The 446763-nt window shown below is 64.7% G+C and carries 452 protein-coding genes, 5 tRNA genes and 1 pseudogene (1 of these 458 only partly in view); 227 read left to right on the top strand and 231 right to left on the bottom strand.

Translation table 11 applies throughout. The features are described 5' to 3' along the window. The 4 genes and pseudogenes from NSO95_RS00005 to NSO95_RS00020 all read left to right on the top strand — a co-directional run. Positions 1–92 (top strand): annotated as a pseudogene (locus NSO95_RS00005) (IS5/IS1182 family transposase); the annotation flags it as partial. 233 nt (positions 93–325) lie between these two features. Next, positions 326–496 carry a CsbD family protein gene (locus tag NSO95_RS00010; RefSeq protein WP_257594079.1) on the top strand — a complete coding sequence of 57 codons (171 nt, stop codon included), beginning with the start codon at positions 326–328 and terminating at the stop codon, positions 494–496. Positions 497–626: 130 nt separating this feature from the next. Continuing rightward, on the top strand, positions 627–1151 hold the full coding sequence (locus tag NSO95_RS00015; protein ID WP_257594080.1) for a hypothetical protein: 525 nt from the start codon (positions 627–629) through the stop codon (positions 1149–1151). Positions 1152–1154: 3 nt separating this feature from the next. Beyond that, complete coding sequence (locus NSO95_RS00020; protein ID WP_257594081.1) at positions 1155–1655, top strand: hypothetical protein; 501 nt, start codon at positions 1155–1157, stop codon at positions 1653–1655. A 43-nt stretch (positions 1656–1698) separates the two neighbouring features. On the opposite strand, the gene NSO95_RS00025 is transcribed toward NSO95_RS00020, so the two are convergent. The 4 genes from NSO95_RS00025 to NSO95_RS00040 all read right to left on the bottom strand — a co-directional run bounded on the left by NSO95_RS00025 (position 1699) and on the right by NSO95_RS00040 (position 7023). Next, positions 1699–2109, bottom strand: coding sequence for a hypothetical protein (locus NSO95_RS00025; RefSeq protein WP_257594082.1), 411 nt, complete (start codon positions 2107–2109; stop codon positions 1699–1701). A 3-nt stretch (positions 2110–2112) separates the two neighbouring features. Continuing rightward, positions 2113–3918 (bottom strand): AMP-dependent synthetase/ligase, encoded by a 1806-nt coding sequence (locus NSO95_RS00030; protein ID WP_257594083.1) that lies wholly within the window; start codon positions 3916–3918, stop codon positions 2113–2115. A 100-nt stretch (positions 3919–4018) separates the two neighbouring features. Next, complete coding sequence (gene ggt, locus NSO95_RS00035; protein WP_257594084.1) at positions 4019–5740, bottom strand: gamma-glutamyltransferase; 1722 nt, start codon at positions 5738–5740, stop codon at positions 4019–4021. 155 nt (positions 5741–5895) lie between these two features. Beyond that, positions 5896–7023 (bottom strand): quinone-dependent dihydroorotate dehydrogenase, encoded by a 1128-nt coding sequence (locus NSO95_RS00040; RefSeq protein ID WP_257594085.1) that lies wholly within the window; start codon positions 7021–7023, stop codon positions 5896–5898. A 516-nt stretch (positions 7024–7539) separates the two neighbouring features. Here NSO95_RS00040 and NSO95_RS00045 point away from each other — a divergent pair. The 13 genes from NSO95_RS00045 to NSO95_RS00105 all read left to right on the top strand — a co-directional run bounded on the left by NSO95_RS00045 (position 7540) and on the right by NSO95_RS00105 (position 17220). Then, positions 7540–9393: a DUF885 domain-containing protein gene (locus NSO95_RS00045; protein WP_257594086.1), complete on the top strand. Its 1854-nt coding sequence runs from the start codon at positions 7540–7542 to the stop codon at positions 9391–9393. A 98-nt stretch (positions 9394–9491) separates the two neighbouring features. After that, positions 9492–9896, top strand: coding sequence for an SUF system Fe-S cluster assembly regulator (locus tag NSO95_RS00050; protein WP_257594087.1), 405 nt, complete (start codon positions 9492–9494; stop codon positions 9894–9896). A 229-nt stretch (positions 9897–10125) separates the two neighbouring features. Beyond that, positions 10126–11622, top strand: a complete 1497-nt coding sequence (gene sufB, locus NSO95_RS00055) for a Fe-S cluster assembly protein SufB (RefSeq protein ID WP_257594088.1) — start codon at positions 10126–10128, stop codon at positions 11620–11622. 175 nt (positions 11623–11797) lie between these two features. Continuing rightward, complete coding sequence (locus NSO95_RS00060) at positions 11798–12172, top strand: hypothetical protein (protein WP_257594089.1); 375 nt, start codon at positions 11798–11800, stop codon at positions 12170–12172. Beyond that, positions 12169–12708, top strand: coding sequence for an endonuclease domain-containing protein (locus tag NSO95_RS00065; protein WP_257594090.1), 540 nt, complete (start codon positions 12169–12171; stop codon positions 12706–12708). The genes NSO95_RS00060 and NSO95_RS00065 overlap by 4 nt, the downstream gene beginning before the upstream one ends. After that, positions 12708–13064, top strand: a complete 357-nt coding sequence (locus NSO95_RS00070; protein ID WP_257594091.1) for a hypothetical protein — start codon at positions 12708–12710, stop codon at positions 13062–13064. The genes NSO95_RS00065 and NSO95_RS00070 overlap by 1 nt, the downstream gene beginning before the upstream one ends. Next, complete coding sequence (locus NSO95_RS00075; protein ID WP_257594092.1) at positions 13061–13399, top strand: hypothetical protein; 339 nt, start codon at positions 13061–13063, stop codon at positions 13397–13399. Before NSO95_RS00070 ends, NSO95_RS00075 begins: the two co-directional genes overlap by 4 nt. Positions 13400–13402: 3 nt before the next feature. Beyond that, complete coding sequence (gene sufC / locus NSO95_RS00080) at positions 13403–14152, top strand: Fe-S cluster assembly ATPase SufC (protein WP_257594093.1); 750 nt, start codon at positions 13403–13405, stop codon at positions 14150–14152. Further along, positions 14145–14924 (top strand): SufD family Fe-S cluster assembly protein, encoded by a 780-nt coding sequence (locus NSO95_RS00085; RefSeq protein WP_257594094.1) that lies wholly within the window; start codon positions 14145–14147, stop codon positions 14922–14924. Before sufC ends, NSO95_RS00085 begins: the two co-directional genes overlap by 8 nt. Further along, complete coding sequence (locus NSO95_RS00090; protein ID WP_257594095.1) at positions 14921–16138, top strand: cysteine desulfurase; 1218 nt, start codon at positions 14921–14923, stop codon at positions 16136–16138. The genes NSO95_RS00085 and NSO95_RS00090 overlap by 4 nt, the downstream gene beginning before the upstream one ends. Further along, entirely contained in the window at positions 16135–16635 is a 501-nt protein-coding gene (locus NSO95_RS00095) for an SUF system Fe-S cluster assembly protein (protein WP_257594096.1), read from the top strand. Before NSO95_RS00090 ends, NSO95_RS00095 begins: the two co-directional genes overlap by 4 nt. Then, positions 16632–16982 (top strand): HesB/IscA family protein, encoded by a 351-nt coding sequence (locus tag NSO95_RS00100; RefSeq protein WP_257594097.1) that lies wholly within the window; start codon positions 16632–16634, stop codon positions 16980–16982. The genes NSO95_RS00095 and NSO95_RS00100 overlap by 4 nt, the downstream gene beginning before the upstream one ends. 7 nt (positions 16983–16989) lie before the next feature. Then, positions 16990–17220, top strand: a complete 231-nt coding sequence (locus NSO95_RS00105; protein ID WP_257594098.1) for a hypothetical protein — start codon at positions 16990–16992, stop codon at positions 17218–17220. A 2-nt stretch (positions 17221–17222) separates the two neighbouring features. Here NSO95_RS00105 and NSO95_RS00110 read toward each other — a convergent pair whose 3' ends face one another. The 3 genes from NSO95_RS00110 to NSO95_RS00120 form a co-directional block, all read right to left on the bottom strand. After that, complete coding sequence (locus tag NSO95_RS00110; RefSeq protein ID WP_257594099.1) at positions 17223–18164, bottom strand: hypothetical protein; 942 nt, start codon at positions 18162–18164, stop codon at positions 17223–17225. A 111-nt stretch (positions 18165–18275) separates the two neighbouring features. Next, positions 18276–18743: a hypothetical protein gene (locus tag NSO95_RS00115; protein ID WP_257594100.1), complete on the bottom strand. Its 468-nt coding sequence runs from the start codon at positions 18741–18743 to the stop codon at positions 18276–18278. After that, complete coding sequence (locus tag NSO95_RS00120) at positions 18727–19434, bottom strand: EI24 domain-containing protein (protein ID WP_257594101.1); 708 nt, start codon at positions 19432–19434, stop codon at positions 18727–18729. The genes NSO95_RS00115 and NSO95_RS00120 overlap by 17 nt, the downstream gene beginning before the upstream one ends. Positions 19435–19545: 111 nt before the next feature. Between NSO95_RS00120 and NSO95_RS00125 the strand changes: the two genes are divergently transcribed. Beyond that, a complete protein-coding gene (locus tag NSO95_RS00125; protein ID WP_257594102.1) occupies positions 19546–20541 on the top strand; it encodes an adenosine kinase in 996 nt (331 codons plus the stop codon). Between the two features lie 5 nt (positions 20542–20546). Here NSO95_RS00125 and NSO95_RS00130 read toward each other — a convergent pair whose 3' ends face one another. From NSO95_RS00130 to purD, 3 genes are all read right to left on the bottom strand, one after another. Beyond that, positions 20547–20861 (bottom strand): PilZ domain-containing protein, encoded by a 315-nt coding sequence (locus tag NSO95_RS00130; RefSeq protein WP_257594103.1) that lies wholly within the window; start codon positions 20859–20861, stop codon positions 20547–20549. A gap of 89 nt (positions 20862–20950) precedes the next feature. Continuing rightward, the gene (locus NSO95_RS00135) at positions 20951–21301 is read right to left on the bottom strand and encodes a cytochrome c (protein WP_257594104.1); all 351 of its coding nucleotides are present in this window, start codon (positions 21299–21301) and stop codon (positions 20951–20953) included. Between the two features lie 2 nt (positions 21302–21303). Then, entirely contained in the window at positions 21304–22599 is a 1296-nt protein-coding gene (gene purD, locus NSO95_RS00140) for a phosphoribosylamine--glycine ligase (protein WP_257594105.1), read from the bottom strand. On the opposite strand from purD, the gene xseA reads away from it, so the two are divergent. From xseA to NSO95_RS00160, 4 genes are read left to right on the top strand one after another with little or no spacing between them, the layout of a single operon-like run. Continuing rightward, positions 22598–24064 carry an exodeoxyribonuclease VII large subunit gene (xseA, locus tag NSO95_RS00145; RefSeq protein WP_257594106.1) on the top strand — a complete coding sequence of 489 codons (1467 nt, stop codon included), beginning with the start codon at positions 22598–22600 and terminating at the stop codon, positions 24062–24064. The two genes, purD and xseA, sit on opposite strands and share 2 nt — an antisense overlap. A 36-nt stretch (positions 24065–24100) precedes the next feature. After that, a complete protein-coding gene (locus NSO95_RS00150) occupies positions 24101–24304 on the top strand; it encodes a DUF2093 domain-containing protein (RefSeq protein WP_257594107.1) in 204 nt (67 codons plus the stop codon). Further along, positions 24301–25254, top strand: a complete 954-nt coding sequence (locus NSO95_RS00155; protein WP_436278011.1) for a M23 family metallopeptidase — start codon at positions 24301–24303, stop codon at positions 25252–25254. Before NSO95_RS00150 ends, NSO95_RS00155 begins: the two co-directional genes overlap by 4 nt. A gap of 10 nt (positions 25255–25264) precedes the next feature. Then, entirely contained in the window at positions 25265–26227 is a 963-nt protein-coding gene (locus tag NSO95_RS00160; protein WP_257594108.1) for an esterase-like activity of phytase family protein, read from the top strand. A gap of 300 nt (positions 26228–26527) precedes the next feature. Here NSO95_RS00160 and rpmB read toward each other — a convergent pair whose 3' ends face one another. Continuing rightward, positions 26528–26824, bottom strand: a complete 297-nt coding sequence (gene rpmB, locus NSO95_RS00165; protein WP_257594109.1) for a 50S ribosomal protein L28 — start codon at positions 26822–26824, stop codon at positions 26528–26530. 149 nt (positions 26825–26973) lie between these two features. Here rpmB and NSO95_RS00170 point away from each other — a divergent pair, with 149 nt between their 5' ends. Next, entirely contained in the window at positions 26974–27429 is a 456-nt protein-coding gene (locus NSO95_RS00170) for a nucleoside deaminase (protein ID WP_257594110.1), read from the top strand. On the opposite strand, the gene NSO95_RS00175 is transcribed toward NSO95_RS00170, so the two are convergent. From NSO95_RS00175 to NSO95_RS00190, 4 genes are all read right to left on the bottom strand, one after another. Beyond that, a complete protein-coding gene (locus NSO95_RS00175; protein WP_257594111.1) occupies positions 27426–28121 on the bottom strand; it encodes a ribonuclease T2 family protein in 696 nt (231 codons plus the stop codon). The genes NSO95_RS00170 and NSO95_RS00175 overlap by 4 nt on opposite strands. Continuing rightward, on the bottom strand, positions 28118–28978 hold the full coding sequence (nadC, locus tag NSO95_RS00180) for a carboxylating nicotinate-nucleotide diphosphorylase (protein ID WP_257594112.1): 861 nt from the start codon (positions 28976–28978) through the stop codon (positions 28118–28120). The genes NSO95_RS00175 and nadC overlap by 4 nt, the downstream gene beginning before the upstream one ends. A gap of 261 nt (positions 28979–29239) precedes the next feature. After that, positions 29240–30037: a LytR/AlgR family response regulator transcription factor gene (locus NSO95_RS00185; RefSeq protein WP_257594113.1), complete on the bottom strand. Its 798-nt coding sequence runs from the start codon at positions 30035–30037 to the stop codon at positions 29240–29242. A gap of 3 nt (positions 30038–30040) precedes the next feature. Continuing rightward, positions 30041–31249, bottom strand: coding sequence for a sensor histidine kinase (locus NSO95_RS00190; RefSeq protein WP_257594114.1), 1209 nt, complete (start codon positions 31247–31249; stop codon positions 30041–30043). 106 nt (positions 31250–31355) lie between these two features. On the opposite strand from NSO95_RS00190, the gene NSO95_RS00195 reads away from it, so the two are divergent. After that, complete coding sequence (locus NSO95_RS00195; protein ID WP_257594115.1) at positions 31356–31970, top strand: HD domain-containing protein; 615 nt, start codon at positions 31356–31358, stop codon at positions 31968–31970. 3 nt (positions 31971–31973) lie between these two features. Here NSO95_RS00195 and NSO95_RS00200 read toward each other — a convergent pair whose 3' ends face one another. The 9 genes from NSO95_RS00200 to NSO95_RS00240 all read right to left on the bottom strand — a co-directional run bounded on the left by NSO95_RS00200 (position 31974) and on the right by NSO95_RS00240 (position 40278). Continuing rightward, entirely contained in the window at positions 31974–32966 is a 993-nt protein-coding gene (locus NSO95_RS00200; RefSeq protein ID WP_257594116.1) for a M48 family metalloprotease, read from the bottom strand. Then, positions 32963–33661: a DsbA family protein gene (locus tag NSO95_RS00205; protein WP_257594117.1), complete on the bottom strand. Its 699-nt coding sequence runs from the start codon at positions 33659–33661 to the stop codon at positions 32963–32965. The genes NSO95_RS00200 and NSO95_RS00205 overlap by 4 nt, the downstream gene beginning before the upstream one ends. 10 nt (positions 33662–33671) lie before the next feature. Then, entirely contained in the window at positions 33672–35027 is a 1356-nt protein-coding gene (locus tag NSO95_RS00210) for a M48 family metalloprotease (protein WP_257594118.1), read from the bottom strand. Positions 35028–35037: 10 nt separating this feature from the next. Beyond that, positions 35038–35973, bottom strand: coding sequence for an alpha/beta hydrolase (locus NSO95_RS00215; protein ID WP_257594119.1), 936 nt, complete (start codon positions 35971–35973; stop codon positions 35038–35040). Positions 35974–36047: 74 nt separating this feature from the next. After that, complete coding sequence (locus NSO95_RS15385; protein ID WP_436278012.1) at positions 36048–37961, bottom strand: PAS domain-containing protein; 1914 nt, start codon at positions 37959–37961, stop codon at positions 36048–36050. 140 nt (positions 37962–38101) lie between these two features. Further along, complete coding sequence (locus NSO95_RS00225) at positions 38102–38500, bottom strand: DUF2141 domain-containing protein (protein ID WP_257594120.1); 399 nt, start codon at positions 38498–38500, stop codon at positions 38102–38104. A gap of 23 nt (positions 38501–38523) precedes the next feature. Next, positions 38524–39246, bottom strand: coding sequence for a sterol desaturase family protein (locus tag NSO95_RS00230; RefSeq protein ID WP_257594121.1), 723 nt, complete (start codon positions 39244–39246; stop codon positions 38524–38526). 34 nt (positions 39247–39280) lie between these two features. After that, on the bottom strand, positions 39281–39790 hold the full coding sequence (locus tag NSO95_RS00235; protein ID WP_257594122.1) for an MmcB family DNA repair protein: 510 nt from the start codon (positions 39788–39790) through the stop codon (positions 39281–39283). Positions 39791–39876: 86 nt separating this feature from the next. Then, the gene (locus NSO95_RS00240) at positions 39877–40278 is read right to left on the bottom strand and encodes a hypothetical protein (RefSeq protein ID WP_257594123.1); all 402 of its coding nucleotides are present in this window, start codon (positions 40276–40278) and stop codon (positions 39877–39879) included. Between the two features lie 128 nt (positions 40279–40406). Between NSO95_RS00240 and NSO95_RS00245 the strand changes: the two genes are divergently transcribed. The 4 genes from NSO95_RS00245 (at position 40407) to NSO95_RS00260 (ending at position 45117) form a co-directional block, all read left to right on the top strand. After that, positions 40407–40483, top strand: a tRNA-Arg gene (locus NSO95_RS00245). A gap of 169 nt (positions 40484–40652) precedes the next feature. Beyond that, positions 40653–42152 carry an NAD(P)/FAD-dependent oxidoreductase gene (locus tag NSO95_RS00250; RefSeq protein ID WP_257594124.1) on the top strand — a complete coding sequence of 500 codons (1500 nt, stop codon included), beginning with the start codon at positions 40653–40655 and terminating at the stop codon, positions 42150–42152. Then, positions 42149–44173 carry an FAD-dependent oxidoreductase gene (locus NSO95_RS00255; RefSeq protein WP_257594125.1) on the top strand — a complete coding sequence of 675 codons (2025 nt, stop codon included), beginning with the start codon at positions 42149–42151 and terminating at the stop codon, positions 44171–44173. Before NSO95_RS00250 ends, NSO95_RS00255 begins: the two co-directional genes overlap by 4 nt. A gap of 14 nt (positions 44174–44187) precedes the next feature. Beyond that, positions 44188–45117 (top strand): polyprenyl synthetase family protein, encoded by a 930-nt coding sequence (locus NSO95_RS00260; RefSeq protein ID WP_257594126.1) that lies wholly within the window; start codon positions 44188–44190, stop codon positions 45115–45117. Positions 45118–45123: 6 nt separating this feature from the next. On the opposite strand, the gene NSO95_RS00265 is transcribed toward NSO95_RS00260, so the two are convergent. Beyond that, positions 45124–46689 carry a long-chain-fatty-acid--CoA ligase gene (locus NSO95_RS00265; RefSeq protein ID WP_257594127.1) on the bottom strand — a complete coding sequence of 522 codons (1566 nt, stop codon included), beginning with the start codon at positions 46687–46689 and terminating at the stop codon, positions 45124–45126. Positions 46690–46791: 102 nt separating this feature from the next. Beyond that, positions 46792–47988 (bottom strand): M20 metallopeptidase family protein, encoded by a 1197-nt coding sequence (locus tag NSO95_RS00270; protein ID WP_257594658.1) that lies wholly within the window; start codon positions 47986–47988, stop codon positions 46792–46794. Positions 47989–48073: 85 nt separating this feature from the next. On the opposite strand from NSO95_RS00270, the gene NSO95_RS00275 reads away from it, so the two are divergent. Both NSO95_RS00275 and NSO95_RS00280 read left to right on the top strand, forming a co-directional pair. Next, a complete protein-coding gene (locus NSO95_RS00275; protein ID WP_257594128.1) occupies positions 48074–49057 on the top strand; it encodes a diacylglycerol/lipid kinase family protein in 984 nt (327 codons plus the stop codon). Next, the gene (locus tag NSO95_RS00280; RefSeq protein ID WP_257594129.1) at positions 49054–49947 is read left to right on the top strand and encodes a hypothetical protein; all 894 of its coding nucleotides are present in this window, start codon (positions 49054–49056) and stop codon (positions 49945–49947) included. The genes NSO95_RS00275 and NSO95_RS00280 overlap by 4 nt, the downstream gene beginning before the upstream one ends. A 6-nt stretch (positions 49948–49953) precedes the next feature. Here the strand turns inward: NSO95_RS00280 and NSO95_RS00285 are convergent, their stop codons facing one another. Continuing rightward, complete coding sequence (locus tag NSO95_RS00285) at positions 49954–50445, bottom strand: DUF2141 domain-containing protein (RefSeq protein WP_257594130.1); 492 nt, start codon at positions 50443–50445, stop codon at positions 49954–49956. Positions 50446–50571: 126 nt separating this feature from the next. Further along, positions 50572–52257 (bottom strand): ABC transporter ATP-binding protein, encoded by a 1686-nt coding sequence (locus tag NSO95_RS00290; RefSeq protein WP_257594131.1) that lies wholly within the window; start codon positions 52255–52257, stop codon positions 50572–50574. 189 nt (positions 52258–52446) lie between these two features. Between NSO95_RS00290 and rpe the strand changes: the two genes are divergently transcribed. The 14 genes from rpe (at position 52447) to NSO95_RS00360 (ending at position 65784) form a co-directional block, all read left to right on the top strand. Further along, entirely contained in the window at positions 52447–53109 is a 663-nt protein-coding gene (gene rpe / locus NSO95_RS00295) for a ribulose-phosphate 3-epimerase (protein WP_257594132.1), read from the top strand. Then, on the top strand, positions 53109–55001 hold the full coding sequence (locus NSO95_RS00300) for a heparinase II/III family protein (protein ID WP_257594133.1): 1893 nt from the start codon (positions 53109–53111) through the stop codon (positions 54999–55001). Before rpe ends, NSO95_RS00300 begins: the two co-directional genes overlap by 1 nt. A 7-nt stretch (positions 55002–55008) precedes the next feature. After that, positions 55009–56595: a bifunctional phosphoribosylaminoimidazolecarboxamide formyltransferase/IMP cyclohydrolase gene (gene purH / locus NSO95_RS00305; protein WP_257594135.1), complete on the top strand. Its 1587-nt coding sequence runs from the start codon at positions 55009–55011 to the stop codon at positions 56593–56595. Between the two features lie 131 nt (positions 56596–56726). Next, a complete protein-coding gene (locus NSO95_RS00310; RefSeq protein WP_257594137.1) occupies positions 56727–56864 on the top strand; it encodes a hypothetical protein in 138 nt (45 codons plus the stop codon). Then, positions 56861–57538: a peptide-methionine (S)-S-oxide reductase MsrA gene (gene msrA / locus NSO95_RS00315; protein ID WP_257594138.1), complete on the top strand. Its 678-nt coding sequence runs from the start codon at positions 56861–56863 to the stop codon at positions 57536–57538. The genes NSO95_RS00310 and msrA overlap by 4 nt, the downstream gene beginning before the upstream one ends. A 40-nt stretch (positions 57539–57578) precedes the next feature. Then, on the top strand, positions 57579–58043 hold the full coding sequence (locus NSO95_RS00320) for a Fur family transcriptional regulator (protein WP_257594139.1): 465 nt from the start codon (positions 57579–57581) through the stop codon (positions 58041–58043). Between the two features lie 11 nt (positions 58044–58054). Then, positions 58055–60091: a CHASE2 domain-containing protein gene (locus NSO95_RS00325; protein ID WP_257594140.1), complete on the top strand. Its 2037-nt coding sequence runs from the start codon at positions 58055–58057 to the stop codon at positions 60089–60091. Between the two features lie 70 nt (positions 60092–60161). Beyond that, positions 60162–60404, top strand: a complete 243-nt coding sequence (locus NSO95_RS00330; protein WP_257594141.1) for a hypothetical protein — start codon at positions 60162–60164, stop codon at positions 60402–60404. Between the two features lie 80 nt (positions 60405–60484). Beyond that, entirely contained in the window at positions 60485–60814 is a 330-nt protein-coding gene (locus NSO95_RS00335) for a hypothetical protein (protein ID WP_257594142.1), read from the top strand. After that, complete coding sequence (locus NSO95_RS00340) at positions 60811–61239, top strand: hypothetical protein (protein WP_257594143.1); 429 nt, start codon at positions 60811–60813, stop codon at positions 61237–61239. The genes NSO95_RS00335 and NSO95_RS00340 overlap by 4 nt, the downstream gene beginning before the upstream one ends. After that, positions 61236–62081 carry a hypothetical protein gene (locus NSO95_RS00345; protein WP_257594144.1) on the top strand — a complete coding sequence of 282 codons (846 nt, stop codon included), beginning with the start codon at positions 61236–61238 and terminating at the stop codon, positions 62079–62081. The genes NSO95_RS00340 and NSO95_RS00345 overlap by 4 nt, the downstream gene beginning before the upstream one ends. Before the next feature lie 97 nt (positions 62082–62178). Beyond that, positions 62179–64113 carry a 1-deoxy-D-xylulose-5-phosphate synthase gene (gene dxs, locus NSO95_RS00350; RefSeq protein ID WP_257594145.1) on the top strand — a complete coding sequence of 645 codons (1935 nt, stop codon included), beginning with the start codon at positions 62179–62181 and terminating at the stop codon, positions 64111–64113. Further along, complete coding sequence (locus NSO95_RS00355; protein ID WP_257594146.1) at positions 64113–64976, top strand: restriction endonuclease; 864 nt, start codon at positions 64113–64115, stop codon at positions 64974–64976. The genes dxs and NSO95_RS00355 overlap by 1 nt, the downstream gene beginning before the upstream one ends. A 10-nt stretch (positions 64977–64986) precedes the next feature. Continuing rightward, the gene (locus NSO95_RS00360) at positions 64987–65784 is read left to right on the top strand and encodes a crotonase/enoyl-CoA hydratase family protein (RefSeq protein ID WP_257594147.1); all 798 of its coding nucleotides are present in this window, start codon (positions 64987–64989) and stop codon (positions 65782–65784) included. A gap of 70 nt (positions 65785–65854) precedes the next feature. Here the strand turns inward: NSO95_RS00360 and NSO95_RS00365 are convergent, their stop codons facing one another. The 6 genes from NSO95_RS00365 to NSO95_RS00390 form a co-directional block, all read right to left on the bottom strand. Then, positions 65855–66139 (bottom strand): hypothetical protein, encoded by a 285-nt coding sequence (locus tag NSO95_RS00365; RefSeq protein ID WP_257594148.1) that lies wholly within the window; start codon positions 66137–66139, stop codon positions 65855–65857. Positions 66140–66371: 232 nt separating this feature from the next. Further along, on the bottom strand, positions 66372–67052 hold the full coding sequence (locus NSO95_RS00370; protein WP_257594149.1) for an NnrU family protein: 681 nt from the start codon (positions 67050–67052) through the stop codon (positions 66372–66374). 235 nt (positions 67053–67287) lie between these two features. After that, positions 67288–67773: an FKBP-type peptidyl-prolyl cis-trans isomerase gene (locus NSO95_RS00375; protein ID WP_257594150.1), complete on the bottom strand. Its 486-nt coding sequence runs from the start codon at positions 67771–67773 to the stop codon at positions 67288–67290. Between the two features lie 5 nt (positions 67774–67778). After that, positions 67779–69074, bottom strand: coding sequence for an amidohydrolase family protein (locus NSO95_RS00380; RefSeq protein ID WP_257594151.1), 1296 nt, complete (start codon positions 69072–69074; stop codon positions 67779–67781). Beyond that, positions 69071–70447 carry an amidohydrolase gene (locus tag NSO95_RS00385; protein WP_257594152.1) on the bottom strand — a complete coding sequence of 459 codons (1377 nt, stop codon included), beginning with the start codon at positions 70445–70447 and terminating at the stop codon, positions 69071–69073. Before NSO95_RS00385 ends, NSO95_RS00380 begins: the two co-directional genes overlap by 4 nt. Before the next feature lie 15 nt (positions 70448–70462). Next, positions 70463–72145 carry a peptide MFS transporter gene (locus NSO95_RS00390; protein WP_257594153.1) on the bottom strand — a complete coding sequence of 561 codons (1683 nt, stop codon included), beginning with the start codon at positions 72143–72145 and terminating at the stop codon, positions 70463–70465. Between the two features lie 203 nt (positions 72146–72348). Here NSO95_RS00390 and NSO95_RS00395 point away from each other — a divergent pair, with 203 nt between their 5' ends. The 4 genes from NSO95_RS00395 to NSO95_RS00410 all read left to right on the top strand — a co-directional run bounded on the left by NSO95_RS00395 (position 72349) and on the right by NSO95_RS00410 (position 75624). Further along, a complete protein-coding gene (locus NSO95_RS00395; protein ID WP_257594154.1) occupies positions 72349–72690 on the top strand; it encodes a GntR family transcriptional regulator in 342 nt (113 codons plus the stop codon). Between the two features lie 184 nt (positions 72691–72874). Continuing rightward, positions 72875–73156, top strand: coding sequence for an integration host factor subunit beta (locus NSO95_RS00400; protein WP_257594155.1), 282 nt, complete (start codon positions 72875–72877; stop codon positions 73154–73156). A 234-nt stretch (positions 73157–73390) separates the two neighbouring features. Further along, positions 73391–74563 (top strand): tyrosine-type recombinase/integrase, encoded by a 1173-nt coding sequence (locus tag NSO95_RS00405; protein WP_257594156.1) that lies wholly within the window; start codon positions 73391–73393, stop codon positions 74561–74563. Between the two features lie 743 nt (positions 74564–75306). Then, a complete protein-coding gene (locus NSO95_RS00410) occupies positions 75307–75624 on the top strand; it encodes a hypothetical protein (protein ID WP_257594157.1) in 318 nt (105 codons plus the stop codon). A gap of 99 nt (positions 75625–75723) precedes the next feature. Here the strand turns inward: NSO95_RS00410 and NSO95_RS00415 are convergent, their stop codons facing one another. Then, entirely contained in the window at positions 75724–76095 is a 372-nt protein-coding gene (locus NSO95_RS00415) for a hypothetical protein (protein WP_257594158.1), read from the bottom strand. 419 nt (positions 76096–76514) lie between these two features. On the opposite strand from NSO95_RS00415, the gene NSO95_RS00420 reads away from it, so the two are divergent. Continuing rightward, the gene (locus NSO95_RS00420) at positions 76515–78002 is read left to right on the top strand and encodes a Fic family protein (protein ID WP_257594159.1); all 1488 of its coding nucleotides are present in this window, start codon (positions 76515–76517) and stop codon (positions 78000–78002) included. A gap of 1 nt (position 78003) precedes the next feature. On the opposite strand, the gene NSO95_RS00425 is transcribed toward NSO95_RS00420, so the two are convergent. After that, positions 78004–78216, bottom strand: a complete 213-nt coding sequence (locus NSO95_RS00425; RefSeq protein ID WP_257594160.1) for a hypothetical protein — start codon at positions 78214–78216, stop codon at positions 78004–78006. Positions 78217–78405: 189 nt separating this feature from the next. Then, positions 78406–79152: a hypothetical protein gene (locus NSO95_RS00430; RefSeq protein ID WP_257594161.1), complete on the bottom strand. Its 747-nt coding sequence runs from the start codon at positions 79150–79152 to the stop codon at positions 78406–78408. Positions 79153–79251: 99 nt separating this feature from the next. Between NSO95_RS00430 and NSO95_RS00435 the strand changes: the two genes are divergently transcribed. From NSO95_RS00435 to NSO95_RS00505, 15 genes are all read left to right on the top strand, one after another. Further along, positions 79252–79935 (top strand): hypothetical protein, encoded by a 684-nt coding sequence (locus tag NSO95_RS00435; protein ID WP_257594162.1) that lies wholly within the window; start codon positions 79252–79254, stop codon positions 79933–79935. Then, positions 79932–82547 carry a type IV secretory system conjugative DNA transfer family protein gene (locus tag NSO95_RS00440; protein ID WP_257594163.1) on the top strand — a complete coding sequence of 872 codons (2616 nt, stop codon included), beginning with the start codon at positions 79932–79934 and terminating at the stop codon, positions 82545–82547. Before NSO95_RS00435 ends, NSO95_RS00440 begins: the two co-directional genes overlap by 4 nt. Next, positions 82522–83109: a hypothetical protein gene (locus NSO95_RS00445; protein WP_257594164.1), complete on the top strand. Its 588-nt coding sequence runs from the start codon at positions 82522–82524 to the stop codon at positions 83107–83109. Before NSO95_RS00440 ends, NSO95_RS00445 begins: the two co-directional genes overlap by 26 nt. A 6-nt stretch (positions 83110–83115) precedes the next feature. After that, positions 83116–83772: an OmpA family protein gene (locus tag NSO95_RS00450; protein ID WP_257594165.1), complete on the top strand. Its 657-nt coding sequence runs from the start codon at positions 83116–83118 to the stop codon at positions 83770–83772. 517 nt (positions 83773–84289) lie between these two features. After that, complete coding sequence (locus NSO95_RS00455; RefSeq protein WP_257594166.1) at positions 84290–84682, top strand: MobC family plasmid mobilization relaxosome protein; 393 nt, start codon at positions 84290–84292, stop codon at positions 84680–84682. Further along, positions 84648–86075 (top strand): relaxase/mobilization nuclease domain-containing protein, encoded by a 1428-nt coding sequence (locus tag NSO95_RS00460; protein WP_257594167.1) that lies wholly within the window; start codon positions 84648–84650, stop codon positions 86073–86075. Before NSO95_RS00455 ends, NSO95_RS00460 begins: the two co-directional genes overlap by 35 nt. Before the next feature lie 597 nt (positions 86076–86672). Continuing rightward, positions 86673–87077, top strand: coding sequence for a DUF2958 domain-containing protein (locus NSO95_RS00465; protein WP_257594168.1), 405 nt, complete (start codon positions 86673–86675; stop codon positions 87075–87077). After that, entirely contained in the window at positions 87074–87601 is a 528-nt protein-coding gene (locus NSO95_RS00470) for a hypothetical protein (protein WP_257594169.1), read from the top strand. Before NSO95_RS00465 ends, NSO95_RS00470 begins: the two co-directional genes overlap by 4 nt. Positions 87602–87721: 120 nt before the next feature. Beyond that, positions 87722–88063, top strand: coding sequence for a HigA family addiction module antitoxin (locus NSO95_RS00475; RefSeq protein WP_257594170.1), 342 nt, complete (start codon positions 87722–87724; stop codon positions 88061–88063). A gap of 70 nt (positions 88064–88133) precedes the next feature. Continuing rightward, positions 88134–89009 (top strand): DNA-methyltransferase, encoded by an 876-nt coding sequence (locus tag NSO95_RS00480; RefSeq protein WP_257594171.1) that lies wholly within the window; start codon positions 88134–88136, stop codon positions 89007–89009. Beyond that, positions 89009–89470 (top strand): BglII/BstYI family type II restriction endonuclease, encoded by a 462-nt coding sequence (locus NSO95_RS00485; protein WP_257594172.1) that lies wholly within the window; start codon positions 89009–89011, stop codon positions 89468–89470. Before NSO95_RS00480 ends, NSO95_RS00485 begins: the two co-directional genes overlap by 1 nt. A gap of 14 nt (positions 89471–89484) precedes the next feature. Further along, positions 89485–90807 carry a hypothetical protein gene (locus NSO95_RS00490; RefSeq protein ID WP_257594173.1) on the top strand — a complete coding sequence of 441 codons (1323 nt, stop codon included), beginning with the start codon at positions 89485–89487 and terminating at the stop codon, positions 90805–90807. 3 nt (positions 90808–90810) lie between these two features. Then, entirely contained in the window at positions 90811–92715 is a 1905-nt protein-coding gene (locus tag NSO95_RS00495; protein WP_257594174.1) for an SNF2-related protein, read from the top strand. After that, positions 92715–93518 (top strand): protein NO VEIN domain-containing protein, encoded by an 804-nt coding sequence (locus NSO95_RS00500; RefSeq protein WP_257594175.1) that lies wholly within the window; start codon positions 92715–92717, stop codon positions 93516–93518. Before NSO95_RS00495 ends, NSO95_RS00500 begins: the two co-directional genes overlap by 1 nt. Before the next feature lie 355 nt (positions 93519–93873). After that, a complete protein-coding gene (locus tag NSO95_RS00505; RefSeq protein WP_257594176.1) occupies positions 93874–94092 on the top strand; it encodes a hypothetical protein in 219 nt (72 codons plus the stop codon). Between the two features lie 51 nt (positions 94093–94143). On the opposite strand, the gene NSO95_RS00510 is transcribed toward NSO95_RS00505, so the two are convergent. Both NSO95_RS00510 and NSO95_RS00515 read right to left on the bottom strand, forming a co-directional pair. Continuing rightward, entirely contained in the window at positions 94144–96051 is a 1908-nt protein-coding gene (locus NSO95_RS00510) for a GmrSD restriction endonuclease domain-containing protein (protein WP_257594177.1), read from the bottom strand. A gap of 282 nt (positions 96052–96333) precedes the next feature. Then, the gene (locus NSO95_RS00515; protein ID WP_257594178.1) at positions 96334–98526 is read right to left on the bottom strand and encodes a helix-turn-helix domain-containing protein; all 2193 of its coding nucleotides are present in this window, start codon (positions 98524–98526) and stop codon (positions 96334–96336) included. Between the two features lie 431 nt (positions 98527–98957). Here NSO95_RS00515 and NSO95_RS00520 point away from each other — a divergent pair, with 431 nt between their 5' ends. From NSO95_RS00520 to NSO95_RS00540, 5 genes are all read left to right on the top strand, one after another. After that, a complete protein-coding gene (locus NSO95_RS00520; protein ID WP_257594179.1) occupies positions 98958–99860 on the top strand; it encodes an ArdC family protein in 903 nt (300 codons plus the stop codon). Positions 99861–100288: 428 nt separating this feature from the next. Continuing rightward, a complete protein-coding gene (locus NSO95_RS00525) occupies positions 100289–100957 on the top strand; it encodes a PilZ domain-containing protein (RefSeq protein WP_257594180.1) in 669 nt (222 codons plus the stop codon). Between the two features lie 59 nt (positions 100958–101016). Next, positions 101017–102594, top strand: coding sequence for an NAD(P)/FAD-dependent oxidoreductase (locus NSO95_RS00530; protein ID WP_257594181.1), 1578 nt, complete (start codon positions 101017–101019; stop codon positions 102592–102594). Between the two features lie 24 nt (positions 102595–102618). Further along, on the top strand, positions 102619–103029 hold the full coding sequence (locus NSO95_RS00535) for a GtrA family protein (protein WP_257594182.1): 411 nt from the start codon (positions 102619–102621) through the stop codon (positions 103027–103029). Between the two features lies 1 nt (position 103030). Then, positions 103031–104818 (top strand): ArnT family glycosyltransferase, encoded by a 1788-nt coding sequence (locus NSO95_RS00540; protein WP_257594183.1) that lies wholly within the window; start codon positions 103031–103033, stop codon positions 104816–104818. On the opposite strand, the gene msrB is transcribed toward NSO95_RS00540, so the two are convergent. The 4 genes from msrB to NSO95_RS00560 form a co-directional block, all read right to left on the bottom strand. Next, positions 104805–105302 carry a peptide-methionine (R)-S-oxide reductase MsrB gene (gene msrB, locus NSO95_RS00545; RefSeq protein WP_257594184.1) on the bottom strand — a complete coding sequence of 166 codons (498 nt, stop codon included), beginning with the start codon at positions 105300–105302 and terminating at the stop codon, positions 104805–104807. The genes NSO95_RS00540 and msrB overlap by 14 nt on opposite strands. 77 nt (positions 105303–105379) lie before the next feature. After that, entirely contained in the window at positions 105380–106717 is a 1338-nt protein-coding gene (locus NSO95_RS00550) for a cytochrome P450 (RefSeq protein ID WP_257594185.1), read from the bottom strand. Positions 106718–106822: 105 nt separating this feature from the next. After that, positions 106823–108067 (bottom strand): ABC transporter permease, encoded by a 1245-nt coding sequence (locus tag NSO95_RS00555; RefSeq protein WP_257594186.1) that lies wholly within the window; start codon positions 108065–108067, stop codon positions 106823–106825. Continuing rightward, the gene (locus tag NSO95_RS00560; RefSeq protein ID WP_436278013.1) at positions 108064–109074 is read right to left on the bottom strand and encodes an ABC transporter ATP-binding protein; all 1011 of its coding nucleotides are present in this window, start codon (positions 109072–109074) and stop codon (positions 108064–108066) included. Before NSO95_RS00560 ends, NSO95_RS00555 begins: the two co-directional genes overlap by 4 nt. 44 nt (positions 109075–109118) lie before the next feature. On the opposite strand from NSO95_RS00560, the gene queG reads away from it, so the two are divergent. Then, a complete protein-coding gene (gene queG, locus NSO95_RS00565; protein ID WP_257594188.1) occupies positions 109119–110195 on the top strand; it encodes a tRNA epoxyqueuosine(34) reductase QueG in 1077 nt (358 codons plus the stop codon). On the opposite strand, the gene NSO95_RS00570 is transcribed toward queG, so the two are convergent. From NSO95_RS00570 to NSO95_RS00605, 8 genes are all read right to left on the bottom strand, one after another. Continuing rightward, a complete protein-coding gene (locus NSO95_RS00570; RefSeq protein WP_257594189.1) occupies positions 110179–111405 on the bottom strand; it encodes an NAD(P)/FAD-dependent oxidoreductase in 1227 nt (408 codons plus the stop codon). The genes queG and NSO95_RS00570 overlap by 17 nt on opposite strands. A 60-nt stretch (positions 111406–111465) precedes the next feature. Next, the gene (locus NSO95_RS00575) at positions 111466–116196 is read right to left on the bottom strand and encodes an NAD-glutamate dehydrogenase (protein WP_257594190.1); all 4731 of its coding nucleotides are present in this window, start codon (positions 116194–116196) and stop codon (positions 111466–111468) included. 138 nt (positions 116197–116334) lie between these two features. Next, positions 116335–117318: an LLM class flavin-dependent oxidoreductase gene (locus tag NSO95_RS00580; protein WP_257594191.1), complete on the bottom strand. Its 984-nt coding sequence runs from the start codon at positions 117316–117318 to the stop codon at positions 116335–116337. Further along, a complete protein-coding gene (locus NSO95_RS00585) occupies positions 117315–118151 on the bottom strand; it encodes a tetratricopeptide repeat protein (protein WP_257594192.1) in 837 nt (278 codons plus the stop codon). Before NSO95_RS00585 ends, NSO95_RS00580 begins: the two co-directional genes overlap by 4 nt. 16 nt (positions 118152–118167) lie before the next feature. Further along, positions 118168–118911, bottom strand: a complete 744-nt coding sequence (locus NSO95_RS00590; protein ID WP_257594193.1) for an alpha/beta hydrolase — start codon at positions 118909–118911, stop codon at positions 118168–118170. A gap of 178 nt (positions 118912–119089) precedes the next feature. Continuing rightward, positions 119090–119281, bottom strand: coding sequence for a helix-turn-helix transcriptional regulator (locus NSO95_RS00595; protein WP_257594194.1), 192 nt, complete (start codon positions 119279–119281; stop codon positions 119090–119092). After that, complete coding sequence (locus NSO95_RS00600) at positions 119278–119856, bottom strand: hypothetical protein (RefSeq protein ID WP_257594195.1); 579 nt, start codon at positions 119854–119856, stop codon at positions 119278–119280. The genes NSO95_RS00595 and NSO95_RS00600 overlap by 4 nt, the downstream gene beginning before the upstream one ends. Continuing rightward, positions 119853–120026 (bottom strand): hypothetical protein, encoded by a 174-nt coding sequence (locus tag NSO95_RS00605; protein WP_257594197.1) that lies wholly within the window; start codon positions 120024–120026, stop codon positions 119853–119855. Before NSO95_RS00605 ends, NSO95_RS00600 begins: the two co-directional genes overlap by 4 nt. Before the next feature lie 161 nt (positions 120027–120187). On the opposite strand from NSO95_RS00605, the gene NSO95_RS00610 reads away from it, so the two are divergent. The 3 genes from NSO95_RS00610 (at position 120188) to NSO95_RS00620 (ending at position 124842) form a co-directional block, all read left to right on the top strand. Beyond that, on the top strand, positions 120188–121840 hold the full coding sequence (locus NSO95_RS00610; protein ID WP_257594198.1) for an alkaline phosphatase D family protein: 1653 nt from the start codon (positions 120188–120190) through the stop codon (positions 121838–121840). 230 nt (positions 121841–122070) lie between these two features. Continuing rightward, positions 122071–124089: a threonine--tRNA ligase gene (gene thrS, locus NSO95_RS00615; RefSeq protein ID WP_257594199.1), complete on the top strand. Its 2019-nt coding sequence runs from the start codon at positions 122071–122073 to the stop codon at positions 124087–124089. Between the two features lie 3 nt (positions 124090–124092). Continuing rightward, a complete protein-coding gene (locus tag NSO95_RS00620; RefSeq protein WP_257594200.1) occupies positions 124093–124842 on the top strand; it encodes a sulfite exporter TauE/SafE family protein in 750 nt (249 codons plus the stop codon). Positions 124843–124845: 3 nt separating this feature from the next. On the opposite strand, the gene NSO95_RS00625 is transcribed toward NSO95_RS00620, so the two are convergent. The 4 genes from NSO95_RS00625 to NSO95_RS00640 form a co-directional block, all read right to left on the bottom strand. Beyond that, the gene (locus NSO95_RS00625; RefSeq protein WP_257594201.1) at positions 124846–125595 is read right to left on the bottom strand and encodes a DUF1223 domain-containing protein; all 750 of its coding nucleotides are present in this window, start codon (positions 125593–125595) and stop codon (positions 124846–124848) included. 73 nt (positions 125596–125668) lie between these two features. Continuing rightward, entirely contained in the window at positions 125669–125791 is a 123-nt protein-coding gene (locus NSO95_RS00630; RefSeq protein WP_257594202.1) for a hypothetical protein, read from the bottom strand. Positions 125792–125825: 34 nt separating this feature from the next. Continuing rightward, positions 125826–126794 (bottom strand): agmatine deiminase family protein, encoded by a 969-nt coding sequence (locus NSO95_RS00635; protein WP_257594659.1) that lies wholly within the window; start codon positions 126792–126794, stop codon positions 125826–125828. Between the two features lie 38 nt (positions 126795–126832). Then, positions 126833–128503: a M28 family metallopeptidase gene (locus tag NSO95_RS00640; RefSeq protein ID WP_257594203.1), complete on the bottom strand. Its 1671-nt coding sequence runs from the start codon at positions 128501–128503 to the stop codon at positions 126833–126835. A gap of 94 nt (positions 128504–128597) precedes the next feature. Here NSO95_RS00640 and NSO95_RS00645 point away from each other — a divergent pair, with 94 nt between their 5' ends. The 9 genes from NSO95_RS00645 to NSO95_RS00685 all read left to right on the top strand — a co-directional run bounded on the left by NSO95_RS00645 (position 128598) and on the right by NSO95_RS00685 (position 139982). Further along, complete coding sequence (locus NSO95_RS00645) at positions 128598–131312, top strand: bifunctional [glutamine synthetase] adenylyltransferase/[glutamine synthetase]-adenylyl-L-tyrosine phosphorylase (protein WP_257594204.1); 2715 nt, start codon at positions 128598–128600, stop codon at positions 131310–131312. Further along, positions 131309–131782: a peroxiredoxin gene (locus NSO95_RS00650; RefSeq protein ID WP_257594205.1), complete on the top strand. Its 474-nt coding sequence runs from the start codon at positions 131309–131311 to the stop codon at positions 131780–131782. Before NSO95_RS00645 ends, NSO95_RS00650 begins: the two co-directional genes overlap by 4 nt. Further along, positions 131779–132582, top strand: a complete 804-nt coding sequence (locus NSO95_RS00655; protein ID WP_257594206.1) for a ferritin-like domain-containing protein — start codon at positions 131779–131781, stop codon at positions 132580–132582. The genes NSO95_RS00650 and NSO95_RS00655 overlap by 4 nt, the downstream gene beginning before the upstream one ends. A gap of 45 nt (positions 132583–132627) precedes the next feature. Beyond that, on the top strand, positions 132628–133383 hold the full coding sequence (locus tag NSO95_RS00660; RefSeq protein WP_257594207.1) for a M23 family metallopeptidase: 756 nt from the start codon (positions 132628–132630) through the stop codon (positions 133381–133383). Between the two features lie 149 nt (positions 133384–133532). Next, complete coding sequence (locus tag NSO95_RS00665; RefSeq protein ID WP_257594208.1) at positions 133533–135071, top strand: acyl-CoA synthetase; 1539 nt, start codon at positions 133533–133535, stop codon at positions 135069–135071. Further along, complete coding sequence (locus NSO95_RS00670) at positions 135071–136372, top strand: cytochrome P450 (protein ID WP_257594209.1); 1302 nt, start codon at positions 135071–135073, stop codon at positions 136370–136372. Before NSO95_RS00665 ends, NSO95_RS00670 begins: the two co-directional genes overlap by 1 nt. Beyond that, positions 136369–137106, top strand: a complete 738-nt coding sequence (locus NSO95_RS00675) for an SDR family NAD(P)-dependent oxidoreductase (protein ID WP_257594210.1) — start codon at positions 136369–136371, stop codon at positions 137104–137106. The genes NSO95_RS00670 and NSO95_RS00675 overlap by 4 nt, the downstream gene beginning before the upstream one ends. A gap of 434 nt (positions 137107–137540) precedes the next feature. Then, positions 137541–138185, top strand: a complete 645-nt coding sequence (locus NSO95_RS00680) for a YqiJ family protein (RefSeq protein ID WP_257594211.1) — start codon at positions 137541–137543, stop codon at positions 138183–138185. Positions 138186–138221: 36 nt separating this feature from the next. Then, a complete protein-coding gene (locus NSO95_RS00685) occupies positions 138222–139982 on the top strand; it encodes a flotillin family protein (protein ID WP_257594212.1) in 1761 nt (586 codons plus the stop codon). Between the two features lie 48 nt (positions 139983–140030). Here NSO95_RS00685 and NSO95_RS00690 read toward each other — a convergent pair whose 3' ends face one another. Further along, the gene (locus NSO95_RS00690) at positions 140031–140948 is read right to left on the bottom strand and encodes a beta-1,6-N-acetylglucosaminyltransferase (protein WP_257594213.1); all 918 of its coding nucleotides are present in this window, start codon (positions 140946–140948) and stop codon (positions 140031–140033) included. 233 nt (positions 140949–141181) lie between these two features. Further along, positions 141182–142081 (bottom strand): UTP--glucose-1-phosphate uridylyltransferase, encoded by a 900-nt coding sequence (locus NSO95_RS00695; protein WP_257594214.1) that lies wholly within the window; start codon positions 142079–142081, stop codon positions 141182–141184. Between the two features lie 285 nt (positions 142082–142366). Between NSO95_RS00695 and murA the strand changes: the two genes are divergently transcribed. The 3 genes from murA to NSO95_RS00710 are packed head-to-tail and all read left to right on the top strand — an operon-like array spanning position 142367 to position 144499. Further along, positions 142367–143650: a UDP-N-acetylglucosamine 1-carboxyvinyltransferase gene (murA, locus tag NSO95_RS00700; RefSeq protein WP_257594215.1), complete on the top strand. Its 1284-nt coding sequence runs from the start codon at positions 142367–142369 to the stop codon at positions 143648–143650. A gap of 58 nt (positions 143651–143708) precedes the next feature. Continuing rightward, positions 143709–143936, top strand: coding sequence for a hypothetical protein (locus NSO95_RS00705; RefSeq protein ID WP_257594216.1), 228 nt, complete (start codon positions 143709–143711; stop codon positions 143934–143936). A 56-nt stretch (positions 143937–143992) separates the two neighbouring features. Beyond that, on the top strand, positions 143993–144499 hold the full coding sequence (locus tag NSO95_RS00710; RefSeq protein WP_257594217.1) for a DUF305 domain-containing protein: 507 nt from the start codon (positions 143993–143995) through the stop codon (positions 144497–144499). Here NSO95_RS00710 and NSO95_RS00715 read toward each other — a convergent pair. Continuing rightward, a complete protein-coding gene (locus NSO95_RS00715; RefSeq protein WP_257594218.1) occupies positions 144496–144729 on the bottom strand; it encodes a ribbon-helix-helix domain-containing protein in 234 nt (77 codons plus the stop codon). The genes NSO95_RS00710 and NSO95_RS00715 overlap by 4 nt on opposite strands. Positions 144730–144812: 83 nt before the next feature. Here NSO95_RS00715 and NSO95_RS00720 point away from each other — a divergent pair, with 83 nt between their 5' ends. Continuing rightward, the gene (locus NSO95_RS00720; RefSeq protein WP_257594219.1) at positions 144813–145577 is read left to right on the top strand and encodes a helix-turn-helix domain-containing protein; all 765 of its coding nucleotides are present in this window, start codon (positions 144813–144815) and stop codon (positions 145575–145577) included. Between the two features lie 28 nt (positions 145578–145605). On the opposite strand, the gene NSO95_RS00725 is transcribed toward NSO95_RS00720, so the two are convergent. The 5 genes from NSO95_RS00725 to NSO95_RS00745 all read right to left on the bottom strand — a co-directional run bounded on the left by NSO95_RS00725 (position 145606) and on the right by NSO95_RS00745 (position 149170). Then, positions 145606–145980, bottom strand: coding sequence for a hypothetical protein (locus NSO95_RS00725; protein WP_257594220.1), 375 nt, complete (start codon positions 145978–145980; stop codon positions 145606–145608). Then, positions 145977–146429: a DUF4199 domain-containing protein gene (locus NSO95_RS00730; RefSeq protein WP_257594221.1), complete on the bottom strand. Its 453-nt coding sequence runs from the start codon at positions 146427–146429 to the stop codon at positions 145977–145979. Before NSO95_RS00730 ends, NSO95_RS00725 begins: the two co-directional genes overlap by 4 nt. A 3-nt stretch (positions 146430–146432) precedes the next feature. Then, the gene (locus NSO95_RS00735; protein WP_257594222.1) at positions 146433–147365 is read right to left on the bottom strand and encodes an AraC family transcriptional regulator; all 933 of its coding nucleotides are present in this window, start codon (positions 147363–147365) and stop codon (positions 146433–146435) included. A gap of 90 nt (positions 147366–147455) precedes the next feature. Next, positions 147456–148178: an acetoacetyl-CoA reductase gene (gene phbB, locus NSO95_RS00740; protein WP_257594223.1), complete on the bottom strand. Its 723-nt coding sequence runs from the start codon at positions 148176–148178 to the stop codon at positions 147456–147458. A 248-nt stretch (positions 148179–148426) separates the two neighbouring features. After that, entirely contained in the window at positions 148427–149170 is a 744-nt protein-coding gene (locus NSO95_RS00745; RefSeq protein ID WP_257594224.1) for a hypothetical protein, read from the bottom strand. Between the two features lie 350 nt (positions 149171–149520). Here NSO95_RS00745 and NSO95_RS00750 point away from each other — a divergent pair, with 350 nt between their 5' ends. The 4 genes from NSO95_RS00750 to holA are packed head-to-tail and all read left to right on the top strand — an operon-like array spanning position 149521 to position 154058. Further along, positions 149521–149976, top strand: coding sequence for a DUF3576 domain-containing protein (locus NSO95_RS00750; protein WP_257594225.1), 456 nt, complete (start codon positions 149521–149523; stop codon positions 149974–149976). A 25-nt stretch (positions 149977–150001) separates the two neighbouring features. Further along, complete coding sequence (gene leuS, locus NSO95_RS00755) at positions 150002–152542, top strand: leucine--tRNA ligase (RefSeq protein WP_257594226.1); 2541 nt, start codon at positions 150002–150004, stop codon at positions 152540–152542. After that, positions 152539–153030: an LPS assembly lipoprotein LptE gene (lptE, locus tag NSO95_RS00760; RefSeq protein ID WP_257594227.1), complete on the top strand. Its 492-nt coding sequence runs from the start codon at positions 152539–152541 to the stop codon at positions 153028–153030. The genes leuS and lptE overlap by 4 nt, the downstream gene beginning before the upstream one ends. Continuing rightward, positions 153027–154058, top strand: a complete 1032-nt coding sequence (gene holA / locus NSO95_RS00765; RefSeq protein ID WP_257594228.1) for a DNA polymerase III subunit delta — start codon at positions 153027–153029, stop codon at positions 154056–154058. The genes lptE and holA overlap by 4 nt, the downstream gene beginning before the upstream one ends. A 27-nt stretch (positions 154059–154085) precedes the next feature. Here the strand turns inward: holA and NSO95_RS00770 are convergent, their stop codons facing one another. Further along, the gene (locus NSO95_RS00770; protein ID WP_257594229.1) at positions 154086–154292 is read right to left on the bottom strand and encodes a hypothetical protein; all 207 of its coding nucleotides are present in this window, start codon (positions 154290–154292) and stop codon (positions 154086–154088) included. Between the two features lie 73 nt (positions 154293–154365). Then, positions 154366–154830, bottom strand: a complete 465-nt coding sequence (locus NSO95_RS00775) for a hypothetical protein (RefSeq protein ID WP_257594230.1) — start codon at positions 154828–154830, stop codon at positions 154366–154368. Positions 154831–155167: 337 nt separating this feature from the next. On the opposite strand from NSO95_RS00775, the gene NSO95_RS00780 reads away from it, so the two are divergent. After that, a complete protein-coding gene (locus NSO95_RS00780) occupies positions 155168–156874 on the top strand; it encodes a hypothetical protein (RefSeq protein ID WP_257594231.1) in 1707 nt (568 codons plus the stop codon). A gap of 3 nt (positions 156875–156877) precedes the next feature. Here the strand turns inward: NSO95_RS00780 and NSO95_RS00785 are convergent, their stop codons facing one another. The 3 genes from NSO95_RS00785 to NSO95_RS00795 are packed head-to-tail and all read right to left on the bottom strand — an operon-like array spanning position 156878 to position 158739. After that, the gene (locus tag NSO95_RS00785) at positions 156878–157432 is read right to left on the bottom strand and encodes an LptA/OstA family protein (protein WP_257594232.1); all 555 of its coding nucleotides are present in this window, start codon (positions 157430–157432) and stop codon (positions 156878–156880) included. Continuing rightward, positions 157432–158097, bottom strand: coding sequence for an LPS export ABC transporter periplasmic protein LptC (lptC, locus tag NSO95_RS00790; protein WP_257594233.1), 666 nt, complete (start codon positions 158095–158097; stop codon positions 157432–157434). Before lptC ends, NSO95_RS00785 begins: the two co-directional genes overlap by 1 nt. Positions 158098–158121: 24 nt before the next feature. Beyond that, a complete protein-coding gene (locus NSO95_RS00795) occupies positions 158122–158739 on the bottom strand; it encodes a ribonuclease D (protein ID WP_257594234.1) in 618 nt (205 codons plus the stop codon). Positions 158740–158820: 81 nt separating this feature from the next. Here NSO95_RS00795 and ung point away from each other — a divergent pair, with 81 nt between their 5' ends. From ung to NSO95_RS00810, 3 genes are read left to right on the top strand one after another with little or no spacing between them, the layout of a single operon-like run. Next, entirely contained in the window at positions 158821–159498 is a 678-nt protein-coding gene (gene ung / locus NSO95_RS00800; RefSeq protein WP_257594235.1) for a uracil-DNA glycosylase, read from the top strand. A 30-nt stretch (positions 159499–159528) separates the two neighbouring features. Next, on the top strand, positions 159529–160308 hold the full coding sequence (locus tag NSO95_RS00805; RefSeq protein ID WP_257594236.1) for an enoyl-CoA hydratase: 780 nt from the start codon (positions 159529–159531) through the stop codon (positions 160306–160308). A 10-nt stretch (positions 160309–160318) separates the two neighbouring features. Further along, on the top strand, positions 160319–161122 hold the full coding sequence (locus NSO95_RS00810; RefSeq protein WP_257594237.1) for an acid phosphatase: 804 nt from the start codon (positions 160319–160321) through the stop codon (positions 161120–161122). On the opposite strand, the gene NSO95_RS00815 is transcribed toward NSO95_RS00810, so the two are convergent. The 5 genes from NSO95_RS00815 to NSO95_RS00835 all read right to left on the bottom strand — a co-directional run bounded on the left by NSO95_RS00815 (position 161119) and on the right by NSO95_RS00835 (position 172184). Next, positions 161119–162423 (bottom strand): carbohydrate porin, encoded by a 1305-nt coding sequence (locus NSO95_RS00815; RefSeq protein ID WP_257594238.1) that lies wholly within the window; start codon positions 162421–162423, stop codon positions 161119–161121. The genes NSO95_RS00810 and NSO95_RS00815 overlap by 4 nt on opposite strands. Before the next feature lie 110 nt (positions 162424–162533). Further along, a complete protein-coding gene (locus NSO95_RS00820) occupies positions 162534–163970 on the bottom strand; it encodes a glutamate synthase subunit beta (protein ID WP_257594239.1) in 1437 nt (478 codons plus the stop codon). A gap of 125 nt (positions 163971–164095) precedes the next feature. Further along, complete coding sequence (gene gltB / locus NSO95_RS00825) at positions 164096–168751, bottom strand: glutamate synthase large subunit (RefSeq protein WP_257594240.1); 4656 nt, start codon at positions 168749–168751, stop codon at positions 164096–164098. Positions 168752–168966: 215 nt separating this feature from the next. Beyond that, the gene (locus tag NSO95_RS00830; RefSeq protein WP_257594241.1) at positions 168967–170913 is read right to left on the bottom strand and encodes a hypothetical protein; all 1947 of its coding nucleotides are present in this window, start codon (positions 170911–170913) and stop codon (positions 168967–168969) included. 38 nt (positions 170914–170951) lie between these two features. Then, on the bottom strand, positions 170952–172184 hold the full coding sequence (locus NSO95_RS00835; RefSeq protein ID WP_257594242.1) for a TIGR04063 family PEP-CTERM/XrtA system glycosyltransferase: 1233 nt from the start codon (positions 172182–172184) through the stop codon (positions 170952–170954). A gap of 96 nt (positions 172185–172280) precedes the next feature. Between NSO95_RS00835 and NSO95_RS00840 the strand changes: the two genes are divergently transcribed. The 6 genes from NSO95_RS00840 to NSO95_RS00865 all read left to right on the top strand — a co-directional run bounded on the left by NSO95_RS00840 (position 172281) and on the right by NSO95_RS00865 (position 176986). Continuing rightward, positions 172281–172445: a hypothetical protein gene (locus NSO95_RS00840; RefSeq protein WP_257594243.1), complete on the top strand. Its 165-nt coding sequence runs from the start codon at positions 172281–172283 to the stop codon at positions 172443–172445. Further along, a complete protein-coding gene (locus NSO95_RS00845; protein ID WP_257594244.1) occupies positions 172438–173832 on the top strand; it encodes a DUF5935 domain-containing protein in 1395 nt (464 codons plus the stop codon). The genes NSO95_RS00840 and NSO95_RS00845 overlap by 8 nt, the downstream gene beginning before the upstream one ends. An 84-nt stretch (positions 173833–173916) precedes the next feature. Beyond that, positions 173917–174366, top strand: a complete 450-nt coding sequence (locus tag NSO95_RS00850) for a MaoC family dehydratase (RefSeq protein ID WP_257594245.1) — start codon at positions 173917–173919, stop codon at positions 174364–174366. A gap of 114 nt (positions 174367–174480) precedes the next feature. Then, positions 174481–175665: an acetyl-CoA C-acyltransferase gene (locus tag NSO95_RS00855; protein WP_257594246.1), complete on the top strand. Its 1185-nt coding sequence runs from the start codon at positions 174481–174483 to the stop codon at positions 175663–175665. A gap of 87 nt (positions 175666–175752) precedes the next feature. After that, positions 175753–176355 (top strand): hypothetical protein, encoded by a 603-nt coding sequence (locus NSO95_RS00860; RefSeq protein WP_257594247.1) that lies wholly within the window; start codon positions 175753–175755, stop codon positions 176353–176355. A 28-nt stretch (positions 176356–176383) separates the two neighbouring features. Further along, on the top strand, positions 176384–176986 hold the full coding sequence (locus NSO95_RS00865) for a DUF4126 domain-containing protein (RefSeq protein WP_257594248.1): 603 nt from the start codon (positions 176384–176386) through the stop codon (positions 176984–176986). Here NSO95_RS00865 and NSO95_RS00870 read toward each other — a convergent pair. Next, positions 176983–178242 (bottom strand): polyhydroxyalkanoate depolymerase, encoded by a 1260-nt coding sequence (locus NSO95_RS00870; RefSeq protein WP_257594249.1) that lies wholly within the window; start codon positions 178240–178242, stop codon positions 176983–176985. The genes NSO95_RS00865 and NSO95_RS00870 overlap by 4 nt on opposite strands. Positions 178243–178405: 163 nt before the next feature. Here NSO95_RS00870 and NSO95_RS00875 point away from each other — a divergent pair, with 163 nt between their 5' ends. The 4 genes from NSO95_RS00875 (at position 178406) to NSO95_RS00890 (ending at position 183803) form a co-directional block, all read left to right on the top strand. Then, a complete protein-coding gene (locus tag NSO95_RS00875) occupies positions 178406–180277 on the top strand; it encodes an ABC transporter transmembrane domain-containing protein (RefSeq protein ID WP_257594250.1) in 1872 nt (623 codons plus the stop codon). 118 nt (positions 180278–180395) lie between these two features. Continuing rightward, positions 180396–182534: a M13 family metallopeptidase gene (locus tag NSO95_RS00880; RefSeq protein WP_257594251.1), complete on the top strand. Its 2139-nt coding sequence runs from the start codon at positions 180396–180398 to the stop codon at positions 182532–182534. Between the two features lie 112 nt (positions 182535–182646). After that, entirely contained in the window at positions 182647–183450 is an 804-nt protein-coding gene (locus tag NSO95_RS00885; protein ID WP_257594252.1) for an undecaprenyl-diphosphate phosphatase, read from the top strand. Positions 183451–183521: 71 nt separating this feature from the next. Beyond that, positions 183522–183803, top strand: a complete 282-nt coding sequence (locus NSO95_RS00890) for a hypothetical protein (RefSeq protein ID WP_257594253.1) — start codon at positions 183522–183524, stop codon at positions 183801–183803. Between the two features lie 3 nt (positions 183804–183806). Here the strand turns inward: NSO95_RS00890 and phhA are convergent, their stop codons facing one another. Beyond that, entirely contained in the window at positions 183807–184748 is a 942-nt protein-coding gene (phhA, locus tag NSO95_RS00895) for a phenylalanine 4-monooxygenase (protein WP_257594254.1), read from the bottom strand. 43 nt (positions 184749–184791) lie between these two features. Between phhA and ppk2 the strand changes: the two genes are divergently transcribed. Further along, positions 184792–185586: a polyphosphate kinase 2 gene (gene ppk2, locus NSO95_RS00900; RefSeq protein WP_257594255.1), complete on the top strand. Its 795-nt coding sequence runs from the start codon at positions 184792–184794 to the stop codon at positions 185584–185586. 3 nt (positions 185587–185589) lie between these two features. Here the strand turns inward: ppk2 and NSO95_RS00905 are convergent, their stop codons facing one another. From NSO95_RS00905 to NSO95_RS00930, 6 genes are all read right to left on the bottom strand, one after another. Further along, on the bottom strand, positions 185590–186444 hold the full coding sequence (locus tag NSO95_RS00905; protein WP_257594256.1) for an HTD2 family dehydratase: 855 nt from the start codon (positions 186442–186444) through the stop codon (positions 185590–185592). Beyond that, positions 186444–187685 (bottom strand): acetyl-CoA C-acetyltransferase, encoded by a 1242-nt coding sequence (locus tag NSO95_RS00910; RefSeq protein WP_257594257.1) that lies wholly within the window; start codon positions 187683–187685, stop codon positions 186444–186446. The genes NSO95_RS00905 and NSO95_RS00910 overlap by 1 nt, the downstream gene beginning before the upstream one ends. A gap of 112 nt (positions 187686–187797) precedes the next feature. Continuing rightward, a complete protein-coding gene (locus NSO95_RS00915; protein ID WP_257594258.1) occupies positions 187798–189021 on the bottom strand; it encodes a CoA transferase in 1224 nt (407 codons plus the stop codon). A 103-nt stretch (positions 189022–189124) separates the two neighbouring features. Then, positions 189125–190303 carry an acyl-CoA dehydrogenase family protein gene (locus tag NSO95_RS00920; RefSeq protein ID WP_257594259.1) on the bottom strand — a complete coding sequence of 393 codons (1179 nt, stop codon included), beginning with the start codon at positions 190301–190303 and terminating at the stop codon, positions 189125–189127. A 30-nt stretch (positions 190304–190333) separates the two neighbouring features. Beyond that, a complete protein-coding gene (locus NSO95_RS00925; protein WP_257594260.1) occupies positions 190334–190561 on the bottom strand; it encodes a hypothetical protein in 228 nt (75 codons plus the stop codon). A gap of 111 nt (positions 190562–190672) precedes the next feature. Further along, positions 190673–190975, bottom strand: coding sequence for a hypothetical protein (locus NSO95_RS00930; RefSeq protein WP_257594261.1), 303 nt, complete (start codon positions 190973–190975; stop codon positions 190673–190675). 152 nt (positions 190976–191127) lie between these two features. On the opposite strand from NSO95_RS00930, the gene recQ reads away from it, so the two are divergent. The 5 genes from recQ to NSO95_RS00955 all read left to right on the top strand — a co-directional run bounded on the left by recQ (position 191128) and on the right by NSO95_RS00955 (position 195438). Continuing rightward, a complete protein-coding gene (recQ, locus tag NSO95_RS00935; protein WP_257594262.1) occupies positions 191128–192921 on the top strand; it encodes a DNA helicase RecQ in 1794 nt (597 codons plus the stop codon). 70 nt (positions 192922–192991) lie between these two features. After that, positions 192992–193906, top strand: a complete 915-nt coding sequence (locus tag NSO95_RS00940; protein WP_257594263.1) for an SPFH domain-containing protein — start codon at positions 192992–192994, stop codon at positions 193904–193906. A gap of 24 nt (positions 193907–193930) precedes the next feature. Continuing rightward, complete coding sequence (locus NSO95_RS00945; protein ID WP_257594264.1) at positions 193931–194131, top strand: type II toxin-antitoxin system antitoxin; 201 nt, start codon at positions 193931–193933, stop codon at positions 194129–194131. 3 nt (positions 194132–194134) lie between these two features. Further along, the gene (locus NSO95_RS00950) at positions 194135–194404 is read left to right on the top strand and encodes a hypothetical protein (RefSeq protein WP_257594265.1); all 270 of its coding nucleotides are present in this window, start codon (positions 194135–194137) and stop codon (positions 194402–194404) included. Between the two features lie 53 nt (positions 194405–194457). Beyond that, the gene (locus NSO95_RS00955; RefSeq protein WP_257594266.1) at positions 194458–195438 is read left to right on the top strand and encodes a right-handed parallel beta-helix repeat-containing protein; all 981 of its coding nucleotides are present in this window, start codon (positions 194458–194460) and stop codon (positions 195436–195438) included. Here NSO95_RS00955 and NSO95_RS00960 read toward each other — a convergent pair. The 3 genes from NSO95_RS00960 to NSO95_RS00970 form a co-directional block, all read right to left on the bottom strand. Further along, on the bottom strand, positions 195435–196154 hold the full coding sequence (locus NSO95_RS00960) for a tetratricopeptide repeat protein (protein WP_257594267.1): 720 nt from the start codon (positions 196152–196154) through the stop codon (positions 195435–195437). The genes NSO95_RS00955 and NSO95_RS00960 overlap by 4 nt on opposite strands. A gap of 85 nt (positions 196155–196239) precedes the next feature. Further along, the gene (gene ribA / locus NSO95_RS00965; RefSeq protein ID WP_257594268.1) at positions 196240–197274 is read right to left on the bottom strand and encodes a GTP cyclohydrolase II; all 1035 of its coding nucleotides are present in this window, start codon (positions 197272–197274) and stop codon (positions 196240–196242) included. 41 nt (positions 197275–197315) lie between these two features. Beyond that, positions 197316–198110: an exodeoxyribonuclease III gene (locus tag NSO95_RS00970; RefSeq protein ID WP_257594269.1), complete on the bottom strand. Its 795-nt coding sequence runs from the start codon at positions 198108–198110 to the stop codon at positions 197316–197318. Between the two features lie 104 nt (positions 198111–198214). On the opposite strand from NSO95_RS00970, the gene NSO95_RS00975 reads away from it, so the two are divergent. Beyond that, positions 198215–199666, top strand: a complete 1452-nt coding sequence (locus NSO95_RS00975) for an alkaline phosphatase (protein WP_257594270.1) — start codon at positions 198215–198217, stop codon at positions 199664–199666. 236 nt (positions 199667–199902) lie between these two features. On the opposite strand, the gene NSO95_RS00980 is transcribed toward NSO95_RS00975, so the two are convergent. The 5 genes from NSO95_RS00980 to pabB form a co-directional block, all read right to left on the bottom strand. After that, positions 199903–200565, bottom strand: a complete 663-nt coding sequence (locus NSO95_RS00980) for a LolA family protein (RefSeq protein ID WP_257594271.1) — start codon at positions 200563–200565, stop codon at positions 199903–199905. Between the two features lie 64 nt (positions 200566–200629). Further along, positions 200630–200797: a 50S ribosomal protein L33 gene (gene rpmG, locus NSO95_RS00985; protein WP_010233410.1), complete on the bottom strand. Its 168-nt coding sequence runs from the start codon at positions 200795–200797 to the stop codon at positions 200630–200632. 133 nt (positions 200798–200930) lie between these two features. Further along, complete coding sequence (arfB, locus tag NSO95_RS00990; protein ID WP_257594272.1) at positions 200931–201344, bottom strand: alternative ribosome rescue aminoacyl-tRNA hydrolase ArfB; 414 nt, start codon at positions 201342–201344, stop codon at positions 200931–200933. Between the two features lie 6 nt (positions 201345–201350). Beyond that, positions 201351–202007, bottom strand: coding sequence for an RluA family pseudouridine synthase (locus tag NSO95_RS00995; RefSeq protein WP_257594273.1), 657 nt, complete (start codon positions 202005–202007; stop codon positions 201351–201353). Further along, a complete protein-coding gene (gene pabB, locus NSO95_RS01000; RefSeq protein WP_257594274.1) occupies positions 202004–203827 on the bottom strand; it encodes an aminodeoxychorismate synthase component I in 1824 nt (607 codons plus the stop codon). The genes NSO95_RS00995 and pabB overlap by 4 nt, the downstream gene beginning before the upstream one ends. Positions 203828–203928: 101 nt before the next feature. On the opposite strand from pabB, the gene NSO95_RS01005 reads away from it, so the two are divergent. Then, positions 203929–205503, top strand: coding sequence for a DUF853 domain-containing protein (locus NSO95_RS01005; RefSeq protein WP_257594275.1), 1575 nt, complete (start codon positions 203929–203931; stop codon positions 205501–205503). A 132-nt stretch (positions 205504–205635) separates the two neighbouring features. Here the strand turns inward: NSO95_RS01005 and NSO95_RS01010 are convergent, their stop codons facing one another. The 6 genes from NSO95_RS01010 to NSO95_RS01035 form a co-directional block, all read right to left on the bottom strand. After that, positions 205636–207045: a sensor histidine kinase gene (locus NSO95_RS01010; RefSeq protein ID WP_257594276.1), complete on the bottom strand. Its 1410-nt coding sequence runs from the start codon at positions 207043–207045 to the stop codon at positions 205636–205638. Position 207046: 1 nt separating this feature from the next. Next, the gene (locus NSO95_RS01015) at positions 207047–207781 is read right to left on the bottom strand and encodes a response regulator (RefSeq protein WP_257594277.1); all 735 of its coding nucleotides are present in this window, start codon (positions 207779–207781) and stop codon (positions 207047–207049) included. 51 nt (positions 207782–207832) lie between these two features. Continuing rightward, positions 207833–208537 (bottom strand): penta-EF hand family protein, encoded by a 705-nt coding sequence (locus tag NSO95_RS01020; protein WP_257594278.1) that lies wholly within the window; start codon positions 208535–208537, stop codon positions 207833–207835. A gap of 204 nt (positions 208538–208741) precedes the next feature. Continuing rightward, the gene (locus tag NSO95_RS01025) at positions 208742–209140 is read right to left on the bottom strand and encodes a cupin (protein ID WP_257594279.1); all 399 of its coding nucleotides are present in this window, start codon (positions 209138–209140) and stop codon (positions 208742–208744) included. Continuing rightward, a complete protein-coding gene (locus NSO95_RS01030) occupies positions 209133–209528 on the bottom strand; it encodes a VOC family protein (protein WP_257594280.1) in 396 nt (131 codons plus the stop codon). Before NSO95_RS01030 ends, NSO95_RS01025 begins: the two co-directional genes overlap by 8 nt. A gap of 71 nt (positions 209529–209599) precedes the next feature. Further along, positions 209600–211417, bottom strand: a complete 1818-nt coding sequence (locus NSO95_RS01035) for an aminopeptidase P family protein (RefSeq protein ID WP_257594281.1) — start codon at positions 211415–211417, stop codon at positions 209600–209602. 131 nt (positions 211418–211548) lie between these two features. On the opposite strand from NSO95_RS01035, the gene NSO95_RS01040 reads away from it, so the two are divergent. After that, positions 211549–213612, top strand: coding sequence for a S9 family peptidase (locus NSO95_RS01040; protein ID WP_366518986.1), 2064 nt, complete (start codon positions 211549–211551; stop codon positions 213610–213612). Continuing rightward, complete coding sequence (locus NSO95_RS01045) at positions 213609–214043, top strand: acyl-CoA thioesterase (protein WP_257594283.1); 435 nt, start codon at positions 213609–213611, stop codon at positions 214041–214043. Before NSO95_RS01040 ends, NSO95_RS01045 begins: the two co-directional genes overlap by 4 nt. Here the strand turns inward: NSO95_RS01045 and ald are convergent. Further along, the gene (gene ald / locus NSO95_RS01050; protein WP_257594284.1) at positions 214013–215128 is read right to left on the bottom strand and encodes an alanine dehydrogenase; all 1116 of its coding nucleotides are present in this window, start codon (positions 215126–215128) and stop codon (positions 214013–214015) included. The genes NSO95_RS01045 and ald overlap by 31 nt on opposite strands. Positions 215129–215286: 158 nt before the next feature. Here ald and NSO95_RS01055 point away from each other — a divergent pair, with 158 nt between their 5' ends. Together NSO95_RS01055 and NSO95_RS01060 are read left to right on the top strand one after the other, a co-directional pair. Then, positions 215287–216675 carry a porin gene (locus tag NSO95_RS01055; RefSeq protein ID WP_257594285.1) on the top strand — a complete coding sequence of 463 codons (1389 nt, stop codon included), beginning with the start codon at positions 215287–215289 and terminating at the stop codon, positions 216673–216675. A 70-nt stretch (positions 216676–216745) separates the two neighbouring features. Then, on the top strand, positions 216746–217792 hold the full coding sequence (locus tag NSO95_RS01060; RefSeq protein WP_257594286.1) for a substrate-binding domain-containing protein: 1047 nt from the start codon (positions 216746–216748) through the stop codon (positions 217790–217792). 93 nt (positions 217793–217885) lie between these two features. On the opposite strand, the gene NSO95_RS01065 is transcribed toward NSO95_RS01060, so the two are convergent. After that, positions 217886–220507: a TonB-dependent receptor plug domain-containing protein gene (locus NSO95_RS01065; protein WP_257594287.1), complete on the bottom strand. Its 2622-nt coding sequence runs from the start codon at positions 220505–220507 to the stop codon at positions 217886–217888. 230 nt (positions 220508–220737) lie between these two features. Between NSO95_RS01065 and NSO95_RS01070 the strand changes: the two genes are divergently transcribed. Then, on the top strand, positions 220738–221652 hold the full coding sequence (locus NSO95_RS01070; RefSeq protein WP_257594288.1) for an alpha/beta hydrolase family protein: 915 nt from the start codon (positions 220738–220740) through the stop codon (positions 221650–221652). Here NSO95_RS01070 and NSO95_RS01075 read toward each other — a convergent pair. Both NSO95_RS01075 and NSO95_RS01080 read right to left on the bottom strand, forming a co-directional pair. Beyond that, the gene (locus NSO95_RS01075) at positions 221649–223988 is read right to left on the bottom strand and encodes an FtsK/SpoIIIE family DNA translocase (RefSeq protein WP_257594289.1); all 2340 of its coding nucleotides are present in this window, start codon (positions 223986–223988) and stop codon (positions 221649–221651) included. The two genes, NSO95_RS01070 and NSO95_RS01075, sit on opposite strands and share 4 nt — an antisense overlap. A gap of 239 nt (positions 223989–224227) precedes the next feature. Further along, a complete protein-coding gene (locus NSO95_RS01080; RefSeq protein ID WP_366518987.1) occupies positions 224228–224824 on the bottom strand; it encodes a thiamine phosphate synthase in 597 nt (198 codons plus the stop codon). Between NSO95_RS01080 and NSO95_RS01085 the strand changes: the two genes are divergently transcribed. Next, complete coding sequence (locus NSO95_RS01085; protein ID WP_257594290.1) at positions 224808–225470, top strand: YggS family pyridoxal phosphate-dependent enzyme; 663 nt, start codon at positions 224808–224810, stop codon at positions 225468–225470. The two genes, NSO95_RS01080 and NSO95_RS01085, sit on opposite strands and share 17 nt — an antisense overlap. Before the next feature lie 216 nt (positions 225471–225686). Here the strand turns inward: NSO95_RS01085 and NSO95_RS01090 are convergent, their stop codons facing one another. From NSO95_RS01090 to NSO95_RS01100, 3 genes are all read right to left on the bottom strand, one after another. Next, positions 225687–228410, bottom strand: a complete 2724-nt coding sequence (locus tag NSO95_RS01090; protein ID WP_257594291.1) for a TonB-dependent receptor — start codon at positions 228408–228410, stop codon at positions 225687–225689. 116 nt (positions 228411–228526) lie between these two features. Then, positions 228527–231286: a [protein-PII] uridylyltransferase gene (locus NSO95_RS01095; protein ID WP_257594292.1), complete on the bottom strand. Its 2760-nt coding sequence runs from the start codon at positions 231284–231286 to the stop codon at positions 228527–228529. Beyond that, a complete protein-coding gene (locus NSO95_RS01100) occupies positions 231283–232986 on the bottom strand; it encodes a class I adenylate-forming enzyme family protein (protein WP_257594293.1) in 1704 nt (567 codons plus the stop codon). Before NSO95_RS01100 ends, NSO95_RS01095 begins: the two co-directional genes overlap by 4 nt. Before the next feature lie 183 nt (positions 232987–233169). Between NSO95_RS01100 and lgt the strand changes: the two genes are divergently transcribed. Together lgt and NSO95_RS01110 are read left to right on the top strand one after the other, a co-directional pair. Next, positions 233170–234093, top strand: coding sequence for a prolipoprotein diacylglyceryl transferase (gene lgt / locus NSO95_RS01105; RefSeq protein WP_257594294.1), 924 nt, complete (start codon positions 233170–233172; stop codon positions 234091–234093). After that, complete coding sequence (locus tag NSO95_RS01110) at positions 234090–235148, top strand: class I SAM-dependent methyltransferase (RefSeq protein WP_257594295.1); 1059 nt, start codon at positions 234090–234092, stop codon at positions 235146–235148. The genes lgt and NSO95_RS01110 overlap by 4 nt, the downstream gene beginning before the upstream one ends. Here the strand turns inward: NSO95_RS01110 and NSO95_RS01115 are convergent. The 3 genes from NSO95_RS01115 to NSO95_RS01125 are packed head-to-tail and all read right to left on the bottom strand — an operon-like array spanning position 235145 to position 238933. Next, a complete protein-coding gene (locus NSO95_RS01115) occupies positions 235145–236686 on the bottom strand; it encodes an ABC transporter permease/substrate-binding protein (RefSeq protein ID WP_257594297.1) in 1542 nt (513 codons plus the stop codon). The two genes, NSO95_RS01110 and NSO95_RS01115, sit on opposite strands and share 4 nt — an antisense overlap. After that, positions 236683–237447, bottom strand: a complete 765-nt coding sequence (locus NSO95_RS01120; RefSeq protein WP_257594298.1) for an ATP-binding cassette domain-containing protein — start codon at positions 237445–237447, stop codon at positions 236683–236685. Before NSO95_RS01120 ends, NSO95_RS01115 begins: the two co-directional genes overlap by 4 nt. 31 nt (positions 237448–237478) lie before the next feature. Then, positions 237479–238933 carry a PAS domain-containing protein gene (locus NSO95_RS01125; protein WP_257594299.1) on the bottom strand — a complete coding sequence of 485 codons (1455 nt, stop codon included), beginning with the start codon at positions 238931–238933 and terminating at the stop codon, positions 237479–237481. A gap of 207 nt (positions 238934–239140) precedes the next feature. Between NSO95_RS01125 and NSO95_RS01130 the strand changes: the two genes are divergently transcribed. From NSO95_RS01130 to NSO95_RS01140, 3 genes are read left to right on the top strand one after another with little or no spacing between them, the layout of a single operon-like run. After that, positions 239141–240307, top strand: coding sequence for an isovaleryl-CoA dehydrogenase (locus NSO95_RS01130; RefSeq protein WP_257594300.1), 1167 nt, complete (start codon positions 239141–239143; stop codon positions 240305–240307). Further along, entirely contained in the window at positions 240304–240708 is a 405-nt protein-coding gene (locus NSO95_RS01135; protein ID WP_257594301.1) for a GFA family protein, read from the top strand. Before NSO95_RS01130 ends, NSO95_RS01135 begins: the two co-directional genes overlap by 4 nt. A gap of 52 nt (positions 240709–240760) precedes the next feature. Continuing rightward, complete coding sequence (locus NSO95_RS01140) at positions 240761–241066, top strand: alkylphosphonate utilization protein (protein ID WP_257594302.1); 306 nt, start codon at positions 240761–240763, stop codon at positions 241064–241066. Between the two features lie 21 nt (positions 241067–241087). Here the strand turns inward: NSO95_RS01140 and NSO95_RS01145 are convergent, their stop codons facing one another. Next, a complete protein-coding gene (locus NSO95_RS01145; RefSeq protein WP_257594303.1) occupies positions 241088–241717 on the bottom strand; it encodes a hypothetical protein in 630 nt (209 codons plus the stop codon). A gap of 196 nt (positions 241718–241913) precedes the next feature. Between NSO95_RS01145 and NSO95_RS01150 the strand changes: the two genes are divergently transcribed. The 5 genes from NSO95_RS01150 (at position 241914) to NSO95_RS01170 (ending at position 246195) form a co-directional block, all read left to right on the top strand. Next, positions 241914–243521 carry a carboxyl transferase domain-containing protein gene (locus NSO95_RS01150; RefSeq protein WP_257594304.1) on the top strand — a complete coding sequence of 536 codons (1608 nt, stop codon included), beginning with the start codon at positions 241914–241916 and terminating at the stop codon, positions 243519–243521. A 101-nt stretch (positions 243522–243622) separates the two neighbouring features. Next, on the top strand, positions 243623–244009 hold the full coding sequence (locus NSO95_RS01155; protein WP_257594305.1) for a DUF559 domain-containing protein: 387 nt from the start codon (positions 243623–243625) through the stop codon (positions 244007–244009). Between the two features lie 67 nt (positions 244010–244076). Beyond that, complete coding sequence (locus tag NSO95_RS01160; protein ID WP_257594306.1) at positions 244077–244703, top strand: 1-acyl-sn-glycerol-3-phosphate acyltransferase; 627 nt, start codon at positions 244077–244079, stop codon at positions 244701–244703. Continuing rightward, positions 244696–245490: a DUF1295 domain-containing protein gene (locus NSO95_RS01165; RefSeq protein WP_257594307.1), complete on the top strand. Its 795-nt coding sequence runs from the start codon at positions 244696–244698 to the stop codon at positions 245488–245490. The genes NSO95_RS01160 and NSO95_RS01165 overlap by 8 nt, the downstream gene beginning before the upstream one ends. A 75-nt stretch (positions 245491–245565) precedes the next feature. Next, positions 245566–246195, top strand: coding sequence for a hypothetical protein (locus NSO95_RS01170; protein ID WP_257594309.1), 630 nt, complete (start codon positions 245566–245568; stop codon positions 246193–246195). On the opposite strand, the gene NSO95_RS01175 is transcribed toward NSO95_RS01170, so the two are convergent. The 4 genes from NSO95_RS01175 to gyrB are packed head-to-tail and all read right to left on the bottom strand — an operon-like array spanning position 246196 to position 252798. Next, entirely contained in the window at positions 246196–247935 is a 1740-nt protein-coding gene (locus NSO95_RS01175) for a bifunctional metallophosphatase/5'-nucleotidase (protein WP_257594310.1), read from the bottom strand. It abuts the gene before it with no gap. A 43-nt stretch (positions 247936–247978) separates the two neighbouring features. Beyond that, entirely contained in the window at positions 247979–249163 is a 1185-nt protein-coding gene (locus NSO95_RS01180) for a BaiN/RdsA family NAD(P)/FAD-dependent oxidoreductase (RefSeq protein ID WP_436278017.1), read from the bottom strand. Positions 249164–249170: 7 nt separating this feature from the next. Then, on the bottom strand, positions 249171–250250 hold the full coding sequence (locus NSO95_RS01185) for an AI-2E family transporter (protein ID WP_257594312.1): 1080 nt from the start codon (positions 250248–250250) through the stop codon (positions 249171–249173). Between the two features lie 22 nt (positions 250251–250272). After that, complete coding sequence (gene gyrB, locus NSO95_RS01190) at positions 250273–252798, bottom strand: DNA topoisomerase (ATP-hydrolyzing) subunit B (protein WP_257594313.1); 2526 nt, start codon at positions 252796–252798, stop codon at positions 250273–250275. Between the two features lie 127 nt (positions 252799–252925). Between gyrB and NSO95_RS01195 the strand changes: the two genes are divergently transcribed. Then, entirely contained in the window at positions 252926–254311 is a 1386-nt protein-coding gene (locus NSO95_RS01195; protein WP_257594661.1) for an L-serine ammonia-lyase, read from the top strand. 75 nt (positions 254312–254386) lie between these two features. On the opposite strand, the gene NSO95_RS01200 is transcribed toward NSO95_RS01195, so the two are convergent. Next, positions 254387–255208: a PIG-L deacetylase family protein gene (locus NSO95_RS01200; protein WP_257594314.1), complete on the bottom strand. Its 822-nt coding sequence runs from the start codon at positions 255206–255208 to the stop codon at positions 254387–254389. Positions 255209–255287: 79 nt separating this feature from the next. On the opposite strand from NSO95_RS01200, the gene NSO95_RS01205 reads away from it, so the two are divergent. From NSO95_RS01205 to NSO95_RS01240, 8 genes are all read left to right on the top strand, one after another. Then, complete coding sequence (locus NSO95_RS01205; RefSeq protein ID WP_257594662.1) at positions 255288–256823, top strand: class I adenylate-forming enzyme family protein; 1536 nt, start codon at positions 255288–255290, stop codon at positions 256821–256823. 370 nt (positions 256824–257193) lie between these two features. After that, complete coding sequence (gene guaA, locus NSO95_RS01210) at positions 257194–258783, top strand: glutamine-hydrolyzing GMP synthase (RefSeq protein ID WP_257594315.1); 1590 nt, start codon at positions 257194–257196, stop codon at positions 258781–258783. Between the two features lie 202 nt (positions 258784–258985). Beyond that, positions 258986–259390: a hypothetical protein gene (locus tag NSO95_RS01215; RefSeq protein WP_257594316.1), complete on the top strand. Its 405-nt coding sequence runs from the start codon at positions 258986–258988 to the stop codon at positions 259388–259390. 95 nt (positions 259391–259485) lie between these two features. Beyond that, positions 259486–259779, top strand: a complete 294-nt coding sequence (locus NSO95_RS01220) for a type II toxin-antitoxin system Phd/YefM family antitoxin (RefSeq protein ID WP_257594317.1) — start codon at positions 259486–259488, stop codon at positions 259777–259779. Beyond that, positions 259763–260137, top strand: a complete 375-nt coding sequence (locus tag NSO95_RS01225; RefSeq protein WP_257594319.1) for a type II toxin-antitoxin system VapC family toxin — start codon at positions 259763–259765, stop codon at positions 260135–260137. The genes NSO95_RS01220 and NSO95_RS01225 overlap by 17 nt, the downstream gene beginning before the upstream one ends. A gap of 1 nt (position 260138) precedes the next feature. Next, on the top strand, positions 260139–260876 hold the full coding sequence (locus NSO95_RS01230; RefSeq protein WP_257594320.1) for a hypothetical protein: 738 nt from the start codon (positions 260139–260141) through the stop codon (positions 260874–260876). Continuing rightward, on the top strand, positions 260873–261757 hold the full coding sequence (locus tag NSO95_RS01235; protein ID WP_257594321.1) for an FkbM family methyltransferase: 885 nt from the start codon (positions 260873–260875) through the stop codon (positions 261755–261757). The genes NSO95_RS01230 and NSO95_RS01235 overlap by 4 nt, the downstream gene beginning before the upstream one ends. 19 nt (positions 261758–261776) lie before the next feature. Then, positions 261777–262565 (top strand): hypothetical protein, encoded by a 789-nt coding sequence (locus NSO95_RS01240; RefSeq protein ID WP_257594322.1) that lies wholly within the window; start codon positions 261777–261779, stop codon positions 262563–262565. 6 nt (positions 262566–262571) lie between these two features. On the opposite strand, the gene NSO95_RS01245 is transcribed toward NSO95_RS01240, so the two are convergent. The 3 genes from NSO95_RS01245 to NSO95_RS01255 all read right to left on the bottom strand — a co-directional run bounded on the left by NSO95_RS01245 (position 262572) and on the right by NSO95_RS01255 (position 265097). Continuing rightward, a complete protein-coding gene (locus NSO95_RS01245; RefSeq protein WP_257594323.1) occupies positions 262572–263558 on the bottom strand; it encodes an acyl-CoA desaturase in 987 nt (328 codons plus the stop codon). Beyond that, positions 263555–263872: an ArsR/SmtB family transcription factor gene (locus tag NSO95_RS01250; protein WP_257594324.1), complete on the bottom strand. Its 318-nt coding sequence runs from the start codon at positions 263870–263872 to the stop codon at positions 263555–263557. Before NSO95_RS01250 ends, NSO95_RS01245 begins: the two co-directional genes overlap by 4 nt. Before the next feature lie 259 nt (positions 263873–264131). Then, positions 264132–265097: an oxidoreductase gene (locus NSO95_RS01255; RefSeq protein ID WP_257594325.1), complete on the bottom strand. Its 966-nt coding sequence runs from the start codon at positions 265095–265097 to the stop codon at positions 264132–264134. Between the two features lie 105 nt (positions 265098–265202). Between NSO95_RS01255 and NSO95_RS01260 the strand changes: the two genes are divergently transcribed. Then, on the top strand, positions 265203–266177 hold the full coding sequence (locus tag NSO95_RS01260; protein ID WP_257594326.1) for an NAD(P)H-dependent flavin oxidoreductase: 975 nt from the start codon (positions 265203–265205) through the stop codon (positions 266175–266177). A gap of 85 nt (positions 266178–266262) precedes the next feature. After that, positions 266263–268029, top strand: coding sequence for a ComEC/Rec2 family competence protein (locus NSO95_RS01265; protein WP_257594327.1), 1767 nt, complete (start codon positions 266263–266265; stop codon positions 268027–268029). Here NSO95_RS01265 and NSO95_RS01270 read toward each other — a convergent pair. The 4 genes from NSO95_RS01270 to NSO95_RS01285 all read right to left on the bottom strand — a co-directional run bounded on the left by NSO95_RS01270 (position 268026) and on the right by NSO95_RS01285 (position 270636). After that, positions 268026–268439 (bottom strand): hypothetical protein, encoded by a 414-nt coding sequence (locus tag NSO95_RS01270; RefSeq protein ID WP_257594328.1) that lies wholly within the window; start codon positions 268437–268439, stop codon positions 268026–268028. The two genes, NSO95_RS01265 and NSO95_RS01270, sit on opposite strands and share 4 nt — an antisense overlap. Positions 268440–268442: 3 nt before the next feature. Beyond that, the gene (locus NSO95_RS01275; protein ID WP_257594329.1) at positions 268443–268853 is read right to left on the bottom strand and encodes a hypothetical protein; all 411 of its coding nucleotides are present in this window, start codon (positions 268851–268853) and stop codon (positions 268443–268445) included. A 67-nt stretch (positions 268854–268920) separates the two neighbouring features. After that, on the bottom strand, positions 268921–270342 hold the full coding sequence (gene tldD, locus NSO95_RS01280; protein ID WP_257594330.1) for a metalloprotease TldD: 1422 nt from the start codon (positions 270340–270342) through the stop codon (positions 268921–268923). A 33-nt stretch (positions 270343–270375) separates the two neighbouring features. Then, positions 270376–270636, bottom strand: a complete 261-nt coding sequence (locus NSO95_RS01285; protein WP_257594331.1) for a zinc-finger domain-containing protein — start codon at positions 270634–270636, stop codon at positions 270376–270378. 112 nt (positions 270637–270748) lie between these two features. On the opposite strand from NSO95_RS01285, the gene NSO95_RS01290 reads away from it, so the two are divergent. The 6 genes from NSO95_RS01290 to NSO95_RS01315 all read left to right on the top strand — a co-directional run bounded on the left by NSO95_RS01290 (position 270749) and on the right by NSO95_RS01315 (position 276117). Beyond that, positions 270749–271684, top strand: coding sequence for an ABC transporter ATP-binding protein (locus NSO95_RS01290; RefSeq protein ID WP_257594332.1), 936 nt, complete (start codon positions 270749–270751; stop codon positions 271682–271684). A gap of 128 nt (positions 271685–271812) precedes the next feature. Beyond that, positions 271813–272010 (top strand): AbrB/MazE/SpoVT family DNA-binding domain-containing protein, encoded by a 198-nt coding sequence (locus NSO95_RS01295; protein ID WP_257594333.1) that lies wholly within the window; start codon positions 271813–271815, stop codon positions 272008–272010. Then, positions 272007–272399 carry a type II toxin-antitoxin system VapC family toxin gene (locus NSO95_RS01300; RefSeq protein WP_257594334.1) on the top strand — a complete coding sequence of 131 codons (393 nt, stop codon included), beginning with the start codon at positions 272007–272009 and terminating at the stop codon, positions 272397–272399. Before NSO95_RS01295 ends, NSO95_RS01300 begins: the two co-directional genes overlap by 4 nt. Position 272400: 1 nt before the next feature. Continuing rightward, positions 272401–273978 (top strand): L-aspartate oxidase, encoded by a 1578-nt coding sequence (gene nadB / locus NSO95_RS01305; RefSeq protein ID WP_257594335.1) that lies wholly within the window; start codon positions 272401–272403, stop codon positions 273976–273978. After that, positions 273975–274958 carry a TraB/GumN family protein gene (locus NSO95_RS01310; RefSeq protein ID WP_257594336.1) on the top strand — a complete coding sequence of 328 codons (984 nt, stop codon included), beginning with the start codon at positions 273975–273977 and terminating at the stop codon, positions 274956–274958. Before nadB ends, NSO95_RS01310 begins: the two co-directional genes overlap by 4 nt. A 262-nt stretch (positions 274959–275220) precedes the next feature. Beyond that, a complete protein-coding gene (locus NSO95_RS01315) occupies positions 275221–276117 on the top strand; it encodes an alpha/beta fold hydrolase (RefSeq protein WP_257594337.1) in 897 nt (298 codons plus the stop codon). 386 nt (positions 276118–276503) lie between these two features. Here the strand turns inward: NSO95_RS01315 and NSO95_RS01320 are convergent, their stop codons facing one another. The 3 genes from NSO95_RS01320 to NSO95_RS01330 form a co-directional block, all read right to left on the bottom strand. Continuing rightward, positions 276504–277067: a hypothetical protein gene (locus tag NSO95_RS01320; protein WP_257594338.1), complete on the bottom strand. Its 564-nt coding sequence runs from the start codon at positions 277065–277067 to the stop codon at positions 276504–276506. A 541-nt stretch (positions 277068–277608) separates the two neighbouring features. Then, positions 277609–277857, bottom strand: a complete 249-nt coding sequence (locus tag NSO95_RS01325; RefSeq protein WP_257594339.1) for a GlsB/YeaQ/YmgE family stress response membrane protein — start codon at positions 277855–277857, stop codon at positions 277609–277611. A gap of 22 nt (positions 277858–277879) precedes the next feature. Further along, positions 277880–278200, bottom strand: a complete 321-nt coding sequence (locus tag NSO95_RS01330) for a hypothetical protein (RefSeq protein ID WP_257594340.1) — start codon at positions 278198–278200, stop codon at positions 277880–277882. A gap of 438 nt (positions 278201–278638) precedes the next feature. Here NSO95_RS01330 and NSO95_RS01335 point away from each other — a divergent pair, with 438 nt between their 5' ends. The 4 genes from NSO95_RS01335 (at position 278639) to socB (ending at position 283043) form a co-directional block, all read left to right on the top strand. Beyond that, complete coding sequence (locus tag NSO95_RS01335; protein WP_257594341.1) at positions 278639–280663, top strand: ribonucleoside-diphosphate reductase subunit alpha; 2025 nt, start codon at positions 278639–278641, stop codon at positions 280661–280663. A gap of 62 nt (positions 280664–280725) precedes the next feature. Further along, positions 280726–281793, top strand: a complete 1068-nt coding sequence (locus NSO95_RS01340) for a ribonucleotide-diphosphate reductase subunit beta (protein WP_257594342.1) — start codon at positions 280726–280728, stop codon at positions 281791–281793. A gap of 1 nt (position 281794) precedes the next feature. Continuing rightward, the gene (gene socA, locus NSO95_RS01345) at positions 281795–282352 is read left to right on the top strand and encodes a type VI toxin-antitoxin system SocA family antitoxin (RefSeq protein ID WP_257594343.1); all 558 of its coding nucleotides are present in this window, start codon (positions 281795–281797) and stop codon (positions 282350–282352) included. After that, entirely contained in the window at positions 282333–283043 is a 711-nt protein-coding gene (socB, locus tag NSO95_RS01350) for a type VI toxin-antitoxin system SocB family DNA replication inhibitor toxin (protein ID WP_257594344.1), read from the top strand. Before socA ends, socB begins: the two co-directional genes overlap by 20 nt. Here socB and NSO95_RS01355 read toward each other — a convergent pair. Further along, positions 283040–283606, bottom strand: coding sequence for a hypothetical protein (locus NSO95_RS01355; RefSeq protein ID WP_257594345.1), 567 nt, complete (start codon positions 283604–283606; stop codon positions 283040–283042). The genes socB and NSO95_RS01355 overlap by 4 nt on opposite strands. 26 nt (positions 283607–283632) lie before the next feature. On the opposite strand from NSO95_RS01355, the gene NSO95_RS01360 reads away from it, so the two are divergent. Beyond that, positions 283633–283920: a DUF1294 domain-containing protein gene (locus NSO95_RS01360; RefSeq protein WP_257594346.1), complete on the top strand. Its 288-nt coding sequence runs from the start codon at positions 283633–283635 to the stop codon at positions 283918–283920. A 22-nt stretch (positions 283921–283942) separates the two neighbouring features. Here NSO95_RS01360 and NSO95_RS01365 read toward each other — a convergent pair whose 3' ends face one another. Both NSO95_RS01365 and NSO95_RS01370 read right to left on the bottom strand, forming a co-directional pair. Beyond that, complete coding sequence (locus NSO95_RS01365) at positions 283943–284527, bottom strand: thermonuclease family protein (RefSeq protein ID WP_257594347.1); 585 nt, start codon at positions 284525–284527, stop codon at positions 283943–283945. Positions 284528–284609: 82 nt separating this feature from the next. After that, positions 284610–285110, bottom strand: coding sequence for a hypothetical protein (locus tag NSO95_RS01370; RefSeq protein WP_257594348.1), 501 nt, complete (start codon positions 285108–285110; stop codon positions 284610–284612). A gap of 245 nt (positions 285111–285355) precedes the next feature. On the opposite strand from NSO95_RS01370, the gene NSO95_RS01375 reads away from it, so the two are divergent. Together NSO95_RS01375 and NSO95_RS01380 are read left to right on the top strand one after the other, a co-directional pair. Next, positions 285356–285868 carry a DUF2314 domain-containing protein gene (locus NSO95_RS01375; protein ID WP_257594349.1) on the top strand — a complete coding sequence of 171 codons (513 nt, stop codon included), beginning with the start codon at positions 285356–285358 and terminating at the stop codon, positions 285866–285868. A 79-nt stretch (positions 285869–285947) separates the two neighbouring features. Further along, entirely contained in the window at positions 285948–286253 is a 306-nt protein-coding gene (locus NSO95_RS01380; RefSeq protein WP_257594350.1) for a TFIIB-type zinc ribbon-containing protein, read from the top strand. Positions 286254–286260: 7 nt separating this feature from the next. Here the strand turns inward: NSO95_RS01380 and NSO95_RS01385 are convergent, their stop codons facing one another. Together NSO95_RS01385 and NSO95_RS01390 are read right to left on the bottom strand one after the other, a co-directional pair. Next, positions 286261–286908 carry a hypothetical protein gene (locus tag NSO95_RS01385; protein ID WP_257594351.1) on the bottom strand — a complete coding sequence of 216 codons (648 nt, stop codon included), beginning with the start codon at positions 286906–286908 and terminating at the stop codon, positions 286261–286263. Next, positions 286905–287411 carry a hypothetical protein gene (locus NSO95_RS01390; protein ID WP_257594352.1) on the bottom strand — a complete coding sequence of 169 codons (507 nt, stop codon included), beginning with the start codon at positions 287409–287411 and terminating at the stop codon, positions 286905–286907. Before NSO95_RS01390 ends, NSO95_RS01385 begins: the two co-directional genes overlap by 4 nt. 122 nt (positions 287412–287533) lie before the next feature. On the opposite strand from NSO95_RS01390, the gene NSO95_RS01395 reads away from it, so the two are divergent. Continuing rightward, positions 287534–288454: a sulfotransferase domain-containing protein gene (locus NSO95_RS01395; RefSeq protein WP_257594353.1), complete on the top strand. Its 921-nt coding sequence runs from the start codon at positions 287534–287536 to the stop codon at positions 288452–288454. A 9-nt stretch (positions 288455–288463) separates the two neighbouring features. Here the strand turns inward: NSO95_RS01395 and NSO95_RS01400 are convergent, their stop codons facing one another. From NSO95_RS01400 to NSO95_RS01410, 3 genes are read right to left on the bottom strand one after another with little or no spacing between them, the layout of a single operon-like run. After that, a complete protein-coding gene (locus NSO95_RS01400) occupies positions 288464–288775 on the bottom strand; it encodes a RedY/HapK family protein (RefSeq protein WP_257594354.1) in 312 nt (103 codons plus the stop codon). 20 nt (positions 288776–288795) lie between these two features. After that, positions 288796–289173 (bottom strand): DUF4870 family protein, encoded by a 378-nt coding sequence (locus NSO95_RS01405; RefSeq protein WP_257594355.1) that lies wholly within the window; start codon positions 289171–289173, stop codon positions 288796–288798. Positions 289174–289232: 59 nt separating this feature from the next. Beyond that, positions 289233–289769, bottom strand: coding sequence for a thermonuclease family protein (locus NSO95_RS01410; RefSeq protein WP_257594356.1), 537 nt, complete (start codon positions 289767–289769; stop codon positions 289233–289235). 91 nt (positions 289770–289860) lie between these two features. Between NSO95_RS01410 and argB the strand changes: the two genes are divergently transcribed. The 5 genes from argB (at position 289861) to NSO95_RS01435 (ending at position 293454) form a co-directional block, all read left to right on the top strand. Beyond that, complete coding sequence (argB, locus tag NSO95_RS01415) at positions 289861–290772, top strand: acetylglutamate kinase (protein ID WP_257594357.1); 912 nt, start codon at positions 289861–289863, stop codon at positions 290770–290772. An 84-nt stretch (positions 290773–290856) separates the two neighbouring features. Next, a complete protein-coding gene (locus tag NSO95_RS01420) occupies positions 290857–291129 on the top strand; it encodes a YggT family protein (protein WP_301332465.1) in 273 nt (90 codons plus the stop codon). A 4-nt stretch (positions 291130–291133) separates the two neighbouring features. After that, positions 291134–292027: a bifunctional methylenetetrahydrofolate dehydrogenase/methenyltetrahydrofolate cyclohydrolase FolD gene (gene folD / locus NSO95_RS01425; RefSeq protein ID WP_257594358.1), complete on the top strand. Its 894-nt coding sequence runs from the start codon at positions 291134–291136 to the stop codon at positions 292025–292027. Between the two features lie 32 nt (positions 292028–292059). Further along, a complete protein-coding gene (locus NSO95_RS01430) occupies positions 292060–292815 on the top strand; it encodes a Cif family virulence factor (RefSeq protein WP_257594359.1) in 756 nt (251 codons plus the stop codon). A gap of 15 nt (positions 292816–292830) precedes the next feature. Then, complete coding sequence (locus tag NSO95_RS01435) at positions 292831–293454, top strand: MarC family protein (protein ID WP_257594360.1); 624 nt, start codon at positions 292831–292833, stop codon at positions 293452–293454. A gap of 9 nt (positions 293455–293463) precedes the next feature. Here NSO95_RS01435 and NSO95_RS01440 read toward each other — a convergent pair whose 3' ends face one another. Next, complete coding sequence (locus NSO95_RS01440; RefSeq protein WP_257594361.1) at positions 293464–294075, bottom strand: LON peptidase substrate-binding domain-containing protein; 612 nt, start codon at positions 294073–294075, stop codon at positions 293464–293466. Positions 294076–294077: 2 nt separating this feature from the next. Continuing rightward, on the bottom strand, positions 294078–294992 hold the full coding sequence (locus NSO95_RS01445; protein ID WP_257594664.1) for a tetratricopeptide repeat protein: 915 nt from the start codon (positions 294990–294992) through the stop codon (positions 294078–294080). Positions 294993–295187: 195 nt separating this feature from the next. Between NSO95_RS01445 and NSO95_RS01450 the strand changes: the two genes are divergently transcribed. Both NSO95_RS01450 and NSO95_RS01455 read left to right on the top strand, forming a co-directional pair. Then, positions 295188–295262 (top strand) — tRNA-Gly (locus tag NSO95_RS01450). A gap of 180 nt (positions 295263–295442) precedes the next feature. Further along, positions 295443–297620, top strand: coding sequence for a TonB-dependent receptor (locus NSO95_RS01455; protein WP_257594362.1), 2178 nt, complete (start codon positions 295443–295445; stop codon positions 297618–297620). Between the two features lie 9 nt (positions 297621–297629). Here NSO95_RS01455 and NSO95_RS01460 read toward each other — a convergent pair whose 3' ends face one another. The 6 genes from NSO95_RS01460 to putA all read right to left on the bottom strand — a co-directional run bounded on the left by NSO95_RS01460 (position 297630) and on the right by putA (position 305195). Continuing rightward, positions 297630–298805 (bottom strand): saccharopine dehydrogenase family protein, encoded by a 1176-nt coding sequence (locus NSO95_RS01460; RefSeq protein ID WP_257594363.1) that lies wholly within the window; start codon positions 298803–298805, stop codon positions 297630–297632. A 104-nt stretch (positions 298806–298909) separates the two neighbouring features. Next, a complete protein-coding gene (locus NSO95_RS01465) occupies positions 298910–300097 on the bottom strand; it encodes an acyl-CoA dehydrogenase family protein (RefSeq protein ID WP_257594364.1) in 1188 nt (395 codons plus the stop codon). Next, a complete protein-coding gene (locus tag NSO95_RS01470) occupies positions 300094–300885 on the bottom strand; it encodes a thioesterase family protein (RefSeq protein ID WP_257594365.1) in 792 nt (263 codons plus the stop codon). Before NSO95_RS01470 ends, NSO95_RS01465 begins: the two co-directional genes overlap by 4 nt. Positions 300886–300895: 10 nt before the next feature. Continuing rightward, the gene (dcd, locus tag NSO95_RS01475; protein ID WP_257594366.1) at positions 300896–301450 is read right to left on the bottom strand and encodes a dCTP deaminase; all 555 of its coding nucleotides are present in this window, start codon (positions 301448–301450) and stop codon (positions 300896–300898) included. Between the two features lie 69 nt (positions 301451–301519). Continuing rightward, positions 301520–302035 (bottom strand): hypothetical protein, encoded by a 516-nt coding sequence (locus NSO95_RS01480; RefSeq protein ID WP_257594367.1) that lies wholly within the window; start codon positions 302033–302035, stop codon positions 301520–301522. A 25-nt stretch (positions 302036–302060) separates the two neighbouring features. Continuing rightward, entirely contained in the window at positions 302061–305195 is a 3135-nt protein-coding gene (gene putA / locus NSO95_RS01485; RefSeq protein WP_257594368.1) for a bifunctional proline dehydrogenase/L-glutamate gamma-semialdehyde dehydrogenase PutA, read from the bottom strand. A 103-nt stretch (positions 305196–305298) separates the two neighbouring features. Between putA and NSO95_RS01490 the strand changes: the two genes are divergently transcribed. From NSO95_RS01490 to NSO95_RS01505, 4 genes are all read left to right on the top strand, one after another. Continuing rightward, a complete protein-coding gene (locus NSO95_RS01490; RefSeq protein WP_257594665.1) occupies positions 305299–305751 on the top strand; it encodes a MaoC family dehydratase in 453 nt (150 codons plus the stop codon). 66 nt (positions 305752–305817) lie between these two features. Beyond that, complete coding sequence (locus NSO95_RS01495; protein WP_257594369.1) at positions 305818–307752, top strand: DUF3604 domain-containing protein; 1935 nt, start codon at positions 305818–305820, stop codon at positions 307750–307752. Then, the gene (locus tag NSO95_RS01500) at positions 307749–308543 is read left to right on the top strand and encodes a peptidylprolyl isomerase (RefSeq protein WP_257594370.1); all 795 of its coding nucleotides are present in this window, start codon (positions 307749–307751) and stop codon (positions 308541–308543) included. Before NSO95_RS01495 ends, NSO95_RS01500 begins: the two co-directional genes overlap by 4 nt. Then, positions 308540–309517, top strand: coding sequence for a HupE/UreJ family protein (locus tag NSO95_RS01505; RefSeq protein WP_257594371.1), 978 nt, complete (start codon positions 308540–308542; stop codon positions 309515–309517). The genes NSO95_RS01500 and NSO95_RS01505 overlap by 4 nt, the downstream gene beginning before the upstream one ends. Here NSO95_RS01505 and NSO95_RS01510 read toward each other — a convergent pair. Genes NSO95_RS01510 through NSO95_RS01525 form a run of 4 tightly spaced genes read right to left on the bottom strand, consistent with a single transcriptional unit; the run spans position 309514 to position 313817 of the window. Then, positions 309514–310926 carry an efflux transporter outer membrane subunit gene (locus NSO95_RS01510; protein WP_257594372.1) on the bottom strand — a complete coding sequence of 471 codons (1413 nt, stop codon included), beginning with the start codon at positions 310924–310926 and terminating at the stop codon, positions 309514–309516. The genes NSO95_RS01505 and NSO95_RS01510 overlap by 4 nt on opposite strands. Further along, positions 310923–311924: an efflux RND transporter periplasmic adaptor subunit gene (locus tag NSO95_RS01515; protein WP_257594373.1), complete on the bottom strand. Its 1002-nt coding sequence runs from the start codon at positions 311922–311924 to the stop codon at positions 310923–310925. Before NSO95_RS01515 ends, NSO95_RS01510 begins: the two co-directional genes overlap by 4 nt. 13 nt (positions 311925–311937) lie before the next feature. Then, the gene (locus tag NSO95_RS01520; RefSeq protein WP_257594374.1) at positions 311938–312669 is read right to left on the bottom strand and encodes an ABC transporter ATP-binding protein; all 732 of its coding nucleotides are present in this window, start codon (positions 312667–312669) and stop codon (positions 311938–311940) included. 11 nt (positions 312670–312680) lie between these two features. Continuing rightward, positions 312681–313817 (bottom strand): ABC transporter permease, encoded by a 1137-nt coding sequence (locus NSO95_RS01525; RefSeq protein WP_257594375.1) that lies wholly within the window; start codon positions 313815–313817, stop codon positions 312681–312683. Between the two features lie 89 nt (positions 313818–313906). Between NSO95_RS01525 and NSO95_RS01530 the strand changes: the two genes are divergently transcribed. Both NSO95_RS01530 and ftsH read left to right on the top strand, forming a co-directional pair. Further along, positions 313907–314533, top strand: a complete 627-nt coding sequence (locus NSO95_RS01530) for a TetR/AcrR family transcriptional regulator (protein ID WP_257594376.1) — start codon at positions 313907–313909, stop codon at positions 314531–314533. A gap of 96 nt (positions 314534–314629) precedes the next feature. Continuing rightward, positions 314630–316579 carry an ATP-dependent zinc metalloprotease FtsH gene (gene ftsH / locus NSO95_RS01535; protein WP_257594377.1) on the top strand — a complete coding sequence of 650 codons (1950 nt, stop codon included), beginning with the start codon at positions 314630–314632 and terminating at the stop codon, positions 316577–316579. Between the two features lie 49 nt (positions 316580–316628). On the opposite strand, the gene NSO95_RS01540 is transcribed toward ftsH, so the two are convergent. Then, positions 316629–317360, bottom strand: coding sequence for a ParA family protein (locus tag NSO95_RS01540; RefSeq protein ID WP_257594378.1), 732 nt, complete (start codon positions 317358–317360; stop codon positions 316629–316631). Between the two features lie 4 nt (positions 317361–317364). Further along, complete coding sequence (locus NSO95_RS01545; RefSeq protein WP_257594379.1) at positions 317365–318429, bottom strand: DUF3667 domain-containing protein; 1065 nt, start codon at positions 318427–318429, stop codon at positions 317365–317367. 98 nt (positions 318430–318527) lie between these two features. Between NSO95_RS01545 and NSO95_RS01550 the strand changes: the two genes are divergently transcribed. Next, entirely contained in the window at positions 318528–319349 is an 822-nt protein-coding gene (locus NSO95_RS01550) for a sterol desaturase family protein (protein WP_257594380.1), read from the top strand. Positions 319350–319415: 66 nt separating this feature from the next. Here the strand turns inward: NSO95_RS01550 and rpoZ are convergent, their stop codons facing one another. After that, on the bottom strand, positions 319416–319760 hold the full coding sequence (rpoZ, locus tag NSO95_RS01555) for a DNA-directed RNA polymerase subunit omega (protein WP_257594381.1): 345 nt from the start codon (positions 319758–319760) through the stop codon (positions 319416–319418). A 130-nt stretch (positions 319761–319890) separates the two neighbouring features. On the opposite strand from rpoZ, the gene NSO95_RS01560 reads away from it, so the two are divergent. Continuing rightward, on the top strand, positions 319891–321063 hold the full coding sequence (locus NSO95_RS01560; RefSeq protein WP_257594382.1) for a phospholipase D-like domain-containing protein: 1173 nt from the start codon (positions 319891–319893) through the stop codon (positions 321061–321063). 3 nt (positions 321064–321066) lie between these two features. Here NSO95_RS01560 and NSO95_RS01565 read toward each other — a convergent pair whose 3' ends face one another. Then, complete coding sequence (locus NSO95_RS01565; RefSeq protein ID WP_257594383.1) at positions 321067–322590, bottom strand: replicative DNA helicase; 1524 nt, start codon at positions 322588–322590, stop codon at positions 321067–321069. A 129-nt stretch (positions 322591–322719) separates the two neighbouring features. Here NSO95_RS01565 and NSO95_RS01570 point away from each other — a divergent pair, with 129 nt between their 5' ends. Together NSO95_RS01570 and NSO95_RS01575 are read left to right on the top strand one after the other, a co-directional pair. Beyond that, complete coding sequence (locus NSO95_RS01570; protein ID WP_257594384.1) at positions 322720–323220, top strand: UPF0262 family protein; 501 nt, start codon at positions 322720–322722, stop codon at positions 323218–323220. A 7-nt stretch (positions 323221–323227) separates the two neighbouring features. Then, a complete protein-coding gene (locus NSO95_RS01575; RefSeq protein ID WP_257594385.1) occupies positions 323228–323932 on the top strand; it encodes a glycoside hydrolase family 25 protein in 705 nt (234 codons plus the stop codon). A 7-nt stretch (positions 323933–323939) separates the two neighbouring features. Here NSO95_RS01575 and NSO95_RS01580 read toward each other — a convergent pair whose 3' ends face one another. Then, positions 323940–324269: a hypothetical protein gene (locus NSO95_RS01580; RefSeq protein WP_257594386.1), complete on the bottom strand. Its 330-nt coding sequence runs from the start codon at positions 324267–324269 to the stop codon at positions 323940–323942. A 125-nt stretch (positions 324270–324394) separates the two neighbouring features. Here NSO95_RS01580 and cdd point away from each other — a divergent pair, with 125 nt between their 5' ends. Then, a complete protein-coding gene (cdd, locus tag NSO95_RS01585; protein ID WP_257594387.1) occupies positions 324395–324811 on the top strand; it encodes a cytidine deaminase in 417 nt (138 codons plus the stop codon). Beyond that, positions 324808–325608, top strand: coding sequence for a hypothetical protein (locus tag NSO95_RS01590; protein WP_257594388.1), 801 nt, complete (start codon positions 324808–324810; stop codon positions 325606–325608). Before cdd ends, NSO95_RS01590 begins: the two co-directional genes overlap by 4 nt. A 12-nt stretch (positions 325609–325620) precedes the next feature. Here the strand turns inward: NSO95_RS01590 and NSO95_RS01595 are convergent, their stop codons facing one another. Together NSO95_RS01595 and NSO95_RS01600 are read right to left on the bottom strand one after the other, a co-directional pair. Next, a complete protein-coding gene (locus tag NSO95_RS01595; protein WP_257594389.1) occupies positions 325621–326751 on the bottom strand; it encodes a M14 family metallopeptidase in 1131 nt (376 codons plus the stop codon). Then, positions 326748–327368 (bottom strand): DUF4136 domain-containing protein, encoded by a 621-nt coding sequence (locus NSO95_RS01600; protein WP_257594390.1) that lies wholly within the window; start codon positions 327366–327368, stop codon positions 326748–326750. The genes NSO95_RS01595 and NSO95_RS01600 overlap by 4 nt, the downstream gene beginning before the upstream one ends. 125 nt (positions 327369–327493) lie before the next feature. On the opposite strand from NSO95_RS01600, the gene galE reads away from it, so the two are divergent. From galE to NSO95_RS01615, 3 genes are all read left to right on the top strand, one after another. After that, entirely contained in the window at positions 327494–328507 is a 1014-nt protein-coding gene (gene galE, locus NSO95_RS01605; RefSeq protein ID WP_257594391.1) for a UDP-glucose 4-epimerase GalE, read from the top strand. A gap of 102 nt (positions 328508–328609) precedes the next feature. Next, a complete protein-coding gene (gene ykgO / locus NSO95_RS01610; protein WP_029941846.1) occupies positions 328610–328735 on the top strand; it encodes a type B 50S ribosomal protein L36 in 126 nt (41 codons plus the stop codon). Between the two features lie 159 nt (positions 328736–328894). Beyond that, complete coding sequence (locus tag NSO95_RS01615; protein ID WP_257594392.1) at positions 328895–329512, top strand: HAD family hydrolase; 618 nt, start codon at positions 328895–328897, stop codon at positions 329510–329512. Positions 329513–329588: 76 nt separating this feature from the next. On the opposite strand, the gene NSO95_RS01620 is transcribed toward NSO95_RS01615, so the two are convergent. Further along, complete coding sequence (locus NSO95_RS01620) at positions 329589–329930, bottom strand: CC_3452 family protein (protein WP_257594393.1); 342 nt, start codon at positions 329928–329930, stop codon at positions 329589–329591. 215 nt (positions 329931–330145) lie between these two features. Here NSO95_RS01620 and NSO95_RS01625 point away from each other — a divergent pair, with 215 nt between their 5' ends. Then, positions 330146–330691 carry a winged helix-turn-helix transcriptional regulator gene (locus NSO95_RS01625; RefSeq protein WP_257594394.1) on the top strand — a complete coding sequence of 182 codons (546 nt, stop codon included), beginning with the start codon at positions 330146–330148 and terminating at the stop codon, positions 330689–330691. 6 nt (positions 330692–330697) lie between these two features. On the opposite strand, the gene NSO95_RS01630 is transcribed toward NSO95_RS01625, so the two are convergent. The 3 genes from NSO95_RS01630 to NSO95_RS01640 are packed head-to-tail and all read right to left on the bottom strand — an operon-like array spanning position 330698 to position 333396. Beyond that, on the bottom strand, positions 330698–331123 hold the full coding sequence (locus NSO95_RS01630; protein WP_257594395.1) for a GtrA family protein: 426 nt from the start codon (positions 331121–331123) through the stop codon (positions 330698–330700). A gap of 19 nt (positions 331124–331142) precedes the next feature. Further along, the gene (locus tag NSO95_RS01635) at positions 331143–331832 is read right to left on the bottom strand and encodes a ferritin-like domain-containing protein (RefSeq protein WP_257594396.1); all 690 of its coding nucleotides are present in this window, start codon (positions 331830–331832) and stop codon (positions 331143–331145) included. 55 nt (positions 331833–331887) lie between these two features. Further along, on the bottom strand, positions 331888–333396 hold the full coding sequence (locus tag NSO95_RS01640) for a YifB family Mg chelatase-like AAA ATPase (RefSeq protein ID WP_257594666.1): 1509 nt from the start codon (positions 333394–333396) through the stop codon (positions 331888–331890). A 96-nt stretch (positions 333397–333492) separates the two neighbouring features. Here NSO95_RS01640 and NSO95_RS01645 point away from each other — a divergent pair, with 96 nt between their 5' ends. From NSO95_RS01645 to yihA, 7 genes are all read left to right on the top strand, one after another. Next, on the top strand, positions 333493–335838 hold the full coding sequence (locus tag NSO95_RS01645) for a CRTAC1 family protein (protein WP_257594397.1): 2346 nt from the start codon (positions 333493–333495) through the stop codon (positions 335836–335838). A gap of 86 nt (positions 335839–335924) precedes the next feature. Then, positions 335925–336725, top strand: a complete 801-nt coding sequence (locus NSO95_RS01650; protein WP_257594398.1) for an alpha/beta hydrolase — start codon at positions 335925–335927, stop codon at positions 336723–336725. 64 nt (positions 336726–336789) lie between these two features. Then, positions 336790–336924 (top strand): 50S ribosomal protein L34, encoded by a 135-nt coding sequence (gene rpmH / locus NSO95_RS01655; protein WP_257594399.1) that lies wholly within the window; start codon positions 336790–336792, stop codon positions 336922–336924. A gap of 154 nt (positions 336925–337078) precedes the next feature. Beyond that, positions 337079–337471 carry a ribonuclease P protein component gene (gene rnpA / locus NSO95_RS01660; RefSeq protein WP_257594400.1) on the top strand — a complete coding sequence of 131 codons (393 nt, stop codon included), beginning with the start codon at positions 337079–337081 and terminating at the stop codon, positions 337469–337471. After that, positions 337468–337677, top strand: a complete 210-nt coding sequence (yidD, locus tag NSO95_RS01665; protein WP_257594401.1) for a membrane protein insertion efficiency factor YidD — start codon at positions 337468–337470, stop codon at positions 337675–337677. The genes rnpA and yidD overlap by 4 nt, the downstream gene beginning before the upstream one ends. 43 nt (positions 337678–337720) lie before the next feature. Further along, entirely contained in the window at positions 337721–339517 is a 1797-nt protein-coding gene (gene yidC / locus NSO95_RS01670) for a membrane protein insertase YidC (RefSeq protein ID WP_257594402.1), read from the top strand. Between the two features lie 91 nt (positions 339518–339608). Beyond that, positions 339609–340271, top strand: a complete 663-nt coding sequence (gene yihA, locus NSO95_RS01675) for a ribosome biogenesis GTP-binding protein YihA/YsxC (RefSeq protein WP_257594403.1) — start codon at positions 339609–339611, stop codon at positions 340269–340271. Here the strand turns inward: yihA and sthA are convergent. Beyond that, positions 340268–341710, bottom strand: a complete 1443-nt coding sequence (gene sthA, locus NSO95_RS01680) for a Si-specific NAD(P)(+) transhydrogenase (protein ID WP_257594404.1) — start codon at positions 341708–341710, stop codon at positions 340268–340270. The genes yihA and sthA overlap by 4 nt on opposite strands. A 181-nt stretch (positions 341711–341891) precedes the next feature. On the opposite strand from sthA, the gene NSO95_RS01685 reads away from it, so the two are divergent. Together NSO95_RS01685 and NSO95_RS01690 are read left to right on the top strand one after the other, a co-directional pair. After that, positions 341892–342560: a glutathione S-transferase family protein gene (locus tag NSO95_RS01685; RefSeq protein WP_257594405.1), complete on the top strand. Its 669-nt coding sequence runs from the start codon at positions 341892–341894 to the stop codon at positions 342558–342560. Then, positions 342521–343426, top strand: coding sequence for a S1/P1 nuclease (locus NSO95_RS01690; RefSeq protein ID WP_257594406.1), 906 nt, complete (start codon positions 342521–342523; stop codon positions 343424–343426). The genes NSO95_RS01685 and NSO95_RS01690 overlap by 40 nt, the downstream gene beginning before the upstream one ends. Here NSO95_RS01690 and NSO95_RS01695 read toward each other — a convergent pair. Then, on the bottom strand, positions 343423–344031 hold the full coding sequence (locus NSO95_RS01695) for a LysE family translocator (RefSeq protein ID WP_257594407.1): 609 nt from the start codon (positions 344029–344031) through the stop codon (positions 343423–343425). The genes NSO95_RS01690 and NSO95_RS01695 overlap by 4 nt on opposite strands. Before the next feature lie 16 nt (positions 344032–344047). Further along, positions 344048–344515, bottom strand: coding sequence for a cupin domain-containing protein (locus tag NSO95_RS01700; RefSeq protein WP_257594408.1), 468 nt, complete (start codon positions 344513–344515; stop codon positions 344048–344050). 53 nt (positions 344516–344568) lie between these two features. Here NSO95_RS01700 and dapE point away from each other — a divergent pair, with 53 nt between their 5' ends. Both dapE and NSO95_RS01710 read left to right on the top strand, forming a co-directional pair. Continuing rightward, the gene (gene dapE, locus NSO95_RS01705) at positions 344569–345705 is read left to right on the top strand and encodes a succinyl-diaminopimelate desuccinylase (protein ID WP_257594409.1); all 1137 of its coding nucleotides are present in this window, start codon (positions 344569–344571) and stop codon (positions 345703–345705) included. 131 nt (positions 345706–345836) lie between these two features. Next, a complete protein-coding gene (locus NSO95_RS01710; RefSeq protein ID WP_257594410.1) occupies positions 345837–347084 on the top strand; it encodes a dicarboxylate/amino acid:cation symporter in 1248 nt (415 codons plus the stop codon). Positions 347085–347382: 298 nt separating this feature from the next. Here the strand turns inward: NSO95_RS01710 and NSO95_RS01715 are convergent, their stop codons facing one another. The 5 genes from NSO95_RS01715 to dapB all read right to left on the bottom strand — a co-directional run bounded on the left by NSO95_RS01715 (position 347383) and on the right by dapB (position 350558). Continuing rightward, on the bottom strand, positions 347383–347721 hold the full coding sequence (locus tag NSO95_RS01715) for a GIY-YIG nuclease family protein (RefSeq protein ID WP_257594411.1): 339 nt from the start codon (positions 347719–347721) through the stop codon (positions 347383–347385). A gap of 66 nt (positions 347722–347787) precedes the next feature. Beyond that, on the bottom strand, positions 347788–348438 hold the full coding sequence (gene nth / locus NSO95_RS01720; protein WP_257594412.1) for an endonuclease III: 651 nt from the start codon (positions 348436–348438) through the stop codon (positions 347788–347790). Continuing rightward, complete coding sequence (locus NSO95_RS01725; protein WP_257594413.1) at positions 348435–349286, bottom strand: ion transporter; 852 nt, start codon at positions 349284–349286, stop codon at positions 348435–348437. The genes nth and NSO95_RS01725 overlap by 4 nt, the downstream gene beginning before the upstream one ends. A gap of 16 nt (positions 349287–349302) precedes the next feature. Next, entirely contained in the window at positions 349303–349833 is a 531-nt protein-coding gene (locus NSO95_RS01730; RefSeq protein WP_257594414.1) for a hypothetical protein, read from the bottom strand. After that, positions 349830–350558, bottom strand: a complete 729-nt coding sequence (dapB, locus tag NSO95_RS01735; protein ID WP_257594415.1) for a 4-hydroxy-tetrahydrodipicolinate reductase — start codon at positions 350556–350558, stop codon at positions 349830–349832. The genes NSO95_RS01730 and dapB overlap by 4 nt, the downstream gene beginning before the upstream one ends. Before the next feature lie 118 nt (positions 350559–350676). On the opposite strand from dapB, the gene NSO95_RS01740 reads away from it, so the two are divergent. Beyond that, positions 350677–351387 (top strand): NAD-dependent deacylase, encoded by a 711-nt coding sequence (locus tag NSO95_RS01740; protein WP_257594416.1) that lies wholly within the window; start codon positions 350677–350679, stop codon positions 351385–351387. Here the strand turns inward: NSO95_RS01740 and NSO95_RS01745 are convergent. From NSO95_RS01745 to mutM, 6 genes are all read right to left on the bottom strand, one after another. Continuing rightward, positions 351384–351767 (bottom strand): hypothetical protein, encoded by a 384-nt coding sequence (locus NSO95_RS01745; RefSeq protein ID WP_257594417.1) that lies wholly within the window; start codon positions 351765–351767, stop codon positions 351384–351386. The two genes, NSO95_RS01740 and NSO95_RS01745, sit on opposite strands and share 4 nt — an antisense overlap. Continuing rightward, complete coding sequence (locus NSO95_RS01750) at positions 351764–352540, bottom strand: HesA/MoeB/ThiF family protein (RefSeq protein WP_257594418.1); 777 nt, start codon at positions 352538–352540, stop codon at positions 351764–351766. The genes NSO95_RS01745 and NSO95_RS01750 overlap by 4 nt, the downstream gene beginning before the upstream one ends. Further along, positions 352537–352935, bottom strand: coding sequence for a DUF983 domain-containing protein (locus NSO95_RS01755; protein ID WP_257594419.1), 399 nt, complete (start codon positions 352933–352935; stop codon positions 352537–352539). Before NSO95_RS01755 ends, NSO95_RS01750 begins: the two co-directional genes overlap by 4 nt. Before the next feature lie 97 nt (positions 352936–353032). After that, the gene (gene dnaA / locus NSO95_RS01760; protein ID WP_257594420.1) at positions 353033–354499 is read right to left on the bottom strand and encodes a chromosomal replication initiator protein DnaA; all 1467 of its coding nucleotides are present in this window, start codon (positions 354497–354499) and stop codon (positions 353033–353035) included. A 419-nt stretch (positions 354500–354918) separates the two neighbouring features. After that, positions 354919–355179 carry a 30S ribosomal protein S20 gene (rpsT, locus tag NSO95_RS01765; RefSeq protein WP_257594421.1) on the bottom strand — a complete coding sequence of 87 codons (261 nt, stop codon included), beginning with the start codon at positions 355177–355179 and terminating at the stop codon, positions 354919–354921. A 142-nt stretch (positions 355180–355321) separates the two neighbouring features. Beyond that, entirely contained in the window at positions 355322–356137 is an 816-nt protein-coding gene (mutM, locus tag NSO95_RS01770) for a bifunctional DNA-formamidopyrimidine glycosylase/DNA-(apurinic or apyrimidinic site) lyase (protein ID WP_257594422.1), read from the bottom strand. A gap of 226 nt (positions 356138–356363) precedes the next feature. On the opposite strand from mutM, the gene NSO95_RS01775 reads away from it, so the two are divergent. Continuing rightward, complete coding sequence (locus NSO95_RS01775; RefSeq protein WP_257594423.1) at positions 356364–357095, top strand: class I SAM-dependent methyltransferase; 732 nt, start codon at positions 356364–356366, stop codon at positions 357093–357095. A 4-nt stretch (positions 357096–357099) separates the two neighbouring features. After that, a complete protein-coding gene (gene ubiB / locus NSO95_RS01780) occupies positions 357100–358656 on the top strand; it encodes a 2-polyprenylphenol 6-hydroxylase (RefSeq protein ID WP_257594424.1) in 1557 nt (518 codons plus the stop codon). A 3-nt stretch (positions 358657–358659) separates the two neighbouring features. On the opposite strand, the gene NSO95_RS01785 is transcribed toward ubiB, so the two are convergent. Further along, positions 358660–359043, bottom strand: a complete 384-nt coding sequence (locus NSO95_RS01785; RefSeq protein ID WP_257594425.1) for a DUF4345 family protein — start codon at positions 359041–359043, stop codon at positions 358660–358662. Between the two features lie 194 nt (positions 359044–359237). Between NSO95_RS01785 and NSO95_RS01790 the strand changes: the two genes are divergently transcribed. Genes NSO95_RS01790 through NSO95_RS01800 form a run of 3 tightly spaced genes read left to right on the top strand, consistent with a single transcriptional unit; the run spans position 359238 to position 361635 of the window. Next, positions 359238–360869, top strand: coding sequence for a bifunctional phosphopantothenoylcysteine decarboxylase/phosphopantothenate synthase (locus NSO95_RS01790; RefSeq protein WP_257594426.1), 1632 nt, complete (start codon positions 359238–359240; stop codon positions 360867–360869). Further along, positions 360862–361308 carry a dUTP diphosphatase gene (gene dut / locus NSO95_RS01795; RefSeq protein WP_257594427.1) on the top strand — a complete coding sequence of 149 codons (447 nt, stop codon included), beginning with the start codon at positions 360862–360864 and terminating at the stop codon, positions 361306–361308. Before NSO95_RS01790 ends, dut begins: the two co-directional genes overlap by 8 nt. A 3-nt stretch (positions 361309–361311) precedes the next feature. Next, complete coding sequence (locus NSO95_RS01800; protein ID WP_257594428.1) at positions 361312–361635, top strand: hypothetical protein; 324 nt, start codon at positions 361312–361314, stop codon at positions 361633–361635. Between the two features lie 16 nt (positions 361636–361651). Here NSO95_RS01800 and NSO95_RS01805 read toward each other — a convergent pair whose 3' ends face one another. The 5 genes from NSO95_RS01805 to secB all read right to left on the bottom strand — a co-directional run bounded on the left by NSO95_RS01805 (position 361652) and on the right by secB (position 366662). Next, positions 361652–362518 (bottom strand): TonB family protein, encoded by an 867-nt coding sequence (locus NSO95_RS01805; RefSeq protein WP_257594429.1) that lies wholly within the window; start codon positions 362516–362518, stop codon positions 361652–361654. A gap of 99 nt (positions 362519–362617) precedes the next feature. Further along, positions 362618–363322 (bottom strand): DUF4136 domain-containing protein, encoded by a 705-nt coding sequence (locus tag NSO95_RS01810; RefSeq protein WP_257594430.1) that lies wholly within the window; start codon positions 363320–363322, stop codon positions 362618–362620. Between the two features lie 160 nt (positions 363323–363482). Continuing rightward, on the bottom strand, positions 363483–364499 hold the full coding sequence (gene trpS / locus NSO95_RS01815; protein ID WP_257594431.1) for a tryptophan--tRNA ligase: 1017 nt from the start codon (positions 364497–364499) through the stop codon (positions 363483–363485). Positions 364500–364504: 5 nt separating this feature from the next. Further along, entirely contained in the window at positions 364505–366112 is a 1608-nt protein-coding gene (gene murJ / locus NSO95_RS01820; protein ID WP_257594432.1) for a murein biosynthesis integral membrane protein MurJ, read from the bottom strand. A 28-nt stretch (positions 366113–366140) separates the two neighbouring features. Beyond that, entirely contained in the window at positions 366141–366662 is a 522-nt protein-coding gene (gene secB, locus NSO95_RS01825; RefSeq protein ID WP_257594433.1) for a protein-export chaperone SecB, read from the bottom strand. A 264-nt stretch (positions 366663–366926) separates the two neighbouring features. Here secB and NSO95_RS01830 point away from each other — a divergent pair, with 264 nt between their 5' ends. Genes NSO95_RS01830 through NSO95_RS01840 form a run of 3 tightly spaced genes read left to right on the top strand, consistent with a single transcriptional unit; the run spans position 366927 to position 369381 of the window. Continuing rightward, positions 366927–367577 carry a Tim44/TimA family putative adaptor protein gene (locus NSO95_RS01830; protein ID WP_436278018.1) on the top strand — a complete coding sequence of 217 codons (651 nt, stop codon included), beginning with the start codon at positions 366927–366929 and terminating at the stop codon, positions 367575–367577. Positions 367578–367585: 8 nt separating this feature from the next. Next, positions 367586–368767 (top strand): murein transglycosylase A, encoded by a 1182-nt coding sequence (mltA, locus tag NSO95_RS01835; RefSeq protein WP_436278014.1) that lies wholly within the window; start codon positions 367586–367588, stop codon positions 368765–368767. After that, on the top strand, positions 368764–369381 hold the full coding sequence (locus NSO95_RS01840) for a Smr/MutS family protein (RefSeq protein ID WP_257594435.1): 618 nt from the start codon (positions 368764–368766) through the stop codon (positions 369379–369381). Before mltA ends, NSO95_RS01840 begins: the two co-directional genes overlap by 4 nt. Here NSO95_RS01840 and NSO95_RS01845 read toward each other — a convergent pair. The 3 genes from NSO95_RS01845 to aroC form a co-directional block, all read right to left on the bottom strand. Further along, complete coding sequence (locus tag NSO95_RS01845; RefSeq protein WP_257594436.1) at positions 369378–369905, bottom strand: DUF421 domain-containing protein; 528 nt, start codon at positions 369903–369905, stop codon at positions 369378–369380. The two genes, NSO95_RS01840 and NSO95_RS01845, sit on opposite strands and share 4 nt — an antisense overlap. Positions 369906–370019: 114 nt before the next feature. Further along, on the bottom strand, positions 370020–371627 hold the full coding sequence (locus tag NSO95_RS01850; protein ID WP_257594437.1) for a catalase: 1608 nt from the start codon (positions 371625–371627) through the stop codon (positions 370020–370022). Positions 371628–371808: 181 nt separating this feature from the next. Continuing rightward, positions 371809–372885 (bottom strand): chorismate synthase, encoded by a 1077-nt coding sequence (aroC, locus tag NSO95_RS01855; protein ID WP_257594438.1) that lies wholly within the window; start codon positions 372883–372885, stop codon positions 371809–371811. Between the two features lie 447 nt (positions 372886–373332). On the opposite strand from aroC, the gene ruvA reads away from it, so the two are divergent. The 4 genes from ruvA to NSO95_RS01875 are packed head-to-tail and all read left to right on the top strand — an operon-like array spanning position 373333 to position 375377. Beyond that, on the top strand, positions 373333–373944 hold the full coding sequence (gene ruvA, locus NSO95_RS01860) for a Holliday junction branch migration protein RuvA (protein ID WP_257594439.1): 612 nt from the start codon (positions 373333–373335) through the stop codon (positions 373942–373944). Further along, positions 373941–374339, top strand: a complete 399-nt coding sequence (locus NSO95_RS01865; protein ID WP_257594440.1) for a GFA family protein — start codon at positions 373941–373943, stop codon at positions 374337–374339. Before ruvA ends, NSO95_RS01865 begins: the two co-directional genes overlap by 4 nt. Then, on the top strand, positions 374332–374922 hold the full coding sequence (locus NSO95_RS01870) for a DsrE family protein (RefSeq protein ID WP_257594441.1): 591 nt from the start codon (positions 374332–374334) through the stop codon (positions 374920–374922). Before NSO95_RS01865 ends, NSO95_RS01870 begins: the two co-directional genes overlap by 8 nt. Continuing rightward, positions 374922–375377 carry a hypothetical protein gene (locus NSO95_RS01875; protein ID WP_257594442.1) on the top strand — a complete coding sequence of 152 codons (456 nt, stop codon included), beginning with the start codon at positions 374922–374924 and terminating at the stop codon, positions 375375–375377. The genes NSO95_RS01870 and NSO95_RS01875 overlap by 1 nt, the downstream gene beginning before the upstream one ends. Before the next feature lie 242 nt (positions 375378–375619). On the opposite strand, the gene NSO95_RS01880 is transcribed toward NSO95_RS01875, so the two are convergent. Beyond that, positions 375620–375931 carry a GIY-YIG nuclease family protein gene (locus tag NSO95_RS01880; protein ID WP_257594443.1) on the bottom strand — a complete coding sequence of 104 codons (312 nt, stop codon included), beginning with the start codon at positions 375929–375931 and terminating at the stop codon, positions 375620–375622. A gap of 62 nt (positions 375932–375993) precedes the next feature. Here NSO95_RS01880 and NSO95_RS01885 point away from each other — a divergent pair, with 62 nt between their 5' ends. Further along, positions 375994–376431: a hypothetical protein gene (locus tag NSO95_RS01885; RefSeq protein ID WP_257594444.1), complete on the top strand. Its 438-nt coding sequence runs from the start codon at positions 375994–375996 to the stop codon at positions 376429–376431. Further along, positions 376424–377467, top strand: coding sequence for a Holliday junction branch migration DNA helicase RuvB (gene ruvB / locus NSO95_RS01890; RefSeq protein ID WP_257594445.1), 1044 nt, complete (start codon positions 376424–376426; stop codon positions 377465–377467). Before NSO95_RS01885 ends, ruvB begins: the two co-directional genes overlap by 8 nt. A gap of 121 nt (positions 377468–377588) precedes the next feature. On the opposite strand, the gene NSO95_RS01895 is transcribed toward ruvB, so the two are convergent. The 5 genes from NSO95_RS01895 to NSO95_RS01915 all read right to left on the bottom strand — a co-directional run bounded on the left by NSO95_RS01895 (position 377589) and on the right by NSO95_RS01915 (position 383490). Continuing rightward, entirely contained in the window at positions 377589–377969 is a 381-nt protein-coding gene (locus NSO95_RS01895) for a hypothetical protein (protein ID WP_257594446.1), read from the bottom strand. A 101-nt stretch (positions 377970–378070) separates the two neighbouring features. Next, complete coding sequence (locus tag NSO95_RS01900; RefSeq protein ID WP_257594447.1) at positions 378071–379030, bottom strand: hypothetical protein; 960 nt, start codon at positions 379028–379030, stop codon at positions 378071–378073. An 86-nt stretch (positions 379031–379116) separates the two neighbouring features. Further along, positions 379117–379632, bottom strand: a complete 516-nt coding sequence (locus tag NSO95_RS01905) for a rhodanese-like domain-containing protein (protein WP_257594448.1) — start codon at positions 379630–379632, stop codon at positions 379117–379119. Between the two features lie 106 nt (positions 379633–379738). Then, positions 379739–382411: an aconitate hydratase AcnA gene (gene acnA / locus NSO95_RS01910; protein ID WP_257594449.1), complete on the bottom strand. Its 2673-nt coding sequence runs from the start codon at positions 382409–382411 to the stop codon at positions 379739–379741. Between the two features lie 176 nt (positions 382412–382587). Further along, on the bottom strand, positions 382588–383490 hold the full coding sequence (locus tag NSO95_RS01915) for a DMT family transporter (protein WP_257594450.1): 903 nt from the start codon (positions 383488–383490) through the stop codon (positions 382588–382590). Between the two features lie 178 nt (positions 383491–383668). Between NSO95_RS01915 and NSO95_RS01920 the strand changes: the two genes are divergently transcribed. Further along, the gene (locus NSO95_RS01920) at positions 383669–385024 is read left to right on the top strand and encodes a L,D-transpeptidase family protein (RefSeq protein ID WP_257594451.1); all 1356 of its coding nucleotides are present in this window, start codon (positions 383669–383671) and stop codon (positions 385022–385024) included. A 17-nt stretch (positions 385025–385041) separates the two neighbouring features. Here NSO95_RS01920 and NSO95_RS01925 read toward each other — a convergent pair whose 3' ends face one another. Beyond that, positions 385042–385761 (bottom strand): murein L,D-transpeptidase catalytic domain family protein, encoded by a 720-nt coding sequence (locus NSO95_RS01925; RefSeq protein WP_257594452.1) that lies wholly within the window; start codon positions 385759–385761, stop codon positions 385042–385044. Positions 385762–385818: 57 nt separating this feature from the next. Between NSO95_RS01925 and NSO95_RS01930 the strand changes: the two genes are divergently transcribed. Beyond that, positions 385819–386283 (top strand): hypothetical protein, encoded by a 465-nt coding sequence (locus NSO95_RS01930; RefSeq protein ID WP_257594453.1) that lies wholly within the window; start codon positions 385819–385821, stop codon positions 386281–386283. Here NSO95_RS01930 and NSO95_RS01935 read toward each other — a convergent pair. The 5 genes from NSO95_RS01935 to ispG all read right to left on the bottom strand — a co-directional run bounded on the left by NSO95_RS01935 (position 386280) and on the right by ispG (position 390221). Further along, positions 386280–386822, bottom strand: coding sequence for a retropepsin-like aspartic protease family protein (locus NSO95_RS01935; RefSeq protein ID WP_257594454.1), 543 nt, complete (start codon positions 386820–386822; stop codon positions 386280–386282). The genes NSO95_RS01930 and NSO95_RS01935 overlap by 4 nt on opposite strands. A gap of 23 nt (positions 386823–386845) precedes the next feature. Next, positions 386846–387745 (bottom strand): histone deacetylase family protein, encoded by a 900-nt coding sequence (locus tag NSO95_RS01940; protein ID WP_257594455.1) that lies wholly within the window; start codon positions 387743–387745, stop codon positions 386846–386848. Positions 387746–387779: 34 nt separating this feature from the next. Beyond that, positions 387780–388247: a thioredoxin family protein gene (locus NSO95_RS01945; protein WP_257594456.1), complete on the bottom strand. Its 468-nt coding sequence runs from the start codon at positions 388245–388247 to the stop codon at positions 387780–387782. Between the two features lie 61 nt (positions 388248–388308). Continuing rightward, positions 388309–389058: a hypothetical protein gene (locus tag NSO95_RS01950; RefSeq protein WP_257594457.1), complete on the bottom strand. Its 750-nt coding sequence runs from the start codon at positions 389056–389058 to the stop codon at positions 388309–388311. Between the two features lie 23 nt (positions 389059–389081). Next, entirely contained in the window at positions 389082–390221 is a 1140-nt protein-coding gene (gene ispG, locus NSO95_RS01955) for a flavodoxin-dependent (E)-4-hydroxy-3-methylbut-2-enyl-diphosphate synthase (protein ID WP_257594458.1), read from the bottom strand. Between the two features lie 197 nt (positions 390222–390418). Between ispG and NSO95_RS01960 the strand changes: the two genes are divergently transcribed. Next, positions 390419–391429, top strand: coding sequence for a zinc transporter ZntB (locus NSO95_RS01960; protein ID WP_257594459.1), 1011 nt, complete (start codon positions 390419–390421; stop codon positions 391427–391429). A gap of 15 nt (positions 391430–391444) precedes the next feature. Here the strand turns inward: NSO95_RS01960 and NSO95_RS01965 are convergent, their stop codons facing one another. The 5 genes from NSO95_RS01965 to NSO95_RS01985 form a co-directional block, all read right to left on the bottom strand. After that, the gene (locus NSO95_RS01965; RefSeq protein ID WP_257594460.1) at positions 391445–392764 is read right to left on the bottom strand and encodes a sensor domain-containing phosphodiesterase; all 1320 of its coding nucleotides are present in this window, start codon (positions 392762–392764) and stop codon (positions 391445–391447) included. A 64-nt stretch (positions 392765–392828) separates the two neighbouring features. Beyond that, the gene (locus tag NSO95_RS01970; RefSeq protein ID WP_257594461.1) at positions 392829–393470 is read right to left on the bottom strand and encodes a DUF1109 domain-containing protein; all 642 of its coding nucleotides are present in this window, start codon (positions 393468–393470) and stop codon (positions 392829–392831) included. A 2-nt stretch (positions 393471–393472) separates the two neighbouring features. Continuing rightward, entirely contained in the window at positions 393473–394003 is a 531-nt protein-coding gene (locus tag NSO95_RS01975) for a sigma-70 family RNA polymerase sigma factor (protein ID WP_257594463.1), read from the bottom strand. 24 nt (positions 394004–394027) lie between these two features. After that, a complete protein-coding gene (locus NSO95_RS01980) occupies positions 394028–394477 on the bottom strand; it encodes a DoxX family protein (RefSeq protein ID WP_257594464.1) in 450 nt (149 codons plus the stop codon). Between the two features lie 26 nt (positions 394478–394503). Continuing rightward, positions 394504–394788 carry a BufA1 family periplasmic bufferin-type metallophore gene (locus NSO95_RS01985; protein WP_257594465.1) on the bottom strand — a complete coding sequence of 95 codons (285 nt, stop codon included), beginning with the start codon at positions 394786–394788 and terminating at the stop codon, positions 394504–394506. A 199-nt stretch (positions 394789–394987) separates the two neighbouring features. On the opposite strand from NSO95_RS01985, the gene bufA2 reads away from it, so the two are divergent. From bufA2 to NSO95_RS02000, 3 genes are all read left to right on the top strand, one after another. Next, positions 394988–395266, top strand: coding sequence for a BufA2 family periplasmic bufferin-type metallophore (bufA2, locus tag NSO95_RS01990; protein WP_257594466.1), 279 nt, complete (start codon positions 394988–394990; stop codon positions 395264–395266). A gap of 83 nt (positions 395267–395349) precedes the next feature. Then, complete coding sequence (gene bufB / locus NSO95_RS01995) at positions 395350–396186, top strand: MNIO family bufferin maturase (RefSeq protein ID WP_257594467.1); 837 nt, start codon at positions 395350–395352, stop codon at positions 396184–396186. Then, positions 396183–396971 (top strand): HvfC/BufC N-terminal domain-containing protein, encoded by a 789-nt coding sequence (locus NSO95_RS02000; RefSeq protein ID WP_257594468.1) that lies wholly within the window; start codon positions 396183–396185, stop codon positions 396969–396971. The genes bufB and NSO95_RS02000 overlap by 4 nt, the downstream gene beginning before the upstream one ends. Here NSO95_RS02000 and NSO95_RS02005 read toward each other — a convergent pair. The 3 genes from NSO95_RS02005 to NSO95_RS02015 all read right to left on the bottom strand — a co-directional run bounded on the left by NSO95_RS02005 (position 396946) and on the right by NSO95_RS02015 (position 400324). After that, complete coding sequence (locus NSO95_RS02005; protein ID WP_257594469.1) at positions 396946–398718, bottom strand: DUF885 domain-containing protein; 1773 nt, start codon at positions 398716–398718, stop codon at positions 396946–396948. The two genes, NSO95_RS02000 and NSO95_RS02005, sit on opposite strands and share 26 nt — an antisense overlap. Before the next feature lie 102 nt (positions 398719–398820). Continuing rightward, complete coding sequence (locus NSO95_RS02010; RefSeq protein ID WP_257594470.1) at positions 398821–399783, bottom strand: SDR family NAD(P)-dependent oxidoreductase; 963 nt, start codon at positions 399781–399783, stop codon at positions 398821–398823. 13 nt (positions 399784–399796) lie between these two features. After that, complete coding sequence (locus NSO95_RS02015; RefSeq protein ID WP_366518988.1) at positions 399797–400324, bottom strand: GNAT family N-acetyltransferase; 528 nt, start codon at positions 400322–400324, stop codon at positions 399797–399799. Between the two features lie 68 nt (positions 400325–400392). Here NSO95_RS02015 and NSO95_RS02020 point away from each other — a divergent pair, with 68 nt between their 5' ends. Continuing rightward, on the top strand, positions 400393–401502 hold the full coding sequence (locus tag NSO95_RS02020; protein ID WP_257594471.1) for an isoaspartyl peptidase/L-asparaginase family protein: 1110 nt from the start codon (positions 400393–400395) through the stop codon (positions 401500–401502). Positions 401503–401505: 3 nt separating this feature from the next. On the opposite strand, the gene bla is transcribed toward NSO95_RS02020, so the two are convergent. The 9 genes from bla to NSO95_RS02065 are packed head-to-tail and all read right to left on the bottom strand — an operon-like array spanning position 401506 to position 410121. After that, positions 401506–402411, bottom strand: coding sequence for a class A beta-lactamase (bla, locus tag NSO95_RS02025; RefSeq protein ID WP_257594472.1), 906 nt, complete (start codon positions 402409–402411; stop codon positions 401506–401508). Further along, positions 402408–402869: a GNAT family N-acetyltransferase gene (locus NSO95_RS02030; protein ID WP_257594473.1), complete on the bottom strand. Its 462-nt coding sequence runs from the start codon at positions 402867–402869 to the stop codon at positions 402408–402410. Before NSO95_RS02030 ends, bla begins: the two co-directional genes overlap by 4 nt. Next, positions 402866–403780 (bottom strand): RDD family protein, encoded by a 915-nt coding sequence (locus NSO95_RS02035; protein WP_257594474.1) that lies wholly within the window; start codon positions 403778–403780, stop codon positions 402866–402868. The genes NSO95_RS02030 and NSO95_RS02035 overlap by 4 nt, the downstream gene beginning before the upstream one ends. Next, positions 403777–404853 (bottom strand): stage II sporulation protein M, encoded by a 1077-nt coding sequence (locus NSO95_RS02040; RefSeq protein WP_257594475.1) that lies wholly within the window; start codon positions 404851–404853, stop codon positions 403777–403779. The genes NSO95_RS02035 and NSO95_RS02040 overlap by 4 nt, the downstream gene beginning before the upstream one ends. Beyond that, positions 404850–406184, bottom strand: a complete 1335-nt coding sequence (locus NSO95_RS02045; protein WP_257594476.1) for a DUF58 domain-containing protein — start codon at positions 406182–406184, stop codon at positions 404850–404852. Before NSO95_RS02045 ends, NSO95_RS02040 begins: the two co-directional genes overlap by 4 nt. Positions 406185–406188: 4 nt before the next feature. Next, on the bottom strand, positions 406189–407151 hold the full coding sequence (locus NSO95_RS02050; RefSeq protein ID WP_436278015.1) for an AAA family ATPase: 963 nt from the start codon (positions 407149–407151) through the stop codon (positions 406189–406191). Continuing rightward, positions 407148–408470: a DUF4350 domain-containing protein gene (locus NSO95_RS02055; RefSeq protein WP_257594477.1), complete on the bottom strand. Its 1323-nt coding sequence runs from the start codon at positions 408468–408470 to the stop codon at positions 407148–407150. The genes NSO95_RS02050 and NSO95_RS02055 overlap by 4 nt, the downstream gene beginning before the upstream one ends. Beyond that, positions 408467–409162 carry a hypothetical protein gene (locus NSO95_RS02060; RefSeq protein ID WP_257594478.1) on the bottom strand — a complete coding sequence of 232 codons (696 nt, stop codon included), beginning with the start codon at positions 409160–409162 and terminating at the stop codon, positions 408467–408469. The genes NSO95_RS02055 and NSO95_RS02060 overlap by 4 nt, the downstream gene beginning before the upstream one ends. Before the next feature lie 50 nt (positions 409163–409212). Next, positions 409213–410121, bottom strand: coding sequence for a prephenate dehydratase (locus NSO95_RS02065; protein WP_257594479.1), 909 nt, complete (start codon positions 410119–410121; stop codon positions 409213–409215). A 151-nt stretch (positions 410122–410272) separates the two neighbouring features. Here NSO95_RS02065 and NSO95_RS02070 point away from each other — a divergent pair, with 151 nt between their 5' ends. Beyond that, positions 410273–410938, top strand: a complete 666-nt coding sequence (locus NSO95_RS02070) for a c-type cytochrome (protein ID WP_257594480.1) — start codon at positions 410273–410275, stop codon at positions 410936–410938. Between the two features lie 63 nt (positions 410939–411001). Here NSO95_RS02070 and NSO95_RS02075 read toward each other — a convergent pair whose 3' ends face one another. Both NSO95_RS02075 and NSO95_RS02080 read right to left on the bottom strand, forming a co-directional pair. After that, a complete protein-coding gene (locus NSO95_RS02075; protein WP_257594481.1) occupies positions 411002–411667 on the bottom strand; it encodes an RlmE family RNA methyltransferase in 666 nt (221 codons plus the stop codon). Continuing rightward, positions 411664–412872, bottom strand: a complete 1209-nt coding sequence (locus tag NSO95_RS02080) for a Ppx/GppA phosphatase family protein (protein ID WP_257594482.1) — start codon at positions 412870–412872, stop codon at positions 411664–411666. The genes NSO95_RS02075 and NSO95_RS02080 overlap by 4 nt, the downstream gene beginning before the upstream one ends. Before the next feature lie 170 nt (positions 412873–413042). On the opposite strand from NSO95_RS02080, the gene NSO95_RS02085 reads away from it, so the two are divergent. Next, positions 413043–413116, top strand: a tRNA-Gln gene (locus NSO95_RS02085). A gap of 53 nt (positions 413117–413169) precedes the next feature. Further along, positions 413170–414048 carry an LOG family protein gene (locus NSO95_RS02090; RefSeq protein ID WP_257594483.1) on the top strand — a complete coding sequence of 293 codons (879 nt, stop codon included), beginning with the start codon at positions 413170–413172 and terminating at the stop codon, positions 414046–414048. 16 nt (positions 414049–414064) lie between these two features. On the opposite strand, the gene thiD is transcribed toward NSO95_RS02090, so the two are convergent. The 3 genes from thiD to glmM are packed head-to-tail and all read right to left on the bottom strand — an operon-like array spanning position 414065 to position 416381. Beyond that, positions 414065–414823 carry a bifunctional hydroxymethylpyrimidine kinase/phosphomethylpyrimidine kinase gene (thiD, locus tag NSO95_RS02095; RefSeq protein WP_257594484.1) on the bottom strand — a complete coding sequence of 253 codons (759 nt, stop codon included), beginning with the start codon at positions 414821–414823 and terminating at the stop codon, positions 414065–414067. Further along, positions 414820–415044, bottom strand: a complete 225-nt coding sequence (locus NSO95_RS02100; RefSeq protein WP_257594485.1) for a DUF1272 domain-containing protein — start codon at positions 415042–415044, stop codon at positions 414820–414822. Before NSO95_RS02100 ends, thiD begins: the two co-directional genes overlap by 4 nt. Further along, a complete protein-coding gene (glmM, locus tag NSO95_RS02105; RefSeq protein WP_257594486.1) occupies positions 415044–416381 on the bottom strand; it encodes a phosphoglucosamine mutase in 1338 nt (445 codons plus the stop codon). Before glmM ends, NSO95_RS02100 begins: the two co-directional genes overlap by 1 nt. A 97-nt stretch (positions 416382–416478) precedes the next feature. Between glmM and NSO95_RS02110 the strand changes: the two genes are divergently transcribed. Both NSO95_RS02110 and NSO95_RS02115 read left to right on the top strand, forming a co-directional pair. Beyond that, the gene (locus NSO95_RS02110) at positions 416479–417732 is read left to right on the top strand and encodes a dicarboxylate/amino acid:cation symporter (RefSeq protein WP_257594487.1); all 1254 of its coding nucleotides are present in this window, start codon (positions 416479–416481) and stop codon (positions 417730–417732) included. Between the two features lie 98 nt (positions 417733–417830). After that, positions 417831–418442, top strand: a complete 612-nt coding sequence (locus NSO95_RS02115) for a superoxide dismutase (protein WP_257594488.1) — start codon at positions 417831–417833, stop codon at positions 418440–418442. Positions 418443–418501: 59 nt separating this feature from the next. Here NSO95_RS02115 and NSO95_RS02120 read toward each other — a convergent pair whose 3' ends face one another. The 3 genes from NSO95_RS02120 to NSO95_RS02130 form a co-directional block, all read right to left on the bottom strand. Continuing rightward, on the bottom strand, positions 418502–419683 hold the full coding sequence (locus NSO95_RS02120) for an AI-2E family transporter (RefSeq protein WP_257594489.1): 1182 nt from the start codon (positions 419681–419683) through the stop codon (positions 418502–418504). Positions 419684–419748: 65 nt separating this feature from the next. Then, positions 419749–420357, bottom strand: a complete 609-nt coding sequence (locus tag NSO95_RS02125; RefSeq protein ID WP_257594490.1) for a sigma-70 family RNA polymerase sigma factor — start codon at positions 420355–420357, stop codon at positions 419749–419751. Then, the gene (locus NSO95_RS02130) at positions 420357–420575 is read right to left on the bottom strand and encodes a NepR family anti-sigma factor (protein WP_257594491.1); all 219 of its coding nucleotides are present in this window, start codon (positions 420573–420575) and stop codon (positions 420357–420359) included. The genes NSO95_RS02125 and NSO95_RS02130 overlap by 1 nt, the downstream gene beginning before the upstream one ends. A gap of 124 nt (positions 420576–420699) precedes the next feature. Between NSO95_RS02130 and NSO95_RS02135 the strand changes: the two genes are divergently transcribed. Next, positions 420700–422364, top strand: a complete 1665-nt coding sequence (locus NSO95_RS02135) for a CHASE domain-containing protein (protein ID WP_257594492.1) — start codon at positions 420700–420702, stop codon at positions 422362–422364. A 19-nt stretch (positions 422365–422383) separates the two neighbouring features. On the opposite strand, the gene NSO95_RS02140 is transcribed toward NSO95_RS02135, so the two are convergent. The 3 genes from NSO95_RS02140 to NSO95_RS02150 form a co-directional block, all read right to left on the bottom strand. Next, the gene (locus NSO95_RS02140; protein WP_257594493.1) at positions 422384–423175 is read right to left on the bottom strand and encodes a response regulator; all 792 of its coding nucleotides are present in this window, start codon (positions 423173–423175) and stop codon (positions 422384–422386) included. A 319-nt stretch (positions 423176–423494) separates the two neighbouring features. Beyond that, positions 423495–423884 carry a response regulator gene (locus NSO95_RS02145; RefSeq protein WP_257594494.1) on the bottom strand — a complete coding sequence of 130 codons (390 nt, stop codon included), beginning with the start codon at positions 423882–423884 and terminating at the stop codon, positions 423495–423497. A 90-nt stretch (positions 423885–423974) separates the two neighbouring features. Beyond that, positions 423975–425132, bottom strand: coding sequence for a GNAT family N-acetyltransferase (locus NSO95_RS02150; protein ID WP_257594495.1), 1158 nt, complete (start codon positions 425130–425132; stop codon positions 423975–423977). A 177-nt stretch (positions 425133–425309) separates the two neighbouring features. On the opposite strand from NSO95_RS02150, the gene NSO95_RS02155 reads away from it, so the two are divergent. After that, on the top strand, positions 425310–426398 hold the full coding sequence (locus NSO95_RS02155; protein ID WP_257594496.1) for a fatty acid desaturase family protein: 1089 nt from the start codon (positions 425310–425312) through the stop codon (positions 426396–426398). A gap of 4 nt (positions 426399–426402) precedes the next feature. Here NSO95_RS02155 and NSO95_RS02160 read toward each other — a convergent pair whose 3' ends face one another. From NSO95_RS02160 to NSO95_RS02185, 6 genes are all read right to left on the bottom strand, one after another. Continuing rightward, the gene (locus tag NSO95_RS02160; RefSeq protein WP_257594497.1) at positions 426403–426921 is read right to left on the bottom strand and encodes a GNAT family N-acetyltransferase; all 519 of its coding nucleotides are present in this window, start codon (positions 426919–426921) and stop codon (positions 426403–426405) included. Beyond that, positions 426918–428015 carry an LPS export ABC transporter permease LptG gene (gene lptG / locus NSO95_RS02165; protein WP_257594498.1) on the bottom strand — a complete coding sequence of 366 codons (1098 nt, stop codon included), beginning with the start codon at positions 428013–428015 and terminating at the stop codon, positions 426918–426920. The genes NSO95_RS02160 and lptG overlap by 4 nt, the downstream gene beginning before the upstream one ends. Before the next feature lie 6 nt (positions 428016–428021). Further along, a complete protein-coding gene (gene lptF, locus NSO95_RS02170) occupies positions 428022–429266 on the bottom strand; it encodes an LPS export ABC transporter permease LptF (protein WP_257594499.1) in 1245 nt (414 codons plus the stop codon). Positions 429267–429340: 74 nt separating this feature from the next. Continuing rightward, entirely contained in the window at positions 429341–429718 is a 378-nt protein-coding gene (clpS, locus tag NSO95_RS02175) for an ATP-dependent Clp protease adapter ClpS (protein WP_257594670.1), read from the bottom strand. A gap of 222 nt (positions 429719–429940) precedes the next feature. Further along, positions 429941–430738, bottom strand: coding sequence for a phasin family protein (locus NSO95_RS02180; protein ID WP_257594500.1), 798 nt, complete (start codon positions 430736–430738; stop codon positions 429941–429943). A 123-nt stretch (positions 430739–430861) separates the two neighbouring features. Next, positions 430862–432706, bottom strand: coding sequence for a PHA/PHB synthase family protein (locus tag NSO95_RS02185; RefSeq protein WP_257594501.1), 1845 nt, complete (start codon positions 432704–432706; stop codon positions 430862–430864). Between the two features lie 126 nt (positions 432707–432832). Between NSO95_RS02185 and NSO95_RS02190 the strand changes: the two genes are divergently transcribed. The 7 genes from NSO95_RS02190 to NSO95_RS02220 all read left to right on the top strand — a co-directional run bounded on the left by NSO95_RS02190 (position 432833) and on the right by NSO95_RS02220 (position 437412). Continuing rightward, positions 432833–434032 carry an LL-diaminopimelate aminotransferase gene (locus NSO95_RS02190; protein ID WP_257594502.1) on the top strand — a complete coding sequence of 400 codons (1200 nt, stop codon included), beginning with the start codon at positions 432833–432835 and terminating at the stop codon, positions 434030–434032. A gap of 89 nt (positions 434033–434121) precedes the next feature. Then, positions 434122–434712: a helix-turn-helix transcriptional regulator gene (locus tag NSO95_RS02195; RefSeq protein ID WP_257594503.1), complete on the top strand. Its 591-nt coding sequence runs from the start codon at positions 434122–434124 to the stop codon at positions 434710–434712. A gap of 6 nt (positions 434713–434718) precedes the next feature. After that, positions 434719–435099: a hypothetical protein gene (locus NSO95_RS02200; protein WP_257594504.1), complete on the top strand. Its 381-nt coding sequence runs from the start codon at positions 434719–434721 to the stop codon at positions 435097–435099. A 173-nt stretch (positions 435100–435272) separates the two neighbouring features. Beyond that, positions 435273–435617, top strand: coding sequence for a hypothetical protein (locus tag NSO95_RS02205; RefSeq protein ID WP_257594505.1), 345 nt, complete (start codon positions 435273–435275; stop codon positions 435615–435617). Further along, on the top strand, positions 435569–436156 hold the full coding sequence (locus tag NSO95_RS02210; protein WP_257594506.1) for a JAB domain-containing protein: 588 nt from the start codon (positions 435569–435571) through the stop codon (positions 436154–436156). The genes NSO95_RS02205 and NSO95_RS02210 overlap by 49 nt, the downstream gene beginning before the upstream one ends. A gap of 51 nt (positions 436157–436207) precedes the next feature. Next, entirely contained in the window at positions 436208–436537 is a 330-nt protein-coding gene (locus NSO95_RS02215; protein ID WP_257594507.1) for a winged helix-turn-helix domain-containing protein, read from the top strand. A 68-nt stretch (positions 436538–436605) separates the two neighbouring features. Then, entirely contained in the window at positions 436606–437412 is an 807-nt protein-coding gene (locus tag NSO95_RS02220) for a crotonase/enoyl-CoA hydratase family protein (protein ID WP_257594508.1), read from the top strand. 55 nt (positions 437413–437467) lie between these two features. Here the strand turns inward: NSO95_RS02220 and NSO95_RS02225 are convergent, their stop codons facing one another. Continuing rightward, entirely contained in the window at positions 437468–438247 is a 780-nt protein-coding gene (locus NSO95_RS02225) for an acyl-CoA thioesterase (RefSeq protein WP_257594509.1), read from the bottom strand. 124 nt (positions 438248–438371) lie between these two features. On the opposite strand from NSO95_RS02225, the gene NSO95_RS02230 reads away from it, so the two are divergent. Continuing rightward, positions 438372–438445 (top strand) — tRNA-Cys (locus tag NSO95_RS02230). Between the two features lie 21 nt (positions 438446–438466). Further along, positions 438467–438542: transfer RNA gene (locus NSO95_RS02235), tRNA-Thr, on the top strand. A gap of 134 nt (positions 438543–438676) precedes the next feature. Here NSO95_RS02235 and NSO95_RS02240 read toward each other — a convergent pair. The 9 genes from NSO95_RS02240 to NSO95_RS02280 form a co-directional block, all read right to left on the bottom strand. Continuing rightward, positions 438677–439786: a GGDEF domain-containing protein gene (locus NSO95_RS02240; protein WP_257594510.1), complete on the bottom strand. Its 1110-nt coding sequence runs from the start codon at positions 439784–439786 to the stop codon at positions 438677–438679. Between the two features lie 82 nt (positions 439787–439868). Beyond that, a complete protein-coding gene (locus tag NSO95_RS02245) occupies positions 439869–440594 on the bottom strand; it encodes a sigma-70 family RNA polymerase sigma factor (protein WP_257594511.1) in 726 nt (241 codons plus the stop codon). Continuing rightward, on the bottom strand, positions 440591–442681 hold the full coding sequence (locus NSO95_RS02250; RefSeq protein ID WP_257594512.1) for a flagellar biosynthesis protein FlhA: 2091 nt from the start codon (positions 442679–442681) through the stop codon (positions 440591–440593). The genes NSO95_RS02245 and NSO95_RS02250 overlap by 4 nt, the downstream gene beginning before the upstream one ends. After that, entirely contained in the window at positions 442681–443571 is an 891-nt protein-coding gene (locus tag NSO95_RS02255) for a transglycosylase SLT domain-containing protein (protein WP_257594513.1), read from the bottom strand. Before NSO95_RS02255 ends, NSO95_RS02250 begins: the two co-directional genes overlap by 1 nt. A 101-nt stretch (positions 443572–443672) precedes the next feature. Continuing rightward, on the bottom strand, positions 443673–443978 hold the full coding sequence (locus NSO95_RS02260; protein WP_257594514.1) for a flagellar protein FlgN: 306 nt from the start codon (positions 443976–443978) through the stop codon (positions 443673–443675). Beyond that, complete coding sequence (locus tag NSO95_RS02265) at positions 443975–444265, bottom strand: flagellar biosynthesis anti-sigma factor FlgM (protein ID WP_257594515.1); 291 nt, start codon at positions 444263–444265, stop codon at positions 443975–443977. The genes NSO95_RS02260 and NSO95_RS02265 overlap by 4 nt, the downstream gene beginning before the upstream one ends. 79 nt (positions 444266–444344) lie before the next feature. Further along, positions 444345–444869 carry a flagella basal body P-ring formation protein FlgA gene (locus tag NSO95_RS02270; RefSeq protein WP_257594516.1) on the bottom strand — a complete coding sequence of 175 codons (525 nt, stop codon included), beginning with the start codon at positions 444867–444869 and terminating at the stop codon, positions 444345–444347. A 21-nt stretch (positions 444870–444890) separates the two neighbouring features. Continuing rightward, the gene (locus NSO95_RS02275; RefSeq protein ID WP_257594517.1) at positions 444891–445331 is read right to left on the bottom strand and encodes a hypothetical protein; all 441 of its coding nucleotides are present in this window, start codon (positions 445329–445331) and stop codon (positions 444891–444893) included. Next, complete coding sequence (locus NSO95_RS02280) at positions 445331–445990, bottom strand: MotA/TolQ/ExbB proton channel family protein (RefSeq protein WP_257594518.1); 660 nt, start codon at positions 445988–445990, stop codon at positions 445331–445333. The genes NSO95_RS02275 and NSO95_RS02280 overlap by 1 nt, the downstream gene beginning before the upstream one ends. 216 nt (positions 445991–446206) lie before the next feature. On the opposite strand from NSO95_RS02280, the gene flgB reads away from it, so the two are divergent. Both flgB and flgC read left to right on the top strand, forming a co-directional pair. After that, complete coding sequence (flgB, locus tag NSO95_RS02285) at positions 446207–446554, top strand: flagellar basal body rod protein FlgB (RefSeq protein ID WP_257594519.1); 348 nt, start codon at positions 446207–446209, stop codon at positions 446552–446554. Positions 446555–446556: 2 nt separating this feature from the next. Next, a protein-coding gene (flgC, locus tag NSO95_RS02290; RefSeq protein ID WP_257594520.1) for a flagellar basal body rod protein FlgC crosses the window boundary here: on the top strand, positions 446557–446763 show its 5' portion. It continues 198 nt past the right edge of the window; only the first 207 of its 405 coding nucleotides appear in the window; the start codon lies at positions 446557–446559; the stop codon falls past the right edge of the window.

The raw sequence follows: 446763 nt of genomic DNA on the forward strand, positions 1-446763 counted from the left end.
GGCGCATCCACACACGCTATGATCGCTGCGCGCATGCCTTCATGTCAGCAATATGCATCGCCGCAACCGTCATCTTCTGGCTCAATCAATGAGTCCTGACCCTAGCCTTGCGGCAAAGGTTCCCCATGTTCGACTGGTCGGGGTCTCACGATGCAAAGCTTCGCCATACCGCTTCATACTTATGAGAATTCCGCGAATCATTGCAGAAAAAGCGGGAACGAACAGGGGTCTAACTCATTCATTTTACAAGCCGCCCAATGCGCGGCCTGCCTGTCTCCGGACCCCCTTCCGGACGCAAAGGCGGACACAATCAAGGAGATAAATCATGGGCGAACTCACGGACAAAGCCAAAGGCCTCACCAACGAAGCAATCGGCAAGGTGAAGCAGCAGTCGAGCAACCCGGAAACTCAGGCGGAAGGCCATGCGCAGGAGCGCAAGGGTGAAGCCCAGCAGGTCAAGGGCAAGGTCAAGGGCGCCCTCGGCGACAAGATCTGAGTGACTTGACCGTCCAATGAATTGGGGGCTGCGGGAAACTGCGGCCCCTTTTTCTTGCTCATTAAACCCCGCTTACCCGGTGTTAACCATATTCGGCGACAACGCCCCTGCAACAGGGGGCAAGAACGCCATGTCGACCACCACCGCTTCGCTGACCATCGCCGAGATGCGCGAATTCGCCAGCTTTACCGCCGCCGAGCAGCGCTACATCAGGCGCGGCCTCGATATCGGGCTCGGCCGGCAGGATGCGTTCAAGCTGTGGGCGCGCGATGCGAGCGAGAACGCCGCAATCCGCAGCCAGTATGTCGCCTATCAGGAATTGAAGGTGCTGCGCGACAGCGTGCCGGCCGAAAGCGGCTTCGACGCGATCGAAAGCTTCATCGGCAAGCTGACCCGCGTGGCCGCCTTCGACCTCGCACAAGAACGGCTCGACGGCTTCTCCGCCTTCCGCTTCCTCTACGAGCGCCTGCTCGGCCCCGACGTACGCCCGTGGCTCCCCAGCGCATTCTGCGCCGCCGCCGCGCTGCCGCAAATCCGCCCGACCCGCCGCAAGCTGCTGCTCCAGTCGCTGAGCGAAGCCGCCGCCACCGCGCCCGGCTGGAGCGATGCAAGGCCGAGCTTCTTCCCGGAATTTATCGAGAAAGAGGCGGCATAGTCCGTGCAAATCGAGATCGGGTTGGCCGACAAGCGGTTGCAGGCTCGCGATCCGTTTGAATGGGCTGGCCGAGTACTCAGCCACTTCGCTTGCGCCGAGCAAGCAATCGGGCGGTTGAGCTTGGCGCTTGACCTCCCGATCGAGAAAGGCGCGTTGTCCAACCTTGCCGACCTACGCAACCGACTAGTGGCTGCGGAGGATCGCCATTGCTCGGCATTGAATAATCGAATTGCACGATGGATGTCCCACCGACCAGTTCGGCACCTCTTGGCCCATGCGACGATCCACCAACTTACCGATCTGGCCGGACGGGATGTTGTCATTACACGGCATCTTCCAAGAGATCGTGATGACGTGACTCCAGACCGCATGTGGACGAGCGAGGAGCGAGAGGAGCTTTTGCGGCAGGCTACCAGCGACAGTCGATCCATCTCCGACCAAGTTTCCAACCTGCTTTCGGACAAGGCCCTGGTCGCCAAACTTAAGCGACACCAACCCCGATAAGGACCAGCGAAAATTATCCGGCGCTTGATTGGCAACCGATACTTTAGGTCTCGAGGGTCCAGTCGTCGGCGAAGCATTCGAACGTCGAATCTCGCAGATAGAAGAGGAAATGTCGTTGTTCGGGCCTTCCCGGTAGGATGACATTCCATTCGAACGCACCAAGTGCATCCTTGTCCTCGCCGACAATTTCGTAGAACAAGCCCCAGTCGGGCGCGGTGCGACCGTACCTGCACTGGTCGCGATACCAGCCTTCATCGTTCAAATCGTGAATCAGCCAACGGCTGACATTCTCGAACAACAGCGAGTGTCGAGATCTGTTCAGGCGCTGGAATCGAAAGGTGTCTGCAGCAAATGTCAGCCTGACAGATGCCCCATCAATTTCGACCCGCTCATGGGGAACATTCGGGTCTGCGTTCCAGCCATCGTTGAGAATTACGAAGTCCGGGACACCCATCAATCAACCCCGATACAGCCCATCAAGCCGCTCCTGGTATCGTTCGCGGATCTTGTGGCGGCGGATTTTCAGGCTCGGGGTCATTTCCTCGTTCTCGATCGCGAAGGGTTCGTCGGCGAAGGCGAACTGGCGGACTTTTTCGATCACGCTGAGGTCCTGGTTCACCCGCGCCACCGCGTCGCCTACGGCCTTCTTGAACGCGGGCAGCTCTTGCAGCGCCTTCAGGTCGAATTTCTCGCCGTTGGCGCGCGCCCATTCGACCGCCCATTCGGCATCGGGAACGATCAGCCCGACGACATAGGGCCGCCTGTCGCCGCTCACCATTGCCTGCGCGATCTCCGGCTGGAGCGTCAGCATACCCTCGATCTTCTGCGGCGCGACATTGTCGCCCTTGTCGTTGACGATCATGTCCTTCTTGCGGTCGGTGATCTTGATCCGGCCGCGCTCGTCGAGATGGCCGATATCGCCGGTGTGGAGCCAGCCGTCTTGGAGCGTGCGCGCGGTTTCGGCGTCGTTGCGCCAGTAGCCGTGCATCACCAGCTCGCCCCGCACGAGGATCTCGCCGTCCTTGGCGATTTTGACTTCGACCCCTTCCATCGGCGGGCCGACGGTGTCCATCTTGAGGCCGACTTTGGGCCGGTTGCAGCTGATTACCGGCCCCGCCTCGGTCTGTCCGTATCCTTGCAGCATGGTCAGCCCCATCGCCTCGAAGAAACTGCCGACCTCAGGGTTGAGCGGCGCGCCGCCGCTGACCATCGCCTTGATGCGGCCGCCGAAGCGCTGGCGGATCTTCGGCCGCAATGCGCGTTCGAGGAGAAAGTCCATCGGCCGGTCGCGCAGCCGCTTGCGGCCTTCCTGCTGTTTTTCGGAAATCGCGATCGCGCGGTCCATCATGTAGTTGGCAACGCGGCCCTGCTTCTCGATCTGTTTCATGATCCGGCTGCGCAGCACCTCGAACAGCCGCGGGACGACGACCATGATCGTCGGGCGGGTTTCCTCGATATTGCTGGCGAGCTTCTCAAGCCCTTCCGAATAGAAAATCTCCGCGCCCGCGCCGATCGGCAGATACTGGCCGCCGGTGTGCTCGTAGGCGTGGCTCAGCGGCAGGAAGCTGAGGAAGCGTTCGTGATCGTCGATCCCGAAATCGTTGAGCAGGATCTCCGCCGCGCCCTTGACGTTGCACAGGATCATCCCGTGATGCTGCAGCACCCCGCGCGGCGCGCCGCCGGTGCCGCTGGTGTAGATGATGCAGGCGGTGCGATCGCGCTGGATATCGGCGATCCGCGCCTCGACCGCCTTGCGCGCGGCGGCCGCATCCCCCGTCAGCATGCTGTCCCATCGGTGGTAGTCGAAGCTGCCCGATTGCTGGCGGTGGAGGTCTTCGATCCCGATGACGTGCTCGGTAACTCCGGTCGACAGCAGCGCGCCATGCAGCGGCTTGAGCAGTTTCTCGGTCGAGACGATCACCGCCTTCGCCCCCGAATTGTCGAGGATATGCGCGTGGTCGCGTTCGGTGTTGGTGATATAGGCGGGGACGGTGATCGCGCCCGCAGCCATCACCGCGAGGTCCGAAATGCACCATTCGGGCCGGTTTTCGGACACCAGCACCACCCGGTCGCCATCCTTGATTCCGATCCGGCGCAGGTTCTCGGCTAGCAGGCAAACCTGGTCCGCCACTTCGCGCCAGCTCTGGGTCTGCCACGCGCCGTCGATCTTCGCGCCAAGGAAGGGCTTGTCGCCCTTCTCGTCGGCCCGGCGGAGGAACAGTTCGACGAGATTTCGCGTCGTGTCGAGTTCGGATAGATTCAAGGCAGCCGCTCCCACTGCTGTGTGCCGGGTTGTGATATTTCGTTCGTCGGCCCGATTTAGGCTTGCCGTTCCGTAGCGGCAAGCTTCGAGCGGTGGTCCCTCACGGCATTTCGAGCTGCGCCTCGAGCCGCGGATCGCGCGCGCTGGTCCAAACGTTGCCATGCCGCAGCACCGCGTTCGCCTTGACCGGGGCTGCGCGGATCATCGTCTTCGCGTGGCCGAGCGCAGCGAAGGCATCGGCGGAGGCGGCGAGCCAGGTGCCTTCCTCGAGCATCACCTGATCGCCGAATGCCATGATGAATGGCAGGCCCAGCGCGTCCTCGGCCGACAGCCCGAAATCGATCACGCCGATGATGCTGCGCGCGGTCTGCACCGGGATCGTCTGCCCGCCCGCCGCGCCGACCGCGAGCATCGGCCTGCCCGCCGGGTCCCACACCACGAAGGGCGACATCGAACTGCGCGGCCGCTTGCCGCCTTCCACCCTATTGGCGACCATCCGCCCGTCGACCTCGGGAGCGCGACTGAAATCGGTCAGCTCGTTATTGAGATAGAACCCCCCATGCATCAGGCCCGAGCCGAACGCGCCCTCGATGGTCGAGGTGTAGCTGACCATTACATTGTCGCGATCGACCGCGGCGAAATGCGAGGTGCCGTTCTCTTCCGGCTCGTCGCCGTCGGCGAGCGCCAGAGCAGCCCCTGCCGGTTTGCCTGGCTCGACCTTCGCCAGCGTCGATGTCGGATCGATCAGCGCGCTGCGCGCCGCGAGATAGTCGCGGTCGAGCAGGCCTTCGACCGGCACGGGCACGAAATCGCTGTCGCCGAGATAGAGTTCGCGGTCGGCATAGGCGAGGCGCTGTGATTCGACGAACAGGTGCCAGGTCACCGGGCTTTCCCTCCCCAGCGCGGCGAGGTCGAACCTTTCGAGCTGGGTCAGGATCTGGATCACGGCGATCCCGCCGGAGGTCGGCGGGCCCATGCCGCAGATGCGATAGCCGCGATAGCTGCCGCATACCGGGGCGCGGAGCGTCGCTTCGTAGGCGTTGACATCTGCCTCGGTCATCGCCCCTTCGCGCGGTGTGGCAGCAGCCACCGTGGCGGCAAGCAGCGCGGCGTCCGCGCCTTCGTAGAATGCTTCCGGCCCGCGCGCGGCGATCCGCTCGAAAGTCTGCGCCAGCGCTTCATTGGTCACCCGCGTACCGACCGGCACGGGCTCGCCGGCAGCATCGAAGAACAACGTCTGTCCCTGGGTAGTCGCCGCGGCGCGATCCTTCGCACTGTCGAGCGAGCTGTTGAGCCGCGGATTGACGAGGAATCCCTCGCGCGCGAGCCGGATCGCCGGGTCGAACAGCCGCGCCCATGGCAGTGTGCCGTGCTTGTCATGCGCCATAGCGGCGAGCGCGATATTGCCCGGCACACCGACGCTCAGCCCGCTGCGCACCGATTCGCCGAACGGCGGCAGGGTGCCGTCCTCCTTCAGGAACCAGCGCGGGTCTGCGCCCGCCGGGGCTTTCTCGCGCCCGTCGAAGCTTTCGACCACACCGCCGGGTGTCCCGCGCACCATGAAGCCGCCGCCGCCGATGCCCGAGCTTTGCGGTTCGACAACTGTCAGGGCCAGCATGGTGGCAATCGCGGCATCGACCGCGCTGCCGCCCTGCGCGAGCATTTCCATCCCTGCTTCCTCGGCGCGCGGGTCGGCTGCGCTAACCGTGCCAACAAATTCGGACGAAGGAGGTGTCGAGGCGACGGTCGCCGTGGATTGCGTGGGGGTACAGGCCGGCAGCACGGCTGCGGCAGCAAGCGGGAACAGGAAGCGCTTCAACATGGCGGAAAGTGCTATTCGCTCCCGACCGCCTCGGCAATCGAATTGAAGCCGACTTGCTTCATCCGGTGGCCAAGGTCATCGCGATGGCGGGATGACGTCCCTCATCATCGGGCTCCTGCGCTGGGAGAAACGCCGAAACGCAACAAGCGCCAATGCTATGCGTAAGCCCTGAGTGATGCTGGTTGGGCCGAATCAATATTGATTGAGCTTTCGGCCAACGGGCTCACATTTTCTGTGTCGCCGGCATCCACACCGACTGCATCCGCGACAGATGAGAACCCATCGCGCTTCAATAATTTAGCAAGCCCCATGTTTATTTTTGGCACCAAGCTCGGGCCTTCATAAATAAATGCGGTATAAATTTGAAGCAAACTCGCGCCCTGTCGAATTCTCAAATACGCATCCTCGGATGTGGAAATACCACCGACACTAATGATTGGCAGGTGTGCGCCGACTCTCTGATAAAAAGCTTTCAGAGAACGAATACTGAGTTCCCTTAGGGGTGCTCCAGAGAGTCCGCCCGCTAGATCCTTCGCGTTATGAGACTTGAGAAAGTCAGGTCGAGATGTTGTAGTATTACCGACAATGATCCCCGCAACTGAAGATTCCATCACGGCACGGCAGGTTTCATCTATCGATACGCCGTCGAGGTCTGGCGACACTTTTAAGAAAACGGGGACATCTTCAGAGCGAATTGATTGATCTAACCGACCGAGCAGGTCTTTAAGTTCGCCACCGGATTCAAGACTTCGGAGCCCTGGAGTATTAGGCGAGGACACGTTTATAGTCACATAGCTGGCAAACTTTGCGACCCCTTGCAAACAAGTGATGTAGTCTTGGATCCTATCGACCGATTCCTTGTTTGCGCCGATATTGACCCCCAAAGGACCAAGCATGCCATTGTAGCGTGACAGCCTTTTAAGCGCAGGCGCCAACCCGGAGTTCGGAAACCCCATGCGGTTAATTATAGCACTGTCCGAAACAAGCCGATCAATTCGCGGTTTCGAATTACCCTCCTGAGGTTCTGGGGTAATTGTGCCGACTTCGACGAACCCAAACCCAAAGCGATATATCTGCTGAAAGACGCTACAATCTTTATCGAATCCTGCCGCCATTCCTACTGGATTCTCGAAGTCAATCCCAGCGACCGTGGATCTGAGGACTGAATCCGAAATCTGAGATTTTGCGGGATATGCCCAAATCAGTTTTGCGACCGCGTCATGCACGACTTCGGGGTCGAGCGTGAAAAGCAATGGGCGAAATATCGTCTTATAGGCCAGCATTGGGCGCCTCGAATCCAGCTAAGGCCTCGAATCAAAACCGCCCGGGTGTCGGGCGGAAATGGAGACCTTGTTGGAATCTTCCTATGAATCATTCTCGCCAATGACGCAAGGGCTGGCACATTTGCACGGATCGACTGGGTGGTTGGATCTTCGAACAGGGCGGGGCGCAGCAGCGGGAAAATCATGCGCGCGAGCCTATACAGGCGGTTCGCTGGCTGTCGATTGCGACATTTCGCGTCATGCAAGGATCGATAGTGACAATTTCATTTCAAAAAACAGCGCGAAACCGCGTTTGGGTTGTCGTATCCATACAATCACCGCGCGCCCACTCGGCATATACGAATCATGCGACCCGAAGGGCTCGAAGCAGCAATGCTAGAGTTCCTTGACTTCAGGGGCGGTCCTCTCCGGAGGGCCGCCCTTTTTTTGTCTGCGCGACAAATCGGGTCCCGGCTCTGGCCAAATCCGCCTCGGGCCAGCTAGGACTGCAGGACGTTGTAAATCCGGAGATCGTCCATGCGCCTGCGCCCCCAAGCCCTTCTCTGCCTGACTCTGCCCGCCTTCGCGCTGGCCGGCTGCGCTGGCACCTATGCCGAACCGCAAACAGCGGCGGCGATCGAGACCACCGCCGAACCGACGGATGAACCGACGGAACCATCGGATATCGGCACGCTGTTCGACGAATACGATGCCGCGCAGCTTGCTTCCTCGCCGCAGGGCAAGGCCTATCGCGGCATCCGCGATAAGGATTACGGCAAGTGGAACGACAATTCCGCCGAAGCCGAGCAGCTTGATTACGACCGATTGCAATCCACCGCGCTATCGATGCGCACCAGGTACGGTGCGGCTGAATTGAATGCCGAAGATCGGTTGTCCTACCGCCTGTTCGATGCGCTGGCCAAGCGCAGCGAGGCGAGCTGGCCGTACCGCGACTACGGCTATCTGTTCGACCAGATGAATGGCGCGCAGAGCGAGTTTCCCGCCTTCCTGATCAATATCCACCGGGTCTCGAATGCCGACGAAGCGCAGGCCTATATCGAACGCATCCGCGGGATCGGCCCGGCGCTCGACCAGCTGACCGCGCAATCGGGAGAACGCGCTGCGCGCGGGATCATGCCGCCCGACTGGGTCTATCCCTATGTGATCTCGGATATCGAGAATCTGCTCTCGGCCGATGCGCCGAACCCGATCCTCGCCGATCTGAGCGGCAAGATCGACAAGCTCGGCCTGTCGGACGACGAAGGCGGCGCGCTGCGCGGCGAGGGACAGCTCGCCTGGGTCGACTCCGCTCGCCCCGCCTACGAGCGGCTGCTTGCCGAGATGAAGCGCCAGCAAGGCCTTGCGCCGAAAGAAGATGGCATCTGGCGGTTCGCGGACGGGGCCGGTTACTACAAGGCGCTGCTGGCGAACTACACCACGACCGATCTCACCGCCGACCAGATCCACGACATCGGCCTGAGGGAGGTTGCGCGGATTCACGGCGAGATGCGCGCGATCATGGCGCAGGTCGGGTTCGAGGGCACCTTGCAGGACTTCTTCGAATACACCCGCACCGACGCCCGGTTTTACTATGATACCCGCGAGGCCTATCTCGCCGATGCGCAGGCCAAGCTTGACGCGATGGAAGCGAAGCTGCCCGAATTCTTCGCCACGCTGCCCAAGGCGCCGATGGTGATCAAGCCAGTCGAGGCGTTCCGCGAACAGAGCGCGGGCAAGGCGTTCTACCAGAGCCCCGCGCCCGACGGCTCGCGCCCCGGCACTTATTACGTCAACCTCTACAATCTGCGCGATATGTCGAAGAACGAGCTCGAGGCGCTCGCCTATCACGAGGGGCTGCCGGGGCACCATTTGCAGCGCACGATCCAGACCGAGCTGGGCGATGTGCCCCCGTTCCGGCGGTTCGGCGGGGTGACCGCCTATACCGAGGGCTGGGGCCTCTATACCGAGGAGCTGGGCAAGGATATGGGCTTCTACACCGATCCCTATTCTGACTTTGGCCGGCTTGGGATGGAATTGTGGAGAGCCTGTCGACTTGTTGTCGATACCGGCATCCACCACAAGCGCTGGAGCCGTGAGCAGGCGATCCAGTATCTCGCCGAGAACACACCCAATCCCGAAGGCGACATTCGCAAGGCAATCGAGCGTTACGTGGTCTATCCGGGTCAGGCGACTGCCTACATGATCGGCAAGCTCAAGATCATGGAATTGCGCGGCAAGGCGCAAAGCGAACTGGGCAGCCGGTTCGATGTCAAGGGCTTCCATGACGCGGTGCTGCTCAGCGGCCCCGTCCCGCTCGATATTCTCGAGGAAAATGTCGAAGCGTGGATCGCAGCGGAGAAAGCGAAGCCCGAACCCGTCATGGGCGAATAGCCTCTTCCTGCTAACGACTCGCAACAAAGGCTTTTCGGTTGAAAGGGCGGCGCGGCATCCATAGGTGAAATCGGAACGATTTGGTCTGATTTGAGAATATGCGCCTGTCCAACCTCGCCGACTATGCTGTCGTCACCATGAGCGCCGCCGCACGTCACTGCGGCGGCGCGCGCACCAGCGCGGGGGAGCTGGCGGCGGAAACCGGTCTCCCCGCACCCACCGTGCAGAAGGTGGTCAGCAAACTGACCGCAGCAGGACTGTTGCGTTCCACACGCGGGGCGGGCGGCGGCCTGCAACTGGCGCGCCCGGCGGCGGCAATCACCCTCGCCGATATCGTCGAAGCGGTCGAAGGGCCCATCACGCTTACTGCCTGCATCGACGGGCATGACTGCGCGGTCGATCACAGCTGCACCGTCAAGCGGCACTGGCCGATGGTCAACGCCGCACTGCGCGGGGCTTTGGCGGGCATACCGCTGACGCGGCTTTCGGTGGAGGCGGTGTGATGGTGGTTTTCACGCGGAGACGCGGAGACGCGGAGGATGCTGCGACGCGGCGTAGCCGCTTTATGATTTTGCGCTCACAGAGGCACGGAGGCGCTGAGGGTTTTTGTGCATCTCCCTCTCTGTGCCCCTGTGCCTCTGTGAGCGCCTTCTCTATTGCGCCTTCGGCGCGAAGAATGGCCCTCCGCGTCTCCGCGCCTCCGCGTGAATCAAAATACTCCAAGGCAGCAGCATGAGCGAAGTGATCGACATCCAGGCCAAGCCCGAAACCGACGCCGACGCGCGCGAGGCGGCAGCCAAAGCTGCGGACTACGAACACGGCTGGTCCGCCGATATCGAGACCGAATTCGCCGAGAAAGGCCTCTCCGAAGACACCGTCCGCTTCATCAGCGCCAAGAAGGGCGAGCCTGAGTGGATGCTCGAATGGCGCTTGAAGGCCTTCCGCCTGTGGCAGACGATGGAAGAGCCGGACTGGGCCAAGGTCGGCTATCCCAAGATCGATTACCAGGACGCGTTCTACTACGCCGCGCCCAAGCCCAAGCCCAAGCTCGGCAGCCTCGATGAAGTCGATCCCGAAATTCTCGAGGTGTACAAGAAGCTCGGCATCCCGATCGAGGAGCAGAAAGTGCTCGCCGGGGTCGAAGGTGCGCGCAAGGTCGCGGTCGATGCGGTGTTCGATTCGGTCAGCGTCGCCACCACCTTCCGCGAGGAACTGAAGAAGGCGGGGGTGATCTTCCTGTCGATCAGCGAGGCGATCAAGGAATACCCCGAGCTGGTGAAGAAGTGGCTCGGCAAGGTGGTGCCGATGCACGACAATTTCTTCGCCACACTGAACTGCGCGGTCTTTTCCGACGGCACCTTCGTCTACATCCCCGAGGGCGTGCGCTGCCCGATGGAGCTCTCCACCTATTTCCGCATCAATGCGGAGAACACCGGCCAGTTCGAACGCACGCTGATCGTGGCCGAGAAGGGCAGCTACGTCAGCTACCTCGAAGGCTGCACCGCGCCGATGCGCGACGAGAACCAGCTCCACGCCGCGGTGGTCGAGCTGGTCGCGCTCGAGGATGCGGAGATCAAATACTCGACCGTGCAGAACTGGTACCCTGGCGATGCCGAGGGCAAGGGCGGGATCTACAATTTCGTCACCAAGCGCGGGCTGTGCCAGGGCGCGCGCTCGAAGATCAGCTGGACCCAGGTCGAGACCGGCAGCGCGGTGACATGGAAATATCCCAGCTGCGTGCTCAACGGCGAAGACAGCGTGGGCGAGTTCTACTCGGTCGCGGTGACCAACAATTACCAGCAGGCCGATACCGGAACCAAGATGATCCACAACGGCAGGAACAGCCGCTCGACGATCATCTCCAAGGGCATCAGCGCGGGCAAATCGAACAACACCTATCGCGGCCTCGTCCGCGTCGGCCCCAATGCCGACAATGTCCGCAATTTCACCCAGTGCGACAGTCTGCTGCTGGGCAGCGAGAGCGGTGCCCACACCGTGCCTTATATCGAGGTGAAGAACCCCACCGCGCAGATCGAGCACGAGGCGACCACCAGCAAGATCAGCGACGACCAGCTGTTTTACGCCATGCAGCGCGGCCTGCCGCAGGAAGAGGCGGTGGCGCTGATCGTCAACGGCTTCGCGAAAGACGTGCTGAAGGAACTGCCGATGGAGTTTGCGGTCGAGGCGCAAAAGCTGCTGGCGATCTCGCTCGAAGGCTCAGTCGGATGAACTACCTAACCACCCCCCTCCACCGTCATGCTGAACTCGTTTCAGCATCCATCCTGCCCCCAGCGAGGACAGCGCGTGCGGAGAAATGGATCCTGAAACAAGTTCAGGGTGACGAGCTTCTGTTTGTAGATGAAGCGCAGAAGCTGCCGGCGATTTCGCTTGAGGGGAGTGTGGGATGATTTTTTTGGCATTAGCAACTTTTTTTGGCACTCAAGCAACAGGTTATGAAGTTGACCCACTGGTGGGGGCCTCATGGCGAGACTACTCTATATGTGTCGAAACCAGGATGGCTGAACTAGGTCCTTCAGGAGCTGGTATCGACGACATCTTTGAGGCTGCCAAAACCCAGTGTGTCGCAAGCCGCCTCGACGCGTATTTTCTTACGGAACCACATCTAGAGAAATTAGGACCATCACCCTCCGGAAAATCGGCACAACAGATAGCGATCGAGATTCTGGACGATTATGCCTTGGCGGCAAAAGATCGAGCACGCGTAACGATTTTGCGTGAGCGGGCAGATTTGGCGCCAATCGATGTAAGTCGTCTATGACCACCCGCAAAACCCTCCAACTCCCCGACCCCTCGGAAGCCACCGAATCCCCCACGATCAAGAAGAAGGGTCGCGGGTGGGAAATCTCGGAAAAGCGCCTCGATGCGCTGCATAAGCAGGCGCGCGAATTGCGGCGGCATTCGACGCCGGCGCACAAGGCGCTCGCCAAGCGGTTCTCCGAGGCCGACATGGGGCCTTACAGCTTCACCCGCCACACCGTGGTCGGCAGCGCGATCGTCGATTTCAACTGCCACCGGCTCGGCATGGCGATCGATATCGACGAGGAGGGCGAGAACGAGGCGCTGGCCAAGCGCCGCGACAAGAGCCTCGAGGCGGTCGGGATCCGGGTGATGCGGATCAAAGCCTCGGACATCCTCGAGAACATGGACGCCGTCCTCGCGCGCATCACCGCCGGGATGCGCATGCGCATCGGCGACAAGCAGGAAGCCCGCCGCCGGCACAATGCCGCAAATCCGCGCCAGAGCAAGCCGCGCTACGACCGCGAGGGCAACGGCCCGCCGCGAGGGCGCAGCTAATGCGCGCGCTGCTCGCCTTGCCGCTGCTCGCGCTTTCCGCCTGTGCTGCACAGGCGGAGGACGTCTGCGTCGGCGAGATCGAGCTGCTGCAGCAGCAGCGCGACGCTTTCGTCGCGACGCAGATGGAAGCGCTGAAGGTGCTGCACGAACATTCCTCGCCGCCCGGGGGCACGCCGCCATCGGCGGAGGAATTGCGGGTGTATTCCGATCTCATGGCCCGGCTCGAAGCGACCAACAACCGCATCGCGGTGCGCATTCGCGATTGTCCGGCCTTCGTGCGCAAGGCTGGCGAACAGGACAAGGCCGCACCAGTGGCCGCCATGCCCGAAATCATGCCGAAAGAGAGCCAGCAATGAGGCCGAACCCGATCTTCTCGCTGGCTCTGTGCGCCGCCATGCTCGCGCCGATCCCGGCCCATGCTTCACCCGAGGCCGAACTCGCCGAGCAACGCCTGCGCGGGTGCCTGCTCGCCGGGGCGAGCGCGGCGCCCCGTACGGGCCTCGAGGCGGCGGTCATCGCGGTCCGCTCCTTCTGCGGGACGCAGATCAAGCGGGTGCGCGAAGATCGCGTTCGCGCCGCGACCGATGGGCTGAAGGGCGATGCCGCCAAGGCCGCCGAAGATCGCGCGATCCGTGTTCTCAACGACGAGATCGCGCTCTCCATTGCCAATTTTACCGGACTGACACTGTAGACCATGCTCAAGATTGAAAACCTCCACGCCGAGATCGACGGCAAGAAAATCCTCAACGGCCTCACGCTCGAAGTTGCGGCGGGCGAGATCCATGCCATCATGGGCCCCAACGGCGCGGGCAAATCGACGTTGTCCTATGTGCTCGGCGGCCGCCCGGGCTATGAAGTGACCGCAGGTTCGGTCGAGTTCATGGGGCAGAACCTGCTCGAACTCGAACCGCACGAGCGGGCTGCGGCGGGCCTGTTCCTTGGCTTCCAGTACCCGGTCGAAATCCCCGGCGTATCGAACGTCCAGTTCCTGCGCGAGGCGCTCAACGCCCAGCGCAAGGCGCGCGGCGAGGAACCGCTGTCGGGCGGCGAGTTCCTCAAGCTCGCAAAGGCAAAGGCCGGACTGCTCAAGCTCGACATGGACATGCTCAAGCGCCATGTGAACGTCGGCTTCTCGGGCGGCGAGAAGAAGCGCGCCGAGATGGTGCAGATGGGCATTCTCGATCCCGCCTTCGCTGTGCTCGACGAGACCGACAGCGGGCTCGATATCGACGCGCTGCGGATCGTCGGCGAGGGCATCAACACCATCATGCGTGATCCGGCCAAGGGCGTGCTGCTGATTACCCACTACCAGCGCCTGCTCGACGTGGTGCGGCCGGACAAGGTTTCGATCCTCTCGCAAGGCCGCATCGTCCAGACCGGCGGTCCCGATCTCGCATTGCGGCTCGAGGAAGAGGGTTACGACGCGGTGATGGCAGATGCCTGAGACTGACGCTCTCGAACGGCCCACAACGCGCGACGAGGCCTGGCGCTATGCCGATAGCGCGTGGCTGGCGCAGGCGCCGGTTGACTGGCTCAACCACTGGGGCACGGTTGATGTGCCGCCGGGGGAAACGAAGCACTTCAACGCATTCCATAGCGCTGGCCCCCAGGCATCGGGCGGATCGGTCCACCGCACACGTGTCCATGTCGGCGCGGGCGGGCGCTACGAGCACTTCGAGATCAACGCCAGCCACATCGAATACTCGCGGATCGAACTGGAAGTGACGCTGGAAGAAGGCGCGCATTTCGAATTCGGCGCAGTGACCATCGGGCGCGCCAACGCGCGGCAGGAATTCGTCACCCGCGTGATCCACCAGGCACCGGGTGCGACCTCCAACCAGGTGGTGCGCGCGGTGCAGGGTGGCCAATCGACCGGCAATTATCTCGGCCGGATCGAGGTGGCGCGCGATGCGCAGAAGACCGATGCGGCGCAGAATTTCCGCGCCATACTGCTGGACCGGGGGGCGAGCGCCAATGCCAAGCCCGAACTCGAAATCTTCGCCGACGATGTGAAATGCGCGCATGGAGCGGCGATCGGCCAGCTCGACCAGGCGGCCGCCTATTACATGGCCGCGCGCGGCATCCCGCCGGAAGCGGCGCGCAAGCTGCTGGTGCAGGCCTTCATCGCCGATGCGCTGGCCGCGATCGACGACCGGCGGATTGCCGACCGGATGCTCGAGCGCGCGCTGGAGCAACTGGACGCGCTGACGCTGTGAACGATACGGTGATCCTCGACCGCAAGGCGGACTTTCCCGGCCTGCTCACGCCGCAGGGCGCGGCGTGGCATTATCTCGACACCGCCGCGACCGCGCAGAAGCCGCAAGCGGTGATCGACGCGATGAGCCGCGCGCTGGGGCGCGACTATGCGACGGTCCATCGCGGGGTCTATGCCCGCTCTGCCGAGATGACGCTGGCCTATGAGGCGGCGCGGCGGCGCACGGCGCAATTCATCGGCGCGGCGAGCGAGAACGAGATCGTCTTCGTGCGCGGCGCGACCGAGGGGATCAACCTCGTCGCCTCGAGCTGGGGCGGAGCAAGCCTCAAGCCCGGCGACCGGATCATGCTGTCGGTGCTCGAACATCATTCGAACATCGTCCCGTGGCAGATGGTCGCCGAACGGACCGGGGCCGCTATCGACGTCTGCCCGCTGACCGAAGACGGGCGGATCGATCTCGACTGGCTCGAAGCCAACCTCACCCCGCAGCACAAGCTGGTTGCGCTGGCGCATGTCTCGAACGTGCTCGGCTCGATCCTCGGCGCGAAGCGCGCGGCGAAGGCGGCGCATGGCGTGGGTGCCAAGCTGCTGCTCGACGGGTGCCAGGCCGCGCCGCGCATGCGGCTGGCGATGGCCGAGCTGGACTGCGATTTCTACGTCTTCAGCGCGCACAAGCTTTACGGTCCGACCGGGATCGGCGTGCTGTGGGCGCGCGAGGAACTGCTCGACGCAATGCCGCCTTATCAGGGCGGGGGAGCGATGATCGACCGGGTGACCTTCGAGAAAACGACCTACGCCCCGCCGCCGCAGCGGTTCGAAGCGGGCACGCCGATGATCGCCGAGGCGATCGCGCTGCATGCGGCGATCGACTATGTCGATGCGCTGGACCCGGAACGCCTGTTCGAGCACGAAAGCGGCCTCGCCGCGCAGCTGCGCGAGGAACTGCGCCAGCTCAATTCGATCCGCCTGTTCGGTCCGGAGAAGAGCGCGGGCATCGTCAGTTTCGCGATGGAGGGGGTTCACCCGCACGATCTCGGCACCATATTGGACGAAGAGAATGTCGCGATCCGTGCCGGGCACCATTGTGCGCAACCGCTGATGGACCATCTCGGCGTCCCTGCCACTGCGCGGGCGAGCTTCGGATTGTACAGCGACGAAAGCGATATCGCCGCGCTGCTGCGCGGGATCGAGCGAACCAAGAGGATTTTCGGATGAACAAGGCGAGTGACGAGAAGGATTTCATCGCCGCACATGCAGCGAGCGAGGACGTGGCGACCAAGCCGCCCCGCGCGCGCGTAACCGACGCGGTTGATGAGGAATCCCCCGCCGAGAAGCTGGAGCGGAAACGCGACTACCTCGAGGGCTTCTTGCAGCAAAAGCCCGAAGCCGTCGGCGCGACCGGCCCCGGCGGAGCCTTGCAGCAGGCGGTGATCGATGCGCTGCGCGAGATCTACGACCCCGAAATCCCGGTCAATATCTACGATCTCGGGCTGATCTACGGGGTCGAGGTCGACGACGAGAGCGACGTCACCGTCACCATGACACTGACCACCCCGCATTGTCCGGTAGCCGAAACCATGCCGGGCGAGGTCGAGCTTCGCGCGGCGAGCGTGCCGGGCATCCGTGATGCCGAGGTCAACCTGGTGTTCGACCCGGCGTGGGACCCGTCGAAGATGAGCGACGAAGCCCGCCTGGAGCTTGGAATGCTATGACCCAGACCCGCACCCTGCCCGCCGCCGTCACGCTGACGCCTGCCGCCGAAGCCCGCATTGCCGAGCTGATGTCCAAGGCCCCCGCAGATGCGATCGGGGTCAAGCTCTCGACCCCGCGCCGCGGTTGCTCGGGCCTCGCCTATTCGGTCGACTATGTCAGCGAGGAAGTGAAGTTCGACGAGAAGATCATGACCCCGGGCGGCGTGCTCTACATCGACGGGGCGAGCGTGCTCTATCTCGTCGGCAGCGTGATGGACTGGGTGGAGGACGATTTCACCGCCGGCTTCACCTTCGCCAACCCCAATGCCAAGGGCGCCTGTGGCTGCGGCGAAAGCTTTATGGTATGATGCAAGCATGGATCGCACGCAACGCCTGATGGAAACGGTCAACGCGCTCATCGCGCGCGGCCCGTCGGCGCGCGGTCGGCGGGCGGTGGCCGAAGCCATTGCCGCAGCGGCACGTGCCAATCAGGGCAACGGCAAGCGCCGTAAGCCACCCGAGGCGGGGATCGCGGTTCCCGCTATACCGCCGAACGGACCGCTGCCCAAAACGGGCGGTGGTGAAGCGCAGCTGGAATTCGATTAAACTCAGCCCTCGGCCCTGATCCGTTCGATCAGCGCGCGCTCCAGCACATCGGTTTCGCCATCTGCATGGATCATCCGGTCGAGCCAGGCCGCTTCGTTCCCGGTCACGAGGTTGCCCTCGGCCTCGCGCTCGGTCACGCCCCAGTCGGCGTCGCGCTGGCCAAAGACCTTGCCGAAATGGTTGCGCACGTCGGGTGCCTCGGCAAACATCCGGCCCATGAAACGACCGACACCGTGGTTGTCGTCGGCGATGAAGGCTTCGAGTTCCTTCATCCGCTTATGGCTCAGCTGAGCGTTTTCGAGGGTGAACCCCTTGAGGTAATTCGCGACCCCGTCGACGAACAGCTGCTGCCATTCGGGTGAATTGTCCGCGCCCAGCGTTACGTCCTTGATCCGGAACAGCATTTCGGCATCGAACCGGCTGACCGCAGCCGGGCCATGTCCGCCGCTGGCGAACACCACGCGGCGGATGATGCGGCATTCGGCACCGGTGATGTGGGTGTCCGACAGCTCGCCGCCGCAGCGGGTGGGCCCGGCTCCGGTCAGCACCGCCGCTTCGATCTGCTTCAGCGCATAGTGCTTGAGGCTGTCGGGCACATTCCGCGCCTTCTCGATCACGCGGACCAGCAGTTCGAGCTCGGCCATGGTTTCCAGCCGCCCGTCGGCATCGAGCGCGCCGATCAGCCACTGCGCTTCGGCCTCGTCGCACATGCCGCGCGGTTCGGTGCCGTTGAGCACGAACTCGCCCAGTGCTTCGACGAAGAAATCGACCCATTCGCCGCTGGTTTCGCTCAGCGCGCGATTGATCGCGAAGATCGCTTCGGCTTCCTCGCGGTGGATTCTCCCGTCGCCCCAGCCCAGACGGCGCAACGCAAGCAGTTCCTCGGGCGCGATCGACCCGTCGGCGGCAACGGAGCGCGATAGATCGGCGAAATGGATGCTCATGCGGTGCTGTCCCCTGAATCAGGCGGGAACTATGGCGCAAGAGCCTTAAATCGGAGTTACTATTCCGGTGGGGCGGTACCGTTCGATGAAACGAAGCCTAGGGTCCTGACCCTAGCCCCCGAGCAGCGCCTTGATACAGGCGGCACGATCGACATCGAGCCCGTCCGACGCGCGCCGCGCGTCGACATAGGTTGCGGTCGGCTCGGCTCCCGGGCTGGTCGGATAGAGATAGACATCGAGTACACAGGCCTCGCCGCTGAATTGCAGTTTGCGCGCGTCGCCTTCGTAGACATCGAGCCGAGGCTGGCCGAATTGCTGGACCAAGCGCGGTGCGGTCGCGCCGATCAGCCCTTCGACCCCGCGCAGGTTCATGATCTGCGGCGCGCGGAAGCCGGGCGTGCTGCTCGGCTGGACCTGCGGACGGGTGGGCGGCGGGGCCTCGCGCTGGACCGGCACGGTGGCGCTGCTGACGGTCGGGCGCGGAGCCGATGTCGGGCGTTGCGGCGCGCTTTCTGCGACGCAGGCGGCAAGCAACGGAACGAGCGCGAGCGAGAGGGCGAGGCTACGCGGCATGGGCATCGGCGGTCATACCCGCTCCCTTCTTGCGGTGGACGAGATGGCATGCCGCCGCCGCGCCGAGCACGGGGGCGAGCAGGTTGACGATAGGCACCACCAGCAAACCGGCAATCGTCGCGCCCAGCAGCATGCGCTCAACTGTTCCGATAGGCGGCTTCGAGCCGGGCGTAGTCTGGTGGCGCACCCAGGCAAGCTCCTGCAACTCGCGTCCGAGCAGCCAGGCGTTGACGACGAAGAACAGCACCGCCGGGCCGATAGCCGTCAGCAGCAAGGGTATCGCCACCACCAGCGCGGCGCCATTGAACAGCACCGCGCGTGCAGTCGATCTGACGCTGTTGGCCAGTTCCTCACGCCAACCGAGCTTGCGCGCGCTGGCGAGGGCCTGCGGGTAGTGCTTGCGCTCGACCGCCTCGACGATCTCGTCCGCAAAGAACTGGATCACCGCCAATGCGATGAAGCGGAACAGCAGCCATCCGCCGACGATGATGAAAAGCGCAGAGACAGCCGCCGCCAGCTCGCCCCCTGCCGCCAGCTCATAGTGTGCGAGCAGCGCGTTGACCCCCGCACCGGCACCAAGCCCGAGCGCGACCAGCAAACCCAGCGTCACCGCGATGCTCTTGGCCAGCACCTTGAGGATCGCAGGATCGTTGAGCTGGCCGGCGGCGCGGCCCAGGGCGGCGGGGAGCGAAAGCATTGTCCAGCCCCATGAATCCCCGATAGCGGAACTGTCAATCGCAAAGCCTTGGCCTGAGCCGGTGAAGCGGCTAGGCGCGCGGCACGTTTCTCAAGAACCCAAGGACAGAATGTGACCCAACCCCGTTACGACGTGATCGCCATCGGCAACGCCATCGTCGATGTCATGGCTCCGTGCGACGAAGAGCTGATCGACGAGCTCGGCCTCGCCAAGGGCGGGATGACCCTGGTCGACGAGGACGGGGCTAAGCGGCTCTACGATGCGATGGGTCCGGCGCGCGAGATTTCGGGCGGTTCGGCAGCCAACACGCTGGCGGGGCTTTCCGCCATGGGCGCGCAATGCGCCTTCATCGGGCAGGTCGCGCAGGACCAGCTGGGCGAGGTCTTCGCGCACGATATCCGCGCCGGCGGGATCGATTTCGACACCCCGCCGCGGGCCGGCGAGCCGTCGACTGCGCGGTGTCTGATCTTCGTTACCCCCGATGCGCAGCGGACGATGAACACCTTCCTCGGCGCGAGCCAGTTCCTCCCGCCCGCAGCGCTCGATGCCGAAGCGGTCGCGGCGGCCAAGGTGCTCTATCTCGAAGGCTATCTGTGGGACCCGGAAGAGCCGCGCGCCGCGATGCGCCGGGCGATCGAGGCCGCGCGTGCGGCGGGCCGCAAGGTCGCCTTCACCCTCTCCGAAGTGTTCGTGATCGACCGCCACGGCGACGATTTCCGCGCGCTGATCGAGGACGGGCTGATCGATATCCTGTTCGCCAACCACACCGAACTCGAAGCGCTGACGGGTACGGATGACTTCGAAGCCGGGATCGCCGCGCTCGACGGCAAGGTGCCGACGCTGGTGGTGACCCGCAGCTCGGAAGGCGCAGTGGCCGTATCGAACGGCGAGCGCGCCGAGGTTCCTGCCGAACCGATCGACAAGGTGGTCGATACCACCGGCGCGGGCGACCTGTTCGCAGCGGGTTTCCTCTATGGCTATGTAAACGACGAGCCACTCGAAACCTGCCTGCGTCGTGGTGCGATCGCTGCGTGCGAGATCATCAGCCATTTCGGCGCACGACCCGAGGCGGATCTCGGGAAGCTGATGGCCGAAAAGCTGGCCTGAACGCCCTATTGGGGCGGCGGCTTCCAGTTCTGGTTGTCGAGCGAATCCCTGATGTGCTCGAACACCGGCCCGTAGATCGGATTGGCGAATTCTGCCCCGACGATGCCCTGGTCGACCCAGCGCACGTGGGCATCGAAGGGGCCTAGCGTTTCGATCCGGATCGTGATCGGGGTGTCGCGCCGCAGCGCGGAGTACTTTTCATAGAAGCGGCAGCCTGTCTCCGACAGATCGAGCATGGTCACATCGCGCTTGATCCCGGCCCCGGTCCGGTACTGGCCGAGGATGCGTATCTCGTGTCGTGGTTTCGAACGCTCCTTCATCGCTTGATCCTAGACGGCTGACATCGCCCAATTACTCCTCATCATGCTTAATATCTTAACTTTTGGTGCTCCGGTATCGTTCCCTATTGTCACGGTCGCTGACTCGCCCCGCCCAGGGTCATCATGTAGCTCGCGAGCGCATCCGCCTGTTGCGGTGTGAGGTCGAAATCCATCGCTTCGGGGTAATTGTGCGCATCGCGCAGGAAGGCGGCAAGGGTCCGCTGCGTCGTCCCATGGCGATGCGCGATCTCGGCGAAGGTCGGCGAAGCGGGGTTGGGCGAGATGCCGGGAGTCTCGACCGCATGGCAACCGCCGCATGATGCCTGGGCAAAGGCGATATCCTCAATCGTGCGACTGTGGGTTGCATTGCCCGTTGCGGCATGCTGGCAGGCGGCAAGCAGCAAGGCTCCGATCGTGACGAAGCTGACTCGCGAGCCCATGATTACGCCCTTCGCCCAGTTTCGCGCCCCACCTCCCTATAACCGATATCACGGCGACAGAACAGGCCGAAGGCATCGATTGCGTCGACCGCTGCATAGGCCCTGGCTTGTGCTTCAGTAACGCTGTCTCCAAGCGCCGTCACGCCGAGCACCCGCCCGCCGCTGGCGACCAGTGCCTCGCCCTCGCGCTTCGTGCCGGCGTGGAACACCTTCGCCCCGCCGGCCTCGGCATCGCCAAGCCGGATTTCTCCGCCCGCATCGGGCGTTCCGGGATAGCCGTTGGCCGCCATCACCACGGTCAGCGCGGCCTGCTTGCCGAGCCGCACCGGCGGGAGCGAGGCCAGTTTGCTGTCGGCGCAGGCGAGCATCAATTCGCCGAGGTCGTCCTCCAAACGCATCATCAGAACCTGGCATTCCGGATCGCCGAACCGGCAGTTGTATTCGATCAGCTTCGGCCCCTCGTCGGTCAGCATCAGCCCGGCGAACAGCACGCCGGAATAAGGCATGCCTTCGTCGGCCAGCGTCTTGACCGTCGGCACTATGATCTTCTCCAGCACTTCGCCGCGCAGCATCGGGGTCAGCACGGTGGCGGGGCTGTAAGCGCCCATCCCGCCGGTGTTGGGGCCCGTATCGCCATCGCCCACGCGCTTGTGGTCCTGCGCGCTGCCGAACGGCATGATCGTCGCGCCGTCGGTGAGGGCGAAGAAGCTCGCTTCCTCGCCTTCCATGAATTCCTCGATCACCACTTCGGCACCTGCAGTGCCGAATTTGCCGTCGAACATGTCGGCCAGGGCCTCGACCGCCTCCTCGCGGCTTTGCGCGATCACCACCCCCTTGCCCGCCGCCAGCCCGTCCGCCTTGAGTACATAGGGCGGGTTGAACCGGTCCAACGCAGCCATCGCTTCGGCGAGCGAGCGGGTGCGGACATAGCCAGCGGTCGGGATTCCGGCGCGCTCGCACAGGTCCTTGGTAAAACCCTTGCTCCCTTCGAGCCGGGCAGCGGCCTTTGACGGGCCGAACACCGAAATGCCTTCGCCGCGCAGCGTATCGGCCAGCCCGTCGACCAGCGGGGCCTCGGGGCCGATGACCACGAGGCCGATCCGGCGTTCGTCGCAGAACGCGACCACCGCAGCGTGATCGCGCGCATCGAGCGCGACGCATTCGGCATGCCCGGCGATTCCCGGGTTGCCCGGCGCAGCGTAGAACCTATCCTCCGGTCCCGACAGCAGACGGGATTGCGCGAGCTTCCATGCCAGCGCATGTTCGCGCCCGCCCGAGCCCAGCAAAAGGATGTTCATGGCTTACCCCGATCCCGATGATGCGATTGATGGCGGGCTGGTAGCGCGCGAGACCGAAGGGGACAACGCCGCGCCGCTTTCGATCACCGAGATTTCCAACCGGCTCAAGCGCACGGTCGAGGACCGCTTCGGCTTCGTGCGGCTGCGCGGCGAACTGTCAGGGGTCAAGCGCGCGGCATCGGGGCATGTCTATTGCGCGCTGAAGGATGAAGGCGCGGTGATCGACGGGGTGATGTGGCGCGGCAATGCCCAGCGCCTGCCGTTCAACCTCGAAGACGGGCTCGAGGTGGTCGCGAGCGGCAAGCTGACGACCTATCCCGGCCGGTCCAAGTACCAGATCGTGATCGAGCGGATGGAGGTCGCGGGCGAGGGCGCGCTGCTTGCCCTGCTCGAAAAGACCCGAGCCCGGCTGGCGGCGGAAGGGCTGTTCGACGAGCGCCGCAAGCGCGCATTGCCGTTCCTCCCGCGCACCATCGGCGTGGTGACTTCGCCCACCGGCGCGGTGATCCGCGACATTCTCCACCGGCTGGCGGACCGCTTCCCCAGCCACGTGCTGGTGTGGCCGGTGCTGGTGCAGGGGCAGGGCTCGGCCGAGCAGGTCGCCGCCGCGGTGCGCGGCTTTGGTGCGCTGGCGGAGGGCGGGCCAGTTCCCCGCCCGGACCTGCTGATCGTCGCGCGCGGCGGCGGTTCGATCGAGGATCTGTGGGGCTTCAACGAGGAGGCCGTGGTCCGCGCGATTGCCGAAAGCCCGATCCCGGTGATCAGCGCGGTCGGGCACGAGACCGATACCACGTTGGCCGACTTTGCCGCCGACCGCCGCGCGCCGACGCCGACCGCCGCCGCCGAAATGGCGGTGCCGGTGCGCGCGGAGCTCGCCGCGACACTGGCCGATTTCTCAGCCCGTAAGAAGCGCGCGATCCTGCGCCCGGTGACGCTGGGGCGCGAACGGCTCGAGGCGCGCGCACAGCGGTTGCCAAGCGCCGAAGCGCTGCTCCAGCCGCAGGCGCAGAGGCTCGACGAGCTGTCCGAACGGCTGCGCCGCGGCCTGCGCGAGCGCGCGGCGCACGGGCGTGAACGGCTGGCCCAGTTGCGTCTGTCTCCCGCGATGCTCGAGCGGGGTCTGCGCGATGCTCGGCGGCGGTTCGGAGAGATGCGGCTGACACCTGGTCTGGTCCGGCAGCGTGCACAGCGCGACGCGGAACGCTTTGCTGCGTTCGAACGGCTGTTCCTGTCACTCGATCCCAAGGTTCCTCTCAAGCGCGGCTTCGTGCTGGTGACCGGCGAGGACGGGACGCTACTCCGCAGCCGCGGAGACGCAGCGAAACAGGCGCGGCTGGAGATCGAGTTTTTCGACGGCGTGCTTGCTGCCGCTCCGCTTGACCGTTCAGCCCCGGCTCAAACGGCGGCGCGCAAGCCGAAGCCATCCACACCCGCCAAACCGCAGCAGGATGACCTGTTCGGCTGATTGTCCGGCGGGGCAAGCAATGCTAGGGCCGCAGCCATGTTGATGTCATCGGGAAACAGCGAAGCAAAACTCTCCTACGGGCCCAACGGATTCCGCGTGTTGCGCCCGGGCCAGCACGTGTTCTGCGCGGTCACCGGCGATGCTGTCCCGCTCGAGGATCTGCGCTACTGGAGCGTCGAGTACCAGGAACCCTATGCCAGCGCAGAGGCGGCCACCAAGCGGCTTGCGGGCGGGCAGTGAGCCGCCTGCCTACGCTCCGGTCCGGACTCGGACTCGGACTCTGCTCGCTCGGCTTGGCGCTGGTCGCCTGCACCGCCGCCGCCGGAGGCGAGGCGGGTAGCAGCACAGCGGCTGCGGTCGAAACGGCGTCGGATGCCGCCATCACCGCTGCAACATACGACGATGATCGCACAGTGCCGCCGCAGCCCGCGCCGGGACTTACGCTCGCCGGGGAATTGACCCAGGGCGGCTACCTGCGCGGTACTGCACCGGCGGGCACACTGTCGCTTGCCCTGGACGGCCAGCCGCTTGCGCTCGATCCGCAGCGCCGTTTCTTCGCCGCCTTCGATCGCGATTCGGGCACCAGCCAGACGCTGGTCGCGACCCTCGCCAACGGCCAGCAGGTGACCCGCGAAGTCCCGGTCAGCCCGCGCGCGTGGAACATCGAGCATATCAACGCCGCGCGCAGCGGCGGCGGGCCGAGCGAGAGCTTCATGGAGCGCCGCCGCCCCGAACTGGCCCGGATCAACGCCGCGCGCAGCATCAACGCGCAGAGCGAGGGCTGGACGCAGCAATTCATCTGGCCGGTCAAGGGGCGCATCTCGGGCCGCTTCGGCTCGCAGCGGATCTATCGCGGCGAACCGGGCAGCTATCACACCGGGCTCGACATCGCGACGGGCGCAAGCGGCACGCCGTTCGTCGCCCCGGCCGACGGGGTGGTGGTGCTCGCCGCCGCAACCCCGTTCAGCCTCGAAGGCTATCTGCTGATGATCGACCATGGAAACGGGCTCAACAGCGCGTTCCTCCACTGCTCGAAGATCGCGGTGAAGGAAGGCGATGTAGTGCGGCAAGGGCAGTATATCGGCAATATCGGCGCGACCGGCCGCGCCACCGGGCCGCATCTGCACTGGAGCATGAAGTGGCGCGATGCCCGGCTCGATCCGCTTCTGTTCACCGGCCCGATGAACTGATCGCCTTGCGGTGCGGCGGCTGATTGCGATCCTGCTGCTCGCGGCGCTGGCGGCACCTGGCACCTGGCTGCGGACCGCGCCTGCGCCCGCCGATTTCAGGCCCCTGCTCGAAATCAAACCCTTGCCGGTCGTGCAGCGGGCAATCGGCGGCTTCGCCGTGCTCGGCGCGTGGGAACTCGCCAGCGCCAACACCCATTTCGGGAGCTATTCCGCGCTGCTCGCCATGCCGGACGGGACATTGTTCGCGGCGAGCGATCGCGGGCGCTTCCTGCGCTTCACGCCGCCAGGCGAGCGCGGCGCGCCGCGCTTCGGCTGGCTTGCGGGGGACGCCGATACACTCAAGGAACAGATCGATATCGAGGCGATGACGCGCGATCCGGCAAGCGGGAGGGTGTGGTTTGCCTATGAGGGCACCAATGCCATCGAGCGGCGCGATTCGAAGCTCCGGTCGGAGGAAACGGCTCGGCCGCAAAGCATGGCGGGCTTCGGCGCGAATTCGGGACCGGAGGCTTTCGCGCGGCTGGCCGACGGGCGCTTCGTCGTGCTGTCCGAAGGGCCGCGCAAATGGCTCGGCTCGCACCATCCGGGGGTGCTGTTCTCCGGCGATCCGGTTGCCGGGGGCAAGGCGACTACTTTCACCTTCGTCTCCGACGGTGGCTACAAGCCGGTCGACATGGTGCAGATCCCCGACGGTCGCATCCTGATCCTGCTGCGGCGGCTCGAGCTCGGCATCCCGCCGGGGTTTTCGGGCAAGGTGCTCATCGCCGATCCCGCCGACATCGCAAACGGCGGCGAGTGGCGCGGTGAGCAAATTCTCGCGCTCGACGAGCGTCTGCCGAGCGACAATTACGAAGGTCTGGCGGTCGATCCGCAGCCCGATGGATCGCTGGTCCTGTGGCTTATCGCAGACGACAACAACGCCGTTCTGCAGCGCACGCTGCTGCTCAAGCTGCGCTGGGTTCCGGGGCAATAGCCAGGATAAAGGCGATTGTGCACCATGCAATCGCGCTGCTTATCTGTCCTGTGACGTCCCCCAGTGTTTGTCATCCCCGCGAAGGCGGGGATCCAGGGCGGGCCCGGTTCCGTGGATTCCCGCCTTCGCGGGAATGACAAGGTTAGGGAGTAGAGGGGGGATTGTGCTGTCTGATTGCAATCGACGCAATCCGGAAAAGAATAAGGCGCGTGGTCAGTCCACGCGCCCGATTCTATTACGGGGGCCGACTCCGGCCTCTCCCACATCGAGTCGGCACAAACACGCCGACAGCATCGAAATTTACGCGGCTTCGGCCGCCTTGGTCGCCTTCTTGATCTCGCGCTTCACCTTGAGCGCGCCTGCCGAAAGCTTCTCGTCCTTGGTCTTGAGCAGCCAGTTGTCGAGCCCGCCATTGTGTTCGACCGAACGCAGGCCGTGGGTCGACACGCGGAACTTGAACCCGCGGCCCAGCTTTTCGCTTAGCAGGGTGACGTTCTGCAGGTTGGGCAGGAAGACGCGCTTGGTCTTGTTGTTGGCGTGGCTGACGTTGTTGCCCGTCAGGCGGCCCTTGCCGGTCAGTTCGCAAATGCGCGACATGCTATCTCTCGTTCGCTCAAGGTTGGGGGCCACCGATTCGATGGCCGCTGATGGTCGGGTTTTGCCCGGAAAGGCGCGCGCATAGCGGTGAGGGTCCGAATCGTCAAGCGGATTGCGGGTTGGCGGCCGGGTCGCTAGCGCCGTATTCAATGTCACGCTGGCCGATCCCCGAACCGATGCAGCAGGCGCTGGCGCTCGCCCGCGAGGCGGCAGCCGCTGGCGAAGTGCCGGTAGGTGCCGTGGTGGTCAAGGATGGCGCGGTGATCGGCAGCGGCGGCAACCGCCCGCGCGCCGATCACGACCCGACCGCCCACGCCGAAATCGCCGCGATCCGCATGGCGGCCAAGGCGCTCGGCAACGAACGACTGGAGGGCTGCGAGCTGTGGGTCACGCTCGAACCCTGCGCGATGTGCGCGGGCGCGATCAGCCACGCGCGTATCGGAAAGCTTTACTACGCCGCGAGCGATCCCAAGGGCGGCGCTGTCGAACACGGCGCGCTTGTGTACGAGCAAGTGCAATGTCTCCACCGGCCGGAGGTCTATTCGGGCATTGGCGAGGCAGAAGCGGTGGAGCTCCTGCGATCGTTTTTCCGGGATCGGCGCTAAAGCCCCCGCCACACCTTCATCGCCGCGCTGTCCTTCGCTCCGAACCGGCGGGCATCGCATTTGGTCGGCATGAAGCGCTTGTCGTAGCACAGGCGCATTTCTTCCAGCCAGCCGCGCGAGTTGAGTTTCACGCCCACCGCAGCTGCCGGCCAGCCGGGATTGAGGCGGGCAAACTCTTCGCGCAGGCGGCCGGCGGTGACCTTCTTCTCGCGCGAGAGGACATCGGCATCGGGCATGCGCACGCCGTTCCAAAGGATGCGGGTGACCTTGAAGTAGGTCTCGGGCCGCCGTGTCATGCAGCTGCCGTGCTTGGCCCACTGGCGTGCGAGCAGAGCGGCGGAGGGGCTCATGCACAGGTTCTGTCGTGCTTCGGCGGGCGAGAGACTGCGCGCAGTGCGGCACCATTGCGGCCAGCTGCTGCGCCCTTCGGGCCAGAGGCCGTGGACGACGAAACCGAAGCGCCCGTTGCGACCCGAACATTGCGTGCCATGCCGCGCCTCGCTCTCGCGCCCTTTGCAGAACTCGGGGCTCCAGCTGAGGCTGAGGGTATAGCCGGTAACGGGCAAGCGCCGCTCGCGGGCTTCGGGGGTGATCTTCGGCAGCGAAATCCGTTCGGGCATGCGGCATTGGTAGGCTTGCGCATGGGCGGCAGCCGGAAGCGCCAGCGCGACGAATGCCGCCAGCCATTTCACAGCGGGGTGAAGTCCAGCCCGATATCTGCCGCGGGCGCGCTTTGGGTCAGGCGGCCGACCGACACGTAATCGACCCCGGTCGCGGCCTTGGCCCGGATCGTCTGCAGGTTGATCCCGCCGCTGGCTTCGGTCGGGACCCTGCCCGCGACCAGCGTCACGGCTTCGCGCAGCGTGTCAGGCTCCATATTGTCGAGCAGCAGCCGCGTCGCCCCGGCTGCCAGCGCAGGCTCGATCTGGTCGATCCGGTCGACCTCGCAGATGATTTCAGTCACTCCGGCAGCGACCGCGCGGCGCACGGCTTCGCCGACCGAGCCGGCGACCAGCACGTGGTTGTCCTTGATCATCGCCGCATCCCACAGGCCCATCCGGTGGTTGCTGCCCCCGCCCATGCGGACGGCGTATTTTTCGAGATGGCGCAGGCCGGGAATGGTCTTGCGGGTGTCGAGCAGGGTGCAGGCGGGGTTGTCCATCGCCCGGACATAGTCGCGCACCAGGGTGGCGATGCCAGACAGGTGCTGCACCGTGTTGAGCGCGCTGCGTTCGGCGGTCAGCATCGCGCGGGCATTGCCTTCGAGCCGCATCAGGTCGGTGCCGGGGCCGACTTGCGCGCCTTCCTCGACCAGGATTTGGATCGTCATCGCGGGGTCGAGCGCGCGAAAGAAGGCCTCGGCCACCGGCAGGCCTGCGACCACGATCGGATCGCGGCTGTCCATTACCCCGGCAAACCGCGCTTCGGCGGGGATCACGCTTTCCGAGGTGACGTCACTCCCGCCGCCAGACAGGCCCTCGCCGAGGTCCTCCGCCAGCGTGTCGCGGATGAAACGGTCGAGGTCGAAGCCGGGAAGGGTGAAGCTCATGGCTCGGCTTTGGCCGTTTTTTTGCTTTGCCTCAAGCGCCGGCGGGGCCATCCGGCCGCCTTAGGCTTCCGCCCTACCGGGCGTCGCGCAGTCGCGCTCTGGCTGCCGCGACCCGGAACCGGGTGAAGCCAGTATGGCTTGGAATGGTCGGGTCCGCGACCAGCGGTCCGCAAGGCCGACTGGCCGCCCGCAGGTGCCCCGTAGCGAAGCGAAGGGAATAGCGCCGAGGACGCTCGCGCGGCGGCGAGAGCACGAACCGAATCAATGCACGAAGCGCGCAACTACATCGCGGTACGAGCGCGAGACCTTCACTTCCGCTCCGCTCGACAGCACCAGAAAACATTCGCCATTGGTGTGCGGGCGGACCTGGCGGACCTGGTCGAGATTGACGATGGTCGAACGGTGGACGCGCTGGAAAGTCTTGGGGTCGAGCCGCCGTTCGAGATCCTTCATCGTCTCGCGCAGGATCAGCGAATTGTCGCCGGTGTAGATGCACATGTAGTCGCCCGCCGCCTCGATATGCTCGATCGATTCGACCTCGACCCGGAAAATCTGGCCGCGATCCTTGATGTTGATCAGCTTTTCGAACCGTTCGGTGCTCTCGTTCTCGCTGTCGACGAACTCCTCCGCCGCCTCGGGCGCGACCTCGCTCAGCACATTCATCAGCTTCTCGGCTTCTTCCGAGCTCTTCTTCTCGGCCAGCCGCTGGCGGACGCGTTCGATCGTGTCGGCCAGCTTGTCCTCGTCGACCGGTTTCATCAGGTAATTGACCGCATTGGCCTCGAACGCGCGGATCGCGTGCTCCTGATAGGCGGTGACGAAGACGATCAAGGGCGGGTCGATCTCCATGATTCCCTTGACCACACTGAATCCGTCGAAACCGGGCATCTGGATGTCGAGGAAGACCAGGTCGGGCTTTTCGGTCTTGATCTTGCGGATCGCCTCGCGCCCGTTGGCGCAGGTGTCGATGATCTCGACATCGTCATAGGGCTCGAGCCGCAATTGCAGGCCCTGAATGGCGAGTTTCTCGTCGTCGACGAGGATCGTGCGGATAGTCATTACTCAGGTTCCCATCGGATGTCGGTTGGCCGCGGCTGGTAGCAGTGGCGGATTGTCTTCTGTCTGAACGGAGGCGCCGAGGGGAGGAGCGTCGGCTTCTTCGTCAGCAGTTTCGAACGGAATTTCGATCGTCACCGCGAACCCGCCCGCTGCCGGGGCGCGAATTTCGAACAGGTGGTCGTCGCCATAGGCCTGCGCCAGCCGGTCCCGGATATTGGCCAGCCCGACCCCGGTCGAAACCGCATGTCCGTTTCCTGTCAGCACGTCGGGAAAGCTGGGACGCTTGCCGTCGGTCGGCAAGCCCGGGCCGGTGTCGGATACGGTGACCCGCAGCCTTTGACCGACGAGACGCGCGGCAAGGCTGATCCGCGCACCCTCTTCCTGCGGCGAAACCGCATATTTGATCGCGTTCTCGACCAGCGGCTGGAGCAGCATCGCCGGAAGCTGCGCCTTGGCGGCTTCCGGGTCGACGGTGAACTCGGTCCGCAGTCGCTCCTCGAATCGCATCTTCTCGATTCCGAGATAGAGTTTGAGCGTCTCGACTTCCTCGCTCAGCGTCACCTTGCCGCCCGGCTCGGTCACCAGCGTCTGGCGCAGGAAGCTCGATAGTCGGGTGAGCATCGCATTGGCGGGCTCGGTCTGCTTGAGCAGCACCAGCGTGCTGATCGAATTGAGCGTGTTGAACAGGAAATGCGGATTGAGCTGGTAGCGCAGCATCGCCAGCTGCGCGCTGGTCGCCTGCGCCTCGAGCCGTTCGAGCCGGTCGGCCTGTTCCTCCACCTGAAGAAAGAAGTTGATCGCGTAATACAGCGCCGACCATGCGCCGAGCAGCACAAGATCATAGGAAAACAGGCCGAGAAAGCGTTGGGCGAAGCCCGCGTCGCTGTCGGGCCGGTAGAGATCGAGCACCCAGCTGTCGATGAAGGTATAAAGGCTCACCGCGAGCAGAAGGATCACCGCGGTCGCACCCCACGTCACCAGCGGCTTGCGGTTGATCAGCTGGCGGTAGATCACCGAAAGCACCAGGCTGATCGACAAACCGGTGATGGTCGCGATCAGGATCACCAGCAGGAAATCGAGATCCTGCCCGTTGGCGAAGGCAGAGATCGAGCGCAGCAGCAACACCCCGCCCCACCCCGCGAATTGCAGGTTCCAGAATGCACGGTTCTTCTGCGCGAAGAACGGCGTCGGTTGGAAAGGCAGCACGGCCATCATTGCTCTTTAACGCAAAACCCGGTCAAAGGTCATTGGCCAAATGCCGCTAAATGTTTTACTGCGGCGGCGGCATGCGATATCCTGCGGTCCTGAGGAGAGAGCCATGAACGACATGACCGCCGATGTGATGCACGCCAAGGGCGAACACGCGAAGTTCCGGGAGATGAAGGAAGGCACGCAGGAAGACTGGGCGATCATTTCGAAGCAATATTTCGAATTCGCCGGCGGCCTCGCCGATCGGGTGCTCGACCATCTCAAGCTGCTCGAAGGCGATTTCGGCGGCTTCCCCGTGTGCCGGCTCGAACATTCGCGCCAGACCGCCACCCGCGCGCATCGCGACGGGCGCGGCGAGCGCTATGTGGTGATGGCGCTGCTGCACGATATCGGCGACACGCTGGGGACCTTCAACCATCCCGACGTCGCAGCCGCGATCATCAAACCCTTCGTGACCGAGGAAGAGCACTGGATCTGCCAGAACCATGGCGCGTTCCAGGGGTATTACTATTTCCACCATCTCGGCATGGATCGCAATCTGCGCGATCGATATGCGGACAATCCCTATTACGACGCCTGCGCCGAATTCTGCGAGAAATATGACCAGGCCGCGTTCGATCCGGATTACGACAGTGAGCCGCTCGAATTCTTCGAACCGATGGTGCGCCGCGTGCTCGCGCGTCCGCTCGCCTCGATGTATGTCAAGGACGACGAAGCCGCCTGAGCATTAGAACGGCAGGTAGCCCACTTCGCGCGGGTTGAACCGCATGGTCCAGTCGGCCGTCCCGGTCGCGGCTTGCGCATCTGTGACCAGCGGCAGTTCGGCTTCGATCAGCTCGACCCGCTCGTCCCACCCGTCATGGGTGCGCTTGCGCAGCAGCCCGCCATTATGCTTCGGCCCCCAGCGGCGCATGAAGCGCACTGCCGTCGCCGGATCGTAACCCGCATTGGCAAGCAGCCACGGCATCATCCGGTCCGCCTCGCGTTCGGTTTCGCGCACGTCGCGGCGCTTACGTCCGTTGGCAGCCAGCCATTGTGGGTGGCGCAGGATATTGTGCGCCAGCTCGTGCGCCAGTGCGGCGGCGAATTCCTCTTCCGGATAGCCGAACCCGGGGAAATCGCGCCCGACCCGCACCACCGCGCCGTCTGCCCCGGCATCGTCGCGGCCAGAGACGACCTCGAACCGGCCGTAGCAGACGATGTCCGGTCGCAGGCTGACGGTCCGTCCGTCGGCCAGCGTCAACTCGGCTGTGCCATCGGTATAGGATTGGGCCAGCGCGCGTTCGATCCGGTCGAGCCGTTCCCAGCCCTCGTCGCCCGGAGAGAGGAACCCGGCTTCGTCCACTCCGTCGATCGCTGCGATGCCGGCATGACGAGGCAAGGCCAGCGCCGAAGCTGGCGATTGTGGAACAACCAGCTGTACGAAAATGTCACTGCGCAGGCCGAGCATCCGGCGCACCAGCTCCGGCGAGCCGTAGGCGCGGGCATCCTGCAGCAACAGACCGCTCGCCGCCGCCTTGTCCGGGCAGAGCTGCGCATTGCCCGACAACAGCTGCCAGCCCACCGACTGCGTGCGCAGGTCCTGCTCGGCGAGGAGCGCGAAATCCGCACGGAAAGCGTCATAGCGCGCTTGCGCTTCGTCGGGCTTGCCGGTGGCGGAAGACGGAGAGGCGAGCAGCAGCGCGGCGAGGGCCGCCGGGGCCGCTCGCCAGCGGCTCACGAACCGCGCGCCTCGGCGATCGCCTCGGCCAGTTTCTCTTCGCCCACCGCGCCTTGCAGCACCTGGTCGCCGACAACCCAGCTCGGGGTTCCGGTGAAGGCGAGCTGGCGCGCCAGCCCCATGTTCTTCGCCAGTTCGAAGTCGGCTTCCTTCGACGCCATGAAGGCATTTGCCTGCGCCATGTCGATCCCGGCTGCCGCCGCGGCCTTGAGCACGCTTTGCTCGCTCGGCGGGCCGAGCTCGAACATCGCGTCATGGAAGGCGGTGAACTTGCCCTGTCTTGCGGCGGCGAGCGCCATCCGCGCCGCCTGCTCGCTGCCGTCGAAGATCGGCCATTCACGGATCACCACCTTGAGGTCGGGGTTGGCCTTGACCAGCGCCGCCACATGATCGCGGCTCTGGCGGCAATAGGTGCAGCCGTAGTCGGTGAACTCGACCAGCGTGACCTTGCCCTGCGGGTTGCCCAGCACTGCGCCGGGGAAGGGCACGAAAACATCCTGTTCGACATCCGCCAGCCGCTCGCGCGCCTGCTTGCGGTCGTAACTGTCGGCCAGGTCGCGCAGGATTTCGGGATTCTCCAGCAAGTATTCGCGCGTTTGCTGATGGCCGAACACCGCCTGCCATGCACCGGCGCCAATGAAACCGAACACCAGCGCCAGGAGCGCGACGAAAGCCGAAGTGCGGAAATTGCCCATAGCCAGCGCGCTAGCGACGGTCGCGCGCCTCTTCAAGCGCGGCGCGCGCCTGCAAGCCGATATCCTGCGCGCGGATCCAATCAGGCGAGCCGACCGGGAGCCCCGCCTCGGCCACCTGAGCGCTGGCGAGCGCTGCGGGGAACTGGCCGGTCATCACCTGCTGCTCCGCACTGGCGAGCCGCGCGCGCGGCATGTCGCCCTTGGCGTCATACACCACTCCGAGCTGGTACCAGGCGAAGGGATTGAGCCGGTCGCGAGCGACTGCGGCGCGCAGGACGCGCTCGGCTTCCTCGTAATTCGCCTTGTCCTCGGTCGCGATCAGCGCATGGCCGAACAGGGTCGCGATGAGCGGCTGGTTGCCGGTCAGCGCGCTCGCTTTGCGCAGCGGTTCGAGCGCATCGACCGCGCGCCCCGACTCGAGCAGCACCTGCCCCTTCACCTCGAGAAAATAGGGGTCGTCGGGCGCCATAGCGAGCAGGGCTTCGGTCTCCGCCAGCGATTGGTCTATCAGCGCGACCTTGTGATAGGCGTAGGCGCGGGCATAGCGCGCCGGCACGTCGGTGCGGCTTTCGGGATATTTCTGCAAGGTGCGGCTGGTGTCGTTGACATAGCCGAACAGCTTCGCCTTCACCCGCTCGAAGCGGATCTGCAGGGTGGGATCGGGAGCCGCATCCCACGCCGGGTCGGCGATGTAGCTCTCGCGCAAGGTCGAAATCCGGTCGCCCGACAGTGGGTGGGTGCGCACGAAGGCCTGGTCGTCGTCCTGGCTGATGCCGTAACGGAATTCCTGGTTTTGCAGCTTCTTGAAAAAGTCGAGCGAACCCTTGCCGGTGATACCGGCCTTGGAGAGGTACTCTGCCCCTGCCGCATCGGCCGAACTTTCCTGCACCCGGCTGAAGGCGAGATATTTGCCGATGGCGGCACGCTGGCCGGCCATCAGGATACCCATCGCAGCATCGCCCGCCCCCGCGAGGGCCGCGCCGACGCCCAGCAGCATCGACAGGATCGAGATATTGTTCGCCGCGTTCGCCCCGTCGGAGTGGCGGATGATGTGGCCACCGGTGATGTGACCGAGCTCGTGCGCGATCACGCCCTGTACTTCGTTGGCGGTGTCTGCGGCTTCGATCAATCCCGCATGGATATAGACCACCTGCCCCCCGGCGACGAAGGCGTTGATCGACGGATCGTTGACCAGCACAATGTCGACATTGCCCGGTTCCAGCCCCGCCGCTTCGACCAGCGGTGCGGCCATTTCCTGCAGCAGCGCCTCGGTCTCGGCATCGCGCAGGATCGACTGGGCGGCAGCGGGCTGGGCGCATAGCGTCGCGGCGGCGAGCAGGGCCAGCAGGTGAGCGAGATAGCGCATGGCCGGTGTGCTAGCGCAATTCCCGCTGAACCGGAACTGAAGGCATTGCCTCCGCCCGGCGAGTGGCGGCGATCGGCAAGGCGAATTCGCGGACCGCGTCGACCACCCGCCGGTCGTTCCACGGGCTCGCGGTCTTCACCAGTATGTCGTAATGATCCATTTCCGGGTACAGCCTCAGATCGACCGGGACTCCGGCGGCTTCGAGCTTCGCAGCCAGCGCGCGGCTGTTGCGCGGCTTCACGGTGGTATCGCGCTCGCCGCTCAGCAGCAGCATCGGCGGGGCCTCGGCACTGACGAAGGCGACCGGCTGGGTGGTCCGCGCAGGATCGGGTGCGTTGCCGAAACTGGTGCGGGTCGAATCGCTGTCGAAGGGGTAGAAATCATATGGCCCGGCCAGCCCGATCGCCCCGGCGACCGTGCCAGGTTCCAGCCCCTCGCGTGCGAGCCACTGCGGGTCGAGCGCGGTCATCACCGCGTTGTAGGCACCGGCAGAATGGCCCGCGACGAAGATCGCGTCGGGGTCGCCGCCATATTGCGCGATGTTCGCGCGCGTCCAGGCGATCACGCTCGCGGTATCCTCGAGCATGCCGGGAAAGTCGCCTTCGGGATGCAGGCGGTATCCGGCCAGAACCACGACGAAGCCCTCGGGCACGAAGGCGCGCGCGAAGAAACCGTAGTCGTCGGGATCGCCGCTGCGCCAGCTTCCGCCATGGCTGAACACCAGCACGGGTCGTGCCGCGGTCTTGGCCGCAGGCCCATAGACCGCAAGCTTCTGCGCCGGGGAGTCACCGAAAACATGGCGGACAAGCAGTTTGGTTTCCCTCGCTCCGCCGCTCGCGCGGTCGACCAGGTCGAGCACCGCCGGGCCGTTGCGGGCGATGGCGTACTGCAGCCCGAAAAAGCCGCCGATCCCAAGGGCTGCGATAATGGCGAGCGTCCAGCCCATGCGTTTGCGCCCCCTGCGTATCATGCAGGCTGGGCTAACCCGTTGCCGTGCGCGAATAAAGCACTATCGCGGTGTCAGACGAGTTTGCGCGCGACCTTTTCGACCAGTGCGATATCGTCGGAGATCTCGCCCAAGACGGCGATGGACCCGTCTTCCAGGCGGCGGATCATCACCACACCGAATTCGGCACCTTCAGATGAAAGGTCGGCCAGTTCGCGCGTTTCGAGCTTGCGCAGCTTCTTAGCGAGCGAGGGGCGAACAGCGTCGGCGGGAGCAACCGCTTTGCCCGCCTCTTCCTTGCGCAATCGGCGCTCGGTCTGGACGACTCCCTTGAGGCCGCCCTCGGCCTGGGTGAGAAACCCTGCGAGTTCGCCGCGTCCCACCGACAAGCGGCGGGCATGGGCCAGCACGCTGGCGTATTCGGCGAGCCGCGTCTTGTCGTAGTCGACGCCGAACACCAGCTTGACCACCGGGGTCATTGGCGCGCGATCCTGCGTCGTCAGCCCGCTTTCGGCGACCAGTTCGCTGAATTCTTCGGGATCGTCCTCGGCGGCAAGGCAGACGTCATAGGCCCGGCTGACAGCCGCATAGAGCGCGCTGCGCGAACGGTCCTCCGACGAATGTGCCGCAAGCGCCAGCTCGCGCGCTTCTGCCAGACAGTCATACAGGCCGGCTTGCGGATCGGGCACGATCGCCATGGCTTCGGATACGTCATCGAGCTGGCTGCCGGCTTCGACGAAACCGGGGTTTGCGCCGGTTTCCAGTGCGTCCCCGTGCGCGACCGGCGGCTCGAACGTCTCGTCCAAGTCGAATGGCTCGGCTGCGGTGCCGGGTTCGTCTTCGAACGAAGGCCTGCCGAAGGAGACCTGCGCCCGAACGACCGAATCTTCGACCGGCGGCAAGGCCTGCTTCTTGGTCAGCAAGGGAGAGCGCGGGGCGAACATCGGCTGGTCGCCGAAGTCGTCCTCGTCCTCATCCTCTTCGAAGGCATCTCGTGTCACGGTACGCGGGGCAATCAGTGAAGAGAGGCGCGAGACGACCGCATCGTCTTCCTCGCATTCCTCGTCCTCGTCGGGGCTGTTGCCGTAGTCGACTGCGTATTTTCCGGCGTCTTCCCCTACAATCGCCGCAGGGTCATGCCCGGCGTCGGACCAATCGTCGTCATCGAGCCACGCGCCAGCGCTGTCCTCACTGTCCAAACCGAATTGCGGCACCGGCCATTCGCTTTCGTCGAGTTCGGCCTCGCCAGTTGCTACGGGCGCGAGGTCGGCGATCCCGCCACCCGGACCATCGGCCCAGTCGGTCGCGTCGGCCAGATCGACAGGCGGCGGCGCGATGTCGTCGAGCGACGCCTCAAGCACAGATGCATCTTCGCCATCGGCGATGACGTCATGGTCGAGTGCCTGATCGATCTCGAGCAGCAATTCATCGGAGGTGATCTGGTCGGCCATCTCCTTCCAGTTTATCACGCCATAGATGAAATCGATGGTTTCGCCGTCGCTCGAATAGGGCAGCAGGATGCCGCGATAGAGGATCGTCGCGTCGCGTTGGTTGACGAACTCGGCCTCGAATCCGATCGGCGCCTGGTTCGCAAGGATCTGCATATAGTGGTCGGTGATGCGGCTGAGCAGCGAACGGCTGGGCACGTCCGACAGGCGTTCGATCGCGATATCCGCCCCGCACTCCTCGCCAAGCTCGCGGCCGATGTACTGGATCGCGGGGTCTTCGATTCCCGCCGTAAAGTCGAGCAATACGCTGAACGGCCCGAAATCCGGCAGGTTTTCCGGTTCGAGATCTTCGATCGAGGGAAAGGCGCGGTCGGCCAGCAAGCTCGCCCAGTGGTTGTAGGCGCGCACCTGCATCCGGCGCTCGTCGGTGCCGATTGCCGCCGGGGGCAGCTCACGACCGATTTCGTCTTCGCCGCTGTCCCAGTTGCGCTCGTCGTCGCTTTCACCGGTCAGCCCGAAGTTTCCGCGCAACGTGTCCATGAGCTTGGCAAGCCCCCTTCGTATTCATCCGAAGGTGCCTTGTCGCTGACCATAGTAAACATTGCGTTAAGTGCTTTGCGATCCGGAACCGATCGCAGATTCGCGCTGCAGCGCCGGATGGTCCTGAATCCGGTGAACCGTCAAAGCATGTAGCGCATCCGGATCGACTGGCTCGAAGTGCCGCTCTCGACCGTGAAAGCTGCGGATCCGAAGCTCGGCGGGCCCATCCGCACCTTGGCGTCGCGTGAAAAGCCGAAGCCTTCCTTGGGCATCATCATCAATGCGCGGTCGGCCTTGTTGTTGTTGTTCTCGTCATGCAGCAGCGCGATTGCATAGCGGCCCGGCTTGACGCCGGCGAAGCTCAGGCTGACGGATTTCCCGGCTGGGACGACAACGCTGTTGGCGCTGCTCTTCTTGCATTTGGGGAAATCGTCCTCGTCGGGCGTCAGGCAGGCGCGCACCACGCCCTTGGTATTGCGCAGGTCGGTGACGGTGACCTTGATCGTCGCGGTCTGAGCTGTGGTCCATGCCTGCAGCATCAATCCGCAAACAACGATGCCGCTCAGCGCAAATAGGCGTCCGACAGTCCCTTGTCGGTCCCGCACAGGCGATCCCAGAAACGAAAATAGAGGCCGTAGTTGCATTGATAACTCTCGTGATGACGCTGATGGTGGCTAGCGGTTATGAGCCAGTTACCCAACCTCGAATGAACAAGCGCACGGGGAAAAGCCTCCCACCCCATGTGATTGGTAACCCCCATCACGGTCATAATGGCGAGCACGAGGCCGAGCATGGCGACATGGATCGGGATCAGGAACACCAGCGCGGGAATCACCACTGCGCCGGTAAGCGCTTCGAGCGGGTGAAAACTCATCGCCGCCCAGGCGGTGGGCGGCCGGCTCGCGTGGTGCACCGCATGCGCGATCCGGAAGGGCGCGGGGCGGTGCATGTAGCGATGGGTCCAGTAGAACCACGTGTCGTGCGCAAAGAGGTATGCGAAGACGGAAATCGGGGCATACCACAGCGGAAGGTCCGTCCAGCCGCTGTAGATCCGGGTCCAGCCAAGGTTTTGCCAGCCCCAGGCGACGACGCCCGCCGGCACGCCGTAGATCGCGGCCGAAGCGAGCGACCAGCCGATTTCCCTGCGAATCTGCGGGCCAAGTTTGGCATAGAATCCCGGTTTCACCCGCTCGGTCGCCCAGGCGAACAGGCCGCTCGTCGCGAGATAGCGCAGCGCGACGATCAGCGTCATCGCCAATGCGGAAAGAAGGATCGCAGCGGTCATCGCCTGCCGCTATGCACGATAGCGCAACGCATTGTCAGCCCGCTTGTTGCCCCCATGCGCTGCAAGCCGGATCGGCCGCCACCACCGCCCGGCGCAGCGCGGCACGTGCCAGCCGTTCGACCTCGACCTTGCGGCGCGCTGCGGCGAGCGGACGGCTGGGAGCGGGGCGCAGGATTTCGGCATCGTATCCATCGGCCGCGATCACCCCGCAGCATTCGGGCAGGAAACCGGCGCTGTCCAATGGCGCGCGATCGAGATCGCTTGGGACGCCCCAATAGAAGCGGTCGCAAAACTCGAGATAGTCCGGCCACTTGCCGTCCCCCAGCAGGTCTGCACGGCTCACCTTGATCTCGACGATCACCACATGGCCCTTGGCATCGATCCCCATCAGATCCGCGCGCCGCCCGTTGCGGAGCGGCATTTCCGGCAGGACCCAGATATCGTTGCGCGCGAACAGGCGCATGATCCCGCGCGCCACAGACGATGCATCGAGGGCGCTCGGGGTAAGAGCAGTCAGGGAATCGGAAGGGACGATCGAAGCCATGCCCCCGTCTGGAACATAGCGGGAACATGGTCAAGGTCCGGGAGCGGGCGGACAGGCCTCGCGAGCCATCGAAAGCCAGCGGCGGCCTATGCGCTGCGCGGCGGACCCATTGCACCCGGATCGGGTGCCAGCGCCAGAAGCGCCTCGCGGGCGCACCAGAACTCTCGCCATAGAGCTAGCGCAGGTGCGGTTGCGTCCTGCCCGCGCGCATTGACCGCAAGCAGTGCGGCAAGTCCCGGCTGCATGAAGGCGGACATATCGGCCACGTGGTTTTCCGCCAGTTTCAGCCGCGCACCGCCCAGCGCCTGCACCTGCGCGATGAAGTTGCGCTCGCGCGGGCCCGGTTTCTCCGGCGCAAGTCCGGCGAGCATCGCGACCGCGCCCGCAGCCTCCTGCACCGCAGCCCATTGACGTGCCATCAGGCTCGACGCTCCACGCGCGGCGGCCGAATCGGCCGGTCTTGCGAATTTGGTGCCTTCGGTGGACATGCTGGAGGCATAGCCCGCAGCGGCTTGCCAAATCGCTAATGGTAAGGCGCGCGTGCCTGGCGAGAGTTTGCGCTGGAAAGCCGCTGCCCCCTTTGCTAAGCGCCCGCTCGTTCGGCCCCATGGGTCTGGCACCCGTAGCTCAGCTGGATAGAGCGCTGCCCTCCGAAGGCAGAGGTCACAGGTTCGAATCCTGTCGGGTGCGCCATGATTTTCTACGGCCGGAATGCTTGATGCCGTGACGGCATCGTTGGTTCCCTCGTCCCGAAAGCCGATTGCGAGAATTCCACGCACTTCTCTTGTCTACGCTTTGCATAATCCGCCCGACTGTTAAGTATCTTTACAGAATCGGGTTCGATGGGGGCAAACCGGGGCAGATGGCGCGCACGCAGCGTTTCGACGCAATCGTTGTGGGAGGCGGACCGGCAGGCTCGGCGATGGGCTGGGCGCTCGCGACGCGCGGGATCAAGGTCGCGGTGGTCGAGAAGGCGGTATTCCCGCGCGAAAAGGTGTGCGGCGATTTCGTTGAACCGGCCGGGCTGCGGATCCTCGAGCATAGAGGCTGCATTCCGCAGCTCGATCTCGGCAAGCGGCTGCCGATCACCCGCAACCGGGTCTATTACGAAGCGCGGCTGCCCTATCACGGCGAAATCCCCTATTACGACGGCGCGCATGGCATGCCTCCGCACGGCTACATCATCCCGCGCGACCAGCTCGACACGGTGCTGCTGCAGAACGCAGAGGATGCAGGTGCGACGGTGTTTCGCGGTGCCGCGGCGAAGGTGCTCGAGCGCGAGGGCGACAGCAACATCCTGTTCGCGCGGCAGGGCAAGGAAGAGCTGCGCCTCGAAGCGCCGGTAATCGTCGGCGCGGACGGGGTGCAGTCGATGGTCGCCAAGACCAAGGATCTGCGCCGCACCGACCGGCGGCATATCGGCGCCTCGCAGCGGGTCTATCTCGACAATCTCGAAATTGAGGAAGGCGAGGCTACCATCTGGTTCGACGAGGACCAGATCCCGGGTTACGGCTGGATGTTCCCGATGACCGGCGGGCGCGCCAACATGGGGATCGGCCTGCTGACCGAGACCTGCGACCGCTTCGGCATGTCGGTCCAGCATTGCTTTCGCGATGCGGTCGAGCGGCTGCGCTTCCGCCACCCCGGCTGCCGCAATGCGCGCGTCGCGTCGAAGCCGCTGGGCGGCGCGGTGCATATGTATGGCGGGATCACGCGCAACCATTTCGACGGCGGAATCCTGATCGGCGATGCGGGCAGCTTCGTCGATCCGATGACCGGCGAGGGGATCACGCAGGGGATGGAAAGCGCGATTCTGGGCGCGCACAGCGTGGCGCTCGCGCTCGAGGCGGGGCGGTTCGACGAAGCACAATTTGCCAGCTTCGAGCGCGACTTCCGCGCCTATTTCGACCCGGCGATGCGCTATCTCGTGCTGCTCGCGCAATTGCTGCGCAACCGCCATTTCCACGAGAGCATGTTCATCGGCACCCGCAAGGGCTTCGAGCGGGCGCAGGTCCAACGCAGCTTCGGCGAGATTTCGGGTACCAGCTTCGGCGGGCTCAACGTCCAGCCGCTGGCGATGACCGGGCAATTGCTGTGGAGCCTCGCTGAGCATTTCCTGCGCGGCGGCGCGGCGGCCTTCGTCGACGCGATAAGCGGGCGCGGCTTTACTGGCAACGGCGCGGTGGAGGACCTGCTCGCCTGGCAACGTGGCTGGCGCGCCTCGACCGCGCACGACCTCGGCTGGCACCTGTCGTGGCTGGGCGATATCGTGCGCGCGATGGGCACGCTTGGCCCTTCCTTCCTGATGGACGAGAACCCCCGCCTGCGCGGCCCCATCGCTTTCCTCGAGGCGCAATCATGACCACCAGAACCAAGCCCAAAGCCGCCGCGAAGAAACCGGCCCCGAAAGCTGCCGCGCCCGAAGTTGCCATAATCGGCGGCGGCCTCGGCGGGATGACGGCGGCGCTCAAGCTGCTGCAGGCGGGGTTCAAGGTCACGCTGTTCGAGCGGTACGATCGGCTTGGCGGGAACACCGCGTCCGAGCGGGTGAACGGGGTCGAGCACGATGTTTACCCGCATATGTTCTGCGACTGGTACGCCAATTTCTGGCAGTTGTTCGAACACGACCTCGGGCTCAGCCGAGAGGATCATTTCGTCGCCCATCCGGGCAGCCTGCTGCGCGAACCCGGCTCGGGCGACTATGTCACCATGCTCAACCCGACCTCGATCGAGGCGCTACTTGCAAACCTCAAATCGGGCGCGATGTCGCCGGCCGAGCTGCTGCTGCTCGGCTATTCGGGGGTCGATCTCGCCTCGCAGCAGTTCGACCGCGACGGGCTCAACCAGCTCGGCAAGCTCGACGTCAACGGGTTCCTCTATTCGCGCGGCTATGCCACCGAAGCGGTGGCGGCGATGCAGAATTACCTGCTCACGCTGGTCTGGTCGATCGACAGCGACGTTACCTCCGCGCCCACCTACGGCAATTTCCTCCAGCACAGCCTGCGTTTCCCCGATCATTCGCCCTTCGACTGGCTGCTGAGGAACAGCCTCAACGACGGGCTGATCGCACCCTTCCGCGCCAAGCTGGAGGCGCTCGGCTGCACCATTCGCACCGGCTGCGCGGTGCAATCGGTGCGGCTCGACAGCGATCATCGCCCGATCCTGCGGTGGCAGACGAAGGGTGCGAAGCGGACGCAAACCAAGGCTTTCGACTATGGGGTGCTGGCGGTGCCGCATGAGGCGATGGCGGACCTCGTCATGTGCCGCACATCCGGCATTGCGGGCAGCCGGATCGTCGATGCCGAGCCGGAGCTCGCCAATCTGCGCCGCCTGACGAGTTCGGCGATCCCGGTGCTCGATCTCTATCTCAGGGTGAAGCTCGACGGTTTCCCGGCCGACAATATCGGGCTCGCGGGGTCGAACTACGGCCTCACCGCACTCGACATATCGCAATTGTGGCCCGCCGAACTGTTCGGCGGCAAGACCGCGTTGGTCGTCGCCGCGTCGGATGGTGATGCGATCCCGTCGGAAGACCCCGAGCAGGCGGCGATGCTGATGCTGGCCGAATTCGCCCGATACTATCCGCAGTTCGCAGGGATTGCGCGCTGGGGCGACCCCGACTGCATCGTCGACTGGGCCAAGACCCACATCCGGCTCAATGCCCACCACAAGCTGTTCCTCGACGATACCGGAAGCTGGGCCTTCCGGCCCGCAGCGGCCTATCCCGAGACCTTGCCGCGCCTCGCCTTCGGCGGGGACCTGTGCCGCACCGATGTCGAGATGGCGACGATGGAAGGGGCGGTGCAGAGCGGCACGCTGGCGGCGGCGGCGGTGCAGGCGCAGGACGCGCGGATCACTGGCCTGCAGCGCGGCAAGGAGATCGCGGATGTGCCCCACCGGGTCTATTCGCCGACCACCTTCCGCGCGGCGAAGCTGCTGCTGCTGCCTTCCGCCTATGCTGCCTATGCGCTGGTCGCGCTGGACCAGTATCGCGCCGCGAAGGCTGCAGGCGACGACCGCGCCGGCGAAGCACTGGCGACGCTGGTGGAAAACCTGGCGCTGGTGCTGCCCAAGGCCGCGACCGAAGCGGGTGAAGGAGCCTACTGGTTCTACCGCAGTCTGGTCGACAAGGACGAGGAGGATCCGGGCGATGAAGCGATCGGCCTCGGCGCGGCAGCGCTGATGGTGCTGGGCGAAATCGCCGATTATGCCGCCTCGCACCTCGGTGGTGAAGAGCGACCGGTGCCGGAAACCGGCGCGGCCAAGGCGTTCGAAGGCATCGCGGGCGAAATCGCCGGGATTGCCGGGCGCGCATTCGGGGCGGTGCGCGATGCAGCCGCGAACGGCAATACCGCCAAGCGCCGCTGGCGCGTCAAAAGCTGAAGGAGCATTGCGGCTTGGACACTGTCACCAGGGGTATCGTCGCGGATCTCGGCTTCCTGCCCGAGATGGACCGGCTGCGCGACCGGCTGTTCGCGTGGATCGCGGAATCGAGCGCGGAACTGCGCCCGCTGCTTGAATGGCAGTTCGATGCCGGGTCGAAATACTTCCGCCCGCTGACGATCTTCGGCTGCTACCGCGCGCAGAAGGGCGGCGAGATACCCGATAACGTGATCCGCTCGGCCGCCGTGCTTGAGATGATGCACAATATGACGCTGGTGATCGACGACATCCTCGACCTATCAGACGAGCGGCGAGGCAAGCCGACGATGCATGCGAAGTTCGGCAATCTGCCCGCGCTGATGGCCTCCGGCTTCATCGCGGCGGACGGCTTCGCGATGGTTGCGGATGACGCGCATGACATTCGCCTGTTCGCCGATCTGGTGAAGCGGTTGGGGGTCGCCGAATGCGCGCAGTGGCGGCTGCGGCGGCAACCGCTCGGAGTCAAGGACTGGGAGATGATCGCGGGCGAGGACACCGGCTCGATGTTCGAGACTTGCGCTTGCCTCGCGACGCGCGACGAGACCTTGCGCAAGTTCGGGCGGCTGATCGGCATGCTCTATCACGGCTGCGACGATGTGGGCGATGTGAAGGGCCTCGAATCGCTCGGCGGCGGGGGCGAGGAGGATCTGCGCGACGGTATCCTCACGCTGCCCGCGGCGCTGGCGATCGAGGACAAGGCGATCTGCGACCTGTTCTGCAAGGATGCGCCGTCGGACGGCGAATTGCAGCGCATCTCGAAAGCGATGATCGCGCGCCTGCCCGATGCCGAAGCGCATCTCGACCAGATCGCGAGCGACGCCAAGTGGGAGGCGCAGGTCAATACCGGCGACCCTGGCGTGCTGCTCGAACTGGTCGATTACACGCGCGAACTGTCGCGCAGGTAGGCGCGCTCAGCTGACCTGCCGGTCCATCCCTTCCCAATAGGGAGCGCGCAGTTCGCGGCGCAGGATCTTGCCCGACGGGTTGCGCGGCAGCGCGTCGATGAAATCGACCGATTTGGGGCATTTGAACCCGGCGATGCGCTCCCTGGCATAGGCAATGACGCCGTCGGCATCCAGATCGCTGCCTTCGCGCCGCACGATCACCGCCTTGACCGCCTCGCCCCATTTCTCGTCCGGCACGCCGATGATCGCGATGTCGGAGATGTCGGGATGGCCGAAGATCGCGCTCTCGACCTCCGCCGGATAGACGTTCTCGCCCCCGGTGATGATCATGTCCTTGATCCGGTCCTGGATGTAGAGATAGCCCTCCTCGCACAGGATCCCGGCATCGCCGGTGCGGAACCAGCCGCCCTCGATCAGCGCCTTGGCGTTTTCCTCGGGCCGGTTCCAGTAACCGAGCATCACTGCATCGCCCCGGATCGCGACTTCGCCGATCGTATCGGCGGGCAGCGGCTGGAGGTTTTCGTCGAGGATCGCGATCTCGACCCCGGGGATCGGCTTGCCCGCCGATTTCATCACATGTTCGCGCCCGACCACGTTCTCGGGCTTGTGATCCTCGGGCGACAGGCTGACCACCGTGCCGAAGGTTTCGGTGAGGCCATACAGCTGCGCGAAATCGCATTTAAGCCGTTCGACCCCCTGCTTGAGCAGGTCGAGCGGGATCGGGCTCGCACCGTAGGTCAGCCCCTTCACGCTCGAGAAATCGGCATTCTGCGCATCGGGATGGGCGAGCAGCAGTCGGATCGCAGCAGGTACCAGGAACATCCACTTCACGCGGTATTTCTGCACGTCGCGGATCAGTAGCGCGGGGTCGAATTCTCGGTGCACGATCAGCTCCTGCGCGCCGAGCGTCGCGCCGAGCGCGCTGCCCACCCCCGCGATATGGCCGTAGGGCATGGCGAAGATCATGCTGTCGCCCTCGTCGGCGCAGTACCAGTAGATGCCGTGCTTCTGCATCATCGGCCTTGTGCTGGTGCCGTTGTGATGGCTCAGCACAACGCCCTTGGGCAGGCCGGTGGTGCCCGAGGTATAGAGCTGGAGCAGCGGGTCGTGCGCGCCGACTTCGGTCGTCACCGGCGTGTCGGGCTGCGCATCGCGCCAGGCCTCGAATTCCTGCTCCATCGAGACGATCCGCCCATCGAAGGTCACTCCCGTGAACTCGTCTTCGCGGAACAGCACGTCGGCGCCCGAATCCTGCATGATGAAATCGACCTCGGCCGGGGCGAGTCGCCAGATGATCGGGACGAACACCATCCCGCCGCGCACTGTGCCTAGCGCCAGCTCGACTGCATGGTCGGTGTTCTTGCCGAAATAGGCCACCCGGTCGCCTTTCTTGAGCCCCATCGCGGCAAGCCCGTTGGCGATCTGCGTCGCATGGCGGTCGTACTCCGAATAGGTCGTGGTGCGCTCGCCATAGCGCAGCGCGATCTGCTCGGGCCGCTCCTGTGCGTGCGCGGCAAGCGCTTCGCCATAGGTCGGGAAATAGCCGTCCAGCTCGGCTGCGTTCTCGCTCATTCTCGGTCCTCTCCGACGCAGTTTTGTGGCCGAATCAATCGGCTCTTCTTGCGTGTAGGAGCATGTCCGTTTTGTTTTGCGACGTAAACCGTCGCAGTGGGGTCACGCGAAGCCGTGCTCGAGGAAATGCAGCGCGCATCCCGCCAGCGTGGCGGTGCCGTGGGGCAGTGCGCTCTCGTCGACCATCATGTGCGAGGAGTGGATGCCGCAGCATTGCCGCCAGTCGTCGCCTTCGCGCGCCACGCCAAGGAAGAACATCGCGCCGGGCACCTTCTCCAGCACATAGGCGAAGTCTTCCGCCCCCATGATCGGCGCGGGCAGGTCGCGCCAGCTCGCTTCGCCGAGTGCGGATTGCACCACGCTGCGGCCCAGCGCGACCGCGCGTTCGTCGCAGATCGTGACCGGGAAGCCCTCTGTGATCGTCACTTCCGCTGCAAGTCCGTTCGCGGAGGCAATTCCACCGGCGACTGCGTGAACCAGGGCTTGAAGTTTCGCCCGGTTGGCAGGCGAGAGTGTGCGCATGGTGCCGCGCATGGTTGCGTGGTTGGGAATGATGTTGTGCGCGGTCCCCGCCTCGACCTGGGTGATCGTCAGCACCACCGCATCGGCGGCGTTGAAGCGGCGGGTAACCGCAGTCTGGAGCGCGGTGACGATCTGCGCCGCGACAGGGATCGGGTCGAGCGTGTCGTGCGGCATCGAGGCATGCCCGCCCTTGCCGCGCACCACGATATCGAGCTGGTCGGCCGCCGCCATCAGCGCCCCGGCCCGCCCCGCCACCACACCATGCGGCGCATTGGGCATGATGTGCAGCGCGAAAGCAGCGTCGGGCAGCGGATCGATCAGCCCGTCGTCGAGCATGAAGCGTGCGCCGTGAAACCCCTCCTCGCCCGGCTGGAACATGAACTGGACCTCGCCGGCGAATTCACCCGCCTTGCCGGCCAGCAATTCCGCCGCCCCGGCGAGCATCGCGGTGTGGGTATCGTGGCCGCAGGCGTGCATCCGCCCCGGAATGGTCGAGGCGAAATCGAGCCCGGTTTCCTCGGGCATCGGCAGCGCGTCCATATCACCGCGCAGCAGCACCCGCCGCCCTGGCCCTTTGCCCCTGAGCGTCGCGACCATCCCGGTGGTCGAGCCGCCTTCCTTCCACTCCAGCGGCAAATGCGCGAGCGCGGCGCGGACCTTGGCGCTGGTCTTCGGCGTGTGCAGACCGAGCTCGGGCTCGGCATGGATCGCGCGCCGCAGCGTCACGATGCGGTCGGACAGGCTTCGGGCGGAATCGAGCAGGTCGGGATGCAGCATGGCCGTCATACTAACCCGAATCGCAGCGCGCGTCGGCAGAAAAATCTGGTTGCCGCGGGGACAATGCGGCTAAGGCGGCGCTCGCATGGCCAGACCCGACCCGCCCGCAATGCAGAACACGCGCTCCGCCAGACCTGTCGTCGGTGTGGTGTACAACCCGCGCAGCCACCGCAACAGGGGGCAGGACCTGGAGATCTCGGCGCGCGAGAACGTCCATTTCGCCCAGCCGGGGCGGCACGAGGACATCCGCCCCATGCTGGCCGACTTTGCCGCGCGGGGGGTCGAATACCTCATCATCAACGGGGGTGACGGCACCGTGCGCGATGTGCTGACCTGCGGCATGGCGGTGTTCGGCGACGACTGGCCCGCGCTGGCTGTGTTGCCCAAGGGCAAGACCAATGCACTCAATGTCGATCTCGGCGCGCCGCAGGGCTGGAACCTCGCCGATGCGGTCGCGGCCTACGCATCGGGTAGGCGGGTTCTCCGTCGCCCGGTGCTGGTTACGCCGCTGTCCGGAGGTGCGGGCCCGTTGGCAGGGTTCATCCTCGGCGCTGCCGGCTTCACGCTCGGCATCCGGACCGGGCAGGACGCGCACAAGCTTGGTGCCTTCGACAGCATGGCGGTGGCACTCAGCGCGGTATGGGGCGTCATGCAGGCGCTGTTCGGCAGCGACGGGAACATCTGGCGGCGCGGGTCGGAAATGGAGATCCTGATCGGCCAGGATCGGGTTCCGCTGGCGCATAGCGGCGACGGATACGACGGGCGGCGCTCGGTCATGCTCGCCTCGACACTGGAGAAATTCCCGGTCGGCCTGAAATTGTTCGGACAGCACCGCGAGGGGCTCAAGCTCGTCGCGATGGACCGCCCGCGCCGGCGCGTGCTGGCGAGCCTGCCCAAGATCCTGTTCGTCGGGCCGGGCGAGAACACGGCGGCACGGGGATTTCACCAGGTCGCGACCGAAAGCTTCGACTTCGCCATCGAGGACGATTTCATCCTCGACGGCGAGGCCTTTCCGGGCGGGCGCTACCGGGTGGAGAGCGGCCCCGAACTGCGCTTCGTCGTGCCGTGAGCGAAACGCTCGAAGCGCGGATTTCCGGGCGCCTTGCCGCAAAGGTGAGGTCCGAAGTCGCGGCGTTTGCCGGGCGGCTGGCGGAGGCCGCAGGGGCCGATGCCGCGCTGTTCTACGGCTCCAACCTGCGCACCGGCGAACTCGAGGGCGTGCTCGATTTCTACCTCCTGATGCCGGGGCTCCAGCGCGAGACAATCTGGCCGCGCGTGAGCTATCACGAGTGGGAGCACGGCGGCACGGTGCTCCGCGCCAAGGTTGCGACCATGCCGCTGGAGACTTTCGCCCGCGCCTGTGCGGGCAACTCGCGCGATACCACGATCTGGGCCCGCTTCGTCCAGCCGAGTGCGCTGGTGTGGATGCGCGATGCCGCGGTCCGCACACCGGTCGTCGCCGCGCTGGCCGATGCGGCGAAGACGGCGGCTCGCCTCGCTGCGGCGCTCGGGCCCGAGAGGGGCGCGGCTGAAGATTACTGGCGCGCGCTGTTTCGCGAGACCTATCGCGCCGAGTTCCGGGTCGAGAAGCCGGGGCGCGAGGATTCGATCCTGTCGGTCAATGCCGAGCATTTCGGCGGCTTGCTACCGCTCGCGTGGGATGCTGACGGCATTGATTTCTCGCAGGAGGGATCGGTGCTTGCCCCGCAGCTTCCGCCTGGGCGGCGGCGCGCATTGCTCGGATGGTGGCAGAAGCGCAGGCGCTGGGGCAAACCACTCAACCTCACCCGGCTGGCCAAGGCGAGCACGACCTTCGACGGCGCGGCGCGTTATGCCGCGTGGAAGATCGAACGGCATACCGGGGTCGCGATCGAAGTGACCCCGTGGCGCGAGAAGCATCCTCTGCTAGCCGCGCCCGGGGTGCTGTTCAGGCTCTGGCGCGCGAAGAGGGCGCGCTGAGCCCGATCACATGTATCGCATCGTGATCGAAATCGACGCCGGGGCGCTGCCGACGCTGAACTGGGTCTTCTTGTAGCTCGGCTTGCCCAAGTTGAGGATGTTGATCGACGGGTTGTTCGACATGCCGCCGCCATCCTTGCTGATGTCGGTCTTGCCATTGCCGTTGGTGTCGTGGCGCACGGCGATTCCATAGACCCCGGGGCCCGGCAGCGGCATGCAGACCGTCATCGAGCCCTTCTTCGCCGGAAGTTCAATCCGGCCAAGCCAGCGGCCTTTTTCCAGCCAGTCCTCTTTGGTGCCGCGATAGCTCTGCACCCGGATCTTGCCGGTCGACGATTCAATGCCGGAGATATTGACCTTGACCGATGCGCCCGACCGGCATTTGCCCATGTCGTTCGAATAGGTCTGGCGGTATTGCGCACTGGCTGGCGCGGCGAGCGCCAGGCCAGCGGTGGCAAGGGCCATGGTTCCGTAACGGATGATGTTCTTCGCGCTCATAGTGCTGAAATTCCACGTCTGCTGCGCGCCGTGCGCGCCAGAGAAAATACGATGGGATGCCCCGATTGGCCATGCGGATAGGCTCCGCGCCCTGAATTGCGGCTGAATTCGTATGACAACGCGCGTTCAACCTTGCTCGCCGACGATCCGCCCTGCGGCCATCGCAAAACGCTGGTCCGCCAGTTCGGACAACAGCCCGCGATGGGTGATGACGAGGATGGTGCAACTGCCGCGCATCGCCTCGATCGCGTCAGCCACTTCGCGCTCCGCTGCGGCGTCGAGTGCGCTGGTTGCCTCGTCGAGGATCAGCAGCGCCGGATTGCGCAACAACCCGCGCGCCAGCACGATGCGCTGGCGTTCGCCGCCCGAGAGATGCCGCCCCGCATCCCCCACCGGTGTGTCGAGGCCTGCGGGCAGGTCGAACACGAACCCGGCGTTCGCTCGCCTCAGCGCCGCGCTAAGCCGTGCGTCGTCGGCCGTGGGGTCGGCCCATAGCAGATTGTCGCGCACCGAGCCGTGGAACAGCACCGGCTCCTGCTGGACATAGGCGACCTTGCCGCGCCAACCGCGCCGCTCGCCCGGCGCAAGTACGCGGCCATCTAGCAGGACTTTGCCTGCGTCGGGTGCGATGAGGCCCCCCAGTACATCGGCCAGCGTGCTCTTGCCGCAGCCCGAAGGGCCGGTCAGCGCGATGATCGAGCGCGCCTTGCCTTCCAGCGTCACGCCATCGAGCGCGGCGACGCCTTCGCGGTGCGTGACGGTGATGTTCTCGAGCAGGAAGCACCGTTCGAGCGTGTGGGCGGGACCCGCAGCCTCTGCCGAGGCCTCGCGCGCAGCCTCGGCCGCTTCGATCAGTGCCCATGTTTCCTGCAAGGCAGGGGACGAATGGCGCCAGTCCTGCAGCTGCTCCTGCAAACCGGCGAGTTGCGGCACCGTTCGCGCAAAAATCGCGATCAGCGGCAGGAGCAGTGCACTGTCATAGCTCCAGCGCGTCACCGCCAGCCAGACGATTGCGGCGAGCGCGATGGCACCTGCTATCTGCAACGTCAGCCGCGCCAGTCCCGATTGCGCGATATAGCTGCGCTGGACCTGCCGCATCTCGATGAAGCCGCTGCGCGCTTCCTCGATCATACGGGCTTCGGCGCCGAAGCTCTTGATCACGCGCACGCCATTGAGCGTCTGCTCGAGATTGCCGAACACCGCCTTGTTGCGCCCGGTGAGCGCCTGGCCGAGCTGCCCTGCATTGCGGCGCAGCCCGCGATAGAGGAACAGCACGAGGGCTCCGGCAATGATCCCGGCAGCGGCGAACAGCGGCGAGATCACCAGCGCCGCGAGCGCAACGGCTGCAAGGTTGAGCGTGGTCGTCAGCAGCGAAAAGGCGACGGTCGAGGCCATCCCGGTCCGCTCCACGGCGGTCAGCAGCAATGCGCGGTTGTCGCTCTGTCGCTGGCGCGCGAGGTAACGCCAGTCGGCCGCGACCAGCGCCGAAATCGCCCGATGGCGCAAGCCGTCGACGATGCCCATGCGGATATCGAACGCCAGCAGCTTGCGGGTGAATTCCGCCGCAGCGCGCAGCGCAAGGATCGCGACAAAGGCGAGCAGCAGCGTGCCGAGCGGGGGCACCGGGCCGATCCATTGCATCGCCTCCGCAAGCCGCCCGCCCGGCCCATCGCCCGTCGTGGCATCGACCAGCGGGACGAGCATGATGAAGCCGATCCCCTCGAGCGCGGCACCCATCACGCTGAGCGCGCCCATCGCCCACAGGCGAGGCCCGCTGGCGAGGCGGATCAGGGCGGGGAGGGAGGATCGCATAGGTGCTTCGCTTGCCCCGACTGCGGGGGGTTGTCAAAGTCGCATGCAACGGTCGGCGATGGTGCGCACGCTATCATCGGATACGAGTTAGCCGCAGGGGCGATGTGGAAAAGCCGACACCATCTGTTGTGGCGGCGAATCGCGCGGACTACTCCCCATGGCATCCTTCACTTCGCGAAGCAGATGGCTATGGCCCGCCCGCTTATTTCCCCCTCGATCCTGTCAGCCGACTTCGCGCGGCTGGGCGAGGAAGTGCGGGCGATCGACGAGGCCGGGGCCGACTGGATTCATGTCGATGTGATGGACGGGCATTACGTGCCCAATATCACCATCGGTCCGGCGGTGGTGAAGGCGCTGCGGCCGCATACGGCCAAGCCGTTCGATGTCCACCTGATGATCGCCCCGGTCGATCCCTATCTCGAGGAATTCGCCGAGGCGGGGGCGGATATCATCACCGTCCATCCCGAAGCGGGGCCGCATATCCACCGCACGCTGCAGGCGATCGGCAAGCTCGGCAAGAAGGCCGGGGTGGTGCTCAATCCCGGCACCCCGGCCAAGATGCTCGACTATCTGCTGGAGGAAGTCGATCTGGTGCTGGTGATGAGCGTCAACCCCGGTTTCGGCGGGCAAAGCTTCATCCATAGCCAGTTGCGCAAGGTCGAAGCGATCCGGAAAATGATCGACCGGCTCGGCAAACCGATCCACCTCGAGGTCGATGGCGGGGTGGATGCGGAGATCGCACGAATGTGCGTCGATGCCGGGGCCGATGTGCTGGTAGCGGGCAGCGCAACCTTCAAGGGCGGACCAAAGCAATATGCGGCCAATATCGCTGCACTGAAAGGGGCGGGCTGATGGCCGAAGCTGCGACTCGACGGCCCGATGTGCCGGAACTGGATTTCGGCTCGGCGGAGGCGGCCGCCAGCGGGTCGGGTGACAGAGCGATTCCCCTGGACGACGGCGCCTCCGAACCGCTCGTGGCCGGTGCCAGTGCCGCGCATTCGTCGAGGCGCGAGACGCTCGAGCCAGGGCGCTCGCTGGTGGTGGCGGATTTCTCGAACCCGGCACACAATGCCGCCGAACGGTTGATCCGTCTCGCCTATGGCCTTGGTATTCCGGCCTCCACTCTGACTTCCCCGTTCGGCAAGCCTGCGCGCCCACGGCTGTTGGCGACCGTCGAATCGCCGCTGGCGGGAGATCGCGCGGCTGGCGTGGCGCTGCGTGCCGGGCATTTCCTCGTCTATGGCGTGAAGGCACCGATCGTGCAGATGAGCTATGGCTCAGGCGCGCATCTGACCGCCCCGTTCGAGCGCACCGTGCATGGCTTCACCTGGCTGGGCGACCTTGCGTCCGCCACGCCGCGTGAACAGGCTGCGCCGACCGCATGCCGCATCATGGATGCCTGGCTGCAAGCCAATCCGAAGCCTGCCAAGGGGGCGGCATGGAAGGTCGAAAACGTCGGTCTGCGGCTGCTCAATTGGCTGGCCCATGCCCCGCTGATCCTGTCGATCGCTGACAAGGCCAAGCGCAAGCAGCGACTCGAAGCGATGGCATCGACCGCCCGCTGGCTTGATCGCAACGTCAAGGATGCGTCGGATCGGCTGGGTGAGCTGGCGGGCTGGTGCGCGATCATAGCTGCCGGGTTGTTGATGCCCGATGGCCGCCCGCGCCGCCTGTATGGCGAAGCCGGAATGGCGCGCGCTCTGGGAGAGCTGGTGGCGGACGATGGCGGTGTCCTGTCGCGCAGTCCGCTGGCGCAAATGGACGCAATCGCGCTGCTTGTGGATCTCGCCGCATGCTACCGCGCGGCCGATCACGAGCCGCCAGAAGTTATCGAGAGCATGCTCCAGCTTCTGGTGCCACCGCTGTTGACTCTGGTCCATTCGGACGGAGCGCTCGGCAGCTGGCAGGGCTCGGGCGCGGTGCGGCATGACCGGCTCGCAGCACTGGTCGATGCCAGCGGCGTCCGCACCCGCCCCTTGCAGGACGTGCGCCAGTGGGGTTACCAGCGGGTGCTGGCGAACAAGTCGACGCTGATTTTCGATGCCGCGCCTCCGCCGCTGTCGCGCCATGCCAGGTTCGGCTGCGCCTCGACGCTGGCGTTCGAGTTCTGCGCGCATGGTCAACGGCTGGTGGTCAATTGCGGCGGCGCTGCCTTCGCCGGGGGGCAGGTTCCCGCACGGATCGAGCAGGGCCTGCGCGCCACCGCCGCGCATTCGACGCTGGTGCTCGACGATGCAAACTCCACTGCGGTGCATATCAACGGGCGGCTCGGCGCGGGGGTGAACGAAGTCGAGGTCGACCGCCGCGTGATCAAGGCCGGGCAAGGCACGGCGACGCGGGTCGAGGCAAGCCACGACGGCTATGCCGCGCGTTTCGGCTTGGTCCACCGCCGCGTTCTCATGCTGCGCGACAATGGCGCCGAGCTGCGCGGTGAGGATTTGCTGGTCCCGGCGGGCAAGCGCGGCAAGCGCGGCAAGATCGGCTTCGCCATCCGATTCCACATCGGCCCCGGGGTCGAGCTGCGACTGGCGGAAGACCTGAAGGGTGCTGGCCTCGCTGCACCCGACGGCAGCTACTGGCAGTTCCGCATCGCGGGCGGCGACGGCAGCGGCGAAGTGAGCATTGAGGAAAGCATGTGGGTCGATGGCAACGGTCGCCCGCAGCCGATCCAGCAGCTGGTGATCCAGGGGATGACATCGCGCAGCGGGGGAAGTTTCTCCTGGCTGCTCAAGAAAATGGGATAGCACAGGCGTGACGGATGTAGCGATCAAGCGGGCACTGCTCTCGGTGTCCGACAAAAGCGGATTGGTCGAGTTGGGGCAGGCGCTCGCCGCGCGCGGGGTCGAGCTGGTGTCGACCGGCGGCACCGCCAGGGCACTGCGCGAGGCGGGGCTCGAGGTGCGCGACGTATCCGAACTGACGGGCTTCCCCGAGATGATGGACGGGCGGGTCAAGACGCTCCACCCGATGGTGCATGGCGGGCTGCTCGCGGTGCGCGACAACCCGGATCATGCCGCTGCGATGGACAAGCACGCGATCGGCGCAATCGATCTGGTGGTAGTCAATCTCTACCCGTTCGAAGCCACCGTCATGCGCGGTGCCGAGCGGCCCGAGATTATCGAGAATATCGACATCGGCGGCCCCAGCATGGTTCGCTCGGCTGCCAAAAATCACCAATTTGTCACTATCGTCACCGATCCGGCGGATTACCCGATCTTGCTGGAAGAGATCGAGGCGAGCGGCACGACCACGCTCGATTTCCGCCGCAAATGCGCCGCCAAGGCCTTTGCCGCGACAGCCGCTTACGATTCGATGATCAGCCAGTGGTTCGCCTTTGCCGACCAGCAGCAGCTATTTCCCGACTTCCTCGCCGTGAATGGCGTCGCGCCCACCATCCTGCGCTACGGCGAGAACCCGCACCAGCAGGCCGCGCTCTACACACCCGCCGGGCCGCATGGCCGCGGGATCGCGCAGGCCGAGCAGCTGCAGGGCAAGGAGCTGAGCTATAACAATTATAATGATGCCGATGCCGCGCTCGAACTGTGTGCCGAGTTCGCCGGTGGCGATCCGGCAGTGGTGATCGTCAAGCACGCCAACCCCTGCGGCGTGGCGCAGCGCGGTTCCCTGCTCGAGGCATGGGAAGAGGCGCTGGCGTGCGACAGCGTCTCGGCCTTCGGCGGGATCGTCGCGGTCAATACCGAGCTCGACGGTGCAACCGCCGAAGCCATCGCGAAGATCTTCACCGAAGTGGTGATCGCCCCGTCGGTTTCGGATGAGGCCCGTGCGGTGTTCGAGAAAAAGAAGAACCTGCGCTTGCTGGTGACCGGCGACATGCCCAACCCGCGCCGCGGCGGCCTGACGGTGAAGCCGATCACCGGCGGCCTGCTGGTGCAGACGCGCGACAACGGCGCGATCAGTGAGAAAGAACTGACCGTTGTCACCCAGCGCGCGCCGACCCCGCAGGAACTGAAAGACTGCCTGTTCGCCTGGACCGTCGCCCGCCACGTCAAGTCGAATGCCATCGTCTATGCCAAGGACGGCGCGACCGCCGGCATCGGCGCGGGCCAGATGAACCGCCGCGATTCAAGCCGCATCGCCGCGATGAAGGCCGCCGAAGCGGCGGAGACCTATGGCTGGGCCGAGCCCCGCACGTTTGGCAGCGCAGTCGCCTCCGATGCCTTCTTCCCCTTCGCCGACGGCCTGCTCGCCGCCGCCGAGGCCGGGGCAACCGCGATCATCCAGCCGGGCGGCTCGATCCGCGACGACGAGGTGATTGCCGCGGCCAACCAGGCCGGTCTGGCGATGGTCTTCACCGGGATGCGCCACTTTCGCCACTGATGCGAAACCGGCATTGCTGTAACCTCTGTGCAAGTCCGGGCGAATGAACGCCCGGCAACCAAAACATTCACTCCATCGCAAGAGGTCGACCGCTATGCCGGACAGCAAGCTGGAAGAAGTGAAGACAGATCATGAACTTTCTCAAATCCGACCTTATGCGCAATTTCACGATCGGTTTCGTGGCCGGGGCGCTGTTCCTGTTTGCCCAGTCGGGCGCGGATCTATTCGATTCGGCGATTCCCGAAGCGCAGGCGCAAACCGCCGAATGAAGCGGTTTCTCGCCGCGCTGCTTCCGCTGACGCTTGTCGCCGCCGGCTGCAGCCAGCCCGCCTCTGCGTTCGATAAGCCGGTCGCAGCACCTGCTGCCAAGCGTTTCGCCAACGAAGGCCTGGGCCTCAAGACCGCGATCTTCGCCGGGGGCTGCTTCTGGGGCACCGAAGCGGTGTTCAGCCATGTCAAGGGCGTCAAGAGCGCGGTCTCGGGCTATCACGGCGGCAACGCGGCGACTGCGAAATATGATCTGGTAAGCACGGGCGGCACCAACCATGTCGAAGCGGTCAAGGTGACCTACGATCCCAAGGTCGTGCGTTATGACGAGCTGGTGCGGATCTTCTTTTCGGTCGTCGCCGATCCGACCATCCGCAATCGCCAGGGGCCCGATCGCGGCGCACAATACAATGCCGAGCTGATCCCGATGAACGCCGAACAGCGCAAGGTTGCCGAAGCCTATCTCAAGCAAATGGGCCAGTCGGGCAAATGGTCCGCGCCAATCGTGACCGACGTCACAACCTACAGCCGCTTCTTCAAGGCGGAAGACTATCACCAGGACTTCGCGCTGAAGAACCCGAAGCACTCCTATATCGTGCGCTGGGATGCGCCCAAGGTCGCGGCGCTCAAACGGCTGTATCCTTCGCACTACAGCGCCAGCTTCACCAAGAACTGATGCGATTGGCGTTCGCGCCGCGGCTCGCTATATCGGGCCTATGGCACGGCACGATCACACGCATCACGAACATTCGGGCAAGAGCCTGGTCGAAGCGGCACGCGATGCGCTGACCGCGGCGGGCGAGCAATGGACCGGCCTGCGCGCCGACGTGTTCGAGGAACTGGCGCGGCACGAAAAGCCCGCCTCGGCCTATGATATCGCCGATAATCTCTCGGCCAAGCGCGGCAAGCGGGTGGCACCCAACAGCGTCTACCGCATCCTCGACCTGTTCGTGGGCAACAACCTCGCCCTGCGGGTCGAAAGCGCCAACGCCTTCCTCGCCAACAGCCACCCCGGCTGCCTGCACGACTGCATCTTCCTCGTGTGCGACAAGTGCGGCGAGGCAACCCATGTGGATGACGATGCCATCGCCAATTCGGTTCGCGGGGTGGCGCAGGGGCAAGGCTTCAAGCCCGAACGGCCGATCATCGAGATCAGGGGCCTCTGCGCCGCGTGCAGCTAGGCTTCGGCCAAGTGTCCGGCAAGGGGGGGAGCGGGAATGGCCGTCGGCGCGAAGCGGTGATCGCGGTACTTCTGCTGCTTGCCGCGCTGATCCCGCCCTTCCTCACCCGCCACCTGCCGCTGGCGCAGGCGATCGAGCGCCTTGCTTACGACTCCTACACCTACCTCCTCGCTCCCAAAGTGGCGCGCGATCCGGAAATCGTGCTGCTGCTTTACGACGATCCGACCGCGCGTGACACAGGGAAGACCAGCCCGGTCGACCGCACAATCATCGCCAATGCCGTGCGTGCGGCGGACGAGGCCGGGGCGAAATCGATCGGGATCGACTTCTTCTTCGTCCAACCGACCGAGGACGAGGATGCGATCACCGGCGCACTCGCGGATGCAACCGTGCCGGTCGTCATGCTCTATGCCGACCCCGATCGCGACGGAGGCAGCTTCTGGAGCGCGGCGACCGCATCGCAATCGATCCCCTACCAGGCGGAGTTCTGGCGCAAGGCCTCGTCGGGCAGGATCGTCCGCTCCTCTCCGATGATCGGCAATGACGACGACGACATTTCGCGCGACTGGCCGACCCGCGCAGGCAACACGCCGGGCACGGCGGCGCAGATCCCGCTTTCCGCCGCCATGGCCGGCATGACGCTGGAGGATTTCGGCTATTCCGGCTCGATCGCCTTCAGCCGCTTCGCGGGCGATCCGCCGATCGAGGGCGCACCGCCCGAAGCGCAGCCGCAGCCGCGGGGAGAGGCGGCGGGAATGTTCACCGACTTTTCGCTGATCGGCTTCCGCGACCCCGCCTCCGCCGACGCGCTCGGCCCGTTGCTGGCCGACAAGCGCGTGCTGATCGGGCTCGGCATCTTCAATGCGGACCGCTTCGCGACCCCGATCACCCGGATCGCGGGCGAGCAGGAAATCCCCGGCGTCGCGGTGCACGCGCATATGCTGCGCCAGGCGCTCGACCGGAATTTTCCCATACCGCTTCCATTATGGGCGGCGGCGCTGGTGGCATTGGTGTTTGCCGGCTCGGGAGCACTGGTCGGCAGCCTCGATCGCAGCCGCGCACTGATAGCTGCAGCCGTGGGACTGTTGCTCGCGGTGTGGGCTGCCCTCCCGCTGCTGTTCCGCGCGATCGGTATCGACCTGCTCAGCCTGCCGATGTTTGGCTGGGCGCTCTCCCTGGCGATTGCGCTGGTCGGGTTCAGCGCGCTCGCCGGCGCGCGCACCTCGCGCGAGCGCGCCTTCGCGCGCGGTGCGCTCGGCCGATACCTGCCTGCGACCGTGGCGCAAGAAATCCTCGACAATCCGGAGAAGTTGACGCTCGAAGGCGAGGAGCGCGCGCTGTTCATGCTGTTCACCGATCTCGAAGGGTTCACCCGGATCAGTCACTCGCAGCCCCCGCGCGACACTGCCGCAATCCTCAACCGCTATCTCGACGCGATGAGCGAAGTGATCCTGCGGCACGAGGGGACGATCGACAAATATGTCGGAGATGCGATCGTCGCCTTTTGGGGCGCGCCGATCGCCAGGCTCGAAGACGCGCACAACGCCGTTGCTTGCGCGCTGGCGCTGCACGAATGCGCCGAGACCTTCCGGGGCGAACTCGCGGCGCAGGGGGGCGAGCTCGGCCGGACCCGGATCGGGCTGCATTGCGGATCGGTGATCGTGGGCAATTTCGGCGGCCGCCAGCGCATCCAGTACACCGCGCTGGGCGACGCGATGAACACCGCCGCGCGGCTGGAGGGGGCGAACAAGTATCTCGCGAGCGACATCCTGCTGAGCGGGGCGGTGCGCGACGCCGCACCGCAGTTCGCCTATCTCCCGTTGGGCCAGATCGTGCTGTCTGGGGTCGATACGCCAATCGCGGTGTACCAGCCTGTGCCGGAGGGCGAGCGGGCGCTGGCGGCGCAGGTCCAGTCGGCGCTCGATGGGGATCAGGCGGCACTGGCACAAATCCGCCAGAAGGCCGCCGATACGCCGGCAGTTGCATCGCTGCTCGAACGGTGGGAAACAGTGGCGGGGGGAGGCGCCTATGTCCTTGGCTCGAAATAGCGGCTGGTTGCCGATCTTCGCAGCGCTTGCATGCGCCTCTGCTGCAGCAAGTCCGGCCGCTTCTCAGACCATGCCCGCCGCTGCAACGCTGGTTGTCATTCGCGGCGACGCCTACGCGCTTCGCTTTTATCCTGTCGGGCGGATCGTGCGGCAGAATGCCAGCATATGTCTGCCGGCCGGGGCACTCTATCTGACTCTCCAGAAGTCCGACGGCGGCACGGTCAATTATGGCGCGCCCGGTTGCAACAAGGTCATCTCGGATGCAGAAGTCCAACGGCGCAAGATTGGCGGTGCAGCGGGGGTGACCAGATGACCGGAACGAAACCGACTTCCATGCGCCAATCGTGTACTGTCCTGCTCGCTGTGCTGGCCTTGTCCGCCTGCAGCAAACGCATGCCTGCGGAACTGCCGCCCGAGCCCGTCACCGCCTCGGCCCCGATGCCCGCTCCGACGCCGGGATCGATGGCTACGCCACCCCCTGCACCAAGAGCCGCCGTGCCGCAAATGGTGGTAGTGCGCGGGTCGCCCAATGCACTGGCGTGGTACCCGCTCGGTCGCAAGGTGCCGGTCAGCGGCCAGGTCTGCCTGCCCGCCAATGCGCGCTACGTCACCTTCCAGCGGACCGATGGCGGGACGGTGACTTTTGGCGGCGGCGGGTGCAACAAGGTGATCGCCGAGCCGCCGCAATCGGAAGGCCGCGCCGGGGCGGGCAACGGGCCGTGAAGCCGCCCCTGACCGGGATGGCGCTACTCGCCCTCTTGGCGGCTGTGTCTGTGCCGGCTGGAGCACAGCAAGGAGAGGGCGCGGCAACGCAGGTCATCTCCAAGACCAAGTCCAGCGTTGGGCCCAATCAAAGATCCAAGGACCGAACCAACAACAGGTTCAAAATCAGGAATACCAAACCCAAGGCACAGAATGCCTACATGGTGGTGACGCGCGGCTCGGGCGATGCGCTCAAGAAAAGTGAATATGCCATCGGGAGCAAGGTACCGCTCAACCAACAGGTCTGCCTGCCCAAGAAATCGGGCTACCTGACGTTCCAGAGATCCAGCGGCGGCACCGTCACCTATGGCGGCGGGGGATGCAACAAGGTGGTCAAGGAGCCGCCCGATGCAACCGGGCGCGCCGGAGCGGGCAGCGGCCCTTGAACACGCGCCGCGCGATATCCGCCCTGCTGGCTCTCGCCCTTCCGCCTGTCGCAGCGTATGCGCAGGAAGGCGAGGTCGACCTCGCGAGCCTCGATCCGCCCGGCCCCGAAATGCGGGTCACGCTGAGCCAGGGCGAGGCGGCGCGGCTCTATCCGCTGGGCACTACGCTGCCCGAAACCGCGTGGGTCTGCCTGCCCGAAAATGGCGGGCTGCTGGTTCTCGTCCGGCCCTCGGGCAAGCAGACCATCGTGTGGGGCGGGGAATGCGCGGGCGGCCCGGTCGAGGATGCCGTGGTGGCCGCAACCCCCGACAGTTTGGCCGTGCCGGTAGCGGTGCCCGATCCCGATGCCGATCCGGTCGAGGGACGAGGCTGGTCCGTCCTCGCCGCCTCGGGACCCGACGCGGCGCGCTTTCCGCCCGGTTCGGGCCTGCCCTCCGGGGTGAAGCTCTGTCTCGAGGAAGGCAGTCGCGTCCTGCTCGATTTTGGTGTCCGCTATGTGCTGTTCTCCGGTCCCGGATGCAATCCAGCGATTCCGCCCCCACCGGACGATTCGGTGGGATCGACGATTTATGTGAACCGCGTGGCGGCCGCCACACGCGGTTCGGCCCCCCGCATCAATTACATGCTGGTCATTCGCGGTTCCAGGACCGGGCTGGCCTTCTATCCTGCCGGCAGCAGGGTCCGGACGAGCGGCCGCATTTGTCTGCCGCCGAATGCCGGCTATCTCACCTTCCAGAAGGAGGGCGGCGGCCTCGTTACCTATGGCGACGGCGGGTGCAACCGGGCCATTGCCGAACCCAGTCCCGGCGATGACGCGATCGGTGCGGGCAACGGGCCGTAACGCGGTACGCAGGATGTTGGCGGGCCGGCATTGTGCGCCGCGGAATCTGACGACGGACGGAATCGACAAGGGTGGCGGGCGCGGCTAGACCGGGCGCATGTCCCAAACGCCCAACACGCCGTTGCTCGATACGGTCACCTATCCCGCCGATCTGCGCCAGCTCGACAAGTCGCAATTGCGCCAGTTCGCCGACGAATTGCGCGCCGAAATGATCGATGCGGTCAGCCACTCGGGCGGGCACCTCGGTTCGGGCCTCGGCGTGGTCGAGCTGACCACTGCAATCCACTATGTGTTCGATACGCCGAACGACAAGCTGGTGTGGGATGTCGGCCACCAGTGCTATCCGCACAAGATCATCACCGGTCGGCGCGACCGCATCCGCACCCTGCGCCAGGGCGGCGGGCTGAGTGGCTTCACCAAGCGGGCCGAAAGCGAATACGATCCGTTCGGCGCGGCGCATTCCTCCACCTCGATCTCTGCCGCATTGGGCTTCGCGATGGCGAACAAGATGCTCGGCCAGCCGGGCCGCGGCATCGCGGTGATCGGCGACGGTTCGATGAGCGCCGGGATGGCCTATGAAGCGATGAACAACGCCGAGCAGGCGGGCAACCGGCTGGTGGTGATCCTCAACGACAACGACATGTCTATCGCCCCGCCGGTCGGGGGGCTGTCGGCCTATCTCGCGCGGATGGTGTCGTCGAGCGAATATCTCGGCCTGCGCAGCCTGGCGTCGAAAGCGGTGTCGAAGTTCTCGCGCCGGGTCCACCGCGCGCTCGACAAGGCGGAGGAGTACACCCGCGGCATGGTCACCGGGGGCACTTTGTTCGAGGAGCTTGGCTTCTACTACGTCGGCCCGATCGACGGGCACAATCTCGACCATTTGATCCCGGTGCTGGAGAATGTGCGCGACAGCGAGCAGGGCCCGGTGCTGGTCCATGTCGTGACGCAGAAGGGCAAGGGCTACGCCCCGGCCGAAAACAGCGCCGACAAATACCACGGCGTCGCCAAGTTCGACGTCATCACCGGCGAGCAGAAGAAGTCGAGCGGCGGCCCGCCCGCCTACCAGAACGTGTTCGGCGATACGCTGGCGAAACTGGCGGAGACCGACACACGCATCTGTGCGATAACCGCCGCCATGCCGAGCGGGACGGGCATCGACCGCTTCGCCAAGGCGCACCCCGACCGCGCGTTCGACGTCGGCATTGCCGAACAGCATGGCGTCACCTTCGCCGCCGGCCTCGCGGCACAGGGGATGCGGCCGTTTGCCGCCATCTATTCGACCTTCCTCCAGCGCGCCTACGACCAGGTGGTGCATGACGTCGCGATCCAGAACCTGCCGGTGCGCTTCGCGATCGACCGCGCCGGGCTGGTCGGGGCGGACGGCTGCACCCACGCCGGATCGTTCGACATCACCTATCTCGCGACGCTGCCCAACATGGTGGTGATGGCTGCGGCGGACGAGGCCGAGCTGGTCCACATGACCTACACCGCCGCCGAATACGACGACGGCCCGATCGCCTTCCGCTATCCGCGCGGCAACGGCACCGGCGTGGCGCTGCCCGAGGTGCCGCAGAAGCTGGAGATCGGCAAGGGCCGGATCGTGCGTGCCAAAGAAGGTGGGGGCAGCAAGGTTGCCATCCTCTCGCTCGGCACCCGGCTGGAGGAAGCGAAGAAAGCCGCCGACCAGCTCGAGGCCAAGGGGCTTTCGACTACGGTTGCCGACCTGCGCTTCGCCAAGCCGCTCGACACCGACATGATCGAACGGCTGATGCGCACGCACGAGGTGGTGGTGACGGTCGAGGAAGCCGCCATCGGGGGCCTTGGCGCGCATGTCCTGACCTTCGCCAGCGACGCAGGCCTGACCGATGCGGGCCTGAAGGTCCGCACCATGCGCCTGCCCGATATCTTCCAGGACCAGGATGACCCGGCGAAGCAGTACGACGAGGCGGGGCTCAATGCACCGCAGATCGTCGACACGGTGCTGAAGGCGCTGCGGCACAACAGCGCCGGGGTGGAAGAGGCGCGGGCTTGATGAATATCGGAGATTTGCCGCGTTATACGGATTTTATGCGGCCAATTCTGACGATCCTGGCAGAGTCTGGTGGTTCTGGCTCAATTCACGAAATCAACGACGCAGTTGTAAAGGCTATGGGATTGCCTGACGCTGCGCTCGAAGTTGAGTACGAAAGCGGCGCGGGTCCCGTGGTCCCGGATCGGCTTTCCTGGGCTCGCTCGCACCTTAAAATTGCTGACCTCCTAGCTTCCGGCGGCCGAGGTGTTTGGCTGATAACAGAGGAAGGGCGTCGTGCGTTAGCTTTGTCAGAGGACGAGCTGCGCGTAAGAGTTGCTATAGCCGCGAAAGCACAAAATGAACTGAGGCGAAAAGAGCGCCCCACAAAGATCGACGAAATTTCGGGCGATCTCGAGCAAGGAGCGCTGAGCTGGCAGGACAACTTGTTGGCTGTTTTGCGCGCGATGGACCCGTCGGCCTTCGAGCGCGTTTGTCAACGGCTCCTGCGGGAATCGGGTTTTGTCAAAGTCGAAGTAACCGGGCGAAGCGGGGATGGCGGCATCGACGGGACCGGAATTCTCCAGTTAAGCTTGATGTCGTTCCATGTGCTTTTTCAGTGCAAGCGCTACCAAGGCTCGGTCGGCTCTGGGGCGGTTCGCGATTTTCGCGGTGCGATGATGGGGCGGACGGACAAAGGTCTTATCATCACCACGGGAACATTCTCGCCCGATGCGCGGAAAGAGGCGACACGTGATGGCGCGCCACCGATCGACTTGATCGATGGCGATGACCTTTGCGAGAAGCTCAAAGAGCTAAGTCTCGGAGTGCAAACCAAAATGGTTGAGGAGGTGACCATCATCCCAGACTGGTTCAGTCAGATTTGAGTGCAACAAAATGACCCTCCTCATTACCGAAACCGCCAACCACGTCACCACCCTCACCCTCAACCGGGCCGAGACGATGAACCCGCTTGGTGCATCGGGCGATGGCGATGCCTTCGCGGCTGCCTGCGACGCGATCAACGCCGATATGGCGGTGCGCTGCGTCATCCTGACCGGGGCGGGGCGCGCGTTCAGCGCGGGCGGGGATATCAAGGCGATGAAGGAGCGGTCGGGCAGTTTCGGCGGCACGCCTCCGGCGATCTCCGACGGCTACCGCAACAACATCCACAAACTGCTGCGCGCGCTCTATGGCTTGCGCGTACCGTTGATCGCGGCGGTCAACGGGCCGGCGATCGGGCTCGGCTGCGATCTCGCCTGCCTCGGCGATATCCGCATCGCGAGCGACAAGGCGAAGTTCGGGGTTACCTTCCTCAAGCTCGGCATCATTCCGGGCGACGGCGGGACGTGGATCCTCCCGCGCATCATCGGCGAGGCGCGCGCGGCGGAGCTGTTCTACACCGGCGATGTGATCGATGCCGCCACCGCGCTCGACTGGGGCCTGGTCAGCCGGGTGGTCGCGCATGACGCGCTGATCGACCAAGCGCAGGCGCTGGCCGCCAAGGTCGCCGCCATGCCGCCGCATGCACTGCGTCAGGCGAAGAACCTGATGCGGCAGGGGCGGCACACCAGCTATGACACCGCGCTCGAGATGGCCGCCAATGCGCAAGCGCTGATGCACGTCACCGCCGACCATATGGAAGGCATCGACGCGCTGCTGGAAAAGCGCGCGCCGAAATTCACCGGCGAGTGAATGCCCTATTCGGTCAGGGTGCGACTGACCTCGTTTCCCAGTTGCCTGCCGCAAGGCAAGCAATGTCGCGCTAGGGCGCGAACGGGAAACTGTTGTATTCGACAATCACATCGAGATCGCGATCGAGATACGCCCGGAAATACAGCGGCACCTCGGCCCCGCCGGTCGATAGAAGTGCGCTGCCGGTGCACCGTATTTCGCCCCGGCTCTTCATATCTTCGACCGGATTGTAGATCTTGACCAGATTGTAGGAGTTTTCTTTGGCAATCGCCAGAACGTCGGGAATGAGATCGGCACAGCTATAGGTTGTCAGATCCGCGATAGGGGGTTCGGCAGGCGGTGCGGCCGGAGCCATAGGGTCTGCTGCTGCGGGCTCCGCAACCATCGTGTCAGCGGGAGCTTCCGCCGGCGGATAAGTTTGGGTCCCCTGATCGCACGCGACCAAGAAAAATCCCAATGAAAGAGCCACCCCAATACTTGGTCTAAACATGCTCATACCCCCATTCGCATGATTCGTTCGCGCATCAAGCTAGCGCCCGAGTTCTGCTTCCGCAATCATGCCACATCGGGTGGTCAATGACGAAATTCTACACCCAGCGCCAGATGCCCGCCTCCCATCCGCCGAGCGTTATGTGCGACCAGCTTGCGCCGAGCCATAGCGCGGTGCCACCGAGCAATGGGAACAGCCCGACTGTCGCCAGCCTGCCCCAGCGCGGCCAGTAGCGCGTCTTGGCGGACCATTCGGCCCACGCCTCGCCCATCAGCACCGCCTTCTTGCGGTCTTGCATATGCGCGCCGACCAGCGCGAGGAACAGCACGGCCAGCGCCACTACCAGCGTACGCGGGGTCGGTGCGGCGACGATATGGCTCAGCGCCCAAAGCGCGAAGCCCCACATCATCGGGTGGCGGGTAACCTTGAACACGCCCGCAGGCTCGGCCCGCGCGGCCTTTTCCGCCCCCGGCGCGGGCAGGGCCGGGTTGCCGATCAGCGATCCGGCGAACAGGATCATCGCAACAAGCGTCAGCACCGTGGCGACGATCCACACCGAATCGCCGAACTCGCCCCACAGCGGCGCGCCTGGTGACACTGCGGTGAAGGCGAAATACATCCACGCCATGCACCCTGCGCTGACCAGCGAATAGACACCCGCGAAACCGCCCTCCCCGAGCATGCGAACCAAGGCGGCGCGCAGCGGATGAGACATGGCGAAGTGGCTGCCGACGAAGGCGACACTCGCGGCGATCAGTGATGTCAGTGTCTGGTCCATAAATCCCTCCCCTTCGAAGCCCGCTTTCCTACACGCCGCGGAGTTGATACCACAATCGTGAACTGGCAACCGCTGACGGCACCCGTCGCCCCGCGGGGGGGGGCTCCCCCAGCAGCATACGCTGACAATGCTCTTTATAAACCTCTGACTTTTCGAGGTTTTTGCCCGGATCAAGCGCTTGACACGGTGTCGCCTTTGTCGCCCAAGTGTCGCCTTCGGTGCGCTGGTCCCGCGTCTATTCGATGCCGATCAGCTGGATCTTGAACAGCAGCGTCGCACCGCCGGGAATCGGACCTTTGCCTGTCGGACCGTAGCCGAGCTCGGCTGGAACCGCGATTTCGATCGTATCGCCGACGCCCGCCTGCGGAATTGCCAGCTGCCACGCCTTGATCAGCCGCCCGAGCGGGAATGTGGCCGGCTCGCCGCGATCCCACGAGCTGTCGAAGGTCGTGCCGTCGACGAAGGTTCCGGCATAGTGGACGGTCACGGTATCGGTGACCTTCGGATGCCGTCCGCTGCCGTCGCCATCGGTCCGCCGCCACAACACGCCGCCTTCGAGCCCGGACCACTCCTTGCTCGCTGCGCGTTCTGCCAGCGCATTCTGCTGTGCGCTCTGCCACTTCATGTCCTGCGAATAATCGGGCGGCGCGTCCTGCGCGAAGGCGGCGAAACCGATCACCGCCACCGCCGCGCCGCCGAGCGCGAGGAAGGAGCCCTTCATCCCGCTCACCAGTCGTAGGCCTTGGGCAGATCGCTCTCGTCGAGATCGCGGTAACGGTCGCGCAGGCGAGTCTGGTGGCTCGACAGCGGCTGCTCGACCCCGTCGATGAACACCCGTACCGGGGCGGACGACAGTTCGAGCGGATCGCCGTCCCACATCACCACATCGGCCATCGCGCCGGGCTTCAGCACGCCAAGCCTGCCGCCGAAGCCGGCGATCTCGGCCGGGACCGAGCTGATCGCGGCGAATGCCTCGCCCCAGGTAAGCCCGCTCGCACGCGGGACCTTCTGCAGCGCGACGAGGTTGCCCGCGAACTGCGCAGCGTTTCGCGGCTGGTTGCCGGTCCCGCCGTCGAGCGTGCCGAGCGCGACCTTGACCCCGGCATCGACCATCCGGCCGACATTGCTCTGGGTCGCAGCGAGCTGTTCGAAGCTGACCGGCAGATCGTCGAGCGGGTCGGTGATGACCGGAACGCCCGCAGCAGCAATGGCATCGGCCGCCAGCCAGCCTTCCGCCGCGCCGACCAGCACCAGCCGGAGTTTCGGATAGGCCGAACGCAGGCCGAGCACCTGGCGGATATCCGCCGCCCGGTCGACCACCACATACAGCGCCTGCTCGCCGTTAAGCACCGCCACAAGCGCCTCGGCGTCCTGCCGGGTGAGCTGCGAATCGTCGGGGTCGCGCTGGCCGTTCGCCACCTCGCGCGCTTCGCGCATGGCGGCGGCAAGTTCGACGAAACTCGCGGTGCGGCTGCCGCCCGCGATGCGCGCGCCGGTCTCGCCCAGCGCAATCATCTGGAACGCACGCGGCCTGGTGACCATGTCCGGATCAGCGCCCAGATCGACCACCGCGCCTTGCCCGCCGAAGATCGAGCTGGTCGGCTGCGAATAGACGCTCGCGCGGGTCGCCCCGCCGGTCCGCGCCACGCTGACGTGCTGCGAGGAAGGGTTGAGCGCGGGCGCAACGTCGAGCGCCGCGCCGAAGTCCGACCCGCGCGCCGAACTGTCGTTCGATTCGTCGACCGCCTCGACATCCCACAGGCCGAGCGTGGTCGCCGCGGCAAAGATGCCCGGAGTCACCCAGGTGCCGCGCCCGTCGATCGTCTGCACTCCGGCCGGGACAGCAACGCCGGTTCCGGCCGCAACGACCTTGCCGCCCTGCACCACGACGGTCGCGTTCTCCACCGGGGCGCTGCCGTCACCGGTGGCGACTGTGGCGTTGGTGATCGCGAAATCCTGCGCTGCTGCGGGTGCGGCAAGGGCCAGCGCTGCGGTGACAGAGAATAGTGCGGAGCGGATCATTTAACGTCTCCTTCGCCCGGCTGGCCGAGTTCGAAGTCGCTCACCGGCCGCCGCTTGGGATCGTCCGCATCATACAGCAGCGCACCGTCGACCCACACCTTGTCGGGCCGCGAATAGACGCTCAGCGGATTGCCGTTCCACAGCACGATATCGGCCATCTTGCCGCTTTCGAGGCTGCCGGTCATCGCTTCGATGCCCATTGCCTTGGCGGCGTTCAGGGTGAACCAGCCGATCACTTCGGCATCGGGAATGTCGAGCCCCAGACGTTTCCCCGCAGCCTGCGCCTTGGCGGCTTCCTGGTTCAGCCGCTGGATACCGTTTTCGTCATCGGAATGGATCACGACGCAGGCACCGGCCTTCCACAGCAGCGCGGCGTTTTCGGGAATGCCGTCGTAGCTTTCCATCTTGAAACCGTACCAGTCCGCCCAGACAGCGGAGCAGACGTCGTTTTCCTTCAGCAGGTCGCCGATCTTGTAGCTTTCGACCGCGTGATGGAAGGTGCTGACCTTGTAACCCATCTCCTTGGCCATATCCATCACCAGCGCCATTTCGTCGGCGCGGTAGCAGTGGTTGTGGACCAGGATTTCGCCGTCGAGCACCCCGGCGAGGGTTTCATTGGCGAGGTCGCGCTTCTTGCGGTCGCCATCGGCATAGGCCTTGGCGTCGAGCCACATCTGCCGGTTGACCGCGAAATTGCCCATCCGGGTGGAGGGCATCCGTCCACGCCCGCCATAGACCCGCTTGGGGTTCTCGCCGCAGGCCATCTTCATGCCGTAGGGCGCACCGGGAAACTTCATCCCCTGCACCGTGCGGCTGTAGACATTCTTGAGCGTGACCGAGCGCCCGCCGGTGAGGTTGGCCGAGCCGGGCAGGATCTGCAACGAGGTGACCCCGCCGTTGGCCAGCGCGCGGCTGAAGCCCGGGTCCTGCGGCCAGACCGAATGTTCGGCCCAGACTTCGGGCGTGGTCGGCCCGGTCGCCTCGTTGCCGTCCGAATGGGCATCGACCGATGGGGTCGGGTAGTCGCCCAGATGGCTATGGATATCGATCACCCCGGGGGTGACGTATTTGCCTGTCCCGTCAACCGTATTGGCAACCTCGGGCGGCAGGCTGGTCGGCCCGCCAACCTCGACCACCTTGCCGTCGCGAAAATGGACCCAGCCATTATCGATCCGGCCGCCGGCCCCGTCGAACACGGTGACCGGAATGATCAGGGTCTCGACCCCGGGATAGGGCTCATAGGTCGAGGGGAAGGGGGCTTCGGCCACAGGTTTGTTGGCGCTGGCGGATTTCGCCTCGCCCCCGGTCCCGGTGGTCGAACAGGCAGCGAGCGCGATCGCACCCCCCGCTATGGCAAAGGTACGAAAACGCATCGCTGGTTATCCCTGTCAGTCGTTTTTGCTTGCTGGATGGATCCCGCCTGCCTGCGGCTCGCCGACTTCAGCATCGCCGAACACACGGCTGGCCTCCGAGGCATCGTCGTCATCGCGCAAGCTGTCGAGATGCATCAGCTTCTTGACCAGCGGGCTGACGACCATGACGACAAGGCCAACACCGACCGCGACCAGCCCCATGTTCCAATAAGCGTTGAGCGCGAGTTCACGCGTCATGTTGCCGCCTTCGCCTTCGCCCATCAGCGAGCCCATGAAGCCGGCGACGTAGTTGCCGCCTGCGGTACCGAAGAAGAAGGCTGCCATCATCAGGCTGGCCATATGCCGCACCGACAGGCGGTTCATCGCCGAAAGCCCGACCGGGCTGAGGCACAGCTCGCCGGTGGTCGACAGCAGGTAGAAGAGGAACAGGAACAGCACCGGCATCATCAGCGCGCCTGCTTCACCGGTGCTGAAATTCTCCGCACCCCAGACCATCACCACGAAGGCCAGACCCATCTGCACGATACCCAGCCCCATCTTGGCCGGAGTGGAGGGTTCGATACCCTTATTCGCCAGCCACTGCCACAGCCCGGCAAACAGCGGACCGAGCAGGATGATATAGATCGGGTTGATCGACTGGAAGAAGGTCGTCGGGATGCCGCCCTTATCGACATGGCGGTCGGTGAACAGGTTGAGCGAACCGCCGGCCTGCTCGAACAGGCCCCAGAAAAGCGGCATCAGCAGGATCAGGAAGATCATCGCGAACACGCGGTCGCGCGCTTCATTGTCCAGCTTGAAGGCTTCGAACAGCACGTAACCCAGCAGCGCTATGCCCGACACCAGCAGGATCCAGCCAACCGTTTCCTGATACTGGATCAGTGCCCAGATCACCGCCACACCGAGGAAACCGACGCCGTAGAGCAGGTATTCGAGGTTGATCCCGGCAACCTTCTCCTTGAGCTTTGCGGGAGCCGGCGGCTCGCCGTTTCCGCGCAGCAGCGGCTTGCCGATGACAAAGACGATCAGCCCGACCAGCATCCCGAAACCTGCAAGGCCGAAGCCGAGCGACCAGCTGACGGTTTCGCCGAGGAAAGCGGCGATCAGCACGCCGCAGGCCGCGCCGAGGTTAATCCCCATGTAGAAGATGGTGTAGGCGCTGTCGCGGCGGATGTCGGTGCGCGGGTAAAGCTGCCCGACAATGACCGAGATGTTCGCCTTGAGGAAGCCCGACCCGACGATGATCAGCGCCAGAGCGAGCCAGAACACGTTGAGCGTCGGGTCGTTGGTATGACCCGATCCATCGCCTTCGAAAGCCATGAAGAAGTGGCCCAGCGTGAGCAGCACAGCGCCGAACAGAACCGCCTTGCGTTGCCCCAGATAGCGATCGGCGAGCCACCCGCCGAGCACCGGAGTGATGTAGACCAGCGAAGTGTAAGCGCCGTAGATCAGGTTGGCACTGCCATCCGAATAGAGCCAGTGCTTGACCAGATAGAGCGTGAGCAGGGCGCGCATCCCGTAATAGGAAAAGCGCTCCCACATCTCGGCGAAGAACAGCATGTACAGGCCCTTGGGGTGGCCCAGCACTTCTTCCTGCGGGCGGGTGACTGCCCATGCGCCGCCGATGAGAAAAACGCCCAGGACGAGCGCGGCAACGGTGGCGGCCCATTCGCCGTACCCCCAGCTTGCGAATTCAAACATGCATGCAATCCCCGAATAGCTCTAGCCGATTGTTTCCCGGCCCACTCATGGCGCGCACCCTAGCGGCTGATTCTCCGATGTGAAGAATTTGTTTCAGCCGAAACTGCCTTTCGCGTTGTTGAGCCGGAAGCATGCTCGCGCTGCGGAACTTGACGCGCCCCGCTGTATTATGGCACTGATGCACCTGCGATGAGGAAAAGCCGATGACCCAGCAGAGCCGCCCAGTTTATCTCAAGCTGCGCGATCATATCGCCGCCGCGATCATCGAGGGCGAATATGCCGAAGGCGACATGCTTCCCTCGGTCCGGGCCTTCGCGGCGGAACAGGGCGCCAATCCGCTGACCGTCGCCAAGGCCTACCAGCAGTTCCAGATCGATGGGCTGGTCGAGGTGCAGCGCGGGGTCGGCATGTTCGTGGTGCGCGGCGCGGCGGAGAAATTGCGGCGCGCCGAACGGCAGCAGTTCGTCCAGCAGGATTGGCCTGAAATCCGCTCGCGGATGGAGCGGCTCGGAATCGATCCGGCGGAATTGCTGCAATCGGCCTGACCCGCTTGCCAGCGCTGATGATCGCGCGCGGCATTCACCAAGTTTCGCGCCCAGCACGATTGCGCGCGGCGCAAGCTTCTGGCACATTGTCATCTTCGGGGAGCAATGGTGCGTTGGACGGGCGCGACGATGCCGGAATGTCCCGCCTGATTGGCGGTAGGCACGGCGGCGCGGGGAGAAGCGGATGATCAGGTCGGAACTCTTGTTGGCGCTGGCCAAGGACAATCCCGATTTGCGGGCGGAGGAAATCGAGCAGGTGGTCGATATTTTTTTCGAAGAGATATCGCAGCGGCTGACCGAGGGCGGCAGAGTCGAACTGCGCGGCTTCGGTGCGTTTTCCACCCGCGAGCGCGAGGCGCGCCAGGGGCGCAATCCGCGCACGGGAACGACCGTCGATGTCCCGGCGAAGCGGGTGCCCTATTTCAAGCCGGGCAAGGAAATGCGCGAGCGGCTCAACGGCGGCTGATCACGCGCGTCTGCCAGGGTTTGTTGCATTCTTTCGCTTGACCGCGCCATAGCTTTGCGCTGCGAGGCGCCGGGCAAGGCGGGTGTGGCGGAACGGTAGACGCAGGGGACTTAAAATTGCATAATATACAACCACTTAGAAGAATTATCTAGCAATTTCAGTCGGATAGAGGCACAATAGAAGGATGAGCGCCTAGCACACAGCTAGCACAAAACGCTCATAATGGTGCCCACGATGACGACCGCAGACATCACCGCTCGCCACAAGCTCCTAGATGGCAAAGTCCAGCTCTACATCCGGGCTGGCAGCCCGCATTGGCAATGCTCCTGCACAATTGCAGGCAGGCAGAAACGAACCACGACCAAGGAAGAGAGTCTTGCCCGCGCCAAGGATGTTGCGCGGGACTGGTATCTCAGCCTCCTCGGAAAATATCGACAAGGTGAACTCAGGGAAGGAACGCCCTTCACCAAAGCCGCAGACCAATTCGTCGCCGAGTACGGCGCTATCATGGAGGGTGAGCGAAACGCTCACTACATCAAGAGTCAAAGCATCCGACTCAGAGTCCATCTGATCCCCTTTTTCGGGGACAAGATGGTGGCAGAAATCACCCCCGGCCTCGTTCAGGAGTATCGCGCCCACCGGATGAAAACTGGCGTTGCAAGGGATGGCAAAACACCCCAGCGACCAGCGCGCAACACCCTGCACCAAGAAATCATCACTCTTCGGCATGTCCTGAAAACAGCCGAACGACACGGCTGGCTGCCATATCTTCCGAACATATCCGCGCCCTACAAAGCATCGGGGAAGGTCAGTCACCGCGCATGGTTCTCGCCCGAGGAGTATAAGCAGCTCTACAAGGCGACCAGCGATCGAGCGAAGAACCCCAAGAGGGAGCGGTGGCGGTCGGCCTGCGAAGACCTGCACGACTATGTGCTGTTCATGGTCAACAGCGGCCTTCGCCCAGATGAAGCCCTCCGGGTCGAAGTGCGGGACGTGGAGGTCGCTATTGACGGTCCGGATAAGCAACGCATTCTGCACATCACCGTGCGCGGCAAGCGCGGCGTCGGTTATTGCAAAACCATGCCCGGCGCGGTGCTGCCGTTCCAGCGCATGGTGAAACGTCACGGCTACAAGCCGACCGACCTGCTTTTCCCAACCATTCAGCGGGAGCTGTTCAACACCATCCTCGACGAACTCGGTCTAAAGAAGGATCGTGAAGGCAACGCCCGCACGACATACAGCCTTCGTCACACCTACATCAGCTTCCGTCTCATAGAGGGGGCTGACATCTATCAGGTGGCCAAGAACTGCCGCACCAGCGTTGAGATGATCGAAAAATATTACGCGTCGCACATCAAGGACATGATCGACGCCGGAGCCATCAATACCCGGAGGCCTAAAAAATGAGAATCCGGGGCAATTCATGGGATCCCGCCCACATTATGGTAGCGAACCATCCTTCCATCCTTGGCAGGTCGAAGGGTTCAGCCTAGACTGGCAATTGGATATGCGGGCGTGGCGGAATGGTAGACGCTACGGACTTAGAGCAAATTTGAGTGCTTCGGCGGGAAACCCCGAATGTAGAACTGCCCAAATTCGGGGAAACCTTTCACATGGCAATCCCGAGCCAAGCCCCTTGCGGGGAAGGTGTAGAGACTAGACGGGCAGCGCCTAAAGCCGCGTTCGCGGTTACGGCGAAGGGATAGTCCAGACCACAAACGCGCATGTTTGCGCGGCGGCGAAAGTCGTAGCTGGTAAGAAAATCCGTTGGGCTTTGCCCGTGTGGGTTCGAGTCCCACCGCCCGCACCATTCTCATCCCTTTTGATAAGCGCCTTACGGCGCGTCAGGCCAGTTTCGAGCCGGAACCGGCAATCTGGCCGTGAGCGAAGGCCTCGCCTGAACAGGCAAGGCCGGTGGCCTCTTGGGCTCCTGAACGGGAGCCGGTCATCGCAATCTCCGATGATCTATTTGTTGGAGCTCTGTGAACTCCCGCCTCATCTGGCATGCAGCTTTGGAGAGGGTATCCCGGCTTGTCTAAGGCCGCCTAGTGCTGTCCGACTCTCGAAAGGGATTTCGAGTGGATACCTCAGGTCGATTGAGCTAATCGATAACGGAACTCGGAGCATTCGCTGTAGACTCGGGAGAGCATATGTTTGGGGCAGAGCAGAGACAGGGGCCAGTTGATGTTGTGCAGGGTTGGTTCGCAGGACTTCATCCAGAAGATCAAGGTGTACTCTTGATCGCAGCAGGCATTGCATTGATTGCAGTGGTTTCTGTGCTGGGTTTTCGTCTGCGAGCGAAGCAGATTCGCCGCACTAATGAACATGGCGTGGTCGTTTACGAGAGCGAAGGCGGGGCGGTCGCAGGTGAAGCTGGGATTGGGTTGTTTAGAGGGTTTGCCAGGGTGGCTATCACTGCGGCTATAATCCTGATCGTTCTGGGGCTGGGGATAGCATCAATGGGGTGATGAGTGCGTTCTACTGTTTCTGATTCGACGGTTTGGACTCCTGAACGGGTGCCGGTCATCGCATTCTACAAGGGATATATTTGGCGCAGCTATCCGAACTTACGTCTCGTCCATCCGTGGCGCAAAGCGTGACTTAACGGGCTTGCTGGCCAGCACCGCCACCCGCGCGCTTTCATCATCCCACAATAGCCGCGTCGGCTTGCCCCGCAGGATTGTCTTGATGCCACGGCGTATCTGGACACCCGCCTTGAGTGTCTGTGCAGATTTGCCAGCGATCTCGTCTTTCGTGATCGTGCAGGAGCGAACCAAGAGCTTCACCCACCCATCATCGCCCTTGTGCAGCACTTCGGCTGCGACCAGTCGCTCGCCAATGCGCTGAGCCTTGCCTTTGCGGCGGCTGTCAAAGATGCCTTCAGTCCAGCGAATGACGTCAGCCTCGATGAAGTCTTCTGCGGGAAGCCACTTGTCCATATGATCCGTTTCTGACGGGCAGGAGGGAGTCGTCACTGCACCGTGACTGCACTCTGATTGAATCACAGACAGAAGATAATTTTGTTGCGTTTTGGACGCCCCCTTCAGGCCGGGCGCTATCGCTTACGCGACCGAACCCACCGCGCGCTTTCCGCGCGCGCACTGGCGCGGGGCGGTTTTCTCCCATTCGGGCAACGCTCCCTGGCGCATATGTGGCAGCCTTTCGGCCGCCACACCCCTTAAGTCTCAATTTTTCCGAAAAATGCGCGCATAGTCCCCGATAATTCCGCTGGCTGCCCTTTTAACCCCGCCCTAATCACCAAATTCGACCCTCTCGAAGAGGATAAGGCGCGATTATTCGGTATTTCTCTTCCTTAATCACCGAAAATTCGGTAAACTGGCTTTGAGAGGCAGTCCTAATGTCCGAATTTTCAGTCAAGGCATATCCAGAGGTGTTCGTTTCGGACACAGCCATATCGAAGGCCGTTTACGAGGCCGTCGCTCGCGGAGAACTGCGCAAACTCGGCTCGCGCCTCTACACCCGCAATCTCACGGAAGAGCCCGAACGGCTGGTTCGCCGCAACTGGTATCACCTCATCACCAGCTACTACCCCGATGCCCTCATCACCGATCGCACGGCGCTGGAAAACAAACCCGCAGAGGATGGGTCTGTCTTCCTCGTGTCGGAGAAGAGGCGGGAAGTCGAACTGCCGGGAATAACGCTCCGCCCGCGCACGGGTGCTGGTGCTATCGAAACCGACAGCCCCTTCGTCGGCGGTGCACGGCTGGCCTCCACACCCCGCGCCTATCTTGAGAATATGCGCGGCTCGCGCGCGCGCGGTGGCCGCGTTCCGCGCACACTTTCGCGCGAGGAAATAGAACAGCGCCTCGATGCGCTGGTTCGTCGCCAGGGCGAAGGCGCGCTGAACAAGCTGCGCGACGACGCCCGCGCCATCGCGCCGAAGCTGGAACTGGAAAAAGAATTTGAGGAACTGAACGACCTCATCGGCGCATTCCTCGGAACGCGAGAGGCAAAGATCGAAAGCACTGCTGGCAAGGCGCGCGCCGCTGGCCAGCCCTTCGATCCCGACCGGGTTGCGCTTTTTGAAGCGCTGTTCGCCGGGCTTCGGGAAACGATCCCGACACCGCGCCCCGCACCCGCCCGAGACAGCGAAGCCAATGCCAACCTGGCCTTCTTTGAAGCCTACTTTTCCAACTTCATCGAAGGCACGGAATTTACTGTCGGAGAGGCGCGCGAGATCGTTTTTGAGGGCGCGATCCCGACAGAACGGCCAGAAGACGCCCATGACGTTCTGGGCACATTCCGCATCGTTTCCGATACCAGCGAAATGAGTACGGTTCCCGCAACCCTCGAACAATTCGAACTGCTGCTGCGGCGCCGCCACGCGACTATCATGGAAGCGCGCCCCGACAAGAATCCGGGCATCTACAAATCCAAAGGAAATCAGGCCGGGGCAACTGTCTTCGTTGCGCCCGAGCTTGTGAACGGCACACTCGAAAAAGGGTTCGAGTTCTATCGGGCGCTCGAAGAGCCGTTCCAGAAGGCCGCGTTCATGATGATGCTGGTCAGCGAAGTTCATCCCTTCGCAGATGGAAACGGCCGCGCCGGACGCATCATGATGAACGCCGAACTCGTGGCAGGCGGTGAGGAAAGGATCATTATACCTACGGCCTACCGCACCGACTATCTCGGGGCGCTCAAGGCATTCTCAAAGAATGGCCGCACGGAACCGCTGATCCGTATGTTGGGCGCCGCGCAAGGATATACGCTGGGGATCGACTGGAGCACCTTCGAGCGCGCGCGCACGATGCTTGAGGAAACTGACGCCTTTGCAGAAGGCGAAGATGCGAAGCTCAAATTCCACAAAACCGACGCCACCGGCTAGGTCAAAAGCCCGGCGCTTTCGGCGCGCGGGGCTTCGGGCGCTGTTGCAGGCGCAGCAGTGCAGCTTCGATATTGCGTAATGTGGCGGAGATATGCGGGCAGTCCTGGGCGGATTGGCCAACCCGGCGCAGATCGCTGATGATGCGGGCGTAGAGCGCGCGCAGTTCCTGTTCGTTCAGACCGTCGAGTTCGTAGATGGCGATGAATTGCGACATGATGTTTCTCCCCGTCCCTGAACCGCGACCATCGCGGCCTTCATGTGCAGACAGAGAGCAGGGCGTTCGCCGCGCCGCACCCGGCGGAACGGAGTGGAGAAGCCGTCAGGCTTGCGGCGCAGAGGCGAATCCCCTGCGAGGATGCAGATATAGAAGGCTGCGAATGGACAAGGGGCAGGACGGGAGGGTTTAATCGCCAATTGATGGCTGTTGAGCCGGATCGACCGAAACGACTGCCATGATCGAGCACTCCATGATCCAGTCGCTGCTGCGCTCCTGATTCACGGCCTCACCGACAAGGCGAAGGCGCTTGTTCGCAATGTCGTCTTCGAGGTGACGCAGTGCCTCAACCATGTCCCGAACAAGCCGGGCGAGGTAAACGTGCTTCCCCATATGAATAAGGCGGATTCTTCGTGTGCTGACGCGCGGGATCGCCTTGGCGGGTCCCGCAAATATCCAGCTGCTGCCCTTGAAGTCGCTGCCGATAACGGCGAGAAACCAGCGGCCTGTCGGTCTGTTTTCTTCGTGCTTCATCCACGAAAGCGCCCCCCACGCCTGCCCTCGTTCTTCGACGACCTTAGCGGCTTCGCCGACCGGATGCTGCCACATGTCCCGGAGTTCCAGCGCATCTTCGACGCGGTGCCGGAAGACCCGCCGCCAGTCGGAATTCGGAAGACCGGGGAGGTTTTCGATCAGATCGGACATGCGGTGTGCGGCATCAATGATTGACCACGCATCCAGCGCCGCCTCGGCGATGTGATGATTTTCAATGGTCTCTTCGGTGCTGTCGATGAAGCATAGTTGCCGCCACAGGCGATCAATAGCGATGCCCGCCATATCTGCACTGTATCTGATGCCATCCAGAAAAATAATTTGCCGCTCTGAGACAGGCTGCGGCGGTTTCCGGAGCGGAGATTCATGGGCAACTCTGAACATGTCTGAGAATTTCGTGTTCGATCCGAACGAATACAATTCGCTTGAGGGCATAACTTGGCATACTGTCCCTGATTGATACGCGAGGAGGAGGGACTCGCCATGTCTCAGTGGGAATTACTCGTAACCGAAGGCCATGTCCGCGCCGCTCGCTGGCGCAAGGCGCTGCCGGTACTGCTCGGCGCAGCCATCGGCACGATTGTTCTAGGCGCGGTTTTGGCCAGATCACTGCCGGAGTCGCAGTCGTCCCACAGGGTTTATGATGCCAAGGCCACGTTCGCGGCAGCTCAGCGCAACGCCGTTAGCGCCTTTCTTCAGAACAATGCCGAGGCGATAGCGAACCTACCGTCACAAACCGAAGAAGCGCTGACACCTGACGACTTGCAGATGTCGCTCGTCGCTGCCCTTGAAAATCTGAACCAGAACGAAAGCCTTCCCGCCGCCGTAACCGTCGAGAACGCAGAGAATTTCTGGCAGGCCAATTGGCCTGCGAACACGATTCATGCCGTTGAAGACGGCAGAACCATTCTTGTCGGAGCTTACGTCAACGTCGCCTATCAGGTGCCGGGGTATAATGCGCCGCCCGAACTGCGGCGCAGCTTCTGGATATTCCGCAGGCCGGAAGCATCCTGGATCTGGCGCGATCGAGACGGACCCGGCTGGACATATCAGTGTCTCGCCGTTCCGGGGGCACAGCCCTGCGGCGAAAACGCCGTTGACCCGGCGGCCATCCCGAACACGATGAGCGGGCTGTTGCCGTCGCAGGCCTTCGAGGTGCAGCCATGACCGGGCTTCCTGTCCTAGCCTATGCCATCGGCGCTATCACGCTGCTGATCTTGTTGTTGATCCCCTTCACCCGCAAGATCATCTTCGCCATTCTCAACCTAATCCCGGCCTTCGCACTGTTCGTGCTGGGTTTCGCATCGCTCGCATTGTGGAAGCCGGTTGCATGGCTCTGCGCGCGCGTACCCGCGCTTGCTCGCATCATGGATCAGTTCGCGGCGGGCGTCGAACGCCTCGGAACACGAAAAGTTGGCTTGCCCGCTGGCGACCGTGAGGCCGTTGCCAGAGCCATGTGGCCGGAAAACCGTTACCCCTTCCTCTACAGCGAAGTGCCGGACGACATTCGCCGCCCCTTGTGGGAGGATGGAAAGCTGATCGGCGGACAGGACATCCCATGGATGGCCGACCGCCATTTCAGTGTTGGTATGACAAGAGCCGCAGGGCAATGCGGCCTGACCGCGACGTTGATTGCGCTTGTGGCACAGCCAGTGCTGTTCTTCCTCTGGCGCGGCGCTTCCGCTCCGCGTGAAACCGCTGCCCCTGTGCTGCTGGAGCAGTTCCCCGGCGAAGCGCCCGTCCATGTTTCGGGCTGGTCGGTCTGGCAGGATGTGGCCGCCAATTGGTTTGATGCAATAGGCGGCGGCGCGATGATGATCATCATGCTGATCATCGCCTGGCTCCTCATCGCCATCGGGATCGGTATCGCCGTCGCGGTGATGATGATCGAGCATTGGCGTAAAAGCTCTGCTGCTCCCTATGAAATCCTCTCCAAAGACGCGCATGTGCGTTGGCCATACCGCGCCGAAGCGCGGGAAATCGCGCACACCGGCTATGTGCGTCAGGTCGGACAAGCCACGGGATACTTGCAGGGGTCGCCGCTCTTCGCCGTGGGTGAGGGGACTGGCACGTTTCGTCTGCGCGGCGACCTTGCCGCGCCGGTCAAAGGGCAGACGCTCGCGCTCGACCGGGAATCGCTGTTCCAGCATGTGCTGGTCTTTGGCGGCACGGGCGACGGCAAGACCACCGCCATCCTGAAACCCCTGCTGCGGCAGGTTCTCGAACAGCCCAACTTCGGCGCTTACGTCACCGACGCCAAGGGCGTCCTGTGGCACGACGCGGAGAAGATCGCGACCGAGGCTGGACGGACTAAAGACGTGCTTCGCATCGGAACGGGCGCAGGCGATCTCGGGGTCAATGTCACTGCCAAACTCGCCCCCAGCCATATTGCCGCCGTGCTGCGCTCGGTGCTCAGCCAGATAGGAGGCGCGAGTGGCGACAGCTTCTGGCCGGATATGGCGGCCAATGTCATGCGCCACCTGCTGACCGTCGGGCGCGCCTATGGTGCCACGCCCGAGGGCGAGGCCGCAGCCAAACAGCTCAACCCCTACAGTCTGTGGTGGGCATATCAGGCAGCGTTGGACGAAAAGCGCCTGAAACCGGCCATCGAAGCGATCAACCGGGCAACCACAGCCTGCCTTGCAGACATGGATGCCGCCCACAAGGCGGGCGATACCGAGGCGCACCTGCGCCATGCCGACCGCCTCTCGCTCTTCGCTGGCGCGGACATCGCTGCCACTCTTGGCTATCTGACCGAAGTCTGGCCTGACATGGCCAAGGATACCAAGACGGGGATTGTCGCCAATATCTCGCAGCTCATGGATGGTTTTGCGGGCGCTACCGTCCTGCGGGAACGGTTCATCAGCGGGCAGGACGAGCATACCGCCAGTCTCGATGCTCCGCTGAATGGCAAGATCGCCCTCATTACCCTGAATACGCTGGACGACGGCCTGCCTGCGCGGCTTGTCGCCATCCTGCTCAAAACTGTCCTCTATCGAGAGGCGCGGCTGCGCGAGGCCGCCTTGAAGAAATCCGGCGGCAACCCGCAGGCAAACCCCTGCCTCGTCATGATGGACGAAGTTCAGGAATTGGCGACCGTTGATCCTGCGTCAGGCCTGAGCGATGCGACGTTTTGGAACGTCGCCCGTTCGACGGGTTTGGCGGGGGTATTCGCCACCCAGACCGTCGCAGCACTTACGCAGGCTATGGGCGACCGCGCCGCCGAGAACTTCATGCAACAGTCGCGCAGCAAGATATTTCTGCGCAGCGAAGATCAGGCCACGGTCTCTTATGCCTGCTGGCTGGCGGGCGAGTTCGAGCGCAACCGCGTCTTCGGCGATGGCCAGTGGGAAAGCCTGGAACAGCGTGAGCTGGTTAGCGGCTGGACGCCATTTCTGCCGCTGGGTGATGACGCAGCGCCGGAGGGCGCAGGAGGGGCGGGCGAGTATTTCAGGGCTGCTATGGGCTTCATCCGTCGTGCCAGCATCGGCACCGCCACCGCCCAGCCGACCTACGCGCCGGACATGCGTTTCGTGCCAGAGGCGACAGATCAGGCCACCCAGCTTGCGGCGCTCGGTGCCCGGCAGCAGGCGGCGTGGCGGCAGGAGGATTTGGACAGGCGCTACCGGACTGAGGGCAACGCCATGTCGCCCGCGCTTACTCCGGCTGATTTCATTGCGATGGGGCGTTGGCACGCATACGCTCATGTACAACGCGCCGGATTGGCGCGGCAGGATGTGGTGGCGCTGAAACATGACTTCGACCAGATTACTGTTTGATGTGAGCGGGCTGGACTTGGTGGACGCGATCCAAGGGATTGGATGGCGACTCGACCCTGTCAGACGAGAAGCAGAAGGCTCCGATGAGGACGTCGTTGAGATTGCAGTTCAGAACGCAGATAAGGTGGTTTTCGCGCAGGAAACGGCGGCCACTATCTCTGAAATTGCCAAAGTCGATAAAAACGAGGCGACCGCATGGGCGCTAGAGAATTTCCATATCCTTCTGGTCGCCTTGCTGCGGACAATGCTGAGCCAGAATTATAAGGGCAAGATCACTATGAATCCAAAGAGAAATCAAATTCGAGGATTTCTCAGAGTTGATATTTTGGATGATTTAAAGCAATATGAAACGATGAAGAAGAAAATAGAAAACATTGAAGGAACAGAAAGCTCCATTCGTCGTGGAACAAAGTCCGTCATGAACGACACCCTTACTCCGTTATTTACACATTTGTCCGCTGGAATTTCTAAGATTGGCAAAAAGAGCGATAAAGAATTTTCCGATATTAAAGGTATTCTAAAGGAAATAAGATCCGACCTTAAGGGTATGAGGGCGAAGTAGGCTGATATGGCGACGAGACCTCCGCCTCCGCCTCCGGGTCACGACCGGATAGGGCAAGAAGGTCTTGACTACCTGACCATTAAGGACGGCCAGCTCTATTGGCACGGCGCGAAGCTTGAGACGGAAGCCAAAATCCGCCTCTCAGCCCAACAGGGGATTGGAGCCGCTATCATCGCGGCCGCAGCAGTTGTTGGGGCACTTGCCGCCAGCGTCAGCGCCTGGGCAACACTAGCAGCGCTTGAACTTGAAGAATCCCGACACATTCAGTCGCCCGCTGAGACACCTTCCCCGCTGAAGGTTGCTGTCTTTCCGGCCTATTTTGACAGCGGCGTTTCGATCCCCAAAACAGAGTCAGGGTCAAGCCTGGCCAATGCCTTTCGAGTGTTGATGGACAACCCTCAAGCCACAGCAGTTATCCGCTCATATACCGATGGTACCGGCTCCGCCGATCTGAACGAGCGTCTCGCGGAGGCGCGAGCGGCGAACGTCCGGCAATTCCTGACCAGCCGCTCCATTGCCCCCAACCGAGTCACCTTGGCGCCGCCTGTTGCGGCAGATAGTCCATATGCCGACAATGCCACATCGGCGGGTCGCGCGCAGAACCGCAGGGTGGAGATCGAGATCGTTGCTGTCCCGCAACCGGCATCCGATCCAGCAAGCTGATCCGCCACACCCATACCAGCAGAAGTATCTTTCTGCTCCGTCGAACCGAATCGTGGTATAATGTCGCAACGCGATGCAGCACCGCTGCATCAGTCCGAGGCGCGTCAGGCCATTGGACTGACGCGCCGATTCCATGATATGATAATATCAGGTGATGCAAGCCATGCGCGGTAACACCGCGCGGCTTGGCAAGGGGTTATTTCATCCCCGTTGCATCCCCAGACCAAGGAGAGCCTTCGTGCCCTCCTGTGGAACCTCCAGAGCAGGGGACTTCCCTCCCCATGCACCCTGGACGGGTCGCTGCCATCCCGCGAAGGCGGGCATGACATCGACCTCGCCAAAGGAGATTTCATTCTCCCTTGGAACCCATGACCGCTGTTCGCCAGCGGCTTCGACCAAAGAGCCTTCGTGCCCTTTGGAAACCAGACCGGGGATTGCGAACCCCGGCCCCCCGGCAGGCATTTCAGCCTGCACCGACCAAGGCGGACCCTTGGAACCCTTCATTACAGGAGGGTGGGTGGCAAGCGGAACGGACAAGCGGCAACGGACACTGACCGTCACGGTACGCGTGACCGATGACGAGCGCCGTAACCTTGAAGAATTATCCTCCCGTGCCGGTTTGGCCATGGGCGCTTTCGTGCGGGCAGCCGCACTGAAAGACCCCGGCGTCCGCGCCCGCCGGAGGCCTCCCGTCGATCACGTCGCCATACGCCAGCTCTTGGGGGAGCTGGGTCGCGTCGGGAACAACCTCAATCAGATCGCCCGTTCCTTAAACACCGGGGAGGACATCGACCTTCCCGAGCTGCGTGAGGCGCTGGCGTCCTATCTTCCCCTGCGCGACGCGATATTCGTGGCGCTCGGCAAGGAGCCATCCGGTGATCATCAAGGGCGCAAGCCGAGCGGCACCTAACCAGCTAGGTCGCCACCTGGCTCGCACGGACACCAATGAGCGCGTCCGTATCCTGCAACTGGAATCCCCGGCGTCCTCGCCAACCGAAGCGTTCGAGGACTGGCAGACCCTCGCCGAAGGCACCCGAGGCCGAAAAGGCCTCTATCACGCCAACATTGACCCCGCTGCCAAATACCAGATGACCGAGGAGCAGTGGTTCCGTGCCGTGGACGTACTGGAGGAGGAACTTGGTTTCACCGGCCAGCCCCGCGCGGTGGTGATGCACGAAAAGAACGGGCGCGAGCACATCCATGTCGTTTGGGCGCGTACTGACATCGACACCATGACCCTCAAGAGTGATGGTCATAATTTTCTGGCACATGAGCGCGCCAGCCTCCGTTTAGAGCTGGAGTTTGGCCATGAGCACGTTCCCGGCAAACATGCGAAGCGCGACCGGGACGCCCAGCCCGACATGCCCACCGCCGAGATCCGACACGATGAATGGCAACAGGCCGAGCGGGGGGAGTTTGATCATCGCGCCCGCAAAGACGAGATCAGGAGCCTGTTTGAAGCATCGGACAGCGGTTCTGCCTTCAAGGCGGCACTGGAAGATGCAGGGTATGTGCTGGCGCGTGGCGACCGTCGCGACTTCGTGCTGCTGGATGCCGACGCCAAAGTGCATAGCCTTGGCCGCCAGCTTCCCGGCATTGGCGCAAAAGACCTGCGCGCCTTCATGGCCGACATCGACGCCGAGAGCCTTCCTACAGTAAAGGAGGCGCGCGCAGCCGTGCGAGAGGCAATCCTCGCAACCGAGCCGGTGTCCGATAAGCCAGCTCTCGACGCGCCACCACAGCACTCGGAAGGTGACCGCAAACAGATCGAGGCACTGCGCCAAGCCATCATCGAGCGCCACGGCACCGAGCTGAAAGAGCAGGAACAGCGCCATGCCCGCGAGGTCGAAACCCTGCAGGAAAACCAGCAGGCCGCAGCAGACAAGGCCATCGACACCTTCGCCCGCGAACAGGCGGCGCGCGCGATCAAGGAACGCCCGCAGGAGCCGGGCGGCGTCGAGCGGTTGTGGCGCTCAATCCGCGAGGCAGTGAACGAGGAAGCCCGCGTCCAGCGTATCGCCGATGAAGCTGCCCGCGCTGCCGATTTTGATAATCGCCGCAATGATGAAGTTCATATCATGGTGAGCGACCTTAATTCCGCCCAGCGTGTCGAAATCGACGCCCTGATTGATCGACAGGGCAGGGAGCGCGCTGCGCTGCTGGCCGAACAGGAGCGTGACCTCAAGCGCCGCGTCGAGGACGACGAACGGGCGCGCCAGCTTGTCCGCGAATACGAACAGCGCCGTCAGGAGGCCGAAGCACAGCAACGCGAAGGACCGGAGCGCGATCCCCGCGCACGCTGACGGGCTCGCGCTTCCTGCAATCAGAACCGAGCCTGCTGCTACGGCAGATTGCCCGCCTCGTGCCCACTACCGGCAAGATAGTGTCGCGTTTCATTCGCAAGGTGGCGCTTGCGACAATCCCTAAACTGGTTTCGCGCTTCATGGCGGTTGCGCGCCCGTCGCCGAAGTTCAAACCCAGCACGGACTGCGATAGCGGCAGCGAAGTGACATCCCGCTTTTTGTCGGATTCGACTGCCCCATCCGAAGGGGGTGATAGACCTGCGGATTTCGGGTCGATGTTTCTGGCGCCTCCGCTGGCGCCCCGTCCAAAACCATCGCCACGGGTTGCGCGCCGCCGCTTGCGGGCGAGATTCCGCGCCCGGAATTTCCTGCGGCCTCCATGGCTGCGCTGAACGGTGATCGTGACCGTTTTCCTCCCCCGTGTTGCCCCTTGGTTCATCGTCGGACTGTTGCCGGAGCCGTGCGCTCACGGCGATCAACAGGAAGCCTCGGCTCCCCCTGAAGGTGCCCCCAATTTTCCTGTGTGACGCCGCGCCCAGCCCCGGCCTGCCTGTCCTCATCCCTTCGGGGATCAACACAAAACAGGAGGACGAACCGATGAAACTCATCACCCAAGATCAGCGCGAGCGGATGCTCGCCAACGGAAAGGCCAACGCAGATCGCTGCGGCGGCATCGACTTCAAGCCCGTGGTCAAGCTCTTCGCGCCAGACTTCAATGCGACCTGGCTGCTGACCGAACTCGACCCGGAAAACGAAGACATGGCCTTCGGTCTCTGCGACCTCGGCGAACCCGAGCTGGGCTGGGTGTCACTGCCGGACTTGGCCGATCTGCGCGGCCCGTTCGGTTTGCCGATCGAGCGCGACCGCCACTTTGGCGGCGATTATCCGCTGTCGGTTTACGCCAGAGCGGCGCGCCGTACCGGCTGCATCGTTACCGATGACCGCTGCCTTGAGGGTGCCAAGGCTCACCTCGACGCTGAGCGTCAGGAAGCTGTGGCATGAGCTGGGAAATTCTCACCAACACCATAGCTGATGGTTGGATCAACACCTGGACAATCACCGAACCCGGCCAGCCCGAGCGCCCGCAAACCTTCACCACCCGCGAAGAGGCCGAGCAGGCTCTTGCGGATTATCTGGACGAAGGCAGACTGGCAGCCGAGGTCGGCGACATCGCAGAGGCTCCCCATCCCAACGACCACCTTGTGTCCAGGGTCGAGTACATCGAGACCGTGCAGATCGAATGGCAGGGCATTCTGATCGAGGTTCGCTACGCGCCCTATTGGCTCGGCTCGTCTGACGATGGCGACGCCTGCAGTGTCGCTCACCTCGAACTGGAGAGCCTGCGTCCCGAACGGGCTCCACTTCCCGTAACTGGAACGGGCTATCGCTCGCATTTCACTAGCTGCGCGGAGGTGGAGGCCAATGGCGGTGCCGCCAGCTTCGTCCAGCATTGGCTGGATCACGAAGCAAAATCGTCTGCTTGGAAGGCCCAGGCGGTGCCGTCGCGCCAGATGAGCCTTTTTTGATCCATACGGGGCACTGCCCTGCTCTGGCATTGTATAGCGAATGCCAGGCGCGTTCGCGCTAGAACAAGTAGGGAACATTTATCTTGTAAAGCGTCCCTTTACAGGGCACACTCTGCTCGGATGCAAGCTTCACGGCGCGAGAGAAAAATGGCTCAATCAAAAGAACCCGCCCATCCGGGCGGCTTTGTAAAGAGTGAAATCATCGCTGCGAACGGCCTTTCAATTACGGGCGCAGCGCAGGTGTTAGGTGTCACGCGTCCCGCCCTGTCGGCACTCCTAAACGAGCGAGCACACCTTTCGTCCGAAATGGCACTGCGGATAGAGAAGGTTTTCGGAATCTCGATAGAGACGCTGATGCGGATGCAGAACACCTACGACATAGCTCAAGCGCGGAAGAGAGCAGGCGAAATTGAGCTGCTACCCTTCAAAAAAACACTGGATCCGAGTATCGTAGTAATGTAGGATGGCGGGAGAACTCAGGCTTTCTCAATATTGTAAAGCCGATGAATAATGTCATCGGAGGATGGAAAAAATGGCACGCCAAAACGCACAAGCAAGGGTCGCAAATGTAGTCCCAATTCGTAAGACGAAGTCCGTTATAGAGTGCCAAGACAATCTAGAGTTCATGCGTTCTTTAAAAAAAGGCAGCATGGATTTGATCGTCACTTCCCCACCTTATAATATTGGCAAAGAGTATGAGAAGCGAACGCCGCTCGATCTCTACATTGAAAGCCAGGCCGCAACGATCGCGGAAGCAGTCCGCCTTCTTCATCCTCAAGGCTCAATATGCTGGCAAGTCGGGAATCACATTGACGACGGAGAAGTGTTTCCGCTCGACGTGATACTTTACCGGATATTCAAAGATCATGGCCTGCGATTACGGAACCGGATCATCTGGACCTTCGGGCATGGGCTACACTGCCAAAATCGTTTTTCAGGTCGCCATGAGACAATTCTTTGGTTTACCAAAGGCGATGACTACACATTCAATCTCGACCCGGTTCGTATCCCCTCAAAATACCCTGATAAGAAGCACTTTAAGGGGCCTAATAAAGGCAAGTTATCCGGCAATCCGTTGGGCAAGAATCCGTCCGACGTTTGGGATATTCCCAACGTAAAATCAAACCATGTTGAGAAAACCGATCATCCCTGCCAATTCCCTGTCGGCTTGGTTGAACGCTTGGTTCTTAGCATGACAAATCCTGGTGACAATGTGCTCGATCCTTACCTGGGCGTTGGTTCTAGCGCCGTGGCTGCTTTGAAAAACGGTCGAAATGCTTACGGTTGCGACATCACCGAGGAATACGTTGAGGTGGCGCGCGACCGCATAGCGCAGCTAGAAGCCGGGACACTCCGAACCAGAGCCATGAATCAGCCCATCTACGAGCCTCCTGTGCGAGAAGATTGATGCAATTTGCTGAAGCTTATTCCCATCACAACGGGCGCGATCAGTGGGCGCAAAGGGAACTCGACGCCTGGCTGATGGACGTGTTCCAGAAGCCAGACCTGACAGTTGGTCCTGGTTCAACGACGGCCATCCGCGATCATGTGAAAGCGGAGCTTGCCGCAGAAGGCTGGCCTTTCGATGTGAAAATTGATCAGAGCTATGATCTAACCGTCTTTGGGGTGAAGGACGATCTCTCCTTTCACCTTCAAACCGGCAATGCCAGCCGCGCTCCCTATGACCTGTTGAAGCTGCAGCATCTATGGAGCGTTCGACGGATTGAGGCCGCCGCTTTGGCGCTGCCGACGAAGCAAGCTGCGGCCAACATTGGCAGTAACATCGCCAGTTTCGAGCGCATCATGAACGAGCTGCGCTTGTTCGACCGTACAATAACAGTACCGATCTTCTTGATCGGGTTTGAATAAGAGAGGTCGCCCGCATGGCGTATACCGTAAATGTGGAACCGGCTCATATCCGCGAAGCGCAAATTACCGAGCGTGCTACGGAATCCGATAAGACTGAGCCGTTCTATGAATATCAGAGTCAGCCTTACGACTTGCCGGTCATCTTGGTGCCGTTGGGCTTGCTGATATATCGCATGGCGAACTTCCGGACGCGCACTGCCCAACAGGCTTACGCGCGCCGTGAAGGCAAGCCAGCCGATTACTTTGCATCGGGTGAGGAAAACGAAGCCGCGCAGCAGCGCCAGCACGAGTTTTTGCTGAAATATGCCAACACCGGGCGGGAAGGCTCGGTTGCGCCCATCATCGAGGTGCTCAAGGCTGAACGCCAGCGTCAACCTATTCTGATTACGCGGCGCGGCGTCGTCGTCAACGGCAACCGGCGATTGGCGGCGATGCGCAGCCTCTTCGAGGAAGACCCGAGCCTCTACCGCGAATTTGCAACCGTAAAATGCCAGCTTCTACCCACGACAGCGACCGAGAAAGATATTGTCGAAGTAGAGGTGCGCCTGCAGATGAAGCAGCGCACAGAACTCGATTATGATTGGATCAATGAGTGCATCGCCATCCGCGAGCTGCGTGACAGCGGACGACCGATGAAGGAACTCATGGCCCTCATGAACAAGAAAAAGGTCGAGATCGACGATGCGATCAACGCCCTGACCGAGGCCGACCTGTACCTTGTCGAATGGCTTAATCGCGGCGGTGACTATGAAGCGATTGAGGATGCCAAGCAGTTGTTTTTCGACATTGGCGAAAACGTGAAAGCCAAAACAGGCGACGCCCAGGAAGTCAGTCGCAGGATTGCATGGCTGCTCGCCGATCGGCGTAGCAAGCTGAAACGACGCGTATATGATTTCAAACCTATGTTTGGGAAAAAAGCTGATGAGGTGGCGGCTAAACTTGCCGAGCGCTTTGGGGTCGAACTGGACGAAAGCGGTCCATCTGATGACGGAGACGACGACGATTTTGCCGTTGATCTTGGCGGCAATACAGGGCCGACGCTCCGACCGCTGATTTCCCTCATGGACGATGCCACGCGCCGGGACGAGGTGTCAGACCAGCTCGTCGAGGTGTGCGAAGGGATCATCGAGATCGAGCGCGACAAGCGCGACGGACAGATGCCGCTCAATCTCATTCAGTCAGCAAATGGTAAGCTGTCGGAAGTCGATATGACGCGCGCCGCTCCTGGGAGCTTTGACGCGATCGGCAAACAACTCGACGCCGTTCAAGCCAACGTAGACCGCCTCCGTGGATTTCTCGAACGTCAGCGTGCCGAGACGAAATCCGGTACGGCTTGACCGATGGAAGCAGGTGCCGCCCAGGAGCCGCTGCATATCGTCGTCCGTTACGACGACCAGAACCGGCGCGGTATCTTGCTGGTCGAAGCCCCCACCGGCAACACCGTATGGGAGCGGCTGAAACAGTCGGCCTCGGTGATCGGCAGCGATGCCAGGATTACGGAGTTGGCGATCGAATTAAGCTGGCCTAGCGTTCTCGACATATTGCGCGATTATGGGACGCGCGATCAGCAACGGGCATATAATTTCAGGTTCAAACCCGAAGCCGAGGCGCAGACGCGCATCCAAGATTTTGCCGCCGCGCGAAGGAAGGTGCAGGAAGCACAAGGGAGCCTGACGCTCACCGTCACGGAAGAGGAGGTCCGCAGCCGCCTGCTAGCACTCGGCTTCAAGCGTGATCTCAAATGGTTTCAGGTGAGGGACATCCGCCACCTGCTTTCCATCCAGAATGGGGCGAATTTCTCAGTTCCGGGCGCAGGCAAAACGACTGTCGCCTTCGCCTTGCATCTACTGACAAGCCAGCCCGGCGCGCACGTCCTCGTCGTTTGTCCCAAAGCGGCTTTTCCGGCCTGGAATGAGATCGTAACCGACACGATGGATGCAAACGGCCCTGACACGGAAGCGTTTCAGGTTTTAAGCGGCACAAGCCATGCGATTGAGGCGATGCTGACCGGGGGCGGCTCGCGCTTCGTCATCAATTACGATCTACTGATTCAGCATCCCGGGATCATTGGCGCATATTTGGCGCGACAACCGGTCCATCTGATACTTGATGAGTCTCATCGCATGAAGGCTGGCGAGGCTTCGCAACGCGGAGCGCTGCTATTGAACCTCGCCCCACTTCCGATCCGCCGCGACGTGTTGAGCGGAACCCCTATGCCTCAGTCGCCTTCCGATTTGGTGTCACAGCTCAATTTTCTGTGGCCGGGGCAAGGACTGGGCTTAGAAATCAGCCGTGGGACACCCCCGCGAGAAGTTCTGGGAAGCCTATACGTCCGGACGACAAAAGAGGAATTGGGACTTCCAGCTCGGTACACCCACTTCCACCAGGTCGGTATGGGTCAAGGGCAGTTGGCACTATACAGTCTGGTGCGTAGCGAGAGCCTCCGTCAACTCAGCAAAATTAGATCTGGCGCTATTGATTTCGCGGGGGCGCGGAAATCGGTCATGCGCTTGCTACAACTTTCGTCAAACCCGTTGCTCGCCCTGCGCGCGATCACTTCGGATATCACTGGTATAAATTCCGGCCTCGTCGATCAGGTCGTCGAGGACGGCCCATCGCCAAAAATGTTGGCCGTTGCCGCCAAGGCTCGCGAACTCGCGCAACACGGGCGCAAGTCGGTGATATGGACAATCTTCACTGACACCATTGAGCAAATGCTGTTGATGCTTGCCGATCTGAATCCGGTCGCACTTTATGGGGCGGTTCCATCCGGAAACGCGTCCGATCCGGAAACGAGGGAAGGAAGGCTGCGGCGCTTTCATTTAGATGATGATTGCATGGTGATGATCGCAAATCCGGCTGCCGCCGGTGAAGGGATCAGCCTGCACACTGTCTGCCACGAAGCCCTGTATCTGGATCGGAGCTATGTCAGCACCCACTTCCTTCAATCGATTGATCGTATCCATCGCCTCGGTTTGGATCCCAATGAAATCACAAACGTCCACATTTTCCAGACGCGCGCGCCACAGGGACTCGGCTGTATCGACCACTCCGTTAGTCGGCGCTTGGCTACCAAAGTACGAGCGATGCAACAGCTTCTCGATGACCGAGATTTGCATCAAATCGCGCTCGACGAGGAAAACGCAGAAGAGCCGGTCGATTACGACGTTGATCTTCAGGATATCGTTGACTTGGTGGAGGAATTGGAAGGCCGCGCCCATTTTGACGAAGACGAGGGCGGATAGTGAACGAGGACCGCATCTTAGCGATGAGCGCTTTTGAAGCGGCCTACCTCATTCGAACCTTTCGGGAGAAGAATCCAGAGCTTAGCACGTCCGATCTTATCGCGACTGTGCGCTCAGTAAGAGCTGACTTTTACCCGCACGATTATGACGCCGGTGTAGCTATCGAGGAGCGAATACCGCCCCAGGTTGTTACCCCGCTAGAGGCCTTTTTCACAGCTGCGATTGACGTATTCATTTCAGATCGAGCGCCTGTTTGGGCACGTCTCGCGCCTGCTGGCCGGAATCACGTATTGCAAGCGATCGGCGTTAACGGTGTACAGTGCCTTCGTTCTGCGGGTCTTCTCGGCTCGGATGCGCGCGCAACCGATTGGTGGGATGCGCTGGCAACTGCCAATCGCGGTGAACGCGATGCGCGATTGCTTGCGCAGGGGCGGGAGGGTGAACGCCTTTCCCTCGCGTACGAGAGCGCTCGTTTGCAGCGGGAAGGGATACCACGTTCTCCCGTGTGGGTAGCGATTGACGATAATACTGTGGGGTATGACATACTCTCATACGCTTGGCATGACGGAAGCGAGGTCAACCGTCTGATAGAAGTGAAATCGACATCGGCGTCTCCTGCCCGCATGATCCTTTCGCGCAAGGAATGGAAAACGGCCGAACAATATGGTCCCGCCTTTGAGTTTCACCTTTGGAATCTTAGCAGCGAAATGCTGACGATATATTCGGTCGAAGAGATAAGGGCCCATATTCCCACCGATAACTGCCAAGGCAAATGGGAGAGTGTGGAAATTCGCCCTTCATAGTTGACCCATGCTGGCCGGCAGGCGCGGGAGTGAAGACCGCAGGACATCGTCTATTCGGTCCAAGTCTGCTGATCTTTGGCGTTCGCCATTACAAGAAAGGCGCTGCTGTCGATCATGGAAGGTTCGGTGAGCGCGTTCCCCTACGTAGCAGCCGCTACCTCTCGGGCCTCATTCGTGGAGCCTCTTTGGCGCAGCCGGGGCTGGCGTCAATCGCGTGCGCTTCCGCGCCTTCGGCTTGTGCAGCTTCCCCTAACGGGCGGTCTTTGACCGACATGACACCGCGCCCCCTTGGCCGCGCCTTGTTCTCCACAGAGGCCGCAACGGTTGCGGCTCAGCGCTCGAAAGGAGAACTCAAATGACCACCGAAACCACCAAAAGCCCCGCATTCATGCTCTATCGCGTCAACGGCCACGGCAAGGACGCGAACTGGACGAAGATCGGTGCGGCCTGGCCGAACCGTGATGGCAAAGGCTTCAGCATCCTCTGCGATGCTGTTCCGCTTCAAGGCCGGATCGTCATGCGGGCTTATACCCCGAAGCCGAAGACTGACGCCGAGGCTGCCGGGGGGCGTTAAGCCCCCCGGTTCGCCGGGTAACACTGCCAAGATCAGATAATTCTGGGTCGGCTATTGCGTCGGGTTGGGCAAAACATCCTCGGACGTATCTTCGTCGGTTTCGACATCTTCCCCTTCTTCCTGAACGCTGCCCGTATAGGCAGCCTTGCCCATCGCTTGCTCGATCAGGCCGAGCAGGCGCTTTTGCCGATCCGTCATGAAGGCCTCGAACTGGTCTCCCCTGAGAAGGCTGGGATCGATCAGGTGCGATTGCAGATAGCTGTCCAGCTTATCGCCGCTGATCGGCGGCGTGGAGCTGTTCCCTTTCTCCAGCTTCGCCAGATATTCGCTGGGCGCAACGCCGCCGATGATTCTGTTGGTACGGTAGGAGAGGGGAGTCTTGTTGATGATCGAGTCGAATACGGCTGGCTTGATGCCCTGCGATTTGCACCAGTCCTGCGGGAAGATGTGGTGAATATCGACGTTCTCGCCGAAAAACACCGTGTGGTTGAATTTCTGGCCTGACCTGAAATCCTCCGCGCCTTCCTTCATCAGGAGCGCGTTCACTCCCTTGTAGGCGGCAGAAAGGCGCATCCGCATGGTTTTCAGGCGGTCGGCGCGGAAGATCGTTTCGCTGACCGTAGTGGGTTCCGGACCGCCCGTGAGCCAGCCGGGCACTTCCATGAAGTCTTTGGCAATGCGCGTTTCAACCGAGGAGCCATACAGCTCTCCGAAGACGCCATTCCAATACCATTGGATCAACTTCGCCCGGTTGGCTTCATGCTCCCAGGCATCGCCAATGTCGGCGAGGATCGCCGCCAGCGGCACGATCTGCGACTGATAGGGCAGATCGAATATGCGATAAATATGGAGCATGTGCAGGAACTTCGCGGCCTGAACAAAACCGCGCTCCACCTGCGTTTCATATTTCTTGTAGGCTTCAAGCGGCAAGTCGAGGAGCGCCTGCCGGTTCCCGGAAACCGCTGGAAGTTCCTTGCCTTCTTTACCCGCCTGTTCGGCGACACGCCGCCGCTCTCGCGTGAAGAACAACGAGACCGCTTGCAGGAAGTCGGTATTGCCGACGCCTGCGAGAATACCGGCATTGGAGTCAGCAGGGCGAAGTGTATCAGCGAACCGCTGGTGACGGCCTTTTGCCGTATCGTCGCCATACCAGTCTTTGCGCAGCTCATGACCGGACGCGGCATACATTGCCGTGACCAGTTCGAAGGCATCGAGCGCCTTGCCGCCCGTATTCACCTTTTCGAACACGACGCAGACCGCTTCCTTCGAGGTCGACCGATCGAGCGCGATTACCGGCACACGATACATCTTGAAGTTTTCCAGCACCGTTTTCTTGAAGGTGCGGAATTGCTCGCGCACCTCCTTGTGCTCGTCTCCCGCCCAATGATCGTTGAAACCGTCCTGCCATGTGTCCCAATCGAACACCTGACTGACCGGGAACATCATCGCCGCATATTCATGTTTCGGCGTTGAAAGATCGAGCGCGATCTCCCGCCCGAAATCCGTGCGCTCCATCCGGTCTTCCGGCACTCCTATCACGGCCTCTTCGCGATCTACGGTGGGGTCAATCGCCTTGCCAATGTCGATATAGAACCAGCGTTTCACGCGTTTCTTTTTCGGAGTGACGGTTTCCACGACCTTGCCACGCAACGTCACCTGATAGAGCGATGTCATGCGTTGCTGACCATCGAGCAGGAGAGCTTGAGGGAGGGTTTGTCTGGCCTCCAGCGGCGCACCCTCAACAGGACGTGGCTTGAAATTGACCGGACCGCCCGTGTCGAGCGACATGAGTGCGCCTACCGGGAATGCCCTGGAAATTGAGGCAATGAGACTCTTGATCCGATCTTCGTCCCAGACCCAGCTCCGCTGGAAATCCGGCAATTGAATGATGCCCCGATGGCACTCATCCAGAAGCCGGTGAAGGTCGATAGGATTGGTCTGGAAGGTTGATCCTGCCATCTGATGTTGCCCCTCTGTATGCTTGTCCGTCTACCCGCTTTGGTCGGGGCAGGATTCGGGTCTGTCAAATCCAGCATACTATGCCGGTAGCATCCCACTTAAGACCAATTAGTTGCTGTACCCCTGTATTATGGCGTCCCCTTCGGGTCGCGCTTATGGCTTCGCCGCTGAAATCCGGAGCGGCTCCCGCTCATATATCCTAGTCCGAAGACTGGCGCCGAGGTGGCCGGGGAGCCGTTAAGCTCCCCGGCCACCCTGGACGTGGAAAGGCGCTGACTAACGTTAGGCTGCCTTGGTCGGAAACGGCACGACGTTCCCCGTGGCACCCACCTCAGGAGCGTTTTCCGCTACAAGACGGCGCATGGGAGCAATGACGAGCTGTTCCCACAGTGTGTTCGTAATTTCTTCCAATTTGTCCTTCAAATCGTCGCGCTTTTCAAACCAAGCCTCAAGATTACTGGCGACGCGACCCTTGAAGCCGGGACCGGCTCCCCACTGCGCAGCGCAGTGACCCCATATTGGAGCTTGCGATAGCGGCTCGCGGTACACTTCCATCCCAGCCCGCTGCACCGCCTCCAGAAAGGCCGTGCGCGATGCAATGGCGCTACGACCCATCTGGTCGATTGTCTTGGACGCCAATTGCAGCCCTTCGTCGCTCTTGAGAACGGCCAAATAATCCTTGAGGGAGGCGAACCAGCGCTCGCTGCGTAGCCGAGCATCCCGTGCTGCGCCAACGCCAACATGATGGATGACGTTCAACCCGGAATATTCGCCATTACGTCGCGTCGCTGCCCACAGAGTTGCCGCGTAACGGACGCTGCGGATCGTGGTCAGCGCCTCAGTGTAAGCATGCCTTTCGCGCGCGTGGAGCGTCGCGTGGGTTTGAAGAAAGGAGTTCAGCCTTTCGGCTACTTCCTCCAGCGCTGCCGTGAGAGCCTGAGCCTCATGATTCTTCATCACTTCATCCGCAGCGGCGCACAAGTCGAACAATCTGCTTTCGACCGTCGTACGCATTCGGTCCAATTGTCCAAACAGCGCCTCGCGCACGGGCGTCGGATCATCGGTCTGGACATTGAAGAAGACCATTGGCACACCCGCCAAATCCTCAGCGGCCAGTTCATTCTCCACCTGCATCTGCTTGAAGGCGTAGCCTTCCGTATCCTCCATCGCCAGTTCGCCAGCATCGTCCTTCATTGCGCGGGCTTCATCGGCACGTGGCAGGGCGAGGATCGATACTTTGCCCGTGTTGACCGGTTCCGAGTAGGTTTGCTGCATATGCTGCAACAGGGAGCGCGTCGTGATCCCTGGGGCGTCATTGAAGCGCGTACAAAACACAACCGCAGTGCGCGGGTCTTTTAGACGTAAGTCCAAATCCTCGCGAACGGCTACGTCATCGACGCCTTTGGTGTCGATGACGCTGATTTCCATCTCGCCGAAAGTGCGACCGAAGTCGGGTACAATGAGATCAATGCTGGACGGCAGCGACACGTCCGGCAAGCGACCGTTATTCACTTCACGAAAGGTCTTCATTACCCATTCCATCGGGTTTTGGCGCGTTGCGCTGTCATACCAAAGTTCGCGGTGCGTTCGCTCTGGCAGGTTCATTAATTCCAGCATTCGCGTACGAAACTCATCCTCGCTGGAGCTTGACGCGACCAGATCGGAAACCGGGTCAAAGTACGCGATTTTGCCATTTTCCATCGAGCGGCGGCGGGTCAGGCCAGACATGTTGCGAATCGCGCGGTCATGCTCGCGGCTAACGCCTGGTGTATCGGCTGATTCCTTCAATTCGCCTTTCAGCACCGCCCATCGCGCGGCGCAGAAATCTGATACCAATTCGCGCAGCTCAGCCTCCGGCATCGGCAGTAAGGAAATCCCGAATTCCGGCCCACGCTTGATATGCACCTCACAGATCGTCGTGCCGCCAGCACCCGTTTCGAGCACTGGACGATCTATCGGTTTGGACGTCAGAGAAGGCGGAACCAAGAGGTCAAACAGGAAGCTTAACCCAGTTGATTTGCCGACGCCTATCGGTCCGATGAAGGCGATGTTGTGGGTCATCTTCTGGAGATAGTTCGCGCCCTTGATAAGCGTCTCCTTGTGACGCTCGACCTGGCGGCGCAGCGGCCACGGGCGACTGTCATCCGCTAAAAATGCTTCAATATTCCCGAGTGCCTCGTCGGCGATCTCCAGGCAGGCGCGCTGTGGGTTAAAGAAGCTTGGCGGGGCGACGTGCTCCCAATCGCGGACGCAGTAATCCTTATAAGCCCGCGCATGCGGAGACCCCAGCGCGGCAAGGGCATCAAGCACCTTGTCCACTTCTGCCTGTGACGTGACCTCCCCTTTTTCGATGCGAGAAACGCGGCTCTGATCGAGACCAGCTTCCGTCGCTAAAGCTGCTTGGGTAGCCCCCAACTCGGATCTCAGGCGAGCCAGGACGGCTCCATGCGATACATTTTCAAGCTGACTGATCATTCGAATCTCCCTTTCATGCAACATGTATGACTGATTGTATGCGCATGTGTCAATACATATATGCAGCATGGTTGGATTTCGAGGGAATCTGCGTGCTGGCGTCCCCTTCGGGCTGGGCTCTATGGCTCGCGCCACCGAACCCGCTCACGCGGTTTCGTCCCGTTCGGGTGACGATCCCTGACGCGGGCAGGGCGGCATTGGCCGCCCTGTGTCGAGCGCCGCCAGCGGCGCGGTTTTCATCAATTCGAGGAAGAAAGAGGCGCTGCCTCTCTCTCCCTGCAAGGTGCCGCTTTGGAGCCGTGGCTCGCTGCGCTGCGCCCGCACCACCCCCTGCACCGGACCTTGCTCCCTCTCTCTCCGCCCCTCGCCGGGTCGGCAGGGGTCATGCGCGGCGCATGACCCGCTGCGCGGATCAGAAGGAGGAAGGCACCATGAACAAACCCACATTCACCGACCCACATATCCGCATCACCAACCGAATCCTCACCGAACTGGAAGAGGGAACCCGCCCTTGGCTGAAACCGTGGAGCGGGGGAGATATGGCCGCATCCCGAGGCGTCCGGCCATTAAGGGCGACCGGAGAACCCTATCGCGGAATCAATGTCCTCTTGCTTTGGCTTGAGGCCGAGGCCGCCGGTTATGCGTCACCCTCCTGGATGACCTACCGGCAGGCGCAGGCCTTGGGCGCACATGTTCGCAAAGGCGAGAACGGCGCGACCGTGGTTTACTACGGCGAGAGCAGAAAGGCCGTGCAGGACGAGGCGACCGGAGAGGACAAGGAACGGGGCTTCCGTTTCCTGAAAACCTACACCGTGTTCAATGTGGCGCAGATCGAAGGCTTGCCTGATCGCTTCCACGCTATCCCGGAGCCATTGCCGGAGCTGAAGCGCATCGAGGCCGCAGAGGCGTTCTTTGAGCGCATCCCGGCGACCGTCCACCACGGCGGCGACCGTGCCTATTATGCGCCCGGAGCCGACCGGATTCAGTTGCCGCCCTTCGCGGCTTTCCACGACGCCCACGGCTATTACGCCACCCGAGGCCATGAAACTGTCCACTGGACGAGCCACAAGTCACGGCTTGATCGCTCATTCGGGCGCGAGCGCTGGGGAGACGCTGGCTATGCCCGCGAAGAACTGGTCGCCGAGCTGGGCGCGGCCTTCCTCGCAGCTGACCTTGGCCTCTGTATTGAACCGAGGCCGGATCATGCCAGCTACATCGCAAGCTGGATTAGGGTCTTGCAGAACGACACCCGCGCCATAGTGCAGGCCGCTGCCCACGCTGAAAAGGCCGTGGCCTACCTCCATAGCGCTGCCGCGATGGCGGAGGCCGCGTGAGCGCACCGCTGATCGAAGCCGCCCCGGCCATGGCCGGGGCGGTAAGTGCCTGTTTACGAAGGGCAAAAGGAGGCAGAAAGGGAAGATTGGGATAGAAGTCAGACGCATCCGATTTTGGATTTACTTCGCCTGAAACCCATGGAAATATGCCTTGTACCAGCCGCAATGCGTTTAGCACAAAGGCTAGCACAAAATCACAAACCGCCCTGAATTAGCCTGATAATTCAGCAACTTAGCCTAGACCCTATCAGACTTAAAATCCCCCGGGCATTGCCCGTGTGGGTTCGAGTCCCACCACCCGCACCAGACCTGCGTAATGGCAAGCAGAATTCCCTAACGCTGCATTAGTCATACCCTCGCTAGCGCTTGCTAACCCTTTCGGAGCAATAGGCTGAAGCAAGCCGTAACCGGCGCAGGGGTCCGATGCGATGAATCTACAGCTGCCCGAGATGGAAGGGGCAAACGGACAGCCGGTCGCGATCGACGATCGCGCCGCGCCGCGCTTCACCTTGCTGATCCGTCCAGGCAAGCTGCATGTCGGCGAGGCCCAGTATCTTTGCGTGATTCGCGATATCTCCGCGACGGGCGTGAGCATCAGGCTGTTCCACCCGATCGATTGGCGCGGCCCGGTGGTGCTCGAGCTGCAAACCGGCGACTGCTACCCGGTCGAGCAAGTGTGGGATCGCGGGGCGGAGGCCGGATTCCGCTTCTTCGATCCGATCGAGGTCGACAGCGTGATCGGCCATTGCAGCCACTATCCGAAACGCGATCTGCGTTTCGAAATCCGCCTGCCGGTCGTCATCCAGGCGCAGGGACAGGCGTTCCCTGCAAGTGTCGCCAACCTTTCACGCCAGGGTGCCTTGGTCGAGAGCGACGACATGTTCGCGATCGGGCAGGCTGTGATGCTCCAAGCGAAAGGCCTGTCGACGATCGAGGCACGTATCCGCTGGCGCAAGGCCAAGGCATACGGCCTGGTATTCGATACGACCTTCTCGCTGCAGCAACTCGCACTCGCACTCCAGCGATTCCAGCATGTCGCGCAACCGCCCAATCTCCCCTCCATGCGGATGTCCGGCACCGCTGCCGAACGGGATTAACCTTCTCCTAACCATTCCCTTTTACCTCCGGCTCAGAACTTTCGAACGGGGATCAATTCATGGGCAATGCACGGGAACTCGAAGTCGATGTGGCGATCATCGGCGCCGGTCCTGCCGGGCTGACTGCGGGTTACCTGCTGACCAAGGCAGGCAAGACGGTCGCGATCATCGAGAAGGACGAGACCTATGTCGGCGGGATCAGCCGCACGGTCGAGCACGATGGATATCGCTTCGACATCGGCGGGCACCGGTTTTTCTCGAAAAGCGCAGCAGTGGTCGACCTGTGGAACGAGATCCTGCCCGACGATTTCATCCAGCGCCCGCGAATGAGCCGCATCTATTACGAAGGCAAATTCTACAGCTACCCGCTGCGTGCCTTCGAAGCCCTGTGGAACCTCGGCATCCTGCGCTCGACCACCTGCATGGTGAGCTACGGCTGGGCCAAGCTGTTCCCTAACCGCAACGTAAAGAGCTTCGAGGACTGGACCAGCAACCAGTTCGGCAAGAAGCTCTATTCGATCTTCTTCAAGACCTACACCGAGAAGGTGTGGGGCATGCCGTGCAACGAAATGAGCGCCGACTGGGCCGCGCAGCGGATCAAGGGTCTCAGCCTGTGGGGCGCGGTAACCGACGGGCTCAAGCGCAGCCTCGGCCTCAACAAGAAGCCCAACGACGGACAGGCGGTCAAGACGCTGCTCGAAACCTTCCGCTACCCGCGCCTCGGCCCGGGGATGATGTGGGAAGCCGCGCGCGACAAGATCGTGGCCAGCGGCAAGGGCCAGGTGATCATGGGCCACGGACTCGAACAGCTCGCATCGGACGGCAAGGGCGGCTGGCGCATGAGCGCGGTCGGCAAGGACGGCAGCAAGCTGATCGTCCGCGCGGCGCACGCGATAAGCTCCGCCCCGATGCGCGAACTGGCCGCGCGCCTGCACCCGCTGCCCGATACGACGTGGAACGCCTCGAAGCTGAAATACCGCGACTTCCTCACCGTCGCGCTGATGGTCGAGGGCGAGGATCTGTTCCCCGACAACTGGATCTATATCCACGACAGCAAGGTGAAGGTCGGCCGCGTGCAGAACTTCCGCAGCTGGTCGCCCGAGATGATCCCCGATCCCGACATGGCATGCGTCGGCCTCGAATACTTCTGCTTCGAAGGCGACGGGCTGTGGTCGATGGACGACGGCGACCTCGTCAAGCTGGCGACCGACGAAATGGAAATTCTCGGGCTGGTCGACCGCAGCAAGGTCAAATCGGGTGCGGTGGTGCGGCAGGAAAAGGCCTATCCGGTCTATGACGAGGATTATGCGGCCAATGTCGAGGCGATGCGCTGCGAACTGGAGGAAAAACACCCTTCGCTGCACCTCGTGGGCCGCAACGGCATGCACCGCTACAACAATCAGGATCACGCGATGATGACCGCGATGCTGACGGTCGAGAACATCCTCGCCGGGGAGCGCATCTACGACACCTGGTGCGTCAACGAGGATGCCGAATATCACGAAGCCGGCGACGAGGGCGCGGAAAAGGCGCTGCCGGCACGCGAGACGATCACCCCCGATCAGGCCGCCGCACTCGGCTCGGTGCGCGAGGTGCCCGGACGCATCAAGCCGGACGAAGGCCGCAAAGTCGCTTAAGTCGGACATTGGGGGAACGAACAAATGAGCGAGGTCCTCAACCGGCTGCAACAGCTTCGCTTGCTGCGCTATGGCATCGCCAGCGTGGTGGCACTGGCTATCGACATGGGGACCTTCCTCGCGTTTCTCGCACTTGCCATTCCTCCGGCCCCGGCGTCGGCCCTCTCATATTCGATCGGGATCGTGACCCACTGGCTCATTTCGAGCCGCGCGGTGTTCACCGAAACGGTTGCGCAGCGCGGCCCGCAGAGAACCCGGCAAAAAGCGCTCTTCGTCGGATCGGCGCTGGTCGGCCTAACGATTACCACGCTGATCGTCGGTGTGAGCGATCTGGCCGGAGCCGACCCGCGTTACGCCAAGCTTGCCGCGATCGTAGTCAGCTTCGCCGCGACCTGGCTGCTGCGCAGCCGGGTCGTGTTTCGCGCCGCTGCCTGAGATGGACAGCGATAGGCGTCTGCGCGGCCATGAGCGCCCCAACCGGCGCATCCTCTTGGTATGGCTGGCGCTCAGCGCGCTGATCCTGCTCGCTGCGATGCAGCGAATTATGCAGGGCCAGTTCCCCGATCCCGACGACGCGCTGCGGCTGGTGCAGGTGCGCGACCTGCTGGCGGGGCAGAACTGGTTCGACACTACGCAATACCGGATCGACCCACCCGGTGGCTCGCCGATGCATTGGTCGCGGCTGGTGGACATTCCGCTGGTGCTCGTAATCGGCTTGCTCACGCCCTTGTTCGGCCAGTCAACCGCAGAGCAGGTCGCCCTCATTGCCGTTCCGCTGCTGACCTTCGGAGTCGCGCTGTGGTGCATCGGCCGGTTGGCGTGGCGTCTGTTCGACAAGCAGGTCGCAACCTATGCCATGCTGGTCTGCGGCTTCATGCCGGCGCTGCTGTTCCAGTTCCAGCCGCTGCGGATCGATCATCACGGGTGGCAGATCGCCAGCGTCTGTGCGGCGCTCTGGGCGCTCGCCTTGCGCAAGCCCCACCACGGCGGTGCCGTTGCGGGGATCGCGATGGCGGTGGGGCTATCGATCTCGATCGAAATCCTGCCGATGGCGGCCACCTTTGCCGCCGTGCTGTTCGTTCGCTGGCTGCGCGATCACCACGCACGCTGGTGGCTGGTCGCCTACCTCCAGGCGCTGGCCATCGGGCTTGGTGCCATCTTCCTGCTGACTCGGGGTTTGCGCGATCTGGCGCAACACTGCGACGCGATCTCGCCCGCGCATATCGGGTTTTTCCTCGTCGTCGCGCTGGGAGTCGGCGCGATCGGGTGGCGCAGCCGCGCAACAAGCCTTGCGCTGATCGCCCTGCTGGGCCTTGCGGGGGCAGCCGGGATCGGATTCTTCGCGCTCTCTTCGCCCGATTGCGTCGCGACGCCGTTCGGATCGCTCGATCCGCTGGTGAAGGACTATTGGTACGTTTACGTCATGGAGGGTCAGCCCTACTGGCGGCAGCAACAGGCGCAGGCTGTGCCAGTGCTCGTCCAGCTGCTCGTCGCTCTTGCCGCCGCACTGGCATTACGCGCCCGCTCGAAGGACTGGCTGCGCAACTGGTGGACCGATTATGCGCTGCTGCTGGCCGGTGCCCTGCTGCTTGCGCTGTTCGTCTGGCGCTCGGCAGCCTTCGCCTCGGCACTGGCAGCGATCCCCCTCGGCTGGTTGCTGGCGGGACTGCTGACGCGCTTGCGCCATGCGCAGGGAGCCGGTGGCAAGGTCGGCGCGATTGCGCTTATCGTGCTGCTGCTCGCCCCTTCCACGCCGTTGTTTCTCCAGCGCAAGCTGATACCGCTGGAAGACGAAGCGCAAGTGACCCATGTCGAGGAATCGGGCTGCGCGATCCGCGAGCAGGCGGCGAAACTCGACGCGCTTGCTCCGGCAACCCTCTTCGCGCCGCTCGACATCGGCCCGGCGATTCTGGTCAAAAGCCGCCATGCGGTAGTCGCGACCGGACATCACCGGGCGGAAACGGCGATGCACGATGTCATCGCAGCCTTCACCAGCGACCCGGACGAGGCGCGCCAGATCGTCAAGCGTCACGGCGGCGACTACATCGTAATGTGCAGCGACCTGGTCGAGCCGCGGCTCTATGCCTCGGCCAACCCACAAGGGCTGATGGCCCGCCTTCTCGCCGGAAACACGCCGGGCTGGCTCGAACCCGTCGCATTCGACGGCCCGGCGGAATTTCGTATCTGGAAAGTTCGGAAAGAACCCGGCGCTAAGCCGGAATAAACTTCATCGCTCCGCCGTTCATGCAGTAGCGCTTGCCGGTGGGGCGCGGCCCGTCGTTGAACACGTGTCCAAGGTGCCCGCCGCAATCGGCGCACAGCACTTCGGTGCGCGGATAGCCGAGCTTGTGGTCGGTGTCGGTCGCGATCGCGCCGGGCAGCGGCTTCCAGAAACTCGGCCAGCCTGTGCCGCTGTCGAACTTGGTATCGGACGCATAAAGCCGGTTTGCACAACCCGCACAAACGAAGGTGCCCTTGCGCTTTTCCTTGTCGAGCGGCGAGCTGTAGGGCCGCTCGGTCCCCGCTTCGCGCAGTATCCAGTACTGGTTGCCCGTCAGCCGCTTCTTCCACTCGGCATTGCTGCGGGTGACCGGCCAGCTCTTCGCCTCGGCGGGCGAGCTACCGCACGCCGCGAGGGCGGAAGCGGCGGCGCCTGCGCCTAGCCAGCCGAGCAGTGTGCGGCGATTGTGCGTCAGTCGGTGGTTCATCCCGGGATCCTTTCGCGCGTCTTGGCTATCATCCCATATACGGATGCGCGGTGCAAAAGGTTGCATTCCCCGAAGGATCAGAACTCGGTAATTTCGACCTCGAGCTTGCGGAAGCCGTGGACGAAATTCGCACGCACGCGCTCGATATCTCCCGCGACATGCACCCGCATCCGGCGCTTGTGCAGTTCCTCCAGCAGCACGCGCAGCTGCAATTCGGCCAGCCGCGCGCCGACACAGCGGTGGATGCCGTAACCGAAGGCGATGTGGCGGCGGGCGTTCTCGCGGGTGATGTCGAGCTTGTCGGGGTTTTCGAACACTTCCTCGTCGCGATTGGCGGAAAGATACCACAGCACGACCTTGTCGCCCTGTTTGATCTGCTGACCGAACACTTCGGTGTCCTCGGTGCAGGTGCGGCGCATATGCGCCAGCGGGGTCTGCATGCGGAGGATTTCCTGCACCGCATTGGGGATCAGTTCGGGCTTTTGTTCGAACAGCTTGCGCTGGTCGGGGTTCTTGTCGAGCTGGTAGATGATCCCGCTCATCGAGTTGCGGGTGGTGTCGTTGCCGCCGACGATCAGCAGCACCAGATTGCCCATGAATTCCTCGGGCCGCATCTGGTTCATCGCTTCGGAATGAAGCATCATCGAGATGAGATCGTCGCCCGGTTCCTTGTCGTGCGTGCGTTCGACCCACAGCGACTGGAAATAGGCCCCCATTTCGTGGAGGAAGCCCCAACGCATCTCGTCGAGTTCGCGCACCGTGGCGAGCTCGGTATCGCCCGACCAGTCGGACCAGAAGGTCAGCAGCCGGCGGTCTTCCCACGGGAATCCAAACAGCAGCGCCAGCATCCCGGTGGTCAGTTCGATGGAGACGGTATCGACCCAGTCGAACACTTTTCCGCGCGGCAGGGAATCGAGCAACTCGCCGGTGCGCTGGCGGATTTCGCCTTCCATCACAGCCATGCCGCTGGGGGTGAACTTGGGCGCGACGGTGCGGCGCTGCCCGGTGTGCTGCGGGCGGTCCATCGCGATGAACATCGGCAGTTCGCGGCGGTCGAATCCGCTGCTGGCGATTTCCTCTTCGGACAAGCGGTTGAGGATGGTGATCCCGCCGTATTCCCAGCTGGAGGAGAAGGTTTCCGGCAGCGCCTCGATATGCTGGATCGCCTTGTGCCCAACCACCGCCCAGTATGGGCCGAACGGGCTCTCGGGAATGTAATGCAGCGGCCCGGCTTCGCGCATCTCGCGGAAGATCGGGTGCCACGTATTGTCCGCATAGATGTCGCTGCGACTGACATCCCACTTGTGGGTATGGACGAGCCGCTGCTCGGGATGCTCGGCGAAATGCTTCTTGAGCGCTTCATGCGCGCTCGGCTCGCTGCGGCATACAGGGCGCTCTGGGGCAATCGTGGCCATTCATTCTCTCCTCTGCCGCTCCCGCTTTGGCCGGGGAGTCAACGGGCAGCATCCTGCCCTTACTTACCGCAATGTCAATAGTGGGTTGCGATTTGCGACCGATCTTCAGGCGGCGGGATCGGCCGCGCGCTTGCGCCAGAAACCGCGCTTGCCGCTGCGCGCGCCGCGCGGGCCGGATTGCATCACCCGGCGGCGGAACAGCGTCGCGCCCGCCTTGACCAGCACCGCTACCGCCAGCGCCTGCCACGCGATTGCCAGTGCGTGCGGCCACAGGCTTTCGCTCTGCGCGGCGCGCGCGAGCATCGCGAAGGGCGAACTGAACGGGAAGATCGCCGCCGCCAGCTCGATCGTCGATCCGGGATTGGCCATCGCATAGCTGGCGAAAAAGAACACCAGCAGCTGCATCATGGTAACCGGCATCGACAGCGTCTGCACCTCGCGCACGGTTGCCGCCATCGAACCGATCGAGAGGAACAGCGAACCGAGGATCAGGTACCCCATGGCGAAATAGATCACCGCGAAGGCGAAGAACATCGGCCAGCCGACGGCCGGCGCGGCGAAGCTCGCCATGTCCCAGCCGCTGCCGAGATAGATCAGGACACCTACCGTGCCCCATACCGCTATGCCGACGAAAGACACCGCGAGCATCGCGAACAGCTTGCCGAGGAACACCGCGTCCATCGGGATTGCGGCGGCGAGCACTTCGATGATCTTGTTGCCCTTTTCTTCGACCAGGTTCGACAGCACCATCCCGCCGAGCAGCATGGTGAGCAGGAACAGCAGCATCTGCCCCGCTTGCGCGGTCTGCACCCGGTTGCGCTTGACGTCGGCGGCGCTGGTGACGACCTCCTGCGTTGCCACCTCGGGAAAGCTGCTGGGAGAGGTGCCGCCCGCGGTCGCCGCGACCAGGCCCACCGCGCCGCGAAAGCGCTCCATCTGGTCGCTCGGCGCGGTCAGCACCGGCGCTTCGGGTGTGCCGCTGACGATCGCGGCATAGTTGCCGCGCCGTTCGCGCAGGATGGCTTCGGGCGCGTCTGTCGCAACTTTGCCGGCAAGGGGGACCAGCGGCGGGATCGCGACCCCCGCATCCTCGCGAAGCATTGTCGCAGCATCGATCATCGCCGCGCTTTGCGCTGCGTCCATCTGCACGCCGATCTCGATCGCCGCCGCCTGTTGCTGGACCTTGCTGCCGATCCCGCCGGCGAGCCCCCCGACCACGATCGGGAACAGCGGCCCGAGCAGGAAGAAGATGAACGCTCGGCTGAACAGGATGGCGAGGAAATCGCGCCGCGCGACGACCCAGGCGGCTTGCAGCGTGGTGAGCCGCGCGGTGGCGGTGGTATTGCTCATCGGTTGGCCTCCGCAGCATTGTCGGCTTCGAGCGCGCGTGCCGCCGCTTCGCCCGCGATATGGACGAAGGCATCGTGCAGCCCGGCGCGCTCGATCGACAGCGAGAGGATGCCCGCCTCGCCGTCGATCAGGGCCTTGAGGAGGCTCTCGATCCCCGCCTCGGGGAGCGAGAAGTGGAAGAAATCGCCTTCGCGCCGTGCGTCTTGCGGCAGGGCGGCAAGCCATGCGCCCTCGCGCGCGCGGGTTTCCAGCCGGACCTGCGCCGGTATCCGATCGCGCGCCGCCTCGACGCTGCCGGCATAGGGCACCTTGCCCCCGGCGATGATCGCCACGCCTTCGCACAGTCGCTCGGCGTGGTGGATCACATGGGTCGAGAAGATCACCGTGGTGCCGCCTTCGGCAAGCTCGCGGATCATCCGTTCGAGCTTGCCCTGGTTGATCGCGTCGAGCCCGCTGAACGGCTCGTCGAGCACCACCAGTCTGGGGCGGTGGACCAGCGTGCCGAGCAGCTGGACGGTCTGCGCCTGTCCTTTCGACATTGCGCGGATCTGCCGTTCGATCGCGAAGCCCATGCCGTGGTTCTCGAGCAATTCGGCCCCGCGCCTGCGCCCTTCGTCGAGCGGCAGGCCACGCAGCGCGCCCATGAAAGCGATCGCCTCGACCCCTTTCATCGCGGGATACAGCCCGCGCTCCTCGGGCAGGTAGCCGATCAGCTTGGCGATCTCGTGCGGCCGGTCGTGCCCGAACACCCGGCGCACGCCCGCGTCGGGATCGATGATGCCGAGCAGCATGCGCAAGGTGGTGGTCTTGCCCGCGCCATTCGGCCCAAGGATGCCGTAGATCGCGCCTTCGCGCACCGAGATGTCGACCCCGTCGACCGCCAGCGTGCCGCCGAAGCGCTTGACCAGCCCCCTCGCCTCGATGGCGAGCGGGTGGGCAGTATCCTCCGCGATGTCGGCGTCCACCCGGTTGTCCTTCGTCGATCTATCGCTTAGCGGCATGTCCATCCGCGCCGCCTAGCTTGTGCGTGTGAACGGGAGGTGCCGCAAACGTGGTTAACGCGCCGGTCATAGACGCGCTTAAGCATGATCTGAAAGCAGAAGCTGCGCGGCTCGGTTTCGCGTCGGTCGGCTTTGCGCCCGCGTCGGACGACCCCGAACAGGTGAGGCGCCTGCGCGATTGGCTCGAGGCAGGCAACCATGGCACGATGCAATGGATTGAGGACCGCGCCGAGGTGCGGCAGGGCCCGCAGTCGATGTGGCCCGAGGCGCGCAGCGTGATCGCGCTCGGCATGAGCTATGCGCCCGAGATCGACCCGTTGGCGCTGGAAGGCGAGCCGGAGAAGGCACGCATCTCGGTCTATGCGCAGGGCCGCGATTATCACGACGTGGTCAAGAAAGCGCTCAAGGCGCTGGCGCGGTGGCTGGTGGCCGAAGCGAGCAAGCGAGGGCTGGGCGAGCCCGCGCTCAAGGTTTTCGTCGATACCGCACCGGTGATGGAAAAGCCGCTCGGGCAGTCGGCCGGTCTGGGATGGCAGGGCAAGCATTCGAACCTCGTCAGCCGCGAGCACGGCAGCTGGCTGTTTCTTGGCGCGATCTACTGCACCCTCGAATTCGCGCCCGACGCTCCGCACGAAGACCGCTGCGGATCGTGCAATGCGTGCCAGCTCGCCTGCCCGACCGACGCCTTTCCGCAACCCTATGTGGTCGACGCGAGGCGGTGCATTTCCTACCTCACGATCGAGCATAAGGGGCCGATCCCGGAGGAATTCCGCGCCGCGATGGGCAACCGCATCTATGGCTGCGACGATTGCCTCGCGGTGTGCCCGTGGAACAAGTTCGCCGAGGCTTCGGCGCGGAACAAGGCCTTCGCGCCGCGCGAGGACCTGGTTGCGCCGCCGCTGGCCGAACTGCTGGCGCTCGACGATGCTGCGTTCCGGGCGAAATTCGCCGGCTCGCCGATCAAGCGCATCGGGCGCGACCGGTTCGTGCGCAATTGCCTGATCGCGGCGGGGAATAGCGGATCGGCGGATCTGCTGCCGCAGGTCACCGCGCTCTGCGACGATCCTGATCCGGTCGTGGCCGAAGCGGCGCAGTGGGCACGCGAAAGGCTTACAACAGTTCCTTGAGCGGGATCTCCGGATCGGCCAGCGCGTCGCGGTCGGGATAGGCGCGCGCTTCGACCAACTTGCGGCCCTGCACATAATCCTTCGTGTTGTTGACGCAATCGAGCGCGATCACCCGGCCTTCCTTCAGATAGACGACCGAGAACTTGCGCTCCGCCGGATCGCCGCGGACCAGCGTCTCGTCGTAATCGACCGACAGACCGGCGGTCTGGAGCTTGAGGTCATACTGGTTGGACCAGAACCAAGGAAAGGCGCGATAGGGCTGCGGATCGCCGCAGATTGCCTTGGCGGCGGTGGTCGCCATGTCGTTGGCATTCTGGACCGATTCGACGCGCAGAACCGCCCCGTCCGCCCATTCGTTGGCATGCGCGGCGCAGTCGCCAATGGCATAAACATCGTCGAGCACGGTGCGGCAATATTCGTCGACATCGACTCCGTTCGACCCGCTTGCCCCGGCGGCGATCAGCGGCCCGATCGCCGGAACGATGCCGATCCCGACCACCACGAGGTCTGCCGGGATCGTTTCGCCCGCTGCGGTGGTCACGCCGGTTACGGTGGTGCCGTCCCCCTCGATCGCCTCGACCAGCGTTTCGAGCCGCACGTCGACACCCTGCCGCCGGTGCTCTTCGAGATAGAATTGCGACAGCTCCGGCCCTGCGACCCGGGCGAGCAGGCGCGGCAGCGCTTCCAGCAGCACCACCTCGCGGCCCAGCTTACGCAGCACCGCCGCTGCCTCGAGCCCGATGTATCCTCCGCCGACCACCACGATTGTCTGCGCCCCGGCGTCCAGCTCGGCCTGCATCCGGTCGACGTCGGCTCGCGTGCGCACGGTGTGGATGCCCGCCAGATCAGCGCCCGAGCACGACAGTCGCCGCGCATCGCCGCCCGCCGCCCAGATCAGCTTGCGGTATGAGACCTTGCTGTCGTCACCCAGGGTGACCATGTGCCCTAGCGGATCGATCTCGCGCACATTGGTGCCGAGCCGCAGAGTCACATCCTTGTCAGCCCAGAACTCTTCCGGACGGATTCGGATTCGCTCGAACGCCTTTTCCCGCGCGAGATATTCCTTCGACAGGGGCGGCCGTTCGTAGGGTACTTCGGGTTCGCGGCCGATCATCGCGATCGAGCCTTCGAACCCGTTCTGCCTCAGCGCGATGGCGGCCTGCGCGCCGCCATGGCCTGCGCCCACGATGATGACGTCGAAATGCTCCATCCGCGCTCGATTGGCACAATTCGGGCGCGGGTCAAGCCGCTCGGGGCGAGGCGGGCCTTGCTACCGGCCGAGCAGATTGCGCGCCTGGCTGGCGATTTGCGCGAGCATGGCGGGCGATACTTGTGCCTGCGTCTGCGCGCGCCCGATCATTCTGCGGAACTGGTCGATCGCGGCGGAATGCTCTTCCGCCCAGCCAGCCACCGCGCCGAGCGGATCGGTTTTCGCCCCCTTGCGCCGCGACAGCCGGCGCAGGAAGTCGAGCCGCATCTGCTGGAAATCGCGCGAGAGCCCTGCCACCAGCAGGCGTTCCCACACGTCCGACGGATTCATCAGCGCCGAGGTGCTCTGCGCCCAATCGAGTCCGAGCCGCTGGCCGAGATCGGTGAAGGCCGCCGTCAGTGCGCGGGCATCGATTTCGGCCATGCCTGCCAACGAGGCGAGCCCCACGGTGCCGTCGAGATCGTAGAGCAAGGCAACCCGGGCCGCGAGCCTTTCGGGCGCGCCCAAGGCGACGAACTCGCCCACCAGACGGTCCGACTGCTGGCGCGATGCCGCGGTCAGCAGTTCCTCTGTCTCGGTCGACAGCTGGCCAACGCCCTTCGACAACGCGGCGATGATGGCGCTCGGCAGGGTAACGCTCGCGCCGGCCCTGATGAGATCCGCCATATGGCTGCGCAGCGCGCCCGCCGCGTGGCGAAACAGTAGAAGCCGCGCCTCTTCGGGCATCTTCGCCGTCTCGATCTCCGCCCACAGCGCGTCCATCCCGAACAGCTCCCGGGCCGAGACGAAAGCGGCGCAGATATCCGCCAGGCCGACGCCTTCTTCCTCCGACAGTTCGAAGGGATGGATGATGCCCATCCGGTTGACGATCAGATTGGCCAGCTTGGTCGCGATGATCTCGCGGCGCAGCTGGTGGCTCTCGATCTGCTGGCGGAACCCCTTGCGCATCGGCGCGGGGAAATAGTCGATCAGCATCCCGCTCAGGCTGGCATCGTCGGGCAGCGTCGTCTTCTCGATAGCTTCCTGCAGGACGAGCTTGGTCGAGGACAGCAGCACGGCCAGCTCGGGGCGGGTGAGTCCGATGCCTTCTGCGGCGCGGCGCGACAGGACATCGCTCGCGGCCAGGCCTTCGGTCCGGCGATCGAGCGCGCCGCGACCTTCCAGCGATTCGATCAGATGGAGCTGCGCGGCAACCGCAGGCGCACGCCCGGCCTCGGCGATCGACAACGCGAGCGCCTGCAACCGGTTGTCCTCCAGCACCAGATGCGCGACCTCGTCGGTCATTTCGACCAGCAGCGCGTTGCGCTTCTTGAGCGATAGCTTGTCGCTCCGCATCGCGGCGGCGAGCGCGATCTTGATGTTGACCTCGTTGTCCGAGCAATCGACCCCGGCCGAATTGTCGATGAAGTCGGTGTTGATCCGACCGCCGTGGAGCGCGAATTCGATCCGGGCCGCCTGCGTCACGCCCAGATTGGCGCCTTCGCCGATCACCTTGGCGCGCACCTCGTTCGCATCGATCCGCAGCGGGTCGTTGGCCGGGTCGCCGACCTGCACGTTGTTCTCGTGGCTGGCCTTCAGATAGGTGCCGATGCCGCCGAACCAGATCAGGTCTACCGGCGCGCGCAGGATCGCGGAAATCAGTGCATCGGGTTCGAGCTCCTTGTCCTCGATTCCCAGCAGCTTGCGCACCTTGGCCGAAATCGGAATCCGCTTGAGCGTGCGCGAATAGACCCCGCCGCCCTTCGAAATCAGCGTCGGATCGTAATCCTCCCAACTCGACCGCGGGAGGTCGAACATCCGCTGGCGCTCCTTCCAGCTCGCCGCCGGATCGGGATCGGGATCGAGGAAGATGTGCCGGTGATCGAACGCCGCCTTGAGGCGGATCGCCTTCGACAGCAGCATGCCGTTGCCGAACACGTCGCCCGACATGTCGCCGCAGCCGACCACGTCGACCGGATCGTTTTGCACGTCGAGGCCCATTTCGAGGAAATGGCGCTGGACCGAAACCCACGCCCCCTTGGCGGTGATCCCCATCGCCTTGTGGTCGTAGCCGTAGGAGCCGCCGCTGGCGAAGGCATCGTCGAGCCAGAAATCGCGGCTCTGCGCGATGCCGTTGGCGACATCGGAGAATTTGGCTGTGCCCTTGTCGGCGGCGACCACGAAATAGGGGTCTTCGCCATCATAGATGACGACGGCTTCGGGATGCACGACCTTCCCGTCGATGATGTTGTCGGTCACCGACAGCAAGGTGCGGATAAACACCTCGTAGCTGGCCTGACCCTCTGCCGCCCAGCCGTCGCGATCGACCGCGGGATTGGGCAGCTGCTTGGGATAGAAGCCGCCTTTAGCCCCGGTCGGCACGATGACTGCGTTCTTGACCCGTTGCGCCTTCATCAGCCCCAGGATCTCGGTGCGGAAATCGTCGCGCCGGTCGGACCAGCGCAGGCCGCCGCGGGCCACTGGCCCGGCGCGCAGGTGGATCCCTTCGACCCGGCGTGAATAGACGAAAATCTCGCGCCATGGCACCGGCTTGGGCAGGTTTGGGACCAGGTCGGACTGGATCTTGAACGCCAGCGCTTCCTCCGCCGCGGGAGCGAAGGCGTTGGTGCGCAGGATCGCCTTCACCAGCGCGTGGTAGAGCCGGAGCAGGCGATCGTCGTTGATCGCATTGACCTTCGCCAGACCTGACCGAATGCGCGCATTGGCATCGCTTGCCTGCGCATCGCGGTCGCCGGCGAAATCGGGGTCGTGCAGAGTGCGAAACAGGTCGATAAGGGCAAGCGTCACCGAAGGCGCGCGGCTCAAGGCGTCGACCACGGTATAGATGGTGAAACCCATCCCGGTCTGCCGCAGATAGCGATAGAACGCGCGCAGCCAGTTGGCTTCGTCCGCCGCCAGCCCGGTGCCAAGCACCAGCCGGTTGAACGGATCGTTCTCCGCTTCGAGGTTGAGCACGGCGGCAATGGCGCGCTCGATCGCGTCGGCCCGCTCCAGCAGGGCAGCGGCATCGTCACCCTCGGGCGGGCTCAGCGTGAAGTCGTGGATCGTGCCGAGCCGTCCGCCATCGAGCGGGGTGGGCACTTCCTCGAGCACGGCAAAACCGAAATTCTCCAGCGCAGGCACCGCGTCGGACAAGGGCAAGGCACCCTCGTGTTCGTAGATCTTGAGCCGAAGCCGGGTGGCCGGGTCACCTTCACGGCGGAACAGCCGAGCATCACGCTTGAACAAGGATCGATCGTTGCGGTCGGCATCGACCGCCATGAGATGGCGCATCCGGCGGATATCGCGCGCGGCTTCCTCCGCGCCGTAGCTGCTGCGATAGGCGGAAGGGAACGCGTCGGCAAATCGACCTGCAATGGCGGCAGCGCGTCCGGCGTCTTCGGTCTTGGCGAGCTCCTGCTCGACTTCCTCCGTCCAGCCGCGCAGCATCGCCTGCAGCTTGTGTTCGATCGCTTTCTCGTCATGCCGCGTGTCGCCTGCACGCAAGTCGAGCACAAAGCGCAACATGGCCAGATTGCCGCCTTCGACGGTCAGGCTCCAGTCGAGCAGCGCAGCACCTGTCGAGACTTCGAGGAGGTCCTGGATCTGGTGGCGCAACTGGGTTGAAAGCGCGTCGCGCGGCAACCAGACGAAGGCAAACAGGTGGCGCGCGAGCGGCGCCTCGACCAGCGACAGCCGCGGACGCGGGCGATCGACCAGGCTCATCATCGTGGTCGCTATGCGTTCAATGTCGTGCTTGGAAAAACCGATCACCAGGTCGTGCGGCAGCGCGGTGAGTGCGTGGACCAGTGCTTTGCCCGCATGACCGCCGGCATCGAAACCGAACTTGGCCATGAGCTCGGCAAGATGGGTCCGCAGTCCCGGAATCTCGATCGGGGAAGCAGCGAGCGCGGCGCTGGTCCAGACCCCGGCATGGACCGAGATCGCGGCAACTTTGCCATCTTCCTCGATCGGAATCAGGAACAGGTCGAGCGGTACCCGGCGGTGGACGTTGGCGAGGATGTTGGCCTTGATGATCAATGGCACGCGGCTGTGGCGCAGCTTCGGATCGTCGAACCAGGCGAAGGCGCGATCGAACGATGCGTCGGCCAGAATCTGCCTGGCGCTCTTGCGGCAGATGCCGAGCTTGTCGCTCTGGCTCCCGTCGCGGTGGCGGGTGACATGGCCGAGCTGGGTCAGCATCCCGCCTTCGAGCCAGCCGAGCAGGGCGGCGCCTTCGCCTTCGCCGATACGCTTCGCATCGGCGCACATCGCTTCGCGCATCGCGGGCCAGTCGCTGACCGCCGCTCGCACATCGGCAAGCGTCGCCCGCAGGGCTGCCTCCAACTCGCGCCGTTCGCGCGCATCGGCCCGGGCGGTCTCGATGTAAATCATCGATTCGCGCCCGGTAGCTTCCGGCTTGCCGGCAAGAACCTCGGTCAGTTCGCCGGATGCGGAGCGCTTGACGCTGATGACGGGGTGAACCAGCCGATCGATCGCCAGCCCTTGCGCGGCGATGGTGGCGGCGATCGAATCGACCAGGAACGGCATGTCGTCGTTCACTATCGCGATCCGCAGCATCCGGCGTTCGGCGCTGGCAGAGGTGATGCCCATAGAAGATCGCTGTTCGTCGCGCCGCGCAGCGATGTCGATCATGTAGCGCGCAGCGTCTTCCAGCTCGCCCTTGGCGAATGGGGTGTCGCCCGGGAGCAGCGATGCCTGCATATGCTTGGCAAGGGCGTCGATCTTGGCGGATTCGCCCGCCAGGCGCCGTTGGGGTTGACGGGAAGAGGCGGCCTTGTTCGCACCCATCGCGCATGCTCCGTAGGGCCTTCGCCCTGTTATTTTGTTGCCGCACCGTGCAGCTATACTGCGCGATAGGCTTATCTTCTCCCGGCTGCAAGCGCAGCCATCCCCAGTCTTAGCAGAGCTTGCCGCCCGCGCGTAGCGCTAGCTTGCGGCCAGTGCGTGTTGCGTCAGTTCAAGCGATCTGATGCGGTCCGCAGGATCGTAAGTCGATCCGGCAACGATGATCTCGTCGGCCTGGGTTCGGACTACGAACGCATCGATCGCGGCTTTGACGGTGGCGGGCGAACCGATCGCGCTGGCCTGGCCGATATGCTCAATCATCGCCCGGACCGGCGGCGGAAGGCTCTCCCGAAAACCCGTCACCGGAGGCGGCAGCTTGCCCGGATTGCCTGTGCGCAGCCGGACGAAGGCCTGCAATTGCGAACTCGCGATATGCTCGGCTTGCTCATCCGTCTCTGCCGCGAAGACCTGCATTGCGGCCATCACATAGGGCCGGTCGAGCTGTTCCGACGGCTGGAAGTTCCTCCGGTAGAGCTCCAGCGCGGCGTCGAGATGATCGGGGGCAAAATGCGATGCAAAGGCATAAGGGATGCCCAGCCTCGCCGCGAGCTGCGCGCCGAACAGGCTGGAGCCAAGCATCCAGAACTCGGGCGTCGCGCCGACCCCCGGCGTCGGGTGAATCTCGGTCTCGCCGCGCATCAGCGCCATCAGTTCGACCACGTCGTGCGGGAACATCTCTGCGGCGCGGTGCAGGTCCTTGCGCAGCGCGCGCTGCAGCTCCGGTCCCGCCCCGGGGGCACGGCCCAGGCCGAGGTCGACGCGTCCGGGGAACAATGCGTCGAGCGTGCCGAACTGCTCGGCGATCTGGAACGGAGTGTGGTTGGGCAGCATGATGCCGCCCGAACCGATCCGGATGGTCGAAGTGGCATTGCCGATATGCGCCAGCACCACCGATACGGCACCCCCGGCGATGCCTTCCATGGCATGATGCTCGGCAACCCAGAAGCGTGTGTAGCCAGACGCTTCGGCGGCCTTCGCGAGCTCGGTTGCGGCCGCAAGGGCCTCACCAATCGTCCCGCCTTCGCGCACGGGGACAAGATCGAGCACGGAAAGCGAAATGGTCATTCGGTCGGCTGGTCCAGTTGTTCGAGTTGCGCCAGATAGCCCTTGGCGGTCTCGCCATGGGCACCGGCGTTAGGCAAGGCAATCACCGATTCGAAGCTTGCCTTCGCAGCCGAATAGCGGCCCGACAATACGGCGATCACGCCTGCTTCGAGCCCGATCTCGGGATCGAAGGCGTCGATATCGGCAGCGCGTTCGACAAAGCCCTGCGCCTGCTCAAGCGCGCCCTGTCTCCGCGCGAGGGTGGCGGACAGCAACCATACTTGGGCCGATTGGGGAGTTCGCTCGCGCGCCGCTTCGAGCGTACGGGATGCGGACGGTACATCGCCTGCGCCGACTTCGACGATGGCCTGATCGGCAGCGATCTGGCCTGCGGTGACCGGGTCGCCTGCTGCCAACGCATCCTCGATTGCCAGTTCGAATGCAGTCCGCGCTTCGGTGATTCGCCGCGCTTCGACCAAGGCATGGGCGCGCTGGCTGCCGAGCCGTGCCTGCCAGTCCGGCATCCCGACCGCCGCTTCGCGTGCGATCAGGAAGCCGGCTGCCGCTTCGTCCCACAGGCCCTGCTCGCCTTGCGCCAGGGCGAGGCAATGCAGTGCGCCGATCCGATCCCGGCCGTCGAGCAACTCGGCATTCCGTGCGGCGATGCGAGCGACTTCCGAAGGTTCTGTCTCCCCGCCCAGCGGGCAAGCCGGAGCGACAGCCTGCGGCTCCGGCGCGCGCACCGGATCGATCGCTTCCTCGCGCGGCGAGCGGGGTATCGTGTTGGCCACCGAATCGGGCGAAGGGTTGGGTCCGACCTGCAGCAACATGGCAAGGATGAAGGAGATGGGCATCGAAACTCCGGCGCGTTCATTCGGCGTGACGCAGCAGGCCATCGACCTGTGCAAGAAGCAAGGCAATGTCCCGATCGCGCGACAGGCGGTGGTCGCCGTCCTTGATCAAGGTCACCTGTACGTCGTCCGAACGCAGCGCCCCGGCGAGGCGCATCGAGATATCCCACGGCACGTCGTTGTCGGCTTGGCCGTGCAGCAGCCGCACCGGGCAGTCGATCGGGATCGTATCCCCAAGCAGCAAATTGTCCTGTCCATCCAGAAAGAATCCGGGGTGGATCGGAGTCGGCTCCGGTCCGTAAGGATTCTCGTCGAACACGGTCTCGCCGCCGCGCAGCCGCAGCTTGTCCTGCACGCTGCGCCCCCAATCGGTGAAGTCGGGTGCGGCAGCAATGCCGACCATCCCGGCAAGCTGCGGACCCAGCTTGAGACCGATCAGCAACATCAGCCATCCGCCCATAGAGGATCCCACCAGAATCACCCGGTCGAGGCCCTTCGCTGAAATCAGGTCAAGCACCTCGTCGCACCAGCGGCCGAGCGTGCCGTCGGCGAAATCGCCGCTGCTCTGCCCGCAACCCGAGTAATCGAGCAACAGGCAAGCACGGTCATTGTCCTGTGCCCAGTCCAACAGGGCGGTCGCCTTGCCGCCCTCCATGTCGGATTTGTATCCCGGCAGGAAAACCAGCGCGGGGCTTGTGCCGGGCAAATATCGGTGTGCGATATTCCGCCCGTCGGGCATGGTGTGGAACAAGATGTCGCTCATCCCGCAGGCTTTTCCCCTATCGCCCGGATTCGGGCAAGGGCACGCATCGATGCGGTCGCATCAATAAAGGTCGGGGGAATAGTGCGGTGCGGTTTCGTCACGCTCGTCCCGGCCACCCTGGCAGCCGGCGAGTGCAAGACTCAGGATGATCAAGAAAAACCGCATGGCACCACACCTATTAGTCGCGTTGGAAGATCTCTTCAATCGTCTGCTCGAAGACTTCGGCAATCTTGAAGGCGAGCGGCAAAGAGGGATCGTATTTCCCGGTCTCTATTGCATTGACGCTCTGGCGTGAAACTCCGAGCCGCTCTGCCAGATCCTGCTGGCTCCAGTCGCGCATCGCGCGCAGGACTTTCAGCTGGTTCTTCATTCCGCGCGCACCTTCATCCACAATTGCGCTATGGCGAGCCCGAGAGCCCAGACCGGCAACACCCACCACGACCAGATATGCGGAACCAGTTCGAACATCTCCAGAAAGCCCCAGAAGATGCCGATCGCCAGCACCCCGCCCAATCCGACCAATGCCGCCATCGTGGTGCGATAACGCAGATACTCGTCTTCCTCCTCGATCAGATAGCGGGCCATGGCCCAGATCATTCCGAATGTCGGCAAGACGGGAAGCATGGAAATGGCGAAGATCGCCGGGCGGGCCAAATCATAGTTGCGCCACAGGGAGATCGCGGTTCCGAGCCCCAGCACATAACCGAACGAAGCGATCAGCACGCGGCGATTATAGATCCGCATCGCCGGGCTGTTGCAACCGCTGCGCTCACCCGCTTTCACGATCGGGATCAGCAGCAGCATTGTCAGGGCGAGCAGCACCGTGCCGGTCGGGCTATTGATCGCATCGGTTACGCGCCACGCGACGATCGCGCCGATATTGGCGCAGAACAGGCCGATCCAGAAGCCTTGCGAACGGCCTTGCGGCTTGCTCTCCCCGGTCACGCGCATTTTCCACAAGCTGCGGCCTTGGTCCCAATTGCCCAAGGCAGGAACACGAGCAGACCCAGCGGGGCAAATTGTGCAACTTGCTCGGGCAAGAACTCAAACACGCTAGCGAACGCCACCAGGATCATGGCGCTCGCCAGTATCAGCGCTTTATGAACGGAGGTCATTGTCAATGGTCCTTTTCTTGATGTAAAGCGTGATTGTCACAAACGGATGTGATTGTCAAGCACGCTTATCGAAATGACTGGCAAGCTTGTCATTCAGCCCCGTCGCGACGGGCTGACGGCCCGTCTTTGCATCGTCACGCTAAGAGCGTAACGCTGGCCCCATGACCGACCGCACCTCCTCTTCTGCGCTGGCGCTGTCGCGGCGCTCCCTGTTCCAGCTTGGCATTGTCGGCGGCGCGCTGGCAGCGGCCCCGCTGGCGGCGAAATATCCGCTCGGTTTCACCCACGGCGTGGCGAGCGGAGAGCCCGGCCCCGATGGCGTGCTGCTGTGGTCACGCTTCGCCGCCGGGCAGCCGGTAACATTGCAATGGGAAGTGGCCGAGGATGAAGGCTTCAGCCGTGTCGTGGCGGGCGGGTCCGCGCTCGCTTCACCTGACAACGACTGGTGCGTCAAGCCGCGCGCCAGCGGGCTTTCGGCTGACCGCTGGTACTATTTTCGATTTATTGCCCCAAGCGGTGCGACCTCCTGCACGGGCAGCACGCGCACTTTACCGGTGGGAGCGGTCGAGCAATTCCGGATGGCGGTGGTCGGCTGTTCGAACAAGCTGTTCGGCTGGTTCAACGCCTATGCCCATATCGCCGAGCATGGCGATTTCGATCTGGTGCTGCACACGGGGGATTATCTCTACGAATACCCGGTGGGTACCTATCCAACCGCTTCCGAAGCGCTGGCGGGGCGTGCGATCGACCCGCTCCACGAGATCGTCGCGCTGGCGGACTATCGCGCGCGCTACGCAAGCTATCGCAGCGATCCTGACCTGCAGCGGCTGCACCAGCTTTATCCGATGCTGCATGTATCGGACGATCATGAGAGCGCGAACGATGCCTATGCGCTGGGCGCGGAGAATCACGATCCGGCGACCGAAGGCACATGGGAGGCCCGCAAACGCGCGGCGATCCGCGCCCGCGCCGAATGGATGCCAGTCTCGGATGCCGCCTGGGCATCGTACGACATCGGCAACCTCGCCACCCTGTTCCGCCTCGAAACCCGCCTGACCGCGCGGACGAAGCCGTTCGATCTCGGCGAGATCGCCAAGCGCGGCGGCGGCGATCCGGGGCGCACGCTTTCCGCGCTCGAAGCGTTCCGCGACGGCGAATGGCGCGAACCGTCGCGCACGCTGATGGGCGCGGAGCAGGAGAGCTGGCTCGCCGAAGGGTTCAAGGCATCGCGCGGTGCCGGCAAGAAATGGCAAGTGCTGCTTCAGCAGGTCGTCATGGCGAGCCTCAAGGGCGCGCCCGAAATCGCCGAGGGCATGACCGCAGCAGTTCCCGATTACCTGCGCAAGCGGATCATGGCCGGAGCACTGAACGCGCGCGTCGGGCTGCCGTTCAACATGGACGCCTGGGACGGCTATCCTGCCGCGCGCGAACGCTTGTTGCGTGCGGCGCAGGAGGCTGACGCCAATCTCGTGGTGCTGGCGGGGGACAGCCACAATGCCTGGGCCTCCGAACTCTCGAACGCGAATACCGGTGCCGGTGTAGAGTTCGCCGGGCATTCGGTCTCCTCGCCGGGGTTCGAAAGCTATCTCTCGTGGATCAAGCCGCAGGATCTGGCGGCGCAGACCGTGCGCGCCAATCCGCAGCTCAAATGGGCGGAAACCGCAAGCCGCGGCTATATGGCGGTCGAGCTTTCCCCGGCGCGGGTGACGAGCGAATACCGCTTCCTGCAAGGTGTGCGCAACCGGTCGACCCAGCTTGCCGGAACGCAGCGGCTTTCCACCGCTGTCGGAAGCCATAGGCTCGAGATCGGTTGAATCTTTCCCTTCTTGCGGCTAGGCTCTTTGTCATGCGCAACGCTATTGACTCGCAGACTACCACCACCACCCCGGTTCTCCGGGGGTGGGTGCTCGCGGCCTGACGCGCAGCCCCGCCGCCCGGTTTCGGGCGGTCGGCGTTTCCTCCCGAAATCGCGAGAATCCATCAAACGCCGCTTCAAGCGTGTGCCCTCTTGTGCCATGGGCGCGCCAAACGAACGGATGAGACGATGACGGAACTGCTCAAGATCAGCCTGCCCGACGGATCGGTGCGCGAAATGGAACGCGGATCGACCCCGGCAGCCGTTGCAGCGGCGATCGGCCCGGGCCTGGCCAAGGCTGCCATTGCCGCGCGGGTTGATGGCGAGCTGCGCGATTTGGGCCGCCCGTTCGACGGCGATGCCGAGCTGGCGCTGGTGACCAGCCGCGACGAGGCCGATGCGCTCGAGCTCGCACGCCACGATTTCGCGCATGTGCTGGCGGAAGCCGTCCAAGCGCTGTGGCCCGGCACGCAGATCACCTTTGGCCCTGCGACCGACGATGGCTTTTACTACGACGTCAAGGCCCCCGAAGGACGCGAGCCCTTCAGCATGGATGATCTGCCCGCGATCGAGGAAAAGATGCGCGAGATTATCCGGGCGGACAAACCATTGCGCCGCGAAGTCTGGTCGCGCCAGCAGCTGATCGACAAGTGGAGCGCCGAAGGCGAGAGCTTCAAGGCCGAATGGGCGCAGGAACTGCCCGAGGACGAGGAACTGACCGTCTACTGGTCGGGAGAAGACTGGCTCGACATGTGCCGCGGCCCGCACCTGCCCTCGACCGGCAAGCTCGATCCGCAGGCATTCAAGCTGATGCGGGTCGCCGGGGCCTATTGGCGCGGCGACCAGAACAATGCGCAGCTCACGCGCATCTATGGCACCGGCTGGCTGAACAAGAAGCAGCTCGACGCGCATCTCCACCGGCTGGAAGAAGCCGCCAAGCGCGACCACCGCAAGCTGGGCCGCGAGATGGACCTGTTCCATCTGCAGGAAGAAGCCCACGGCAGCGTGTTCTGGCATCCCAAGGGCTATCGCATCTGGCGCGAGCTCGAGGCCTATATGCGCCGCAAGATGGACGGGGCGGGCTACCGCGAGATCAAGACCCCGCAGCTGATGGATGTGCGCCAGTGGACCCAGTCGGGCCACTGGGGGAAGTATGCGCAAAACATGTTCGCGGTCCCCGACATTGTGCCCGATGTCGATGATTCCGGGGAAACGGCGGCTGCACCCAGAATTGCGCCCGATGCCCAGTGGCTCGCCATGAAGCCAATGAACTGTCCGGCGCACGTGCTGGTGTTCAAGCAGGGCATCACGAGTTACCGCGACCTTCCGATCCGGCTGGGCGAAATGGGATGCTGTCACCGCAACGAACCACACGGTGCGCTGCATGGGCTGATGCGGGTGCGCCAGTTCACGCAGGACGACGCGCATATCTTCTGCACCGAAGCGCAGGTGGTGGAAGAAGTGCGCGCCTTTTGCGCGCTGGCGGATAGCGTCTACAAGGACTTCGGCTTTACCTATCACGTCAAGCTGGCGCTGCGGCCCGATGCGCGCTTCGGCAGCGATGCTGACTGGGACAAGGCCGAACAGGAGCTGCGCGACGCCGTGGCCGAGGCCGGGATGGCGAACGACGAATATGGCTGGGAGGAACTGCCCGGAGAGGGGGCGTTCTATGCGCCCAAGCTCGAATGGCATCTGACCGATGCCATCGGTCGCACCTGGCAGGTCGGCACGATCCAGGGCGATCGGGTGCTGCCCGAACGGCTCGACGCGAATTATGTCGGCGAGGATGGCGAGCGTCACCGCCCGGTGATGCTGCACCGCGCGATTTTCGGTTCCTACGAACGCTTCATCGGCATCCTGATCGAGCATTTCGCCGGCCGCCTGCCGGTCTGGCTCGCTCCGGTGCAAGCGGTGGTGGCGACGATCGTTTCGGATGCGGATGACTATGGCAAGGACGTCGTGGCGAAGCTTGAAGCCGCCGGAATCCGGGTCGAGAGCGATTTCCGCAACGAGAAGATCAACTACAAGGTGCGCGAGCACTCGGTCGCGAAAGTCCCGCATTTGCTGGTTGTGGGCATGCGCGAGGCCGAGGAAGGCACCGTTGCCGTCCGCACGCTGGGCGAACAGCACCAGAAGGTGATGCCGCTCGACGAGGCGATTGCGATGCTGGTCAAGGCTGCAACACCACCCGACCTGGCCAGCGACTGAGGGGTGGAGCTGCTCGCAGGCTTCACCGCACTCCAGATCGGAGTGGCGCTGGCCGCGACTTTCTTCGGTGCCTTCGTCCGCGGGCTTGCCGGGTTTGGGCTGGCCTTGGTGCTGGTCCCGGTTCTGGCGCTGGCGATAGCGCCGCTCGAGGCGGTGCTGATCACCAATTGCCTCGCTCTTCTGATCGGGCTGAGCGAGATTGCGAAGCTCTATGCCGCCGCCGAACGTTCCGCGCTGACCATCGCCGGACTCGTCCTGTTGACGACGGCTCCGGGCATGGTGTTGCTCGCCTCAACTCCCCCTGATCTTGCGCGATTGCTCATTGCGATGGTTGCGATATCGGCATTTGTCGCCATCCTCCTGCCGCAACGACCGGCCGGCCAGCCGACAGCAATCATCACGGGACTGGTCGGCATTACGAGCGGGTTTCTGACGGGATTCGCCGGCATGCCCGGACCGCCCGTTGTGCCCTATTATGTCGGGCGAGCAATCCCGCGAGAGGTCGCCAAGGCCTCGATGCTGCTGATTTTTACCATTGCATCGGTTACGGGTCTGGCCTCTGGTGCGGCGATCGGGCAGCTCGAAATGCGCTTGGTGGGGCTGGCTCTGCTTCTCTTTCCCATCGTCCTGATTGGTAACCTCTTGGGGACGAAGGCGTTTGGTACGGTGTCCGAAGGATTGTGGCGCACTGTCGTCGCAGTCGTGCTCGGCGCGACAGCGCTTGTGGCGCTGACACGGTTGGCACTTCCCTGACTTTCACAGGTATCGGGCAGCGCGGACCGTTCCTTCGGCGCGATCGCGCAGGATGACGGCGTAACGGTCCGCGCCCTTCGTTTCGAGCTGGCCTTGCTCCACATGGAAGCTGCCATTCTTGCCCGGAACAAGCTTGGTTTCCGCCCTTACCACGTTGCTGTAGCCCACGTTCCGCCCGCCATTCTCCCCGCGCCCGATCGCCACGCTGACATGCGAGGTCAGGGCCACCAGACTCAGTTCGCCGCCATTCGAACCGCCGGTCGAGATCTCGAATCCCCCTTCCTTGCGCTTTGCCACTTTGAGCACCGCATGGGGTTTTGCCGCAGAATCGCGAACGAGGCTGCGCACCTCGCGCGCGCGCGAGCCGACCGTGCCCGCGCGGCCATCGATGACGATTTGCGGGGTATAGACACCCGCCCCGGGGATCCCGCGCGACGAATAGGAGCGCTGAAGCTGCGTGTTTGCTTCGCGCGCAAGCGTATCCTTCCAGCCGAGGCGATCCCAATATGTCACCGGCCGGGTGACAACGACCAGCGACGGATCCTGCGCGAGCTTCTCGGCCAGCGCGTCGGCCGGCGGGCAGGAGGAGCAGCCCTGGCTGGTGAACAGTTCGACCAGAACGGGAGAAGCGGAGGAAGACGCCAGCTTCAAGCTCGTCGCTCTGGGCGACGATCCAGAACTGAATGAATGGTTGAGGCCCCATACACCCGCAGCGGTAATGGCAATGGCAGCAATCAGTGCAGGCGTCTTCATGGCGCGACTCCGAAGGGCTGGGGCCTCACCCCTTCGTTCGGTCGTACGCTGCGACTGGTTACATCGGGGAGCTTCAGAAGGGCCGGATCGTTCCCGCCAAGGCGAGGGCGAGTCCGCAACCCAGCACGAGCGCCGAACGCAGGACTTCGAGCGCTTGCGCTTCGTTGTTCCAAATCGATAGGGCAGTTCTGGCCATGGCGGCATTGTCACGCCCAGACGCTAACAATGGCTTAAGAAGCGATATCCAGCCTCGGCATCTGCTGGCTTGCACAATGAAAGCCGCCGCCACCGGCGAGCACCGCATCGGCAGGCAGGCCGATGGTCGCGCGATCGGGGAAAAGTCCGGCAATTGCGGCAACCCCGGCCGCATCGTGGACCGAGCCGAAGGTCGGCACCACCACGAGATGGCTGGTGATGGCGAAATTGGCATAGCTGGCCGGTTCGATCAGGCCGCCCCGCGTCACCAGCCCGGGCGAGGGAATCTCCGCCAGCTCGACGCCGAATTCGAGCGCGCGCGCCTTCGCATCGGCGTAGATTGCGGCATTCGGATCGTCGGCGCCGGTCGCGCGCGGCAAGGCGAGGCGATTGGGGCCGACGAAGCGTGCGAGGTTGTCGACATGACCGTCGGTGTGGTCGTTGATCAAGCCGTCGCCAAGCCAGAACACGCGGTCGAAACCAAGATCGCGTTCGAGCCGCTTTTCGATCTCGGCCCGCGACAGTTCGGGGTTGCGATTGGGATTGAGCAGGCATTGCTCGGTCGTAACCACCAGCCCGGTACCGTCTCCGTCGATCGCTCCGCCTTCGAGAATCCAGTCGCTCTCGATGACGGGCAAGCTGGCATCGCGCGCCAGTTCGGCCCCGATGGTCTGGTCGCCCTCCATCAGATACTTTCCGCCCCAGCCATTGAAGCGGCAGCGCAGCGCGGTCCCGTCAATCCGCACCAGCGGCCCGGTGTCGCGCAGCCATACATCGCCATAGGCACGTCGTTCGATACCTACCGCAGCCGTGCACAGCGCCCGCGCGCGCGCTTCGTTCGCCGCATTGCGAACCAGCAGGCGAACCTCCTGCCCGCTTTCGGCAACCGCATTGGCGAACGCCGCCATCTGCTCCTGCGCCTGGACAAGATAGCCCGGCCATTCGTCGGCATCGTGCGGGAAACCGATCCACAACCAGTCCTGCTTCGCCCATTCGGACGGCATGAGGGTGCTCACGCTGCGATGCTCCACCGACCTTGGCTTCAGCAACCCTTGGCGGACGCCGCGCAGCTGGCGTCGCGCGCGGCCTTGAACTCGTCGCCTTCGACCCAGTTCGGCCATTCGTCGCTCATCGCGAGCATACGCCCGAGGCGGTAGTAGAGCTGGAGATCGGCCATCACGCCGTTCCAGTGCCAGGCCTCACGGTAGGCGTCGCTCGGCTGGTGGTAGTCTTTCTCCGTATACTCCTTGGCGAAGGCCGCGCCCGCTGCCTTGCCGCCGTCGATCAGGTCTTCGCCCCCGTCGATATAGAGCATCGGCACGCCGCGCTTGGCGAAGGAGAAGTGGTCCGAGCGGTAATAATAGCCCTTCTCCGGAGTCGGTTCGGGGGTTGCCGTGCGGCCCAGTGCCACGAGTGCCCGGTCGAGATAGCCATCGAGCATGCTTTTGCCGCCGCCGACGACGGTCACGTCCTTGGCGGGGCCTGCCATCGACAATGCATCCATGTTGACCCCGCCCACCGTCTGGTCGAGCGGGAAGACGGGATTGGCGGCATAATAGGCCGAGCCGAGCAAGCCCGATTCTTCCGCCGTGACCGCGAGAAAAACCAGCGACCGCGCAGGCGCGCCAGCCTTCGCATGCGCCTCACCCAGCGCGACCAGCGCAGCGGTACCGGTGGCGTTGTCGATCGCGCCGTTGCAGATGTCGTCGCCTGCAGCATTCGCGCCGCAGCGGCCGAGATGGTCCCAATGCGCGGTGTAGAGCACATATTCGTCGGGCCGCTCGCTGCCGGGTAGCATGGCGATGACGTTTTGCGACTGAAACTTGCGCACGGCGTTGTCGAAGCTGGTGGACAGCTTGAGACCGAGCGGAACCGCCTTGAATCCCTTTCGCTTGGCGGCCGCCGAAAGCGCGCCGAGGTCCTGCCCTGCGCTCGCCAGGATTTTCTCGGCGACCGGCTTCTGTACCCAGCCGTTCATCGCGGTCTGGATGGCCCCGCCGTCGGCGCTCTGGGCATAGGCCTGCGGCCCGGTCCAGCTCGATTCGACCACGTTCCAGCCATAGGCCGCGGGGAATTCGTCGTGCACGATGATCGCCGCGGTCGCGCCTTGGCGCGCGGCTTCCTCGAACTTGTAGGTCCAACGCCCGTAGAACGTCATCGCGCGCCCGTTGAATTCGCCTTCCAAGCCCTGCGTCTCGTAATCCGGATCGTTGACTAGGATGACCGCCGTCTTCCCCTTCATGTCGATGCCGGCATAGTCGTTCCAGCCCTTCTCGGGCGCGTTGATGCCATAGCCGACGAACACGAGCTCGCTGTCCTCGATTCGGGTTTTGGCGGCTTCGCGATAGCTGACCCCGACCCAGTCGCTGCCGTCCTTGAAGCTCAACGCCTGTTGGCCGCCGGTGATCGTGAGCGGGGCAAAGTTGCTTCCGGTAATCTCGACCAGCGGCACTTCCTGCACCCAATGGCCCTTGTTGCCGGGCTGGAGACCAGCCTGCCTGAACTGCTCGATCAGGTAGCTGACGGTCTTTTCTTCGCCCACCGTCCCGACGCCGCGCCCCTCGAATTCGTCCGACGCGAGCGATTTGACCGCAGTCTGCATCGTCTTGAGCGAGATATCGCCTGCACCGACTTCGGAGGGTCCGGGCGCGGAAACTGTGGTGCATGCGGCGAGCGCGATGGCGGCACCGGCGACGAAAAATGTGCGGATCATGGGGATGGCCTCTCGCCAATTGTTCAGAACTTCTCGATTGGCCTTCCATTGCAAAGCGATAGACCTCCCGCAAGCGCAATGCTTGCGCGCGGCGATGCGGGCAGGCACTGCAGGCGGGATGGAAGCGAACTGGCAGGATGCCCTGGCACGCGCGCGGCAATTCTCGCCGTTCCTTGCCCGTGCGCTCGAGCGCCAGCCCGATCTGGCGCAGCTGCTCGGACGGGGCGAGGGAGAGGCTGCACTGTCTTTCGCCCGGTCGCGCGGCGGGGAGACGGGCGATACCGCAGTCGCCCTGCGACGCGAAAAGCTGGCGCTTTCGACGGCGCTGGCGGTAGGCGATCTCGCCGGGGCATTTCCGGTCGGCCGGGTCATTGCAGAACTGTCCGATTTTGCCGACCGCGCGCTCGACACTGCGATCCGCGCTGTGATCGGCCGGCGGGTAGAGGGGGCCGGGCCGGACGGCTTCATCGCCCTCGCACTGGGCAAGCACGGTGCCCGCGAGCTCAATTACAGCTCGGATATCGACCCGATCCTGCTGTTCGATCCCGAAACACTTGCGCGGCGCGAGCGCGACGATCCGGGGGAGGCGGCGCAGCGCTATGCCCGCGAGATCGTGCAGATGCTGTCGGAAATTACCCCCGAAGGCTATGTGTTCCGCGTCGACCTGCGGTTGCGACCGGCGAGCGAGGTCAGCCCGCTCGCGGTTCCGCTCAACGCCGCCCTGACCCATTACGAATCGAGCGCGCTCACCTGGGAGCGAGCGGCCTATATTCGCGCGCGCGCCTGCGCGGGCGATATCGCGGGGGGGAAGGATTTTCTCGGCGCGATCCGGCCCTTCGTCTGGCGGCGCAGTCTCGATTTCGGGGCGATCCAGGAGATTGAGCGGCTCACCGAGCGCATCCGCGCGAACTACGACGGTCCGCGCGAGCCCGGCCCCGGGTTCAACCTCAAGCAGGGTCGCGGCGGCATCCGCGAGGTCGAGTTCTTCGCCCAGACCCACCAGCTGATCCACGGCGGGCGCGATGTATCCTTGCGGCAGCGCGGGACACGCGCGGCGCTCGACGCGCTGGCCGATGCGGGTATCGTCGCCGCGGATGACGCGCTGGCGCTGGGCGATTGCTACGACGGGCTCCGCAGCATCGAACACCGGCTGCAGATGGTCGAAGATCGCCAGACCCATTCGATACCTTCGGGCGATGCGCTCGATCAGGTGGCCCGCCTTACCGGCTTCGCCGATGCGCCGGCATTCCTTGCCTATTGCCGCGCGCTGACCGACCCGGTGGCGGAGCGGTTCGACCGGTTGATCGATGTCGAGCGCGCGGCCAGCGGTAGGGGCGCTTCAAGCTTGTCCGACGAACTTGGCCAGTTGGGATTCGCCGATCCAGTGGCCACCGCCGAGCGGGTGCGCGGCTGGAGCGATGGCCGCTATCGCACGCTGCGCAGCTCGGCAGCGTTATCAGCATTCGAGGCGATCCGGCCCGCCTTGCTCGAATCGCTGGCCGAAGCGCCCGACCCGGAGCGCGCGCTCGTCAGGTGGGAGCAACTGCTCGAATCCGCTGCCAGCGCGGTCAATCTGTTCCGCCTGATCGAGGCGCGTCCCGGCCTGCTCGAACTGCTGGTCAAGATCCTGACCCTCGCCAACCCGCTGGCGGACGCGCTCGGGCGACGGCCCGAACTGCTCGATACCCTGATCGACCGCAGCGCGCTCGAACTGCCGGGCGATGTGGCCGCATTGATTGCGACGATGGATGCTCACGGAGCGGAGGCGGATTATGAGCAAAAGCTCGACCGGTTGCGGATCGTCACCGGAGAGACACGCTTTTCGCTGGGTGTGCAGCTGATCACCGGTGCGCAGGACCCGCTCGATGTGGCAGCGGCCCTAGCACGGCTTGCCGAGGCCGGGCTGCAATTCGCCGTGGACGCAGCCGAAGCCGAGTTCGCCCGGGTCCACGGGCGGTTTGCCGACAAGCGCATGGCGATCATCGGCCTCGGGCGGCTTGGCGGCGGGGCGCTGACCCATGCGTCCGATCTCGATATCGTCTATCTGTTCAGCGGCGATTTCGACGGCGAGAGCGATGGCGCGCGCCCGATCGGCCCGACGCTCTATTTCAACCGGCTGGCCCAGAGGGTCAGCGCGGCACTCAGCGTGCCGACCGCCGAAGGGGCGCTGTACGAGGTCGACACCCGGCTGCGGCCGCAAGGCGCGCAAGGGCCGCTCGCGGTCAACTTCGACAGCTTCGAACGCTACCAGCGCGAAGATGCATGGACCTGGGAGCATATGGCGCTCACCCGCGCCCGGGTGGTGGGCGGCAGCGCCGGCGAGCGAAAAGAGCTCGCCGGCATCATCGCGCGGATCCTCGCATCGCCGCGCGATGACACAAAGCTGCGCGAGGATGTGCTGGCGATGCGTGCGGAGATGGCCGGTCACAAGCCCCCGCGCGGCCCGCTCGACATAAAGCTGCTGCGCGGCGGGCTGGTCGATATCGAATTCATAGTACATTACCTGCAATTGCGCGAAGGCGATGCGCTGCATCCCCATCTCGGCACTGCGATTGCGCGGCTCGCAGAGCTGGGGCTGGTCGGGCCCGAGCTGCTGGAGGCCTACGAGCTGCAGGCGCGCACACTCGTTTCCGCCCGGCTTCTCGCCGGGGATTTGCAACCGCCGCATCCCGGCGCCGCCGAAACCCTTGCGCGGATTTGCGGATGCACCGACAGTGCCGGGCACATGAGCGGTCTGGAAACGGCGCGCCTCTGCGTCGCGGAGCAATGGAACCGCACCTTCGAACAGGAACTGGAGATCGATCGATGAGCGCTTTCACCCCCGCAGGCGGCCCGATGCCCGACATCGCAATGGAAACCTCCGACGGTGGCACCGTGCGGCCATCGGACTTCAGGGGGCGCAAGCTGGCGGTGTTCTTCTACCCCAAGGACGATACCCCGGGCTGCACCAGCGAAGCGAAGGACTTCTCTGCGCTGATGGGTGCTTTCGAGCAGGCCGGGTGTGCCGTGCTCGGGGTGAGCAAGGATCCGCCCACGAAGCATCGCAAGTTCATCGACAAGCACGGCCTCACGGTCCAGCTCGCGACCGACGCGGAAGAGGGCGGGCTGTCCGACGCGCTCAGCATCTGGGCTGAAAAGTCGATGTACGGCAGGACCTACATGGGCATGGTGCGCTCGACCTATTTGCTCGATGTCGAGGGCAATATCGCGCAGGCGTGGCACAAGGTGAAGGTCAAGGGCCATGCGGAGGAAGTGCTCGCGGCGGCGCAGGCACTTTGAGTAAAGGGCCGCCGACCATTGCCCGGGCCATCAGGTCGGCGCTGCTCACGTCTGGCCCGGCTGCCAAGGTGTTCGCCGCCCGGTATGTCGCGCGCGAGTGGCGGCTCGGACGGCTTGAGTTCGCTTTCGACGTACCGATGCCCGACCGGCCGGCACGTCCCGAGCGACCCGAGCTGCTCGCGCCGCGCAAGATGCCCCGGCGCAGCAAGGCCGGGTCGCAGGGCAGCCGCATCGCCTTGTGGCATGCACTGGCGCATATCGAATTCGTCGCGATCGACCTGGCGCTCGATATCGTCGGGCGGTTCGGAGCTGGGATGAAGCGCGATTTCGCCGACGACTTCCTGTCGGTCGCAGCAGACGAGGCGATGCATTTCGCCTTGCTCGACCGCAAGCTGCGTTCGCTCGGCAGCCAGTATGGCGCACTTCCGGCGCACGGCGGCTTGTGGCAGGCGGCCGAAGAGATCAGCCACGATGTCGCGGCGCGCCTCGCAATCGTTCCGATGGTACTCGAGGCGCGCGGTCTCGATGTCACGCCGCAAACGATTGAGTGGGTAAAATCGCAGGGCGACTGCAATGGCGCTCGAATCCTGGAAAGAATCCTTGACGACGAGATTCGCCACGTCGGTTTCGGCACCAAGCACTTTATCGGTCATTGCGAGGCTGCAGGAATCACGCCACAAAACCTATGGCAATGCCTTGTGAAAAAGCACTTTCGCGGAGCCATTAAGCCGCCGTTCAACGACTCAGCGCGGTTCGCAGGCGGTCTGTCGCTAGACTTCTACCAAAGCCTTGCGTCCTGAAATTCTGGCGTCAAACCCACAATGCACAAGGTCATGCGGGGTTCCATGGCCGAACGAATTGCCACCGCCAAGCTCCTCCAAGGGGCGGAAAACAAGGACGGGTCATTGGTCGCTTTTACGATTTCGCGTGCCACGAAATACCTCGGCATCGCGCTTGCAGGCTTCGCATCGCTGGCGGCATCGCCTGCTCTTGCAAACACCAGCGCAGCCAGCGCGGCCGACGTTACCGCTCCGGTCAAGGAAGTCGGAACCACCGGGATCGCCGATGGTGACGAGGACTTCACGGAACTCTTCGCGCAGTGGGAATCGCTCGACGGCACACCGCAGCGCCGCACCGTCACCGCTCCTGCTGCTGTTTCTATCCCGTCACGTATGCCGCTCGATCGCGCAACGTTGACCAGCGACTACGGGATGCGAACCCATCCGGTTCTGGGTGGTCGCCGTTCGCACAAGGGCATCGATCTCGCCGCTCCGACCGGCACCCCGGTCTATGCCACCGCCGACGGCGTGGTCAGCCGCGCCGAGCGCTTCAGCAGCTACGGCCTCTACATTTCGGTCGAGCATGGCGGTAACTTGCAGACCCGTTTCGCTCATCTGTCGCGCCTCAATGTTTCCGAAGGTCAGCAGGTCAAGAAGGGCGAACTGATCGGCTTCGTCGGTTCGACCGGGCGGTCGACCGGCCCGCATCTGCATTACGAAGTCCGGGTGAATGGCGAGGCGGTCAATCCGGTGCCTTACATGAAGGACAACGATCCCCAGCTCGCTCTCGAGCGCGGTGAAGGCGGTCAGGGCGGCGAGTAACCCGCGACTGCATTCGGGTCTTCGCGGACCATGCACGAGGGCGGCGGAGCAATCCGGCGCCCTTTTTGCTTGCCGCAAGAAGCAGGAGCGGTAGGTTTCGCTTCACAACCAATCGGCCCGCGAGAGGCCCGACGGGAGAGATTCGAAACATGCATCCGATTCTTCACGCGCAGACGAAGCCCGACCATCCGGCCGTGATTCTGGCCGGCACCGGCCAGATCGTCACTTATGGGGAAATGAACGACGGCGCGAACCGCTTTGCTCAGCTGCTGCGGTCGCGCGGATTGCAGCCCGGGGATGCCTATGCGGTGTTGCTGGAAAATCACCTGCGATATTTCGATATCATCTGGGGATCGCAGCGTTCCGGCTGCCTGCTGGTGCCGATCTCGACCCGCCTGACCGCACCCGAGATTGCCTATATTCTCGAAGACAGCGGCGCGAAGCTGCTCATCACGTCGCGCAAGTTCGACGATGTTGTGCCGGGCGTCCGGCAACTCGCGCCTGACATGCCGTGCCTGATTCTTGGCGGGGAAGGCGAGGAAGATTTCGAGGCGGCGCTCGCGGCACAGCCCGCCGAGCCGATCCCGGACCAGGCTTCGGGCCTTGCGATGCTCTACAGTTCGGGCACCACCGGGCGGCCCAAGGGCGTGCGGCCCAAGCCGCCGGCCGATCCCGAGGTGGCGGCACCGGTCCCGCTTATCGGTCTTGCGGTGATGGGTGCCGGCATGCCGAGCGACGGGAGTATGGTCTATCTCTCCCCCGCCCCGATGTATCACGCCGCACCGATGGGCTGGTGCACGACGGTCCACCGGTTGGGCGGAACGGTCGTCATGATGGAGAAATTCGATCCCGAGGCCGCGCTCGCGCTGATCGAGAAGTACCGCGTCACCGACAGCCAGTGGGTTCCGACCCATTTCGTCCGCATGCTCAAACTGCCCGAGGAAGTGCGTACGAAATACGACCTCTCCTCGCACCGGCGTGCCATCCATGCCGCCGCACCTTGCCCGATCCCGGTCAAGCAGGAGATGATCGAATGGTGGGGCCCGATCATCGTCGAATATTACGCCGGGTCCGAGGGGATCGGGATGACGATGGTCAAGAGCGAGCAATGGCTGGCGCACCCCGGCTCGGTCGGACCGGCAATCTTCGGCACGCTGCACATCTGCGGGCCGGATGGCGAGGAGGTTCCGACGGGCCAAGACGGGCTGATCTATTTTGAGAACGAGATCCTGCCGACCTATCACAACGATCCCGAAAAGACCGCCGATGCGATGCATCCCAAGGGCTGGATGACGCTGGGCGACATCGGCCATCTTGACGAAGACGGCTTCCTCTACCTGACCGACCGCAAGAGCCACATGATCATCTCCGGCGGGGTCAATATCTACCCGCAGGAGATCGAGAACCTGCTGATCACCCACGACAAGGTGATGGATGCGGCAGTGATAGGCGCGCCGTGCCCCGATCTGGGCGAGAAGGTCGTGGCGGTGGTCCAGCCGGTCGACATGGGGCTGGCTGGCGAGGCGCTCGAACTCGAGCTGCGCGCATTTCTCGACGGGCAGTTGTCGCGGGTAAAGATGCCGCGCCTGTTCGATTTCCGGCCCGAACTGCCGCGCGAGGCCAATGGCAAGCTCTACAAGCGCGAGCTGCGCGATGAGTACGCCGCCAAGGCGCAGGAGGCGGTCTGATGGCGACGCAGGAAAGGCCCGCCGTCGATCCGGCCACCGCGCGCGAAGTGATAGACCCGCAGAGCTACGCCGACTGGGATCCATTGCTCGACACCTTCGACCGCCTGCGCGAGGAAGCGCCGGTCGCGTGGATCGACTCCGGCGACGACGCGGTCCACCCGCCCTTCTGGCTGCTCACCCGCTACGACGACGCAATGCGCGTATCGAAGGACAATTCGACCTTCCTCAACAACCCGCGCACGGTGGTCTTTAGCCTGACCGAGGGGATCGAGTTCGCCAAGGCCTTCAGCGGCGGCAGCGAGCATATGGTCGCTTCGCTGGTCACCTTCGATGCGCCGATCCACATGAAGTATCGCAAGCTGACGCAGGAATGGTTCATGCCCAAGAACCTGCGCACCATCGAGGACGAAATCCGCGCCATCGCGCAGGCGACTGTCCAGCGGATGATTGATGCCGGGCCGGAGCTGGACTTTTGCAAGATCGTCTCCGCCCCCTATCCGCTGCATGTGGTGATGCAGATCCTCGGCGTGCCAGAGGAAGACGAGCCGCGCATGCTGACGCTGACCCAGCAGATGTTCGGCGGCTCCGACGAGGACCTCAACCAGTCGGGGATGAAGGACCTCCCGCCCGAAGTCATCACCCAGATCGTCGCCGGGGCGGTGCGCGATTTCGAGGCATACTTTGCCAAGCTGACGGCACAGAAGCGCGCCAACCCGACCGGCGACGTCGCCAGCACCATCGCCAACGCGGTGGTCGACGGCGCGCCGCTCAACGACCGCGACATGATGGGCTACTACATCATCGTCGCCGCCGCCGGGCACGATACCACCAGCGCCAGCACCGCCGGGGCGATGCTCGCCCTGGCGCAGGACCCGGAGCAATGGGCAAAGGTCAAGGCCGACCGCTCGCTGCTCCCCGGCATCGTCGAGGAAGCGATCCGCTGGACCACTCCGGTGCAGCATTTCATGCGCACCGCGGCAGAGGATACCGAGGTGGGCGGGCAGCGCATCGCCAAGGGCGACTGGCTGATGATCAACTATGTCGCCGCGAACCACGACCCGGCGGTGTTCGAACAGCCGCGCCGCTTCGACGCCGCGCGCAGCCCCAACCGGCACCTGGCGTTCGGGGCAGGGGCGCACCAGTGCCTCGGCCTCCACCTCGCCCGGCTCGAGATGCGCATCCTGTTCGAGACCCTGCTCGACCGGATCGAGACGGTCGAGCTGGCGGGACCTCCGGCGCGTTCGAAATCGACCTTCGTCGGCGGGCTCAAGACCCTGCCGCTGCGGTTCATCCCGGCGTGACCGACCCGCTCGACTTCACCGGGCGCCGCGCCCTCGTTGTCGGCGGGTCGAGTGGGATCGGTAACGGCATCGCGCAGGCCTTCCGCGCGCGCGGGGCCGAGGTGCATGTCTGGGGCACCCGCGCCTCGGCCGAGGACTACGCAGAGGAGGACGGTTCGGACCTCGCCGGGCTGCATTACACGCAGATCGATGTCTCCGACCCGGCGCAGGTCGATGCCGCCCCGGGGTTCGAGCGGCTCGACATTTGCGTGCTGTGCCAGGGCGCGGTCGAATATGGACGCGCCGAGTTCGAGCGCGAAGGGTGGGACCGGGTCGTGCAGGTCAACCTCAACTCGGTGATGGATTGCGCGCGCAAGTTCCGCAGCGCGCTGGCAGCGGCGGGCGGATCGCTCCAGATCGTCAGCTCGACCGCGGGTTTCCATGCGACGATCGGCAACCCGGCCTATGGCGCATCGAAGGCGGCGGCGGTCGCGCTGGTGCGCAACCTCGCGGCAGCCTGGGCGGGCGAGAGCATCCGGGTCAACGGCATCGCCCCCGGCTTTGTCGCGACCAAGATGACCAAGGTCACCACCGAGCACCCCAAGCGGCTGGAGGACGCGCTGCAGCGCATCCCGCTGCGCCGCATGGGCACCCCGGCCGATATGGCGGGCGCCTCGTTGTTCCTCGCCTCGCCGCTCGCCGCCTATGTGCTCGGCCAGACCATCGTGGTCGATGGCGGGCTGACGCTGCAATAGCGGGCCTGCCTGCGCCAGGCGGGCGCGAAAGGCGACACTAAGGCGACACCAAAACGGCATGGCGCACCGGGGCGGGGGCGGGCGAGTTGCCTGCGCATTTTAGCCGAGAATTGGCAAAAATTGCGCATTGGCGCGATGAAAAAGGCCGCTGTGAACTTTCCCTGCGCGGATCGCGGTGTCTTCACGGGTTTCAAAGAGCCGTAGCGAGGCTAGCAAGCGCGCGACGTGTAGGAAAACGTTTCTTGTGAACCCGCAGGCACCGGGCTTCCAGCGCGCGGGCGGCACTCCGAAATCAGCGGGAATTCGACTTCGATATGTCCGATTTCCATATCGGTTCGCCGCATCCTCTGCTACACCAGCCCTACAGAAAAGCTTTGCCTTTTCAAGGAGCCGGGCCTGTTCCCGGCGGGAAGAGGAGTGCACCCGTGGGCTCCATGACATGGCTGGCAGACTACAATCTGCCCTTCACGATCGCGCTCGGTCTGATGCTCGTGCTCGCGGTGCTGCAGATATTGGGTGTCGGCGATCTGTTCGATGCCGACGCCGCGCCTGATGCGGAGTTGGCTGGCAATCTCGACCCGGCTTCGGCAGCTGGGCTTGGCGGCGCGGTTACCACACTGCTCGGGATCGGGCGGGTGCCGTTCTTCGTTTGGCTGGTCGCCTTCCTGTTCCTGTTCGCCGGGATCGGCTTCGGAATCCAGGGCATGGCGGACGGGCTGCTCGGCGCGCCGCTCGACCCCTTGCTGGCTTCGGTGCTGGCGCTCGTCGCGACGGTGCCAGCGACTGCGATAGCGGTGCGTCCGCTCGGACGGATCATGCCGCAGGACGAGACCAGCGCGGTCGGGCTCGACAGCCTGCTCGGGCGGCGGGCGTCAATCTCGACCGGCACATCCAAACGCGGCTCCCCCGCGCGCGCAAAGGTACACGACCGCCACGGCCACGCACACCACGTGATGGTCGAGCCGCACGAGGATGCGAGCGAGATGCTCGAGGGCGACGAGGTCCTGCTCGTCCGCCGCGAAGGACAGACATTCTACGGCACCGCCGTCTCCGAGCGCAGGCTCGCGCCGGCGGAATGATGCCGCAACCCCAAGTTTCACACTGAAGGAGTCGAAATGGAAAACCTGCTGAGCACCGGAACCGTGATGGTCGTTTCGGGCGGGATCGCTGTCCTCGCGATCTTCATCTTCCTGATCAAGCTGTACCACCGCGCGTCGAAGGAAACCGCCTTCGTCCGCACCGGTGTGGGCGGCGAAAAGGTGGTGATGAACGGAGGCGCGCTGGTCTTGCCGGTGTTCCATGAAACCATGCCGGTCAACATGAACACGCTGGTGCTCTCGGTCATCCGCCGCGACGCCGAGGCGTTGATCACGCTCGACCGGTTGCGGATCGACGTGAAGGCGGAATTCTACGTCCGCGTGAAGCCCGATTCCGAGGCCATCGCCATGGCGGCGCAGACGCTGGGCCAGCGCACCATGCAGCCCGAGGCGCTGAAGGATCTGGTCGAAGGCAAGTTCGTCGATGCGCTGCGTTCGGTCGCTGCGGGCATGACGATGAACGAGCTGCACGAACAGCGCGCCGATTTCGTGCAGAAGGTGCAGCAGGTTTCCTCCAACGACCTTGCGATGAACGGGCTCGAGCTCGAGTCGGTCTCGCTGACCGGGCTCGACCAGACCTCGATCGAGCACTTCAACGCCAACAATGCGTTCGATGCCGAGGGTCTGACCAAGCTGACCGAGCAGATCGAGGCGCGCAAAAAACTGCGCAACGATATCGAGCAGGACACCCGCGTGCAGATGGAGACCAAGAACCTCGAAGCCGACCAGAAGAGCTTCGAGATCAAGCGCGATCAGGAATACGCCCGGCTCGAGCAGGAACGCGAGGTTGAAATCCGCCGCGCCGCGCAGATGTCCGAAATCGCCCGCGAACAGGCCGAGCGCACCCGCGAAGCCGATGCCGCGCGGATCGAAGCCAAGAAGCAGGTCGACGCGCAGCAGATCGAGGCCGACCGGCTGGTCGAGGAAGCCCGGATCGACCAGACCCGCGCGCTCGAAATCGCCCGGCAGGAACAGCAGATCGCGGTCCAGAACAAGAGCCGCGAGGAAAGCCAGGCCAAGGCCGAAGCCGATGCCGCGCGCGCGCTGGCGGTGCAGGCGGAGGAACAGGTCGCCACCAGCCGTGAAAGCGAGATCGCCGAACGCAGCAAGAAGATCGAGCTGATCGAAGCGGCCAAGCAGGCCGAGCGCGATGCGATCAAGATCCGCGTCGACGCCGAAGCCGAACGCGATGCCGCCGCCAACCGGGCCGAAGCGATCCGCCGCGAGGCAGAGGGCGAGGCCGAGGCCGAGAAGCTGCGTGCCGAAGCGGCGCGGGTCCGGTTCGAGGTCGAGGCGGCAGGCCAGCGCGCGATCAACGAGGCGGCCAATATCCTGTCGATGGACCAGATCAGCCTGCAGACCAAAATGGCGTTGCTCAAGGTCCTGCCCGAAGTGATCCGCGAGAGCGCCAAGCCGATGGAAGCGATCGATTCGATCAAGATCGTGCAGGTCGACGGGCTCACCAACGGCGGCGGGAAATCGGGCGCTTCCTCGGCCGGCGGCGGCACGGGCAACCTGGCAACCGACGCGGTCAGCGCCGCGCTCGCCTACCGTGCGCAGGCGCCGGTGCTCGACGGGTTGATGAAGGAACTGGGGCTGGACGGCAGCTCGCTGGAGAATCTCGCGAAGGGCGCTTCGATGATCAGCAGCAATTCCGAACCAGAGGTCACCGAAACCCGATCGGAGCCTTCCAGGCCCAAGATGGAAACCGGTCCGAAAGCGGAGCCTGCGGCAAAGCCCGTAAAGGCGAAGGCCGGGGGGAACGCTCAAGACGATTAGGCCAACCGCGAGCTCCGCGCCTATCCGGCGCGGAGCTCTTCGCTCCCATCACGCGGCCGCAAGAACCGGAACCGGAGCCGAATCGGACCGAACCACCGCCGGCGTTGCGGGCGGGCTGCGGTAGATCGATCCGCGCGGCGTCAGAAGGTGGCGCTCGAGCGAGGTGAGGACGGCGTCATCCTCTTCGGCGTCGAACTTGCGGGCGAACAGGTCGCGGCTTCGCTCCAGCTGCTGCAGATCGCCCATGCCGTAGTTGCGCGGGCGCAGCTTGATATCGCCGTCCGGCACCCAGTCGATCATCCGCAGGTCGTCGTTCATCACGGCGCCGTGACCGCTGCTGTTCATCAGCACGGTCTGGAAAAACGCTTCATCGGCGATGAAACTGTTGCGGTAGAAATCCTTGAACCGATCGGCGCGCGGATCGTGGCAGACAAAGGCGCAGAAACCGCGGGTCACCGCTTTCCACTGGGTGCCGATGAAAGGCCTGTCGCCGCTGAGGAAGGGCCGTGCCACGCCGGTGGCGGTCATCCGGCCATCCTCCTCGACGAACATATGACTGATCCGGTTCATCGTATCCGGGCGTTCGCGCGGCTGGTCGAGCGCGCGGATGAATTGCTTTCCGGGATTGGCGGCGAAGAACTGGCGGATGTATTCCTGGCTCTTGAGCGGGAAGTCCTGGCCCGACAGATTGATGTAGTGCGTCCAGCCGTCGTCCATGTCGAGCAAGCGCGCCATCCCGCGCAGCTCGGCATCGACCAGGCTGTATCCGCCCCACAAGGCGTCCCTTGCCTCGAGGATCTCGACGCCCTGATAGGGTGACAGGAAGCTGGCGATGTCCTCGGCCAGAGCCGCGCCGGAGCTTTTGTCGATGTGGATCACATATTGATTGCCGGGGGTGTAGATCGATTTGAACAGGCGTTTGAATTGCTTGGGATAGCGGTGCACGAGCAGGAAATAGGCAATCATCAGGCAGACCCTTCGGGATCGCCCATGCGCGGCTGCCTGTGGCCCGCGCACGGCGATTGCTTCTCCTGTCTCAGGAAAGCCAATCAAAGGAAGTTCTGATCGTAAAGAGACGCCGCCAGACAGTATTGCGCGGGAATTGGCGCAACGGCGGTATGTTCAGATGGCGATTGCCTTGGCCCGATACAATATGCGTTTGCGATTGGCGCGGCGCCCGGCCTGTCCTGGCGGCTTTCCTATTGCAGCAGTCTGTGCGCCATTGCCCGCACCTCGGCGCCCATGTCCTCGCGCTCAAGCGCCAGCGCCAGGGTCGCCTCGACGAAGCCCAGCTTGCTGCCGCAGTCGTATCTCCGCCCATCGAAGGTCACCGCGTGGAACGGCTGGGTGCCGATCATTCGCGCCATCGCGTCGGTCAGCTGGATCTCGCCGCCCGCGCCCTTGCCCTGGTCTTCCAGCACGCGCATCACCTCGGGCTGGAGGATGTAGCGCCCCGAAATGATCTTGTTCGACGGGGCTTCGGCCACGGGCGGCTTCTCGACCAGCCCGCGCACTTCGGTCAGCGCGGGCGAGAGCTGCGCACCCGGGTCGATCACGCCATAGCTGGAGACCTCCTCCTGCGGCACTTCGAGCACGCTGATCAGGTTGCCGCCGGTCTGCTGATACGCCTCGACCATCTGCTTCATGCAGCCCGATCCTCCGGCGTGCGGGATCATCAGCTCGTCGGGCAGGAAGATGGCGAAGGGCTCGTCGCCCACGATCGCGCGGGCGCACCAGATTGCGTGGCCGAGGCCCAGCGGCACCTGCTGGCGCACGGTGATGATGTCGCCGGGGGTGAATCGGGTCGGGGCCAGCACGTCGAGCGACTTGCCGCGCTCGCCCATCGTCGTCTCGAGCTCGTAGGCGACGTCGAAATGCTCGACGATGGCGGTCTTGCCGCGCCCGGTGACGAAGATCATCTGCTCGATCCCCGCCTCGCGCGCCTCGTCCACCGCATACTGGATCAGCGGGCGGTCGACGATCGGCAGCAGTTCTTTGGGGATCGCCTTGGTCGCCGGCAAGAACCGCGTGCCGAGCCCAGCGACGGGGAACACGGCTTTCCGGATGGGTTTGGGCGTGATCGGTTCGGGGCTGCTCATGGCGTCCGGGAATCGCAGGCGTTTGTTACAGCGTCAACCGTTGTCCTCTTTGGGTTTCACGCAGAGGACGCAGAGGGAAGAAGAGACGCAGAGAAGAAGAGCCGGGGCGGCGCAGCCGCGATCCATTTTCTCTGGTTGCGTCATAACGCGAAGTCGCCGACTCTGCTTGAGCCTTCGGCTCGGCACGACCCCTCTGCGTCTCTCCTTTTCTCTGCGAACTCTGCGTGAACCAAAACCCGCACCACCCCGCTTGCTCGCGCCCTGAATCCGGCTAAACGCTTCGACATGGACAAGATCATCGTACGCGGCGGCAATCGCCTTTCGGGCACCATCCCCATCTCGGGCGCGAAGAACGCCGCGCTTACCCTGCTGCCTTGCGCGCTGCTGACCGACGAGCCGCTGACGCTGCGCAACCTGCCGCGCCTTGCCGATATCGACGGGTTCCAGCACCTGATGAACCAGTTCGGGGTGACCACGGTGATCCAGGGTTCGCGGCCGGAGGATTTCGGGCGGGTGATGAGCCTCGAGGCGACGCGGATCACCTCGTCGGTCGCGCCCTACGATCTGGTGCGCAAGATGCGCGCCTCGATCCTCGTGCTCGGCCCGATGCTGGCGCGGATGGGCGAGGCGACCGTTTCGCTCCCCGGTGGCTGCGCGATCGGCAACCGCCCGATCGATCTGCACCTCAAAGCGCTCGAAGCCTTCGGCGCGACGATCGAGCTGGCGGCGGGCTATGTCAAGGCGATCGCGCCCGACGGCGGTCTGCCCGGCGGCGATTTCGACTTCCCGGTGGTCTCGGTCGGCGCGACCGAGAACGCACTGATGGCGGCGGCCACCGCCAACGGCACCAGCCGACTGTTCAACGCCGCGCGCGAGCCCGAGATCGTCGATCTGTGCAACATGCTGGTGGCGATGGGGGCGGAGATCGAAGGGATCGGTACCTCGGACCTGACGATCCACGGCGTGAAGCGGCTGCACGGCGCGACCTACCGGGTGATGGCGGACCGGATCGAGGCCGGCTCCTACGCCTGCGCGGCGGCGATCACCGGCGGAGATGTGACGCTCGCCGGCGCGAAGGCGGAGGAAATGCAGGCCACGCTCCACGCGCTGCAGGCGATCGGCTGCGAGGTCGAGGAAGTGAAAGGCGGGGTGCGCGTCGCGGCAAATGGGCCGCTCAAGGCGACCAACCTGACCACCGCGCCCTATCCCGGCCTCGCGACCGACATGCAGGCGCAGCTGATGGCGTTGCTGTGCTTGGCCGAAGGCACCAGCGTGCTCAAGGAAACGATCTTCGAGAACCGCTACATGCATGTGCCCGAACTGGCGCGGATGGGTGCGAATATCGAGACCGAGGGCCGCACCGCGATCGTACAGGGCGTGGCGCGGCTCACAGGGGCGGAAGTGATGGCGACCGACCTGCGCGCTTCGATGAGCCTCGTTATCGCGGGCCTCGCCGCCGAGGGGGAAACCACCGTGCGGCGGCTATATCACCTCGACCGCGGCTACGAGCGGCTGGAGGAGAAGCTCCAGCTGGTCGGCGCGGATATCGAACGCGTCGGCGACGACTGACGATTACCCCGGACCCTTCTCCGCGCCCGACCGTTGGTTGGGCATAAGGAGATATCCAATGCTACTCAAACTCGCAGCGCTCGGCGCGATCGGTTACGCCGGATACAAATATTACGAGAAGAACCGCGACGGGTCGCGGGCGGCCTTCGCCGGGAATCAGGGTAGCGCCACGATCCGCGACTCTGGGCCAGACGCGATGCGCGACCAACCCAAACGTGCATGGTCGAAAACCGACGAGGAAAGCGACCAGAGCTTCCCCGCCAGCGATCCGCCGTCGAACTACTGACCCCATTGTGGGTAATGCGGGCGGAACCTTTCGCGGTTTCGCCCGCTTTTCCTTGTATGCCTCACGATTCAGCCAGCACCGGCATGGGCTATGGTCGCTTCTTCGCGATGATCGCCACCTCGACCGTCATCATGTACGGGCTGATGTATCTCAACACATATCAGCTTTCGCATGTTTGGTTCAGCCAGACCCGGCTGTGGATGGCGGTGGTCATGGGTGCCGCCATGGCGGTGGTGATGCTGCTGTTCATGTGGGGCATGTATCGCCGCCTGCAGTGGAACCTGCTGATCCTGGGCGCGGCGACCATCGCGTTTGCCGGATCGCTCTGGCTGGTGCGCAGCCAGCAGACGGTGGACGACATGAGCTATATGAAGGCCATGATCCCGCACCATTCGATCGCGATAATGACCAGCCGCCGGGCAGCGATCTCCGACCCGCGCGTGCGCAAGCTCGCCGACGAGATCATCGATGCGCAGGTGCGGGAAATCGCGGAGATGGATGCGCTGATCGCTGATCTCGAGAGGGACGGAAATCGGGCCGCCGAACCCGCACCGGCGCGCTAGCGCCGGGACCGCGCCACCAGCCATATCCGCACCGCCCCGGCGAGGCCGCAAGGGTTCTCGGCCCGGATACGCTCCTCGTCGATGCGCGCCACCAGTGCGTTGACCGGCAGGCCTTCGGCCTCCGCCGCCGCGCGCAGCATGTCCCAGAACAGCGGTTCGAGGCTGATCGAGGTCTTGTGACCGGCGATCTCGACCGAACGCTTGACCGGGGGGTGGTAGGGCGGCGTCATCGCGCCAGCTTAGCCCGTGCGGCCAGCCGGACCATCAATTTTTTGGGGTGGCAGGCAGACTGGGGCAGTCCTAGTCCGGTCTCATGAACGCCGGGATCGACATGCTGACCGACAAGGAGAAGGCAACCCTGCGCCTGATCGTGCGCGGGCACGACGCGAAGTCGAGCGCGCGCGAACTCGGCCTCTCGGTCCATACCGTCAACGAACGGCTGCGCGAGGCGCGGCGCAAGCTCTCGGTGTCGAGCAGCCGCGAGGCCGCACGGCGCCTGCTCGAAGCCGAGACGGCCGACCCCCAATTGCTGGGGGACAGACTTTTGGGGGAAGCCGCGAGTGCACCAACCGAGGCAAACGCTGCGGCATCCGCCCCATCCGGGCGGTGGACGAAGCGCCGCTTCGCCCTGATCGCATCGGGAGTTCTTGCCATGTCCCTCATCCTTGCCGCGCTGTTGCTGCCCGCTTCACCGCTCAACGTCCTCCCCACTTCGCTCGCGCCCGCAAATCTGGCGAGCGACGAAGCCGATGCCGCTGCCGCAGCCCGCGCCGCCGAAGCCTTTCTCGAGCTGGTGGACGCAGGGCGCTGGGCCGATAGCTATGCCGCGACCGGCAGCCAGTTCCGCCAGCTCAATACACTGGAGCGCTGGACCGAAGCATCGACCATGGTCCGCTCGCCGCTGGGCGCGATGCTGACCCGCGACCTGATCGCCAATGAATTCGTCCCCGCTCCGCCGCAGGGTTATCAGCTGATCAAGTTCCGCTCGCGCTATGCCAGCGGTGCCGACCAGACGGAGACGCTCTCGCTGGTGTGGGAAGACGGGGCATGGAAAGTGGTCGGGATCGTGATCGATTAGGGCCGAGGCCCGGGATTGATATCGCGCGTCATGCGCCGATCGCGGCGCGCAGTTCCGGCTCCATCCGGGCTGCGCGTTCGGTGAGTTCGCGCAAATGGGCGAACACCGCCTCGTCAGGGATCTTCACGTTGAAGCAAGTCTTGCCCTGTCGGCGTTTCGCCAGCCCCTCGGGCACCGCAGCTTCGAGATCGGGCAGGACGTAGAGCGGCATCACGTGATAGGCGACGTAGGACTTCTTGATCGCGATCCACCCGAACCAGGCGGGCTGCCCGGTTCGCGCCTCGATCCAGTCGGTTTTCAGCGTCAGATTGGTCGCGCTGTCATCGGTGACCACCATGGTGGGCGCGGCTTCGAGCATGATCGTGCGGAGCCGTGCGAAAATGGCGTCGAAGGTCTCGCTCATCGGACGGGGCTCCCTCTCCTGCGCATGATCAGCGCGGTTGTCACCGTGATCAATAGCCCGACCACGAATGAGCCCGCAACCACCGCTGCCAGCTGCGCGTCGACGTCGACCGCCTGCCCGCGCGCGCGCATCGCCGTCACAAACTGCGGATTGATGACGGAATAATAGGTGCGGAAGAAGACGAAGCCGATCGCCGCGCTGATGGCGGAGATTGCCAGCCCCGCCGCCAGCGCGGTGCGCCAGGACAGCACGCCGCCGGCATCGCGGCGCAGCGATCTCAGCGCGAGGACGATGGCCAGGATCGGGAAAACCAGCCCGACAAAGCCCGTGATCGCGCCGATCTCGAGCCGCTCGTTGTGCCAGCCCATGGCATATTCGAACAGCGTCCACCCCGCCGCGCCGCCGCCCGACAGCAGCCCAGCCAGTATCGTGGTTCTTGCAAACGACATCGCTTACCCCCTTTCCGGAATAGCTACCGGCACGCAGCATTCGAGATCGAACGCCGACCAGCCGATATCCTCGGGCAGCCGGCGGTAGACTTCCTCGACCGGTGCATCGCGCAGATCGAGGCCGGATGCGGGAAGCCAGCTCTTGAACAACATCGACCAGGCCCGGTCCACCGCCGCCAGATCGCCTTGCACTTGGGTGATCGCCCACAGGCCCGCCGCCCGCTCGGCCAGCGCGAAACGGGGCGGCGGGACGACATCGCACGGCAGTTCGATCATGAAATCGTAGCGACAGCGCGACAGCGGGGTGAGATCGGGGTCGTCGCGCGAGGCACCGGCGATGCGCCCGCCGCCGGTCGCGATGCCCGCTGCGTCGGCCCAATCCCTGAGGCGTTGATAGGCGGCGACCAGCCGGTCCGGAGCGAGGTAGCCGCCCCATACCCGCGCGACCGCCAGACGTGCGGCGGGTCGCTCTCTCAACTCGACCGCAAAATCGGGGTCCAGCGGAGGCGGCGGGCGCAGGAAGAAGGCGGAGATCGCACCCGCCGCTTCCCGGTCGCCGCGCGCGGCCCACCAGCCCTCCAGATCGAAGGTGGTCGGCGTCGTGCCGTATACTCGCTTGAATGCGCGAGTGAAACTGACCGGAGAGCGAAAGCCGCTAGCGGCCGAGGCGGACTTCCACGAGTGACCCTTGCGGGCGAGGCCGACCGCTCGTTCGAGCTTGCGGCGCTCGACGAAGCTCCGAACCGACTCGCCGGTCAGGGTCCGGAACACGCGGTGGAAATGGAATGGGGAAAGGCATGCGATCGCGGCCAGGCCGGACAGCGTCATCGGTTCGTGCAGGCGCTCCTCGATATACGCGATCGCCCGGGCAATGCGGTGTTCGTACCGTTCGCCGAAGACCTGCTGTGCGGTCGTATTCGATGCCGTCGATGCCACTTGCCGCTATTCGCAAGCCGCTCGTCGCGGGTCAAACGTGCCGACCACACAGATCTTGCGCAATTGGGCATGCCGGATCGCCCCATCCCCTCAATACATATGCTGGCCGCCGTTGATGCTCATGGTCGAGCCGGTCATGAAGCCGCCGTTTTCGGAGGTGAGGAAGGCCACCCCACGCGCGATTTCTTCGGCCTGCCCAAGGCGGCCGACGGGGATCTTGGCGATGATCTTCTCCAGCACCGGGGCGGGCACGGCGGCGACCATGTCGGTGTCGATATAGCCGGGCGCAATGGCGTTGACGGTGACCCCGAACTTCGCGCCTTCCTGCGCCAGCGCCTTGGTGAAGCCGTGGATGCCGCTCTTGGCAGCGGCATAGTTGACCTGGCCGTATTGCCCCGCCTGCCCGTTGATGCTGCCGATATTGACGATCCGGCCCCAGCCGCGATCGCGCATGCCGGGGAAGGTCGCCTTGGCCATGTTGAAGCAGCCGCCGAGGTTGACCCGCATCACATCGTGCCAATCGTCGTAGCTCATCCGGTGAAGAGTGCCGTCGCGGGTGATCCCGGCGTTGTTGACCACGATGTCGATCGGTCCGAAATCGCTCTCGACCTGCGCGCAGCTGTCGAGGCAGGCCTGGTGGTCGCCGACGTCCCATTTATAGGCGGGGATACCGGTTTCCTTGGTGAAGGCCTTGGCCTTCTCTTCGTTGCCCGCATAGTTGGCGACGACGGTGTGCCCCTGCCGCTTGAGCCGCTGGCAGATCGCCTCGCCGATGCCGCGCGTCCCGCCGGTTACGATTGCCACTCGTGCCATAGATCCTGTCCCATGCTGTGTTTTACGTAGCGTCAGCCTTAGGCGAGGCTGCGCGGCAGGCAAAGAAAAACCCCGCTGGCGCGGGGTCTGGAAATACGAATGCGTAGGTATTCGCGTTCGGTGCCAGCCCACTCCCCCGCCCAACCACCCGATATGGTACCAGGCAAGCTATCGGGTGGTTGGGCGGGGGAGTGGGCTGGTACCGCAGACCAAGCCCGCCGAAAGCGGGCTTGGCAAACAAACGCCGATCAGAACTTGAACTGGGTTCCGACGTAAACCGCCTGGCTGTCCTGCGTATCGTCGGTCAGCGGGGCAAGACGGTCGCGGTCCTGCGACAGGCGGACACCCGCCGTCACGTTGAGGTTGCGCGTGATGCGATAGGCCCCACCGAGGTCAACCGACTGTTCGGTCTGTGCATCGAGCGTGCGCGGGGCGCGGCCGATATTCTCACCCTTTTCCAGCGCGATGCGCGGCTGGAACCGGCTCGGCTTATCGGGCGCGCTCTTCGACAATTCGAAATCGCCAAGGTCGGGCATTTCCGTGGTCCGCGCCGCTTCGGCCATCACCGGCGTCTTGGCAAAGCCCTGGAAGCCGCGGGCGATCCCGAGATTGTAGCGGGTCGAGGCGAGCAGGCTCTCGCCGAGGCCCGGCGCGCTCTTCGCCGCAGCGCTGGCCTGGCGCACTGAGATCGCGCGGGCGGTGTCCTCATCGACGCGAACCGCCACGGTTACAATGCGATTTCCGACGGCCTCGGCGCCCGCAGGCGTGAAGCGCGCGGCCATCCCCTTGCTGCGGATGTTCTGCGACACCCGCTGGGCAAGCTGCGGATCGACCGACGCGGGGGTGAAGATGCCAAAGGCACTATCGCCGATTGCCGGGGCAACCGAAGGCAGCGCGAGACCGGCACCGGGCAGGGCAAGCCCGAGCGCAGCGACCGCGCTCAGCGCGATGCCTGCCTTGGCTTTGGCCAGTCTGTCCAGTTTGCGTGCCATGATCCGGCCGAATTACCTCTTCCCGACAAATCAAGCAGGGTCTCCGTGAACGAACGATGAGCGTTCGCGCAGATTCCCTGCATCCGAGTCGCGAAGCTAGTCCTGCGTTTCCGTCAACTCCAGCGATTCCGGACAATTACCGACTCGAAGTGGCAATGTGTTGCCCCACATCCACAGTTACTCGGTGCTGCGCTGCCCGCTTCAGTCGCGATTAAGGCTCGAGTCGGTGCAAGCGGCCTGCGCGTTCCGGAAGACGTCAAGTCCGGGGGGCGCGCTGCGCTCGGGCCTTGCCGCCCGCGCCCGGCGCGATTAGAGGCATGGCAAGCAGAACGAAAGAGCCCGGTACCTACATGACAATTTCCCACAGCCGTATCGCCCGCTTCACCGGTCGCACTCTCCTCGCCACGGCGGCGCTGGCGAGTCTCGCAGCCTGCGGCGGGCGCGAGCGTCCGACTGCCGATCTTGCGGCGGCACAGGTCACCACCATCGGGGTCAACTCCTATCTCTGGCGCGCCTCTCTCGAAACCGTGAGCTTCGCGCCGCTGCTGCAGACCGACAGCGCCGGGGGCGTGATCGTGACCGACTGGTACGCCAACCCGAGCAATCCGCGCGAGCGGGTCAAGCTGACCGTCTCGATTCTCGACCAGGACCTGCGCGCCGACGCGCTGCGCGTCGCCGCCAGCCGCCAGGTGCTGCAGGGCGAGGTATGGGTCGAAGCGCCGGTGCAGGCGGCGACGGTGCAGAAGCTCGAAGACATCATCCTGACCAAGGCCCGCGACCTCCGCAGAGAGGCAGTCGCGGGGTAACCCCTCCAACCCGAACGGGGCTTTCATGACCGAAACACGCATCGATGCCCGGTTCGATCCCGGGCAGGCCGACGGGCGCTGGCAGCGCGCATGGGACGAAGCGCGCTGTTTCGAGGCCGACAGCGACAGCAACAAGCCCAAGAGCTACGTGCTCGAGATGTTCCCCTATCCCAGCGGGCGCATCCACATCGGCCATGTGCGCAATTACACCATGGGCGACGTTCTGGCGCGCTACAAGAAGCTGCGCGGGCACGAAGTGCTCCATCCGATGGGGTGGGATGCCTTCGGCATGCCGGCCGAAAACGCCGCGATGGAAAAGGGCGTCCACCCCGGCGGCTGGACGCGCGAGAACATCGCCAACATGAAGGCGCAGCTGAAGCGGATCGGCTTCGCGCTCGACTGGAGCCGGGAATTCGCCACCTGCGATCCGGAATATTACGGCCACGAGCAGGCGCTGTTCATAGCGCTTTACGAAGCGGGGCTGGTCTACCGCAAAGAGAGCGAGGTCAACTGGGACCCGGTCGACATGACCGTGCTCGCCAACGAGCAGGTGATCGACGGCAAGGGCTGGCGCAGCGGCGCGGAGGTCGAGAAGCGCAAGCTGGCGCAGTGGTTCCTCAAGATCACCGATTTCGCCGAGGAACTGCTCGAAGGGCTGGGCAGTCTCGACACCTGGCCCGACAAGGTCCGGCTGATGCAGGAAAACTGGATCGGCAAGAGCCAGGGGCTGGAGTTCGGCTTCGACCTTTCAAACGGGGAGAAGCTGCCGGTCTACACCACCCGGCCCGATACGATCTTCGGGGCGAGCTTCGTCGCGGTTGCGGCGGACCATCCGGTTGCGCAATCGCTGGGCAGCGATGCCGCGCGCGACTTTATTGCGCTGTGCAAGAAGGGCGGCACCACAGCCGCCGAACTGGAAACCGCAGAAAAGCTGGGTTTCGACACCGGGATCACCGCGAAGCATCCGTTCACCGGGGCGGACCTGCCGGTCTACATCGCCAACTTCGTGCTGATGGACTACGGCACCGGCGCGATCATGGCGGTGCCGGGCCACGATCAGCGCGACTTCGAATTCGCCACCAAATACGGCCTGCCGATCCCGCGCGTCGTCGCGGCTAGCGTAGCGGACGCGGGCAAGCCGTTCGATGGCGAGGCGGAGTCCGGTGACGGGGTGCTGGTCAATTCGGATTTCCTCGACGGGATGGATGTCGAGGATGCCAAGCGCGAAATCATCCGCCGCATCGAGGGTCAGGGCCGGGGCGAGGGCAAGACCGTCTGGCGCCTGCGCGACTGGGGCGTCAGCCGCCAGCGCTACTGGGGCACGCCGATCCCGTTCATCCACTGCGGCACCTGCGGCGTGGTGCCGGTGCCGAAGGAGCAGCTGCCGGTCACCCTGCCCGAGGATGTCGATTTCCAGACCCCGGGCAATCCGCTGCTGCGCCATCCGACGTGGAAGCACACCACCTGCCCGACTTGCGGTGGCGCGGCGGAACGCGAGACCGACACGCTCGACACCTTTGTCGATTCGAGCTGGTACTTCCTGCGCTTCGCCAGCCAGCCGGCGGACAGGCCGTTCGACCGCGACGAAGTCGCCAAGTGGCTGCCGGTCGAGCAGTATATCGGAGGGGTCGAACATGCGATCCTGCACCTGCTCTACGCCCGCTTCTGGACCCGCGCGCTGGCGAAATGCGGGATGCTCGACCTGAAGGAACCCATCGCTTCGCTGTTTACGCAGGGGATGGTGACGCACGAGACCTATTCGCGGGAGATCGACGGGCGCGAGACCTATTTCACGCCGGGCGAAGTCGAGCGGACCGGCGATGGCGCGACGCTGAAGGAAGATGGCCAGCCGGTCGAGATCGGCCGCGTGATCAAGATGTCCAAGTCGAAGAAGAATGTGGTCGACCCGGACGAGATCATCGCGACCTTTGGCGCGGATGCGGTGCGCTGGTTCATGCTTTCGGACAGCCCGCCGGAACGCGATCTGCCGTGGTCCGAAGCCGGCATCGAAGGCTGCTGGCGCTTCGTCCAGCGGCTGTGGCGTTTGTTCGCGCAGGCCGGTTTCGGCGGCGCGGGGGCGGATGCCAATGTCGATCGCGCGCTCGACCGCAAGCTGCACCAGACGATCGCCGCCGTGGCCGAGGATATCGAGGCCTTGAGCTTCAACAAGGCGGTGGCTCGGATCTACGAGCTGACCGGCGCGATCGAGAAGGCGCAAGCTTCCGCCAGCCGCTCCGATGCGATCCGCAAGCTCGCGATCCTCGTCGGCCCGATGATGCCGCATCTGGCGGAGGAAGCACGCGCGCAGTTCAACCTCGGCATCGGGCTGGTGGCGCAGGACAGCTGGCCGGAGGTCGACCTGGCGCTGCTGGTCGACGACGAGGTGACCGTGGCGGTCCAGCACAAGGGCAAGCTGCGCGATACGCTGACCGTCGCCAAGGGCCTGCCCAAGGAAGAGCTCGAAGCGCTTGCGCTCGCCAGCGCAAACGTGCAGCGTTCGATCGACGGCGCGCAGGTGCGCAAGGTCATTGTCGTGCCCGACAGGCTGGTGAACATCGTCACATGATCCGCGTTCTCGCCCTCTTTGTTCTCGCCCTTGCGTTGTCGGCCTGCGGGTTGCAGCCGATGTATGCCGGGGGGGCTAGCGGACAGGTGGCGCAGGGTCTGGCGGCGGTCGAGGTCGCCCCGATCGAGGGCAAGGCCGGCTGGCTGATGCAGAATGCGCTGAACGACCGGCTCGGCGTAGCGGGCAATCCCGCGCCGCGATACCGGCTCGACATCCGGCTCGACGACCGGCTCGAAGGATTGGGCGTGCTGAGCGACGATACCGTCGGGCGCGAACGGCGCATCCTGCGCGCGCGCTACCAGCTGGTCGACCTCGCGAGCGGGGAGATCCTGCTCGACAAGACTTCCGGTTCGGATGCGGGGATCGACGTGGTGTCGAGCGAATACGCCACCATCGCCGCCGAAGACCGCGCGCTCGAGAACCTCACGCAGGATGTCGCGGGTCGCATCGTCAGCGAGGTTGCGCTCGCGTTGCGCGAACCGCGGTGAAGGCGACACAAAAGGACTTTGCCGGTCAGGCGCAACGCGCCGCACAGCAATGTTCGGTGTTTTTCTTCTGCGGCCCCGACGAAGCTGCCGCGTCGGCGGCCGCCGGTCGCATCGCCGCGCTGCTGCCCGACCCCGGCGAGCGGGTCGAGCTTTCCGGAGTCGATCTGCGCAAGGACCCGGTCCTGCTGGGTGACGAGGCGCGCTCGATCTCGCTGTTCGGCGACTCGCGGCACATCTGGGTCCGCGCGAGCGGGGACGAAGCGCTCGACGCGGTCGGCAATCTTCTGCTCGGCACGGGCGAAGCCTGCCCGGTACTGATCGTCGCCACCTCGGCGACCGACAAGTCGCGCACCGCCAAGCTGCTGGAGAAGCGCAACGACGCGCTGGTGGCGATGTTCTACCCGCCCGACCTCGGCGATCTGACCCAATCGGTCCGCGCGATGGGAGATGCGCTCGGGGTCCGGCTGAATGGTGAACTGGCGCAGCAGATCGCCCGTTCGTGCGGTCTCGACGTCCGGCTCGCCGGGTCCGAGATCGAGAAGCTCGCGCTCTATCTCGATGCTTCGCCTGCACGCCCGATCGCCGCGACGCAGGACCATCTCGACGACATCGCCGCCAAGACCGAAGACGACGGCTTCATGCCGCTGGTCAATGCGGTGCTTTCGGGCGAGAGCAACAAGCTCCCGGCGGAATTGCGCCGGATGCACGAACTGTCGCTCAACCCGGTCGGCGTGCTGCTGGCGTTTGAACGCCGCGCCACCCAGCTGGCCCAGCTTGCCGCAAGGATCGGTACGCGCGGCGATATCAATGCGGCGATCGACGCGGAAAAGCGCGCCCGTCGTATCTTCTGGAAAGATGTCCGCGATATCGACAAGCAGATTCGCCGCTGGCGCGGGCCGCGTCTCGACCGGTTGCTGAACCGGCTGACGGAACTGCACCGCGATCTCATCGAAAACAGCCAGACTGCCGAGCTGCTGCTCGCACAAGGTCTGGCGGAGATCGCCCGCGCGGCGGCACCGAGGCGTTAGCCCCCGCAACCCGCGCCTGCGCTCCGGTTACTCGAGATGGACGATGATCGATCCGCCCTTGCGTCGCGTGGAGGAATGCCGGTGCGCCTGGTCGAGCACACCCCGTCCGTCTACCATCCGCAGGCGCACGGGTTCGATGATCGTCGCAGTAGCGCGGCCCTGTGCGCGAGCCGGCGGAGCGACAGCATTCGACGATCCCGGCGCGTCTTCCCCGCCGGGCGCGGCCAGAAGCATGGCAGGCGCAACAATCCCCTGCAACGCCAGCAGCGCAGCAACAGGCAGGCGATGAAAGGGCGTTTCTCGGCGCTCAACCCTCAGCATTGCGCAGCACGGCGGACAGCTCGCGCACACCGAGCGGCCGGGCAAGCGCGATGCCCTTCTCATAACCGTCGGCCCATTTGACGGTCGCGGCCTCCAGCAGGTGACGGCCCACGCGGACTGTGGCGAGCGCACCCGCGACGACCGGCTGGTCCATCAGAACGCACAACCCGCGATGCGCGAGATTGACCAGTTCGGCCTCATGCCGCACCGCATTGACATAGACGGTTGCGGGGAGCGATGCGGGGATGCGGACCGAGCGGTAGGCAAAGCCTGGACATGGTGTGTAAGACGGTGTGCCGGGATCGTTTTCTACCCCGAAGCGCCCGTCGGCGGACCAGATGACGGTGCCATGGCGGAAATCCTCATTGCCCCAGCGATAACTGATCGGCTGTCCGCAGGTGAGGGGGATATCAGATTCGAAGCCGGCACCTTCGTGCGACAGGTCCCGCATCACCGCGACGGACGAAATGCCGTCTATCTGGATGCAGGCTGTCCGAAAACATGTCGACGAACGGGATGACGCACGTCGTTCAGAGTTATGCACAAGCGAAACTCCCACGCTTCCGACACAGAGGTCCCGGCTTCGAACCAATCGAGGGAGGACCAACAACCTCGATGCCAATTGTTTAGGGAACTTGCGTGGACGGCGGCAGTTTATTACGGTAAGTGTAACGTGACACAGCCAAATGCCTGTAGAAATACAACAATGCGGGGCTACGGCATTTTAGCGTTACGATGAGGGATGACGCGATTTTAACCGCCGAGTAACCTCGAGTAACGTTTGCGATATGACATCCGGTGCATCCGATCCCGCCATTGCGGTCCAGCGTGAGGTTTCCCGCGTGCTGGAGAGCGAGCTGCTCGCTCGCGCTCCATCGCAATCGCGTATCCTGGCGTTTTTGGGCCAGGTGGCCTCGACCGGATCGGGCGGTACGAGCCAGTATGCGATCGCGGTCGACGCCTTGGGCAAGAGCCATCAGTTCGACGAGAGTACCGACAGTTCGGTGCGGGTCCAGATCGGCCGACTGCGCAAGTCGCTGCTCGACTACTACCGGCTCCACCAGCCGGGGGACGGCCAGTGCCTCTATATCCGCAGCGGCGAATACCGGCTTCGGCTCGGTCCGCTACATATCGCCTATCCCGAGCTCGCACGGCCTGTAGCAGAGTCTTCGGCACCGACACCCGAACATGCCGGCGTCAGCGCCGATCCACCTGTGTTCCTTGCGGACAATAGCTCGGCTCAGACCGGTACCGCCGCGCCCGCGCAACAAGCCGGGCCTCCCGGTCGGCGCAGGTGGATTTATGCTGCCCTTGCGGTGCTTGTCCTGGCCCTTGGAGTCATACTCGTCTGGCAGTTGCGCTCCGGCACCGCATCGCCCGACGCGCCGGTGCTGCTCGCTCCTCCGGTTATCCAGAGCGAATTGCGCATCGTCAACAATCTGCGCAACCGGTTGGACGCCGAAGGCCTGGTCGATACGATCGAAGGCGACATCGACATGTTGCTGCAAAAGTCGATGATGAGCCGGTCCTCGGTCGGCGAAGGGGGAGGCAAGGACCGCTATCGCCTCCTCGTTTCGCTGACGCCGGGTCTGGACGAATCGGCTTCGATCTTCACCAGCCTGCGCGACGGGGACGGCAATCTGATTGCGGAAAACCTTCGGCCTGTCGCGCCTGAGGAGAACCTCAGGGCGGCGGTGAACGACGAAGTCGTGGGTATGGTCGCGCCGGCCGGCCCCCTCGGGGTCTTTCTGGCAGAACGATTGGCAAGTGGGCCGCGCAGTGCGTTCGAATGTTTCGTTGCGATCGAAAACCATCGTTCGGAAGGGAAATATGTCCTTCCCCCGCTCGAGCGATGCGAAGAGCGGTTCGGCGACAGCGAATACGGGGCCTATTTCGCAGCGCGAGGGATCGCCCGTTCCGTGCAGATGCTGAGGGCGCAAGGGCGCGAAGTCGAACGCGATTCGCGCGAGTGGGAACGCATTTCGGCAGTGTTGGCCCGTGAGCCGGAAGACCCGGTAGCCAATGCCGTGGCGGCGAAGATGCTGATCGGTGTCGGTGCCTGCCGCGAGGCGGAAGCCTTTGCGACGCGGGGCTTTTCACGCGGGAAGACCTATCCGGCGCTGGAGCTGTCGGTCATCGTCGATGCCTATGGCTGCGAACAGGCGCGCGACCTGCGTCCTTTCTGGGATGGCCGCATCGAGCGTCTTGCGCGGATCAACGCGGACCGCCGCAGCCCGCTGCTCGAAGCCCTCGTCCTGCTGAGCGCCATACTGGCCGACAAGGAGGACCTCGTGCGTCAGAGTGGCAGGGGGCAGTTTTCTGCGGAAGGTTTTTCCGAGCTTGGCCAATTCAACCGCGCGCTCGACAGCTATATCGCCGGGACGCTGACTGAAGCGCAGTTTAACATGATCGAGGCCGCCTTGCCCCGGCTGATCTGGAACGACGAGACCGTTGCGGCGATCGAAGCGAAGCTGGAACGCCAGCTTGCCCGGTAACGATCAGTCTTGCGGGACGGTGAAGGTCCCCGATACCCTGCCATTGCCTGTCGATACCGTCTCGCCGGTGACCGAAGAGGAACCGCTCGCGCGGCCGTCAACGCTCGACACCCCGCTGCGCAGGTCGATCACCAGCCGCCCTCCGCTGAGGTTGTCCGCCCCGCGGCGCAGGCGGACATTGCCCGCCATGGTGATGATCCGGCGGTTGAAATCATATACCGCCACATCGCCGCTCGCCGCTTCGTCGCCGCGCGTCACCTGCACCCCGCCGGTCGCGGTCATCCGCTGGATCTGGAGCGAACCGGCATCGCTGTAATTGATCACCATGCGGTTCGATTTTACGGTCAGTCCGGCCTGCCGCAGCGTGACGCTGCCCGACAGTGCGACGCGGTTCTGCCGGTCCTGCAGTTCGATCCGCCCGGCATCGAAATTGACCGGCGCGTTGGAATTGTGGCCGGCGATCGCCTGGGCACCGGCCTGAATCCCGGCGAAGGCGGCGGCGGTGACGGTAAAGCCGATCAGCGCGTTGCGCGCTGCGGTGCGGAGCTTCTCTTGCATCAGGGCATCCTCAGTTTGCCGGGGACCATGTTGAGGCGCGCCCGGCCTTCGAGCACGACGGTCCGCTGTTCCATATCGACTTCGAGCCGGTTGGCGGAGAAAGTTCCGGCCGGTACTGCGCCGTCGACCCCGCCATCGCCGGTCATCCGCTTGTTGCGCAGGTCGACCGAGACGCCGCTGACGCGCATGCGATAGCCGTCGGTCGCCTCCATCGTCACCGGACCGTTCACCTGCACCACCTCATGGTCGAGGTTGTAGATCCCTGTCGCCGCCTCGATCCGCGCCGGACCGCCGGACAGCATGACCCGCGCGAGCAGGTCCTCCATCCGCACGACCCCCTCGCGGCTCGACCGCTGCACCGCTTCGCCCGCGCTGAGCGAGAACGGGCGGCCCTGATTGTCCTCGCCGCGATAGAGCGCATTGTCGACCCGAAGCCGCTCGTCGATCACCTCGACCTTGTTGCGATCGAGCAGGAAGCTGATCTCGCCGCGCGGTGAAAGCGGGGTGATGACCATGAAGGCGGCGAGTACCCCGATCCCCATCGGCAACGCCTTGCCGAGGAAGCTCACCAGACGGTCGTGCGATCCGCCGGGCGCAGCGAAGTGCTGGCGCCTGCTGCGCCGCTCTATCGCTTCGTCGGTTTCGATGCGTCGCTTGATGACCATGGCGGCAGGCTAGGGACCCGTCCCTTACATGTGGCTGAAGATATCGTGCTCGGCCCAACCGGCGAGGTCGAGCCGCGCGCGGGTAGGCAGGAAATCGAAGCACGCCTGCGCCATTTCGGTCCGCCCCTCACGCGCGAGCCGGGTCACGAAGACATCGTGCAGGCGGTGGAGGTAACGCACGTCGCTGGCGGCGTAATCGCGCTGCGCGTCGTTGATTTCGGCCGCGCCCCAGTCGCTCGACTGCTGCGCCTTGGAGATGTTTTCGCCCAGCAGCTCGTCGACGATATACTTGAGGCCGTGGCGGTCGGTATAGGTGCGGGTCAGCTTGCTCGCGATCTTGGTGCAGAACACCGGCGCGGCGAGGACGCCGAGGTAGTGCTCGATCGCCGCGAGGTCGAAGCGGGCGAAATGGTACAGCTTGAGCCGCGCCGGATCGCCCAGCACCGCCTTGAGGTTGGGCGCATCGTAGCTGCTGCCGACCTTGAAACGGACGAGATGCTCGTCGCCCTGCCCGTCGCTGATCTGCACCACGCACAGCCGGTCGCGCGGGGTGACGAGGCCCATGGTTTCGGTATCGACCGCGATCGGCCCGGGCGCGAGCACGCCTGCGGGCAAGTCTTCTTCGTGAAAATGCACTGCCATAGGGCCCAGCCCTTAGGCCGATTGGGGATGGGAGGGAAGGGGCGCTGGCACGCCGCTGCGCGAGCGGGTAACTCGGCGGCGATGAGCGAGGCGATTCCCCCGAGCTGGAAGCCGGTGCTGGAGCCGGTCCTCGCCACCCCCGGGGCGCGGCAGCTGGGCGGATGGCTCAAGGCGGAGGAAGCGGCGGGCAAGCAGGTCTTCCCGCCGCGCGGGTGCCGCCTGCGCGCGCTGGAGCTGACGCCGCTCGACAGCGTGAAGGTCGTGATCCTCGGGCAGGATCCCTATCACGGGCCGGGTCAGGCGCACGGTCTGTGCTTTTCGGTGCCCGAAGCGGTCGCCATGCCGCCGTCGCTGGTCAATATCTACAAGGAACTGGCGAGCGATCTTGGCGTCACGCCGCCGGGGCATGGCAATCTCGAACACTGGGCGCGGCAGGGCGTGCTGCTGCTCAACAATGCGCTCACGGTCGAGGCGCACAGGGCCGGCAGCCATGCGGGCAAGGGTTGGGAGGCGATCACCGATGCCGTCGTCGCCGCGGTCGCAGCGCGCGAAGTTCCGACCGCCTTCGTGCTGTGGGGCAGCCATGCGCAGGGCAAGGCTGCGCGCATCCCGGCGATCGGCGAATCGGACCGGCATCTGGCGATCCGCAGCCCGCATCCCAGCCCGCTTTCGGCCTATCGCGGCTTCTTCGGGTCGAAGCCGTTCAGCCGGATCAACGCCTTTCTCGAAGCCCATGGTCAGGCGCCGATCGCGTGGTAGACAGGCGCGAATTGCGAGGGGAGCCCAGCGATGTCCGAAACCGTATTGTGTGAAGTCGCCGATGGCATTGCCACCGTAACCCTCAACCGCCCCGACGCGATGAACGCGCTGTCGAAGGCGCTACGGCACCGGTTGTTCGAAGTCATGACTGCGGTCGATGGCGACGCCGCCGTGCGCGCGGTCATCCTCACCGGCGCGGGCGAACGGGCGTTCACCGCCGGGCTCGACCTCAAGGAACTCGGATCGCAGCCGGGCGGGCTGGGTGCTGCCAATGCCGAAGGCGCGGACGAGAATCCGGTCAAGGCGATCGAACTGTGCCGCAAGCCGGTGATCGGGGCGATCAACGGGGTTGCCATTACCGGCGGGTTCGAGGTGGCGCTGGCCTGCGACGTGCTCATCGCCAGCACCAACGCGCGCTTCGCCGATACCCACGCGCGGGTTGGCATCTATCCCGGCTGGGGCCTCTCGCAAAAATTGAGCCGGATGATCGGCATCAGCCGCGCGAAGGAGCTGAGCTTCACCGGCAATTTCCTCGATGCCGAGACCGCGAAAGCGTGGGGCCTCGTCAACCATGTCGTCGCGCCGGACGAACTGCTGCCGCTCGCCCGCAAGCTCGCTGCCGACATGGCGACGATCGATCCGGCGTTCCTCGCCAACTACAAGCGGCTGATCGACGAGGGCTATGCCGCGACTTTCGCCGACGGGCTGGCGAGGGAAACCCGGCTGTCGAGCGCGGCCAACGCGAAGGTCACTCCGGAAGATGTCGAGGCGCGCCGCGCCGCCGTGCAACAGCGCGGACGCAGCCAATAGGGAGATTCGCATGCGCAAGGATTTGATCGGCACGGCGGCGCTCCTGCTCGCTTCGGTCGCGGGGTTCGCCGGATTTGCCGCAGCGCAGGATGCGCGGCCGAAATACGATCTCGGCCAGCCCTATATCGGCGGGCCGCTGCCTGCGGGCGAGGCGCTCGCCCCTCCGGTCCCGGCAGACGGATCGGCGCGCGCCTTGCGCGACGAGGCCGACAACGCCGCCTATCTCGCGCTCGCGGGCGGTGCCCGGTGGGAGCTGGCGGCGCGCGACGCCGATCTCGGGCCGGGCTGGTTCACCAAGGCATTTTCCTGCGCGGCGGGCCGCGTTGTCAGCGACAGCGACACGCCGCGTCTCGCGCAGCTCCTGCGCCGCGCCGGGACCGATTTCGGTATGTCGACCGGCGCGGTGAAGGACCGCTACATGCGCGCGCGCCCGTTCGCGGTGAACGGGGCAGCCAGCTGCACGCCGCAGGAGGAAGATGCACTGCGCGGCAACGGCTCCTACCCTTCGGGTCACGCCGCGATCGGCTATGGCACCGGGCTGGTGCTGGCCGCGGTCTTTCCGGAACGGGCGAGCGCGCTGGTCGCGCGGGGCCGCGCCTACGGCACCAGCCGCGCGGTGTGCAATGTCCACTGGACCAGCGATGTCGAGCAAGGGCAGGCGATCGCTGCGGCGACATTCGCCCGGCTGATGGCCGATCCTGCGTTCCGGGCCGATCTCGACGCCGCGAAACTGGAAGCGGAAAGCCTCGCCAGCGTCGGCACCGAGAATTTCGATTGCCCGGCCGAAGCCGCTGCGCTGGCGGAGGTGCGCTAGAAGCTGGCGGTCAGCCGCAGGCTCATGGTTATGCCGACGTCGCGGAAGGCAATCGCGCTGTCGACCACCTGAACGTCGGCGGTCAGGCGCAGCTCCTTGCTCAGGCCGTAGGTGTAGAACGCCTCGACCCCTTCCTCGTCCTCCAGCGGGAGGCGGGTGCGCAGGACATCGACCAGCTCGTCGGTGATCGAATAGCGGAAATAAGCCACGCCGAACTTGTCCTGCAACCGGAAGCGCGGATTGCCCGCGATGCCGATGAAGCCGCTGCGGTCGAGGAAGGTCGGGTCGCCGTTCGAGAAATACACCTGCCCGAACACGCCGATGCCCTTGCCCGGCGCATCGGCATATTCGGTGAGGAACTGCGCGAAGGCCAGCGTCGCGCTGAATTCGCCCTGGCGGTTGCCGAAGCTTGAGCCGGGGGCGGGGACCAGCACGGCGGGGAGCGATTCGGCGGCGATCTCGCTGCGGGTCGAGCCCGCCAGCTTGATCGCGTAATAGCCGCGCTTGCCGCCGATCTTCACGGGAAAGGTGACCGAACCGAGGAAGGCTACGCCCTTGCCGAAGGGATCCTCCAGCCCGGACTGGCGCGAGGAGGACACCGGATCGAACACCCACAGGCGGAACAATGCGTCCTTGGTCGGCACGTTGAGCAGCGCGCCGGTGATCGAACCGGGCACGATCGCGCTCGGCGGCAGCGCCATGGCAAGGTTCTGGAACCCCTCGTGCCCGCCGCCGCCCGACACCGGCAACTGGGTCGCGATATCAAGGATATTGACCTTGCCCACGGTCAGGCTGGTGCCGTTCTTCCAGGTCTTGGTGACGTTGACCGACAGGTCAAATACGTCGCCGTCACCGGGATAGAACAGCTGGGTGTTGGCCGGGATCAGCCCGATCGCGCCATTGGCGCTCTCGCCATATTTGAATTCGGGGTGGACATGCAGCTTGATGCTGTCGTCGAGGCCGAAGGCGCTGCCCTTGAGGTCGAGATAGGCATCGATCTTGCCGCCATAGCGCAAGGTTTCGGCGGCATCGCCCGACACCGGCAGGTCGAGGAATTGGGAGGCGATAAACTTGAGCGAGACCGGATCGGGCGGAGCAACCTTTGCCGGAGCTTGCGGCAGCGCGCCGATCCGTTCGCTGGTGCTCGGCTGGGGCGTCGGCAGTGTCTGTTGCGCCGTCTCGTCGAGCGGCGTCGCGTACTCGGCCCTATCTTCGGCTCTGGCCGGTGCCGCGACGAGCGCCAGGGCGCTCGCGAAGCAAGCGACTCGAGCTCTTGCGCGCTTGGTAAAGTGCGAACCCATCCCGGACGACCCCTTCGTCGGCACTGATTGTGCTTCGACCTGCAGAAATGAACTGGACCCGCGCCGATCCGAGGCATTGTAAGAAGGCGACAATCGGGGTCGAGCGCAAGCTATCGCGGCAAATCGGTCACACCCATCAGTGCCTCGTCGACCGCGCGGGCGCATTGCCGCCCTTCGCGGATCGCCCATACCACCAGGCTCTGCCCGCGCCGCATGTCGCCGCAGGCGAAGATCTGCGCTTCGCTGGTGGCGTAGTCGTCGGTGTTGGCCGCCACGTTGCCGCGCGCGTCGAGCGCGACCCCCGCCTTGTCGAGCAGCCCGCGCCGCTTCGGCCCGGTGAAGCCCATCGCGAGCAGGATGAGGTCGGCCTCGAGTACGAACTCACTCCCCTCGACTTCCTGCATCCGGCCGTCCTGCCATTCGATGCGCACACATTCGAGCCCGGTCACTTCGCCGCCTTCGCCGATCACGCGCTTGGCCAACACCGACCAGTCGCGGTTCGCGCCTTCTTCGTGGCTGGAGGACGTGCGCAGCTTGAGCGGCCAGTCCGGCCAGGTCAGCGCCTTGTCTTCCTTCTCCGGCGGCTTGGGCATTATTTCGAGCTGGGTGACCGAGGCCGCGCCCTGCCGGTTGCTGGTGCCGACGCAGTCGCTACCGGTGTCGCCGCCGCCGATCACGATCACATGCTTGCCGGTCGCGGTAAGGCTGCCACGCGGCGCGGCGCGCACCTCGTCGTCGCCCGCATTGCGCTTGTTTTGCTGGGTGAGGAACTCCATCGCCAGCCGCACGCCGGGCAATTCCGCCCCGGGGATTTCGAGCAACCGTGGCTCTTCCGCTCCGCCCGCCAGCACGATCGCGTCGAAATTCTCCTGCAGGGCCTTGAAGCTGACCTCGACGCCCACTTCGGCGCTGGTCTTGAAGGTCACCCCTTCGGCTTCCATCTGCACCGCGCGCCGGTTGATCAGGTGCTTTTCCATCTTGAAGTCGGGGATGCCGTAACGCAGCAACCCGCCGATCCGGTCGCTCTTTTCGAACACCGTGACCGCGTGGCCCGCGCGCGCGAGCTGCTGCGCGGCGGCGAGGCCTGCCGGGCCCGAACCGATAACCGCGACCGACTTGCCGGTCTGCTTCGCGGGCACCTGCGGCTTGATCCAGCCTTCCTGCCACCCGCGGTCGACGATCGCGCATTCGATGCTCTTGATCGTCACCGGCTGGTCGGAAATGTTGAGCGTGCAGCTCGCCTCGCACGGCGCGGGGCAGATGCGCCCGGTGAACTCGGGGAAGTTGTTGGTCGAATGGAGCACGTCGAGCGCGTTCTTCCAGTCGCCTTCATAGACCAGGTGGTTCCAGTCCGGGATGATGTTGTTCACCGGGCAGCCGTTGTGGCAGTATGGAATGCCGCAATTCATGCAGCGGCTGGCCTGCGCGCGCAGCGCATCCTCCGCCGGCGGGATGACGAATTCCTTGTAGTTCTTCAGCCGCTCCTGCGGATCGAGATAATCCCGGTCGCGCCGGTCGAGTTCGAGGAAGCCTGTTTCCTTGCCCATTCAATCAAACCCTGAACAAAAGTCGTCATTGCGAGCGAAGCGAAGCAATCCAGAACGGGATCGCGCGCCGCTGTGGATTGCCGCGTCGCCTTGCGGCTCCTCGCAATGACGGAAGAGGATGATACTCACTCCGCCGCCACGCTCGCGGCTTCGGTGCGCTCGGCCTCGAGTGCCTGCAGGGCCGTCCGGTAGTCCTTCGGCATTACCAGCACGAACTTCGCGAGTGCCGCGTCCCAATCCGCCAGCAGCTCAGCCGCACGGGCCGAACCGGTGTGCAGCTTGTGCCGTTCGACCAGGATTTTCAGCCGCTCGGCGTGGTGGCGCAGCATGTCGCCCATGCCGAGATCGTTGACCCCGACCGGGCGCTGCTTCGGCCGTCCGGTGCCTTCGTCGGCATCGGGTGCTGGCGAGATCGCCTCCAGATCGACTTGCGCCCGGTTGCACAGCTGCGCGAAGCGGCCGTCGGGGTCGTAGACATAGGCTACCCCGCCGCTCATCCCGGCGGCGAAGTTGCGCCCGGTTGTGCCGAGCACGCAGACCACACCGCCGGTCATGTATTCACAGCCGTGGTCGCCGGTGCCCTCGACCACCGCCACCGCGCCGGAATTGCGCACCGCGAAACGCTCGCCCGCGACGCCGTTGAAATAGGCCTCGCCCGAGATCGCGCCGTAAAGCACCGTATTCCCGACGATGATGTTCTGCGTCGGCTCGCGCCCGGTGCCCTCGGGCTGGCGCACGATGATCCGCCCGCCCGACAGCCCCTTGCCGACATAGTCGTTGGCATCACCCGTCAGGCTCAGCGTCACGCCATGCGCCAGCCATGCCCCGAAGCTCTGCCCTGCGACGCCGTTGAAGTTGACCCGGATGGTATCGGGCGAAAGGCCCGCATGGCCATGCGCCTTGGCGACCTCGCCCGACAGCATCGCGCCGACGGTGCGGTTGACGTTGCGGATGCTGCGCGACAGCTCGACCGGCTGGCCGGACCTGATGCTCGGCAGGCACGCTTCGATCAGCTCGTTGTCGAGCGCGCCGCCGAGCCCGTGATCCTGCGTTTCCGTCTGATGCAGCCCGTGGCCCTCGGCCGGTGCGACCGGGTGCAGGATGCGCGTGAGATCGACCCCATGCGCCTTCCAGTGGCGTTCGACCCTGCGCATGTCGATCCGGTCGACCCGGCCGATCATTTGCTCGACCGTGCGGAAACCCATCTCAGCCATGATCCGGCGCAGTTCCTCGGCGACGAAGAACATGTAGTTGACCACATGCTCCGGCTGGCCGGTGAAGCGCTTGCGCAGCACCGGGTCCTGCGTCGCGACGCCGACCGGGCAGGTGTTGAGGTGGCACTTGCGCATCATGATGCAGCCCGCCGCGATCAGCGGGGCGGTGGCGAAGCCGAACTCGTCCGCGCCGAGCAGCGCGCCGATCGCGACATCGCGCCCGGTGCGCAGGCCGCCGTCGACCTGCACCGAAATGCGGCTGCGCAAATCGTTGAGCAGCAGCGTCTGCTGGGTCTCGGCGAGACCGATTTCCCACGGCGATCCGGCGTGGGTCAGGCTGGTCAGCGGGGATGCGCCGGTGCCGCCCTCGTAACCCGAAATGGTGACATGGTCGGCCTTGCACTTGGAAACGCCTGCCGCGACGGTGCCGACGCCGACCTCGCTCACCAGCTTGACCGAAATCCGCGCCGCCGGGTTCACGTTCTTGAGATCGTGGATCAGCTGCGCGAGGTCTTCGATCGAATAGATGTCGTGATGCGGCGGGGGCGAGATCAGGCCCACGCCCGGGGTCGAATGGCGCACCGCGCCGATCCGCTTGTCGACCTTGTGGCCGGGCAGCTGGCCGCCTTCGCCGGGCTTCGCGCCCTGCGCCATCTTGATCTGGATATCGTCCGAATTGACCAGATATTCGGTGGTCACCCCGAAGCGGCCTGAGGCCACCTGCTTGATCCGGCTGCGCATCGTGTCGCCATTGGGCAGCGGGCGGAACCGTTCGGGTTCCTCTCCGCCTTCGCCGGTGTTCGAGCGGCCGCCGATGCGGTTCATCGCGATCGCCAGCGTCGAATGCGCTTCGTGGCTGATCGATCCGAAACTCATCGCGCCGGTACTGAAGCGTTTGACGATCTCGACCGCCGGCTCAACCTCGTCGAGCGGCACGGGCTTGTCGCCCGGCTTCAGTCCCATCAGCCCGCGGATCGTCAGCAGCCGTTCGGACTGCTCGTTGATCGATCGGGCGAATTCCTCGTAATTCTTCGGATCGTTGCCGCGCACCGCGTGCTGCAATTGCGCGACGTTGGAAGGGGTCCATGCGTGGTCCTCGCCGCGCAGGCGGTACTGGTAGATCCCGCCGACATCGAGCATCCCCCGGTAAAGCGGATTGTCGCCATAGGCGAGCGCGTGGCGGCGCACCGCCTCTTCGGCGACCTCGATCAGGCCGATGCCTTCGATGGTCGTCGCGGTGCCGCAGAAATAGGCATCGACCAGCTCGCTCGACAGGCCCACCGCGTCGAAGATCTGCGCCCCGCAATAGGACTGGTAGGTCGAGATGCCCATCTTGGACATCACCTTGAGGATGCCCTTGCCGACCGCCTTGACGTAGTTCGCCTGCACCTCGCGCGCGGTCAGCTCGGGGAACTTGCGGGCGCGCAGGTCCTCCAGCGTCTCGAACGCGACATAGGGGTTGATCGCCTCTGCGCCGTAGCCCGCCAGCACGCAGAAATGATGCACCTCGCGCGCTTCGCCGGTCTCGACCACGAGGCCGGTCTGCATGCGGAGGCCCTGCCGCACCAGGTGGTGGTGCACCGCGGCGGTCGCCAGCGCGGCGGGCATCGGGATCCGGTCCGGCCCCTGCGCGCGGTCGCTCAGCACCAGGATATTGTGATCCTGCAGCACCGCCTCGGTCGCCGCCCAGCACATTTCCTTCAGCGCCATGCGCAGGCCTTTGGCACCGCGCGCGGCGTTCCAGGTGATGTCGATCGTCTCGGTGCGGAACGCTCCGTCGAGCGCCGCCTCGACCGAGCGGATCTTGGCCAGATCGCTGTTGGTCAGGATCGGCTGGCTGACCTCGAGCCGCTTGTGCGTCCCCGCATCGCGGCCGAGCAGATTGGGGCGCGGGCCGATTATCGACAGCAGGCTCATCACCAGCTCCTCGCGGATCGGGTCGATCGGCGGATTGGTCACCTGCGCGAAGTTCTGCTTGAAATAGTCGTACAGCAGGCGGCTCTTGTTGGAGAGCACCGCGATCGGCGTGTCGGTGCCCATCGAACCGATCGGATCGTCCGCATTCTGCGCCATCGGCTCGAGGAAGCGGGAGATATCCTCCTGCGTGTAGCCGAAGGCCTGCTGCCGATCGAGCAGGGTGGTGGTGTGTTCGGGAACCTCGGACAGCTCGGGCTCGATCGTGTCGAGATCTTCCAGCTTGTATTGCGTCTGGTCGAGCCACTTCTCGTAAGGGTGCGCGGCGGCGAGATCGGCCTTCAGTTCGGCATCCTCGACGATGCGGCCTTCCTCCAGATCGATCAGCAGCATCTTGCCCGGCTGCAGGCGCCATTTTCGGGTGATGTCTGCTTCCGCGAACGGCAGCACGCCGCTTTCCGACGACAGGCAGACCAGCCCGTCCTTCGTCACGCAATAGCGCGCGGGCCGCAGGCCATTGCGGTCGAGGCAGGCACCGATCTGGCGGCCGTCGGTGAAGCACACCGCCGCCGGCCCGTCCCACGGCTCCATCAGCGCGGCATGGTATTCGTAGAACGCGCGGCGCGCCGGGTCGATCAGCGGGTCCTTGGCCCAGGCTTCGGGCATCAGCATCATCATCGCGTGGCTGAGGCTGAAACCGCCCGCCAGCAGCAGCTCGAGCGCATTGTCGAGGCAGGCGGTATCCGACTGGCCATGCGGAATGAGCGGCCACATCTTGTCGAGATCGACGCCGAGCAGTTCGCTTTCCATCGTCCGGCGGCGGGCGTTCATCCAGTTCACATTGCCGCGCACCGTGTTGATTTCGCCATTGTGCGCCATGAAGCGGTAAGGGTGCGCCAGCCGCCAGCTGGGGAAGGTGTTGGTGCTGAAGCGCTGGTGGACCAGCCCAAGCGCAGAGGTGCAATCGGGATCGCGCAAATCGTCGTAGAACGAACCGACCTGGTTCGCCAACAGCAGTCCCTTGTACACAATGGTTCGGCTGGACATGCTCGGGATGTAGGTTTGCACCAGCTCGGGCAGATCGTGCTTGTCAGCCAGCCGCGCGAGCGGGTTGAGGGTCTGCTTGCGGATCACGATCAGCTTGCGCTCGAACGCATCCTGGTCGGCGCAGTTCTCGCCGCGCGCAACGATGCACTGGCGCATCACCGGCATGCTCTCGATCACCGCCTTGCCGAGCCCGTCGAGCGTCGTCGGCACGTCGCGCCAGCCGACCAGTCGCTGGCCTTCCTTGGCGATGAACTTCTCGAGCTGCTCGGACACGAAGGCGCGCGCATCTTCGTCCTGCGGCAGGAAGCACTGCGCCACGGCATATCCGCCCGGAGCTGGCAGATCGTGCCCTTCGGCATCCGCCCAATTGCGGATCAGCTTGTCCGGCACCTGCAGCAGGATGCCCGCCCCGTCACCCAGCAGCGGATCGGCGCCCACCGCGCCGCGATGGTCGAGATTGGCGAGGATTTCGAGCGCCTGACGGATGATCGCGTGCGATTTTTCGCCCGCGATATGCGCAACCATGCCGACGCCGCAGGCATCATGCTCGTTGCGCGGATCGTAAAGACCCCCAGTGCCAAGGCGTTCGCGAGCCTCGTAACCCATCCAAAAACCCCATCGTGTCAGGTGCCGCAACGCCCTGCGAAGGTCGCTCAGGCAACGAAACGCGGCGAATCGTGCCGCCACGCGCAGCAAAACTGTCGTGAACGGCTGTCATGACGACAGGATGTGATTTTTGCAACTGCGAAGGGGCAAGATATCGTATGCACGGCCCTAGCTGGGTTAGGGCCGGCGGAGCGCCTGCGAAGGGCGAGGAGCAGCTATCCCGCGCCCGACATCCGCTGCAGCTTCTCCAGCGCTTCGCGCAGTGCGCGTTCGGTTTCACCCGCGTTAGCGGGCGAGGCGGGCCTCGCACCAGCGACGGAACCTTCCGAAGGTGCGTCGAACGGCCGCATGGTCGTGGCAACCGCTGGCGGCCATGTCGGAGTGGAGAGTGCGTCGCGCGACGGGCCGTCGCTGGCCGGTTCCGCCCTGCGGTTCTCCTGACCGGGGAACACCACCACCGGTTCCTGAACCGCTGCGGATTCTTCGTCCTCGATCCGCACGAAAGGCTGCGGCGAGCCGAAGCGGCCCTTCATGCTGAGCAGCGAGGGGTAGGAGCCGTGCTCGCTCTCGTACTCGTCCTCGGCGGGAACTTCATCGGCCGCCCGCAGCGGTTGCCCCGCTGGCGGCAAGCCGGTGCCCAGTCTCGGGAAAGAGAGGTCGAGAGTATCGCCCTCGTCCTCCGGCTCTTCGGTGTGCTCGGCAAAAGCACGCAGCGCCTGCGGCATTCGAGGAATCTCCTGACCGCTCTGCGGCAGCGCGGCGGAGACCGGCGTAGAAGCAGCCTGTGCCGCACTGGTTTGTTCAGGTGCCGGTTCGGCAGCACCCAGAGTGGCTGCAGCAGGTTGGCGCCGGAACACCATCGGTTGTTCGCTTGCGGGCACTGCAGGCATTGCCACCGGTTGAGGGGCCACGAAGGTTGGCGCAGACGTGTGCGGCTGCACAGCGACCTGAGCCGTCATGGATACCGGCATGGCGAAGGGTTCTGCCCTCTGAGAAGGCGAAACTGCCTGGGCGGCCTGCGGGATCGGAGCGGCGAAGGCGGCGGCAGCAAAGGGCTGTTCCGGTGCCTTCAGCGCATGGCGCGACTGCTGCGAGCTTTGCAGGGCGCGGGCAAAACGTTCGACCAGTTCGACCATTCCGAGCCCTTGCAGCCCGCTGTTATGGCCGATCGATGCGGCCGTTGCGGGCTCTGCGAAAGCCGGTGACGGCGCGCTGATCGCGGGTTCGGGCGCTGCCTGTTCGTGCGGCGCGAAGCCCGCCAGGGGATTGTAGGAAGGCACGCCGGCGGGCTGGTCGCTGCTATTCATGGCGGAAAGGTCCTCGTGGTGCGGGTCCGGCGATGCGCCGGTTGGTGCAGGCGACGCGGGGGCTGCTTCGAAAGGCCGATCGACCGCAGGCTGCTGGGGTTCCTCGGCAGCGAAGGTTTGCGCCGGTGCGCTATCTGGAATGGCTGACACTGCCGACTGTGCGGAATCGTTGCCTTCCGTCATGCGCAGGCGCAGCGTCGCGAAGATATCGTCCGTTTCCGCTTCGGCATGTTCTCCGTCGGATTCGGTGAAATCGCCCAAGTCGAGCGCCGTCTTGCCGGCGAAAGGCTCGCGATCGTCCTGCGGATCGAAAGCGGCATGTCCGCCGGGAAGCGGGGCATGATCAAGAAATTCGCTTCGTTCGCTCTCGTCGGTCACCGAGAGGGCGCGCCTTCGCCCCGCTAGTCGGGCAGGAGCCCGGTCGGGCTCATTTGCCGTGAAAGAGCCGACAGCGGCGTCGAAACTGTCGCTGCCGAGTTCCTCGCGGGCCGATATCGGTCGCTTGGGATTTGCTGCTTCCGCATGCTCATCGCGGACGGACTCGCGTCGACGCGGTTCCTTGGCCGTGCCGGACGCACCCACGACCTTACGAGCGAGGAACAGCCCGATGCCGGCACCGAACAGCGAGGCAACCAGCGCGATCGAAATCCGGGCGGTCGGGCCGAGCGGCGGCGCGGCCGCCGGTATCAAGCTGGCGATTCCCGTGGCGGAGAACAGCATCTCGAACAGCACGACCGGTACAACGAGGCAGCCGAGGCCGAGCAGCGCCGCAAACCATAGCGCCACCACGGCCGGAAAGGCGGGATGGGCGCTGATCGACGCCGGATTGGCGGCCTTGGCTTTGCTTGTGCTCACTGCGGGGCTTCCCCTGTTCCGCGGTTCCTGCCCGGTGCCTACGCGGCGGCGGACATTCCCCCATTCGGACCATGGGCTAGCAAATGATGGTAAACGCTTTGATAACGATGAACGTTCTTCGCCCAGTCGTGCTTGTCGGCGACGTGGCGTCGGGCCCGGGCGCGCATGCCATCCCAGTCGCCGCGCCGTTCGATCAGCGATGAAAGCGCCGCTGCACAACCTGCCGGATCGTCCGCCGGGAAAAGCATGCCGGAGACTCCGTCCTCGATCAGCTCGCGGTGGCCTCCGACGTCCGACGCGGCGACGATGCGGCATTGCGCCATCGCCTCGAGCGGCTTCAAGGGGGTGACGAGATCGGTCAGGCGGCTGCGCTTGCGCGGATAGGCGAGCACGTCGATCAACGAGTAATATCGCTCGACTTCGTGATGCGGGACGCGGCCGGTGAAGATGATCGCATCGCGTGCGGGAGAAGCCTCGACCTGCGCCTTCAGCGCATCCTCGCGCGGACCGCCGCCGACCAGCAGAAGACGTGCGCCGGGCTGGCGCTCGCGCAGCAGCGGCATGGCCGCGACCAGATCGTCGAGCCCCTCGTAGTCGTAGAAGCTGCCGATGAAGCCGATTACCGGCTCGCTGTCGACAATGCCGAGTTCGGCGGCCAGCGCATCGTCGCGCGGCGGCGGATCGCCGAACAGCGCGAGATCCACCCCGTTGGGCGAAATGCCGATCTTGCCGCCGTCGAAGCCGCGAGCGACCAGGTCGTCGCGCAACCCGTTGCAGATGGTGAACACCGCGTCCGCGCCGCCGACGACGTGGTTTTCCATCGCGCGGGTCAGGCGGTATTTGACCGACCCTTCGCGTCCGGTGCCGTTGCCGACTGCGGCATCTTCCCAGAAGGCGCGGATCTCGTAGACCAGCGGAATGCCGAGCCTTCGCGCAGCGGCCAGGCCCGCTTCGCCGCACAATGCAGGCGAATGCGCGTGGAGCACGTCGGGCCGCCACTCCGCCGCCAGCGCCTCGATCGCCTTCGCCAGCGCGGAAATCTCGCGCCATTCGCGCAAGCCCGCAGGGCCCGATGCCTCGCCATGCGTCCGATGGAAGGTCAGGCCATCGACCTCCTCGACGGATGGCCCGTCATGCGCATGGCGCAGCCCGGTAATCCCGCGCACCTCGATCCCGGCCGCCTGCTGGGCTTTCAGGATCGCGCGCGTGCGGAAGGTATAGCCGCTGTGCAGCGGCAGCGAATGGTCGAGGATATGGAGCACCCGGGTCATGGCGCGCAGTCTTGCCACAACAGGCTTAACGCCGCGTCAACCGCTGGCTGGTAACGACGGTGTACTGGTTTCGCCGCAAAGGCCCTGCACTCCGCCGTGATCGACTATTTCGCCCTCGCCCTGACGCATGCGCTGATCCTGCTCGCGCTGGTGCGGATCGTCGGCCGTGCCGATCTCGATCACGAAGACGAGCTCGACGACGGGCCCAAAGCGGTGCGCAAACGCGCCGACAAGACGGGCGAGGCGGGCATCGATGCTTGACCTTGCGCTGTTCGCGTTCCTGATCGCCTTTGTCGCGATCGGCTTCCGCCGCCCCTTTGTGTGGGTGCTGGCCTATCTCTATGTCGATATCCTTGCGCCGGGGAAGATGGGGTGGACGCTGATGCCGTCGATCCAGCCTTCGCTGCTGACCTTCATTGCCGCCTTCGCCGGCTGGCTGCTGACCGATCCCAAGCATGGCAGCCGCTTCACCCTGCGGCAGGGCATCATGCTCGCGCTGCTGCTCTATTGCATGTGGACCACCGGTAATGCCGACTTCCCCGAATTCGCCGCGACCAAGTGGGAATGGGTGTGGAAGGCGCTGTTCTTCGCCATCTTCCTGCCGCTGACGATCACCACAAGGACCCGGCTCGAAAGCGCGTTGCTGGTGATGGTGCTGACCGTCGGCGCGATCATCATCAGCGCGGGGATCAAGGTCGTGCTCGGAGGCGGCGGCTACGAGAACGACCTGTTCTTCGTCAACGACAACAGCGGGCTCTACGAAAGCTCGACGCTGGCGACGGTGGCGGTCTGCATCATCCCCATCGTGCTGTGGTTCAACAAATATGGCACCGTCTTCCTGCCCGACTGGCGGGTGAAGCTGTTCTCCGCCGGGCTGATCTTCGCCTGCCTGCTGATGCCGGTCGGCACCGAGGCACGCACCGGGCTGGTGTGCATCGCGGTGCTGCTGGTGCTCGCGCTGCGCGACGTCAAGCGGCGGCTGACCTTCATCGTCGCCGGCGCAACGCTCGGGCTGGTCGCGTTGCCGTTCCTGCCGCCGAGTTTCTACGAGCGCATGTCGACCCTCTCCAGCGCCGATGGCGACGAATCGGCTTCGACCCGGGTCGCGGTGTGGGAGTGGACGATCGATTACGTCACCGAGAATCCCACCGGCGGCGGGTTCGACGCCTTCCGCGGCAACAAGTTCACCTACAAGATGCCGGTGCGCGAGAAGCAGGGGAACACCGAAGCGGTCGAATACCAGGAAGTGACCGACGAAGCGCGCGCCTATCACTCGGCGGTGTTCGAGATGCTCGGCGAGCAGGGTTATCCCGGCCTCGCCTTGTGGCTGTGGCTCCACGCGCTCGGCCTGTGGCAGATGGAACGGTTGCGACGGCGCTGGCGCAAGCGGCTCAAGCTGGGCGAGGCCGAAGGGCGTGAATGGATCGCCCCGCTGGCGACCGCGCTGCAGTATTCGCAGATCGTCTATCTGGTCGGCTCGCTGTTCCAGGGCATCGCCTACCAGCCCTTCGTGCTGATGATCGTCGGCCTGCAATGCGCCCTGTGGAGCTATTGCAAGCGGATCGATTCGCACGAAGCGCGCGAACGCCGTGCGATGCGTGCCGCTTCGAACCCGATTCCGGCGGGCGATGCCGTAACGGCAGGTTGACGTAAACGGAAAGCGCGTTGCGCTGAGCGCCGTCATGGGCCATGAAGCCGCCAGTTTTTCACACTCGGCGACCAGGAGAGGCCAATGACCCCGCAGGAACTCGCAGCCAAGACCGGCGAACATATCGGCACCAGCGAATGGGTGGAGATGAGCCAGGAGCGCATCAACATGTTCGCCGATGCGACCGGCGACCACCAGTTCATTCACATCAACGAAGAAGCCGCCAAGATGACCCCGTTCGGCGGCACCATCGCGCATGGCTTTCTGACCCTGTCGATGATCCCCTATCTCGGCGCCAATTCGGACACGCCCAAGATCGACGGGGTGAAGATGGGCGTCAACTACGGCGGCAACAAAACGCGCTTCATCTCGCCGGTGCGCAGCGGCAAGCGGATTCGCGGCCACTGGAAGCTGCTCGAAATGGTCGAGAAGCGCCCCGGCCAGTGGCAGCAGACCTGCGAGATCACCATCGAGATCGAAGGCGAGGACAAGCCCGCGCTGATCTGCGAATGGATCACCCAGCTGTTTGTTTGATTTAGGGGGCGGCACCAGCCCACTCCCCCACCCGACCACCCAAAGGTTACCCCTAGGTTCTGGGTGGTCGGGTGGGGGAGTGGGCTGGTGCCGCTCTCCGCAAGGAGAAAAGAAATGTCACGTGACGCCGTCATCGTTTCCACCGCCCGCACCCCGCTGACCAAGGCCGGGCGCGGTTCGTTCAACAACACGCTGGCCCCGACGCTGGGTTCGTTCTCGGTCAAGGCCGCGGTCGAGCGCGCCGGGCTCGAAGGCGGCGAGATCGACGACGTGCTGTTCGGCGCGGCGATGCAACAGGGTTCGCAGACGATGAACGTCGCGCGGCTTATCGCGCTGCGTTCGGGCCTGCCGGTGACCGTGCCGGGCATGACGATCGACCGCCAGTGCTCGAGCGGCCTGATGACCATTGCGACTGCCGCCAAGCAGATCATCGTCGACCGCCAGGACATCTGCGTCGCCGGCGGGATCGAGAGCATTTCCAAGGTCAGCGGCAGCGGCAAGGCCTTCATCGAGACCGATCCCGAACTGCTCGAAATGCACAAGGACACCTACATGCCGATGATCGGCACGGCGGAAGTGGTGGCCAAACGCTACAACATCAGCCGCGAGGCGCAGGACGAGTATTCGCTCCAGTCGCAGCAGCGCACCGCCGCCGCGCAGGCTTCGGGCAAGTACGACGACGAGATCGTGCCGTGCAAGGCGACCATGGCGGTGATGAACAAGGAAACCAAGGAAGTCACCTTCCAGGAAGTCGTCGCCGCGAAGGACGAGTGCAACCGCCCCGACACCACGCTCGAAGGCCTCGCCAGCCTGAAGCCGGTAATGGGCGAAGGCTACACGATCACCGCGGGCAATGCGAGCCAGCTGGCCGACGGGTCCTCGGCCTGCGTGTTGATGGAAGCCAAGGTCGCCGAACAGCGCGGCCTGCAGCCGCTCGGCCGCTACGTCGGTATGGCGGTGGCGGGAACCGAGCCCGACGAAATGGGCATCGGCCCGGTCTTCGCCATCCCCAAGCTGCTCAAGGCGTTCGATCTCAAGATGGACGACATCGGCCTGTGGGAACTGAACGAGGCCTTCGCGGTGCAGGTGCTCTATTGCCGCGACACGCTCGGTATCCCCGACGAACTGCTCAACGTCAACGGCGGTTCGATCTCGATCGGGCACCCCTTCGGCATGACCGGCGCGCGCTGCACCGGCCACGCGCTGATCGAAGGCAAGCGTCGCGGCGTGAAATATGCCGTGGTGACCATGTGCATCGGCGGCGGGCAGGGCGCGGCGGGGCTGTTCGAAGTCTTCTGATCGCGTCCGAACTGGGATAAGGGTGGGCGGCTTTCGGGAAACCGGGGGCCGCCCGCTGCGTTTCGCGCAGGGAAAGGAAGCAACGATATGCGATTCGCGAGATTTTCCCTGTGGGCCTGCGCGGCATTGGCGCTCGCTTCGTGCGGCGGGCTGGACGAGGGTTCGGAGAGTGGCGATGCCCCGGCGCCGACGGCGGAACAGGCCGAGCTCAACGCCGCGCCGCAATTCGCTTCGACCTACACCGATTTCGACCTTGCGAAGTGCGAGGTGCTAAGCGAGGAGCGCGAGGAAGGCTCCTCCGCCGAATACCGCTGCCCCGGCTTCGGCGAATTGCCGCTGCTGGTGCAGGAAGGCGACGGGCGCTTCGATCTCGATGCGGGGGGGGACGACGGCGGATTCCAGACCATCGGCGCGTTCAACGATATCGGTGATACGGTTGAATGGCGATTGAAGAACGGCCAGCCCTTCGCGGTGATCTTCCGCTTCCTCGACGTGACCGAGGAAGCCAAGGGGCGCACGGTGCTCGCGGTCGAGACGGTGACCCGTTTGGGCCTGCCTGCCTGCCGCGTGGCGCAGATCGCGGGCGACACCCCTGACGCCAACCAGAAGGCACGCGAACTGGCCGATGCGGCCGCTACCGAGGGTTTTCGCTGCCCGGACGAGCCCGAACTGCTCGGCAACGCGCAATAGCGACGAGATAGGAGCGAGGGGAACCGCGATGGGGATCATGGAAATCATCGGCATCGCGGGCAGCGTCAGCCTGCTGGCGGGCTGGCGGCTCTACCTGTGCATCTTTGCCACCGGGCTCGCGATGCGGTTCGACGCGCTGCCGGTGCCCGAAAACCTTGCCAGCCTCGCGGTGCTGGAAAACCCGTGGGTGATGGGGATCGCGGGCGTTGCCGCAGTGGCGGAATTCTTCGCCGACAAGGTCATGTGGCTCGATTCGGCGTGGGACGCGGTGCACACTTTCGTCCGCCCGGTCGGGGGCGCACTGCTCGCGCTGGCGATCGTCGACCCGTCGGATCCCGCGACGCAGGTCGTCGCCTTCCTGCTCGGCGGCGGGGCCAGCCTCCTCGCCCATGGCGGCAAGGCGAGCGCCCGCGCCGCGGTCAACACCAGTCCCGAACCGGTGAGCAATATCGCCGTCTCGACCGTCGAGGACGTAGCAACCGTGGGGTTGCTCTATCTCGCCTATGAATATCCCTATGTCGCGGGCGGGATCGCGCTGGTGCTGCTTGCACTGGCGATCTGGTTGCTGCTGATCGCGCGGCGGATCATCCGGAAACTGTTCGGCGCCGGGAAGCCCACCGAAACCGGCTAGGCGACCGCTTTCAGCTTTGCCTTGCCGTGCTTGGCAATGAAATCCTCGACCACCGGGGCAACCTTGGTGCGCCACTTGCTGCCGTTGAAGATGCCGTAATGGCCCGCGCCTTCGGCCATGTAGTAGCGCTTCCTGTTTTCGGTCAGGCCGGTTGCGAGGTGCAGCGCCGCCTTCGTCTGGCCGAGGCCCGAGATATCGTCCCGCTCGCCCTCGATCGCGAGAATCGCGGTGCGGTCGATATCGCCCAAATCGACCCGTTTGCCGCGATGCTCGAATGTGCCATTGGGGATAGAGTGCTTCTGGAACACCTCTTCCACCGTCTGGAGGTAGAACTCGGCGGTCATGTCGCACACGCTGCGATATTCGTCGTAGAAATCCTTGGTCGCCTGCGCGCCGCCCTCGTCGCCGATGTTGAGATGCTTGAACATCTCGTAATGGCTCATCATGTGGCTGCCGAGGTTCATGCTCATGAAGCTCGCGAGCTGGAGGAAGCCGGGATAGACCTTACGCCCCGCGCCGCTGTATTGCATCGGCACGGTCGCGATCACTGTGTGGCGGAACCATTCGATCGGGCGCTCCATCGCGAGATCGTTGACCGTGGTCGGGCTTTCCCTGGTGTCGATCGGGCCGCCCATCATGGTCAGCGTCTGCGGCGCGGCGGGGTGGCTGTCGCGGTTCATGATTGCAGTGGTGGCCAGTGCGGGCACCGAGGGCTGGCACACCGCCATCATATGCGCACGCTCCCCGTTACCTTGGGACCCGATATGGTCGAGGAATTCGATCAGATAGTCGATATAGTCGTCGAGATCGAAATGCCCCGCCTCGACCGGCACCATCTTCGCGTCGGCCCAGTCGGTGATGTAGACCTCGCAGCTTTCGACCATCCGCGCCACCGTGCCGCGCAGCAGGGTTGCGTAATGCCCGCTCATAGGGGCGACGATCAGCAGCTTGGGCGCATTGCCGGGCAGGCCTTCGCGGCGGAAGCGCTTGAGATCGCCGAACGGTTTGCCGAGCACGGTCGATTCCTCGACCGGGAATGCCTTCGAACCGATCTCGACGAATTCGATCCCGAACGCCGGCTTGCCATAGGGCGCGGCGGCGTGGGCGAAGACTTCGAGCGCCGATGCCATCATCGAGCCCATGCCGAGATAGCCCATCGGCAGGCGCGGGTTGGACAGCATGCCCGCCCCGATCGAGGCCCAGGCGCTGGCGCTGTTGAGCCAGGCGCGCTGCAATTCATGGATGTGATAGAGCAATCCGAAGTCCTCTGCTGAAACCGTGCCCCGGCTTCTCGCGGGGCCTTTTGTGCACTGCACACTGACCGATCCGGTAGCATTGTGCAACGCATCATTGGCGCGCCGGTGGGAAAAGCCCGCGCAAATGGTGGAATTCGCCGCGATGCCCCGCTAGGTCCGGCGCATGGAAGCACAGCAAGACGAGATCGCCGAAGCCCCGCAGCCGCGGCGAAGCTCGATATTCTCGCGCCGGTCGGCCAAGGTGGAGGGCGAAGTGGCGGGTGAGGTAGAGGCCAAGCCGTCGAAGTCGCTCCGCCCGCTCAAGATGATCTATGTCGAGGCGGCGAAATACCCGACCCAGATCGCGTTTGCCTTCCTCGCGCTGCTCATCACCGCATCGGCGATGCTGGCCATTCCAGCGGGCTTCAAGCTGATCATCGACAAGGGTTTCTCGCAAGGCGGCGATCCGGCCGATATCGCGCGCTGGTTCCGTTACCTGCTACTAATCGTTCTGGTGCTGTCGATCGGCACGGCCTTGCGGTTCTATTTCGTCAGCTGGATCGGCGAGCGCGTGGTGGCCGATATCCGGCTGAAAGTGCAGCGCAATCTGCTCCGCCTCGCGCCGGGTTTCTACGAAGAGAACAGCCCGAAGGAAATCTCCAGCCGGATGACCTCGGACACGACGCTGATCGAGCAGGTGGTCGGGACCACCGTGTCGGTCGCGCTGCGCAATACGCTGATGGCGATCGGCGGGACGATCTACCTGTTTGTCCTCGCGCCGCAGATGACCATCGGTCTCGCGCTGGTGATCCCGGCGATCATCATCCCGATCACCCTCTTCGGGCGGCGGCTGCGCAATGTCTCGCGCACCAGCCAGGACCGGGTGGCCGATGTCGGGGCGATGGTCACCGAGGTGCTTGGCGCGATGAAGATCGTCCAGGCGTTCAACCAGGAAGCGCGCGAGGGCGAGCGGTTCGAGGGCGCGGTCGAGCGGACCTTCGCGGTGGCCAAGCGCCGAATCCTGATTCGTGCGATCATGACCTCGGTCATCATCCTGATGATCTTCGGGTCGATCACGCTGCTGATGTGGCGCGGCGCGAACGGGGTCGCGACCGGCGAGATCAGCGGCGGGACCATCGCCGCCTTCGTGCTGACCGGCGGCCTGGTGGCGGGCGCGTTCGGTTCGCTGACCGAGGTTTACGGCGATCTCCTGCGCGGGGCCGGGGCGGCGAGCAGGCTCAACGAACTTCTGGAGGAAGAGCCGACCGTCGCCGTGCCCGAGCGCCCGCTCGCGCTGCCGGTGCCGCCGCGCGGGAACCTCTCGTTCCGCAATGTCACCTTCCGCTATCCGACCCGGCTGGAAACCGCCGCAATCAAGGATTTCACGCTTGAGGTCGAACCGGGCGAGACGGTCGCCATCGTCGGCCCGTCGGGTGCGGGCAAATCGACCATCTTCCAGCTGGTCGAGCGGTTCTACGACCCGCAGGCGGGCTCGATCCGGATCGACGGGGTTCCGCTGACCAGCGCCGACCCGGCGGACATCCGCCAGCGGATCGCGCTGGTGCCGCAGGACGGGGTGCTGTTCAGCGCCAATGCGCGCGACAATCTGCGCTACGGCAACTGGAACGCGAGCGACGAAGACATCTGGGAAGCCGCGCGCGCGGCCAATGCCGAGCGGTTCCTGCGCGAATTGCCCGAGGGACTCGACACCTATCTGGGCGAAAGCGGCACGCGGCTGTCGGGCGGGCAGCAGCAGCGCATCGCGATCGCCCGCGCGCTGCTGCGCGATGCGCCGATCCTGCTGCTCGACGAAGCGACCAGCGCGCTCGATGCCGAAAGCGAACGGCTGGTGCAGGACGCGCTCGACCGGCTGATGCGGGACCGCACGACGCTGGTCATCGCGCACCGGCTGGCGACCGTGCGTGCGGCGGACCGGATCGTGGTGATGGAAGACGGGCAGATCGTCGAGCAGGGCACCCATGCGCAGCTGACCGGCGCGGGCGGGCTCTACAGCCGCCTCGCCAGCCTGCAATTCACCGACGGCAAGGCGGCCTAATCGACCAACCGCCCTTGCGGCGCGATCAGTGGCGACACGACACGGCAGACCCGGCTATTGCAAGGTCATGGACTTGCGCCCGCACGCCGGGCAACGAATCTTCGGGAGACAGACTGATATGATCCGCACCCTTCTCGCCCTCGGCGTCAGCGCGACTGCGCTGGCGCTTGCTACCCCCGCCTTCGCCGAAGAGGCCGAAGCGAAGCCTGAAGAAGCCGTCGCCGCGCCGACCATGAGCTTCGGCACCTGGGGCTTCGACCCGGAGTACCTGTCCGAGGATATCGATCCGGGCGACGACTTCTTCGCCTATGCCAACCAGAAGTGGATCGATGCCAATCCGCTTCCCGCCGATCGCGCGCGCTTCGGCGCGTTCGACCTGCTGCGCGAGAAATCGACCTTCGACGTCAAGGCGGTGGTTGACGAACTGACTGCGAAACCGGCCGTGGATCTGACCGGCAACGAACGGCGCATCGTCGATGCCTACAACGCCTTCCTCGATACCGATGCGATCGAGGCGGCCGGTCTTGCACCCCCGCAGCCCTATCTCGAGGCGATCGCCGGGGCGGATACGCTGGGCGAGCTGGTCACCCTGTGGGCCACTCCGGGCTACCCCTCGCCGGTCGGCGGGTTTGTCAGCGTCGATGCCAAGGAGCCGACCCGCTATTCGGTCTATGTCGGCAGCGGCGGTCTCGGCATGCCGGACCGCGAGTATTACTTCGACGAGAGCGAAAAGGGTCTGACGATCCGCAAGGCCTATATGGATTACCTGACCTTCCTGATGGGCGAAGCGGGCTATTCGGATGCTGCGGCCACCGCCAAGCAGGTCTATGATTTCGAGGATTCGATTGCGCGCAAGGTAACGTGGGACCGCGCCGTGCGCCGCAACCGCGACTTGACCTACACCGCGCTCACGCCCGAAGAGCTCGGCGGGCTGTCGGAATCCTTCCCGATCGCGGCGTTCCTTGCGACGAGCGGTTTCGGCACAACCGACCGGTTCATCGTCGGCGACATGCCTCCCTCGGCCGAGCGGATCGCCGAACTCGGCCTGTCGGAGGAAGTCGTGGCCAAGATCGGCGGCGGCACCCCCGCCATGCTCGAACTGCTGGCGGCGACTCCGCTGGAGGTGCTCAAGGCGTGGTCGATCAAGAGCTTCCTGTCGTCCAACGCCTCGGTTCTGCCCGCGCGGTTCGACCAAGCAAATTTCGCGTTCTTCGGCACCACGCTCAACGGGGTTCCCCAGCAGCGCGACCGGTGGAAACGCGCGATCGACGCGACCGAAGGCATGCTCGGCGAGCTGCTCGGCGCATCCTATGTCGAGCGCAACTTCCCGCCGGAAAGCAAGGTGGCGATGGATGAACTCGTCGCCAACCTGCGCGTCGCGCTGGCGGAATCGCTCCGGGAAATCGACTGGATGAGCGAGGAAACCAAGGTCGAGGCGATGGCCAAGCTCGACAGCTTCGACCCGAAGATCGGCTATCGCGACAATCTTGAGACCTACGAAGGCCTTGCGATCGTCGGGGGTAACCCGCTGGCCAACAGCATGTCGGCGGCGAAATGGCAGGCGGCGGACAACCTCGCCAAGCTCGGCCAGCCGATCGACCGCACCGAATGGGGCATGCTGCCGCAGACGGTGAACGCCTATTACAACTCGACCAAGAACGAGATCGTCTTCCCCGCCGGGATCCTGCAGCAGCCGTTCTTCGGCAAGGATGCCGACATCGCGGTCAACTATGGCGCGATCGGCGGGGTGATCGGGCACGAAATGGGCCATGGCTTCGACGACCAGGGTTCGAAGTCGGACGCGTCGGGTGCGCTGCGCAACTGGTGGACCGACGCCGACCGCAAGGCGTTCGACGAGAAGGGCAATGCACTTGCCGCACAATACGGCACCTTCTGCCCGCTCGACGAGGGCACAACCTGCGTCAACGGCCGCCTTTCACTGGGCGAGAACATCGGCGATCTCGGAGGGCTGAGCATGGCCTACCGCGCCTACAAGCTGGCGACGGCGGGCAAGGAAGTCCCGGTGATCGACGGGCTGACCGGCGACCAGCGCTTCTTCCTCGCCTGGGCGCAGGTGTGGCGCGGGCAATACCGCGAGGACGCGCTGCGCTCGCAGATCCGCCAGGGTCCGCACAGCCCGACGCAATACCGCACCAACGGGATCGTGCGGAACCTCGACGAATGGTACGAAGCCTTCGGCGTCACCCCCGATGACGATCTCTACCTGCCGCCGGAACAGCGCATCCGCATCTGGTAGAACTCGCAGGACAACTGACAGAGGCGCCCCTTCGCATGCGAAGGGGCGCTTTTTGCTGCCGGTTTCCGGTTTGCATTTGACTTGGCCGGGTGAGGCGGCATGAGGCGCAGCCATGAGTGAAACCATGACCGCCATCATCCTCGGCATCGTCGAGGGGCTGACCGAATTTCTGCCCGTTTCCTCCACCGGGCACCTGATCCTCGCGACCGAACTGCTTGGCTTCGACCAGGCCGACTGGGAGGTGTTCAACATCGCGATCCAGCCGGCCGCGATCCTCGCGATCGTGGTGCTCTACTGGCGCACCTTCTGGGATGTCGCCAAGGGGCTGTTCGGGTTCGAGCAGGGCGCGATAAATTTCGTGCGCAATCTGCTGGTCGCGTTCTTCCCGGCGGTCCTGCTCGGCCTGGCGCTGGGCGACGTCATCGAGACCATGCTCGGCAACGCGGCGCTGGTGTGCTGGACGCTGATCATCGGCGGTTTTGCCATCCTTGCGATCGAGCGCTGGGCCAATCCTCCTGCGACCGGGCCGGGTGTCGCCGGAGTCCCGCTGCGCACCGCCGTCCTGATCGGGATCGTGCAGTGCCTTGCGATGATTCCCGGGGTCAGCCGCTCGGGCGCGACGATCCTCGGCGCAATGGCGTTCGGGGTCGACCGCAAGACGGCGGCGGAGTTCAGCTTCTTCCTCGCCGTGCCGACTTTGAGCGGTGCGACCGTCTACCAGCTCTACAAGCACGGCGCCGGGCTGACCGCAGACGATTACCAGCTGATCGGCATCGGTTCGGTCGTCGGCTTCGTGGTCGCGCTGGTGGTGGTGAAGCTGTTCGTCGAGATCGTCACCCGGATCGGCTTCGCGCCCTTCGCCTGGTACCGGATCGTGGTGGGGGCCGCAGGCCTGGTCTGGCTGGCGATGCGCTGAGGAGCGGACAAGGAACAAAGCGGCGCTTTCCGGATTGATCCTGCGACGACAATTTTCGGATACCGACAGAAATGGGCTTGCTCTTGCTCCTGCTGGTCGGAGCCGTGTTTGGCTGGCTTGCGTCGATCATGACGCAGCCCGCCGAGAGCGGCGACGACCCTGTTCTCATCGCCAGCGGCGCGGTGAGCGCGGTAGTGGCCGGCCTGGCGGTCTATGACGGTTCGGCGATGACCGGCCTCAGCCCGCAGGCCTTCATCGCGGCGGCATTGGCCAGCGCGATCGTGATTGCCAGCGTGGTTTCGATCCGGCGCACGTGGGACGGCACCGGCGATGACCGCTCGCGCAATCGCTGAGGGCTACACCGGCTTCGCGCCGCTCCCCCGACCGCCGCGCAGAAGATATTCCTGCGTGCCCCGGTCATACACATTGTCGACGTCGATCACCGCCGTGTTGGCATAGGTGAAGCTCGGCCCGAGGCTGCGATACAGCCGGTCGAAATCGCGCTCGACCGTCTGCCGGAACAGATCCTCGAAACTCTCGATCACGAAATAGGTCGGCTGAAGGTCGCTGATCACATAGTCGGTGCGCATCACCCGATCGACGTTGAGCATGATCCGGTTGGGGCTGCGTGCCTCGACCGAATAGACCGCTTCGGTCGGCCCCGACAGGACGCCCGCCCCATAGGCGCGCAGGTCCTTCCCCTGCTCGAGGATCAGCCCGAATTCGACCGTATACCAATAGAGTGCGCCGAGCGCCTTCAGGTGGTTGTAGCGCATCGCCTTCCACCCGGCCTTGCCGTATTCCTGCATGTAATCGGCGAACACCGGATCAGTCAGCATCGGCACATGGCCGAACACGTCGTGGAACACGTCGGGTTCCTGAATGTAGTCGAAGGTCTCGCGCGTGCGGATAAAGTTGCCTGCCGGGAAGCGGCGGTTGGCCAGATGCCAGAAGAACACGTGATCGGGGATCAGCATCGGCACCGGCACCACGCTCCATCCGGTCAGCGCGGACAGATCCTCGCTCAGTCGGCCGAATTCGGGCACCCCGCCGCGATTGAGGTCAAGCTTCTCCAGCCCCGCCATGAAAGCGCTCGCCGCGCGGCCCGGCAGCACATCCATCTGCCGCGCGAACAGATCGTTCCAGATCGCATCGTCTTCCGATGTATAGGCGGTTTGCTTCGGCTCGAGCCAGTCATGGCCGACATGCGCGGGTTTCTTGAGCGGAGCGGTAAAGACATCCGCTGGCAATTCGGGCAGGACACTGAAATCCTGTGCGGGCTGTGCTGTGGTGGCCATAGTTTCAATTGTTACCAATAGCAGGCTGAAGCAAGGCTGACAAATGCAGGAGGTGCGCTTGGCGAAGATCAAAGGCAAGGAATACGATGCGCTGCTCGAGCCGATGGAGCAGGAACTGGTGGGCGTCGCGCGCTGGGCCCGGGCAAGCGGCGCGCGTATTTGCGTCATCTTCGAAGGGCGCGATACGGCGGGCAAGGGCGGCGCGATCCGCGCGGTGAGCGAGCGGCTCAATCCGCGCCAGTGCCGGGTGGTCGCGCTGAGCAAGCCGAGCGAGGAAGAACGGACCCAGTGGTACTTCCAGCGTTACGTCCGGCACCTGCCCTCGGCGGGCGAGATCGTGCTGTTCGACCGCAGCTGGTACAACCGTGCCGGGGTGGAGAAGGTGATGGGTTACGCCAGCGACGAGCAGGTCGAGCGCTTCCTCGTCGATGCGCCGCATTTCGAGCGGATGCTGGTCGACGACGGCATACTGCTGTTCAAATACTGGCTCGCCACCGACCAGGCCGAACAGGAGGAACGGCTCGCCGAACGGCTGGAGGACCCGCTCAAGCGCTGGAAGCTCTCGCCGATCGACCTTGCCGCGCGCGAGCGATATCAGGCCTATACCGATGCGCGCGAAGCGATGCTCGCGGCGACGCATACCGATTTCGCGCCGTGGACGCTGGTCGATTTCAACGACCAGAAACGCGGGCGGCTGACGCTGATCCGCGACCTGCTCGACCGCTTGCCGGATACGCATGTCGAGGACGAGCCGCTCGATTTTCCGGCGCTGGGGCATGCACCGCTGCACGAAACCTATGGCGCGATCGAACCGATCCCCGGCTATCCGCGAGACTGAACCTCAGGCGAGCGCCGCGCTCGCCTTCATTGTCTGCCGGCCGTCGGAAGCGAAAGCGCCGAGCTCGATGCCTCCTGCGGCGGCGCGCATGGCAAGGTGCAGCGGTTCGCCGCAGATCGCCGGGCTCACCGCCCGGAAGCTGAAGCTCGCCAGGGCATTGTCGCCATGCGTTTCTGCGGCGAGCTTGAGCAAAAGGCTGGCGATCAGCGGGCCGTGGACCACCAGGCCGCGATAGCGCTCGACGCCTTTCGCATAGGGTAGATCGTAATGGATCCGGTGGCTGTTGAAAGTCAGCGCGGAGTAGCGGAACAGCAGCGTCTCCGATGGCACAAGCGTGGTAGCCGCGTCCCACTCGTCTTCGGCGAACTCGCGCTCGCCCGGTTCCGGCGGGGATGGCGGCGCGTCGGGTGCGGCTGCTTCGCGATAGACCAGCGTCTGTACCTCGCGCACTGCATCGACCCCGTCGGCACGAGTCAGATGCTCGACCTCGACGAAGGCGAGATTGCCGCTGCTGCCGGGTTTCTCGGCCACCGAGTGCAACGTGCTCGTGCGCTCGATCCGCTGAGCGACACTGACCGGGTGCAGGAACGCGATGTCGCTCCCCGCCCACATCCGGCGCGGTAGGGGGATCGGGGGGAACAGGCTGTCCGGGCTGTCGCTGCGCTTTGGATGCCCGTCCTCGCCGAGTTCGGCCGTCGCCGCCTGCGGCGTGCAGAGCGCGAAGTGGATGCCCTGCGGCAGCGCGCCGTGGCCGGAGATGTCGCGGTCGAAGGTTGCCAGCCACCGCGCAGCAAGCGCCCGGTCGACGATATCGGTCTGGACCTGCTGCCGCCCGATCCATGCATCCCACGCCCCCATCAGGCGGCGCGTTCGAAGATCGCCGCCATGCCCTGCCCGCCGCCGATGCACATCGTCTCGAGCCCATAGCGCGCGCCGCGGCGGTGCATCTCGTGCGCCATGTCGGCGAGGATACGCCCGCCGGTCGCGCCGATCGGATGGCCGAGCGAAATGCCCGAGCCGTTGACGTTGAGCAGGTCCATCCGGCTGTCGTCGTCCGACCAGCCCCAGCCCCTGAGCACCGCGAGCGCCTGCGGGGCGAAGGCCTCGTTCAATTCGACCATCTCGATATCGCTCCAGCCCATGCCGGTACGCGCGAACAGGCGCTCGACTGCCGGGACCGGGCCGATGCCCATCCGGCTGGGGTCGCAGCCTGCCGCCGCCCAGCCGGTGAACCACAGCATCGGGGTGAGGCCCAGCTCCTCGACCTTGTCTTCCGCCACCACCAGGCAGGCGGCGGCGGCATCGTTCTGCTGGCTCGCATTGCCCGCGGTGACGATGGCATCGGGATCGCGCTTGAGATCGATCGCGCGCAACGCGCCCAGCGTCTCCATGCTGGCGTCGGGGCGGAAGCCCTCGTCCTCTGTGAAAATGACCGGATCGCCCTTCTTCTGCGGGATCGCCACCGGCACGATCTGCTCGTCGAACCGGCCCTGGTCCCACGCGGCGGTGGCGTTGCGGTGCGACCGTACGGCGAAGGCATCGGCCTGCTCGCGGGTGATGCCGTAGTCCTTGGAGAGGTTCTCCGCCGTCTCGATCATCCCGGTGATAACCCCGAAGCGTTCGATCGGCTGGCTCATCAGCCGCCCGCGCGTCAGCCGGTCCCACAGCACCATGTCGCCCATCCGCGCACCGTGCCGCGCGGTGGTGGTGTAATGCTCGACGTTGGACATGCTCTCGACCCCGCCGGCGACGACGCAATCGGCCGCCCCGGTCTGCACCATCATCGCCGCATTGACGATCGCCTGCAGGCCCGAACCGCAGCGCCGGTCGACCTGGTAGCCGGGCACTTCCAGCGGCAGGCCGGCGGCGAGCCAGCTCCAGTGGCCGATGGCGGGGGCTTCGCCGCTGCCGTAGCCCTGGCTGAAGACGACATCGTCGACTCGTTCGGGATCGACCCCGCTACGCTCGATCAGCGCCTTCAGGATCACCGCGCCCAGCGCCCCGGCTTCGAGCGGTGCGAGCGTGCCGAGATAGCGCCCGACTGGCGTGCGGAGCGGCGAGCAGATGGCGACGCGTCTGAGTACGAGATTGCCTGACACCATAGTATCTACCTCCGTTCGCCCTGAGCTTGTCGAAGGGCCGTCCTTGTTTCTCTCCCGCGTCCCATGAAGAAGGACAGTGCTTCGACAAGCTCAGCACGAACGGGTGTGGTTACATGTCGCTCAAAGCCACCGTCCCCGCGTCCACCAACTTGGCAATGGCACCTGAAGACAAGCCAAGGCGCTGCGCCAGAACTTCCTCGCTGTGCTGGCCAAGATAGGGGGCCGGGGCCGGGTCGCCCGGTTCGTGGCCGTGGCGCTTCGCGAAGCTGCGGGTGGCGGGATAGGCGAAGCCGCTGGGGTTGGCGGGGGAGGGGCCGAACAGCGGGTTGTCCGCCACCAGCACCGGATCGGTTGCTGCTCCGTGCATGGTGCGATAGCGTTCGAAGGTACAGCCGTGCTGCGCCAGCCGTTCCGCCAGCGCGGCGTAGTCGTGCTGCTCGGAAGCCTGCTGGAACAGCGCGAACAGCGGCTTGCGGTGGGTGAAGCGCGGCGTGTCGCCATCGGCGAAGCGCACACCCAGTTCGGCCTCCAGCGCGGCAATCTCCGCTTCGACCCCGAAAGCGGCGACCAGCCCGTCCCACTGCTTCGGCGTCAACGCGGCGACCATGAAGCGCTGGCCGTCGCGACTGCGGAAATCGCGCCCGAAGGCGCCCCAGATCGCATTGCCCAGCCGCTCGCGGTCGGACCCGCGATAGAGCATCTCCGCCATCGCTCCCGAATTGGCCATCGTCCCGATCGCGACATCGCCGAGCGGGATGCGCAGCTCGCTCCCCTCGCCGGTGCGGGTGCGGTGATGCACCGCGGCCATCAGGGCAAAAGCACCATAGGCCCCGGTGATGAAATCCCACGCGGGCAGTACCTGATTGACCGGCGGGGCTGCCACCGGGTCCCATTCCTCCGGCCCGCACATCAGCGGATATCCACTCGCGGCGTTGACGGTGAAATCCATCGCCTGCCGCCCGTCGTGCCAGCCCATGATGCGCAAGCTGACCATATCCTCGCGCCCCCGCGCAACAGCAGCATGTGACAGGAAGCTCGCTTCGGGCAGGTTGGTCACCAGCGTGCCGGTGGTGCGCGCCAGTTCGGCGCACAGCTCGCGCCCCGCGCCGCTGCGCAGGTCGAGCGCGACGCTCTTCTTGCCCCGGTTGAGGTTCTCCCAGCTTAGCGAACGACCTTCGCCGGTCAGCATGTAGCGGTCGTAGTCGAGCCCGCCGGCTGTGTGATCGACCCGGATCACCTCGGCCCCCATCTGCGCGCAATAGAGCCCGATGGTGGGCGAGGCGACGAAGCTCGAGACTTCGATGAGGCTAAGATCGTCGAGCAATCTATACATCTGTCATCCTCGCGAAAGCGGGGATCCAGGGCCCCATGCGCTCTCCAGGCCATCGTGGATTCCCGCCTGCGCGGGGATGACAAACAGGTTTGGCATTCATCGCTCAGCGCTGCTCCTCTTTCCATTCGCGCAGCATGTGCTTGGCGATCTGCAACAGCAGGATCTGCGTCGTCCCTTCATAGATGCGGAAGATGCGCGCGTCGCGGTAGAAACGCTCGGCGTCGTATTCGGCGAGGTAGCCTGCGCCGCCATAGACCTGCACCACCCTGTCAACCACCCGGCCGCACATTTCGGAAGCGAAGACTTTGAACGCGGCCGCCTTGCGTAGCACGTTCTCGCCCCGGTCGGCGCGCGCGGTGACGTCGTCCATCATGCACTCGGCGGCATAGATTTCCATCTCGCTTTCGGCGAGCATCTGCTGGATGAGCTGGAAATTGGCGATCGGCTCGCCGAAAGCCTTGCGCTCGTTGGCATAACGGATCGCCGAATCGAGCGCGCGCCGCGCCAGCCCCGCCGCCATCGCGCCGACCGAGATGCGCCCGTTGTCGAGACTCATCATGGCGAAACGGAAGCCCTTGCCGGTTTCCCCGCCGAGCAGCGCCTCGCCCGGCAGATGGACATCGTCGAGCATGATGTCGGCGATATGCGCGCCCGACTGCCCCATCTTCTTGTCCGGCGTCCCGGTCGAAACGCCGGGCGCGTCCATCGGCACGATGAAGGCGCTGACATGGGTGTTTTTGGGCAGGTTGTCCTTGTTCGTGCGCGCCATGATCAGCGCCACCTTCGCGCTCGGCGCGTTGGTGATGTAGCGTTTGGTGCCGTTGAGGATCCAGCCATTGCCCGATGGATCGGGTTTGGCGGTGGTCTGGAGCCCTGCGCTGTCCGATCCCGAACCGGGCTCGGTCAGGCCGAAACAGGCGATCTCGCCAGCGGCGACGCGCGGCCACCATTCGGCCTTCTGCGCCTCCGTCCCGCCATTCTTGAGCGCGGAACTGAACATGCCGATGTTGATCGAAAAGATCGAGCGATAGGCCGGCGCGGCATAGCCCATCACGTGGATGACGCGGGCATATTGCTGCATGTTGAGCCCCGCACCGCCGTATTCGACCGGAATCGACAGGCCGAACAGCCCCATGTTGCGCATCTCGTCCAGGATCGCAGCGGGAATGCGGTCGTGCTCGATCACCTCCTTTTCGGCCGGGATCAGCCGCTCGCGGACATAGCGCTGCAGCTGGTCGAGGAACTGGTCGAAGATTTCGGGGTCCATGCCGCTTTCGGCCATCGCGCTTCCTCTCCTGCCCGATGGGCGGTTCTATTCCTGCGAGTCGGGCGAGGGATCGCCTGCGGGTGTCCCGTTCTCGCTCGGCTGCGCTGCGGGCTCTGGCCGGCGCTGCTCGATCATTTCGGCCGCTTCGTCGAGCGCCTCGGCCTCGTTCTCGGTCACCCCACCGGGTCCGGCATCGCCCCCGCCGGCGCCGCAGGCAGCAAGCAGCATAAAGGCGGGCAGGAGAGCGAAGCCAGGTGCGCGCGAGATCATCATGTCAGGCACCATAATGCGCTTTACGCAAACGTAAAGCGGGCGGATCGCGCGTCCGCAATCCGCCCGCCCTGGGACTATCAATCAAGAGGCCCTGGTAGGCCGAAGCCCGGATTACTCCTGATTGCTCGCTTCGGCTTCGTTGGCGATGGCCTCGAAATCGGCGACTGCGGCCTCTGCATCGTCTGCCGCCTGGTCGAGCGTCCGCTGCTCGACCGGCGGGCCGGCAGGCGCTTCTTCGCGCGGCGACATGTCGGTATCGAGCACCGGTTCCTCGATCACTTCCTCCATTGCCTCGGCAGCGGGTTCCTCGACGGTTTCGGCTTCGGCATCTTCCGACGCATCTCTGGAGTCGCCGCAGGCGGTGAGGGCGAGGGCGGCGGCGGCGAAACTGGCGGCAAGGGCGATTTTTCTCATGGCGAATGTGCTCCAAGGGTCGAAAAATTGGGTGCGCCGACGTGCGACGCGGGCAATGGGCACAGATTAGCCTGTGCTTTTCCCCACCGCAAAGTCCAAATTCGCGGCGTCCCCTGTTTGCCGCGCGGCGCGCCTCTGCCAAGGGGACGGCCATGGGCGGCGCAAACGGACACGACGGTCGGCTGGATGAGGCGCGCGAGACGCTGCGCCGATTGTTCGGCTTCGACGACTTTCGCGGGCGGCAGGCGGACGTTGTCGCGCGGGTGCTGGCGCGGCAATCGACACTCGCGGTGATGCCGACCGGGGCGGGCAAGTCGCTCACCTACCAGTTGCCGGCGGCGATGATCGATGGGACCTGCGTGGTCATCTCGCCGCTCATCGCGTTGATGCACGACCAGCTGCGCTCGGCGCGCGCCAACGGGCTTCGCGCGGCAACGTTGACCAGCGCCGATGCCGACTGGCGCGAGACAATGGACGCCTATCGCGCGGGCGGGCTCGACCTGCTCTATGTCGCCCCCGAACGCGCCAGCCAGCTGCAGTTCCGCGATTTTCTATCGAGCGCGCGCATCGGTCTTTTCGCGATCGACGAGGCGCATTGCGTGTCCGAATGGGGGCACGATTTCCGCCCCGACTATCGCCAGCTGCGTCCGCTGATGGATGCCTTCGGCGATGTGCCTCGTCTCGCGCTGACGGCGACAGCGGATGAGCGGACCCGCAGCGACATTCTCCAGCAGCTAGGCATTCCCGAGGACGGGCTGATCCTCGCCGGGTTCGACCGGCCCAACATCCGCTATGCAATCCGCCACCGTGACAATGCCACGCGCCAGATCGCGCAAATCATGGCGGAAGAACCGGGGCCGGGGATCGTCTATGCCCCGACCCGCAAGAAGGTGGAGGACCTCGCGGCGAAACTCTCCGATGCAACCGGCCGCCCGGTGTTGCCCTATCACGCCGGGCTCGATCCGGAACGGCGCGCGGCCAACCAGGCGGCCTTCGTCTCGAGCGAGGACATGGTCATCGTCGCCACGATCGCTTTCGGCATGGGGATCGACAAGCCCGACGTGCGCTTCGTCGCGCATGCCGGCATCCCCAAGTCGATCGAAGCCTATTACCAGGAAACCGGTCGCGCCGGGCGCGACGGCGATCCCGCGCGCGCCGAAATGCTGTGGGGCGCGGGCGATTTCGCCCAAGCACGCCAGCGGCTCGGCGAACTGCCCGAAGCGCGGCAGGGCGAGGAACGCGCGCGGCTCGAAGCGCTGGCCGGGCTGGTCGAGACCGCCGGTTGCCGCCGCGCGATCCTGCTCCGGCATTTCGGCGAAGACCCGCCACGCGAATGCGGCAATTGCGACAATTGCCTCTCTCCCCCCGGGGTGACCGATGCGACCGAAACCGCGCGCAAGCTGCTCTCGGCGGTCTATCGCACCGGCCAGAGCTTCGGCTTCGGGCATCTGCAGAAGGTGCTCACCGGGGCCGATGACGAGCGCGTGCGACAGCGCGGGCACGACCGGCTGAGCGTGTTCGGCATCGTCGGTGGCGAAGAAGCGCGGCTGCTCCAGCCCCTGTCACGCGCATTGCAGGCGCGCGGGGCGCTGGTTTCGACCGAGCACGGCGGGCTGGCGCTGGGCGGCGAGGCACGCGACATCCTCAAGGGCGATGCCGCCGTGATGATCGTTGTGCCGCCCAAGCGCGAGCGCGGGCGGGGCCAGCGCGATTCGGCACCCAACCCGGTCGGCGACCCGCTGTTCGATGCCCTGCGCGAATTGCGCCGCGAACTGGCGCAGGAGGGGCAGGTGCCACCCTATGTGATCTTCCACGACGCCACCTTGCGCGAAATGGCGCGATTCCGGCCCTCTTCGCTTGCCGAGCTCGGCAACCTCAGCGGGGTCGGCGCGAAAAAGCTGGAAGCCTATGGCGACGCGTTCCTCACGGTGATTCGCCAGCATTGAACGGTTCCGATTGACTCTCCTGCGAATCGATATAAAAGTGATATCACTATTATATCGAAAGGGTGGGACCATGACCGAATTGACAGGTGCAATGAATGTGAGCTGCGAGCGCAAGGCGAGCAGCTTCAACGGCTTCGTCATGCTGGTGGTGCTTGTCGCCGTGTCGGCGCTCGCGATCTGGACCGTGAGCCAGGGCGTCCCGCCCGAGGGTGCAATGAAGGATGCCAAGCTGGCATTTGCAGGGCTGCTGTTCGGCTCGATCCTTGCGCTCGTGCTGGTCGCCGCCGGGTTTTTCATGATCCAGCCCAACCAGGCGGCCGTTATTACCCTGTTCGGTGCCTATCGCGGGACCGAGCGGACCGAGGGGCTGCGCTGGGTGTGGCCGTGGATGATGCGCAAGAAGATCAGCGCGCGGGCGCACAACGTCCATTCGGACCGGGTCAAGATCAACGACCTGCGCGGCAACCCGATCGAGGTCGCCTGCAATGTGGTCTGGCGGGTGGCCGACACCGCGCAGGCGGCGTTCGATGTCGACGATTACAAGACCTTCGTCGAGATCCAGATCGAGGCGGGTCTGCGCACCGTCGGCGCGCGGCATCCCTATGACGACATGAGCGACGAGGACGAGACGACGCTGCGCGGCAGCGCCGATGTGGTCAATTCGGAGCTGTGTGCCGAACTCAACGAACGGTTGCAAGTGGCGGGTATCGTGGTCGACGAGGCGGGGCTGACCCACCTCGCCTATGCGCCGGAGATCGCCGGGGCAATGCTCCGCCGCCAGCAGGCCGATGCGGTGATCGCGGCGCGCAAAAAGGTGGTGATCGGCGCGGTCGGGATGGTCGAGGATGCGCTCGCCAAGCTGGCCGAGGACGGCATCGTCGAGCTGGACGACGAACGCAAGGCGGCGATGGTGTCGAACCTCATGGTCGTGCTGTGCGGCGACCGCGAAGCGAGCCCGATCGTCAACGCCGGTTCGCTGTACTGATCGACGCAACGCGGGAGCGGGCCTGTGGCCTCACCGAAGAAAAAGGCATTCGCGCTCCGGCTCGATCCTGCGGTCCACGCAGCAATCGAGCGGCTGGCCGCCGACGAGCTGCGCAGCGCAAATGCCGAAATCGAAATCCTGCTGCGCGAGGCGTTGAAAGCGCGCGGGATTACTGTGGACCGGGGCAGCCGCGCCAAGCGTGGTCGACCACCGAAGGGAGAATAGGACATGCTGCACAAATTCTTCGAACCGGGTGACTGGTTCTCCGCCAAGACCCATGGCTATGGCGCAGGCCTGCCGGTTGCGTGGCAGGGCTGGGTATTGCTGGCATCCTACCTCGGTGTGATGCTCGGCTTCGGACTGCTGGCGGAGAGCGGCACATTCGCCAACATCGCCATTGCCGTGGCCGGGATCGTAGTCGCGACGGCCCTCCTCGTGCTGGTCGCAAAGCACCGCACGCGCGGGGGATGGCGCTGGCGCAACGGCGAGCGCGGCTGACCCGCCTTGCAGGCTTAGCAGGCCATTAACCCTTTGGCGCTATCGCGGGAGGCATGGAAAACCCCGTCTTCCCGGTCGAATCGCGCCGCGTCTCGCGGCTGCTGATCGCTGTCGCCGCGCTGGCCGTTGCCGCGATCCCTGCCGCTACCGCCTTCGCCCAGTCGAGTGCCCCCTTCACCGTGGTGGAAACCGGGCGCGGCTACGCCCAGTTGCAAGACGCGGTCAACGCCATCGGCAACGGCAGCGGGACGATCTCGATCGCCAGCGGCACGCATCGCCAGTGCGCGGTGCAACAGGGCGGCAGCATTGCCTATCTCGCCGCCGAGCCGGGTCGCGCCGTGTTCGACGGGGTGACCTGCGAAGGCAAGGCGGCGCTGGTGCTGCGCGGGCGCGAGGCTAGCGTATCTGGCCTCGTCTTCCGGCGTATGGCGGTGCCCGATTTCAACGGCGCGGGGATCCGGCTCGAACAGGGCAATCTCACCGTGTCGCAAAGCTGGTTCGCCGACAGCCAGCAAGGCATTTTGACCGGCAACGACGCCAACGGACGGATCGTGATCGACAAGTCGACCTTCTCCGGCCTCGGCACCTGCGAGGGTTCGGGCGGCTGCGCGCATTCGATCTACATCGGCGACTACGGCCAGCTGCGCGTCACCCGCAGCCGGTTCGAGAAGGGCGCGGGCGGTCACTACGTCAAGGCGCGCGCCGCGCGGGTCGAGATCGCTGCCTCGAGCTTCGACGACAGCGCGGGCCAGAACACCAATTACATGATCGACCTGCCAGCGGGCGCGACCGGGCAGATCACCAACAACTGGTTCGTCCAGGGGCGCAGCAAGGAGAATTACTCCGCCTTCATCGCGCTCGGCGCGGAAGACCGGTTGCATCCGTCGGACGGATTGCTGGTGGCGGGCAACGACGCGCGGCTGGTGCCCAACCTCAGCCGCGAAACGGTGTTCCTTGCCGACTGGAGCGGGGCGGACATCGAGCTTGGCCCGAACACCCTCGGCGCGGGGCTCAAGCGCTTCGAACGGCGTTAGTTCGCTTCGGGTTTGTAGTCCCGCCACGGGGTGAACTGCGCTTCGTAGCCGTACTCGGTGGCGATTGCGTTGGCGCGCTTATTGATCGCGTGAACCTCGTCGTCGTTCAGGCCATAGCTGATCTTCTGAAAGTTGGCCGACGCCACCATGTCGCCGGCCGACAGGGCGACCAGCCACAACGCCATCGCCTCGACCTTGTCCTGCGGCACCCCTTGTCCTTCCAGATGGAGCACGCCGAGGCCCTGAAGCCCGTGGGCATTGCCCTTGCGCGCGGCCATCTCGTAGTTCCGCCGCGCTTCAGCGAAATCCTGCGGCAAACCCTTGCCTGCGGCAAGCATCACCGCGAGGCTCGCCATGGCACCGGTATTGCCCTGATCGGCTGCCTTGCGAAACAGCTCGACCGCCTGCTCGGGACTGCCTTCGACCGCACCGCTATCGATCATGATGCCCAGCCGCCATTGCGCATAAGGGTCGCCGCGATCGGCGGCCATCCGGTAGTAAGTCGCTGCCGTAGCCGGATTGGCCGCGACATCCTGTCCCTTCTCATAAGACATTCCGAGGAAGGTCATCGCTTCCACATCGCCGGCATCGGCCGCTTGCCGGATAAGCTCGATGGCTTCGCCCATCTTGCCCTGTTCGATCAGCGCCAGCGCATCCTCGCGCGGCGAGTTGGCGAGCAGAAGCAAGGCCGAAGCGGCGATCAGCAGGCGTTGCATCGTATCCTATCCTCCGGTCCCGTCAGCGGCGTTGTATGCGCCCATGCATTATCGGCTCTGCGCCGTTCCTGAACGCAAACCGTTGTTACAGCAAGTGGCCCGACCTGTCGCGCTTGGTCGCAAGGTAATGCGCGTTGTGCGGATTGTCCGGTAGCTTGTGGGGCACGCGTTCGGCAACCGTCACTCCCGCCGATTCGAGCGCGGCGACCTTGGCCGGGTTGTTGGTCATCAGCCGGATTTCGCGCACGCCGAGCAGCTCGAGCATGCGCGCTGCCACCGGGAAGTCGCGCGCTTCGTCGGGCAGGCCGAGGCGGCGGTTGGCGTCGACCGTGTCGAACCCCTGATCCTGCAGGCGATAGGCGCGCAGCTTGTTGATCAGCCCGATCCCGCGCCCTTCCTGCCGCAGGTAGAGCAGCACGCCCCAGCCCCCCGCTTGTGCTTCGCCCGCTATGGCATGCAGCGCCGCATCGAGCTGCGGGCCGCAATCGCATTTGAGGCTCGAAAAGATATCGCCGGTCAGGCATTCGGAATGCAGGCGCACCAGTGGGGTGCGTTCGGACGATTGCCGCCCGATCACCAGCGCCACGTGTTCGCGCAGGTCGTCGGCGCTGCGAAAGGCGACGATCTCCGCCTCCTCGTTGGCCGCGATGGGCAGGCGCGCGCGGGTGGCGATGAACAGCCGCTCGACTTCCGACCATTCGCGCAAATCGCTCGCTGCCAGCACCTCGGCCTCCCCGGCACCCTCCGGATCGACGAGAAAGGCCGGCAGGATCCCCGCGATCCGCGCCAGCTCCATCGCGGTCGCAGCCGCTTCGGGCCATTCGAGGGCCGAAGCGATGAACGGTCCCTTGAACGGATTGGCCATATCGAGCGCCGGATCGGCGATCGGCATTGCCGAGCCCAGGGCAAACCTTTCGGCCCCACGGATCAGCACCGGGGCATGCGGCTCGGCGGCCTCGCGCTGGTTGGCAAGCTTGAGCGTCGCGGCGCGCGCGGCGGAAATGAGCATGGTCTCGGAACTGGCGTCGCGCGCAATCGCGGTTTCGACCGGAAACAGCGTCGGACCGTCTGCGAACGCGATCGGCCAGCCGTGCCGCAGGGCGTCGATCGCGCGCGCCACCCGGCGTGCCGGCGAAGCCGGGGGCGAAGGCGCGGCTGCGCTCAGAGATCGAACTCCGTCGTCAGCGGGATGTGGTCGCTCGGCCTGTCCCAGTCGCGCGCATCCTCGAACACGCGGTGCCCGATCGCCTGTCTGGCGAGCTCCGGGCTGGCCCACATATGGTCGAGCCGCCTTCCCCGGTCCCCGTCGCGCCAGTTCTTCGCGCGGTAGCTCCACCAGCTGTAATAGCGTTCGGGATCGCGGATATGCTCGCGCCCGATGTCGGACCAGCCATGCGCATCCCGGAACCTCTGCAGCGTATCCACTTCGATCGGCGTGTGGCTGACCACCTTGAGCAATTGCTTGTGATTCCACACGTCGCTCTCGAGCGGGGCGATGTTGAAATCGCCGACGATCAGCGTGGGCCGGTCGACCTTGTCGGCCCAACGGGTCATTCGCTCGAGGAAATCGAGCTTCTGACCGAACTTCGGATTGATCGCGCGGTCGGGCTCGTCTCCGCCGGCGGGAATATAGACGTTCTCGAGGATCATCCCCCTGCCCGGCCCGAGCAGCTCGACCCCGACATGGCGCGCCTCGCCATTGTCCTGCCAGTCATGCCGGGAAAACTCGGCGAGGGGGATGCGGCTGACGGTCGCCACCCCATGATAGCCCTTCTGCCCATGCACCGCGAAATGCTCGTACCCCAGCGCGCGGAACGCATCGTAAGGAAACTGCGGTTCCTGGCACTTTATCTCCTGCAGGCACAATACGTCGGGCGATTGCTCCTGAATGAAGCGTTCGACGATAGGCATCCGCAGGCGGACTGAGTTGATGTTCCAGGTGGTGATCGTGACCATGCGGGCTGCTTTAGGTGGCACAATCCGCGCCAGCAAGGCAGTGCAACATTGCGGTCATGACAAATCGTCATACCATTCACTGCAACATAGACTTGGAGGCATCGATGCAGCGCACCACCAATCTGATCGCCATGGCCGCCTGCCTTGCCGTGCCGCTGGGGACTTTGGCCATTCCGGCCGCTGCCCAGGACGGCGGCTCGCCGCGATCTGCGACTGACCAGACACCGGCACCGCGCGCGAAGAACGTAATCCTCTTCATCGGCGACGGGATGGGGGTATCCACGGTCACGGCGGCGCGCATCTATGCCGGCCAGAAGCTGGGCCAGACCGGTGAGGAATATGTTCTGCCATTCGAGACATTCCAGAATGTCGCGCTGGTCAAGACCTATAACACCAATGCGCAGGTGCCCGACAGTGCCGGAACCGCGAGCGCGATGCACACCGGCGTCAAGACGAAGATCGGCGTGCTCGGATACGGTCCAGAGATCACTACCGGAGATTGCGCCTCGGCCGTGGGCCGCGAGCTGCCGTTGCTGGGTGCCGAAGCTACCGAGCGCGGGCTTGGATTGGGCATCGTCAGCACCGCGCGAATCACCCACGCGACGCCTGCGGCGGTCTATGCGCACAGCGTGTCGCGCGACTGGGAAGCCGACGCGGCCATCCCCGAAGGGCAACGCGGGATCGGCTGCGAGGATATCGCCAGCCAGCTGGTCAATGCGCGCTTCGATGTCGCGCTGGGCGGCGGCAAGGCGGCATTCTTCGGCAAGGCGAACGGCGGCCAGCGACTTGTCGAGTCGGCAGACTTGCCCGGCGCGTGGCAGGCGGCGAGCGGGGGCACCTATGTCCAGACCGCGCAAGAACTGGCGGCAGCCCCGACCGGCAAGCCGGTGCTCGGCCTGTTTGCGCCCAGCCACATGAGCTATATGGTCGACCGCCAGCCCGAAAGCAGCGAGCCCACCCTGACCGAAATGACCGAAGCGGCGGTCGGTCGCCTGAAGAGCGATCCCGACGGCTACTATCTGATGGTGGAAAGCGGGCGGATCGACCATGCGCACCACGCCGGGCAGGCCGGCTATGCGCTCGAGGAAGCGGTTGAATTCGCCCGGGCGATCCAATGGGCCCTCGATCATACCGATCCGGCGGAGACGCTGATCCTGGTCACCGCCGACCACAGCCATGTTTTTACCATCGCGGGCTATCCAAGGCGCGGCAACGATATCCTCGGCCATGTCATTCCGCCCGAAGGCGGGGGCGAGGATGGCGGCGATAGCGATGGCGGGCCGACGCTGGCGCGGGATGGCAAACCCTACACCACTTTGTCCTATGCCAACGGACCGGGCGCAGTGGCACACGATGCCGAGGAGGGGCGACCGATCCCCGAGACGGGGGTCCGGGCGTATCAGCAGGCAGCGGTCCCACTCGGCTCTGAAACCCATGCGGGCGAAGATGTGGCGCTTTATGCCAGCGGGCCGGGAGCGGAACGCGTGCGCGGGGAGATGGAGCAGAACCGGATACACGACGTGATCCGCGCCGCCTTTGGCTGGACCGATAGATAGAACCTGCCGCAAGCAGACCACAAAAAACCCTCGTGCCGGGGGCATTGGCACGAGGGTTCCATGTTAGCGTTCGTCACGCTTGGACAAAGCGGCCTGTTAAAGGAGGCTGAGGCAACAGGGGGGAAACCCGCCTCCGACCGCTTTGTTGATTACAAACTACGCCTCACGGCCTTGCTCGTGAATGAACAATCGCACGCGGCTTGTCGCATTCTTACAACGATCAGCCGCCGAAGCGATCAGTTGGGGCGACGAGTGGTGCGGCGCGGATCGCGGTAGGTGAAAGTGCTGTCCGCCACCGCGACTCCGTAGCGGTGATTACGCAGCCGCACCGTGGTCCGGTTGTTCTGCGAATCGAGTGCGACCCAGTTGGTCAGCTGCAATCCGCCCGGCGCGCTGGAGCTGGGCACGAAGATCAGCGTGATCACGCCGTACTCGGGCTTGTTCGGATCCTTGACCTCGACGCTGACCACCTTGGGGTCGTTGGTCGGGACGAGGCGGCCATAGCGCTTCACGTCACGATTGGGATCGAGCAGCGCGCCGAGCGGCGAATTGCTGATCGGCCAGCGCTGGACCTGATTTACCTCATAATCGATCAGGGTGAGCGACTTGCCGTTCGAAACCAGCAGCATCGGCACCCCCTTCTCGTACTGGAAGCGGATCTTGCCCGGGCGCTTGAGCGTGAGCTTACCGGCCACCGTCTGGCCCTGCCGGTCGGTCTGGGTGAAGTCCGCCGTCATGGTCGAGATCCCGCGCAGGGCGGTCACCGCTTTGTCGAGATCGCCCGCAGCCGCCACGGCGGGCGTGCTGGCGGTCATCGTGACAGCGGGGGCTCCAAGCGCCAGCGCGGCGGCAATCGCGCCGAGCAGCGGTTTCGATTTGAGTTTTGAGATCATGTTCATGCTCCGTCATCTAGCGTCGGAGCGTTGAACGGTCACTGAACTTTTGCGGTTCCCGCGGTTCAGCTTACTTGATCTTCGCTTCCTTGAACTCGACGTGCTTGCGCACGACCGGGTCGTATTTGCGGAAGGTCATCTTTTCGGTGATGTTCCGCGGGTTCTTCTTGGTCACGTAGTAGAAGCCCGTATCGGCGGTCGAGACGAGCTTGATCTTGACGGTTGCGGGCTTCGCCATGGCGTTTTCCTAAAGATCGAAAGACCCGGTGTCCGGGCCGAAAAAATAAGGGCGGCGCGAAGTGCACCGCCATTCCGGCGCGGCCATTGGGCGAATCACCGCAAAAAGTCAAGCGCCCGGCGGGCAGGCCTGGCTACCAGTCGGACCGGCCTGGCTTGCCGCGCGCCGCCTTGATCTCTCCGCGCGCCTTCTTGTCTTTGATCCGCTCCGCCTTGGCGGCGCGCGAGACGCGCGTCTTCGTGCGTTTCCGCGGGGCGACCAGCGCTTCGGCGAGCAGTGCCAGCAGGCGTTCGCGCGCCGCAGCGCGGTTCTGTTCCTGCGTGCGGTATTCGTTGGCGGTAAGTACGATCTCGCCGCCCTTGGTCAGCTTGCTGCCCGCGATGTCCTTCAGGCGATGATATGCTTCCGGAGAAAGGCCGAGCTGGAACACGTCGACCCGCAGCTGCACCGCCGTTGCGACCTTGTTGACGTTTTGCCCGCCGGGTCCGGAGGAGGCGATGAACTTCTCCTCGGCGATCTCCAGCGCCTTGTCCGCTACGGCACCCACGGCGGCCTACCCACCCTCGAAACCGAGCGCGGCGAAATCGGCGGGCAGCGGCGCAAGCGCCTCGATCGCCGGTTTGCTTTCGCGTTCCACGGTCAGGCCCGCCGCATGAAGCATTGCCCGCTTCACTCGCGGATCGGGCCTGCCATAGACCGGATCGCCCAGCAGCGGCACGCCCAGCCCCGCGAGCGCATGGATGCGGATCTGGTGGGTGCGCCCGGTCTCCGGGCGGAACTCGACCAGTGTCAGCCCATCGCGGGTTGCCAGCCTGCGCCAGTGAGTGACCGAGGGCTTACCCTTTCTGGCGGCGATCATCCGCCAGCCCTTCTCGGCGCTGCTGATCTTGCTCAGCGCAAGGGCGATTGTGCCGTCTGTGTCCTCAATCTCGCCGGCCAGGATGCCGAGATAGCGCTTGCCGACACGGCGCTCCTCGAACGCCCGCCCGAACCTGGCCAGCGCCTTGGAATTGCGCGCGAGCAGCAGGCAGCCCGAAGTATCGGTGTCGAGCCGGTGGACCGGCACCGGTGGTCGCTGGAAGCCGAGCTTCAACTGCTCGATGTGGTCTTCCAGGCTCGGCCCGCCCCTGCGCGGCTTGTCGATCGGTAGGCCGGCAGGCTTGTCGATCACCAGCGCTTCGCCGTCTTCGTAGAGGATGTCGATCCTCATATCAGCCTCGCCGCCATCAGGCCGCGCAAGGCATTGCCGAGCAGGAACCCTTGCGCCAGATCGTCGAGCGTCAGATCGGCCTCCTCCGCCTTCTCGCTATCGAGCAGCGACTGCCGCAATACGCCGGGGAGCAGGCCCAGCGCCAAGCGCGGGGTCAGCAGTTTCCCGTCACGCTCGACGAAGATCGAAGTCCAGCTTCCCTCGGTCAGCAGACCGTCTTCGCGCACCAGCAGCGCCTCCTGCGCGCCGGCCTGCTCGGCCACCTCCAGCGCCTCGCGGTAGAAGCCGCGATCGGTGGTCTTGTGGCGCAGCCGCCAGTCGCCCGGATCGACCGGTAGCGGCAGCGCGATGCAGTCGAGCGGTGCTTTGCGCGGCGGTGGCAGGTCCGAGGTCGTCAGCGAGGTCGCCCCACTGCGCGCGGCCATCAGGCGGACTTTCGCCGGGCGCTCGAGCTCGAAACACAGCGCGTGGATGCGGTTGCGGGTAGCGTGGCGGTCGAAGGAGAACCCGAGTTCTGCTGCGCTCGCCTTGATCCGTTCGAGATGAAGGTCGAGCAGTGCGATGCCCGTTTCCGGGGTGAAGCGCATGGTCTCGATCAGGTCGAACTGCGCGGTGGCAAGGCCGGGTCCGGATTTGCGCGCGAAACTGCCCTTGAGCAGGCACTCGCGCCACTCGGACTCGATGTCGCTGTCGGCGACGATGGCCGAGCCGACGCCCAGCACGGCGGTGCCGCGCTCGTTCTCGACCGGCGTCAGCCTGAGCGTCCGTATCGCGACATTGAACGCGGCATCGCCGCTGCCATCGATCCGCCCGATCGCGCCGCAATAGGGGCCGCGCGCGTCGCGCTCAACCGCGTCGATCAACTCCATCGCCCGGATCTTCGGCGCGCCGGTGATCGAGCCGCAAGGGAAGATCGTCCGCACCAGGTCGATCGCGCCCATCCCGTCCCGCAATTGCGCGCGGACGGTGGAGACCATCTGGTGCACCGTGGGATAGCTCTCGATCGCGAAAGGCGCGTCGACCCGCACGCTGCCCGCTTCGGCTACCCGGCTCAGGTCGTTGCGCATCAGATCGACGATCATCAGGTTCTCGGCCTTGTCCTTGACCGAGGCGGCAAGATCGCGCGCCAGCGCTTCGTCCCTTGCAGCGTCATCGCTGCGCGGCCGGGTGCCCTTCATCGGCTTGGCCTTGGCCTCTGCGCCGCGCAGCGAGACAAACAGCTCGGGGCTAAGGCTCAGCAGCCAGTGCGATCCGTCGAACACCAGCCCGCCATAACCTGCCTGCGCCGTCGGGCGGAGCTGGCGGTAGAGCGCCACCGGATCGCCGCGATAGGAACCGGCGAGCGGGAAGGTGAGGTTGGCCTGGTATATGTCGCCCGCGCGGATCGCGTCCTGCATCCGGGCGAAGTCCCGCGCATATCCGCCGAACGACAGCTGGGGTTCGAGCGGACCGAGCGAGGCATGCCCTGCGCCCTCGGCGGTGAGCCAGTCCGCCGCTTCGGCAGGCGACAGCACCGTCTCCTCGTCGAACAGGCCGAGCCAGACAAGCGGGCCGCCTGCGCCGCTGCGATGGTCCGCCAGCCGCTTCAGTTTCGGCTCCAGCGCAAGCCCGGCTTCGTAGGCAATGTAGCCGGCGAGCGGCTTGCCGCTCTCGCGGCGCGCGGCATCGGCAGCGGCAAGCACCGCTTCGACTTCGTCCGGACGCCGCGCCACGAAGATCCGCGTCGGCGAACGGTAGAGATGCGCGTCCGCTGCGCCCGACGCCCGCGCATCGTCCAGCAGGACAAAGGGTTGCCGTGTGTCGGGTGCAGTCTCGGCCATCGCCCCCGCCATAATCGCTTTCGCTTCCAAGTCGAGTGCTTGACCGCACCGCTGCGGCTGGCCAGTGTCGTCTGCGGACAGGGATCGGAGCCACGACACAAATGGGACAGATTTTTCTCGGCCTCGCGGCCAATGGCGAGAAGCAGTATCTCGACCTCGGCAAGGCCAATCGCCATGGCCTGATCGCGGGGGCGACCGGCACCGGCAAGACGGTGACGTTGCAGGGCCTCGCCGAGTGTTTCTCTGCCGCAGGCGTCCCGGTGTTTCTGGCCGATGTGAAGGGCGATCTGGCGGGCATTGCCATGCCTGGATCGCCGACTTTCAAGCATGCCGACAAGCTCGAAAGCCGGGCGAAGGAACTGGGCAAGGACGACTATGCCTATTCGGACAATCCGGCGGTGTTCTGGGATCTCTATGGCGAACAGGGCCATCCGATCCGCACCACCGTATCCGAAATGGGACCGCTTCTGCTGGCGCGCCTGCTCGATCTCAACGAGACGCAGGAGGGCGTGTTGCAGATCGTCTTCCGCCACGCCGATGAGAACGGGCTGCTGCTGCTCGACTTCGGTGACCTCCAATCGGTGCTGGCATGGGCGGCGGAGAACGCGAAGGAGCTGTCGGGGGTCTACGGCAACGTGACCAAGCCGACGGTCGGCACGATCCAGCGGCAGCTGCTGAGCTTCGAAAGCCAGGGGGCGGACCGGTTCTTCGGCGAGCCGGCGCTGGAGATCGACGATTTCCTCAAATGCGACGAGCAGGGGCGCGGTTACATCAACGTCCTCGCCGCCGACCAGTTGATGCGCAGCCCCAAGCTCTACGCCACTTTCCTGCTCTGGCTGCTGGCCGAACTGTTCGAATCGCTGCCCGAAGTCGGTGATCCCGACAAGCCGAAGCTGGTGTTCTTCTTCGACGAGGCGCACCTCTTGTTCGACGATGCACCCAAGGCGTTGCAGGACAAGATCGAACAGGTCGTGCGGCTGATCCGTTCGAAGGGCGTGGGGGTTTATTTCTGCACCCAAAACCCGATCGATATCCCGGAAGAGGTCGCAGGGCAGCTCGGCAACCGTGTCCAGCACGCGTTGCGCGCCTTCACCCCGCGCGACCAGCGCGCGATCAGGGCGGCGGCGGAAACCTTCCGGATCAACCCCGACCTCGATGTCGAGGCGGCGATCACCGAACTGAAAGTGGGCGAGGCGCTGGTTTCGACGCTCGACGAGGATGGCGCGCCCACGATCGTCCAGCGGACACTGATCATGCCGCCGCGCAGCCGGCTCGGGCCGCTGACACCCAAGGAGCGCGCGATCATCCAGTCAGTCAGCCCGGTCGACGGGAAATACGACACGGCGGTCGACCGTGAGAGCGCGGAGGAAGTGCTTGCCGCCAAGGCCACTGACGCAGCGGTGACCGCCGAGGAAGTCGCCGCCAAGGGCACCGAGGAAGTGGCCAAGCGCCCGCGCAAGAGCACATCGCTGTGGGAGAAGGCGGGCAAGGCCGCCATGGGCGCCGCCGCAAGTTCCGCCGCAACCATCGTCGCCGCCAAGATCACCGGCCGCCGGTCGAGTGCCAACCCGATGAAGACTGCGGCAACCTCGGCCGCCGGAACCATCGCAACCGAATTCGGCGGCGGCATCGCGGGCCGCTTCGTGCGCAACCTGATCGGTGGCTTGATGCGTTAAAGTCTGTTTCAGTTTCACTGAAACGACGCGGCACCGGCCCGCACCCCACCCGGCCACCCAATCAGGTTTACTCTGCGGATGGCCGGGTGGGGGGTGCGGGCCGGTGCCGCTTCGACGCTTGTGGAAAAGACTCTAGCTGCTCGGCAGGCGGATTTCGGCGCGCAGGCCCCGCTCAGGCAGGTTCGTCAGGACCAGCTCACCGCCATGCTGCTCGGCGATCGCGCGGGCGAGCGTGAGCCCGAGGCCCGCGCCGCCGGTCGCGCGATTGCGCGAAGCCTCGCCGCGGGTGAACGGCTCGAGCATGTCGGCGATGCGGTCGGCGGGGATACCCGGCCCGATATCGTCGACCCGCAGGATTGCGCGGCCTTCGGTTTCGGTCAGGCTGACGCTGGCTTTGTCGCCATATCGCACCGCGTTCGAAATGAGGTTGCGCAACGCACGGCGCAGCCAGGTAACGTGGACAGGGCGGACGATGCGGGGCGCGTCGATCATGTGCACCGGCTTGCCCCTGTCCTCGAACTCCTCGACCACCGATGCCACGAGCGCGGTAAGGTCGGTCGGCTCGGCCGGGCCGGTGGCCTTGCCGACGCGGGCGAGCGAGAGGATATCGTCGAGCGAACGGGTGATATCCTCGATCCCGGCCGCCATCTTGGCCCGCTCGCGTTCGTCCTCGACGCTCTCGATCCGCACCCGCAGCGCGGCGAGCGGAGTCTTGAGATCGTGCCCGATCGCGCCGAGCATCACGTCCTTCTCATCGATCAGGGCGGCGATCCGCGCTTCCATCGCGTTGTGCGCAGCGATCAGTCGCTGGATGTCGTCCGGGCCTTGCGCGGCGAGCGGCTCGCTTGCCTGCCGCGTCGCAGCGAACCGTTCGGTCCTCTCGGTCAGTACCGCGAGCGGCCGGGTGATCCGTCGCAACAGGAAGAACAGCGAGCTCACCAGCACGAGGAAGATGACGATCGTCTGGAACAGGATCGTGCGCATCACCCCGGTGGGTGCGACAGGTTCGGGTACCCGCGAAACCGCCCATTCGCCGGCCCCGTCGCGTCTGACCGCCGCCACCAGCATTTCGCGTTGTTGCAGTCCCTCGCTCGCGACCCGCTCCCGCAGCCGGGGACGCCCCGCAATGAACGGATCATCGCCAATCCGGCGCTCGAGCACGAGCACCTCGCTTACCGGCACCCCTTGCGCCAGCAGCAGTTGCTGCAGCTCCGCTTCGCGCGCGGGATCGCGTCGGTCGCCGGAGAGCCTGGCGGGATTATCGACCCATTCGATCCGTAATGGCCGGGGCAGGCGTGGCCCGGCGGTCTGCCGCCGCAATCGGTCGCGGCGGTCCCGCCGCTCGGCAGTGGCGAGCTGGCTGCGATCGGGCTGTTCCGCCTGGCGCACCAGTTGGAGCGCGGCGACATTAAGCATTGCCGCGTCGCGCCGCGATTCGGCGGCACGGTACAGGAGCACAACCGAGACCGATTGAGCGACCAGCACGGCAACGGTTGCCGCCAGCAAGACCTGCCCGAGCAGGCTTTTGGGCCAGAGGCGCATGTCAGTCGCGCCCGCCAACCGGGCGGGTCACCTGCGCCGCGAAGCGGTAGCCGCCGCCGCGTACGGTCAGGATGAGCTCGGGATTGCGGCTGTCGGCTTCGATCTTGCGTCGCAACCGGCTGACCTGGTTGTCGACCGCGCGGTCGAACAGATGCGCCTCGCGCCCCTGCACCATGTCGAGCAGCTGGTCGCGGTCGAGCACCTGGCGCGGATGGTCGAGGAAGGCGCGTAACAGGCGGAACTCGGCGGTCGAAATGGAAACCAGCACCCCCTCGGGATCGGTCAACCGGCGCTTGAGCGGGTCGAGCCGCCAGCCTTCGAACCCATAGGGTGCATCAGCATCGGGCTCGCTCGAAGCGCGCCCAGCGCGGCGCAAGACCGAGCGGATCCGGGCGACCAGTTCGCGGGGTTCGAAGGGTTTGGTAACGTAGTCGTCCGCCCCGATCTCGAGGCCGACGATGCGGTCGGTTGGTTCGCCCCTTGCGGTCAGCAGGATGACCGGCAAGGCGCGCGTTTCGATCAGGTGGCGGCACAGCGACAATCCGTCTTCGCCCGGCATCATGATGTCGAGCAGGACGAGGTCGGGCTTCTCGGTGCGCAGATGGCTGCGTGCAACGGCTGCGCTCTCGGCCTCCTGCACGGCGAACCCCTGGCGGGTAAGATACTCCGCCAGAGGTTCGCGCAGGCTGGCTTCGTCGTCGACCAGCAGGAGGGAAATAGGCGCGGTGTCATTCATCAGATCGTTGCCGCGCCTAGCCGTTGGCTCAACCGATGAGCAAGCAATGGCTTACCGAGCCTGCCTCGCGGCACGACGTTCGGTCCACGCAGCCTTGCGTTCCTCGGCGGTCACGCTGCCATCCGCATTGGCGTCCATTGCGGCGAAACGCTTGTCGGCCGCTGCGGTGAATTCGGCTTGCGAGATCGACTTGTCGCCATTGGTATCGGCCATCCGCAGCATGGCCATTGCGCCGCGCTGGCCACCGCGATGGCCGCGCATCTTGCGCTCGCCGCCTTCACGCGCCCCGGCTCGGTCACCGCGGCGCTCCATCCGCGCTTCCTGCACGGCGGCGAGCTCGGCCTGGCTCACACCGCCCGAGCCATCGGTGTCGAGCCGGGCTAAGCGTTCATCCGCGCGACCGGCGCGTCGTTCGCGCATGGCTTCGCGGCGTTCCTGCATCCGCGCCTGACGCGCTTCGCGGGCCGCGGCCATTTCCGCCTGCGACAGTTCGCCGTCGTTGTTGGCATCGACCCGGTTGAAGCGTTCGGCCTGCCGCGCCTTGCGGTCGTCGGCATTGATCGCGCCGTCGTCGTTCACATCCATCCGGGCGAATATCCGTGCGACATGCGCCTTGTGCTCGGCCGAGGTCACTACGCCATCTCCGTCGGCATCGGCTCCGCCTTTGCCACCGGGGTCGCCGGGTGCGGCATAAACGGCACCTGCGCCAGCAAGAGCCAGCGCGGCGGCGGAAAGGGTGAGGGTCAGTTTTCGCATGTTATCTCTCCAATCGAAATTCCGATTGAGCTGCGACGCCGCCTGCCTGGGGAGGGGGAGGACTGGCAAGGCACCGCCGCAGCTCGTGATAACGCTCTAGCGAAGCAATGTCGCAACATTATCCCCGCCAGCTGGAAAATTGTCGCAGATTGTATCGGCCGGACGGGGACGTTCATCCGCCCGAAATGCCTCAGCAGTGCGAATTCAGCGCGGCCGGTGCTGTGTGCCTTCGCCCGCAGTGATAAAGATCGCGGTCGCCCGCTCGGCGACATCGGCAATATGCCACACGCCGCGCGGGTTGATTGCATATTCGCCTGTTTCGAGTTGCACGACCTTGCGCGTGCCGTCGGGAAATTCCTGCGTCAGCGCCATCGAGCCGTCGATGCAGATGACGACTTCCTCGCCCAGCGGATGCATTTCCCAGCCGGGCCAGTCCTCGGTAAAAGTGTACTGCGAGACGAGCCGCCCTTCGGCCCCGTCGCCCGGATGGCGCGCGCCATAGGCGTCGTACCATTCCATCCCGTCGAACGGGGGCTGGGGCACGGCAGTCGCGCCGAGCCCCAGATGCAGCCAATGCTCCGCCAGCTTGCGGGTCTCAGTCATCCCGAACCATGCAGAAGGCGTTGAGCTTGTTGCCCTCCCGGTCGCGGAAATAGCCGGCATAGAAAGTATTGCCCTGCTCGTCCGGCTCGCCGCGCGGACCTGGTGCGCCTTCATCGCTGCCACCATTGGCGAGCGCGGTGTCGTAGATGCGCTGGACGTGATCCGGGTCCTTCGCCTGCAGCGCGACCATCACGCCATTGCCGACCGTCGCCGCATTGCCGTCGAACGGCTGGGTCAGGCCGATGCCGGCCCCGCCATCCCATGCGCCCCAAGCGATGAAAGTGTCGAAATCCATCATCCGCCCGACACCCATTTCCTTGGCGATGGCGTCATAAAACGGGGCATTGGCCGCTAGGTCGTTGGTCCCCAGCGTAACATATCCGATCATGTGCATTCTCCCTGCCGCGACTCGCGATCGGTAGGAACATTACCGGAACACGTTCACCGGAACAAGCACGATCACAGCGGCGTGCAGGCGTCCTCGAGCCAGGCGAGCACATCGCCCTCCAGCTGCGGTGCGAGGATTTCCCGCACCTGCGCATGATAGCGGTTCCACCAGTCGATTTCGTCCGCCGTCAGCAGGCTGCGCTCGACCAGCGTGCGGTCGATCGGCACGAAGGTCAGCGTCTCGAAGCCGAGGTAATCGCCTTCCGCACCGTCGATGTCCTGCGGCACGGTCAGCACCAGGTTCTCGATCCTTATGCCGAAGTCGCCCGCCTTGTAATACCCCGGCTCGTTCGACAGGATCATCCCTGCGCGCAGCGGCTCGCCGGTGCCCGGTTGCGGGCCGGTCGCCTTGGCGATGCGCTGCGGCCCTTCGTGCACGCCGAGATAGCTGCCGACGCCGTGGCCGGTGCCATGCGCATAGTCGACCCCGGCCTGCCACAGGAACTGCCGCGCCAGCGCATCGAGCTGGCCGCCGCTCGTGCCCGCCGGGAAGCGCGCCATGGCGAGCGCGATATGCCCTTTGAGCACCCGGGTGAAGCGGTCCTTGTGCTCGGCACTCGGCTCGGCGCTGCCGTCCTCGGTGCGGATCCACACGGTACGGGTGATGTCGGTCGTCCCGTCACGGTACTGCCCGCCCGAATCGCACAGAAACACGCTTCCCGGCGCGATCGGCAGGTTGCTTTCCTCGTCCACCCGGTAGTGCGGGATAGCAGCATGCGGCCCGGCGGCGGAGATGGTGTCGAAGCTCTGGTCGCGCAGCAGGCCGGTTTCCTCGCGGAACCCGCGCAGCGCGGCCACAGCGGACAGCTCGGTTTCTCCCCCCTTGGGTGCTTCGACCGAGAGCCAGTGTAGGAACTTCGCCAGCGCCGCCCCGTCGCGCGCTTGCGCATCGCGGTGGCCCTGCTGTTCGGCGGGGTTCTTGGTCGCCTTGGGCACGATCACCGGATCGCGCTCGGCCACCGGCGTAGCGCCCGCCTCTTCGAGCAGCTGGTAGATCGCCGCGACGCCGAAATCAGGATCGACCGCCACCGTCTTGCCCTTCATGCTGCCGAGCGCGGGCTCGAAGAGGGCGCGGTCGCGGATCGTCACCGCATTGCCGAGATGCTGTTCCAGCTCGGGTGTGACTTTCTCGGGGGCGATGAACAGCTCTGCCGTCCCGTCGGCATGGGCGATAACATAGGACAATGCGACCGGGGTGCGCTCGACATCGGTGCCGCGGATGTTGAGCAGCCAGGCAATCGAATCGAGCGCCGAGATCACTGCCGCGTCGTAGCCTTCGGCCTTGAGCCAGTCGGCCACTTCGCTGCGCTTCTCCGCGCTGGGCCGCCCTGCGAACTCGTCGCCATGCACTTCGGCCACCGCCTTCGAGGGTTCGGGTCGGTCCGCCCACACAGCATCGACCGGGTTGCGCTCGACCGGCACCAGCGCAATCTTCTTCTTCGCCACGGCCTTGCCCGTCGCCGAAACCCAGCCACGAGTGTGCAACCAGGCATCGTAGCCGATCCTGGCGCCTTCGGGGGCATGGAGCCTGAGCCAGTCTCCCATGCTTTCGCCCGGGATCTGGCAATAGTCGTAGAATTGCCCGTCGACCTGCTCGCGCACCTGGATGGTGTAGCGGCCGTCGACGAACATCGCCGCGCGGTCGCGCAGCACGATCGCCGTCCCCGCCGAACCGCCGAACCCGGTCAGCCACGACAGCCGCTGGGCATAGCTGCCGATATATTCGGACATATGCTCGTCGCTGATCGGGATCACGAACCCAGCGAGCCCCTGTCGCTTCAGTTCCTCGCGCAGGGCGGCAAGGCGGGCTTCATGTGTATGCATCAGCATGGGTTTCGTCCTGTATTCGTGTCGTGCGGAACGCGCCGCGTCATCCCCGGCAACATAGCCTGTCTTGCCCGGGCTTGCCACCCGGCCCATCTTGCCTAGAGAACGCATTGCATCTCGAGGAACGATCCCGCTTGACCGACACCCCCATCGCGCCCCCCGTCGCCGCGAAGCGCGAACACAGCTTCACCCGGCACGGAATCACCATTTCCGATCCGTATCACTGGCTGAAGGACCCCGCTTACCCGGTGGTCGAGGACAAGGACGTTCTCGCCCATATCGAGGCGGAGAACGCATGGTTCGAAGCCCGCATGGCACCGCACAAACCGCTGGTCGAGACGATCTATCGCGAACTCAGGGGCCGGGTGAAGGAAGACGATTCCTCGGTCCCGCAGAAGGATGGCGAGTGGATCTACTGGACCGGGTTCGACGAAGGGCAGGAGTATCGCAAATGGTACCGCCGCCCGGCGGCAGGTGGTGACGAGGCGCTGATCCTCGACGAGAACGCGCTGGCCGAAGGCAAGGACTATTTTCGCCTCGGCGCGATCTCGGTGTCGCGGGATGGCAGGCTGCTGGCCTATTCGTTCGACGACAACGGGTCGGAACGTTTCACCGCGCGGATCAAGGATCTCGATACCGGCGAATTGCTGCCGGACGTGATCCCCGAAACCCTCTCCGGCCTCGTCTGGGTCGCGGGCGACACCATGCTCGCCTATGGCAAGGCCAACGAGCACTGGCGGGTCGACAATGTCCGGCTGCACCGGCTCGGCACGCCGGTGGCGGACGATATCGAGATCTACCACGAGGCTGACGAAGGTTTCCGCGTCGGGGCGGGGCTTTCGGCGCAGGAGGACTGGCTGGTCATCGGGACCGGAGACAACGAAACGAGCGAAGTGCGGCTGGTCCGCGCCGACGATCCGACCGGCGAGCAGATCCTCGTCAGGCCGCGCGCCAAGGGCGTGGAATACGATGTCGATCTGCGCGACGGCGTGCTCTACGTCCACACCAACGACGACCATGTGAATTTCCGGCTGGCGACCGCGCGCCTCGATGCGCCGGGCGATTGGACCACGCTGATCGCGTGCTCGGACGAGTTCTACCTCACCGGTTTCGAGCTGTTCAAGGACTTCTACGTCACCGAAGGGCGGCTGGCGGGCCTCGACCAGGTGCAGATCCGTTCCTATGATGATCCTGCGCAAATCACGCCGATCGCCTTTCCCGAAGCGAGCTATTCGGCGGGTCTGTCGAACAATCCCGAATACGATGTCGACACCTTGCGGCTCGATTACGAGAGCATGGTCACGCCCGATTCGGATTACGATTATCACCTCGCCGACGCGCGGCTCGAACTGCTCAAGCAGCAGGAGATCCCGAGCGGCTACGATGCCTCGCTCTACGTTACCGAGCGGCTGACGATCGAAGCGCGCGACGGGACCATGGTGCCGGTGAGCGTGGTCTATCGCAAGGACCGCCCCGAGAAACCGGGGCCGCTGCACCTCTATGCCTATGGCGCATATGGCTATGCCGTGCCGCCGGGCTTTTCCACCTCGCGCCTCAGCCTGCTCGATCGCGGGATGGCTTTTGCCATCGCGCATATCCGCGGCGGGGACGATCTGGGGCGCAACTGGTATCTGCAGGGCAAGCTCGAGGCGCGGTGCAACACCTTCACCGATTTCGTCGATGTCGCGAAGGGGCTGATCGCCCGGGGCTATACCGAAGCGGGCCGAATCTCTGCCAGCGGCGGATCGGCGGGGGGCGAGCTGATGGGGGTGGTGGTCAACACCGACCCCGAACTGTGGGGCGCGGTCGTGGCGCATGTGCCCTTCGTCGACGTGCTCAACACCATGCTCGACGAGAGCCTGCCGCTGACCCCGGGCGAATGGCCCGAATGGGGCAACCCGATCGAAAGCGCAGAGGCCTTCGCGACGATCCGCAGCTATTCGCCCTACGATCAGGTCAGGCACCAGGCCTATCCGCCGATGCTGGTGACCGCCGGGCTAAACGATCCGCGCGTCACCTATTGGGAACCCGCCAAATGGGTAGCGAAGCTGCGCGAGATGAAGACCGACGACAACGAACTGCTGCTCAAGACCAACATGGGCGCGGGGCACGGCGGCAAGTCCGGACGGTTCTCCTCGCTCTATGAAACGGCAGAAGAGTTCGCCTTCATCCTGTGGCAGCTGGGTCTGGCGGAATGAGCGAACCCTTCCGTCGCAGCTTCACCGCCGGGCCGCAGCACATCGATGTGATGGGCCACGTCAACAATGCGGTGTGGGTGCAGTGGGTGCAAGACATGGCGACCGCGCATTGGGATGCGGTCGCGCGGCCCGAAGATGCGCGCGATTTCGTCTGGCTCGTGGTGCGGCACGAGATCGACTATCGCGGCAATATCGGCGAGGGCGAGGGCGTGACCGGCGAGACGTGGATTCCGGGCGAGCCCAAGGGCGCGACTTCCGCCCGGCGGGTCGATTTCCGCAATGCCGACGGCAAGGTCATCGTCTCGGCGCTAACAACATGGGCGATGCTCGATCGCCTCACGCAGCGACCGGTGCGCGTGCGGCCTGAGGTTATAGCGCCCTTCTGGAAGGCACGCGGCGGTCAGGCCAGCGCATCAGCAGTCGGCAGGTAATCATATCCCAGCTCGTCGGCGACCGCCTTGTAGGTCACCTTGCCTGCGTGGACATTGAGCCCCTCGGCCAGATGCGCGTTCTGGCGCAGCGCTTCCTTCCAGCCGAGTTCGGCCATCCGCAGCGCATGCGGCAGGGTGACGTTATTGAGCGCATAGGTGCTGGTCCGCGCGACCGCGCCGGGCATGTTGGCGACGCAGTAATGCACGATGTTGTCGATCACATAGGTCGGCTCGGCATGGGTCGTCGGCTTCGAGGTTTCGAAGCAGCCGCCCTGGTCGATCGCGACATCGACCAGCACCGCGCCGGGCTTCATCAAGGGCAGCATTTCGCGGGTGACAAGCTTGGGTGCCGCCGCCCCGGGGATCAGCACCGCGCCGATCACCAATTCCGCCTCGCCGATCATCTGTTCGATATTGGCCATGTTGGAAAAGCGCGTCTTGGCACGGCTCTCGAAATGGGTCCCGAGCCGCTCAAGTACTTCGGGATCGCGGTCAAGGATGGTGACATCCGCGCCCAAACCGACCGCCATCTGCGCGGCATTGAAACCGACCACGCCGCCGCCGATCACCATCACCCGGCCCGGCAACACGCCCGGTACGCCGCCCAGAAGGACGCCGCGCCCGCCATGCGCCTTCTCCAGCGCGGAGGCGCCGGCCTGGATGCTCATCCGGCCGGCGACCTGGCTCATCGGCTTCAGCAGGGGCAGCGAATTGTTCGGCCCGGTGACGGTTTCATAGGCGATCGCGGTGACCCCCGACTTGACCAGATCGGCGGTCTGTTCGGGATCGGGCGCGAGGTGGAGATAGGTGTAGAGCAGCTGTCCCTCGCGCAGCTTGGCGCGTTCCCCGGCCTGCGGCTCCTTGACCTTCACCACCATCTCGCACTCGGCGAAGATCGGGTCCGGCCCGTCGACGATTGTCGCGCCCGCCGCGCGGTACTGGTCGTCGGTCGCGCCGATGCCGAGGCCGGCACCGCTCTGGATCCACACCTCGTTGCCGCGCAACACCAGTTCACGCGCACTTTCCGGCGTCAGGCCGACGCGGTATTCATGGTTCTTGATTTCGGTCGGGCAGCCGATGCGCATGACGAGTCTCTCCGGTTGGCGGTGATTTTCCGTTACAACTGAAACTATCTTGCGGCAAGCGTGGGGCATTCGGCGATGTGAATGTCATTGTGCTGTCATAAAACCTGCATAGCGGCGTCACTTGAATGTCAGGAACAGGTCATATCAAGGTCACTAGAATGAAATCTCTGCTTCATGTTTCGGCGGTTGCGGTTGCCTGCGGCTGGGCTGCGCCATCTAATGCGCAATCCGACGCAGGTCCGGATGAGGCGGCGGTGGCACAAGAGCTCGCCGCGATGCGTGCGGAGATGGCGCGGATGGCGGCGCGGATCGATACGCTCGAAGGGCAGCTCGATCAGGCGCAGGCCAAGGCCGACAATGTGACGCAGTCGGCCGCCGTCGCAACGCAGACTGCCAATACCGCCGCCGGCAAGGCGGAGGCGGGCAAGGGACCGGCGATCGCCTTCAAGGGCGCACCCGAGATCAAGGCGGAAGGCGGCTGGAGTTTCAAGCCGCGCGGCCGGCTGCAATACGACACCGGCTTCGTCGATGCGCCCGATTCTACCGGGCGGGACGATGGCTGGGGCAGCAATGTCCGCCGTGCGCGGCTGGGGGTTCAGGGCACGATGCCGGGCGGCTTCGGCTACAAGTTCGAAGTGGATGTCGCAAACAGCGACGTGAGCGTGACCGATGCCCTGATCTCTTATGAGGCGGGCGATCTCGAAGTGAGCGTCGGGCAGTTCAACAATTTCCAGTCGCTCGAGGAGCTGACCAGCAGCCTCCACACCAGCTTCATCGAGCGCGCCGCCTTCACCGATGCCTTCGGCTTTATCCGCCGGGTCGGGGTCGGCGCGCAGTATGGCAAGGGCGACGTGCTGATCCAGGCCGGGCTGTTCAGCGACAACATGGATGCTCTGTCCAACCGAAACTGGAGCACCGATGCACGCGTGGTGTTCCTGCCGAAGCTGGGCGACGCCCAGCTCCACCTCGGTGGTTCGGTGCATTACCGCTCCTACCAGACCGGCAGCACGGTGCGTTATCGCCAGCGCCCGCTGGTCGCCTTCACCGACGAACGTTTCATCAACACAGGCAATCTTGCCGCGAACAGCGAAACCGGGTTCGGATTGGAAGGCGCGATCATTTCCGGGCCGTTCCACGCCGCCGCCGAGGCCTATTGGCAGAAGCTCGACCGACCCGGGGCGCTGGCCGATCCCGACTTCTTCGGCGGTTATGCCGAGGTCGGCTATTTCCTCACCAAGGGCGATACGCGCGGCTACAAGGCCGGCGTGTTCGACCGGGTGAAGCCGGCCAACCCGGTCGGCAAGGGCGGCATGGGGTCGGTGCAGGTAAACCTGCGCTACGACTATCTCGACCTCGTCGATGCCGGGATCGTCGGCGGGCAGCAGAACGGGCTTTACCTCGCCCTCGCGTGGAAGCCGACCGACTACACCATGCTGCTCGCGAACTACGGCAAGCTCGAATATGACGATGCCGTCTTCGCCGCCGCCAACGGCGATCGCTCCTACGGCGTCGACAGCTTCGGCCTGCGCGCCCAGATCGACTTCTGAGAATTTGTCACACGCGTGTCACACATGCTGCCTAATCGGCAGCCCAATCCAATCCAGCGGGGATCCCACCATGAAACTCACCAAGGCTCTTGCATTCGTTGCCCTTTCGTCGCTCGCACTTGCGGCCTGTGACAACGCCGGTACCGGCGGCGGCACGCGCGAATCGGTCAAGGCCGTCGGCTCTTCGACCGTTTTCCCCTTCTCCAAGGCGGTGGCTGAAGGCTTCGTCGCGTCGAATCCCGGCTTCGCCTCGCCGGTGATCGAATCGACCGGCACGGGCGGCGGGATCAAGCTGTTCTGCGAAGGTGTCGGCCCCAACACGCCCGACATGGCGAACGCTTCGCGCCGGATGAAGAAGAGCGAATTCGACAGCTGCGTCGCCAACGGGGTGAAGGATATCGTCGAACTCCAGATCGGCAACGACGGCCTCGCCTTCGCCTCGGCCAAGGGCGGGCTGCAACTGAACCTGACCCCGGAGATCGTCTACAAGGCGATCGCTGCCAAGCCGTTCGGCAAGCCGCAGACCGCCAAGACCTGGGCCGATGTCGATCCCTCGCTGCCGGCCGAGCCGATCCTCGTCTACGGCCCGCCGTCCACCTCGGGCACCCGCGACTCGCTCAAGGAACTGGTGCTCGAAGTCGGCTGCCAGACCGACCCGGCGATGAAGGCGCTCAAGGAATCGGATGAGGACGCTTACGACAAGACCTGCACCGATGTGCGGGCGGATGGTGCCTATGTCGATCAGGGCGAGCAGGACAATCTGATCGTCCAGAAGATCGTCGGCAACCCCAAGGCGGTCGGCGTGTTCGGCTATTCCTTCCTCGAGGAGAACCTCGACAAGGTGCAGGGCCACACCATGAACGGCGCGGCACCGACCTACGACAACATCGCCAGCGGCAGCTATCCCGCCTCGCGCGCGATGTTCGTCTACATCAAGAAGGCGCATCTCGACGCCATTCCCGGGCTGAAGGAATTCATCGCCCAGTGGCCGAAGATGTGGAAGGCCGATGGCCCGCTTGCCAAGATCGGCCTGATCGCCAGCGCGCCCGAGGTGATGAGCGCGATGGAAAAGGCAGCCACCGATTATCCGACACTCGACGGCAGCAAGCTGAAGTAAGCCGGTCCAGCGTTTCCAGCGGATAATGAAAAGCGCCCCGGGACCGGATCCCGGGGCGCTTTTTCGTCTTGCCCGATCTTCAGGGCCGGGGCCCTAGAAGTCGACGCTCACCCTCGCATAGAGGAAACGCCCGCTGAAGCCGAAGGGCGACTGCGAGGAATAGGGCAGGAAGCTGTTGTTGAGCCCGAAGTTGACCCCTCCGACGGTTCCGAACGGCAGCCGGTCGGGATATTCGTCGAGCAGATTGTTCGCGCCCACCGCCAGCTGGACCTGCTCGAGCGGGTTGAACCGCACTTCCAGGTCGACCACCCATTTGGGCGACAGGGTGATGTCGCCCGGGGCATCGCCCTTGGCGACATTGATGTCGTTGCGGATCTGCGGGTTGGTCGCCGATGCGGGCAATCCGTTGACCGTCGCGGTCGTCACCCCGTCGGGCAGAAACACGCTGCCGAATCGGTTGGCGTTGAGCGAGATGCCGAACGGTTCGCGTTCCCAGGTCAGGCCTAGGTTGAGCTTGTTCGAAGGCTGGCCGTCGGTCAGGCGGAAACTCTCTTGCCGCGCGAACAGGCGGTCGGCGGTGAAGCCGCTGAATATCCGCCGGTCGGTGATCGTGGTGTCGTTGATGTTGTAGCCGGCATTGAGCGTTAGGCGGCCACCGGCAACGTCGGGCAGGCGGTAGCTGCCGACGATGTCGAGCCCTTCGGTGCGGGTGTCGATCCCGTTGATGAAGAACCGCGCCGAAGAACCGGCCACGTTTGCCGCCTGCAACAGCGCGACCACATCCGCGCCGGTCAGGTTCTCGGTCAGCACGATCCGGTCGGAGAGTTCGATGTTGTAATAGTCGACCGTGATGTTGAGCCCGTCGACCATGTTGAACACGACGCCGGCCGACAGGTTGACCGATTCTTCGGGTTCGAGTGGCTGCGAACCCAGCGCAATCGCGATCGGCGAACTGACCGGGAAGGTCCCGATCTCGATCAGCTGGCCGCCGACGTTGTTGGTCGAGGTGGTCGAGAAAAACTGCTGCGCCATGCCCGGTGCACGGAAGCCGGTGGATGCCGAGCCGCGCAGTGCAAGGCCGTCGACCGGTTCGAACCGTGCGGCGATCTTGCCGTTGATGGTGTCCCCGAAATCGGAGAAATGCTCGTAGCGTCCGGCGACCTGCACATTGAACCGGTCGGTCAGATCGGTGTCGAGTTCGACATAGGCGGCGAAGCTGTCGCGCGAGACGTCGACCGCGGTGGTCGGCGAGAAACCGGGGAACACCTGCGCCCCTGGTGCGGCGTTGAACGGTGCAGCGGAGAACGGCCCCGCGACATAGCTGCCCAGCTCGCCCGGGCGGATCTTGTAGTTCTCGTTGCGCCATTCGCCGCCGAGCGCGAGCGAGGTCTCGCCGATACCGAGGTCGATCGAGCGCTGTGCATCGAAATTGACTGCGGTCTGTCCAGCGCGCAGCCCGCCCGCGTCGAATTCGGTCGGGCTGACATTGCCGCCGAGCGATGCGTTCCAGGTGTTGGTGATCCGGTAGTCGAGCCGGTTGGAGCCGTAGCCGACGGAGAAGTCGAGGTTCCACCCGCTCGCCTCGCCCCGTACGCCCAGCGTCCCAGCGATATCCTCGATATCGCTGTTGATCAGCGGCAGAAAGCCGTCCGGATAGAACGGGGTGCCGCCGTTGGCGAAGTCGGTGTTGCGGGCATCGAGCGAGCGGCGATAGAAGCCCGCGCCATTGCCCTTGCGCTTGCCGTAGCTGCCGAAGGTGTAGACCTCGAATGCCTCGCCCAGATCGGTCCCGGCGTTGAGGAACAGGTTGAAATCCTCCGACTTGCCGTCGCCGAAGCGGTGGGCGTAGCGGTTGAAGGTCGTTTCGCGCGGATCGCCCAGCCCGGCATAGTTGCGCCGGATATCGGGGCCCGAACGGTTGGTCGGGTCGCGGTCCTTGTACTCGGCGGTGACATTGACATAGGCGGTATCGCCGACAGGCACGCCGAAGTTGGAGGCAATGGTGATCGTGTCCCCGTCGCGCCGCTTGCGGTCTTCGCCGGTGAAGGTGATGACCGGATTCTCGCTTGCGCTGGCGGTTAGGGTCGGCGCAACGCTCGCCACCTGGGCGACATCCTCCATCGTAGTGATGTATTTGCCGTAGGTCGCCTGCGCGCGGCCGCCCTCGCTCTTCTTGAGCTGGATGTTGATCACCCCGGCGATAGCGTCGGAGCCGTATTGCGACGCCGCCCCGTCACGCAGCACTTCGATCCGCTCGATCGCGAGCGGCGGGATGGTGTTCATGTCGACCCCCGCCGAACCGCGCCCGACCGAGCCGTTGAGGTTGAGCAGCGAGGAAATGTGCCGCCGCTTGCCGTTGACCAACACCAGCACCTGGTCGGGTGCCAAGCCGCGCAGCGTGGCGGGGCGCAGCGAGTCGGTGCCGTCGGTCAGCGAAGGCTGCGGGAAGTTGAACGACGGAACGAGATTGTTGAGCAGGCGATTGGTCTCGGTCGTGCCCTGGTTGAGCAGCGCTTCGGAAGTCAGCACGTCGATCGGCACGGTGCTGTCGGCAACAGTCCGGTCGGTTCGCCGGGTACCGGTCACGATAATCGGATCGTCGTCGGTGAAGCCGGTCTCCGCGCCTTCGTCCTGCGCATGGGCGGGCTGGACAAGGCCGGCGACAGCCAGAGCGATGACGGCCGATCCCGAACGGAATGCGAAGCGAATGGACATGCAGGATTACCCCTTCTTCAGGCCGCACCACACCATGCGACAGCGTAGGGAAATTACACCACACGAAGGAATACAGAAGAATATTACGCAAATCCTTCATTGTTCTTGGCGATTTGTGTCTTTCCAGTGACAGCGGGCCATGCGGGAAAGCGGTTTGCGGCCTTGCGCAGATGCCGTAATGGGGCATGCGAGCGAGCGGCGAGGTGCGTATTTTGACCCGAACACACCCAATGCGACTGGGAATGATCCTCGCCGCACTCCTCGTGGCGCAAAAGGCGGCGGCGAGCGAGTGTTCCCCGATTGCCGAAGGTTCCTCGCAAATCGTGTTTTCGGACTGGGCGGGTCCGGAACTGCCGGTCTACCTGCATCGGCCATCGGAGAGCGGTGCGGACAGCCCGATCGTATTCGTGATGCACGGGGTCAATCGCGACGGCGACCGTTACCGCGACGAATGGCGCGAGCTGGCCGAGGAGCACGGCTTCATCGTCGCCGTGCCCAACTTCGGGCGCGACGATTTCCCGACCACTGCGTCGTACAACATGGGCAATATCTTCGACGGCGAAGGGAATGTGCGTCCGCGCGAGCAATGGTCCTTCGCCGCGATCGAACCGCTGTTCGACGAGCTGGTCTGCGGGCTGGACGGCCGGCAGCGCGACTATGCGCTCTATGGTCATTCTGCGGGCGGCCAATTCGTCCACCGCTATGTCGCCTTCGCCCAGGCACCACGCCTGCGGGTCGCGGTGGCTGCCAATTCGGGGTGGTACACCATGCCCGACGCGAGGGAGTTTCCCTACGGCTGGGGAGGTACCGCCGCAGGGCTGGTCGATTCCGCAACGGCGTTATCGCGCCCGCTTACGATCCTGCTAGGGACGCAGGATACCGATCGCAACGACCCCAACCTGCGGCGCAACGAAGCCGCCGACCGGCAGGGACCGAACCGGCTCGCGCGGGGCGAGACGTTCTTCGCCACCGGTCACGACAGCGCAAGCGCGGCGCAGTTCGACTTCGCGTGGCGCATCGCCTACGCTCCCGGCATCGCGCACAGCAATGCCGGCATGGCGGCTTTTGCGGTTCCCATTCTGCTGGATGCGCCTGCGCCGCGCATCGAGGTGAAAGACAGCGCAGCGAGCGGACCGGAGAACTAAAGCGGGTTCCCGTCGCTGTCGCGGTAGATTTCGCGGCGTCCGACGTGGTTCGCGGGGCCGACCAGCCCGTCGCTTTCCATCCGTTCGATCCACTTGGCGGCGGTGTTGTAGCCGACGCCCATCTGGCGCTGGAGCCACGAGCCGGACGCCTTCTGGTTCTCGATCACGATCTGGCACGCCTGACGGTATTTGCGTTCTTCCGGGTTGTCCGAGGCGGTGAATTCGTCTTCGAAGTTCATGCCAAAACCGTCTTCCGGTTCTTCGGTCACCGCGTCGACATAGTCGGGGCTGCCCTGCGCGCGCCAGTGGTCGGCCACCGCTTCGACCTCCTCGTCGCTCACGAAGGGGCCGTGGACGCGGATCATCGCGCCGGTGTTGGGCTTGTAGAGCATGTCGCCCTTGCCGAGCAGCTGCTCCGAACCCTGCTCGCCAAGGATCGTCCGGCTGTCGATCCGGCTGGTGACCTTGAAGCTGATCCGGGTCGGCAGGTTTGCCTTGATCACGCCGGTGATGACATCGACCGAGGGGCGCTGGGTCGCCATGATGAGGTGGATGCCCGCCGCGCGGCTCTTCTGGCTCAGTCGCTGGATCAGGACCTCGATTTCCTTGCCCACTGTGACCATAAGATCGGCCAGCTCGTCGACGATCAGTACGATCTGCGGCAGCGGGGCGTAGTCGAGCTGCTCTTCCTCGAACAGCTCCTCACCCGTCTCGGGATCGAAGCCGGTCTGGACCCTACGCCCCAAAGGCTTGCCCTTGGCGATCGACGCGCGCACCTTCTCGTTGAACCCGGCGATGTTGCGCGAATTGACGCTCGACATCATCCGGTAGCGCCGCTCCATTTCCTCGACCGCCCATTTGAGCGCGCGGACCGATTTGGCGGGCTCGGTCACCACGGGTGAGAGCAGGTGCGGGATATCGTCGTAGGTCTTGAGCTCGAGCACCTTGGGATCGATCAGGATCAGGCGGCATTCTTCGGGCGTGAAGCGATAGAGCAGGCTGAGCAGGATGCAGTTCAGCCCGACCGACTTGCCCGCACCGGTGGTGCCCGCCACCAGCAGGTGCGGCATCGCGGCGAGATCCGCCACGATCGGCTCACCCGCGATATCCTTGCCCAGGATGATCGGCAGCGCGCCCTTGTTGTCGGCGAAAGCGGCGCAGGCGGCCAGTTCCTTCAGCGCGACCATCTGGCGGTCGGCATTGGGCAGTTCGATCCCCATCACCGTCTTGCCGGGGATGGGCGAGACGCGGGCGGAGATGGCGGACATGTTGCGCGCGATATCCTCCGCCAGGCCGATCACGCGGCTGGCTTTGATGCCGGGCGCCGGTTCGAGCTCGTACATCGTCACCACCGGTCCGGTGCGCACCGCGGTGATCTCGCCCTTGACGTTGAAATCGTCGAGCACGGTTTCGAGCAGCCGCGCGTTGCGTTCGAGCGCCAGCTTGTCGAGCTTGGGGCCCCTGTCGGCGGGTGGATCGGTCAGCAGGTCGAGACTCGGCAACTGATAGCTGGCGAACATGTCGCGCTGTTTCGCCTTGGCCATGCTCGCCTTTTTCGGCGGCGCAGACGGATCGGTGATCTCGGGCGCGCGGCGGGTGCTTTCGGCGATGACCGGATCGTCCTCCACCATCGCCTTGCGCGCGGCTCGGTCCTTGCGCCGGGGCAGATAGGGCTCGACCGCTGCGGGCAGTTCGGGCCGGTGCTTGAGGAACCGCGGCAGGGTGAGCAGTTGCACCCAGTCGAGCGCAAAGACCCGGGTGACCAGCAGGGCCCCGCCCGCCAATGCGGCAAGCCCCATGCCGAGGATCGCCCAGCCGCCCGGCCCGTCGCCCAGCCTTGCGCCGATGGCTTCGACCGCACTCGCCCCGAGCAGGCCGGTGATGCCGCCCATCGAGGCGGGGAAGTTGCCGCGCTGCGGATCAACCACCAGCGCCAGCACCGTCGCCAGCAGCGCCATCCCGAGCAGCAGCATCAGCACCGGCCGCCACCATCGGGTGTCGTTGTAGACATCCTCCTCTTCGACATCGCGCCACAGTTTGCGCGCTCCAATATAGAGCAGCGGCAGCAGGAAAATGGCAGTCCACCCGAACAGGAACAGCACTCGCTCGGCCGCCCAAGCGCCGCTCACCCCCATCCAGTTGGCGACTTCTGCGGTGGAGGCGGCGGTGGACGGGCTGGGGTCGGTCTGGCTGTAGCTCACCAGCGCAAGGGCGAGGAACACCATCGCGCCGAACAGGATCGCTGCCCCCGCCATCTGGGCCGCGCGCCGCAGCGAGCGGCGGAAGGCGATCCGCCAATCCGCTTTCGGCGATTTCGAGATGGCTCGACTGGCCATATGCACCCCTGTCCTTCTCGGCCCTGTCCTATGTCTGCGATACACCATGAATCCGCCGGGACTCGCCGTCAAGCACGGAGCGGTGAGGCGAAGGTTTCCCGGTTCACACGAAGACACGAAGAGGGCTTGCTTTGCGGCGAAGTCGCCCTTCCAAAGTTGCGCCGGCGAGGCGGGTGTGGTTCTCGGTGTATTGGGCGGCGGTGCCGCAAGTGCGACAGCTTCGTGTCTTCGTGTGAACCTCAAGAAAGCCCGTCGATCGCAGCCCAGCGCGGCCAGCCGAGCCGCTTTGCACGCGCGTGGGTCATGCCGCCGAGCGCAATGACCGGCACCTGTGTCTTGCGCGCCAGCAAGCGAAAGCGCACCGGGCCGAGCGGCTTCGCATCGGGATGCGAAGCGGTGGAAAAGACCGGCGAGAGCAGGATCGCATCCGCCCCCGCACGTTCGGCGGCGACGATTTCCTTCCAGTCGTGCGCGGTGGCGATCTTGAGCAAGCTGTCGTCGCGCGGCATCGCACCCGCCGGGCCGTAGACGCCGTCGGCGCGCCATTTTCTGGCCAGCACCGGGCTGCCCGACAGCACCACCACATGGTCGCGCTTCCTTGCCGCATCGCGCAGCGCCTCGAACCGCTCTTGCCGCGCCCCGGGGTCGAGGTGGTAGTGGCGGAACACGAAACCCGAACCGCGCGGCAGGCAGGCGAGCGCGCCCTCCAACACCGCATCGTTGCGCGCATCGCTGAGCAGCCACAGGTCGGGTAAGGCCCACTGGCCGGGCTCGGGAGAGGTCTGGAGCTTTGCCACGCCCGCGCTATAGCGGCGCGCAATGGAAAGTGCAGCCACTCCGCTCGAACAGGTCCACGCCGAAATCGCGAAGGCGTGCAAGGCCTCGCGCCGCGACCCCGCAGACATCGCGCTGATCGCGGTCAGCAAGACGCAGGGTCCCGATGCGATCGAGCCGCTGCTGGCGCAGGGTAACCGCCTGTTCGGCGAAAACCGGGTTCAGGAGGCTCAGGGCAAATGGCCTGCGCTGATCGAGCGCTATCCCGATACGCAGTTGCACCTGATCGGCCAGCTCCAGTCGAACAAGGCGGAGGAGGCGGTCGCGCTGTTCGACTGCATCCATTCGCTCGACCGGCCGAGCCTGCTCACCGCGCTCGCCAAGGCGATGGACAAGGCGGGCAGGCGCGTGCCGTGCTTCGTACAGGTGAACATTGGCGAGGAAGATCAGAAGGGCGGCTGCCTGCCGAAGGACTTGCCCGCTTTCGTGAGGCAGGTGCGCGATGCCGATATTCCGCTCGCCGGGCTGATGTGCATCCCCCCGGCCGAGATCGAGCCTGCCCCTTTCTTTGCTTTCCTCGCGAAGCTGGCGGCGGACAATGGCGTGTCGGGTCTCAGTATGGGGATGAGCGGCGACTACCCGGCCGCGGTGATGCTCGGCGCGACGCATGTCCGCGTCGGCACCGCGCTGTTTGGATCGCGCGAATAAGCCCGCCGCTCGAGCTTTTCTTCGGCTGACAATCTGTCCTGCGTGTCATCCCCGGGAAGGCGGGGATCCCGGCTGGACCTCGTTCGATGGATTCCCGCCTTCGCGGGAATGACAAGGGAGGGTCAAGCAAAAGACCTCGTCCAAATAGATCCAAATCGCCCAACGAAAAAGGGCGCCCCGCGAGGCGCCCTTTCCCTGTTTCGCTGATCTTGCGGATCAGAAGCGGAAACGGCCGGTAATGCCGTAGGTCCGCGGTTCGGCAAGGAACTGCGAGAAGATCTGCCGTCCGCCGGGATAGACCGGATCGACGAATGGTGCGGCCGTCGTGCCCGCCTGGAACGGCGAGTTGAACGCGACCTGCGCATAATCCTTGTCGAAGATGTTCTGCGCCCAGGCCTCGATGCTCCACTTCTCGTCCGGACCGCGAACCCCGATGCGGGCGTTGAAGATGGCATAACCGTCCTGCTCCTTCTGCGGGAACAGGTCCGAACCGGTGTTGTAGTCGTCGGTCATGCGGCCATCGAAATAGACCAGCCCGCTCAGACCGCTGTCGCCGATGTCAGGCGTCCAGGTCACGCTCCCGGTGGCGACGATTTCAGGTGCGTTGGAGAGATTGTCGCCCGGCAGTTTGCGCAGCGCCTGATCGAGCGGCAGGCCATTGGCATTGCCGACCAGATCGTCGGCAAATTTGGTCTGCGCATAGGTCAGGCCGGCACCCACGCGGAAATTGCGCGCCGGGACCAGCTGCGCTTCGAGCTCGAAGCCCTGGGTACGCACGCCATAGCTGACATCGTCCGCCGCGCAGGCACCGGTCGCGTTGCTAAGATCGGTATCCGCATTCGGCCCGCCGGTCAGCTCGCCGCCGCAGCCATTGATCGTGGCGACCAGGAAGACCGAGCCGTTGAAGGTGTTCAGCTGGAAATTGCTGAAGTCGGAACGGAATGCCGAAACGCTGACGCTGAACGGGCCGGTCGCATATTTCGCGCCGAGCTCGTAGCTGTCGACCAGCTCGGGATCGAACTGGAGGTTGCCGACCAGCGCCTGCGCCCCGCCGACCGAGGCGAAGGTGGGTATCGACGATTTGAGCGCCGAGCGGTCGAGGTTGAACCCGCCTGCCTTGTAACCGCGCGCGAAGCTTGCGTAGAGCAGCAGGTCGTCGACCGGCTTGTACGAAAGGATTGCGGTGCCGGTCCATTCGTCCTCGCTGCGGTCATCGCTGATCGAGACGCCGTTGAGCTCGGCGGTCGAGTTGCCCTGGCAGCCAAGGCCGATCAGGCCGCCCGCCGTGGCCGCCAGCGACGGGTTGGTCAGGAAACCACCGACAAGGCCCTGGATCGTGGTGCAGGCGGTGTTGTCGTTGCCGAAGGTGGCCGCGAAGTCCTTCTTGTCGTTGGTGTAGCGCAGGCCGAGGGTCAGATCGAGGCTGTCGGTGATGTGCACGATGTTGTGGGTGAAGATCGCCCAGTTCGAGCCATCCTGCATGTACCGGTCGTTGGTCGTGCCGCGATCGCTGATGCCGTCGAGTGCGTCCAGTGCTGCGTAGATCGCAGGCGAAGCGGCGCCGAACGCTGCCGGACGCGCCGCAAGGCAGCCGGGCGACGACGGCGAATAGAGCCCGGCGAACCCACCGCCCGAGAAGAGGCGGCAGCTTACGAACCGGCCGTAGTCCTCGCCGAAGCGCAGGTTGTCGCGCACGGTCAGCTTTTCGTTGGCGTAGAACCCGCCGACGAGCCAGTCGAGCGTTCCGTCGAACGCCTCGCCCTGCAGGCGCAGTTCCTGGGTGAAGGTGTGGAACTGGCGGTAGGCGTCATCGCTCGGCGCGCGGTACAGGATGTCGACAGTGCCGTAGTCGGTGTCCGACGCCTGGCCCGAACGGTATTCGCGATAGGCCGTGATCGAGGTCAGCGTGGCACCGCCGAGATCCCAGTCGATCTGGCCCGAGAAGCCGTAATCGGTGGTCTCGCCGGCGAAGCTTCGGCCAGGAGTGACCGAGACGTCGCGCCCATAGCCCTGGTTGAAGGCGCTCAGATTCTGGCCGAGATCGCGCAGCACGTTGATGATGTTGTTGCCATCTTGCTGCAGCGGGGTCAGCGGGTTGGAAGGGTTGTTGAGATTGCCGATGAACGGATTGACGCTGCTGTCGACATAGGTGGCTGCGCAGCACTTCTCGTCACGCCTGGTATAGTCGGCGATCAGGCGGATAGAGAGATCGTCATTCGGTTCGAGCAACAGCTGCCCGCGCACAAAATAGCGGTCACGGTCGTTGATGTCGGTGTTGTTGGCTGCGTCGCGATAGAAACCGTCGCGCTTGGACCACACCCCGTCGACCCGCACGGCGATCGTATCGGAAATCGGTCCGGTGATCCCGCCCTCGAGGCGCATCGCGTCGTAGTTGCCATAGGTGAAAGCACCGTATCCACCGAAGGTGAATTCGGGTTCGGCGGTATAGATGCTGAGCAGGCCGGCCGAAGAGTTGCGGCCGCCGAGCGTGCCCTGCGGGCCGCGCTGCACTTCGACCCGGTCGATCGGGCCGAGCTCGTTGAGGCCGATCCCCGAGCGCGAGCGGTAGACGCCATCGATAAACACCGGAACCGAGCTTTCCAGGCCGGGGTTGTCGCCCACCGTGCCGATCCCGCGAATACGCGCCGAGCCATTGGCTTCCGAACCGGTCGAGGACACGAGCAGTGAGGGTGCGACCTGGTTGAGCTGGCGGATATCGCTCGCGCCGCTGTTCTGCAGCGTCTCGCCCGACACGGCGGAGATCGCGACCGGCACGTCGGCCAGCGACTGTTCGCGGCCCTGTGCGGTAACGATGATGATGCCGTCGTCGAACTCTTCGGCGCCTTCGGCGGTTTCATCCTGCGCATAGGCGGTATGCGGGGCCAGCATCATGCCGGCACCGAGCAGGGCAATCGCACGAAGCGAAGTAAAGCTTTTCATCTAGCACCTCTCCCAAGGGTTTACGTTTACGTTTGTGGAAAGCGGGGTATCGCGATTTCCCCTTTCCGCCAAGGAACACTCTGCAAACGGCGGATTTTCGCGGTTAAGTGTTGCTTCTATGCCTCTTCCAGCTCGGCCTGCCGCTGGTCGCTGGCGGCTTCCAGCAGCGCGTTCTCGATCGCCGCGAGCCGGTCGGGTGCGGTGATCTTCTGGCCCAGCAGGTCGGTGACGTAGAAGGTGTCCGCCGCGCGCTCGCCATAGGCGGTGATATGCGCCGAATGGACCACCAGCTGGCTTTCGAACAGGCTGCGCGCAAGGCGGTTGAGCAGCGCCGGTCGGTCGCGGGCGTTGACCTCGATCACGGTGAAGCGGTTCGAGGCGCTGTTGTCGAATATCGCCCGTGGCTGCACCTCGAACGCCTTGGCGCGGCTGCGAGGCAGCGGCCGGCGGGCGAGCTGTGGGGCCAGCTCGATCCGGTTGGCCAGCGCATCGGCGATCGATTTCTCGATCCGGACGAGCTGCCCGTCCTCGCGGAACGGCTTGCCCAGCGGGTCCTGCACCAGAAAATTGTCGACCGCCCAGCCGTTGCGGGTGGTGTGGATCCGCGCGTCGATGATGTTGGCGCCCGCCAGGTGGATGCCGCCGGCGATGCGGTAGAACAGGCCGGGATGGTCGGCGGCGATCACGCTGACCAGCGTCGCGCCACGCGCGGGGTAGAATTCGCAATGGACCGACAGCTTCCCGTTGCGCCCGCGCACCTGCGCATACTGCACCAGATTGCGTTCTATCACGTCCTCCGGCTCGGCAATCCAGTAAGCGTCGGTGAACACCTTGGTGAATTTCTCGATCAGCCCTGCCTGATACCCCAGAACCGCCGCCACAGCGGTCTTCTTGGCTGCTACCATCTGGTCGCGCCCATGCCGCATATGGCCGAGCCGCAGCCGTTCCTGCGCCGCGTCGTAGAGATTGCCCAGCAGCTGACGCTTCCAGCTGTTCCACACTCCCGGGCCGACTGCACGGATATCGACAGCGGTCAGGATCAGCAGGTTGCGCAGCCGCTCGAGGCTCTGCACCTCGCCGACGAAATCCTCGATCGTCTTGGGATCGGTCAGGTCGCGCTTGAACGCGGTCGCGCTCATCAACAGGTGCTGGCGCACCAGCCAGGCAACCAGCCCGGTCTCGCCGTCCGTCAGGCCGAAACGCGGGCACAGCCGCTCGGCCACTTCTCCGCCGAGCACCGAATGGTCGCCGCCGCGCCCCTTGGCGATATCGTGCAGCAGCACCGCGACATAGAGCGCACGGCGCGAGGCGATGCGGTGGATCAGCCGGGTCGAACGCGGATGGTCCTCGACCAGCTCGCCCTGCTCGATCTTGGCCAACAGGCCGATCGCGCGGATGGTGTGTTCGTCCACCGTGTAGTGGTGGTACATGTCGAATTGCATCTGCGCGTTGACCTTGCCAAAATCGGGCACGAACTTGCCGAACACGCCGGCTTCGTTCATCCAGCGCAGCACCGTCTCAGGATCGTTGCGGCCCGCGAGCAGGTCGAGGAACAGCGCATTGGCGCGTGGATCGTTCTGCACCTCGGCCTTGATCAGCCCGGAATCGCGGTCGGCCTGGCGCATGGTTTCGGGGTGGATCTCAAACCCGTCGGCCTCGGCGATCTGGAAGATCTCGATCAGCCGCACCGGGTCCTTGCGGAACCAGTCGTCGCTCGGCGCGGCGATCCGGCCGCCGAACACGCGGTAACCCTTGTGGTCGCGCGGGCGGGCCTTGAATCCGGCGAGGAAGCCGCGCCGCGCGCGCTTCTGGGCGAACTGCTCGTCGATATGCGCGAGGAACACGCCGGTCAGGCTGCCGACGCGTTTCGCCTGGAGGAAATAGAACTGCATGAAGCGCTCGACCGCACTCTTGCCGGTGCGATCGGCGAAGTTCATCCGCTCGGCCACCTGGCGCTGCAGGTCGAAGGTCAGGCGGTCCTCGGGCCGGTTGGTGATCGTGTGTAGATGACACCGGACCGCCAGCATGAAGCCTTCCGCGCGGCGGAAGCTGCGATATTCCTTGGCGGTGAACAGCCCGACGTCGACCAGCTCGGCGGCGACGCGCACCTTGTGGATGTATTTGCCGATCCAGTAGAGCGTATGCAGGTCGCGCAGGCCACCCTTGCCATCCTTGACGTTGGGCTCGACGACATAGCGCGTGTCGCCCATGCGCTTGTGGCGGGCGTTGCGCTCCTCCAGCTTCTCGGTGAGGAATTCGCGCTCACTGCCATGCGCGACATCGGCCCAGAAACGCCGCCTGACTTCCTCGTAGAGCTCCTGGTCGCCCCACACGTAGCGCCCCTCGAGCAGCGCGGTGCGGATGGTCAGGTCTTCCTTCGCCATGCGCACGACATCGTCCGGCGTGCGGCTCGAATGGCCGACCTTGAGGCCGAGATCCCACAGGAAATAGAGCATCGCTTCGATCACCTGCTCGCACCACGGCGCGCGGCGGGTGGGGGTGAGGAAGGCGATGTCGACATCCGAATGCGGTGCCATTTCCGCCCGCCCGTATCCGCCGACCGCCATGATCGACAGCCGCTCGCCCGACGAACGGTTGCCAGGCGGATAGACGCGCTCGACCACGTGATCGTGCAGCAGCCGCACGATCTGGTCGACCAGGAAGGCATGGCCCGCGCAGCAGTCGTGCCCGGCGGAAGGTTTCGCTTCCAGCCGTTTCGCCAGCTCGGCGCGCCCGCCCTCCAGCGCGTCGCGCAGCAGGGCGACAATGGCTTTGCGCCCCTTGTCGCCCTGTTCGGCATGGATCGCGCCAATGGCTTCGGCGAGCCCACGGCGGTCGATCACCTGCCGCTGGTTGGGGATGGCGAGCTTCTTCAAGCGCCGATCGGGTCGTCCGCAAACTGCTTGCGAACCGTCCGCTTGTCGATCTTCTGCGTGCCGAGGCGGGGCAGCGGATCGTCGCTCTGCCAGATATGTTCGAGCAGCGGCACCTTGAACGGGGCGATATGTTCGAGCAGGAAATCGCGCAGGTCTTCGGATGCGATATGCTGGCCGGGCTTGACGTAGAACACCGCCGCCGGAAGCTCGCCGAACCGCTCCTCCGGAACCCCGAAGACCGAACATTCGGCGATCGCGTCATGCGCATAGATCGCTTCTTCCACCTCGATGCAGCTGATGTTCTCGCCGCCACGGATGATGATGTCCTTCTTGCGGTCGACGATGAACAGATAGTCGTCCTCGTCGAGATAGCCGAGGTCGCCGGTGCGGAAATAGCCGTCGGAAGTGAAAGCAGCCTCGGTCGCCTCGTCGTTCTTCCAGTAGCCGCGGAAGTTGCAGATCGTGCGCATGCATACTTCGCCGACCGCGCCCTGCGGCAGTTTGTTGCCGTCGTCGTCGAGGATCGCGAGGTCGACCAGCGGGCGGCTGGCGCGGCCGGTCGAGCCGGGCTTGGCGAGGTAGTTCTCGTTGAGATTGCCGCAGCCCACGCCATTGGTTTCGGTCAGGCCGTAGCCGAGCAGCGGGAAGCCGTCGGGAAACGCCTTGCGGATCTTGGTCACATGCTCGACCGGGCGCGGCGCGCCGCCCGCAGCGAGGCTCTTGAGCGCCGAGAGGTCGAACTTCTCGCGCTCCGGGTGGCTCGCCATCTCGTAGGTCATCAGCGGGACTCCGGCGAAATAGCTCACTTTCTCGGCTTCCATCAGCCGCATCGCCTCGTAGGCGTCCCACTTGGGCATCAGCACGACCTTGCGCCCGATGGCGTAGGACTGGAGGAACAGCGGCACCTCCCCGGTGACGTGGAATAGCGGCACCGCGATCAGCGTGGAGGGCTGCTGGCTGACATCCTCGCCCTTGCCTTCCATATAAAGCTTGGCCATCGCGCTTTGCGAGACGTAGCTCATCACCCCGTGGACCACGCCGCGATGGTCGGACCACGCGGCTTTCGAACTGCCGGTCGAACCCGAGGTGTAGAGGATCGTCGCCATTCCGTCGGGCGTGAGCTGGCCGAGCATCCGCATCGCGGTGTCGCCGTCGCCCCAGATCGCGGCGAGGCCGGTGGCGGGATCGCAGTCATGGTCGAACAGCACCACTTTCGCGCTGTGGCCAATCCCGTCGAACCGTTTGGCGCGGCCCGCATCGGCCAGCACCAGATCGCAATCTGCGAGATCGATGCCATAGGCGATTTCCTCGCCACTCCAGAACCCGTTGAGCAGCGTGGCGCAGCCGCCGGCCATGATGATGCCCATATAGGCGATGATCCAGTTGGCCGAATTGCGCGCCGCGATGCCCACCCGGTCGCCCGGTTTCACCCCGTGCATCTGCTCCAGCCCGGCCGCGACATGAGTCGCTGCCAGCCAGGCCTCGCCGAAGGTCAGGCGGCAGTCGCCGTCGACCAGGAAGACCTTGTCTTTATGCTCGTTGCAGAAATGCGCGAAATAATGGGCCAGCGTAGGCGGGGCGTGTTTGAACGCCGGGATCTGCACCCCGAACCGGTCGAACGGCACGGTTTCGAACGGCATCTCCGGCTTCACCAGTTGGTCCATGATCGCGACAAGGGTGTTGTCGAGTGCGGTCGGCATCGGGCATTCTCTCCTTTGGTGGTCCGGGAAGCGCGGGACTCCGCAGGGCCGGGGGAAAGCCGGCCCGGCAGGCAAAGCGAGGGTTCCCCCCGTCTTCCACCTATGCCAAAGGCCAGCCAGCGCCTATGGAACGCGCGACACGGATATCGCGTGATTTGTCACAGTCTCTAGGGGGTCGAGCCTTTGCTGTCACTACTCGCCGCAACTGCCGCTGCCAGTACGCCCGGCGTGCCGATCGAATGGAGTTCGCTCGGGCTGAGCGAGGGAATCGATCTCGGCATCTTCACGCTGCGCTACTACTCGCTGGCCTATCTGTTCGGCATCCTGTTCGCCTATTGGCACCTGTCGAAGATGATCAAGCAGCCCGGTGCGCCGATGGCCGCGCGCCATGTCGAGGACCTGTTTTTCTACTGTTTCCTCGGGGTGATCCTCGGTGGGCGGCTAGGTTACGCGATGTTTTACGACCAGAGCCTATTCACGGAATTTTCCGAAGAAGGCTGGGTGTCATGGAAGCTGCTGCGATTGTGGGATGGCGGGATGAGCTTCCATGGCGGGCTGCTCGGCGTGGTCGCCGCGATCGGGTGGGTTTCGTGGCGAGAGAAGCTGAGCTTTATCCGGGTATGCGATTATGTCTCGGTCACCGTGCCGGTCGGCATGTTCCTCGGGCGGCTGGCCAATTTCGTGAACGGCGAACTCTACGGCCGGGTCACCGATGTGCCGTGGGCGATGAGCTTTCCCGAACTGATCAACGGCGCGGTGATCAACGGCCCGCCGCGCCATCCCTCGCAGCTCTACCAGGCAGGGCTCGAGGGCCTCGCGCTGATTGTCGTCATGCTGCTGCTGTTCTGGAAAACCCGCGCGCGCTACCGCCCCGGCCTGCTGGTCGCGACCTTTGCCACCGGCATGGGCCTCGCCCGCTTCGTCAACGAATTCTTCCGCGAGCCCGACGCGCAATTGCTCGAATTCGCGCAGCAGACCGGCCTGTCGATGGGCCAATGGCTGTCGATCCCGCTGATCCTTGCCGGGCTGGCGGTGATGGTGTGGACCATCCGCCGCCCCGAAATGAACAGCACTGCCGTGCCGGAGGACAGCGCCAAACCGGCATGAGCGACTTCGAAAACCTCGCCCTCGGCGATCGTTTCCGTCGGCTGATCCGCAACACCGGTCCCGTCTCGCTGGCTCATTTCATGGGCGAGAGCAACGCGGTCTATTACGGCGGCAAGGATCCGCTCGGCAGCGGCGGGGACTTCATTACCGCACCCGAAATCAGCCAGATGTTCGGCGAATTGATCGGGCTGTGGCTGGCCGACATGTGGATCAAGGCAGGGCGCGACGAGCCGGTGCACTATGTCGAACTGGGCCCGGGGCGCGGGACGCTGGCGTCGGACGCGCTGCGCAGCGCGCGGCGCTACGGGCTCGAACCGCGGGTGCATTTCGTCGAGACCTCGCCGGCGCTCAAGGACATCCAGCTCGCCGCCGTCCCCGGCGCGATCTGGCACGAGGATCTGTCCACCGTGCCGATGGAAGATCCGATCCTGCTGGTGGCCAACGAATTCCTCGATGCGCTGCCGGTGCGCCAGCTGGTGCGGACCGCGAATGGCTGGCGCGAGCGGATGGTCGGACTCGATGGCGACGCTTTTGCTTTCGTCGCGGGCGGGCAGGCGATGGACGCGGCGGTACCGGTCGAATGGCGCGACGCACCCGAAGGCACGATCCTCGAAACCTGCCCCGCCGCCGCAGCGATCCTGTTCGAGGTGGCCGGGCGGCTGGCCGAACAGGGCGGCTGCGCGCTGTTCATCGATTACGGCCATGATGCGATGCGCGCAGGATCGACGCTGCAGGCGGTACGCGAGCATCGCAAGGTCGATCCCTTCGCTGCGCCGGGCGAAGCGGATTTGACCGCACATGTCGATTTCTCCACCCTGTCGCGCATCGCACTGTCGCGCGGCGTGCGGCACCTCGGCACGGTGACGCAGGGCAATTGGCTGCGCGCGCTGGGGATCGAGACGCGGGCCGAGAACCTCGCCGCCAAGGCCCCGCATTACAAGCCGGAGATCGACGCTGCGCTGCACCGACTGATCGACGACGACCAGATGGGCCAACTGTTCAAGGTCATGGGCCTCGCTGCCGAGAACTGGCCCGGCGGGGCGGGCTTTTCCTAGAGACCCGCGCGTCTCGCCAGTTGCGCTGCCGCTTGCTCCGGCGATTGCTTGTTGCCCTGCCGGTCGACCGCGAAATTCGCTTCACGCATCGCTTCCACGTCGATCGCGCCGACCAGCGGTTCGAGCGCGGCGATCAGGCGCTGGTTGCTGGCGTGGCCGGGGGCAACCAGCATCAGCGCATCGTAGGACGGGAAAGCCTGTTTCGTATCCTCCAGGACCAGTAGCCGGTCTGCCGCGATCCGCCCGTCGGAGGTGTAGGCGCTGATCACGTCGGCCTCCCCGCCGGTCAGCGCGTCATACATAAAGGTGGTGGTGAAATTTCGCTCGCGCCCGAAGTCGAGGCCATAGGCATCGCGCACCGCGACCCACTCGGGGCGGCGGAAGAATTCGACATCGCCGCCGATGGTGAGCCGCGGTGAGGCTCGCGCGAGATCCTCCATCGTGCGGATGCCGAGCGCGTCGGCCCGGTCCTGCCGCATGGCGAGCGCATAGGCGTTCTCGAATCCCAGCCGCCCGAGCACCCGCGTTCCGGTAGTCTCGCGCTCCCATTCGACCAGCGTGCGATAGATCGCCTCTCGCCCCGGGTTGTCCTCGCGCTTGAGCTGGTTGGTCCACAGCGTGCCGGTGTAGTCGATCGAGATGTCGATCGCCCCGGTGGTGAGCGCTTCGTGCACCACCGCACTGCCCAGCCCGTCGCGGTACTTGACGGTGAACCCGGCCTTCTCCAGCCGCGCACCGATCAGCCGGGCGAGAATATACTGCTCGGAAAAGCTCTTCGCGCCGATCACGATGGTCTCGCCGCCGGCGCGCTCCTGCGGGCGCAGCGTCCAGCCCGACAGCAGCACACCGAGCAGCGCCACGCCGAGGCCGCCCCACACCAGCGCGCGCTTGCGCTGTGCCAGCCCGCGCTCGACCGTGCCGAGCAGCGCGTCGGTGAGCAGGGCGAGAGCGGCGGCGGCAATGCAGCCGGCGAGCACTAACGCCCAGTTCTGCGTCTGCAAGCCGGCGAAGATCGGGTCGCCGAGGCTCGGCTGGCCGATGGTGGTCGACAGCGTGGCCGCGCCGATGGTCCATACTGCGGCGGTGCGGATGCCCGCCATCACATAGGGCGCGGCGAGCGGCGCTTCGACCAGGCGCAGCTTTTGCCACGCGGTCATGCCGACCCCGTCAGCAGCCTCGAGCACCTCGCCGGCCATATGCTCGCGCGCGGTCACCGCGTTGCGCAGGATCGGCAGCAGCGCATAGAGCGCGAGCGCGAGCAGCGCGGGCAGGAAGCCGAGCGTCGGCAGCCCCTCGCCGAAGATGGCACGCAAGCTCAGCAGGATCGGAAAGAACAGCGCGAGCAGCGCCAGTGCCGGCATGGTCTGCACCAGGCTGGCGAAGCCCAGTGTGATTCGCCGCACGGCCCGGTTGCGGCTCGCCCACACCGCCAGCGGCAGGGCCACCGTGATGCCCAGCGCAATCGCCGCCGCCGCGAGCAGGACATGCGCGGCGAGCTTGCCCCCCAGCCCGGACAGGATCTCGGCGATTTCGCTCATCCGGCGAGCTCCGCCAGCGCGCGCGCCTGTTCGCGCGGTACTGCGACCAGCGCCTGTGCGGTGGACCCGCCGTCGCCCGCGAGCAGTTCGTGAGGGGTGCAATCGGCGACGATCCGCCCTTGCTCCATCACCAGCACCCGGTCGGCCAAGAGCAGCGCTTCGGCCATGTCGTGCGTCACCATCAGCGTGGTCAGGCCAAGCCGGATATGCAGATCACGCACCTTCCGGCCCAGCGCATTGCGCGTCACGGGATCGAGCGCGCCGAATGGCTCGTCCATCAGCAACACCTGCGGATTGCACGCGAGTGCGCGAGCGACACCGATCCGCTGGCGTTGCCCGCCCGAAAGTTCGTGCGGCAAGCGCGCGGAGTAGCTTCCGTCGAGCTCGACCAGTTGGAGCAACGCGCCCACGCGCGCGGCATCGATCGTTGCACCCGCGATGCGCGGCCCGATGGCGATATTCTCTGTCACGGTCATATGCGGGAACAGCCCGATCCCCTGAAACACATAGCCCATCCGGCGGCGCAGCGCGTGCGGCTCGAGGCGGCGGATGTCCTCGCCTTCGAGCAGGATCGCACCCTTGTCGGGTTCGACCAGCCGGTTGATCGTCTTGAGCAGGGTCGACTTGCCGGAGCCGGAAGCCCCGACCAGCGCGACGAAGCTACGGTCGGCAAGATCCAGCGACACTCCATCCACAGCCTGGATCGCGCCGTAGCGCTTCGTCACGTCCTGTAACGAGAGGATAGGAGCGGGCTCGGCCACCCCGGCTTCCTATGCGCCGCCGCGCGGCGGGTCAAAGCCGGTCTTGCGGGACGACCAATCGCGCGAATAGGCCCTCGGGCCGGAATGCGCGTTCGAGCGTGCCTTGCAACTGGCTCGAAACCGTGAGCTGCACCAACCGCGAGCCGAACCCCGTGGTTTCGGTCGCTTCGACTTCGGGCCCTCCGGTTTCGCGCCACTCGATCACCAGTCGCTCACCTTCGCGCTGACAGGCAATTTCGACCTTGCCTTGCGTAACCGACAAGGCGCCATACTTCGCCGAGTTGGTGGCCAGCTCATGGAATACGAGCGCGAAGGGCGTCGCGCTCTTGCGGCCGAGCCGCAAATCGTCACCCGCTATCGCGACCCGTTCGCTCGCAATGCCGCAATAGGGGGCGAGCAGATCGCTCAGCAGACCGATCAGCGAGCTGCCTTCGCCATCGTGCTCCGCAATCACGAAATTATGCGCGCGGCTCAACGCCATCAGGGTCCCGGAAAGTTCGTCCGCAAAACCCTGCGCTTCGGGATGCTCGCGCGCGCGGATCGCGATCAGGCCGTTGATCACGGCGAAGATGTTCTTGATCCGGTGGTTGAGCTCCTGGCTCAGCAATTCGCGGCCGATCAGCTTGCGATGCGCCTCGTCGATGTCGGTCAGCGTGCCGTACCAGCGCAGCACCGACCCGTCCCTGCCGACCAGCGGGAGCGCGCGCGACAGGGTCCAGCGCCAGCTCCCGTCTGCCTGCACCAGGCGGTATTCGTCTTCGAACGCCACGCCGCGCGCGGCACAATCGTACCATCGGCCAAAAGCCCGTTCCTGGTCTTCTGGGTGCACGAACGGGCGCCACGCTTCAGCCTCGACCGGAGGTGTACCGCCAGTCACCTGTTCCCACCGGGCGTTGTAGTAGTCGAACCGACCCTCGGCATCGGCCGACCAGATGATATCGGGCAGCCAGTCGCCGATCTGCCGCATCCGGTCCATCTGGTTCGAGCGCAGCGTCTGCTCGTGCAGCGTCTCCCGGCGATTGCGCAGGCGGCGCATCACTGCCGTCGCCAGCACCGCCAGCCCGTCGCGCTGGAAGTCATCCAGCCCACCAGGCCGGGCGACCGAGTCGATCACGCACAGCGCACCCAGCGGCGCGCCTTCGGGCGAGATCAGCGGAGCTCCGGCGTAGAACCGGATGCCCGGCCCGCCGGTCACCAGCGGGTTGTCGGCAAAGCGCGGGTCGGCAGTCGCATCCTCGACCACCATCGGTTCCGCCTCCAGCATCGCGTGGGCGCAGAACGACTGGGAACGCGGAGTTTCCTTGTCCTCCAGCCCGCAACCGGCGAGGAAACGCTGGCGGACATCCTCCACCAGGCTGACTTGGGAAACGGGTACGTTGCACAGCCGGGCGGCAAAGCGGGTGATCTCGCGCAGCTCGGTATCGTCGTCCAGCGCATCGAGGTCGTAGGCGTCGAGGACGCGCAGGCGCGACTCGTCGTCGCGCATCGAGGGCGCCGGGGGCTGGCCTTTGGGCCAGGGCTCAAGCTGTCCGGTGTTCATTGCGTCCGACACCTTGTTAGGCGCAAAGCCACCTGTTTTCAAAGTGTTTCGATGGTGCGAGCGAATTGCTCCTGCCCGTTGATTCCATTTGGAATCCGCATGTTTGCGGGTGCGCGCGGGAGCGGCTATGCGGCTCTCACCACAGGAGATACCATGCGCGCCACCCCCGATTTCGACTTCCAGCTGGGCGAGACCGCCGAGATGATTCGCGAGACGACCGCCCGTTTCGCCGACGAGCAGGTTGCCCCGCTGGCCGAAAAGGCCGACCGCGAGGACTGGTTCCCGCAGGAGCTGTGGCCGAAAATGGGCGAGCTTGGCCTGCACGGCATCACCGTGGACGAGGCGGACGGCGGGCTCGGTCTCGGCTATCTCGAGCACGTCATCGCGGTGGAGGAAATCAGCCGCGCGAGCGCCTCGGTGGGCCTCAGCTACGGCGCGCACTCGAACCTCTGCATCAACCAGATCCGCCGGTGGGGGAGCGAGGAGCAGAAGGCGAAATACCTGCCGGGACTGATCAGCGGCGAACACGTCGGCAGCCTTGCGATGTCGGAAGCCTCGGCGGGCTCGGATGTCGTCTCGATGAAGCTCAAGGCCGATGCGGTGCAGGGCGGCTATGTCCTCAACGGCACCAAATTCTGGATCACCAACGCTCCCTATGCCGATACGCTGGTGGTCTATGCCAAGACCGCGCCCGAGGCGGCATCGCGCGGGATCACCGCCTTCCTGATCGAGAAGGACATGCCCGGCTTCAGCATCGGCCAGAAGATCGACAAGATGGGAATGCGCGGCAGCCCCACGGCAGAGCTGGTGTTCGACGATTGCGAAGTGCCCGAAGAGAACGTGATGGGCCCGCTCCACGGCGGGGTCGGCGTGCTGATGAGCGGGCTCGATTACGAGCGCGTGGTGCTCGCCGGATTGCAGCTCGGCATCATGCAGGCCTGCCTCGACACGGTGATCCCCTATCTGCGCGAGCGCAAGCAGTTCGGAAAGCCCATCGGCAGCTTCCAGCTGATGCAGGCCAAGGTGGCGGATATGTATGTCGCGCTGCAATCGGCGCGCGCCTACACCTATGCCGTGGCCAAGAGCTGCGACGCGGGCCAGACCACCCGCTTTGATGCCGCCGGCGCGATCCTGCTCGCCAGCGAAAACGCCTTCAAGGTCGCCGCCGAAGCGGTCCAGGCGCTGGGCGGCGCGGGCTACACCAAGGACTGGCCGGTCGAACGCTACCTGCGCGACGCCAAGCTGCTCGATATCGGCGCGGGCACCAACGAGATCCGCCGGATGCTGATCGGGCGCGAATTGATCGGGGCGGCGGGGTGAGCGGCATAACCGGCCACTGCAGTTGCGGCTCGGTGCAACTGAACGTGCTTCCGCCCTTCCCCGAATTGCACATTTGCCATTGCAGCCAATGCCGCCAATCCAACGGGAGTGCGTTCAATTTGGCGCTTGTTCTGCAGTCCGAGCAAGTGGATTGGCTGACGCGAGACACGCTCATCGAGTTTGAGAGTTCGCCAGGCAAGTTGCGATCATTTTGCCGGGATTGCGGTTCGCCGGTGTACAGTCGGCGCGAGGATCTCCCGGCCACTTTCCGCCTGCGCGCCGGTCTGTTTGCAAACCTTCCCAAGCCGGAAACCTTCACGCAAGGCTATCGGAATTCCGCGTGGCCATGGGCCGATGAGCTGTTTGCCCTGACTGCCTCCAACCAGGAACTTTCCCTATGATTTTTCCCATCCGAGCGCTGCCCGGCGACGCCTCCCGACGAAAGGACCGGCGATGAGCATCGATGAAGACTACGTCTATGACGAGGCCAGCGGCGAGTGGCTGCCCGCATCCGAGCTCGCGGCCAGGCAGGCGGTAGAGAACGCGGTCGAGGTGCGCGATGCGGTCGGCAATCTGCTCGCCGATGGCGATGCGGTGACGCTGATCAAGGATCTCGAGGTCAAGGGCGCAGGCCAGACGCTCAAGCAGGGCACCCTGATCAAGTCGATCCGCCTGACCGGCGACGCGCAGGAGATCGACTGCAAATACCCCGGCATCAAGGGCCTGGTGCTGCGGGCCGAGTTCGTGCGGAAGCGGTGATGGGGGGCCACAACGGGATGCTTAGCCCTGCGGCTGACGGTCAAATGCTGGTGCCCAATCAAACGGTTGGTTCTGCTGCCGGATTTCCTCTTGGGTGAGCACCCGGTCCGGCAGTTCGAAACGCGCTGGGTCAATGGCATCCGATGATACTTCGGACAGTTCCAACGCGTTGATCCGGATCGGCGTGCCTGTGTTTAAGAGGTCGCGCACTTTGGCGTCGTAGAAGCCGAAGCCGCCAAAAAGGCTGGTCAAAGTAAGCGCCCTCAGCGTGCCGAATCGCCCATTCGCTAGCCGGGCGAACGCTTTGCCGATCGAATCGAGGCCCACATCGTCCGAGAGCACGAGTTCCGGCCGACCGACCTCATCGTCATATTCGCGTTGTGCGTAACCCTGACCCTTCCATTTCCCAACCTTCACCATCCCCATGTCGACCAGATCGATCTTTGGAAACTGCTCGAGCAGTTCGAGGGAAATTCCGCCTGCCTGCCCCGCATTGGCGATCACGGCTTCGAGATCATCTAGTTTTTCCGCATAAGGCCCGTCGATCCCGCGGCTGACGGTATAGACCTCGCCGTTGCGGATGAGGAAATAGTCGGACTTGCCGGTTATGTGCAGGCGCGCGTCGCCCGCAGCGTTGACTTCGATTGTCATGGCGAGGTCGAGCGTCCGCGCAAACTCGTCATCCGACCGCACTTCGTAGAGCGCGGAAACGTCCGCACTTGCGGGCATGGCAATGGCTCCAAAAATGAGCGCGCAAATCGCGGCGGGCCAACGGATTTTCATGGAATGCGGCCTCCAAACTTGGCGCGGGAATGCTACAGCGTTAGGGCGCGATCAAGGAGAGAATATGACCGCCCCCACCCTCACCACCAAACTTGATCGCGAAAGCCCCGAGGCCAAGGCCCGGTTTGCGCATAACCACGCCCTCGCGCAGCAACTGCGTGCCGCCGTGGCCGAAGCTTCGCTGGGCGGCACCGAAAAGTCGCGCGAACGCCACGTGTCGCGCGGCAAGCTGTTGCCGCGTGAGCGGGTGGAGCGGCTGCTCGATCCGGGTTCGCCCTTCCTTGAAGTGGGGCAATTGGCCGCGAACGGGATGTACGAGGGAGACGTAAACGGCGCCTCGATCATCTGCGGTGTGGGGCGTGTCTCCGGTCGCCAATGCATGATCGTGTGCAACGACGCGACCGTGAAGGGCGGCACCTATTACCCGATGACGGTCAAGAAGCACCTGCGCGCGCAGGAGATTGCGCAGGACAACCGTCTGCCGTGCATCTACCTCGTCGACAGCGGCGGGGCCAACCTGCCCTACCAGGCCGAGGTTTTCCCCGACCGCGATCACTTCGGGCGCATCTTCTTCAACCAGGCGAACATGAGCGCGCTCGGCATCCCGCAGATCGCCTGCGTGATGGGGAGCTGCACAGCGGGCGGGGCCTATGTGCCCGCGATGAGCGACGAGACGGTGATCGTGCGCGAGCAGGGCACGATCTTCCTCGCCGGCCCGCCGCTGGTGAAGGCCGCGACGGGCGAGGAGATCACCGCCGAAGACCTTGGCGGAGGCGACCTGCATGCGCGCAAGTCCGGCGTGGTCGATCACCTGGCTGAGAACGACGAGCACGCGCTCACCATCGTGCGCGATATCGTCAGCCACTTGGGCGCGAACACCGGTGCGGCGAAGGACGTTGCGCTGAAAGACCCGCGTGCTCCAAAATTCGACGCCGAAGACCTCTACGCTCTCATCCCCGAAGACGTGCGCGCGCCTTATGACGTCAAGGAAGTGATCGCACGCCTCGTGGACGGCAGCGAGTTCCACGAGTTCAAGGCGCATTACGGCAGCACCCTCGTCTGCGGTTTCGCGCATATCTGGGGGATGCCGGTCGCGATCCTTGCCAATAACGGCGTGCTGTTCTCCGAAAGCGCGCAGAAGGGCGCGCATTTCATCGAGCTCGCCTGCCAGCGCCGCATTCCGTTGCTGTTCCTCCAGAATATCAGCGGCTTCATGGTCGGCGGGAAATACGAGGCGGAGGGGATCGCCAAGCACGGTGCAAAGCTCGTCACCGCCGTCGCCACCGCGACCGTGCCCAAGGTGACCGTGGTGATCGGCGGCAGCTTTGGCGCGGGCAATTACGGGATGTGCGGGCGCGCTTACTCGCCGCGCTTCCTGTTCACCTGGCCCAATGCGCGCATCTCGGTGATGGGCGGGGAGCAGGCCGCAAGCGTCCTCGCCACCGTCCACCGCGACGCCGACAGCTGGACCCCCGAACAGGCCGAGGCCTTCAAGGCCCCGATCCGCCAGAAATACGAGGACGAGGGCAACCCCTACTACGCCACCGCCCGCCTGTGGGACGACGGCGTGATCGACCCGGTGCAGACCCGCGACGTGCTGGGTCTGGCGTTTGCCGCCTGCCTCGAAGCGCCGATCCCCGAGCGGCCCGCGTTCGGTGTGTTCAGGATGTAGCCTCGCCGCCCGACGAGGCCTTATGAAAGATTTGTGACAAGCGCCGCGATCCCTTGGCGCGACTCGGGACCCGTGCCTAGCACCTGTCACGGGAAAACAGCTTGGACTACGACCCGATGCCTGCTGGCGCTATCATGGACCCTGCTTCGGCGCACGTCGTACAGGGTCATCCGGACCTCCTGCGGGCCCTGTTCTGGGCCGAGCTGCGGCGTCAGGCGGGGAGCCTTCGCTTCTGCCGCAACTATCCGACCGGCAGCTTCGTCCATGATTTCTACTGCCTCAATGCGCGGCTGGCGGTGCGGGTCGAGACCGCGCCTGCCGATCCCGCTGCCGAGCGGGTGCGCAGCGAGTGGCTGACGCGCGGCAATATCGCCGCGCTGGCGGTGTCGATGGCGGATATTCGGGAGGATTTGCGTGGCACGGTGGCCCGGGTCCTCACCGCCGCGCGCAAGCGGCTGCCCCACGCGCATCCCGCTTTTTCCGCCTGAACAGATTTTCGCACGCATCCGCTCGCAATCCTTTGCGTAACTGCTAGTCAGTCCGCAGGGAGAAACGATGTCTAGCAGTTCGCGTCGCAAGCGCTCGATCCTGTCGCGCATCGTGCGGCGGATCATCATGGCGATCTATCGCTGGAAGGGGTGGAAGCTCGACGGGCATCTCCCCGACCTGCCGAAATATGTCATCGCCGGTGCGCCGCACAGTTCCAACTGGGACTTCGTCTTCTTTATCGGCGCCACCGCGAAAGAAGGGGTCGAGCCCAGCTTCATGGGCAAGCACACGCTGTTCACCGGGATCATGCGCAACTTCATGTTCGACATGGGAGGCATCCCGGTCGACCGGACCAAGCGGGCCAATGTCACCCAGCAGGTGGCGGATGAATTCGCCCGGCGCGATCGGCTGGCGCTGGTCATCGCGGCAGAGGGGACCCGCAAGTCGAGCGGTGAATGGCGATCGGGCTTCTACCACATCGCGCAGGCGGCGGACGTGCCGATCGTGCCGGCATGGGTGTGCAACGAGCGCAACATTCTCGGCTTCGGTCCGCCGATCCATCCGACCGGGAACTATGCCGAAGACCTGCTGACGATTGCGCGCTTCATGCGGTCCAAGCTACCCGACTATGAACGCTACAAGGTGCTGGAGGCGCAGGCGCTCCGGCTGATCGAAGAGGCGAACCATGCTTGATGCCCTGCTCACCAATGCCGCGATGCTGGTCGGGATCGTGCTGATCCTGTGGGTGATTTCGCTGCAATTGAACGATGTGTCCTTCGTCGACAGCTTCTGGGGGGCGGGCATGGGGCTGATGGCGGTCGCCAGCTATGTCCAGTCGCCCTCGCGCGGGCTGGTCGGGATGCTGCTGCTGGTCATGACCGCCGCCTGGGGCTTCCGGCTCGGCCTCTACCTGCTGCGCCGCTGGCTGCGCCATGGCGAGGACCCGCGGTACGAGCGAATCCTCAGGAAAGACCGCGAGAAAGGCCGTTTCACGATCGCCGCGCTGACCAAGGTCTGGCTCGGGCAGGCAGTGCTGCTGTTCCTCGTGTCGAGCCCGGCGCAGGTCGGCATCCTCGCCGCAGGCGCGATGGATGCGATCGCCCCGCTCGCCTGGGCGGGCTTCGCGCTCTACGCAGTCGGGATCTTCTTCGAATGGACCGGTGACTGGCAGCTGGCCCAGTTCAAGGCCGACCCGAAGAACGAAGGCACGATCCTCGATACCGGCCTGTGGCGATACACCCGCCATCCGAACTATTTCGGCGATGCCTGCGTCTGGTGGGGCATCTGGCTGGTGACCGCCTCGGTTGGCTGGGAATGGGCGCTCTATACCGTGGCCGGGCCGATCTTTCTCACCTTCACGTTGACCAAGTGGTCGGGGGCAGCGCTGCTCGAAGCGGGGATGAAGAAGAAGCGCGGCGATGCCTATGCGGACTATGTGCGCCGCACTTCGCCCTTCTTCCCGCGCCCACCGAAAGGCTGACGCGAAAATTCTTGTCCGCCCCTTCCAGTGTCGGAGGGGCCTCCCTAGATAGGCGCTACCTTCAGGGAGGAATCGATGACGACGGCAGAGCTCGACGCGCGCAGGGTCGAACTGACGAAACTGGCGATGGACCTTATTGCCAAGCGCGGCGCGATGATCGGCAAGTCCGATCTGGCCGCCGAAACCCGGGTATCGCGAGCGCGGGTCGACGAAATCTTTCCCGAAGAGAGCGACCTTTTCGACAGCATCGTGGAGCAATGGTACGCGCACGATATCGAGATCATGGAAGCGGTGATCGCGTCTAACCTCCCGGTGCAGCGCAAGTTCTACGAATTCTTCGCCCGTCGCTTCGCCCGCGAGCGCGAGCGTTACCTCGAGGATCCCGGGCTGTTCGCGCTTTATGTCGAGCTAGGATCGGACCGCTTCGAGCAGGTCCGGGGCTATATCGACCTCGCCGATCATTATCTGACCGAACTAATCGCGCAGGCGCAGGATGAGGGGTATTTCGCGGGCCTCGCGATCAATCGCGCGCTCTCGCTGATCAACCAGATGGTGGTGTGCTACACCTCGCCGCAGATGATGTTGATCCTCGAAGACCGGCTGGCGGAAGACAAGCTGGCTGCTATCGTCGACACGTTGTTCGCCGGCCTTTCGGCTGCCGAACGGGGCGCTGCACCCGTCACTGCGCTGCGCATCGCCGAATAGTCAGTCTTTCAGTTCAGTCACCCGGCCGAGCGCGGGGAGCTGTCGCATCGGCACCGCGCGCAAATATTCCTCCATCGCGTCGAGGTCGACCGCGCCCACGGTAACACTCGAGCCCTCGTTGAACACAGTGAAGCTGTCGCCGCCGGCGGCGAGGAAGCTGTTCATCGTGACGCGATAGGTCTTCGCCGGATCGATCGGCTCGCCGTTCAGCGTCGCCGACACCAGCCGCTGCCCCGCCGGGCGGCGCATGTCGTAGGTCATGGCAAAGCCTGCGGACGGGCTGAAGGTCTGGACGAAACCCTCGTCGTCGAACTGCTGTTCGAGCAGGGCGAGCAGCTGCGCGCCGGTAAAGCTCTTGGTGATGAGCGTGTTGCCGAATGGCTGGACCGCATAGATGTCGCCATAGGTCACCGTGCCGTCGGCGGCCGGGACGAGGCCGGTGCGCACCCCCGAATTGTTCATCAAGGCGATCTGCGCGCCCGCCTCGCTTGTGCCGAACAGCTGCGCATCGGCGATCAGATTGCCGAGCGCGGTTTCCTCGGTTGCGGGCCCGGGGTCGAGCGCTTCGCCCGAAATTCTGCCGACCGGGCGGGTGGCGGCTTCGCTTGCTGCCGCGCTGTAGCGGGCGACATAGGCGGCCACTTCTGCATCGGGGGCGAACCGGCGATAGCCCGGGGGGATCGGCGTGGGCTCGCCCGGCTGCGCCGCCGGGTTGGTGCTCATGACGACCACATTGTTCGCCTCGACCACCCGCGCATCGCCGGCAGCCGGGTCGACCTCGAGCAGGATATCGGTCAGAAGCGATCCGCCGTATCCCGCGCTGGTGACCCAGAACCGCCGCGCCGGGTCGATATCGGTGAAATCGCACACATAGGCGCGGTGCGTATGCCCCGAAATCACCAGATCCACACGCGGATCGACCTGCTTGAGGATATCGATCAACGGGCCGGAGACCCCGCCGCAGCTTTTGTCGTTGTAGCCGACCTCGGTATAGAGTCCTTGGTGGATCGAGACGATGATCGCGTCCGCGCCCTGCGCCGCCAGTTCGCCCACCGCGCGGTTGATGCTGGCCGCCTCGTCCTCGAAGGTGAGGCCCGCGACCCCGCTCGGGGTGACCAGCGTCGGGGTGTCCTTGAGCGTCAGCCCGATCACTCCGACCGCAATCGCCGTATTCCCTTCGCCGAAGCGGCGCAGGCCGTAGGCCGGAAACAGCGTTGCGCCGTCGGGCTGGATGACATTGGCGGCGAGGAAGGCGAAATCCGCCCCGGCGTATTGTTCGACCGCACAGGGCTCGCGCAGCGTGTGCTTCTCGCAGCCGCCGTCCTGGATGCGCTTCAGCTCCTTCCACCCGCGATCGAATTCGTGGTTGCCGACCGCGTTGAAATCGAGCCCGAGCCGGTTCATCGCACCGATTGCCGGCTCGTCGAGAAAGATCGAGGAGACCAGCGGGCTGCCGCCGATCAGATCGCCCGCCGCGATGACCAGCGAATGGGCGTCCTTGGCGCGGGTCTCGGCGACCGCGCTGGCGAGCCAGGCCGCCCCTGCGGCATGGACCTCGTGTTCGGTCCCGTCGGTTTCGACGAAGCGGATCGGGCGGCGAATGGGTTCGAGATTGCCATGGAAATCGTTCAGCCCGACGATGCGCAAGGGCACCTTCGGGGCTGCCTGCTGCGGTTGCGGGACGGTGGCGCAGGCGGCGAGGCCGAGCGCGGCGGAAGCGGTCAGGATGGCGCGAAACATGCGGCGTTCGATGCGGCGCGAATGCGGCAATGTAAAGACTCTGCTAGAGCGCCTGTGCGCAGGCGTGTGCCGATGCCCAGGCCCACTGGAAGTTGTAGCCGCCCAGCCAGCCGGTCACGTCGACCGCTTCGCCGATGGCGTAGAGGCCGGGTGACTTCTTCGTTTCCATCGTCTGCGACGACAGTTCGGCCGTGCTGATGCCGCCGGCGGTGACTTCCGCCTTGGCGAAGCCTTCGGTGCCGTTCGGCAGGAAGGTCCAGCGGTGCAGCCGCTCCTGCGCCGCGCGCAGCGCCTTGTCCGGCAGATTGCCGAGATCGCCGTCGAGACCCAGCCGCTCGGCAAGCGTATCCGCCAGCCGCTGCGGCAAGGCCTCGCGCAGCAGCGTGCGGAACTGGGTGCGGGGGGCGCAGCGCTTGGCTTCGAGCAGCCAGTCGCGAGGTCGGCCTGGCAAGAAGTCGATCGTGACCGGATCGCCGTGCCGCCAGTAGGAACTGACCTGGAGGATCGCCGGCCCAGACAGCCCGCGATGGGTGAATAGCGCGGCTTCGTGAAAGATCGCCTTGTTGGCGCTCGCATCGACCTCGGCGGACACGCCCGAGAGGTCGCGGAACAGGACGTCCTCCCCGCCCAGCGTCAGCGGCACCAGCGCCGGGCGCGGTTCGACCACCTTGAGGCCAAACTGCCGCGCGAGATCGTAAGCATAGCCGGTCGCGCCCATCTTGGGGATCGACGGCCCGCCGGTGGCAATCACCAGACTGTGCGCGCCATACAGGGTGCCGCTGGCGGCGACGATGAAGGCACCCTCACGATGCTCGACCTCGCTCACCTCCCGCGACGTCAGGATCGTGACATCGCCCTTGGCACATTCGGTCATCAGCATGTCGACCACCTGTTGTGCGCTGCCGTCGCAGAACAGCTGGCCCAGCGTCTTCTCGTGCCACGCGATGCCATGGGCCTCGACCAGCGCGAGAAAATCGCGCGGAGTGTAGCGCGCGAGCGCCGATTTGGCGAAATGCGGATTGGCGGAGAGGTAGTTTGCAGAACCCGCGCCCAGATTGGTGAAATTGCACCGCCCGCCGCCCGAGATGAGGATCTTCTTCCCCACCTTCTCGGCCTTCTCCAGCACCAGCACGCGCTTGCCGCGTTGCCCCGCCTGCGCGGCGCAGAACAGCCCGGCCGCTCCGCCGCCGAGGACGATGGCGTCGAAGGTCGTGGTCACAGGTTGGATCGGGGCGTCATTCGGGCGCTGGCAGCACTTCAGCCTGCGCCTCGCGCTGTTCGCGCAGGATCGCCCACCCGGCGAGGAACAGCCCGGCGGCGAGCGGGCCAAGCACGATGCCGGACAGGCCGAGCACCCCGATCCCGCCCAGCGTAGTGATCAGGATCATCCAGTCGGGAATGCCGGTGTCGCGCCCGACCAGGATCGGCCGCAGCGCATTGTCCGCCAGCCCGATCAGGGCAACGCCCGAGACAATCACCACGATTCCCTGCCAGATCTCGCCCACCGCGAGCAGATAGGCAGCAACCGGGATCCAGATCAGCGCCGGGCCAAGCGCGGGCAGCAACGAGGCGATCGCCATCAGCAATCCGAGCAGCAGCGCGGAAGGCACGCCGACGATCCAGAAGGTGATCGCCCCCAGCGCGCCCTGCACGAGCCCGACCACGACGGATCCCTTGATCGTTGCGCGCACGATGGTGAGGAAGCGTTCGGCCAGCCGTTCGGCGATCGACGGCTCGAGCGGCAGGGTGCGCATTACGCTCGCGCCGATCTCCTGCCCGTCGCGGAGCAGGAAGTAGGTCACGTAGAGCCCGACACCAAAGGCGAGCACGAAGCTTGCGACGCTGCCGCCGATCGCGATGGCCTGCTGCGCGATCATCCCGACCGATTCCTCAGCCAGGATTTGTGCCCGGCTCTGGATTGCGCCGAGATCCGCGAGGCCCATCGAGGCGAGCCACGCCTGAACATTGCCGGGCAGCGCGCCCTTGATCTGCTCGAACCAGTCGGTCACGCTCATCTCGCCGTCGCGCAGCGCGAGCACGACGCTGATCGCCTGGTCGACGATCGCGCTGCCGATCAGGAAGCTAGGCAGGATCACCGCGAAAGTGATCACCAGCAGGGTCAGGATCGTCGCCCGGTTCGGCCCGGTGTAGCGCTGGCGCAGAAACCATTGATAGAGCGGCTGGAACATGATCGCCGCCAGCGCGGCCCACAGGATCGGCGCTGCGAACGGCCATGCGATGACCAGCAGGCCAAGCGTGACCAGCGCCAGAAACAGCACGAAGCCGCCGCGTTCGATTGCCGCCCTGTCGTGCATGCTCCCCTCCCTTGCCCTGTTGTCAGACGTCGAGGTTCGCGACGTTGAGAGCATTGTCCTGGATGAATTCGCGGCGCGGTTCGACCACGTCGCCCATCAGCCGGGTGAAGATCTCGTCGGTCACGTCGGCATCCTCGACCTTGACCTGCAGCAGCACCCGCGCCTCGGGGTCGAGCGTCGTCTCCCACAGCTGCTCGGCGTTCATCTCGCCGAGGCCCTTGTAGCGGCTGATCGACATGCCTTTGCGCCCGGCGGCGAGCACCGCGTCGAGCAACTCGGTCGGGCGGGTGATGGCCTGTCCGCCGATGACGACCGGATCGCTGTCACCCTCTTCGTTCTCTTCCTCGGACTCCGTCTCTGCCCCGGCCTTCACCAGCTGGGCGGGGCGGGCGTAGAGCTCGGCGTTCTGCTCGGCGAGCTTGTGCAGCTTGCGCGCCTCGGCGCTGTCGAGGAACTTGGCCTCGACCTCGTGGACGTCGGTCACCCCGCGCCACAGCCGCTCGAAATGGACGTTGCCGTTGTCGCGGATCGCCGCCGTCCAGCGGGCGTCCTCGTCGGTCGAAGCCAGCCGGTCGGCGGCGAGCGCCAGTGCCGCTTCGCGCTGGCCGGGAGCAAGCGCCGGATCGAACGCGCCGGACAGCGCCATCTGCTCGATCACCGCCGGATCGTATTTGCGCGGGACGAAGGCTAGCAGGTTGCGCATCCGCAACCCGTGCTCGACCAGCGCACGCAGGTCCTCGCCCGTGCGCGCCCCGCCATGGGCTTCGAGCACACGGCCCTGCAGCCCGCCATCGACCAGATAGCGGTCGAGCGCGGCCTGGTCCTTGAGATAAACCTCGCTGCGGCCCTTCGCGACCTTGAACAGCGGCGGCTGGGCGATGAACAGGTGCCCGGCGCGGATGATCTCGGGCATCTGGCGGTGGAAGAAAGTCAGCAGCAGCGTGCGGATATGCGCGCCGTCGACATCGGCGTCGGTCATGATCACGATCTTGTGATAGCGCAGCTTGTCGAGATTGAACTCATCGCGCAGCCCGGTGCCCATCGCCTGGATCAGCGTGCCGACTTCCTTCGAGCTGATGATCCGGTCGAACCGGGCGCGCTCGACGTTGAGGATCTTGCCCTTGAGCGGCAGGATCGCCTGCGTCTTGCGATCGCGGCCCTGCTTGGCGCTGCCGCCTGCCGAATCGCCCTCGACCAGGAACAGCTCGGACTTGGCAGGGTCGCGTTCCTGGCAGTCGGCCAGCTTGCCGGGCAGGCTGGCGATGCTCATCGCGCCCTTGCGGCTCATCTCGCGCGCCCTGCGGGCGGCTTCGCGCGCGGCGGCAGCGTCGATCACCTTCTGGATGATCGCCTTGGCGTCGGCCGGGTTTTCCTCCAGCCATTCGGACATCTTCTCGCCCATCAAAGCTTCGAGCGGCTGGCGCACTTCGGACGATACCAGCTTGTCCTTGGTCTGGCTGGAAAACTTGGGGTCGGGCAGCTTCACGCTGACGATCGCGCTCAGTCCTTCGCGCATATCCTCGCCCGACAGGCTGACCTTCTCCTTCTTCATCAGGCCGGAGGATGTTGCATAGTTGTTGAGCGTGCGGGTCAGCGCCGCACGGAAGGCTGCGAGATGCGTGCCGCCATCGCGCTGCGGGATGTTGTTGGTGAAGCAGAGGACGTTTTCGTAGTAGCTGTCGTTCCACTGCAGCGCGACGTCGATCCCGATCCCGTCCTTGTCCGCGCTGACCGAAATCGGCTCCGCCACCAGCGGCTGCTTGTTGCGGTCGAGATACTTCACGAAGGCCGCGATCCCGCCTTCGTAGAACAGGTCGTGCTCGAGCGGCTCTTCGTGCCGCTTGTCGCGCAGCTTGATGCGCACACCCGAATTGAGGAAGGCGAGCTCGCGGTAGCGGTGTTCCAGCTTCTCGAAATCGAACTCGATGACGTTCTTGAAGGTGTCCTCGGATGCCTTGAAGGTGACGCGGGTGCCCTTCTTGTATCCGTTGTCGTCCGCATTGCCCTCGACCCTGGGCGCATCGCCGACGATCCGCAGGCTCTCGACCGCGTCGCCGTGCTCGAAGCGCATCCAATGTTCCTGCCCGTTGCGCCAGACCACCAGTTCGAGCCATTCGCTGAGCGCGTTGACCACCGACACGCCGACCCCGTGCAGGCCGCCTGAGACCTTGTAGGCGTTGTCGTCGCTGGTGTTCTCGAATTTCCCGCCGGCGTGGAGCTGGGTCATGATGACCTCTGCCGCAGAGACGCCCTCTTCCTTGTGCATGTCGACCGGGATGCCGCGGCCGTTATCCTCCACCGAGACCGATCCGTCGGGATTGAGTTCGATCAGCACCAGGTCGCAATGTCCTGCCAGTGCCTCGTCGATCGCGTTGTCGGACACCTCGAACACCATGTGGTGCAGGCCGCTGCCGTCGTCGGTATCGCCGATATACATGCCCGGCCGCTTGCGCACCGCGTCGAGGCCTTTGAGAACCTTGATCGAATCGGCGCCGTATTCGCCGTTCTGGCGCTGTTTTTCCGGGGGATTGGTGGGTGTGGTTTCCATGCCGATTATATAGGCGCGGCAGGGGCAAACCCAAAGCCGAAAGCACGTTCTTTCCCACAGTTGGCGGCGACTTTGGTTTCAGGTGAAACCGGTTGACGCGCTGTCTGGGGCGGCGCATCGGGTGGCCATGCTCTCGGTGCTCGACATCTTCCGGATCGGGATCGGCCCCTCGTCCTCGCATACGGTCGGCCCGATGCGCATCGCAGGGATGTTCGTCCGCGCGCTGGCGAAGGCGGGCAGGCTGGAGCGCACTGCGCGGGTGACGGCCGAACTGCAGGGCTCGCTCGCGCTGACCGGGGTCGGGCACGGCACGCTCGACGCGACCATGCTCGGGCTGTTGGGCTTCGCACCCGATGCGACCTGCCCCGACGAGGCCGGCTCCGCGATTTCAGCCTTGAAGGCGAGCGGGCAAATGGCCCTTGGCGGCAGGCACGAAATTGCCTTCGACCCGCAGGCCGATATCGAGCTTGCCGGGCATGTCATTCCCGCGTTGCACCCCAACGGGATGGTGCTCGCGGCATTCGACGGCACGGGGGCACCATTGCTCCGGCGCAGCTACTACTCGACCGGGGGCGGTTTCGTTGCCTCCGAGGCGCAGCTGAAGCGCAAGCCGAAGGACGACCGGATCGCCGCCGGCACCAGCGTGCCGCACGATTTCGGCTCGGCAGCGGAGTTGCTCGCGGCCTGCGCGGCGAACCATGTCCCGGTCGCCGACCTGGTGCTGGCAAACGAGGATGCGATGCGCCCTCGCGAGGAGACCCTCGCCGGGCTCGACCGGATTTCCGCCGCGATGGACGCCTGCGTCACCCGCGGCCTGTCGCAGCGGGGCATCCTGCCGGGCGGGCTCAAGGTCGAACGGCGCGCGCCCGACCTGTGGGACAAGCTCTCCGCCAACCCGCAATCGAACGAGCGCGAGCAATTGTTCGACTGGCTCAACTGCTTCGCCATGGCGGTGAACGAGGAGAATGCGGCGGGCGGCCGCGTGGTCACCGCGCCGACCAACGGGGCGGCGGGGATCATCCCCGCGGTGATGCGTTTCTATTGCCTCGATGCGGATGCCCAGCCGTGCCGCGACAGCCGCCGGACCTTCCTGCTCACCGCCGGTGCCATCGGCCTGCTCTACAAGCAGCGCGCCAGCATCTCGGGTGCGGAAATGGGCTGCCAGGGCGAGGTCGGCGTGGCCTGCTCGATGGCGGCGGGCGGGCTCGCGGCGCTGTGGGGCGGATCGCCCGAACAGGTGGCGAGTGCGGCGGAGATCGGGATGGAGCACAATCTCGGCCTCACCTGCGATCCGGTTGGCGGGCTGGTGCAGGTGCCGTGCATCGAACGCAATGCGATCGGCGCGGTCAAGGCGGTCAACGCCGCACGGCTGGCGCTCCACCGCACCGGCGCGGAAAGCTGCGTCAGCCTCGACCAGGTGATCGAGACCATGCGCCAGACCGGGCTCGATATGTCGTCGAAATACAAGGAAACCAGCCAGGGCGGGCTGGCGGTCAATGTGATCGAATGCTGACGAGCCGCTGGAGATTGTTTCAGTTACACTGAAACGACGCGGGCCGGTGCCGTTTCCACGCAGATAGAGAAGATTCTAGGGGCGAGGCAGAGGTCCTGGCTCGGCATGCGTTTCGACCGCCCGAATGTGCTCGGGCAGGCCGAAACGGAAATGCACCGCGCCCTGCCAGATCGACTGGTCGAACAGCGGCATCATCCCTGCGCGGGTCGCGGCATCGAACTGGCTTTCATGGCAGCCCACCGCGCGGGCTGCGGCGGCGAGATCATCCGGCCCGTATTCGATCGGGATATCGAGCAGGGCAGGATCGGTGACGGCCCAGGTCTGCATCTCCGGCACTGGCGGCAGCGTGCCGGCACGGATCCCGGGGAACAGCAGTGCCGGACGGTCGTCGCCCATCGCCTGGACCAGCTGCGTGGTCAGCGCGCTGACCATCCGGTGGTCGGCGTGGCCGTATCCGCCGTCGGGCCCCCAGGTGAAGACCATCTCGAAATCGCCCTCAGCGAGGATCGGGCCGAGCGCTTCGGCGAACTTCTGCGCCGAACTTTCGGGATGGTGCGCCGCCACGCCCAGCGTGCCGTCGCCCAGCCGCAGGAACCGGGCTTCGGGACCGCCCAGCGCCGCCATCGAACAGCGCGCCTCGCCTTCGCGCAGCTCCGCCAGCGCCGCGCTGCGTTCCATATCCGTCACCCCCGGCCCCTGATCGCCGCTGGTGGCGAAGACCACCGTCACGGGTTGTCCCTTGCGCGTCGCGCGGGCGATGGCAGGCGCGACGAACACCTCGTCGTCGGGATGCGCCATAACGAACAGCAGGCGCGGCTTGGAGGCTGTCTCCTGCGCCTGCGCGGCGAACCCCGTCAGCAATGCCGCTACGGCAATCGTCCATCCTCGCACGGCCATCCGCAATCTCCTTGGCATCCTTGCGGCAGACTGCATAACAGCGGCGGAGATAACAAGTTTGCGGGAGAACTTTGTGACCATGCTCGAACGATTGCAGGCGGGCTTCGGCTCCTTTCCGGGCATCCTTGAAGCTTGGGCGCAGACGCAGCCCGAAGCCCCCGCGCTGCGCGACGATCATGCCGAGCTGACTTGGGGCGAGATGGCCGACCGGATCGAGCGCACCGCTGCGCGGCTGGTAGAAACCGGGCTGCAACGGGGGCAGTCGGTCGCGATCCTCGGCACCTCGAGCATCGAATATGCGCTGGTTTTTCTCGCCGCCGTGCGCGCAGGCGGGGTGGCTGCGCCGCTCACGACCAGCGCCAGCCGCGAGCAGCTCGAGGGGATGGCGCGCGATTCGGGGGCGCGGCACCTGTTCATCGACGCCGCCAAACGCGTGGAACTGGGCGAGGATTTCATGCCCGCGCTCGATCGCATCGCGTTGGAGGATCTGACCGGCTGGATGGCGCCTGCGGGCACCAGCGCGCCCGCGTTCGAGCCGGACCCGAAAGACCATTTCAACATCATCTATTCCTCCGGCACCACCGGGGTGCCCAAGGGCATCGTCCATTCGCATGCAATGCGCTGGCGGCAATTCGCGGCGACTGCGGCAAGCTTCCTCGAGGCCGGACTGCCGGTGCGCTCGCTCGCCTCGACCCCGCTCTATTCGAACACCACCATGGTCGCCTTCCTCGCGCCGCTGCTGGCGGGCGGGATGGTGCGGATCATGGGAAAATTCGACACGGCAGAATGGCTCGAACACGCGCAGGCGGACCGGACCACGCTGACCATGCTGGTGCCGGTGCAATACCAGCGGCTGATGGACGAGCCGCGCTTCGACCAGTTCGACCTGTCGTCGCTGGCGCTCAAATACTGTACCTCGGCGCCCTTCTCCGCCGAACTGAAAGCCGAAGTGCTGCGCCGGATGCCGGGCGGGCTGATCGAGATCTATTCGATGACCGAGGGCGGGGTGGTCTGTCTGCTCGCGTGCCACGAGTTTCGCGACAAGCTGCACACCGTCGGTCGGCCCGCGCCGGGCAGCGAACTTAAGGTGCTCGACGACGAGGATCGCCCCGTGCCGCCGGGCGCAGCGGGTAACCTCATCGGGCGTTCGCACACGATGATGGCGGGCTACAAGAACCAGCCAGACAAGACCCGCGAAGGCTACTGGACCGATCCCGACACGGGAGATGTCTGGCAGCGGATGGGCGATATCGGGCGGGTCGATGCCGACGGTTTCGTCGAGCTGGTCGGCCGCGCGAAGGACATGATCATCTCGGGAGGGTTCAACATCTTCCCGGTCGATCTCGAGAACGAGCTGCTGAAAGAGGATCCGGTACTCGAAGCCGCAGTGATCGGCGTGCCGAGCCGCAAATGGGGCGAAACCCCGGTAGGGTTCGTGCGGCTGGCGGGGGCGGCGGATACCGCCGCGATCATGGCGGCGGTCAACAGCCGGCTGGGCAAGACCCAGCGGCTCGCGCAATTGCATGCGATCGACGACATGCCGCGCAGCCATATCGGCAAGCTGCTCAAGACCGAACTGCGCGAACGGGCGGACGCGCTCGGTTTGCCGGATTGATCTGCCGGAGAGGGGGGGACGCGACCGCCCGGATGAGGGGGAGGACTGAGTTTCCGGACGGCCGCGTCTCGCATTTCGCCAGGCAGGCCTCGGTGTCGCACCGGGCATCTCCGCGATGGCCAGACATCCGCACGGGGGGGTGTTCGGATGCCTGCTCGCCGGAGACAGTGGGAGGAGAGGGGGTTCCTGTCGTCCGGCTATGACGCTGAAATAAAATTTCGCACCGCTTTTCACAAATGAGAAAACATCCAGCACAGTTGCGAAAAACGCAACTTTGCGAAGAGTCGCCGCACGCGAGCTGCTCGTGCTTGACGGGCATCGCTCGGTCCGCCCGCTGGACACGGCCAAACCTGCGCCTTAACGCGCCGCCATGGACGACGCGCACATCTCCGATTCCGCCCTTACCGATTCCATCCTGATCGTCGATTTCGGCAGCCAGGTGACCCAGCTGATCGCGCGCCGAGTGCGCGAGGCTGGGGTCTATTCCGAGATCGCGCCTTTCACCCAGGCCGAAGCGGCGTTCAAGCGGATGCGTCCCAAGGGCATCATCCTTTCCGGCTCGCCCGCCGGGGTGCCGGAAGAAGGCAGCCCGCGCGCGCCCGAAATGCTGTTCGGGGCGGGCGTGCCGATCCTCGGCATCTGCTACGGCCAGCAAGTGATGAGCCACCAGCTCGGCGGCGAGGTGCGGCCGGGGCACGAGGTCGGCGACGGCGGCGAATTCGGCCGCGCGTTCCTCACCGTGACCCGGGACTGCGCGCTGTTCGACGGGCTGTGGAACGTCGGCGAGCGGCACTTGGTGTGGATGAGCCACGGCGACACGGTGACCCGCTTTGCGCCCGGCTTCGAGATCGTTGCCACCAGCGACGGCGCGCCTTTCGCGGTGATCGCCGATGAGGAACGCAGATTCTACGGCACCCAGTTCCACCCCGAGGTGGTCCACACGCCCGACGGCGGCAAGCTGCTGGCGAACTTCGTGCACAAGGTCTGCGGCCTCAAGGGCGACTGGACCATGGCCGCCTACCGCGAAACCAAGGTCCGCGAGATCCGCGAGCAGGTAGGCAGTGGCAAGGTCATTTGCGGCCTCTCCGGAGGGGTCGACAGCTCGGTCGCGGCGATCCTGATCCACGAGGCGATCGGCGAACAGCTGACTTGCGTCTTCGTCGACCACGGGCTGCTGCGCCTCAACGAGCGCGAACAGGTCGAACGCATGTTCCGCGACCACTACAATATCCCGCTGGTGGTGGTCGACGCCGAGGAACGCTTCATGGCCGGGCTCGCCGGCGAGACCGACCCCGAGAGGAAGCGCAAGTTCATCGGCGCCGAATTCATCGCGGTGTTCGAGGAAGAGGCGAACAAGCTGGGCGGGGCGGATTTCCTCGCGCAAGGCACGCTCTACCCTGACGTGATTGAAAGCGTCAGCTTCACCGGCGGGCCGAGCGTGACGATCAAGAGCCACCACAATGTCGGCGGCCTGCCCGAGCGGATGAACATGGCTCTGGTCGAACCTCTGCGCGAACTGTTCAAGGACGAAGTCCGCGAACTCGGCCGCGAGCTGGGCCTCCCCGACATCTTCGTCGGCCGCCACCCCTTCCCCGGCCCCGGCCTCGCGATTCGCATCCCCGGCGAAGTCACCAAGGAACGCTGCGACATCCTGCGCAAGGCAGATGCGATCTATCTCGACGAGATCCGCAAGGCCGGGCTCTACGACGCGATCTGGCAGGCTTTCGCGGTGCTGCTGCCGGTCAAGACCGTCGGGGTGATGGGCGACTACCGCACCTACGACAGCGTCTGCGCCCTGCGCGCGGTGACAAGCACCGACGGCATGACGGCCGATGTCTATCCGTTCGATGCGGCGTTCCTGACCGGCTGCGCAACCCGCATCGTCAACGAAGTGCAGGGCGTGAACCGGGTGGTGTATGATTATACCTCGAAGCCGCCGGGGACGATCGAGTGGGAGTGATTTGATGTTGTTGTGGAGCCTACTCTTAGCTTCTTCACCGTTGGCAGCGGTGGACGATCTTCAGAAGGGGTGGTGGCTAATAGGCGGTGACACGGGAAACGCCTTCTTTGCGCATCGAGGTTCGATCTCTGGATCAAGGACAGCGCGAAGAGTCGATTTGATCCGCGTACTCCCAAGAACGGTTGGAATCCGTGCTCAAAGTATGACGTACGAATTCGATTGCGATGCGGGGCGTTCGTCTACCCTCCGTCTTGAAGGTCTCGCATCGGACGGAACTAACCTCGGATCGCTTCTTGACGAGCTAGGCACCGACAATCTTGTGCAACCAAATACTTTCGGTGCTTATGCCTTGCAGTTCGCTTGCTTTGAAGCGGAGAAAAATGAGCCAGATCTTGGATATGCGACGATGCTCTCTCCGATCCAGACTGCCGATCACTTTTTCAGGTTGATCGGAATTGGGTTGGATCGTGAAATCGCGGCGGGGCTAGCTGGCTACGACGCGGAGCGAGCACCGCTGACATTCGAGATGGTTCTTAACGCTCTCGTTCCCACTGACTTGCATCTCTATGTTCGCGCCATCAAGACCCCGAACGCGAGCGTGGAGTGAGCTCATTCGGCGCTTTCTCTATCGGCATGATTTGAGCCGGCCAGTTGATTCGTCGAACATTGACCAACCACCTTGGTCAAGCTACTTGGCCAAGCATGACCATCCACGTCAATATCGGTGAAGCGAAGACGCGGCTCAGCGAGCTGCTGCGCGCCATGCGCGCAGGGGAGCGGGTGATCATCCAGCGCGATGGCAAGCCCGAGGCGGAGCTGGTGCCGCCGCGTATCACCCAGCCGCTGACGCGCGAGCAGATCGCCGAGCGGCGCCGGTCGGCATTCGGTATGTACAAGGATGCATTCAAGGGTGCCGACCTGGGCCTTGAGGCGATCAAGCGCGATCGGGCAGACCCGGACGAAGATTACGAGCGCAAGTTTGGCCCTTCTGCTTGATACCCATATTCTGGCGTGGTTTGCGGCCGGTGACATACGCCTGAAACCGCATGCGCTCGATGCGATCCTCAATCCCGATACGCCGCTGTTCGTGAGCGCGGTGGTTGCGTGGGAATATGTCGAGCTGGAACTGCGCGGTAGGTTCCATGGGGCAGCGCCGCTGGGCGCGCTGCTCGAACGTCTCGGTGCAGCGACGCTCGATTACCCCGCCGAACTTTGGACGCTTGCTGCAGCATTGCCTCCGATCCATCGCGATCCGGTCGACCGGATGCTGGTCGCGCACGCGCTCGCGCTGGATATGCCGCTGGTGACGGCGGATGCCGATATCCGCCGCTATCCGATCCCGACCGTGTGGTGACATGATCCTGCTGCGCGAGCCCGGCCTGCTGTTCCTCAAGCCGCACAAGGTGGCCGGAACGTCGTTCGAGATCGCGCTGTCGGCCTTCGCCGGGCCGGACGACATCATTTCGCCCCTCGGGCTGCGCGGGCGCGAGGACGAGGCCACGCGCAAGGCGCTGGGCTTCGCCGGGCCGCGCAACTATCGCTGGCCGTTCCACCGCCTGCCCTACCTGCCGCAGGGCGAATGGCGCATCGCGCGCCGCCAGCGCCAGTGGCCGGGGCGCTTTCGCAGCCATCTTTCGGCGCAGCTCGCACGCGAGCGGCTGGGTGAGGCACTATGGCAGCGTGTGACCAAGGTCTCGATCGTCCGCAACCCCTACGAGACTGCGGTCTCGACCTATTACTGGCAGCGGCGCGAGGGCGAGAGCTTCGCCGACTTCTGGCGGCGCAATGCCGGGCGGATCGGGCGCAACAACCACAGCTACCTGATCGGCGGCGACGATGTGATCGACCTCTACCTGCGCTACGAAGCGATGGGCGAAGGGATCGCCGAGCTCGAACGGCGCTGGCCGCAGCTTGCCGGGCTGGGCGGCACCTTCGCTTCGCTGACCGCCAAGGCGGGCTTCCGACCGCGCGATCGGTCGGTCGCGTCGCATTTCGCCGACGCCCCTGAAGTCGCCGCGCTGGTCGAACGCGAATGTCGCTTCGAACTCGACCGGTTCGGCTATTCGCTTGATTGCGCTACGGGTCGGCCATGACGCTCGATCCGCCGACCCCCGAAAACCTTGCCCGGCTCGGTCTTCGGTTCGAGACTTTCGAGATGCACAGCGGATTGCGCAAGGGCGAAGCAGCCCTGCGCTTTCCCCATGCGGCGACCGGCAGCGCCATCGAGCCTGCCGACTGGCTGGCGGCGAAGCACGCTGAGGGCGCGATGCATGAGCCCGGCCTCGTCGCGTGGCTCTTTGCACTCGGCAGCGCGCTGGGCAACGCGCCGGTACGCCTGTTCGATATCGGCGCGGCCTATGGCTATTTCTCGGCCCTCGCCACGCTCGCCTTTGCCGATATCGACATCGTTGCGGTCGAACCCGATCCGGCGCTGGCTGGCTATGTCGCGAGCGTGCTGCGCGCCAATCGGCTGGCCCGCGCGCGGGTCGAGAACGTGCTGCTGTCGGATGTGGCGGGCAGCGCCGAACTCGACCGCCGCAATTTTCACTACCTCCCCGCAGGCACGGCAGTCAGCCCCGGCTACGCCCGGCACAAGATCGAAATGCGCACCCTGCTCGATATCCTCGGCGAGCCTGACGCGCGGCGCGATATCCTCAAGATCGACACCGAAGGCTGGCAGGCGCGCTTCCTCCCGCCCGCTACCCCCGCGCTGATCGCGCGCGAGGCGGTGCTGCTGCTCGAATGCGACCGGGCGGACAAGCTCGCCCCGCATGGCGGCACCAATGCGCAGCTGGTCGCGCCCTTTGTCGCGGCGGGATACGATCTGCTGTGGTGCGACCATCGCGATCCGGCGTTCCGGGTGGAGCATCTGCCCGCCCTCGGCCCCGGGCACGAGCGCAATGCGCTCGCCGTCCTGCTGCCACCGGGCTTGCATCCTGGCACGATCTCGTCGAATCTCGTGCGAGACGAATGAACGAAGAGCAGGGATCACCATGAGCTGGGAAGACCAATTCGCCGAGGATGCCGACCGGCGCGAGGGCGAGGCGAGCGGCAGGTCGCGCACGCTCACCGTCGGCTGGACGGTGCGGTTCCCGCAAGGCGGAGATGCGATCTGGGCCGCGCCCAAGGCCTTTTCCCGCACCGATCCCAAGCCCGCCTCGGCCAAGTCGGTCCAGGTCTGCCCGGCGGCGATCGATTTCGACCGCCGGCATTTCGTGATCCCCTGCCCGATCGACATCACCCTGTCGTTCCAGCGCCAGCCGAACGGCCAGTTGCAGATGGTCGATGCCGATGGCGAGAAGTCGGGCATGCGGCCGCAGGGGCGCGCGAACATGATGATGCTCCACCCGCAAAGCGAGTGGCGCCATCCCGAGCGCCCGATCATCCAGATCGTCGCCCCCTATGTCTTCGTGGCGGACGAACCATGCTACATCGTCCAGACTCCGCCTTATCTCGACTGGCTGCCCGAGCCGCGCCCCGGCCTGCAGATGGGCGGCCGTTTCCCGGTCCATATCTGGCCGCGCCCCTTGAGCTGGGGTTTCGAATGGCACGATTTGTCGAAGCCGCTCAAGCTGAAGCGCGGCGAGCCATGGTTCTACGTCCGCTTCGAAACCGAGAACCCGGCGGCGCATGTCCGGCTGGTCGAACAGGAGCGCACGCCCGAGCTGGAGAAGTATCTCGATTCGATCATCGACGTGTCGAACTACGTCAACAAGACCTACAGCCTGTTCGGCGAAGCGCGCCGGATCAGGCCGGACAGGTTGCTCAAGCCGAAGGGGTAACCGGCCTTATTGCGCAGGCCCCCGAGCAAGATCGGCCTGCTCCAGTCCGACCGCTTCAAGCGCTCGCGCGCTCACCGGGGTGAGACCGCTTCTTGCCGGGAGGTTGTCGGGGGTCTTGATATCCCACGCAAGGCCGAGCTTCTCGAGCAGTTGGACGAAGTTCCAACCCGGATCGATCTGGCCCATGTAGAGGCCATGCCGCGCCGAGGCGGGGAAGGCATGGTGGTTCGAATGCCAGCTCTCCCCCATGGTCGGGATCGCCAGCCACCAGACATTCGACGCCTGGATTGCGGCATTGTCGACCGACCAGTCGTCCGGCTCGCCGGTGTGCGCGAGATAGGAAATGCACCAGTGCATCGATACGCAGGCGGCGACACGGACGAACACGCCCCACACCACCCACGGCCAGCCGCCGAGCCAGAACAGCAAGGCTGCGAGTGGCAATTGGTGCAGCATCCATGTCCGCTGCAAGAAGCGATAGAAGGGATCGTCTGCGATGTCCGGCCCAGGGGCGAACTGTGGCGGGTTCTCGAGCACGATCCTGAAATTGAGGTAATAGAATCCTTCGAGCAGGAAGGGTTTGCCGTGCCGCATGAACCAGTGACAGTCGGGCTGGCGTTGCGCCCAGTCGCGGGTGTCGTGAAGTCGCACGGTCCAGATTGGCCCACCCATGCCAACCAGTGTCCCGGCATAGACCAGCACTCGCTCGAGCCATTTAGGACAGTCGAAGCTGCGGTGGATCAGGCGTCGGTGGAACCCGACCGAATGACCCATGCAGAGGGTAATTGCCGACAGCGATAGGAATACGATCACTGCGCTCCAGCTGAAGAAAAGCGGGCCAAGCACGATCGCACCCGAGAACATCGCCGTGTTCCAGAGCGAGCGCGGCCAGTCCCACACGACATGCCCATCAGCCGCGTTTGCTGTCTCCAGGCCGGACAGCGAATTGACCCGGAATGCCCCGCTGGCTGCTTCACCCGAAGTGGCGCTCATGCCGCGTCTCCCTCTCCCTCGCGCGCCAGCTTGCGTTCGGTCGCGAGGGCGCGGGCCTCGGGGCAGAAGGGGGTGAGGAAGGCATAGAGATTGTTGGCCAGCTTGTCGGCGGCGATCGAGTAGATCACTTCCTGCCCGCGCTTCTGGCGGTGGAGCAGCCCGGCTTCGTGCAAGACCGCGATGTGCTTCGAGATCGAGGGCATCGCCATGTCGAACTTCGACGCGATCTCCCCCACGGTCATCGGCCCGCCCGCCAAGTGGTTCAGAATGCGCCTGCGCGGCGTCGATGCGAGAGCCTTGAACGCCTTTTCCATAGATAGTTTCCTAATTAGGAAAGTTTCTATGTGCAAGCCCGAATGTCCCTGCGCACAGTGCTCGTCGTAACCGAAGTTCCACTGCTTCCTCCAACATCCCTCAATGATTTGTCATCCCCGCGAAGGCGGGGATCCACGGCGGGCGCTGTCCTATGGATTCCCGCTTTCGCGGGAATGACAGTGGAGGAGAGACCGCAAGAGGGTGCGAGCGCCTGTTTGAAGGCGAGATCCTCGTGTGCGATTTTGGCCGACTGCGGAATCAGCCGGAGAACGCCACCCCCGTAAGCTCCTCCGACCTCGTCCACAGCGCCTGCGCCAGCGCTGCGTCGCACACATGCGGGTGGACTCCGCCATGGGGGACCTCGGGGCCGGCGGGCGCGGCGATATTGCAGTTCTCGCAATAGACCCCGCCCATGCCATCGAGCAGCGGCGAGACGGCGCACCATACGCTGGTCGAGGCGCCTTCCTCGACCGACTTGAAGCCGGCGTTGACGTTGCCTTCGTCGTCGTACCAGCCCATCGCGCGCTGCTCTTCCATCGTCAGATGCCGCTGGAGCGGGGTGGCGATGCCGCCGGGATGGACCGAAAAGGCGCGGATGCCGTGCGGATCGCCCAGGGCGTCGAGCTGGAGCGCGAACAGCGCATTGGCGCTCTTGGCCGCGCCATAGGCGGGCCATTTTTCGTATTCGCGCCGTTCCCAGTTGGGATCGTCGAGGTCGAGCCCGTTGAGCCGGTGCCCGATCGAGGAGAGGCACACCACCCGCGTGCCCGGACCCGCCGCCCTGAGCAGCGGCCACAGCCGCGCGGTGAGCTGGAAATGGCCGAGATGGTTGGTCGCGAACTGCATCTCGTATCCGCGCGCGTCGCGCATCAGCGGGCTGGCCATGATTGCGGCGTTGTTGACCAAGATGTCGAGCCGCTCGATCCGCTCTGCAACCGTTGCGGCGAAGGCGTCAATCGAGGCCGGTTCGGACAGATCGAGCGGCAGGATCGCGATATCGCCGGCCATCCCGTCCAGCACTGCATGCGCCTGCTCGGGCCGCCGCGCGCCGACGATCACGCTCGCCCCGGCGCTGGCGAGCGCGCGCACGGTCTCGGTCCCGATCCCGGAGTAACCGCCGGTGACGAGCACGGTCTTGCCCGTGAGGTCGACGCCGTCGACCACCTCCATCGCGGTCGAGCGATAGCCGAAAGGCGATTCGATGGGCTGCTGCGGCGAGGTCATGGGCAAACTCCTGCTTGTGCGCGGGTCTCTCTTCGGTAAGGCTAGTCCCGAAATGCAACCGGCCCAAACGGAAAAGTGGCCGGGCAAACCGGGAGGAAAGACGCGATGAAAACCGCCATCACCGAAATGTTCGGCATCGAGCACCCGATCATCCAGGGCGGGATGCACTATGTCGGTTTCGCTGAAATGGCAGCGGCAGTGTCCAACGCGGGCGGGCTGGGGATCATTACCGGGCTGACGCTGGGCACGCCGGAGAAGCTGGCGAACGAGATCGCGCGCTGCAAGGATATGACCGACAAGCCGTTCGGGGTGAACCTGACGTTCCTCCCCAGCCTGACCCCGCCCGACTATCCCGGCCTTGTCAAGGCGATCATCGACGGCGGGGTGAAGGTGGTCGAGACCGCCGGGCGCAACCCGGTGCAGGTGCTGCCCGCGCTGAAAGGGGCGGGGATCAAGGTGATCCACAAATGCACCAGCGTACGCCATTCGCTGAAGGCGCAGGAAATCGGCTGCGATGCGGTCTCGGTCGACGGCTTCGAGTGCGGCGGCCATCCGGGGGAGGACGATATCCCGAACTTCATCCTGCTGCCGCGCGCGGCGGACGAACTGGAAATTCCCTTCGTCTCCAGCGGCGGGATGGCCGACGGGCGCAGCCTCGTCGCCAGCCTCGCCATGGGCGCGCAGGGGATGAACATGGGCACCCGCTTCATCGCGACCAAGGAAGCCCCGGTGCACGAGAATGTGAAGCAGGCGATCGTCGCCGCGAGCGAACTCGACACGCGGCTGGTGATGCGCCCGCTGCGCAATACCGAACGGGTGATGACCAACGATGCGGTGGAGGACCTGCTGCGGATCGAGAAGGAAAAAGGCGATAGCCTCAAGTTCGAGGACATCATCGAACAGGTCGCGGGCGTCTATCCCAAGATCATGAAAGAGGGCACGATGGATGCAGGGGCGTGGAGCTGCGGCATGGTCGCCGGTCTGATTTACGATATCCCGACCTGTCAGGAACTGATCGACCGGATCATGCGCGAGGCGGAGGAAATCCTTGCGCGGATGAACGCGATGACCGCCGCCTGACGCGGTTTGCGCGCGATTGGCGCGAATCGCCGCTTTACGCTAACCCTGACGACGATGGGGGCATCACGGCAGGGGGAGTTCTGCCATGGCCGATGAATTCGAGACTGGCGAGGAAGTCTACGCCGGTTACCCGACTGCGCATGTCTACACGATCGGCCGGGATACGAAGACCAGGAAGGTCACGCTGAAAACCGCCAAGCATCTGCTGTGGGGCGACTGGACCGAAGTCTCCGACTACGATTTCATCGGCAGCGGCGATGGCGACAAGCTCAAACCGCCGCTGGCCGCCGCAGAACATGCCGAAGTGCAAGCGAAAATCGCGGGTATGGTCCCGGTCCGGGTGCGCGGCGTGTCGGGCTACATGTATCCGCAAGACCTGCAGCGCGAACGACTGCTCGAAGTCGTTTTCGTCGATGTCGGGCAAGGGGACGGTGCGCTCCTGGTCACCCCCGATGATCGCAAATATGTGATCGATGCGGGCGAGGGCGACAATATGTATCGCTACCTGCGCTGGCGGTTCCGCAACTTCGAGAAGGCGCACACCGATTTCGACGGGCTGATCATCACCCACCCCGACATGGACCACTACGAAGGCTTCCGCCGCCTGTTCGAAGACGGTGCGGTGCACGCCAGTAATGTGTGGCACAACGGGATCGTCGAGCAGTTCGGGGTTTCGGCGGCGGGCGACCAGTCGTCAGCCACCGACCACTTGCTCGGCAAGCGCGAGACCGCCAATGGGCAAAGCTATATAGTCGATCTGGCGACCGACGATGCGAAGCTCGGCGCCTTGCTGGCCGACCCGAAGCGCTGGGTGAAGACCAGCACCGGCAAGCCCAAGATGTACCCTGCCCTGCTCAACACGGCGCGCACAGGCCTCGATGCGGACGGGGCGCGGCGGTTCCCGAACATTGCCATGCTCTCGACTGCGCATGGCGAGATTTCGGGCGGGCGCAGCTACCTCCCCGGTTTCGCTCCGGGCAATCTTACCGAATGCGTGATCGAAGTGGTCGGGCCGGCAGTGGAACCGGCAGCGGACGGCACGCCGCGCCTGCGCACTTTCGGCGGGGAGCCGGCGGCAAAGACCACAGCGATGGACAGCGGCAAGACCAAGAACGGTCACTCGATCCTGCTGCGCCTCACCTATCGCGACGTGACCCTGCTGTTCGGGGGCGATCTCAACAGCCCGGCCGAATGCTACCTGATGAGCCGGGCGGCGGGCGGGGACTATATCGAGCCCGAAAAGCTGACCGCGCCGCAGCGTGCGGCGGTGCGGCAATCGGTGCGCGCCCGCTACGGGGCGGATGTGGCCAAGGCCTGCCACCACGGCAGCGCGGATTTCACCGACCTGTTCCTCTCCGCGATCAACCCTGCGGCCACCGTGATCTCCAGCGGCGACGAGGAAAGCCATGCCCACCCGCGCTGCGACACGCTGGGCGCGGTCGGGCTGCACGGGCGCGGCGAGCGGCCGCTGATTTTTTCGACCGAGCTGTCGCGCAGCACTCTCGAGTTCACCAAGCGCGAAGACACGCCGTGGTTTCAGGCCGCCAAATTGCGCGGGAAGCTCGCCGCGACGACCGATCCGGCGCAACGGGCGGAACTCGAAACCGAAATCGCCCGGCTCGAGGAAGAGGAAAAAAAGACCAATGTCACCGTCTACGGCTCGATCAACCTGCGTTCTGATGGGCGGAAGGTTGTACTTGCCTATATGCTCGAGAAGCCGTCAGACTCGCGGCGGTGGGACGTCTATCCGCTCGAAACCGACACGCTGACCGGCAAGCTGACCTATCTCGAGCGCGGCCGTGCAGAAGAGGCCGAAGAAGCGCGGCGCCGGGCTGCGGGCGGAGGCGGCTAGCTGTCGACCCGGCGATAGGGTACGAAGTCCCCGAGGAAGATGTTGCCGGTGTAAAACTGGTTGAAGCGGTCGATCGTGGTCACGATGTCCGTGCGGCAAAGCCTGCTCGCGCTGGTGCGGGTGACCAGTGTATCATCGTCGTCAATGTCGTCGGCATTGCGCGGGATGTTGACCCACAGCGTACCACCGCTCTTGTAGACCAGCGCCGTCCCGTCGATGATCGTCAGATCGGTCGACGGGAAATTGCGGATGCAGGACTGCGGTTCGCCCGCCACGCGGCCATCGAGCATTTTCTCTAACTTGAGCTGCCCTTCGGTCTTGGCCGGCTCTCCGGTTTCCTCGGCCTGCAACGCAGGCGCGGCGAGCAGCAATGCGGCACCGGCGGCGACCAATGTGGATGCGATCTTCATGGCTCAGGCCTCCTCTTTGGCAGGCTTGGTGTAGGGTACGAATTCGTCGAGAACCAGCACCGGGCCGCCCATCAGGCTGGTCCGGTCGCGCATCTCGACCTGGTCGAGCTCGCACAGGCTGCTGGTGAACTGGCGGAAGACCGGCACATCCCATTCGTCGAGGAACTGCGCATTGCGCGGTCGATTGACGTAGAGCGTCCGCCCGTCACGGAAGACCAGCGCGGTGCTGTCGATGACCCGCAGGCCATCGCGTTGTCCTGCGCGGAGACACCTGACGGGCTCACCCGCAACGCGGCCTGCAAGAAGCTCGGCCAGTTCGAGTTCGCCGGCGCTGGGTTTGTCGGCAGTTTCGTCGGCGATCGCAGGCGCGGCCAGCAGGGTCGCGGCGATGGCCAAGGGGAGTGCGTGTTTCATGGCGATACTCCTGTTGATCGAAGCATAGCACAGCGCGATGAATTTCGCCTGACTCGATTGTGCCGGGTCAGGCCGTCCCCCCAATGGTCAGCCCGCCGACCAGCAGCGTCGGCTGGCCCACACCTGCAGGTACGCTCTGGCCGCCCTTGCCGCATACGCCGACTCCTTCGTCGAGCGCCATGTCGTTGCCGATCCCCTCGACCTTGGTCAGCACGCTGGGACCGTCGCCGATCAGCGTCGCGCCCTTGATCGGCGCGCCGAGCCTCCCGTCCTCGACCAGATATGCCTCGGTGCAGGAGAAGGTGAAGCGTCCGGAGACGATATCGACCTGCCCGCCGCCGAAGCTCTTGGCGAAGATGCCGCGCTTCATGCGGGAGAGGAGCCCGGCCGGATCTTCCGCTCCGCCGCGCATGAAAGTGTTGGTCATCCTTGGCATCGGCGCATGCTGGTAGCTCTGGCGGCGCCCGTTGCCGGTGGGTGCCACGCCCATCAGCCGCGCATTGAGCCGGTCCTGCATGTATCCTTTGAGGATACCGTCCTCGATCAGCACGGTCTCACCGGTGGGCGTGCCTTCGTCGTCGATGCTGAGCGAGCCGCGCCGGTCGGCCAGGCTGCCGTCGTCGACCACGGTCACGCCGGGAGCGGCGACTCGCTCGCCGATCCGGCCCGAGAAGGCGCTGGTGCCCTTGCGGTTGAAATCGCCTTCCAGCCCATGGCCGACCGCTTCGTGGAGCAGCACGCCGGGCCAGCCGGGACCGAGCAGCACCGGCATTTCGCCCGCTGGCGCATCGACGCTGTCGAGATTGACCAGCGCCTGGCGCACCGCCTCGTCGATCGCGCGTTGCCATGCACCTTCGTCGAACAGCCGGTCGTAGAGATAGCGCCCGCCGAACCCGAAACTGCCCGTCTCCCGCCGCCCGCCCGCTTCGGCGACGATCGAAACGTTGAGCCGCACCAGCGGGCGGATGTCGGTCGCGACGAAGCCGTCGGGCCGGACGATCTCGACCACGCTCCAGCTGCCGAGCAGCGAAGCGGAAACCTGCGCCACGCGCGGGTCCTTCGCCCGCGCGATCGCATCGATCCGCTGCAACAGCGCGACCTTTTCCTCGAAGGATACCAGGTCGAGCGGGCTGGCGTCGGTGTAGAGATGGCGGTTGCTCTTGAGCGGGGGCGCGGGTTTCGTCCCCTGCGCCGGGTCGAGCAGCCGCAGCGTCTCGCCCGCCCGGCGGATGGCCTTTTCGCTGATTTCGTTGGCATGGGCGAAACCGGTCATTTCGCCCGACACGCCGCGCAGGCCGAAGCCCGAATCACGCGCATAATCCGCCGCCTTCAGCCGCCCGTCGTCGAACACGAAGCTCTCGCTCGCGCTGTGCTGGAGGTACAGCTCGCCATCGTCGCAACGGGTCAAGATGTCGGCGGTGATGCGCTGGGCATCCTCGGGTGAAAGTGTCTCGCCGTATAGCAGCGCGCGGGGATCGGTCGGGGTCATCGCCCCGACTATAGGGCCTGGAACCGGCGAATCCTAGCGGTGGCCCGGATCGGCACCTGCGGATATGTCGGACAGGCTGGCCTGGTCGGCCCCGTCGGCCGGCCCGTCTGCGAGGACGAAGCGCCGATCGCAATAGCCGCAGTCGACATAGCCATGCTCGTCGATCTCGAGATAGACCTTCGGATGGCCGAGCGCCGCCGGGCGGTAGTTGGCGCCGGTGCGGATATCCGTCGCCCCGTCGCAGCTGACGCGGCGGGCGGCGACCTTGACGGTTTCGGGCGGTGCGATGCTCATGCCACCGCCGATAGAGCCAAGCCGGGGGATTCGCAACGTCGGGTGAAACAGTCGTGCTACCAGCCCGAACATCCCCTTTGCACCCGGGCGCTAACACCCTATCGCATTACGCATGACCCAGCCGCCCGCCATCCGCATCGACAATGTCGTCAAACGCTATGCCGGGGTGAAGGGCGGCGAGGGCAAGCTGGCGCTCAAAGGTGTGAGCTTCGATGTCCCGCAGGGCGGCATCTTCGGTCTGCTCGGCCCCAATGGCGCGGGCAAGTCGACGCTGATCAACATCCTTGCAGGGCTCGTCACCAAGACCTCGGGCAGTGCGGAGATCTGGGGCTTCGACATCGACGAACAGCCCCGCAACGCCAAGCGGTCGATCGGCATCGTCCCGCAGGAAATCGTGTTCGATCCCTTCTTCACCCCGTTCGAGGTGCTGGAAAACCACGGCGGGTTCTACGGCATTCCGAAGGCCGAACGCCGGAGCGAGGAACTGCTCGCCGCGGTCCATCTGTCGGACAAGCGCGACGCTTATGCCCGGACCCTGTCGGGCGGGATGAAGCGCCGCCTGCTGATCGCCAAGGCGATGGTCCACTCGCCGCCGATCCTCGTGCTCGACGAACCGACCGCCGGGGTCGACGTCGAGCTGCGCGGCCAATTGTGGGAGCTGGTGCGCAAGCTCAACGGCGAGGGGGTGACGGTAGTGCTGACCACCCACTATCTCGAGGAAGCCGAGGAGCTGTGCGACGAGATCGCGATCATCAACCACGGCGAGCTGATCGCGCACAAGCCGACCCGCGAACTGGTCGGCATGGCGCGCGAGAAGATCGTCCGCGTGTCAGTCGACAAGGATCTCGCAGGCCCGATCATGGAGCAGGGCTTCGCCAAGGCCGAAGTGATCGAGCCGCGCACGCTCGAAATTACCTACAACCGCGACACCATGAGCGCGGGCCAGGTGCTGGGCGTGGTCCAGCAGCACGGCTACGGGATCGAGGATGTGACGACCCGCGAACCTGACCTGGAAGATGTGTTCGTCCAGCTGACCGGGGCGGGGTGATTATTCCCAACTTGTAGCGATCTGCAGATCTGTATATTAGTCAAAATGTGTAGAGAAATGCGGAGTTGCCGATGAATATGCAGCGAGGACGGCTTGTCAGTGGTGGGCGGCTTCAAGTCCCAGCGGAAATGCGCCGGGCGCTCGAACTTCAGGACGGTGACGAAGTCCGTATGGAGATCGTCGATGGTGAATTGCGCGTTATCCCATTTCGCGAGGTGATCAGGCGGGTGCAGGAACAGTTCCGGCGTGACGCCCCGCGCGGCGTGTCGCACGTCGACGACTTCATTGCCGAGCGCCGCGCCGAGGCGGAGAGGGAACTGGGTTGAACACGCCAGTCGCGGGCGTTCTCGACGCATCGGCGTTGCTTGCCGTTGTGCTGCGCGAGATTGACGACCAGCAAGCCGAACGATGGCTGCATCGGGCGAGCATGAGCGCGGTCAACCTGTCCGAAGTCGTCGCCCGGCTGTCGGACCTCGATTACGCGCCTGACATGATCGCCGATGGTCTGGCGGAGTTCGACCTCGACATTCATCCGTTCGACGCCGCCCAGGCCGAGCGCGCTGGCCGATTACGTGCGGCAACCCGCCATCGCGGGCTCTCGCTCGGCGACCGCGCTTGCCTCGCTCTCGCTGCAGAGCTCGGCCGGCCGGCCATCACCGCCGACCGCGCATGGGCCGAGTTCGATCTCGGCATTTCGATCGAGGTGATCCGCTGACATGACCCACGACGTCCTCATCATAGGGTCGGGTGCCGCCGGGCTCACCGCTGCACTGGCGCTGGCCGAAACGAAGAAAGTGCTCGTTCTCGCCAAGGGGTCGCTCACCGGCGGTTCGACCGCCTGGGCGCAGGGCGGAATCGCCGCGGTGCTCGATGCGGGCGATACCTTTGACGACCATATCCGCGACACCATGGTGGCAGGCGCGGGGCTCAACCGGCGCGAAACCGTGGAGTTCGTGATCGAGCGCGCGCCGCGCAGCATCGAACGGCTGGTCGAGCTGGGCGTGCCGTTCAACCAGCAGTCGGGCGATCTCCACCTCACCCGCGAGGGCGGGCACAGCCACCGCCGGATCGTCCATGTCGACGATGCGACCGGCTGGGCGGTGCAGGAGGCGCTGCTCAATGCGGCGCAGGCCAACCCGAACATCACAATGCTGCCCGGGCGCAGCTGTATCGACCTGATCACCGGGCGGCATGGCGAAAAATTCTCCGGCGAGGGGCGCGTATGGGGCGTCTACGCGCTCGACGAAGCGACCGGTACGGTCGAGAAACACCTTGCCAAGGCGACCATCATGGCGGCGGGCGGCGCAGGCCGCGTGTACCTCTTCTCCACCGCGCCGCGCGGCGCGACGGGGGACGGGATCGCGATGGCCTGGCGCGCGGGCTGCCGGGTCTCCAACATGGAGATGATGCAGTTCCACCCGACCTGCCTGTATAATCTCGACGTCAAGAACTTCCTGATCACCGAGGCGGTGCGCGGCGAGGGCGGGCATCTCCTCCACCCCGAAACCGGGCATCGCTACATGGCGGATTACGATCCGGAACGGATGGAGCTCGCCCCGCGCGATATCGTCGCCCGCGCCAACGACGACCAGATCAAGCGCTACGGCCTCGACTATGTCCATCTCGACATCAGCCACCAGCCGCCGGAATTCGTGAAGGGCCACTTCCCGACGATCTACGACAAGCTGCTCGGCCTCGGGATCGACATGACCAGGCAGCCGATCCCGGTGGTGCCCGCGCAGCATTACACCTGCGGCGGGATCCTCACCGGGCTCGACGCGCGGACCGACCTGCCCGGGCTGTGGGCAGCGGGCGAATGCACCGAGAGCGGCTTGCACGGGGCCAACCGCCTCGCCTCCAATTCGCTGCTTGAATGTTTCGTCTTCGGCGAAGCGGCAGCGCAGGACATCCTCGCGCACTGGGATGAACTGTCCGACCCGCCCGCGATCCGCGACTGGGACGAAAGCCGGGTGACCGACTCCGACGAGGAAGTGGTGATCAAGCAGAACTGGACTGAGATTCGCCGTTTCATGTGGAACTATGTCGGCATCGTGCGCACCACCAAGCGGCTCGAACGCGCGGCGCACCGGATCAAGCTGCTGCGCGAAGAGGTCGACGACTATTACGGCCACTTCCGCGTCACCACCGACCTGATCGAACTGCGCAACCTGCTGCAATCGGCCGAGCTGATCGTGAAAAGCGCGCTCGCCCGCCGCGAAAGCCGCGGGCTGCACTTCACCCTCGACTATCCCGAGACGCTGCCGGAGGCGCGGGATACCGTGCTGGTGCCATGATGATGCGCATTGCGCCATTGCTGCTGCTGGCCGGTTCGCTCGCTGTTGCGCCGGTTGCTGCGCAGGATCCCGCCCCCTCCGAAAACGAAATCGTCGTCACCGCGCAGAACTCGGGCGCGCCGATGTGGACTATTGATACGCCCAAGGGCACCATCGTGATGGTCGGCGAGATCAAGGCGGTGCCCAAGGCGACGCCGTGGTTTCCCGAGCGGCTCGAGCGTGCGACCGCCGGGGCGCAGCGGGTGATCCTGGGGCTCAAGCCCAAGGTCTCTCCCGGCGACGTGTTCCGGATCATCTTCGCCGGGGGAAAGATCACCAAGCTGCCCAAGGACACCGAGGCTTCCGACCATCTCTCGGAAGCCCAGCGCGCGCGGCTCGAGGGGTTCGAGCAGGAATATGACCAGGATTATTCGCGCAGGAGCTTCCTGATGACGTCGTTCGACCTGCTGTCGCGGCGGCTGGGCTTCGCGAAGGATACCGGCAAGGACGCGTCCGACATCGTCGAGCGCGCCGCGCGCCGCGCCGATGTGCCGAGCGAGCCGGTCGGCACGCTGCGCGGCGAGGACCTGCTCGACAATCTCGCCGAGGCTCCGCCCGCCGCGCATCTGCCGTGCCTCGATGCCGCGATGGACGCGACCGAGGCGGGGCCGGACATCGTCCTCCAGCGCGGCGAGGCGTGGCGCAGCTTCGACATTCCCGCGCTGATGGACAACCCGCTGGAGGTGGCGCTGGGGCGCTGCTGGCCGTGGGCCGACCAGCAGGTCGGCGGCGAGATTCGTACCCAATGGGTCGAGGCGATCGACCGCGCGGCGGGCGAGGACGGGGTGACCCTCGCGGTGGTCCCGCTCAGGGTGCTGGCGGAAGAGGACGGCGTGCTCGATCTGCTGGTGCGCCGGGGCTTCGACATCCGCGGGCCGGAGTGGCGCGCTGCCGAGACTCCAGCGTCCGAACCGTCACCCGGCACAGGGGCCAGAGATTAGCCGACGGTATCGCCTTCAGACACCCCCCACCTCCCCCTGCCTTCCATCTCCCTTGTCATTCCCGCGAAGGCGGGAATCCATGGGCTGAGGGTCCACCCTGGATCCCCGCTTCGCGGGGATGACAATGAGGGGAGGAAGGGGTGACAACGCGCGACAACCACAATTCGCGGGGATGACAAACGGTGGAGAATGTCCAACAACGGTCACACACCGTGTCTGCCATGAACCCGGTCGACAAGAAATAGACACCCGAGGAGAGACCATGCCCGCAACCACCGCCAACTCAATCACCATCCATTACGACGACCACGGCGACCCGTCGCATCCGGTCGTCCTGCTGGTCATGGGTCTCGGCGCGCAGATGACGCTGTGGCCGATGGAGCTGGTCGAGGCGCTGGTGGCGCGCGGCTTCCGCGTCATCCGCTACGACAACCGCGATATCGGGCTCAGCCACAAGTTCGACGGGGCGAAGCATCCGGGCATCCTCAAGATGGTAATCTGGAGCAAGCTCGGGCTGCGGATCAAGTCGCCCTATTCGCTATCGGACATGGCGGCGGACGGGATCGGCCTGCTCGACGCGCTGGGGATCGATCGCGCGCATGTGGTCGGCGCGAGCATGGGCGGGATGATCGTCCAGACCATGGCCATCGAACATCCCGAGCGGCTGCTGACCATGACCTCGATCATGTCCACCACCGGCCACCGCAAGCTGCCGCAGGCGACGCCCGAGGCGATGAAGGCGCTGACCACCCGCCCCAAGTCGATGGACGAGGAGGTGCTGGTCGCACACGGCATGCATCTGTGGCGCACCATCGGCAGCCCGGCCTATCCGCTGAGCGACGAACGCCTGCGCGCCGATGTGCTCGGCGCGATTCGCCGCAGCACCTATCCGCAAGGCCTGCCGCGCCAGCTTTCGGCGATCATCGCCGACGGCGACCGGCGCGAGCGGCTGAAGCGGGTTTCCACCCCGACGCTGGTGATCCACGGTGAGGACGACCCCCTCGTCCCGCTGCCCGGCGGCGAGGATACCGTAGCCCATATCCCCGGCGCGAAGCTCACAACCTTCCCCGGCATGGGCCACGACCTCCCGCTCGAACTGGCGGAGCCGATGGCCGACGCCATCGCGGAGCACGCGCGGGGGGCGGCGGTGGCGGCTTAGGGGGCGAGGTTGGTTGCCAAAGCCCTCTCCCCTTGCGGGAGAGGGTTGGGAGAGGGGTCCGGAGCTATGCTCCGGCCTGCACCGCCGCAGCACCCTCTCAACTCCGGCTAGTCAGCAAGCTGCCAAGCCTCCGTACCTCTCCCGCAAGGGGAGAGAGGGAGCCATTGCCTTTGGGTCGAAAGCGGACGTTCTTAGGCTTCAATGTGAAGAAGCGAGGCAACGGGATTCGAACCCGCGCGGGTTCAACGAAACCCAGAGCACTCGCTCTCGGGTGGTGCCCGCAATCAGCCACTCTGCCACACCTCTGCGCAACGTTTGGCGATCAGGTGACGAGCTGTCACTTTCAGGCAATTTTTTGGGTGGAAAGTAAGCATCAACCTGTCGCCCTACTTTGCAATCTTCTCATTTCCAACGAAGCCAAACTCGATTCGATGTCTTAGAGACGCATAAGTTACTACTGATAGGAGGTTAAAATAATGGCCATAGAGGTCCATTCCGGCCGCGCCCGCCGATTCAAAAAGAATAGCGCCTCCTGAAACACGTAGCGCCGACCCAGGCAGAAAGCCGGTATGCGCCTCAAGCGCCCGCGCGTAGCTTTCTAGCGAATCAAAGTCATCGCGGTCCGGGAAACCCTCCCACAATCCAGCTTCCGCTAGTCGGACCTCGTGCATCATAAGCATTTCCGGTCGGGCCAGCTCTGAAACGAAGTCGGTGTAAGCGGCGAACATCGCACTGTCTTCAAACCTGAGAATCTCGTAACCAGATGCTTCCTTAATGCATGCGAAGTTATCTGAGGTCGCCCCAGCGGCTGGAGCGATGACAATTTCTATGCTCTGAAGGTAATCGGCGTATCTGACAGTGACCCCACCAAGATTGAGGCCACAGTCGAGCAATCTCTGCTCGATAACCCGCTCTTGCGACGGCAAAGGTTCGGGAGGTACGTCAATCATCAACGCATCCTAGCGCCAAGCCGAATGTCCGCAACGGGGTCTTTAGCGGACATCTGCCGCGACGCGCTCGAATTTCCCTCCAACAAATACCCACTGAACTTCATCGAATGGCCCAGTGCCTGAGTTGCCTTCGGACGTCTTGATGACAGCATTCCCTAGCTGGTCGCTGACTATCTCCGGACGCGCTCTAGAGCTAATCTCGGCGATGCGCTGGAGCCCACCCTCACTCGTTTGCCAGACATAAACGCGATAGGCTGAACCGCCCGACGCGAGTAGGAAAATGAGGTCATTCTGATCACGGTTAAAAAGGCCCAGCGGAACGTCAGCGATGCTCTCTTGTTCATCGAAAGGCTTCGAGCATCGCGCAACGCATTTGATGCTGACAGCGTAAGGCCCAGCATCGCGCCAAACCTCGATTAGGAATGTGCCATTCTCAGTCTCGTTTCTGAGGGAAGCGACCATTTCACGTTCGTCGCTGCACGCTGAAATGAGCAGGCAGAGAAGCAGGATAGAATGAGTTCGGGCACGCACTACTTCGCCCCTAAAACCCGCCCCAGCCGATCAGCCGTCCGGCGAGGATCAGCGCCATTGCGCCGAGGATCGAGGCGAGGCAGCCGGCGCGGTGGAAGCCTTCCTTGCCGCGGTGGGTGACGAGCCCGGCGAGCAGCGATCCGCCGACGCCGAGCAGGATCGTCGCCAGCCAGCCCATCTCGACCGCGCCGGGGTAGAAGAAGCGCGCCAACGCGCCGACGAACAGGCCGGCGAAAATGGCTCCGATGATATTGAACACGGCGTATCTCCCTTGCGACTGGCTATGCTTCGGGTAGCGGGCGAACGTCCTGTACCGCAAGCGCCTTGCGCTTCGCCTCGAGCTTCGGGTGGATATAGCCCCAGAACGCGGCATTCCAGGCGCCCGTCAGCCAGAACGCGTTGCGATCGGTCAGATAGGGCACTTCGAGCCACTCCGGCAGCACGACAAAGCGCGCGGTCACTGCGCAGCCGAGCGCAAACCAGATCGCGCTGACGATCGCGATCGCCCGTTCGTGGCGCATCGCGAATCGCAGCCATCGGTCCCATATTCCGCCCATTCGCAGCTTCTGCACGACAATCGCCGGATTCGAAAATTGCGGCACAGGATTCGATTGATTCAAACCCCTGCAATCCCCATTTTCCGGATATAAATTTTTTCACGGATTCATTTTTGGGCTTGCGTGTTCGCCAAGCCTAGGAATTCCGGCGCGTCGCTGCGTTGCACACAACTAACACACCGCGCTGTAACACCGCTGAAACATGGTTGATCACGATTTACCCTATTGCGCACGGGCCGGGTCTGATTCAGTATCTGGTTGTCGGGTCCCGGGGGCACCTACTAGATCGTGTTGTTTCGGCGGGCGCGCTTAAGGCGTGACGAAGGGCGATTCGGTCGGCCTGTGGAAAGGCGGGGGAGAAGTTTCCCTCATCCGGAACGCGAAAGAATGCTAGGCGGGTCGCTTCCCGCTGATTCGAACGGATGCGGAACATCGCGGCACAAGGCGATGGCCCAACAATGCAAAGAGGACGAGCGGGACACTATGGAATTCAGAACCGGGGACGAAGCAGCCATGGGGCTCCAGCTGGACATCGAATCGAGCGCAGCACCCGCCACGGCAGCACCCGCAAAGCAGAAGGTCGCGGTAGGCATGGACAAGGCCGACAAGGGCAGCGAAGCGCTGGTGGCCGCGAAGGCCGGCGAAGCCATGGCCGAAGCGGTCAAGGCCGCCGCCAAGCCGGTCGAAGACAGCAAGAAGGTCAACGACCGCCGCTTCGCCGTGGTGACGGACGAAAGCCGTGACGCCAAGCTGACCGATTTCGGCAAGGAAACGCTGATCGATCGCTACCTGCTGCCGGGCGAGACGTTCCAGGACCTGTTCGCGCGCGTCGCCGATGCCTATGCCGACGACCAGGACCATGCGCAGCGGCTGTACGACTACATCAGCCGCCTTTGGTTCATGCCCGCAACTCCGGTGCTGTCGAACGGCGGGACCAACCGCGGCCTGCCGATCAGCTGCTATCTCAACTCGGTCAGCGACAGCCTCGACGGCATCGTCGGCACCTGGAACGAGAATGTGTGGCTCGCGTCCAAGGGCGGCGGCATCGGCACCTACTGGGGCAATGTGCGCGGGATCGGCGAGCCGGTCGGCCTCAACGGCAAGACCAGCGGGATCATCCCCTTCGTCCGGGTGATGGACAGCCTGACGCTGGCGATTTCGCAGGGCTCGCTGCGGCGCGGCTCGGCCGCCTGCTATCTCGACATTGCGCACCCCGAGATCGAGGAGTTCCTCGAAATCCGCAAGCCGAGCGGCGACTTCAACCGCAAGGCGCTCAACCTGCACCACGGCGTGCTGGTGACCGACGCCTTCATGGAAGCGGTGCGGGCGGGCGAGAAGTTCGACCTCAAGTCGCCCAAGACCGGCGAGGTGCGCGGCACGGTCGATGCGCGCAGCCTGTTCCAGAAGCTGGTCGAAACCCGGCTGGCGACCGGCGAGCCCTATATCGTGTTCAACGACACGGTGAACCGGATGATGCCCAAGCATCACCGCGAACTGGGCCTCAAGGTCTCGACCTCCAACCTGTGCTCCGAAATCACCCTGCCGACCGGGATCGACCACCTCGGCAATGATCGCACCGCGGTGTGCTGCCTCTCCTCGCTCAATCTCGAGACGTGGGACGAATGGGCCGAGGACAAGACCTTCATCGAGGACGTGATGCGCTTCCTCGACAATGTGCTGCAGGACTATATCGACCGCGCGCCCGAAGAGATGGCGCGCGCCAAATACAGCGCGATGCGCGAACGCAGCGTCGGGCTGGGCGTGATGGGCTTCCACTCCTTCCTGCAGGCCAAAGGTCTGCCGATGGAAGGCACCATGGCCAAGGTGTGGAACCTCAAGATGTTCAAGCACATCAGCGGCAAGGCGGAAGAGGCCTCGCTGCTGCTGGCGCAGGAACGCGGCGCGTGCCCCGATGCCGAGGAAATGGGCGCGATGGAGCGGTTCAGCTGCAAGATGGCGATCGCCCCGACCGCGTCGATCAGCATCATCTGCGGCGGCACCAGCGCCTGCATCGAGCCGATCCCGGCCAATATCTACACCCACAAGACGCTGTCGGGCAGCTTCGTGGTCAAGAACCCCTATCTCGAGAAGCTGCTGCGCACCAAGTCGAAGGATTCGACCAATGTGTGGAACTCGATCCTCGAGAAGGGCGGCAGCGTCCAGCACCTCGACTTCCTCACCGACGAGGAAAAGGCGGTGTTCAAGACCAGCTTCGAGATCGACCAGCGCTACCTGCTCGAATTCGCCGCCGACCGCGCGCCGTTCATCGACCAGGCGCAGAGCCTCAACCTGTTCATCCCCGCCGATGTCGACAAGTGGGACCTGATGATGCTGCACTTCCAGGCGTGGGAGAAGGGCATCAAGTCGCTCTATTACCTGCGTTCCAAGAGCGTCCAGCGCGCCGGTTTCGCCGGCGGGGTCGAGGCGGACAACACCGCCGATGCCCCCCGCATCGAACTCGCGGCGGGCGAACAGACCGATTACGAGGAATGTTTGAGCTGCCAGTAACGGCCCCGGCCCGAACCCGGAGCCGCCGCCGCGCCGATTGATTTTGCCAAGGAAGTGTACCGATGTCCCTGCTCGAAGCCCGCAAGACCTACAAGCCGTTCGAATATCCGTGGGCTTACGACTTCTGGAAACGCCAGCAGCAGATCCACTGGATGCCGGAAGAAGTTCCGCTGGGCGAGGATTGCCGCGACTGGGCGCAGAACCTGACCGATCACGAGCGCAACCTGCTCACCCAGATCTTCCGCTTCTTCACCCAGGCGGATGTCGAGGTGCAGGATTGCTACCACGAGAAATACGGCCGCGTGTTCAAGCCGACCGAGATCAAGATGATGCTCGCCGCCTTCTCCAACATGGAGACGGTGCATATCGCCGCCTACAGCCATCTGCTCGACACCATCGGCATGCCCGAAAGCGAATACGGCATGTTCCTCGAATACGAGGAGATGAAGGCCAAGCACGATTATCTGCAGGAATTCGACGTCGATACCGACGAGAACATCGCCCGAACGCTGGCGATGTTCGGCGGCTTCACCGAAGGATTGCAGCTGTTCGCCAGCTTCGCCATGCTGATGAACTTCCCGCGCTTCAACAAGATGAAGGGCATGGGGCAAATCGTCAGCTGGAGCGTGCGCGACGAGAGCCTGCACTGCGAAGGCATCACCCGTCTGTTCCACGCCTTCTGCAAGGAACGCGACTGCCTGACCAAATCGGTCAAGGAAGACATCATGGACATGTGCCAGAAGACGGTGCGACTGGAAGACGCCTTCATCGACCTGGCGTTCGAGGATGGCCCGGTGCCGGGGATGACCGCGAAGGAAATCAAGCGCTACATCCGCTACATCGCCGACTGGCGGCTGGGCCAGCTCGGCCTGCCGAGCATCTACATGGTCGAAGACCACCCCCTCCCCTGGCTCGCCCCGCTGCTCAACGGGGTGGAACACGCCAACTTCTTCGAAACACGCGCGACCGAATATTCGAAAGGCGCGACCAAGGGCAACTGGCAGGACGTGTGGAGCACCTTCGACAAACGCAGCAAGGCCAAGGGCGTCGCCGCGAACGAAGCGGGCGAAGACGAGGGGCCGGATATGTTTGGCGATGCGGGCGGCACTGGGAGTGTGGCGGCGGAGTGATATGCTCAGTGATAAGCCCCCTTATGACCCGAGAGTTGTTGCGAATGAGCTGATCGATCTCGGGCTTGAGTTTGGCATCGCGATTACGCATCTTAGTTTGCAGAAGACGATCTATTTTCTGCATGAAAAACACTTGAAGGCTTTCGGCAAACCTCTTTGCGGTGGGCACTTCGAGGCATGGAAGCACGGGCCTGTCCACCCCCAACTTTGGACTTCTTTCAAAAGAGCTGGTGCTGAACCGATTAGGCACCACGCTTATGGGCTGGACATCTCAACGGGTGCCCTGAGAAACTTGCCGAAAATTGAGAATAAAACAGTTCGGCGGTTCATAGTTTCGGAAGGCTTGGCTCTTCTAGAGATGCCAGCGCCGAGATTGGTTGGTTTGTCCCATGCTCGCAATGGGCCTTGGGATCTTGTAACTACGATTCCCGGTGGAAAACGGGAGTTTGGTGCACGTATCCCGAACGACCTTATTGTACAAACCAAGAACGCAAGGATGATTCCGATTCGGAATGACGAAGTAGAGAATGAGGTATTCGATGAGCAGCCGCCTTCCTGAAACTGATCTCGCGAATTGGGGCTTTATGGAAACTTCGCAGAAGAGGTCTGCGCTGGAAACCTTTGTGAAGCCCAAGCAAATAGTCGGCTCTTACGAGCCTTTCCGGCGCGTATTCCCCGATGCAATCAATCAGCAATTTCCGTTGTTTGGCGAAGCACTATCCGGTTCAGCTTGGGACGAAGTTCAAAAACGTTTGGTTCGAGAATGCAAAGGCGATGCGCAACGCATCGCAATGAATAAGGCAATACTTTCATCTACCCATGCTTATGCGGTATCCAACGGAATCGCAGCGATGGGGTTAGACGTGACGCCGCTGCGCTTCTTTGGGGGGACATCTTACGGCTTCGGCCTTAATCTACTGATTCGCTATCATAGCCATGCTAGCATTGTGTTTTTGGATATGAGGAAGACGAACGGTCTGAGCATATCCGGCCGACGGTTCGTCTTCTCTGCGATGCACCATCGATTCCGTGAGGCTTATCCTGACCTCGTTTCTGCTGATCTCGAAATCTGGCGTTATAGAAACAACAAGTCTCGTGACCTGGTTTGTATGCGCCCGACAGGTGACCTTCTCGGCTGGGATGAAATGGTTCATGATGTCGTGGAGACTCATCAGATTTGGGAAAGTGTTCGTCGCGGCGGTAGCGATGAGCGGCGAGCATCGGGAACCTTTGGCCCGTTGTTCGACTAACCCCACCGCCCCTTCGGCACCGCGTAGCTATCCACCCTCCGTTCCGGCTTTTCGTGCCAGCTGACATTTACCGCCCATAGCTTCGGAAAGAAGAACAGCGAGGAATAGGGCAGTTCGGCGTCGATCCATTCCGCCAGCACCTGCCACCCGCCTTCCTCCGGATGGGCGTCGGCGAAATCGGGGATGACGATGCAGGCGGTCGCGCCCTTGTGGCCTTTGGCATCGAGCATATCCCAGATATGCCCCGCCGCGTTCGCCTCGTTGCTCGCGCAGTTGTAGCCTGCCTTGCCGGCTGCCTGCATGTCGCAGCCAAGCTGGTTGACCGCGCGGCTGCGATAGGCGCTGCGGATGGTGATGCGGCCCCAGCGTTCCTGGATTGGCTCGAGCAAATCCTCGCACAGCCGCGTTCCGACTTCGATCGCCAGATCGGCATCGTCGGGCACGTTCATCAGGCCGTGGAACTGTGCGATCTCCGAATGCAGCATGTCGCGCATGAAGAAATGCTTCGACAGCCGCACCCGCCCTAGCTTGTCGAGCGTGTCCACACTTGCCGGCTTGCGCATGGGATTTTCTCCGATAGATCAGCGTGATGCAGTATCTGACCGCCGAGTATGTCACCTACTACCTGATCGCGGTCAACTTAATCACCTTTGCCAGTTTCGGCTTCGATAAAGCGAGCGCCGAGCGGGGCGATCGAAGGACGCCGGAGCGTGACCTGTTGTTTTGGGCGCTGATCGGCGGAACACCTGCCGCCTATGCCGCCCGTGCGCTGTTCCGGCACAAGATCCGCAAGGAGCCCTTCAGTACCTATCTTCGGCTGTTGCTCTTCGGGCAGATTGCGCTGTTGACCTTCGTGCTCGTGACGCGGCTGATATGATCTCGCGAGACTACGACCTCCCTTAACACCACTCCCGCCGATACCCCTGCCATTCCTCCGCCAGCCCTTCGCGCACCAGCGTGTCGCCAACGCTTGCGCCGCCCACGTGCAGCTCGCGCAAGCGCCGGTCGTAGCGGTCGCGGTCGGGGCTGTCGGCGGGGTCGACCACCTGCACCGGGCCGCTGGCGAGCAGTTCGATCAGCCGCTCGGTGGCGCGTTCGCCGAGGCGTTTTTCCGCCGCGCAGGAGGGGCTGGAAATCTCGGGCGTATTGATATCCGACAGGCGGATCTTTTCGCCGTCGAGCCACACCGTGTCGCCGTCGACCACGCAGTTCGCCCGCGATCCGAAGCCGCAGCGGGTGAAGCGGATGGTGCGGCCCGGCTGGCTCGCACCACCGGGCTGCCCGGCAAAGCCCTGCGGCGCGGGCGCGGCTTGGCTCGCGGTCCCGGCGGGGCCGAACAGATACATTCCGCTCACCGCGCCGAGCATGGCGGCGGCTGCCAGCACCGGCAGCACCGGCAGGCCGTTCTCCTCCGGCTCGCGGGAAACCCACGGCGAAGGCCTGCCCCATGGCTTCTGGCGAAAGGGTACAACGGTGCGACGCATCGCCGCAGGCTAGGCGGCAAGGGCAACCAAATCCTTAAGGGGTGCTACCGGCTTGCCGCTAACCTGCGGCAGCGAAGGCCCCTCAGAACAACCACGTCTTCGGCCGCGGCATCGGGGTGCAGTTGCTGCTTTTCGCCAGCGACAGCACTGCGCGGACCATCACCCAGATCATGCCGAGCAGCATCACGCCCATCGCGCCGAACATGCCGAGGAAGATCGCGACGGGCGGCGGCTCGTTCGCAGGTGGTCCGCCGGCTTCGACCTGCGCGATCATCGTGAAGAAGGTGCCGAACCACACCGCGAAGAACCCGATTCCGAAGGCGAAGCCGATCCAGAAGGTGCGGATGAGATAGGTGTAGTGGGTCTTCTCCCACTCCTGCGCCTCGCGGTCGGCGCGCCAGACATAGGCGAGGATCACCCCGACGATGGCGGAAAAGCCGAGCACGATGTTGAGCACGAACAGCAGCCCGACAATAAAGGGGCGCTGCAGGGTGACCCCGGTGCTGGCGGGAGGTGACGCGGGCGGTGCTGGGGGCGGCGGTAGCGGCGGAGGTACCGCATCCAGCTGTGTCGTCTCATCCATCGCGCGCGTCCCCTGTTCCCTCGCGCCCGATGCTACCCGATCGCGGCGCGGGGCGGAAGGGGGCGGGTTCCGGCAAGGTCTGCGCGGCAAGAAAAGCCTTTCCTACAGCGCCCTATTCGTGGTCATGCTGCCGCATGAAAACCCCCGCCCCGTTCACCCATTCGTCAGCCGGACAAATTTATTCGCCACGCGCGCATTGTGCAAAGATAGCAATTTTATCCCGTACCCATTCGAGACCCCGCACCATGACCAAGAAGCTGCTCAGCCCCCGCATTCTGACCCTCGCCTTGGCCGCCTTTGCCGTCGCATCTCCCGTCGCCGCGCAGGAGCAGGGCGCGGGCGAGCAGTTCGCGGTCGTAACCGAGGCGGGCGATCCGGAGACACTCGCCGCGCGGGCGAAGGCGCAGGCGACGCTGCCCGAATGGCTCGGCGTGCTCGCCGCGCAATCGCCCGACCATGGCGGGATCCAGTTCCAGTTCGCGCTCGGCGGGCGCGAGTACATCTGGGTCGAGAATGTCGCGCGCGAGGGCGACCGGCTGACCGGCACGCTGGTGATGGCTCCGGTGGCGGCAGAGGGCGCCAAGGGCGACCGGGTCGAGGTGCCGCTGGCCGAGGTGACCGACTGGGCCTACTGGACCCGCGACGAGCGTGGGCAGGGTGTCGCGCACGGCTTCCACACCTACGAGCCGCTGTTCGCCGATATGCCGCCCGAGCGGGCCAACGAACTGCGCCGCCAGCTGGGCTGGGCGGAGAGGTAGCCCGCCGCTTCGCTTGATCGCCGCGCGCGGCTTCCTATCTCGGCTCCACCTCCCAATCCGCAAGAAAGCCCCTTTGCCCATGCGCACCGAAGACCAAGTCGCCGCCATGCAATGCCCCGTCTGCCGCGTCCCGCTGGCGATGAGCGACCGGCAGGGGATCGAGATCGACTATTGCCCGCAGTGCCGCGGCGTGTGGCTCGATCGCGGCGAGCTCGACAAGATCATCGAACGCAGCGCGCCGCAGGCGGCCCAGCCGCAGCGCAAGGCCCCGACCTATGCCCAGCACGGCGGGCAGTCGCATTCGGGCTACGGCCACGGCGCGAGCGGCTCGTATGGCAAACCGCACAAGCGCAAGAAGAGCTTCTTCGAGGAACTGTTCGACTAGGCGTTGGCTACCAGCCCCACGCCCGGGGCGGAGCGGCCACCGTCCGCGTCGCATCGAACTCGACCCGGAACAGCCGCGTCGGGTCGTTGCGCCGGGTGAGCTGGTAGGCGAATCGCGCGCCGGGGGACCCGGCCGGATCGGCCTCGACCCGCCAGACGTTGGTCAGCGAGGCGGATAGCCCCTCGCGCTCGAACAGCGCGATCGAGAAGGCGTCGACCGGGAAGTCCTGCACCTTCGCGGTGCCTGCCGACAACGTATCGCCGCCATACTGGGTGACGGCATCCTCGCTCCCGTCGGCATGGCGATGGTCGTGCTTGAGGCGGAGGCCATCGGGCGTGCGAGTGACCACCCAGGTGCGGCTGCGGTCCCACCCGCCGGGCTCTTCGTCGCTCGCGATGTGGAAGGCGACCGCGACCCGTGTGTCGCTGCATTCGGCCCAATGCGCGACCATCGCCTTGCCCGCCAGATCGGCGTCGCGCGCGTCGGCACTGACCAGCGCGCCGCTATAGGCACTGCCGCAATGGCTCGAGAGCGCCTGCCAAAACGCCTCCTGCGACGGCGGCAGCGCGGGCCCGTCGGGCGAATGGGCGCACCCAGCTAGCAGGGCGAGCGCGGAAGGAGCGAGGGCAGCAAGAGCGGCTGTGCGGTGGTTCATCGCACCCGCCTGCCACGTTGCGCGCCCTCGCGCCAGTCTCTTGCCTTGCGCACGGCCGCCGCCAGAAGCACGCGCGAATACCACCCATGGAAGCCGACCAGCACGCGGAAGGTCAGCCCTTCCGGGTGGCGCACGCCGCTGCCGAACCACAGCACGGTGCTTTCGCCCTTGGGCTCGGCCATCAGCCACGAGCACGTCCGGTTCTGGAAATCGCGCAACAGGATCGCGCTCTCGCTCCGCGCTTCTACCGACCATGCTGCGAAGCGGTCGCTGCGGCCTTCGGCCAGCGCGGCGATATCGGCGCGGCTGGCTCCCTTGCCGATCAGATGCAGCAGCATCCGCTCGGGCGTGAAAGCAGGGCTCGAGTAGAACGCCGCGATGAACGCGGTGAGCGACACCGGATGGGGTACTTCGGTGCGGAAGGCATCGCGATAGCATTCGGCGCCGCGATGCTGCGCGAGCAGGCTGTCAGCAGGCAGCGAAGCGCTTTCGATGCGGGTCATGGCGCGCTGCTAGGCGCTGCTCCGCCGCGCGACCAGTGCAAAGCATCGAACCTTCGTTGCTTGCCAAGCCGCCTGCGCGATGCGAAGCCTTGCGCGGGTCGGCAAACGGGGGAGGGCTGTCGATGGCGGGCGGACTTGGACGGCGGGCACGGACGCCCGAAGAGATGATGATCAACATGATGGCGCTTGCGGCGGGCGATCATCCCGGTCACCGCAGCTGGGCACCCCCATCACCCGGCGCGCCGCGCGATGTCTTCATCGCCTGCTGGGGCAAGAGCGGCACCACCATGATGCAGCAGATGTTCCACCAGATCCGGATGGCGGCCGCCACCGGCGCGGGCGACATGGACTTCGACGACATCAGCCGGATGACCCCGTGGGAAGACACCGCGTTGGTGCTCGATCTCGACATGACGGCAGACCAGCGTGCACAACCACGCGGCTTCAAGTCGCATCGCGAATACGAGCGGCTTCCCGCCGGGCATCGCTATGTCGTGACCCTGCGCGACCCGAAGGAATGCTACGTCTCGTTCTACCGCTTCTTCGACGGATGGCACATTGAACGGGGCGCGCTGTCGATGGAACACTTCTGGCCGCTCTACATGAGCGGCGGGCCGGGTGGATGCGATTACTTCACCCATCTGCTGAGCTGGTGGGCGCGGCGCGACGCGGCAGACAGCCTCGTCGCATCCTACCGCTGGGCAGCGAAGAACCGCAGGGCGATGATCGTGCGGCTGGCCGGCTTCATCGGCGCTTCGCTCGATCCGGCGCAGGTCGACCTCGTAGAGCAGATGACTTCGCGCGAGTTCATGCATGCACACAAGGACCGGTTCGACGATGCCATGATGTGCGCGGTGATGGAGGCCAAGCTGGGTATCCCTGCCGATAGCGATTCGACCAAGGTGCAGGCCACCGGGAGCGATGCCGCTACCCTGCCGCCCACGATCGCCGACCGGATCGACGCGCTGTGGGCCGAACGGGTCGCCCCGGCAACCGGCCACCCCGACTTCGCGTCGCTCAGCGCGGAACTCGACGCGCGATAGCGGTAGAGGTCAGAGCTTTTCGGCGATAAGGAATTCCGGGTCCTTCACGAGGCCCATGAAGCTGCCCATCACGCCCTGAACCACATCGCCCGGCATGTCTTCTCCGGTGAAGCCGTCGAGATCCGGGATATCGAACAGCTCGACATAGCGCACCGAAGGCTCGCCTTCGCCGAGCAGCAACCCGGTTACGCGATAGGTGTCGAAGCTCGCCACTCGGCGGAGCGAGCGCATCGCGGGCTGGTCCTTGGTGCGGACCCATTCCTCGAACGCCTCGCGAGTGACACCGACGGCGAGCTGGTAGGTGATGATGACTGCAGCCATAAGCGCCTCTTGGGTTGGGATCAGAACAGCAGGGTTTCGGGATCGGGCATCGGCTCTTGCTTCTGCGCCTTTACCAGCGACATGACGCTGCGGACGACGACCCAGATCGCGACCGCAAGCCAGGTCAGGATGCCGATCAGCACGAACATCAGGACGAAGCTGATGATCGATCCGATGAGGCCAATCCAGAAGGTCCGGATCAGGTAGGTGAAGTGGGATTGTTCCCATCCCTGCGCCTGGTCGCGCCAGACATAGGCAAGCACGATGCCGACGATCCCGGTGAAGCCCAGGACCAAGCTTGAAAGATAGCACAGGCTGATGATGGTCGGGTGGTTGAAGTCGAAACCGCCGCTGGCGGGCGGGCCGGAGCGCGGAGGCTGGGTCAGGTCGTCGGTCATGTCGTATCCCCTCGGTTGGACGCGGCGAAGTCTACGCGGCGAGGCGCAAAGAACAAGGGTCAATCGGTGCCCGCGGCGCACCAGTCGCGCTCAGGGTCACCCCAGCCGGTGGTGCGGGCAAGACCGCGCTCTTCCATCCATTCGCTCAGCCACTGATCGCGTCCGCCTTCCTCGCGCCGCAGGTTGCGCAGTTCGCGTCCATAGTCGTCGCGCGGTGGGTCGGCACCCCCGTCGGCCAAAAAGGGCCCGCGATTGAGCCAGTCCGCGAGCGCATCGCGTGCGACAATCGCGAGCTGGCGTTCGGCCGCACATTTCCCTTCCAGTTCGGGCGCATCGAAGCCAGCCAGGCGGATCCGGCGTTTGTCCAGCATCACCGTGTCGCCATCGATCACGCAGGCGCTTGAGACGCGTTCGGCGCAAAGGGTGAAGCGCCGGTCAACCGGCTCCCAGTCCGCAGTCGACGCGGGCAGGCGCATTACCCACCAGCTGGCCCCGAGCAGCAGCGCCAGCAGCAGCCAGATGCGCAGCGCGCGCCACCTTCTGCCCCATGCCATGCGGCGGTTCCATGCGGCGTCGAAACGGGGCGGTTTGACCATGCGCCCCTATCGCATCAGCAGGACAGGGCAGCAAAGCTGCTTCCCTCGCCAATCCCCAGCGGCTAGGGGCGCGGGGCTTACGGAGGTGCGAATGAGCGCGAGCGACGACACGGCGATGCTGGCCAAGGCGGAAGTGCTGATCGAGGCGCTGCCCTATTTCCAGCGCTATGCCGGACGCACCTTCGTGGTGAAGTATGGCGGCCACGCCATGGGCGACCCCGAAGCGGCGCGCGATTTCGCCGAGGATATCGTCCTGCTCAAGGCGGTCGGCATCAACCCGGTGGTGGTCCATGGCGGCGGACCGCAGATCGGCGCGATGCTCAAAAAACTGGGGGTCGAGAGCACCTTCGTCGACGGCCTCAGGGTGACCGACAAGGCGACCGCCGAGGTGGCTGAAATGGTCCTGTCGGGCGCGATCAACAAGGAACTGGTCGGCTGGATCGCCAAGGCCGGGGGCCCGAGCGGTCCCAAGGCGATCGGCATCTCGGGCAAGGATGGAGGGCTGGTCACTGCGCGCAAGGTCGAACGGACCAAGCGCGACCCGGACAGCAATATTGAGCAGGTGGTGGACCTTGGCTTCGTCGGTGAGCCGAGCCAGATCGACACCACGATCATCGACACCGTGGTAGCAGCCGGGATGATCCCGATCGTCGCCCCGATCGGCGCGGGCGAGGACGGGCATACCTACAATATCAACGCGGATACCATGGCGGGCGCGATTGCTGCCGCGCTCGGTGCCGCGCGGCTGTTCCTGTTGACCGATGTCACGGGAGTGCTCGACAGGCAGGGCAACTTGCTGACCGACCTCACGCCGGGTCAGATCGCCGCGCTTCGCGAAGATGGCACGATCAGCGGCGGGATGATCCCCAAACTAGAAACCTGCATCCATGCGGTCGAGGCCGGGTGCGATGCTGCGGTGGTGCTCGACGGGCGCGTGCCGCACGCGATGCTGCTCGAATTCTTCACCGCGCGCGGCGCAGGTACGCTCATCCGCGCCGGTTGAGCTCTGGTCGATAAGCGTATTGCCCGGTTGATACACCGTCCCCATCTTGGCTAAAACAGCCACAGCCCATTCTCCGAGGACATCATGGACGCCCTGATCGGAATTCTCTACATGCTGGCCAACACGCTCAGCATGATCGTCATCATCTGGTTCATCATCGGCCTGCTGTTCGCGTTCAATGTGGTGTCGCGCGACAACCAGTTCCTGTGGCAGGTTGAACGCTCGATCGCCGGATTGCTCGAACCTTTGCTGCGCCCGATCCGCCGGGTGATGCCCGATACCGGGGCGATCGACTTCTCGCCGATGGTGCTGATCCTGCTGATCAATGCCGTGTTGATCGTGCTCGGAAGCCTTTGACCCGATGAGCGCGGCGAGGATCGACGGCAAGGCTTTCGCAGCTTCACTGCGGGAGAAGATCGGGGCGCTGGCCGCCGCGTTCGAAGCGCAGGCAGGGCGAAAGGCCGGCCTGGCAGTGGTTCTGGTCGGCGAAGATCCGGCGAGCCAAGTTTATGTCGGCAGCAAGGGCAAGGCGACCGTCGCCGCCAGAATGAACAGTTTCGAACACCGCTTGCCAGCCGATACGGGCGAGGCCGAACTGCTGGCGCTGGTCGAGCAACTGAACCGGGACGATGCGGTGGACGGCATCCTCGTGCAGTTGCCGCTTCCGGCCGGACTCGACGAGCAAGCGATCATTTCGGCAATCTCTCCCGACAAGGATGTCGATGGCTTCCATGTCATCAACGCCGGGCGACTGTCGGTTGGCCAGACCGGTTTTGTGCCGTGCACCCCGCTCGGCTGCATGATGCTGCTGGCGGACCGGTTGGGTGACCTGTCGGGGCTCGAGGCGGTGGTCATCGGGCGCTCGAACATCGTTGGCAAGCCAATGGCGCAGTTGCTGCTCGACGCCAACGCCACGGTCACCATCGCGCACAGCCGGACGAAGGATTTGCCCGCCGTGGTGCGGCGCGCCGATATCGTGGTTGCCGCGGTCGGCCGCGCGGAGATGGTCAAGGCCGAATGGCTCAAGCCCGGCGCGACGGTGATCGACGTCGGGATCAATCGCCTGCCGCCGGCCGAAGGCGAAACGAAGGGCAGGCTCGTGGGCGATGTCGCTTTTGCGGATGCGAGCGAAGTCGCGGGCGCGATCACTCCGGTGCCCGGCGGGGTTGGCCCGATGACCATCGCCGTGCTCCTGCGCAACACGCTGGTCGCCGCCTATCGCAACGCCGGGCTGACGGTGCCGGACAGCCTCTAGCCGCCTGCAAGCCGAGAGGCTAAAGGGCAGTGATGTTTAGAGTTGCCGTTTCGCTCGTTTCCGTTGCCCTCCTCGCATCCTGTGCGTCCGGGCCGCCGCGTATTCCGCGTGCGGTGATCGACCGCGCTTTGGTCGGTGCACCGGGCGAAGCGCAGCCGGGCAAGATCGTTGCAGCCGAGATCGCCTTTTCGCAGGCCGCGCGCGACGAGGGGCAATGGACCGCGTTCCGCAAGTTCATGGCACCGGGGGCAGTGATCCACGGGGTCAACGGGCCGATCGACGCAGCGGCCTGGCTCGCTACGCAAAAGGACCCGCTGGCGGCGGTGCAATGGGCAGCCAGTTCGGTGTGGATGAGCTGCGACGGCAGGCTCGCGGTCAGCCGTGGCCGGTTCCGCGATCCCGAAGGGCTGGTCGGCACATTCGTTACCGTTTGGCAACGGCAGGATGACGGTGCCTATCGCTGGATCTACGACGCCGGGGCAGCGGATGATCCGCAGCCGGGCGCACAGGAAGTGGACGACGGAGCGGGGATCATCGTTTCGGCAGACGATATCATCCAGGGCTATGTCGCCGATTGCCCCAGCCCCGGAAGTCCGCTTCCGCTAGGACCCTTTTGGGTGATGGCGGACACCGCCCGCTACGCCAGCGAAGTATCGCCGGACAAGACGCTGAGATGGAGCTGGGAGCACGAGGCGGACGGGACCCGGCGGGTGGCGCTCGACTACCTCTCCGAAGGTAAATGGGAACGGGTGCCGGTGCAGACCTTCGCGCCACGGACTTCGGAATAGGCGCGGCCCAGGACCATGCTCGAACTCTTCATCTCCGCCTTCATCACTTTGTTCGTGGTGATCGACCCACCGGGATGCGCTCCGATCTATGCCGGGCTGACCAAGGGTGCGACGCCCGCACAGTCGCGCAGCATGGCGCTGCGTGCGTGCATGATCGCCTCGATCATCCTGGTGATCTTCGCTCTGTTCGGTCAGGACCTGCTAGCCGCACTGCACATCGAACTCGACAGTTTCCGCATCGCGGGCGGGCTGATGTTGTTCTTCATCGCTTTTGACATGGTGTTCGAAAAGCGCACCCAGCGCCGCGAGGAGCGCGCGGAGAAGGTCGCCGCCACTCCGGAGATTGAAGACGTTTCGGTCTTTCCGATGGCCATGCCGATGCTCGCCGGGCCGGGGGCAATTGCTGCGGTGATGCTATTGACCAACGAGGCGGAGGGGACCGACCAGACGCTGGTCGTGCTCGGCGCGCTGGCCGCAGTGATGGTGCTGACTGCTGTGGCGCTGATCGCCGCCGGCCCGCTGATCCGGCTGCTGGGCGACAAGGTCGAGGCGGTGATCACCCGCCTGCTTGGCGTCCTGCTTTCGGCCTTGGCGGCGCAATATGTGATCGACGGGCTGAAGGGCAGCTTCGGGCTCTGATCGCGGACATTATTGCAACGTAATGATCTCGTCGCCGCCGTCGCGGTGGGTGAAGAACTGCATCAGCTGGACCAGCAATTCGCAGCGTTCGCGCAGGTTGCGCGCTTCGAGCAGGGCCTGTTTGGCTGCCGGGTCGAACGGGGCGATCTGCGAGACGCCGTCGATCAGCGAGACATCATCGAGCCGCGCGACCGAGTCCCAGTCTACGCTGTAACCCTGCACATCGGCGAAGCGGCGGGCTTCGCGTTCGAAACTGGCGCGTTCGATGCTGGAGAGGACTTCCTCGTCGTTGTCCGCGATCAGCTCGGCCTCGACCTGGCGGAACGGGGTCGTCACGTCGAGCTCGCGCAGGATGCGAAAGCGGCTCTCGCCTTCGAGGATCAGGTTGTAGCGCCCGTCGTCGAGCGCCTCGAATTCGCCGATCTTTCCGACGCAGCCGATCTCGAACAGCGGCGCTCCTTCGGTCGGGCGTTGCGGTTGGATCATTCCAATCCGCCGGTCGCGGGCCAGCGCATCGCTCACCATCGCGCGGTAGCGCGGTTCGAAGATATGCAGCGGCAATTGCAATCCCGGGAACAGGATCGCGCCGGTCAGCGGGAAGATGGTGAGGCGTTGGGCCATGCTCAGCCGAACAGCACCCGCGACAGCCGGCGGCGGGTGGCGACGACCCATTCGTCCTCCAGCCCGATGGCTTCGAATATCTTCACCAACTTTGCACGAGCGGCACCATCGTTCCATTCGCGATCGGCCGCGATCATGGCGAGGAGGGTGTCGGCCGCCGTATCACGCTGACCCGATGCATAGGCCGCCTCGGCATAGGCCATACCGGCCTCCATATCGGCCGGATCGGCTTCGGCGGCGGCCTTGAGTGCCTGCAACTCGCTGTCATCGACCTGGGTTCCGGCCAGCTCGAGAGCGGTTTTAGCCTGCGCGATCAACGGAGCGCCAGCGACCTGAGGATCGGCCAGTGCGGCATCGAGCACCTGCTTCGCTTCCTCGACCTTGCCCATCGCAAGGAACGCGCGGATTAGCCCCGCCTGCGCGGCGGCGTTGTCGGGCGCAAGGTCGATCACCTGCGCGTAAATGCCCGCCGCGCGCTCGGCATCGCCAGCGGCCAGCACCTCGTCCGCCATGGCGACGAATTGCGAGACATCCTGCTGCGGCTCGCCGCCTGCCGCGCCCGGCTCAACCGGCAATTGCGCAAGCAATTGGTCGAGGGTCTGCTTCAGTTGCGATTCGCTGCGCGCGCTGGTCAGGTCCGCCACCGGCTGGCCCTGGAACATGGCATAGACCGTCGGGATCGAGCGGACCTGGAACTGGCCCGCGATGAATTGTTCCTCGTCGACATTGACCTTGGCCAGCACCACGCCCTTGTCGGCATATTCGGCGGCGACCTTTTCCAGCACCGGGGTCAGCGCCTTGCACGGGCCGCACCATTCGGCCCAGAAATCGAGGATGACGAGCTTGCTCATCGACGGTTCGACCACATCCTTGCGGAACCGGTCGACCGCTTTCTGTTCGTCGAGATTGAGGCCCATGCTTGCCAAGATCGTGTCCCCTGCGGAAGTATTCGCCGTGAATCGGAAGTGCCCAATGTGGGCCTTTCGCGGGCAATGTGAAGGGGCAATCGGCGGGGCGCGGAAGGCTGCGATTTTCCGCTTGATGCCTGGCACAAGCGTTGCTAGTTGCGCGCCTCCCCACCGGGATCGACGATTCCGGTAGAGCGTCAGTGAGCGGGCGTAGCTCAGGGGTAGAGCATCACCTTGCCAAGGTGAGGGTCGGGCGTTCGAATCGCCTCGCCCGCTCCATTTTCCGATAATCCGATGGTGGCTGCGTGATGCAGATCCGGCCTCTGTTGGGGTCGCAGTCGCATGGACCCCGTGTTGCGCCATTCACCGGCCTTCTGATGCGTTTCATCGAATTACCCTCTTGCCTTGCAGCGCATGTCGGCTAGGGCGCACGTAATGTTGTAACATCATGAGAGTCCGATGAACCGCTCCAGCAAATTCTCCGTCAACCGTTCGCTGCTCGTTCTCCCGCTCGTGTCGCTCGCTCTGGTCCAGCCGGTCCAAGCGCAGGACACCGCCCAACAGGCAGACGCTGAATCCGAGAAGACGTCCGATGACTTCCATGATCGCCGCTACGACCGCTTCGGCGAACTGATCGTCACCGCCATCGGCGTCACCCAGCTCGACGTATTGGCGGGGACCTCGGTGGTCGAGGGGATCGAACTCCAGCGCAGCCTCGAATCGCAAATTGGCGAGGTGCTGGTTGATTTGCCCGGCGTGTCGGCGAGCAGCTTTTCGCCCGGTGCCTCGCGCCCGGTGCTGCGCGGGTTCCAGGGGGAGCGCGTCCGCGTGCTGGTCGACGGGATCGGCTCGATCGACGTATCCAACACCTCGGTCGACCATGCGACCTCGATCGACCCGCTGACGGCGGAAAGCATCGAGGTGCTGCGCGGCCCCGCCGTGCTGCTCTATGGCAGCCAGGCGATCGGCGGCGCGGTCAATGTGATCGACAAGCGCATCCCGCAACGCATGCTGCGCGAACCCTTCCACATCGATGCGACCGTTTCGGCGGACACCGCCTACGATCTGCGCGAAGCAGGCGCGTCGCTCGACATTCCGGCCGGTTCCGGCTTCGTGTTCCACATCGACGGCAGCTACCGCGACACCGACGATGTCGAGATTCCCGGCTTCGTCGTCTCGCCGCTACTGCGCGCGGACCTGCTGGCCGTTGCGGACGAGGAAGAGGAAGAAGGCGAGTTCGAGGAGGCCGACGAACTGCGTGAGGCCGCGAACCGGCGCGGTGTCCTGCCGAGCAGCGACACAAGGACCTGGACCGGCAACGCCGGCTTCGCGTTCTTCGAAGGCGACAGCAACCTCGGCGCGTCCTTCGGCATTTACGATACGCGTTATGGCGTGCCGAGCAGGCCGGGCGCGGGGCATCACCACGGCGAAGAGGGCGAGGAAGGCGAAGCGGAGGAAGAGGGCGAAGAAACCGTCTCGATCGACCTGCGCCAGTACCGCGCCGACATGCGCGGCGTGCTCGCGCTGGGCGACGGTTTCTTCAAGTCGCTCAACACCCGTGTGGGTTACAGCGACTACACCCACACCGAGTTCGAAGGCGCCGAGGTCGGCACAGTGTTCGACGTCCAAGGCCTCGAAGCGCGCGCGGTGCTCGAACAGAATGCGCGGGGGCCGTGGTACGGCTCGATCGGCACGCAGTATTACTTCCGCGACTTCGATGCCTTCGGCGCGGAGGCCTATGTGCCGAAGAACCGGACCGACCAGTTCGCGCTGTTCGCATTGCAGGAATTCGATCTCGGGCTGGTCGAACTCGAAGCGGCCGGACGGTGGGAGACGACCGATGTCGAATCGCTCGCGGTCGGGTTCGAGCGCAGCTTCGACACTTTCTCGGGCGCGCTGGGCATCGCCCACGAAACCGATGGCGGCCTGCGCTTCGGCGTCAACGCCAGCCGGGCCGAGCGGGCCCCCAGCGCGGAAGAACTGCTGTCCAACGGCCCGCATATCGCGACCCAGGCGTTCGAGATCGGCGATCCGAATTTGCGCACCGAGCGCGCACTAGGGCTAGAGGCCTTCGTTCGCGGGAAGCTCGGCCCGGCCAATATAAGCCTCGCGGTCTATCGCAACTGGTTCGACAACTACGTCTATCTCGACGCGACCGGCGAAGAGGAAGACGATCTTCCGGTCTTCACCTATCTCCAGTCCGATGCCGACTGGTTCGGGGTCGAGGCGCAGGTCTACTACACATTGTTCGACAGCAGCGACCTGACCGTCGCTGCCGACCTGCGCGGCGATTACATCCGCGCCGAACTCGCCGACGGGACCCCGATCCCGCGTATCCCGCCGCTGAGCCTGCTCGGCGCGCTCGAAGCGCAGACCTCGCGCTTCGACGGGCGGATCGAGGTGAAGTATACCGACGGGCAGGACCGCGTGGCCGCGTTCGAAACCCCGAGCGACAGCTTCACCTTCGTCAACGCCTCGCTTGCATGGAAGCCGTTGCTCGGCAACGACAACGTCACCGTGCTGGCGCAGGTCGACAACATCTTCGATACCGAAGGCCGCCGCCACGCGAGCTTCACCAAGGACTACGTCCCGCTCGCAGGCCGCAACTTCAAGCTGAGCGTGCGGACGAGCTTCTAGGTCCTAACCCTAGTCCTCGACGCCGAAGGTCAGCTCGGCGTTGGCCTCGAGCCGTTCGACCAGCGCTTCGCCGAGGAACGAGCCGGGTGTGCCGACGCCGCCCGGCTCCTTGCAGGACAGCAGCGCGATTCCCGTCTGGGCCAGCATCCGGCTGGTCGAGCCGTAGCCGGGATCGTACTTGCCCTTCACGCCGTAGCGGATCGTCGCACCGTCGGGCATTTCGCCGATGAACAGCACGTCGTAGAAGCCGTTGTCGCGCTCTTCCTTGGTCGGGCCTTCGCCCGGCTTGGGGGGCTTCGCGCCGAACGGGTTCTTGAGCATTTCGGCGACCGCATTGGCCGCAGCCTTGCCCGCTTCGCCCGGGCTGGTGAGCATCATCTCGTCGTATTTGAAATCCTCGCCATAGGGGAAGCCGCGCAGGAAATTGGTCCGGTGGACGTTCTTGGTGTTGATCGTCGCCATGATGAAAGGCGCGGCCCATTTGCCGGTCGCCTCGTCATATTCAGGCACCAGGCCCATCGGCTGGCTCGGCCCGTCGAAGCCGGGCGTCAGGCCGAAGGGGCTGGAGAGGATCGGGATCAGCTTGGGGTTTTTCGCCACCGCCTTCATCGTCGCGGTCAGGCTGGCGGCGGTCCCGCCGGAAAAGGTGCCCTGCATCCCGCGCACCCGGCCCTTCACGCGCGGCGCGGGCTGACCGAACTTGGCCGCGGCCTCCTTCTGCAGCATGAAAACGCCGAGATCGAACGGGATCGAATCGAACCCGCTCGAAAAGCAGATATGCGCGCCCGAGGCCTTGGCACTTTCGTGGTGCTGGTCGATCTTCTCGCGCATCCAGCCCGGTTCGCCGCACAGATCGGCATAGTCGGTGCCGGTGGCGACACAGGCCTCGACCAGCGCATCGCCATAGAGCTGGTAGGGGCCGACCGTGGTCAGCACCACGCGGGTGCGGTTGCACATCGCGGTGAGGCTGCCCGGATCGTCCGCATCGGCGACCACCAGCGGCGTGTCCTGCGGGGCGCCGATTGCGTCGCGCACTTCTTCCAGCTTGGCGAGACTGCGTCCGGCCATCGCCCATTTCGGCGCGTCCGCACGGCCCACGTAATGGTGCGCCAGATACTCCGCGACCAGCCGACCGGTGTAGCCGGTTGCACCATAGACGATGATATCGAATTCGCGGTCAGCCATACTCTTCCTCCGTCATCCCAGCGAACGCTGGGATCGCTATCAACCCTTGTCGAACATTTCTGCGAGCGATGCCAGCGTTCGCTGGCATGACGGACCAATGAGGATCAAAACCCGAACTGCCGGCTTGCCAGGTCGTACATGATTTCTTCCGAGCCGCCACCGATCGCCATCACCCGCACCTCGCGGTAGATCCGCTCGACCCTTCCGCCGCGCACGAAGCTTGCGCCGCCCAGGATCTGGCACGCCTCGCGCGCGCAATATTCCATCGTCTGGGTCGCCTGCACCTTGAGCAGCGCGAAATCGCCCGGGAAGGCGCAGCCGGTCTTTACGGTCCATGCGGCGCGGTCGATCATCGCCTGCGTTGCATGGATCATCTGCAGCATCCGCGCGAGCTTGTGGCGGATCGCCTGGCGGGTGACGAGCGGCTTGCCGAAGGTCTCGCGCTGACGCGCCCAGTCGAGCGCATCTTCGTAGCACAGCCGCGCATAGGCTGCCGCCTGCTGCGCCATGCCCAGTCGCTCGCCGTTGAAATTGCGCATGATCGCGCCGAAGCCGGCGTTCTCCGGCCCGATCAGGTTTTCCGCCGGAACTTCCACATCGTCGAAATGGATCGTCGCGGTATCGGACGCGAGCCAGCCCATCTTGTCGAGCCTTGTCCGGCTCACGCCCGCTCGTTCGGTCTCGACCAGCAGCAGCGAGACGCCCCCGATTCCGGCGCCCCCTGTGCGCACCGCCAGCGTGATGTAGTCGGCACGCATCCCCGAAGTGATCAGCGTCTTGGCACCATTGACGAAGTAGCTGCTCCCGCGCCGCTCGGCCCGGGTCCTCAGATTGGCGACGTCCGAACCGCCGCCGGGTTCGGTGATGCCGAGGCAGATGACCTTCTCGCCCGCGAGCACTTGCGGCGCGATCCGCCGCTTCAGCTCCTCGCTGCCGGTGGCAAGGATCGGCGGCAGGCCGATACCATGCGTCTGGAGCGAGGCGGGGATTCCGCCCGCGCCGGGGCGGCACAATTCCTCCGACTGGACCAGCGAATGGAAGATATCGAACCCGCCATCGTGGCCGATCGTCCCGCTGCCGCCGTATTCCTGCGGATAGCCGAGCCCGAGCACGCCTGCTGCCGCCGCCTTGCGGTGCAGCTCGCGCGGAAGCTCGCCTGCCGCCTCCCATTCCGCCACATGCGGCATGATCTCGCGGGTGACGAAGGCGCGCACGCTGTCGCACACTGCCTCGTGGCTGTCGTCGTAATGCGGCGAACGGGCGCGCCACTGGTCGAACAGGGGGGCGGTCATGCGATGAGGTCTCCTCGCGCGATGCGCGGCAAAACGCCCGACTGACTGGAAATCGCGAGCAGGCGGCCGTCTTCGGCGAAGTGCCGCGCCGAGCCATGGACCACGCCGCGATCGAAGGCGGCGAGCTCGGTGACCGAGAGCATCCAGCCCGGCTCCGCGCCTTGCACGAAACGGAGCGTGGCATCGAGGCTCGAGCCCCCGCGCGATCGGGGGTGGGCGCCGAGGAAGAAGTCGGAAATGATCGCGATCCAGCCGGCATCGAGCGCGAAGCCGGCGCGTGACCGGGTCCAGATGGCATGGATGCCGCGACTGTTGTCTTCCAGCGCGACGCGGTATTCGATCTGGTCGGTCAGATTGCCCTGCGCACCATAGTCGAGTTCGACCGGGGTGCTCGCCTCGGGGCCGGGCAGTTCGGGCATCTGCGCGAAGAGCTGCTGCTCTGCCGGTTCGCGCGCGCCGAGCGCGGCGCTGACCCGGTGCGTCGGACGGCCGTTGACCGAAAGCTCGCCGGCATATTGCGCCACCGCCTGCCCGCCGCCGCATGCCTCGCACGCCACCACCAGTTCTTCGGCATGCTGCGTCGGGCTGAGGAACTGGATGTTGGCCCACAGCAGCGGCAGTTCGCTGTCGAGCTGCATCGCGTCGATCGCCGCAGCCAGCGCCACTCCGCCCATCACATGCGGCGCGCCCTCGTGCCCTGCAGTGGCGGGCAAGGTTACGGGCAGAATATACTCGCTCTGCCGGTTGCCGGGCACCACGCGCCAGAAGGGATAGCCCGCGACGCTCACCCGCCTGCCGTCACAGCCTTGGCAGCGTGACGCCGCGCTGGCCCATATATTTGCCCGCGCGATCTTTGTAGCTCGTCTCGCAGCGCTCGTTGCCTTGCAGGAACAGGAACTGGCAGGCCCCTTCGTTGGCATAGATCTTCGCCGGCAGCGGGGTGGTGTTGGAAAATTCCAGCGTCACATGCCCTTCCCAGCCCGGTTCCAGCGGCGTCACGTTCACGATGATCCCGCAGCGGGCATAGGTGCTCTTGCCGAGGCAGATCACCAGCACATCCTCCGGCACGCGGAAATACTCCACCGTCCGGGCGAGCGCGAAGCTGTTGGGCGGGATGATGCAGACCTCGGTCTCGCGGTCGACGAAACTTTTGGGGTCGAACTGCTTCGGGTCGACCACGCTCGAATCGACATTGGTGAAGATCTTGAACTCGGGCGCAACCCGCGCGTCGTAGCCGTAGCTCGACAGGCCGTAGCTGATCACCCCCTCGCGCCGCTGCGCCTCGACGAAGGGCTCGATCATGCCGTGTTCGAGCGCCTGCGTGCGGATCCACTTGTCGGAAAGAATCGCCATGAGACGGTGATTCCCGATGGCCGAAGGAGGAGCAAGCGCTGCGCAGCGCTTGTCCCCGTCAATGCGCGATCATTTGAGACTTGGGTTCAGGCCCTTTACATGGTCGAGCCATCTTTTCGGCTTGCGCAGCATGTCCTTCGGATAGCTCACCTTGAGCCCGACGATCTGCGCCATCGCGCCGACGAAATGGATGCAGTTGCGCTTGTCGAGGTCGTAATACTTCCCCGGCGCATTGCGCCATGCGCTCACCTCGTCGCGGATCTTCCAGTATTGCGCGTCGCTCAGCTTCACCGTGAAGTGCCGCTTGGTCTGTTTGATGTAGTCCGCCTTTTCGACCATGATATCGTGCGCGACCGGGCCTTGCAGGATCGCGGGGGTGACTTCCTTGGCAGTGAAGCCGTAGTTCTCGTTCACCGCCTTGCCGTTCCTGTCGAGCGTGCCCTTCATCACGATGAAAGCGTGCGGATAGCGCCCGCTGAACAGCCCGCCACCATAGCTGTGGAAGCTGAGCTCGACCGCCGCCGACGCGGGGAGCGACCACAGCGCGGCAAACAGGGCAAGGAGGAGCGCGACCGGTCTGTGCATCCGCGCTCCCTAGCCCGATCCGCGCCTAGCTCGCAAGCAGGCTGGCGTTCCCGCCTGCGGCGGTGGTGTCGATGCTCACCACCCGCTCGCTGGCAAAGCGCGCGACATAATGCGGTCCGCCCGCCTTCGGCCCAGTGCCCGACAGGCCGTCGCCGCCGAACGGCTGGCTCTCGACCACCGCGCCGATCTGGTTGCGGTTGACGTAGAAATTGCCCACCCGCGCCTTCGCCTCGACCAGCTCGCGCACCGCATCGATCCGGCTGTGAAGGCCCAGCGTCAGGCCGTACCCGGTGGCATTGATATCGTCGACCACGCGCTCCAACTGGTCCGCCTTGAACCGCGCGACATGCAGGACCGGACCGAAATTCTCGCGCTTGAGGTCAAGGATCGAATCGAGCTCGATGATCGTCGGCGCGACGAAGCATCCGGCACCCGTCCCCTTGGGCAGCTTGCGCTGCCACACAGTGCGTCCGTTCTTCTTGCGGCGTGCGACATGGCGGTCGAGCGCGGCCTTGGCGTCGGGGTCGATCACCGGGCCGACATCGGTGGTGAGCTCCGCCGGGTCGCCGATCTCGAGCACTTCGAATGCGCCGCGGATCATCGCCAGCATCTCGTCCGCCACATCGTCCTGCAGATAGAGCATACGGAGCGCCGAGCAGCGTTGCCCTGCGCTCTGGAACGCGGAGGAGACCACGTCGCGCGTAACCTGCTCGGGCAGGGCCGAGCTGTCGACGATCATCGCGTTCTGCCCGCCGGTTTCGGCGATGAAGGTGGCGATCGGCCCTTCGCGCGATGCGAGGCTGCGGTTGATCGCCTGCGCCGTCTCGGTCGATCCGGTGAAGGCGACCCCGGCAATGCGCGGGTCCGAAGTGATCATCTGGCCGACGTCGCCCGCGCCCGGCAGCAGCTGGAACACCGCCTCGGGAATGCCCGCCTCGTGGCACAGTTTGACCGCCAAGGCGGCGATCAGCGGGGTCTGCTCGGCGGGCTTGGCGACCACAGTGTTGCCCGCTGCGAGCGCGGCCGCAGCGGGGCCGATGAAAATCGCCAGCGGGAAATTCCACGGGCTGATCGTCGCGAACACGCCGCGCCCGGCCAGGCTCAACCGGTTTTCCTCGCCGGTCGGCCCGGGCAGCATCAGCGGGGCAGAGAACAGCCGCCGCGCCTCGGCTGCGTAGTAGCGGAGGAAGTCGACCGCCTCGCGCAGTTCGAGCACCGCGTCGAGCAGCGTCTTGCCCGCTTCGCGCCGGCACAGGCTGAGGAATTCGTCGGTGTGCTCCTCGAACAGGTCGGCGGCGGCTTCGAGCAGCAGCGCGCGCTTCTCACCGCCCAGCCGGTTCCAGCCCGGCTGGATCAGCAGTGCCTGGCCAATGGCGGCCTCGACTTCTTCCGGCGTGCAATCGCGCCGCGTGCCGACCTCGGCGGAAAGGTCCTGCGGCTGGGTGATCGGCGCGGTCTCGCCTTCGGCATCCGAGCGGAAGGTCGGCTCGGCATGCCAGTGCTTGCTCTCAAGCGCGGCAAGCCGCTCGAGCAGCTGCTCGCGCACCAGCGGGTCGGCGAGATCGATCCCCGCGCTGTTGGTGCGACCTGGGAAGATGGCATGCGGCAGCGGGATGTTCGGATTGCGCTTCGGCTCGAGCGCTGCCAGTTCCGCCACCGGGTCGCCCGCCAGTTCGCTCGCGGGCACATCGGCATCGGCCATCCGGTTGACGAAGGAACTGTTCGCCCCGTTCTCCAGCAGGCGGCGCACGAGATAGGCGAGCAGGTCCTTGTGGTTGCCGACCGGCGCATAGATGCGCACCGGCGTGCGGTCGTTGCGTTCGAGTTCGGCGAGCGCGGAGTAGATATCCTCCCCCATGCCGTGCAACCGCTGGAACTCGAACGGGCCTTCGTAATTGCGCGCAGCGACCAGCGTCTTGATCGCCGCGACGGTGTAGGCGTTGTGCGTCGCGAAGGCGGGATAGATCGTATCGGGCGCCTCGAGCAGCCGCGAGGCGCAGGCGAGGTAGGACACATCGGTCGCCACCTTGCGGGTGAAGACGGGATAGTCCTTGAACCCGCCGACCTGGCTCAGCTTGATCTCGGTGTCCCAATAGGCACCCTTGACCAGCCGCACCATCAGCCGCCGGTTATGGCGGCGGGCGAGCTTGACCGTCCATTCGCACATCGGCACCGCACGCTTCTGATAGGCCTGGATTGCGAGGCCGAACCCGCCCCAACCATTGGCAAACAGCTCATCGTCGGCCGCGAGTGCTTCGATCACGTCCATCGAAACCTCGAGCCGCTCGGCTTCCTCGGCATCGATGGTGAAATGGAAATCGGCGTCGCGCGCCTTGATCGCGAGGTCCTTCAGCACCGGCACCAGATGCGCAACAGCCGCGTCGCGGTGGTAGAAATCGTACTTGGGATAAAGCGCCGAGAGCTTGACCGAGATGCCGGGCGAGCGGGCGACACCGCCATCCGCCGCCTTCGCCACGCTGGCGATCGCCCGCTCGTAGGCAAGGCGGTAGCGTTCGGCATCGTGCATCGTCATCGCCGCTTCGCCGAGCATGTCGAAGCTGTGGGTCAGCCCTTCCTTGCGTTCCGGCTTCGCGCGCTTCAGCGCCTCGTCGATCGTGCGGCCGAAGACGAACTGCCCGCCGAGGATCTTCATCGCCTGCAGCGTCGCCTTGCGGATAACCGGCTCGCCCAGCCGGTTCATCGCGCTGCGCAAGGTGCGGCCCATACCGCGTTGGTGGTCCTCCGGGCGTTCGAGCACTTCGCCCGTCAACATGAGCGAGAAAGTCGCCGCATTGACGAAGCTGGAAGAACTCTCGCCCAGATGCTCGCCCCAGTCGATATCGCCCAGCTTGTCGCGGATCAGCGCATCGGCGGTGGCTGCATCGGGCACGCGCAGCAGCGCCTCGGCGATGCACATCAGCGCGATGCCTTCTTCGGTGTCGAGCCCGAACTGGTGGAGAAAGGCATCGATTCCGGTCGCCTTGCGCCGGCGCGCGCGAGTGACCAGCGCCTCGGCCAGCGGCGCGGTGTCGCCATGCAATTGCGCGACGGCCGATGCCTGCCGAAGGCGTTCTTCGATACATGCGCCCTCTTCCTGGCGGTAGGCGAGGCGCAGCGCGGTACGGTCGAGCGGGGAAAGTGCGGTCAAGGGGGGACTCATCCGGTTTCTTGTGTAACGATTGCGCGCCTTGGACTTCTCTCCGGTTGCGTTCAAGGGGTTGCGTGGCCCATGGGGAGGCCAGCACGGACAAGGGAGAATGGCAGTGGCGGGGCGCTATTTCGACGAGTGGCAGGTGGGCGACCGGATCGAACACGAAATCCGCCGCACGGTGACCGAGGCGGACAATCTGTTCTTCACCGTGATGACCCACAACCCGCAGCCGCTGCACCTCGATGTCGAGGCGGCGAAGGCGAGCGAATTCGGCCAGATCCTCGTCAACGGCACCTTCACTTTCGCGCTGATGGTCGGGCTGTCGGTCGGCGACACGACGCTCGGCACGCTGGTCGCGAACCTGGGTTACGACAAGCTGGTTATGCCCAAGCCGGTGTTTATCGGGGATACTCTGCGCGCGACGAGCGAGGTCGCTTCGCTCAGGCCATCGAAGTCGCGCCCGGGGGCGGGCGTGGTGACGTTTCTGCACGAAGCGATCAATCAGCGCGATGAAGTCGTGTGCCGCTGCGAACGCTCTGCCTTGGTCAAGGGCAGCGGCGCTTGACGGACGGGACATATCGGTCAAGTTTGCGCTGACAGACCGCGCAAGATCGCGGCAGGGGAGGGCTAGATGAAAAGGATTCTCGGGATCGGGCTGCTGGTGCTGGCCGTTGCAGCAGGCGGCTGGTGGTTGTTCCTGCGCGACGATCCCGAAGGCGTTGCGGCGAAGCTCGCCGAGGCGGAAGCGGCGGTGCCGCTGACCGACTATCCCGAGCGGGTCTATTGGGGCGACACCCACCTCCACACGAGCATCTCATTCGATGCCTATGGCTTCGGCAACCGGCTGGGGGCGGAAGACGCGCTGCGTTTCGCGATGGGCGAGGAAGTGACCTCGACCACCGGGATCAAGGCGAAGCTCGCGCGGCCGCTCGATTTCCTCGTCATCTCCGACCATTCGGACGGGATGGGCGCGCTCCAGAGGCTCGCCGAGGCACCCCGACTGCTGCTGAGCGACCCGACGATGCAGAAGTGGCACGACATGCTCAACGAAAGCCCGCAGCAATCGCTGAGGGCCACTTCGGAAATCATCGCGGCGGCGGCGGCGGGTACCTTGCCCGACCAGATGCTCAATTCCGACAGCGACGGGCCGACGCGCGATCTGTGGACCGAGCATCTCGCGATCATCGACCGCTACGACCGGCCTGGCACCTTCACCGCGCTCGCTGGGTTCGAATACTCGCTTCTGCCCGAAGGCAACAATCTCCACCGCGTGGTGATGTTCCGCGATGGCTACGACCGCACTACGCAGGTGCTTCCTTTTCCAAGTCTGGAAACGAAGGTCGAGGATCTGTGGGCCTATATGGAAGGCTACGAGAAGAAGACCGGCGGGCAGGTGCTGGCGATGCCGCACAATTCGAACGTCTCCAACGGGCTGATGTTCGAGACGACCATGTCCGACGGCAGCCCGATGACCGCCGAATACGCCCGCCGCCGCGCGCGGCACGAGCCGGTGGTCGAAGCGACCCAGATCAAGGGCGACAGCGAGGCGCATCCCTTCCTTTCGCCCAACGACGAATTCGCCGGTTTCGGCAAGTCGGGCTGGTCGATCGGCAATCTCGACGCTTCGCATCCGGCGACCGACGCGATGCAGGGCGGCAATTACATCCGCGAGGCGCTGAAGCGCGGGCTCTCGCTTGAACAACAGCTCGGCGTGAACCCCTACGCCTTCGGGCTGATCGGTTCGACCGACAGTCACACCTCGCTCGCCACTGGCGACGAGGACAATTTCTTCGGCAAGCATACGGGCAACGAGCCGAGCGCGAAGGATCGCGCCAATGCGCCGCAGAACCTCGGCACGCGGCAAGGGCGGTTCGGGTGGAACTACCTCGCCGGCGGCTATGCTGCGGCATGGGCGCGGGGCAACACAAGGGCGGAAATCTTCGACGCGTTCAAGCGGCGCGAGGTCTATGCCACCACCGGCCCGCGAATGGTGGTGCGGGTGTTCGGCGGCTTCGGTTTCACGCCCGACATGTTCGAGGGTGACTGGGTCAAGGCCGGCTATTCGCGCGGCGTGCCGATGGGCGGCAACCTGGCCGACGAGGGCAAGGCGCCGAGCTTCCTCATCTCCGCATTGAAGGACCCCGACGGGGCGCATCTCGACCGGGTGCAGGTGGTCAAGGGCTGGGTCAATCCCGACGGCACGACCGGCGAGAAGGTCTATGACGTGGTGTGGTCAGACATGGACAAGCGCGCGATGGCGGGCGGCAAGGTCCCGCTGGTGGGGGACACGGTCGACCGCGCCAAGGCGACCTACACCAACACCATCGGCGCACCCGAACTTCGCAGCGTTTGGACCGACCCGGACTACCGCGCGGGCCAGAGCGCGTTCTACTACGTCCGCGTACTCGAAATCCCGACGCCGCGCTGGACGCTGTTCGATGCGGTGCGGTTCGGGATCAAGCTGAGCGCGGACGCGTTGGCCGACGGGGTGGCGCAGGAGCGCGCCTATACCTCGCCGATCTGGCTCGGTCCGGCGAAGGCGCCAAAGCCCGCCACGCAAGGATGACGCTGCCCGGCTGGACGAAGGAGCCGCTGGTCCATTTCCTAGCAGCGGGCGGGCTGCTGTTCGCGCTGTTCGCATGGATCGGCGAACCGGTCGATCCGGCGAGCCGCAGCATCGTGGTGGGGAAGGAAGAACAGGCGCGCATCGCGCTGCAGTGGGAGCTGACCAATGGTCGCCCGCCGACTGACGCCGAACTCGCCGCGCAGATCGACCGCTTCGTGCGTGACGAGGTGCTCTATCGCGAAGCGCTGCGGATGGGGCTCGATCGCGACGATGCGGTGGTGCGCCAGCGGATGGCATCGAAGATGGATTACCTTGCGGCCAGTGCGGCGGAGACTGCCAAGCCAGACGACAGCGTGCTGCAGGACTGGCTGGAGCGGCACCCGACGCGCTTCACCGACGATGCGCGGTTCGGTTTCGAACAGCTCTACTTTGCCGAGCGGGGGACGGCCGAGGCTGCGCTGGCAGCAGGCGGCCAGATCCGAGGCGAGGCGATCTCGCTTCCTGTCGAGGAACGCAATGCGCCGCGCAGCGAAGTCTCGGCGCGGTTCGGGGAGGAGTTTGTGGCGGCGCTCGATCGGCTCGAGCCGGGGCCAAAATGGCAGGGACCGGTCCAGTCGGGCTTCGGCTGGCACCTTGTCCGGCTGACGGAGAAGCGGGCCGGCGAAGTCCCGCCGCTGGCCGAAGTGCGACAGCAGGTCGAGAACGACTGGCGCAGCGCCACAGCCGAAGCGCGGCGCGAGGAGGGCTACCGCATCCTCCGCGATGGCTACGACGTGCAGATCGAAAAGTGAGGCTGCTGCTGGCGCTGCTGCTGGCGGTGTTCGCCGCCGGAACCGTGCGGGCCGACGATTTGCGCCCCGGCTACATGGAATGGACCGAGACCGCGCCGGGCGAATGGCAGGTCGCATGGAAGCAACCGCTCACCCAGCGCCCGACGGGCGAGCCGCCACAACCCATCCTGCCCGACGGCTGCCACTTCACCGCCCCGCCCGCGACCGGCACCGCCTCGGCAGCGGTCACCGGGCAGGCACAGGTTCGCTGCGATGGCATGCTCGCGGGGCGCGCGATCGGAATGGAGGGCATGCTCGGCCAGGCCGACATGCTGGTGCGGATCGCACCGCGCGACAGCCCGGTCGACACCCTGCGTCTGACTGCGGCAGAGCCGGTTGTCCGCGTGCCCGTCGAACCGGCGAGCGGCAATGTCTGGCGGACCTATATCGGCATCGGGATCGAGCACATCGTGTTCGGCTGGGATCACCTGCTGTTCGTGATCGCGCTGGTGCTGCTGGTACAAGGCTGGAAGCGGGTGGCGGTGGCCGCGACCGCCTTCACCCTCGCCCACTCGGTCACGCTGGCAGGGGCGACGCTCGGCTTCGTCGGCCTGCCGGGGCGCCCGGTCGAGGCGGTGATCGCGCTGTCGATCGTGTTTCTCGCCTACGAGGTGATCCGCGCGCAGCGCGGCGAGCCGGGCCTGACGCAGCGCGTGCCATGGGTCGTCGCCTTCCTGTTCGGGCTGATCCACGGCTTCGGCTTTGCCGGAGCGCTGGGCGAGATCGGCCTGCCCGAAGGCGACATCGCGGCGGCGCTGTTGGCGTTCAATATCGGTGTCGAGGCAGGGCAGCTGCTGGTAATCGCGCTGGTGCTGGCGGTGCTGGCCGCCTTGCGCCGGCTGGCCTTGCCCGCGCTTGCCCCGGCGATCCGCGTGGCCAGCTACGCTATCGGCATCACCGGTAGCTTCTGGCTGTTCGAACGCGTGCTCGGCTAGAGCGCGAGGTCACTCCCGCCGAGCGCTTGCCACAATAGCACCCGTGCCCGGCTCGCGCGGCCGCGCGCGGCGGCGACCCGCTCCCCGCTCGCATCGGCGGCGCGGCGCGCGTCGAGCACGGTGCGGAAATCGCTCAGCCCTGCGCGGAAGCGCGTGTCGGCGAGGTTGGCCGCGCGCTGGCTGCTGGCGTATTCGGCGCTCGCTGCAGCGAGTTCGGCATCGGCAGCGGTGACCAGGCCATAGGCCGTCTCGGCATCGCCGAGCGCCTGGAACACCGATCCGCGATAGGCCTCGAAGGCGGCGCGCTTGTTTGCCGCAGCGCCGTCGATCTCGGCCTCGATCCGCCCGAAATCGAGGATCGGCGCGAGCAGCCCGCCTGCGAGCGAGCCGACCACCGAATCCCCGCTGAACAGGCTGCCGAGGTCGAAGGCGAGCAGGCCGAGCGAGGCGGAGAGATTGAACTGCGGGAAGCGTCGTGCAGCGGTGGCGTAGAGATCCGCATCGCTTGCCGCGAGCCGCGCGGCGCTCGCCTGAACGTCGGGGCGATTGACGAGCAGCTGCGAAGGCAGGCTGGCGGGAGCTGCGGGTTGCGCGGGTTCGGGCGCGGGCTGGGCGAGAAGTTCGCGCACCTTGCCGGTCGGTTGCGCGGTCAGCGTGACGAGCCGCCCGACCAGCCGGGCGCGTTCGCTTTCGAGCGCTTCGAGCCGGGTGCGGCTGGCCGCTGCAGCGCTTTCGGCGCGCACCCGGTCGAAGCCCGGCGCGATTCCCGCACGTTCGCGGCTGCCTGCGAGTTGCGCAAGACGTTCTGCGGCACCGAGATCGCTTTCCAGCGCCCGCTGGCGCGCCTCCAGCGTACGCCAGTCGATCACCGAACCGGCAATCTCGGACAGCAGGCCGAGCCGCACCGCCGCCGCGTCGGCCCCCGCCGCATCGACTCGCGCGAGCGCGGCGCGTTCCTGCGCCCGCAGCCGTCCGAACAGGTCGAGATCCCACCCGGCGGTAAGGTTGGCGCTGTAGCTCACCCGCTCGGTGTCGAACGCGATGCCCTGGGGCAGTCCGCTGCCGAACTGCGCGGGATTGGTTCGCTGCCCGGTCACCGATGCAGAGCCATTTACCGATGGCAACCGTTCCGCACCGGCGCGCCCGGCCTGCGCCCGCGCCGCATCGATCCGCGCCAGCGCCTGCGCCAGCGTCGGCGCATCGCTCAGCGCCAGAGCGGCCAGATCGGTGAATGCCGGATCGCCGGTCGGCAGCAGGACCGCGACCGACTGAGCCACGGCGCCCTCGGGCTGGTAGGCGAAGCTGGCCGGAAGCTCGGGCGGTGCGGTCGCGATCTCGGGCGGCGGCCCGGCGACGCAGGCGGCGAGCGCAAGCGCACTCGCAAGCGACAGGGCGAGCCGAATCCTCACTTCGCGTCCTTCGTGCCGGTGTTCTTGGCTGCCGGGATGAAGGCATCGACCTGCTGACCGACGCGAAAAGCGCCCTTGGCACTTTCAGGCAGGGCATAGATCACCTGCAGCACCCGCACATCGACCCGCTCGCTTGCGCTGTTGGTGAGCGAGCGCTTGGGTACCACCAGCGGTTCGGCACGAACGAAGCTCGCTTTCACCTGCCGGCCGGCGGCTCCGCGCGGCGAAACCACCGCTTCGGCACCCATGGCCAGCCGCGTCGCCTGCTCTTCGTCGATATCGATCCGCACATGCAGCGGGCGGGTCTCGCCCATCTCGATGAAAGGTGCGCCGCCCCCGCCGCCCATGGTCGAAAGGTATTCGCCCGGCTTGATGTTGACGCTGAGGATCTCGCCCGAGATCGGCGCGCGCACGGTTGCGCGGCCCAGTTCGGTGCGCGCGCTGGCCGCAGCGGCCTGCGCGGAATCGAGCCGCGCCCGGGCGAGTTGCAGCCGCTGGCTGGCGGCGGATGCCTCGCCCTCTGCGCGGATCACTTCGGCGCGGCTGACTGCGGCGGGATCGTCGATGCTGCGATAGAGCGCAAGCTGGCGGCTGGCGGTCGCCTGCGCCGCCTGCGCCTCGGCGATGGCGGCGCGCGCTTCGCCGATCGCGGCGTCGGACTGCTGCAGCTGTGCGCGGATGGCGCGGGTGTCGACGGTGAACAGCGGCTGGCCCTTCGCAACATAGTCGCCCGGCTGCACCCGCAGGTCGGTGACGAGGCCGGACAACGCTGTGCCGATCTGGATCACCTCGCTCGACGGTTCGACCACACCCGATCCGGCGACCCTGTCCGCATCGGCGAGTGCACCGGTGGCACGGGGCGGCTCGCGCTCGGGCTCGCTCAGTTCGCGGTCGGGCAGACGACCGGCGATAAAGATCACCGCGACGATCAGGCCGACCACCGCCAGGATCGGCAGGCCCATGCGCGAGAAGCTGAAGTTGCGAAGGTTGAAAGCCATGGCGAAGAGGTCCCTAGTGGCCGTCCGGCATCGTCGTGCCGTCATGGGTGATGCGCCCGTCTTCCAGCTGGATGATCCGGTCGGCGAGGTCGAAAATGCGGTTGTCGTGGGTGACGATGATGCAGGCGCGGTCGGCGGCGACCGCGACTTCGCGCAGCAGGTCCATCACCCGGCGGCCCGAACTCGCATCGAGCGCGGCGGTCGGCTCGTCGCACACCACCAGCCGCGGCTCGTGGACCAGCGCGCGGGCGATGGCGACGCGCTGCTGCTGCCCGCCCGACAGCTGGTTCGGCAGCTTGTCGGCCTGATTGCCGATGTTGAGCCGCTCGAGCATGGCCTTGGCCCGTTCGCGCGCTTCGAGCCGGCCCATCCCTTGCGCGATCAGCGGCACGGCGGCGTTGCTGGCGGCGTCGATCGAGGGGATGAGGTTGTACTGCTGGAAGATAAAGCCGATGTTTTGCAGCCGGAACTTGACCAGCTCGGTGTCCGACAGTCTGTAGATATCCGTCCCGAACACCTTCACCTCGCCCAGCGTAGGGTAGAGGATCCCGCACATGATCGAGATCAGCGTGGTCTTGCCCGACCCGCTTTCGCCGACCACGAAGGTCAGCTCGCCGGCGCGGATATCGGTGTCGATGCCGTGCAGCACGGTGATCGTCTGCTGTCCCGCCTTGAAGTCGCGCGTGACCCCGCGGGTGCAGATCGCGGCATCGGGTTTGCAGCCGCCGATGGCAGAGGGATCCATTATCGTCGCCATCATCTGAACACCGAGGCGGGTTCGGTCTTGAACACGCTGCGCAGCGCCAGTGTGCCGGTAATCGCCAAAATCACGATGACCGCGCCGAGACTGATCAGCGGGATCTGCCAGGGGATGTAGAAGCCCTTGAAGAACGGATTGCCGCTGAAGGCCCACATGAAGCCGACCGTGCCCAGCACGCCGAAGCCATAGCCGATGAAGCCGACCAGCCCGGCCTGCGCCGCGACCATCCTCAGGATCCGGCCATTGGTCACCCCGATCGCCTTCAGAGCACCGAACTGCTTGATGTTGTCGCGGATGAACAGGCTGAAGGTCAGCCCGACAATCGCCACGCCGACCACGAAGCCGAGCACCACGGTGATCCCGAAATTGGTCGGGATGCCGGTGTTCTCGATGATGAAATCTACCCCCGCCTGGGCGAATTCGTCGCGGGTTTCGGCCTTGAGGCCGGTATCGCGCTCGATCCGGTCGGCGACTTCGGCGGCGGTCTGCCCCTCGCTCACCCCGACCAGCACAAAGCTCAGCCGGTTGCGCGTGCCCGGGACATAGCGCAGCGCCTGGCTGTATTTGGTGTAGAGCGTGACCTGGCTGGTGAAGCTGGGAATCGAATCCGCGATTCCGCGGATCACCGCACGCTGGTCGTTGAGTTCGAGCCGTTCGCCAATGGGGTCGACATCCGCGCCGAACATATTGATCGTGCCTACGTCGTCGATGATCACGCTGTCGGGCTGCGACAGCACGTCGATGCTGCCGCTCGCCATCCGCTTGGGCAGGCCGATCAGCGTCGCATCGTCGACCCCGATGATGGCGACGCCTTCGAGATCGCCGTCCTTGGTCCGCACCGATGCGGCGGCGCGCAGATGCGGCACCGCCCATTCCACCCCGCGCACCCCGCGCACCTTGTCGAGCGCGGTCGAGGGCAGGGCATAGGCGACATCGGTGGTGCGGCTGACCGGGTCCATCACCCATACCTGCGCCTCGCCCACATTGTACGCACCGCTCGCCCCGCGTTCGATCAGATTGACGAAGATCGTCAGCTGCTGGGTGATGAGGAGGGTGGAAAAGGCGATGCCGAACAGCAGACCGTAGAACTTCTGCCGGTCCCCGGTGAGCATGCGGATGGCAATCCAGATCACGCGGAACCTTTCCGAAGGGCGGGGTTGCGGAAGAATGCGAGTCGCGCCATTATTGAACGGCAGCGTTTAATTGAACGGAGTCGTTCATTTTGTCAACTCCCCCGGTCAAGCGAATCGGTCGCCCGGCAGACGAGGCCAAGCACGCGGCAATCGTCGAGGCGGCATCGCATGCGTTCTTCGATGTCGGCTATGCCGCAGCTACGATCGAGGGCATCGCGGCGGAAGCCGGGGTGTCGAAGGTCACGGTTTACAACCATTTCGGCGACAAGCGCGCGCTGTTCATTGCTGCTGTGGAGCAGGAATGTGGCGCAATGCGCAGCCATTTCGCAATCGATCCGGCCGGTTGCGGTTCGATCCGCGACCGGCTGCGCGCGATCGGCACGGCGATGGTGGCGTTCCTCTCACGCGAGGAGATGGTGCAGTTCGACCGGCGCATCGCGGCCGAGACCGAGCGCGATCCCGAGATCGGCCTGGTGTTCCTCGAAAACGGCCCGCGGCGGATGAAGCAGCTTTTTGCGGCGATGCTGCAGGTGGCGGTCGGGCGCGGCGAACTGGCGATAGGCGACACCGATCTCGCGACCGAACAATTCGTCTCGATGTGCAAGGGCATGGGCGATCTCGAACGTCGATTCGGCGCGCCGCGCGATGCGGAGCTCGACCGCAGGCGGATCGACGGCGCGGTGGAGGTATTCCTGCGCGCCTATGCGGTCGATTAGCGCAATCGGAAATTCGCGCAGCCGCAACCGGCGCGTCAACTTGCCATTCACCGCCTTGCGCCTACATTGGCGGGGAACGAAAGGACTCCGGTTTCGATGAACGACGACCAGAACCAAGAACCGCAGGGCCCCAACACCTGGGTCAAGAGCCTGATGATCTGGGGCGGCATCTTCCTCGCGCTGCTGCTGGTTGCCACCATGTTCGGCAATTCCGGGCAGGGCGCGGGCTCCGAAATCGCCTATTCGAGCTTCCGCCAGAAGGTTGCTGCAGGTTCGGTCGAGGAGGTCCAGATCGGGCCCGAGCTGATCACCGGCAAGATGAAGGACGGCGAGTTGTTCACCACCGTCCCGGTGACCGCCGACACCAGCCTGCCCAAACTGCTCGAAGAGCAGGGCGTGCGCTTCACCGGCGCCCCGCGCGAGACGATGAGCCCGCTGCTGCTGATCCTGATCAATTCGCTGCCGTTCATCCTGATCCTCGGCATCGCCTTCTTCGCTTTGCGCCAAGTTCAGAAGGGCGGAGGCGCGGGCGGCGCGATGGGCTTCGGCAAGTCGAAGGCCAAGATGCTGACCGAAAAGCAGGGCCGGGTGACCTTCAACGATGTCGCGGGCATCGACGAAGCGCGCGAGGAGCTGGAGGAAATCGTCGAGTTCCTCAAGGATCCGCAGCGCTTCTCCAAGCTCGGCGGGCAGATCCCCAAGGGCGCGCTGCTGGTCGGCTCGCCCGGTACCGGCAAGACGCTTCTCGCCCGCGCGATCGCGGGTGAGGCGGGCGTGCCCTTCTTCACCATCTCGGGCTCGGACTTCGTAGAGATGTTCGTCGGCGTTGGCGCGAGCCGGGTGCGTGACATGTTCGAACAGGCGAAGAAAAACGCGCCCTGCATCGTCTTCATCGACGAAATCGACGCGGTTGGCCGCTCGCGCGGGCACGGCCTCGGCAATTCGAACGACGAGCGCGAGCAGACATTGAACCAGCTGCTGGTCGAGATGGATGGGTTCGAGGCCAACGAAGGCATCATCATCATCGCTGCGACCAACCGGCCCGACGTGCTCGATCCTGCGCTGCTGCGCCCGGGCCGCTTCGACCGCCAGGTGGTGGTGCCGGTGCCCGATATCGAAGGGCGCGAGAAGATCCTCGACGTGCACATGAAAAAGGTGCCGCTGGCCCCCGATGTGAACCCGCGCACCATCGCGCGCGGCACGCCCGGATTCTCCGGCGCGGACCTTGCCAACCTCGTCAACGAAGCGGCGCTGCTCGCAGCGCGGCGCAACAAGCGCCTCGTCGCGATGCAGGAGTTCGAGGACGCCAAGGACAAGGTCATGATGGGCAGCGAGCGCCGCAGCATGGTCATGACCGACGACGAGAAGAAGATGACCGCCTATCACGAGGCGGGCCATGCGCTGGTCTCCATCAACGAGCCTGCCTCGGACCCGATCCACAAGGCGACGATCATCCCGCGCGGCCGCGCGCTGGGCATGGTGATGCGCCTGCCCGAGCGGGACAATTACTCCTACCACCGCGACAAGATGCACGCCGACCTCGCGGTCAGCATGGGCGGGCGCGTGGCAGAGGAGCTCATCTTCGGGCACGACAAGGTTTCGAGCGGTGCCAGCTCCGATATCCAGTACGCGACCCGGCTTGCACGCAACATGGTCACCAAATGGGGCATGTCGGACAAGCTCGGACCGCTGCAGTACGAAGAGCAGCAGGAAGGCTACCTCGGCATGGGCCAGTCGGCCCGCACCATGGGCTCGGCCGACACCAACAAGCTGATCGACGCCGAAATCCGCAGCCTGGTCGAGAGCGCGCACAAGCGGGCGACAAATATCCTCAAGGCGCAGGAGGACAAGCTCCACCTGCTCGCCCAGGCGATGCTTGAATATGAGACGCTGACCGGCGACGAGATCCGGCAGCTCCTGGACGATGGAAAAATCGACCGGCCCGAAGCGCCCCAAGGGCCTGCCGTGGTAAGGCCGGTTGCCGGGTCGGCGATCCCCAAGGCGGGCAAGAAATTCGGCGGTGGAACGGCTCCGCAAGGGGCCTGATCGGCCACTTTGGTCATCCAACCCGCGCCTGTCGCTGCGGGCAGGCCGATCAGCCTTTGGCGAGCTTGCGTTCGATTCCTTGCCATAGTGCGGCGATGCACCGCGCGCTCGGGCTTGTGGAGGCAAAGTCCCCCACCGGTGCCCGGCGAACCGCACATTGCTCGATCGCGCTCGACCACGGGATCACAGGCCAGTTGGGGTTAGCTTCCAGTGCTGTGCAGTGCAATGTCCGGCGCCGGTCAATCATCGACAGCACTGGCAGCATCGGGGGGTGCCGCTTGCCCGATTCCCTGACCGCTTCGGCCACCAGCTCGAACGCGCGGCTGGAAAGCGGTGACGGGGGAAGCGGCACCACCACCAAATCGGCCGCGCGCAGCACCTGTGCGCTGACCTCGTTGAGCACCGGCGGACAGTCGAGCACGATCCGCGGATAGACCTTGCCCAGTCCGGCCGCAATGCTGGCCAGGCGGCGCTTCTTGCCGATACTGGCCAGCTGCCGGTCGAGCGCCCACAGGCTTTCGTCTGCAGGTAGCACGTCAAGTCTTGGGTATGCGGTCGACTGGATCAGGCTGAGCGGATTGCGTTCCCGTGCGAACATTCTGCCGGCGCGTTTCTTGCGGGAAGGGTCGAGTCCCATGAGGAAAGCTGCGCCCCCGGCCGCGTCAAGATCCCACAACAGTGTTCGATGTGTGCCTTCGGCAGCCGAGCACCACGCGAGGTTCGCGGCCAGCGTCGTCTTCCCGACTCCGCCCTTCACACTGTAGACCGCAATGACTGGCATCGCCCTAGAACGCCCCCAGCACCAGAAGCGCCTGCAGAAACAGAATCACCACGATCCAGATAAACAGGCTCAGCGCCATCAAACGCCACAAGGCGGAAAAGCGCGACAGCGAATAGGTGCCGCGCAATTGCTTGTAGAGGTGGATCGGCGGGATCACCAGCAGCGCAGCAAACACCCCGAAACCGAGCGCGTCGATCGTGCCGAGGAGCGACAGGGTTATGAACAGCAGCGACATGAAGGCGAGCGAGTAGGTCACGAAGATCGCGTGGTCATAGGCCTTGTATTGGCGCCGCCACAGGAACAGCAGCCACACGAAGGGGATCGACAGCGGGATCAGCAACCAGCTGAATTTGTAGCTGTTGCTCTGAAGCTTGTAGAGCATCAGCGTAGGGTTCTTGCGCCACTTGGCGACAATGCCCTCGTCGATCGACTTGATGCCGGTGATATTGGCGTCGATCTGCACCGGGCTACCGGCCCTGATCCGGCCGCCCAATGTCATGCCGTCGATCATATCCTCGACCGCTTTCAAGTCACTTTCCGCCTCGCTGCGGGCCGGGGCGTCCGCCGGAAGGCTGGCGATGACCTTCTCCAAACGGTCCCTCTCCGCCTCGAGACCACGGCTCGCCTCGGCATGGGTAGCGCCGGAAATCTCGGGGCTGATATCGCTGGGCGTCGTCAGACCCACCGCCTGGAAGACCGCGAACATGAGGAAGACGGAGAACAGGAACATCGCCATCGGGCTGACGTGGCGGGCGCGCTTGCCTTCGATGTATTCGCGGGTCAGCCGGCCCGGCTTGAACAGCAGCAAGGGCAGGGTGTTCCACAGTTTGCCGTCGAGATGCAGCACCCCATGGACCAGATCGTGCAGGATGCCGGAGATGCTGCGGTGGATATGCGCCTTTTGCCCGCAAGCCTGACAGAAGCTGCCGACCAGCGCGGTGCCGCAGTTCAGGCATTCGCCACCGGGCTCGCCATCGGGCGGTATGGCATTGCCCTGCTTTCGCCCGGCAACCCGCGCCCACAGCCCGCCTTCGCTTGCGGTGCCAAGCGCTTCGCCGATCTCGCTCATGAACCCTCCCCAGGTGTCCGGAACAGTATAGTGGCGCACATTGCGCGCGCAACGAAGCTGTGCTTGCAATCGGCGGCGTCAGGGCCAAGATGTAGCCAATGGAGCTGTTCGGTCTCGATGCAACTGTGCTGTCCCTGGCGATCGTCGCAATCGGCTTCGTACTGTTTGCCGGGATCGAATTGCTGGTCCCGTTTCGCAGGCTCACTCAGCCCCGGCTGCGGCGCTGGGTGACCAATCTGGCGCTGTTTGCGCTCGACAGTCTGGCGCTGCGGATTCTGTTGCCGCTCGCCATGATCGGAGCCGCGCTGGTCGCCGAGGACAGGGGCTGGGGCCTGTTCAATGCGCTCGACTGGCCGCTCTGGCTGGAGGCGCTGCTGACAATCCTCCTGCTCGACCTCGCACTCTACTTCCAACACTGGGCGACGCATCGCATCCCGCTGCTGTGGCGCATGCACCGGGTGCATCACGTCGATCGCGATTTCGATATCACCACCGCCGCGCGGTTCCATCCGTTCGAAATCGTCCTGTCGATGGTCTACAAGATGGGGGTGGTCGCCCTTTTCGGGATGGCTCCGCTCGCGGTGTTCGTCTTCGTCACCGGCTTCACGGTTCTGACGCTGTGGACCCATTCCAACCTGTCGCTGCCGCCGGCGACCGAACGGGTGGTGCGCGCGGCGATCGTCACTCCCGACATGCACCGCATCCACCATTCGGTGATCCGGCGCGAGACCGACAGCAACTACGGCACCTTCCTGTCGGGCTGGGACCGGCTGTTCGGCACCTATGTAGGCGAAGCGAGCAGGCCGCAAAGGTCGATTGCCATCGGCCTCGCCAACTATCAGGACGACCGTCCGACGCGGTTCGGCTGGAGCCTGCTGGTTCCGTTCCTGCCCGACCAGGGTGAGGAAAGGCATGAGTAAGGCGCGGCAAAACGAAAAAGGGCCGCCCGAACGGGCAGCCCTCGTTTCTTGTATCGCCGGAAGCGATCAGCCGTCGTAGTCGCCGCCGATGCTGGTCGAGCGCGCGGGGGCCGAGGCGGTGATCCGGAGCGCTTCGGCCGACTGGCTGAGCGAGCCGATTTCATCCGCCTCGTCTTCGTCATCCGGCAGAATCTTCTGCAGGTTGACGACCACCGCCTCGTGCAGGTCCTTCGGGCGGATCGTCTGCTCGGCGATTTCGCGCAGGGCGACGACCGGGTTCTTGTCGCGGTCGCGGTCGATGGTCATTTCGGCCCCGCCCGAAATCTCTCGCGCGCGCTGCGCGGCAAGCAGGACGAGATCGAACCGGTTGGGGACCTTGTCGACACAATCTTCGACGGTTACGCGCGCCATAGGGCACTCCGATAGGCTGGTGTTTGCAGGAAAGTGCGCCACTTAGGGTCGGGCCGGTGCGGAGTCAAGGAAATGCGCCCCGGTGCAGGGCGCGCTTGCCGTCAGCCGCGACACCCGCCACATAACGGCGATGGAAGCCAGTCCCGAGCCGCGCGCGCACGATTATCTCGCCCCGTTCGAGGTCCAGGATCAGGGGCATGTGTTCGAGTTCCTGCCCGATGGCGTGCACCGGTTTGACGCGCTGCTGTCGCTGATCGACCGGGCGGGAAGCTCGATCGACATGTTCTACTACATGTTCCAGGACGATCCTGCGGGGCGCGAAGTGGTCGAGCGACTTGCCGCGGCGCAGCGGCGCGGGGTCGCGGTGCGGCTGGTGGTCGACCGGTTCGGCACCGACGCGAAGGAGGATTTCTTCCAGCCAATCGTCGATGCGGGCGGGCGCTTTGCGGTTTTCAACCCGCGCTGGAACGTGCGCTACCTGATCCGCAATCACCAAAAGATCTGCGTGATCGACAAGGACATCGCTTTGCTCGGCGGGTTCAATATCTCCGAACACTATTTCATGCCGCCGGAAGAGAACGGCTGGGCCGATCTCGGCGTGATCGTGCACGGGCCGGTGGTGGCCGACGTGTGCAGGTGGTTCGGGTTAATCTCCGACTGGGCGGAAAACCCCAAGGCCCAATACCGCGCGATCCGCACTCTGGTGCGCGACTGGAAACCGGGCAAAGGGCCGGTGCAGTTCCTCGTCGGCGGCCCGACGCGCATCCCCAGCAGCTGGAACCGCAGCGTCAAGCGCGATCTCGCCAGATCGAAGCGACTCGACATGGTGATGGCTTATTTCTCGCCCCCGCGCAGTTTCCGGCGGCTGATCCGCAAGCTGGCGAAACGGGGCGAAGCCCGGCTGGTGATGGCGGGCAAGTCTGACAACGGCGCTACTATCGGCGCGGCGCGTGCGACCTATGGCGCAATGCTCCGCGCAGGTGCCAAGATCTACGAATTCGATCCATGCAAGCTGCATATGAAGCTGATCGTGATCGACGACGCGGTCTATTTCGGCAGCGCCAATTTCGATCACCGCTCGATCCGGGTCAATATGGAGCTGATGGTGCGGGTCGAATCGGCAGAACTTGCAGCCAAGGTGCGCGCAATGGTCGATACCATGGTCGATGCCTCGGTCGAAATCACCCGCGCGCAGCACCGCCGCGACGGCGGGGTGTTCACCCGCTTCAAATGGTATGCCGGCTGGTTCCTGGTTTCGGTGCTCGACTACACCGTGGCGCGCCGGCTCAACGCGGGATTGTAAAGCTCAATCGTCGCCGTATCCGCCGTATTGCTCTTCGTCGGCCAGGTCGCTGAACCGGGTGATGCGCGCCTCGAAGCGTAGGCGCACCTTGCCGGTCGCGCCGTGGCGCTGCTTGGCGACGATCAGTTCGGCGAGGCCGTGGACCCGTTCCATATCTGCGACCCATTTGGAGTGATCGTCGTGCACTTTGGCATCGTCGGTTTCGACCGGCTGCTTGGGCTCGCGCGAGGCGACATAATAGTCTTCGCGGTAGACGAACCAGACCATGTCGGCGTCCTGTTCGATCGAGCCCGATTCGCGCAGGTCGGACAGCATCGGGCGCTTGTCCTCGCGCTGTTCGACCGCGCGGCTGAGCTGCGAGAGCGCGATCACCGGGACTTCTAGCTCCTTCGCCAAGGTCTTCAGACCGCGGCTGATTTCCGAAATCTCGTTCACCCGGTTGTCGTTTGCTCGGCCCGATCCCTGGAGCAGTTGGAGGTAATCGACCACGATCAGCCCGATCGGATGCTTGCGCTTGAGCCTGCGTGCGCGGGTGCGCAGCGCGGCAATGGTCAGCGCAGGCGTATCATCGATATAGAGCGGCAGTTCGGCGAGCCGCTGGCTGGCAAAGCTCAGCTTCTGGAAATCGTCGCGGCTGATCTTGCCCATGCGCAGCGCTTCGGAACTGATCCCCGCCTGTTCGGACAGGATACGCGTCGCCAGCTGGTCGGCGCTCATTTCGAGGCTGAAGAATGCAACCCCCGCGCCGACCGATTTCTCGATCCCGTCGCGCTGGTCACGCAGCAGGCGGTCGGCGCAGTTGAAGGCGATATTGGTCGCGAGCGAGGTCTTGCCCATGCCCGGCCGCCCGGCGAGGATGATGAGGTCCGAATCGTGCAGGCCGCCGATCCGCTCGTTGACGCTGGTAAGACCGGTGGTCTTGCCCGATATATGCCCGCCCGAATTGATCGCGGTCTCGATCATTGCCAGCGCCTTGGTCGTCGCGGCGTTGAAGCTCGAGGCCTCGTTCCCGCTCGCCACCCCTTCGGCGACCTTGAACAGCGCCGCCTCGGCCTGCTCGACCTTCTGCATCGGTGCGACGTCTTCGCTGGTGTCGAGCGCGCCTTCGACCAGGTTGCGCCCGACGCTGACCAGTTCGCGCAGCAGGGCGAGGTCGTAGATCTGCTGGCACAATTCGCGCGGGGCGAGCAGGCCCTGCCCGTCGGCAGTCAGCTGCGCGAGATAGGTGATCCCGCCCAGTTGCTTCAATGCTTCGTCGGCTTCGAAATAGGGCTTGAGCGTGACCGGGGTGACCACCGCACCACGATCGAGCAGGCGCAGGATACGGTCGTAGATGCGCTGGTGCACCGGCTCGAAGAAATGTTCAGCGCGAATCGCGATCGGCAATTCCTCGACCACCCGGTTGTCGATCAGCACCGCGCCGATGAAAGCGGCCTCGGCCTCGATATTGTTGGGCAGCATGCGCCCCTGCACGCCGCTGGCGGCACTGTCGGAATCGGGGCGGTCGAGGAGATCGTGGTCGGGCATCGACGGTGCTTTGCGCGCCGGATGGGTCCGATGGCAAGTGCGCGATTGCGACACTTGGCTGTGGATAGCGGGGATGGTTACCGAAAGGCTTGCCGAGAGGCGCAGAAGTCTGCGAAACACAGGCGGACCATGCCTGCGCCCGATCCTTCAGAAAAATTCCGCATCGCGCATATCGCGCTCGACGAGGACACGATCCTGTGGCGCAATGCCGATATCGAGCAGGAACGGCGGGTCGCGATCTACGACCTGATCGAGGACAATGTGTTCAAGCCGATTCGCGCGGTCGAGCGCGGGGTCGAAGGCCCGTTCCGGCTTAAACTGGCGGTGATGGACGGTCGGCTGGCAATGGAGATCGCCACCTCGGCCGGCGAAGTGGTCGAAACGCTGATTCTTGGCCTCGCCCGGTTCCGCCGCCCGATCCGCGAATATTTTGCCATTTGCGACAGCTATTACCAGGCGATCCGCAAGGCGACCCCGGCGGAGATCGAGACCATCGACATGGCCCGCCGCGGCATCCACAACGAGGCGGCCGAGCTGCTGATGGAGCGGCTGGAGGGCAAGGTCGAAACCGATTTCGCCACCGCGCGCCGCCTCTTCACGCTGATCTGCGTACTCCACATCAAGGGCTGAGGGCAGGATGGGCCGTCGCAGCAACCCCAAACGGCGCATTGTCATGCGCGTGCTCGCTGCATTTCTCCTCGTCGCCCTGGTGGGCGGCGCATGGCTCTGGTGGACCTTGCAGCACTGGACCCCGCCCGAAACTGAGCATCCCGACCAGGGTGCCTATGTAGGCGAGGCCGACGGCGCTGTGAAGTTTCGCACGCTGGGGGCGCTGGGCGCGAGCTTCGTCTATCTCGCGGCGAGCGAGGGGGACGAGGGCAAGGACGCGCGGTTCACAGCCAACTACGCAGCGGCACGCGAGGCCGGGCTGCAGGTCGGCGCGGTGCACCGGTTCGATCCCTGCGCCATGGCCGACGGGCAATCGGCCAATTTCGTCACCATCGTTCCGCGCGGGAAGGAACTTCTGCCGCCCGCCATCGAGCTCGATGTGACGGCCAAGGACTGCCCCGAGCGGGTGAGCGACGCGGCGGTGGAAAGCGAGCTGATGACGCTGATCAACCAGATCGAGACGCACAGCGGCAAGCCGGTGATCCTCAAGATTTCGCCCGGCTTCGAGGACACCTATGCGATGGCGAGCCGGATCGAGCGCAATCTGTGGCTCACCCGCACCCGCCTTGCGCCGACCTACGGCGGGCGCCCCTGGTTGATGTGGACCGCCAACGATGCTCTGCTGAGCGAGGCGTCAGACGAACCGATCGACTGGGTGGTGGTCCAGCCGTGAGCAGGCGTTACGCCGCTTCGAGCGCGAATAGCGGAAGGTCTTCCGGGCGCGGCAGGCTGCCGTCGTAGTCGGGCAGCGGGCGGAACCCGCGTTCCTGCAGGCGCACGTCTCCAAGCCCGGAGACATTGAAATAGCTCAGCCGGTAGTCTTCCGGCCCGCGCCAGTTCTTGGCCGGATTGAACGCGCTGACGAACATCGCATCGTGGCGCACGAAGATCTGGTGCGGCGCGAGAGTCATCTCCGCGCCGTTGTAGGTCGTCTGGACGAAGCGCCACTCGCTGATCGCGCGCGACAGCGTCTCAATCCGCTCAACGCGTCCTGAATCCGGTTGCTGCATTGCACCATTATCGGGCGCGAGGGCGATCTGCGCAAGGGTGAAGCACGAATTGTCATGGTGCATTCGTATGTCGCCATACCTACAACGTGCGAGACATTCGCACGCCTGGGCGGTATCGTGGCCGCATGACCGATGACGAGCTGATCGCCGCCGCACGCGCGGCTGCCGGACATTCCTATTCGCCCTATTCGGGATTTGCCGTGGGCGCGGCCCTGCGCTTTACCGACGGGCGGGTGTTCACCGGCACCAATATCGAGAATGCCGCCTACGGCCCGACCGTCTGCGCCGAGCGGGTCGCAGTGTTCAAGGCGATGTCCGAAGGCGTACGCGGCGGGCTGGAGACGGTCGCGGTCACCGGCCCCCCCGGAAAGGGCGGGGGCAGCCCGATCACCCCGTGCGGCGTGTGCCGTCAGGTGCTGACCGAACTCGCTCAGCTGGGCGGAACCGATCCCGATATCCTTTGCGTGGGCGATCACGAAGTGCGCAAGGTCAAGCTGACCGAGCTGCTGCCCCACGCATTCGGCCCGGCGAGCCTGAAGTGAAGCGGGCAATGGTCGCGCTGGCCGCTGCGGTGCTGGCTGCGCCACCGGTCGCCGGGCAGGACGAGGTGCTGTCGAAAGACCTGCAGGCCAAGTCCGAGGCAGAGGCCGAGCGACAGGCGCGGCGCGATCTCGACGCACTCTTGCAGGAGTTTTCCGGCTACAATGTCGGCAACCGCAAGCTGTTTCAGGGCGACGTCTGGTTCTGGACCGACCCGCGCGCCAGCGATGCACGCGGCCTGTGCGAACGGGATTTGCTGCAAATCTTCTACCAGCCGACCAATGCGCGCTCGAACAATGCGAGCGAGTTCAGCGTCCAGGCGAGGGGCATTGGGGCCGAACGCTATTACAGCTTTCTCGAGGAGCCCACTTCCGAGACGCTAGACCGGATGTATGGCGACAACCCATCGTCCACCGATACCACGGATCGCAAGTGCCGTTCGCAGCGCGGCGAAGAATGGCTTGGCTGGTTCACAGCGGAATCCCCGATTGCCGCGGTGCAAGGCTACCTGGCGCTGCTTGCTGCGCGCGATGCGCTCGACGCCGGTCTCGTGACGCTCGATGGCTGCGATTCTGACCAGGCGGAGGATATCGCGAAGTGCCGCGCGTGGTTCGACGACGCCGTAAAGCCGGAGGCAATCTCGAAGATCGAGCGCAACAACTGGCCCGAAGGGCAGCAGGTGTTCCGCATCGATTCGGGCATGAACTGGATCACCATCGAGATGAAGCAGCCAGCACTCCAGCCGACGCCGGAAAACGTCAAATCGCTGAAAGTCGAGGCTTACATCGTTATCACCTAGGCCGGAACCGGCTCATGTGTCGAGCCACTCCAACAGCGCGCCCATGCAATCCTTGCCCAGCTGCTTGCAGCGTTCGGGCGACCAGTTCTGCTCCGCATCGGGCGCGTCATCGTGGTCCTTGTAGGGCATCTCCAGCGTCATCGCCGCGCATTGGAAACGGTGCGCGACCTGCGTGGTGCACATGGTCATGTTGGCTCCGCCCGGCTGCGACACCGGATAGCCCTTCGCGGTCTGGAAATCTGGCGTGCGGCGGTCGAGGATCGCGCGGTAGCGGGTGAACTTCGCGAGATGCTCCTCGGTCAGCCCGGGAATGCCTTCATATCCGGCGAAGAAGCACGCGGGGATCGCCTCGTCGCCGTGCACGTCCATCGCGAAATCGACCCCGGTTGCGTCCATCGCATTGCGGATCGCGAGCACTTCGGGCGAGCGTTCGGCACTCGGGCTTTGCCATTCGCGGTTGAGGTTCACACCGGCGGCATTGGTGCGCAGGTGCCCGCGGCGCGATCCGTCGGGATTGCAGTTGGGCACGACATGGAAGGTGCAGCGCCTGCGCAGCTCGCGCGCGACCGAGTCCGCCGGGTCGGTCATCAATTCGAGCATGCCTTCCATCCACCATTCGGCCTGCGTTTCCCCGGGATGCTGGCGTGCGGTGAGCCAGACCTGAACATCGCCGTCGCCGAAGCTGAGGCAGTCGATCGGCTGCCCGTCGAGCGATTCGCCGAGCTTGCGGTAGGCAACGCCCTCGCTCGCCGCCGCTTCGGACACGAGATCGTGGTGCCGTTCCATCGAATAGGGCGCGAAGTAGGCGAACCAGGCGATGTCGCTCGCCGGGGTGTAGTGCACAGTCAGCGTTCCGCCGTCCTCGCTTCTTGCGTAAGAGGTTTCGGTAGCGGTCCAGAACTCGCGGTCTTCAGAGACGCGGCAATTGTAGTCCGGCCAGCCGAGCGGATAGGCCGAGGCTTCGAGCCCGGTGATCCTGATTTCGAGCTCGCGCCCTGCTGCGCCCGCGACACGAAAATGGAACCACTGCTTGAATTCGCTCATGTGGTCCTGCCGGATCGCGAGGCGCGCCGATGCACCCGCTATCGACAGCACTTCGATATTGCCGCTGTCGAAATTCGCATCGATGGAAACGTCGTTCACTGACTGCTGGCCCTTACTTCTGTCGTTTCGCCATTGTTGCCGGGATATTCGCGGAACATGGCATCGGCTATTGCCGTTGCGTTGGCTTGGCTAATGGCGAGAGGTGAATCAACGCTTACCGAAAATTGCGCGCGACCTTCCCAAAATGTCGCGCCGGTTCGTGCATCGCGCAGCATGACGCCCAGTTCGGTGCCGCGCGTTTCCTTGGATCCGCCTCCGCCAAGGTTGATCCCGAGGCCGAGGCCGACGCCCGAGCCGTAGCTGCCGGTCGAGCCGCCGACACCTACGCTGACTGGACCGCGCTTGCGCGTCGCCGGTGCCGCTACTGTACTCTCGGCCCGGACCTGCGCGATCATCGAAGCCCCTTCGCGTGAGGTTTCGACGAAGCCACGTTCGGTCAGTTCGGCGGCAACCGCAGCTTTGTAAGCGGACAATTGTTCGGGCGGCATGGCGCTGCCCGGTGCGCTCTCGACGAAGAAGGTCTCGCCGACGGTGCGCGCGGCGACCGCCGGATCGACGAACCGGGTGACCGAAACCGGACCGGGCGCCGGGGTGGTGGCACAGGCGGCGAGCGAAAGGATGAGGCCGGCAGTGAGGGCGGGGAGGATTATGCGCATGATTCCAGCTCCTTGGCCCCCCAAACTCGTGTTTCTAGCCGGACAGGCGCGCCATGGCCAGTTCGCTGCGGAAAAAACCTCCGCCGTTAACCATTGTGCCGCCGGCAAATGCTAGAGGTCGGGCCATGCAGACAGACAAACCTTTCGGCGTGCTGGTAACCGGCGGCGCCGGCTATATCGGCAGCCATGCCGTTCTCGCGCTGCGCGATGCCGGGTGGCCGGTGGCGGTGATCGACAATCTGGTAACCGGCTTCCGCTTCGCCGTGCCGGGTGATGTGCCGTTCTACCAGAGCGATATCGAGGATCAGGCTGTGCTCGCGCGCATTTTCACCGAGCACGGGATCGGCGCGGTGATGCATTTCGCCGGGTCGGTGGTGGTGCCCGAGAGCGTGTCCGATCCGCTCAAATATTATCACAACAACACGGTGAAGAGCCGCGCCTTGATCGAGGCGGCGGTGAACGGCCACGTGCGCCATTTCATCTTCAGCTCGACCGCGGCGACCTACGGCATCCCCGAGGTCGAGGCGGTGACCGAGGATACGCCGCAAATGCCGATCAACCCCTATGGCTGGTCGAAGCTGATGACCGAGCGAATGCTCGCCGACACCGCTATTGCACATGCGATGAACTACTGCGCCTTGCGCTATTTCAACGTCGCCGGGGCAGACCCCGAGGGGCGCACGGGGCAGTCGACCGCCGGGGCGACCCACCTGATCAAGGTCGCGGTTGAAGCCGCGCTGGGCAAGCGCGATCACGTCGCGGTGTTCGGGACCGATTTCGACACGCCCGACGGGACCGGCGTGCGCGACTACATCCATGTCTCCGACCTCGCGGCAGCACATGTGCTGGCGCTGGAGGAGCTGGTCGCGCGGCCCGACGCGTCGCTGACGATGAACTGCGGCTATGGCCGCGGATTCTCGGTGCTCGAGGTGCTCGACGCGGTCGACCGGGTGACCAACCGGACGATCGAGCGGCGGCTGGAGCCGCGCCGGGCTGGCGATCCGGGCTCGCTGATTTCCGATCCCTCGCGGATCAAGGCGACCCTGCCGTGGCAACCTCAGCATGCCGATCTCGACACGATCATCGGCCATGCGCTGCAATGGGAGCGCAAGCTGTCCGATCTGCGCGACGAGCGGTGAGCGTGAGGCTTGACCGCAAGTGATTCTCGCCCTAGGGGCCGCGCTTGAATTTCCGGCATCGGAGACCATCTCCGGTGCCCTTATTTTTGGAAAGCGTAAGCCATGAAGATCCGCAACAGCCTCAAGTCGCTGAAGGACCGCCACCGGGATTGCCGCGTGATCCGTCGCCGTGGCCGGACCTATGTCATCAACAAGACCAACCGCCGCTTCAAGGCGCGCCAGGGGTAATTGTGCGTTGACCGGATCGGGCATAGCCCGATCCTCGCGCGGCACCGGCCCGCTCCCCCTCCCGGCCACCCAATCATACCCGATACGGTATTGGGTGGCCGGGAGGGGGAGCGGGCCGGAGCCGTTTCCGGCGCCCGGGATTCGCTACGGAGAATCAGCATGCCGCACGCCGGGAAAATAAACGCCGTCGTGTTCGATGTCGGACGGGTGATCGTCCAGTGGGACATGCGAATCCTGTTTGCCAAGCTGTTCGACGATCCGGCGGAGCTCGACTGGTTTTGCGCGCATGTGGTGACCGAAACCTGGCATGGGCAGCACGATGCGGGGCGGCCGATTGGCGAGATGGTGGCGGAGCGCATTCGCGCCTTCCCCGAATATCGCGTCGCGATCGAAGCCTATCGCGACCGCTGGCTGGAGACGATCCCCGGCGTCGTTCCCGGGGTGTCCGACCTGATCGAGGCCTTGTCGGCGCGCGGGGTGCCGCTCTACGCAATCACCAATTTCGGGACCGATTTCTGGGCGCAGTTCCGCCCGACCCAGCCGGTGCTGGACCATTTCCGCGATATCGTCGTCTCGGGACGCGAGGCGCTGGTGAAGCCGGGCAGCGCTATCTTCCGGCTCGCCACGCAGCGGTTCGGTCATGCGCCCGAGCGGATGTTGTTCATCGATGACAGCCTCGCCAATGTCGAGGCGGCGGCAAGGCTCGGCTGGCACACGCACCACTTCCGCGATGCTGGGGCGCTGGGCGCAGAATTCTCCGCGCGCGGGCTGCTCTAGAAAAAAGGCCCCCGGCATGGTGCCGGAGGCCTGAGGGACCCGTGATGGAGAGGACGGGTCTGGGGTCTGGTGCGAATTACTTGCTGTTGCAGCTCGCCAGCTTTTCGGCCGGGAGTGCGTTGCCGTCGGTGGTGAAGCTGGCGATCTGGCCGACTTCGCGCTGCAGGCGGGCGCACATCACTTCGGGGCGCGAGCTGCCCTTGCCGGCGACGCAGGTGGTGCCTTCGCAGCTCCAGGCGATCCCGCCGGCAATGGTGCGGGCTTCCTTCGCCGGGGCGGCGAGTTCGACGGTGTAGTGCGGGGCATTGCCGCGGGCTTCGGCTGGGGTGGCGGTAACCGCGCCGAACGACAGGGCGGTCCAGCCAAGGGCAACCACAGCAGCAGGAACAGCGCGCGAGAGAGAGAGGGAGAGGGCCATCGTATCGATCCTTCGGATTCGGCACCCCGGTTTGGGAGAGGGTCGTGCCGGGTTTTCGGGTCCAACCGATCGCGTTGTGCAATCAGTTGCGAATCACTACCTACTCTGTTAGGTTTTAGGTTGCAACCTAAAACTGACTTTTGGTTCATATTTCCAGTTTCAGGTTTGTGACATTGGCTTTCCGCGTTATCACTGCGGGATAAGGGAGCTGGATAATGGGTGATCTTCGCGAACCATTGCGGGAACTGACCGGCTGCGGTCTGCCCGAGGCGCTGGAAGTGATGGGCGAGCGCTGGGCGTTCATGATCCTGCGCGCCAGCTTCAACGGCCTGCACCATTTCGAGGAGTTCCTCACCGAGCTCGGCATCGCCCGCAACATCCTCTCGAACCGCCTCGCCAAGCTGGTCGAGCATGGCATTCTCGACCGCCAGCCCTGTGCGGAGGATCGCCGCCGGATCGAATACCGCCTGACCGAAAAGGGCTTCGACCTGCTGCCTGCCATGCTCGCGCTGCGGCAGTGGGGCCAGAAATACGGGGCCGAGATGACCGAGAACCCGGTGCTGGTCGACGAATTCGACCGCCTGCCGATCGGCCCGGTTTCGATACTGGCGCACGATGGGCGCATCCTCGGCCCGAAAGACCTGTGGCTGGTCAAGCCTGAGGATTTAGGCAAGCGCGCCGATGGGACCGTTGCGGTGCCGGGTGACGCGCTGGGTATGGGCGACTATGCCGATCTCGCTCGGCAGGTTGCCGCCGAATAGCGCACATCATACGCGGCGGAAATTCCACACCGCGTTGAGCACGAACATCACAAGTCCGGCGAACACGGAGACAATCACCCGCGCGACGAGGTAGTCGAGCGGAGTCCACCGCAGCAGCGCAGCATAGAGCGCCATCGTCACCACCAGCCCGATCCCGCCGTTGACCAGAAATATCGCGTAGCCGCTCGCCAGCGCGCGGTCGGTGCCGCGAAATATCCATTTCCGGCCGAGCGCATAATGCATTGTGTTGGCGGTCACGAAGCCGATCCCCGCGGCGATCACCTCGTCCATCCCGCCCTGTTCGACCAGCAGCCACAGCAGCGCGAGGCCGAGCAGGAACACGCCGGTGCTGACCACCGTGTTGCGAACCAGCATCCACCCGACGCGTCGCTGGAGCAGGCGGCTAAGCAGGTTGCCTTCGCTTTGACTCATGATTTCCCGACGGCCCGGATCAGGCCGCGACCGGGCGCAGATGGTCCGAATAGCGATCGGGCTGCGACTCGCCATCGTCCGCCCAGTCCTCCCGCCGCTTGACGAAGGGGTTGATGAACAGGATCGGCAGTTTCAGCAGCAAAAGCTCGGAATGGATGAAGCCGTCCACTGCGCGCTCCCACCATTTCGGCTCGCGCTTCGCATGTTCGCGCAGCCAGCCGTCATAGGGCGCCCAGTGGCTCGGCTCGTCGCGCCGGATGACCTCGAAAATGCGCACCAGCGCCGGGTCGGAACGGACGAAGCGATTGGCGAGCAGCGTCTCGACCTGGCGGTAGCCGCGCTGTTCGGTCAGCGAGATGACCCGGCACAATCGCTCGAACAACTCGTCGCGTGCGACGATTTCCTGCGTATCGAGCCGGTCGATCGTGCGGCGGAACATGATCTCGATAAAGCGGTCGATGTGGCCGAAATGCCGGTCGAGCGCCATCGGCTTGCGGCCCTGCAGTTCGAACCAGCGCTTGAACATGACGTAGTGCTTGCGCTCGTCCGCACGGTGCTTCTCGATACTGACAATCAGGGCGCGATCACCCGGCGAGCGCGCCCGCACTGCCTCGAGCACCCGGTCGATCGCGGTGTATCCGCGGTGTTCGTTGTAGATGTAAATCGACCCGAGCAGGTCGAGATAGCGGCTGCGGATACGGGTGAGCATTAGGGGGCGACTCCTTTGGCAGGAGTTTAGGGCAAAGTCTGCCAACTAGCCAATGCTATGCTCTCGGCGCCTGCCGCCGGTAACTGAGCGCCTCCGCCACATGAATGCGCCCCACCTGCTCCGCGCGAGCCAGGTCGGCGATCGTTCGCGCCACCCGCAGCATCCGCGTGTAGCCGCGCGCGGAGAGGCGCATCGCTTCGGCGGCCTGCATCAGCAGGCGCTGGCCGGGCTCGTCCGGCGTGGCGAAGCGTTCGAGCGCCTCGCCCTGCAATTCGGCGTTGCTGCGCACTCCGGTCTCGGCAGCGCGGCCAGTCTGGAGTGCGCGCGCGGCGGCGACTCGCGCCTCGACCTGCGCGCTACCCTCGGCTGGCGGTGGCAGCGCGAGGTCGGCGGCGCTGACCGGGTCGACTTCGACATGGAGGTCGATCCGGTCGAGCATCGGGCCGGAAACCTTGCTCTGGTAGTCCGCCGCACAGCGCGGCGCGCGGCTGCAGGCCAGCGCGGGGTCGCCCAGATGCCCGCAGCGGCACGGGTTCATCGCCGCGATCAGCTGCACCCGCGCGGGGAAGGTGACATGGGCATTGGCGCGCGCGACATCGACCGTCCCGGTTTCCAGCGGTTGGCGCAAGGAATCGAGTACCGCGCGCTGGAATTCGGGCAATTCGTCGAGGAACAGCACGCCCAGATGCGCGAGGCTGACCTCGCCCGGCTTGACCTTCAGCCCGCCGCCGGTGAGCGCCGCCATGCTCGCCGAATGGTGCGGCGCGCGGAATGGGCGCGCGCGGCTGATCCGGCCGCCTTCGAGCGTGCCTGCAACCGATTGCACCATCGAAACCTCGAGCGCCTCGGCGGGCGAAAGTCCGGGCAGGATTCCGGGCAGGCACGAGGCGAGCAGGCTCTTTCCCGCACCCGGCGGCCCGATCATCAGCAAATTGTGACCACCGGCGGCGGCGATCTCCAACGCGCGCTTGGCGGTTTCCTGCCCCTTGACCTGTTTCAGGTCCGGCCCCGGCGGTGCGGGTTCGACCTCGCCCGGTTGCGGCGCAGGAAGCTGCGCCGTTCCCTTCAGATGGTTGAGCAGGCTGACGAGGTCGGGCGCGGCGCAGATCGGAATCTCGCTCGCCCAGCGCGCTTCCGCACCTTGTGCGGCGGGACAGATCAGCCCCGCTTCCTGCTCGCTCGCATGCAGCGCGGCGAGCAGCACTCCGGGCGAGGCGACGATCCGCCCGTCGAGCGCGAGCTCGCCCACCGCCATCCAGTCGCCCAGCTGCTCGCCGTCGGTCACTCCCATCGCGGCGAGCAGCGCGAGCGCAACGGGCAGGTCGTAGTGCGAGCCTTCCTTGGGGAGGTCGGCGGGAGAGAGGTTGATCGTGATCCGTTTGGGCGGCAGCGCAAGGCCCATGCTGGCGAGCGCGGCGCGCACCCGTTCCTTGCTCTCGCCCACCGCCTTGTCCGCCAGGCCGACGATGTTGAATTTGGGCACGCCCGGCGCGACCGAGCATTGCACCTCGACGCTGCGCGCCTCGAGCCCGAGATAGGCGACAGTCCTTACCAGTGCGACCACGATACCCCCGTCCCCATCCTGCGATGTCACGCCGAGCCGGTCGCGGTCCTCAACACAACGGCTTGCAATGCTTGGGAATAACGATGCTGGCCAAAATTGCCAGACCCGCTAGATCACGACGCATCGGGGATGGAGGGATCGATGTTGCGGCGGGCCGGCAGGCGGCGGATGGCGGTGATCGGGGCGGTGCTGGCGCTAATCGCCGCAGGCCTTGCCGCGTGGGACCTCGACCGCGAGCGGCTGCGCAAGATGCCGATGCAAGAATTCGTCACCCAGCTCGAAGTGCGCCCCGGAACCGTCGGGATGAACGCGATGCTCGCCGAACTGCGCGCACGCGAGAAGGGTTCGTACCTGCGCCGCTGGGCCAAGGGTTTACGCGACGAATATCGCCTGTGGCGCGATCTCGACAGCGCCGAAGGCGCGGCGCAGCATCTGCGCACCGCCAGCGAGATGATGGAGGCGGGCGAGACCGAAGCCGCGATCGCACGGCTGGAGAAGGTCGACCGCTGGGCGCAGGCCGAGGAGCCCGACGGTGCGCTGGCCCGCGATGTCGAAAACCGCCTCGCCATCGCCTACCTGCGGATGGGCGAACAACAGAACTGCTTCAACAACCCGCACGCCGGGGCCTGCATCGTGCCGATCGACACCGGGGCGCAGCACAAGCTCGAGGAAGGCTCGACCAAGGCTATCGCCATGCTGGAGAAGCGCGTGCTCGCGCGCAATCCGGGCGATTACCAGGCCAAATGGCTGCTCAACATCGCGCATATGACGCTGGGCGGCTATCCCGACCGGGTCCCGCCTGCGCACCTGTTGCCGATGCCGGGCACGATCGAAGGCTACGCGGGGCCGAAGTTCGCCAATGTCTCCGACCTCGCCGGGGTCGACCGGATGAACAACGCGGGGGCCGCGGTGGTCGAGGATTTCGACGGCGACGGCCAGCTCGACATCTTCACCACCAGCTGGACGCTCGAGGGCGAGGTGCTGCTGTACCTGCGCACGCCGGACGGGCGCTTCGTCGATGCCACCGCGCAGTCCGGGCTGGCCGGGATGACCGGCGGTCTCAACGCGGTCCACGGAGATTTCGACAATGACGGCGATGCCGATATCTACCTGATGCGCGGCGCCTGGGGGCAGGGCGGCCAAATGGTGCCCAACTCGCTGCTGCGCAACGACGGCAAGGGCCGGTTCGAGGATGTGACGGTGGACATGGGCCTGCTCCAGTTCGAACCGACGCTGAGTTCCACCTTCGCCGATCTGGATAACGACGGCTGGCTCGATCTGATCGTCGCCAACGAGCGCAAGAGCCGCCGCGTTTCGGGCCGGGTCGACATCTTCATGAACCGCAAGGGCGAGCGGTTCGAGCAGTTGCCAGCGTGGACCCCGGCGGATTTCGATTGCAACCCCAAGTCCGTCGCCGCCGGGGACTACGACGGTGACGGCTATCCCGATTTGTACGTGTCCTGCCTGCGCGAGGCGAACCAACTGTTCCGCAATCGCGGAGCCGGTAACGGGGTGGCATTCGAAGATGTCACCGCAGCGGCCGGGGTGGGCGGTCCGGTGCGAAGCTTCGCCAGCTGGTTCTTCGACTACGACAACGATGGTTGGCAGGACCTGTTCGTCGCCCCCTATGGTGCGGGCCAGGTCACCGATACAATGGCGCGCAGCTTCGCCGGGCGCGATCCGGGCGAGTTCGACCCAAAGTCATCCAGCCCTGCGCTTTACCGCAATCGCGGCGACGGCACCTTCGAGGATGTCAGCGAGGCAGCCGGGCTCACCGCGCCCAATTACGTCATGGGGTCGGGCTTCGGCGACTTCGATAACGACGGCTGGCTCGACATGTACTGGGGCACCGGGGCCTCGCCCTATGAAACGATCATCCCCAACACCGCGATGTGGAACCGGCAGGGGACGCGGTTCGAGCTGATCACCGCATCGTCCGGCCTCGGCCATATCCAGAAAGGGCACGGGATCGCGTTCGGCGATTTCGACCGCGACGGGGATGCGGATATCTTCTCGCAGCTCGGCGGGGCGGCCAAGGGCGACACCTATATGAACGCGCTGTTCGAGAACCTCGGCAGTACGAACCGCTGGTTGTCGCTCCGGTTTGAAGGGCGGCGGAGCAATCGCAGCGCGATCGGCGCGGTAGTGAAGGTCGAGGTGTCGGACAGCGCCGGACGGCGGCGGGAGCTCTGGCGGGTGGTCAACACCGGCGGCAGTTTCGGTTCTAGCGCGCTGACTCAGCTCGTCGGCCTGGGCGATGTGGCACGAGTCGAGCGGGTGACCGTGCGCTGGCCGGCCACGGGGATCGAGCAGAGCTTCGACGGGATGGCGCCGAACCGCAGTTATCGTATCGTCGAGGGTCAGGCGGCGGTGCAGCCGGTCGCAACCAAACTCGCTCCCTTCAAACGCCTGCCCGGAAAGAGGGATCATTCGGGCCACTAGCGTCCTCGAGTTAACCATAGCCCGAAACCCGCCGGCAACCGCGCCGCTTGGCAGGACGGTAAGGGCCCGCGCGCGAAAAGGGCGGCATGGTTGCTGCCGCCCGCCTGTTTGCCATCCTGTGCACCGCGCTGCTGCTGATCGCTGCGCCAGCGCAGGCGCAGCTGCTCTCGGTCGAGACCTGGATCGAGGAATGGGATCCGGGAAGCCAGCAGTGGGTTCGCGTCGGAGCGGACGACGCTGTGCCAGGCGCGGACCGCCTCGTTCCGGCGCGGGCCAAACCGCAGGCCGAGGCGATCGCGACCTACGGGCCGTTTCGTGTGGTCGATTCGACCCGCGCGGAAATGATCGGGGTTACCGACCGGCAGTCGCCCGCGCAGTTCCGCGCGATGCTGCGAGATTTCCCGCAGCTGCGCACGCTGTCGCTGGTCGAGTGCCCGGGGACCGATCACGATATCGCCAACCTCGCAGTCGGGCGGATGATCCGCGCGGCGAGTCTGGAAACGCATGTCCCGGCCCACGGCTCCGTCCGTTCCGGCGCGGTCGAGCTGTTCCTCGCGGGCGAGCGCCGCCGGATCGACGATGGCGCGGAATTCGCAGTCCACAGTTGGCGCGACACGCGCGGGCGCGAAGCGGGCGATTTCGGCGCGGATGAGGGCGCCAACGCAACCTATCTCGCCTACTACCGTGAGATGGGCATGAATTCCGGCCAAGCCCGCGCCTTTTACGACATGACCAATTCGGTGCCCCATGCCGATGCCCGTTGGCTGACCGCGCAGGATATGCGCGGCTGGATCGGCGAAGCAGCCGTCGAGGGGCTGGTCACGGCGGCGCCGAAGATCGCATACGCCGATACGGGATATCTTGACTCGGCACTGGTCCTGCCTTAACGGCCCGGTCCATACAGGCGGTCGCCTTTGCAGGCGGCCCTTTTTATTTCGACTAGAGGTTATCATGAAGCGGACGTTCCAGCCCAGCAATCTCGTGCGTGCCCGTCGCCACGGCTTCTTCGCACGCAAGGCGACCCCGGGTGGCCGCAAGGTGCTGCGCGCGCGTCGCCGCCGCGGCCGCAAGACGCTCAGCGCGTAACTTGTTTTGCGCAACGCCCATCCGGGCGTGCGATTTCCTCGCTCACGCGGCCTGAAGGCCGCTTCGCTGCGGGCGGCCGGTCGGCCTTGCGGGTCCCTGACGGGACCCGTTTGCATTTCCACCGCCGCCGCGAATCGCTAAAGCGACCGGACTCATGTCGAGCGATCCAACCCCCTCCGTTCTGACCAGGCGCGCCGATTTCCTCGCTGCAAATCGGGGATTGCGCGTGGCGCGACCGGGATTCGTGCTGCTGGTCCAACCGAATCAGGGGCAGGGCAAGCGCTACGGCATCACCGTGACCAAGAAGATCGGCAATGCGGTGGTGCGCAACCGGATGAAACGCCGGTTTCGCGTGCTGCTGCGCGAAGCCTTGCCCTCAGCCGGGCTGGCCGATCACGATCATGTGCTGATCGGGCGCGAGACCGGCATCGAACGGGACTTTTCCGCGCTGCGCAGCGAACTGGCCCGTGCGCTGGAGAAGGCCGCCAAGGGCGAGATTGACCCGGCGCGAAGGCACCGCCCGCGTCACAGGTCGAAGCGCGCATGAAGTACCCGCTGATCTGGATCGCCCGGCTGTGGCAATGGGGGCCTTCGCGCGTCCTGCCGCCGACCTGCCGCTACTCGCCATCCTGCTCGCAATATGCGATCGAAGCGCTCGGCAAACACGGCGCAATCAAGGGTGGATGGTTGGCGCTGAAACGTATACTGCGCTGCCACCCTTGGGGCGGGCACGGCTTGGATCCCGTGCCGTAGTACCTATGTAACACACCTGTTCGAATCATTCGGGGCCGAAATCTTGGACAACCAGCGTAATCTTTTCCTCGCCGTGGTGCTGTGCGGCCTGTTGCTGATCGGATGGGACAGCGCGATCCGCTTCTTCTATCCGCAGCCCGATGAGCCCGTGGCGGGCGAGCAGGTTGCCGCGGCACCGCAGGAGGCCGCCGAAGAGCCCACTGTGAAGCGCACCCGCGAGGGCGGATTGCAGACCCCGGAAGACATCGCCCGCGAGGCGCAGCAGCTGGAAACCTCGCTCGTCGCGGCGGATCGCGTCAAGATCGACGCGCCCGAGATTTCCGGCTCGATCAACCCGGTCGGCGCACGGATCGACGACATCGTGCTCAAGACCCACAGCGAAACAGTCGAGAAGAACAGCAAGCCGGTGCGCATTTTCTCCCCCGCCGGCAGCGAGGCGCAGCATTACGCGCAGTTCGGCTGGGCGGGCGAGGGCGTGAAGCTGCCCGGGGTCGACACCGTATGGCAGTCAACCGGCGGCCCGCTTACCCCCGGCAAGCCGGTGACGCTGACCTGGAACAACGGCGAAGGGCAGCGCTTCACCATCGAACTGTCGATCGACGAGCACTACATGATCAGCGCCAAGCAGACGGTGGCCAACACCTCCGCTGGCCCGGTGGTGGTGCGCCCGCGCGCCGGGATCGTCCGCACCGACAAGACCGCGAGCCAGGATTCCTTCAACGTCCATTCGGGCCCGATCGGCGCCTTCGGTGACGGGGTCGTATTCGGCCCGGACTACGACGATCTCGCCGAAAGTGCCGCCGAAGGGCGGACTTCGGGCGCACCGCACTGGCTCGGCTTCACCGATATCTACTGGCTTTCGGCGGTCATTCCGCAGGCGGGCAGCAATGTGGAGGCCGATTTCGAACCGCTCGGCAACGGTGTCTTCGTGGCGAAGATGGCTTACCAGCCGATCACCGTCGCGCCCGGGCGGCAGGTGACGCGGACCACGCAACTCTTCGCCGGGGCGAAGGAAAGCGCGATCCTCAACCAGTACGAGGCGGCGGGCGTCGACAAGTTCGGCAATGCGATCGACTGGGGCTGGTTCGGCTGGATCGCGCGCCCGATCTGGTGGTTGCTGGTCCAGCTGTTCGATCTGGTCGGGAATTTCGGCCTCGCGATCATTGCGATGACCTTCCTCATCCGCCTGCTGCTGTTCCCGATCGCGCAGAAGCAGTTCGCCTCGATGGCGCAGATGCGCGCGATCCAGCCGAAGATGAAGGCGATCCAGGAACGCTACAAGGACGACAAGCAGAAGCAGCAACAGGAAATCATGGCGCTGTACAAGACCGAGAAGGTCAATCCGCTCGCGGGCTGCCTGCCGATCCTGATCCAGATCCCGATCTTCTTCGCGCTCTACAAGGTGCTGATCCTCGCGATCGAGATGCGCCACCAGCCGTTCTACGGCTGGCTGCGCGATCTTTCCGCGCCGGACCCTGCGACGCTGGCGCTGGCGCTGAGCAAGGTCGGGATCATGGTGCCCGGCTGGCTGATGTTCATCTTCGGCATCGGCGTGCTGGCGGTGATCCTCGGCATCACCATGTGGCTGACCTTCCGCCTCAACCCCACCGCGATGGACCCGGTCCAGCAGCAGATCTTTGCGATCATGCCGTGGATGCTGATGTTTGTCATGGCGCCGTTCGCGGCCGGGCTGCTGCTGTACTGGATCACCAACAACGTGCTGACGCTGGCGCAGCAGAGCTATCTCTATTCGAAGCACCCGCAGCTGAAAGCCGCGGCGGAGAAGCAGAAGACCGACCAGGCCAACGTCGCCGAGCGGGACAAGAAGAGCAAGGCATGAGCCATTTCCTCGCCATTGCGAGCAGCCGAAGGTTGCGCGGCAATCCAGAACGGCACGCGCTGTCGGCCTGGATTGCTTCGCTACGCTCGCAATGACAGAGGAAAACCGGTTGGACGAGGCCGAGCGCGCCGCGCTCGCCCGCCGCGCGGCCAAGCTGTTCTCGGGCCGGGTGGACTTCCTCCTCTCGGCGCCGCAGCTCAAGTTCCTGCCCGACCCTACGGTGCCGGAGATCGCCTTCTGCGGGCGCTCCAACGTCGGCAAGTCGAGCCTGCTCAACGCGCTGACCGGGCGCAAGGCAATCGCGCGCGCCTCGGTTACACCGGGGCGGACGCAGGAACTGAACTTCTTCGAAGTCGGCGAACCCACCCTGTTCCGGCTGGTCGACATGCCGGGTTACGGCTTCGCCAAGGCGCCGGTGAAGGTGGTCGACAAGTGGAAGGCGTTGGTCAACACCTACCTGCGCGGGCGCCAGGTGCTGCACCGCACGCTGGTGCTGGTCGACAGCCGCCACGGCCTGAAGGATGTCGACCGCGAAATGATGAAGATGCTCGATGCGGCGGCGGTCGGTTACCGGCTCGTGCTGACCAAGACCGACAAGATCAAGGCGAGCGATCTCGAGCGCGTTGCCGAGCAGACCGTGGAGGAGGCGCGCAAGCACCCGGCGGCCTTCCCCGAACTCCACCTGACCAGCGCCGAGAAAGGCATGGGCATCGAGCAATTGCGCGCCGCCGTGCTGCGCGACGCTGGGGTCTAGCAGACTTTTGCGAATTGCGGTTGCAAGCTGTCGACCGCAGAATGTTGCAGCCGGTTCCAGATATCGAGCGCGGCGATCTTGTACGCTTCGGCCAGCGTCGGGTAGTTGAAGCAGTTGTCCACCAGATAGCTCACCGTACCGCCAAGGCCGATCACCGCCTGGCCGATATGGATCAGCTCGCTCGCCCCTTCACCGATTATATGCGCGCCCAGCAGCTTGCCGCTGCCCTGCTCGCAGACGAGCTTGAGCATGCCGCAGTGCGAGCCCATGATGTGACCGCGCGAGGTCTCGCGGAAGCGGGCGATACCGCATTCATAGGCAATACCGCGCCGCCTCGCCTCCTGTTCGGTCAGCCCGACCGAGGACAGTTCGGGCACCGCATAGACGCCGTAAGGCAGGTTCGAATCCGCACAGGCGCAATCCTTGCCGAAAGCATGGCACGCCGCAGCCCGTCCCTGCTCCATCGAGGTGGAAGCAAGACTGGGGAAGCCGATCACATCGCCCGCCGCATAGATATGCGGCTGCGCGGTCTGGAACGTGCTGCGATCGACTTCGATCCGGCCCCGCGCGTCGGCGGTCAGCCCCGCCTTGGCCAGGTCGAGGCTGCCGGTCGCGCCGATGCGGCCAGCGGTGAACAGCACCGTTTCGGCGCTGACCAGTCGCCCGTCGGCGAGGACGCACACCGGTTCATCGCGTTCGTTGAACACCACGTGGCGCACCGAGGCACCGAGCCGCAAATCGACCCCCCGATCGCGCATCAGATAGACCAGATGGTCGACGATATCGCGGTCCATGAAATCGAGCAGGCTGTCGCGCGGCTCGATCAGCGTAACGGGCACATCCATCGCACTGAAGATCGTGGCATACTCGATCCCGATCACCCCCGCGCCGACCACCACCAGGCTGCGCGGCAGGCGCGGCGAGAGGATGAAGCGATCGCTGTCGACCACGCTGGTGCCGTTGAACGGGATGTTGTCCGGGTGGTAGGGCGTGGTTCCGACCCCGATCAGGATTTTCTCCGCTTCGATGATCTCGGTGATGCGCTGGTCGCCGACCTCGCGGTCGACCGCAAGCCGGTGCGGCGATTCGAACCGCGCCCGACCGACCAGATGCTTGACCCCGTTGCGGGTGAACTGGTGCTCAAGCACATCGACTTCGTGCGCGATGGTCTTGTCGAGACGGACGGCCAGGTCCTCCGACCGGATGTCCTGCCGCGCGCGATACCCTTGGCCGTAGAAGCCGCGCTCGCGCCAGCCGGACAGGTTCAGCGCGGTTTCGCGCAGGGTCTTCGAGGGGATCGTCCCGGTGTGCAGCGACACCCCGCCCAGCTTCTTGCGGTCGTCGATCACCAGCACCGACTGGCCGAGCTTGGCCGCCTGGATCGCAGCGCGCCGCCCGGCCGGCCCGCTGCCGATCACCACGAAATCAAATTGCGCCATCGTCGATGCCCTTCCCTTCAGGAACAGGAACGCCCACAGCGACAAGAGTTTAAGTGGCGGTGGCAGGAGCTGGATCGATCCCCGACGAGTTCCCGATGCTCCTTCCGTTCAGCCTCGACAGTATGGGGATGAACGCCTAACGCGGCGGCATTCCGACTCGCGTGGCAAGGTGGCAAGGCGCATGAAGCTCATCATCGGCAACAAGAATTACTCCAGCTGGTCGCTGCGCGGCTGGCTCGCGGTCAAGCAATCGGGCCTGCATTTCGAGGAAATCACCGTCCCGATGTTCGGCGAACAGTGGGAAGAGACCAAGCACGCGGTGCAAGGTACCATGCCGAGCCATGGGAAGGTGCCGATCCTGTGGGACGGCGAGACCGTGGTGTGGGACAGCCTCGCCATCCTCGAATATTGCGCCGACAAGGTCGGGCGCGACCGGTTCTGGCCCAAGGACGATACCGCGCGCGGGATGGCCCGGTCGATGGTAGCGGAAATGCACAGCAGCTTCGCCGCGCTGCGCCGCGAATGCCCGATGAACATCCGCAAGACCTTCGAGGGGGTGACCATAACCGACGACGCGCGCGCCGATACGGTGCGCGTGCTCCAGCTGTGGGCGGAAGCTCGTGCGCGCTTCGGCCAGGGCGGGCCGTTCCTGTTCGGGACCTTCAGCGCGGCGGATGTGTTCTACGCCCCGGTGGTCTCACGCTTCCGCAGCTACGAGTTCAAGCTGCCCGGCTTCGCCGAGGCCTATATGGAAGCGCTGTGGGACCACGAATGGATGCAGCAATGGATTGCCGGCGCAGAGGACGAGCAATGGGTAATCGAACAATACGAGACTACGCCGCAGGGATAGTCGGCGCGATCCTGCTGGCGCTGGTCGCATTGCTCCCGTCGCAGGCGCTGGCCTGGGGCGAGTACGGGCACCGTACCACCGCCGAGATTGCGCTGGCCAATGTGAAGCCGGAAACCCGCGCCGCGATCGCGCGACTGCTGCGCCACGAGCGCGAGATCGGCACCCCCGATTGCGACCTGAAAAGCCTGCCCGATGCCGCCGTATGGCCCGATTGCGTGCGCCGCGAGGGCTGGCGCTGGGGCTATACCGCCGCCTGGCATTACCAGACCGCGCCGGTGTGCGAGCCCTATAACGTCCGCACCAATTGCAGCGGCGGCAATTGCGTCAGCGCGCAGATCGAGCGCAATCTGCGGATCGTGGCGGACGAGAGCCTGCCTGGCAATGTCCGGCTGGAAGCGCTCGCCTTCCTCGTCCATTTCGTCGGCGATATCCACATGCCGCTCCATTCGGGCGACAAGGACGATCGCGGGGGGAACGACAATGTCACCGCCTATGGCATCGTGCCGGGTCGCAACCTCCATTCGATCTGGGACAGCGCGCTGGCCGAACGCGCGATTTCTTCGGCCGACCCGCCACTGGTGCGCCGCTACTCCCCCGCCGAGCGTGCCGCCATCGCCACTGGCGGACCGGAGGACTGGGGGCGCGAAAGCTGGCAGACCGCGCGCGATTTCGTCTATCCCAATGCCTTCGACGTCGCGCCGTGCGACGGGGACCTGCCAGATGAAGCCGCGTTGACGCAGGAGGATATCGTCGCGGCGATTCCCGTCTCGCAAGGGCGGGTGCAGCAGGCGGGCCTGAGGATGGCGCGGCTGCTCGACGAGGCCTTCGCGCCGGGTCCGCTCGCGGTTGAGGAGCGGCGGCGCTAACCGATTGCGCTGGCCACGAACCACGCCGCAACGCCCACCATTGCAAGTGCTAGTGCCCGGCGGACGAACTTCGCCCGCCCCGGTTCGAGCAGCACCGGCCGGATCGATGCCGCGCCGAAGATCAGCAGGAAATGGACCGCCGTCGCGATTGCCACGCTGATCAGCGCCAGCGTGATGGCCTGCCGAATCGTCGGCGCGCCACCGGCGACGAATTGCGGCGCGACGGCAAGGAAGAACAGCGCCGCCTTGGGGTTGAACAGGTTGATCGCGAAACCGGCCAGGAAGTGCCGCCCAGGTGCTTCGCGCGGAACCGAGGCTGGCGAGGTCTCGCCGCTTGCGCGCCATGCCTCCCACGCGAGATAGAGCATCATCGCCGCGCCTGCGAAACCGACGAAGCTGGCGGCCTGCGGCAAGGCGGCGAGAAGCGCACTCGCCCCGACCGCCGAGAGCAGCCCGTTGGCGAGCAGCCCCAGCGCGACCCCGCCGATCGCCGCCAGCCCTGCCTTGCGCCCCTCGCCCAGCACCAGCGCGACCAGCCACGCCATATTGGGGCCGGGCGTCAGCTCGATCAGGAGGACGGCCAAGGCGAAACCGGTCAGGTCCATCGCGCGCCAGGCAGTCTCACGGGATGCGCTTCGCCGGGTACCGGCTGCCGTCCTTGCGGGCATAGCCGTCGGGATCGAACACCATGTCGATATCGGGATATTCGCCGCTGTCATCCGCACTCGCGCCGCCGCTGATCGCCACGAACACGCAGTCAGAATCGGAACGGTTGTGGAGCCGGTGGCCGTTCTCGACGCCCGCCGCCCAGGACAGCACATCGCCGGGGCCGACGGGGGTTTCGCCCTCGTCCTCGATCAGTACCGCTTCGCCCACCAGCATCACCACCAGCTCGTCCTGCCCGCGATGCCAGTGCCGTTGCGAAGAGAAGGCACCAGGTTTGAGCACGACGTGGCTCGCCCCGAGCTTCGTCAGCCCGGCGGCAGGGGCGAGGCGGCGGTACCAGCGCCCTTCCACATCGGCATCGAAGGGCTCAGGGTACCCCGTGGCATTGGTCTGCGGGATGGCATCGAGATCGAGCTTGGGCATGGTGTGCGTTCTCCGGCTGGTCAGCGCCTCGCTGCTGCTTTAGTCCCAAGCCGATGAGCGACGCCATAGAGATTGCCGAAAAACTGATCGCCGCCCCCAGCGTGACCCCGGCGACGGGACTTGTGTTCGACGTGCTGGAGGAGATGCTCGCGCCGCTTGGCTTCGAGGTGCATCGCATGACGCGCGGCGATGGCACGACCGGCAGCGACGAGGCTCCGGTCGAGAACCTGTTCGCCATCCGCCAGGGACCCGCCGGTTCGAAGCATTTCGCCTTTGCCGGGCATCTCGACGTCGTCCCGCCGGGCAATGGCTGGACCAGCGCCCCTTTCGCGCCCGAGCGGTGCGGCGACCTTCTCTATGGCCGCGGCGCGGTCGATATGAAGGGGGCGATCGCCTGCATGGTCGAGGCAGCCCGCCACGTGCCGCAGGATGCGGGCACCATCAGCTTCATCATCACCGGCGACGAGGAAGGCCCCGCGCTCCACGGCACCCGCGCGCTGATCGATTTCATGCGCGCCGAGGGCCACCAGCCCGACCTGTGCCTCGTCGGTGAGCCCACCTCGGTCAATCGCCTCGGCGACATGATGAAGATCGGGCGGCGCGGTTCTGTCAATATCTGGCTCGAGGTGGCGGGGGTGCAAGGCCACGTCGCCTATCCGCACCTGGCAGACAATCCGGTCCCGAAACTGGTCGCGATGCTGGCGGAGCTCGATGCTTTGGTGCTCGACGAAGGCACCGACTGGTTCCAGCCGTCCAACCTCGAAATCACCGATCTCGAAGTCGGCAATCCGGCGCATAATGTGATTCCGGAAAAGGCCAAGGCGCGCCTCTCGATCCGCTTCAACGACCGGCATTCGGGCGCTTCGCTGTCCGAACTGGTCGCCGCCATCGCCCGGAAACACGGAGGCTCCGCGCTGCCGATTGTCTCGGGCGAGCCTTTCCTCACCCCGCCGGGCACCTTCTCGCAGATCATCGCCGACGCGGTGTTGGCGGAGACGGGGATCATTCCCGAACCCTCGACCACGGGTGGCACCTCCGATGCGCGATTCCTGCGCAGCGTCTGCCCGGTGATCGAATTCGGCCTGTGCAACGCAACCATGCACAAGCGCGACGAAGCGGTGGCCATGGCGGATCTGGAAACCCTGAGCCGCATCTACGCCCGGATTGCCCAGGCCGCGCTCGATTCCTGATCTAACCGTCTCCCCGGGCTCGGCCCCGGCTTGAGGGCCGTAGTGACGGACGTGGGTTGTGCTGTGAGTCTGCTTCCAATCCCTGCGCGAATTCCCTAGCGTCGCCCGCAAAGATTTGAGGGGTCTGAGAGATGTTTCGAGCCTGGTTCGCAATTCCACTGTGGCAGCGCGTCGTCGGCGCGCTGGTGCTCGGCGTTATCACCGGCTGGCTGTGGGGGCCGGATGCGGAGAGTATCAAGTGGATCGGCGATTTCTTCATCAGGTCGATCAAGATGCTGGTGGTACCGCTGATCTTCTTCAGCCTGGTCGCCGGGGTCGCGGCGATCGGCGACTTGCGCAAGCTCGGCGCGGTCGGCGGGCGGGCGATGCTGCTGTTCCTCGTCACCGGTCAGATCGCGGTGTGGCTCGGTCTCGCGCTCGGCACGCTGGCGACCAATTTCCAGCTGTTCCCGACCCGCGAGACGCTCGGCACACCGACCACGCCCACGCCCGAGCCCAATCCTACCACCGCCATCGACATGATCCTCTCGATCGTGCCCGAAAGCCCGGTGCAGGTGATGGCCGATGTCGCAGTGCTGCCGCTGATCGTGTTCAGCCTGTTGATCGGCATCGGCATCCTGATGGCGGGCAAGGACGGCGAGCCGGTGCAGAAGATTTTCGATAGCGGCTCGATCGTGATGCAGAAGGTGACGATGATCGTCATGGAGCTGACCCCCTTCGGCGTGTTCGCGCTGATGGCCTGGGTCGCCGGGACGATGGGATGGGAAGCCCTCAAGGCGCTGAGCTGGCTGGTGATCTTCAACTATGTCGGCTGCCTGCTGATCATCGGGGTGATGTATTCGGCGATGATCAAGTTCCTCGCCAAGCTGCCGGTGATCGATTTCTTCCGCGGCATCGTCGATGCGATGGCGGTCAGCTACTCGACCGCCAGCTCCAACGCGACGCTGCCGGTTACGCTGCGCTGTGCGGAGCGCAACCTCGGCATATCGAACTCGGTCGCGAGCTTCGTGATCAGCCTCGGCGCGACGGTGAACATGAACGGCACCGCGATGTATCTCGGCCTCGCGACGCTGTTCGGGGCGCAGATTTTCGGGGTCGACCTCAGCTGGGGGCAGTATTTCCTCATCTCGATCCTCGCCACCCTCGGCGCGATTGGCGCGGCGGGCATTCCGGGAGCGGGGCTGATCATGATGGCGCTGGTATTCGGCGCGGTCGGCGTGCCGCTGGAAACCATCGCCTTCGTCGCCGGTGTGGACCGGATCATGGACATGATGCGCACCACCACCAACGTTTCGGGCGATGCAGCAGTGGCGACGACCGTGGCAGTGATGACGGGCGAGATCGACCGGGCGGAGATGGTTTCGGCAGATGATGTTTGATGCGCTGGCTGGTTATAACCGTGGTAGCAACGGCATCGGTGATCTGGCTTCTCGCAGGCTATGTTACGTGTTTCGACTATGACGATTGCCTTGGAGCACTGCGCCAATTCGGGGCGCGCGATGTGGGTTTATTCGAAGGGACGCAAGCGGAGTGCGCAACGAAGCGTGAGACCATGAGATTCGTTCTCCTTGCGGGTCCAGTTGTAGTCGCTCTCTTACTTGGGTTTCGCCTTTCGAGCCGACGCAAGAAACGGCCAAGCTAGTCACCGTCCTTTCGGCTCCTCCAGCACCATCCCTGTCATCCCCGCGAAGGCGGGGATCCAGTCGGGACCAGCGGCACAAATCCGAAATCCTCCGCCAGGTCGCGCCAGGTCGGGTTGGTCTCTTCGATCAAACGCAGCTTCCATGTGCGGTTCCACTTCTTGAGCTGCTTTTCGCGCAAGATTGCCTCTTCGATATCGTCATGGGGTTCGAACCAGACCAGCGACTTGACGCCGTGCTTCCTTGTGAATCCGCCGAGGATGCCTTCGCGATGCTGCGCGATGCGTTGCAAGAGATTCGAAGTGACACCGATGTAGAGCGTGCCGTTGCGGCGCGATGCGACGATGTAGACGCATGGGGCGAATTCGTGCTGCATCGAGAGGTTGCTACTGGATTCCCGCCTTCGCGGGAATGACATGGTGGATGGTGGGCCTACCGGACATCACCGCCGCTTTGGCACCTCCAGCAACTTCTTCCGATAGCTGCACAGATCCGCCACCTTGCACCGCCAGCATTCGGGCGCGCGTGCCTTGCACACATAGCGGCCGTGCAGGATCAGCCAGTGGTGCGCGCCGAGTCGGAACGGGGCTGGGACGCGCTTTTCCAGCTTCGCCTCGACCTGTTCGGGCGTCTTGCCCTTGGCGAGGCCGGTGCGGTTGCCGACGCGGAAGATGTGGGTGTCGACCGCGAAGGTCTCCTGCCCGAACCAGCAGTTCAATACGACATTGGCGGTCTTGCGGCCCACGCCGGGCAAGCGGATGAGGTCTTCGCGCCTGTCTGGCACTGCGCCGCCATATTCGTCGACCAAAAGCTGGCTCAAAGCGATGACGTTCTTCGCCTTGGAATTGAACAGGCCGATGGTCTTGATGTGCTCGCGCAGCCCCTCTTCGCCGAGGTCGAGCATCTGCTGCGGGGTTTGGACCTTGGCGAACAGCGCGCGCGTCGCCTTGTTCACGCCGACATCGGTCGCCTGCGCACTGAGCGCAACCGCCACCACCAGCTGGTAGCAATTGCCGTATTCGAGCTCGGTCTCCGGCTCGGGATTGTCCTCCGCCAGCCTGCGGAAGAATTCGAAGATCTGGTCGCGGGTCACGGCTTGGGATTGCTGGTGCGCTGCAGCGCAGCGATCTTCGCCTCGACCGCTTCGTCGACCTGGTCGAGCCGTTCGAGATGCGCCCGCATTTCCTCGATCCGCTGGTCGCGGCGGCGCTGCATCGCTTCGGAGAAGGCGGCGGCGATGATCCCGGTCGGCATGGCGACCAGCGCGATGCCTGACAGCGCCACGAACGAGGCGAAGACCTTGCCCAGCGGGGTGATCGGGAAGGCGTCGCCGTACCCCACCGTGGTCAGGGTGATGACCGCCCACCACAGCGCGCGCGGGATGCTGCCGAACTGCTCGGGCTGGATATCACCTTCGGTGAGGTACAGCGCGGTCGCGCCGAACAGCAGCAGCATGCCCGCAAGCACCAAGGTGACGAGCAGATCGTCGCCGCGATCCTTTACCGCGCCCCAGACCTCGCCCAGCGCGCGCGAGAAGCGGCCGAATTTCATCACCGCGATGACCCGCAGCAGGCGGATTGTGCGCAGCACGGAGGAATGGGAAACGAACAGCGGCAGCAGCGAGGCGATGACCACCGCCAGATCGATCAGCCCGAGCGGCGAGCGGATGAAGCGCCACCGCTTGACCCAGTCCCCCTCCGGCCCCGGGTTTTCCGCCGCAGCGTAAATGCGGGCGAGGTATTCGGCGAGGAAGATGGCGCCGAACACTGCCTCGGCGACAAGCAACTCGTAGTGCCATTTGTCATGCAGCTCGGCCTCGGTCGAGAGGACTGCGGTGAACACCGCGAGCAGGATGATCGCCACCAGCAGCTTGTTGAGCAGCGTCAGCCGCCCGTCGAACTCCGCGCCGGTGAACAGCTGGTGGTGGAGATATTTGCGCAAGCCCCCCTGCTCCCCCTCACCGCAGCCAGCGGATCATGTTGGGATAGGTCGGCACCCCGGCGGCGAGCGCGCGCATCAGGTCGAGCTCGGCCATGCCCAGCGCGGCGAGCCCGTCGGCCCCCTCGAACCGGCCGAGCGCGTAGCATTTGGCGGCGAATTCATAGCTGCCCTTGTAGCCTTCGGGGTGGAACAGCTGGCGCAGGCCGACGTCGCATTGCTTCGCCGCGGCATAGGACCAGGCGATCGCCATATATTCTTCCGTCTGGTCGGGCTCGAGCGCGCCCAGCGTCGCGCGCCGGGCGGGATCGGTCACCGCGATATGCCCGCCTTCGTGGAGCAGATCGCCCGGCCACACCGGGGTTGCGGGGTCGATCACCACCGTACCATCGGCGATGATGAAGCCGTCGACCGGCTGGTCCATGTCCTCGCCCTGCCGCAGCCGGACGGGGATGCCCACTTCGGCCAGGAAAGCGAGGCAGCGCGCGCCCGCGGCTTCGCCGCCGCCTTCCTCACGCCAGAGGCAATCGCTGGCGGAAACCGCGCTCATAGCCCGAGCACGTCTTCCATCCGGTAGCGCGCCGGGGGCTGGCCGATCAGCCAGCTTGCGCCCCGCACCGCGCCGCGTGCGAATATGCTGCGGTTCTCCGCGCTGTGCGACAGGATGATGCGCTCGTCCTCCCCCGCCAGGATCACGCTGTGCTCGCCCGCCACGGTCCCGCCGCGCAGCGCAGCGAAGCCGATCGCGCCCTTCGCGCGGGCGCCGGTATGACCGTCCCGACCGCTCTCGCTCTGCGCGGCGAGATCGATCCCCCGCCCGCGCGCCGCCGCTTCGCCAAGCAGCTTCGCGGTGCCGGAAGGGGCATCCACCTTCATCCGGTGGTGCATTTCGACGATTTCGATGTCCCACTCGTTGCCCAGCCGGCTCGCCGCCTGCTGCACCAGATGGGCGAGCAGCGTCACCCCGAGCGAGGTGTTGCCCGTCTGGAGCACCGGCACCGCACGTGCCGCGCCGTCGATCGCGGCGAAGTGGCGTTCCTCCAGCCCGGTTGTGCCGACAAGGATCGGAATTCCTGCCCCGATCGCGGCGTGAAGGTTGCTCTCGAGCGCGGAAGGGGCGGAGAAATCGACCAGCGCGTCGCTGCGGTCGGCGAGGCCAGCAACATCGCCGCCCTTGTCGACCCCGCCTGAGAGTTCGTGCCCGGCGGCGGCAATCGCTTGCGCCAGCGCATGCCCCATGCGCCCTTCGCTGCCGATAATCCCGATCTTGGCCAAACCCGCTCTCACCCGTCATGCCGAACTTGTTTCGGCATCCATCTGCCCGCACAGTGCAGTTGGCGCGAAACGCGGAATGGACCCTGAAACAAGTTCAGGGTGACGGCAAGGGGGCGCAATGTCAGGGGTTCGCAATATCGTCATCCTCACCGGCGCGGGAATCTCCGCCGAAAGCGGGATCGACACCTTCCGTGACGCCGGCGGGCTGTGGGAACAGCACCGGGTGGAGGATGTCGCCACGCCCGAAGGTTTCGCGCGCGATCCGAACCTGGTGCTCAATTTCTACGACATGCGGCGCGCAGCATTGAACACGGTGGTCCCGAACCGGGCGCATGAGGCGCTGGCGCGGCTCGAGCGCGCGTTCGGCGGGGAGTTGCTGATCGTCACCCAGAACGTCGATGATCTCCACGAACGCGCGGGGGCAAGCCAAGTGCTGCACATGCATGGCGAATTGAAGAGCGCGTTGTGCACGAGCTGCGGGATGCGAAGCGCGTGGGATGCCCCGATGATAGATCGCCCGCCCTGCCCGGTGTGCCGCGCGCCGACCCTGCGCCCCGATGTCGTGTGGTTCGGCGAGATGCCCTATCAGATGGACCGCATCTACGCCGCGCTGCGCCGGGCGGACCTGTGCGTCAGCATCGGCACCTCGGGCGCAGTCTATCCGGCGGCAGGCTTCGTCCGCGACGCGCGCGAGCTGGGCGTTCGGACGCTCGAACTCAATCTCGAACGCAGCGAAGGCTCGCACTGGTTCCACGAGAGCCGGCAGGGGCGGGCAGGGGAACTGGTCCCTGCGTGGGTGGAGGAGGTGTTGGGCGGTCGTCACATCTAATATACGTATTCCAGACTCAAATGAGGATCAGGAGGCGAATAGTGCTCCCCGGAAATCACGTACTTTAGCGAGGGGCGATCGGAACCAAACGCACCATAGGAACCAGAAATAAGCCATCCTGCTTTCCGATTGATGCAATCCATCGCAAGATTTTCCTGCACGGTTTCCGGAGAGAAGACCTGTACTTCGGCATCGAATGCCGGCCTCCATTGCCATGCGATTCCTTCCAGTCCGTTCTCTTCCGCGCATGCTTCGACGCTTGAAAAAAAATATGAGGATCTCAGTTCATATTCGAAAGCCTTGAGTATCAGCAGCGCTAACAAACAAAGCATGACTGCGGCTAGGACGAGCTTCGGCTTTCTGGACTCCTGATAACTCATGCGTCAGTACAACACCCCTTGCAATGCGGGTCTTTCACTACGCGGAAGCAGCGCATTTCGGGTTTGAGCCCATCGAGCATGTGTACGGTTCCCCATCGCGGATTGCCCAGCGCGGCCTTGCCTTCGAGCGGCACACGCACCGCCTGCATTGCCGCGAAGCTGCCGGCCCAGCCGGCCATCGCGCCGAGCATGCCGTCGTCGGCGCAAGTGTCGCAATCGTTGTTGTCGAAGGCGTCGCCGACGAAGCAGCGGTAGCACGGCTGGTCCGCCAAGTGCCCGGCAAAGGCCGCGACCTGGCCCTGGAAGCGTCCGACCGCGGCGCTGAGCAGCGGGATGCCGAGCGCGACGCAAGCGTCCGACACGGCGAGCCGGGTGGCGAAATTGTCCGTCCCGTCGAGCACCAGTTGCGAACCTTCGAGCAGGGTGGGTGCATTTGCGCGCGATATCCGGTCGTCGCGCACCTCGACCTCGATCGCGCTGTCGAAATTCGCCAGCCAGCGGCGCGCGGCGACCGCCTTGGCGTGGCCGACATCGCGCTGGGTGTAGATCGTCTGGCGCTGGAGGTTGGACAATTCGACATCGCCATCGTCGATCAGCGTCAGCCGCCCCACCCCTGCTCCGGCGAGATATTGCAGCACCGGCGATCCGATTCCGCCGAGCCCGACCAGCGTCACCTGCGCCTCAGCCAGCGCGACCTGCCCCGCGCCGCCTATCTCGGGCACGATGATCTGCCGCTGGAAGCGGTCGAGGCGTTCCTCGCCCAGCCGGGTCATTCGCCGGTCCGCTCGCGGCGGAAGCCGTGCATGCCGTTCCACCACTGCGCCGCAACCACCGCGCCCTTGGCCGGCTGGAGCAGGCCGAGCATCATGACGAGCGCCAGCGGGATGACGATCAGCGCCATTTGCCAGGCCGACAGCGCGAAATCGAGCGCCAGCATGATGATCAGCGGCGCCATCAGGTGCCCGGTGACGAAGATCGCAAGATAGGCCGGAAAATCGTCGGTCTGCTGCGGGGTGAGGTCGAGCGCGCAGGCGCTGCATGCCGCTTCGGGCTTGAGCCAGCGGTAGAACAAGCGCCCCTCGCCGCAGCGCGGGCAACGGCAGCGCAGCCCGCGTAGCACGGCGAACCAGAAGCTGGCGGGCAGGGCAGGTGCTCCGTTGCTTTCCATGTCTCCGCCCTTAGGCGGCGCGCGGCGAGGCTGTCGACAGCTTTGTGGGAAAGCTGGCGACCACCGGTTCACATTGGGTGGAACGGTAGCGGAAAACTCAGCTCTCGAGCTGGCGCAGCAGGCTGCGCACGTCGCCGTCCATGTCGGCATCGCGCTGGCGCAAATCCTCGATCAGGCGCACCGCGTGGATCACGGTCGAGTGGTCGCGCCCGCCGAACTTGCGACCGATCTCAGGATAGCTGCGCGGGGTCAGCACCTTCGAGAGATACATCGCCACCTGCCGCGGACGGACCACCGCACGCGCGCGCCGTTTGGAGGACATCTCGCTGCGGTCGATGCGGTAGAACTGGCACACGGTGCGCTGGATCTCGTCGATCGTGATCCGGCGGCGGTTGGCCGAGAGGATATCGGTCAGCTGGTCTTCGGCGAGGCCGAGGCTGACTTCCTGCCCGGTCAGCTGGGCATAGGCGATCAGCTTGTTGAGCCCGCCGACCAGTTCGCGCACATTGCGGGTGATGGTGCGGGCGAGGAACTCGATGACATCCTCGGGCACTTCGAGCGGAGCGAACTTGGTCAGCTTGGATTCGAGGATCTTGCGCCGCAGCTCGATGTCGGCGGCCTGGATATCGGCGACGAGACCCATGCTGAGGCGGCTGAGCAGGCGCGGCTCGACCCCGTCGAGCGCTTGCGGCGCGCGGTCGGCAGCGAACACCAGCCGCTTGCCTTCGGCGAGCAGGGCATCGATCGTGTAGAGCAGCTCTTCCTGTGCGCTCGCCTTGCCGATGATGAACTGGATATCGTCCACCAGCAGCAGGTCGAAACTGCGCAGCCGCGACTTGAACTCGATCATCTGGCCCGCTTTGAGTGCCTGGACGAACTCAACCATGAAGCGCTCGGCGCTGCAGTAGAAAATGCGCGCGCGCGGATGCGCCCCGAGATAGGAATGGCCGATCGCGTGAAGCAGGTGGGTCTTGCCCTGCCCGGTCGCCGCCTTGAGGTAGAGCGGTGAGAACTGCGGCTGTTCGGTCGCCGCCATGCGCTGGGCGGCGTTGCAGCCGAGGACGTTGGTCTCGCCGGTCACGAAGGAGGCAAAGGTCAGCATCGGGTCGAGCCCGATGGGCGAGCTGAATCCGGCATCGCTGATGTGGGCGGCGCCGATCGCGATCATGCTGGTGTCGCCGCCATCGTTGGCCGGGCGGCGCCCGTCAGCCAGATTGATGTCGGGCAGCTTGCGGCGGCCGGGATGGACCTGGATGCGCACATTGCGTACCTCGCCGCGCGCAATCTTCCACGCCAGCGAAAGCCGGTCGGCAAAGCGGTCCTGCACCCAGTTGGCGCTGAATTCGGTCGGCAGATAGAGGTCAAGCGTGCCGGTCTCGCGGCACAGGCCGCCGACCTGGATCGGCTTGATCCACTGGCTGTGCAGCTGATGCCCCAGATCCTTGCGGAGACCCTGGCTGATGTCGGCCCAATCGGCAGCCAGGTTTACCGCTTCCAGATCTTCCATCTCGTTCCCGCCGCTTTTCCGCTTCGCAGAATTCGCGAAGCCATTCTTGTCTGCCATTACCTCAACAACCCCTTGGTCCGGCGGTGCCCGCCGTGTCTTTATGTCCCCTGTCGCAGACATGCTTCGCAACCCGCCGGAATCGCTGAAACGGCGCCGTGTCTGTCGACCAATCCTGTAAGAGCGCCGGCCGTCCAAGCCCGGTGCGGAGACTGTCTTAGGAGCCACCCGCGATGAGTCGCAAGTGGGGATACTGCAAAAAATCTGAAATAAAACGATTGACAGGCCGCAAGCCCGCAGCGGTGCGTTTAACACGCTGTTTACTAGGAATATTTGCCCTCAAACCCCGCGACTCGGCAGACTTCCTAGGGTTTTGCGCCGGTCACATCGCTTACGCGCGAACGTAACAAAAAAGCCGGCGTGATCCACGCCGGCTTTTTGCCATCCGATCGGCCCGGAGACGGGCCATGACCGGCGAATCAGAGCGCTGCGACTCGCTTTGTGAGGCGCGACATTTTGCGCGAAGCGGTGTTCTTGTGCAGCACGCCGCGAGCGACACCGCGCGCGAGTTCGGGCTGGGCCGCCTTGAGTGCGTCGGCAGCGGTCTGCTTGTCGCCGCCTTCGATCGCAGCTTCGACCTTCTTCACGAAGTTGCGGATGCGGCTCATGCGCGCGCCGTTGATCGTCGCGCGGTTGGTGTTGCGACGGATGCGCTTCTTGGCTTGCGGCGTATTGGCCATGTTCGTCCTTGTGTCTCGCTGGCTCTTGAGGGCCGCCTTGCAGCGGCCGAGCGTCAACTCGATTTGTTAGCAGATACGGCGATTCCTCGCCGGAAAGCGGCGCACATAGTCAGGCACCCCCGAATCGTCAAGCGAAACCAACTTACCTTTGGCAGACCGGGCAGAACCAGGTGCTGCGCCCGCCTTGGACGACCCTCCGGATCATTCCCCCGTCGCCGCGATGGCACGCCGCGTCCTCGCGCCCGTAGACGTCGAAGCGGGTCGCGAAATAGCCCAGCTCGCCGTCGGGCCGGGCGTAATCGCGCAAGGAGGAGCCGCCGTCTTCGATCGACTGCGTCAGCACGTCGCGGATCGCCGGGACCAGCCGCGCGAGTGCAGGCTTCGAGACCTTTCCCGCCGCCTTGCGCGGGTCGATCCCGGCACGCCACAGCGCCTCGCAGACATAGATATTGCCGAGTCCCGCGATCACCGACTGGTCGAGCAGCATCAGCTTGATCGCCTGCTTGCGCCCGGCCAGCGCGGCTTTCAGATGCGCCGCCGAGAGGTCGTCCCCGAGCGGCTCAGGCCCCATGCGGAGGAAGCCCGGCCATTGCGGCAAGGCATCGCTGGCAACCAGGTCGACCCAGCCGAACCGACGCGGATCGCACAAGGCGAAGCGGTGCGCCCGGGTTTCGATCACGAAGTGGTCGTGCTTGTCTTCCGTCTCGGGATCGATCCGCCAGCGCCCGCTCATCCCGAGATGGAAGATCAGCGTCTGCGCTCGGTCGGTATGGATCAGCCCGTATTTCGCACGCCGGCCGAGCCCGGTGACCCGCGCGCCGGTGAGCATCTGCACCAGTTCGGGCGGAAACGGCCTGCGCATGTCGGGCCGGTTGACCCGCGCGCGGACGATCGTCTCCCCGTCGAGGAAACGGGCCAGCCCGCGCACGGTGGTTTCGACTTCGGGAAGTTCGGGCATTGTGTGGCGTCTGTTCGTGTCCAGCTGTGCTGGCCACTGCGCCCGGCACCGGCCCGCTCCCCCGCCCAGCCACCCGATAGCCTGCTGGGGACCATATCGGGTGGCTGGGCGGGGGAGCGGGCCGGTGCCGCTGCAAGCATCGCGCCGAAGGTGCGATGCGGACCATGCATTTCGATTCCTCTTAACACCCTTTGCCCGCCCGGCAATTCCCACTAAGGCCCGCGCCATGAGCGAGAAAGTATCCTTCGGCTACGAAGACATCGACCCGGCGGAAAAGACCGAGCGGGTCGGCGCGGTGTTTTCCAGCGTGGCGGCGAAATACGACATCATGAACGATGCCATGTCGGGCGGGATGCACCGGCTGTGGAAGGACCGCTTCGTGCGCCGGGTCAAACCGCAGCCGGGCGAGGCGATCCTCGACATGGCGGGTGGGACGGGCGACATCGCCTTCCGCATGGCGGCGCGCGGGGCGGACGTCACCGTGTCGGACATCAACCAGGACATGCTCGACGTCGGGATCGAACGCGCGATGGATCGCGGGATCGATAGCCTCGTCTGGTCGCGCCAGAACGCCGAGGAGCTGAGCTTCTCCAGCCGCATTTTCGACGCCTACACCATCGTCTTCGGCATCCGCAACGTGACCCATATCGACAAGGCATTGCGCGAAGCTCACCGCGTTCTGAAGCACGGCGGGCGGTTCTATTGCATGGAATTCAGCACCACCACCTGGCCCGGGTTCAAGGAAGTCTACGATGTCTATTCGCACAAGCTGATGCCCAAGATGGGCAAGGCGATCGCGGGCGACGAGGAAAGCTACCGCTACCTCGCCGAATCGATCCGCCGCTTTCCGAAGATGGCTGAGTTCGAAGCGATGATCCGGCAGGCAGGCTTTGCCAACACGCGGGTCGAGCCGATCCTCGGCGGCGCCGTGGCCATCCATTCCGGGTGGAAAATCTGATCGGATGACCCGCCCCGCGACGCATATCTGGCGGCTCTTGAAGTGGGGCCGGTCGCTCGCGCGGCACGGGGCTCTGCGCGGGATCGAGAACGATCCCAACACGCCCCCGCCGGTCAAGCGCCTCGCGCGGATCGCCCGCTTCGGCACGATCCAGCCGGCCGTCCCCGACTATGCCGCCGCCTTCCGCGAGATCGGCCCGGCAGCGATCAAGCTCGGCCAGTCGCTGGCGACGCGGCCCGATCTGGTCGGCGATGTCGCGGTGCTCAACCTGCTCAGCCTGCAGGACGATCTGCCGCCGGTCGCGCTCGACAGCATCCGGTCGGTAATCGAATCGAGCTTCGGCCAGCCACTCGAGAACCTCTATGCCTCGTTCGACCCGCAGCCGGTCGGCGCGGCATCGATCGCGCAGGTCCACCGTGCGGTCACCACAGAAGGCCGGCAGGTCGCGGTCAAGGTGCTGCGCCCCGGCATCCGCGAGAAGTTCGCCCGGGATCTCGAAACCTATCACTGGGCCGCCGCGCATCTCGAGGCGATGGGCGGCGAGGCGAAACGCTTGCGCCCGCGCCTCACCATCGCCAATTTCGAACGCTGGACCAATCGCGAGCTGGACCTGCGGCGCGAGGCTGCTTCCGCCAGCGAACTGGCCGATGCGATGCGTGCGATCGACGGCTACGAGGTCCCCGCGATCGACTGGGACCGGACCAACGGCAAGGTGATGACGGTCGACTGGGTCGACGGGATCAAGATCAGCAAGCGCGAGGAGCTGATCGCGGCGGGGCACGACCTGCCCGACCTCGCGCAGCGGCTGGTACTGGCATTCCTCAACCAGGCGATCAGCGCCGGCTTCTTCCACGCCGATATGCACCAGGGGAACCTGTTCGTGAAGGCGGACGGGACCATCGTCGCGATCGATTTCGGGATCATGGGCCGGATCAACCGGCAAGCGCGGATGTGGCTGGCGGAGATTCTCTACGGCCTGACCACCGGCAACTACAAGCGCGTGGCGGAAATCCATTTCGAGGCGCAATATGTGCCGAGCTATCACAATGTCGACGAATTCGCGACGGCACTGCGCGCGGTGGGCGAGCCGATGCGCGGCAAGCCGGTGAGCGAGCTCAGCGTCGGCCAGATGCTCGACGGGCTGTTCGCGATCACCCGCGATTTCGACATGCAGACCCAGCCGCACCTGCTGCTGCTGCAAAAGACCATGGTGATGGTCGAAGGCATCGCCACCCAGCTCAATCCCGAGATCAATATGTGGGACGTTTCCGCACCCTATGTCCGCGACTGGATCCGCGACGAGCTGGGGCCGGAAGCCGCTATCGCCGACCGCATCCGCACCGACACCGAGACGCTGCTGCGCATCCCCGAACTCGTCCGCCGGATCGAAGACCGCTTCCCGCCCAAGGGCGGCGCCCCCGAACCTCCGCCGCTGCCGCATGTCGAACTGATGTGGGACAAGCGCGAGCGGGAAGGGCGCGGGTGGCTGGGATACGTCTTTGCTGCGGCTGCCGGGGCCGGCGCGGTGGCAGGTGCGCTGGCGCTGGGGTGGCTGGGGTAAGGCTCAGCTCCCCCGGTGCGGCAGAACACGGCTGGCGATCAGGAGAACGATCACGCAGGTCGCCTCGACCGTCATCGGCAGCCAGAAGCCCTCGGTCGTACCGTCGGCGAAAATGCTGATCGTGCGGCCCAATAGTGCAATTCCGAACAGCGCTGCGGGAATCAGCAGGATGGTGCCGTTGCGATACCATGCGCCGCCGATCATGCACACAGCAGCGACGACGAAGAAGGCGGTCATGTCCGCCCGGATCGCGGCGAGGCCGGTGCTGTTCAGCGCCTTGATTCCGAAGCCTTCGGCGTTGGTCGCAGGGTCGATCAAAAAGCCGATCCCGGTGATCAGGAAGAACAGCCCGCCTACGAAAATCAGTGCTGTAAGGACCAGTCGCATGCCATTCTCCCCTAGATATGTGAGCCGGAGTTTAAGCGCCGGTAAGCATGATGCACCAGCGAAATCGTAACCAAACCGTCGCAGGGCTGGCGGCCTTGCGAGGCGCGCGCTAGGCTGCGGGCCATGGTTAACCGGGGTAAGCGAACAATGCCTGTTTTCTGCAATCGGGCCATCGCCGCAAGGGCGCATAGCGCATGAGTGAAGCGGTTTCTCCGCGCATCCTGCTGGTGGTTGGCGGCGGTATCGCGGCCTATAAGGCGTGCGAGCTGGTCCGGCTGATCCGCAAGGGCGGCGGCTCGGTCACTTGCGTGGTGACCGAAGGCGGGCAGCAGTTCGTCACCCCGATGGCGCTCGCGGCGCTGAGCGAGAACCGGGTCTACACCACGCTGTGGGACCTCAAGAACGAAGCCGAAATGGGGCATATCCAGCTCAGCCGTGAGGCGGATCTGGTGGTGGTGTGTCCGGCGACGGCCGACCTGCTCGCCAAGATGACCGCAGGAATCGCGGATGACCTCGCGACCACGCTGATCCTCGCGACCGACAAGCCAGTGATGGTGGTTCCGGCGATGAACGTGCGGATGTGGCAGCACGAAGCGACCCAGCGCAATGTCGCCTGGCTGGCGCAGGCCGGGGTGCAGGTGATCGACCCCGACACCGGCCCGATGGCCTGCGGTGAATTCGGTCCCGGCCGTCTGCCTGATCCGGAGGTCATCTGGGCCGAGATCGCAGCGCATTTCGGCATCGCCGCCGATTGCGAACCAGCCGAGCGGCACGAGCTCTACGAAGCGCTCGAGCCGGAAGAAGAGGTAGTCCCGCACAAGAGCAGCAGCGGGCTCGGGGGACTGCTCTCCTCGCTTATTGCCCGCACCACGCCCAAGCGGAGCGAAGAAGACCTTGAGGCGCAGTGGCAGGAGGTTGCGGAAAGGGAACAGCCCGACGAGGCGCAAGAAATGCCGCTTCCTGCCGATGCCGGCCCGGTAATGGCAATCAAGGGCAGCGCCCGCGCTGCGCCGCCGACCGATCCCGACGCAATCAACCACACGGTCTCGACCGGAGCCGGCAATGCCGCGCCGCAGCCGATGGCGGGCGATGTGCGGCCAGCAGTCGTCCGCTATTCGGACTTCGACCCGCTCGAAGGCCAGCCCGATTTCGACACCGATATCGAGCACCGCCCGCTCTACGGCAGGCATGTGCTGGTCACCGCCGGGCCGACGCACGAGCCGATCGATCCGGTGCGCTATCTTGCCAACCGGTCGAGCGGGAAGCAGGGTTTCGCCATCGCCGCCGCCGCCGCCGCGCAAGGCGCGCGGGTGACGCTGGTGGCGGGGCCAGTGCATCTCGACACGCCGCCCGGGGTCGACCGGATCGATGTCGAATCCGCACGCGAAATGGCCGACGAGGTGAAGAAGGCGCTGCCGGTCGATGTCGCGATCATGGCCGCTGCGGTCGCCGACTGGCGGACCAAGGATTACCACGGCGAGAAGGTGAAGAAGCGCGGCTCGGCCCCGCCCGCTCTGATGCTGACCGAAAATCCGGACATCCTCGCCAACGTCGCCTCGGGCGGCAAGCGGCCTAAACTGCTGATCGGTTTCGCCGCCGAAACCGAGGACGTGATCGCCAATGCCCAGACCAAGCTCAAGCGCAAGGGGGTGGACTGGATCGTCGCCAATGACGTATCGGGCGATGTGATGGGCGGCGCGGCCAACACGGTGCATATCGTCACCGGGAGCAGCGTCGAACATCTCGACACAATGCCCAAGCAGGAAGTCGCCCGGCAATTGATCGACCGTGTGGCCAAGGCGCTGGAGACTATCGACGATGACTGACCCGATCCCCGTGCAGGTGAAACGACTGGCGCATGGGGAGGGACTGGAATTGCCGCACTACGCCACCGGCGGCTCTGCGGGGATGGATGTCGTTTCCGCCGAGGACATCGTGCTCGAACCCGGCATGCGGCATGCGGTGGCAACCGGCCTCGCGATGGCGATACCGCACGGTTACGAAATACAGGTCCGCCCGCGTTCGGGCCTCGCGCTCAAGCACGGGGTCTCGGTGCCCAACACCCCCGGCACGATCGACAGCGACTATCGCGGCGAGCTCAAGATCATCCTGATCAACCACGGCGCGGAAGCCTTCCCGATCCGGCGCGGCGAGCGCGTGGCGCAGCTGGTGGTCGCGCCGGTGACGCAGGCGGTGTGGGATGAGGTCGGGGAGCTCGATTCGACCGCGCGCGGCGAGGGCGGCTTCGGCTCGACGGGGCGCTAATCCATGGGCGGGATGAGTCCGGGCTTCGCCTTGCTGGCGCTCGCATCGATCCTGGTGTGGATCGTGCTGCTGGTGTGGCTGGCGAGCTGGATCATCCTGCGGCTGCGGCTGCGCTACGGCTGGAAGCTGCTCGATTGGCGCACGATCCTCATTCCCTTCATCGCGCTGACCGGCGCAATCCACCTCGGCAATTTCGCGCTCGACTGGATTGATGAGGCGGTCGGAACCGGTCGGCACGAAGCGCCGGTCGGCTTCCCCAGCGCCTTCCTGATCGGCTCGGTCGCGATCGGGGTGGGCATTGCAGTGGTTAGGGCGCTGCGGCGGTAGGTGCAGTATAGCCGGCCTATTCCGGGATGCTCCAGCGCACGGTGTTCCGATAGCTGCCCTCGGTCGGGGCACCATCCGCATCGGTCGCGGGATCGAGGCGGGCGTTCTTGCTCACCGTTGCACAGGTGTGCTGGTCGAGGAATTCGTAGCCGCTGCTCTTGGTGACCTCGCAGCCGGTAACCATTCCGGCCGGGCTAACCGTCAGCCGAAAGGTCACTGATCCCTGCATGCCTTCTCGGATTGCACGACTTGGAAAGTCATGGGCACCCCAAACCCACGCTCCCGGGTTGATCGGACTCGCTTCCCGGTTCGGCTCGAACGGTCCCGCAAGATCGGGGTCGGGAATTGCAGGTCGAGGTTTGCTCTCTAGCGGGCGAAATCCGGTAGGAAGGGCATCGGGATCGAGCGTTTCAGCGCATGCGAGCAAACTCGCATAAGCATCATTGCTACCCTTGAGCGGGATCTTCGCGAGTTCCCTTCCGTTAGCGATGACAGAGAGTTCGTTGCCCTTCCGGAAAGCTGAAATCAGCTCCGGAGTGACATTGCCGATGTAGAATGTGTCGGATTCCGGAATCAGTACACTTTCGAATGCATTGCTGCCGATCTTGAATCTCGATTCGACGTAGTCGGGCCAAGGTGATTTGCCTTTGGTGACTTTGACAAACATCACCTCAGCCCCGATCGGAAGACGGAACAAGGCGAATTCGCCGTTATTCGTGTGTTCGGAACCCTGAAGCGAACAAACTCCCGGTTCGCGACCCACCACCCAGCCTTCAAGGCGCGCAAACATTTCACGATTGTCTTCTTCTTCCTCGGCTTTGACCGGGACACCGAGAAGGCCTAGCGCCACGCAAGCCGCAATCGATTGCTTCCAGAACTGCATGGCGAACTCCCTCTTGCCTTGGAGCAGGCTACTGCAAACACAAGAAAAGGCGACCCCTTGCGGAGCCGCCTTTCCAATCTTGCTCGGGAGTAACCTCGCTCAGTCGACCTTGCGGACCGTGGTCTCTTCCGGCTTGATCGAGATGCGCAGCGTTTCGCCCGAATTGCCGGGGAAGTCGGTGAACATCGCTTCGACCAGGTTGGGCACCAGGTACTGCAACCGGTTCGAGCTCGACATGGCTTCCGCCTTGCCTTCGAACAGGCGCTGGCCGGTCGTGGTGTCATCGATCTTCATGTCGATCCCGCTGGTGTAGACGGTGTAGCTGCGCACATCGTTGTCGAACCATGGATCGTGGAAGCCATAGCCCCACGCGCGGCTGGGCAGGTAACCCACGCGATACCCCTGGCGGGTGCGGTAATAGACCGGGCGATAGCCGAAGCCGTACCACGGATCGAAGAAGGGATCGCGGAAGCCGGTCGAGCGGACACGTTCGCGCCCCTTGTCGACCCCGTAATCGAAGCGGACCAGCAGGTTCGCGGTCTCGGGCGAGGCGGCCTCGACATAGCCGATGCGCGCCATCTGCTGTTCGACCAGATCGGCATATTGCGCGAATTCGAGCCCGCCAGCGAGCGCCGGATCATCGGCCACGACAGCGAAGGTCTGGCCCTGCGGCGCGGGCAGCTGGCTCTGGAAGCGCGAGACATCGGCTTTGAACGGCGTGGCGCAGGCGGCAAGCCCGGCCAGCAGCAGCGGAATCGAAGCTAGCTTCAGGCCGCGCGCCCAATTGCGGTGGGTGATGGACATAGGAACTACCTCTCGAAAACAGGGATGCACAGTGCGGTCGACCCCTCTTGCGACTCGCATGCTGTCATCGACAGGGCGTGTTGTAAAGCAGCTGGCCTGAACCGGCATTGAATGGCCGGACCAGCACTCTACTGAATTATCTCGATTTTTTCGGCTGGACCTAGCCGCGCACCAGCCCCAGCGCCCGATAAGTCGCATCCAGCGTCGGTCTGCCGAGTTCGCGCGCGCGGGCTGCGCCGCGGGCAAGGATCGCGTCGAGCGCCTCGCGGTCCTGCTTCAGCTCGCGGAACCGGGCGGAAATCGGCGCCAGCGTCTCGACCAGCAGTTCGCCGAGCGCGGGCTTGAAGGCGCCGAAGCCCTGCCCGCCGAACTCGGCCAGCACATCGGCCACCTGCCGGCCCGCCATCGCACCATAGATCGACACCAGGTTGAGCGCCTCGGGCCGACCCGCCAGCCCTGCGGCCTCGGACGGAAGCGGTTCGGGGTCGGTCTTCGCCTTGCGGATCTTCTGCATGATCGCGTCGGCATCGTCGGCGAGGTTGATCCGGCTCATCTCCGACGGGTCGGACTTGCTCATCTTGGCCGATCCGTCGCGCAGGGACATGATCCGTGCGGCCTCGGGCGGAATGAACGGTTCGGGCAGGGTGAACACCGGTGCATCTTCGGAAGCGAAGTCGTTGTTGAACTTCTGCGCGATGTCGCGCGCGAGCTCCAGATGCTGCTTCTGGTCCTCCCCCACCGGGACATGCGTCGCCTGATACAGCAGCACGTCGGCCGCCTGCAGCACCGGATAGGCGAACAGCGCGACCGACTGGCCCTCGCGGTTCTTGCCCGCCTTGTCCTTCCACTGCGTCATGCGATTGAGCCAGCCCATCCGCGCGGTGCCGTTGAGCAGCCATTGCAGCTCGGCATGGGCGGGAACCTGCGCCTGGTTGAACAACACGCTGCGCGCCGGGTCGATCCCGCAGGCGACCAGCGCCGCAGCCATCTCCAGCGTCGCGGATTTCAGCTCCGCCGGATCGTGCGGCATCGAGATCGCGTGCAGATCGGCGAGGAAGAACAGGCAGGTCGAACCGTCTTCCATCGCGTCCTGCATCCGCACCCAGTTGCGGATTGCGCCCAGGTAATTGCCCAGATGGAGATTGCCCGTTGGCTGGATACCGGAGACGACACGCATGGAAATCAAGGTTCTTTCTTCTTGGTCAGGGCAGCGATGCGCTGCCGGTCGATCGCGCCCACCGCGAAGGCGACGCCGAAATAGACGATGGCGGAACACAGCACCAGCGCTAGCAGCGCAGCGGCGCGTTCGAACAGTCCTGCAGCGTACCAGCCGGTGAGCACATCGCGGGCAAACCACAGGGCGCCGCCCATCACGGCGGCGGCGACCAGCTGGCGCAGGATCCGCCCGACCAGCGCCAGCGGGATCGCGTAGTAGCCGCGCCGGGCGAGAACCAGATAGAGATAGGCGACGTTGATCCACGCCCCAATCACGCTGGCCAAAGCAACCCCGACCACGCCTCCGACAAGGCCTTCAAAAACTCCCGACCCTTCGAGCAGCACGAAATTCAGCGCGACGAACACCGTCAGCGAGATGAACGCGGCATAGACCGGGGTCCGGGTGTCCGACCGGGCGTAGAAATTGGGCACCAGCACCTTGACCAGCACATAGGCAGGGAGGCCGAGGACCAGCACCGCGAGCACCTGGCCGGTCAGCGCGGCCTGCTCCGCACTGAAGCGCCCGCCCTGGAAGATCATCGTTACGAAGGGCACCGCGCACACCGCCAGCGCCACCGCCGCCGGGATCGTCAGCAGCATCGACAGCTCGATCGCGTCGGACTGGACCCGGTCGGTGCCTTCCTTGTTCTTCGCCCCCACGAAACGCGACAGCGTCGGCAGGATGGCGGTCGACAGCGCGATGCCGATGATCCCCAGCGGCAGCTGGTTGAGCCGGTCGGCATAGTTCATGTAGCTGACCGAGCCGCTGCCCAGCCGGTTGAGGAAATAGAGCTGCACCAGCGTGTTGATCTGGTAAGCGCCGCCGCCGATCGCCGCTGGCAGCGCGATGATCGACAGGCGCTTTACCTCGGGCGTGATGCGCGGCCACAGCAGCCGCGGGCGGAACCCCTCGACCCGCGTCCAGTAGTAGAGCCAGGCGAGCTGGATCGCGCCGCCCACGGTGACCGCCCAGGCCTGAGCGTAGCCGACCTGCTGCACGCTCCAGGCCCATTGCCCCATCGCATGGTCGCCCACCAGCAGCGAGGCAATCAGCACCAGATTGAGGATGATCGGGAAGCTTGCGCCAGGCGCAAACCGGCTGACCGAATTGAGCATCCCGGTGAACAGTGTCACCAGGCTCACCAGCAGGATATAGGGGAACATGATCCGCGCGAAATCGACTTCCATCGCGAAGTCCGCGCTCTCCTTGGTCTGGTCGCCCAGCAGCCAGATCACCCCCGGCATCGCCAGCATCATCGCCGCGCAGACGAGGATCAGCACCGGCAGGAAGACGCTCAGCACGTCGTTGGAGAAGCTGCGCGCGTCGTCCAGCCCGGCTTCGGGGCTGTCCGCCCCGTGCAGCCGCTTGGAGAACATCGGGACGAAGGCGGCGGAGAACGCCCCCTCGGCGAACAGACGGCGGAAGACGTTGGGAATGATGAACGCCTGGAACCACGCGTCGGTGACATTGTTCGCACCGAGGACGCGCGCGAAGATCATCTCGCGCGCCATCCCGGCGATGCGGCTGACCATGGTCAGGCCGCCGATCGTCCCGGCGTGCTTGAGCAGGCTCATCGGCCGTGCCCGCGCCCGGTCATTGTGCTCAGGCTTCGCCGGCCGGGGTCTGCTCGGCCATCTGCTGCGCGCGCTGCGCCTGGATGCGCTGGGCGTAGAGGCCGTTGAAGTCGATCGGATCGATCGTCAGCGGCTGGTAGCCGGCATCGCGCGAAGCATCGGCCACCACCCGGCGGGCGAAGGGAAACAGCAGGCGCGGCGCTTCGGCATAGAGGAAGGCGTGCGCCTGTTCCTCGGGCAGGTTGCGCATCCCGACGAGACCGCAATAGGACAGCTCGATCAGGTAGATGCTGCCCTTCTCGCACTTGGCGTTGATATTGATCTTGAGCTCGACCTCGTGAATCTCGTCGTTCACCTGCGTCGCGCCGATGTTGAACTGCAGGTCGATCTGCGGCGGGTCCTGCCACTGATAGGCCTCTGGCGCATTCGGGTTCTCGACCGACATATCCTTGATATATTGCGAGATCACCCCGGCCACCGGGCAAGTGTCCGCGCCATTGGGTGCAGGGTCGAGGTTGAGGTCGGTGAGGATGTCGCCTTCTTCGGCCATGATCGCTATCGTCTTTCGGTTTCGTGTGTCTGATGGGACCCACCCGCAATGCGGGTTTTCGGCGGCGCGCCTAGCACTGCGCGCGCGCGCCCGCAATGGAAGAGGCGCGCAATCCCGCGACTGCGGCAGAGCGGCCACGCCTCGCGGTCATCCGTGCCCCGCACAGGCGTTGTTCATTTGTAATCCTTTCCTATTTAAGGCAGGTAGCAAACAGGCGGACTTCGGGACGTAAATCCGCCGGAAAGTGGACAGGTTAACCAAGTGATAGTCGAGATCGTCATCCTCGCCATGATCGCTGCATTCCTCGGGATGCGGCTCTATTCGGTGCTCGGCCGCCGTGCCGAGCATGAGGAGGAATCGATTCCGACCCGGTTCGATCCCACCACAAATCCGCCTCCGGTGACGCAGCGGTCGCTGCAGCCAGCCGCGCCGCAACATGTGCCGCCGATGCCGGGCGTGCTGCCTGCGGTCGAGCAGGGCGTGCGCGCGATCGCCGCGGCGGACCGCCGGTTCGACATCACGTCTTTCCTCGAAGGGGCGAAGGGCGCCTATGCCATGGTGCTCGAGGCCTTCTGGGCGGGCGACCGCGAGACGCTGCGCGAACTGTGCGACGACGATGTCTACGCCAGCTTCGATACGGCCATTGCGCAGCGCGAAGCGGCGGGCGAATTGCTCGACAACCGGCTGGTGCGGATCGAGGAAGCGGTGATCGACAGCGCCGCGCTCGACGGGCGCATGGCGCGTGTATCGGTGCGCTTCGTCGCCGATATCGCCGCCGTCACCCGCGACCGGGAGGGCAATGTCATCGCGGGTTCGCTGGTCGATGCGATCGAGACCCGGGATGTGTGGACCTTCATGCGCGACGTGAAGGCGAACGATCCCAACTGGCTGCTCGACGAAACCGACGAAGGCTGATTCCGCCAATGCCTGGCCTGCTACAGCGCCTGTTGACCCTTGGCGCTGCGGCCTTCCTGGCATCGTGCACCATCGTCCCCAAACCCGGACCCGATATCGCCCCGCCCGCTGCGGCGACCACCGCCGCGCTGCTCGGCGCAAGCAGCATGGGCAGCGTCGGCGGGCTTGGCATGGACCGCAGCGACGCCGAAAGCGCCTTTGCATCCTTCCGCGAATCCTGCAGCTATGCCGAGCGGCGTGACGACCGGTCGGGCCTGACCACGCCCGAGGACTGGCAGGGGGTTTGCGCGACCGCGCGCAACTATTCGGGCGATCCGCGCCGCTATTTCGCCGATAATTTCGAACCCGTGCGGATCGGCACCGGCGAGGCTTTCGCCACCGGCTATTTCGAACCCGAGATCGCCGGATCGCGCACCCGCCGCGCCGGCTACGAAGAACCGGTCTACGCCATGCCGGCGGACCTCGTCCGCTGCTGGCGCGACGACATCCCGGAAAGCGAACGCACCGGCAACCCTCCGCTCAGCCGCAAGCTGCCCGACGGGCGCTGCATTGAATATTACACCCGGGCCGAGATCGACGATGGCGCGCTTGTCGGACGCGGGCTGGAAATCGGCTGGGCGGCCGATCCGGTCGAGATTTTCTTTCTCCAGATCCAGGGATCGGGCCGGTTGATCACGCCCGAGGGCGAGGTGATCCGCATCGGCTATGCCGGGCAGAACGGACACAGCTACACCGGGATCGGCGGGGTGATGCGTGAACGCGGCCTGCTCGGCACCGGGCCGGGGCAATATTCGGGTTCGATGCAGGGGATCATGCAGTATATCCGCGAGAACCCGGAAGAAGGCCGCGCGCTGATGCGGCTCAACGAAAGCTGGGTGTTCTTCAGGGAGCTGACCGGCGACGGACCGCTCGGCTCGCTCGGCGTGCCGGTGCGCGGGCGCAGCTCTGTCGCGGTCGATCCCAACTTCGTGCCTTACGGCGCGCCGGTGTGGCTCGATCTCGACCGCGCCGAAGCCGACGGGCTGTGGATCGCGCAGGACACCGGCGGCGCGATCAAGGGCGCAAACCGGTTCGACACTTTCTGGGGCGCGGGCAGCGAAGCGCGGACCATCGCCGGCGGGATGAGCGGGCGCGGGCAGGCGCTGGTGCTGTTGCCCAAGAGTGCCGCCGCCCGCCTCAAGGACCGATGAGCCATCCGCGCGGCCTCAGCGCCGAGGAAGCCGAGGCGTGGGAAAGGCTTGCGGCCACCGTCACTCCAATCGATGCCAGGCGCAGGGCGATGTCTGTCTCGGCTCGCTCGGCATCTTCTCCGCCGCACACACCGGACCGACAGTCCGTCACGCCCATGCGCGAACCGAGTTTCGACGAACTGATGGCAAAGGGCGTCGGCGCAGGCCCGCCGATCAAGTCCCCGGCATCCCGCCTCATGTCGCCAGCGAAAAATCCGGAACCTTTGCCGCAGCATGGCCTGGATTCGCACTGGGACCGCAAGCTCAAGGCAGGGCAGGTCGAGCCCGATTTTTCGCTCGACCTCCATGGTCACACGCTCGACAGCGCATGGCAGCGGCTCGACAGCGGGCTGTTCCAGGCCAAGGCGATGGGCGCGCGGCTGGTGTTGCTGGTGACCGGCAAACCGCGCCCGGTCGATGCCGCCGACCGGGGGACCAAACGCGGGGCAATCCGCGCCAAGGTGCTCGACTGGCTGGCAGCAGGCCCGCACGGCAGCGACATCGCCGCGATCCGCACCGCCCACCGCAAGCACGGCGGCGACGGCGCGCTCTATCTCGTCTTGCGGCGGCGCTAGCTGGAAAGGCCAGTCCGCCGCACGCCGTCGAGCAACCTGTCCTCGAGATGATCGCCGTGCAGGATGCTCATGTCACCAGTCGTTTCGAGAATTGCGGCGCGCACCTGACCCAGGTCCAGAACGTTGGCCTCGCGCAGCTTCGCCCAGAGATCTTCGCGCGAAACGCGGCTGCGCTTCAGCGCTTCGTCGATGACGACACCGTCGCGCATGAGCAGCAGCGGTTCGTTCTGGATCGCGTCCCGGAACCCGGAAGAAGCCCTGCGTAGCCGGGCAACGGTAAACTGGATGGCAAAAAGGCCGGCCATCGCTGCGAGCGCCTGAAGATAGGCGGGCCAGTCGCTCGACTGACTGGCCGTGGCGACCAGCGATCCCATGGCAACCGTCATCACGAAATCGAAGCTTGTCATCTTGGAGAAGGATCGCAGTCCGATCACCCGCACGAGCAGGATGACCCACATCAGCGCGACGATAGCCAATACGGCTCCCCGCAGAATGGCATCGGCTATCGGCTGATCAATAAACATTCGATTCCCTTGTTGTACGCGAGCGCCTTGCAGAGCGGCGAAAGACAGCGCGGGCGGCGCGCGATAGCGCCGCTCGCTGATTGTACGCAGTGACCCGCCAGCGAACCGGGATCGCTACTCGGCCGGCTCGCTTTCGCGAAGGTCGGCAACCGCATTCTTCGCGCCTTCGCCTTCCTTGGCGATCGCTGCGGTTGCGGGCGGACCCATGTAGCCCGAAATCGATTCCGCGCTCGCCATGCCCGGCGCGTCGGACTTGCCGCCGAGGATATCGCGGGTCGCCTTCTCGATCCGGTCGCCGATGCCTTTATCGACATTGCGCCAATAGTCGAATGCACGCAGCAGGATCGGTTCGCTGACCCCGTCGGCAAGATGCCCGGCGACATTGTCGACCAACCGGTCGCGCTGGGCATCATCCATCACTTCGCGCACCAGCGCGCCGGGCTGGCTCCAGTCGTCGTCATCCTTGCGCAGCGTGTAGGCGGCGCGGACCATGTCGCCATCGGCCATCCAGGTCGCCTCGCCGCCGGTTTCGGGCTGCGCACCCGGCCCACCGTAGCTGTTGGGCGCATAGACCGGATCGACCGCGTTGACGGTACGCATTGCGCCTGCCCGCGAGTAGCTGTTGACCTCCGCCGCCTTGGCCTGGTTGACCGGGATTTGCTTGTAATTGACCCCCAACCGGTGGCGATGGGCATCGGCGTAGGAGAAGCCGCGCGCGAGCAGCATCTTGTCCGGGCTGAGGCCGATGCCGGGGACCATGTTGTTCGGCTCGAAGGCGAGCTGCTCGATCTGCGTGTCCCAGTCCACCGGGTTGGTGTCGAGCGTCAGCTTGCCGACCTCGATCAGCGGATAGTCCGCGTGGGGCAAGGTCTTGGTCAGGTCGAACGGGTTGATGCGATAGGTTTTCGCATCCTCGAACGGCATGATCTGGAACTTCAGCATCCAGCTCGGGAAATCGCCCTTGGCGATGTGATCGAACAGATCGCGGCGGTGATAATCGCCGTCCTGCCCGGCCATGTTGTCGGCCTCGTCCTGCGTCAGGTGCGCGTTGCCGTCACCCGCATCGGTGTGGAAGTGCCACTTGACCCAGGACTTCTCACCGTCCTCGTTGATCAGCATGTAGGTGTGGCTGCCGTAGCCGTTCATCTCGCGCCAGTTTTTCGGCACGCCGCGATCGCCCATCAGATAGGTCACCTGGTGCGCGCTTTCGGGGCTGAGTGTCCAGAAATCCCACTGCATGTCGTGATCGCGCAGGCCGTTGTCGGCGCGGCGCTTCTGGCTGCGGATGAAGTGCTGGAACTTCAGCGGATCGCGGATGAAGAAGATCGGCGTGTTGTTGCCGACCATGTCGAAATTGCCGTCTTCGGTGTAGAACTTGACCGAGAAACCGCGCGGGTCGCGCCAGGTGTCGGGGCTGCCGCGCTCGCCCGCGACGGTTGAGAAGCGCATCGCGGTTTCGACCTTGCTGCCCTTCTGGAGAAACTTGGCCTTGGTGTATTTCGAAACGTCCTTGGTGACTTCGAAATGGCCGAACGCGCCCGAACCCTTGGCATGAGGCTGGCGTGCCGGGATCCGTTCGCGGTTGAAGTTCGCCATCTGTTCGAGGAGATAGTGGTCGTTGAGCACGATCGGCCCGTCGCGGCCGATGGTGAGCGAATGCTCGTCGCTCTGCACCGGAATGCCGGCATCGGTGGTGGTACGGGGAAGTTTTGTGTCGGCCATGGTCGTGCCCTTTCGTGGGAATCCTGCCGTGGATACGGCGGGGCAAGGGCAATGGTTCCGTCAGGCGGCGGCAATAAATCGGCATAGTCTGATCGGCATTTCCGATCCGAATGATCGCTCCGCTATTTGAGCGCGTTCTTTTTGCGCTACCATTCCGCTACTTGAGCGCGTTCTTTTTGCGCTACCGCTCCGCTACTTGAGCGCGGTGGAGCATCTTGTGGTCGGCCAGCACCAGCGCCATCATCGCCGCGACCACCGGGGTGCCGCGGATGCCGACGCACGGGTCATGGCGGCCCTTGGTCACGATTTCGGTGTTCTCGCCGTCGCGGGTGATCGTATCGACCGGGGTCAGGATCGAGCTGGTCGGCTTGAACGCCACCCGGCACACCACCGGCTGGCCGGTCGAGATGCCGCCCGCGATCCCGCCCGCGTGGTTGGCGGTGAACTCGGGGTCGCCATCCTCACCGGCGCGCATCGGGTCGGCGTTCGCCTCGCCCGATAGCGCCGCTGCGCCGAAACCGTCGCCGATCTCCACCCCCTTGACCGCGTTGATCCCCATCATCGCCGCCGCAAGGTCCGCATCGAGTTTGGCGTAGATCGGCGCGCCCCAGCCGGCCGGAACCCCCTGCGCCACGCATTCGACCACTGCGCCCAATGACGAGCCGGCCTTGCGCGCGGCGTCGATCTTCTCTTCCCACCGCTTCGCCGCCCGGCTGTCGGGGCAGAAGAAGGGGTTGTTGCCGATCTCGGCGAAATTCATCGCGCTGCGGTCGATTTCGTCGTCGCCGATCTGGCAGACATAGGCGGTGATCGTCACCTCGGGCACGATCAGCCGCGCCACCGCGCCCGCCGCGACCCGCGCCGCCGTTTCGCGCGCGCTCGACCGCCCGCCGCCGCGAAAGTCGCGAAAGCCGTATTTCGCGTCATAGGCATAGTCGGCATGACCGGGGCGATAGGCCCTGGCGACATCGGAGTAATCCTTGCTGCGCTGGTCGACGTTCTCGATCATCAGACTGATCGGGGTGCCGGTGGTCTTGCCCTCGAAGGTGCCCGAAAGAATGCGGACCTGGTCCGGCTCCTGCCGCTGGGTGGTGAAGCGGTTCTGGCCCGGTTTGCGCGCATCGAGGAACGGCTGGATCGCTTCCTCGCTCAGCGCCAGCCCCGGCGGGCAGCCGTCGACCACCGCGCCCAGCGCGGGCCCGTGGCTTTCCCCCCAGGTGGTGAAGCGCAGCACGCGCCCGAACGTGTTCCAGCTCATGGGTTCGGCTTTGACGCAAGTTTGCGGGTGTGTCCAATGGTGGTGGGCGTAGGATTCATTGGCTCGCGCAAAGGCGCAAAGGCACGAAGAGGTCCTGCTCGCGGCGAAGCCGCTCTATCCCACAGACCTGTGTGCCGAGTGCCACCGCCCGGGCTTCAGGGCGGCTTCGCCGCCTGCGGCACCACTTCGTGTCTTCGTGTGAAAAAAACTCCGGCTGCCTCCAGGCCGACGAGGAAGGATTTTCCTACACCCGAGCAATATGGCACAAAGGCGGCAGCGGGGGCGAGGCCTGACCGGACCTTGCGCGACGGCGGGAAAGCGGAAAGCGGCAAGAGGCGTTTTTGGTGTCGCCTTAGTGTCGCCTTTCGCGGGGGAAGGGCATCCGGCGGGGCTTTCCAAACCGGCGCGGAGCAGGCAGGAACAAAACGTGATTTCGGGATATCCAAGATGATTGCCAAACTGAAGGGCCTGCTCGACGAAACCGGCACCGACTGGGCGGTGATCGACGTCGCGGGGGTGGGCTATCTCGTCCATTGCTCGGCCCGCACGCTCGCCGCACTGGGCGAGGTGGGTGAAGCCTGCACCGTCTACACCGACCTGCAGGTGTCCGAGAACGACATGCGCCTGCTCGGTTTCGCCGATGCGGCCGAGCGCGACTGGTTTCGCCTGCTGACGCAGGTGCAGGGCGTCGGCAGCAAAGTCGCCCTCGCGATCCTTTCGGCACTCTCGACCGGCGAATTGCAGCAGGCCTGCGCGCAAGGCGATGCCGCGATGGTCGCGCGCGCCAACGGGGTCGGGCCCAAGCTGGCCGGCCGGATCGTCAACGAGCTGAAGGATCGCGCGGGCGCTCTCCCCTCTTCGGACGGCGGAGTCACTGTCAACAGTGTCAACACCCCCGCCGTTGCCACCGCCAGCGCCGACGCGGTGAGCGCGCTCGAAAACCTCGGCTTCAAACCCGCCGTCGCGGCCCGCGCGGTCGCGCTGGCGCAGGGCGAGCTGGGCGAAGATGCGGGCGAGAGCGACCTGATCCGGGTAGCACTGAAGAGGGCGGCGGGGTGACCACCCGCACCGCCACGTGCCAATGCGGCCAGCTCACCGCCACCTGCGAAGGCGATCCGGTGCGCGTGTCGGTGTGTCATTGCCTCGAATGCCAGAAGCGCAGCGGATCGTCTTTCGCGGCGCAGGCGCGCTGGCCACAGGAGCAGGTAGCGATTGCCGGCGAGAGCCGCGCATGGAGCCGCACAGGCGGCGATGGCGGCACCGCCACCTTCCGCTTCTGCCCCGATTGCGGATCGGGCGTGTGGTACACGCACGATGCCTTGCCCGATATGGTGGCGGTGCCGATCGGCGCCTTTGCCGAGCCCGGATTTCCGCCGCCCGACTATTCGGTCTATGAGGAGCGCAAGCATCACTGGGTTGTGATCACAGGGGAAGGGATCGAGCATTATGACTGAACTCCGCACGCCCGGCGCTTGCGCCGTGAAGCTGGCCTGCCTTCTCCCGCTCCTGCTGCTCGCCGCGCCCGCCGCCGCGCAGGACATGTCGGCCTTCACCACCGGCCCGGTGTTCGCGGATTTCGGACCGCATGCACCGGTCGAAGGCATCGACACAGTGCCTGCCGATACCGAATTCGCGGTGGCCTTCGATGTCGCCGCCCCGGCGGAAGACGGCGCGCGGAGCCGCGGGTTCGAAAGCGCCGCGCGCTTCATCAACATGCATGTCGCCGCCGGGGTACCGGAAGACAACATCCGCATTGCGGTGGTGGTCCACGGCAAGGCGGCGCTTGACCTGCTGACCGACGAAGCGTGGGCGGCAAGGCAACCGGCCGGCGAGGAGGAAGAAGCGCCCGAGAACCCCTCCGGCGCGATGGTCGCCGCGATGCTCGACGCAGGCGTGCGCTTCATCCTGTGCGGCCAGAGCGGCGCGGCCTACGGCATCGAGCAGGACGACCTGATCCCGGGCGTGGAGACGGCGCTCAGCGCGATGACGGCGCATGCTCTGCTGCAGCAGCGCGGCTATACGGTGAACCCGTTTTGATGGCTCATGCAGAGTTTCCGGAAGAGCTGGCAAAGCTGACCTATGAACGACTTGGTGAGATTCGCCGAGTTTTGGTTGATGAACATTCGGCCAGTTATCGTTGGATTATGGCTTCGCTACTAGCAGTAAACTCTGGCGGGGTTTTTGCCGTGATTGGAACTGATATTGCGAAGGTTGCGATGGGATTATCGGCTGCAGCATTTTGGTTTGGCATTCTATTGGCCTTCGTTACTGCTTGGCTTGGCCAAGTTCAAACGCGAAAATTTATCCAAGCGAATTCCAAGCTCGAAGAATATTGGGCGATCGTTGCTGTAACGGGACAGGTCGATCTGGACAAAGGCGCAAAGCTTGAAGAGGCGCGCTCAGCCATAGATAGCACAATTCCAAGGTGGACAGGTATCGGCTCATTTGTAGCTTTTTCGATCGGCTTCTTGCTCGTGGGTATATCGCTTTGACGGATAGTTCAGGCTTTTCCTCCATCCGACAACCAAGCGTCCCCGACCCGGCCCGCCTCACAAGCCGTCACCCTGAACTCGTTTCAGGGTCCATCGTGCCGCACGCTCCGGAGCTGGCTCAGCGCGCGCACAGACCTCGGCGCACTCGACATGATGCGCTTCGCGTGCAAGCACCGCGCAAGCCCGAAACATGGATCCTGAATCGAGTTCAGGATGACGGGATAAGGACGGATGGCGTATGCCTACCCGACCGGCCCGAAGCCCAGACCGATCGCGAGGTCGTGCCAGTCGGGGTTGTCGCTTTCGACAAGGTTGAGCTTCCACTGGCGGTGCCAGCGCTTGAGCTGCTTCTCGCGCAGGATGGCACCTTCCATGTCGCCGAACATCTCGTAGCGGACCAGCCGATAGACATTGTATTTCCTGGCGAAGCCGCCGGTGATGCCGTTCCGGTGCTGGAACAGCCGCTGTTCGAGGTCGCTGGTAACCCCGATGTAGAGCGTCCCGCGCGGCTGGCTGGCAAGGATATAGACGCAGGGATTGCGCTCGAGCGGCATGCTCCGGTGATTGCCGGTGGATGGATGCTGAAACAAGTTCAGCATGACGGTATGGGGGCTGCGTGACCGACCAGCTCCCGTTCCATGTTCCCGAGCGCCTGTGGGTCGACCGCGATCCGCAGGACGAACCGGATCGCTCGCCGAAGAGGTTTGCGCCCTATCCAGTCTGGTCGTGGGCGCGGATCGTCGGTTTGCTCGGCTATTGCTGCTTTCCATTGGCGATTTTGTCGATTGCCGTTGGGTGGCTTGTACCGGGGTTCGTCCTCCTCGCCTTGTGCTTGATCATAGTATTGCCGCGACCTTACGACAGTTACACAGCGCTACTGCCCGAACTTGTCGGCGGGATGCTCGGTTCCCGCTACTGCCCGGCTTGTGGCCAATCGATCTTTGATCGGGCACCACCAAACGGTTATATGGCCGACCACGAACGCGGCTCATGGTGGCCGCACCGGCGTTGCGCAAATTGCGGACACGATCTGAAGGTGCGGACCATTGACTGACCCCGTCCCCCTCCACTCCCCCACCCGCCAGCCGGACGATCCCGACGCGGCGCTGCGGCCGAAGTCGCTCGCCGAGTTCATCGGGCAGGAGGCGGCGCGGGACAATCTGCGGGTGTTCATCGAGAGCGCGAAGTCGCGCGCCGAGGCGATGGACCATGTGCTGTTCTTCGGCCCGCCCGGACTCGGCAAGACCACGCTGGCGCAGATCGTCGCCAAGGAACTGGGCGTCGGTTTCCGCGCCACCAGCGGGCCGGTGATCGCCAGGGCGGGCGATCTTGCTGCGCTGCTGACCAATCTCGAGCCGCACGACGTGCTGTTCATCGACGAGATCCACCGGCTCAATCCGGTGGTCGAGGAGATCCTCTATCCCGCGATGGAGGACCGCGCGCTCGACATCATCATCGGCGAGGGGCCTTCGGCGCGCAGCGTGCGGATCGACCTGCCGCCCTTCACCCTGGTCGGCGCGACCACCCGGCAGGGGCTGCTCACCACGCCATTGCGCGACCGTTTCGGCATCCCGGTTCGGCTGAATTTCTACACCCATGAGGAACTCGACCTGGTGGTGACGCGCGGGGCGCGGCTGCTCGGCATGCCGATCGATCCCGCGGGCGCGCGCGAAATCGCCCGCCGCTCACGCGGCACGCCGCGGGTCGCCGGGCGGCTGATGCGGCGGGTGCGTGACTTCGCCCATGTCGCCGGGGATGGCACCGTAACCCGGGCCATCGCCGACAACGCGCTGACCCGGCTGGAGATCGACCGGCTCGGGCTCGATGCGATGGACCGGCGCTACCTCACCATGATCGCGACGACCTACAAGGGCGGTCCGGTGGGGGTCGAAACGCTCGCGGCCGGCCTCAGCGAGCCGCGCGACACGGTGGAGGAAGTGATCGAGCCCTACCTCATCCAGCTCGGCCTCATCGCGCGCACCGCGCGCGGGCGCTGCCTCAACGATGCGGGATGGAATCACCTCGAAATGACCCCGCCCAAAGGGCTCGGTGGATCATCGCAAAACAGTTTGTTCGACGAGGAAAGTTAACCGAAGCGAAGGGTTTGCCCCCGTTTCGGTTCCATATCGGGACAGGTTGGCCGACTCGGGAACAAACCGGCAAAAAAAACGACTCCGGGCGGCATCAAATGTGGTTAACGCCATTGCCGGATTAAGCAGTTGGTCGCTTGTTGATGCGACAGGGAAGTGTCTTGGGGGCGGAACCGCTGCCCACCTGGCGTCCCGAGCGTAACAAGAGAGCTTGACCATGTCGGTAAAACTGGCCCTGGCGAAACTGTCCGCAACCGCTGCGGGTACTGCCCTGCTGGCGGGTGGCGCAGTCCACGTCGCCGAGAAGCAGATCACGGACAACCCGCAGTTCAAGGGCGGCAAGGTCCTGTCGGCCAAGGCTGAGCCGGTGCACTACATCAAGGAACGCCGCCCCGTGACGCGCCGGGTCGAGCGCACCGAGCATCGCCAGCGCCGCATCGTGCGCCAGGAAATCGAGTGCGAGGACCTCGGTCCGGGCATGATCGGTGGTCCCGGCATGCACGGCGGAATGCACGGCGGTTCGAATGACGGGATGCAGGGCGGCTCGCGCTCCGGGCAGGGCCGCATCGTCGGCACCACCTATGACGCGCGCTGCGCCCCGGCCTATCGCATGGCGATCGCCGCGATTCCCGCACCGCTCGCACCGATGCCCCCGATCTCGGGCGGCGGCGGTGGTGGCGGCGGGGTGACCGTGATCGGCGGCGGTGGCGGTTTCGGCGGGGGCTTTGGCGGAGGCTTCTTCGGCGGGTTCTTCGGCGGCGGCGGCGGTTCGAGCGGCAGCGTGACCGTCACCTCGACCACCACCACTTCCGGCTCCAGCTCGGGCAGCTCCTCGACTTCTTCGAGCGGCGGCACCAACGGTTCCTCGAGCGGGATCAATATCGACATCGATATCGACAACACCAGCGGCGGTTCGTCGACCTCGACTTCTTCGGGTGGCAGCTCGACGACGACCGGTGGCGTCTCCACCTCGACCGGCGGCATCAGTACTTCGACCTCGACGGGCGGGGTAAGCACCTCAACCGGCGGCGTCAGCACCTCGACCGGCGGCGTGAGCACCTCTTCGGGTTCGGTTACCAGCTCGACTTCGACCAGCTCGGGCAACGTCAGCACCTCTTCGGGCGCCGTGACCAGCTCGTCCTCGACTTCGAGCTCGTCGGGCAATGTCTCGACCTCTTCGGGCGCAGTCACCAGCAGCTCGGGCAACAACGCCAGCTCGTCGACTTCGGGCAATGTTTCGAGCAGCTCTTCGGGCAACGTTTCGAGCAGCAGCTCGACCTCGGGCGACGTGTCGAGCAGTTCGAGCACCAGCTCGAGCACCAGCTCGTCGACCTCGGGCAATGTCTCGACCAGCACCAGCAGCTCGGGCAATGTCACCAGCTCGACAAGCTCGTCCACCTCGTCGTCGACCTCGAGTTCGACCTCGGGCAACAACACGACTTCGGGAATGACCACCAGCGGCACGACCAGCGGGACCACGAGCGGAACCCCGGTATCGGCACCGCCGATGATGATCCTGTTCGGCCTGGGTGCCGCCGCCGTGCTCGGGCGCCGCAAGTTCATGCCGAAGAAGGACGACTGAAACTCGCACTTCTACGGAACTTCAAACTGGCAGGGCGGCTCCGCAAGGTGCCGCCCTTCTTGTCTCGTTAGCCCTCGTCGGGCGGCGCGAGCCCCGAAGTCCACGGCACATCGCTGAGCGGCATGACACCCGCCAGCTCCCACACATTGGTGTAGCCATAGCCGTGGAGGTTGATGAAGGTCGGGATATTGAGCGCGAGCGGAGCCATCTTGGAAATCACCGGCGCGGCATTGTCGCTGAAGTTGTTGTTGCAATAGATGTAGATCGGGCGGTCCGGGTCATTGCCCACGATCTCACGCAAGGATTTCGAGGTGAAGTCCGAGAACGGCAGGTTGACCGCCCCTTCGATATGTCCGGCGGCGAAAGCCGATTCGGAGCGGGTGTCGAGCAGCAACGCGCCCTCGGCTGCTGCCCGCGCCAGGAACTCGTCACGCTCCAAACGGTGTGCCTCGCGCACCTGCTGGAGAGAACCGGTCAGCTCGATGAAGCCGGCATAGTCGATTTGCGGATTGGGGGCAGGCGTCTGGGCGGCTGCGGCCGCCCCGAGAAACGCGAGCGGTGCGGCAAGCAGGGCGATACGCATGGCAAGTCCTCCCTTGGATCGGGAGAAAATGCGCGCACGATGCTTGCGAGGCGATGAATGCGCCAGCCCCCGCCACAGCCATGGCAGGGGCCGGAGCGAAACGGGATCAGGCAGCCAACTTGCGCAGCACGTAATGGAGGATGCCGCCGTTGCGGTAATACTCCATTTCGTTGGCGGTATCGATCCGGCAATGCGCGGTGAAGCTGAACTGCGTCCCGTCGGCGCGGGTTACCGCCACTTCGACATCCTGGCCCGGAACCAGATCCGCCAGCCCCTTGATCGAGAATGTGTCGTCGCCGGTCAGGCCAAGGGTTTCGCGCGTGTCGCCGCCCTTGAACTGCAGCGGCAGCACGCCCATCCCGACGAGGTTCGAACGGTGGATACGCTCGAAGCTTTCGACGATCACCGCGCGCACGCCGAGCAGGATGGTCCCCTTCGCCGCCCAGTCGCGGCTCGATCCGGTGCCGTATTCCTTGCCGCCGATGACCACCAGCGGCGTTCCGTCGGCCTTGTGCTTCATCGCCGCGTCGTAGATCGCCATGGTCTCGCCGCCATAGCTGGTCTCGCCGCCTTCGACGCCCGGGACCATCTCGTTCTTGATGCGGATGTTGGCGAAGGTGCCGCGCATCATCACTTCGTGGTTGCCGCGGCGGCTGCCGTAGGAATTGAAATCCGCCTTCGCGACCTGGTTTTCCATCAGATAGCGTCCGCCCGGGCTGTCTTCCTTGATCGATCCGGCGGGGCTGATGTGGTCGGTGGTGACGCTGTCCCCGAGGATCGCAAGCGGCTTCGCATCGGTGATGTCGGTCACCGGCGCGGGGGTCATGCTCATGCCCTCGAAATAGGGCGGGTTGGCGACATAGGTGCTGCCCGGCCGCCAGGTGTAGGTGTCCGACGCCTCGACCTGAATCGCCTGCCAATGCTCATCGCCCTTGTAGACGTCGGCATAGCGGCTTTCGAACATCTGCCGGTCGATCGCGCCGCTGCGCACTTCGGCGATTTCGGCATTGCTCGGCCACAGGTCCTTCAGGAACACGTCGTTGCCGCCCTGGTCCTGCCCGATCGGGGTGCTGACGAAGTCTTCGGTCACCGTGCCCTTGAGCGCATAGGCGACCACCAGCGGCGGGGAGGCGAGGAAGTTGGCGCGCACATCGGGGCTGACGCGGCCTTCGAAGTTGCGGTTGCCCGACAGCACCGAGGCCGCGACGATATCGTTGCCGTTGATTGCCTTCGAAATCGGCGGCGCGAGCGGGCCCGAGTTGCCGATGCAGGTGGTGCAGCCGTAACCGACGAGGTCGAAGCCGATCGCGTCGAGATGTTCCTGCAGACCCGCCTTCACGAGATAGTCGGTGACCACCTGCGATCCGGGCGCGAGCGAGGTCTTGACCCACGGCTTGGGCTTCATTCCGCGCTCGTTCGCCTTCTTGGCGACGAGTCCGGCGGCAATCAGCACGTCGGGGTTGGAAGTATTGGTGCAGCTGGTGATCGCCGCGATCACGACGTCACCGTCACCGATATCGTGATCCTTGCCTTCGACCGGAACGCGGGCGGGCGACGCCTTGCCATAGAGCGAGGCCAGCTCGCGGTTGAACAGGTCGTCGACCTCGGGGAGGATGACCTTGTCCTGCGGCCGCTTGGGGCCGGCGAGCGACGGGACGACCGTACCCATGTCGAGCGACAGCGTCTTGGTGAACACCGGCTCGTTCTCCGGCGTGAACCACATGCCCTGTTCCTTGGCATAGGCTTCAACCAGCGCAATCGTCTCTTCCGGTCGGCCGGTCAGGCGCATGTAATCGAGCGTCTTGTCGTCGAACCCGAAGAAGCCGCAGGTCGCACCGTATTCGGGTGCCATGTTGGCGATGGTCGCGCGGTCGGCGAGGCTGAGGTTGGAGACGCCCGGACCGTAGAACTCGACGAACCGGCCTACCACGCCGACTTCGCGCAGCATCTGGACGCAGGTCAGCACGAGGTCGGTTGCAGTCACACCTTCGGACATCGCCCCGGTCAGCTTGAAGCCGACCACTTCGGGGATCAGCATCGAGACCGGCTGGCCCAGCATCGCGGCCTCCGCCTCGATCCCGCCGACCCCCCAGCCGAGCACTCCGAGACCGTTGATCATCGTGGTGTGGCTGTCCGTCCCCACGCAGGTGTCTGGGTAGGCGACAGTGACGCCGTCCTGGTCTTCCGACGACCACACGCCCTTGCCGAGATATTCAAGGTTCACCTGATGGCAGATGCCGGTTCCGGGAGGCACGGCGGTGAAGTTCTTGAAACTCTTCGAACCCCATTTGAGGAAGTCATAGCGCTCCGCATTGCGCTCATACTCAAGCTCGACGTTTTTCTCGAACGCCTTAGGGTGGCCAAATTCATCGACCATCACCGAGTGGTCGATCACCAGATTGACCGGCACTTGCGGGTTGATCTTGGCGGTATCGCCGCCGAGCTTCGCGATCGCATCGCGCATCGCGGCAAGGTCGACCACGCAGGGCACGCCGGTGAAATCCTGCAGCAGCACGCGCGCCGGACGGTACTGGATTTCCTTGCCGGTGGCGGGGTTGCGCTGCCAGTCGGCCAGTGCCTGCGCATCTTCGGTCGACACGGTGAAGCCGCCGTCCTCGAACCGCAGCATGTTCTCGAGCAGGACCTTGAGGCTGAAGGGCAGCTTCGAAACGTCGCCGATGGTCGCTTCCGCCTTGGCGAAGGAATAATAAGCGTAATCCCTGCCACCGACCGTAAGGGTTGAACGGGTTCCGAGCGTGTCCTTGCCCACCTGGGTCATGCGCGTGATTCCTCCTGCCAGAATTGCAGCAACCCGCCCTGTTGCACGGGAGCCGGATATGCGGCGGCACCTGCGCTTTCATGGCCCCTGCGTCAAGGGGAGGAAACTGCACCTGCGCCGCGACGATCTTACCGGGATCGAGCGGCGTAGGCTTGTAAATTGTCGCCACTATCAGGCTAGACGGGAATGTCCTGCGGCATGGTCGGCGGGGGCTCCGGCTGTTTGCGCGCGGCAATCCAGCAGCCGGCGACGATCAGCAGAGTTCCTGCCAGCGTTGCAGGCGTGACCTGTTCGGCAAAAAACAGCCAGCCGAACAGGCTCGCCCACAGGAAACCGGTGTATTCCATAGGAACGAGAACCTGCGCTTCGGCGCGGGCATAGGCCCAGGTGATCGACAATGCACCGCCGACGGTTAGCACTGCTGCTACGGCGATATCGGCCATCACGCGCGGCTCCGGCAAAGTGAAAAACCATGGCGCGAAGACGGCGAGCACGACACACCCCACGCCGCTGTGGAAGGTGGTCGCCTCGAGCGGGCTCGAGACCAGCGCCTGCTGCCGGATGATGATGAAGTTCCACGCATAAAGCAGCGCCGAAAAAAGGATCGCGGCGAGCCCTTTCAAAGTCTCCAGGTCCCCCTCCGCCGTCCCGAGCCGACCGGCGACAATCACCAGCGTCCCGACGAAACCCAGCACCGAGGCAAGAATCGCCTCGCGCCGGATCTCTTCGCCCAATAGGATCGCGGCCAGATAGAGCGCGATCAGCGGGGCGATGAAGGAGATCGCGATCGCTTCTGCGATCGGCAGCTTGGTCAAACCATAGAAGAAACTGAGGGCCATGAAGGCGGACACCGTGCCCCGCAGCAGATGCAGCTTGAGGACACTGGTACGAGGCCATTTGCGCTCGCGGAACCACCACAGGGGGCCGACGATCCCGGCCCCGAACAACGAGCGCATCACTGCCGCACTATAGGCACCGGCAGCCAGCGCCGCTGCCTTCATGAAGGCATCCATCAGCGACAGGAAACCGACCCCCAGCATGGCCGCAAGCAGAGGAAGGAGGTGCGGATGCCGGGTCATGCGCCACCGCATAGGCGGCCTGTTGCCGCGCGTCATCAGATTCGCGCCAATTCAGCCTGCAGAAAGCCCGATGCTTGATACAAGGCACAGGATGCGGCAAAATAGCCGGATCAGATGTAACGCAATCACTCGATGCGATGGGACTGCAGTGAAAAATTCGGTTTTGGTTCGACTTTCCTTGGCGACTGCCGTCTGTGCGCTGGTGCCCGGCGCTATTGCCGCGCAGACAGCGCAGCCGGAGAACCTCCTCCCTCGGCCGGCGGAGATTCGCGGCGAGGTGGTCGAAGCAGATACGGCTGCATTCGCGTCCGACCCGGTGATCCAGGCGATCGACGCGATGGCCGAACCGGAACAGCCCGCAATCCAGCAATGGTCGGTCGCAGCGGCGCAGGACTTGCTGGCGACGATCGAAGGCATCGGTGCTGAAGGGCTTACCCCGTCGGACTACAATCCGGCGGGCCTGCGGGCTGCCATTGCCGCCGGCAAGGGCGAAGCGCTGGATGCGCTCGCCAGCAAGATGTTCGCCTGGGTCGTTGAAGATCTGCGCGACGGCCGCACCCCGATGGATTCACGCAAGCAGTGGTTCGTGTTCGACCCGGACCAGGATCGCTATCCCACTGCCAAGCTGATGGCCGATGCGATTGCTTCGGGCGATGTCGATGCGGCGCTCGCCCCGATCATGCCGGAGCATCCGGATTACGCGCGTTTGCGGGAAGAGCTGGCCAAAACGCCGGCGACGAACAGCGCCAAGCGCAAGCTGATCCGCGCCAACATGGACCGATGGCGCTGGCTGCCGCGCGACATGGGCAGCCAGTATCTGATCACCAACGTGCCCGAGTACCAGCTACGCCTGACGGTCAACGACCGGATTGTGCGCACCTATCGCACCGTCGTCGGCAAACCGGGGCGCACGGCCACGCCGCAGATCGCCGAAAGTGTCGAAGGGGTGATCTTCAACCCGACGTGGACGGTGCCGCAGTCGATCGTCAAGGGCGAAGGCCTAGGCGCGCGGGTGCTCGGCAATCCGGCGTGGGCCAAGTCCGCCGGTTACACGGCTACGCGCGGGGCGAATGGCTTCGTCACCGTGGTGCAGCAGCCGGGGCCGACCAACTCGCTCGGCCTGATGAAGCTCGACATGCCCAACCGGCATGCGATCTTCCTGCACGACACGCCGTCACGGCACCTGTTTGCCAGCACCAACCGCGCCTTGAGCCATGGCTGCATTCGCACCGAGAACGCAATGACGCTGGCAATCACGCTGGCGATCCTGCGCGGCGGGCTGACGGCCGACGAAGCCAAGGCGACGATGTCGTCGGGTAAATACACAAGAATCGGTTTCAAGCAGACCATGCCGGTCTACATCACCTATTTCACCATGGCGCAGGACATCAACGGCGAGCTCAAGCAGTTCTCCGACATCTATGGCCGCGATGCGGCGGTGCTTGCGTCGCTGGACAAGGCGCGCGTGGCGGACCGCAGCCGGGTTACCGGCGAACAGGTGATCATCATCGAGGACAATCTGCAGGACACCTGATCGCGGATTTGCCGCGTTCAGTAGGCCCCGGGGTTGATCTGTTCGAGCCCAGCAGGATTCTCGGGCGAAAGGATTTTCAGATCCGGCGGAGCTTCGCGTGTGGGCGGTTCGACGATTGTACCGTCAGGCTGAAGCCCGAGGCTGTCGGCATAGAGCGCACGCCCGCCCCCGAGGTTGAGCAGCGCCAGCTTGAAATCCGCATCACCCATCGCAAAACAGCCATTCGAGCGACCGAGACGGCCCCATTTTTCCAGATGGCTGCGTTCGGCGTAGCCCGCCCGGTGCATGACGATGGCGCGATCGAGCGCGTTCGAATTGGTCGCGTCCACCCCGTTCAGCCGGATCGAGGTTCCGTAGCGACCGGTGTACCAGCCATAGGTCAGGTAGAGGCCCTTGCTGGTGCAATGCGAGCCGTTGGCGTTGGAAAACCAGTTGAGCCAGCCGTCATGCTCCGGATCGGAACCGTCGCCGTGGCTGACCAGGTAGGAATCAACCACTCCCCGTTCGAGGTCGACGAAATGGAACCGCTCTGCGGAACTGTGAAGACCGAAGTCGGCAATCCCGACGATATCGCGCCGCCACAGCAGGTGATCGATCCGGGCCTGTTCGCGCTTGGCGATCTCGGCGAGTAGGGAATCGCGCGGATTGCCGCTGCGGACCTGCGCCGGTAGCCGCGTCGGCAACGCCAGTGCTGCGGTCGCAAGAAGGCCGGAGGAAAGAAGTTGGCGCCTGTTCATCGTGTGCGTCATACCATAGGCTGTGCTAACCGAAAGGTGAACGGGGAGGAATTGCCGATGAAGCTTTCAAATACAGCCCGTGCGCTGCTGGCCGGTGCGACCCTGGCGCTGTCTGCGCCCCTGGTGGCCGACAGTCAGCCAGTACCGGCAAAGGGCCTCGATCCGGTGACCATGGAGCGGCTGCAAAACAACCGCGGGATAACGCTGCAATGGATCGGGTGGGACCAGCGCGGGATTGCACTGGTCCGACGCGGCGCCGACGGGACTGTGCGCCTGTCGGGCGGACAGATCGATCCCAAGGGCGCGGGCACCTTGTGGCTCGACGGCAAGGTGATCGAGGCAGGGCCGGATTACTTCGTCTTCGATGGCCTGATCCGCATCGCCGAGACACCCGACGAAGGGCGCGTGTGCGAGGCGAAGAAGCGCTGGCATTTCGCCATCACCCAGAACCGGAAGTACTATCGCCTGCGAGAATTCGAGTGGTGCGACGGTCTGACCGACTACATCGACATCTATTTCTAGTCGCCGAGGATCATCTCGTCGTCGCGGACGGAGATTTCATCGATCTGGCCGAGAAACGACTGGCCGAGCAACGAGATTTCGAGTCCTTCGGGCACCACCACGGCCGCAACCGAACGCGCTTCGTGACCATCGAGGCTGACCTCGTCGAGCACGGCGGGAACGCCGTAGACCGGGCCGCTCGCACCGCTGCCGATCGGCCTTATGTCGCTCTCGTCCCAATCGATCCCGGCGGCGCGGGCATCTTCTCCGGTCAAGGCGATGACACTGGCCCCGGTGTCGACAAGGAAGCGGCTGGTCGATCCATTGACCCGGACGTTGGCATAGAAGTGCCCGTCGCCCATCCGCGGCAGGGTCGTCGCCCCACCGGCGGAGTAAGAGCCCTGACCGCGAGAAGCCGCGAGCCGGTTGGAGGACGCGTTCGACATCGGATCAGCGTCTGCTAGCGCTGCCTGCGCGTCACCGCTCTCCTCTTCGCGAGGGGTAAAGGCATAGACCGCCAGCATGAGAGTGCCGGCTCCGAAGATCGCGCGTTCGATCATGGCCGGAAGCTAACGCGAAGGGCTTAACGCTCCCTAAAGCCGCCGGGAGCCGCAAAGCGCAGGTTCTCGTCCGCCATCGCGCGCATCGAGCGGGCATGACGTGCTGCTACGGTGCGCGCGTCGTCGCCATAGCCGCCGCCGAGCGCGCTGGCGATCGGTAGCCCGCGCCGGCGTGCCTGCGCGACCACGAAGCGATCGCGGGCTTCGAGTCCGTCATCGCTCAGCGCGAGACGGCCCAGCCGGTCTTCGGCATGCGGATCGACTCCCGCCTGATAGAGCACCAGGCCGGGCGCGAAACTGTCGAGCACATGGGGCAGGTGCATCTGAAGAGCTGCGAGATAATCTTCATCACCGGTGCCGTCGGGAAGAGCAATGTCGAGCGAGGACCTCGCCTTGCGCACGGGGAAGTTCTTTTCCGCATGGATCGAGAAGGTGAAAACGTCATCGCGCCCCGCCAGCAGGCTCGCGGTCCCGTCGCCCTGATGCACATCGCAATCGACGATCAGCACCCGCCGGGCATGGCGCTCGGCAATCAGCCGGTTGGCGCACACCGCAAGATCGTTGAACACGCAATAGCCCGCCCCGGTGTCGTGCAGCGCGTGATGGCTGCCCGCCGCGCTGTTGGCGGCATATCCGTGCTCCCTCGCCAGCTGCGCTGCGAGCCAGGTGCCGCCGTTGGTGTGGCGCACCCGGCTGGCGATCTGCGGCGTGACCGGGAAGCCGATCCGCCGCTCTTTCTCGCGCGGGACGCTGGCGGTGAACACCTGCTCGACATAGTCGGGGCAGTGCACTGCTTCGAGCCATTCGCGCGGCATCGGCTGCGGCGCATGCTCGTTAATGCGTGCGCCCGCCGCCCGCAGTTCGTCCATCACGAGGTAGTACTTATCGAACCGGAAGCTTCCGCGTTCGGGGCGGGGCGCCATGTAGTCGGCGTGGTGGACGACGTGGAGGATGGGGCTAGCCCGCCGGAGCAGCGAAACCGGCCAGCTCGTTATAGATCGCGTCCTCGCTCCGGCTGGCGGCATCGCGCCAACTCTTCGCGCTTTGCGGCGAATTGAGCAACTTGCCGCTGGCCGGATCGATCACCAGCAGGTTCGGCGTTCCTTCGACGTCGCTTACGCCAAAGCCTGCCGCGAGGTCGAGATTGCGCCCCTCGCCATCTTGTGGTCGACCTGCATCGACGAACACCACGACGAAATTGCGGTCGGTCAGGTTCTTGAACCGCGCTGTGTCGAGCCATCCGGCCAGCGCGCGACTGTCATGACACCAGTTGGCCCCAAAGATTGCAATCAGCCGCTTGCCTTCGACCATCGCTTGGGTGCGCGCGGCCATAATGCGTGCGGTTGCTGCGATCTCGGGCATTTCCGCATAAGGCGAGGCCTCCGGATATTCGTGGCCCTCTTCCGCCCGTACAGACGTCGCCAAGCTGGCCAGCAATACGGGCCCGAGAGCCAGGGCCAGGCCGCGATAGCGGGCCATGTGGCGATCAGACTTCCGGCTTACCGGCTGCGGCCGGAACGCCGAAATGCGGCGGGGTCGGGCCCTTGAGCAGACCGGGTGCCAGTTTGTCGTATTCCGGACACGGCTTCTTGTAGCCGTTCGGTCCGATTTCGGTGGTGTCGAAGCTCAACGTCAAATTGTCGCCGCTCACCTCTTTGCCGTATTTGACGATCACCCCGCAGGTGGCATAGCCCATGGCCACGGCCAGCGTTTCATCGCTTCCCAGCGCATCGGCGAAATGGCCGGCGAGCTGGTTGAATCCGGTCTTGGCTTCTTCGCTTGCCTTGCCGCCGGTCTTCTCCTCGCAAAAGGCCCAGGGATCGGCCTGCTCCCCGGTATCGGGCGAAAAGGCGCATTTCATCACTTTGGCATTGCCATCGTCGTCGAGCATGGCGAGCAGCTTCGCGCCCTCGCCCTCCTCCATCGCGGCGGCGACCTGCTTGTAGAATGCCTCGTTGATCTGCGCGTTGAGCGGGGCGTAGGCGGCGTCGATTTCCTTGTCGAAACGCGCGGCGTCCCAGTCTTTCTCCTTGTCGGCCGCGAAGCCGGAAGCGAAGGCGTGGAACTCGCCCAGGATCTGGCCCGACAGCCGCTTGAGCATGGCTTCCGGCTTCACCCCGACGGTCTTTTCCATCAGCAGCGGCATGGCTTCCTCGTTGGTCGGCGGCTTATCGGCCGAACAGGCGGCCAGCAGGGCCGCACCGCAGCAGGTGGCCAGCAGGTTGCGCATCGTCATATCCCGTCCCTTCGATGATAAGGCTATTCGGCGGCAACGGCATGCGGATCGAACGCCACAGCCTCGCCCGCCTCGATCTGTGCCGCTTTCGCTTCGACCAGCCGCACGATGTGGTCGAGCATGTCCTCGTTCTCGATATGGTGGTCCTTCACGCCCGAAAGATAGACCATGTGCTTGCCGTTACCGCCACCGGTCAGCCCGATATCGGTCTCGCGCGCCTCGCCCGGGCCGTTGACCACGCAGCCGAGGACCGAGAGGCTCATCGGGGTCTTGATGTGTTCGAGCCGCTTCTCGAGCGCCTCGACCGTGCGGATCACATCGAACCCCTGACGCGAACAGCTCGGGCAGGAGACCACTCGAACGCCGCGGGTGCGCAGGCCGAGCGCTTTCAGCATCTCGAAACCGACTTTCACTTCCTGCTCCGGCTCGGCCGACAGCGAGACCCGGATCGTGTCGCCGATCCCGGCCCACAGCAGGCTGCCCATGCCGATGCTCGACTTGACCGTGCCGCCGATCAGCCCGCCCGCTTCGGTAATCCCGAGATGCAGCGGGCAGTCGACCGTTTCGGCGAGCGCGTGATAGGCCGCGACGGCGAGAAACACGTCGCTGGCTTTCACCGCCACCTTGTAGTCGTGGAAATCGTGGTCCTGCAGCAGCTTGATATGGTCGAGCGCGCTTTCGACCAGCGCTTCGGGGCAGGGCTCGCCGTATTTCTCCAGCAAGTCCTTCTCGAGACTTCCGGCGTTGACCCCGATGCGGATCGCGCAGCCGTTTGCCTTGGCTGCACGGACCACTTCGGCCACCCGCTCGCTGCTGCCGATATTGCCCGGATTGATCCGCAGGCAGGCCGCGCCCTTGTCCGCCGCTTCGAGCGCGCGCTTGTAGTGGAAATGGATGTCGGCGACGATCGGCACGTTGGCCGCGCGGGTGATCCGGTCGAAGTTGGCGGTCGATTCCTCCGTCGGGCAGGACACGCGGATGATGTCTGCCCCGGCATCCTCGCAGCGGCGGATCTGGTCGATCGTCGCGCCGACATCCTCGGTCGGGGTGTTGGTCATGGTCTGCACGGTGATCGGCGCATCGCCGCCGACGGGCACGTTGCCGACCATGATCTGGCGCGATTTGCGGCGCTCGATCGTGCGCCACGGGCGAATTTCATTCATCTTGGCTGGCCGTAATCTGACAAGTGGAACACATGGAACACAGTCCTTGGACGGGATTCAGCGTACCCTGCGGCACGTCTCGCTTGCCCTGCATATGGCGGCTTTGCTGCGGAAATGCGACCTGTTTCATGGCTGCGGGCCTTACACCAATCATCTGCAGTAGGAAAATCCGACCGGCTGAGGCATGAGGCGTCAGAATGCACGACCTGACCGCACAGACCGACGACAATGATGGCCAGACTCCGCTGCTGTTCTCCCGCGTGCTCGACGGGAACGGCGGCGGCAGGCCGATCGATTGGGAAGAGCTGCAGGCGTGGCAGCCGCAGACCGACGACGAAGTCCTGTGGATGCATATGCGGCGCAACGGCCCCGGCGTGTACGAGTGGCTGCAATCCGCGCTCGGCATTCCCGAGCCGACGGCGGAATTGCTGACCAGCGATTCGACCAGGCCGCGCGCATTCCGTGAGGGGCAGACGCTGGTTGCTACGCTGCGCGGGATCAACTTCAATCCCGGAGCGGAGCCCGAAGACATGGTGTCGATGCAGCTGTGGAGCGACGGCAAGCGCCTCGTCACCCTGCGCCGCCTCCCCTTGCAAACTCCGCGCGACACACTGGCGGAGATCGACGGAGGTTACGGCCCGAACGATGCCGGCTCGGTGATCACTTCGCTGACCGAGAACATGATCGCGCGGATGAATGCGTCGATCGTCGACATGAACGACCACATCGATCAGTGCGAAGCAATGGATCTCGACGTGATGAGCGACCGGGTGCTTGCCAAGATCACCACGATCCGCCGCAACTGCCTCGCGCTCAAGCGTCACATGGGGCCGCAGCACGCCGCATTCGAAACGATCAGCCGCGACGCGCCGGACTGGTTCGAGGAACACGACCGGCGCGAAATGGCCGAAACCATCGAGCGGCTGCGGCGCTATCTCGACGACATCGACATCAGCAAGGAAAGCGCGGTGGTGATGCTGGACGAGCTGCGGGCGCGCGCCATCGCAAGTTCCGACCGGACCAACTATATTCTCACCATCGTCGCGGCGATTTTCCTGCCGCTGACCTTTCTTACCGGCCTTCTCGGCATCAATGTCGGCGGAATCCCGGGTGCCGAAGGCGACAAGGCATTCTGGATCGTGGTCGGGCTGTGCGGGGCGATCCTAGCCGGCCAGCTCATCTTCTTCTGGAAGTGGAAGTGGCTATAGAACGGCGTCGCCCGCTTACGCGCGCAGGCGAAGTTCACCCACAGTGATGCCTTTCGACGTTTCGATCCGCGCGATCTCTCCATCCTTCCCGGCATCGGGACGGCCGCCCTCGGTCTTGAGCAACCATTGCTGCGATCGGATCACGGGGAGCGGCCGGCTGAAAAAGTAGCCCTGCCCATAGGTCACGCCGAGGCTTGCGAGCACCTGCTTCTCGGCCTCGGTCTCGATCCCTTCGGCGACCAGCGAGCACCCGATCTCGCGCGAGAAACTAACTAGTGCCGATGCCAGCGCACGCCGCGCCGGATCACTGTCGATATCGCGGGTGAGACTCATATCGAGCTTGAGGATATCGGGTGCGAGGTCGACGAGGTGCCGCAGCCCGGCGTATCCGGCGCCGACATCGTCGATCGCGATCCGCGCCTTGCCGGCGATTGCCTTGAGCGCCCTCGCCAGCGCCTCGTAGTCCGCGACCCGCTGGTGCTCGGTGACTTCGATCACCAGCCGTTCCTCGTTACCCTCGCGCAGCGCCTGCGCCAGTGCGCCGGACATGACCGTCTCGGGCGAGACATTGACCGACATGTAGTGCCCTGGCGGGACATAGGGCAGCGTTTCGAGTGCAGAACGAACCGCGAGCATGTCGAGCTCGATCCCCAGCCCGACTTCGCTCGCTTCGTTGAACCACTGGTCGGGGCCACGCTCGGTCGCATCGGGGAACCGGGCAAGGCACTCGACACCGGCGGGCTGGTCATCGGCGAGCGAGTGGATCGGCTGGTGCATGATCGTCAGGCGATTGCCGCTGATGACCTGGCTGATGGTCTTCTGCAGCGCCGACCGGCGTGCCTCACCGGCCAGTTCCACTTCGATCTGTTCGGCGGCGAGCTGCGCGAAGGCGCGTACCACGCCAAGATCGCGTTCGGTCATCGACCGGTCGGGGGTACGGCTCAGGGCGCAGAAACTGCCGTAGACCGTGCCATCCGACATCCGCAGCGGGACATTGAGGTGACAACCGACGGGCAGCATCTGGGTGATCGCGAACTGCTCGGTGAAGGGAAAGTCTGCCGGGTCCTGGATCAATTCGGGCAAATTGCCCTGCAGCACATGCCAGCAATAACCCTCTTCCTTGGGCTCGCGATAACCGGGCCCCATCGGCAAGTCGAGGTCGGAGCGGACGTTCATCAGCTCGCGGTCATGTTCATGAAACTTGGTCACGAAGGCAATTTCCACCCCGAGGTGTTCGCGCACGGCATCGAGGATACGATCGACCCGCGATGCCGAGGAATCGATTTCGGCACCGGGTAAGTCGAGAGCAACGGCAAGCGATGGCTGATCTGTCATATCCGCAGCTTGCGCCCTTCGCCCTAAATAGTTGTTAATGCTGAAGGGTAGGCTGCAAAGCGGCTCACCACTTGAGCAGCGGCGGGAGCAGGAAGCGCCCCGCGATCGCGCCGACCAGCACCGGCGCCGCATGCCACAGCCCGATATGCATAACATCGTCGATCGGGCAGCTGAGGCCGTAGGCCGCGCTGCCGAGCGCGGTGGCTGCGACACCGGTCAGCAGGCCTGCGGTGCTGATCGAAACCGGTGCGCCGCGTCGCAACCAGTGGACCAGCGCGCCGGTGACCAGCAGCGAGCACACGAGCCCCGCGACGAGGCAATATATGCCGTGCTCGTCATGATAGGCGGCCGGGCCGCCCGGTTGCGCCAGCAAGGTGACCAGTGCGGCAACCGGCAGTACTGCGGCCGTCGCCATGGCCCATTTCGGACCCTCGTAACGATTGCCCACCCGGGGACTCGCCATCGATACCACTGCCACGGCCGCTGCGGCCCCCGACGCCAGCAACAGGCCATTGCCGATATAGAAGAACGGCGAGGCGTGGCCGTACACGCCCGTCATCCACAGACCTTCTACCAACTGCACGAGCAGGACCGTGCCAACCAGCGCCAGCACTGCCAGCGCGAGCCCGTCGCGCAGCTTCAGCGTTCGCACCGGTGCCAGATCATTTGCCAACTGCCCGACCAAGGGATTGGGAACCCGTTCCATTATCATTCTGCCTTCTCAACAAGCGCGGCCAGCTTCTTGAGGCCGCGATGGATATTTACTTTGACTGCGGACTCCGACTGTCCGCTGCGTTCGGCCGCCTCTGCAATCGACAGCCCTTCGATTTTCACCAGCTCGATGGCTTCGGATTGCTTGCTCGGTATCTGGACGAACATCCGCTCTAGGCTGAGCCGGGCAAGCAGGGCGTCCTCGCCGCTGTCTTCCGCCGCATCGTGGTCCTCCAGCGCATCTTCCTCGGTGCGATAGACTTTCCGCAAATGGTCGACCCAGCGATAGCGCGCGATCGCCGCGAGCCACGGCAGGAATGGCCGGCTTGCATCCCAGCTGGCGCGCTTGCGATGCACAGCCAGCATCACTTCCTGCACCAGATCGTCGAGCATAGCCGGGGCACAGCGGCGGCGGAAATAGCGCTCCAGCCACAGCTGCACCTCGGTCAGCAGCACGGTATAGGCCTGCTTGTCGCCCTGCTGCGAGGCCGCCATCAGGCGCGCCAGCGTGGGTTCGTCTGCAATCACTTTTGCCTCCCCCGACCGGTCCCGTCACTGTCGCATCTTGATGAACAGCGCGTCGAGCGAAAAGCGCCCGCCACCACGCGACAGGAGAACCAGAGCAAGCGCCGCCCACAGGCTGTGGACCGGCCACCAGGCCTCGGGGAAGATCAGGAACTGGATCACCAGCGACATCCCCAGCAGACCTGCCGCACCGATCCGGGTGAACAGCCCCAAGGCAACCAGCACTGGCAGGAAGAACTCGGCATACATCGACATCGGCACCATGATCTGGGGCGATATCGGCAGGCCGAATTCCTCGAACAGAAAATACTGTGTCTCGTCGATCTGGAACCAGGTGCCGTCCACCACCTTGGTCCGGCCCGAACTCCAGAACACTTGCGCCAGCGCAAGCCGGGTGAGCAGCAGCGCGCCGCTCTCGATCCATTTGCCGGACAAGGCTTCCGCCACTCGGTCGTAAGTCGCAAGGACGCGCTGCATCATGCTCTCCCGTCGCTACCGTGCGATCAGCGCTTGACCGGGGTCAGCGAACCCTTGCCCTTGGGGGTGCTGATCTTGGTGCAGGTTCCCTTGTCGACCAGCTTCCAAGCGTTGCCCTGATAGTCGCGGGTCGAGGTGCCCGAGCAGCTGGTGCCCGGCCCGGCCGCGCAATCGTTCTTGCCTGCCTTGGCAACGCCGTAGCACTTTTCCTTGGCCCCGCCCTGCGCGGTGGCGGGAGTGGTCGCCAGACCGGCGGCGATACCGGCGGCGAGCGTGAGGCCGGCGATGCGGGCAATGTTGGACTTGGTCATCGAAATTCTCCTCGGCGTGAATTTTCTTAGGGGGTGCCCCGGCAATGAAGCGGAACTGTCGGGGAGTTCGGGCCTCGCCCGCCATTGGTTACTGGGTGCAAAATTTTTTGGCCTGTAACCATGCGCCTTGGTGTATCGAAATGCTGTCTGTCCGCTCGCGGACGGTCCAATCGCAACACGTCTTGTGGAGAATTCAGTCATGACCAGAAACACCGCATTCGCCGCTGCCGCCGCAGCGCTCGCCCTTAGTTCGGCCGCCGCCTTCGCCGCAGAACCGCCCGCTGGAAGCTCGGGCAAGGCCATCAGCGCCAATGACACCGTCCACTGCTATGGCGTGCATGATTGCAAGGGCAATTCGGACTGCGCGACCACCGAGAGCGCCTGCAAGGGCCAGAACGCCTGCAAGGGCCATGGCTTCAAGGCGATGAAGGCTGGCGAATGCCTGACCAAGGGCGGAACGATCGGCGATATCGGCTGATTGGTCACCCTGCACGGTCCGGCGGCCAGACCCTCCCCCCACCGCCGCCGGATCGTGCAACCTTCCGTGCGAACTTCGCGATGATGAACACGATCTCCCGTTTCGACGGCTTCGGGCTCGGCCTGCGCCGGACGCATTACGCCGACTTCCTCGATGGCGATGTGCCGGTCGATTTCGTCGAAGTGATTTCCGAGAATTTCATGGTCGACGGCGGCAATCCGCTGCGCGTGCTGACGCAGGTGCGCGAAAAGCTGCCCGTCATCCTGCACGGCGTCTCGATGTCGATCGGCTCGGCGCACGGGCTGGATTGCGAGTATCTTCGCCGTCTCAGGGCGTTGGCGGAGCGGATCGAACCCTTGTGGGTGTCCGACCATCTGTGCTGGACCCGCACCAGCGCGCACAACAGCCACGACCTGCTGCCGATGCCCTACACCGAAGAGGCGCTGCGGCTGGTGTGCGACAACATTGATCACGCGCAGGAAGCGCTCGGCCGCGCTATGCTGTTCGAAAACCCGTCGAGCTATCTCACCTTCCCCGAGGACGAAATGCGCGAATGGGAATTCGTCGCCGAAATGGCCAAGCGCAGCGGCTGCTACCTGCTGCTCGACGTCAACAACATCTATGTCAGCGCGCACAATCACGGGTTCGACGCGAGCGAATGCCTGCGCGCCCTGCCGCATGACCGGGTGCGCCAGATCCACCTCGCGGGCCATACCGACGGGGAAATCAAGATCGATACCCACGATCAGCCGGTATGCGGCGGGGTGTGGGACCTCTATCGCGAGGCGGTTGCGTTGGCCGGCCCGGTCGCGACGATGATCGAGCGCGACGACGGTATCCCGCCATTGCCGGAATTGCTCGACGAACTCGATGTCGCACGCAGTATCGCCGCCGGGACGCGAAGCAAGGTCGCTGCATGACGCTTGCGGCGAGCCAGAAGGATTTCATGGCGCAGGTGCTCGACGAGGATCATGCGCTGCCCGACGGCTGGAGCGCGCGCCATGCGGCAGGCCTGGCGATCTATCGCAACAATTACCGCACCTCGCTGGTCGAAGCACTGCGCTCGACCTACGAGCGGACTGCCTCCTATGTCTGCGAGGAAGCTTTCCGGCAGGCGGCGGTGCATCATTTGATTACCCATCCGCCGAAGAGTTGGACGCTCGACCGCGCGGGCGACGGCTTTCCCGATACGCTGCGTGAGCTGTTCAAGAGCGACCCCGAGGTCGCCGAACTCGGCTGGCTCGAAGCGGCGATGCAGCGCGCCTTTGTGGCCGCCGATGCCGCGCCGCTCGATGCGGCGGGTTTTGCCGGGGCGACCGCGCTGTTCACCGAGGACGACTGGAGCGCAATGCAACTGGCATTCCTGCCCGGCACCGCGCTCGCCCCGGTGGAGCATGATATTCCCGCGCTTTGGCGCGCGGTCGATCCCGACGGCGAAAGCCCGTCGCAGGCCGATCGTCTCGACGCACCGATGCACCTCCTCGTTTGGCGCGAGGGGTTGAAGCCGGTCTTCCGCCTCATCGACCGGTCCGAAGGCGAGGCGATGGCCGCGCTCCTCGGCGGCACAAGCTATGGCGACGCCTGCGCCATGCTGGTCGACCGGCTGGGCGAAGAGGCCGCCATCGCGCAGGCCGGCGCCATGCTCGGGCGCTGGCTGCACGACGGCCTGATCGAAAGTGTCAGTTCGCCCGCTGCGAGGGGATGAATTCCTCCCGCACCGCCTTCGCCATCAGGTCGAGCGGAATGATCCCCTGGCTCAGCAGGAAGTCGTTGAACGCTTTCTCGTTGAACCGTTCGCCCAGCGCGACCTCAGTCTCGATCCGCAGGTCGACCAGCTTGCGGTAGCCGTAGTAATAGCTGCCCGCCTGCCCCGGCGCGCGGAACTGGTAGCGGTCGAGCTCCTGCTTCACCATGCCGGGGGAGAACAATGCGTCCTCGCTCAGCACCCGCCCGGCTTCCTCGCGGCTGATCATGCCGAGATTGAGCATCGGGTCGAGGAAGGCGCGGGCGGTGCGCAGCAGGCGGAACTGCTGGGCGATGAACTGGCCCTCGATCGGCTCGTGCGGCAACATCTCGGCCTCGGCATAGAGCGCCCAGCCTTCGACGTTGACGCTGTTGAAGGCATAGAGCAGCCGCGCGAGGCTGACGCCCTGCTTGACCAAAGCATCGAACTGCATCTCGTGGCCAGGGCGGGCTTCGTGCGCGCTCAGCGTCCAGCTTGCCGCCGGGTGGTTGAAATCGTCATAGGCTTCGTCTGCCGGGGCGGTCGGGTTGGAGACGGTGAGCACGAATGTCCCCTGCTCGCCGGTGTTGCCGATCAGCCGCGGCGGGCGCATGTGCGGCGCGGGCTGCGCGGCGCTCTCGGCGACCGAGGCGACGCGCATCTGCAGCACCGTGTCGGGCAGGCTGACGATCTGGTTCTCGCGGATTTTCGCCTCGAGCTCGGCATTCACCCCGCGGTAAAATTCCTCGATTTCCTCAGCAGGAATGGTGTCCTGCTTGAGGCGGCGCATGACCGATTTGTAGTCGGTCTCGGTCCAGCCGTTCTTCGCCGCGATCTGCGGTGCGAGCGCTTCCATCTGGGCGCGCACTTCGTAGAAGCCGCGGCGGGCCTCTTCGATCGCTTCGAGCGGGTCCATGTCGATCCCCACCTGCCGCAGGCTCAATGCATAGAGTTCGGGCGGCAGGCGCGGATTGTCGCGCGCGGTCGGGAGAACGGTCGCTCTGGTCCATTCGCCATATTCGGTGAGCTGCTGTTCCATCGCATCGAGCGCTGTGTCGGCACCGCCAATCTCGTATTTGGCGAACAGTTCGCGGATGCCGCTGACGAAGATCGGAACCTTGGCGACCGTTTCCTCGATCTCGACCTTGTAGGGGCCCATTTTGCCCTCTCCCCGGCTCGCTTCGAAGCGGCGTTTGGCGAGGGTGGTCATCGGCTCGGTGCCCAGCCACTGGCCGGTGAAGCGCTTGAGCAATTCGAGCGCCTTGGGGCGGCGAGCCTCGGCGGTCTGGTCGGAAAGCAATTGCCCGATGCTGCCGAACAGACCCTGTGGCACGTCATTGTATTCGAGCATGTACTGCCGGTTGAGCGCGAATCCTTCGATGTCCTGGTTCAGCGAATCAATCAGGATCTGGAGGTCTTGCTTCACATAGGGATTGCTTTCGGATGCAAGCGCGGCCTCGAACTTCGCCTTGAGCGCCGATGCGGCAGCAACGTAGCGGTCGTCGCGGTCGAGCGACATGTCGTTCACCAGCCCGTCGTATTGATCGTATCCTGCAGACGAGGCCCCGGTGGGGAAGAACTGTGCCTGCATGTCGATCACCTGCTGGGTGTAGGCATTGCTGGTCCCGACCCAATCCTGCGACGCGGCGTCCTCGGTCTGCGCGAGCGCGACGGTCGGCATGGCGGGCATGGCGACGGCGAGCGCGATGGCGGCGGCGAAAGTTCTCATGATGGCTTCTCCCCAAATCTTGTGCGAGCCGAGTCGCCCTGCGATGCGCCTTTGGCTAGCCCCGATCCGACCGGTGCACCAGCGCGGCAGGCGAAAGACCTGTCAGGCGGCAAATGCCTGCCCGACCAGCCGCTCGGACAGGTCCCACAGTCGGTCGGCGTTGCCCTTGTCGAGCGCGTAGGACCGGACGCCGCCGGCCGGATCGCTGTCGTCCTGCTCGGCGACGTGGCAATCCTCGCAATAGACGCCGCCTTTGCCTTCCAGCTCGTCGCAGGTGGCGGCCCAGCAAGTCGTCGCCGCGCCTTGGGGAATCGTTTTGAAGCCCTGCGCCTGCGTGCCGCTCTCTTTCGCATTGTCCTCGATCCGCTTCATCATCCACGCGACGTCTTCCTGCGTCATGTGGCGGCCGAGATTGGTCATGATCCCGCCCGGATGGAGCGCGATGGCGTGGACGCCCTTCGCGCCGTAGCGGTCCTCCAGCCCGACGCTGAACAGGATGTTCGCGGTCTTCGACTGGCCGTAGCTGATCCATTTGTCGTATTCGCGGCTCTCGAAATTGGGATCGTCGAGATCGACCGGGGCGATATGATGCCCGCGGCTCGAAAGATTGACGATCCGCGGACGTTTGCCCTTTTCGACCAGTGGCATCAGCTCGCTGGTGAGCAGGAAATGGCCCAAGTGGTTGGTCCCGAACTGCATCTCGAACCCGTCGGCCGTGGTGCCTTGCGGGCAGGCCATCACCCCGGCGTTGTTGATCAGCAGGTCGATCTTGTCGAACCGCCCGCGCGCTTCTGCACCGGCCTTGCGCACGCTGTCGAGCGAGGCGAGATCGACCACCTGCGTATCGACCGTCGCCCCGGTTTCGGCGGCGATTTCCTGCGCGGCTTCATCGAGCTTCGCCTGGTCACGCCCGGCGAGGATGATATGCGCGCCCTTGGCGGCCATCGCCCGCGCGGTTTCCTTGCCCAGACCGGAATATCCGCCGGTAATCAAAGCGGTCGGCCCTCTCAGGTCCTTGCCTTCCAGCACATCGTCCGCCGTGCTCGCGAAACCGAACTCGCTCATTGCCAATCTCCTCTCAACCCAATCGCATTTCATATAGGAATTCGTCGTCGCGATGTTGCCCGACCCAGAAGTCGATATCCGCGATCTTGTCGAAGCCATAGCGGGAGTAGAACCGCTGCGCGCCGAAATTCTCCGCCCAGACGGACAGCTGGATCGCGTCGTGGCCGCGCCGCCGCGCCTCGGCGATGGCCCATTCCATCAGTGCCGCGCCGATCCCCTCGCCGATGCGGGCCAAGTCGGTATAGAGCTGGCCGAGCGCGATCGGGTCGCGCGCGCCGGAGTGCTCGGCATACCAGCTCGGGTATCGCAGCTTGACGTAGCCGAGCAAACCGGCGCCATCGCAGGCAAGCTGGTGGATGCACTGATCGCCAGCGACCTCCTCGCGCACCGAGGCTTCGGAATAGACCTCCTCGAGGAAGCTCTCGAGGTCTTCGGGCCGGTACAGGTGGCCGAACGCCGCGCAGAACGTGTCGTTTGCAAACCTCGCGAGCGCGGGGACATCGTCGAGGGTGGCGGGCCGCAGAATCATAGTGGCAGGCATAGGCGCTCGCCAGCGCCTTGTCGCGCCTCGCAGGCCGTGGCATCGGTGCAGGCAGAGGAGATCGCCGGATGAAGAGCCTGCTTGCCGCGCTGCCTATGCTCATGCTGGTGGGGTCGCTCATGACCGGTTCCGCCCATGCTCAGGAAGAAGAGGTCGAGGCACCGCTCTGGACCATCGCGATCCACGGCGGCGCGGGGGTCATCCTGCGCGAGGACATGACCCCCGAACGCGAGGCGGAATATCGCGCCGCGCTGCAATCCGCGCTCGACGCGGGCGCCGAAGTGCTCCGCAATGGCGGCACTGCGATGGAGGCGGTGCAGGCGGCGATCGTCCCGATGGAGGACGACCCCAAGTTCAACGCCGGGCGCGGCGCGGTCTACACCTGGGAGGGCCGCAACGAGCTCGACGCCGCGATCATGGACGGCCGCACCCGCGCGGCGGGTGCGATCACCGGGGTGACGCAGGTGAAGAATCCGATCCTGCTTGCCGATGCGGTGCTGAAGGACGGGCGGCATGTGTTCCTGAGCGGCGCGGGCGCGGAAGAGTTCGCGCGCGACAAGGGGCTGGAGATCGTCGATCCCTCGTGGTTCGAAACCGAATGGCGCAAGCAATCGCTCGAACGGCTCAAGGCGGAGCAGCTTTCGGCACAGGACGTCGACCATAAATGGGGCACCGTCGGCGCGGTGGCGCTCGACAGCCAAGGCAACCTCGCGGCGGGCACCTCGACCGGCGGGCTGACCGGCAAGCGCTGGGGCCGGATCGGCGATGCCCCGGTGATCGGTGCGGGGACCTACGCCGACAACCGTAGCTGCGCTGTATCGGCGACGGGCGCGGGCGAGTATTTCATCCGCGTCGGCGTGGCGCACGAGATTTGCACCCAGCTGCGGATGAGCGCCTTGGAGATCGAAATCATTTACCCAGAACCAATCGGGTCGATGATCTCTTCCAATCCGCCGAAAGGCATCCTGCACCCCGACGCAGGCATGGTGCAAGCGGTGGCCGACGAGGTCTTGTCCGAGGTTGCCACTCTGGGTGGCGATGGCGGGGTCATTATCGTTACGCCGGGAGGCCACGCCATCTTCAGCTTCAACACGCCCGGCATGTATCGCGGGCGAGCCAACAGCGAGGGTCTCAACGAGGTCGCGATCTTTGGGGCCGAAGAACCAAGTGCCGAGTAGGTGTCAGGCGCTGCCGGTGGTCACCAGCCGCGTGATCACCCGTCCGACCTCGGCCAGCACGCCGATCGCGGCGGGCTCGATCTTGAAGTGTTGCTGGCTGGCGCGCCAATAGGCGGCATAGGTCAGCGGCGCGCGATCCGGCGGCTCGACAAAGCCGATATCGACATAGACGCTGCGCATCCCCGGCGCGAGCGAAGTGCCGGTCTTGTCGCCCGCAATCCAGCCTTCGGGCAATCCCGCACGCACGCGGTCGAGGCCGGTCGCGGTGTCGATCATCCATTTGCGCAGCCTTGCGGAGGCGTCGACCGGCAGCACCGTGCCATATATCAGCTCGGCCACCGTCTTCGCCATCGCGTCGGGCGTGGTGGTATCGAACACCTCGCCCACCGGCACAGCGTTGAGATCGGGCTCGTAACGGTCGAGCTGGCTCTTCTCGTCGTCTATCGAACGCCAGAACGCAGTCAGCGCCTGCGGTCCGCCGACCTGTTCGAGCAGCACGTTGGCGGCGGTGTTGTCGCTCAGCTTCTGGGTCGCTTCGGCGAGTTCGAGCAGCGTCGCGCCTTGCCCCACGCGTTCGGTAGTGAAAGGCGAATTGCCGAGCAGGGCGCTCTCCGGCCAGGCGACGACCTTCGCCACATCCAGCCTGCCCTCGCTGCCCAGCTTGAGCACCATCGCCGCGAGCGACAGCTTGAACGAGGACGCATGGGGGAAGCGCGCAAAGCCGTTGTGCGACACGAAGACGCCCGTGCCCGTGTCGTAGATCGCCGCGCCCAGCGTGCCGTTGGCCGCCGCTTCGATGATCCGCAGGCTCGACGACAGCCTTCCGCCGATCCCGGTGGCGGGCGGGACACAGGCACTCGCGCCCGCCGCCAGCCCTCCGGCGATCAGCGTGCGTCGGTCGAATTTCACAGCGCCTTCTCCATGCACAGGCTGAATTCGTCCGACACATAATTGCCGAACGGCGCGCATTCGGCAAATCCGTGCTTCTCATACAATCGCTGCGCTGGCCGGAACGGCTCAGGCCGCCCGGTTTCGAGGCCGAGCCAGTTGTAGCCGCGCCGCTGTGCTTCTTCGTGCAGCGCGATCAGGATCGCCTCTCCCGCACCCTTGCCGCGATACTCCGGCGCGGCGCGCATCGACTTGAGTTCGCCGCGCTCCGCATCGAGGTGCTTGAGCGCGCCGACCGCCGCCAGTTCGTCGCCGTCCCATGCGGCGAAGAAGGTCACGTCGGGCTCGCGCAGCCGCTCGACCGGCATGGCGTGGACATTGCACGCGGGCGACCAGCGGTGCATTTCTTCCAGATGCAGGGCGAGCAGCGCCACCACCTTGTCGCCCGTAAGATCGTCGCGGCGAATGGCGTAGGTCACGAGAACTTGTCCGCCTTGCGCTTGCCGAAGCGCATGCCGCCTTCGAGCCGTGCGCGCAGCTGGGCGTAGAAGGCTTCGAGAAACGCTCGTTCATCACCCGCCCCGGGGTTCCAGCCGATCTTGCGGCAGATGGCCTCGGCCACCGCCTGCTGCGCCTCTGGCCGGTTGTCGCGCAGTACGCGTTCGAGCGTCTGCAGCTCGTACTCGCCATAGACCGACAATTCCTCGTCGCCGAACTTGTAGGCCGCGCCCGTCAGCGTGCTCGTCCCCTTGCTCGCCGCCCCGGCGGTCGAAAGTGCGGCGGCGAGCTTGCTGCGCGGCGCTTCGACCACCCAGGTTCCCGCAATGATGTCGCCCGCGCGCATCGCATCCTTGTTGAAGAAGGGGAACAGCATGAAGACAAGGAACCACAACAGCGCTCCCCACCCGGCGAGCCCCGCCATGCCGAACGGCGCGACGATCAGCAGGATCAGCGGCATGAACAGCTCGATATCGCGCATCAGGTTCCGAGCGATCACCGCTTCGGGTGTAAGCCGCCCGCCGTCCCGGCTCGCGACGCGCAGGCCGAGCACGCGCTTGCCCGGTGTCGCCCCGCGCGGGCCAAGCTCGAAGGCCATGAAATAGCCGTTCCACGCGATGAACCAGAACAGGCTGATGACGATGATCATGAACTCTCCGGCGCCGGAGATTTCCTCGAAATTGCCCGTCAGCCCGACCCCTTCCGCGATGTAAAACAGCGCGATCATGATCGCGACGGTCGAGACGAGCAGGATTACATAATCGAGGATCAGCGCCCCGGCGCGTGAACCCCGCGCGCCGACGGTGAGCGGAAGGGCGATGCCCTCTGGCGTCACCATCTGGCGCTGGCGCCGCCCGCGGTGCGATCTGGGATCGTAGGCCAGGGTGCTCATGCTGCCTCCGCTTCGCGATTGCGCCCGAAAGCGAAGAAATAGGTCAGCCAGAAGATCAGCATGAAGCCGCCAATCAGTCCGCGCGTCTCCGTACTCGCGAGCTGGCGCGGGAAGGCCTCGAGCACGGCGGCGAAGATCAGCATCAGCACCACGCCGACCATCACCTGCGCCCCGCGTTGACCCGCTTCCGATGCCGCCGACAGGATGCTGCGCCGCCCGGGAAAGGCCATCTTGCGCCCGATATGGATGCCCGCCGCGCTCGACAGCATGATGGCGAAGAATTCGGTCGTCCCGTGTACCGCCAGCCAGGCGGAGAATTCGGGCAGCAGGCCCTGGCTGTTGTAGAGCCACAGGAACGCGCCGAGCAGCGCCATGTTCTGCACCAGCAGCAGCAGCGACGGGATCCCGAACGCGAATCCCAGCGCGAAGGCGAGGATGCAGACAGACGAATTGTTGGTGAACAGCTGCGCGGCGAAGGCCGACATGCCGCTTGCGCTCTCTTCGACCTTGAGCGTTTCCAGCAGCACTTCGCGGCTCGCTCCGGGCTGGCGGCTGTCCGCGAATTCCGCGGGGACCAGCGTGTAGAACCATTCCTGATCGCGTGCGACCACCAGCCATCCGACGATCGTCCCCGCGATCATCACCGCGAAAGCGATGCAGATGTCGAGCCAGATATCGCGCACCGACTGGCTGAGCTTGCCGCCGAGAAACTTGCCGAACCAGCGGTAGAAGCCGACGCGCGGTCCATAGACCTGGAACCATGCGCGCTGGACCAGCGATTCGAGATAGGCCAGCGTCGATGCATCGAGCGAGGTTTCGCGCGCGACCGCAAGGCTCGACGCTGCCATGCGGTAGAGCGCCGGAAGGGCCAGCACATCGTCGTCCGACAGGCGGCGCAAGCGCCCCTTTTCCATCGCGCCGAGGATGGTTTCGAGCCGCTTCCATTCGCCTTCGCGCTCGAGCCGGAAGCGGTCCGAACGCAGCGCGGCGGTTTCGATCGCGCTGGTCGCCTCGACCCGGTTGACGATCGGACCCTTGGTGGCAGGCAGGATGGTTCCGGCTGCGGTGCTCATCCGATGGCCCCTGAACGTTTGATGTCGAGATAGGAATCGATCAGGCGATAGCCGATCTGGTCCCACGGTGCCTCGATGATATCGACACCCATGTGGCGCAGCCGTTCGAGCACCAGCGCGCGCTGGCGGGAGAGGGTATCGGCGGTCACAGCGACTGCAAGCTCGTCGAGCGAAGTTGGCTCGGTGTCGGCCAGTTCGGCCAACTCGACATCCTCGATGGTGACGAACAGCACCAGATGCTTCTCGACCAGCCTTCCGACGCTCTCGATCATCAGTTCCGCGCCGGTCGGATCGGTGAAGTCGGTGAACAGCACCACCAGCGATCGGCGCTGGAGCTTGCCGGTCAGCGTCGCCAGCGCGAGGGTGAAATTGGGTTCCTCCGGATGATACTCCAGCTCCGCCGCCGCCGACTGCAGGCGGTGGAACATCCGCGTGTCGCCGACGAAGGGTGTCATGACTTCGGGCCGCTGGGCGAAACCAAACAGCGAAACGCGGTCGCCGCCTTTGAGCGCGACGTAGGATGCAGTGAGCGCCGCGCTGACCGCGCGGTCGATCCGTGGCAGCCCCTCGACCGGCTCGCACATCGCCTGTCCGCAATCGAACGCAAAGACGATCTGGTTGTTGCGCTCGCTCTCGTTCTCGCGGGCGTAGAGCTTGGTGTGGCGCGCGCTCGCCTTCCAGTCGATCCGGCGACGGTCCATCCCCGCCTCGTATTCGCTCAGCGCTTCGAACTGGGTGCCTTCGCCGCGGATGCGCCGCGCGATCAAACCGAATTGCGCGTCGCGCAAATAGTTCTGCAATTCGGGCGACCGGACCGGCGAGAGATCGGGCCACACGCGCACCGTCCGGTCGAGATCGTGCCGCAACTGCCGCGCACCGAGCCCGAGCGGACCCGACCACTGGATCCACATCCGGCCGATCGTGGCGGGTCCACGCCTTACGGGAGTCAGTGTCGCCTCGCCCTGCCAGCTGGCAGTCTCCTTATCTCGGGCGAGACGGAACTCGCAGCGCCCGTCCGCACTGAGCCGGGGGTCAACTTCGAGCGCGACCATCGGGCGCGAAAACGCAGCGCGCCCGGCAAATTCACCGATCAGCACCAGTTCCATCGGCTCGCCCACTTCGGTGTCCGCCGGGGCATGGAACCGCCAGTCGGCCAGCCTCCCCGCCAGCACGCCGTCGAGCAGGATCAGCACCAGCAGCGCGACGCCCGCCGCCGGAACGATAACCCATGCCCCCGGCGCAGCCGCAGCCACCACCACCGCGATCGGTGCAGCGATCGCAGCGAGCCAGGCCGCTCTTGTCGTCGGGAGAATGGGGAAATTGAACCGCATTGGCCTAGCGCGGCGCCTCGGTGCTTTCGACCATCTCGCCGACCAGAGCTTCGACTGCGCGGCCTTCGATCTCGGCTGCCGGGCTGAGCATCAGGCGGTGGCGCAGGACGGCGGTTGCGAGCGCCTTCACATCGTCGGGGATCACATAGTCGCGGCCCTGCAGCGCGGCGCGAGCGCGGGCTGCATTGGCCAGCAGCACCGCCGCGCGCGGGCTCGCCCCGCTGGAAATTTCGGCATTCTCGCGCGTCGCCCGGATCAGCCGGACGACATAATGCACGATCTCCTCCGCCACGGTGACGCCCGCCATGGCTGCGCTGGCCTCAGCCAGCTTCGCGGCATCGGTCACCGCGCCGATGCCGAAGTCCGCCGGGCGCTGCGGCCCCTGCCGCTGGCCGAAGCGGGTAACGATACGGGCTTCTTCCTCGACGCTGGGGTAGGGCACCAGCAGCTTGAACAGGAAGCGATCGAGCTGCGCTTCGGGCAGCGGATAGACGCCCTGGTTCTCGATCGGGTTCTGCGTCGCCACCACCATGAAGCGTTCGGGCAGGGCGTGGGTCTCACCGTCCAGCGTCACCCGGCGTTCCTGCATCGCTTCGAGCAGCGCCGCCTGGGTCTTGGGCGGGGTGCGGTTGATCTCGTCGGCCAGCAGCAGCTCGCAGAAGATCGGCCCGCGGGTCAGGGTGAACTGGCTGGTCTGGAAGTTGAACAGGTTCGAGCCGAGGATGTCGCCGGGCAGCAGGTCCGGCGTGAACTGGATGCGCCCGAAGTCGAGCCCGATCGAGGCGGAAAAGCACTGGGCAAGAAAAGTCTTGGCAGTGCCCGGCGGGCCTTCGAGCAGCACATGGCCCTGGCTCATCAGCGCGACCAGCAGGTGCTCGACCGTTTCGTCCTGGCCGACCACCGCCTTGGCGACTTCGGCGCGGATCGAACCGGCGAGCGCTCTCACGTCGTCGAGGGTCATGGTCATCGGGCAAGCTTCCTTTCGATTGACTTGAGCGCATCGGCGGCGCGAACGATTTCGGCCCGCGTGCGCGCGTTGCGCAGCGCAGCGAGGGTGCGGGTAAAGGGCGGTTCGTCGGGCAGTCGGCGGGCGAGCGCAGCGTCGATCGCCGCATCGTCCGGCTTGCGCAGCGCCAGCGCGCGCGCGATCCGTTCGCGCATCATGGAGGCATAAGGCCCGGACAGCAGATGCAGCCGCCGCGTGCGCTGGATGAAGCCCGCGCTGTTCCTGACCAGCTGCGCCTTGCCATAGGCTATCGCCCGACCTTCGGCGGCCGGTGGGCCAAAGCGCTTGAAGGCGCGCCATGCGACCACGATCATCGCGAGGATGAGGCACAGGGTCGCGGCGAGGAACGGCGGGGTGAAGGCGAGCGTCAGGAGGTTCTGCGTCCCGCCAAGCCCGTTGAGCGTCACGTCGAACACGATCGGCAGCTCGTCCCCGTCCATCGCCATGTCGACCAGCGCATGACCCAGCTCGGCGCGGGTGCGGTCGGCCATACCGTAATTGTTGAGCAAATCGGGTTCGGCAACGATCACGACACCATACTGCTCTCCGCCGTAATTTTCGGGATCGGCGTCGGCATTATATCCTGCCGCTTCCTCGTAGGCCGGATAGTACCCGCCGTCGTCGAGATACCCGGCGAGCGGCTTGCCGCGCGCGCTGAACACCAGCCCGACGAGGTTGCCCTGCTCGATCTCCTGCACCGCCATGCCGTCGGGCAGCCGTCCGCTTCGGTCCATCCCGCGCCAACTGGGCAGTCCCTCGGCGACCTCGACATTGAGTTCGACCGGCAGCGAGTATCCGAGGTTGCCGTTCGAATCCTTCTGCGCCTCGTCGAGATTTTCCGCCCAATCCGGAACCGAGGCTCCGACCAGTTCAACCCACCCCTCTTCGACGTCTTGGCCGGCGAACATCGAAGCAGGCGCCTCGTTCCATTTGGGGAGCACGACGAGAGTGGGCCCGACATAGCGCCGGTCGGCGATGATCTTCGCGACATCCTCCGCCTCGGCAAACTTCGGCGGGGTGACGATCAGCAGATTGCGCTGGTCGAGCTTGTCGCGGCTGCGCGACACGTCGACGTCGTGTCCTTCTTCCTCGAGCAGCTTCACAATGCCGGCATAGCCCGTCAAGCCGCGACTGACCGCGTGGGCGCGCCCGTCGTTCTCGCTCCCGCCCGTCTGGCCGGTGCCGATGAAATAGAGCGTCAGAAAAAACGCCAGCGCCCCGAACAGCAGCAAGCCGAACACGACCCGGGGGTCAAAGGCATTGGAGCTTCGCTCGCTCATGTGGTCTGGCTCCCGCGCCCGGTCAGCTTCTGCAGCGCGAAGTCGGCATAGGCGGCGCGCGCGGCCTGCCAGTCTTCCAGCGCCAGCGGGCGCAGCGCGAAGAGGCAGCGCTCGACCCGCTCGGCGATCACTCCGAAGGCAGCGCGGGCGGCTTCGGGCAGGGCAGCCAGCGCCGCCAGTTCGCGCGCGGTGCTCGATGGTTCGACCCATTCGGGCCGAGCAGCGGAAATCTGGCCGACGCTGCGCTTCAGGAGCAGGTGCGTCGCCTCGTCGTAGCGCCCTTCCTGCGCCAGGCGGTCGGCATCGTCGAGCAGAGCCAGCGCTTCCTCGCGCTCCGGCACCCAGTCCTCTTCCGGCTCGGCATCCCTCTTCACGCGGAACTCGAACACCGGTTCGAGCAGGCGGTAGAGCAGGTACAGAAGCATCGCCACGGCCGCCGCAATCATCACCCATTTGACGATCGGCCATGACGCACCGAACATCTGCCCGAGCGGTTCGAACAGATTTCCCAGCCAATCGAAGAAATTCTCCAGCCAGCCGGGTTCGCGCGGTTCGGGGGGGGGCTGCTGCTCGATCGGCGTACGTTCGACCGGGGCGAACTGGATCGAGCTGTCGCCATGCATCGCCTCCCAGCTGTCATCGCTGGTTGTTGTTACCGTTTCGGCTGCGCCCTGACCCGAACCCCTAGTCACAAAATGCTAGGTGACAGAGGGATATGACGGATTCAAGCGCCACGATCATGCTACCCACGTTCGCGGGTCAGGCGGTAGGTGCCGAGCAGGCGCAATGCCTTGCAGTGAAAGGCCAGTTCTTCGAGCGCGCGGTCGACCGCCGGATCCCCTGGCGCGCCTATGATATCGGCATAGAACATCGTCGCAGCAAAGCTCGCGCCCTGCTGGTAGCTTTCCAGCTTGGTCATGTTGACCCCGTTGGTCGCGAAGCCGCCCATCGCCTTGTAGAGCGCGGCCGGAATATTCTTCACCTCGAAGACGAAGGTGGTCATCAGCGGTCCCTCCCCCAGGGTCGCGGGGTCGAGCGGTTCCTGCGCCAGCACGACGAAGCGGGTCATATTGTCATGCGCATCCTCCACCCGGTCCTCGACTATGGTGAGACCATAGAGTTCAGCAGCGAGTTTCGGCGCGATTGCCGCCACTTTGGGATCGCCGCGCTCGGCGACAAAGGCGGCAGCCCCTGCCGTATCCGCATGGCTCAACGGGGTAATCCCGCGCTCGCGCAGGAAGACGCGCGACTGGCCGAGAGCTTGCGGATGGCTGTAGGCGGCCTCGAACGGGCCGAGCGTTCCATCGGGATTCGGCAGCGCCATCAGCGCGTGGGTGATCGGCATGAAATGTTCGCCCACGATCGACAGGCCGCTTTCGGGCAGCAGGAAGTGGATATCGGCCACCCGCCCGTGCTGGCTGTTCTCGATCGGGATGATCGCGCAACCCGCGCGCTCGTCCCTGACCGCATCGAGCGCATCCTCGAAGCTGAAACAGGGCAAGGGCAGGTGGTCGGGGCAGGCTTCTCCCGCAGCACGGTGCGAGTTTGCCCCCGGCGAGCCCTGGAAGGCGACCGCGCGCGACGGATCCTTGGCGGCCTCGGCCTGCATCCGCTCGACCATGGCAAGCGCGGGAGTGGGAAAGCTGTGCATTGCGGGAATCGCCTAACCGCGCACCGCATTGCGGGCAATGGTGCAAATCGGACAATATCCGCTGCAATCGCGGCTATTGCACAGCGCGCGCCCTGTCACTAAAGCGACGCCCGAACCATCACCTCCAGACAGTTTGCGGAAAATTCGACGCATGGAAGATCGTAGCAACACCATCGCCGGCTGGGTCCTCGGATCGGGTATCGTGGCGCTTGGCCTCGCCATTGTGAGCGGGATGTATTTCGATCCGCCCGAGTCGGAGCACGAGGGTGAGGAAAAGAAGTTCGGCTATGCCGTGGCCGTTGCGGAGGAAGAATCCGCCGCATCGGGCCCGCCGCTCGCCGAACTGCTCGCTACGGGCAGCGCCGAGGCTGGCAAGGCGGTGTTCGCCAAGTGCAGCACCTGCCACACGATCGAACAGGGCGGCGCAAACGGTACCGGGCCGAATCTTTGGGCGGTGATGGGTGCGCCGATCGGCAAGCATGTTGCAGGATTCGCTTACAGCGCCGCGCTGTCCGGTCACGGCGGCGACTGGACTTGGGAGAACATGGACGCTTGGCTCGCCAGCCCGCGCAAGTTCGCCGACGGGACAAAGATGAGCTTCGCCGGCCTGTCGAAGCCGGAAGACCGCGCCAACCTGATGCTTTACATGGAAACCATGGGCGGTGCGCCGACCAAACCGGTGGTTGAAGCCAAGCCGGCCGAGGCGGAAGAAACGCCCGAAGGCACGACCGCTGACAGCGAGGCGACCGATACTCTGACCGATGGTGAGGGTGCCGGCACCGCTCCGGCGGCCGCCCCCGCTGCACCCGCCGAATAAGCGAACCACTACCGGAATACGAAAGCGCCGCTCCCGACCGGGGCGGCGCTTTGCGTTGCGCGGTCAGTCGCGCCCCTTGAAACCTTGCGCGATGACATACCATTCCGACGAGCCCTTGCGGCTCGCCGGGGGCTTGGCGTGCTTGACGCTCTTGAAATGCTTCTTGAGCAAGCCGAGCAGTTCGGTGTCGGTCCCGCCCGCCAGCACCTTGGCAACGAACTTGCCGCCCGGCTCCAGCGTCTCCACCGCGAACCATGCTGCAGCCTCGACCAGACCCATGGTGCGCAGGTGATCGGTCTGCTTGTGGCCCACCGTGTTCGCCGCCATGTCGGACATGACGAGGTCGGGCGGCCCGTCGAGCGCAGCCTCCAGCCTGCCCGGTGCGGCATCGTCCATGAAATCCATCTGGAGGATTTCGACCCCGTCGATCGGCTCGGTTTCGAGCAGGTCGATCCCGACGATCGCCGCCTTGGGGGCCTGCTTGCGCACCACCTGGCTCCATCCACCAGGGGCGATCCCCAGATCGACGACGCGCTTCACGCCCTTGAGCAGGCCGAACTTCTCGTCCAGCTCGATCAGCTTATAGGCCGCGCGGCTGCGATAGCCCTCGGCCTTGGCCTGCCTGACGTAAGGGTCGTTGAGCTGGCGTTCGAGCCAGCGGTTCGACGACGCCGAACGGCGCCGCGCGTTCTTGACCCGCTTGTCGGGGTCGCGTCCGGACCGCGTCATGCTCCGCCCCGCAAACGGCTGAGCCGGCGCTCGCTCTGCGCGTCGGCCGCCATCAGGCTGCGCAGGATGCCTTCGCGAATGCCCCGATCGGCCACACCGAGGCGGTGCGCCGGCCAGATATCGAGGATCGATTCGAGGATTGCGCAACCAGCTACCACCAGGTCCGCCCGGTCCGGCCCGATGCAAGGTAACTCGCCGCGTTCGTCGAACGACATGCGCGAGAGGCGTGTGCTGATTTCCCGCATCGATTGCGACGGGACGACCAGCCCATCGACCGCGCGGCGGTCGTAATGCGGCAGTTCGAGGTGAAGACTGGCGAGTGTGGTCACGGTACCGCTGGTGCCGAGCAGACGGATGCGTGAAAGGTCGCAACGATAGTCCGCGATGCGGCGGGCAAAATCGGCGAAGCTCTCGCTCACCACCCGGCGCATTTCCGCGTAACGCGCGGCGCGCTGCACCGGATCGTTTTCCCCCCGGTCGACCATGTCGGTCAGAGACACTACTCCCCATGGAACGCTCTGCCAGTCGAGGATATGCGGCACCCGGTCGCCCGGCTCGATCAGCACCAGTTCGGTCGAGCCGCCGCCAATGTCGAAGATGACCGCCGGACCCTCGCCGCCGTCGAGCAGCACATGGCAGCCGAGCACCGCAAGCCGCGCCTCTTCTTCCGCCGAAATGATATCGAGCGCGATGCCGGTTTCGCGGCGGACCCGCTCGATAAACGCTTCACCATTCTCCGCCCTGCGGCAGGCCTCGGTCGCGACCGAGCGTGCCAGATGGACGTTGCGGCGGCGCAGCTTGTCGGCGCAGACATGCAGCGCGGCCAGTGTGCGCTCCATTGCAGCATCGCCCAGCCGGCCTGACAGCGCGAGGCCTTCACCGAGGCGCACGACGCGGCTGAAGGCATCGATAACGGTGAAATCCTCGCCCGATGGCCGCGCGATCAGCAAGCGGCAATTGTTGGTCCCGAGGTCGAGCGCGGCATAGGCCTGCCGTTTGCCGCCTGGCTGGAAAGTACGCTGCGATTGCGCGGACGCCGGACCTGCCGGGGCAAGAGAATCACCGCCGTGGCGGGACTTGCCGCCATCCTTGCATTCATCGGGCCTGGAGGGGGGACGGTAGCGGAAATCGGCTACCCTGCCGGACTTTTCAGCCCCTCTCTTGCCAGCCCCCTTGTTACCGTCCGGCGGAAAAAAATCCGCCATGCACCGAGCTTTCGTTTTCCTCCCGCGAGCCATTCGCGGGGACTTGGCCCGGATGCTACAGCGGTGAGCCGGTTTGGGCAAGCGCAGTGCCGCCAACGCCCTTGACCTGCGCGCCAAACCGACCTATCCGCGCCGCCTTGCCGGCCCCCTAATGGGCCAGCTGCGCCGATTGCCCCGTCGTCTAATGGTAAGACTACGGACTCTGACTCCGTCAATTGAGGTTCGAATCCTCACGGGGCATCCAGCCGCTCATTTCGATGCTTGTGAAGCTTTCGCCGCGCTCCTATCGCGGTCCGAATGACAGACAAAGAACACGAACTCGCGCAGCGCAAATTCTATCCTGCCGAGGAAGAGGCTCGGTTCGAAGACGCCGGCACCAAGGACACCCCGCAGACCCGGCATCCGGCATATCGCCTCGCCTTTCGCGATACCGACTTCCTGCTGCGCGAGGAATTGCGTCCCGTGCGCTTCCAGCTCGAGCTGCTCAAGCCCGAGATGCTGCTCGACGAGGCCGGGGTGGGCTCGACGCTGGTGATGTATGGCTCTGCGCGCATCCCGCCCCCCGAAGCTGCCGAGACCGCGCTGGAAGGGGCCAAGGACCTGCCTGATGACGAGCGCCGGATTGTCGAAAACCTGGTCGCCAAGTCGAAATACTATGGCGAGGCGTACAAGCTGGCCAAGCTGGTCAGCGAGAAGTCGATCATCGAAGGCGGCAAGCGCCAGTTCGTGGTGTGCTCGGGCGGCGGGCCGTCGATCATGGAAGCTGCCAACAAGGGCGCGAGCGATGCCGGGGCGGAAAGCATCGGGCTCAACATCATCCTGCCGCACGAGCAGGCGCCCAACCAGTATGTGACGCCCTACCTCGCGCTCAACTTCCACTATTTCGCGCTGCGCAAGATGCACTTCCTGCTGCGCGCCCGCGCGGTGGCGGTGTTCCCCGGCGGTTTCGGCACTTTCGACGAATTCTTCGAGCTGCTGACGCTGATCCAGACCGGGAAAATGCAGCGCATTCCGATCGTGCTGTTCGGCAAGGAATTCTGGACCAGGGTGGTCAACTTCGAGGCGCTGGCCGAGGAAGGCACGATCAATCGCACCGATCTCGACCTGATCCACTGGAGCGAGACGGCAGAGGACGCATGGTGCCACATCTCCGAATTCTACGACCTGAAGTGCTAGGCTAGGGTCAGGACTCCTAGTCCCTCCGCCCAACCGCCTGATGGCCCAGCGGTCCGTTGCCCAGGCCAAAGCCCGGCGCAGCCATCAGGGCTTCGCGCACGAAAGCGCGGGCGGCGGCGACCGCGTGTTCCAGCGGGTCGCCCATCGCGAGCCGGGTGGCGATTGCGCTCGACAGTGTGCAGCCCGTGCCATGGGTCTGTTTGGTTACGATGCGCGCCTCGTTCCATTCGACCGGTGCAAGGCCCGGCCGCTCCAGCCGGTCGATCACCATCGGGCCGTCGGCGTCGCCGCCCTTCGCAAGATAGGCGACGCCGCGCCGGGCCATCGCTGCGTCGCCACCGAGCGCGGCCAGTTCGGGCACATTGGGGGTCGTGAGCGTCGCCAGTTCCATCAGCCATTCGAACACTTCGATCGTTGCCTCGTCGGCCAGCACGCTGCCGCTGGTCGCGACCATGACGGGATCGAACACGATCGGGCAGGACAAATCTTCGATCCGGTCCGCGACGACCTCGGCGATGTCGGCATTGCCGAGCATCCCGATCTTGATCGCATCGACCCCGATATCCGACAGGCAGGCGTCGATCTGCGCGGCCACGAATTCGGGGGAGAGCGATTCGACCGCGGTGACACCGCGCGTGTTCTGCGCGGTGACCGAAGTGATCGCTGTCATCGCATAGCCGCCCATCATCGTGATCGTCTTGATGTCGGCCTGGATACCCGCGCCGCCCGAACTGTCGGACCCGGCGATGGCGAGAATGCGCGGCGGGCGGATCATCCCTTGAACTTGCGCTCTTTCGAAGGCGGATATTTATCCTGAAGCGCCTTTGCGCGCGTCGGGCGGTCCATCAGCTCGCCGCCGCAGTTGGGGCAACGATCATCGAGCGCGTCGGCGCATTCGGCGCAGTAGGTGCATTCGAAGCTGCAAATGAAAGCGCCCGGCGCTTCGGCCGGCAGATCGGTGCCGCAGCGTTCGCAATCGGGGCGCATGTCGAGCATCAGGCGGCGTTCCGCACTGCGTCGCAGATCCGGTCGACCACGCGCTCGACCTGCTGCCCGTCGTCGCCTTCGGCCATCACCCGGATCAGCGGTTCGGTACCCGATGCACGGATGACCAGGCGACCCTTGCCCTGCAATTCGCGCTCGGCATCGGCAATACACGCCTTGACGCTGTCGGCATCGAGCGGCGAGCTGCCGTCGTAACGCACATTTTTGAGCAGTTGCGGGACGGTGTCGAACACGTGCAGCAACTCGCTCGCACGCTTGCCCGAGCGGACCAGGCTGGCGAGGACGCGCATGGCGGCGATCGTTCCGTCGCCCGTCGTCCCGTGATCGAGCAGGATCATGTGGCCCGACTGCTCGCCGCCAATGTTGAAGCCGCCTTGCTTCATCCGTTCGAGCACGTATCGGTCGCCGACCTTGGTTCGTTCGAGCGTCAGGCCGCGGGTCCCGAGATAACGCTCGAGGCCGAGGTTGGACATGACCGTGGCGACGACCCCGCCGCCGCGCAGCGCGCCCTTGTCTGCCATGCGACCTGCAATCAGCGCCATGATCTGGTCGCCATCGACCTCGTTGCCCTGCTCGTCGACCACGATCAGCCGGTCGGCATCCCCGTCAAGCGCGATGCCGATGTCTGCGCCTTCCTCGACGACTTTCGCCTTGACCGCATCGAGCGAGGTCGAGCCGACCTTGTCGTTGATGTTGGTCCCATTGGGCGAAACGCCGATGGTGATGACTTCGGCGCCCAGTTCCCAGATCGCTGACGGAGCCACCTGATAGGCTGCGCCATTGGCGCAATCGACCACCACCTTGAGATCGTCAAACCGGATTTCATCGCTGACCGACTGCTTGACGGCATGAATATAGCGCCCGCGCGCGTCCTCGATCCGGCGGGCGCGACCGATTTCGGCCGAAGGGACCAGATCGGGCTGCGCTTCGATCAGCGCCTCGATCGCCATCTCGGTCTCGTCCGACAGCTTGAAGCCGTCGGGCCCGAACAGCTTGATCCCGTTGTCCTTGTAGGGGTTGTGGCTGGCGGAAATCATCACGCCAAGATCCGCCCGCATTTCGCGCGTGAGCATCGCGATAGCGGGGGTGGGCAGGGGGCCGGTCATGATCACATCGACCCCGACGCTGGTGAAGCCCGCCACCAGCGCACTTTCCATCATGTAGCCCGACAGGCGCGTGTCCTTGCCGATCACTACCCGGTGGCGATGATCGCCGCGGCGGAAGTGATTGCCCGCCGCCTGTGCGACGCGCATCGCCATGGTGGCGGTCATCGCGCCCTTGTTGGTTTCGCCCCGGATGCCGTCGGTGCCGAAGAACTTGCGCCCCATCGATGTATCTCGCCTTCAATATGCTCGCCAAAGCGGGCCGAATTTGCCACGGGCTTCTGGCGCGATTAGGCGGCAAAGAAAAGGGGAGTGACGCGATTTGATCACCGAGGGGACACAACCGGTCGAACTGGTGACCATCCGCTTGCCGGTATGGTGGACTTTCGGCGGACTGGTGGCAGGCTTGCTGATCGGGCTGCTGCTGGTCGATACACCGGCCCTCGAATCCGTCCTGCTCGTTTCCGAACCAGTCGGCACGTTGTGGCTGCGCGGTTTGCAAATGACCATCATCCCGCTGGTCGCCGCCCTGCTGGTGCTCGGCATCTCGCAGATGGCGCGGGCGGCAAAAGCGGGCGCGGTCGCGCGGCGAATGCTGATGCTGGTCGCTGGCCTGCTGGTGCTGAGCGGGGTGATCAGCGCGATCTTCATGCCAATGCTGCTCGCGGTTTTTCCGATTCCCGAGGCTGCGAGCGCAATGCTGCTGAGCGAGACGGCGGAGGCGCAGCAGGTGCCCGGTCTGGGCGACTTCGTGACTTCGCTCGTCGCGCCCAATCTGATCGCCGCCGCCGCCGAAACCGCGATGTTACCGTTGACGCTGTTCTTCGCGCTCTTCGCGGTCGCGATCGCGCGATTGCCGGAAGGGCAGCGGGACACGATGACACATTTCTTCCAGGCATTGGCCAACGCGATGCTGACGATCATCGGCTGGGTGCTGTGGCTTGCGCCGATCGGCGTGTTCGCGCTGGCGGTCGGGGTTGCGGCGCGCAGCGGGGGCGGGGCCTTCGCCACGCTTGCACATTACATTCTGATCGTCACCGCGATGGGCACGCTGGTCCTGCTCGCCGCCTATCTGCTGGCAATGATCGGCGGGCGCAGGAGCCCGCTGGCCTTTGCCAAGGCGATGATCCCGTCGCAGGCAGTGGCGATTTCCACACAGAGCTCGCTCGCCAGCCTTCCCGCCATGCTCGACAGCGCGAAGCGGCTGGGCCTGCGCGATGCGACGGCCGATTTCGCGCTCCCGCTGGCGGTGGCGATCTTCCGCGCGACCAGCCCGGCGATGAACATGGCGGTGGCGATCTATGTTGCGCATCTCGCAGGCGTCGAACTCACGCCGCTTTCCCTGCTTGCAGGCGTAGGCGTTGCCTTCATCATCAGCATCGGCTCGGTCAGCCTGCCCGGATCGATCAGCTTCGTCATCTCGATCGGCCCGATCGCGCTGGCGATGGGCGTGCCGGTCGAACCGCTGGCATTGCTGGTGGCGGTCGAGATGCTGCCCGACATCATGCGGACACTTGGCAATGTCACGATGAATGTCGCGGTCGCCTCTACGGTCGACCGCGCCGCAGGAGATTAAGCCTGCGGGTTTCCTGCAACGCATTGCGCGCCTGTGCGTAGTGCCTACATACCCCGCAACGATCTTTTCATGACAAGACCAAGGATAAGGGAGTTACCATGGCATTCGATCTCACCCCCCTGCCGTATGACGACACGGCGCTGGCCCCCGCAGTTTCGGCCGAAACCCTGTCGTTCCACCACGGCAAGCACCACAAGACCTACGTCGACAAGACCAACGCCGCGATCGAAGGCACCGATCTGGCCGGCAAGTCGCTGGAAGAGGTGATTGCCGCCGCGCGTGGTTCCAACCAGGGGCTGTTCAACAACAGCGCGCAAAGCTGGAACCACGGGTTCTACTGGCACTCGATGGCGGCGGAGAGCACTTCGGCTTCGGACGAACTCCAGTCGATGATCGACGATGCCTTCGGTTCGACCGACGAACTGGTCAAGCAGCTGCAGGATCGCGGTGCAGGCCACTTCGCCAGCGGCTGGGTCTGGCTGGCGGAGAAGGGCGGCAAGCTGTCGATCGAGGAAACCCACGATGGCGACACGCTGGCCGACAGCGATTTCAACCCGCTGCTGACGATCGACGTGTGGGAACACGCCTATTACCTCGACCACCAGAACGCGCGTCCGGCTTATCTCAAGGCGGTGACCGAGACGAAGCTCAACTGGGCCTTCGCGTCGGAAAACCTCGCGCGCGGGACGACCTGGACCTATCCGGCCTGACGGAAATCAAGTTGCAGGAATGGGCCCGCCATCGGGCGCGGCGGGCCTTTTCGTGCGTCTCAACCGTGGGTCGACTGGGCACTGTCATCGTCGGCCCCCAATGCCATGAGGTTGGTGGCGAAAAGGGGCTCGCCGAACACGAACCCGACAAGGTTCGGACGTCCGACATGGTCGAAGAAGGCGGTCAGCATCAACAGGATCGGCACCGAAAGCAGCGCGCCGAACACGCCCCAGATCCACGAAAAATAGCTGAAGGCAATGAGTATCATCACCGGGTTCATGGTGAACCGCGCGCCGAGGATCGACGGGGTGACGATATTCGATTCCACGGTGTGTAGCACCAGATAGGCGAGCGCCGGGACCATCCCCAGCGCCAGTGCGTCGGCCGTGCCAAGGCCGAACAGTGCGAGCAGGGCAATCATCGCGAAGGGCCCGATATAGGGTATGAAATTGAGCAATGCGGCAAGTCCGCCCCACATCAAGGGCGCGTCGACACCGAGCAACCATGCACCCAGCGCCACGATCACCCCGACCCCGAGGTTGATACATGCGACGGTCAGGATGTAAGCGGCAACCCGGTCCTGTACTTCGCGCAGCACCCGCGCCGCCTTGATGCTGGTGCCGTAGGACGCACGGTCGAACAGCAGGTGGCGGCGCAGCCGGACGCGCGCCTCGATCATGAAAAAGGCCATCAGGAAAGTCAGCAGAACTTCCAGCAGGAGGCTCGGCGTCGCGACCGCGATCTGCTGAACAAACGACGGCCCGGCCAGGACGACTTCGCGCCCGCCCTCGGTGCCCATGGCCCGAGCGAGCTGATCGTTGATCGATGCCAGCCAGGCGAATTCGTCCTGCAATTCCTCGAACCTGCGGGCGACCTGCTCGGCCATCTGCGGCAACTGGTCGAGCAGGGTGCCTGCCGGCTGGAGGATCACGGCAAAGGCGAACATCAGCACGACAAGAAATGACAGCAAGGCGAGAAGCGACGCCAGAACATTGGGCAACCCCCAACCCGAAAGGCGGTCAGCCAACGGCGAGAGCAGGATCATCAGGATGACCGCCGTGGTCAGCGGCAGGAACACGACCGAACCGATCGACAGCACAAACGGCAATGCGAGGAACAGACCGATGCCGATCAACACCACCAGCGCCGAAATCAGGCGCAGTTCCTGCTCGGCAAACGCCATGCGTCGGCTGGACGGGGCTAGCCTCTTGGGGGATTGGACCGGTGGTTTGGAGCTCATGACAAGCTAATCATTACGCCTGTCGCCCCGCACGGCAAGCATTCACCGCAGCTATGACTGAGACGTCAGAATTTCGCCGCAACGCCGTTCCCGGCCACTACAGCGTCGAGTTCCTTGAGAATGGCGCCATGCGCCAGGTCGTCGTCGAGCGAGCGCCGCGGGATATCCCCTTCCTCGAGCATCGAAGTCAGCGCAGCGCGGGCGCGGCCCACGCGGCTCTTGATCGTCCCGATCGCGCAGCCGCAGATTTCGGCTGCCTCCTCGTAGGAAAAGCCACCGGCACCGACCAGGAGCAAGGCTTCGCGCCGCTCGGCCGGGAGCGTCAACAGCGCCCGGTGCATGTCCGACAGATGCAGCGGTTCTTCCTGCCCGGCCGGGGCCGTCAGGATTCGCTCGGCCACGCCCTCGTCATATTCGCCGCGGAAACGGTTGCGGCGCATGTCGGTGAGGTAGGCGTTGCGCAGGATGACAAAGGTCCATGCGCGCATGCTGGTGCCGGGTTCGAACCGGTCCTGTGCGGCCCACGCCTTGAGCATGGTCTCCTGAACCAGATCGTCCGCCATGTCGGGCCGGCCGCACAGCCCCCGCGCAAAGGCGCGCAGGTGCGGAATGACCTCGGTCAGTTCTTTCTTGAAATCGGCCTTTTCGGAGACCGTCCGTTCCGGGTGGCTCATCAGCGCTTATCGTCCAGGCGCGAGAGCAGATCCTTGAAACTGTCGGGCAGTGGCTCCTCTATCACGGAATCATAGAGCTGTTGCAAGCCGCTGGCCCAGCCGGGCTTGCGCGCCGCAGGACCACGATTCTTGCCTGACCGCTCTCCGCCAGACTTTTCTACCTCTTTGTCACGCTTCATTGTGTTCGCCATTCCTCCGGCCAGCTTGGCGATTTCCATGCGGCATTTTTGAGTTTCGGTCCCGTGGGCATGGAACGATAGGTGCTTTGTTTTGTTCCCTATGCAACATAGCTTCATTCATTCGCCAGCGAACCCGTATCAGGCCTTAGGATAGTGACCATTGGTGGCAAGGAAATATCCTGAACGCCGGACCCGGCGGCTACTGATCGAGTACCCGCGCGCGGTCCCGCTCGCCCTCTTCCTGCTGGTAGCTGCGATCACCGGGCTGAGTGTCTACGCGATCGAAACGGGCGAGAGTGAACGGGAAAGATCAGAATTGCGTGAGCGCGCAAAGGCAATTGCATCGGCCGTAGAGCGCCGGGGCAACAGCTCTGCGGCATACCTGCGCGCGGGGGCGGCTTTGTTCGGCAGTTCGGAAGATATCGAACCGCTGCTGTTCCAGAGTTTTGTTACCCAGCTCCAGCTTGACTCCGATTTCCGAGGGGCGGAAGGCATCGGGTGGGCCCGGCGGCTGCGCCTCGGCGAAATCGAGGCATTCGAAGAGCGAGTAAGCACATTCGTACCGGGCGACTTCGCAGTCTTCCCGCGTCCTCCTGCAGATCGGACGCATGTCGTTCCGATCACCTACCTCCAGCCGGACACCGAGCGCAGCCGGCGGGCGTTGGGCTTCGACATGTATTCGGAGCCGGTGCGCCGCAAGGCGATGGACGAGGCGGAGCGCAGCACGCGGCCGACTGCCACCGGCAAAATCGTGCTGATACAGGAAGGCACCGGCTCGGATCCTGGCTTCCTGATCTATATGCCGGTATTCCAGGAAGGTCGGACACCACGGCGTCTCAAGGGATTTATCTACAGCCCATTCCGCGCGCAGGAGTTTCTCTTCTCGGCGCTGGAGCTTGAGGGTCGGGGAGAAAAAGGCGTACGGCTCTATGACGGGATCATCTCTCCCGATCGGCTGCTGGCCGAGGTGCCGCCGGATGTGACGACCGGGGTGACAATGACCCAATCTGTCCGGATTGCCCAGCGCGACATGGTGCTCGAGATCGAGTCCTCGCTCGACTCGTCCCTGTCGACATTGTCGATGATCACGCTCCTTTTCGGTTTGCTGGTTGCAACCTTGCTTATGGTGGTTGCCCGATTGCTGACGCATCAGGCGCTGGAAGACCGGGCGGCTCTCGATTGGTTCGAGGAGCAGAATTCGATCCGCAACTCGCTCACCCGTGAATTGAATCATCGGGTCAAGAACACGCTGGCGAATGTGCTTTCGATTGTCGCTTTGACACGCCGGCGGGCAGATTCCCTTGATTCATTCGCAGAGAGCCTTGACGGGCGTATCCGCGCTCTGTCCGCGACACACGATCTGCTTACGAAATCGGAATGGGGAACAACTCCGATCCGCGATGTCGTTCAGGCCGAATTGGCACCCTATGCGAGGCACGACGACAATATCCTCGACTTGTGCGGAGACGAGGTTGCGCTGGCACCGAATGATGCCTTGTCACTCGGGCTGGCCATCCACGAACTGGCGACAAACGCGGCAAAATACGGTGCGCTCAGCGCTGTAGGGGGTAAGATCTTGCTCACCTGGTCGCTGGTCGGACCGGACAAGGTCCGCTTGGAATGGATCGAAAGTGGCGGCCCGCCCGTTGCCACGAAGGAAGAGCGCGCGCGCGGGTTCGGCACCGAGCTGATCGAGAAGATCGTGGCACACGAATTGCGCCACCCGGTCACTCTCGAATTCCGGCCTGATGGCGTACGGTGCGAGATCTTTGTCCCCGTGCGCCGACCGAGCGACTTTCGCATGCGGGTCGAGAAACGCCCCGGTTAGGCCCGGTCGCGAACCGGGCTCACGCGAATGGTCGGCTCGACCCGAAGAACAGGGCCTGGCTGATCGCGGTGCGGACTGTGCTTTCCTGAAACGGCTTGGTGACAAGATAGGTCGGTTCCGGGCGATCTCCGGTGAGCAGCCGCTCGGGATAGGCGGTGATGAAGATCACCGGCACGCTACCGAGCGACAAGATGTCGTCGACCGCATCGAGGCCCGACGAGCCATCGGCCAGCTGGATGTCCGCCAGCACAAGACCCGGCTTGTTGTTGGCCACGACTTCGCTAGCCTGGGTGCGCGTTGCAGCGGTCCCGCAGATTTCATGCCCAAGCGAGGAAACCAGATCCTCAAGCTGCATCGAAATGAGCGGCTCGTCTTCGATGATCAGGACGCTGGTTGTCGATTCACGGTCGATCTCATCGATCGCCTCGCGCACCAGTTCCTGGATATCCCCCTCGCCGAGGTCCATGATCTCTCCAGCCTCTGAAGCGGTGAAATCTTCCAGTGTGGTCAGCAACAAGGCCTGTCGGTTGAGCGGCGTCACTCGCCTCAAGCGGTCTTGCGCGGCCACTTCGTGCTGGCCGAGCTCCTCATGTTTGGGAGCATCCTGATAGGCGCTCGCCCAGATCTTGTTGAAGGCCCGATACAACGGAACGCGTCCGTCGGCGAGCGAAGCCTTGAGCTCCTCGTCGGACAATGCCGCTTCAAGCGTGGCACGGACGAAGCTGTCGCCGCTGGCTTGCGAACCGGTCAGCGCGCGCGCGTAACGCCGCAAACAGGGTAGGTTGGCGGCGACTTGGTTCCCGAGCGACATATGATCCCTTCATTATACATCCGCACCCGCAACGTTCGTTCGTGAGGTTGGTTCCAAAGCAACCACAACCGCCAGCATTCAATTTATCGCTCACACTCCCGATGGAGGCCTGAGCAAAAAATTTTCGGGCTGCTGGAACCGTCCGCCGGGCAAGGCATTTAGCTTATGTCACCGCCGAGACCCCCCTCCCGTCCAAGCGGCTGGTGACACGATCCCGAAGGCCTCCCGGTCCCTATGGACCCGGAGGCCTTTTTTCGTTCTGGCGGTATGCCACGCTTCGTTCGGGTGGAAGTCCGTCAAATCGCCGGTCATCGCGAAGTCAGACCAACCCCTTGGCAGCCGGATCCGGGAAGAGCGCATCCAGCAATGCCTGCCGGGAGACCGGTTTCTCAAGCACAGTACCGATTCGTGCAATGTCCGGCGGGATCTCCCCGGGAACGCCGGTAGCGAAGACGATCTGTGGCGGATTGGGGCCGATCACACTGACCAGTTCCGCGATGCTCCAGCCGTCCGCGCGATCGGCCAGATGCACATCGAGCACCAGCGCATCAGGCCGCCCTTCGCGCAATTGTGCCAATGCCTCTTCGGTGGTCGCAGCGAACCTGATATCTCGAATGCCCGCGTCATGCATGGTCTCTGCCATCGCCTGGGCGATGATCGCATCGTCCTCGACGATCAGCGCGGTGCGAATGGGTTTGCGTCGCGGCATGCGGTCCTCGGGTATGACCGCTGTGTCGGCCCTGTCGCGCCTACAACGGCCAATCTTCGCAGGCGTTCCACTCAGCGCCCCCGGTTGAGTCTAGAGAGACTTCGAATAGATCGCATAGCGTCGGTTGACCGAGCTGTTGATTGCGTCGGCTATTGCAATCATCCCCTGGTTGTCGTCGAGAATCCAGCCAATCTCGGCCCGCTTCGTATTCAATTTTGCAGTAGCCACCCGGCGGATGTCGCTGATCATCATGAAGGCGAGCTGGCTCGCAAGCCGGGAATTGTGCAGTTCCCGCAAGACGCCCATCAGCGGCACCCGCATGCCGGCTCCGTACGGACTGCGCAGCCAGCGGAGCAGGTGGAACCAGCCGAATGGAAACAGCTTTCCGTCGATCTTGCGTAGTGCGTCGTTGATATCGGGCAGGGTCAGCATGAAGGCGACCGGGCGTCCGTCCAACTCGGCGATCCGGTTGAGTTCGGGCCTGATGAGCGGTTTGAGCTTCTTGCCTGCATAGGCGATTTCCCTCTCCGTAAACGGCACAAACCCCCAGTTGCTCGACCAGGCATCGTTGAGGATGCGAAGCACCGTTTCGACTTCCTCTTCCCAACGGGAGAGGTCGACGGGTCGAATGGCGATACGTTCGTTGCGCTGTCCCGACGCGACGATGCGCTGGATAAGCGGAGGAAATTCAGGCGTGACGTCGAGATCATAGGTCAACAGCGTCTTGGCCAAGGCATAGCCCTGCGCTTCGATCCATCCCTGATACCTGGCCGGATGATGACCCATCATGATCATCGGTGCATGATCGTGGCCCTCCACCAACAGGCCCGGCTCCTCCCAGATCGACATGGAAATCGGGCCGAGCACGCGCGTCATCCCCTGTTCGCGCAGCCAAGCCTCGGCCCGCGCCAGCAACGCAGCACCAATGTCCGCATCCTCTGCATCGAAATAGCCGAACATTCCCGTGCCCGGACCCATGCCCTGCTCGGGCGGCAGACGCAGCGCGAGCTCGTCGATATGCGCCGAAATGCGCCCGGCCGGTTTGCCGCCGCGATAGGCAATGAACAGCTGGACCTGGGCATGCTCGAAGAACGGGTTCTTGTTCGGATCGATCAGTTCGAGCAGCTCTCCGCGAAGCTGGGGTACGCTGTGCGGGGTTCTCGCCGCAAAGTCGCGTCCTAGATCGACGAATGCGCCGCGGCCCGGCTTGTCGTTTACGGGCGCAATGACTATCTCGTCGGAACTCACTCGTCTCGTCCTGTTCAGCCTGGGTTCGCCCTGTGAGTGATTAAGCGCCGCTGTCAAGCGAGCGCGTCAGCCGGGCCGAATGCGCAAGCGAGTCGATTACTCTCGCCGGCATGACTTGTTTGTCTTGTGCGCCGCTTGTGCAGTAAGGTGCCTTCGGAGAATTTCGGAAAACCGCAAATGGAAAAGACGCTCGACCCTGCGATATCCGTGCCCGCAGCGGCACCGCGCGCCAGCCGCGAGCAGTTCCGCGCATCCGACGACAAGGTCATGCTTCGCCTCGCGCGTGACCTGACGAAGGACATCGCCGATGCGAATCCATCGATCTACTGGCCCGATATGCTGCTGTCTGCGGGAATTGGATATGCCGCGATGGCCGGTGCGATCCTTGTGTCGAGCGTTCCGATGGCGATTGCCCTCGGCTTGATCTCTGCACTCGCGCTCTATCGCGCGCTGATGTTTATCCATGAGCTGACCCATATCCATCGCAATGCACTCCCCGGCTTCCGCCTGGCGTGGAACGTGCTGGTCGGCATCCCGATGCTGGTGCCGAGTTACATGTACGAAGGCGTGCACACGATCCACCACAAGCGCACCCAGTACGGCACGATCGAGGATCCGGAGTATCTCCCGCTGGCGCTGATGAAGCCGTGGAGCTTGCCGCTGTTCGTGCTGGTGGCCTTGCTTGCGCCGGTGGCTTTCCTGCTGCGCTGCGCGATCCTGTTGCCATTGGGAGCAGCCATACCCCCAATCCGCCGGCTGACCTGGGAGCGGTTTTCCGCGTTGTCGATCAATCCGGATTTCCGCCGTCGCCCGCCCGAGGGGGAAATGAAAGGGCGGGTCTTCTGGCAGGAGTTCGGCGGCTTCGTCTGGTCGTGGGCCCTCATCGGCAGCGTGTTTGCGTTCGGCTGGCGACCGTTGCTGATTGCGCTGGCAATCGTTTCGTTCACCGCAGTCCTCAATCAGCTGCGTACGCTTGTCGCGCATCTGTGGGAGAACGAAGGCGAGCCAATGACGGTGACTGCGCAGTTTCTCGATTCGGTCAACGTCCCCCCGCCCGGCTTCGCGGCGGAGCTGTGGGCACCGGTCGGACTACGCTATCATGCGCTGCACCACCTGATGCCCTCGATGCCCTATCATGCGTTGCCGGAAGCGCACCGCCGGCTAAAGGGCGAACTGGGCAACGCATCGACCTATGATGGGGCCAACCACCCCGGTATGCTGCACCTTGTGGGCCGGATCGCCCGCAGCACCATGGCCGTGCGATGAAGCTCTAATCGAGGAACCGGATCATCGCGCAGCGCCGTTCTGCTGGGAGGCCGAGAGCGATGTCGCTTGCATGCGCTTCGAGCAGATGCGGCCTGCCCTCGAGGTTCTCGACTTCGACGAAGCCGTGACGGGCATAGAAGGGCGCATTCCAAGGAATATCGCGGAAGGTGTTGAGCGTAATCGCCCGATAGCCTGAATTGCGGGCATCGACAGCGAGCGCCTCGAGCAGGGTCGCCCCGATCTTGCGGCCCTGATACGCCCGTGCGACGCTCAACTCGTGCAGATGGAGTTCCCGCCCGGCAGGCGCGGCGGCAGCAAAGCCGACAATCTCGTTCCCCACCAGTGCTGTCAGCGAGCGCCCCTTGGCGATGACCTTTGCATGGTCTTGTGCCGAAGCAGTGGGCGGGATGGGCACGCCTGCCAGCGAAGGCTCTTCGCGCAGCAGATCAGTGGCGTCATCCTCGACCCGGTGATACGCCTCGGCATCGCCCTCCTGCGCCAGCCGAAGCGTGAAGCCGCTCATTCCTCTGTCCGGATGAGCACCGTTTCGCCGATCAGCAGGAACAGCAGGAACGGCCCCCAAGCCGCGAGGAACGGCGGATATCCGCCGAAGCTTCCCATCGCGAGCGCCGCATTGTCGACCACGAAATAGGCGAAGCCCAGCGCCATGCCGATGATCGCGCGAATGAACACCGCACCCGACCGTGCAAGCCCGAAGGCTGCAACCGAACCCAGCAAGGGCATTAGAAACGCCGATAGGGGCCCCGAAATCTTGTGCCACCACGCAGCGCGCAGCTCGCTCGTCCTGCGCCCGGCGGCCTCATACGCCTCGATCGAATCCGCCAGGGCGAAGAAGGATTGAGTTTCGGCATCGATGCCGTCGAGCTCGATTTGCTCGATTGTCAATCCGCGGGCCACGACAAGCTCGCTGCCCTTGCGGGTCTCGGCTGTGGCGACATCGAAACCTTCGACCCCTTCAAGCTTCCACCCGGGGGCGGCGAAAGTCGCGCTGGTGGCCTTGACCTGCTCCGCCAGCATGCCAAGCGGATCACGCTTGTACCAGGTGACGCCTTCCATCCGTATCGCTGCGCCCGATCCGATCAACCGTTGGGCGACGAGGATATCGGTCCCGTCGGTCAGGTAGACATTGCTGCGTTCTTCGGACGTAGACGGGACCTGGGCGAACTCGTTGCCCTCCCACGCCTTGAGCGTCGCGGTCGCGCGGGTGACGACGTTTTCGTTGAAGGCGAAGCTCGCCACGGACACCATCAGCGCGGTGAGCAGCAAGGGAGCCAGCACCTGATGCGCCGAAAGCCCGGCGGACTTCATCGCCACCACTTCGCTGTTCTGGTTGAGCGTCACCAGCGTGATCAGCGTGGCGAGAAGCACCGAATAGGGCAGGAAGCTGGCGATCAGCTCAGGCACCCGCAAACCGGCGTAGGTCAGGATTTCGCGCTGTCCATTGCCCGGCACGGCGAGGATTTCACCCGTCTTGCCCAGCAGGTCGAGCGCCAGCAACACCACGACCAGCACCGCAAGCATCGCGATGATGCGGGCCACGAACAGTCGCGCCATGTAGAGCGTCAGCGTGCGGGAAGGGAAGAAGTCGAGCTGCATATCCCGCTACTCTGGTGCTGCCAGCTCGTGCGCGGGGCGCTTGCGGACGACCAACTTGCGCAACCGCTTCGTCAGCTTCGCGAACCACGACTCAAGCGCCCCGATCGCCTGTCCGCCGGGCACGAATGCGACACGGTAGTACATCCACAGGATCAGGGCGGCAAAGAGGACGAACGGCCCCCACAGCGCGAGGATCGGGTCCAGCCGCCCCAATGCGGCGATGTCCTCTCCGTACTGGTTCACCTTGTGATAGGCGACCACCATGACGATCGATACGAACACGCCGAGCGAGCTGGTCGAGCGCTTTGGCGGAATCGCCAACGCCACCGCCAGCAGCGGCAGCAGCAACATCATTACCACTTCGACCAGGCGGAAGTTGAAACTCGCCTGGCTGGCATCGCGCTTCTGCTCGCTCTCGTTGGACGACCAGCCGATGCTCAGCAGCTCGGGAAGGATGTACTCCCGCTCGGCATCGCCGCGGGCGCGGAATTCCTCGACCCGGGGCAGGTCGATCGGCAGGTCGTGCCGGGTGAAGCTCAGCACCCGCGGGGTCTGCTTGTCGCCCCCGGAGTCCTGCACGATGGTGCCGTCGGTCAACCGCAGGATGATCGTGTCCGGGCTGTCCGAAGTGGCGAGAAAGTTTCCTTCGCGCGCGGAGATCGAGAGGACCTGCCCCTTTTCGTCGGACACGCGGGCGAAGATTCCCTTGAGTCGGCGCCCCTCGTCCTCGCTCTGTTCGATCCGCAACGCCATGCGGTCCGCCAGAGTGGTGAACTCGCCGACCTTGATCGATGCGCCCAACGCGCCCGAACGCAGGTCGTATTCCAGCTGCTCGTAGTAATACCGGCTGATCGGCTGGACGTAGAACACCAGTGCGACGTTCACCGCCATCAGGACGACAGTGATCAAGTAGGGCACCCTGAGCAGCCGACCGTAGCCCAGCCCGACCGCGCGCAACACGTCGAGTTCGCTGGTGGTGGCAAGCTTCCGGAAGGCAAGCAGAATGCCAAGCAGCAAGCCCAAAGGAATGGCGAGGCTGGCATATTCGGGAATCAGCGCGCCGAGCATCTTGAACACGATACCAACCGGCCCGCCCTCGACCGCGACGAAATCGAATAGCCTCCGCATCTTGTCGAGCAGGAGCAGCGTCGCCGCGATCGCGAAAACGGCAGCCATCGGCAACAACACAAGCCGCAGGATATACCGGTCGATAGCAGGAATGAATTTGAGCAAGGGTCCGCGCTTTGGCATCTGTTACCCCTGCGCCCTAGCGCGAAAATCCAACCGGGTCATGCCTTAAGCGGAATTGGCAACAGAGCGGCTGATTACGCCTTCTCGAGCGTACATTGCAGCGGATGCTGGTTCTGGCGTGCGAAGTCCATCACTTGGTTCACCTTCGTTTCGGCGACCTCGTAAGGAAAGATGCCGCAAACGCCGACACCCTTTTGGTGAACGTGAAGCATCACCCGCGTCGCCTCCTCCATGTCCATCCGGAAGAAGCGCTTCAAGACAATCACCACGAACTCCATCGGTGTGTAGTCGTCGTTCAGGAGCAGCACCTTGTACTGGCTTGGCTTTTTGGGCCTCGTCCGCGTCTTGGTGGCGATGCCGATCTGGTTGTCGGTATCCGAATCGCCTGGATCCTGACCGGCCGCCGAAGGGGCCTGCCCGAAAGGCGCGGTTAGGGACGGGATCGACTGCATGAGCTGCCCAATATCGTAAGCGTTTGTGCCAGCGCAAGAGGCGGTAACCGTCATGCTGGCGTTGTCTTGCATACGGCCAAGGGATTTACGATCGGCAAAGCTGATGGTGCACCTCGCGATCCCGCCCAAGAAAAAGGGCCGGACGGCGTACCGTCCGGCCCCAGGCAAATCTGGCCGGTTCAAGGGAGAGGAGAGATCCGGCTCAGAAAATGCTCAATTGGTTCAGGCCGCCTTGCGGACCTTTTCCATCGCAACCGAAACACGGTTCGAAATCGGCGCGAAAGTGTCGTTTGCGAGCTTGACCCACGCTTCGGTGGTCTTCGAGAACTGCGCGACGGTCGCGTCGAAGTTGCGGCTCACGAGCTTGCCCTGCAGCTGGACGAATTCGGTCGGCGACTTCACAGCGGCAATTTCCTTCAGGTCGGCAGTGACGACTTCGGCAGCCGACTTCACGTCTTCGAACTGCGACTTGGCGATTTCCTGCACGCCGGCAGCGTAGATCTTGGCCGATTCGACAACGGCTTCGGCGTTACCCTTGGTGAATTCGCCCATGTCGGTCGCGAATTCGCTGCCCTTGCCATAGAGGGTCTTGGCGCGCGTCTGCAGGTCGGCGAGGCCTTCCTTGAGCTTGGCGGTCATGTCGGCGGTCTGGGTCTTGGCTTTGGTCATGATGGTTTCCTTTGCGGGAGTCTTGAGCGCTGCCTTGGCAGCGCGTTTGATCTGGGGGGCAACAGCCTTGGCGGCCGGTGCTTTCTTTGCGGCGACTTTCTTGGGAGCGGCTGCCTTCTTCGGCGCTGCTTTCTTGGCTACGGCCTTCTTCGGCGCAGCAATTTTCTTGGCGACCGGCTTCTTGGCCGGCGTAGCTGGTTTGGCAGCCGGAGCTTCGACAGTTTCAGCGACCTTTTCGACTGCTACGTCGGCCTTGGGTTCTGCCTTGGCGGCGTCGACCTTCTTGGCGGCTGCTTCGGCATAGGCCTTCTCGGCAGCGGCATCGATCTTGCTTTCGGCTTTGCTGGCCATGATGTTCAATCCTGTGCGTTGCGCGGGATGCCCCGCCTTGTTGCACTGCACAAAATAGATATTGCGGCCGCGAAGTCAAGGATTTTTTGTGCAGTGCACAATAAGCCGTCAAATCGCTGTTGTTCAACGCGTTTTGACGTATCTCCCCGGCGCATCTTCGATCACAGGGTCGCCTTTTGACCCGGGAATCCGCTTGCCCTTCGCAGCGATCCTTGCGCTGTCCTGCCGTTCCAGCCATGCCAACCAGTGCGGCCACCAGCTTCCCGGATGCTCCTCGGCCCCGACGACAAAATCCTTGAGCGATGCCGCACCGCTGTCCCCGGTCCAGTACTGGTACTTGTGCGCCTCGGGCGGGTTCACCACCCCGGCGATGTGCCCTGACCCGGCAAGCAGGAAGGTCATGTCTCCCCTGAAGTGCTCGGTTATCCGCCACACGCTTTCGGCCGGGGCGATATGATCTTCGCGGCCTGCCTGCACGTAGCTCGGGGTTTCGACCAGGGTCAGATCGATCGGGGTGCCGTCCGCGCTCAGTGCGTCGGGCCGGACCAGTTTGTTGTCGCGATAGAGATCGCGCAGGTAATCGCCGTGCCATTTGGCCGGCAGGTTGGTGACATCGCCGTTCCAGTGCAGCAGGTCGAAGGCGGGGTAATCCTCACCCAGAAGGTAGTTGTTGACCACGTAGTTCCAGATCAGATCCTTGCCGCGCAGCGAATTGAAGGTCGCAGCGAGATAGCGCCCGTCGAGATAGCCGTCGGGCGTGAGCTTGGCGATCATGTCGAGCTGGGCATCGTCGATGAACTGGAGCAGCTCGCCCGCGCGTTCGAAATCGACCTGCGCGGTAAAGAATGTCGCACTCCTGACCTTTTCCGCCTCGCCCCGCCTCGCAAGCACCGCCAGTGTTGCCGCCAGTGTCGTGCCGGCGACGCAATAGCCGATGGTATGGACATGCGGCACGCCCAGCCGTGCGCGGATATGGTCGATGGCTTCGATCTGGCTACGGATATAATCGTCCCACACCACGTCCTTCATGCTGGCGTCGGCCGATTTCCAGCTCACCACGAACACGGTGATCCCCTGATCGACCGCCCATTTGATGAAGCTCTTCTTCGGCGTCAGGTCGAGAATGTAGAAGCGGTTGATCCACGGAGGGAAGATCACCAGCGGGACTTCGTAGACCTCATCGGTCGACGGGCTGTACTGGATCAATTGGTAGAGCGGTGTTTCGTAGACGACCTTCCCCGGGGTCGCCGCGAGATTCTCCCCGAGGGTGAAGGCATCGGCATCGGTATGGGTCAGCTGGCCTCGCTTGAGATCATTGATCAGGTGCTGGAGACCCTTGACCAGGTTCTGGCCGCCGGTTTCGATCGTGCGCTTGAGGACCACCGGGTTGGTGGCGATGAAATTGTCCGGGCTCATCGCTTCGACCAGCGCCTGGGTCGCGAATCTGAGCTGGGCCTTCTTGTCGTCGGGAACGCCATCGACCTCTTTCGCTGCGCGGACGAAATAGTCGGCCAGCATCAAATAGGTCTGGTGGAGCAGCGCATAGGCCGGATGCTGTTGCCACGCCGGGTCGCTGAAGCGCCGGTCCTTGCGCGGCAGCTCCTGCGGTGCGGGTTTGGTGCCGGCGACTTGCCCCATCATCGAGCCGATCACGCCTTGCCACAGCTCGACGCTTTCGGACATCAGCTTGGCAGCAGGTTCGAAACTCGTCGGCGTGCTGCGCGCCCAGCCCTGCGTCATCAGCATCCATTGTGCCGGATCGAGCGGGTTGGCCGAAGCCGATCCCAGCTTGTCCGTCATGAATTCGGTCCACATCCGCTGCATCTGGGCCGCCGCGTCGTTCCATTGCGCCATGTCGGGAAGACCTGGAGCAGCACCAGGCGCAGGAGAAAACTGCGCGAACATCTCGCGCATCGCTTCGCCCTGCATATCGAAAAACGCTGCAAATGGGTCTTGCCGGTCGGCCATGGCTGCGCTCCGTTAGCTGCTATTGATTGTGCATTAGCGAAAAGCGCTTTCCACCGCGATGGTGAATCGCTTAGGATTCGTACGCGCGCCTGTCTGGAGGCGCCGAAGGAGGAATGTTCCGGTCCGATGAATACCGATTTCTACCGCATGAAGCGGCTGCCGCCCTATGTGATCGCCGAAGTCAATTCGATGCGGCACGCGGCGCGGCGTGCGGGCAAGGACATCATCGACCTCGGCATGGGCAACCCCGACAATCCGCCGCCCCAGCATGTGATCGACAAGCTGTGCGAAGTGGCGATGAAGCCCGATTCGCACGGCTATTCGCAGTCGAAAGGCATTCCCGGCCTCCGCCGCGCACAGGCCAACTATTACGCGCGCCGGTTCGGGGTCGAGCTCGACCCAGAGACCGAAGTAGTCGTGACCATGGGCTCGAAGGAAGGGCTGGCCAGCCTTGCGACGGCGATCACTGCACCGGGCGATGTCGTGCTCGCGCCCAACCCGTCCTATCCGATCCACACCTTTGGTTTCATCATCGCCGGAGCGACGATCCGCAGCGTGCCGACCACGCCGGACGAGAACTATTTCCAGAGCCTCGAAAGGGCGATGAACTTCACCGTCCCGCGGCCGAGCGTGCTGGTGGTGAATTACCCCTCCAACCCGACCGCCGAAGTGGTTGACCTCGCCTTTTACGAGCGGCTGGTGGCCTGGGCGAAGGAGAACCAGGTCTGGGTGCTGTCGGACCTTGCCTATTCGGAACTCTATTACGACGGCAATCCGACGCCTTCGATCATGCAGGTCAAGGGAGCGAAGGACGTTGCGGTTGAGTTCACCTCGATGTCGAAAACCTATTCCATGGCCGGCTGGCGGATGGGCTTCGCGGTCGGCAATCGCGAGCTGATCGCCGCGATGAGCCGGGTCAAATCCTACCTCGATTACGGCGCATTCACGCCGATTCAGGCTGCGGCCTGCGCAGCACTGAACGGACCGCAGGATATCGTCGAGACCAACCGCCAGCTCTACCACAAGCGGCGCGACGTCATGGTCGAATCCTTCGGCCGGGCCGGGTGGGATATCCCGCCTCCGCCCGCCAGTATGTTCGCCTGGGCCCCGCTTCCCCCCGCTTTGAAAGAGATGGGCAGTCTGGAATTTTCCAAGCAATTGCTGACCCACGCCGATGTCGCAGTTGCGCCCGGCGTTGGCTATGGTGAAGAGGGTGAAGGGTTCGTCCGCATCGCGATGGTAGAAAATGAACAAAGGCTGCGACAGGCGGCGCGCAACATAAAGCGTTATTTCCAGTCGCTCGGAATCAACAGCTCGGCTGCCTGATTCTCTGTAAAAACCAATTTGGTGTTGCCTGGGTTTGCCTAAGCGTCACGCTTGGTTTAGATACGACCGGTTGAAACAGGAGGCACTCGATGGCCGCGGAACCTTCGCGGAACCTGACCCAACGCCAGCGCGCGGTGCTGGAAGCGATCGACCGACGGCAGCCGATCAAGGTTATCGCTGGCGAACTGGGTGTGTCCGAAAGCCGTATCAATCAACATATCAAGGCGTTGAAGGACATCTACGGGGTCGCGAGCCTGCCGGAACTCGTCGAGTGGTATCGCAGCGAGGCAGGCTACGAGCCGCAGTCTCCTGAGCAATCCTCCATGCAGCTTCCTGACCAGGCGCCCTGTAGAAAACCTGCATACATAAATTCTCAGCTGCCTGATGATGGCGATCTCGATCAGAAGCGGTCCCGGGTCGGCCCTGGCGAGATCGTCCTTTCCGATGCGCATCACGTCCTCATCGATGTGCCTTGGTCAGGATCCCGGGAGCCAGTGGTCGTCCCAGCGGCGCTCGATGGCGACAATGCTGTCCTGTACCGGCTTGCCGTGATGATCGGGATTGCCTTCGGCACTATTGCTTTGGTCGTTCTGGTCATCACGGCCTCTTTGAGCCTGAGTACAGCGATGGATGGAGTCGGTGAGATTGCCCGCATGGAACACAACGCAGGGCCTGGCTGAACGATTTTGATCGGCACCCTGCGACAGCAGGAAGGTCTGTTCAAAATGGTAAAGTATCGTGATGAAGCACTCAACATCCGCAAGCTGATGCGCGAAGCGGAAGCCGTTTCCGACGAAGCAATGGTCGCTTTCGCGAAGCTCAAAGCGGCTATGCTTTCAGCCCGCCAAAGCCCGGAAATTCCCGTATATGTCGGCCAGCGTGCGATCATGCGGCTGACGCAGGCCGAACAGCAGGCCCTGTCCATTTCGACCAACCTGTTGCGCGTGCACGACGAATTGAGCAATATCGCGCGGGAATTCTGCGGACCCGACACAGGTGATCAGACCAAGGTCCCGGCATCGGCATTGAATGCCGAGATCCCTGTTGCTGAGGCGCAGTTCAGCTAGGAGCGAACCAACTGACGTTACTCGATTTCTGGAACAATTATCGGGTAGCAGTCTACCTAATCGCTTTGGTCGCACTGCTCGTCGCTTCACTGCGGTACGGAGATGGGCCAGAGCGATGGGTCGCTTCCACCTTGCTCAGCATGTGGCTTGCCGGGAGCGCGTACCTAGCATTGTTGGGCAGGCAATTCGAACGCAACGAGGTTGAACCTGGATTGCTCTTCATCGAAGTGGTCGTGACCGTTGTCATGGTCGTCGTCGCCCTCAGGGCAAATCGGATGTATACGCTATGGATAGCAGGATTTCAGATCATAGCGCTGTTGGCACACTTCGCCAGGGAACTGGCGGATCAGATATCTCCGATCGCCTATGTGATGATGTACGTGGGTCCGTCCTATTTGCAGATCACTACGTTGGGGCTCGGTATATGGCTCCACCATCAGCGGGTGCAGCGCCACGGCAATTACAGGTCATGGCGCAGCTCCTCACCCCGTTCGCGGGCGATTCCGCCGACCAGCTAGCGAGCCGCCTCCGCACTCAGTTCGGAAGCCTGAAGCGAGCGCTCGACGCGCCCAAGGATCGGTTGCTCGCCGCTGCCGGACCGTTTGCCAAATCGTGCGAGCTGCTACTCGCGGCTCGCGATCTGATCGATGCAGCAACACGCGAGGACATGGTCAGCCGGCAGGTAGATGTCTCCGACCCGGCGCTGGCCCGCTATATCCGTGATCGGATCGGCTTCTGCCATGAAGAAAGGTTGCTTGTCATCTTCAGCGGGCCAGGACGCAGTTACCTGCTCGATGAGGAAATGGGCATTGGCGGGCCTGACACCGTAAGGCTCACGGCAGCCACCCTTTTCCGGCGTGCCTTCACGGTCGGCGCGGAAGGGATACTGCTCGCCCACAATCACCCATCGGGCATGTGCAGCCCGAGCCCTGCCGACGAAACGGCGACACGCGAACTCTCCGGTCTGGCGGAAAAACTCCAGATCGAGTTGCTCGATCATCTCATTGTCACCCGGTCGAAGCTTTTCAGCATGCGTGCGGCCGGCCATTTCGATTGATGTCGCGCAGCAATGCGCTGCCAGGCAACCGTCGGCTCCATTCAGCCCACCATGCCGCGACAGATTCTGGCCGGGCCGATCCTGCTCGACCTGTTCCATCGTGATGCGCGCGTCGGGCGCGACTGGCTGCGGCTCCATCCTCGCGAATTCGGCCTTTTGTGGCACCTCGCCGAACACCCTTTTGTGCCGCACTCGAAAATGGATCTCCTGCGCGATGTCTGGCGGCTGGATCATGATCCCGAGACCAATCGTGTTGCTGTGACGGTAGCGCGCGTGAGGGCAAAGCTCAGCCTATTCGGATTTGCGCACCTGATCGCAACCGACCTTCATCGCCGCGCCTATTTCCTCGCTTGCGATGCGCATGCGGTTGCATCCGGTTAGTGCCGAATCGCTGGACAGCCGCGCGGCTATCCGCAACCATGACGGGCAAGCATTGAACGGGTGATTGAATGGATTTTGCGAACAACGGGCGGGTGTCGATCGAACTGGGTGCCGACGGCGTAGCGCAGGTCCGCCTCGTGCGCGGCGACAAAATGAACGCGCTCGACCCCGAGATGTTCGAATGGATCATCCGCGCCGGCAGTGCCCTGCACGAGATGAAGGGGCTGCGCGCCGTCGTCCTCTCGGGCGAGGGCAAGTCGTTCTGCGCCGGACTCGACACCGCGAGCTTCGGGCGCGAGCCGAAGGAAGACGAGCCTCCGCTTACCGAGCGGACCTATGGCAATGCGAACAGGGCCCAGCAGGCAGCGATGCAATGGCGCAAGCTGCCGGTGCCGGTGATCGCGGCGGTTCACGGAGTTTGCTTTGGCGGCGGCCTGCAGATTGCCAGCGGCGCGGATATCCGCATCGTCCACCCCGATGCGCGCATGGCGATCATGGAACTCAAATGGGGCCTGGTGCCGGACATGGGCGGCTATGCGCTGTGGCGCGGGTTGGTGCGCGACGATGTGCTGCGCGAACTTACCTACACCAATCGCATTTTTTCGGGCGTGGAAGCGAAGGAATACGGTCTCGCGACCTTTGTCGACGAAGATCCGCTCGCACGCGCAACCGCCATTGCGTGCGAGATCGCTAATCGCAATCCGCACGCTATTCGCGGGGCCAAGCGGTTATCCAATCACATGATGGATCGGACGGCCGATCAATTGCTGATGGAAGAAAGCCTCGAACAGCATGCGATCATGCGAACGAAGAACCAGATCGAAGCGGTGATGGCGGGCATGGCCCAGCGCAAGCCCGAATTCGAAGACGTCTGAGCTGGAGTTTTTGACTTACGGGGCGGCGGGCCGGTGCCGCGAAACGAAGCAAATTCTAGCCGAAGATCGCGACCGACTGCATCCCCGCCAGCATTTGCCTGCCTTCCGAATTCCACAGCCGCAGCCGCTCGCTCGAATAGCCGAGATCGGCCCATTCGCTGGCCGTCTCGGCGAGCCACCAGCCGTCGGAGGTCGCGGGAGCCGGCTCGAGCAGGTTGAACGACCAGTTGATCGAACTGATCGGACCTTGCCGGCGCATCGCGCGCATCGCACCCGGCGGGAGCGTATCGCCGAGCAGGATCAGTTCGGACACCGGATCGAGGCCGCTCGGTTCCTTGAGCCGCATCCAGCGGCGGACGACAGGCTTGCCCTTCCCCCGTACGTCTTGCGCCCGGCGCAGTTCGAAATTCTTGCCAAGGAAGGAAGGTGCTTTGTCGAGCGAGAGCGGCTCTTCACCGTCGGGCGGGCCATGCCAATCCTCGGCTTGCGGCGCGGGATGAACGGCGTTGGCATCGCGTTCGGTGCCGAACAGCCAGAAGGCCGTCAGCGCGACGGTGCCGCCCGACCGGATCTCGCTCCGCACCTGCGCCACGTTCCGCCCCTGGCGGACGATCTCTGCGTTCAGCTCGACCTCGATCCCAACCGGGGCGACAAAGCCCACTTGGGCCGCACGCAAGGGAGGCAACTCGGGAAAGGCGCGGATGGCAGCAGTGTAGGCGACGAGCGCCGACGCGCCGCCGTACAGGGTTCGCCCCTGCATCCAGTTTTCCGCCTCGGGCAGGATCGTCACCCCCGGCTTGCCGTCGATCGGCTCGATCAGTCTTGCAGCGCTCATTTGCATCCCCTTACATCGCTCGGCGCGCTTGACCAGATTGCCGTTACGGAAGGCGACAAGGAAGCGATTGCCTTGCCGCCCCCGACCCGCTAGAGCGCCGCTTCCCGCGCAAAAGGCGGGACGAGGCCCGATGGCGGAGTGGTTACGCAGAGGACTGCAAATCCTTGCACGCCGGTTCGATTCCGGCTCGGGCCTCCACTTCTCGCCCAAGGCGAGCGTGCCGCTTTAGCTCAGTTGGTAGAGCACATCATTCGTAATGATGGGGTCACAGGTTCGAATCCTGTAAGCGGCACCAGCAGCCTGATCACCACCGTGACAAGGCACAGGTGCTCGTGGTGGGCAGAGAATCAGACATCGACGCAGATTGTCCGCTCGTGCGTCAAATCGTCAATCACTTGGCTGGCTGAGAACCCAATACTCGGCAGCACGTCATGCTCTGGGGCCCGCCGCACGGATCTGGTTCCTGCCGGACTCTTTCGCTTCGTAGAGCGCCTCGTCCGCTGCGGCGAGCGCATCGCATGCATCGCTGTAGGCAAATACATCGGCGACGCCGCCGGAGAAGGTGATCCTGCCGAATGCTTGCTCGGTACGGCGGTTCACCAGCTTGCGTTCGGAGAGTGCTCTGCGCTGGCCGTCGAGCAGGTCGCGAGCGTCTTCCAGCGCGAGCCCTCGCAACAGCACGACAAACTCCTCCCCGCCATGACGCGCGACATGGCACCGCTCGCCCGATAAGTCGGACAAGGTCTTGCCGACCACGCAAATGATCCGGTCCCCTGCCTCGTGGCCGTGCGTGTCGTTGACCCGCTTGAAATGATCGATATCGCAGAATGCGACGCACAGTGGCTCGTTCGCCGCGCGTGCAGCGGCAATCTCTTCTTCCAGCCTCGATTCAAAAGCGCGGCGGTTTGGCAGTCCGGTGAGGAAATCGTAGTCGGCATCGCGGCGTGCCAACTCGAGGTTCCTGCGCAGAGCGGCGGCCTCTTCCTCGCTTTCTTGCAGGCTCGCTTCGGCCTTGCGCGTTCGTTCGAGCATGACACCGGCAAAGGCTGCGAGATCGGTTATGACCTTGCCCGGATCCGGCCGGGCGTTGAGCTCACCCATATGGGATTCGAGCGCATCGCCGTAGCATTGCGTCGTGCTGCGGACCTTCACGGTGCTGCGGGAGAAATCGTCGATCCCCTTTTCGAGCCGCTGGGCCAGGAGATCGATCGACCGGTCGTCGGCACCTTGCCCTGCAACTGCTTGTCGCAGCCACTCCTGCGAAATGCGCTGTCCCGTCTCTTCCATCCGCCGGATCCGCCGCTCAAGGCGGGGATTGAGACCCGATACCACGCCATGGGCGACCGCGAGGTTGGCAGGTGTCACTTCCAGATCGTGTTCGGCCAGGAAGGCGCCAATACGGGCGACGATTGCCTGTCGCCCCGTGCCAGATACATCGCCGGTCCGGTGGACCGCAACTGCTCCGGCTCGGCCGAGGCCGAGCCAGCCGAGCAAGCCGGTGTGAGGCGGGTTTGGTTCGCGTTGTGTTGCATTGATCATGGCAGCTAGAACGGCAGGCATCCCCATCCGGTCGATAGGTCCGATCACCTAGATCATGGTTTACCCGTTCAAGGGCGGGCGATCAGCCATCGTCAATCGCCATCAGGCTGCGCAATTTCAACAATGCTTGCGCTTTAAGCTGATGGACCCGCGGAATGCTCACGCCTAGCACGGAGGCAATCTCCGTGAGGTTCAGCTCCTCGACGAAATATAGCTGAAGTACGAGTTGGAGACGTTCGGGCAATTGTTCCATCGCTTGCCCCAACCGGTGATTCTCCCCCAGTTCGCTCAAAACGGCGAAGGGATCGGGCAGGTCGGTGGCAAACGACACGCTGCATTCGTCGTAGCATTCGTCGATCGACTTGAGTCGGACATTGTCAGACAGGACGTCATCGAGTTCAGCCAGCGGGATTCCCATTGCCTGGGCGAGTTCAGCACCTGCCGGATCGCGACCTTCCCGCTGGTAAAACTCGCTCGCCAGCCGTTCAGCCTGCTTCCGGCGTTTCGCCGCGTTGCGACTGCACGACATCTGCTTGCGGATGAGGTCGAACATGGCTCCGCGAACGCGAATCTTGGCATATGCGGCAAAGCCGTCTTCCGACGGCCCGGCATGGTTTCGCGCGCATTCGGTCAGGGCGAGGTATCCGGCCTGCATCAGGTCCTCGACTTCCATCCCGTCGCGGCCCGCTCCGTGAATGTGCCAGGCGGCTCTGCGAACCATGGGGGTGAAGCGTCGCACCCGATCGGCAACCGTGTCATGCGCCCGATAGGCAGTCGCCGCAGTAAACTGCGTATGATCATGTTTCATGCGGCAAGTGCCTCCGTCACTGACAGGGCCGGGGCTTGTGTGCTTCCAATGACGCCAAGAACTTCGACCGGCTGACCGGCAGGTAACTCAGCGATCGAGAGCACGAGGCAAGAAGGTATCCGCTGGCGCAGCAGCGTGGCGAGTGCGCGGCGCGCGGGGGGCTGCACGATCAGGGCGAGGCCCCGCAGCCCGTCGTGTTCGGCAACGAACGCGCCTACGCTTTCGCTGATCATCCGCGCGCAATCGGGTTCGATTGCTGGCTGCCCGGTCAGCGGGTCCCTGAGGCCACCCAGAATTGCGCCTTCAAGCCCTGCATCCAGGGTTAGCACGCCCAACGGTCGATCCGGCGGGCAGATTTGACCGACAAGCCAACCGCCCAGATCGGCACGAATGTGGTCAATCAAGGCATCGAAGTCTTTGGTCGATTGCAGGCCGATGGCCAGACTGGCGAGTATCGGCAGGGGGTGGGAAAGGCTGATTCCATCGGCCAGCAGCGCGCGAAGCAGGCGGGTGACGGCCGCCAGCGAAAGAGGTTCGGGATAGATCGCCTTGACCAGCTCGGGTGCCCGTTCTTGCACGGACTCTAGCAGCGCGCGCACTTCTTCCGGGCCCAGCAATTCGTCACCGCGGCCTTGCAGGAGTTGGTTGAGGTGCGTGGCGACCACGGTGTCTGCCGGTACGGTCAGGAAGCCCTCCGCCACCGCGTGGTTGCGCTCGGAGGGCGGAATCCACAGCGCCGGACAGCCGAAGCTGGGATCCCGGGTCGGTTCGCCGGTTACCCCGTGGCCCTCGTTCACCTCGCCTGTATCGATCGCCAGCAGGGCGTCGGGACGGGCCTCGGCGCGCGCGAGTTCGACACCGCCCAGCAGCAGACGGTAGGCGTTGGCTGGCAGGTCGAGCGAATCCCTGATCCGGAATTGCGGCACGACGAAGCCGAAATTCTGGCTCAGCTGTTTGCGAACCCCGGTTACTCGCGCGACGAGCGGTGCTTCGGTGGCCTCATCGACGAGGTGCACGAGCCCGTAACCGAGCTCGAGGGTTACGAGCGTCTGATCGCTGACATCCGCGAACTCGATGGCACGGGGTTCTGTTTCGTGGGATACTAGCGGGGTCGGTGCATCGCGACCCTGCCGCTTGCCCAGCGCACGGTACAGCCAGAAGGACAGGACGGCAGCCGGGAGGAAGACCATCTGGGGCATGGCCGGCACCATCCCGATCCCGCCCAGCACAAGCGCCACCGGGAGCCAGTTTGCCGGACTTGCGAACTGCCCGCCGATCTGGCCGACCAGGTCGGCCTTGTCGTTGACACGGGTGACGATGGCAGCAGCCGCGATCGAGAGGAGCAGGGCGGGAACCTGTGCAACCAGAGCATCGCCTATGGCGAGCGTGACATAGGTTTGCGCCGCTTCGCCGGCACTCAGCCCGTGGCTGAGCATGCCCAGCGCGAATCCGGCAATGACATTGATTCCAAGGATAAGGAGAGCGGCGATGGCATCGCCTTTGACGAACTTGCTGGCCCCGTCCATTGCGCCATAGAAATCCGCCTCTGTCGCCACTTCCGCCCTGCGCGTTCTGGCTTCGTCCCCGGTCATGAGGCCCGCTGCGATGTCTGCATCGATGGCCATCTGCTTTCCGGGCAGCGCATCAAGGGTGAAGCGCGCCGAGACCTCGGAGACCCGACCCGCCCCTTTGGTGATGACGATCATGTTGATGATGAGGAGGATGATGAAGACGAACAGTCCTACGGCGAAACTGCCGTCAACTAGGAAGGCCCCAAAGCTCTCGATCACCTGGCCGGCTGCCGCTCCGCCTTCATGCCCGTTGACCAGTACGACACGGGTCGAGGCAACATTGAGCGCCAAACGGAGCAAGGTTGCAAACAGCAGCACCGTAGGGAAGGCGGAAAAATCGAGCGGCTTGCGGGCGTTCAATGCGGTCATCAGGATCGCGATCGACAACGCGATGTTGAAGACGAAAAACAGATCCAGCAGGGCAGTCGGGATCGGCAGCACCATCATCGAAATGACAGCAAGAATGGCAACAGGGAGCGCCAACGGGGCGATCCCGGAAGGGAAAATCCGGTGCATCACAGTCCGAACCCTTTCAGGCGGGCATAAGCGGCGCGGACATGGTCGGCACCGGGCAGATCGGCACCGCGCGGTTGGTCGATGAGGAAGCCGTGCCGCAGCGTATCTGCCATCGATCGATGATCGGGCTGACTGCTTCGGCCGGACATGGCGCCGTAAACCCTTGGCCCGGTCGACTGCGCAATTTCAGCGAAACGGGTTCTCGGCGTAGCGACGGGGAGCGAACCTTGAATTGCCCCGGGCGGTGCATCACCCATTGCCCGGTCGACCCGGCGACGAATGACCTCCATAACCTCTGACACCGATCGTGCCGCGCCAGACCGGTCACGGAAGATCGCAGGGTTGGCGGCTGCCGCGCGAGGCAGCAACTCGACGGCGGAAGCGGCCGGGTTGCTCGCCAGCTCGGCAAGAAAGCGCGATGCACCTGCGACGCCGAGGAAATGCGCGAGATAGAGTTCGCTTGCGTCCGGGTTGCGACCGAGCACGGTCTTCAGTTCCGCCCCGTTATCGCTGGCCAATGCTCCCGCCATGAGCGACGATGCCGTCGGATCGAAGCGCAGGTCGAGGATTTGCCGGCGCATGCTCGGATCGGTGATCCGGGCTCGTCCGTCGGAAGTTTCGATGGCTTGGGCCAAAGCGCCGTATCCGAGCCGCTCGCCATGCCGATCAAGCACCGCAAGCCAGGTCTGGTCTATAAACTGAAACAGACCGGTAGCGCTCGATGTCTTCGCTTTGGCCTGCGGATCCATCCCCGATTCGAGTTGCGCCTGGGCAAGCAGGAAGCGAAAATCGACCCCCGTTTTCTCGGCCGCGCGCGAGATGGCAATGTCCGCTTGCGCCGCACCGGACGCGACGCGGGGCGGGACTGTGGCCATGATGCGGTCGGTCATCCACCGAGTTCCTTGCCGGTTGTTACCAGCTGCCAAGAAGCAAGGGGCGTGCCAGACCGGTCCCTATCGCGCAGCTTGTCCAGCTGTGAGCCGAGCTCGGCCTATCGCAGGTGGTAAAGTCCGGGCCTGTGGCGCAGGTTGTCGAGACGCGCGGCGAGGTTGGCTGAGAGCAGGTTTCGCACCCTGCGGTTGACCTCGTTTTGCCGCTTCGCCGCTTCCAGCATCGTACGGCATTCGCCGCTGGCTGCGCTTTCGACCATCACTTCCAGACTGGCGCAAATCTCCTGCTTGGCGAGGGTCGCGGCCAGCAGAGCATCGAGATCGAGTCCGGCAAGCGCTTGCCGTTCGGCATCCAGGACGGCAAGCATATGCCGCAGATGACTGGCGAGCTGGTTATCGTCGCTCATTGCCCGTCGCTCAACATCAGGCGGGCCGCGATGATGGCATCGGCTATCTTGGCCGGTATGATCGGATAGCTGCCCTCGCGCAAGGCTTCGCGGATTTGCGCGACGCGGTCCTCTGCGACCGGAACCGGTCCTGCCGTCACGCGACCGCCGGTCTGCACCGCGAGGCCCTTGTCCGCATGAGTTCCTGCCGTGCCCGGCCGGCTCATTGCCCGATCCCCAGTCAGGTCGCGGGCGATCGCCCTGGCCGGATGGGTTGCGCCCGTTTTCGCTATGTCGTGGGGAGACATTGTCGTCGCTCCTGTGGGTTACTGATGGTAAGAACGGCGAACGAAGGCCGGTCTTAAGCCACTTGCAGCCAGATCGCTCTCAGCCGAGCGGAATGACCGCTCTCTGGGGGGTTTCGATACGGGCGCGCACGGGTTCCCGATTGCCTTCGGGGCGGATGCGGATCCAAGCGCCGATCGCGCCGTCCTCCAACGCCTCTCCCTGTTGGCTGACCGAGAATCCGCGACCCGCAACGACGATGGTGAGGACCTGTCCCTTCTCGACCACGATTTGGCCTTGGCCAGCCGACGAGGGAGCCGCCGCGCCGCGACCGGAATTGACCGGTATGAAAATGCGCCAACCGGTTCCTGTCGGGCAGGCGACCTGCACCATATCTGCCGCCCGGCCAAGCCAGGCCAGCTGGAGCGGCGCGGTGCAGCGGGCAAGGCGCAGTCGTCGATCGACCGGCTCGCGCGCTCCGCCGGGGGTCCCGACGGCAGCACCGGTGAACGCTGCGACTTCGGCATCGAGGGTGGCGGGGTCGGCGAAGTCGGTGCTCTGCGAGAGTGCGGGGGCGGCCGCTGCGATTAGCGTGCAAGCGACCAGTACGGATGGGCGGCCGATCATGGGACAAGCTCCTTCGAGGGTTCAAGGCTTGCCTTTCTTACGCAAATCTTGTGCCATTTGCGGATCGGCATCGTGGGCGAAGGCGACATAGACACCAGCTTGCGAACCGGGCTGCAGGATCACCCGCGGTTCTGTCCCTTTCGCAATTGCTTCCGCTTCCAGCGCTTCCATCCGTCGTGCAATCGTCTGACGCTCGCCGGGCCCGAATACACCGGTGATCGTCAGCTGCTCTCCGGCGGCTGGCGAGTGGCGGGAGAGGAAGGTGGATAGCGACGGCGCTCCCGGGCCGTCGACGTAGATCTCCGACGCCACGCCCAATGCCGGCAGATCAGCCAGATCGATCGGCTCCAGCGATTTCTGGATCGGGCTGGAAGCTATCGCACCGCTGGTGACGATAAACAGGATCAGCGACAAATCGGCCAGCGAGACCAGCCAGCCGTGCGAGCCAGGGCCAGCGGGCATCACGCCACGCGCTCCAGCAGAGGGTCTGCTCGCGGTGGCGGACACGATTCGGCCAGTTGCCCGGCGAGCCAGTCGATCAGCCGTTGCCGCTCCTCTTCCTCTTCTTCTTGGCGTCGCTCGATCAACCGTGCGAGCGGCGACAGGACGAGGTTGGCGAGCAGCAAGCCGTAGAGCGTGGTGAGAATGGCCATCGCCACGCTCGAGACCAGCTGCACCGTGGATGCATCGTCCATCCGCATCTGGGTCAAGGCGAACAGGGTTCCTGCCATGCCGAACACCGGGGCAAGTTCGGTCGCGAGCCAGATCGGGCGCATGGCAGCCTCGCGTTGCTGGACCCGTTCGGCGCGGCAGTGTTCATGTTCCTCCAGCAGCGCCTTCAGCGAGCGGGAATGCACCAGCGCGGCGGTGACCCGGGCGATCTCGCTGTCCGAGGTGCGGCAGGTCTGGCCGCGCAGGATGCCATCGTGGCGCATGTCCTCGACGCATCCGGCGATCTCCGCGCGGACCTTTCGGAAGTTGAACCGGGGGGTGAACAGATTGGCGATCGATATGGCTGCGGCGGTGAGTTCGCGCCAGCCACTACCGAGCACGGTTGCAGCCAGCGTGCCGCCCAGCACGATTGCCGCGCCGGTGCCATCCCACAGTGATCCGAGATCCATCGCCAAGCTCCTTCTTCGCTGCCCAGAACGACCCCGGCGGCGGGATTTTCAGCGGCAAGGGATCAGCGGCGAGGATTTGCAGGCCTGCGGCAACTGCTTGCCACCCGAAGCGTCCGCGCCGCCTGCTTCCGCCCTGGAAGACCAAACTGGCACGCTGCTTGCTGAACGCCATGGGCACAGGACGGCAGACCCGTCCGAGCTTTAAGGACGAGGCCCATGAGCGAAAGACTGTTCGGCATCCATGGCGCGGCGCTGGAATTGCGCTCGCAGCGTATGGGGTTGCTCACCTCCAACATCGCCAATGCCGCAACGCCGGGCTACCGGGCGCGCGATATCGATTTCAACGCGGCGCTCGCCGCCCGGCTGGGCGGGGCGCAGCAGGGCGAGGCGGTCGAGCTTGCCACCCGCTACCGCGTGCCGACCATGGCCAGTCTCGACGGCAACACGGTCGAGCTGGCGAACGAACAGCTCGCCTTCGCGCAAAACGCGGTTGCCTATTCCGCCACGCTCAGTTTCGTCGCCTCGCGGGTGCAGACCGTGACCCGTGCGCTCAAGGGAGAATAGCGATGGGCGCTCCGGTCAATCTGTTCGAAGTCGTCCAGCGCGGCATGTCCGCGCAGATGGTGCGGATGAACGCCGCCGCCAGCAACCTCGCCAACTCCGGCACGGTCGCGAGCAGCGAAGCCGAAGCCTATCGCCCGCTACGCCCGGTCTTCGCGCAGGAACTGGACAGCGCGAGCGGCCTTTCCTCGGTGCGCGTTGCCGAAGTCCGC

This window comes from Parerythrobacter lacustris, assembly GCF_024626475.1.
Classification (GTDB): Bacteria; Pseudomonadota; Alphaproteobacteria; order Sphingomonadales; family Sphingomonadaceae; genus Parerythrobacter_A; species Parerythrobacter_A lacustris.

Bases quoted from the DNA above. Each gene is read 5' to 3' on its own strand.
- NSO95_RS00640 (WP_257594203.1), bottom strand. From the start codon at position 128,503: ATGATCCGCACATTTTTCGTCGCCGGTGCCGCCATCGCGCTCGCCGCA.
- NSO95_RS01025 (WP_257594279.1), bottom strand. From the start codon at position 209,140: ATGACTGAGACCCGCAAGCTGGCGGAGCATTGGCTGCATCTGGGGCTC.
- NSO95_RS02120 (WP_257594489.1), bottom strand. From the start codon at position 419,683: ATGAGCTCCAAACCACCGGTCCAATCCCCCAAGAGGCTAGCCCCGTCC.
- NSO95_RS01295 (WP_257594333.1), top strand. From the start codon at position 271,813: ATGCGCCGGGCGCTCGAACTTCAGGACGGTGACGAAGTCCGTATGGAG.
- NSO95_RS02040 (WP_257594475.1), bottom strand. From the start codon at position 404,853: ATGAGCACCGCAGCCGGAACCATCCTGCCTGCCACCAAGGGTCCGATC.
- NSO95_RS01165 (WP_257594307.1), top strand. From the start codon at position 244,696: ATGCTTGATGCCCTGCTCACCAATGCCGCGATGCTGGTCGGGATCGTG.
- NSO95_RS01625 (WP_257594394.1), top strand. From the start codon at position 330,146: ATGGGTGATCTTCGCGAACCATTGCGGGAACTGACCGGCTGCGGTCTG.
- ispG (WP_257594458.1), bottom strand. From the start codon at position 390,221: ATGAATGAAATTCGCCCGTGGCGCACGATCGAGCGCCGCAAATCGCGC.
- NSO95_RS02240 (WP_257594510.1), bottom strand. From the start codon at position 439,786: ATGATCAATGCAACACAACGCGAACCAAACCCGCCTCACACCGGCTTG.
- sthA (WP_257594404.1), bottom strand. From the start codon at position 341,710: ATGGCGCAATTTGATTTCGTGGTGATCGGCAGCGGGCCGGCCGGGCGG.
- NSO95_RS00690 (WP_257594213.1), bottom strand. From the start codon at position 140,948: ATGATTGCCTATTTCCTGCTCGTGCACCGCTATCCCAAGCAATTCAAA.
- NSO95_RS00550 (WP_257594185.1), bottom strand. From the start codon at position 106,717: ATGGCCACGATTGCCCCAGAGCGCCCTGTATGCCGCAGCGAGCCGAGC.
- aroC (WP_257594438.1), bottom strand. From the start codon at position 372,885: ATGAGCTGGAACACGTTCGGGCGCGTGCTGCGCTTCACCACCTGGGGG.
- NSO95_RS02195 (WP_257594503.1), top strand. From the start codon at position 434,122: ATGGCCGCGGAACCTTCGCGGAACCTGACCCAACGCCAGCGCGCGGTG.
- dxs (WP_257594145.1), top strand. From the start codon at position 62,179: ATGTCCCAAACGCCCAACACGCCGTTGCTCGATACGGTCACCTATCCC.
- NSO95_RS00070 (WP_257594091.1), top strand. From the start codon at position 12,708: ATGCGCGCGCTGCTCGCCTTGCCGCTGCTCGCGCTTTCCGCCTGTGCT.
- NSO95_RS01500 (WP_257594370.1), top strand. From the start codon at position 307,749: ATGACGCTGCCCGGCTGGACGAAGGAGCCGCTGGTCCATTTCCTAGCA.
- NSO95_RS00845 (WP_257594244.1), top strand. From the start codon at position 172,438: ATGCTTGACCTTGCGCTGTTCGCGTTCCTGATCGCCTTTGTCGCGATC.
- NSO95_RS01185 (WP_257594312.1), bottom strand. From the start codon at position 250,250: ATGCACGACAGGGCGGCAATCGAACGCGGCGGCTTCGTGCTGTTTCTG.
- NSO95_RS00695 (WP_257594214.1), bottom strand. From the start codon at position 142,081: ATGAGCAGCCCCGAACCGATCACGCCCAAACCCATCCGGAAAGCCGTG.
- NSO95_RS00360 (WP_257594147.1), top strand. From the start codon at position 64,987: ATGACCCTCCTCATTACCGAAACCGCCAACCACGTCACCACCCTCACC.
- NSO95_RS01520 (WP_257594374.1), bottom strand. From the start codon at position 312,669: ATGGATCCCTCTGCCATCGGCGGCTGCAAACCCGATGCCGCGATCTGC.
- NSO95_RS01790 (WP_257594426.1), top strand. From the start codon at position 359,238: ATGAGTGAAGCGGTTTCTCCGCGCATCCTGCTGGTGGTTGGCGGCGGT.
- ung (WP_257594235.1), top strand. From the start codon at position 158,821: ATGAGCGAGGCGATTCCCCCGAGCTGGAAGCCGGTGCTGGAGCCGGTC.
- NSO95_RS01380 (WP_257594350.1), top strand. From the start codon at position 285,948: ATGCGCACCGAAGACCAAGTCGCCGCCATGCAATGCCCCGTCTGCCGC.
- NSO95_RS01845 (WP_257594436.1), bottom strand. From the start codon at position 369,905: ATGTTTATTGATCAGCCGATAGCCGATGCCATTCTGCGGGGAGCCGTA.
- NSO95_RS00835 (WP_257594242.1), bottom strand. From the start codon at position 172,184: ATGACCCGGGTGCTCCATATCCTCGACCATTCGCTGCCGCTGCACAGC.
- NSO95_RS00320 (WP_257594139.1), top strand. From the start codon at position 57,579: ATGGCACGGCACGATCACACGCATCACGAACATTCGGGCAAGAGCCTG.
- NSO95_RS00530 (WP_257594181.1), top strand. From the start codon at position 101,017: ATGGGCAATGCACGGGAACTCGAAGTCGATGTGGCGATCATCGGCGCC.
- NSO95_RS01175 (WP_257594310.1), bottom strand. From the start codon at position 247,935: ATGTTTCGCGCCATCCTGACCGCTTCCGCCGCGCTCGGCCTCGCCGCC.
- NSO95_RS00190 (WP_257594114.1), bottom strand. From the start codon at position 31,249: ATGGCCGTGCTGCCTTTCCAACCGACGCCGTTCTTCGCGCAGAAGAAC.
- NSO95_RS00645 (WP_257594204.1), top strand. From the start codon at position 128,598: ATGCGGGCAGGCACTGCAGGCGGGATGGAAGCGAACTGGCAGGATGCC.
- NSO95_RS01575 (WP_257594385.1), top strand. From the start codon at position 323,228: ATGGGCCGTCGCAGCAACCCCAAACGGCGCATTGTCATGCGCGTGCTC.
- NSO95_RS00535 (WP_257594182.1), top strand. From the start codon at position 102,619: ATGAGCGAGGTCCTCAACCGGCTGCAACAGCTTCGCTTGCTGCGCTAT.
- NSO95_RS01405 (WP_257594355.1), bottom strand. From the start codon at position 289,173: ATGACCGACGACCTGACCCAGCCTCCGCGCTCCGGCCCGCCCGCCAGC.
- NSO95_RS00095 (WP_257594096.1), top strand. From the start codon at position 16,135: ATGAACAAGGCGAGTGACGAGAAGGATTTCATCGCCGCACATGCAGCG.
- NSO95_RS00630 (WP_257594202.1), bottom strand. From the start codon at position 125,791: ATGGCCAGAACTGCCCTATCGATTTGGAACAACGAAGCGCAAGCGCTC.
- NSO95_RS00415 (WP_257594158.1), bottom strand. From the start codon at position 76,095: ATGGACAAGTGGCTTCCCGCAGAAGACTTCATCGAGGCTGACGTCATT.
- NSO95_RS01715 (WP_257594411.1), bottom strand. From the start codon at position 347,721: ATGCAGCACGAATTCGCCCCATGCGTCTACATCGTCGCATCGCGCCGC.
- NSO95_RS01200 (WP_257594314.1), bottom strand. From the start codon at position 255,208: ATGGCCGTGCGAGGATGGACGATTGCCGTAGCGGCATTGCTGACGGGG.
- NSO95_RS00420 (WP_257594159.1), top strand. From the start codon at position 76,515: ATGTCCGAATTTTCAGTCAAGGCATATCCAGAGGTGTTCGTTTCGGAC.
- NSO95_RS00100 (WP_257594097.1), top strand. From the start codon at position 16,632: ATGACCCAGACCCGCACCCTGCCCGCCGCCGTCACGCTGACGCCTGCC.
- NSO95_RS00785 (WP_257594232.1), bottom strand. From the start codon at position 157,432: ATGCAAGAGAAGCTCCGCACCGCAGCGCGCAACGCGCTGATCGGCTTT.
- NSO95_RS00075 (WP_257594092.1), top strand. From the start codon at position 13,061: ATGAGGCCGAACCCGATCTTCTCGCTGGCTCTGTGCGCCGCCATGCTC.
- NSO95_RS02210 (WP_257594506.1), top strand. From the start codon at position 435,569: ATGGCGCAGCTCCTCACCCCGTTCGCGGGCGATTCCGCCGACCAGCTA.
- NSO95_RS00960 (WP_257594267.1), bottom strand. From the start codon at position 196,154: ATGCAACGCCTGCTGATCGCCGCTTCGGCCTTGCTTCTGCTCGCCAAC.
- NSO95_RS00820 (WP_257594239.1), bottom strand. From the start codon at position 163,970: ATGGGCAAGGAAACAGGCTTCCTCGAACTCGACCGGCGCGACCGGGAT.
- argB (WP_257594357.1), top strand. From the start codon at position 289,861: ATGAGCGCGAGCGACGACACGGCGATGCTGGCCAAGGCGGAAGTGCTG.
- NSO95_RS01090 (WP_257594291.1), bottom strand. From the start codon at position 228,410: ATGAAAAGCTTTACTTCGCTTCGTGCGATTGCCCTGCTCGGTGCCGGC.
- flgB (WP_257594519.1), top strand. From the start codon at position 446,207: ATGAGCGAAAGACTGTTCGGCATCCATGGCGCGGCGCTGGAATTGCGC.
- NSO95_RS01925 (WP_257594452.1), bottom strand. From the start codon at position 385,761: ATGAACAGGCGCCAACTTCTTTCCTCCGGCCTTCTTGCGACCGCAGCA.
- NSO95_RS01195 (WP_257594661.1), top strand. From the start codon at position 252,926: ATGCTCTCGGTGCTCGACATCTTCCGGATCGGGATCGGCCCCTCGTCC.
- NSO95_RS00235 (WP_257594122.1), bottom strand. From the start codon at position 39,790: ATGGCTTCGATCGTCCCTTCCGATTCCCTGACTGCTCTTACCCCGAGC.
- NSO95_RS01540 (WP_257594378.1), bottom strand. From the start codon at position 317,360: ATGCCAGTCATTGCGGTCTACAGTGTGAAGGGCGGAGTCGGGAAGACG.
- NSO95_RS00505 (WP_257594176.1), top strand. From the start codon at position 93,874: ATGACCACCGAAACCACCAAAAGCCCCGCATTCATGCTCTATCGCGTC.
- acnA (WP_257594449.1), bottom strand. From the start codon at position 382,411: ATGACCCAGGTGGGCAAGGACACGCTCGGAACCCGTTCAACCCTTACG.
- NSO95_RS00745 (WP_257594224.1), bottom strand. From the start codon at position 149,170: ATGGCACGCAAACTGGACAGACTGGCCAAAGCCAAGGCAGGCATCGCG.
- NSO95_RS00410 (WP_257594157.1), top strand. From the start codon at position 75,307: ATGTTTGGGGCAGAGCAGAGACAGGGGCCAGTTGATGTTGTGCAGGGT.
- bufB (WP_257594467.1), top strand. From the start codon at position 395,350: ATGAACACGATCTCCCGTTTCGACGGCTTCGGGCTCGGCCTGCGCCGG.
- NSO95_RS00170 (WP_257594110.1), top strand. From the start codon at position 26,974: ATGTCACGCTGGCCGATCCCCGAACCGATGCAGCAGGCGCTGGCGCTC.
- NSO95_RS01205 (WP_257594662.1), top strand. From the start codon at position 255,288: ATGCTCGAACGATTGCAGGCGGGCTTCGGCTCCTTTCCGGGCATCCTT.
- phhA (WP_257594254.1), bottom strand. From the start codon at position 184,748: ATGGCCACCACAGCACAGCCCGCACAGGATTTCAGTGTCCTGCCCGAA.
- trpS (WP_257594431.1), bottom strand. From the start codon at position 364,499: ATGCGTGTCGTCTCCGGTATCCAGCCAACGGGCAATCTCCATCTGGGC.
- NSO95_RS01270 (WP_257594328.1), bottom strand. From the start codon at position 268,439: ATGAAGATCGCATCCACATTGGTCGCCGCCGGTGCCGCATTGCTGCTC.
- NSO95_RS01650 (WP_257594398.1), top strand. From the start codon at position 335,925: ATGGTTGCTGCCGCCCGCCTGTTTGCCATCCTGTGCACCGCGCTGCTG.
- murA (WP_257594215.1), top strand. From the start codon at position 142,367: ATGGACAAGATCATCGTACGCGGCGGCAATCGCCTTTCGGGCACCATC.
- yihA (WP_257594403.1), top strand. From the start codon at position 339,609: ATGACAGAGGAAAACCGGTTGGACGAGGCCGAGCGCGCCGCGCTCGCC.
- NSO95_RS00240 (WP_257594123.1), bottom strand. From the start codon at position 40,278: ATGTCCACCGAAGGCACCAAATTCGCAAGACCGGCCGATTCGGCCGCC.
- ppk2 (WP_257594255.1), top strand. From the start codon at position 184,792: ATGCAGGAGGTGCGCTTGGCGAAGATCAAAGGCAAGGAATACGATGCG.
- NSO95_RS01335 (WP_257594341.1), top strand. From the start codon at position 278,639: ATGGAATTCAGAACCGGGGACGAAGCAGCCATGGGGCTCCAGCTGGAC.
- NSO95_RS00045 (WP_257594086.1), top strand. From the start codon at position 7,540: ATGCGCCTGCGCCCCCAAGCCCTTCTCTGCCTGACTCTGCCCGCCTTC.
- NSO95_RS01695 (WP_257594407.1), bottom strand. From the start codon at position 344,031: ATGGACCTGACCGGTTTCGCCTTGGCCGTCCTCCTGATCGAGCTGACG.
- NSO95_RS02015 (WP_366518988.1), bottom strand. From the start codon at position 400,324: ATGCCTGCCACTATGATTCTGCGGCCCGCCACCCTCGACGATGTCCCC.
- NSO95_RS00120 (WP_257594101.1), bottom strand. From the start codon at position 19,434: ATGCTTTCGCTCCCCGCCGCCCTGGGCCGCGCCGCCGGCCAGCTCAAC.
- NSO95_RS01375 (WP_257594349.1), top strand. From the start codon at position 285,356: ATGACCAAGAAGCTGCTCAGCCCCCGCATTCTGACCCTCGCCTTGGCC.
- NSO95_RS00135 (WP_257594104.1), bottom strand. From the start codon at position 21,301: ATGGGCTCGCGAGTCAGCTTCGTCACGATCGGAGCCTTGCTGCTTGCC.
- NSO95_RS01230 (WP_257594320.1), top strand. From the start codon at position 260,139: ATGATCCTGCTGCGCGAGCCCGGCCTGCTGTTCCTCAAGCCGCACAAG.
- NSO95_RS00685 (WP_257594212.1), top strand. From the start codon at position 138,222: ATGGAAAACCTGCTGAGCACCGGAACCGTGATGGTCGTTTCGGGCGGG.
- NSO95_RS01355 (WP_257594345.1), bottom strand. From the start codon at position 283,606: ATGCGCAAGCCGGCAAGTGTGGACACGCTCGACAAGCTAGGGCGGGTG.
- NSO95_RS01285 (WP_257594331.1), bottom strand. From the start codon at position 270,636: ATGAGCATCGCACCGCCCGAAACCGTCAAGGTCGCCGCCCGCCGCGTC.
- NSO95_RS01615 (WP_257594392.1), top strand. From the start codon at position 328,895: ATGCCGCACGCCGGGAAAATAAACGCCGTCGTGTTCGATGTCGGACGG.
- NSO95_RS00480 (WP_257594171.1), top strand. From the start codon at position 88,134: ATGGCACGCCAAAACGCACAAGCAAGGGTCGCAAATGTAGTCCCAATT.
- NSO95_RS02245 (WP_257594511.1), bottom strand. From the start codon at position 440,594: ATGAAACATGATCATACGCAGTTTACTGCGGCGACTGCCTATCGGGCG.
- NSO95_RS00865 (WP_257594248.1), top strand. From the start codon at position 176,384: ATGGGGATCATGGAAATCATCGGCATCGCGGGCAGCGTCAGCCTGCTG.
- NSO95_RS00795 (WP_257594234.1), bottom strand. From the start codon at position 158,739: ATGGCAGTGCATTTTCACGAAGAAGACTTGCCCGCAGGCGTGCTCGCG.
- purD (WP_257594105.1), bottom strand. From the start codon at position 22,599: ATGAACATCCTTTTGCTGGGCTCGGGCGGGCGCGAACATGCGCTGGCA.
- NSO95_RS01690 (WP_257594406.1), top strand. From the start codon at position 342,521: ATGGGTAATCGAACAATACGAGACTACGCCGCAGGGATAGTCGGCGCG.
- rpe (WP_257594132.1), top strand. From the start codon at position 52,447: ATGGCCCGCCCGCTTATTTCCCCCTCGATCCTGTCAGCCGACTTCGCG.
- NSO95_RS00510 (WP_257594177.1), bottom strand. From the start codon at position 96,051: ATGGCAGGATCAACCTTCCAGACCAATCCTATCGACCTTCACCGGCTT.
- ggt (WP_257594084.1), bottom strand. From the start codon at position 5,740: ATGTTGAAGCGCTTCCTGTTCCCGCTTGCTGCCGCAGCCGTGCTGCCG.
- NSO95_RS00010 (WP_257594079.1), top strand. From the start codon at position 326: ATGGGCGAACTCACGGACAAAGCCAAAGGCCTCACCAACGAAGCAATC.
- NSO95_RS00445 (WP_257594164.1), top strand. From the start codon at position 82,522: ATGACTTCGACCAGATTACTGTTTGATGTGAGCGGGCTGGACTTGGTG.
- secB (WP_257594433.1), bottom strand. From the start codon at position 366,662: ATGGCCGAAGAAGGCGACATCCTCACCGACCTCAACCTCGACCCTGCA.
- lptC (WP_257594233.1), bottom strand. From the start codon at position 158,097: ATGGTCATCAAGCGACGCATCGAAACCGACGAAGCGATAGAGCGGCGC.
- NSO95_RS02035 (WP_257594474.1), bottom strand. From the start codon at position 403,780: ATGAGCACCCTGGCCTACGATCCCAGATCGCACCGCGGGCGGCGCCAG.
- NSO95_RS00955 (WP_257594266.1), top strand. From the start codon at position 194,458: ATGGAAAACCCCGTCTTCCCGGTCGAATCGCGCCGCGTCTCGCGGCTG.
- NSO95_RS01545 (WP_257594379.1), bottom strand. From the start codon at position 318,429: ATGAGCGAGATCGGCGAAGCGCTTGGCACCGCAAGCGAAGGCGGGCTG.
- NSO95_RS01070 (WP_257594288.1), top strand. From the start codon at position 220,738: ATGCGACTGGGAATGATCCTCGCCGCACTCCTCGTGGCGCAAAAGGCG.
- mltA (WP_436278014.1), top strand. From the start codon at position 367,586: ATGCCTGGCCTGCTACAGCGCCTGTTGACCCTTGGCGCTGCGGCCTTC.
- NSO95_RS01110 (WP_257594295.1), top strand. From the start codon at position 234,090: ATGAGCGACTTCGAAAACCTCGCCCTCGGCGATCGTTTCCGTCGGCTG.
- NSO95_RS00720 (WP_257594219.1), top strand. From the start codon at position 144,813: ATGAACGCCGGGATCGACATGCTGACCGACAAGGAGAAGGCAACCCTG.
- rpsT (WP_257594421.1), bottom strand. From the start codon at position 355,179: ATGGCCAATACGCCGCAAGCCAAGAAGCGCATCCGTCGCAACACCAAC.
- NSO95_RS01260 (WP_257594326.1), top strand. From the start codon at position 265,203: ATGAAAACCGCCATCACCGAAATGTTCGGCATCGAGCACCCGATCATC.
- NSO95_RS00115 (WP_257594100.1), bottom strand. From the start codon at position 18,743: ATGCCCATGCCGCGTAGCCTCGCCCTCTCGCTCGCGCTCGTTCCGTTG.
- NSO95_RS01745 (WP_257594417.1), bottom strand. From the start codon at position 351,767: ATGAGTTATCAGGAGTCCAGAAAGCCGAAGCTCGTCCTAGCCGCAGTC.
- NSO95_RS01395 (WP_257594353.1), top strand. From the start codon at position 287,534: ATGGCGGGCGGACTTGGACGGCGGGCACGGACGCCCGAAGAGATGATG.
- NSO95_RS01495 (WP_257594369.1), top strand. From the start codon at position 305,818: ATGAAAAGGATTCTCGGGATCGGGCTGCTGGTGCTGGCCGTTGCAGCA.
- NSO95_RS01145 (WP_257594303.1), bottom strand. From the start codon at position 241,717: ATGACAATCGAAGTCAACGCTGCGGGCGACGCGCGCCTGCACATAACC.
- NSO95_RS01905 (WP_257594448.1), bottom strand. From the start codon at position 379,632: ATGCGTATCGCCCTGCTTGCCGCACCGCTCGCGTTTCTCGGGGCGGCC.
- NSO95_RS02075 (WP_257594481.1), bottom strand. From the start codon at position 411,667: ATGACGCGGTCCGGACGCGACCCCGACAAGCGGGTCAAGAACGCGCGG.
- NSO95_RS01140 (WP_257594302.1), top strand. From the start codon at position 240,761: ATGAGCATCGATGAAGACTACGTCTATGACGAGGCCAGCGGCGAGTGG.
- NSO95_RS00195 (WP_257594115.1), top strand. From the start codon at position 31,356: ATGAACGACATGACCGCCGATGTGATGCACGCCAAGGGCGAACACGCG.
- NSO95_RS01480 (WP_257594367.1), bottom strand. From the start codon at position 302,035: ATGCACAGACCGGTCGCGCTCCTCCTTGCCCTGTTTGCCGCGCTGTGG.
- NSO95_RS00810 (WP_257594237.1), top strand. From the start codon at position 160,319: ATGCGCAAGGATTTGATCGGCACGGCGGCGCTCCTGCTCGCTTCGGTC.
- NSO95_RS01750 (WP_257594418.1), bottom strand. From the start codon at position 352,540: ATGACCCGGCTGGGCGAGGAACGCCTCGACCGCTTCCAGCGGCAGATC.
- NSO95_RS00575 (WP_257594190.1), bottom strand. From the start codon at position 116,196: ATGGGTGCGAACAAGGCCGCCTCTTCCCGTCAACCCCAACGGCGCCTG.
- NSO95_RS01850 (WP_257594437.1), bottom strand. From the start codon at position 371,627: ATGGCCGACACAAAACTTCCCCGTACCACCACCGATGCCGGCATTCCG.
- leuS (WP_257594226.1), top strand. From the start codon at position 150,002: ATGACCGAAACACGCATCGATGCCCGGTTCGATCCCGGGCAGGCCGAC.
- ubiB (WP_257594424.1), top strand. From the start codon at position 357,100: ATGACCCGCCCCGCGACGCATATCTGGCGGCTCTTGAAGTGGGGCCGG.
- NSO95_RS00680 (WP_257594211.1), top strand. From the start codon at position 137,541: ATGACATGGCTGGCAGACTACAATCTGCCCTTCACGATCGCGCTCGGT.
- NSO95_RS00050 (WP_257594087.1), top strand. From the start codon at position 9,492: ATGCGCCTGTCCAACCTCGCCGACTATGCTGTCGTCACCATGAGCGCC.
- putA (WP_257594368.1), bottom strand. From the start codon at position 305,195: ATGAGTCCCCCCTTGACCGCACTTTCCCCGCTCGACCGTACCGCGCTG.
- NSO95_RS01170 (WP_257594309.1), top strand. From the start codon at position 245,566: ATGACGACGGCAGAGCTCGACGCGCGCAGGGTCGAACTGACGAAACTG.
- NSO95_RS00105 (WP_257594098.1), top strand. From the start codon at position 16,990: ATGGATCGCACGCAACGCCTGATGGAAACGGTCAACGCGCTCATCGCG.
- NSO95_RS00975 (WP_257594270.1), top strand. From the start codon at position 198,215: ATGCAGCGCACCACCAATCTGATCGCCATGGCCGCCTGCCTTGCCGTG.
- NSO95_RS01410 (WP_257594356.1), bottom strand. From the start codon at position 289,769: ATGGTCAAACCGCCCCGTTTCGACGCCGCATGGAACCGCCGCATGGCA.
- NSO95_RS01160 (WP_257594306.1), top strand. From the start codon at position 244,077: ATGTCTAGCAGTTCGCGTCGCAAGCGCTCGATCCTGTCGCGCATCGTG.
- NSO95_RS01785 (WP_257594425.1), bottom strand. From the start codon at position 359,043: ATGCGACTGGTCCTTACAGCACTGATTTTCGTAGGCGGGCTGTTCTTC.
- sufB (WP_257594088.1), top strand. From the start codon at position 10,126: ATGAGCGAAGTGATCGACATCCAGGCCAAGCCCGAAACCGACGCCGAC.
- NSO95_RS01550 (WP_257594380.1), top strand. From the start codon at position 318,528: ATGGAGCTGTTCGGTCTCGATGCAACTGTGCTGTCCCTGGCGATCGTC.
- bufA2 (WP_257594466.1), top strand. From the start codon at position 394,988: ATGACCAGAAACACCGCATTCGCCGCTGCCGCCGCAGCGCTCGCCCTT.
- NSO95_RS02185 (WP_257594501.1), bottom strand. From the start codon at position 432,706: ATGGCCGACCGGCAAGACCCATTTGCAGCGTTTTTCGATATGCAGGGC.
- NSO95_RS00905 (WP_257594256.1), bottom strand. From the start codon at position 186,444: ATGGGGGCGTGGGATGCATGGATCGGGCGGCAGCAGGTCCAGACCGAT.
- NSO95_RS01580 (WP_257594386.1), bottom strand. From the start codon at position 324,269: ATGCAGCAACCGGATTCAGGACGCGTTGAGCGGATTGAGACGCTGTCG.
- cdd (WP_257594387.1), top strand. From the start codon at position 324,395: ATGACCGATGACGAGCTGATCGCCGCCGCACGCGCGGCTGCCGGACAT.
- ruvA (WP_257594439.1), top strand. From the start codon at position 373,333: ATGATTGCCAAACTGAAGGGCCTGCTCGACGAAACCGGCACCGACTGG.
- NSO95_RS00285 (WP_257594130.1), bottom strand. From the start codon at position 50,445: ATGAGCGCGAAGAACATCATCCGTTACGGAACCATGGCCCTTGCCACC.
- NSO95_RS00435 (WP_257594162.1), top strand. From the start codon at position 79,252: ATGTCTCAGTGGGAATTACTCGTAACCGAAGGCCATGTCCGCGCCGCT.
- NSO95_RS02215 (WP_257594507.1), top strand. From the start codon at position 436,208: ATGCCGCGACAGATTCTGGCCGGGCCGATCCTGCTCGACCTGTTCCAT.
- NSO95_RS00060 (WP_257594089.1), top strand. From the start codon at position 11,798: ATGATTTTTTTGGCATTAGCAACTTTTTTTGGCACTCAAGCAACAGGT.
- NSO95_RS00750 (WP_257594225.1), top strand. From the start codon at position 149,521: ATGACAATTTCCCACAGCCGTATCGCCCGCTTCACCGGTCGCACTCTC.
- NSO95_RS01880 (WP_257594443.1), bottom strand. From the start codon at position 375,931: ATGCCGCTCGAGCGCAATCCCTGCGTCTATATCCTTGCCAGCCAGCCG.
- NSO95_RS01360 (WP_257594346.1), top strand. From the start codon at position 283,633: ATGCAGTATCTGACCGCCGAGTATGTCACCTACTACCTGATCGCGGTC.
- NSO95_RS00205 (WP_257594117.1), bottom strand. From the start codon at position 33,661: ATGGGCAATTTCCGCACTTCGGCTTTCGTCGCGCTCCTGGCGCTGGTG.
- lptE (WP_257594227.1), top strand. From the start codon at position 152,539: ATGATCCGCGTTCTCGCCCTCTTTGTTCTCGCCCTTGCGTTGTCGGCC.
- NSO95_RS02260 (WP_257594514.1), bottom strand. From the start codon at position 443,978: ATGAGCGACGATAACCAGCTCGCCAGTCATCTGCGGCATATGCTTGCC.
- NSO95_RS00215 (WP_257594119.1), bottom strand. From the start codon at position 35,973: ATGGGCTGGACGCTCGCCATTATCGCAGCCCTTGGGATCGGCGGCTTT.
- socA (WP_257594343.1), top strand. From the start codon at position 281,795: ATGCTCAGTGATAAGCCCCCTTATGACCCGAGAGTTGTTGCGAATGAG.
- NSO95_RS00110 (WP_257594099.1), bottom strand. From the start codon at position 18,164: ATGAGCATCCATTTCGCCGATCTATCGCGCTCCGTTGCCGCCGACGGG.
- NSO95_RS00970 (WP_257594269.1), bottom strand. From the start codon at position 198,110: ATGGTCACGATCACCACCTGGAACATCAACTCAGTCCGCCTGCGGATG.
- NSO95_RS02045 (WP_257594476.1), bottom strand. From the start codon at position 406,184: ATGCGGTTCAATTTCCCCATTCTCCCGACGACAAGAGCGGCCTGGCTC.
- NSO95_RS01100 (WP_257594293.1), bottom strand. From the start codon at position 232,986: ATGCCGACCGCACTCGACAACACCCTTGTCGCGATCATGGACCAACTG.
- gyrB (WP_257594313.1), bottom strand. From the start codon at position 252,798: ATGGAAACCACACCCACCAATCCCCCGGAAAAACAGCGCCAGAACGGC.
- recQ (WP_257594262.1), top strand. From the start codon at position 191,128: ATGGGCGGCGCAAACGGACACGACGGTCGGCTGGATGAGGCGCGCGAG.
- NSO95_RS00395 (WP_257594154.1), top strand. From the start codon at position 72,349: ATGACCCAGCAGAGCCGCCCAGTTTATCTCAAGCTGCGCGATCATATC.
- NSO95_RS00555 (WP_257594186.1), bottom strand. From the start codon at position 108,067: ATGAGCAATACCACCGCCACCGCGCGGCTCACCACGCTGCAAGCCGCC.
- NSO95_RS00275 (WP_257594128.1), top strand. From the start codon at position 48,074: ATGGCCAGACCCGACCCGCCCGCAATGCAGAACACGCGCTCCGCCAGA.
- NSO95_RS01215 (WP_257594316.1), top strand. From the start codon at position 258,986: ATGACGTACGAATTCGATTGCGATGCGGGGCGTTCGTCTACCCTCCGT.
- NSO95_RS01740 (WP_257594416.1), top strand. From the start codon at position 350,677: ATGTCAGGGGTTCGCAATATCGTCATCCTCACCGGCGCGGGAATCTCC.
- NSO95_RS01390 (WP_257594352.1), bottom strand. From the start codon at position 287,411: ATGACCCGCATCGAAAGCGCTTCGCTGCCTGCTGACAGCCTGCTCGCG.
- NSO95_RS00625 (WP_257594201.1), bottom strand. From the start codon at position 125,595: ATGAAGACGCCTGCACTGATTGCTGCCATTGCCATTACCGCTGCGGGT.
- NSO95_RS00440 (WP_257594163.1), top strand. From the start codon at position 79,932: ATGACCGGGCTTCCTGTCCTAGCCTATGCCATCGGCGCTATCACGCTG.
- NSO95_RS01870 (WP_257594441.1), top strand. From the start codon at position 374,332: ATGACTGAACTCCGCACGCCCGGCGCTTGCGCCGTGAAGCTGGCCTGC.
- NSO95_RS01775 (WP_257594423.1), top strand. From the start codon at position 356,364: ATGAGCGAGAAAGTATCCTTCGGCTACGAAGACATCGACCCGGCGGAA.
- NSO95_RS00920 (WP_257594259.1), bottom strand. From the start codon at position 190,303: ATGGCCGAAAGCGGCATGGACCCCGAAATCTTCGACCAGTTCCTCGAC.
- NSO95_RS00890 (WP_257594253.1), top strand. From the start codon at position 183,522: ATGGGCTTGCTCTTGCTCCTGCTGGTCGGAGCCGTGTTTGGCTGGCTT.
- NSO95_RS00040 (WP_257594085.1), bottom strand. From the start codon at position 7,023: ATGCTGGCCTATAAGACGATATTTCGCCCATTGCTTTTCACGCTCGAC.
- NSO95_RS01430 (WP_257594359.1), top strand. From the start codon at position 292,060: ATGTTTAGAGTTGCCGTTTCGCTCGTTTCCGTTGCCCTCCTCGCATCC.
- NSO95_RS01635 (WP_257594396.1), bottom strand. From the start codon at position 331,832: ATGCTCACCCGTATCCGCAGCCGCTATCTCGACCTGCTCGGGTCGATT.
- NSO95_RS00730 (WP_257594221.1), bottom strand. From the start codon at position 146,429: ATGTCGTTTGCAAGAACCACGATACTGGCTGGGCTGCTGTCGGGCGGC.
- NSO95_RS02255 (WP_257594513.1), bottom strand. From the start codon at position 443,571: ATGACCGACCGCATCATGGCCACAGTCCCGCCCCGCGTCGCGTCCGGT.
- NSO95_RS02065 (WP_257594479.1), bottom strand. From the start codon at position 410,121: ATGCACAGCTTTCCCACTCCCGCGCTTGCCATGGTCGAGCGGATGCAG.
- NSO95_RS00590 (WP_257594193.1), bottom strand. From the start codon at position 118,911: ATGAGCGACATCTTGTTCCACACCATGCCCGACGGGCGGAATATCGCA.
- NSO95_RS01440 (WP_257594361.1), bottom strand. From the start codon at position 294,075: ATGGCCCAACGCCTCACCATCTTCCCGCTGACCGGCGCGATCCTGTTC.
- NSO95_RS01810 (WP_257594430.1), bottom strand. From the start codon at position 363,322: ATGTCCATCACCCACCGCAATTGGGCGCGCGGCCTGAAGCTAGCTTCG.
- NSO95_RS00915 (WP_257594258.1), bottom strand. From the start codon at position 189,021: ATGTATAGATTGCTCGACGATCTTAGCCTCATCGAAGTCTCGAGCTTC.
- NSO95_RS00265 (WP_257594127.1), bottom strand. From the start codon at position 46,689: ATGAGCGAGAACGCAGCCGAGCTGGACGGCTATTTCCCGACCTATGGC.
- NSO95_RS01125 (WP_257594299.1), bottom strand. From the start codon at position 238,933: ATGCGCGACGACGAGTCGCGCCTGCGCGTCCTCGACGCCTACGACCTC.
- NSO95_RS00230 (WP_257594121.1), bottom strand. From the start codon at position 39,246: ATGACCGCTGCGATCCTTCTTTCCGCATTGGCGATGACGCTGATCGTC.
- NSO95_RS00605 (WP_257594197.1), bottom strand. From the start codon at position 120,026: ATGACCTCCGTTCATAAAGCGCTGATACTGGCGAGCGCCATGATCCTG.
- NSO95_RS01900 (WP_257594447.1), bottom strand. From the start codon at position 379,030: ATGAACTTGCGGCGCCCGAGCACGGCGGCGGCACCCAGGCCGAACAGG.
- NSO95_RS00580 (WP_257594191.1), bottom strand. From the start codon at position 117,318: ATGACCATTTCGCTTTCCGTGCTCGATCTTGTCCCCGTGCGCGAAGGC.
- NSO95_RS02005 (WP_257594469.1), bottom strand. From the start codon at position 398,718: ATGAGAACTTTCGCCGCCGCCATCGCGCTCGCCGTCGCCATGCCCGCC.
- NSO95_RS00370 (WP_257594149.1), bottom strand. From the start codon at position 67,052: ATGGACCAGACACTGACATCACTGATCGCCGCGAGTGTCGCCTTCGTC.
- NSO95_RS01075 (WP_257594289.1), bottom strand. From the start codon at position 223,988: ATGGCCAGTCGAGCCATCTCGAAATCGCCGAAAGCGGATTGGCGGATC.
- NSO95_RS00150 (WP_257594107.1), top strand. From the start codon at position 24,101: ATGTTGATGTCATCGGGAAACAGCGAAGCAAAACTCTCCTACGGGCCC.
- NSO95_RS01220 (WP_257594317.1), top strand. From the start codon at position 259,486: ATGACCATCCACGTCAATATCGGTGAAGCGAAGACGCGGCTCAGCGAG.
- nadC (WP_257594112.1), bottom strand. From the start codon at position 28,978: ATGAGCTTCACCCTTCCCGGCTTCGACCTCGACCGTTTCATCCGCGAC.
- NSO95_RS01420 (WP_301332465.1), top strand. From the start codon at position 290,857: ATGGACGCCCTGATCGGAATTCTCTACATGCTGGCCAACACGCTCAGC.
- NSO95_RS00365 (WP_257594148.1), bottom strand. From the start codon at position 66,139: ATGGCTCCGGCCGCACCGCCTGCCGAACCCCCTATCGCGGATCTGACA.
- NSO95_RS01730 (WP_257594414.1), bottom strand. From the start codon at position 349,833: ATGAGCGCGGTTTCCGCCAGCGATTGCCTCTGGCGTGAGGAAGGCGGC.
- NSO95_RS01515 (WP_257594373.1), bottom strand. From the start codon at position 311,924: ATGGCTTTCAACCTTCGCAACTTCAGCTTCTCGCGCATGGGCCTGCCG.
- NSO95_RS01275 (WP_257594329.1), bottom strand. From the start codon at position 268,853: ATGAAACACGCACTCCCCTTGGCCATCGCCGCGACCCTGCTGGCCGCG.
- NSO95_RS00210 (WP_257594118.1), bottom strand. From the start codon at position 35,027: ATGCGCTATCTCGCTCACCTGCTGGCCCTGCTCGCCGCCGCGACGCTA.
- NSO95_RS01960 (WP_257594459.1), top strand. From the start codon at position 390,419: ATGCACGACCTGACCGCACAGACCGACGACAATGATGGCCAGACTCCG.
- NSO95_RS01340 (WP_257594342.1), top strand. From the start codon at position 280,726: ATGTCCCTGCTCGAAGCCCGCAAGACCTACAAGCCGTTCGAATATCCG.
- NSO95_RS01755 (WP_257594419.1), bottom strand. From the start codon at position 352,935: ATGGAAAGCAACGGAGCACCTGCCCTGCCCGCCAGCTTCTGGTTCGCC.
- NSO95_RS00570 (WP_257594189.1), bottom strand. From the start codon at position 111,405: ATGGAGCATTTCGACGTCATCATCGTGGGCGCAGGCCATGGCGGCGCG.
- NSO95_RS00375 (WP_257594150.1), bottom strand. From the start codon at position 67,773: ATGAAGGGCTCCTTCCTCGCGCTCGGCGGCGCGGCGGTGGCGGTGATC.
- rpmH (WP_257594399.1), top strand. From the start codon at position 336,790: ATGAAGCGGACGTTCCAGCCCAGCAATCTCGTGCGTGCCCGTCGCCAC.
- NSO95_RS01030 (WP_257594280.1), bottom strand. From the start codon at position 209,528: ATGATCGGATATGTTACGCTGGGGACCAACGACCTAGCGGCCAATGCC.
- NSO95_RS00255 (WP_257594125.1), top strand. From the start codon at position 42,149: ATGACCACCAGAACCAAGCCCAAAGCCGCCGCGAAGAAACCGGCCCCG.
- thrS (WP_257594199.1), top strand. From the start codon at position 122,071: ATGACGGAACTGCTCAAGATCAGCCTGCCCGACGGATCGGTGCGCGAA.
- NSO95_RS01240 (WP_257594322.1), top strand. From the start codon at position 261,777: ATGAGCTGGGAAGACCAATTCGCCGAGGATGCCGACCGGCGCGAGGGC.
- NSO95_RS01930 (WP_257594453.1), top strand. From the start codon at position 385,819: ATGAAGCTTTCAAATACAGCCCGTGCGCTGCTGGCCGGTGCGACCCTG.
- NSO95_RS00560 (WP_436278013.1), bottom strand. From the start codon at position 109,074: ATGGACATGCCGCTAAGCGATAGATCGACGAAGGACAACCGGGTGGAC.
- mutM (WP_257594422.1), bottom strand. From the start codon at position 356,137: ATGCCCGAACTTCCCGAAGTCGAAACCACCGTGCGCGGGCTGGCCCGT.
- NSO95_RS00855 (WP_257594246.1), top strand. From the start codon at position 174,481: ATGTCACGTGACGCCGTCATCGTTTCCACCGCCCGCACCCCGCTGACC.
- NSO95_RS00880 (WP_257594251.1), top strand. From the start codon at position 180,396: ATGATCCGCACCCTTCTCGCCCTCGGCGTCAGCGCGACTGCGCTGGCG.
- NSO95_RS02140 (WP_257594493.1), bottom strand. From the start codon at position 423,175: ATGTCGCTCGGGAACCAAGTCGCCGCCAACCTACCCTGTTTGCGGCGT.
- NSO95_RS01385 (WP_257594351.1), bottom strand. From the start codon at position 286,908: ATGAACCACCGCACAGCCGCTCTTGCTGCCCTCGCTCCTTCCGCGCTC.
- guaA (WP_257594315.1), top strand. From the start codon at position 257,194: ATGGACGACGCGCACATCTCCGATTCCGCCCTTACCGATTCCATCCTG.
- dapE (WP_257594409.1), top strand. From the start codon at position 344,569: ATGAGCGACGCCATAGAGATTGCCGAAAAACTGATCGCCGCCCCCAGC.
- NSO95_RS00470 (WP_257594169.1), top strand. From the start codon at position 87,074: ATGAGCTGGGAAATTCTCACCAACACCATAGCTGATGGTTGGATCAAC.
- NSO95_RS00355 (WP_257594146.1), top strand. From the start codon at position 64,113: ATGAATATCGGAGATTTGCCGCGTTATACGGATTTTATGCGGCCAATT.
- NSO95_RS00335 (WP_257594142.1), top strand. From the start codon at position 60,485: ATGCCTGCGGAACTGCCGCCCGAGCCCGTCACCGCCTCGGCCCCGATG.
- NSO95_RS02050 (WP_436278015.1), bottom strand. From the start codon at position 407,151: ATGACCATGACCCTCGACGACGTGAGAGCGCTCGCCGGTTCGATCCGC.
- NSO95_RS02090 (WP_257594483.1), top strand. From the start codon at position 413,170: ATGACAGACAAAGAACACGAACTCGCGCAGCGCAAATTCTATCCTGCC.
- NSO95_RS01935 (WP_257594454.1), bottom strand. From the start codon at position 386,822: ATGATCGAACGCGCGATCTTCGGAGCCGGCACTCTCATGCTGGCGGTC.
- NSO95_RS00780 (WP_257594231.1), top strand. From the start codon at position 155,168: ATGACATCCGGTGCATCCGATCCCGCCATTGCGGTCCAGCGTGAGGTT.
- NSO95_RS01085 (WP_257594290.1), top strand. From the start codon at position 224,808: ATGGAAAGTGCAGCCACTCCGCTCGAACAGGTCCACGCCGAAATCGCG.
- lptF (WP_257594499.1), bottom strand. From the start codon at position 429,266: ATGCCAAAGCGCGGACCCTTGCTCAAATTCATTCCTGCTATCGACCGG.
- NSO95_RS00085 (WP_257594094.1), top strand. From the start codon at position 14,145: ATGCCTGAGACTGACGCTCTCGAACGGCCCACAACGCGCGACGAGGCC.
- lptG (WP_257594498.1), bottom strand. From the start codon at position 428,015: ATGCAGCTCGACTTCTTCCCTTCCCGCACGCTGACGCTCTACATGGCG.
- NSO95_RS00585 (WP_257594192.1), bottom strand. From the start codon at position 118,151: ATGCCCATCTCCTTCATCCTTGCCATGTTGCTGCAGGTCGGACCCAAC.
- NSO95_RS00430 (WP_257594161.1), bottom strand. From the start codon at position 79,152: ATGTTCAGAGTTGCCCATGAATCTCCGCTCCGGAAACCGCCGCAGCCT.
- NSO95_RS00465 (WP_257594168.1), top strand. From the start codon at position 86,673: ATGAAACTCATCACCCAAGATCAGCGCGAGCGGATGCTCGCCAACGGA.
- NSO95_RS01255 (WP_257594325.1), bottom strand. From the start codon at position 265,097: ATGACCTCGCCGCAGCAGCCCATCGAATCGCCTTTCGGCTATCGCTCG.
- NSO95_RS01250 (WP_257594324.1), bottom strand. From the start codon at position 263,872: ATGGAAAAGGCGTTCAAGGCTCTCGCATCGACGCCGCGCAGGCGCATT.
- NSO95_RS01980 (WP_257594464.1), bottom strand. From the start codon at position 394,477: ATGCAGCGCGTCCTTGCGACTTACGACCGAGTGGCGGAAGCCTTGTCC.
- NSO95_RS01460 (WP_257594363.1), bottom strand. From the start codon at position 298,805: ATGGCTGACCGCGAATTCGATATCATCGTCTATGGTGCAACCGGCTAC.
- NSO95_RS01985 (WP_257594465.1), bottom strand. From the start codon at position 394,788: ATGACCAAGTCCAACATTGCCCGCATCGCCGGCCTCACGCTCGCCGCC.
- NSO95_RS00715 (WP_257594218.1), bottom strand. From the start codon at position 144,729: ATGACGCCGCCCTACCACCCCCCGGTCAAGCGTTCGGTCGAGATCGCC.
- NSO95_RS00670 (WP_257594209.1), top strand. From the start codon at position 135,071: ATGGCGACGCAGGAAAGGCCCGCCGTCGATCCGGCCACCGCGCGCGAA.
- dnaA (WP_257594420.1), bottom strand. From the start codon at position 354,499: ATGGCAGACAAGAATGGCTTCGCGAATTCTGCGAAGCGGAAAAGCGGC.
- NSO95_RS00405 (WP_257594156.1), top strand. From the start codon at position 73,391: ATGACGACCGCAGACATCACCGCTCGCCACAAGCTCCTAGATGGCAAA.
- NSO95_RS00595 (WP_257594194.1), bottom strand. From the start codon at position 119,281: ATGAAGAACCAGCTGAAAGTCCTGCGCGCGATGCGCGACTGGAGCCAG.
- NSO95_RS01035 (WP_257594281.1), bottom strand. From the start codon at position 211,417: ATGCTGATGCATACACATGAAGCCCGCCTTGCCGCCCTGCGCGAGGAA.
- NSO95_RS00065 (WP_257594090.1), top strand. From the start codon at position 12,169: ATGACCACCCGCAAAACCCTCCAACTCCCCGACCCCTCGGAAGCCACC.
- NSO95_RS02190 (WP_257594502.1), top strand. From the start codon at position 432,833: ATGAATACCGATTTCTACCGCATGAAGCGGCTGCCGCCCTATGTGATC.
- NSO95_RS00775 (WP_257594230.1), bottom strand. From the start codon at position 154,830: ATGCGGGACCTGTCGCACGAAGGTGCCGGCTTCGAATCTGATATCCCC.
- NSO95_RS00300 (WP_257594133.1), top strand. From the start codon at position 53,109: ATGGCCGAAGCTGCGACTCGACGGCCCGATGTGCCGGAACTGGATTTC.
- NSO95_RS01600 (WP_257594390.1), bottom strand. From the start codon at position 327,368: ATGCGCATAATCCTCCCCGCCCTCACTGCCGGCCTCATCCTTTCGCTC.
- NSO95_RS01435 (WP_257594360.1), top strand. From the start codon at position 292,831: ATGCTCGAACTCTTCATCTCCGCCTTCATCACTTTGTTCGTGGTGATC.
- NSO95_RS00490 (WP_257594173.1), top strand. From the start codon at position 89,485: ATGGCGTATACCGTAAATGTGGAACCGGCTCATATCCGCGAAGCGCAA.
- NSO95_RS02250 (WP_257594512.1), bottom strand. From the start codon at position 442,681: ATGCACCGGATTTTCCCTTCCGGGATCGCCCCGTTGGCGCTCCCTGTT.
- NSO95_RS02155 (WP_257594496.1), top strand. From the start codon at position 425,310: ATGGAAAAGACGCTCGACCCTGCGATATCCGTGCCCGCAGCGGCACCG.
- NSO95_RS00290 (WP_257594131.1), bottom strand. From the start codon at position 52,257: ATGCGATCCTCCCTCCCCGCCCTGATCCGCCTCGCCAGCGGGCCTCGC.
- rpmB (WP_257594109.1), bottom strand. From the start codon at position 26,824: ATGTCGCGCATTTGCGAACTGACCGGCAAGGGCCGCCTGACGGGCAAC.
- gltB (WP_257594240.1), bottom strand. From the start codon at position 168,751: ATGGGTTACGAGGCTCGCGAACGCCTTGGCACTGGGGGTCTTTACGAT.
- folD (WP_257594358.1), top strand. From the start codon at position 291,134: ATGAGCGCGGCGAGGATCGACGGCAAGGCTTTCGCAGCTTCACTGCGG.
- NSO95_RS02130 (WP_257594491.1), bottom strand. From the start codon at position 420,575: ATGGAAATCGCCAAGCTGGCCGGAGGAATGGCGAACACAATGAAGCGT.
- nadB (WP_257594335.1), top strand. From the start codon at position 272,401: ATGACCCACGACGTCCTCATCATAGGGTCGGGTGCCGCCGGGCTCACC.
- NSO95_RS01915 (WP_257594450.1), bottom strand. From the start codon at position 383,490: ATGACCCGGCATCCGCACCTCCTTCCTCTGCTTGCGGCCATGCTGGGG.
- ald (WP_257594284.1), bottom strand. From the start codon at position 215,128: ATGCGCATCGGCTGCCCGACCGAAATCAAGAACCATGAATACCGCGTC.
- NSO95_RS01370 (WP_257594348.1), bottom strand. From the start codon at position 285,110: ATGGATGAGACGACACAGCTGGATGCGGTACCTCCGCCGCTACCGCCG.
- NSO95_RS00925 (WP_257594260.1), bottom strand. From the start codon at position 190,561: ATGATGATCTCGCGCGCACCTGGCTTCGCTCTCCTGCCCGCCTTTATG.
- msrA (WP_257594138.1), top strand. From the start codon at position 56,861: ATGAAGCGGTTTCTCGCCGCGCTGCTTCCGCTGACGCTTGTCGCCGCC.
- NSO95_RS01700 (WP_257594408.1), bottom strand. From the start codon at position 344,515: ATGCCCAAGCTCGATCTCGATGCCATCCCGCAGACCAATGCCACGGGG.
- murJ (WP_257594432.1), bottom strand. From the start codon at position 366,112: ATGAGCCTGCTCAAGCACGCCGGGACGATCGGCGGCCTGACCATGGTC.
- NSO95_RS00540 (WP_257594183.1), top strand. From the start codon at position 103,031: ATGGACAGCGATAGGCGTCTGCGCGGCCATGAGCGCCCCAACCGGCGC.
- NSO95_RS00485 (WP_257594172.1), top strand. From the start codon at position 89,009: ATGCAATTTGCTGAAGCTTATTCCCATCACAACGGGCGCGATCAGTGG.
- NSO95_RS02160 (WP_257594497.1), bottom strand. From the start codon at position 426,921: ATGAGCGGCTTCACGCTTCGGCTGGCGCAGGAGGGCGATGCCGAGGCG.
- msrB (WP_257594184.1), bottom strand. From the start codon at position 105,302: ATGAACCACCGACTGACGCACAATCGCCGCACACTGCTCGGCTGGCTA.
- NSO95_RS00025 (WP_257594082.1), bottom strand. From the start codon at position 2,109: ATGGGTGTCCCGGACTTCGTAATTCTCAACGATGGCTGGAACGCAGAC.
- NSO95_RS02020 (WP_257594471.1), top strand. From the start codon at position 400,393: ATGAAGAGCCTGCTTGCCGCGCTGCCTATGCTCATGCTGGTGGGGTCG.
- galE (WP_257594391.1), top strand. From the start codon at position 327,494: ATGCAGACAGACAAACCTTTCGGCGTGCTGGTAACCGGCGGCGCCGGC.
- rpmG (WP_010233410.1), bottom strand. From the start codon at position 200,797: ATGGCGAAGCCCGCAACCGTCAAGATCAAGCTCGTCTCGACCGCCGAT.
- NSO95_RS01130 (WP_257594300.1), top strand. From the start codon at position 239,141: ATGCGCGCCACCCCCGATTTCGACTTCCAGCTGGGCGAGACCGCCGAG.
- NSO95_RS00705 (WP_257594216.1), top strand. From the start codon at position 143,709: ATGCTACTCAAACTCGCAGCGCTCGGCGCGATCGGTTACGCCGGATAC.
- pabB (WP_257594274.1), bottom strand. From the start codon at position 203,827: ATGGCCGAGACTGCACCCGACACACGGCAACCCTTTGTCCTGCTGGAC.
- NSO95_RS15385 (WP_436278012.1), bottom strand. From the start codon at position 37,961: ATGGACACGTTGCGCGGAAACTTCGGGCTGACCGGTGAAAGCGACGAC.
- NSO95_RS02125 (WP_257594490.1), bottom strand. From the start codon at position 420,357: ATGAGCCACCCGGAACGGACGGTCTCCGAAAAGGCCGATTTCAAGAAA.
- thiD (WP_257594484.1), bottom strand. From the start codon at position 414,823: ATGATCCGCCCGCCGCGCATTCTCGCCATCGCCGGGTCCGACAGTTCG.
- NSO95_RS00885 (WP_257594252.1), top strand. From the start codon at position 182,647: ATGAGTGAAACCATGACCGCCATCATCCTCGGCATCGTCGAGGGGCTG.
- NSO95_RS00725 (WP_257594220.1), bottom strand. From the start codon at position 145,980: ATGAGCGAGACCTTCGACGCCATTTTCGCACGGCTCCGCACGATCATG.
- NSO95_RS01150 (WP_257594304.1), top strand. From the start codon at position 241,914: ATGACCGCCCCCACCCTCACCACCAAACTTGATCGCGAAAGCCCCGAG.
- NSO95_RS01465 (WP_257594364.1), bottom strand. From the start codon at position 300,097: ATGACCGCCCCCCTGTTCGACCAGTGGCGCGCCCGTTCGCCGCATTAC.
- sufC (WP_257594093.1), top strand. From the start codon at position 13,403: ATGCTCAAGATTGAAAACCTCCACGCCGAGATCGACGGCAAGAAAATC.
- NSO95_RS01060 (WP_257594286.1), top strand. From the start codon at position 216,746: ATGAAACTCACCAAGGCTCTTGCATTCGTTGCCCTTTCGTCGCTCGCA.
- NSO95_RS01965 (WP_257594460.1), bottom strand. From the start codon at position 392,764: ATGACAGATCAGCCATCGCTTGCCGTTGCTCTCGACTTACCCGGTGCC.
- NSO95_RS00330 (WP_257594141.1), top strand. From the start codon at position 60,162: ATGCCCGCCGCTGCAACGCTGGTTGTCATTCGCGGCGACGCCTACGCG.
- yidD (WP_257594401.1), top strand. From the start codon at position 337,468: ATGAAGTACCCGCTGATCTGGATCGCCCGGCTGTGGCAATGGGGGCCT.
- NSO95_RS01805 (WP_257594429.1), bottom strand. From the start codon at position 362,518: ATGCAGTTCTGGAAGCAATCGATTGCGGCTTGCGTGGCGCTAGGCCTT.
- NSO95_RS02055 (WP_257594477.1), bottom strand. From the start codon at position 408,470: ATGAGCGAGCGAAGCTCCAATGCCTTTGACCCCCGGGTCGTGTTCGGC.
- NSO95_RS00635 (WP_257594659.1), bottom strand. From the start codon at position 126,794: ATGCCGTCCGAATGGGCGAAGCAGGACTGGTTGTGGATCGGTTTCCCG.
- NSO95_RS00770 (WP_257594229.1), bottom strand. From the start codon at position 154,292: ATGCTTCTGGCCGCGCCCGGCGGGGAAGACGCGCCGGGATCGTCGAAT.
- NSO95_RS01065 (WP_257594287.1), bottom strand. From the start codon at position 220,507: ATGTCCATTCGCTTCGCATTCCGTTCGGGATCGGCCGTCATCGCTCTG.
- NSO95_RS02265 (WP_257594515.1), bottom strand. From the start codon at position 444,265: ATGTCTCCCCACGACATAGCGAAAACGGGCGCAACCCATCCGGCCAGG.
- NSO95_RS00610 (WP_257594198.1), top strand. From the start codon at position 120,188: ATGACCGACCGCACCTCCTCTTCTGCGCTGGCGCTGTCGCGGCGCTCC.
- NSO95_RS00390 (WP_257594153.1), bottom strand. From the start codon at position 72,145: ATGTTTGAATTCGCAAGCTGGGGGTACGGCGAATGGGCCGCCACCGTT.
- NSO95_RS02000 (WP_257594468.1), top strand. From the start codon at position 396,183: ATGACGCTTGCGGCGAGCCAGAAGGATTTCATGGCGCAGGTGCTCGAC.
- NSO95_RS02270 (WP_257594516.1), bottom strand. From the start codon at position 444,869: ATGATCGGCCGCCCATCCGTACTGGTCGCTTGCACGCTAATCGCAGCG.
- NSO95_RS01455 (WP_257594362.1), top strand. From the start codon at position 295,443: ATGAACCGCTCCAGCAAATTCTCCGTCAACCGTTCGCTGCTCGTTCTC.
- clpS (WP_257594670.1), bottom strand. From the start codon at position 429,718: ATGCAGTCGATCCCGTCCCTAACCGCGCCTTTCGGGCAGGCCCCTTCG.
- NSO95_RS00475 (WP_257594170.1), top strand. From the start codon at position 87,722: ATGCAAGCTTCACGGCGCGAGAGAAAAATGGCTCAATCAAAAGAACCC.
- NSO95_RS00660 (WP_257594207.1), top strand. From the start codon at position 132,628: ATGGCCGAACGAATTGCCACCGCCAAGCTCCTCCAAGGGGCGGAAAAC.
- NSO95_RS01620 (WP_257594393.1), bottom strand. From the start codon at position 329,930: ATGGCCCTCTCCCTCTCTCTCTCGCGCGCTGTTCCTGCTGCTGTGGTT.
- NSO95_RS00385 (WP_257594152.1), bottom strand. From the start codon at position 70,447: ATGCGTTTTCGTACCTTTGCCATAGCGGGGGGTGCGATCGCGCTCGCT.
- rpoZ (WP_257594381.1), bottom strand. From the start codon at position 319,760: ATGGCGCGCGTAACCGTCGAAGATTGTGTCGACAAGGTCCCCAACCGG.
- NSO95_RS00805 (WP_257594236.1), top strand. From the start codon at position 159,529: ATGTCCGAAACCGTATTGTGTGAAGTCGCCGATGGCATTGCCACCGTA.
- NSO95_RS00650 (WP_257594205.1), top strand. From the start codon at position 131,309: ATGAGCGCTTTCACCCCCGCAGGCGGCCCGATGCCCGACATCGCAATG.
- NSO95_RS01950 (WP_257594457.1), bottom strand. From the start codon at position 389,058: ATGACGATGCGCAACCTGCTGGCCACCTGCTGCGGTGCGGCCCTGCTG.
- NSO95_RS00995 (WP_257594273.1), bottom strand. From the start codon at position 202,007: ATGAGGATCGACATCCTCTACGAAGACGGCGAAGCGCTGGTGATCGAC.
- NSO95_RS00250 (WP_257594124.1), top strand. From the start codon at position 40,653: ATGGCGCGCACGCAGCGTTTCGACGCAATCGTTGTGGGAGGCGGACCG.
- NSO95_RS01045 (WP_257594283.1), top strand. From the start codon at position 213,609: ATGAGCGAACCCTTCCGTCGCAGCTTCACCGCCGGGCCGCAGCACATC.
- NSO95_RS01015 (WP_257594277.1), bottom strand. From the start codon at position 207,781: ATGAATGACACCGCGCCTATTTCCCTCCTGCTGGTCGACGACGAAGCC.
- NSO95_RS01055 (WP_257594285.1), top strand. From the start codon at position 215,287: ATGAAATCTCTGCTTCATGTTTCGGCGGTTGCGGTTGCCTGCGGCTGG.
- NSO95_RS00950 (WP_257594265.1), top strand. From the start codon at position 194,135: ATGCTGCACAAATTCTTCGAACCGGGTGACTGGTTCTCCGCCAAGACC.
- NSO95_RS00940 (WP_257594263.1), top strand. From the start codon at position 192,992: ATGACCGAATTGACAGGTGCAATGAATGTGAGCTGCGAGCGCAAGGCG.
- ftsH (WP_257594377.1), top strand. From the start codon at position 314,630: ATGAACGACGACCAGAACCAAGAACCGCAGGGCCCCAACACCTGGGTC.
- NSO95_RS01290 (WP_257594332.1), top strand. From the start codon at position 270,749: ATGACCCAGCCGCCCGCCATCCGCATCGACAATGTCGTCAAACGCTAT.
- rnpA (WP_257594400.1), top strand. From the start codon at position 337,079: ATGTCGAGCGATCCAACCCCCTCCGTTCTGACCAGGCGCGCCGATTTC.
- NSO95_RS01875 (WP_257594442.1), top strand. From the start codon at position 374,922: ATGGCTCATGCAGAGTTTCCGGAAGAGCTGGCAAAGCTGACCTATGAA.
- NSO95_RS00980 (WP_257594271.1), bottom strand. From the start codon at position 200,565: ATGAACATGATCTCAAAACTCAAATCGAAACCGCTGCTCGGCGCGATT.
- NSO95_RS02220 (WP_257594508.1), top strand. From the start codon at position 436,606: ATGGATTTTGCGAACAACGGGCGGGTGTCGATCGAACTGGGTGCCGAC.
- NSO95_RS00380 (WP_257594151.1), bottom strand. From the start codon at position 69,074: ATGATCCGCTCCGCACTATTCTCTGTCACCGCAGCGCTGGCCCTTGCC.
- NSO95_RS01940 (WP_257594455.1), bottom strand. From the start codon at position 387,745: ATGGCGCCCCGCCCCGAACGCGGAAGCTTCCGGTTCGATAAGTACTAC.
- NSO95_RS02280 (WP_257594518.1), bottom strand. From the start codon at position 445,990: ATGGATCTCGGATCACTGTGGGATGGCACCGGCGCGGCAATCGTGCTG.
- NSO95_RS00425 (WP_257594160.1), bottom strand. From the start codon at position 78,216: ATGTCGCAATTCATCGCCATCTACGAACTCGACGGTCTGAACGAACAG.
- NSO95_RS01565 (WP_257594383.1), bottom strand. From the start codon at position 322,590: ATGCCCGACCACGATCTCCTCGACCGCCCCGATTCCGACAGTGCCGCC.
- NSO95_RS02275 (WP_257594517.1), bottom strand. From the start codon at position 445,331: ATGCCCGCTGGCCCTGGCTCGCACGGCTGGCTGGTCTCGCTGGCCGAT.
- glmM (WP_257594486.1), bottom strand. From the start codon at position 416,381: ATGGGGCGCAAGTTCTTCGGCACCGACGGCATCCGGGGCGAAACCAAC.
- xseA (WP_257594106.1), top strand. From the start codon at position 22,598: ATGGCTTACCCCGATCCCGATGATGCGATTGATGGCGGGCTGGTAGCG.
- NSO95_RS01400 (WP_257594354.1), bottom strand. From the start codon at position 288,775: ATGGCTGCAGTCATCATCACCTACCAGCTCGCCGTCGGTGTCACTCGC.
- phbB (WP_257594223.1), bottom strand. From the start codon at position 148,178: ATGGCACGAGTGGCAATCGTAACCGGCGGGACGCGCGGCATCGGCGAG.
- NSO95_RS00495 (WP_257594174.1), top strand. From the start codon at position 90,811: ATGGAAGCAGGTGCCGCCCAGGAGCCGCTGCATATCGTCGTCCGTTAC.
- NSO95_RS01315 (WP_257594337.1), top strand. From the start codon at position 275,221: ATGCCCGCAACCACCGCCAACTCAATCACCATCCATTACGACGACCAC.
- NSO95_RS00520 (WP_257594179.1), top strand. From the start codon at position 98,958: ATGAACAAACCCACATTCACCGACCCACATATCCGCATCACCAACCGA.
- NSO95_RS00310 (WP_257594137.1), top strand. From the start codon at position 56,727: ATGAACTTTCTCAAATCCGACCTTATGCGCAATTTCACGATCGGTTTC.
- NSO95_RS02115 (WP_257594488.1), top strand. From the start codon at position 417,831: ATGGCATTCGATCTCACCCCCCTGCCGTATGACGACACGGCGCTGGCC.
- NSO95_RS01685 (WP_257594405.1), top strand. From the start codon at position 341,892: ATGAAGCTCATCATCGGCAACAAGAATTACTCCAGCTGGTCGCTGCGC.
- NSO95_RS01365 (WP_257594347.1), bottom strand. From the start codon at position 284,527: ATGCGTCGCACCGTTGTACCCTTTCGCCAGAAGCCATGGGGCAGGCCT.
- NSO95_RS02080 (WP_257594482.1), bottom strand. From the start codon at position 412,872: ATGGCGGATTTTTTTCCGCCGGACGGTAACAAGGGGGCTGGCAAGAGA.
- NSO95_RS00400 (WP_257594155.1), top strand. From the start codon at position 72,875: ATGATCAGGTCGGAACTCTTGTTGGCGCTGGCCAAGGACAATCCCGAT.
- tldD (WP_257594330.1), bottom strand. From the start codon at position 270,342: ATGACCCCGACCGATCCCCGCGCGCTGCTATACGGCGAGACACTTTCA.
- NSO95_RS02145 (WP_257594494.1), bottom strand. From the start codon at position 423,884: ATGCCGCGACGCAAACCCATTCGCACCGCGCTGATCGTCGAGGACGAT.
- NSO95_RS00665 (WP_257594208.1), top strand. From the start codon at position 133,533: ATGCATCCGATTCTTCACGCGCAGACGAAGCCCGACCATCCGGCCGTG.
- NSO95_RS01445 (WP_257594664.1), bottom strand. From the start codon at position 294,992: ATGGGCCTCAATCTCGACGAACAGAAAGCGGTCGACCGGTTCCGCAAG.
- NSO95_RS00930 (WP_257594261.1), bottom strand. From the start codon at position 190,975: ATGAGAAAAATCGCCCTTGCCGCCAGTTTCGCCGCCGCCGCCCTCGCC.
- NSO95_RS01570 (WP_257594384.1), top strand. From the start codon at position 322,720: ATGCCTGCGCCCGATCCTTCAGAAAAATTCCGCATCGCGCATATCGCG.
- NSO95_RS00130 (WP_257594103.1), bottom strand. From the start codon at position 20,861: ATGAAGGAGCGTTCGAAACCACGACACGAGATACGCATCCTCGGCCAG.
- NSO95_RS02010 (WP_257594470.1), bottom strand. From the start codon at position 399,783: ATGAGCGAGTTCGGTTTCGCGAGCACGGCGGACGATGTGCTGGAAGGC.
- NSO95_RS02100 (WP_257594485.1), bottom strand. From the start codon at position 415,044: ATGCTCGACATGCGCCCCGATTGCGAACGCTGCGGCACCGATCTGCCG.
- dut (WP_257594427.1), top strand. From the start codon at position 360,862: ATGACTGACCCGATCCCCGTGCAGGTGAAACGACTGGCGCATGGGGAG.
- NSO95_RS01630 (WP_257594395.1), bottom strand. From the start codon at position 331,123: ATGAGTCAAAGCGAAGGCAACCTGCTTAGCCGCCTGCTCCAGCGACGC.
- NSO95_RS00185 (WP_257594113.1), bottom strand. From the start codon at position 30,037: ATGACTATCCGCACGATCCTCGTCGACGACGAGAAACTCGCCATTCAG.
- dcd (WP_257594366.1), bottom strand. From the start codon at position 301,450: ATGGCGATTCTTTCCGACAAGTGGATCCGCACGCAGGCGCTCGAACAC.
- NSO95_RS02070 (WP_257594480.1), top strand. From the start codon at position 410,273: ATGGAAGATCGTAGCAACACCATCGCCGGCTGGGTCCTCGGATCGGGT.
- NSO95_RS01020 (WP_257594278.1), bottom strand. From the start codon at position 208,537: ATGCGAAAACTGACCCTCACCCTTTCCGCCGCCGCGCTGGCTCTTGCT.
- NSO95_RS02225 (WP_257594509.1), bottom strand. From the start codon at position 438,247: ATGAGCGCTGCAAGACTGATCGAGCCGATCGACGGCAAGCCGGGGGTG.
- NSO95_RS00015 (WP_257594080.1), top strand. From the start codon at position 627: ATGTCGACCACCACCGCTTCGCTGACCATCGCCGAGATGCGCGAATTC.
- ykgO (WP_029941846.1), top strand. From the start codon at position 328,610: ATGAAGATCCGCAACAGCCTCAAGTCGCTGAAGGACCGCCACCGGGAT.
- NSO95_RS00450 (WP_257594165.1), top strand. From the start codon at position 83,116: ATGGCGACGAGACCTCCGCCTCCGCCTCCGGGTCACGACCGGATAGGG.
- NSO95_RS01840 (WP_257594435.1), top strand. From the start codon at position 368,764: ATGAGCCATCCGCGCGGCCTCAGCGCCGAGGAAGCCGAGGCGTGGGAA.
- NSO95_RS01560 (WP_257594382.1), top strand. From the start codon at position 319,891: ATGGAAGCCAGTCCCGAGCCGCGCGCGCACGATTATCTCGCCCCGTTC.
- NSO95_RS01310 (WP_257594336.1), top strand. From the start codon at position 273,975: ATGATGATGCGCATTGCGCCATTGCTGCTGCTGGCCGGTTCGCTCGCT.
- NSO95_RS01710 (WP_257594410.1), top strand. From the start codon at position 345,837: ATGTTTCGAGCCTGGTTCGCAATTCCACTGTGGCAGCGCGTCGTCGGC.
- NSO95_RS00525 (WP_257594180.1), top strand. From the start codon at position 100,289: ATGAATCTACAGCTGCCCGAGATGGAAGGGGCAAACGGACAGCCGGTC.
- NSO95_RS01235 (WP_257594321.1), top strand. From the start codon at position 260,873: ATGACGCTCGATCCGCCGACCCCCGAAAACCTTGCCCGGCTCGGTCTT.
- NSO95_RS00850 (WP_257594245.1), top strand. From the start codon at position 173,917: ATGACCCCGCAGGAACTCGCAGCCAAGACCGGCGAACATATCGGCACC.
- NSO95_RS01010 (WP_257594276.1), bottom strand. From the start codon at position 207,045: ATGCGCCTCTGGCCCAAAAGCCTGCTCGGGCAGGTCTTGCTGGCGGCA.
- NSO95_RS00270 (WP_257594658.1), bottom strand. From the start codon at position 47,988: ATGCTGCATCCCGACCTGCTCGATTCCGCCCGAAGCCTGTCCGACCGC.
- NSO95_RS02180 (WP_257594500.1), bottom strand. From the start codon at position 430,738: ATGGCCAGCAAAGCCGAAAGCAAGATCGATGCCGCTGCCGAGAAGGCC.
- NSO95_RS00860 (WP_257594247.1), top strand. From the start codon at position 175,753: ATGCGATTCGCGAGATTTTCCCTGTGGGCCTGCGCGGCATTGGCGCTC.
- NSO95_RS00815 (WP_257594238.1), bottom strand. From the start codon at position 162,423: ATGGGTTCGCACTTTACCAAGCGCGCAAGAGCTCGAGTCGCTTGCTTC.
- socB (WP_257594344.1), top strand. From the start codon at position 282,333: ATGAGCAGCCGCCTTCCTGAAACTGATCTCGCGAATTGGGGCTTTATG.
- NSO95_RS01800 (WP_257594428.1), top strand. From the start codon at position 361,312: ATGGGCGGGATGAGTCCGGGCTTCGCCTTGCTGGCGCTCGCATCGATC.
- NSO95_RS00515 (WP_257594178.1), bottom strand. From the start codon at position 98,526: ATGATCAGTCAGCTTGAAAATGTATCGCATGGAGCCGTCCTGGCTCGC.
- NSO95_RS00225 (WP_257594120.1), bottom strand. From the start codon at position 38,500: ATGCTGCAGGCATGGACCACAGCTCAGACCGCGACGATCAAGGTCACC.
- NSO95_RS01320 (WP_257594338.1), bottom strand. From the start codon at position 277,067: ATGATTGACGTACCTCCCGAACCTTTGCCGTCGCAAGAGCGGGTTATC.
- NSO95_RS01970 (WP_257594461.1), bottom strand. From the start codon at position 393,470: ATGGAACGGGTTCCCAATCCCTTGGTCGGGCAGTTGGCAAATGATCTG.
- NSO95_RS01265 (WP_257594327.1), top strand. From the start codon at position 266,263: ATGGCCGATGAATTCGAGACTGGCGAGGAAGTCTACGCCGGTTACCCG.
- NSO95_RS00875 (WP_257594250.1), top strand. From the start codon at position 178,406: ATGGAAGCACAGCAAGACGAGATCGCCGAAGCCCCGCAGCCGCGGCGA.
- NSO95_RS00710 (WP_257594217.1), top strand. From the start codon at position 143,993: ATGCCTCACGATTCAGCCAGCACCGGCATGGGCTATGGTCGCTTCTTC.
- NSO95_RS01115 (WP_257594297.1), bottom strand. From the start codon at position 236,686: ATGAGCGAAATCGCCGAGATCCTGTCCGGGCTGGGGGGCAAGCTCGCC.
- NSO95_RS01245 (WP_257594323.1), bottom strand. From the start codon at position 263,558: ATGAGCGCCACTTCGGGTGAAGCAGCCAGCGGGGCATTCCGGGTCAAT.
- NSO95_RS01005 (WP_257594275.1), top strand. From the start codon at position 203,929: ATGGGACAGATTTTTCTCGGCCTCGCGGCCAATGGCGAGAAGCAGTAT.